Source organism: Alistipes shahii WAL 8301 (assembly GCF_025145845.1).
GTDB classification, from domain to species: Bacteria; Bacteroidota; Bacteroidia; order Bacteroidales; family Rikenellaceae; genus Alistipes; species Alistipes shahii.
The window spans coordinates 2,992,199-3,453,571 of sequence record NZ_CP102253.1 but is presented as its reverse complement, the minus strand read 5'-3'; the positions used below and the strand labels follow the sequence as shown (position 1 = coordinate 3,453,571).

The 461,373-nt window shown below is 57.9% G+C and carries 413 protein-coding genes, 4 tRNA genes, 3 rRNA genes and 11 pseudogenes (2 of these 431 only partly in view); 202 read left to right on the top strand and 229 right to left on the bottom strand.

Translation table 11 applies throughout. The annotated features are described in order from the left end of the window. Both NQ492_RS14635 and NQ492_RS14630 read right to left on the bottom strand, forming a co-directional pair. Window positions 1-665 carry the start of a golvesin C-terminal-like domain-containing protein gene (locus NQ492_RS14635; protein WP_259872995.1) on the bottom strand. Its footprint begins 2,323 nt before the window's first position, so the window shows 665 of its 2,988 coding nt (coding positions 1-665); it begins with the start codon at window positions 663-665; its stop codon lies off the left edge, out of view. Beyond that, window positions 655-2,106: a sodium:solute symporter gene (locus NQ492_RS14630; RefSeq protein WP_217727002.1), complete on the bottom strand. Its 1,452-nt coding sequence runs from the start codon at window positions 2,104-2,106 to the stop codon at window positions 655-657. Before NQ492_RS14630 ends, NQ492_RS14635 begins: the two co-directional genes overlap by 11 nt. 171 nt (window positions 2,107-2,277) lie before the next feature. On the opposite strand from NQ492_RS14630, the gene mscL reads away from it, so the two are divergent. Together mscL and NQ492_RS14620 are read left to right on the top strand one after the other, a co-directional pair. Next, a complete protein-coding gene (gene mscL, locus NQ492_RS14625; protein ID WP_015546021.1) occupies window positions 2,278-2,766 on the top strand; it encodes a large conductance mechanosensitive channel protein MscL in 489 nt (162 codons plus the stop codon). Between the two features lie 120 nt (window positions 2,767-2,886). Further along, on the top strand, window positions 2,887-5,103 hold the full coding sequence (locus tag NQ492_RS14620; RefSeq protein ID WP_015546020.1) for a sodium-translocating pyrophosphatase: 2,217 nt from the start codon (window positions 2,887-2,889) through the stop codon (window positions 5,101-5,103). A gap of 130 nt (window positions 5,104-5,233) precedes the next feature. On the opposite strand, the gene NQ492_RS14615 is transcribed toward NQ492_RS14620, so the two are convergent. After that, window positions 5,234-6,277, bottom strand: a complete 1,044-nt coding sequence (locus NQ492_RS14615; protein ID WP_015546019.1) for a DUF2776 family protein — start codon at window positions 6,275-6,277, stop codon at window positions 5,234-5,236. Window positions 6,278-6,434: 157 nt separating this feature from the next. Between NQ492_RS14615 and NQ492_RS14610 the strand changes: the two genes are divergently transcribed. Next, window positions 6,435-7,037, top strand: a complete 603-nt coding sequence (locus NQ492_RS14610) for an HAD family hydrolase (RefSeq protein ID WP_015546018.1) — start codon at window positions 6,435-6,437, stop codon at window positions 7,035-7,037. 58 nt (window positions 7,038-7,095) lie between these two features. Here NQ492_RS14610 and NQ492_RS14605 read toward each other — a convergent pair whose 3' ends face one another. After that, a complete protein-coding gene (locus NQ492_RS14605) occupies window positions 7,096-10,368 on the bottom strand; it encodes a TonB-dependent receptor (protein WP_015546017.1) in 3,273 nt (1,090 codons plus the stop codon). A gap of 365 nt (window positions 10,369-10,733) precedes the next feature. Here NQ492_RS14605 and NQ492_RS14600 point away from each other — a divergent pair, with 365 nt between their 5' ends. The 3 genes from NQ492_RS14600 (at window position 10,734) to NQ492_RS14590 (ending at window position 15,671) form a co-directional block, all read left to right on the top strand. Continuing rightward, the gene (locus NQ492_RS14600; protein ID WP_015546016.1) at window positions 10,734-11,786 is read left to right on the top strand and encodes an AI-2E family transporter; all 1,053 of its coding nucleotides are present in this window, start codon (window positions 10,734-10,736) and stop codon (window positions 11,784-11,786) included. 157 nt (window positions 11,787-11,943) lie between these two features. Continuing rightward, entirely contained in the window at window positions 11,944-13,800 is a 1,857-nt protein-coding gene (locus tag NQ492_RS14595; protein WP_022062075.1) for a biotin/lipoyl-containing protein, read from the top strand. 134 nt (window positions 13,801-13,934) lie between these two features. Further along, complete coding sequence (locus NQ492_RS14590; RefSeq protein WP_015546014.1) at window positions 13,935-15,671, top strand: ubiquinone-dependent pyruvate dehydrogenase; 1,737 nt, start codon at window positions 13,935-13,937, stop codon at window positions 15,669-15,671. 14 nt (window positions 15,672-15,685) lie between these two features. Here the strand turns inward: NQ492_RS14590 and def are convergent, their stop codons facing one another. After that, on the bottom strand, window positions 15,686-16,294 hold the full coding sequence (def, locus tag NQ492_RS14585; protein ID WP_015546013.1) for a peptide deformylase: 609 nt from the start codon (window positions 16,292-16,294) through the stop codon (window positions 15,686-15,688). A 101-nt stretch (window positions 16,295-16,395) separates the two neighbouring features. Continuing rightward, window positions 16,396-16,469, bottom strand: a tRNA-Met gene (locus NQ492_RS14580). Between the two features lie 132 nt (window positions 16,470-16,601). On the opposite strand from NQ492_RS14580, the gene NQ492_RS14575 reads away from it, so the two are divergent. Beyond that, a complete protein-coding gene (locus NQ492_RS14575; protein ID WP_015546012.1) occupies window positions 16,602-17,279 on the top strand; it encodes a potassium channel family protein in 678 nt (225 codons plus the stop codon). A gap of 91 nt (window positions 17,280-17,370) precedes the next feature. Here NQ492_RS14575 and NQ492_RS14570 read toward each other — a convergent pair whose 3' ends face one another. Beyond that, a complete protein-coding gene (locus NQ492_RS14570) occupies window positions 17,371-19,047 on the bottom strand; it encodes a DUF6377 domain-containing protein (protein WP_015546011.1) in 1,677 nt (558 codons plus the stop codon). A 310-nt stretch (window positions 19,048-19,357) separates the two neighbouring features. Between NQ492_RS14570 and NQ492_RS14565 the strand changes: the two genes are divergently transcribed. From NQ492_RS14565 to NQ492_RS14530, 9 genes are all read left to right on the top strand, one after another. Then, entirely contained in the window at window positions 19,358-20,488 is a 1,131-nt protein-coding gene (locus NQ492_RS14565; RefSeq protein WP_015546010.1) for a hypothetical protein, read from the top strand. Between the two features lie 21 nt (window positions 20,489-20,509). Further along, entirely contained in the window at window positions 20,510-22,618 is a 2,109-nt protein-coding gene (locus tag NQ492_RS14560; RefSeq protein ID WP_015546009.1) for a DUF5689 domain-containing protein, read from the top strand. A gap of 13 nt (window positions 22,619-22,631) precedes the next feature. Continuing rightward, window positions 22,632-23,588 (top strand): endonuclease/exonuclease/phosphatase family protein, encoded by a 957-nt coding sequence (locus NQ492_RS14555; protein WP_015546008.1) that lies wholly within the window; start codon window positions 22,632-22,634, stop codon window positions 23,586-23,588. 8 nt (window positions 23,589-23,596) lie between these two features. Then, window positions 23,597-25,834 (top strand): SusC/RagA family TonB-linked outer membrane protein, encoded by a 2,238-nt coding sequence (locus NQ492_RS14550; protein WP_015546007.1) that lies wholly within the window; start codon window positions 23,597-23,599, stop codon window positions 25,832-25,834. An 81-nt stretch (window positions 25,835-25,915) separates the two neighbouring features. Beyond that, window positions 25,916-26,701: a SusC/RagA family TonB-linked outer membrane protein gene (locus NQ492_RS16230; RefSeq protein ID WP_015546006.1), complete on the top strand. Its 786-nt coding sequence runs from the start codon at window positions 25,916-25,918 to the stop codon at window positions 26,699-26,701. Between the two features lie 11 nt (window positions 26,702-26,712). After that, window positions 26,713-28,230, top strand: a complete 1,518-nt coding sequence (locus tag NQ492_RS14545) for a RagB/SusD family nutrient uptake outer membrane protein (RefSeq protein WP_015546005.1) — start codon at window positions 26,713-26,715, stop codon at window positions 28,228-28,230. A gap of 30 nt (window positions 28,231-28,260) precedes the next feature. Continuing rightward, on the top strand, window positions 28,261-30,696 hold the full coding sequence (locus NQ492_RS14540) for a BACON domain-containing protein (protein WP_259872984.1): 2,436 nt from the start codon (window positions 28,261-28,263) through the stop codon (window positions 30,694-30,696). A 63-nt stretch (window positions 30,697-30,759) separates the two neighbouring features. Further along, a complete protein-coding gene (locus NQ492_RS14535; RefSeq protein WP_044053953.1) occupies window positions 30,760-32,976 on the top strand; it encodes a DUF5689 domain-containing protein in 2,217 nt (738 codons plus the stop codon). 75 nt (window positions 32,977-33,051) lie between these two features. Further along, window positions 33,052-34,638 carry a beta-N-acetylhexosaminidase gene (locus NQ492_RS14530; RefSeq protein ID WP_044053952.1) on the top strand — a complete coding sequence of 529 codons (1,587 nt, stop codon included), beginning with the start codon at window positions 33,052-33,054 and terminating at the stop codon, window positions 34,636-34,638. Between the two features lie 149 nt (window positions 34,639-34,787). Here NQ492_RS14530 and NQ492_RS14525 read toward each other — a convergent pair whose 3' ends face one another. The 7 genes from NQ492_RS14525 to NQ492_RS14495 all read right to left on the bottom strand — a co-directional run bounded on the left by NQ492_RS14525 (window position 34,788) and on the right by NQ492_RS14495 (window position 41,697). Further along, a complete protein-coding gene (locus NQ492_RS14525) occupies window positions 34,788-35,423 on the bottom strand; it encodes a hypothetical protein (protein ID WP_138265518.1) in 636 nt (211 codons plus the stop codon). Window positions 35,424-35,791: 368 nt separating this feature from the next. Next, window positions 35,792-37,054, bottom strand: a complete 1,263-nt coding sequence (nqrF, locus tag NQ492_RS14520) for an NADH:ubiquinone reductase (Na(+)-transporting) subunit F (protein ID WP_044053950.1) — start codon at window positions 37,052-37,054, stop codon at window positions 35,792-35,794. 25 nt (window positions 37,055-37,079) lie between these two features. Continuing rightward, on the bottom strand, window positions 37,080-37,688 hold the full coding sequence (gene nqrE, locus NQ492_RS14515) for an NADH:ubiquinone reductase (Na(+)-transporting) subunit E (protein WP_044053949.1): 609 nt from the start codon (window positions 37,686-37,688) through the stop codon (window positions 37,080-37,082). 11 nt (window positions 37,689-37,699) lie between these two features. Next, window positions 37,700-38,347: an NADH:ubiquinone reductase (Na(+)-transporting) subunit D gene (locus NQ492_RS14510; protein ID WP_015546004.1), complete on the bottom strand. Its 648-nt coding sequence runs from the start codon at window positions 38,345-38,347 to the stop codon at window positions 37,700-37,702. A 1-nt stretch (window position 38,348) separates the two neighbouring features. Beyond that, window positions 38,349-39,200: an NADH:ubiquinone reductase (Na(+)-transporting) subunit C gene (gene nqrC / locus NQ492_RS14505; protein ID WP_015546003.1), complete on the bottom strand. Its 852-nt coding sequence runs from the start codon at window positions 39,198-39,200 to the stop codon at window positions 38,349-38,351. An 11-nt stretch (window positions 39,201-39,211) separates the two neighbouring features. Continuing rightward, window positions 39,212-40,321 (bottom strand): NADH:ubiquinone reductase (Na(+)-transporting) subunit B, encoded by a 1,110-nt coding sequence (nqrB, locus tag NQ492_RS14500; RefSeq protein ID WP_015546002.1) that lies wholly within the window; start codon window positions 40,319-40,321, stop codon window positions 39,212-39,214. Between the two features lie 20 nt (window positions 40,322-40,341). Beyond that, on the bottom strand, window positions 40,342-41,697 hold the full coding sequence (locus NQ492_RS14495; RefSeq protein WP_015546001.1) for a Na(+)-translocating NADH-quinone reductase subunit A: 1,356 nt from the start codon (window positions 41,695-41,697) through the stop codon (window positions 40,342-40,344). A gap of 335 nt (window positions 41,698-42,032) precedes the next feature. On the opposite strand from NQ492_RS14495, the gene NQ492_RS14490 reads away from it, so the two are divergent. The 6 genes and pseudogenes from NQ492_RS14490 to NQ492_RS14465 all read left to right on the top strand — a co-directional run. Next, entirely contained in the window at window positions 42,033-42,653 is a 621-nt protein-coding gene (locus NQ492_RS14490) for a TatD family hydrolase (protein ID WP_147620122.1), read from the top strand. 9 nt (window positions 42,654-42,662) lie between these two features. Further along, complete coding sequence (locus NQ492_RS14485) at window positions 42,663-43,400, top strand: tRNA threonylcarbamoyladenosine dehydratase (RefSeq protein WP_015546000.1); 738 nt, start codon at window positions 42,663-42,665, stop codon at window positions 43,398-43,400. Window positions 43,401-43,487: 87 nt separating this feature from the next. Then, complete coding sequence (locus tag NQ492_RS14480) at window positions 43,488-44,432, top strand: NAD(P)-dependent oxidoreductase (RefSeq protein ID WP_015545999.1); 945 nt, start codon at window positions 43,488-43,490, stop codon at window positions 44,430-44,432. Window positions 44,433-44,435: 3 nt separating this feature from the next. Continuing rightward, window positions 44,436-45,485, top strand: coding sequence for a glycosyltransferase family 2 protein (locus NQ492_RS14475; RefSeq protein WP_015545998.1), 1,050 nt, complete (start codon window positions 44,436-44,438; stop codon window positions 45,483-45,485). 3 nt (window positions 45,486-45,488) lie between these two features. Further along, window positions 45,489-45,980: a prolyl-tRNA synthetase associated domain-containing protein gene (locus tag NQ492_RS14470; protein WP_259872972.1), complete on the top strand. Its 492-nt coding sequence runs from the start codon at window positions 45,489-45,491 to the stop codon at window positions 45,978-45,980. Window positions 45,981-46,116: 136 nt separating this feature from the next. Continuing rightward, window positions 46,117-47,055 (top strand): annotated as a pseudogene (locus NQ492_RS14465) (IS256 family transposase, variant Zn-binding type); the annotation flags it as partial. Window positions 47,056-47,361: 306 nt separating this feature from the next. Here the strand turns inward: NQ492_RS14465 and NQ492_RS14460 are convergent. The 4 genes from NQ492_RS14460 to NQ492_RS14445 all read right to left on the bottom strand — a co-directional run bounded on the left by NQ492_RS14460 (window position 47,362) and on the right by NQ492_RS14445 (window position 53,671). Beyond that, complete coding sequence (locus NQ492_RS14460) at window positions 47,362-47,721, bottom strand: S26 family signal peptidase (RefSeq protein ID WP_259872970.1); 360 nt, start codon at window positions 47,719-47,721, stop codon at window positions 47,362-47,364. 89 nt (window positions 47,722-47,810) lie between these two features. After that, window positions 47,811-48,701, bottom strand: a complete 891-nt coding sequence (locus NQ492_RS14455) for a hypothetical protein (protein ID WP_015545997.1) — start codon at window positions 48,699-48,701, stop codon at window positions 47,811-47,813. A 129-nt stretch (window positions 48,702-48,830) separates the two neighbouring features. Further along, the gene (locus tag NQ492_RS14450) at window positions 48,831-50,528 is read right to left on the bottom strand and encodes an ABC transporter ATP-binding protein (protein ID WP_015545996.1); all 1,698 of its coding nucleotides are present in this window, start codon (window positions 50,526-50,528) and stop codon (window positions 48,831-48,833) included. Continuing rightward, window positions 50,525-53,671, bottom strand: a complete 3,147-nt coding sequence (locus NQ492_RS14445; RefSeq protein ID WP_259872967.1) for a UvrD-helicase domain-containing protein — start codon at window positions 53,669-53,671, stop codon at window positions 50,525-50,527. The genes NQ492_RS14450 and NQ492_RS14445 overlap by 4 nt, the downstream gene beginning before the upstream one ends. Window positions 53,672-53,766: 95 nt before the next feature. Here NQ492_RS14445 and NQ492_RS14440 point away from each other — a divergent pair, with 95 nt between their 5' ends. Next, window positions 53,767-54,468 carry a GIN domain-containing protein gene (locus NQ492_RS14440; protein WP_015545995.1) on the top strand — a complete coding sequence of 234 codons (702 nt, stop codon included), beginning with the start codon at window positions 53,767-53,769 and terminating at the stop codon, window positions 54,466-54,468. Between the two features lie 99 nt (window positions 54,469-54,567). Beyond that, window positions 54,568-57,408, top strand: a complete 2,841-nt coding sequence (locus NQ492_RS14435; protein WP_015545994.1) for a PD-(D/E)XK nuclease family protein — start codon at window positions 54,568-54,570, stop codon at window positions 57,406-57,408. Between the two features lie 224 nt (window positions 57,409-57,632). Here NQ492_RS14435 and NQ492_RS14430 read toward each other — a convergent pair whose 3' ends face one another. The 3 genes from NQ492_RS14430 to NQ492_RS14420 form a co-directional block, all read right to left on the bottom strand. Next, on the bottom strand, window positions 57,633-58,271 hold the full coding sequence (locus NQ492_RS14430) for an HAD family hydrolase (RefSeq protein WP_195285135.1): 639 nt from the start codon (window positions 58,269-58,271) through the stop codon (window positions 57,633-57,635). 89 nt (window positions 58,272-58,360) lie between these two features. Next, window positions 58,361-59,311 carry a M23 family metallopeptidase gene (locus NQ492_RS14425; RefSeq protein WP_015545993.1) on the bottom strand — a complete coding sequence of 317 codons (951 nt, stop codon included), beginning with the start codon at window positions 59,309-59,311 and terminating at the stop codon, window positions 58,361-58,363. A gap of 1 nt (window position 59,312) precedes the next feature. Beyond that, window positions 59,313-60,335: a M23 family metallopeptidase gene (locus NQ492_RS14420; RefSeq protein ID WP_015545992.1), complete on the bottom strand. Its 1,023-nt coding sequence runs from the start codon at window positions 60,333-60,335 to the stop codon at window positions 59,313-59,315. A 96-nt stretch (window positions 60,336-60,431) separates the two neighbouring features. Between NQ492_RS14420 and alaS the strand changes: the two genes are divergently transcribed. After that, window positions 60,432-63,056, top strand: a complete 2,625-nt coding sequence (alaS, locus tag NQ492_RS14415) for an alanine--tRNA ligase (protein WP_044054668.1) — start codon at window positions 60,432-60,434, stop codon at window positions 63,054-63,056. A 246-nt stretch (window positions 63,057-63,302) separates the two neighbouring features. Continuing rightward, complete coding sequence (gpmI, locus tag NQ492_RS14410) at window positions 63,303-64,832, top strand: 2,3-bisphosphoglycerate-independent phosphoglycerate mutase (RefSeq protein ID WP_015545990.1); 1,530 nt, start codon at window positions 63,303-63,305, stop codon at window positions 64,830-64,832. A 340-nt stretch (window positions 64,833-65,172) separates the two neighbouring features. Here the strand turns inward: gpmI and NQ492_RS14400 are convergent. The 13 genes and pseudogenes from NQ492_RS14400 to NQ492_RS14340 form a co-directional block, all read right to left on the bottom strand. Further along, window positions 65,173-66,083: pseudogene (locus tag NQ492_RS14400) on the bottom strand (IS256 family transposase, variant Zn-binding type). A 363-nt stretch (window positions 66,084-66,446) separates the two neighbouring features. Beyond that, a complete protein-coding gene (tsf, locus tag NQ492_RS14395; protein ID WP_044053944.1) occupies window positions 66,447-67,277 on the bottom strand; it encodes a translation elongation factor Ts in 831 nt (276 codons plus the stop codon). Between the two features lie 36 nt (window positions 67,278-67,313). Further along, window positions 67,314-68,234, bottom strand: a complete 921-nt coding sequence (gene rpsB, locus NQ492_RS14390) for a 30S ribosomal protein S2 (RefSeq protein WP_022061028.1) — start codon at window positions 68,232-68,234, stop codon at window positions 67,314-67,316. A 214-nt stretch (window positions 68,235-68,448) separates the two neighbouring features. Then, window positions 68,449-68,835, bottom strand: coding sequence for a 30S ribosomal protein S9 (gene rpsI, locus NQ492_RS14385; protein WP_022061029.1), 387 nt, complete (start codon window positions 68,833-68,835; stop codon window positions 68,449-68,451). Between the two features lie 5 nt (window positions 68,836-68,840). Next, on the bottom strand, window positions 68,841-69,296 hold the full coding sequence (rplM, locus tag NQ492_RS14380) for a 50S ribosomal protein L13 (protein WP_022061030.1): 456 nt from the start codon (window positions 69,294-69,296) through the stop codon (window positions 68,841-68,843). A 257-nt stretch (window positions 69,297-69,553) separates the two neighbouring features. Continuing rightward, window positions 69,554-70,207: an energy transducer TonB gene (locus tag NQ492_RS14375; RefSeq protein WP_157359441.1), complete on the bottom strand. Its 654-nt coding sequence runs from the start codon at window positions 70,205-70,207 to the stop codon at window positions 69,554-69,556. Further along, window positions 70,183-70,749 (bottom strand): energy transducer TonB, encoded by a 567-nt coding sequence (locus tag NQ492_RS14370; protein ID WP_083810161.1) that lies wholly within the window; start codon window positions 70,747-70,749, stop codon window positions 70,183-70,185. The genes NQ492_RS14375 and NQ492_RS14370 overlap by 25 nt, the downstream gene beginning before the upstream one ends. Before the next feature lie 138 nt (window positions 70,750-70,887). Continuing rightward, on the bottom strand, window positions 70,888-72,099 hold the full coding sequence (locus NQ492_RS14365; RefSeq protein WP_044053943.1) for a sodium ion-translocating decarboxylase subunit beta: 1,212 nt from the start codon (window positions 72,097-72,099) through the stop codon (window positions 70,888-70,890). A gap of 4 nt (window positions 72,100-72,103) precedes the next feature. Then, complete coding sequence (locus NQ492_RS14360) at window positions 72,104-72,565, bottom strand: biotin/lipoyl-containing protein (RefSeq protein WP_015545987.1); 462 nt, start codon at window positions 72,563-72,565, stop codon at window positions 72,104-72,106. A 36-nt stretch (window positions 72,566-72,601) separates the two neighbouring features. Continuing rightward, a complete protein-coding gene (locus NQ492_RS14355; protein ID WP_229028689.1) occupies window positions 72,602-72,940 on the bottom strand; it encodes an OadG family protein in 339 nt (112 codons plus the stop codon). A gap of 12 nt (window positions 72,941-72,952) precedes the next feature. Further along, complete coding sequence (locus NQ492_RS14350; RefSeq protein WP_015545985.1) at window positions 72,953-74,518, bottom strand: acyl-CoA carboxylase subunit beta; 1,566 nt, start codon at window positions 74,516-74,518, stop codon at window positions 72,953-72,955. Between the two features lie 4 nt (window positions 74,519-74,522). Then, complete coding sequence (gene mce / locus NQ492_RS14345) at window positions 74,523-74,933, bottom strand: methylmalonyl-CoA epimerase (RefSeq protein ID WP_022061034.1); 411 nt, start codon at window positions 74,931-74,933, stop codon at window positions 74,523-74,525. Window positions 74,934-75,143: 210 nt separating this feature from the next. Continuing rightward, window positions 75,144-76,133 (bottom strand): glycosyltransferase, encoded by a 990-nt coding sequence (locus NQ492_RS14340; RefSeq protein WP_044053942.1) that lies wholly within the window; start codon window positions 76,131-76,133, stop codon window positions 75,144-75,146. 71 nt (window positions 76,134-76,204) lie between these two features. On the opposite strand from NQ492_RS14340, the gene NQ492_RS14335 reads away from it, so the two are divergent. The 6 genes from NQ492_RS14335 (at window position 76,205) to NQ492_RS14310 (ending at window position 79,680) form a co-directional block, all read left to right on the top strand. Further along, entirely contained in the window at window positions 76,205-76,669 is a 465-nt protein-coding gene (locus tag NQ492_RS14335; RefSeq protein ID WP_015545983.1) for a thioredoxin domain-containing protein, read from the top strand. A gap of 6 nt (window positions 76,670-76,675) precedes the next feature. Next, entirely contained in the window at window positions 76,676-77,800 is a 1,125-nt protein-coding gene (gene meaB, locus NQ492_RS14330) for a methylmalonyl Co-A mutase-associated GTPase MeaB (RefSeq protein ID WP_015545982.1), read from the top strand. A gap of 83 nt (window positions 77,801-77,883) precedes the next feature. Continuing rightward, the gene (locus tag NQ492_RS14325) at window positions 77,884-78,030 is read left to right on the top strand and encodes a hypothetical protein (protein WP_259872956.1); all 147 of its coding nucleotides are present in this window, start codon (window positions 77,884-77,886) and stop codon (window positions 78,028-78,030) included. A gap of 117 nt (window positions 78,031-78,147) precedes the next feature. Then, complete coding sequence (locus tag NQ492_RS14320) at window positions 78,148-78,723, top strand: hypothetical protein (RefSeq protein ID WP_044053941.1); 576 nt, start codon at window positions 78,148-78,150, stop codon at window positions 78,721-78,723. Between the two features lie 374 nt (window positions 78,724-79,097). Further along, entirely contained in the window at window positions 79,098-79,382 is a 285-nt protein-coding gene (locus tag NQ492_RS14315) for a helix-turn-helix domain-containing protein (RefSeq protein ID WP_217729050.1), read from the top strand. A gap of 1 nt (window position 79,383) precedes the next feature. Continuing rightward, window positions 79,384-79,680: a helix-turn-helix domain-containing protein gene (locus tag NQ492_RS14310; RefSeq protein WP_259872950.1), complete on the top strand. Its 297-nt coding sequence runs from the start codon at window positions 79,384-79,386 to the stop codon at window positions 79,678-79,680. A gap of 27 nt (window positions 79,681-79,707) precedes the next feature. Here NQ492_RS14310 and NQ492_RS14305 read toward each other — a convergent pair whose 3' ends face one another. Next, window positions 79,708-80,097 (bottom strand): hypothetical protein, encoded by a 390-nt coding sequence (locus NQ492_RS14305; RefSeq protein ID WP_015546615.1) that lies wholly within the window; start codon window positions 80,095-80,097, stop codon window positions 79,708-79,710. Window positions 80,098-80,166: 69 nt separating this feature from the next. Beyond that, window positions 80,167-80,484 carry a DUF2958 domain-containing protein gene (locus NQ492_RS14300; RefSeq protein ID WP_009598209.1) on the bottom strand — a complete coding sequence of 106 codons (318 nt, stop codon included), beginning with the start codon at window positions 80,482-80,484 and terminating at the stop codon, window positions 80,167-80,169. 209 nt (window positions 80,485-80,693) lie between these two features. Here NQ492_RS14300 and NQ492_RS14295 point away from each other — a divergent pair, with 209 nt between their 5' ends. Both NQ492_RS14295 and NQ492_RS14290 read left to right on the top strand, forming a co-directional pair. Beyond that, on the top strand, window positions 80,694-81,986 hold the full coding sequence (locus tag NQ492_RS14295; RefSeq protein WP_149875158.1) for an AbiH family protein: 1,293 nt from the start codon (window positions 80,694-80,696) through the stop codon (window positions 81,984-81,986). A gap of 231 nt (window positions 81,987-82,217) precedes the next feature. Beyond that, window positions 82,218-83,465 (top strand): site-specific integrase, encoded by a 1,248-nt coding sequence (locus NQ492_RS14290; protein WP_044053940.1) that lies wholly within the window; start codon window positions 82,218-82,220, stop codon window positions 83,463-83,465. Window positions 83,466-83,633: 168 nt separating this feature from the next. On the opposite strand, the gene NQ492_RS16310 is transcribed toward NQ492_RS14290, so the two are convergent. After that, a complete protein-coding gene (locus tag NQ492_RS16310; RefSeq protein ID WP_231839851.1) occupies window positions 83,634-84,023 on the bottom strand; it encodes a hypothetical protein in 390 nt (129 codons plus the stop codon). 288 nt (window positions 84,024-84,311) lie between these two features. Here NQ492_RS16310 and NQ492_RS14280 point away from each other — a divergent pair, with 288 nt between their 5' ends. Both NQ492_RS14280 and NQ492_RS14275 read left to right on the top strand, forming a co-directional pair. Further along, window positions 84,312-84,872 carry a sigma-70 RNA polymerase sigma factor region 4 domain-containing protein gene (locus tag NQ492_RS14280; RefSeq protein WP_004330050.1) on the top strand — a complete coding sequence of 187 codons (561 nt, stop codon included), beginning with the start codon at window positions 84,312-84,314 and terminating at the stop codon, window positions 84,870-84,872. Window positions 84,873-84,910: 38 nt separating this feature from the next. Continuing rightward, a complete protein-coding gene (locus tag NQ492_RS14275) occupies window positions 84,911-85,303 on the top strand; it encodes a hypothetical protein (protein ID WP_004320820.1) in 393 nt (130 codons plus the stop codon). Between the two features lie 521 nt (window positions 85,304-85,824). Here NQ492_RS14275 and NQ492_RS14270 read toward each other — a convergent pair. Next, on the bottom strand, window positions 85,825-86,148 hold the full coding sequence (locus NQ492_RS14270; RefSeq protein ID WP_004295308.1) for a helix-turn-helix domain-containing protein: 324 nt from the start codon (window positions 86,146-86,148) through the stop codon (window positions 85,825-85,827). Between the two features lie 42 nt (window positions 86,149-86,190). Beyond that, window positions 86,191-86,502, bottom strand: coding sequence for a helix-turn-helix domain-containing protein (locus tag NQ492_RS14265; RefSeq protein WP_004330047.1), 312 nt, complete (start codon window positions 86,500-86,502; stop codon window positions 86,191-86,193). Between the two features lie 743 nt (window positions 86,503-87,245). On the opposite strand from NQ492_RS14265, the gene NQ492_RS16305 reads away from it, so the two are divergent. Together NQ492_RS16305 and NQ492_RS16300 are read left to right on the top strand one after the other, a co-directional pair. Then, a complete protein-coding gene (locus NQ492_RS16305; RefSeq protein WP_004330044.1) occupies window positions 87,246-87,623 on the top strand; it encodes a DUF3408 domain-containing protein in 378 nt (125 codons plus the stop codon). 329 nt (window positions 87,624-87,952) lie between these two features. After that, window positions 87,953-88,342, top strand: a complete 390-nt coding sequence (locus tag NQ492_RS16300) for a plasmid mobilization protein (RefSeq protein ID WP_014776481.1) — start codon at window positions 87,953-87,955, stop codon at window positions 88,340-88,342. Here the strand turns inward: NQ492_RS16300 and NQ492_RS16295 are convergent. Both NQ492_RS16295 and NQ492_RS14245 read right to left on the bottom strand, forming a co-directional pair. Next, a pseudogene (locus tag NQ492_RS16295) lies at window positions 88,298-88,714 on the bottom strand (virulence RhuM family protein); the annotation flags it as partial. The gene NQ492_RS16300 and the pseudogene NQ492_RS16295 overlap by 45 nt on opposite strands. 3 nt (window positions 88,715-88,717) lie before the next feature. After that, window positions 88,718-89,047, bottom strand: a complete 330-nt coding sequence (locus NQ492_RS14245; RefSeq protein WP_004327465.1) for a hypothetical protein — start codon at window positions 89,045-89,047, stop codon at window positions 88,718-88,720. A gap of 287 nt (window positions 89,048-89,334) precedes the next feature. Here NQ492_RS14245 and NQ492_RS14240 point away from each other — a divergent pair. Next, a pseudogene (locus NQ492_RS14240) lies at window positions 89,335-90,095 on the top strand (ParA family protein). A gap of 4 nt (window positions 90,096-90,099) precedes the next feature. Next, complete coding sequence (locus tag NQ492_RS14235; RefSeq protein WP_004328504.1) at window positions 90,100-90,357, top strand: hypothetical protein; 258 nt, start codon at window positions 90,100-90,102, stop codon at window positions 90,355-90,357. Window positions 90,358-90,545: 188 nt separating this feature from the next. Here the strand turns inward: NQ492_RS14235 and NQ492_RS14230 are convergent, their stop codons facing one another. From NQ492_RS14230 to NQ492_RS14220, 3 genes are read right to left on the bottom strand one after another with little or no spacing between them, the layout of a single operon-like run. Further along, window positions 90,546-91,667, bottom strand: coding sequence for a fimbrillin family protein (locus tag NQ492_RS14230; protein WP_026314684.1), 1,122 nt, complete (start codon window positions 91,665-91,667; stop codon window positions 90,546-90,548). Window positions 91,668-91,712: 45 nt separating this feature from the next. Next, window positions 91,713-92,633, bottom strand: a complete 921-nt coding sequence (locus NQ492_RS14225) for a DUF5119 domain-containing protein (RefSeq protein WP_004328506.1) — start codon at window positions 92,631-92,633, stop codon at window positions 91,713-91,715. Further along, window positions 92,630-93,859, bottom strand: coding sequence for a DUF3575 domain-containing protein (locus NQ492_RS14220; protein ID WP_015545979.1), 1,230 nt, complete (start codon window positions 93,857-93,859; stop codon window positions 92,630-92,632). Before NQ492_RS14220 ends, NQ492_RS14225 begins: the two co-directional genes overlap by 4 nt. Window positions 93,860-94,153: 294 nt before the next feature. On the opposite strand from NQ492_RS14220, the gene NQ492_RS14215 reads away from it, so the two are divergent. After that, on the top strand, window positions 94,154-95,215 hold the full coding sequence (locus NQ492_RS14215; RefSeq protein ID WP_015545978.1) for a helix-turn-helix domain-containing protein: 1,062 nt from the start codon (window positions 94,154-94,156) through the stop codon (window positions 95,213-95,215). Between the two features lie 127 nt (window positions 95,216-95,342). Here NQ492_RS14215 and NQ492_RS14210 read toward each other — a convergent pair whose 3' ends face one another. Both NQ492_RS14210 and NQ492_RS14205 read right to left on the bottom strand, forming a co-directional pair. Next, window positions 95,343-95,798 carry a DUF4425 family protein gene (locus tag NQ492_RS14210; RefSeq protein ID WP_014776477.1) on the bottom strand — a complete coding sequence of 152 codons (456 nt, stop codon included), beginning with the start codon at window positions 95,796-95,798 and terminating at the stop codon, window positions 95,343-95,345. Between the two features lie 18 nt (window positions 95,799-95,816). Continuing rightward, a complete protein-coding gene (locus NQ492_RS14205) occupies window positions 95,817-96,179 on the bottom strand; it encodes a conjugal transfer protein TraO (protein WP_018697531.1) in 363 nt (120 codons plus the stop codon). Between the two features lies 1 nt (window position 96,180). Here NQ492_RS14205 and NQ492_RS14200 point away from each other — a divergent pair. Beyond that, a pseudogene (locus NQ492_RS14200) lies at window positions 96,181-97,209 on the top strand (glycoside hydrolase family 97 catalytic domain-containing protein); the annotation flags it as partial. 92 nt (window positions 97,210-97,301) lie between these two features. Here NQ492_RS14200 and mobB read toward each other — a convergent pair. Both mobB and NQ492_RS14190 read right to left on the bottom strand, forming a co-directional pair. After that, window positions 97,302-98,531 (bottom strand): conjugal transfer protein MobB, encoded by a 1,230-nt coding sequence (mobB, locus tag NQ492_RS14195; RefSeq protein ID WP_044053938.1) that lies wholly within the window; start codon window positions 98,529-98,531, stop codon window positions 97,302-97,304. Beyond that, window positions 98,516-98,935 (bottom strand): plasmid mobilization protein, encoded by a 420-nt coding sequence (locus NQ492_RS14190; protein ID WP_015545977.1) that lies wholly within the window; start codon window positions 98,933-98,935, stop codon window positions 98,516-98,518. Before NQ492_RS14190 ends, mobB begins: the two co-directional genes overlap by 16 nt. Before the next feature lie 516 nt (window positions 98,936-99,451). Between NQ492_RS14190 and NQ492_RS14185 the strand changes: the two genes are divergently transcribed. From NQ492_RS14185 to NQ492_RS14170, 4 genes are read left to right on the top strand one after another with little or no spacing between them, the layout of a single operon-like run. Further along, window positions 99,452-100,207 (top strand): ParA family protein, encoded by a 756-nt coding sequence (locus NQ492_RS14185; RefSeq protein WP_009596771.1) that lies wholly within the window; start codon window positions 99,452-99,454, stop codon window positions 100,205-100,207. A gap of 2 nt (window positions 100,208-100,209) precedes the next feature. Next, window positions 100,210-100,680, top strand: a complete 471-nt coding sequence (locus NQ492_RS14180; RefSeq protein ID WP_014774760.1) for a DUF3408 domain-containing protein — start codon at window positions 100,210-100,212, stop codon at window positions 100,678-100,680. Between the two features lie 23 nt (window positions 100,681-100,703). Next, complete coding sequence (locus NQ492_RS14175; protein WP_019151215.1) at window positions 100,704-101,300, top strand: DUF3408 domain-containing protein; 597 nt, start codon at window positions 100,704-100,706, stop codon at window positions 101,298-101,300. Window positions 101,301-101,312: 12 nt separating this feature from the next. Beyond that, window positions 101,313-101,510, top strand: coding sequence for a hypothetical protein (locus tag NQ492_RS14170; protein ID WP_259872939.1), 198 nt, complete (start codon window positions 101,313-101,315; stop codon window positions 101,508-101,510). 43 nt (window positions 101,511-101,553) lie between these two features. Here NQ492_RS14170 and NQ492_RS14165 read toward each other — a convergent pair whose 3' ends face one another. Together NQ492_RS14165 and NQ492_RS14160 are read right to left on the bottom strand one after the other, a co-directional pair. Further along, on the bottom strand, window positions 101,554-102,444 hold the full coding sequence (locus NQ492_RS14165; protein WP_014774758.1) for an IS3 family transposase: 891 nt from the start codon (window positions 102,442-102,444) through the stop codon (window positions 101,554-101,556). Next, window positions 102,441-102,854, bottom strand: coding sequence for a hypothetical protein (locus tag NQ492_RS14160; RefSeq protein WP_259872937.1), 414 nt, complete (start codon window positions 102,852-102,854; stop codon window positions 102,441-102,443). Before NQ492_RS14160 ends, NQ492_RS14165 begins: the two co-directional genes overlap by 4 nt. A 41-nt stretch (window positions 102,855-102,895) precedes the next feature. On the opposite strand from NQ492_RS14160, the gene NQ492_RS14155 reads away from it, so the two are divergent. From NQ492_RS14155 to ltrA, 3 genes and pseudogenes are all read left to right on the top strand, one after another. Then, window positions 102,896-103,249 (top strand): hypothetical protein, encoded by a 354-nt coding sequence (locus tag NQ492_RS14155; RefSeq protein WP_244061998.1) that lies wholly within the window; start codon window positions 102,896-102,898, stop codon window positions 103,247-103,249. A gap of 143 nt (window positions 103,250-103,392) precedes the next feature. Further along, the gene (locus tag NQ492_RS14150) at window positions 103,393-103,689 is read left to right on the top strand and encodes a DUF4134 domain-containing protein (protein WP_014774763.1); all 297 of its coding nucleotides are present in this window, start codon (window positions 103,393-103,395) and stop codon (window positions 103,687-103,689) included. 617 nt (window positions 103,690-104,306) lie between these two features. After that, window positions 104,307-106,123 (top strand): annotated as a pseudogene (gene ltrA, locus NQ492_RS14145) (group II intron reverse transcriptase/maturase). Between the two features lie 5 nt (window positions 106,124-106,128). On the opposite strand, the gene NQ492_RS14140 reads toward ltrA, so the two are convergent. The 12 genes from NQ492_RS14140 to NQ492_RS14085 all read right to left on the bottom strand — a co-directional run bounded on the left by NQ492_RS14140 (window position 106,129) and on the right by NQ492_RS14085 (window position 114,639). Further along, on the bottom strand, window positions 106,129-106,461 hold the full coding sequence (locus tag NQ492_RS14140) for an HU family DNA-binding protein (protein ID WP_231839850.1): 333 nt from the start codon (window positions 106,459-106,461) through the stop codon (window positions 106,129-106,131). Window positions 106,462-106,494: 33 nt separating this feature from the next. After that, on the bottom strand, window positions 106,495-106,797 hold the full coding sequence (locus NQ492_RS14135; protein ID WP_015545973.1) for a type II toxin-antitoxin system RelE/ParE family toxin: 303 nt from the start codon (window positions 106,795-106,797) through the stop codon (window positions 106,495-106,497). After that, window positions 106,790-107,035, bottom strand: coding sequence for a type II toxin-antitoxin system ParD family antitoxin (locus NQ492_RS14130; RefSeq protein WP_044054665.1), 246 nt, complete (start codon window positions 107,033-107,035; stop codon window positions 106,790-106,792). The genes NQ492_RS14135 and NQ492_RS14130 overlap by 8 nt, the downstream gene beginning before the upstream one ends. 103 nt (window positions 107,036-107,138) lie before the next feature. Then, the gene (locus tag NQ492_RS14125) at window positions 107,139-107,429 is read right to left on the bottom strand and encodes a DUF4120 family protein (RefSeq protein ID WP_083810159.1); all 291 of its coding nucleotides are present in this window, start codon (window positions 107,427-107,429) and stop codon (window positions 107,139-107,141) included. Between the two features lie 18 nt (window positions 107,430-107,447). Further along, the gene (locus NQ492_RS14120; RefSeq protein ID WP_009596280.1) at window positions 107,448-107,807 is read right to left on the bottom strand and encodes a hypothetical protein; all 360 of its coding nucleotides are present in this window, start codon (window positions 107,805-107,807) and stop codon (window positions 107,448-107,450) included. Window positions 107,808-107,921: 114 nt separating this feature from the next. Beyond that, on the bottom strand, window positions 107,922-108,287 hold the full coding sequence (locus tag NQ492_RS14115) for a hypothetical protein (RefSeq protein WP_015545970.1): 366 nt from the start codon (window positions 108,285-108,287) through the stop codon (window positions 107,922-107,924). 195 nt (window positions 108,288-108,482) lie between these two features. Next, window positions 108,483-109,028: a hypothetical protein gene (locus NQ492_RS14110; protein WP_044053937.1), complete on the bottom strand. Its 546-nt coding sequence runs from the start codon at window positions 109,026-109,028 to the stop codon at window positions 108,483-108,485. A gap of 69 nt (window positions 109,029-109,097) precedes the next feature. Then, on the bottom strand, window positions 109,098-110,147 hold the full coding sequence (locus NQ492_RS14105; RefSeq protein ID WP_015545968.1) for a hypothetical protein: 1,050 nt from the start codon (window positions 110,145-110,147) through the stop codon (window positions 109,098-109,100). An 11-nt stretch (window positions 110,148-110,158) separates the two neighbouring features. Continuing rightward, complete coding sequence (locus NQ492_RS14100) at window positions 110,159-110,989, bottom strand: DUF4121 family protein (protein WP_044053936.1); 831 nt, start codon at window positions 110,987-110,989, stop codon at window positions 110,159-110,161. A 68-nt stretch (window positions 110,990-111,057) separates the two neighbouring features. After that, window positions 111,058-112,047, bottom strand: a complete 990-nt coding sequence (locus NQ492_RS14095; RefSeq protein WP_015545966.1) for an ArdC family protein — start codon at window positions 112,045-112,047, stop codon at window positions 111,058-111,060. 16 nt (window positions 112,048-112,063) lie between these two features. Further along, complete coding sequence (locus NQ492_RS14090; RefSeq protein WP_015545965.1) at window positions 112,064-112,495, bottom strand: hypothetical protein; 432 nt, start codon at window positions 112,493-112,495, stop codon at window positions 112,064-112,066. A 71-nt stretch (window positions 112,496-112,566) separates the two neighbouring features. Then, entirely contained in the window at window positions 112,567-114,639 is a 2,073-nt protein-coding gene (locus NQ492_RS14085) for a ParB/RepB/Spo0J family partition protein (RefSeq protein ID WP_044053935.1), read from the bottom strand. A 1,513-nt stretch (window positions 114,640-116,152) separates the two neighbouring features. Here NQ492_RS14085 and NQ492_RS14080 point away from each other — a divergent pair. Together NQ492_RS14080 and NQ492_RS14075 are read left to right on the top strand one after the other, a co-directional pair. Continuing rightward, window positions 116,153-116,494: a hypothetical protein gene (locus tag NQ492_RS14080; RefSeq protein WP_015545962.1), complete on the top strand. Its 342-nt coding sequence runs from the start codon at window positions 116,153-116,155 to the stop codon at window positions 116,492-116,494. Window positions 116,495-116,685: 191 nt separating this feature from the next. Next, a complete protein-coding gene (locus NQ492_RS14075) occupies window positions 116,686-116,862 on the top strand; it encodes a histone H1 (RefSeq protein WP_009597166.1) in 177 nt (58 codons plus the stop codon). Between the two features lie 107 nt (window positions 116,863-116,969). Here NQ492_RS14075 and NQ492_RS14070 read toward each other — a convergent pair. The 14 genes and pseudogenes from NQ492_RS14070 to NQ492_RS14005 all read right to left on the bottom strand — a co-directional run. Next, window positions 116,970-117,485, bottom strand: a pseudogene (locus NQ492_RS14070) (ATP-dependent DNA helicase); the annotation flags it as partial. 293 nt (window positions 117,486-117,778) lie between these two features. Beyond that, window positions 117,779-118,105, bottom strand: a complete 327-nt coding sequence (locus NQ492_RS14065) for a hypothetical protein (RefSeq protein ID WP_259872930.1) — start codon at window positions 118,103-118,105, stop codon at window positions 117,779-117,781. A gap of 13 nt (window positions 118,106-118,118) precedes the next feature. Next, complete coding sequence (locus tag NQ492_RS14060; RefSeq protein WP_259302002.1) at window positions 118,119-118,745, bottom strand: hypothetical protein; 627 nt, start codon at window positions 118,743-118,745, stop codon at window positions 118,119-118,121. 17 nt (window positions 118,746-118,762) lie between these two features. Next, window positions 118,763-118,978: a hypothetical protein gene (locus NQ492_RS14055; RefSeq protein ID WP_018697554.1), complete on the bottom strand. Its 216-nt coding sequence runs from the start codon at window positions 118,976-118,978 to the stop codon at window positions 118,763-118,765. Window positions 118,979-118,990: 12 nt separating this feature from the next. Beyond that, entirely contained in the window at window positions 118,991-119,428 is a 438-nt protein-coding gene (locus tag NQ492_RS14050; RefSeq protein ID WP_015545961.1) for a hypothetical protein, read from the bottom strand. 5 nt (window positions 119,429-119,433) lie between these two features. Next, entirely contained in the window at window positions 119,434-119,751 is a 318-nt protein-coding gene (locus NQ492_RS14045) for an LPD28 domain-containing protein (RefSeq protein WP_015545960.1), read from the bottom strand. A gap of 48 nt (window positions 119,752-119,799) precedes the next feature. Beyond that, window positions 119,800-120,099 (bottom strand): hypothetical protein, encoded by a 300-nt coding sequence (locus NQ492_RS14040; RefSeq protein WP_015545959.1) that lies wholly within the window; start codon window positions 120,097-120,099, stop codon window positions 119,800-119,802. A 12-nt stretch (window positions 120,100-120,111) separates the two neighbouring features. Then, window positions 120,112-120,324 (bottom strand): hypothetical protein, encoded by a 213-nt coding sequence (locus NQ492_RS14035; protein WP_259872929.1) that lies wholly within the window; start codon window positions 120,322-120,324, stop codon window positions 120,112-120,114. Between the two features lie 6 nt (window positions 120,325-120,330). Continuing rightward, window positions 120,331-120,984: a hypothetical protein gene (locus NQ492_RS14030; protein ID WP_244075996.1), complete on the bottom strand. Its 654-nt coding sequence runs from the start codon at window positions 120,982-120,984 to the stop codon at window positions 120,331-120,333. Beyond that, window positions 120,981-121,181: a hypothetical protein gene (locus tag NQ492_RS14025; protein WP_014774805.1), complete on the bottom strand. Its 201-nt coding sequence runs from the start codon at window positions 121,179-121,181 to the stop codon at window positions 120,981-120,983. Before NQ492_RS14025 ends, NQ492_RS14030 begins: the two co-directional genes overlap by 4 nt. Window positions 121,182-121,471: 290 nt before the next feature. Further along, window positions 121,472-121,801: a hypothetical protein gene (locus tag NQ492_RS14020; RefSeq protein WP_253092946.1), complete on the bottom strand. Its 330-nt coding sequence runs from the start codon at window positions 121,799-121,801 to the stop codon at window positions 121,472-121,474. An 11-nt stretch (window positions 121,802-121,812) separates the two neighbouring features. Next, entirely contained in the window at window positions 121,813-122,112 is a 300-nt protein-coding gene (locus tag NQ492_RS14015; protein WP_019151269.1) for a helix-turn-helix domain-containing protein, read from the bottom strand. 105 nt (window positions 122,113-122,217) lie between these two features. Further along, window positions 122,218-123,435 (bottom strand): site-specific integrase, encoded by a 1,218-nt coding sequence (locus NQ492_RS14010; RefSeq protein ID WP_149874913.1) that lies wholly within the window; start codon window positions 123,433-123,435, stop codon window positions 122,218-122,220. Between the two features lie 609 nt (window positions 123,436-124,044). Further along, entirely contained in the window at window positions 124,045-124,776 is a 732-nt protein-coding gene (locus NQ492_RS14005) for an SIR2 family NAD-dependent protein deacylase (RefSeq protein WP_015545957.1), read from the bottom strand. Between the two features lie 94 nt (window positions 124,777-124,870). On the opposite strand from NQ492_RS14005, the gene NQ492_RS14000 reads away from it, so the two are divergent. The 5 genes from NQ492_RS14000 (at window position 124,871) to NQ492_RS13980 (ending at window position 130,471) form a co-directional block, all read left to right on the top strand. Continuing rightward, complete coding sequence (locus NQ492_RS14000) at window positions 124,871-126,286, top strand: glutamate decarboxylase (protein ID WP_015545956.1); 1,416 nt, start codon at window positions 124,871-124,873, stop codon at window positions 126,284-126,286. A 421-nt stretch (window positions 126,287-126,707) separates the two neighbouring features. Continuing rightward, a complete protein-coding gene (locus tag NQ492_RS13995) occupies window positions 126,708-127,469 on the top strand; it encodes a DUF1295 domain-containing protein (protein ID WP_015545955.1) in 762 nt (253 codons plus the stop codon). A 178-nt stretch (window positions 127,470-127,647) separates the two neighbouring features. Then, entirely contained in the window at window positions 127,648-128,862 is a 1,215-nt protein-coding gene (locus tag NQ492_RS13990; protein WP_015545954.1) for an NADH:flavin oxidoreductase, read from the top strand. Beyond that, complete coding sequence (locus NQ492_RS13985; protein ID WP_259872928.1) at window positions 128,862-129,800, top strand: SDR family NAD(P)-dependent oxidoreductase; 939 nt, start codon at window positions 128,862-128,864, stop codon at window positions 129,798-129,800. The genes NQ492_RS13990 and NQ492_RS13985 overlap by 1 nt, the downstream gene beginning before the upstream one ends. A 29-nt stretch (window positions 129,801-129,829) precedes the next feature. After that, on the top strand, window positions 129,830-130,471 hold the full coding sequence (locus tag NQ492_RS13980; RefSeq protein WP_015545953.1) for an HAD family hydrolase: 642 nt from the start codon (window positions 129,830-129,832) through the stop codon (window positions 130,469-130,471). Between the two features lie 298 nt (window positions 130,472-130,769). Here the strand turns inward: NQ492_RS13980 and NQ492_RS13975 are convergent. Together NQ492_RS13975 and NQ492_RS13970 are read right to left on the bottom strand one after the other, a co-directional pair. Further along, window positions 130,770-130,843: transfer RNA gene (locus NQ492_RS13975), tRNA-Pro, on the bottom strand. Window positions 130,844-130,911: 68 nt separating this feature from the next. Continuing rightward, window positions 130,912-130,986, bottom strand: a tRNA-Pro gene (locus tag NQ492_RS13970). A 320-nt stretch (window positions 130,987-131,306) separates the two neighbouring features. On the opposite strand from NQ492_RS13970, the gene NQ492_RS13965 reads away from it, so the two are divergent. Both NQ492_RS13965 and NQ492_RS13960 read left to right on the top strand, forming a co-directional pair. Continuing rightward, window positions 131,307-131,627, top strand: a complete 321-nt coding sequence (locus tag NQ492_RS13965) for a hypothetical protein (protein WP_015545952.1) — start codon at window positions 131,307-131,309, stop codon at window positions 131,625-131,627. Further along, window positions 131,614-132,279, top strand: coding sequence for an ATP-binding cassette domain-containing protein (locus NQ492_RS13960; RefSeq protein WP_015545951.1), 666 nt, complete (start codon window positions 131,614-131,616; stop codon window positions 132,277-132,279). Before NQ492_RS13965 ends, NQ492_RS13960 begins: the two co-directional genes overlap by 14 nt. Window positions 132,280-132,283: 4 nt before the next feature. Here NQ492_RS13960 and NQ492_RS13955 read toward each other — a convergent pair whose 3' ends face one another. Together NQ492_RS13955 and NQ492_RS13950 are read right to left on the bottom strand one after the other, a co-directional pair. Further along, window positions 132,284-133,357 (bottom strand): TIGR04133 family radical SAM/SPASM protein, encoded by a 1,074-nt coding sequence (locus NQ492_RS13955; protein WP_015545950.1) that lies wholly within the window; start codon window positions 133,355-133,357, stop codon window positions 132,284-132,286. A 3-nt stretch (window positions 133,358-133,360) separates the two neighbouring features. Continuing rightward, on the bottom strand, window positions 133,361-133,657 hold the full coding sequence (locus NQ492_RS13950) for a hypothetical protein (RefSeq protein ID WP_015545949.1): 297 nt from the start codon (window positions 133,655-133,657) through the stop codon (window positions 133,361-133,363). Window positions 133,658-133,796: 139 nt separating this feature from the next. Here NQ492_RS13950 and NQ492_RS13945 point away from each other — a divergent pair, with 139 nt between their 5' ends. The 3 genes from NQ492_RS13945 to NQ492_RS13935 all read left to right on the top strand — a co-directional run bounded on the left by NQ492_RS13945 (window position 133,797) and on the right by NQ492_RS13935 (window position 136,409). Further along, window positions 133,797-133,997, top strand: a complete 201-nt coding sequence (locus NQ492_RS13945; RefSeq protein WP_015545948.1) for a cold-shock protein — start codon at window positions 133,797-133,799, stop codon at window positions 133,995-133,997. Between the two features lie 150 nt (window positions 133,998-134,147). Next, window positions 134,148-135,383: a 6-phosphofructokinase gene (locus NQ492_RS13940; protein ID WP_015545947.1), complete on the top strand. Its 1,236-nt coding sequence runs from the start codon at window positions 134,148-134,150 to the stop codon at window positions 135,381-135,383. Window positions 135,384-135,500: 117 nt separating this feature from the next. After that, entirely contained in the window at window positions 135,501-136,409 is a 909-nt protein-coding gene (locus tag NQ492_RS13935; protein WP_015545946.1) for a hypothetical protein, read from the top strand. 346 nt (window positions 136,410-136,755) lie between these two features. Here NQ492_RS13935 and NQ492_RS13930 read toward each other — a convergent pair whose 3' ends face one another. Beyond that, window positions 136,756-137,265: an SLOG family protein gene (locus NQ492_RS13930; RefSeq protein WP_015545945.1), complete on the bottom strand. Its 510-nt coding sequence runs from the start codon at window positions 137,263-137,265 to the stop codon at window positions 136,756-136,758. Window positions 137,266-137,333: 68 nt separating this feature from the next. Here NQ492_RS13930 and NQ492_RS13925 point away from each other — a divergent pair, with 68 nt between their 5' ends. Further along, a complete protein-coding gene (locus NQ492_RS13925; protein ID WP_015545944.1) occupies window positions 137,334-137,543 on the top strand; it encodes a YtxH domain-containing protein in 210 nt (69 codons plus the stop codon). A 21-nt stretch (window positions 137,544-137,564) separates the two neighbouring features. Continuing rightward, window positions 137,565-137,900, top strand: coding sequence for a DUF1469 domain-containing protein (locus tag NQ492_RS13920; RefSeq protein ID WP_015545943.1), 336 nt, complete (start codon window positions 137,565-137,567; stop codon window positions 137,898-137,900). A 231-nt stretch (window positions 137,901-138,131) separates the two neighbouring features. On the opposite strand, the gene NQ492_RS13915 is transcribed toward NQ492_RS13920, so the two are convergent. Both NQ492_RS13915 and NQ492_RS13910 read right to left on the bottom strand, forming a co-directional pair. Beyond that, window positions 138,132-138,683 carry an NADH peroxidase gene (locus NQ492_RS13915; protein WP_044053933.1) on the bottom strand — a complete coding sequence of 184 codons (552 nt, stop codon included), beginning with the start codon at window positions 138,681-138,683 and terminating at the stop codon, window positions 138,132-138,134. A gap of 258 nt (window positions 138,684-138,941) precedes the next feature. Continuing rightward, window positions 138,942-139,874 carry a DUF5106 domain-containing protein gene (locus tag NQ492_RS13910; RefSeq protein ID WP_044054663.1) on the bottom strand — a complete coding sequence of 311 codons (933 nt, stop codon included), beginning with the start codon at window positions 139,872-139,874 and terminating at the stop codon, window positions 138,942-138,944. Window positions 139,875-140,013: 139 nt separating this feature from the next. Here NQ492_RS13910 and gadC point away from each other — a divergent pair, with 139 nt between their 5' ends. Further along, window positions 140,014-141,543 (top strand): putative glutamine/gamma-aminobutyrate antiporter GadC, encoded by a 1,530-nt coding sequence (gene gadC / locus NQ492_RS13905; RefSeq protein ID WP_050794745.1) that lies wholly within the window; start codon window positions 140,014-140,016, stop codon window positions 141,541-141,543. A 148-nt stretch (window positions 141,544-141,691) separates the two neighbouring features. After that, window positions 141,692-142,675 (top strand): glutaminase A, encoded by a 984-nt coding sequence (gene glsA / locus NQ492_RS13900; protein WP_015545939.1) that lies wholly within the window; start codon window positions 141,692-141,694, stop codon window positions 142,673-142,675. Between the two features lie 83 nt (window positions 142,676-142,758). On the opposite strand, the gene NQ492_RS13895 is transcribed toward glsA, so the two are convergent. The 9 genes from NQ492_RS13895 to NQ492_RS13855 form a co-directional block, all read right to left on the bottom strand. Next, entirely contained in the window at window positions 142,759-143,313 is a 555-nt protein-coding gene (locus NQ492_RS13895; protein ID WP_015545938.1) for an outer membrane beta-barrel protein, read from the bottom strand. A 172-nt stretch (window positions 143,314-143,485) separates the two neighbouring features. Continuing rightward, complete coding sequence (locus tag NQ492_RS13890; protein WP_326929403.1) at window positions 143,486-144,469, bottom strand: glycosyltransferase WbsX family protein; 984 nt, start codon at window positions 144,467-144,469, stop codon at window positions 143,486-143,488. 227 nt (window positions 144,470-144,696) lie between these two features. Beyond that, window positions 144,697-146,421 (bottom strand): acyl-CoA dehydrogenase family protein, encoded by a 1,725-nt coding sequence (locus NQ492_RS13885; RefSeq protein WP_022062298.1) that lies wholly within the window; start codon window positions 146,419-146,421, stop codon window positions 144,697-144,699. 2 nt (window positions 146,422-146,423) lie between these two features. Further along, window positions 146,424-147,137 carry a DUF5041 domain-containing protein gene (locus NQ492_RS13880; RefSeq protein WP_015545936.1) on the bottom strand — a complete coding sequence of 238 codons (714 nt, stop codon included), beginning with the start codon at window positions 147,135-147,137 and terminating at the stop codon, window positions 146,424-146,426. Window positions 147,138-147,139: 2 nt separating this feature from the next. Beyond that, window positions 147,140-148,159 (bottom strand): electron transfer flavoprotein subunit alpha/FixB family protein, encoded by a 1,020-nt coding sequence (locus NQ492_RS13875; RefSeq protein ID WP_044054661.1) that lies wholly within the window; start codon window positions 148,157-148,159, stop codon window positions 147,140-147,142. Between the two features lie 14 nt (window positions 148,160-148,173). After that, the gene (locus NQ492_RS13870; RefSeq protein WP_022062296.1) at window positions 148,174-149,055 is read right to left on the bottom strand and encodes an electron transfer flavoprotein subunit beta/FixA family protein; all 882 of its coding nucleotides are present in this window, start codon (window positions 149,053-149,055) and stop codon (window positions 148,174-148,176) included. Window positions 149,056-149,360: 305 nt separating this feature from the next. Continuing rightward, entirely contained in the window at window positions 149,361-150,626 is a 1,266-nt protein-coding gene (locus NQ492_RS13865; RefSeq protein ID WP_015545934.1) for an adenylosuccinate synthase, read from the bottom strand. Between the two features lie 233 nt (window positions 150,627-150,859). Next, a complete protein-coding gene (locus tag NQ492_RS13860) occupies window positions 150,860-151,468 on the bottom strand; it encodes a leucine-rich repeat domain-containing protein (protein WP_015545933.1) in 609 nt (202 codons plus the stop codon). Between the two features lie 8 nt (window positions 151,469-151,476). Then, window positions 151,477-151,812, bottom strand: a complete 336-nt coding sequence (locus NQ492_RS13855) for a hypothetical protein (protein ID WP_022062293.1) — start codon at window positions 151,810-151,812, stop codon at window positions 151,477-151,479. A gap of 150 nt (window positions 151,813-151,962) precedes the next feature. Between NQ492_RS13855 and ligA the strand changes: the two genes are divergently transcribed. The 4 genes from ligA to NQ492_RS13835 all read left to right on the top strand — a co-directional run bounded on the left by ligA (window position 151,963) and on the right by NQ492_RS13835 (window position 157,182). Further along, on the top strand, window positions 151,963-153,987 hold the full coding sequence (ligA, locus tag NQ492_RS13850) for an NAD-dependent DNA ligase LigA (RefSeq protein WP_015545932.1): 2,025 nt from the start codon (window positions 151,963-151,965) through the stop codon (window positions 153,985-153,987). A 69-nt stretch (window positions 153,988-154,056) separates the two neighbouring features. Next, entirely contained in the window at window positions 154,057-154,947 is an 891-nt protein-coding gene (gene dapA, locus NQ492_RS13845) for a 4-hydroxy-tetrahydrodipicolinate synthase (protein ID WP_022062291.1), read from the top strand. Between the two features lie 28 nt (window positions 154,948-154,975). Next, window positions 154,976-155,713, top strand: a complete 738-nt coding sequence (locus NQ492_RS13840; protein WP_015545930.1) for a DUF4919 domain-containing protein — start codon at window positions 154,976-154,978, stop codon at window positions 155,711-155,713. After that, the gene (locus NQ492_RS13835; protein WP_015545929.1) at window positions 155,710-157,182 is read left to right on the top strand and encodes a clostripain-related cysteine peptidase; all 1,473 of its coding nucleotides are present in this window, start codon (window positions 155,710-155,712) and stop codon (window positions 157,180-157,182) included. The genes NQ492_RS13840 and NQ492_RS13835 overlap by 4 nt, the downstream gene beginning before the upstream one ends. A gap of 63 nt (window positions 157,183-157,245) precedes the next feature. Here NQ492_RS13835 and NQ492_RS13830 read toward each other — a convergent pair whose 3' ends face one another. The 3 genes from NQ492_RS13830 to NQ492_RS13820 all read right to left on the bottom strand — a co-directional run bounded on the left by NQ492_RS13830 (window position 157,246) and on the right by NQ492_RS13820 (window position 160,660). Further along, window positions 157,246-158,613 carry a pseudouridine synthase gene (locus NQ492_RS13830; protein ID WP_015545928.1) on the bottom strand — a complete coding sequence of 456 codons (1,368 nt, stop codon included), beginning with the start codon at window positions 158,611-158,613 and terminating at the stop codon, window positions 157,246-157,248. A 384-nt stretch (window positions 158,614-158,997) separates the two neighbouring features. Continuing rightward, entirely contained in the window at window positions 158,998-159,246 is a 249-nt protein-coding gene (locus NQ492_RS13825; protein ID WP_015545927.1) for a hypothetical protein, read from the bottom strand. A gap of 220 nt (window positions 159,247-159,466) precedes the next feature. Further along, the gene (locus NQ492_RS13820) at window positions 159,467-160,660 is read right to left on the bottom strand and encodes a BACON domain-containing protein (protein ID WP_015545925.1); all 1,194 of its coding nucleotides are present in this window, start codon (window positions 160,658-160,660) and stop codon (window positions 159,467-159,469) included. A gap of 442 nt (window positions 160,661-161,102) precedes the next feature. Here NQ492_RS13820 and NQ492_RS13815 point away from each other — a divergent pair, with 442 nt between their 5' ends. After that, window positions 161,103-162,425, top strand: coding sequence for an MATE family efflux transporter (locus NQ492_RS13815; protein ID WP_015545924.1), 1,323 nt, complete (start codon window positions 161,103-161,105; stop codon window positions 162,423-162,425). Window positions 162,426-162,547: 122 nt separating this feature from the next. Here NQ492_RS13815 and NQ492_RS13810 read toward each other — a convergent pair whose 3' ends face one another. The 7 genes from NQ492_RS13810 to uxaC all read right to left on the bottom strand — a co-directional run bounded on the left by NQ492_RS13810 (window position 162,548) and on the right by uxaC (window position 171,365). After that, a complete protein-coding gene (locus tag NQ492_RS13810) occupies window positions 162,548-163,528 on the bottom strand; it encodes a pectinesterase family protein (RefSeq protein ID WP_015545923.1) in 981 nt (326 codons plus the stop codon). A 24-nt stretch (window positions 163,529-163,552) separates the two neighbouring features. Beyond that, entirely contained in the window at window positions 163,553-165,043 is a 1,491-nt protein-coding gene (locus NQ492_RS13805; RefSeq protein WP_015545922.1) for a UxaA family hydrolase, read from the bottom strand. Between the two features lie 137 nt (window positions 165,044-165,180). After that, complete coding sequence (locus tag NQ492_RS13800) at window positions 165,181-166,638, bottom strand: tagaturonate reductase (RefSeq protein WP_015545921.1); 1,458 nt, start codon at window positions 166,636-166,638, stop codon at window positions 165,181-165,183. 19 nt (window positions 166,639-166,657) lie between these two features. Next, the gene (locus tag NQ492_RS13795; RefSeq protein WP_015545920.1) at window positions 166,658-168,082 is read right to left on the bottom strand and encodes an MFS transporter; all 1,425 of its coding nucleotides are present in this window, start codon (window positions 168,080-168,082) and stop codon (window positions 166,658-166,660) included. Between the two features lie 137 nt (window positions 168,083-168,219). Beyond that, window positions 168,220-168,888 (bottom strand): bifunctional 4-hydroxy-2-oxoglutarate aldolase/2-dehydro-3-deoxy-phosphogluconate aldolase, encoded by a 669-nt coding sequence (locus NQ492_RS13790; protein WP_118406533.1) that lies wholly within the window; start codon window positions 168,886-168,888, stop codon window positions 168,220-168,222. 30 nt (window positions 168,889-168,918) lie between these two features. Beyond that, entirely contained in the window at window positions 168,919-169,938 is a 1,020-nt protein-coding gene (locus NQ492_RS13785) for a sugar kinase (RefSeq protein WP_022062280.1), read from the bottom strand. A gap of 14 nt (window positions 169,939-169,952) precedes the next feature. Beyond that, entirely contained in the window at window positions 169,953-171,365 is a 1,413-nt protein-coding gene (gene uxaC, locus NQ492_RS13780) for a glucuronate isomerase (protein ID WP_015545918.1), read from the bottom strand. A 194-nt stretch (window positions 171,366-171,559) separates the two neighbouring features. Between uxaC and NQ492_RS13775 the strand changes: the two genes are divergently transcribed. Both NQ492_RS13775 and NQ492_RS13770 read left to right on the top strand, forming a co-directional pair. After that, window positions 171,560-172,681 (top strand): DUF4861 family protein, encoded by a 1,122-nt coding sequence (locus NQ492_RS13775; RefSeq protein WP_044053931.1) that lies wholly within the window; start codon window positions 171,560-171,562, stop codon window positions 172,679-172,681. Window positions 172,682-172,845: 164 nt separating this feature from the next. Beyond that, window positions 172,846-173,892 carry a sugar kinase gene (locus NQ492_RS13770; RefSeq protein ID WP_015545917.1) on the top strand — a complete coding sequence of 349 codons (1,047 nt, stop codon included), beginning with the start codon at window positions 172,846-172,848 and terminating at the stop codon, window positions 173,890-173,892. 259 nt (window positions 173,893-174,151) lie between these two features. Here NQ492_RS13770 and NQ492_RS13765 read toward each other — a convergent pair whose 3' ends face one another. From NQ492_RS13765 to NQ492_RS13710, 12 genes are all read right to left on the bottom strand, one after another. Then, a complete protein-coding gene (locus NQ492_RS13765) occupies window positions 174,152-175,498 on the bottom strand; it encodes a tetratricopeptide repeat protein (RefSeq protein WP_015545916.1) in 1,347 nt (448 codons plus the stop codon). 39 nt (window positions 175,499-175,537) lie between these two features. Beyond that, window positions 175,538-178,084, bottom strand: coding sequence for a DNA gyrase subunit A (gyrA, locus tag NQ492_RS13760; RefSeq protein WP_044053930.1), 2,547 nt, complete (start codon window positions 178,082-178,084; stop codon window positions 175,538-175,540). A 415-nt stretch (window positions 178,085-178,499) separates the two neighbouring features. Further along, window positions 178,500-178,778, bottom strand: a complete 279-nt coding sequence (locus tag NQ492_RS13755; RefSeq protein WP_157359440.1) for a hypothetical protein — start codon at window positions 178,776-178,778, stop codon at window positions 178,500-178,502. 438 nt (window positions 178,779-179,216) lie between these two features. Beyond that, window positions 179,217-179,762: a hypothetical protein gene (locus NQ492_RS13750; protein WP_015545914.1), complete on the bottom strand. Its 546-nt coding sequence runs from the start codon at window positions 179,760-179,762 to the stop codon at window positions 179,217-179,219. Window positions 179,763-180,294: 532 nt separating this feature from the next. Next, window positions 180,295-181,350 carry a hypothetical protein gene (locus NQ492_RS13745; RefSeq protein WP_157359439.1) on the bottom strand — a complete coding sequence of 352 codons (1,056 nt, stop codon included), beginning with the start codon at window positions 181,348-181,350 and terminating at the stop codon, window positions 180,295-180,297. Further along, window positions 181,319-181,942, bottom strand: a complete 624-nt coding sequence (locus tag NQ492_RS13740; protein ID WP_231839847.1) for a hypothetical protein — start codon at window positions 181,940-181,942, stop codon at window positions 181,319-181,321. The genes NQ492_RS13745 and NQ492_RS13740 overlap by 32 nt, the downstream gene beginning before the upstream one ends. A 78-nt stretch (window positions 181,943-182,020) precedes the next feature. Beyond that, window positions 182,021-184,750 (bottom strand): DNA translocase FtsK, encoded by a 2,730-nt coding sequence (locus NQ492_RS13735; protein ID WP_015545911.1) that lies wholly within the window; start codon window positions 184,748-184,750, stop codon window positions 182,021-182,023. Between the two features lie 145 nt (window positions 184,751-184,895). After that, entirely contained in the window at window positions 184,896-185,669 is a 774-nt protein-coding gene (murI, locus tag NQ492_RS13730) for a glutamate racemase (RefSeq protein ID WP_044053929.1), read from the bottom strand. Beyond that, window positions 185,662-186,189 (bottom strand): shikimate kinase, encoded by a 528-nt coding sequence (locus tag NQ492_RS13725; protein ID WP_015545910.1) that lies wholly within the window; start codon window positions 186,187-186,189, stop codon window positions 185,662-185,664. Before NQ492_RS13725 ends, murI begins: the two co-directional genes overlap by 8 nt. Before the next feature lie 13 nt (window positions 186,190-186,202). Beyond that, window positions 186,203-189,067 carry a DNA gyrase/topoisomerase IV subunit A gene (locus NQ492_RS13720; protein ID WP_015545909.1) on the bottom strand — a complete coding sequence of 955 codons (2,865 nt, stop codon included), beginning with the start codon at window positions 189,065-189,067 and terminating at the stop codon, window positions 186,203-186,205. 34 nt (window positions 189,068-189,101) lie between these two features. Further along, window positions 189,102-190,982, bottom strand: a complete 1,881-nt coding sequence (locus NQ492_RS13715; protein ID WP_015545908.1) for a DNA topoisomerase IV subunit B — start codon at window positions 190,980-190,982, stop codon at window positions 189,102-189,104. A gap of 99 nt (window positions 190,983-191,081) precedes the next feature. After that, window positions 191,082-191,831 (bottom strand): lysophospholipid acyltransferase family protein, encoded by a 750-nt coding sequence (locus NQ492_RS13710; protein ID WP_259872927.1) that lies wholly within the window; start codon window positions 191,829-191,831, stop codon window positions 191,082-191,084. Window positions 191,832-192,315: 484 nt separating this feature from the next. Between NQ492_RS13710 and NQ492_RS13705 the strand changes: the two genes are divergently transcribed. Further along, window positions 192,316-194,676, top strand: coding sequence for an outer membrane beta-barrel protein (locus NQ492_RS13705; RefSeq protein WP_015545907.1), 2,361 nt, complete (start codon window positions 192,316-192,318; stop codon window positions 194,674-194,676). 69 nt (window positions 194,677-194,745) lie between these two features. On the opposite strand, the gene NQ492_RS13700 is transcribed toward NQ492_RS13705, so the two are convergent. From NQ492_RS13700 to pgmB, 6 genes are all read right to left on the bottom strand, one after another. Further along, complete coding sequence (locus tag NQ492_RS13700; protein WP_149887549.1) at window positions 194,746-195,735, bottom strand: DMT family transporter; 990 nt, start codon at window positions 195,733-195,735, stop codon at window positions 194,746-194,748. Beyond that, the gene (locus NQ492_RS13695) at window positions 195,736-196,311 is read right to left on the bottom strand and encodes a LemA family protein (protein ID WP_022061526.1); all 576 of its coding nucleotides are present in this window, start codon (window positions 196,309-196,311) and stop codon (window positions 195,736-195,738) included. Window positions 196,312-196,497: 186 nt separating this feature from the next. Then, window positions 196,498-197,397 (bottom strand): TPM domain-containing protein, encoded by a 900-nt coding sequence (locus NQ492_RS13690; protein ID WP_195635824.1) that lies wholly within the window; start codon window positions 197,395-197,397, stop codon window positions 196,498-196,500. Between the two features lie 153 nt (window positions 197,398-197,550). Beyond that, entirely contained in the window at window positions 197,551-198,822 is a 1,272-nt protein-coding gene (locus tag NQ492_RS13685; protein ID WP_044053928.1) for an alpha-amylase family glycosyl hydrolase, read from the bottom strand. Continuing rightward, entirely contained in the window at window positions 198,819-201,101 is a 2,283-nt protein-coding gene (locus NQ492_RS13680) for a family 65 glycosyl hydrolase domain-containing protein (protein ID WP_015545905.1), read from the bottom strand. The genes NQ492_RS13685 and NQ492_RS13680 overlap by 4 nt, the downstream gene beginning before the upstream one ends. Before the next feature lie 71 nt (window positions 201,102-201,172). After that, entirely contained in the window at window positions 201,173-201,835 is a 663-nt protein-coding gene (gene pgmB / locus NQ492_RS13675; protein ID WP_015545904.1) for a beta-phosphoglucomutase, read from the bottom strand. A gap of 163 nt (window positions 201,836-201,998) precedes the next feature. Here pgmB and NQ492_RS13670 point away from each other — a divergent pair, with 163 nt between their 5' ends. The 3 genes from NQ492_RS13670 to NQ492_RS13660 are packed head-to-tail and all read left to right on the top strand — an operon-like array spanning window position 201,999 to window position 205,654. Next, window positions 201,999-202,796, top strand: a complete 798-nt coding sequence (locus NQ492_RS13670; protein ID WP_015545903.1) for a polysaccharide biosynthesis/export family protein — start codon at window positions 201,999-202,001, stop codon at window positions 202,794-202,796. A gap of 9 nt (window positions 202,797-202,805) precedes the next feature. Beyond that, complete coding sequence (locus NQ492_RS13665; protein ID WP_015545902.1) at window positions 202,806-205,262, top strand: GumC family protein; 2,457 nt, start codon at window positions 202,806-202,808, stop codon at window positions 205,260-205,262. Window positions 205,263-205,264: 2 nt separating this feature from the next. Next, on the top strand, window positions 205,265-205,654 hold the full coding sequence (locus NQ492_RS13660; protein WP_015545901.1) for a hypothetical protein: 390 nt from the start codon (window positions 205,265-205,267) through the stop codon (window positions 205,652-205,654). Window positions 205,655-206,175: 521 nt separating this feature from the next. On the opposite strand, the gene NQ492_RS13655 is transcribed toward NQ492_RS13660, so the two are convergent. Continuing rightward, window positions 206,176-207,087, bottom strand: coding sequence for a nucleotidyltransferase family protein (locus NQ492_RS13655; protein WP_171024691.1), 912 nt, complete (start codon window positions 207,085-207,087; stop codon window positions 206,176-206,178). Between the two features lie 130 nt (window positions 207,088-207,217). Here NQ492_RS13655 and NQ492_RS13650 point away from each other — a divergent pair, with 130 nt between their 5' ends. From NQ492_RS13650 to NQ492_RS13615, 8 genes are all read left to right on the top strand, one after another. Then, entirely contained in the window at window positions 207,218-208,084 is an 867-nt protein-coding gene (locus tag NQ492_RS13650; protein WP_015545899.1) for a murein hydrolase activator EnvC family protein, read from the top strand. A 7-nt stretch (window positions 208,085-208,091) separates the two neighbouring features. After that, on the top strand, window positions 208,092-209,249 hold the full coding sequence (locus tag NQ492_RS13645; RefSeq protein WP_015545898.1) for a 1-deoxy-D-xylulose-5-phosphate reductoisomerase: 1,158 nt from the start codon (window positions 208,092-208,094) through the stop codon (window positions 209,247-209,249). A gap of 12 nt (window positions 209,250-209,261) precedes the next feature. Beyond that, complete coding sequence (gene rseP / locus NQ492_RS13640; RefSeq protein ID WP_022061601.1) at window positions 209,262-210,575, top strand: RIP metalloprotease RseP; 1,314 nt, start codon at window positions 209,262-209,264, stop codon at window positions 210,573-210,575. Between the two features lie 11 nt (window positions 210,576-210,586). Then, window positions 210,587-211,228: a lactate utilization protein gene (locus tag NQ492_RS13635; protein ID WP_015545897.1), complete on the top strand. Its 642-nt coding sequence runs from the start codon at window positions 210,587-210,589 to the stop codon at window positions 211,226-211,228. After that, entirely contained in the window at window positions 211,228-211,812 is a 585-nt protein-coding gene (locus NQ492_RS13630) for a hypothetical protein (RefSeq protein ID WP_229104395.1), read from the top strand. The genes NQ492_RS13635 and NQ492_RS13630 overlap by 1 nt, the downstream gene beginning before the upstream one ends. A gap of 8 nt (window positions 211,813-211,820) precedes the next feature. Then, a complete protein-coding gene (gene radA / locus NQ492_RS13625; protein ID WP_015545895.1) occupies window positions 211,821-213,188 on the top strand; it encodes a DNA repair protein RadA in 1,368 nt (455 codons plus the stop codon). 271 nt (window positions 213,189-213,459) lie between these two features. Beyond that, on the top strand, window positions 213,460-214,428 hold the full coding sequence (locus tag NQ492_RS13620; RefSeq protein WP_022062581.1) for an NAD-dependent epimerase/dehydratase family protein: 969 nt from the start codon (window positions 213,460-213,462) through the stop codon (window positions 214,426-214,428). A 9-nt stretch (window positions 214,429-214,437) separates the two neighbouring features. Then, complete coding sequence (locus NQ492_RS13615) at window positions 214,438-214,770, top strand: thioredoxin family protein (RefSeq protein ID WP_015545893.1); 333 nt, start codon at window positions 214,438-214,440, stop codon at window positions 214,768-214,770. Here NQ492_RS13615 and NQ492_RS13610 read toward each other — a convergent pair. From NQ492_RS13610 to secDF, 10 genes are all read right to left on the bottom strand, one after another. Further along, window positions 214,767-215,423 (bottom strand): DNA alkylation repair protein, encoded by a 657-nt coding sequence (locus NQ492_RS13610; RefSeq protein ID WP_015545892.1) that lies wholly within the window; start codon window positions 215,421-215,423, stop codon window positions 214,767-214,769. The genes NQ492_RS13615 and NQ492_RS13610 overlap by 4 nt on opposite strands. 7 nt (window positions 215,424-215,430) lie before the next feature. Next, on the bottom strand, window positions 215,431-216,324 hold the full coding sequence (locus tag NQ492_RS13605; RefSeq protein ID WP_015545891.1) for a DUF4831 family protein: 894 nt from the start codon (window positions 216,322-216,324) through the stop codon (window positions 215,431-215,433). Window positions 216,325-216,376: 52 nt separating this feature from the next. Next, complete coding sequence (locus NQ492_RS13600) at window positions 216,377-217,057, bottom strand: tRNA1(Val) (adenine(37)-N6)-methyltransferase (RefSeq protein WP_015545890.1); 681 nt, start codon at window positions 217,055-217,057, stop codon at window positions 216,377-216,379. Between the two features lie 76 nt (window positions 217,058-217,133). After that, window positions 217,134-217,907: a TIGR02757 family protein gene (locus NQ492_RS13595; RefSeq protein ID WP_015545889.1), complete on the bottom strand. Its 774-nt coding sequence runs from the start codon at window positions 217,905-217,907 to the stop codon at window positions 217,134-217,136. Further along, window positions 217,904-218,890 carry a S8 family serine peptidase gene (locus NQ492_RS13590; protein WP_015545888.1) on the bottom strand — a complete coding sequence of 329 codons (987 nt, stop codon included), beginning with the start codon at window positions 218,888-218,890 and terminating at the stop codon, window positions 217,904-217,906. The genes NQ492_RS13595 and NQ492_RS13590 overlap by 4 nt, the downstream gene beginning before the upstream one ends. Window position 218,891: 1 nt before the next feature. Then, window positions 218,892-219,560 carry an ABC transporter ATP-binding protein gene (locus tag NQ492_RS13585; protein WP_015545887.1) on the bottom strand — a complete coding sequence of 223 codons (669 nt, stop codon included), beginning with the start codon at window positions 219,558-219,560 and terminating at the stop codon, window positions 218,892-218,894. Next, entirely contained in the window at window positions 219,557-220,372 is an 816-nt protein-coding gene (gene folP, locus NQ492_RS13580; protein ID WP_015545886.1) for a dihydropteroate synthase, read from the bottom strand. Before folP ends, NQ492_RS13585 begins: the two co-directional genes overlap by 4 nt. Further along, on the bottom strand, window positions 220,362-220,955 hold the full coding sequence (gene coaE, locus NQ492_RS13575) for a dephospho-CoA kinase (RefSeq protein ID WP_015545885.1): 594 nt from the start codon (window positions 220,953-220,955) through the stop codon (window positions 220,362-220,364). Before coaE ends, folP begins: the two co-directional genes overlap by 11 nt. After that, a complete protein-coding gene (locus NQ492_RS13570) occupies window positions 220,952-221,347 on the bottom strand; it encodes a hypothetical protein (protein WP_044054649.1) in 396 nt (131 codons plus the stop codon). Before NQ492_RS13570 ends, coaE begins: the two co-directional genes overlap by 4 nt. A gap of 210 nt (window positions 221,348-221,557) precedes the next feature. Then, window positions 221,558-224,587: a protein translocase subunit SecDF gene (gene secDF / locus NQ492_RS13565; RefSeq protein WP_149887559.1), complete on the bottom strand. Its 3,030-nt coding sequence runs from the start codon at window positions 224,585-224,587 to the stop codon at window positions 221,558-221,560. A 147-nt stretch (window positions 224,588-224,734) separates the two neighbouring features. Here secDF and NQ492_RS13560 point away from each other — a divergent pair, with 147 nt between their 5' ends. Next, a complete protein-coding gene (locus NQ492_RS13560; protein WP_015545883.1) occupies window positions 224,735-225,613 on the top strand; it encodes a DMT family transporter in 879 nt (292 codons plus the stop codon). Here NQ492_RS13560 and NQ492_RS13555 read toward each other — a convergent pair. From NQ492_RS13555 to ruvA, 7 genes are all read right to left on the bottom strand, one after another. Next, on the bottom strand, window positions 225,610-225,930 hold the full coding sequence (locus tag NQ492_RS13555; protein WP_015545882.1) for a DMT family transporter: 321 nt from the start codon (window positions 225,928-225,930) through the stop codon (window positions 225,610-225,612). The two genes, NQ492_RS13560 and NQ492_RS13555, sit on opposite strands and share 4 nt — an antisense overlap. 124 nt (window positions 225,931-226,054) lie before the next feature. Then, window positions 226,055-227,977, bottom strand: coding sequence for a molecular chaperone DnaK (gene dnaK, locus NQ492_RS13550; RefSeq protein ID WP_118406514.1), 1,923 nt, complete (start codon window positions 227,975-227,977; stop codon window positions 226,055-226,057). A 1,323-nt stretch (window positions 227,978-229,300) separates the two neighbouring features. Further along, window positions 229,301-229,540 (bottom strand): hypothetical protein, encoded by a 240-nt coding sequence (locus NQ492_RS13545; RefSeq protein ID WP_015545881.1) that lies wholly within the window; start codon window positions 229,538-229,540, stop codon window positions 229,301-229,303. A 203-nt stretch (window positions 229,541-229,743) separates the two neighbouring features. Then, window positions 229,744-231,321: an FKBP-type peptidyl-prolyl cis-trans isomerase gene (locus NQ492_RS13540; protein ID WP_015545880.1), complete on the bottom strand. Its 1,578-nt coding sequence runs from the start codon at window positions 231,319-231,321 to the stop codon at window positions 229,744-229,746. Between the two features lie 36 nt (window positions 231,322-231,357). Next, complete coding sequence (locus tag NQ492_RS13535; RefSeq protein ID WP_044054647.1) at window positions 231,358-231,960, bottom strand: hypothetical protein; 603 nt, start codon at window positions 231,958-231,960, stop codon at window positions 231,358-231,360. A 108-nt stretch (window positions 231,961-232,068) separates the two neighbouring features. Next, the gene (locus NQ492_RS13530; protein ID WP_022061217.1) at window positions 232,069-232,218 is read right to left on the bottom strand and encodes a hypothetical protein; all 150 of its coding nucleotides are present in this window, start codon (window positions 232,216-232,218) and stop codon (window positions 232,069-232,071) included. 147 nt (window positions 232,219-232,365) lie between these two features. Beyond that, window positions 232,366-232,947: a Holliday junction branch migration protein RuvA gene (gene ruvA / locus NQ492_RS13525; protein WP_015545878.1), complete on the bottom strand. Its 582-nt coding sequence runs from the start codon at window positions 232,945-232,947 to the stop codon at window positions 232,366-232,368. Window positions 232,948-233,046: 99 nt separating this feature from the next. On the opposite strand from ruvA, the gene NQ492_RS13520 reads away from it, so the two are divergent. From NQ492_RS13520 to NQ492_RS13510, 3 genes are all read left to right on the top strand, one after another. Continuing rightward, window positions 233,047-233,634 carry an OmpH/Skp family outer membrane protein gene (locus NQ492_RS13520; RefSeq protein ID WP_015545877.1) on the top strand — a complete coding sequence of 196 codons (588 nt, stop codon included), beginning with the start codon at window positions 233,047-233,049 and terminating at the stop codon, window positions 233,632-233,634. Window positions 233,635-233,829: 195 nt separating this feature from the next. Beyond that, complete coding sequence (gene cdaA / locus NQ492_RS13515; RefSeq protein ID WP_015545876.1) at window positions 233,830-234,630, top strand: diadenylate cyclase CdaA; 801 nt, start codon at window positions 233,830-233,832, stop codon at window positions 234,628-234,630. Window positions 234,631-234,724: 94 nt separating this feature from the next. Next, the gene (locus NQ492_RS13510) at window positions 234,725-235,258 is read left to right on the top strand and encodes a GNAT family N-acetyltransferase (protein WP_022061215.1); all 534 of its coding nucleotides are present in this window, start codon (window positions 234,725-234,727) and stop codon (window positions 235,256-235,258) included. A gap of 52 nt (window positions 235,259-235,310) precedes the next feature. Here the strand turns inward: NQ492_RS13510 and NQ492_RS13505 are convergent, their stop codons facing one another. The 5 genes from NQ492_RS13505 to NQ492_RS13485 all read right to left on the bottom strand — a co-directional run bounded on the left by NQ492_RS13505 (window position 235,311) and on the right by NQ492_RS13485 (window position 245,847). Then, entirely contained in the window at window positions 235,311-237,545 is a 2,235-nt protein-coding gene (locus tag NQ492_RS13505; RefSeq protein WP_259872926.1) for a glycoside hydrolase family 3 C-terminal domain-containing protein, read from the bottom strand. 78 nt (window positions 237,546-237,623) lie between these two features. Beyond that, window positions 237,624-239,687, bottom strand: coding sequence for a DUF5125 domain-containing protein (locus tag NQ492_RS13500; RefSeq protein WP_015545873.1), 2,064 nt, complete (start codon window positions 239,685-239,687; stop codon window positions 237,624-237,626). 19 nt (window positions 239,688-239,706) lie between these two features. Further along, the gene (locus NQ492_RS13495) at window positions 239,707-241,221 is read right to left on the bottom strand and encodes a glycoside hydrolase family 30 protein (protein ID WP_015545872.1); all 1,515 of its coding nucleotides are present in this window, start codon (window positions 241,219-241,221) and stop codon (window positions 239,707-239,709) included. 21 nt (window positions 241,222-241,242) lie between these two features. Next, a complete protein-coding gene (locus NQ492_RS13490) occupies window positions 241,243-242,790 on the bottom strand; it encodes a RagB/SusD family nutrient uptake outer membrane protein (protein ID WP_259872925.1) in 1,548 nt (515 codons plus the stop codon). Window positions 242,791-242,811: 21 nt separating this feature from the next. Beyond that, on the bottom strand, window positions 242,812-245,847 hold the full coding sequence (locus NQ492_RS13485; protein WP_138265608.1) for a SusC/RagA family TonB-linked outer membrane protein: 3,036 nt from the start codon (window positions 245,845-245,847) through the stop codon (window positions 242,812-242,814). Window positions 245,848-246,384: 537 nt separating this feature from the next. Between NQ492_RS13485 and NQ492_RS13480 the strand changes: the two genes are divergently transcribed. Then, window positions 246,385-248,046 (top strand): DUF6377 domain-containing protein, encoded by a 1,662-nt coding sequence (locus NQ492_RS13480; RefSeq protein ID WP_015545869.1) that lies wholly within the window; start codon window positions 246,385-246,387, stop codon window positions 248,044-248,046. 354 nt (window positions 248,047-248,400) lie between these two features. Here NQ492_RS13480 and secG read toward each other — a convergent pair whose 3' ends face one another. The 5 genes from secG to NQ492_RS13455 are packed head-to-tail and all read right to left on the bottom strand — an operon-like array spanning window position 248,401 to window position 251,770. Further along, complete coding sequence (gene secG, locus NQ492_RS13475; RefSeq protein ID WP_015545868.1) at window positions 248,401-248,766, bottom strand: preprotein translocase subunit SecG; 366 nt, start codon at window positions 248,764-248,766, stop codon at window positions 248,401-248,403. A 6-nt stretch (window positions 248,767-248,772) separates the two neighbouring features. Beyond that, the gene (locus NQ492_RS13470; RefSeq protein ID WP_015545867.1) at window positions 248,773-249,267 is read right to left on the bottom strand and encodes a hypothetical protein; all 495 of its coding nucleotides are present in this window, start codon (window positions 249,265-249,267) and stop codon (window positions 248,773-248,775) included. A gap of 12 nt (window positions 249,268-249,279) precedes the next feature. Next, a complete protein-coding gene (locus NQ492_RS13465) occupies window positions 249,280-249,816 on the bottom strand; it encodes an LptE family protein (RefSeq protein ID WP_022061206.1) in 537 nt (178 codons plus the stop codon). A gap of 28 nt (window positions 249,817-249,844) precedes the next feature. Beyond that, window positions 249,845-251,068 carry a sigma-54 interaction domain-containing protein gene (locus tag NQ492_RS13460; RefSeq protein WP_015545866.1) on the bottom strand — a complete coding sequence of 408 codons (1,224 nt, stop codon included), beginning with the start codon at window positions 251,066-251,068 and terminating at the stop codon, window positions 249,845-249,847. Next, window positions 251,069-251,770 (bottom strand): hypothetical protein, encoded by a 702-nt coding sequence (locus NQ492_RS13455; RefSeq protein ID WP_044054645.1) that lies wholly within the window; start codon window positions 251,768-251,770, stop codon window positions 251,069-251,071. It lies immediately after the preceding gene. Between the two features lie 219 nt (window positions 251,771-251,989). On the opposite strand from NQ492_RS13455, the gene NQ492_RS13450 reads away from it, so the two are divergent. After that, entirely contained in the window at window positions 251,990-253,384 is a 1,395-nt protein-coding gene (locus NQ492_RS13450) for a type III PLP-dependent enzyme domain-containing protein (RefSeq protein ID WP_015545865.1), read from the top strand. A gap of 215 nt (window positions 253,385-253,599) precedes the next feature. Here the strand turns inward: NQ492_RS13450 and NQ492_RS13445 are convergent, their stop codons facing one another. Further along, complete coding sequence (locus tag NQ492_RS13445) at window positions 253,600-253,938, bottom strand: hypothetical protein (RefSeq protein WP_015545864.1); 339 nt, start codon at window positions 253,936-253,938, stop codon at window positions 253,600-253,602. A gap of 307 nt (window positions 253,939-254,245) precedes the next feature. Here NQ492_RS13445 and NQ492_RS13440 point away from each other — a divergent pair, with 307 nt between their 5' ends. Continuing rightward, on the top strand, window positions 254,246-255,694 hold the full coding sequence (locus NQ492_RS13440; RefSeq protein WP_015545863.1) for an acyloxyacyl hydrolase: 1,449 nt from the start codon (window positions 254,246-254,248) through the stop codon (window positions 255,692-255,694). A 138-nt stretch (window positions 255,695-255,832) separates the two neighbouring features. Here the strand turns inward: NQ492_RS13440 and NQ492_RS13435 are convergent, their stop codons facing one another. Next, the gene (locus NQ492_RS13435; RefSeq protein ID WP_015545862.1) at window positions 255,833-256,876 is read right to left on the bottom strand and encodes a linear amide C-N hydrolase; all 1,044 of its coding nucleotides are present in this window, start codon (window positions 256,874-256,876) and stop codon (window positions 255,833-255,835) included. A 129-nt stretch (window positions 256,877-257,005) separates the two neighbouring features. Here NQ492_RS13435 and NQ492_RS13430 point away from each other — a divergent pair, with 129 nt between their 5' ends. The 3 genes from NQ492_RS13430 to NQ492_RS13420 all read left to right on the top strand — a co-directional run bounded on the left by NQ492_RS13430 (window position 257,006) and on the right by NQ492_RS13420 (window position 259,803). Further along, window positions 257,006-257,764 (top strand): endonuclease/exonuclease/phosphatase family protein, encoded by a 759-nt coding sequence (locus NQ492_RS13430; protein ID WP_022061901.1) that lies wholly within the window; start codon window positions 257,006-257,008, stop codon window positions 257,762-257,764. Window positions 257,765-258,103: 339 nt separating this feature from the next. Further along, complete coding sequence (gene yihA, locus NQ492_RS13425) at window positions 258,104-258,700, top strand: ribosome biogenesis GTP-binding protein YihA/YsxC (protein ID WP_015545861.1); 597 nt, start codon at window positions 258,104-258,106, stop codon at window positions 258,698-258,700. 161 nt (window positions 258,701-258,861) lie between these two features. Further along, window positions 258,862-259,803 carry a ribose-phosphate diphosphokinase gene (locus tag NQ492_RS13420; RefSeq protein ID WP_015545860.1) on the top strand — a complete coding sequence of 314 codons (942 nt, stop codon included), beginning with the start codon at window positions 258,862-258,864 and terminating at the stop codon, window positions 259,801-259,803. Between the two features lie 80 nt (window positions 259,804-259,883). On the opposite strand, the gene NQ492_RS13415 is transcribed toward NQ492_RS13420, so the two are convergent. The 7 genes from NQ492_RS13415 to NQ492_RS13385 form a co-directional block, all read right to left on the bottom strand. Further along, window positions 259,884-262,322, bottom strand: a complete 2,439-nt coding sequence (locus NQ492_RS13415; RefSeq protein WP_015545859.1) for a hybrid sensor histidine kinase/response regulator transcription factor — start codon at window positions 262,320-262,322, stop codon at window positions 259,884-259,886. Then, window positions 262,322-263,914 carry a ligand-binding sensor domain-containing protein gene (locus NQ492_RS13410; protein ID WP_015545858.1) on the bottom strand — a complete coding sequence of 531 codons (1,593 nt, stop codon included), beginning with the start codon at window positions 263,912-263,914 and terminating at the stop codon, window positions 262,322-262,324. Before NQ492_RS13410 ends, NQ492_RS13415 begins: the two co-directional genes overlap by 1 nt. 129 nt (window positions 263,915-264,043) lie before the next feature. After that, on the bottom strand, window positions 264,044-266,581 hold the full coding sequence (locus NQ492_RS13405) for a DUF4962 domain-containing protein (RefSeq protein ID WP_259872924.1): 2,538 nt from the start codon (window positions 266,579-266,581) through the stop codon (window positions 264,044-264,046). A 2-nt stretch (window positions 266,582-266,583) separates the two neighbouring features. Next, a complete protein-coding gene (locus NQ492_RS13400; RefSeq protein WP_015545857.1) occupies window positions 266,584-267,519 on the bottom strand; it encodes an ROK family protein in 936 nt (311 codons plus the stop codon). Between the two features lie 3 nt (window positions 267,520-267,522). Then, the gene (locus NQ492_RS13395; protein WP_015545856.1) at window positions 267,523-269,166 is read right to left on the bottom strand and encodes a hypothetical protein; all 1,644 of its coding nucleotides are present in this window, start codon (window positions 269,164-269,166) and stop codon (window positions 267,523-267,525) included. 27 nt (window positions 269,167-269,193) lie between these two features. After that, complete coding sequence (locus NQ492_RS13390; RefSeq protein ID WP_044053922.1) at window positions 269,194-270,864, bottom strand: sulfatase family protein; 1,671 nt, start codon at window positions 270,862-270,864, stop codon at window positions 269,194-269,196. Between the two features lie 16 nt (window positions 270,865-270,880). After that, window positions 270,881-272,284 (bottom strand): sulfatase family protein, encoded by a 1,404-nt coding sequence (locus NQ492_RS13385; RefSeq protein WP_015545855.1) that lies wholly within the window; start codon window positions 272,282-272,284, stop codon window positions 270,881-270,883. Window positions 272,285-272,559: 275 nt separating this feature from the next. On the opposite strand from NQ492_RS13385, the gene NQ492_RS13380 reads away from it, so the two are divergent. Next, on the top strand, window positions 272,560-273,702 hold the full coding sequence (locus NQ492_RS13380; RefSeq protein ID WP_231839844.1) for a heparinase II/III family protein: 1,143 nt from the start codon (window positions 272,560-272,562) through the stop codon (window positions 273,700-273,702). A 61-nt stretch (window positions 273,703-273,763) separates the two neighbouring features. Here the strand turns inward: NQ492_RS13380 and NQ492_RS13375 are convergent, their stop codons facing one another. The 4 genes from NQ492_RS13375 to NQ492_RS13360 form a co-directional block, all read right to left on the bottom strand. Beyond that, the gene (locus tag NQ492_RS13375; protein ID WP_026075110.1) at window positions 273,764-275,074 is read right to left on the bottom strand and encodes a site-specific integrase; all 1,311 of its coding nucleotides are present in this window, start codon (window positions 275,072-275,074) and stop codon (window positions 273,764-273,766) included. Continuing rightward, window positions 275,071-275,376 carry a hypothetical protein gene (locus NQ492_RS13370; protein ID WP_122141266.1) on the bottom strand — a complete coding sequence of 102 codons (306 nt, stop codon included), beginning with the start codon at window positions 275,374-275,376 and terminating at the stop codon, window positions 275,071-275,073. Before NQ492_RS13370 ends, NQ492_RS13375 begins: the two co-directional genes overlap by 4 nt. Continuing rightward, on the bottom strand, window positions 275,357-275,548 hold the full coding sequence (locus NQ492_RS13365) for a hypothetical protein (RefSeq protein ID WP_015545853.1): 192 nt from the start codon (window positions 275,546-275,548) through the stop codon (window positions 275,357-275,359). The genes NQ492_RS13370 and NQ492_RS13365 overlap by 20 nt, the downstream gene beginning before the upstream one ends. A 170-nt stretch (window positions 275,549-275,718) precedes the next feature. Beyond that, entirely contained in the window at window positions 275,719-276,108 is a 390-nt protein-coding gene (locus NQ492_RS13360; protein WP_015545852.1) for a helix-turn-helix domain-containing protein, read from the bottom strand. A 418-nt stretch (window positions 276,109-276,526) separates the two neighbouring features. On the opposite strand from NQ492_RS13360, the gene NQ492_RS13355 reads away from it, so the two are divergent. The 39 genes from NQ492_RS13355 (at window position 276,527) to NQ492_RS13170 (ending at window position 300,807) form a co-directional block, all read left to right on the top strand. After that, window positions 276,527-276,817: a hypothetical protein gene (locus NQ492_RS13355; RefSeq protein ID WP_015545851.1), complete on the top strand. Its 291-nt coding sequence runs from the start codon at window positions 276,527-276,529 to the stop codon at window positions 276,815-276,817. Beyond that, complete coding sequence (locus tag NQ492_RS13350) at window positions 276,814-277,044, top strand: hypothetical protein (protein WP_015545850.1); 231 nt, start codon at window positions 276,814-276,816, stop codon at window positions 277,042-277,044. Before NQ492_RS13355 ends, NQ492_RS13350 begins: the two co-directional genes overlap by 4 nt. Before the next feature lie 2 nt (window positions 277,045-277,046). Further along, on the top strand, window positions 277,047-277,439 hold the full coding sequence (locus tag NQ492_RS16290; RefSeq protein WP_019131467.1) for a helix-turn-helix domain-containing protein: 393 nt from the start codon (window positions 277,047-277,049) through the stop codon (window positions 277,437-277,439). Window positions 277,440-277,451: 12 nt separating this feature from the next. Further along, complete coding sequence (locus NQ492_RS13345) at window positions 277,452-277,658, top strand: hypothetical protein (RefSeq protein WP_015545849.1); 207 nt, start codon at window positions 277,452-277,454, stop codon at window positions 277,656-277,658. 2 nt (window positions 277,659-277,660) lie between these two features. Beyond that, complete coding sequence (locus tag NQ492_RS13340; protein WP_015545848.1) at window positions 277,661-277,966, top strand: DUF3853 family protein; 306 nt, start codon at window positions 277,661-277,663, stop codon at window positions 277,964-277,966. Between the two features lie 6 nt (window positions 277,967-277,972). Next, a complete protein-coding gene (locus NQ492_RS13335) occupies window positions 277,973-280,012 on the top strand; it encodes an AAA family ATPase (protein WP_015545847.1) in 2,040 nt (679 codons plus the stop codon). A gap of 11 nt (window positions 280,013-280,023) precedes the next feature. Beyond that, window positions 280,024-280,326 (top strand): hypothetical protein, encoded by a 303-nt coding sequence (locus NQ492_RS13330; protein WP_015545846.1) that lies wholly within the window; start codon window positions 280,024-280,026, stop codon window positions 280,324-280,326. Window positions 280,327-280,348: 22 nt separating this feature from the next. Then, window positions 280,349-281,134: a hypothetical protein gene (locus NQ492_RS13325; protein ID WP_015545845.1), complete on the top strand. Its 786-nt coding sequence runs from the start codon at window positions 280,349-280,351 to the stop codon at window positions 281,132-281,134. Between the two features lies 1 nt (window position 281,135). Then, on the top strand, window positions 281,136-281,366 hold the full coding sequence (locus NQ492_RS13320; protein WP_015545844.1) for a hypothetical protein: 231 nt from the start codon (window positions 281,136-281,138) through the stop codon (window positions 281,364-281,366). Window positions 281,367-281,371: 5 nt separating this feature from the next. After that, window positions 281,372-282,112 (top strand): MBL fold metallo-hydrolase, encoded by a 741-nt coding sequence (locus NQ492_RS13315; RefSeq protein WP_015545843.1) that lies wholly within the window; start codon window positions 281,372-281,374, stop codon window positions 282,110-282,112. A gap of 1 nt (window position 282,113) precedes the next feature. Further along, complete coding sequence (locus tag NQ492_RS13310; RefSeq protein ID WP_015545842.1) at window positions 282,114-282,515, top strand: hypothetical protein; 402 nt, start codon at window positions 282,114-282,116, stop codon at window positions 282,513-282,515. A 4-nt stretch (window positions 282,516-282,519) separates the two neighbouring features. After that, window positions 282,520-283,053, top strand: coding sequence for a hypothetical protein (locus tag NQ492_RS13305; RefSeq protein ID WP_015545841.1), 534 nt, complete (start codon window positions 282,520-282,522; stop codon window positions 283,051-283,053). Window positions 283,054-283,059: 6 nt separating this feature from the next. After that, window positions 283,060-283,491 (top strand): hypothetical protein, encoded by a 432-nt coding sequence (locus NQ492_RS13300; protein WP_015545840.1) that lies wholly within the window; start codon window positions 283,060-283,062, stop codon window positions 283,489-283,491. Window positions 283,492-283,502: 11 nt separating this feature from the next. Further along, window positions 283,503-283,772 carry an HU family DNA-binding protein gene (locus tag NQ492_RS13295; protein WP_015545839.1) on the top strand — a complete coding sequence of 90 codons (270 nt, stop codon included), beginning with the start codon at window positions 283,503-283,505 and terminating at the stop codon, window positions 283,770-283,772. A gap of 6 nt (window positions 283,773-283,778) precedes the next feature. Beyond that, complete coding sequence (locus tag NQ492_RS13290) at window positions 283,779-284,525, top strand: hypothetical protein (RefSeq protein WP_015545838.1); 747 nt, start codon at window positions 283,779-283,781, stop codon at window positions 284,523-284,525. 58 nt (window positions 284,526-284,583) lie between these two features. Beyond that, window positions 284,584-285,306, top strand: a complete 723-nt coding sequence (locus NQ492_RS13285; RefSeq protein ID WP_015545837.1) for a hypothetical protein — start codon at window positions 284,584-284,586, stop codon at window positions 285,304-285,306. Continuing rightward, entirely contained in the window at window positions 285,212-285,883 is a 672-nt protein-coding gene (locus NQ492_RS13280) for a P-loop NTPase family protein (protein ID WP_227204637.1), read from the top strand. The genes NQ492_RS13285 and NQ492_RS13280 overlap by 95 nt, the downstream gene beginning before the upstream one ends. A gap of 8 nt (window positions 285,884-285,891) precedes the next feature. Then, the gene (locus NQ492_RS13275) at window positions 285,892-286,467 is read left to right on the top strand and encodes a DUF4406 domain-containing protein (RefSeq protein WP_015545835.1); all 576 of its coding nucleotides are present in this window, start codon (window positions 285,892-285,894) and stop codon (window positions 286,465-286,467) included. 32 nt (window positions 286,468-286,499) lie between these two features. Continuing rightward, the gene (locus NQ492_RS13270; RefSeq protein ID WP_015545834.1) at window positions 286,500-288,125 is read left to right on the top strand and encodes a DNA cytosine methyltransferase; all 1,626 of its coding nucleotides are present in this window, start codon (window positions 286,500-286,502) and stop codon (window positions 288,123-288,125) included. 1 nt (window position 288,126) lies between these two features. After that, window positions 288,127-288,483: a hypothetical protein gene (locus NQ492_RS13265; RefSeq protein WP_122141268.1), complete on the top strand. Its 357-nt coding sequence runs from the start codon at window positions 288,127-288,129 to the stop codon at window positions 288,481-288,483. After that, window positions 288,480-288,668 (top strand): hypothetical protein, encoded by a 189-nt coding sequence (locus NQ492_RS13260; protein WP_019131462.1) that lies wholly within the window; start codon window positions 288,480-288,482, stop codon window positions 288,666-288,668. The genes NQ492_RS13265 and NQ492_RS13260 overlap by 4 nt, the downstream gene beginning before the upstream one ends. 10 nt (window positions 288,669-288,678) lie before the next feature. Continuing rightward, window positions 288,679-289,101: a single-stranded DNA-binding protein gene (locus NQ492_RS13255; RefSeq protein WP_015545833.1), complete on the top strand. Its 423-nt coding sequence runs from the start codon at window positions 288,679-288,681 to the stop codon at window positions 289,099-289,101. Window positions 289,102-289,112: 11 nt separating this feature from the next. Then, a complete protein-coding gene (locus tag NQ492_RS13250; protein ID WP_015545832.1) occupies window positions 289,113-289,406 on the top strand; it encodes a hypothetical protein in 294 nt (97 codons plus the stop codon). 10 nt (window positions 289,407-289,416) lie between these two features. Continuing rightward, window positions 289,417-289,659 carry a hypothetical protein gene (locus tag NQ492_RS13245; protein ID WP_034780540.1) on the top strand — a complete coding sequence of 81 codons (243 nt, stop codon included), beginning with the start codon at window positions 289,417-289,419 and terminating at the stop codon, window positions 289,657-289,659. 1 nt (window position 289,660) lies between these two features. Next, window positions 289,661-290,203 carry a hypothetical protein gene (locus tag NQ492_RS13240; protein ID WP_015545831.1) on the top strand — a complete coding sequence of 181 codons (543 nt, stop codon included), beginning with the start codon at window positions 289,661-289,663 and terminating at the stop codon, window positions 290,201-290,203. 180 nt (window positions 290,204-290,383) lie between these two features. After that, window positions 290,384-290,686: a hypothetical protein gene (locus NQ492_RS13235; RefSeq protein ID WP_015545830.1), complete on the top strand. Its 303-nt coding sequence runs from the start codon at window positions 290,384-290,386 to the stop codon at window positions 290,684-290,686. Between the two features lie 5 nt (window positions 290,687-290,691). Further along, a complete protein-coding gene (locus tag NQ492_RS13230) occupies window positions 290,692-291,285 on the top strand; it encodes a hypothetical protein (protein WP_015545829.1) in 594 nt (197 codons plus the stop codon). A 149-nt stretch (window positions 291,286-291,434) separates the two neighbouring features. Further along, on the top strand, window positions 291,435-291,821 hold the full coding sequence (locus NQ492_RS13225) for a hypothetical protein (protein ID WP_019131461.1): 387 nt from the start codon (window positions 291,435-291,437) through the stop codon (window positions 291,819-291,821). Further along, complete coding sequence (locus NQ492_RS13220; protein WP_044053920.1) at window positions 291,799-292,062, top strand: hypothetical protein; 264 nt, start codon at window positions 291,799-291,801, stop codon at window positions 292,060-292,062. The genes NQ492_RS13225 and NQ492_RS13220 overlap by 23 nt, the downstream gene beginning before the upstream one ends. 2 nt (window positions 292,063-292,064) lie before the next feature. After that, the gene (locus tag NQ492_RS13215; protein ID WP_015545828.1) at window positions 292,065-292,445 is read left to right on the top strand and encodes a hypothetical protein; all 381 of its coding nucleotides are present in this window, start codon (window positions 292,065-292,067) and stop codon (window positions 292,443-292,445) included. Between the two features lie 160 nt (window positions 292,446-292,605). Beyond that, window positions 292,606-292,971 (top strand): VRR-NUC domain-containing protein, encoded by a 366-nt coding sequence (locus NQ492_RS13210; RefSeq protein WP_015545827.1) that lies wholly within the window; start codon window positions 292,606-292,608, stop codon window positions 292,969-292,971. Between the two features lie 99 nt (window positions 292,972-293,070). Further along, window positions 293,071-293,361, top strand: coding sequence for a hypothetical protein (locus NQ492_RS13205; RefSeq protein ID WP_015545826.1), 291 nt, complete (start codon window positions 293,071-293,073; stop codon window positions 293,359-293,361). A gap of 5 nt (window positions 293,362-293,366) precedes the next feature. Beyond that, on the top strand, window positions 293,367-294,938 hold the full coding sequence (locus tag NQ492_RS13200; protein ID WP_015545825.1) for a hypothetical protein: 1,572 nt from the start codon (window positions 293,367-293,369) through the stop codon (window positions 294,936-294,938). Window positions 294,939-294,945: 7 nt separating this feature from the next. Further along, window positions 294,946-295,464 (top strand): terminase small subunit-like protein, encoded by a 519-nt coding sequence (locus NQ492_RS13195; protein ID WP_015545824.1) that lies wholly within the window; start codon window positions 294,946-294,948, stop codon window positions 295,462-295,464. Beyond that, window positions 295,461-296,924, top strand: coding sequence for a phage terminase large subunit (gene terL / locus NQ492_RS13190; protein WP_015545823.1), 1,464 nt, complete (start codon window positions 295,461-295,463; stop codon window positions 296,922-296,924). The genes NQ492_RS13195 and terL (NQ492_RS13190) overlap by 4 nt, the downstream gene beginning before the upstream one ends. A 25-nt stretch (window positions 296,925-296,949) precedes the next feature. Beyond that, complete coding sequence (locus tag NQ492_RS13185; protein ID WP_015545822.1) at window positions 296,950-298,440, top strand: phage portal protein; 1,491 nt, start codon at window positions 296,950-296,952, stop codon at window positions 298,438-298,440. 26 nt (window positions 298,441-298,466) lie between these two features. Beyond that, window positions 298,467-298,922, top strand: a complete 456-nt coding sequence (locus tag NQ492_RS13180; protein WP_015545821.1) for a hypothetical protein — start codon at window positions 298,467-298,469, stop codon at window positions 298,920-298,922. Continuing rightward, entirely contained in the window at window positions 298,922-300,619 is a 1,698-nt protein-coding gene (locus tag NQ492_RS13175) for a hypothetical protein (protein ID WP_015545820.1), read from the top strand. Before NQ492_RS13180 ends, NQ492_RS13175 begins: the two co-directional genes overlap by 1 nt. Beyond that, window positions 300,616-300,807: a hypothetical protein gene (locus NQ492_RS13170; RefSeq protein WP_015545819.1), complete on the top strand. Its 192-nt coding sequence runs from the start codon at window positions 300,616-300,618 to the stop codon at window positions 300,805-300,807. Before NQ492_RS13175 ends, NQ492_RS13170 begins: the two co-directional genes overlap by 4 nt. 117 nt (window positions 300,808-300,924) lie before the next feature. Here NQ492_RS13170 and NQ492_RS13165 read toward each other — a convergent pair whose 3' ends face one another. Then, on the bottom strand, window positions 300,925-301,449 hold the full coding sequence (locus NQ492_RS13165) for a tetratricopeptide repeat protein (RefSeq protein WP_015545818.1): 525 nt from the start codon (window positions 301,447-301,449) through the stop codon (window positions 300,925-300,927). Window position 301,450: 1 nt separating this feature from the next. Continuing rightward, window positions 301,451-301,933 (bottom strand): hypothetical protein, encoded by a 483-nt coding sequence (locus NQ492_RS13160; RefSeq protein ID WP_019131460.1) that lies wholly within the window; start codon window positions 301,931-301,933, stop codon window positions 301,451-301,453. A gap of 1,209 nt (window positions 301,934-303,142) precedes the next feature. Between NQ492_RS13160 and NQ492_RS13155 the strand changes: the two genes are divergently transcribed. From NQ492_RS13155 to NQ492_RS13045, 23 genes are all read left to right on the top strand, one after another. Further along, a complete protein-coding gene (locus NQ492_RS13155; RefSeq protein ID WP_015545816.1) occupies window positions 303,143-303,862 on the top strand; it encodes a hypothetical protein in 720 nt (239 codons plus the stop codon). Window positions 303,863-303,880: 18 nt separating this feature from the next. After that, on the top strand, window positions 303,881-304,462 hold the full coding sequence (locus tag NQ492_RS13150; RefSeq protein ID WP_015545815.1) for a hypothetical protein: 582 nt from the start codon (window positions 303,881-303,883) through the stop codon (window positions 304,460-304,462). Window positions 304,463-304,479: 17 nt separating this feature from the next. Next, window positions 304,480-305,583: a major capsid protein gene (locus tag NQ492_RS13145; protein ID WP_015545814.1), complete on the top strand. Its 1,104-nt coding sequence runs from the start codon at window positions 304,480-304,482 to the stop codon at window positions 305,581-305,583. Between the two features lie 51 nt (window positions 305,584-305,634). Continuing rightward, window positions 305,635-305,946 (top strand): DUF6706 family protein, encoded by a 312-nt coding sequence (locus tag NQ492_RS13140; protein WP_015545813.1) that lies wholly within the window; start codon window positions 305,635-305,637, stop codon window positions 305,944-305,946. After that, window positions 305,940-306,329 (top strand): hypothetical protein, encoded by a 390-nt coding sequence (locus tag NQ492_RS13135; RefSeq protein ID WP_015545812.1) that lies wholly within the window; start codon window positions 305,940-305,942, stop codon window positions 306,327-306,329. The genes NQ492_RS13140 and NQ492_RS13135 overlap by 7 nt, the downstream gene beginning before the upstream one ends. 11 nt (window positions 306,330-306,340) lie before the next feature. Next, the gene (locus NQ492_RS13130; protein WP_015545811.1) at window positions 306,341-306,754 is read left to right on the top strand and encodes a hypothetical protein; all 414 of its coding nucleotides are present in this window, start codon (window positions 306,341-306,343) and stop codon (window positions 306,752-306,754) included. 11 nt (window positions 306,755-306,765) lie between these two features. Then, on the top strand, window positions 306,766-307,302 hold the full coding sequence (locus NQ492_RS13125) for a hypothetical protein (protein WP_015545810.1): 537 nt from the start codon (window positions 306,766-306,768) through the stop codon (window positions 307,300-307,302). Window positions 307,303-307,376: 74 nt separating this feature from the next. Further along, window positions 307,377-307,958: a hypothetical protein gene (locus NQ492_RS13120; RefSeq protein WP_015545809.1), complete on the top strand. Its 582-nt coding sequence runs from the start codon at window positions 307,377-307,379 to the stop codon at window positions 307,956-307,958. A 226-nt stretch (window positions 307,959-308,184) separates the two neighbouring features. Beyond that, on the top strand, window positions 308,185-312,123 hold the full coding sequence (locus NQ492_RS13115; protein WP_015545808.1) for a hypothetical protein: 3,939 nt from the start codon (window positions 308,185-308,187) through the stop codon (window positions 312,121-312,123). Window positions 312,124-312,127: 4 nt separating this feature from the next. Next, window positions 312,128-312,646, top strand: coding sequence for a hypothetical protein (locus NQ492_RS13110; protein WP_015545807.1), 519 nt, complete (start codon window positions 312,128-312,130; stop codon window positions 312,644-312,646). A gap of 1 nt (window position 312,647) precedes the next feature. Further along, window positions 312,648-313,856: a LamG domain-containing protein gene (locus tag NQ492_RS13105; RefSeq protein ID WP_015545806.1), complete on the top strand. Its 1,209-nt coding sequence runs from the start codon at window positions 312,648-312,650 to the stop codon at window positions 313,854-313,856. After that, window positions 313,841-316,759, top strand: a complete 2,919-nt coding sequence (locus tag NQ492_RS13100; RefSeq protein ID WP_015545805.1) for a phage tail protein — start codon at window positions 313,841-313,843, stop codon at window positions 316,757-316,759. Before NQ492_RS13105 ends, NQ492_RS13100 begins: the two co-directional genes overlap by 16 nt. A gap of 77 nt (window positions 316,760-316,836) precedes the next feature. Further along, a complete protein-coding gene (locus NQ492_RS13095) occupies window positions 316,837-317,106 on the top strand; it encodes a hypothetical protein (protein ID WP_015545804.1) in 270 nt (89 codons plus the stop codon). A gap of 13 nt (window positions 317,107-317,119) precedes the next feature. Beyond that, on the top strand, window positions 317,120-318,439 hold the full coding sequence (locus NQ492_RS13090; protein WP_231839843.1) for a hypothetical protein: 1,320 nt from the start codon (window positions 317,120-317,122) through the stop codon (window positions 318,437-318,439). A 103-nt stretch (window positions 318,440-318,542) separates the two neighbouring features. Next, on the top strand, window positions 318,543-318,881 hold the full coding sequence (locus NQ492_RS13085) for a hypothetical protein (RefSeq protein WP_227204645.1): 339 nt from the start codon (window positions 318,543-318,545) through the stop codon (window positions 318,879-318,881). Between the two features lie 245 nt (window positions 318,882-319,126). Then, window positions 319,127-320,137, top strand: coding sequence for an RNA-directed DNA polymerase (locus NQ492_RS13080; protein ID WP_015545801.1), 1,011 nt, complete (start codon window positions 319,127-319,129; stop codon window positions 320,135-320,137). Continuing rightward, a complete protein-coding gene (locus NQ492_RS13075; RefSeq protein WP_122141271.1) occupies window positions 320,115-320,522 on the top strand; it encodes a hypothetical protein in 408 nt (135 codons plus the stop codon). The genes NQ492_RS13080 and NQ492_RS13075 overlap by 23 nt, the downstream gene beginning before the upstream one ends. Window positions 320,523-320,525: 3 nt before the next feature. Then, window positions 320,526-321,017, top strand: a complete 492-nt coding sequence (locus NQ492_RS13070; protein ID WP_015545800.1) for a phage holin family protein — start codon at window positions 320,526-320,528, stop codon at window positions 321,015-321,017. Beyond that, window positions 321,001-321,429 (top strand): DUF5675 family protein, encoded by a 429-nt coding sequence (locus tag NQ492_RS13065; protein WP_015545799.1) that lies wholly within the window; start codon window positions 321,001-321,003, stop codon window positions 321,427-321,429. Before NQ492_RS13070 ends, NQ492_RS13065 begins: the two co-directional genes overlap by 17 nt. Further along, the gene (locus tag NQ492_RS13060) at window positions 321,426-322,046 is read left to right on the top strand and encodes a hypothetical protein (RefSeq protein WP_015545798.1); all 621 of its coding nucleotides are present in this window, start codon (window positions 321,426-321,428) and stop codon (window positions 322,044-322,046) included. Before NQ492_RS13065 ends, NQ492_RS13060 begins: the two co-directional genes overlap by 4 nt. A gap of 85 nt (window positions 322,047-322,131) precedes the next feature. Further along, window positions 322,132-323,025 (top strand): heparinase II/III family protein, encoded by an 894-nt coding sequence (locus NQ492_RS13055; RefSeq protein WP_231839842.1) that lies wholly within the window; start codon window positions 322,132-322,134, stop codon window positions 323,023-323,025. Window positions 323,026-323,030: 5 nt separating this feature from the next. Further along, entirely contained in the window at window positions 323,031-325,034 is a 2,004-nt protein-coding gene (locus tag NQ492_RS13050) for a heparinase II/III family protein (RefSeq protein ID WP_015545796.1), read from the top strand. A gap of 16 nt (window positions 325,035-325,050) precedes the next feature. Next, window positions 325,051-326,187 carry a heparin lyase I family protein gene (locus NQ492_RS13045; RefSeq protein WP_015545795.1) on the top strand — a complete coding sequence of 379 codons (1,137 nt, stop codon included), beginning with the start codon at window positions 325,051-325,053 and terminating at the stop codon, window positions 326,185-326,187. A gap of 101 nt (window positions 326,188-326,288) precedes the next feature. Here the strand turns inward: NQ492_RS13045 and NQ492_RS13040 are convergent, their stop codons facing one another. The 7 genes from NQ492_RS13040 to NQ492_RS13010 form a co-directional block, all read right to left on the bottom strand. Further along, on the bottom strand, window positions 326,289-327,932 hold the full coding sequence (locus NQ492_RS13040) for a RagB/SusD family nutrient uptake outer membrane protein (RefSeq protein ID WP_015545794.1): 1,644 nt from the start codon (window positions 327,930-327,932) through the stop codon (window positions 326,289-326,291). A gap of 13 nt (window positions 327,933-327,945) precedes the next feature. Further along, window positions 327,946-331,098 carry a SusC/RagA family TonB-linked outer membrane protein gene (locus NQ492_RS13035; RefSeq protein WP_015545793.1) on the bottom strand — a complete coding sequence of 1,051 codons (3,153 nt, stop codon included), beginning with the start codon at window positions 331,096-331,098 and terminating at the stop codon, window positions 327,946-327,948. A 21-nt stretch (window positions 331,099-331,119) separates the two neighbouring features. Continuing rightward, window positions 331,120-333,234 carry a surface glycan-binding family protein gene (locus tag NQ492_RS13030; RefSeq protein ID WP_044053919.1) on the bottom strand — a complete coding sequence of 705 codons (2,115 nt, stop codon included), beginning with the start codon at window positions 333,232-333,234 and terminating at the stop codon, window positions 331,120-331,122. Window positions 333,235-333,254: 20 nt separating this feature from the next. Further along, window positions 333,255-336,149, bottom strand: a complete 2,895-nt coding sequence (hepC, locus tag NQ492_RS13025; protein WP_015545792.1) for a heparin-sulfate lyase HepC — start codon at window positions 336,147-336,149, stop codon at window positions 333,255-333,257. A gap of 36 nt (window positions 336,150-336,185) precedes the next feature. Continuing rightward, on the bottom strand, window positions 336,186-337,382 hold the full coding sequence (locus NQ492_RS13020) for a glycoside hydrolase family 88 protein (RefSeq protein WP_015545791.1): 1,197 nt from the start codon (window positions 337,380-337,382) through the stop codon (window positions 336,186-336,188). Between the two features lie 282 nt (window positions 337,383-337,664). Next, complete coding sequence (locus NQ492_RS13015) at window positions 337,665-338,276, bottom strand: RipA family octameric membrane protein (RefSeq protein WP_022061891.1); 612 nt, start codon at window positions 338,274-338,276, stop codon at window positions 337,665-337,667. 65 nt (window positions 338,277-338,341) lie between these two features. Further along, window positions 338,342-340,378 carry an alpha-amylase family glycosyl hydrolase gene (locus NQ492_RS13010; RefSeq protein WP_015545790.1) on the bottom strand — a complete coding sequence of 679 codons (2,037 nt, stop codon included), beginning with the start codon at window positions 340,376-340,378 and terminating at the stop codon, window positions 338,342-338,344. 182 nt (window positions 340,379-340,560) lie between these two features. On the opposite strand from NQ492_RS13010, the gene NQ492_RS13005 reads away from it, so the two are divergent. The 9 genes from NQ492_RS13005 (at window position 340,561) to NQ492_RS12965 (ending at window position 352,109) form a co-directional block, all read left to right on the top strand. Then, a complete protein-coding gene (locus NQ492_RS13005; protein ID WP_044053918.1) occupies window positions 340,561-342,060 on the top strand; it encodes a peptide MFS transporter in 1,500 nt (499 codons plus the stop codon). A 286-nt stretch (window positions 342,061-342,346) separates the two neighbouring features. Then, window positions 342,347-342,982, top strand: coding sequence for a TetR/AcrR family transcriptional regulator (locus tag NQ492_RS13000; protein ID WP_015545789.1), 636 nt, complete (start codon window positions 342,347-342,349; stop codon window positions 342,980-342,982). 87 nt (window positions 342,983-343,069) lie between these two features. Continuing rightward, window positions 343,070-344,392 carry a TolC family protein gene (locus tag NQ492_RS12995; protein ID WP_171024692.1) on the top strand — a complete coding sequence of 441 codons (1,323 nt, stop codon included), beginning with the start codon at window positions 343,070-343,072 and terminating at the stop codon, window positions 344,390-344,392. A 128-nt stretch (window positions 344,393-344,520) separates the two neighbouring features. Next, window positions 344,521-345,621, top strand: coding sequence for an IS4 family transposase (locus tag NQ492_RS12990; RefSeq protein WP_044054639.1), 1,101 nt, complete (start codon window positions 344,521-344,523; stop codon window positions 345,619-345,621). Window positions 345,622-345,640: 19 nt separating this feature from the next. Continuing rightward, a complete protein-coding gene (locus NQ492_RS12985; protein ID WP_015545787.1) occupies window positions 345,641-346,654 on the top strand; it encodes an efflux RND transporter periplasmic adaptor subunit in 1,014 nt (337 codons plus the stop codon). 15 nt (window positions 346,655-346,669) lie between these two features. Further along, the gene (locus NQ492_RS12980) at window positions 346,670-349,810 is read left to right on the top strand and encodes an efflux RND transporter permease subunit (RefSeq protein ID WP_015545786.1); all 3,141 of its coding nucleotides are present in this window, start codon (window positions 346,670-346,672) and stop codon (window positions 349,808-349,810) included. 33 nt (window positions 349,811-349,843) lie between these two features. Continuing rightward, complete coding sequence (locus NQ492_RS12975; protein ID WP_044053917.1) at window positions 349,844-350,137, top strand: PG0541 family transporter-associated protein; 294 nt, start codon at window positions 349,844-349,846, stop codon at window positions 350,135-350,137. Between the two features lie 256 nt (window positions 350,138-350,393). Further along, window positions 350,394-351,173: an MBL fold metallo-hydrolase gene (locus NQ492_RS12970; RefSeq protein ID WP_015545785.1), complete on the top strand. Its 780-nt coding sequence runs from the start codon at window positions 350,394-350,396 to the stop codon at window positions 351,171-351,173. 120 nt (window positions 351,174-351,293) lie between these two features. Continuing rightward, the gene (locus tag NQ492_RS12965; protein ID WP_044054638.1) at window positions 351,294-352,109 is read left to right on the top strand and encodes an SDR family oxidoreductase; all 816 of its coding nucleotides are present in this window, start codon (window positions 351,294-351,296) and stop codon (window positions 352,107-352,109) included. 64 nt (window positions 352,110-352,173) lie between these two features. On the opposite strand, the gene tpx is transcribed toward NQ492_RS12965, so the two are convergent. The 7 genes from tpx to NQ492_RS12930 all read right to left on the bottom strand — a co-directional run bounded on the left by tpx (window position 352,174) and on the right by NQ492_RS12930 (window position 361,513). Beyond that, complete coding sequence (gene tpx, locus NQ492_RS12960) at window positions 352,174-352,683, bottom strand: thiol peroxidase (protein ID WP_015545783.1); 510 nt, start codon at window positions 352,681-352,683, stop codon at window positions 352,174-352,176. A 106-nt stretch (window positions 352,684-352,789) separates the two neighbouring features. After that, window positions 352,790-354,100 carry an amidohydrolase gene (locus NQ492_RS12955; RefSeq protein WP_044053916.1) on the bottom strand — a complete coding sequence of 437 codons (1,311 nt, stop codon included), beginning with the start codon at window positions 354,098-354,100 and terminating at the stop codon, window positions 352,790-352,792. 157 nt (window positions 354,101-354,257) lie between these two features. Further along, complete coding sequence (locus NQ492_RS12950) at window positions 354,258-354,698, bottom strand: DUF1573 domain-containing protein (RefSeq protein ID WP_015545781.1); 441 nt, start codon at window positions 354,696-354,698, stop codon at window positions 354,258-354,260. Window positions 354,699-354,805: 107 nt separating this feature from the next. After that, a complete protein-coding gene (locus NQ492_RS12945; RefSeq protein WP_172633798.1) occupies window positions 354,806-355,495 on the bottom strand; it encodes a TonB family protein in 690 nt (229 codons plus the stop codon). A 104-nt stretch (window positions 355,496-355,599) separates the two neighbouring features. Further along, window positions 355,600-356,007, bottom strand: a complete 408-nt coding sequence (locus NQ492_RS12940; protein WP_015545779.1) for an ExbD/TolR family protein — start codon at window positions 356,005-356,007, stop codon at window positions 355,600-355,602. A gap of 6 nt (window positions 356,008-356,013) precedes the next feature. Continuing rightward, the gene (locus NQ492_RS12935; RefSeq protein WP_022061887.1) at window positions 356,014-356,688 is read right to left on the bottom strand and encodes a MotA/TolQ/ExbB proton channel family protein; all 675 of its coding nucleotides are present in this window, start codon (window positions 356,686-356,688) and stop codon (window positions 356,014-356,016) included. A 229-nt stretch (window positions 356,689-356,917) separates the two neighbouring features. Next, entirely contained in the window at window positions 356,918-361,513 is a 4,596-nt protein-coding gene (locus NQ492_RS12930) for a translocation/assembly module TamB domain-containing protein (protein ID WP_259872923.1), read from the bottom strand. 61 nt (window positions 361,514-361,574) lie between these two features. On the opposite strand from NQ492_RS12930, the gene tsaD reads away from it, so the two are divergent. Both tsaD and NQ492_RS12920 read left to right on the top strand, forming a co-directional pair. After that, entirely contained in the window at window positions 361,575-362,597 is a 1,023-nt protein-coding gene (gene tsaD, locus NQ492_RS12925; RefSeq protein ID WP_015545777.1) for a tRNA (adenosine(37)-N6)-threonylcarbamoyltransferase complex transferase subunit TsaD, read from the top strand. 27 nt (window positions 362,598-362,624) lie between these two features. Further along, window positions 362,625-363,515, top strand: coding sequence for a BACON domain-containing protein (locus NQ492_RS12920; protein ID WP_157359438.1), 891 nt, complete (start codon window positions 362,625-362,627; stop codon window positions 363,513-363,515). A gap of 77 nt (window positions 363,516-363,592) precedes the next feature. Here NQ492_RS12920 and NQ492_RS12915 read toward each other — a convergent pair whose 3' ends face one another. The 3 genes from NQ492_RS12915 to NQ492_RS12905 form a co-directional block, all read right to left on the bottom strand. After that, window positions 363,593-364,708, bottom strand: coding sequence for an NAD(P)H-dependent flavin oxidoreductase (locus NQ492_RS12915; RefSeq protein ID WP_044053914.1), 1,116 nt, complete (start codon window positions 364,706-364,708; stop codon window positions 363,593-363,595). A 107-nt stretch (window positions 364,709-364,815) separates the two neighbouring features. Then, a complete protein-coding gene (gene terL, locus NQ492_RS12910; RefSeq protein WP_015545774.1) occupies window positions 364,816-366,405 on the bottom strand; it encodes a phage terminase large subunit in 1,590 nt (529 codons plus the stop codon). Between the two features lie 117 nt (window positions 366,406-366,522). Continuing rightward, complete coding sequence (locus NQ492_RS12905; protein WP_044053913.1) at window positions 366,523-366,810, bottom strand: hypothetical protein; 288 nt, start codon at window positions 366,808-366,810, stop codon at window positions 366,523-366,525. Between the two features lie 141 nt (window positions 366,811-366,951). On the opposite strand from NQ492_RS12905, the gene NQ492_RS12900 reads away from it, so the two are divergent. The 3 genes from NQ492_RS12900 to NQ492_RS12890 all read left to right on the top strand — a co-directional run bounded on the left by NQ492_RS12900 (window position 366,952) and on the right by NQ492_RS12890 (window position 369,490). After that, window positions 366,952-367,623, top strand: a complete 672-nt coding sequence (locus tag NQ492_RS12900; protein ID WP_015545772.1) for an XRE family transcriptional regulator — start codon at window positions 366,952-366,954, stop codon at window positions 367,621-367,623. A gap of 199 nt (window positions 367,624-367,822) precedes the next feature. Next, a complete protein-coding gene (gene kduI, locus NQ492_RS12895) occupies window positions 367,823-368,665 on the top strand; it encodes a 5-dehydro-4-deoxy-D-glucuronate isomerase (RefSeq protein ID WP_015545771.1) in 843 nt (280 codons plus the stop codon). Window positions 368,666-368,695: 30 nt separating this feature from the next. Next, a complete protein-coding gene (locus tag NQ492_RS12890; protein ID WP_015545770.1) occupies window positions 368,696-369,490 on the top strand; it encodes a gluconate 5-dehydrogenase in 795 nt (264 codons plus the stop codon). A gap of 83 nt (window positions 369,491-369,573) precedes the next feature. On the opposite strand, the gene NQ492_RS12885 is transcribed toward NQ492_RS12890, so the two are convergent. Beyond that, window positions 369,574-371,187, bottom strand: coding sequence for an ABC-F family ATP-binding cassette domain-containing protein (locus NQ492_RS12885; protein WP_015545769.1), 1,614 nt, complete (start codon window positions 371,185-371,187; stop codon window positions 369,574-369,576). 61 nt (window positions 371,188-371,248) lie between these two features. On the opposite strand from NQ492_RS12885, the gene NQ492_RS12880 reads away from it, so the two are divergent. The 4 genes from NQ492_RS12880 (at window position 371,249) to NQ492_RS12865 (ending at window position 375,081) form a co-directional block, all read left to right on the top strand. After that, the gene (locus NQ492_RS12880) at window positions 371,249-371,485 is read left to right on the top strand and encodes a hypothetical protein (RefSeq protein WP_147620213.1); all 237 of its coding nucleotides are present in this window, start codon (window positions 371,249-371,251) and stop codon (window positions 371,483-371,485) included. Between the two features lie 108 nt (window positions 371,486-371,593). After that, complete coding sequence (locus tag NQ492_RS12875) at window positions 371,594-373,438, top strand: 2-oxoacid:acceptor oxidoreductase subunit alpha (protein ID WP_044053912.1); 1,845 nt, start codon at window positions 371,594-371,596, stop codon at window positions 373,436-373,438. A 2-nt stretch (window positions 373,439-373,440) separates the two neighbouring features. Continuing rightward, entirely contained in the window at window positions 373,441-374,472 is a 1,032-nt protein-coding gene (locus NQ492_RS12870; RefSeq protein ID WP_015545768.1) for a 2-oxoacid:ferredoxin oxidoreductase subunit beta, read from the top strand. Between the two features lie 532 nt (window positions 374,473-375,004). Continuing rightward, window positions 375,005-375,081, top strand: a tRNA-Ala gene (locus NQ492_RS12865). Window positions 375,082-375,303: 222 nt separating this feature from the next. Here NQ492_RS12865 and NQ492_RS12860 read toward each other — a convergent pair. The 10 genes from NQ492_RS12860 to NQ492_RS12815 all read right to left on the bottom strand — a co-directional run bounded on the left by NQ492_RS12860 (window position 375,304) and on the right by NQ492_RS12815 (window position 385,781). Continuing rightward, on the bottom strand, window positions 375,304-376,212 hold the full coding sequence (locus NQ492_RS12860) for a sugar phosphate isomerase/epimerase family protein (RefSeq protein WP_044053911.1): 909 nt from the start codon (window positions 376,210-376,212) through the stop codon (window positions 375,304-375,306). Between the two features lie 12 nt (window positions 376,213-376,224). Further along, window positions 376,225-377,100, bottom strand: a complete 876-nt coding sequence (locus NQ492_RS12855; RefSeq protein ID WP_015545765.1) for a 3-keto-disaccharide hydrolase — start codon at window positions 377,098-377,100, stop codon at window positions 376,225-376,227. 41 nt (window positions 377,101-377,141) lie between these two features. Continuing rightward, a complete protein-coding gene (locus NQ492_RS12850; protein WP_171024694.1) occupies window positions 377,142-378,614 on the bottom strand; it encodes a Gfo/Idh/MocA family protein in 1,473 nt (490 codons plus the stop codon). A 33-nt stretch (window positions 378,615-378,647) separates the two neighbouring features. Beyond that, a complete protein-coding gene (locus NQ492_RS12845; protein WP_015545763.1) occupies window positions 378,648-378,812 on the bottom strand; it encodes a Sec-independent protein translocase subunit TatA/TatB in 165 nt (54 codons plus the stop codon). A 30-nt stretch (window positions 378,813-378,842) separates the two neighbouring features. Then, window positions 378,843-379,916 (bottom strand): Gfo/Idh/MocA family protein, encoded by a 1,074-nt coding sequence (locus NQ492_RS12840; protein ID WP_044053910.1) that lies wholly within the window; start codon window positions 379,914-379,916, stop codon window positions 378,843-378,845. A 222-nt stretch (window positions 379,917-380,138) separates the two neighbouring features. Beyond that, the gene (locus tag NQ492_RS12835; protein WP_015545761.1) at window positions 380,139-381,791 is read right to left on the bottom strand and encodes a DUF6377 domain-containing protein; all 1,653 of its coding nucleotides are present in this window, start codon (window positions 381,789-381,791) and stop codon (window positions 380,139-380,141) included. Window positions 381,792-382,140: 349 nt separating this feature from the next. Continuing rightward, window positions 382,141-383,637, bottom strand: a complete 1,497-nt coding sequence (locus NQ492_RS12830; RefSeq protein ID WP_022061106.1) for a potassium/proton antiporter — start codon at window positions 383,635-383,637, stop codon at window positions 382,141-382,143. A 71-nt stretch (window positions 383,638-383,708) separates the two neighbouring features. Next, window positions 383,709-384,230, bottom strand: coding sequence for a hypothetical protein (locus NQ492_RS12825; protein ID WP_172633797.1), 522 nt, complete (start codon window positions 384,228-384,230; stop codon window positions 383,709-383,711). 70 nt (window positions 384,231-384,300) lie between these two features. Further along, window positions 384,301-384,696 carry a hypothetical protein gene (locus NQ492_RS12820; RefSeq protein ID WP_015545758.1) on the bottom strand — a complete coding sequence of 132 codons (396 nt, stop codon included), beginning with the start codon at window positions 384,694-384,696 and terminating at the stop codon, window positions 384,301-384,303. A 281-nt stretch (window positions 384,697-384,977) separates the two neighbouring features. Beyond that, window positions 384,978-385,781 (bottom strand): TonB family protein, encoded by an 804-nt coding sequence (locus tag NQ492_RS12815; protein ID WP_015545757.1) that lies wholly within the window; start codon window positions 385,779-385,781, stop codon window positions 384,978-384,980. Between the two features lie 86 nt (window positions 385,782-385,867). On the opposite strand from NQ492_RS12815, the gene NQ492_RS12810 reads away from it, so the two are divergent. The 6 genes from NQ492_RS12810 to NQ492_RS12785 all read left to right on the top strand — a co-directional run bounded on the left by NQ492_RS12810 (window position 385,868) and on the right by NQ492_RS12785 (window position 394,262). After that, the gene (locus NQ492_RS12810; RefSeq protein ID WP_015545756.1) at window positions 385,868-387,259 is read left to right on the top strand and encodes a bifunctional UDP-3-O-[3-hydroxymyristoyl] N-acetylglucosamine deacetylase/3-hydroxyacyl-ACP dehydratase; all 1,392 of its coding nucleotides are present in this window, start codon (window positions 385,868-385,870) and stop codon (window positions 387,257-387,259) included. A 5-nt stretch (window positions 387,260-387,264) separates the two neighbouring features. Then, window positions 387,265-388,059, top strand: coding sequence for an acyl-ACP--UDP-N-acetylglucosamine O-acyltransferase (gene lpxA / locus NQ492_RS12805; RefSeq protein WP_015545755.1), 795 nt, complete (start codon window positions 387,265-387,267; stop codon window positions 388,057-388,059). 128 nt (window positions 388,060-388,187) lie between these two features. Next, window positions 388,188-388,655: a ribosome assembly cofactor RimP gene (rimP, locus tag NQ492_RS12800; RefSeq protein WP_015545754.1), complete on the top strand. Its 468-nt coding sequence runs from the start codon at window positions 388,188-388,190 to the stop codon at window positions 388,653-388,655. 26 nt (window positions 388,656-388,681) lie between these two features. Then, window positions 388,682-389,911 carry a transcription termination factor NusA gene (gene nusA, locus NQ492_RS12795; protein ID WP_015545753.1) on the top strand — a complete coding sequence of 410 codons (1,230 nt, stop codon included), beginning with the start codon at window positions 388,682-388,684 and terminating at the stop codon, window positions 389,909-389,911. Window positions 389,912-389,945: 34 nt separating this feature from the next. After that, window positions 389,946-392,906, top strand: a complete 2,961-nt coding sequence (gene infB, locus NQ492_RS12790; protein ID WP_259872922.1) for a translation initiation factor IF-2 — start codon at window positions 389,946-389,948, stop codon at window positions 392,904-392,906. Between the two features lie 39 nt (window positions 392,907-392,945). Further along, the gene (locus NQ492_RS12785) at window positions 392,946-394,262 is read left to right on the top strand and encodes an acetyl-CoA hydrolase/transferase family protein (RefSeq protein ID WP_022061147.1); all 1,317 of its coding nucleotides are present in this window, start codon (window positions 392,946-392,948) and stop codon (window positions 394,260-394,262) included. A gap of 196 nt (window positions 394,263-394,458) precedes the next feature. Here NQ492_RS12785 and NQ492_RS16285 read toward each other — a convergent pair whose 3' ends face one another. After that, window positions 394,459-394,632 carry a LytTR family DNA-binding domain-containing protein gene (locus NQ492_RS16285; RefSeq protein ID WP_083810157.1) on the bottom strand — a complete coding sequence of 58 codons (174 nt, stop codon included), beginning with the start codon at window positions 394,630-394,632 and terminating at the stop codon, window positions 394,459-394,461. Then, on the bottom strand, window positions 394,572-395,153 hold the full coding sequence (locus NQ492_RS12780; protein WP_015545751.1) for a hypothetical protein: 582 nt from the start codon (window positions 395,151-395,153) through the stop codon (window positions 394,572-394,574). Before NQ492_RS12780 ends, NQ492_RS16285 begins: the two co-directional genes overlap by 61 nt. Window positions 395,154-395,319: 166 nt before the next feature. Here NQ492_RS12780 and NQ492_RS12775 point away from each other — a divergent pair, with 166 nt between their 5' ends. Continuing rightward, complete coding sequence (locus tag NQ492_RS12775; RefSeq protein WP_015545750.1) at window positions 395,320-395,871, top strand: hypothetical protein; 552 nt, start codon at window positions 395,320-395,322, stop codon at window positions 395,869-395,871. A 686-nt stretch (window positions 395,872-396,557) separates the two neighbouring features. Further along, window positions 396,558-396,953: a hypothetical protein gene (locus tag NQ492_RS12770; RefSeq protein ID WP_015545749.1), complete on the top strand. Its 396-nt coding sequence runs from the start codon at window positions 396,558-396,560 to the stop codon at window positions 396,951-396,953. 429 nt (window positions 396,954-397,382) lie between these two features. On the opposite strand, the gene rrf is transcribed toward NQ492_RS12770, so the two are convergent. The 4 genes from rrf to NQ492_RS12750 form a co-directional block, all read right to left on the bottom strand. Continuing rightward, a 5S ribosomal RNA gene (gene rrf / locus NQ492_RS12765) occupies window positions 397,383-397,496 on the bottom strand. 112 nt (window positions 397,497-397,608) lie between these two features. Beyond that, window positions 397,609-400,480 (bottom strand): 23S ribosomal RNA (locus NQ492_RS12760). Window positions 400,481-400,662: 182 nt separating this feature from the next. Next, window positions 400,663-402,185 (bottom strand): 16S ribosomal RNA (locus tag NQ492_RS12755). The 16S, 23S and 5S rRNA genes sit together here, the layout of an rRNA operon. A 115-nt stretch (window positions 402,186-402,300) precedes the next feature. Further along, complete coding sequence (locus NQ492_RS12750; RefSeq protein WP_157359463.1) at window positions 402,301-402,543, bottom strand: hypothetical protein; 243 nt, start codon at window positions 402,541-402,543, stop codon at window positions 402,301-402,303. A gap of 231 nt (window positions 402,544-402,774) precedes the next feature. Here NQ492_RS12750 and NQ492_RS12745 point away from each other — a divergent pair, with 231 nt between their 5' ends. Then, window positions 402,775-403,404 carry a YiiX/YebB-like N1pC/P60 family cysteine hydrolase gene (locus NQ492_RS12745; RefSeq protein WP_044054207.1) on the top strand — a complete coding sequence of 210 codons (630 nt, stop codon included), beginning with the start codon at window positions 402,775-402,777 and terminating at the stop codon, window positions 403,402-403,404. Between the two features lie 198 nt (window positions 403,405-403,602). Here NQ492_RS12745 and NQ492_RS12740 read toward each other — a convergent pair. The 8 genes and pseudogenes from NQ492_RS12740 to NQ492_RS12705 all read right to left on the bottom strand — a co-directional run. Further along, a pseudogene (locus NQ492_RS12740) lies at window positions 403,603-404,917 on the bottom strand (MFS transporter). Window positions 404,918-405,095: 178 nt separating this feature from the next. Continuing rightward, the gene (locus NQ492_RS12735; RefSeq protein WP_015546795.1) at window positions 405,096-406,193 is read right to left on the bottom strand and encodes an SGNH/GDSL hydrolase family protein; all 1,098 of its coding nucleotides are present in this window, start codon (window positions 406,191-406,193) and stop codon (window positions 405,096-405,098) included. Further along, complete coding sequence (locus NQ492_RS12730; protein WP_015546794.1) at window positions 406,190-407,509, bottom strand: alpha amylase family protein; 1,320 nt, start codon at window positions 407,507-407,509, stop codon at window positions 406,190-406,192. The genes NQ492_RS12735 and NQ492_RS12730 overlap by 4 nt, the downstream gene beginning before the upstream one ends. A gap of 13 nt (window positions 407,510-407,522) precedes the next feature. Next, on the bottom strand, window positions 407,523-409,382 hold the full coding sequence (locus NQ492_RS12725) for an FAD-dependent oxidoreductase (protein ID WP_015546793.1): 1,860 nt from the start codon (window positions 409,380-409,382) through the stop codon (window positions 407,523-407,525). Window positions 409,383-409,392: 10 nt separating this feature from the next. After that, window positions 409,393-410,823: a calcineurin-like phosphoesterase C-terminal domain-containing protein gene (locus tag NQ492_RS12720; RefSeq protein ID WP_044054202.1), complete on the bottom strand. Its 1,431-nt coding sequence runs from the start codon at window positions 410,821-410,823 to the stop codon at window positions 409,393-409,395. A gap of 11 nt (window positions 410,824-410,834) precedes the next feature. Further along, window positions 410,835-412,004, bottom strand: a complete 1,170-nt coding sequence (locus tag NQ492_RS12715; protein ID WP_015546792.1) for a n-acyl-d-glucosamine 2-epimerase — start codon at window positions 412,002-412,004, stop codon at window positions 410,835-410,837. Window positions 412,005-412,025: 21 nt separating this feature from the next. Further along, a complete protein-coding gene (locus NQ492_RS12710) occupies window positions 412,026-413,420 on the bottom strand; it encodes a sugar porter family MFS transporter (RefSeq protein WP_015546791.1) in 1,395 nt (464 codons plus the stop codon). A gap of 7 nt (window positions 413,421-413,427) precedes the next feature. Beyond that, window positions 413,428-414,270 (bottom strand): annotated as a pseudogene (locus tag NQ492_RS12705) (DUF4434 domain-containing protein); the annotation flags it as partial. A gap of 147 nt (window positions 414,271-414,417) precedes the next feature. Here NQ492_RS12705 and NQ492_RS12700 point away from each other — a divergent pair. After that, a pseudogene (locus NQ492_RS12700) lies at window positions 414,418-415,356 on the top strand (IS256 family transposase, variant Zn-binding type); the annotation flags it as partial. 263 nt (window positions 415,357-415,619) lie between these two features. Here NQ492_RS12700 and NQ492_RS12695 read toward each other — a convergent pair. From NQ492_RS12695 to NQ492_RS12645, 11 genes and pseudogenes are all read right to left on the bottom strand, one after another. Further along, a pseudogene (locus NQ492_RS12695) lies at window positions 415,620-415,889 on the bottom strand (DUF4434 domain-containing protein); the annotation flags it as partial. Window positions 415,890-415,896: 7 nt separating this feature from the next. Continuing rightward, window positions 415,897-416,832, bottom strand: a complete 936-nt coding sequence (locus NQ492_RS12690) for a DUF4434 domain-containing protein (protein ID WP_015546790.1) — start codon at window positions 416,830-416,832, stop codon at window positions 415,897-415,899. A gap of 24 nt (window positions 416,833-416,856) precedes the next feature. Further along, window positions 416,857-418,257 (bottom strand): DUF5009 domain-containing protein, encoded by a 1,401-nt coding sequence (locus NQ492_RS12685; protein ID WP_015546789.1) that lies wholly within the window; start codon window positions 418,255-418,257, stop codon window positions 416,857-416,859. A gap of 12 nt (window positions 418,258-418,269) precedes the next feature. Then, window positions 418,270-418,935, bottom strand: coding sequence for a GDSL-type esterase/lipase family protein (locus NQ492_RS12680; protein ID WP_044054196.1), 666 nt, complete (start codon window positions 418,933-418,935; stop codon window positions 418,270-418,272). Between the two features lie 2 nt (window positions 418,936-418,937). Further along, the gene (locus NQ492_RS12675; protein ID WP_015546788.1) at window positions 418,938-420,323 is read right to left on the bottom strand and encodes an alpha amylase family protein; all 1,386 of its coding nucleotides are present in this window, start codon (window positions 420,321-420,323) and stop codon (window positions 418,938-418,940) included. A 64-nt stretch (window positions 420,324-420,387) separates the two neighbouring features. Next, window positions 420,388-422,067: a DUF5018 domain-containing protein gene (locus NQ492_RS12670; RefSeq protein ID WP_015546787.1), complete on the bottom strand. Its 1,680-nt coding sequence runs from the start codon at window positions 422,065-422,067 to the stop codon at window positions 420,388-420,390. 16 nt (window positions 422,068-422,083) lie between these two features. Beyond that, window positions 422,084-423,721, bottom strand: a complete 1,638-nt coding sequence (locus NQ492_RS12665) for a RagB/SusD family nutrient uptake outer membrane protein (RefSeq protein ID WP_044054755.1) — start codon at window positions 423,719-423,721, stop codon at window positions 422,084-422,086. 16 nt (window positions 423,722-423,737) lie between these two features. Next, complete coding sequence (locus tag NQ492_RS12660) at window positions 423,738-426,563, bottom strand: SusC/RagA family TonB-linked outer membrane protein (RefSeq protein ID WP_083810198.1); 2,826 nt, start codon at window positions 426,561-426,563, stop codon at window positions 423,738-423,740. Beyond that, a complete protein-coding gene (locus tag NQ492_RS12655; protein WP_015546784.1) occupies window positions 426,559-426,861 on the bottom strand; it encodes a carboxypeptidase-like regulatory domain-containing protein in 303 nt (100 codons plus the stop codon). The genes NQ492_RS12660 and NQ492_RS12655 overlap by 5 nt, the downstream gene beginning before the upstream one ends. A 49-nt stretch (window positions 426,862-426,910) precedes the next feature. Continuing rightward, a complete protein-coding gene (locus NQ492_RS12650) occupies window positions 426,911-428,221 on the bottom strand; it encodes an alpha amylase family protein (protein WP_015546783.1) in 1,311 nt (436 codons plus the stop codon). 15 nt (window positions 428,222-428,236) lie between these two features. Beyond that, a complete protein-coding gene (locus NQ492_RS12645; protein ID WP_015546782.1) occupies window positions 428,237-429,265 on the bottom strand; it encodes a phosphodiester glycosidase family protein in 1,029 nt (342 codons plus the stop codon). Between the two features lie 368 nt (window positions 429,266-429,633). Here NQ492_RS12645 and NQ492_RS12640 point away from each other — a divergent pair, with 368 nt between their 5' ends. Then, window positions 429,634-430,878: an ROK family protein gene (locus tag NQ492_RS12640; RefSeq protein ID WP_015546781.1), complete on the top strand. Its 1,245-nt coding sequence runs from the start codon at window positions 429,634-429,636 to the stop codon at window positions 430,876-430,878. 85 nt (window positions 430,879-430,963) lie between these two features. On the opposite strand, the gene NQ492_RS12635 is transcribed toward NQ492_RS12640, so the two are convergent. Further along, window positions 430,964-431,635 carry an MgtC/SapB family protein gene (locus NQ492_RS12635; protein WP_022061187.1) on the bottom strand — a complete coding sequence of 224 codons (672 nt, stop codon included), beginning with the start codon at window positions 431,633-431,635 and terminating at the stop codon, window positions 430,964-430,966. 310 nt (window positions 431,636-431,945) lie between these two features. Between NQ492_RS12635 and rpmI the strand changes: the two genes are divergently transcribed. The 4 genes from rpmI (at window position 431,946) to NQ492_RS12615 (ending at window position 434,084) form a co-directional block, all read left to right on the top strand. After that, window positions 431,946-432,140 (top strand): 50S ribosomal protein L35, encoded by a 195-nt coding sequence (gene rpmI, locus NQ492_RS12630; RefSeq protein ID WP_009598828.1) that lies wholly within the window; start codon window positions 431,946-431,948, stop codon window positions 432,138-432,140. A 91-nt stretch (window positions 432,141-432,231) separates the two neighbouring features. Then, window positions 432,232-432,576 (top strand): 50S ribosomal protein L20, encoded by a 345-nt coding sequence (rplT, locus tag NQ492_RS12625; protein ID WP_010265672.1) that lies wholly within the window; start codon window positions 432,232-432,234, stop codon window positions 432,574-432,576. Window positions 432,577-432,676: 100 nt separating this feature from the next. Continuing rightward, entirely contained in the window at window positions 432,677-432,859 is a 183-nt protein-coding gene (locus tag NQ492_RS12620; protein ID WP_015546779.1) for a hypothetical protein, read from the top strand. Between the two features lie 16 nt (window positions 432,860-432,875). Continuing rightward, on the top strand, window positions 432,876-434,084 hold the full coding sequence (locus NQ492_RS12615) for an MFS transporter (protein ID WP_022061186.1): 1,209 nt from the start codon (window positions 432,876-432,878) through the stop codon (window positions 434,082-434,084). A gap of 89 nt (window positions 434,085-434,173) precedes the next feature. On the opposite strand, the gene NQ492_RS12610 is transcribed toward NQ492_RS12615, so the two are convergent. Continuing rightward, complete coding sequence (locus tag NQ492_RS12610; protein WP_015546778.1) at window positions 434,174-435,127, bottom strand: hypothetical protein; 954 nt, start codon at window positions 435,125-435,127, stop codon at window positions 434,174-434,176. 379 nt (window positions 435,128-435,506) lie between these two features. Between NQ492_RS12610 and NQ492_RS12605 the strand changes: the two genes are divergently transcribed. After that, the gene (locus NQ492_RS12605; protein ID WP_015546777.1) at window positions 435,507-436,229 is read left to right on the top strand and encodes an MBL fold metallo-hydrolase; all 723 of its coding nucleotides are present in this window, start codon (window positions 435,507-435,509) and stop codon (window positions 436,227-436,229) included. Between the two features lie 66 nt (window positions 436,230-436,295). On the opposite strand, the gene NQ492_RS12600 is transcribed toward NQ492_RS12605, so the two are convergent. Continuing rightward, window positions 436,296-436,703 (bottom strand): DUF6249 domain-containing protein, encoded by a 408-nt coding sequence (locus tag NQ492_RS12600; protein ID WP_015546776.1) that lies wholly within the window; start codon window positions 436,701-436,703, stop codon window positions 436,296-436,298. A 143-nt stretch (window positions 436,704-436,846) separates the two neighbouring features. Between NQ492_RS12600 and NQ492_RS12595 the strand changes: the two genes are divergently transcribed. Both NQ492_RS12595 and NQ492_RS12590 read left to right on the top strand, forming a co-directional pair. Then, window positions 436,847-437,083: an RNA polymerase sigma factor gene (locus NQ492_RS12595; protein ID WP_044054194.1), complete on the top strand. Its 237-nt coding sequence runs from the start codon at window positions 436,847-436,849 to the stop codon at window positions 437,081-437,083. After that, window positions 437,083-437,394 (top strand): hypothetical protein, encoded by a 312-nt coding sequence (locus tag NQ492_RS12590; protein WP_015546774.1) that lies wholly within the window; start codon window positions 437,083-437,085, stop codon window positions 437,392-437,394. Before NQ492_RS12595 ends, NQ492_RS12590 begins: the two co-directional genes overlap by 1 nt. A gap of 57 nt (window positions 437,395-437,451) precedes the next feature. Here NQ492_RS12590 and NQ492_RS12585 read toward each other — a convergent pair whose 3' ends face one another. The 4 genes from NQ492_RS12585 to NQ492_RS12570 all read right to left on the bottom strand — a co-directional run bounded on the left by NQ492_RS12585 (window position 437,452) and on the right by NQ492_RS12570 (window position 441,013). After that, a complete protein-coding gene (locus NQ492_RS12585) occupies window positions 437,452-437,766 on the bottom strand; it encodes a heavy-metal-associated domain-containing protein (protein ID WP_022061180.1) in 315 nt (104 codons plus the stop codon). A gap of 115 nt (window positions 437,767-437,881) precedes the next feature. Beyond that, window positions 437,882-440,248 (bottom strand): TonB-dependent receptor, encoded by a 2,367-nt coding sequence (locus NQ492_RS12580; RefSeq protein ID WP_015546772.1) that lies wholly within the window; start codon window positions 440,246-440,248, stop codon window positions 437,882-437,884. 66 nt (window positions 440,249-440,314) lie between these two features. Beyond that, window positions 440,315-440,740, bottom strand: a complete 426-nt coding sequence (locus NQ492_RS12575) for a hypothetical protein (RefSeq protein WP_015546771.1) — start codon at window positions 440,738-440,740, stop codon at window positions 440,315-440,317. Continuing rightward, window positions 440,741-441,013, bottom strand: a complete 273-nt coding sequence (locus tag NQ492_RS12570) for a PqqD family protein (protein WP_015546770.1) — start codon at window positions 441,011-441,013, stop codon at window positions 440,741-440,743. 118 nt (window positions 441,014-441,131) lie between these two features. Here NQ492_RS12570 and NQ492_RS12565 point away from each other — a divergent pair, with 118 nt between their 5' ends. From NQ492_RS12565 to NQ492_RS12550, 4 genes are read left to right on the top strand one after another with little or no spacing between them, the layout of a single operon-like run. Beyond that, on the top strand, window positions 441,132-443,135 hold the full coding sequence (locus NQ492_RS12565; RefSeq protein WP_168949936.1) for a RecQ family ATP-dependent DNA helicase: 2,004 nt from the start codon (window positions 441,132-441,134) through the stop codon (window positions 443,133-443,135). Window positions 443,136-443,194: 59 nt separating this feature from the next. Then, the gene (locus tag NQ492_RS12560; protein WP_015546769.1) at window positions 443,195-443,803 is read left to right on the top strand and encodes a 3'-5' exonuclease; all 609 of its coding nucleotides are present in this window, start codon (window positions 443,195-443,197) and stop codon (window positions 443,801-443,803) included. Beyond that, complete coding sequence (locus NQ492_RS12555; protein WP_015546768.1) at window positions 443,800-444,999, top strand: class I SAM-dependent rRNA methyltransferase; 1,200 nt, start codon at window positions 443,800-443,802, stop codon at window positions 444,997-444,999. Before NQ492_RS12560 ends, NQ492_RS12555 begins: the two co-directional genes overlap by 4 nt. 3 nt (window positions 445,000-445,002) lie before the next feature. After that, window positions 445,003-445,848, top strand: a complete 846-nt coding sequence (locus tag NQ492_RS12550; protein ID WP_015546767.1) for an alpha/beta hydrolase — start codon at window positions 445,003-445,005, stop codon at window positions 445,846-445,848. 41 nt (window positions 445,849-445,889) lie between these two features. Here the strand turns inward: NQ492_RS12550 and NQ492_RS12545 are convergent, their stop codons facing one another. The 6 genes from NQ492_RS12545 to NQ492_RS12520 form a co-directional block, all read right to left on the bottom strand. Further along, entirely contained in the window at window positions 445,890-446,744 is an 855-nt protein-coding gene (locus tag NQ492_RS12545) for a hypothetical protein (RefSeq protein WP_015546766.1), read from the bottom strand. A gap of 262 nt (window positions 446,745-447,006) precedes the next feature. Then, window positions 447,007-447,861 (bottom strand): YncE family protein, encoded by an 855-nt coding sequence (locus tag NQ492_RS12540; protein WP_015546765.1) that lies wholly within the window; start codon window positions 447,859-447,861, stop codon window positions 447,007-447,009. Between the two features lie 94 nt (window positions 447,862-447,955). Next, window positions 447,956-449,902 carry a membrane protein insertase YidC gene (yidC, locus tag NQ492_RS12535; RefSeq protein ID WP_015546764.1) on the bottom strand — a complete coding sequence of 649 codons (1,947 nt, stop codon included), beginning with the start codon at window positions 449,900-449,902 and terminating at the stop codon, window positions 447,956-447,958. A 35-nt stretch (window positions 449,903-449,937) separates the two neighbouring features. Continuing rightward, window positions 449,938-451,557: a CTP synthase gene (locus NQ492_RS12530; protein WP_015546763.1), complete on the bottom strand. Its 1,620-nt coding sequence runs from the start codon at window positions 451,555-451,557 to the stop codon at window positions 449,938-449,940. A 148-nt stretch (window positions 451,558-451,705) separates the two neighbouring features. Next, the gene (locus tag NQ492_RS12525; protein WP_229028821.1) at window positions 451,706-453,934 is read right to left on the bottom strand and encodes a DUF349 domain-containing protein; all 2,229 of its coding nucleotides are present in this window, start codon (window positions 453,932-453,934) and stop codon (window positions 451,706-451,708) included. Between the two features lie 181 nt (window positions 453,935-454,115). Next, window positions 454,116-456,128, bottom strand: coding sequence for a DEAD/DEAH box helicase (locus NQ492_RS12520; protein ID WP_044054187.1), 2,013 nt, complete (start codon window positions 456,126-456,128; stop codon window positions 454,116-454,118). 123 nt (window positions 456,129-456,251) lie between these two features. Here NQ492_RS12520 and NQ492_RS12515 point away from each other — a divergent pair, with 123 nt between their 5' ends. The 5 genes from NQ492_RS12515 to NQ492_RS12495 form a co-directional block, all read left to right on the top strand. Then, window positions 456,252-456,923, top strand: a complete 672-nt coding sequence (locus tag NQ492_RS12515; protein WP_015546761.1) for a response regulator transcription factor — start codon at window positions 456,252-456,254, stop codon at window positions 456,921-456,923. Window positions 456,924-457,113: 190 nt separating this feature from the next. Next, the gene (proB, locus tag NQ492_RS12510; protein WP_015546760.1) at window positions 457,114-458,208 is read left to right on the top strand and encodes a glutamate 5-kinase; all 1,095 of its coding nucleotides are present in this window, start codon (window positions 457,114-457,116) and stop codon (window positions 458,206-458,208) included. 2 nt (window positions 458,209-458,210) lie between these two features. Continuing rightward, complete coding sequence (locus NQ492_RS12505) at window positions 458,211-459,461, top strand: glutamate-5-semialdehyde dehydrogenase (protein ID WP_015546759.1); 1,251 nt, start codon at window positions 458,211-458,213, stop codon at window positions 459,459-459,461. A 269-nt stretch (window positions 459,462-459,730) separates the two neighbouring features. Further along, entirely contained in the window at window positions 459,731-460,105 is a 375-nt protein-coding gene (gene crcB, locus NQ492_RS12500; RefSeq protein ID WP_015546758.1) for a fluoride efflux transporter CrcB, read from the top strand. Between the two features lie 395 nt (window positions 460,106-460,500). After that, a protein-coding gene (locus NQ492_RS12495; protein WP_015546757.1) for an acetate/propionate family kinase crosses the window boundary here: on the top strand, window positions 460,501-461,373 show its 5' portion. It continues 330 nt past the right edge of the window; 873 of the gene's 1,203 nt are visible here — the first part of the coding sequence; it begins with the start codon at window positions 460,501-460,503; its stop codon lies beyond the right edge, outside the window.

The following is a 461,373-nucleotide window of genomic DNA, read 5'->3' as shown; positions in this document are numbered from 1 at the left end:
GGCAGCAGCACGCATGCCCCGGCGTTTTCGAGCATCGGAACCAGGTACGGCAAGACATAACTTTGCGTATAGAGGTCCTCGCAGGTCTGCCAGAGCGCCGAACGCTGCCATTTCCAGCGGTTCTCCGTCTGGTCGAAATAGCGTCCGTGGCTCTGCCACAGGGCGATATGGCGTCCCGAAAGTCCCCGTCCGGGGGTCTCGGGAGCCGAAAGGCGCGTCACGAGCGGACGCCCGGAGCGGTTGGTGAAAAGCACGATCTTCTTCTTATCGACCGCTTTGCGCAGCTGCGTGGCGTTGCGGCAGGCCAGCGGAATCAACTCGGAGGCCTCACGACCGTCGGTGTAAAGTTCGACGGCGGCCTTACGGAACTCATGCGGCAGCAGGGCGCGCACCGAGTCGCGCATGGCCCGCAGGTTCTCCTCGCGGAAGGGATAGTTGGCCAACGCCGCCGTGGCGTAGATCCGCACCCGGCTGCGCGAGGCCTTGACGGCCTGAACGCGCACGGTGATCGGCTCCGGTTTCTGGTAACCGCTCGTCACCTCGCGCGAAACGATGCGCGAAAGGGTCCGGCCGATCTCCTGCCGCGTCGCGGAACCGATTTCCGCGGCGGAGACATTACCTAAAGCAAAGAGTGAGATAAGAGTGTATAAAACCTTATTTTTCATGGCGTTTCACAAGCAGCAGCATGCCGATCATCGTAAAGGCGGCATTGTAAATCAACAGTTCGAAACCAATCTGATAATCCCAGGTCTTCAGCGCCCACCACTGCACCAGCGCACTCAATGCCGGGGCCGCGAGGGCCACCAGCGGCATCCAGCGGTCGCGGACCTTCAGACGCGTGAACATCCCGAAGGCGAACATGCCCAGAATCGGACCGTAGGTATAGCTGGCGACCTTGTAGACCAGATTGATGACGCTGTCGTCGGCCCAGTACTCGAAGGCCAGGATCACGCCGGCCATCCCGAGCGCCATCGCCACGTGGACCCCGCGGCGGATGCGCGTGAGGCGTGCGTCGCCATAGCGTTTCGTGCCTTCGAGCATATCCACCGTGAAAGAGGTCGTGAGAGCCGTGAGGGCCGACCCGGCAGCTGAATAAGTACTTGAAATAAGTCCTACAACAAACAGAATGCCAACGATAAGCGGCAATCCGCCTTCGACAGCGACCAGCGAAAAGACCTGATCGCTCTTGGCGGGTGCGGCCATGCCGCTGCGCTCCATGTACAAATAGAGCAGCACGCCCAGCACGAGGAACAGAAAGATCACGAAAATCTGGCTCACAGCCGTCAGCACGATGTTCTTCTGCGAGTCGCGCGGCGTGGCGCAGCTCAAATTGCGCTGCATCATGTCCTGATCGAGTCCGGTCATGGCCACCAGCAGGACGATACCCGCGGCGAACATTTTCCAGAAATAGCGGCCCGAAGCGGGATCGTCGAAGAAGAAAATGCGCGACATGGGCGAAGCGGAAACCTCGCGGGCCGTATCGGCGAACGAGAGACCCAGCCCCCGCATGATGAAGACGATCGACAGCACGAGGCTCGCCACGAGGCAGAAAGTCTTGAGCGTATCGGTCCAGATCAGCGACTTGACGCCGCCCTGCCGGGTGTAGAGCCAGACGAAAAACATCGTGACGAGGGCGTTGCCCCAGAACGGGAAGCCGTAGTGCGAAAAGACCAGCAGCTGCATCACGGCACAGACCACATAGACGCGCAGCGCGGCGCCCAGCATCTTCGAAATGAAGAAAAACCACGCCCCGGTGCGGTGTGACTTTACGCCGAAACGGTTATCGAGGTACTCGTAGAGCGAGACGACCCGCAGGCGGTAGAACGTGGGAATCAGGACGAAAGCCACAATCAGCTGCCCCACCGTGAAGCCCGCGACCATCTGCATGTAGGAAAACGAGTCGGCGGCGACCGAGCCGGGGACCGAAATGAAGGTCACGCCCGACATCGCGGCGCCGATCATGGCGAAAGCCGCCATGTACCACGGGGTGCGGCGGTTGCCGGTGAAGAAGCCGGCGTTGTCGGCACGGCGGCCCGAGGCCCATGCGACGGCGAAAAGGACGGCTATGTAGCCCAGGACGGTGGCGGTAACGGCGGCAGGAGTCATAACTTGTATTTGGGTTCGAATTACAAAGGTATAAAAAAAGACGGACACGAAGGCGGGTAGGCGCGGATTTTATAAACCCGAAAACAGGATGCGGAAGATCGTATGTCTTATTGGATTTCCGGAAAAAACAGTTATTTTTGCTACTAATTATACATCAAACCCTTAAACGATATGGCATTTCTCAAAGAATTCAAGGAGTTCGCCCTCAAAGGCAACGTAATGGACATGGCCGTCGGCGTGATCATCGGCGGCGCGTTCGGCAAAATCGTATCGTCGCTCGTGAACGACATCCTGATGCCGCCCATCGGCGCGCTGATCGGAAACACCGACTTCTCGCAGCTGCGGCTCGACATCTCGAAAGTCCGCGACGTGACGTCGAACGCCATGCACTCCGTGGGCGACATGGTGACCGGAGGAGGCGATCCCGCGCAGGCTGCCGCAGCGGCAGAACCGATCTACTGGAACTACGGCGCATTCATCCAGCAGTGCGTGGATTTCACGATCCTGGCGCTCTGCGTGTTCCTGATGGTCAAGCTGATGAACCGGCTGATGAAGAAAAAGGAAGAGGCTCCGGCTCCCGCTCCCGAACCGCCCGCACCGACGAAAGAGGAGCTGCTGCTCACCGAAATCCGCGACCTGCTGAAAGAGCAGAAGAAATAAGCGAGAAAATCCCGGAACGAAACAGCCCGGCCTTCATGGCCGGGATATTTTCTTATATTTGTTTTCACCTTACTTGATTAGTTTGCAGAGGCATACAACCAACTAACTATAATTTATGATATGAACATTCCTTCGATTTTCTGGATCGTGCCTGCCGCGTCCGTCGTCGCCCTGTCCTTCGCATGGGCGTTTTACCGCCTGATGAAGCGCGAGGACGAGGGTACGCCGCGCATGCGCGAGATCGCCGCGCACGTGCGCAAGGGCGCCATGGCCTACCTGCGCCAGCAGTACAAGGTCGTCGGCATCGTCTTCGCGGTGCTGGCGTTGTTTTTCGCCTGGCTGGCCTACGGCGCCGGGGTGCAGAACGGCTGGGTTCCCTTCGCCTTCATCACCGGCGGCTTTTTCTCGGGGCTTGCGGGCTACTTCGGCATGAAGACCGCGACCTACGCTTCGGCCCGTACGGCCAATGCCGCGCGGCAGTCGCTGGACCGCGGCCTGAAGGTCGCATTCCGCAGCGGTGCGGTGATGGGACTGGTGGTCGTGGGCCTCGGCCTGCTCGACATTTCGTTCTGGTACGTCATTCTGAACCATTTCGTCGAGGTCGCCGGGCCGCAGAAGCTCGTGGTCATCACCACGACGATGCTGACCTTCGGCATGGGCGCCTCGACGCAGGCTCTGTTCGCGCGTGTCGGCGGCGGCATCTACACCAAGGCGGCCGACGTGGGCGCCGACCTGGTGGGCAAGGTCGAAGCGGGCATCCCCGAGGACGATCCGCGCAATCCCGCGACCATCGCCGACAACGTGGGCGACAACGTGGGCGACGTGGCCGGCATGGGCGCCGACCTTTACGAGAGCTACTGCGGTTCGATCCTCGCCACGGCGGCGCTGGGCGCTGCGGCCTTCTCCTCGGCCGGTTCCGAGGCGTTGCAGATCAAGGCCGTGATGGCCCCGATGCTGATCGCCGCGGTGGGCATCCTGCTCTCGATCCTCGGCATCTTCCTCGTGCGCACGAAGGAGGGGGCCACGATGCGCGAACTGCTCCGTTCGCTGGGCGTGGGCGTCAATTTCAGCTCGCTGCTGATCGCCGCCGCCACGTTCGGCATCCTCTGCCTGCTGGGCGTCGAGAACTGGGTCGGACTCTCGTTCTCGGTCATCACGGGCCTCGTGGCGGGCATCGTCATCGGGCAGGCCACGGAATACTTCACCTCCCATTCTTATAAACCGACGCAGAAGATCGCCGGGAGCGCCCAGACAGGCCCTGCGACGGTCATCATCGCCGGCATCGGCTCGGGAATGATCTCCACGGCCATCCCCGTCGTGACGATCGGCGTGGCGATCATCCTTGCCTACCTCTGCGCCATCGGCTTCGACATCGAGAATATGATGGCTCCGCAGAATATGTCGATGGGTCTCTACGGCATCGGCATCGCGGCCGTGGGCATGCTCTCGACGCTGGGCATCACGCTGGCCACGGACGCCTACGGCCCTATCGCCGACAATGCGGGCGGCAATGCCGAGATGAGCGGCCTCGGCCCCGAGGTCCGCAAACGCACCGACGCGCTCGACGCGCTGGGCAACACCACGGCCGCCACGGGCAAGGGCTTCGCCATCGGATCGGCGGCCCTGACGGCCCTCGCGCTGCTGGCCTCCTATATCGAGGAGATCCGCATCGGTCTGATCCACAACGGGGTGACGATGCTCGAAATGTCCGACGGGACGATGCGCTTCGTGCAGGACGCCTCGATTCTCGATTTCATGGAATATTACCGCGTGTCGCTGATGAACCCCACGGTGCTGATCGGCGTCTTCATCGGCGCGATGATGTCGTTCCTCTTCTGCGGGCTGACGATGAACGCCGTGGGCCGCGCCGCGCAGAGCATGGTCGAGGAGGTGCGCCGCCAGTTCCGCGAGATCAAGGGCATCCTCACGGGCGAGGGAACGCCCGACTACGCGCGCTGCGTCGCCATTTCGACCCGCGGTGCGCAGCGTGAGATGCTGTTTCCGAGCCTGCTGGCCATCGCCGCTCCGGTCGTTGTCGGACTGGTCTTCGGGGTGGCGGGCGTAATGGGCCTTCTGGTCGGCGGATTGAGTTCCGGTTTCGTGCTGGCGGTCTTCATGGCCAATGCCGGGGGCGCCTGGGACAATGCCAAGAAGATGGTCGAGGAGGGGCACTTCGGCGGCAAGGGTTCCGACTGCCACCGGGCCACGGTCGTGGGCGATACGGTCGGCGATCCCTTCAAGGATACGTCGGGTCCGTCGCTCAACATTCTCATCAAACTGATGTCGATGGTCGCGATCGTGATGGCGGGGCTTACGGTCGCCTTCCATTTATTCTGATTTTATAGGGCATCTTCGCACTTGCGCTCGCAGGGCACGAATGGGACGTATTCCGATACTACCCATCCGTGCCCCGCTTCGTTTAAGCACAAATCTGCGTCTCCAAAATCGAATAAAGTCTTTTGTCCTTTTATTTTTTCGACGTTCCGCTTTCGAGGATCGAGACGATGGAGTAGAGCGTGAAACAGATGGCGCCGAATCCCGACAGCACACGCGCCGGGACGAAGAATTTGGCCTGGAATGCGGCCTCCTCGTAGAGGAACGCCGCGAGGAACAGGCATGCCAGCGCCGTCAGCACGGGGATGATCGGAATGCGGTTGGCCAGCGGGAAGTCGGCGTGCCAGATTTTCGCCAGCAGAATCACCTTGCTCGAAATGCTCCAGCAGATCAGCGCCAGACCGATCAGCACGAATCCCACGAAGTTGATCGGATGATCCCAATAGGCGAAAATCAGGATCAGCCCCAGCACGAATGCCAGCGAACCCATCGTCAGCACGAGTCCCGTCCATTTGCCTTTCTCGGCCATCGTGTAGCTGCCGCGGGCCTGGCGGGCTATGCTGGCGACCAGCGCGATGAGCGACGTGCAGACGCAGGCGATTCCGAACATCACGCTCCCGGCGACGATGTGTGCCGGAAGCGTTCCGCGCACATAGAGCAGGATGCACCAGACCCAGGCGATGGCGGCGATTGCCGAGACGATGAAGATCAGCAGCGACGACTCGGCGCGGGTGAATCCGGCCGGGTTGACCGAGAAGGAGTCGTCGGCGGAGTTTTTGGGAATCAGGCTGAAGCGTGTCGACGAGGTCGCCGCCGTGGCCACGCAGGCCGTGATCAGCCCCAGTCCGCAGACGACGTGTCCGGTGACCAGCGCGCCGGGCCAGTGCGAGGCGATGATGAATGCGCCGCTAATGAGCGTCAGCATGGCGAACGTGTAGCCGATCGCCGGGAAGAGGTACTTCGCCGCCGCCGTGTAGGTCCCGATGATCTGGCGGATGATCGTTGCGGCGGTGCAGTAGAGCGCGATGCAGATGGACCCGAGGTAGAAGACGACGGGACCTGCCGTCAGACGAGCCGCGTCGGTTCCGGCCGCGAAAATATAGGCTCCGTAAGCGAAGCAGAAGGCGGCCATTGCGAGCGGAATGGCGCGGAAAAGGATGCTTATACCGTGATTCATAGGCTTGATTGTTTTCCGGACACCCTGCAAATCCCGCACCAACAAAATTTTTCGTATCTTTGGGGGCGTAACGATCCTTTTACCAGTCGGAAGGTTTTACGGAGTTGTGCGCGATTTTGTGTTGCGCCCCATTCGACTTTTTAGTATCTTTGTCCCTATGAAAAACATCGTTTTTGACCTTGGCGGAGTCCTTTTCGCCCGTGATAAAAGCAAGTGCACCCCCGAACTGCTCGAATTTTTCAGTTTTCTCCGCGCCCCGCGCATGCCGCTCTTCTGGGAGGAGTACGACCGCGGCACGTCGACGCTCGAAGAGGTGACCGCCACCATCAGCGGGATGACCGGCCGCCCCGTGGAGACCTGCGCCGCCGTCCTTCGGCTGGCCGTCGACCTGCAGGAACCCGTGAAGCCGACCGAACGGCTCGTCGGCGACCTGAAAGCGGCGGGCTATCGGCTCTACGTGCTTTCGAACATGTCGCGCGAGTTCATCGACTTCCTGCGCCGCTTCCCCGTCTACGGGCTTTTCGACGGCGAGGTGGTCTCCTGCGAGGAGCACACCGTGAAACCCGAGCCGCGCATCTACGAGATTCTGCTCGAACGCTATGGCCTGACCCCTTCCGAGACGCTTTTCATCGACGACCGGGAGATGAACATCGAGGCGGCCGCCGCTCTGGGCATTCACGGCTTCGTCTTCGATCACCGCGATCCCGACGCGGCGTGCGACGCCCTGCGCCGGCGGTTGTTGCAATCGGACTGCATATAAACAAAAGAAAGAGACCGGCGCAAACCGGTCTCTTCCTTTTTGAGCCTCTTCCGGGAGATCAGTTGAAGGTGTAGCGGATGCTGAACATCGCCGACCAGGTCGAAATCGTGCCGGCGTACTTCGACCATGTGGGTTCGTTGAACGTGTAGGCGCCGTTCTCGTATTTCAGGATGTTGGTCGTGCTGATCCGTTTGACGTTGCCCCAGTCGCGGTTGAGCATGTTGGCGATGTTGTTGACATCGAGTCCCAGCGAAATCGTGTTGCGCCGGCCTTTGACGTTGACGTAGAAGTCCTGCGAGAAGCGGAAGTTCAGCATGTGCTGCCAGGGCATCACGGCGCCGCCGCGCTTCGAGTATTCGCCGGTGTGCTTCGAGAGATAGTCGTCGTTCCGGATGAATTTCCAGTACTCCTCCCTGTTCTCGTCCGACGTGAACGGCATGCCGTCGAGTTCCTCGCGGGTCGGAATGTAGATCAGGTTCACCGCGCCGCGGTCATTCGTCACGGGGTTCTGGTACTTGCCGCTCTGCACGTACATCGTGTAGGAGTAGCGCGAATAGGAGTACGAACCGATATATCCCTGGCGGAACGCCTCGTAGTAAAGCCCGAAGTTCGACGCGCCGCTCTTGTGCGCGAGGCGGTAGCCGACGTTGAGCAGGATGCGGTGGGGCGACACGTAGGATGCGTAACCCAGTTCGGGCACGTTCGAACCGTTCTTGTTGAACGTGTTGGTGCTGAATGCCGAGGTCACCTGATCGCCGATGCCGTCGATCACGTTCTTGGCGCTCGAATAGGTGTAGGCCGCCGTCAGCGAGAGACCGAAGCCCCAGGTTTTCGACACCTGCGCCGAGACCGAAGCGTAGTAGCCGTCCACGTCGTCGGTGTTGTTGATCAGGTAGGGATTGACGGTCTCGCCGTCCTTATTCCTGATATTGCCGCTTTCCCAATAGGTGCGCGCCTCGGGTTCGCCCGGGAGCCGGATGCCGCCCTCTTTCTCGACCATGCCGAGTTTGGTGACGGTCACCGAGTTGAAGTCCTTGTTGTAGATCCCCTCGATATTGAGGTTGACGTCGCCCGGAAGTTTCAGGTCCAGCGCCAGCGAGCTTTTCCACGTCGAAGGCATTTTGAGGTTCTTGTCCAGAATGGTCGGCTGCGTGTTGGCCGCCAGGTCATGTCCCTTGTAGGTTCCCTTGTACACGTCTTCCAGCATGTCTTTGACATTGGTGTGGAATTTGGGCATGTTGTCGCCCTTTTCGTTTCTGTAAAGCGTGAGTCCGTTCTGGATGGTGTTGCTGTTTCCGGCCACCGATACGAGCCATACGAACGGCAGGCGGCCGTTGAACACGCCCGTACCTCCGCGGAGGATATACTTGCGCTCGCCGGTCATGTCCCAGTTGAAGCCCACGCGGGGGGCCACCGACAGACGCGCCTTGGGCATATCCGAGGTCTTGTAGCCGCCGTGGTCGGCGAAGATCTCCGTAAAGTCCTTATTTTCGTTGCCCGAGATCGACGGATAGACCGGAACCTCGAAACGCACTCCGACCGTCGCCTTGAAACGTTCGCTCACGTTGATCTCGTCCTGCAGGTAGACCGAGTACTGCATGTGGGAGAACTGGGGGAACGCCTGCGACAATGCGTCGTTGTTGCCGTGTGCGATGCGGAACGCCAGCGGGGCCTTGTCGTTCTTGAAGTCGTCCCAGCTTTCGTAGACGTAGTATCCCGCGCCGCCCTGCAAGTAGCCGTTCGTGGTCAGGTTGTGCTCGAACTGCAAACCGGCCACCAGCCGGTGCTTGCCCAGCGTGTAGCCGATCTCGTCGGTTAGGATGTGCGTCGACACTTCGCGCAGGTTGCCTTCGGTGAAGGGATCGAGTCCGAACGAGGCGTACAGGGCGCTCGCGCCGTTCTCGGCAGGCTCCAGAATGTCCACCGTCGGGAAGATGCCGCCGTCGTAGCTGCGCGGCTCGTACTGGTGCGAATAGGTGTAGCGAAGCGTGTTCGTCAGGCGGCTGTCCATGAAGCGGGAGTTGAGTTCGGCGGCCACCGACGTGAAGTTCTGCTCCTGATAGTAGCGCGAATTTCCGAAATACATGGCGTAGACCGAGGTGCGGCCGTAAACGTCCTTGTCGTACACTTTGCCGGCGTTGAGCGGCGAAATGGACGACGACGGGGCCGACGAATACTTGTTCTGCGTCCGGCTGAACCGCACGTTCAGCGCGTGGTTGCGGTTGATGTTCCAGTCCACGCGTGCCATGAGCTTGTAGCCGGGCGTCTTCACCGAATAGTTCTGGTAGGCGCCGGGGTTGTAGCCGTAGTTGTCGATCAGGAACCGGCTCATCTCGTCGAGTTTCGCGGTCGTCGGGCGGTTGTATTGCAGGGCTTTGCCGAAATCCTGGCTTTCGCTCGTGCGGGCCAGCCGGGAGTTGCCCGGCGTGGTGTTCCACTCGCGCTCGAAGTTGGCGAACACGAAGAGCTTGTTCCTGACGATCGGGGCGCCGACGCTGAATCCGAGCGTGTTGTTCCGCATCTCGCTCAGCGACAGTTTGCCGCCGTCGTACTTGTCGCCCTGGAGCTGGTCGCTCTTGGAGTAGAGGTAGGCCGAGACCTTCAGGTCGTTGGTTCCCGACTTGGTGACGGCGTTGATCGCTCCGCCCGTGAATCCGCTCTGGCGCACGTCGAAGGGGGTTATCGACACCGACACCTGCTCCAGCGCGTCGAGCGAAATGGGCGAACCGCCTGCGGGCAGGTTGCCGCCGATGCCGAACATGTTGTTGAACGCCGCGCCGTCGACCGTCACGTACGACTGGCGGTAGTTGCCGCCGCCGATGGCCAGTCCCGAGGTGGTCGACGAGGCCTGCGGCGTGAGGCGCATGATGTCGTTCATGCTGCGGTTGACCGTAGGCATCAGTTCGATCTGCTCGTTGGAGATGCTGGTGACCGCCCCTGCGCGGTTGACGTTCATCGAACTGTTCTTGCCGTCGGCCGTGATGACCACGGCTTCGAGCTGCTGGCTGTCCTTGAGGAAAGCGTCGCGCTTGAGGGTCTGGCCCAGCGACAGCATCAGTCCCGGGAATTCGACGCTCTGGCAGCCCACGAACGAGAAGGTCACCGTGTAGGGACCTCCCGTGCGCAGTCCTTGCAGGTTGTAGCCGCCGTTCTTGTCGCTCACGGCGCCGTACTGCGTGCCCGAAGGGGTGTGCACGGCGATGACCGTGGCGCCGGCGAGCGGCTGTCCGTCGGCGTCGGTCACCGTGCCGTTCATTCCCGAAGTCGTCACCTGCGCATCGGCTGCGCAAAATGCGAAGACCGAGAGCATGAGAAGGAAAAATTTCTTCATAAACGTTGGTTTTTGTGAATAAGGGATTTTTTTGGGTTTCGTTGTAGATGGATCGTTTGTTTCCTTTTTCGCGGCGTTTCGGTTTCCGGATTCGGCCGTTTTGAGAAAACGGCGAGAGACATTCCTGTTGCAGGAACATCCCTCGTCAGTCGTATGTGTGTCCTGAAAGAGCTTTTCGCCAATCGTGGGAACTCATTTCCGGGGTGTCTGTGCAGACGATTTCGGCCATTCTTTCCATGACGCAAATATATATCAAATATTTGTGAGCCGCAATAGAATAGCGCAAATTTTCAGTCGACGATATTTCAACATTCCGGCCTCCCGGTCCGGAAGCCTGCGGCACGTTCCTTGCGCGGGGCCGGGGTATGCTTTCGGTGCGTGAAAAATACTGGCGTTATTCGCTTTTCGTGCTTATCGCGGGGCTGGGTCTCACGATCTTCGCCGAGCTGACGCCGTTTCTGGGCGGCTTGCTGGGGGCCGTGACGATCTACGTGCTGCTGCGGCGTCAGATGTGGTTCTTGAGCGAACGGCGGCGGTGGCGGCGGAGCCTTGCGGCGTCGCTGCTGCTCGGCGAGGCGATCTTCTTCTTCCTCGTTCCGATCAGCCTGATCGTCTGGATGGTCGTCGACAAAATCCAGGGCGTGGCCCTTGATCCGCAGTCGGTCATCACGCCCGTCCGGCACGTCGCCGGACTCATCCAGCAGAAAACCGGCTACGACCTCTGGTCCGAGAGCAACCTGCAATCGGTGCTGGGCTACCTTCCCAGGGCGGGGCAGTGGCTCGTGGGCGGCATCGTGAATTTCGCCGTCAACCTCGTCGTGCTGCTCTTCGTGCTCTATTTCATGCTGATCGGGGGCCTGCGCATGGAGACTTACTGCCGCGAAATCCTGCCGTTCGACCGCCGCGCGGCGCGCAGCGTGATGCGCGAAATCCACATGATCGTGCGCTCGAACGCCATCGTCATTCCGCTGCTGGCCGTCTCGCAGGGCGTGGTGGCCTATGTCGGTTACCTGGCCTTCGGCGTTCCCGAGCCGCTTTTCTGGGGCGTGCTGACCTGCTTCGCCACGATTCTGCCCATCGTCGGCACGGCCCTCGTGTGGCTTCCGCTGGCGGCCTACATGAGCCTCGACGGCAACTGGGGGCAGGGCGTCGGGCTGGTGATGTACGGCACGCTGGTCGTCACGCAGGTGGACAACCTCGTGCGGATGGTCATGCAGAAGAAGATGGCCGACGTACACCCGCTCATCACCATTTTCGGGGTCTTCATCGGTCTGTCGCTCTTCGGCTTTATGGGCGTCATCTTCGGGCCGCTGATGCTGGCGATGTTTGTCTTCTGCGTCAATGTCTTCAAACGCAGATACCTCGACGGGCTTCCCGACCGGGAACTGTTCCAGCCCGGCGGCAGATCGGGCGGATGATCGTTCTGTTTCCCGTCTTTTTTACGGAAAGAAAGCGGCCGGGGCGTTTTTCCTGAAAATTCCCCGGAAAAAAGTTGCATATTCGTGAGGGTTTATTACCTTTGTTATTCGAATAACAATGGATTCGTGCCAAAGAACCCTTAAATGATATTATAAAATGGCGAGAAATCTCAAAATCAGAGACCTTACGTTGCGTGACGGCCAGCAGTCGTCCTTCGCAACGCGTATGAACCAGGAGCAGATCGACCGCTGCCTGCCGTTCTACAAAGATGCCAATTTCTATGCGATGGAGGTGTGGGGCGGCGCCGTCCCCGACTCGGTGATGCGTTATCTCGACGAGAATCCGTGGACGCGCCTCGAAACCATCCACAAGGCAGTGGGCGATGTCTCGAAACTCACGGCCCTTTCGCGCGGCCGCAACCTGTTCGGCTACTCGCCCTATACGGACGAAATCATCGACGGCTTCTGCCGCAACTCGATCCGGAGCGGTTTGGGCATCATGCGGATCTTCGACGCCCTGAACGACGTCGACAACGTGAAATCGACCGTCAAATACGTCAAGCAGTACGGCGGCATCGCCGACTGTGCGGTTTGCTACACCGTGGACCCGAAATACCCCGAACCGGGTTTCTGGGCCAGGCTGACGGGCAAATCGGCCCCCAAACCGGTCTTCACCGACGCCTATTTCCTCGACAAGGCCCGCCAGATGGCCGCACTGGGCGCCGACATGATCACCATCAAGGACATGTCGGGTCTGATTCCGCCGCGCCGCGTCGCCACGCTGGTGCGCCTGCTGAAGAAGAACCTTTCGGTTCCCGTCGATTTCCATACCCACTGCACGCCGGGCTACGGACTGGCTTCGGTGCTTTCGGCCATCATCGCCGGGGTCGACGTCGTGGACACCAACTGCTGGTACTTCGCCGAAGGCACGGGCGCCCCGGCCATCGAGCTGATCCATGTTTTCTGCAAGAAGCTGGGCATCGAAACGGGCGTGAACATGGAGGCCGTGGCCAAGATCAACACCCAGCTGCGGGACATCCGCAAGGAGCTGAACCAGTCGGTCTTCGGCGTCGAGAAACCCGAGCCGAAGGCGTTCAACCCGGTGACCGACACGCTTCCCGCCGAGATCGACGCCCTGTTCGACCGGGCGATCGCCGCGGCGCAGCACGACGACGAGAACGCCACGATCGACGCCTGCCGCAAGATCGAGGCCTATTTCGGCTTCCCGGCTCCGAACGAACTGGTGCAGAAGGCCGAGATTCCCGGCGGCATGTATTCGAACATGGTGGCCCAGCTCAAGCAGCTCAAGGCCGAGGAGATCCTGCCCCGCGCCATGGAGCTGATCCCTTCGGTGCGCCTGGCCGCGGGTCTGCCGCCGCTGGTGACCCCCACCTCGCAGATCGTGGGTGCGCAGGCCGTCAACTGCGCCCTCGACGAGAAGGCCGGACGTCCGATGTACACCAACAAGTCGTCGCAGTTCGTGGGCCTCGTGAAGGGCGAGTACGGCAAGACGCCGGTGAAGATCGACCCCGAGTTCCGGTTCAAGATCTGCGGCGTGCGCGAGGAGACTCCCTACGACACCTCGAAATACCAGATGCAGCCCAATCCCGAGCTTCCCGAAGCCGGAGGCGTGAAGCTCGCCGCCGATGAAAAGGAGGTGCTGCTGCTGGAGTTGTTCCCGCTGGTCGCCAAGACGTTCCTGACCAATATGAAGGTGAAGGCCTACGAGGCTTCGAAGCCGGCCGAACCTGCCGCCAAGGCCGGGGAGACGCCCGCCGGAGAGACGCAGGCCGTGATCACGGGCAACGTCGTGACGGCTCCGCTGCCGGGCCGCATCATCGAACTCAAAGTGAAGGTCGGCGACGCGGTGAAGGCCGGACAGGAGGTCGCCGTTCTCGAAGCGATGAAGATGGAGAACGCCATCACGAGCGATTTCGCCGGTACGGTCAAGCAGATTCTGGTCCGTCAGGGGCAGACCGTGGCTACCGACGCCGTTCTGATGGAGATCGAATAACACGATCCATTCTTTCCGGACGCCATTCCGTCCGCAGCGCCCGAATGCGTTGCGGACGGAACTTTTTTTCGGTGGCTTTGGTATTGATCTTGGATGCTTCCGCGACGATGCAAACAGTTGAAAATGCCGATATTATGGGAAAGAAAGTAGCCGACCAGCTGGTCGAAACCATTTGCCGGGCGGGTATCCGCCACATCTACGCCGTGACGGGCGACAGCCTGAACGAAGTCAACGACGCCGTACGTCGCGCCGGAACCGTCCGGTGGGTTCACGTGCGCCACGAGGAGAGCGGGGCCTTCGCAGCAGCGGCCGAATCCGAACTCAACGGCATCGCCTGCTGCGCGGGCAGCAGCGGCCCGGGACATGTCCACCTGATCAACGGACTCTACGACGCCCACCGGAGCAATTGCCCGGTGCTGGCCATCGCCTCGACCTGTCCCTCCGACCAGTTCGGCACGGGTTATTTCCAGGAGACCGATCCGATCCGCCTTTTCGACGATTGCAGCGGTTACAACCAGATGGCCGTTACTCCCGCGCAGTTCGCGCGGATGCTTCCGGCGGCTTTGCAGCATGCGATTCACCGGCGTGAGGTTGCCGTAGTGGGACTTCCGGGCGATGTGGCGGCCAGTCCCTGCGCCGAAAGTCCCGGGGCCTCGGGACCTCTGCCGTCGCACGGCATCTACCGTCCGCTCGACGGCGAACTGCGGCAGCTGGCCGAAATGATCGGTTCGGCCGAACGCATCACGGTTTTCTGCGGCATCGGCGCCCGCGAGGCCCACGACGAGGTCGTACGGCTCGCCGCGATGCTCAAGGCTCCCGTGGCATATACTTTCAAGGCGAAGATGGAGGTGCAGTACGACAATCCGTATGAGATCGGCATGACGGGTCTGCTGGGCCTTCCTTCGGCCTACGGAGCCATGCACGAATCGGACCTGCTGCTGTTGCTGGGCACGGATTTCCCCTACGACTGTTTTCTGCCCTCGGAGTGCCGTATCGCGCAGGTGGACATCCGTCCCGAGCGCATCGGCCGCCGCGCCCGGGTCGAACTGGGGCTTGCCGGAGATGTGAAGGAGACCTTGCAGGCCCTGTTCCCGATGCTGCGCGAACGCTCCGATAGGGTGTTCCTCGACCGCCAGCTGAAAATCTACGGCGCCTTGTGCGACGACATGGCCGCTGTGGCCTCGAAGCGGGGAAGTGCGGGCAATATCGCTCCCGAATACGTGGCGACGCTGATCGACACGCTGGCTTCCGACAGCGCGATCTTCACCGTCGATACGGGCATGTGCTGTGTGTGGGGTGCGCGTTACCTGCGCGCCACGGGCCGCCGCCGGATGCTCGGTTCGTTCAACCACGGCTCGATGGCCAATGCCCTTCCCATGGCGATCGGCGCGGCCTTCGCGCGGCCCGGGCAGGAGGTCGTGGCGCTGTGCGGCGACGGGGGACTCTCGATGCTGCTGGGCGACCTGGCGACGATCGTGGAGTATAAGCTCCCGGTGAAGATCGTTGTCTTCGACAACCGTTCGCTGGGGATGGTGAAGCTGGAAATGGAGGTCTCGGGGCTTCCCGACTGGCAGACCGACATGTGCAATCCCGATTTCGAGTCCATTGCCCGGGCCATGGGCATCCGGGGATTCACGGCTGATTCGCCCGACAGCGTGGCGGAGGTGCTGGCCGAGGCCTTCGACACTCCGGGTCCCGTCCTGGTGAATGTCCGGACCGACCCCAATGCGCTGGCGATGCCCCCGAAGGTCGAATTCGGGCAGATGAAGGGCTTTGCGCTGGCGATGACCCGGCTGATTCTTTCAGGCCGCGCCGGCGAGGTCGTCGCCACGGCCACGAGCAATCTGAAACACCTCTGCGAACTGGTCTGACCGGTGCGGCGAGGCTACTCTTCCGGCGTGGGGGCTTCGTCCGTCCGGTCGGTGTAGAGAATTCCGTCGAGATGGTCTGTTTCGTGCTGGAAGATTACGGCCGTGAATCCGTCGATCGTCTCCGTTTTTTCGGCGAACCGCTCGTCGGGGTAGCGCAATACGATCCGCTGCGCCCGCACCACCGTGCCCGCTAATCCCGGAATCGAGAGACATCCTTCCCGTCCCGGGGCGGTTTCGGCCGACGATTCGACGATCTCCGGGTTCAGGTAGAATTCGAACGGCTCTCCGGGCTTGTCGAAACGCTGCACGGCGATCATCCGCCGGAGAATCCCCACCTGCGGGGCGGCGATGCCTACGCCCGTGTTCTGCGGGTCCTGCACCGTCGCGAGCATCCTGCGGCGCAGGACGGCGTAGTCGTCTGTCCGCAGCATCCGCCCGGTCACCGGAGCGGCCTTTTGACGCAGGACGAGCGAGTCGGCCGGGTTTCCGACGGTCAGTATGCGCATGATTTCTCCCTTTCCGGCGTGAATGGTCTCCTCCTCTGCGGCGCTGAACCCTCCGGAGCATCCGGCGAACGCCAGCGTTGCGGCCGCGCAGGCCGCCAGTATCGTTTTCTTTTCCATGATAGCCGCTGTTTCTGTGAATATGCCTTTTCCCGGTAATTCGCCCGGGTTTTTCCGGATAACGAAAAAACGGAGATCGTTTAGACCTCCGTTTCCTTCCGTAGCGGGTCCGAGACTTGAACTCGGGACCTCATGATTATGAATCATGCGCTCTAACCAGCTGAGCTAACCCGCCATTGCTGAAAGCGAGTGCAAAGGTAATAGAAATTTTCAATCGTGCAAAATCTTTCGGCAAAAAAACGCCGTAAAATTTATGATTCCGGGTTGTGGCATTGATTTTGAGCGCGCTACGGAAAAACCGCAATCTATGTCTCTTACCCAATCGGCGCGTGCCGGAATCCGTGATGCGCTCGGTGTTGTCAAACTCATCGCCGGACTGGTGCTCCTCGTGGCCCTCTCGTGGGAGATCATCGCCGGCGACCATGTCCACATGTCCCGCACCTATCTTGCGATCCAGTTCGTCGTCTGCCTCGTTTTCCTGTGCGATTTCTTCGTCCGCTGGGCCGCTGCCGAACGTCCGGGCCGTTTTTTCTGGCGCAACCTGCCGTTCCTGCTGCTTTCCGTTCCCTACCTGAACATCCTGGTGTGGAGCGGCGTCGGCATGACCCACGACTGGGGCGTGCTCGTCGGGCTTATCCCGCTGCTCCGGGCCTTCCTGGCCATGGTGATCATCGTGCGGTGGCTGGTCTCCGAAAACAGGATGCGGAGGCTCTTTTTCGCCTATATCTTCACCGTCGTCGTCTTTACCTATATCTCCGGGCTGGTGTTCTACGACTACGAGGTGCTCGTCAATCCCAAGCTCCACGGCTTCGGCAATGCGCTCTGGTGGGCGTGGATGAACGTCACGACCGTCGGTGCGGAGATTTTCCCCGTCACGGCCGTCGGCAAGGTCTTCTGCGTGCTGCTTCCGTCGTTGGGCATGATGTTCTTTCCGATCTTCACGACCTATGTCCTGCAGGAGTACACCCATAAGAAGGGGGAGTAGCCTTCTGTAAACCTCCCGGCCGTTGTTACGGCCGGGAGGTTAAAATTGCCGGAACAGCGTTATTTTACGCTTTTCGGCACACGCGGCTCCGTCAGGACCGGGCGGCGATCCCGTTCAACCCGATCAGCTGCACACGCTGTTCCAGGTCGCCGACGTCGGGCCGCGAGTGCCGCTGGGTGAACGAGCGGTAGTTGTAGACGGTGCGGATCGAACAGTGCAGCAGCGCGGCGATGGTCGCCGTGTCGGTGATGCCCAGGCGGATCAGCGCGTAGATGCGCAGCACGGTGGTCAGCTCGCCGTCGTGACGCCCCTCGGTGCGGGCCTCGTCGGCAAGCAGGCCGTTCATCTCGTCGATGAACGAGGGAAAAAGCCCGAGGAAGGTCTTGTCGAAAAGCGCATAGAACTCCTTCAGCTCGTCGTTGCGGATGTTGCTGCGGGCGCATTCGCGGCGAAGTTCGGCGATCCGGTCGTCGCGCAGCATCTTGTTGACATACTGATACGTACCCGAGAGTTTGTTGATATATTCCGAAATCGTCTGGAGAAAGCCCCCGATATAGACCTCCTTGATCCGGTTGGCATCGGCGATCCGGAGGTTCTGCGCGCTCAGGCGGTCGTTCGTCTCGCGCAGGATCCGGGCCAGGCCGTTGAGTTTGTCGTTCGACTCGCGGAGGGTTTGCTGCACGGCGCAGAGCTTCCGGTTGCGGGACAGCACGTAAAGCCCCGCGGCGACGGCCGAGACGAAAAAGAGCAGGATGACGACAATCAGCACGATGTACATCGTGTGCAGGCGGGCGTTGCGCTCGCTGTAAGCCGCCTCGATCTGCGGCAGGATGGCCATGTCGCGCCACGAGCGGCTCGGGGAGTTGAAGAAACGCGTGTCGCGGATCGCCACGCGGATATAATCCATCGCCCGATCGACGTCGCCCCGGTTGAAAAGCTCCTCGGAGACGGCGCACAGCGACCCGTGGTCACGCACGGCGGACTGGATGTCGGCCATGGCCGAACGTATGAACCAGGCGAGTTCCTCGTCGGGACGCCCCGCCTTCCCCTCGAGCTGCGCCTTGTGGTTGGCGGCCTTGGCGTAGGAGTGGGAATCGGAAGGGACCGAGACCAGCAGGCTGTCGCAGAGGGTCGAAGCCTCGGACCAGTCCTTGCGGACGATGGCATCCATATACCCGTAGTACAGGCTCGTGAAGGTGTCCTCGCTGATTTCCGCCGCGCTGACCGCATAATAGTGCTCGCGCCGGCGGAAAAGGTCGCGGCGTTCGCCCGGCTCGGTCAGGGCGTAGAGTTCGCGGTTCATGCGATGCCGGGCGACATAATAGGATTGCAGCGCCCGGCGGCTGACGTGCACCGTGTCGCGGATGCCGCTCAAGATCTCCTCGGCCTCGTAGAAACGTCCGCCCAGGCTGTAACAGAGCGCAATCCCGGAGCGGGCACGCATGATCAGGTCGTTGTCGCCGGTCTCCTCGGCCAGCGCAAGAGTTCGCCGGAGGTAGAGAAGCGCGAAGTCGCTCTGGTAGGAGTTGTAATTTTCGGCGAGCCGCTCGGTCAGGTCGAAACGCTCGCGCAGCGAAAGCCCGTCGCGGGTCAGAGCGCGCTTGAGCGAATCAATGCGGGATTCGCGCCGCGCCGTGTACTCGCCGCTGCGGGCGATCACGCGATCGAGACTGCGGAACAGCTCCTGCAGGTCGGTCTTTTCACCCGGGGAAGCCGGAGCCGCGGACAGCGCGGAGAACAACGCTGCGGCAAGAAGGAGGATTTTCATTTCAGGTTTCGGTTTAATGCAAACATAGCGTTTTAATAACACAAAAGCAAATCAGAAGAAAGGGCCTGTGTATTACAAATGTATTAAAAAGTAAAATATCAAAGTTTCAGCATTTACATAACGCACGGGGGTGCAAAAATCGAACATGCTGACAATAAACAAGATAAGATTTACATTCATTTACATTTTCGCGCAAGGCCCTTTCCGCATATTTATTAAGGGCTATCTTTGTAATGAAAATATTTTCAATATTCACCCGAAATTTAGCTAAAATTTTCCAAACTTTTTCAGACCAATTAACCTAAATGCTATGAGAACAACTCTATCTCTGAAAATCCCGAAGAGGAGCGTCACCCCGCTGATCGCGGTACTGCTGCTGACCGGCACGGTATCTCTGGGCACAGCCTGCGACGACGACAAGGACTACTCCCGCAGGGAACACATCGAGTGGTCGAACTCGCCCGAGTTCGAAGAAGCGCTGACGGGAACCCTGCACATCCCCGTCAGAGCGTCGAAAGAGCAGGACGCCACTCCGTTCAAAAGATCCATCTATATCAGAAGCAATGTGGCTTATCAGGTCGGATTCGAAGGCGAAAAGGAAGAGTCCGGAGAACTGCCGGCCGAGGAGTGGCTCAACGTCGACGAAATCAAACGCGGCGTCAGGCCCGGAATCGACGAACTGGTCCTGCTGATCACCCCGCACACGGAGTCCTACGTAGAACGGAAAGGGTGCATCTCGCTGCACACCGACGTCGAATTCCTCAATGAATTCATCGCCGTGGTGCAGGGATTCCCGAAATACACCAAAGATTACGAGGGCAACTTCGACTGGCTGAAGTACGGTTCGGCGGAACCCCTGGAGACCCGGGGCGAAACGCCGATCGACAGCTGGACCGCCGACCAGAAGAAAATGGGGCTGGAATCGACGCCCGCACAGGAGGGAGGCACGGCCTACTGCTACGGCAAAAACGGCTACGTCAAGCTCGGCGACGACGCCGGACACGGAGCCAACCTGCTGACCCCGTACGATCCGGGCATCCGGAACGACACGGCCGCCATGGTCCGTTTCAACGCCATCGCCTATGCGACGGCCGACGGCACGAAAGACAACGACGAACTGACCGTGCGGATCACGGGAGGCGGGCAGTTCGCCGACGGAACCACCGAGAAAACCGTCCGTGTGGGACACCTCGATCCCACGGCCGCGGAGCTTCCGACGGCCATGTGGAAAAACTCCCAGCAGGAGTTCATCATCTTCTCCCACCCCAAAAATCCCTTTACGAGCAACACGCGCATGGAACTGATGGCCGGCAAATACGAGATGGAGAGCGGCAACACACGCATCTTCATCGACAACCTCTACGTGCTGCGCCTGAAATGGTACGATTTCGAAGACCTGTTCGGCAAACTCCCCTGGGAACAGAATGCCCCGCGACACTAAAAACCCAAACTACGACATACGATGAAAAAATTCTACACCAAGCGCTTCAGCCTGATCTGCGCCTTCGCCGCCTCAGCCCTATTGCTCGGGGGGGGGTGCAGCGAGGATGAAACGGAGCCGGCTATCGGCTCGAAAGGCGTCAGCAGCGAAGTCTTCGTCTCCAGCGACGCAGGCTCCCGCACCATCAAGGTAGAGACCTCCGGACCGTGGCAGGCGCGGCTCACGCCCGAGACCAGACTCTGGGTCTCGGTCGACGGCGCCGACAGCGGCGAAACGGGCGGCTCGCTCAACCTCAATTACCGGACCAACAACTCGCTTCCCCGCAAGGGAACCATCCTCGTCTCATCGGCCCGCCAGCAGGTCGTCGACACGATTTACCTGATGCAGTACGGCACGACGCCGCTCCTGGAGTTCAAGTACATCGGAAAACAATATTCATCCGTAGAAACGATCGACTCTGTCGCAATAGACACCAACATTCCGCTGTCCAAAAAAATCTACTGGACGGTCGTTTACGACGAGAATTCCGCTGCCGAGCCGTGGGCCGACAGCGTCAGCTACGCCCAGGATTTCAAATATTTCCGGTTCCGGATCGCCGACAACAAGAAATTCGAGCCTCGCACGGCGCGGTTCCGGCTCCGGTTTCAGGACGACTGGGGCGAAGATCACACAACCTATTTCACAGCCTATCAGGGTATCCCGGGCGGTACGGCGGAGACCCGCGAGATGACCTTCGAGGAGCTGCGCGGGCTGATCGCGGAGGCGGAAGGCGAGATCACCCTCGATCAGGACATCGCCGTAAGCGGCACGGTCATCAGCGACTGGGCCTCGCCCAACATGGCCGGAAGCCCCATGCCCAAGGCCGCGGAGAAACCCGATCTGGGCATCAACGACTGCACGGCCTACATGCAGAACGCCGACGCCTCGCTGGGTCTCGCCCTCGTCACGACCGACGCCCAGCAGAACAACCTGCAACGATATGACAAACTCAAACTCTGGTGCAAGGGCCTCACGCTGACCAAGCGGAGCAACCCCGAGCGCTACACGCTCAGCGGCGTGACGCAGGACCACATCGTCACCAAAGAGGCCGGGACGGCCGAAGAACTGCCCGCGAAGCGACGCTTCATCGACCAGCTGACCGACGCCGACATCTACACCCAGGTGACGCTCAAACGCTGCCAGATGGCCGTGCGCACCGGACGTTTCATCCCCGTGCACATCAACTACACCAACAGTTTCAACAACTACTACCCCGCGGCCGTACTCGACCGTCACGGCGACATGATCTACCTGATGACCAACCACGGCTGCGACTGGCGTTTCAAGGAGATGCCCGACGGCGAGGGAACGATCACAGGCATCATCGTACACGAGCCTTACACCTTCTTCGAGCGGGGCGGCGACATCGGCCGTTACCAGATCCGCAACGTGACGCGCGAGGACATCGCGCTGGACGAATCGGCCGACAACGTCTTCTCGGCCGTGGCCGTGGAGTGGAGTCCCAACGGCAGCAAGGACCCCCGCGCCTACGCATTCCCGCAGTATCCGCATCCGGCAACCGACAGCGGTCAGGCGCATTGCGTGGCCGCAACGACGGGTTCGGGACTCTCGTTTATGAGCACCTACGCCTGGCTGGCCGTCGGCAGCGCCTACCGGGCCGCCGAAAACGGGCTGACCATCAACAACGCCTCGTGGGGCCACAAACAGCTGTGGGACACGGCGAAGAACACGGGAAACTCCCTGATCTTCGAGTTCTCGACGCAGGGCGTCAGCTCCACGCAATGCTCCTTCGTCTTCACCTGCCGCTACCACTCGGCACAGGGCGGACTGCGCTACTGGACGGCGGAATATTCGCTCGACGGCGACAACTGGAAGAAGCTCACCGATTTCACGGTTCCCGACAACGGCAACTGGGGCAACATGCAGCTCGAGCAGCTTTCGGGCGACAAGAACGTGTGGATGCAGGTTCCCACCGAGATTCTGGGACAGAGCGTGGCATGGATCCGCCTGCGCCCCGTGCAGAACAAGATCGGCACGGCGACGACCTACGACACCGCGACCATCGCATCCAACGGACAGGTAGCCAACGCATTCACCGTCTCCTACGCAGCCCTGCGTTACAACAAATAAACCAGCGAACGACATGAAAACATACGACACGATACAGATGCTGCGCCGGCTGGCTTTCGGGGCGACGCTGCTCACGGCCACGGCCCTGCTGCCCGCCTGCGACGACGATCCCGCCGCACCGGACGAGGAACTGACGACCGATCCGGGAACGAGCGTCCAGCCCGAAACCCTGCGTTTCATCAGTTACAATATTCTCGAGGGCATGAAGCTCGACAAAGCCCAGAACTTCGACAACTTCGTCGACTGGGTGAAGGAGAAGGACCCCGACTTCATGGCCCTCTGCGAGTGCAACGCATTCACCGAGGAGTCGCTCACGGCCCTTGCCGGCCGCTACGGGCACCCCTACGCCATACTCTGCAAGGAGAGCGGATTTCCGGTGGGGCTGACGTCGAAATACCCCATCGAACTGCGCAACCGCCTGCTCGAAGACGTTCCCCTCTGGCACGGAGCCATCCACACCCGCATCAAGGACATCAACGTCGTGGTGCTGCACCTCTATCCCTTCGGAACCTATCCCAACGGGCAGGGCGCAGCCGGGACGGGCAACACCTACCGCGACCGGGAGATCAACTGCATCCTCGACAGCACCATCCGCCGCTATCCGGTGGAACCGCTGTGGCTGATGGCGGGCGACTTCAACTCCTATTCGCCCAAGGATGCCGACGCGATGCCCGCGAACACCTATTTCGAGACGCATTCGATCGTACTCAAGAGCGGCTACTGCGACGCCCTGCGCGACCGCCACAGCCAGTTCTTCCACACCGTTCCCACCCCCTACAACGGCGAATCGACGGCGGATCAACGGCGGATCGACTTCATCTACGCCTCGCAGGCCGTGATGCGTGAAATAACCGACTCGCGCATCATCTACGACGAATTTACCGCCACGCATTCGGACCACTACCCGGTGATGATCGAATTCCGCCACTACCCCTCCGGGAAGCAAGCATCAGGAGTTGCACTTAAATAAAAATTCGCATGAAACAATATATCATATTACTGATCCTGCTGGTTTCGGGAGTGCTGACGGCAGCGCCTGCCTTCGCGCAGAAAAGCGGAACCAAACATACCGTAACGGGCAAGGTTACGGACCAGAGCGGCGAGCCGCTGATCGGCGCGACCGTACTGGTGACGGGCACGACGAACGGCGCCAGCACCAACGCCACGGGCGATTATTCGATCCAGGTTCCCGAAGGCGCTTCGCTGACCTTCCAGTACATCGGCTATGAAGCCAAAACCGAAAAGGTCGGCGCGCGCACGAAGGTCGACGTGAAACTCGAACAGAGCAAGCAGACCATCGACGAAGTGGTCGTGATCGGCTACGGCACGGTGAAGAAAACCGACCTGACGGGTTCGGTGGCCAACGTCAAGATGAGCGACATCAAGGACGTGCCGGTGGTTTCGGTCGACCAGGCCCTCCAGGGCCGCATCGCCGGCGCCGACATCATGGCCACGACCGGAGAGCCGGGCGCCACGACCTCGATCCGTATCCGCGGCACACGCTCGATCTCGGCATCGAACGAACCGCTGATCATCGTCGACGGCGTCATCGACGGCATTCACGACCTGAACGACATCAACTCCGCGGACATCGAGTCGATCTCGGTGCTGAAGGACGCCTCGTCGACGGCCATCTACGGCGCGCGCGGCTCGAACGGCGTGATCGTGATCACGACCAAGAAGGGCCGCGGCATGGACGGACGACCCAACATCACCTTCAAGACCGACCTGGGATTTTCGCAGCTCCCGCGTCAGCTCGACATCATGGACGCCACGGAGTTCGCCCGCTACCGCAACGACTACGCCTATTTCTTCTCAAGCGCCGACGGCAACGATAAAATCGAACCCGACTCGCCGATGTCGAAATACCCCTTCCCCAACCCCGAGGCCAAAGGCGTCGGCACGAACTGGATCGACACCATCACGCGCACGGCGCTCTATCAGAATTACGACCTTTCGATTTCGGGAGCCTCCGCGAAAAGCTCCTACTACGCCTCGGCCGGATTCAACGAAACGCAGGGAATCATCGACAACAGCGGGCTGAAACGTTACTCGGCGCGCCTGAAGGTCGACCACGAGTTCGCCAAATGGCTCAAGGCCGGACTGAACCTGAGCTACACCTACCGCGATCAGGACGAAAACCTGGCCACCATCGGCGGAACCAACTGGTGGAACGCCGCCGTGTTCCTCAGCCCGTTCCTCTCCCCCACATCCGACATGAACGACCTGTGGTACTCGGGACAGAAATTCAACAACCCGCGCATCATGCTCGACCACTGCCTCAAGAACGCCCGGCGCATTTCGCTCAACAACAGCGCATTCGTCGAGGTGACCCCCGTCAAGGGGCTGAAGCTGCGCAGCCAGTTCACCTACTACTCCTACCAGCGCCACGGACGCTACTACGAGCCGGGATACCTGCCTGCCAAGAAGGAGAACGAAGGCGGTTACGCCAAACGTGATGAATACGACGACACGAGTTTCTCAAGCGAAAATACGGTCTACTACGAATTGCGCCCCAAGAGCGGCCACAATTTCGACGTGCTGGGCGGATACACCGCGCAGATCAAGTACGACAACAACCTGAGCATCACCGGGCGCGGCTACACGCTCGACGAACTCACCTGGAACAACATGGCCGCGGTTCCCGACAAGCAGAACACCTCGATCAGCACCAACCGCACGGACTGGACCAAGATGTCGGTGTTCGGACGTCTGAACTACAACTACAAGGAGCGTTACTACGTTACGTTCACGGCCCGTTACGACGGCGCCTCGAACTTCGCCGCCAACAAGAAATGGGGATTCTTCCCCTCGGCGGCCCTCCGCTGGAACATCGCCAACGAGAAGTTCCTGCAAAAAGCCAAGTGGATCGACGAACTGGCCCTGCGCGCCAGCCTCGGACGCACCGGCAACGACGCCATCTCGGCCTACCGTTCGCTGGCGGCCGTCAGCAACTCGACGAGCGGCTACCTGATGGGAGGCACGCAGCAGCTGGCGGTCTACCCGTCGCGTCTGGCATCACCCGACCTGACGTGGGAAACCTCCGACCAGTATACCCTCGGAGCCGACATCTCGCTGTTCGACGGACGGCTCAACGTCACGGCCGACGCCTATCTGATCAAGACCCGCGACCTGCTGCTGACCGTACAGGTAGCCTCGCAGACGGGTTACACCAACTACTTCGCCAACGCCGGACGCACCACCAACAAGGGGTAGGAACTCACCGTCGAAAGCCGCAACATCGTCCGTCCGAAATTCCAGTGGTCAACGACCCTCACCCTGTCGCGCAACAGGCAGATGGTGGACGACATCGCCTCGGAAGACTTCGTGACAGCCTACTCGTCGCCGTCGTCGTCGGGAACCACCTACATGATGTACGGCTACAAGAAGGGCTACACGCTCAACGCCCTCTGGGGATTCCGCTACGGCGGCGTATGGCACAACCAGGAAGAGGTCGAGCGCAACAAGATCACCAAGGCCTACGCCTCGGCCAGCGGCAACACCTTCAAGCCCGGATACGCCCGCTATCAGGACATCAACCACGACGGAGCGCTGAACAGCGACGACCTGGTCTACCTCGGATCGGCCGATCCGGATCTCTACGGCGGTATCCAGAACACGTTCAACATCCATAACTTCACATTCAGCTTCTTCTTCAACTACTCGATCGGCGGCAAGATCTACAACGTCGCCGAACTCTGGATGGGCAACGGTTCGCCCTATACCAACCAATACAAGTACATGCAGAACTCCTGGCATCCGGTCCGCAACCCGAATTCGAACCTGCCGATGGCCGGCAGCTACGACGCCCTGCCCAGCGACCGGCTGGTGCACGACGCAAGCTACCTGCGGCTGAAGAACATCTCCGCGAGCTACACGTTCGACATGCGCAAGGTCACCAAAAACCGCCTGCGCGACATCCGCGTAAGCGTCAGCGGCGAGAACCTCTACCTGTGGAAGAAATACAACGGATTCGACCCGGACGTTTCGACATCGAGTTCCAACTCGGCCCTGCGGCGCGTCGACATCGGCGCTTACCCCAAGCCCCGGACCATTATTTTCAGCCTCCAGATCAGATACTAACAGCCAAGACCATGAAATCATACAGTTTCCTGAAAAAATACCTGCTGGCAGCCACGGCAACCGCCGCCCTGCTATTCAGCGCGTGCGACCTGGACGAACACCCCACGTCGTTCGTAGGCCCCAAGGAGTACTACAAGACCCGGGCGCAATGCCTGGCGGGCCTGAACGCCTGCTACATACCGATCAACAGCATCTACGACTACTGTTTCCTGATTATGACCGAAGGCGTCACCGACCTGATGTACATCGCTTCGGGGACCAAGGACGCCCAGCTCGACATATCCCCCGCGAAGCCGCTCAACGGCCAGAAGATATGGACCCAGTGCTACAAGGGCGTCATGTACTGCAACTCGACCATCGCCGCCATCGAACGTTCGCCCCTGAACGACATCAAGGAGTCTTCGGAAGCCGACAAGCTGCCGCTGCTGGCCGAAGGCGTGGTCATCCGCTCGTTCTACTACTGGCTGCTGACCTGCATCTTCGGCGACGTGCCCTTCTACACCAAGGAGGTCGCCGACCAACAGGTGATGCAGGAGATCGCCCACATGGGCCGCATGTCGGCAAAGGAGACCCGCGACTACCTGATCGACGAATTGCAGCGTTACGTGCCCTCGATGGACCAGGTGCGTTCGTCGGAGGTCGCGGACAACCGCATGGGCGCCGCGATGGGCTGGATGATGATTGCCAAGCTCGCGCAGTGGAACCACCGCTGGGACGACGCCCTCGAGGCGCTCGGCGAACTGGAGAAAATCTACGGCGACCTGCAACAGTATCCGCTCGAAGACATCATGTTCCGCAACAAGAACACCCCGGAGTCGATCTTCGAGGTGCAGCGCACCTACACGCCCGGCGGACTGTCCGTCACGACCAACGTGGCAGCCATCACCACTCCGTACCACAACGGCAAGGGCATCTACGACGGCGTGGAGATTCCCGAAATGGGCACGGGCATGACCACCTGGACCTCCATGCGCCCCAACAGCTATTTCTGCGACGGTCTCCAGACCAAAAAAAGCAACGACAAGCGCAAAACGCTGAACATGGCGTGGGAATACGACGGCAAGCCCTTCTCGGGCGTGGGAACCCGTCCGTGGCTCGGCCCGAAATTCTGGTGCCCGGGGATGCAGAACACCGCCGACTTCTCCAACCAGAAGGTATTCCGCTATGCCGACGCCATCCTGATGATGGCGGAGTGCTACGCCGAGACGGAGGACTCCGACGAGGCCGTCCGCTACCTGAACATGGTCCGGGAACGCGCCGGAACCACCGCCTACGTCTTCAAGAACAAAGATGCGCTTCTGGAGGAGATCCAGAAGGAGCGCGGACGCGAACTGCTGGGTGAATTCCAGCGCAAGTTCGACCTGGTACGCTGGGGAATCTGGTATCGGATGACCTACGAATACACCAACTACCCGACGCTCAAGGACAACATGCTCCCCTGCCACGAATACTACCCGATCCCCGACAAGGAGGTCGTCTATTCGGGCGGCGCGCTCGACAACAAGGCCTATAACGAATACGGCATGTAAGGCCGACGGAACGAACAAAAAAACACAACGATGAAAAATAACCTTACAGACAGCATCTACAAAGCGTGGCGCACGGGCATCCTGCCCCTCGTCACGGCGCTGCTCCTGCTGACCGGATGCGAAATGGATTCGGACATGGACCTGCCGCTGAATGTGGATTCCAACAAATACACGCTGACTTCGGACGCCGGCTCCACCCAGGTGCGGATCTATTCCACCGGCGAATGGTCGGTCCGTCTGTCGGAAGACGTGGAATGGGCCTCCATCAACCGCCTGAACGGCTCGGGGAACACCCCCGTACTGTTCAAATACGGCGCCAACTACGGCGTGCCGCGCGCCGTGGACATCATCTTCACCCGCGGCGGACTCGAACAGGCGGTACGCATGACGCAGGAGGGCGAAGACCCCATCCTGTCGTTGGAGGAGAGCCGCATCGAGATTTTCAGCAACCCCTGGGACCTCCGCATCGGGCTTGACAACAACCTCCGGGAGGATTACAAACAGATCCGGGACACCATCGTCTATTCGGTGATTCCCGACGAGGACGACGACGAAACGCCCGAGCCGGACGAGGAGTGGATCGAAAACCTGACCGTCGGAACCGACGCCGTCACGTTCAGCACCCTGAAGAACAACTCGCCGCGCAAACGGCAGGCCGCGATCACGCTGACCTATATCGACGCCAAGGAGAAGAAACACGCCGTCACGCTGACCGTCACGCAGGCGACCGAAGAGGCCTGCATGACCTTCACGCCCGACCGCGCCAAGACCACGCGCAAGGCCACGACCATCAAGGCCGAGCTGAAGCACAACCTGGGCAGCCTGCTCGGCAAGGTGGTCTGCACACCGGCCTACGAAGGCGCGTCGGCCGACTGGATCGAGAACATCACGCTCGAAGACAAAGTGCTGTCGTTCGACGTGAAGGAGAACGACTCGGAAGGCCCGCGCAGCGCGTCGATCGCCTTCTCGCTGCCGGGAACGGCCGGAGAGCTTACGCCCGCGGCGCCGTTCGTCGTCGAACAGACCTACGAAGCCGACTACCGCACGCTGATCAAGGGCGAGAGCGGACAGGTCGTGATCAACAATCCCGAAGCCAGCTTCGAGGGCATCGTGATCAGCGACAAGGACAACGCCAACGTGGAGACGACGCCCAACACGGAACGCAACGCCACCGACTACACGGTGAACGCCAAGACGGCCTATGTGCAGATGCTCGACGGCAGCTACGGATACCGCCTGCAATTCGACGCGGCGGACGACAACACGCTGAAACGCTACTCGCAGGTGAAAATCTCGCTCAACGGCGTGACCCTCACCAAGGAGGCCGATCCCGAACGCTACACGCTCAGCGGACTGACGGCGGCCAACATCGTCAGCCAGACGCCCGGAACGGCCAGCGACCTCATCCGCAAGGAGAAGTCGATCGGCCAGCTCACCGACGAGGACATTTACACCTACGTCTCGCTCCGGGAGGTGGAATTCGCCCTGCCCGACGGCAGCTACACCAACGTCAACGAAGGCTATTTCGGAACGGCCAACCACACCAGCTGCGTACCCCGAACGCTCTGTGACAAGGACGGCGGCGCGATCTCGATGCTGGTCAACAACAAGACTCCCTGGCGGCGCGACGGCAGCGGCATGCCCAAAGGCAAGGGCACGTTGAGCGGCGTCATCGTCCACGACCTCCAGCCCCGCTACGGCTACACCAACGAGGGGTACATCGGCCGTTACTCGGTCCGCGTGCTCGAAAAGGAGGAGATCGACCTCGCCGCTTCGGAGTCGAGCTCCAACCGCCAGACGCTCGTGGAGTGGAACTGGAACAACGCCGAGGTCAGGACCAACGCCGACGGAACGATCGCCCCGGATAGGGGCAACGGCTCGCTCTGGTGCACCGACCCCGCAGCCAAATACCTCCTGGACAACGAGTACAACGGACTCACGACCAGCGCCGGACTGAACGGCAAGAACGCCCTGAAATTCGAGAACACCTACTGGTGGGACTTCGCCGAAAACACGGGCTACGCCGTGGCGCTGAAATTCTCGACCGAGGGCGCCGGCGCGAACCTCTCGCTCAACTTCACCAACTCGCAGGGCAACGCCGGCGGCACGAGCATCTACGGCCCCGTCTACTGGCAGGTGGAGTACTCGACCGACGGGGTGAACTTCACCGTGCTGCCCGAATCGGGCTTCTGCTGCCGGCCGTTCGTCTATTGGCAGGGAGCAGGCGGCAAAGACCTCTCCTACTGCGCCGTCCCGGGCTACGCCGACCGCGTGTTCATCCTGCCGGACGCCCTGCGCAACCGCCCGGAGGTCACGCTGCTGATCAAGGCCCGGAGCACGCAGTGCATCGCCTCGAACACCGCCACGGTGGACCAGGGAGACACGGGCACGATCACATCCGACATGGCGGCCAACAAGCGTTCGCCGATGCGTTTCGGAACCATAGCCGTAAAGAGTAACAAATAAACCGCTCAGGCGGGGAGGGCGCGTCCCTCCCCCGCCGATGCGCGAAACCAAATTCAGACCACGATGAAACAGATAAAATCATTGTACCGAAGGCTGCTGCTCCCGCTGCTGGGCGGGCTGGCGCTCACGGCCTGCGAAAAAGACAACGGCGAAGAGACCCGCATCTCCGAGTTCGGCCCCTACAAGAAAGAGATCATAGCCCCCTGGAAAGGCGGCACGGGGAGCATTCCGGTCCTCGCCAACCAACCCTACGACATCGAACTGATCAATCCCGACAACGGATGGCTCACGCTCGACACAGAGGGCCGCGGAACGCATTTCACGGGCGACGACTATTTCAAATTCCAGGCCACGACCAACGACGGCTTCCCCCGCATGGAGGGCATCCGCCTCTGGACCCACAACCGCGCGGATACCGTATACATCAAACAGGAGGGCTTCATCACCCCGAAACTGGACTTCTCGACCCGCAGCATCATGGTGCTCGGCGACGGCGGACAGGCGACGGCGCAGCTCTCCACCAACCTCGAACTGGAGGACCTCCGGCAGTCGATCGTCTACACGAGTGCCGACGAGGGCGGATGGATTTCGGACCTCGACATCAGCAACGGGTTCCTGATTCTCCAGACCGACCCCAACGCCGACCCCGAAGCCCTGCGCAACGCCCGCATCACCCTCAGCTACCGCGACGGGTGGAACCGGACCATCTCCTCGACGGTCTACCTCACGCAGGCCAACGCCAAGAACGAGTTCGGGCACGAAATCTCGTTCAGCGAGGTGCGCGACCTGGTGGGCATCGTCAACAAGGACGTCTACATCGAGGGACGCATCATCAGCGACATCGGCAACGGCAACAACGGCGAGAACATGATGACGGGACAGACCTCGATCGACTACACCGAGACCTACCGCACGGCCTACATCCAGAGCCTCGACGGTTCGCAGGGCTTCATGATCAAGACCGTGACCGAAGACGACAACATCTTCGAACGTTACAGCAAGGTCCGCATCCTGCTCAAGGGCGTCACGGTCGAAGCGGAGTCGAACCCCGAACGCTACATTCTCAAGAAAGTCACCTCGGCGATGGTCATGTCCTCGGTGTCAGGCTCGGCGGCCGACATTCCGCAGAAGGTGAAGCGCTACAACGAACTGACCGACATGGACGTATACACCTGGGTAACGCTGGCCGACTGCGAACTTCCCGTGCGCAAAGGCAGCCTGACGCCGATCAACGAAGGCTATGCACGCAGCACCAATGCCAACCGCGAAACGAAATACCCGATGCTGGTGCGCGACAAGAACGGCGACAGTTTCTACATGCTGACCAACACCACCTGCAAATACCGCCGCGACGGCAGCATGCTGCCCTACGGTTCGGGGAACATCTCGGGCGTACTGGTTCACGAGACCCACGACCGCTTCGTCTGGATGGGATCGAAGGACATGGGCGACATCGGCCGCTACCAGATCCGCCACCTCACCCGCGAAGACATCGCGCTGGAGAAGGATTTCGAGAACAGCTTCTCGGCCCTCCTGACCGAATACCGCTACGGCAAGCTCGAAAGCCACATCTTCCGCCCCACGACCGGCGACAACGGCTACCTGACCTTCACCCATCCCGACGAGAAATCGGGCGACGCAGGCTGGGGCGTGAGCGACCCGAGCTACCTCGGCCCCATCGGCAACGAATCCAACCCCGACAAAGAGAAACCCTGGGGCGGCACCAATAAAGGCAACGTCAACGGAAACGGCGTCGTCGAAAACGGCAAACAAATGTGTTCTGACCCCGGAACCAACCACGACGGCAAGGGAAACCTGACGAGCGCGGAATTCTCGGCCTGGACCAACAAGTGCCAGTGGTGGAACACCGAAACCGACCGCAGCGAAGCGTGGCTGCTCCACTTCTCGACGCAGGGCATCTCGACCGATGTGCTCTCGATGCAGGTAGCCATGCAGAACCGCAGCATCGGAGGCCCCCGCTACATCAGGGTCGACTGGTCGGAGCACGGCGACAACAACCGCGACGACTGGAACCCGATCACCGAATTCCAGGTCCCCGACATCGTGAACTGGAACTACACCCTCTACTGGCAGTGCGCCGGCTACAAGTACATCAACGTACCTCTGCCGCTCGAACTGCTCGGCAAGGACGACGTATGCATCCGCTTCTCGGCCGCGAACAAGAAAGCCGGCGGCAAGGAAGACGGCGAGTTCGACGACCAGATCATCACCACCGGAGAGATCGCCTTCTCCTACATCGGCGTACGTTACAACAAATAACCCTATCCGGAAGCACCCCGCCTGCAAACGTTTTGCAGGCGGGGCTTCCCTAACCGCTCAACCAGAATCCAAACCGTGAAACACCTTCTATTCCTGATTTTCGCCGTCCAGGCCTGTCTGCCGGGATTCGCAGCCTGCGACGGACGCGTCCGCATCGTACCCCGCCCCGCCGAGGTCGAAGAACTGCCGGGATCGTTCCGGCTGACGCCCCGAACGCCCGTCGTCATCACGGACGAACAGCTGCGCACGCCCGCGGAGATTTTCGCCCGCGCCGTCGGCAAGCTCACCGGAACCGAACCCGCCGTCACCGCCGCACCCGAAAAACACGCCGTGACGCTGCAACTGCAACCGGGCTACGAAGCCGAAGAGTACCTTCTGGAAGTCGGCAGACAGCGCATAACGGTCACGGCATCGACGCCCCAGGCGGTGCTGCACGGGCTTCGAAGCCTCCAGCAGCTGGTCGCCGGAGGAGAGATTCCCGCCTGCGTCGTCCGCGACAAGCCCACGTTCGCCTACCGCGGGGCGATGCTCGACGTCTGCCGCCATTTCTTCCCGGTCGAGGACGTGAAGACCTACATCGACATCCTCTCGCTGCACAAGATCAACAAATTCCACTGGCATCTGACCGACGATCAGGGCTGGCGGATCGAGATCAAAAAATATCCGCTGCTCACCCAGATCGGGTCCCGGCGTGCGGAAACGCTCGTCGGACGCTACGACAAGAACAAAGAGGGCGTTTACGACGGCAAACCCTACGGCGGGTTCTACACGCAGGAGGAGATCCGCGAGATCGTCAGCTACGCCGCAGAGCGCCATATCGAGGTGATTCCCGAAATCGAGATGCCCGGGCACGGGCTGGCGGCGCTGACCGCCTATCCGTGGCTCGGCTGCACGGGAGGTCCCTATGCCGTATGGACCCATTGGGGCATCAGCGACGACGTTTACTGCGCGGGCAAGGAGACGACGTTCGAATTCATCGAGAAAGTGCTCACGGAGGTGCTCGCGCTGTTCCCCTCGAAGCTCATCCACATCGGCGGCGACGAGTGTCCCAAAGGACGCTGGAAGGCGTGCCCCCTCTGCCAGCAGCGCATCCGCGAGGAGGGGCTCAAGGACGAATACCAGTTGCAGAGCTACTTCATCCACCGCATCGAACGCTGGATGCATACCCACGGCCGGGAGATCATCGGTTGGGACGAAATCCTCCAGGGCGGCATTTCGAAAACCGCGAACATCATGTCGTGGAACGGAAGCGACCCCGGAATCAAGGCCGCACAGCGGGGAAACCCGGTGATTATGACGCCGAAATGGTACTGCTACTTCGATTACAGCCAGACCTCCGACCCGGAGCGTTACGAACCGCTGGGCAACACCCGCTACGTCTCGGTGCGGCAGGCTTACCGCCTCGACCCCTGCGACCGGCTCACGCTGCCCGACCAGAAACGGATCAGGGGCGTGCAGTGCAACCTCTGGACGGAGTACATCGCGGACATCCGCCACGCACAGCACATGGTCCTGCCGCGCATGGCGGCTCTCGCCGAGACGGGCTGGGCCAACGACCGCAAGGATTACAATGATTTCGTGCGCCGGATTCCGGCGCTGGTCGCCGTCTACAAGGCCGAAGGCTACAACTACGCCCCCTATCTGTTCGAGGGCATCGAATGACGCGCCGGCAGCGCTTCCGAAGCCGAACACCCCGCAGGTCCTGTGACCTGCGGGGTGTTTTTCCATGCGCCGCCCGCCCAAAGCCCCGGCAACGCCCCGGACGCAGCCATGGGAACGTCGGCACGCGAAAGCGTCCCGGCCGAAAGCGGCTATTTCTCCGATACGTAAAACCACCGGCCCGTATCGAACTCGGCCCGGACCTTCCGGTTCTCCCAGTGGACGGAAAACACGAACAGGTAGTCCCGACGCCCTCCGGCGGTTTCGATCGGCAACAGTATTTTTATCTGCGTAAGCTTATCCGCATCCCGCAGGAGATTCTCGAATACCCACCGTTTGAGGTCGCGACTGTAAAAAACCCGGTTCTTGACGGCAAGCGACTCCGAAACACAGCTTCCCTTCACGACCACGGAAGGAACCTGCGCGTCGTGTCTGTCGAGCAGCTTCACACCCCGGTGAAACACCCCCTCTGCGGCATTCGAGACTCCATCCACGAAGACGGCCTCGTCCCAGATGATTCCGAAGTCGGAATCGCTCTCGTTGGTCAGGGAAAAATCGACATGCGTCGGCTCGAAGGTGAAAACGACGCGGATCGTGGAATCCCGGTAGCCGGGCGTGGTGAATCCCTGCTCATTCTCGGGATTGCCGATAACGCCGCCCCGGGCGCCATCGGTCTCGACAGATTCCAGACGAACCCGATAATAGTCCAACTCATATCCCTTCGGCCTTGCCTGCGGGGATAAGGGAAGCGACAGCAACAATGCGACAAACACCAGGACAAGTCTCATAGCACCCTATTTGAAATTTATCCGAATTTACGGTTTTATTTCCGATCCGCCAAATTCCGAGGCTCCGAAAGTTCCATTCGCGCCCTCATTCGCCGTAGACCATCCCGCCTCCGTCATCGCCGATTTTCGCCCCGCCGCCCGTGACTTCGGCCGCGTTCGGCAATGAATCCTCACCCCGAGCGCAAGTTACGTCGCATCGCTCGCCTCCGCTCGTGATAACCGCGCTCCGTGACTTCGGCCGCGTTCGGCAATGAACCGACAATCCCTGCGGGATCAATAAAAGAGGAAGGACGAAAGTTTCGAATCAATTCGATCTTCCGTCCTTCCTCTTTTATTCGCCTACGGCGTTTTGGTGGTCATTGCACTCACTAACTGCCGAAGTTATCGTACAAGATATTCTCCGGCGGCACGCCGAGGTTGTCGAGCATCTTGACGACCGAAGCGATCATCATCGGAGGTCCGCACATGAGGTAGATGCAGTCCTCGGGAGCCTGGTGGTTCTTGAGGTAGTTTTCGTAGAGCACGTTGTGCACGAAGCCCGGCGTGTACTTCACTCCGGCGGCGTCCGCCTCGGGATCGGGACGGTCGAGGGCCAGATTGAACGAGAAGTTGGGGAAATCCTTCTCGATCTGGTGGAACTCGTCGAGATAGGGAACCTCCTTCAGCGCACGCGCGCCGTACCAGAACGACACCGGACGGTCGGTCTTTTCGGTCTTGAACAGGTGCATCAGGTGGCTGCGCATCGGAGCCATGCCCGCACCGCCGCCGATGAAGATCAGCTCCTGCGTCGAGGGCAGATTGTCCGGCAGGAAGAATTCGCCGTAAGGACCCGAAATCGTGATCTTGTCACCCGGCTTGCGCGAGAAGACATACGACGAGCAGATACCCGGGTTGACCTTCATAAAACCGCCCGTGGCCTTGTCGAACGGAGGCGTGGCGATACGGATGTTGAGCATGATGATGTTGCCCTCGGCCGGATGGTTGGCCATCGAGTAGGCGCGGAACGTCGGCTCGGGGTTGGTCGTCACCAGATCCCACATCTTGAATTTGTCCCAGTCGGCGCGGAACTTCTCGTCCACGTCCATCGACGAGAACTTGATGGCGTCGTACTTCGGAATGTCGATCTGGATGTAACCGCCGCTGCGGAACTTGAGGTTCTCGCCCTCGGGCAGCTTCACGACGAACTCCTTGAGGAAAGTCGAGATATTGCGGTTCGAGACCACGGTGCACTCCCACTTCTTGACGCCCAGCACGGCCTCGGGAACACGGATTTTCATATTCTCCTTGACCTTCACCTGGCAGCCGAGACGCCAGTGGTCCTTGGCCAGCTTGCGCGAGATGAAGCCCGTCTCGGTGGGCAGAATGTCGCCGCCGCCTTCGAGCACCTGACATTTGCACATGCCGCACGAGCCGCCGCCGCCGCACGCCGAAGGCAGGAACACCTTGTTGTTGGCCAGCGTCGAAAGCAGCGTCGAACCGCTTTCGGTCGTGATGACCTTCTCACCGCCGTTGATGTCGATCACGACGTCGCCCGAGGAGGTCAGTTTCGCCTTCGCATAGAGAAGCAGTGCGACCAGCACGAGCGTTATGGCCAGAAAGGCCGCAATCGCTATTAAAATCGTTGTAGTCATTTATCGGAATCTCTTTTTTTAAAGGTTAGAACTGAATGCCCGAGAAAATCATAAAGGCGATACCCATCAGACCGGTGATGATGAAGGCGATGCCGGGGCCTTTCAGCGCCGCAGGGATGTGCGAATAGGTCGTCTTCTCGCGGATGGCGGCCATCATCACGATCGCCAGCCACCAGCCCAGTCCCGAGCCGAGTCCGTAGACGATCGTCTGCCAGAGCGACGTCAGTTCGCCGCCGTCGACCTTCTGCTGCATGAACAGCGAGCCGCCCATGATGGCGCAGTTCACGGCGATCAGCGGCAGGAAGATGCCCAGCTGGCTGTAAAGCGTCGGCGAGAACTTCTCGACGATCATCTCCACCAGCTGCACGAACGCCGCGATGGTGGCGATGAAGACGATGAACGACAGGAAGTTCAGGTCCACGCCCTCGACGAGCGCATTGGCCTTCAGCACATATTCGTACAAGAGGTAGTTCAGCGGAACGGTCATCACCATCACGAACGTAACGGCGGCGCCGAGTCCCAGGGCCGTCTTCACGCTCTTCGACACGGCGATGTAGGAGCACATGCCGAAGAAGAAGGCGAAGACCATGTTGTCGATGAAGATCGACCGGATAAAGATATTCAATGATTCCATACGTTATCCTCCTATTTTTCCTGTAAGTCCTTGTTGCGCGAACGGTGCACCCAGATGATGCAGCCCACGATGATCAGCGCCATCGGCGGGAAGAGCATCAGTCCGCAGTTCGAATAGAAGCCGCCCTCGGCCATGTACCAGCTCTCGGGGATGATCCGGTAGCCCAGGAGGCTGCCCGAACCGAAAAGCTCGCGGAAGAAGGCCACGATGACCAGAATCAGACCGTAGCCCAGACCGTTGCCGATACCGTCGAGGAACGACGCCCAGGGCTTGTTGGCCAGCGCGAATGCCTCGATGCGGCCCATGACGATACAGTTGGTGATGATCAGTCCGACGTAGACCGACAGCTGCTTCGAGACTTCGTAGACGAAAGCCTTGAGCACCTGGTCGACGAGAATCACCAGCGCGGCGATGACCACCAGCTGGACGATGATGCGGATGCGCGAGGGAACGCCGTTGCGCAGCAGCGACATCACCAGGTTCGAGAAGGCCGTGACGACCGTCACGGACAGGGCCATGACGATGGCGGGCTTGAGCTGTACGGTGACGGCCAGCGCCGAGCAGATACCGAGGATCTGCACGATGACCGGGTTGTTCGCCGAGAACGGACCGGTCAGGTATTTGAGGTTCTTTGCCGAAAACAAAGGCTCTTTTTCCATCTTACTCATTGTTTTCTACGTTTTCTTCGTTAGACACTTCGGCCGGAGCGGGAGCCGCAGCGTTGCGCTTGGCCTCCAGCAGGGGCAGGTAGTTCTCCAGGCTGTTGTAGAGCATCGCCGTCACGCCGTCCGAGGTCTTCGTACCGCCCGAAATGGCATCCACCTCGTGCGCGGGGTCCTTGGCGCCGCCCTTGCGGAGCGTCACCGAAACGAACTTGTCGCCGTCGAAGATCGTCTTGCCGACGAAATTGGCCTGGTACTTGGGCGTCGCGATCTCGGCGCCGAGACCCGGGGTCTCGCCCTTGTGGGCCATGATGATGCCGGCGACGGTGTTCATGTCCTTCTCGAGAGCCACATAGCCCCAGACGGGACCCCAGAGACCCATGCCGGTCACGGGAATGACCACCCGGCCGTCCCGGGCCTCGAAGATCGGGAACTTGCCCGCCTCGAAGGTTCCCGGCAGGTCGTTGAGCAGCGCGAAGACATCCTCGCCGTCGACGCGCCTGCCGTCCTTGTCGACGACATAGGCGTCGATGAACTCGTCGTAGGACCGGTCACCGGCCGACAGCGACGCGAGGATGGCGTGCTTCTTCTCGTTGAGTTCGTTCTCGTACTGGCATTTCTGGAGCCCCAGCGCGGCCAGCGCGAGCAGCGTGGCCACGATGACGACCATCACCGTCGAGTACATAATAATATAGGCATTGCCGTTCTTGTCGCTGAACAGGCCCTTCTTCTCCGGCTTCAGCTCGGTGAATTCCGAGGCGGGAACTCCGCAGACGGGGCAGTTAGCGGGCGCGGCGTCTCCTTCGTGGATGTAGCCGCAGACGTTGCATTTGAATTTTTTCGTTGCCATAACAGTCTCCCCTATTTTGCGAGTTTGACACGTTTGCGGCGGCGCGAGATGTTGGCCTCGACCACGTAGTAGTCGACCAGCGGCGCCAGCGCATTCATAAAGAGGATCGAAAGCATCATGCCCTCGGGATAGGCCGGGTTGACCACGCGGATCAGCACGGCCAGCGCGCCGGTCATCAGGCCGACGATGTATTTGCCCGTGTTGGTCTGCGACGAAGTCACGGGATCGGTGGCCATGAAGACCGCACCGAAGGCGAAGCCGCCGACGATCAGGTGATACCAGGCGGGATAGGTCGTCACGCCGAGCGCCTGGAAGAGGTAACCCATCGCCAGTCCGCCGACGAACACCGACGCCATCGTGCGCCACGAGGCGATGCCCGTGAACAGGAGGATGGCGCCTCCGAGAAGGATGGCCAGCGTCGAAGTCTCGGCGAACGATCCGGGGATGAAGCCCAGGAAGGCGTCCAGCGGCGAGTAGTTCATCGCGCCGGTCGTGCCGAGCTGTTCGAGGGCCGTAGCGCCGGTGATGCCGTCGACCTGCGCGCCCATCATCGTCCAGTCGGAGTACCACACCGTCTCACCCGACATCGAAGGGGTGTAGGCGAAGAAGGCGAAGGCGCGCGCCAGCAGCGCGGGGTTGAAGACGTTCATGCCCGTACCGCCGAAGACCTCCTTGCCGAAGACCACGGCGAAAGCCGTCGACAGCGCGACCATCCAGAGCGGCGTCGACACCGGGAAGATCATCGGGATCAGCAGACCCGTGACGAGGAAACCCTCGTTGACCTCGTGGCCGCGCGCCTGCGCGAACCCGAACTCGATGCCCAGACCCACGATATAGGAAACGCAGACCATCGGCAGCACGCGGACCAGTCCGTAGAAGAAGGCCGTGAAGCCTTCGAGTCCGACCTGGATGCCCGTGTTGTAGCAACCGAACAGAAAAGCCGGCATCAGCGCCGCGACGACCATGATCATCGTACGTTTCATGTCGTTGCAGTCGCGGATGTGCGCGCCCTTCGAGGTCGTGGTGTTGGGTACGAAGAGGAACGTCTCGAACGCATCGAACGTCGACTCCAGAAAGCCCAGCTTGCCTCCCTTGGAGAAGGTGGGCTTGATATTGTCCATGAATTTACGAAGTCCCATCTTTAAGCCTCCCTGATCATTAAGTTAATACCGTCGCGGATGATCTGCTGAATCTCGATCTTCGAGGGATCGACGAACTCGCACAGCGCGAAGTCCTCTTCGGTGACCTCGTAGATGCCGAGGTTCTCCATCTTTTCGATGTCGCCCGCAAGGCACGCCTTCAGCAGGTACATCGGGTAAATGTCCATCGGCAGGTACTGCTCGTAAAGCCCCGTCACGACGAACGGACGCTCGCCGCCGTTCATGTTGGTGTCGAGATTGTAGGCCTTCTTCGGGCAGAGCCACGAAAAATAGGCACGCGACACGGAGAACTTCCCGAAACGGGGCATCGCCCAGCCCAGCAGTTCGTACTTGTCGCCCTCGGGGATGGCGGTCAGCTGATTGGCGTAGAAGCCCATGAAGCCGTCCGGCGCGGTCCGGGTGCCCGTGAGCACGTTGCCCGAGATGAAGCGGACGCTGTCGCCCTCCTTCTGTCGCTTCACGTTGCCCTTGACCAGGGAGTCGACCTTCGCGCCGCCCACCATGCGGACGTACTGCGGACGCTCGATCTCCGAACCGGCCACGGCGATGATCTTCGTCATGTCGACACGGCCCTCGTTGAACAGGCGGCCGATGATGGCCAGATCCTGGACGTTGACCGTCCACACCACTTCGCCCTTGTTCACCGGGTCCACGTGGTGGATCTGCACGCCGACGTTGCCGACGGGGTGTTTGCCCGCAAAGGCGTGGAGTTCGGCGCCCTTGAGCGAGGGCATCTGCCCTTCGGCCTTGGCGCGCACCGAGAGATGCACCTTGCCCGGAGTGAGTTTGCGCATCACGTCGATACCCGTCTGGAGGTTCTTCTGCTCGGCTTTCAGCACGAAATTGTAATCCGGGGCCAGCGGCGCGGAGTCGAAGGCGGAGATGAAGACCGCTTTCGGCGTGTCGCTGGGGTCGGCGATGATGCCGTAAGGGCGCTGCACGATCATCGGCCAAAGGCCCGACCGGAGCAGCAGGGAGACGATCTGCTCGCGCGAAGCCGACCCGAGGTCGGTCTTCTCAAACTCCTCGTACTCCTGGGAGGCGTCGGGAGTCACCGTCACGGAGAGGACCTTGCGCTTCTCTCCGCGGTTGACGGCGGCCACCGTACCGCTGACGGGCGACGTGAAGAGCACGCGTTCGTTGTACTTGTTGAAGAACAACGGCGTGCCGGCTTTCACCCGATCGCCCTCCTTAACCAGCAGCTTGGGAGTCACGCCCTCGAAATCGAGGGGCGAGAGGGCATACTCCGAAGCCTGCGGCGCGTCCGCGAGCGACTCCTGGGGTTTGCCCACCAGATTGATGTCTAAACCCTTGCGTAGTGTAATGATTTTCGACATGGTTAATGATTTTGATTGTTATGTTTGGAATTCAAGTTCGGCTGTTAGTGAGCTAACAATTAATTCGCGTGCGAAAGTACGAAATTTTTCCCGAAATCCCCCATGCGCAAACCATTATTTCTTAAATTTAATTAAGATTTGGAGCGCCCGCTTTCGGGACAAAATAAAGGCCTTACGAATGCTTCCGATGCGAAAGAATTTCGAAAGAATCCGGAGCAAAAACAACCTCCGGAAAACATCCCCGCGTCCCGCAGGCCGGCAGCCGGAAGCGAAGGTTAAAAAATTGGCTCCAAATTCGCAATGCTCCCGCTAAAATTCCTACATTTGCAATCCGGATGCTCCCTTACGTCAACATACACACCCATCGCCCGACCGGTTCGGGGATCGAACTCCGCACGGCGGGCGTGCACCCGTGGGACGCCGCGACGCAGGACGCCGCAACGCTCGGCCAGCGTCTCGGCGGGGCGCAGGCCGTGGGCGAAACGGGACTGGATTTCGTGCGCGGCGCCGACCGTGCGGCCCAGCTGTCCGCACTGCGGACGCAGTTGCGGCTGGCCCGCGAGCGGGGACTTCCCGTGGTGCTCCACTGCGTCAGGGCCTTCGAGCCGCTGATGCGCGAACTGGCGGCCTCGGAACCCCGGGCCGTGATTTTCCACGGCTTCATCGGCTCGCCCGAGCAGGCGCGGCAGGCCCTGGCGAAAGGTTACTGCCTCTCGTTCGGCGAACGCACGTTCGCATCGCCCAAGACCCTTGCGGCGCTGCGCGGGACGCCGCTTTCGCAGCTCTTTCTGGAGACCGACGACAGCCCCGTGCCCATCGCGGAAATTTACGCCCGGGCGGCGGAGGCGAAAGGGGTGCCGGAGGAGGAGCTGCAACGGGCAATTTTAGATAATTACAAACGAATATTCACAGGCGGCGAGTACGAAGGACCGGGCCGGACGAAGGGCGACAAATGACAATGACAAATGGAAACGCATACGCATAACTGGCTGGAAAGAACCGAATTGCTGCTCGGCAGCGAAAAACTGGAGCTGCTGCGCAACGCCCACGTGCTCGTGGTCGGGCTGGGCGGCGTGGGGGCCTATGCCGCGGAGATGATCGCCCGGGCGGGCGTGGGACGCATGACCGTCGCCGACGCCGACACGGTGAACGCGACCAACATCAACCGCCAGCTGGTGGCCCTCCATTCGACCGTCGGCCGCCCGAAGGCCGAGGTGCTGGCCGAACGCCTGCGCGACATCAACCCCGGAATCGGACTCACGGTGGTCGACAAATATATCAAGGACGAGGAGACCTATATCTTATTGGACGCCGCGCGCTACGACTACGTGGTGGACGCCATCGACACCCTCTCGCCGAAACTGGCGCTGATCGCCGCCTCGCTGGAGCGCGGGCTGCCGCTCGTCAGCTCGATGGGCGCCGGAGCCAAAACCGACCCCACCAAACTCGAAATCGCCGACATCTCGAAAACCCACCACTGCCCGCTGGCCCACATGCTGCGCAAGCGGCTCCACAAGATCGGCATCCGCCGGGGGTTCCGGGCCGTATTCTCTCCCGAGCCGATGCGCGAAGGAGCCATGATCCTCTGCGAGGAGCAGAACAAGAAGTCGAACGTCGGGACGATCTCCTACATCCCCGCGCTGTTCGGAATCGGATGCGCTTCCGTGGTGATCAGGGATTTAATCGGCGAACTGGAGGGCTGAAAGCCCTCTTCAAAGGGCGGCGGACCGAATCCGCATCCGGGAACCGAGTCCGCGCCGCCGAACGCAATTTACAAAAACACAAAGGATATGCAACCGAACATCGTATTTCTGGACGAATACTCGCTCGGCGACGCCGACCTCGGGTCCATCCGCGCGCTGGGCAACTACACGGGTTATCGGACCACGGTCCGCGAAGAGGTCGCCGACCGCTGCCGCGAAGCCGACGTGGTGATCACCAACAAGGTGGTTTTCCGCCGCGAAACCCTCCGGCAGCTCCCCCGCCTGCGGCTGATCTGCGTGGCGGCGACCGGCATGAACCACATCGACCTCGAGGCCGCGGCCGAACTGGGCATTGCGGTGAAAAATGCCGTGGGCTACTCGACCCACGCCGTGACGGAGACCACCATCGGCGCGGCCATCGGCCTGCTGCGACAGACGGTCTATTACGACCGCTACGTCAAGACCGCATATGCAGGATCGCCCCTGCAATACCACTTCGGGCGCACCACACACCAGCTTTACGGCTCGAAATGGGGCATCGTCGGGCTGGGCAACATCGGCCGCAGCGTCGCCCGCGTCGCCGAGGCGCTGGGATGCCGCATCGCCTATACCTCGACCTCGGGCGTCGTGCGCGAGGAACCCTATCCCGAAAAGCCGCTCGACGAACTGCTCCGATGGGCCGACGTGGTGTCGGTCCACGCCCCGCTGAACGACCGCACGCGCAATCTGATCGGCGCGCGCGAACTGGCGCTGATGAAGCCTTCGGCCATCCTGATCAACGTGGCGCGCGGCGGCATCGTGGACGAAGCGGCGCTGGCCGCGGCCCTCGACGCCGGACGGCTCGCCGGAGCGGGGCTTGATGTTTTCACGCACGAACCGCTCGAAGCGGGCAATCCCCTGCTCTCGGTCCGTGAACCGGACCGCCTGCTGCTCTCGCCCCACAACGCCTGGTCGCCCGTCGAGGCGATCGAAATACTCGTGGAGTGCATCGCACGGAATATCCGGGATTTCTATACTCCTCAAAACCAATAGCCGATGTCCCAGCCCGAACCCAACCTCACGGTCGTAATCCCGGTCCACAATGCAGCGCCCCACCTCGGCGCATGCGTGGAGAGCCTGCTGGCCCAGAGCTACACCGATTTCGAACTCATCCTGGTCGAAAACGGCTCGTCGGACGATTCGCGGGAACGCTGCGCCCGCTACGCCGCGGAACACCCCGGGTGCATCCGCACCCTGACGCTCGACGAAGCGTCGGTCTCGGCGGCCCGCAATGCGGGCATCGACAACGCCCGCGGGCGTTTCATCACCTTCATGGACGCCGACGACTGGGCCGAAAAGGAGTTTCTGGCCGAATTTTTCCGCGATCCCGCCCCGGGTCCCGGAACGATCGTCATGCAAGGCATACTGCTCGACTTTTCGGAGGCCGAGCCGCCGGGGCCGAACGAGGCGTTTTTCAGCTACGACGACGGGGCGCTCGCCATCGGCGACGATCCTTCGGCAGCCGTGGGACAGCGGTTTCTGCAGGACGGATGCAGCGTCTGCAAACTCTACCACACGGAGACGCTCCGCCGCCTCGGAATCCGCTTCATCGAACACCTCTGCTCCCGCGAAGACCACCTTTTCTTCTTCACCTGCATCAGCCGGATGCAGTCGGTCGTCTGGCGCAGCGGCCTCTACATGCACTACATGCGCCGCGGACGGAACACGCTCAGCACACGCCCCATGCCGGCCTGCGAACTCGTCGAGGCCGCCGAGCGGCTCGACCGCTTCATCCCGCAGCTGGCCGAACGCTTCGGCATCACGGACAAGGCCTATCTCTTCGCCCTGCGGCAAAACCTGGTCCGCGACACGCTGCTACGGGCCGCAAACAACATCCGTTTCGGCGACCGCCGGAGCGTCCTCGGAGCCATTGCCGCCCGCCCGGAGCTGTTCGGCGCAGAGACCTACACGCCCCGCTGGCATCCGCTGCTGAAACGCCCGCTGCTCGACCGCATTCTGAAGGGAAGGGAGTGTCGCACGCTCCTCTATCTCCGAATCGCGCTGCGCAGGTCGTCGCTGCGCCTGCGCGGACGTTTTAACGCCTGAATCATGGACCGCAAACAACCTGTTTTCGACTTTCTCGACGCCCGCGGCATCCGCTACGAATGGTATGAACACCCCGAGGCCCCGACCATCGAAATCGCCCGCCAGTGGTGGCGCGACGACGGTTCGAAACACTGCAAGAACCTCTTCTTCCGCAACCACAAGGGCGACCGCCACTACCTCGTGTGTTTCGATTCGGAGCGGTCGCTGGCCATCCGCGACCTCGAAGCCCGCCTGCGCCAGGGCAAACTGACGTTCGCCTCGCCCGAGCGCATGGAACGCTGGCTGAGACTGCGGCCCGGCTCGGTCTCGCCCTTCGGGCTGATCAACGACCCGGAGAACCACGTCCACCTGTTCCTCGACGTCAACCTGCGCGACTGCCCCGCCTACTCGTTCCACCCCAACGACAACCGCGCGACGGTGGTCATCCCGCAGGAGGAGTTTCTGAAATACCTCGCCGCCGTCGGCAACTCCTACGAATTCATCGAGACTTATTAGTCAAAACGGGTGCTGAAACGCCTCAAAAACAGGAAAACGCCACGCTATAGGTCAAAACGGGTGCCGATAGCGTGGCATTCTATTTGATTTTCAGTATATTTTGGCATTTGAAAATATAGAAATTGCATTATGAACAAAAAAATGCCCGACATGCAATTCCCCCATTGTAAAGAAGGACGGAAAACGCAAAAGCGTCCAACGATACAAGTGCATGGTTTGTGGACGCCGCTTCAGCGGCGGGCGTGATTTTACAAAAGAAGACATCTGGGAGATGTACCTGCACGGCAAGCAGACAATAGCCCAGATCAGTGAAACTACAGGTCTCAGTGCTTCGACCGTGACACGTCGGCTTGCCTCCATTTCGTTCAGCTGGGAACAGCCTAGGATCAAAGGAAGCGGTGTGATACATCTCGACGCCACGTATTTTGGGCGCAATACAGGAGTGCTGCTGGCTCTGGAAAGCGGAAGCGGCAGACTTCTTTACATGAAGCATATCGCCCACGAGCACATCAGTGATTACGAGGACGCTGTGAAACATATAGTAGGATGCGGGTATGCCATTCAGGGGATTGTCATTGATGGTTTTCAAAAGCTGTTTACCGTCCTTTCGGAATACAGAATACAGATGTGCCAGTTCCACATGGTGGCGATAATAAGAAGAAAACTGACCAAGAATCCGCAACTTGAGGCAGGAAAGGAGTTATTGGATCTTGCATACCGTCTAAAAGACATGAATGAAAGTGCATTCGTCAGTGCATTTGAGAAATGGAAGAGGAAATGGCATGACTTCCTGAAAGAAAAGACGGTCAACGAGATTACCGGACGCACGATATATACCCATCAACGGCTCAGATCTGCCATGGTCAGCATATCGACCTACCTTCCTTTTTTGTTTACATACGAGAAAGTCAGAGGTATGCCCAACACAAACAATATGATCGAAGGCACATTCACCGACATGAAGAAAGCCTTGCGGAATCATCCGGGAATGATTGAGGAAAACCGCAAGCGGATGATGAACGGGTTTTTCTTGGCATATGCCAAATTGCATAATGAAAAAGGAGACAACCGCTAAGGCCATCTCCTGAATCGCATTATGCATATTGGACGGCTTTATTCCTGGCGGAGGTGCTCCCCAGCAGAGCTCCGTTACGCTTTAAGCCGCAATGCAAAATAACAAAATACAGATGAATCCACCAAAAACGGGTGCCATTTTCAGCACCCGTTTTGACCTATAGAGCGAAAGCGCTCGCATCAAATATGTGTTCAAAAGTTTTGAATGGTCATATCATACTGACAGACACCAGTATTACAACGATTTTAGCACCCGAAATGACCTATACGCCGTAAAAAAGCAGGGCTGTCGAAAGCCCTGCCTTTTTCATTTCCAGCCCGAATGCCAGAGCACGCGCAGCACCTGCCGTCGCAGCCAGGGCGGGATCGCGAGCCAGAGGCGCGACCGGAGCCGCCAGCCGGGGGAGTCGCAGCCGACGACGCGGCCCGAGGCGCGGATGACCCGGACGGCGATGCCGGCGACGTCGCGTGTCGTGCACTGTTCCGTGATGCGGTAGTTCCCGTCGCCCGCGAGTGTGAGGCGGTCGCCGTCGCGGCGGACGATGCGGTGGAGGATGTGGCGGCCGCAGCAGCGGAACAGCACCACGTCGCCCGGTCGCAGGCGCGCGGGGTCGGTGCAGGGCGTCAGCACGACCTGGTCACGCTCGCTGCGTAGCAGGGGCCGCATGCTGTGGCCCTTCATGCGGATCTGAACCTCGCGGCCTTCGGCGAGCATCGCCTCGACCTCGGCGAAGAAGAGTTGGTTGGGGAGCAGGATCATAGCGTCGCGTCGTTGAAAACCGTTCGGCAGGCGAGCTGCGCCGCCGCTGCGTCGGGCAGGCACTCCAGGTGGTAGACGGGAACCTGTGCGATCAGCCGGGAGAGCAGGCCGCAGGTGTCGTCCGAAAGCCGTTCGTCGCGGGCGAAGGCCGGGGGTGCGGAGGGGAGCAACGCTCCGATGGACTCGATCGGCCGCAGGCGGCGGATGCGGTTGTGCGGGGCCTGCGAGAGCCGTACGACGGCGGCTATCGGGCAGCTCTCGTTGCGGTAGCAGGGCGTTTTGCCGCTCCACGGCGATCCGTGGACGAGGGCTTCGCTGTCCGTGGCCCGGATGATCGGACTGTCGTCGTTGAGCAGTTCCGCACCCGGGATATGCTCCCGCCACAGCCGCGTGTGGGTGCTTTTGCCTGTTCCCGATTCGCCGAGGAACAGCACTCCCCGGCCGCGGTAGCGGATCACCGAGGAGTGGAAGGCCACGGCTCCGAGGGGCAGCGCCGCGATGTTGAAAAGAATCCAGACCCCGAACCGGAACAGCGCGGGATTGTGTCCGGGGGTGATGTCGCTACGGGCCGCCGCCGCGCCGTAGGCCATGCGGTAGCGGGCCGGGGCGCTGCCGTCGCGGGGCGTCATTTCGAGCAGGTAGCCCGCCGCGTCGGTCCCGAAACGGCAGTCGGCGTCGGCGTCGGGAAACTCGAAGATGTCGAGTTCGCGGTAATCGGCTTCGGCCGGAATCCGGGGGACGATTTCCAGCGCGAGGTCCGCAGGGCCGGCGCCGAGTGTCAGGAACGGGCGCAGGGCCCGGGTGAAATGCTCTCCCGTGCAGGCGTCGGGCAGGGAGACGCGGATATTGGCGATCGTATAATTCATAAAGCGGTTGTTAGCGTTCATTTTTTTTCGCGCCGGCGGTGCAAGGATATACTCTGCCGTACGAGCCGGGTGAATCGTAGGCCCTCTCCCTCGCTGGGAGAGGGTCGCAGCTGGCGGATGGGAATAAGGGACGGCTTCCGATTCTTCATCTTATTTTTCCAGCGTTATGATTCGGTCGCAGTATTCGAGCGAGGTTTCGCGGTGGGCGATCACCAGCAGCGTAAGGCCCGGATTCCGCGCGGCGATCGCGGCGATCGAACGGTTGATCTCCCCTTCGGTGCGGCTGTCGAGCGCCGAGGTCGCCTCGTCGAAGAAAAGCACGTCGGCGCGGCGGTAGAGGGCGCGTGCGATGCCGATGCGCTGCCGCTGTCCGCCCGAGAGGCGGCTGCCGCATTCGCCGACGGGGGTGTCGATCCCCAGGGGCAGCGAAGCGATGAATTCGCCCAGCTGGGCCGCTTCGAGGGCTTCGGTGACCCGGCGGCGGTCGATTTCGGCGTCCGGGACGCCCGGTGCGACGTTGGCCGCGAATGTTCCGTCGGTGAGGAACAGACGCTGCGAGACATAGCCGATGCGGTTCTGCCATGCCCGGCGGTTTGCGGCGGTGAGGGGCGTGCCGTCGACGGCGATTTCTCCCGACGTGGGTTCGTAAAGGCCCAGCAGGAGGTTGAAAAGGGTGGTCTTGCCTGCGCCCGACGCTCCGCGGATGCCGATGCGTTCGCCCTTGCGGATGGTGAGCGTGAGGCCGTGGAAAAGTTCCCGGCTCTCTTCGGTGAAGCGGAACGAGAGGTTGCGGACCGAGATTTCGCGCTCGAAGGGCAGCGTTTCGCGCGTCGGGACCTCGGGGTGCGCGGAGGCCTGCTCGTGGAGGGCCGCTTCGCGCAGGATGGGGATGGTGTAGCGGTTGTAGCGGATCGTGGCCCAGCCCGACATGATGCCGCGCACGGAGGGCATCAGCCGCAGGGCCGCCACGGCGAAGACGCCGAACAGCAGCTGCGACTGCCCGCCGCCGAAGCTCACGGCCGCCAGCAGGGCCATGCCCACGGCAAGCCCGATCTCGGTGAAGAGTTGGGGCAGCTGGCCGATGTCGGCCTCGCGCGAGCGGGTGCGCACCACTTCGTCCATCGTGCGGTCGAAGGCGCGGAGCATCCCCGGGAAGGCGTCGCTCAACTCGATGTCGGCGTATCCCCGGAAGGTCTCGGCCACGAGGCGGGACTTCTCGCGCTGGGCGCGGTTCTCCTGTTCGCCGTAACGGTTGATGCGGTTGCGGACCAGCGCGTAGTAGAGCCACACCGCGGGGAGGAAGATCACGACGGAGAGCAGCGCCGCGAGAGGCGTGTAGAGAGCCAGCGAGGCGAACAGCAGGACGAAGAGCATCGCCTCGGCGATCATCGCGGCGGCGGGGCGCAGGACCCCGGCGGCGAATGCCAGGCAGACGACGTTGACGTTGCGCGCCAGCACCGAGGAGTTCGAATTGTTGATGAAGGCCAGACCCCGGTCGTGGTAGGCGATGTAGAGGCGGCGCGAAAGGGTGCGGTAGAGGTCGTAGATGTAGCGGCGTTCGGCGCGTGCCAGCAGGAAGTTGACGCCGCATTTGAGGACGATGAACCCCACGACGGCCCCGCAGACCGCGAGTGCGAACGTGCGCGGCGAAGCGACGCCCGACCAGACGTAGACCATCGCCAGCGGCCCGTCGCCCTCGAATCCCGCGGGGTCGAGCACCAGCGTCAGCACCGGCAGCAGGGCCGCGAGTCCCGCCAGGTTCAGCACGGCGCGCAGCACGAGGGTCGCGGCGATGCGGAGACCCCGGCGGCGGAATGCGGCGGGAAGGCTTCGGAGAATGCTTCTCATGGCTCCACTTTTTCGATTTTACCCAGTTTCACATACCACAGATACCCCTCGGCCGGGGCATAACCCATTTCGCCCAGCAGGCGGAGGTATTCGCGCATCTGCCGGCGGTGGCGTTCGGCGTCGCGCAGGCCGAACTTGTAGTCGACGACGACGACCCGGCGTCCGTCGATCATCACGCGGTCGGGACGCCGCGTCGACCCTCTGCCGGGGATGATGATTTCGTTTTCGTTGCGCACGCGCTCCCAGCCTCCGCCGAACCATTCGCGCACCTCGGGGTGTTCCAAGGCCCGGGCGATCATCTGCCGCAGGGTCGCGGCATCGGCTTCGGACAGCGTGCCGTCGGCCTGCATGCCGCGCACGGCCTCGTGGATTCCGGCCTCGTCGTCGGCCTGCTCGAAGGCCCTGTGCATCAGGATGCCGAGGTTCCGGGGCGAGAGCTCGACCTCGCCGCCGTCCTCGAAATAGCGTTGCGAGGGGAGCCGCAGCCGCAGGTCGGCCTGCGCCGTGGGGTACTCCTCCAGAATGACGTGCTCGGCCTCGGAGCGTTTCGAACCGCCCGCGACGGGGCCCGCGAACTCCCCGAAAGCGAAGTGTTCGCCCGCTTCGTCGATGGTGCAGCGGCCTTCGAAGTCGCCCAGCAGGGCCTTGTCGCCGTCGGTTGCGATGCTCTGGAGCAGCAGCCCTCCGACCGTGCGGCCGCCCTTCTGCGGGATGAAGACGTGCAGCGACTCGGCGGCGCGCGTGAGGGCCACGTACAGCAGGTTGACGTTGTCGACGTGGGCGTAGACCAGCTCGCGGTAGTACTCCGACGAGAAGCCCGATTCGGCCATCGCCTTCTTGTACCTCACCGGGAAGCGGCCGATCGCTTCGGCCCCGTCGCCGCGGGCCTCGGCCCAGACGATGTTCTGCACCGTGCCGCTCGACTTGGGGTCCGGCGACCACGAGCAGTAGGGGATGAGCACGGCCCGCTTTTCAAGCCCCTTGGCCTTGTGGATGGTGGTGATCTCGACCGTCGTGGCGCTCTCCTCGACCGACAGCGAGCGGTTTTTGCCCGTCTCCTCCCACCAGCGGAGGAACAGCGCTATGTCGGCGATTTTCGTCGCGCAGAACGAGATGATCTGCTCGTGGATGGCCTGGAGGTAGGCCGTCTGCCGACGGTCGCCTTGCAGGGCGTGCCGCATGACGATCCGCTCGAACGCCTCCTCGGGCGACAGGAGCCGCACCGAGCGGAAAAAATCGCGTTCCGAATCGTCGAGCGGCCGGTCGAACGGGCGGCCGAGGTAGTGGTTGTAGACGGCGCGCGAGAGCGAGTCGTCGGGGTTGAGCGCCAGCCGCAGGGCCGCGGCGATGAACGAGCTGACGGGGGCGTTGCCCACGATCAGAGCCTCCTGGGTCATCACGTCGAAACGGTAGCGCGGGTCCTCGTTGCGGCGTTTGAAGTCGAGCAGTTCGGCGGCGACCTTCGCGCCGTCGGTGGCCCCGCGCACGAGGATCATAATGTCGCACGGCCGGAATCCCTTGTCGATCAGCGCGCAGATGCGCTCCACGACGGGCGGCCGCTCGGCGAAGGTCTCGACCGAGACGTAGCCCGGGTGTTCGGCCATGCGGCGCGGGAGCTGGGCATGTCCGCGGTAGGCGTCGGCGAGGGTGTCGCGCAGCGCGGCGGCCTCCGCGGGATCGACGGAACCCTCCTCGGAGGCCTTTGCGAGGGTTTCGTTCAGCGCACGGTTGTCCGCGGCGACGATCCGTTCGATGATGCGGTTGTTGAAGGCGACCACCGCGGGGAGGCTCCGCCAGTTCTCCCGCAGCACCTCGACTTGGGTGTCGCTCGCGCCCAGCGCCTGCTGGGCCTCGCCGTGGAGGATTTTCCAGTCGCCGCCCCGCCAGCGGTAGATCGACTGCTTGATGTCGCCCACGATCAGCACCGAGGTCTCCTCCGACTGCGCCATGGCGTTTTGCAGCAGGGGCAGGAAGTTTTCCCACTCCTTCAGGGAGGTGTCCTGGAATTCGTCGATCATAAAACGCTCGAAACGGTTGCCCACCTTCTCGTAGATGAACGGCGCGTCGTTGTGGCCGATGAACTCCGAGAGGACGTATTTGGTTTCCGAGAGGAGCATCATGTTCTGCTCGTCGCACAGCTGCTGCACCCGCTTGTAGAGGTCCGACAGCAGGGCGAAGCTGCGGTAGTTCTCCTTCAGCAGGTCGCAGGTGTTCCAGCTCTTGCGGTTGGCGTCGTAGATGTCGCACATTTCGCGCAGCAGGGGTTGCAGCTCGGGGGCCAGCGCCTGCGCGGGCGATCCCTTGGCGCCCCAGCCCTCGGGCGCGGCGGCCATCTTGGCCACCGTCGCGCCGTAGGGTTTCAGTTCGCCCGCGGCGACGGTGAAGAAATAATTGGCGAAGCTGCGGCTCTTGCCCGAAAAGTCGGCGGCCGTAAGTCCGGCCCGGGAGATGATCGCAACGGCCCGGGCGGCGGTCTGCTGCAATTGCTTTTTGGTCGCCTCGGCCTGCGCCGCGGCGCGCGATACGATCCGGCCCAGTTCCTCGCGCGACCGCGGCACCGACAGCGCGTCCTTGTTCTTCTCCTTGAACAACTCGCCGCCGAGCGAAAGGATGCCGTCGCGGATGTCCCATTTGCGGCCCTCGTCGATGCGCTCCTGCACGAACTCCGTGAGCCAGCGTTGCAGGTCGCGGTCGACGGTGATCTGCTCGATGAGCGTGTCGGCGCCCTTCGACAGCACCGAAGCCGTCTCGATCTCGACATTGTAATTGAGGTCGATGCCCAGCTCCTTGATGAAGGCCCGCAGGATGCGCTGGAAGAAGGTGTCGATCGTCAGCACCGTGAAGCGCGAGTAGTCGTGCAGGATTTTCGAACGCACCTCGGCGGCGCGTTTGCGCACCGAACGCTCGTCGAGCGACAGCTCGCGGCAGAGGTTTTCCAGATAGGGGCTTGCGCCTCCCGAGGCCAGACGGTGGATCTCCTTCAGGATGCGCGATTTCATCTCCTCGGTGGCCTTGTTCGTGAAGGTCACGGCGAGGATGTGGCGGTAGAGGCCCGGCTGGTCGATCACGTCGCGGACGTATTTGTAGGCCAGCTGGTAGGTTTTTCCCGATCCGGCGCTTGCATTCAGAATCTTCGCTCTCACTGTCCGAAATTTCGTTTTAATGGGTAAAAATACAAAACAAATCCCGAACTTCGCAATAATTTTGTAATTTAGCGGAGCTAAAACAAGATCTTGTTATGAAGAAAATGATTCTGACGGCCGTGATGCTGGCCGCCGCAGCGCTCTGCCGGGCGCAGCAGCCCGCCGAAACCGGGGAACGCCGCGAATGGCTCACGTCGTTTACAGCCGTCGAAGTGTCGGCGCCGCTCGACGTCAAATTCGTGCAGGTTCCCGACACCGAAGCCCCCAAGATCGTCTACGACACCAAAGGTTCCTATACGACCAAATTCCGCGCCGAGGTGAAGGACAAGGTGCTGCGCATCACGGAACGCTCCGACGCCCGCCGGCCCGACCGCACTTCGGTGACGGTTTATTACAATTCGCTGGAGCGCGTCGCCATTGCCGACGCCGTGGCGACGTTCGACAGCACGCTGGTGGCCACGGTCCTCGACCTGACCGTGGGCGGCATGGCGCAGGTGACGGCCCGGATGGATGTCAAGGACCTGAAAATGGAGCTTACGGGCAAGAGCACGGCGACGCTGACGGGCGCGGTGCGCTACCTTTCGCTGTTCGTCTCGACCGGAAAACTCGAAGCAGCGGGGCTGGAGGTGATGGCCGCCGAGGCCAACGTCACCAGTTCGGGCGTTGCTGCGCTGTGGGTGACCGACCGTTTCCAGGGCAAAACCTCGACCGGGGGCAAGATCACCTACAAGGGCGCTCCGCCCATTGTGCGCAGCGGCGCGAAGTTCATGGGCGGCGACATCACAAGGGTGGAGTGATTCGCAATTCATAATTCATAATTCACAATTTTGACTTTGCTGAAGTCGGTTTTAAACGTCTGCAAACTAAATTATTGTGAATTGTGAATTTTGCATTATATGAAAACCTTTCTCCACGAAGTTGCCGAAGACCTCTATGCCCGTTACGGCGAAGGGCTTTCCGAAAGGGCGATCCTCTTTCCGTCGCGGCGTGCGCGGCTGTTCTTCGTCGACGCCCTGACGGGCATCGCCGGGCGTCCGATGTGGCAGCCCCGGTGGGTGACGGTCGACGATCTGACGACCGAGATTTCGGGACTCCGCACCGGGGACCGCGTGCGGCTGATCACCGAACTCTACAAAATCTATTCGGAATACCACGCCGAGCCGTTCGACAAGTTCTATTTCTGGGGCGACATGCTCCTGACGGATTTCGACACCATCGACAAATACCGGATCGACGCCGCGATGCTGTTCCGCAACATCTCGGAGATCAAGGAGATCGAGGCCGACATTTCGTACCTCACTCCCGCGCAGCTGCAAATCCTGCGTTTCTGGTCGACGCTCGCCGACGAAACCGACCTCTCGGAGGAGAAGCGCCGCTTCCTGGCGATCTGGAAGACTCTTGGGCCGGTTTACGCCCGCTTCCGCGAACGGCTCTCCGAGCTGGGCATCGCCTACAACGGCATGGTCCAGCGGGCCGCCGCCGACCGCATCCGCGGCGAGGGGTATGCCTTTCCCGAGGCGCGGCAATATGTCGTGGCGGGATTCAACGCCCTGTCGGAGTGCGAGAAACAGCTATTCCGCTTCCTCTCGACGGCTGCCGAGACCGATTTCTACTGGGATTACGACTCCTATTATAAAGACCGCCCCGAGCAGGAGGCCGGGATGTTCGTGCGCGAGAACGTCGTGCAGTTCCCGCCGCGCGGGGACGTGTCGCACGACAACATGGAGCGTCCGAAGGAGCTGACCGCCGTGGCTGCCGTGTCGAACGCCGTGCAGTGCAAGCACGCCGCCGCAATCCTGCGGGAACTGGCCGCACGGGGGCCGCTGGACAAGCGCACCGCCGTGGTGCTGACCGATGAAAACCTGCTCCTGCCGCTGCTCTACGCCCTGCCGCCCGAGATCGGGAAGGTCAACGTCACGATGGGCTATCCGCTGCGGGCCAGCCTGGCCTACACCTTCGTCGAACGCCTCGTGGAGTTGCAGGCCCACCGCCGCACGAAGGGCGCAGGATGCACGTTCTACCATGCCGACGCCGTGGGCATTCTCGCGCACCCCTACGTCGCGGACAGCGATGCCCGCGAGACCCGCGCCATGCAGGACGAGATCGTGCGCGAACGGCGCATTTCGGTCGACGCCGCATGGCTGGGACGCAACGACCTGCTGCGGATGATCTTTTCGCCCGCCGCCGCGTGGCGCGAGTTGTCCGACTGGCTGCTGCGGGTCGTCGCCGCCGTGGCCCGGACGCCCTACGAGGGCGACGACCGGCGTCAGCGCGTGGAGTTTCTGGCCGTGATTTCGGAGGAGATTTCCAAACTTCGCAATTCGCTGGACGAGTGCGACATCGAGTTGACGACGGAGGTTTACACCTCGCTGCTGCGTCGCCATTTGCAGACCGTGCGCATCCCCTACGAGGGCGAGCCGCTCGAAGGGGTGCAGGTCATGGGCATCCTCGAAACCCGCAACCTCGATTTTGAAAACGTCGTTCTGCTCTCGATGAACGACGACAACTTCCCGGGCAACCACATGGCGCAGGCGTCGTTCGTGCCCTACAACCTGCGGGCGGCCTACGGACTGCCCACGCCCGAGCACCACGAGGGAGTTTACGCCTACTATTTCTACCGCCTCGTGCAGCGCGCCCGGCGGGTGTGGATGCTCTACTGCTCGCACGCCGACGACAAATCGACGGGCGAACCGAGCCGCTACATCTACCAGCTCGACTACGAGAGCGGATTTCCCGTCCGGAAGGTCGAGGTGGGTGTGGATGTCAACCTCGCCGAGACCGATCCGATCGAGGTGGCCAAGGACGAGGGGATCATGCAGCGTCTCGGACGCTTCACCGACCCAGAATCGAAGGCCACGCTCTCGCCGACGGCTTTCTTCCGCTATGTGGCCTGTCCCCTGCGGTTCTATTTTCACTCCGTGGCGCGTCTCCAGGCCGACGACGAGATCGCCGAGGAGGTCGACGCCCCGATGTTCGGCACGATCCTTCACGCCGCGGTGCAGAAACTCTATGCCCGGATCGTGGGCGAGGCGCACCCCGGCGAGACCCTGCGGGCGATGATCCGCACGGGTGAGATCGCCGCGGCGGTCGAGGCGGCGATCAACGAGAATTATTTGCAGGACCCCGCGGCCACGACCGACGACTATACGGGCAACCTGCTGCTGGTCAAAGACATCGTTACACGCTATCTGCGGGGCGGGGTGATGCCCTACGATGCGGCGCACGACGGCTTCACGGTCACGGGGCTGGAGCAGGAAGTGGCATACGGATTCGATTTCACGGCGGCGGGCCGCCCCCTTTGCATGAAGTTCGCGGGCATCGCCGACCGCATCGACGCGCTGGACGACGGAACGCTGCGTGTGGTGGACTACAAGACCGGGGCGCCGCACCTGGAGTTCGCCGGGATGGAGAGCCTTTTCCGCGGCGAGGGCAAACAGCGGCTTTCGAACATCCTCCAGACCTTGCTCTACGCCATGATGCTCTACCGCACGCGGGGCGTCGACGCCGAACCCGCGCTCTACTACGTGCGGGCGATGAACCGTCCCGACTACCTGCCGACGCTCGACGACCGGGAAACGGGCGTCCGCGGCGGACGTTACACGCTTTATGCCGAACGGTTCGAGGAGTTGGTGCGCCAAACGCTGGCGGAGCTCTACGATCCCTCGGTGCCCTTCCGCCAGTGCGAGGACGCCGACACCTGCAACTTCTGCGATTTCAACGTGATTTGCAAGAGGTAGTTTTTGCGGCCTGCGGCCGCGGGATTTCATGTACTTTTTTCCGCAAAAAGTACCAAAAACTCCCCGACGGATGCCTTTGCCTGCGACGAACCGGCTAACGCTGGCTCCGGGCGACTATTCGCGGGGGCGCACGCGCCCCGTCCCTTCCGCTTGCGCTTTTAGCCGGTCCGTCGCTTAACGGCCCCGGCATCGAGTCGGGATCGGATTGTCTCCAAGATTTAAGTCTACAATTTCACCACGAAATACGACGCTCCGCTGCGGCGTGCCGCCTCGATGCCGATTGCGGAATCCTCGAAGATCAGCGTCTCGCGCGGCGTGCAGCCTTCGCGGCGCATGGCCTCCAGAAAACAGTCCGGAGCGGGTTTCGGACGCTCCACATCGGCGCCCGAGAGAATGCCGTCGACACGGCCCAGCGGCGCTGCGGGGTCCGTTCCGCCGGAGTGGAAGCCCGTTTCGGAGACCCCGCCCTCTGCCGTGGGGCCGCCGATTCCCAGGTGGCGCATCACGTTGTCGATGTTGGCCCGGCTGCCCGTCGAGACCACCCACACGCGGCCGCCGCCGGCGCGGAACTGCCGGCAGAACGTCCACAGGGGTTCGTTGAGCCGCACGGTGTCGAAAAACGTGGGGTAGAGGGCGATCTTGCGAAGCCGCAGCCGCTCGCGTTCGGCGGGGTCGGCGATTCCGAAGCGTGTGAGAAACTCGTTGCACCGCATTCCGAAGTAATTGGCGGCGTACTCCTCCTCGGTGAGCGTGTAGCCCGCTTCGCCGAGGGCCGCGACGTAGGAGAGCGTGTTGGCCCGCCGGGTGTCGGCCAGCGTGCCGTCGAAATCGAGCAGAAGAAGGCGGATTTCAGAATTTTCCATTTTTCGGTTTGCTATTCGGTCGAAGGCGTGTATCGGCTATGACTCGTTCCAAAGGCTCGTTGCCGCCTGAATCCCGGCTCTTGGCCGGGTCAGTCGAACGACTGCATGCCGGTCTGGGCGATGCGCATCAGGCGTTGGTACTCGGTGGGGGTCAGCTCCATGAAGAAATAGTGGATCGGGTCGACGCGCATGCCGTCGAGCCGCACTTCGTAGTGGAGGTGGGGGGCCAGCGAAAGGCCCGTGTCGCCCGAGAGGGCGATGATGTCGCCCCGCCGCACGGTCTGGCCCTTGCGGACGTTGATCTTCGAGAGGTGGCTGTACGAGGTTTCGTAGCCGTTGCCGTGGTCGATCACTACGGTCTGGCCCTGCGTCGAGTTGCGCTGCGCCGCGTCGCGCACCACGCCGTCGGCCGTGGCGAAGACGCGCGAACCCTCGGGGATGGTGTAATCCACGCCCTGATGCGATTGCAGCGTCTTGTAGAAGGGGTGGATGCGCATGCCGTAGGAGGCTGTGAGCAACGTCAGCTGCTTGTTGATCACGGGCTGGATCGAGGGGATGTTGTCGCACCTGCGGCCCGCCGTGTCGATGCGCGCCTGCAGTTCGAGGTACGAGGCGTTGAGCGTTTCGAGCTGTCGTTCCATTTCGCTCACCCTCTCGCGCAGTTCGCGTTTGAGCTGACGCGTCGAGCGGCCCACGATCTTTTCGTAGGTCGAACTCTGCCGTTGTTCGTGCTCCGAGTCGAAATCGTACGGCTCCGACTCGAAGAGGATGCGGAAAACGTTGCGGTCGCGTTCCGAAAGGTTTCCCAGAACGGTCGAGAGCGAGTCGTACCGGGCGGACAGCGCCTCGTATTCGCGGCGCAGGCGGTCGGTCGAGTGCTTCATCTGGTATTCGAACGGCGTGTCGAAGAAGACCGAGAAGCCCACGTAGTAGAGCACCGCCATCCCCAGCCACACGAAAAGGTGGACCGTGGCGCGGATGATCCGCTGCTTGCGCCGCCTGCGCCTGCGCAGACGCTCTAAATCCTTTTTACCTGCCATGTCAGAGCTTTTCGAAGTTGGTCTCGCGCATGTTCTCCATCAGGCGTTCGTACTCCTCGGGGGTCATGTTGCGGTTGAAATAGTTGATCGGGTTGACGGGCACGCCCTTGTGGATCACCTCGTAGTGGAGGTGGGGGCCCGTCGAACGCCCCGTGTTGCCCGTCCGGGCGATGATCTGGCCGCGCGTGACGCGCTCGCCGGGTTTCACGAGCACCTCGTTCAGGTGGGCGTAGCGCGTCTTGTAACCGAATTCGTGGTTGAGCAGCACCTGCTTGCCGTAGCCGCCGTTGAAGCCGCTGGCCGAGGCTGTTTCGACCACGGCGTCGCCCGTGGCGTAGACCGGAGTGCCGCAGTCGCAGCCGAAGTCGATGCCCGTGTGGGGGCGGATGTAGCCCAGCACGGGGTGCATGCGGCGCGCGCTGAAGGCGCCGATGTGGTTGTTGTGCAGCGCCGAGCGGTCGATGGGCCAGATGGCCGGGACGGCTGCCGAGAGCTGCTCCTTGTTCTTCGAGAACTGCTGCAATTCGTCGAACGACACCGATTCGAGGTAGATCGTCCGGGCCAGCGCGTCCAGCTGCCGCCATGTCCCGACCATCAGCGGGGCGTAGTCGTCGGCGGCGAGCGGGGCGTATTTCGAATCGGGGTAGGGTTGCCACACGCCCGGGATCGAGAGCGTGTCGGTCGAGAAGAGCGAGCGGTAGACGTAGTTGTCGCGGTGGCGTATTTCGTCGACGCGCTGCTGGGCGGTGCGGATGCGGTCCTGGAGAATGCGGTATTTGATCACCGTCTCGCGGTTGTCGCGCAGGATGCGGTACATCTTGGGCGTGTAGAAGAAGTAGGAGAAGAGGACGTTGGCGATCGACACGAGGATGAATCCGATCAGGATCTTGCGGATCAGGCGGTAGGTGCGGAGCCGGAACGGGGCCGTCATCACGCCGTGCGTGAGAACCTGCGCCTCGTGTGTCAGCTCCTCTGCGCCTGTCCGAAGCGTTTCGGTTCCGAATCTGTGTCCTTTTTCGCCCATCGCGGAAAAATCTCCTTTAATAGGATGCAAATTTAGTTTAAAATGTGTAATTTTGCAACCCGAAATCAAGAACGTGAAAATAGGATAAATCAATATATCATGGAGTCAAATAAAATTCGTCAGGCCTTTCTCGACTTCTTCGAGTCGAAAGGGCATGCTATCGTGCCTTCGGCCCCGATGGTCGTCAAGGGCGACCCCACGCTGATGTTCACCAACGCGGGCATGAACCAGTTCAAGGACATCTTCCTGGGCAACGCCCCCCGCAAGTATCCGCGTGCGGCCGATACGCAGAAATGTCTGCGCGTTTCAGGCAAGCACAACGACCTGGAGGAGGTCGGCCACGACACCTACCACCATACGATGTTCGAGATGCTGGGCAACTGGTCCTACGGCGATTACTTCAAGAAGGAGGCGATCGAGTGGGCCTGGGAACTGCTCCACGGCGTCTACGGACTGCCCGCCGAGCGGATGTATGCCACGGTGTTCGAAGGTTCGGAGGAGGACGGCGTGCCGTTCGACCAGGAGGCTTACGACTACTGGCTCCGGTACCTGCCCGCGGACCATATCATCCGCGGCAACAAGCACGATAATTTCTGGGAGATGGGCGAGACGGGACCCTGCGGACCCTGCTCGGAAATCCACTTCGACCTGCGCGACGAGGCGGAGATCGCCGCCAAACCGGGCCGCGAGATGGTCAACGCGAGCCATCCGCAGGTGATCGAGATCTGGAACCTCGTCTTCATGCAGTTCAACCGCAAGGCAAACGGCTCGCTGGAGGAACTTCCCGCGCGCAACGTCGACACGGGCATGGGCTTCGAGCGCCTCTGCATGATCCTCCAGGGCAAGAAGTCGAACTACGACACCGACGTTTTCCAGCCCACGATCGGCCGCATCGCGGAGATGTCGGGCAAGAAATACGGCGAGGACCGGAAGGCCGACGTGGCCATGCGCGTGATCGCTGACCACCTGCGCGCCATCGCCTTCTCGATCGCCGACGGCCAGCTGCCGTCGAACGTCAAGGCGGGCTATGTCATCCGCCGCATCCTGCGCCGCGCCGTGCGCTACGGCTACACCTACCTCGGCTTCACCGAGCCGACGCTCTGCCGCCTGGTTCCCGGACTGGTCGGGCAGATGGGCGGCCAGTTCCCCGAACTGAAGGCCCAGCAGGGACTGATCGAAAAAGTGATCGAGGAGGAGGAGTCCTCGTTCCTGCGCACGCTCGCCACGGGCATCAACCTGCTGGACGGCGTGATCTCCAGAACCAAAGGCGAAGGCAAGGAGCTTATTTCGGGCAAGGACGCCTTCGAACTCTACGATACGTTCGGTTTCCCGATCGACCTCACGGAGCTGATCGCCCGCGAACAGGGCGTCGGCGTGGACCTCGCCGCCTTCGAGAAGGAGTTGCAGGCCCAGAAGGAGCGTTCGCGCAACGCCGCCGCCGTCGACACCGACGACTGGGTGGAGCTGTTCCCCATCCGCGAGAGCGTCTTCACGGGCTACGACACGCTGACCGAGAAGGTCCGCATCGCACGCTACCGCCGCGTCACGTCGAAGGGCAAGACATCGTACCAGCTGGTTTTCGACCGCACGCCGTTCTACGGCAACTCGGGCGGCCAGGTCGGCGACATCGGTATGATCGAGAGCGCCAACGAGCGTATTCCTGTCGTGGCCACCGAGAAGGAGAACGGCCTGATCATCCATATCGTGAACCAGCTCCCGGAGAACCCCGCGGCCGAATTTACGGCCCGGGTGGACCCTGAAAAACGGCAGGCCGCAGCCAACAACCACACCGCCACGCACCTTATGCACGAGGCGCTGCGCAAGGTGCTCGGCGCGCATGTCGAGCAGAAGGGTTCGCTGGTGACGCCCGAAATCCTGCGTTTCGACTTCTCGCATTTCCAGAAGGTGACGCCCGAGGAGCTGCGCAAGGTGGAGCAACTCGTCAACCGGGCCATCCGCGCCAACTATCCGCTCGTGGAGAACCGCGAGGCTACGAAGGAGGAGGCCGAGAAGTGCGGTGCGATGATGCTCTTCGGCGAGAAATACGGCGACAAGGTCCGCATGGTCCGCTTCGGGTCGTCGGTCGAACTGTGCGGCGGTACGCACACCGGCGCCACGGGCAATATCGGCTTCTTCAAGATTCTCTCGGAGAGCGCCATTTCGGCCGGTGTGCGCCGTATCGAGGCTGTCACGGGCGAGCAGGCCGAGAAGGTGCTCTATGCCGCCGAGGACACGATGCGCAACATCGCCGAATACCTCAATAACCCGCAGGTCGTGCAGGCCGTGAAGAAGATGCTCGAAAGCAACGAGACCCTCTCGAAGGAGGTCGAGTCGATGCGCCGCGAGCAGGTGGCCCAGTGGGCCGACAAGATCGCCGCATCGACGCCCGAGCGTCACGGCATGCAGCTTTTCGCCACGCAGACCGACCGCCGTCCCGACTTCGTGAAGGACCTGGCCTACAACCTGCGCCAGCGTTCGCCCAGGCTGGTCTTCGTCGTGGGTTCCGTCTGGGACGGGAAGCCGACGCTGACGGTGATGCTGGGCGACGAGATCACGGCCTGCGGCGTGAATGCCGGAGCCGTCGTGCGCGAGGCCGCGAAGCTGATGCAGGGCGGCGGAGGAGGACAGGCCTTCTTCGCGACGGCCGGCGGCAAGAATCCCGACGGTTTGCAGGCCGCCATCGACAAGGCCGTGGAGTTGATTTGCAATCAGCTCAATTAAAAATGAAAAATTAAGAATTAAAAATTCTGTATTTTCAGTCGCACTCTGGTCGACATCCCGGTCGTAGTTCCTGCTGAAGTTTGGGGCAAAACCCCGGGTGAAACTTTGGTTGAAATCTTGGTCGCGACGCGATTAAGCCCCCGCCAAGGCGGGGGTTGGGGGTGGGTCCAATTTGTAAACGCGGCGGTACGCCGCGACAACGGCGACCGAGAGCAATATTGACGAATAATAAAACAAGATACATTTATGAGCAACAACAAGGTATTACTTATGATTCTCGACGGCTGGGGAAACGGCCGTCACGATAAGGCGGACGTCATTTCGACCGTGCATCCCGAATACATTTCGGCCATGACCGAAAAATACCCCCATGCCGAACTGCGCACCGACGGCGAGAACGTCGGCCTGCCCGACGGACAGATGGGCAATTCGGAGGTGGGACACCTCAATATCGGCGCCGGCCGCGTCGTTTATCAGGACCTCGTGAAGATCAACCGCGCCTGCCGCGACAACTCGATCATGCAGAACCCGGAGGTGAAAGCCGCGTTCGAATACGCCAAGAAAAACGGCGTGAACGTGCATTTCATGGGCCTCGTGTCGGACGGCGGCGTGCACTCGTCGCTGGAGCATCTTTTCAAACTCTGCGACATCGCCGCCGAATATAAGATCGAAAATACGTTCGTGCACTGCTTCATGGACGGCCGCGACACCGACCCGCGCAGCGGCAAGGGCTTCGTCGCCGACCTCGAAAAGCACATGGCCGCATCGACGGGCAAGGTGGCCACGGTCATCGGCCGTTATTACGCCATGGACCGCGACAAACGCTGGGAGCGGGTGAAAATCGCTTACGACGCGCTGGTCGACGGCGTCGGCGAGAAGGCGTCGGACATGGTCGAGGCCGTGCAAAAATCCTACGACGAGGGTGTGACGGACGAGTTCATCAAGCCCGTCGTGCGCGTCGACGCTGCCGGACAGCCCGTCGGCATGATCCGTCCGAACGACCTGGTGATCTTCTTCAACTACCGCAACGACCGCGCCAAGGAGCTTACCATTGTGCTGACGCAGGAGGATATGCCCGCCGAGGGAATGCACACCATGCCGCTCTACTACTGCTGCATGACCCCCTACGACGCCAAGTTCACGGGTCTGCACATCCTTTTCGACAAGGAGAACGTGCCCGACACCATCGGCGAGTGGGTTTCGAAGCAGGGTCTCAAACAGCTGCGTATCGCCGAGACCGAGAAATACGCCCACGTGACGTTCTTCCTGAACGGCGGCCGCGAGGAGAAATTCGACGGCGAGGAGCGTATCCTCGTCGCCTCGCCCAAGGTGGCGACCTATGACCTCCAGCCCGAAATGTCGGCCCCGGAAGTGGCTGAAAAACTGGTCGCTGCGCTGGGTGAAAAGAAATTCGACTTCATCTGCCTGAACTTCGCCAACGGCGACATGGTGGGCCACACGGGCGTCTATGAGGCGATCGTGAAGGCCGTGAAGGCTGTCGACAAGTGTGTCTCCGAGGTCGTGGAGGCCGCCAGGGCCAACGGCTACGAGGTGGTGATGATCGCCGACCACGGCAACGCCGACAACGCCGTCAATGCCGACGGTACGCCCAACACGGCGCACTCGCTCAATCCGGTTCCCATCGTGGTGGTGTCGGACCGCGTGAAGTCCGTCCGCAGCGGTATTCTGGCCGACGTGGCTCCCACGGTGCTGAAGCTGATGGGGCTGGAGCAGCCTGCCGAAATGACGGGCAAAGCGCTGGTGGAGATGAAATAACCGCTCCCTGCATTGCGAAAAACCCCGGCCGGAAGGCCGGGGTTTTTCGTTTCAGTAGAGTTCGATGAAGGCGTATAGGTCATTTCGGGTGCTAAAATCGTTGTAATACTGGTGTCTGTCAGTATGATATGACCATTCAAAACTTTTGAACACATATTTGATGCGAGCGCTTTCGCTCTATAGGTCAAAACGGGTGCTGAAAATGGCACCCGTTTTTGGTGGATTCATCTGTATTTTGTTATTTTGCATTGCGGCTTAAAGCGTAACGGAGCTCTGCTGGGGAGCACCTCCGCCAGGAATAAAGCCGTCCAATATGCATAATGCGATTCAGGAGATGGCCTTAGCGGTTGTCTCCTTTTTCATTATGCAATTTGGCATATGCCAAGAAAAACCCGTTCATCATCCGCTTGCGGTTTTCCTCAATCATTCCCGGATGATTCCGCAAGGCTTTCTTCATGTCGGTGAATGTGCCTTCGATCATATTGTTTGTGTTGGGCATACCTCTGACTTTCTCGTATGTAAACAAAAAGGAAGGTAGGTCGATATGCTGACCATGGCAGATCTGAGCCGTTGATGGGTATATATCGTGCGTCCGGTAATCTCGTTGACCGTCTTTTCTTTCAGGAAGTCATGCCATTTCCTCTTCCATTTCTCAAATGCACTGACGAATGCACTTTCATTCATGTCTTTTAGACGGTATGCAAGATCCAATAACTCCTTTCCTGCCTCAAGTTGCGGATTCTTGGTCAGTTTTCTTCTTATTATCGCCACCATGTGGAACTGGCACATCTGTATTCTGTATTCCGAAAGGACGGTAAACAGCTTTTGAAAACCATCAATGACAATCCCCTGAATGGCATACCCGCATCCTACTATATGTTTCACAGCGTCCTCGTAATCACTGATGTGCTCGTGGGCGATATGCTTCATGTAAAGAAGTCTGCCGCTTCCGCTTTCCAGAGCCAACAGCACTCCTGTATTGCGCCCAAAATACGTGGCGTCGAGATGTATCACACCGCTTCCTTTGATCCTAGGCTGTTCCCAGCTGAACGAAATGGAGGCAAGCCGACGTGTCACGGTCGAAGCACTGAGACCTGTAGTTTCACTGATCTGGGCTATTGTCTGCTTGCCGTGCAGGTACATCTCCCAGATGTCTTCTTTTGTAAAATCACGCCCGCCGCTGAAGCGGCGTCCACAAACCATGCACTTGTATCGTTGGACGCTTTTGCGTTTTCCGTCCTTCTTTACAATGGGGGAATTGCATGTCGGGCATTTTTTTGTTCATAATGCAATTTCTATATTTTCAAATGCCAAAATATACTGAAAATCAAATAGAATGCCACGCTATCGGCACCCGTTTTGACCTATAGCGTGGCGTTTTCCTGTTTTTGAGGCGTTTCAGCACCCGTTTTGACTAATAAGTCTTTTTTACGGCAGCCCACGGAAGAGACCGGGAGAGAAAATCCCCGGACGGGTAGCGCCGGAGTGCGTCCCGTCCGGGGATTTCGAGGGATGTGCGGAAATATCCGCCGTGGTTCCTGCGGAGAGCCGCAAATGGCAACAAAAAAAACAGACCGGATCGCTCCGGTCTGTTTTCATATAAATCGGCTTGGACTATTCGCCCAGAGCGAACCGCTTGTAAGCCACGACCGTGGCATCCTTGTCGGCCTTGTGGATGTAGTCGGCGATCGACTCCTTCTCGCCTACCACCGGCTGGGCCAGCAGCGTGTTCTCCTCGAAGAACTTGCGCATCTTGCCTTCGGCGATCTTCTCCAGAATGGCCTCGGGTTTGTTGGCGTTCTTGGGGTCCTGCTTCATGGCCTCCACGGCGATCTTACGCTCGTGCTCCACAACCTCTGCGGGGCAGTCCGCCTCCGAGATCGAAACGGGAGCCATGGCCGTAGCCTGCATGGTCACGGTGTGTGCGACCTCGGCGGGAATCTCCTTGTTGAAGCCCAGGATCGTACCCAGCTTCTTGTTGAAGTGCACGTAAGCAGCGCAGTAGGGAGCCTCGATGCGGCCGTAGTAAGCCAGCTCGATCTTCTCGCCCGTCTGACCCGATTTCTCGGTCACCATCTCCTCGACGGTGCGGCCCTCTGCGTTTTTCGCAGCCATCAGCACATCGCGGTCGGCAGCGTCGTTCTTCACGGCGACCTCCAGCATGGCCTCGGCCGAAGCCGAATACTCGGAGTTCTGGGCCACGAAGTCGGTCTCGCACGCCAGGCAGAGGATGTAAGCCTTCTGGCCTACGATCTTCGTAACGACGACACCCTCGGTAGCGGTGCGGTCGGCGCGCTTGGCGACGATGAGCTTACCTTTCTCGCGGATAATGTCCTGAGCGCGGGCAAAATCACCTTCGGCTTCGATGAGGGCCTTCTTGCAGTCCATCATACCGGCGCCGGTCATCTTGCGGAGCTTCATTACATCAGCAGCTTTGATTTCCATAATCTTGTCCTTTCTCTATAAGGTTCGTAAATACAATTATTCTGCCTTTTCCTCGGCGGTCTCGGCTGCTTCAGCAACAACTTCGGCTGCTTCTGCGGGAGCGGCAGCAGGCTCCTCGTAGGGAGTCTCGACAGCGGCGACAACCTCTGCCACGGCAGCCTCCTCGGCATCAATCGCAGCCTTCACGGCCTTCTTGATGCGGGGCTTGCCCTCCTTCTTAACGGTTGCACCCTCGGCGTCAGCCTCCTGTGCCTCCTTCTCCTTTTCGAGCTTGCGCTCCTCGGTGCCCTCGGCGATAGCGGCGCACATGGCTTCGAGAACCACGGCGATCGACTTGGTGGCATCGTCATTTGCAGGGATAACGTAATCAATGTCGGTCGGATCACAACAAGTGTCTACCATTGCAAATACGGGGATGCTGAGGCGTTTGGCCTCCTTCACGGCGTTGGCCTCCTTCTGTACGTCGACGACGAACAGAGCCGCCGGAAGACGCGTCAGGTCGGCGATCGAGCCGAGGTTCTTCTCCAGTTTCGCACGCTGGCGGGAGATCTGGAGTTTTTCGCGCTTGGAGAAATTATCGAACGTGCCGTCGGTCGCCATCTTGTCGATGGTGGACATTTTCTTGACGGCTTTACGTATGGTGGGGAAGTTTGTCAGCATACCGCCGGCCCAACGCTCGGTGACGTAAGGCATACCGACGGCTGCCACCTTTTCGGCAACAATGTCCTTGGCCTGTTTCTTGGTCGCTACGAACAGCACGCGGCGACCGCTCTTGGCGATCTGCTTGATGGCCGCAGCAGCCTCATCGATCTTCAGGACGGTTTTGTGCAGGTCGATGATGTGGATGCCGTTCTTCTCCATGAAGATGTAAGGAGCCATTTTGGGGTTCCATTTGCGCTTCAGGTGACCGAAGTGCGCACCGGCTTCCAATAATGTATTAAAATCTGTACGTGACATTTTAATTCAATTCGTTGATTAATTTTAATTCTCTTTTCTTCAACCCTCCGGGTAGCGGCCTGGCCGGTCCCGGGGAGTTTTCCGCGGCGCGGCAACCAGATAGTAGACTAATTAAAAATTAAGAATTAAAAATGAAAAATTCCCAATATATAAATAAGTATCCATGTGGTTTGAGAACCGTCGCCGTGCGTTGCCGAAATTCCGGTCGTGCGTATTAACGCTTGCTGAACTGGAACTTGCGGCGTGCACCGGGCTGACCGGGCTTCTTACGCTCAACCTCGCGGGAATCGCGCGTGAGGAATCCGGCCTTCTTCAGCACCGGACGCATCTCCGCGTCGATTTCGCACAGTGCGCGTGCGATGCCCAGACGAGCGGCCGAAGCCTGTCCCGTGATACCACCGCCATCGAGGTTGATGACGATGTCGTAATTCTCCGCCGTGTTGGTGGCCAGCAGGGGCTGCTTCACCTGGTACTGGAGAATTTCGAGCGGGAAGTAAACTTCAAGCGCTTTGCGGTTGATTGTAATCTGACCCTTGCCCGGCTTCACGTATACGCGAGCCACAGCGGCCTTACGACGACCTACGGTGTTTACAACTTCCATAACTCTTACTTAATCTCGTTTAATTTAATAGTCTTCGGGTTCTGTGCGGCGTGGGGATGCTCTGCGCCGGCATAGACCTTCAGGTTCGACAGCAGCTTGTCGCCCAGACGGGTCTTGGGCAGCATGCCTTTGACGGCCTTCTCGATGAGGAAGGTCGGTTTCTTTGCCAGATAGTCGGCAGGCGTAGCGAAACGCTGGCCGCCGGGGTATCCGGTGTGACGCGTGTAGACCTTGTCGGTCATTTTGTTGCCCGTGAGCTTCACCTTCTCCGCGTTGATGACGATGACGTAGTCACCACAGTCGACGTGGGGTGTGTAGCTGGGCTTGTTCTTGCCTCGGAGGATCTTCGCGACCTGCGATGCAAGACGTCCCAATACCTCGTTCGTAGCGTCGATCACCACCCATTCCTTGGTGACGGTCGCAGCGTTCGCCGAGATAGTCTTGTAGCTTAATGAATCCACTGTTTTTACGTTTAATTTAACTTATTGTAATCCGTTCCCCGCACATTGCGGGTGCGCAAAGGTACGAAAAAGTTTCTGATCTGCAAAAACAAATGAAAATCAAAATCGAAAACCGCGCAAAAAAACCGCAACGGCCCCGTATTCAGGAGAGTTGCGGCATTCCGAAGCAGGAGCGCGGCGTTACCGGGCGCCCTTGGCGGGCAGTCGGGCGGGCAGACAGGCGGGCAGGCGGGCGGGCAGGCGGGCGGGCGGCTGTGTCAATACGAACGGGATGAACCCCGGTTCCGGCCGGCGGCGCCGCTCGGGAACCGCAGTTCCGAGCGAATTTTGAAATCGACCGGCAGCGTGTATTCCACCCGGACGAGCGCACCGTCCTGCCTGCCCGGCGTCCACCGCGGCGCACGTCCAAGCACACGAGCGACCGCTTCCGAAAATTGCGGATGCGGCGACTCGAGAATCTCCACCATCGTAATCCGCCCCTCCTTGTCGACGATGAATGCCGCGACCACACGCCCCTGCACGCCCCGTTTCAGCATGTCCGACGGGTACCTCACTTCAGCCATCACCCAACTCCGGAATTTATCCAGCCCGCCTCCGAAGAACTTCGGCATGACCTCGACCACCCGGTAAGCGTCTTTATCGCTGTATTCCGCTCCGGCGGCCCCGGGACCGAAGGCTACCGGCATCGAGACCCCGAAACGAACCCGCTCTCCGTCAATCGTCGCCGGAGTCCACGCAGGAGCCGCGGCAATGGCCTGACGCACCGTCTGTTCCAAAGCATCCTCGTCCCGGTATTTCGGTTTGGGGGCAGGAGTCACCCGCCCGTCCTTTCCGACGACAAACCGCAGGATCAGTTTCCGCGGCTCCGTGAGCGCACCCGGACCCATCAGGCTGTCGACCTGCCGCTGCACCCACGCACGAAACCCGTCCGGACCGCGCCGCAGAACAGGGGCATCCTATCGGCCGTCGTATGGATGTCGCACTCCTCGGCGCAAAGCCCCAGCTCCTCCTGTCCCGCAGGAGGGGCGACCAACCGGAAGACGAATCGCATCTCCAGCTCCGTTTTTACGGGTTTCCCCTTCGTCCGTCCGGGCGACCATTTCGGCGACAGGGCGATCGTCTTGCAGAGCCGGTCGGCAAAATGCCGCTCCTCGCAATGCGTGACCTTCAGATCGGTCAGCGTCCCGTTTTTGTCGATGGCGAACACAACTTCAACCTTCGCCTCATCCCCGACATCGTAGCGATCGGCCGGAAACCGCAGGTTGCGGATCACCCAGATTTTGAAGCATTCCGGACGGCTTCCCTGAAAAGAGGGGTCCATCTTTTCGGGCCAAAGGCTGGCCGCCGCACCGGCGTTTTTTCCGGGGGTCTTTTCCTCTCCGGCGGCTTTCGCGGCGGTCGCAGCCGCATGCAGCGACGCAAGGCCGAAAAGCACCATAAACAAGCGTTTCATAATAAGGCAGGAGTTTTAGGTTTCATAAATATAGCGAAAAATGCGAGACTTGCAACGGCACGGGCGCAAAAAAGAGGGTCCGGCGAACCGAAACCCTCTTGCAACCGTATCGGGCCGTGCGGCCCGGAACGCGATTCCCTATCCGAGGAACGAAAGCAGAATGCCCGCGGCGACCGCCGAACCGACCACGCCGGCCACGTTGGGACCCATGGCGTGCATCAGCAGGAAGTTCGAGGGATCGGCCTTCTGGCCCTCGGTCTGCGACACGCGGGCGGCCATCGGGACGGCCGAAACGCCGGCCGAACCGATCAGCGGATTGATCTTGTTGTCGCCCTTCGAGAAGAAGTTCATCACCTTGGCGAGCAGCACGCCGCCGGCGGTTCCCATCGCGAAGGCGATCACGCCCAGCACGAGGATGAACAGCGTCCGCGGATTGAGGAACGCCTCGGCCGTAGCCGTAGCTCCCACCGTGAGACCCAGGAAGATGACGACAATGTTCATCAGTTCGTTCTGCACCGTCTTCGACAGACGGTCCACCACGCCGCACTCCTTCATCAGGTTGCCCAGCATGAGACAGCCGACGAGCGGAGCGGCCGACGGCAGCAGCAGCGCGATGATCACGGTGATGATCAGCGGGAAGAGGATCTTCTCGGTCTTCGACACCGGACGCAGCTGACGCATCTTGATCTTACGCTCCTTCTCGGTGGTCAGCATGCGCATGATCGGCGGCTGAATCACCGGCACGAGGGCCATGTAGGAGTAGGCGGCCACGGCGATCGGGCCGAGCAGCTCGGGAGCCAGAATCGCGGTCAGGTAGATCGACGTGGGACCGTCGGCGCCGCCGATGATGCCGATCGAACCGGCCTCGGCGGGCGAGAACCCGAGCGCATAAGCGCCGATGAACGTGAGGAAAATACCGATCTGCGCCGCGGCTCCCAGCAGGAAGCTCTTGGGGTTGGCGATCAGCGGGCCGAAGTCGGTCATGGCGCCCACGCCCACGAAGATAAGGCAGGGATAGATGCCGAGCTTCACGCCCAGATAGAGGTAATCGAGGAGTCCCGCCTGGGCGACGAAAATATCCCAGTGGACGTGCCCCCCGGCAAAAAGTTCCGTATGGTAGAGGTTCGCTCCGGGAAGGTTCGTCAGCAGCATGCCGAACGCGATGGTCAGCAGCAGCAGCGGTTCGAACTTATGTTTGATGGCCAGGTACAGCAGAAAGAAGGCCACACAGATCATAATCAGACTGCCCCACCCCATGTTGGCTATCAGACCGGCCACGCCCGTCGATTCGGCAAAGGTTTCAAGGCTTTCCAGCACGAAATTGGAGCTGGAAGTCAATGCATTCCACATAGTCCTACCCGATTACGATTAAAACGTCGCCTTCCATGACCGTAGCGCCCTGCTGCACGAGAATCTGCTTCACGACACCGGCGCGGTCGGCGTCGATGTTGTTCTCCATCTTCATGGCTTCGAGCACGACGAGCGTCTGTCCTGCCGCGACGGTATCGCCCACGGCCACCTTCACGCTCAACACGGTGCCCGGCAGCGGGCATTTCACGCTGGAACCCGACGTCGAAGGCGCGGGAGCGATGCGCGGCGAAGGAGTGGCCGTCGAGGGAGTGATCATGGCGCTGTTGGCCGACTTGGGGGCCGGGGACACCTGGGGTTTGGAGACCGTCGAGGCTTTCGCGCCCTCGATCTCGACTTCGTAATCCACGCCGTTGACCACGACGTGCGCTACCGTCGAGGCCTCGTTCACGTCGTCGATCTGGACGTTGTAATTATGTCCGTTGATTTTCAAAGAGTAATCTTTCATTTTCTTTTTTGGGTTGTCTTGTTCCGACGCAGGGTCCTATCTCCGGTCGGGAAGCTGGGTTAAACCGTGAATTTTCGAATTCCAGGGCGAATAGGCCCGCTTGATGTTGAGAATGGTCAGCACCTCGGACTCGCGGTCGTGCAGGGCGCCCTTGTAGATCTTGAGTGCCGTAGCGATGGCTGCGATCTCCTCCTCGCTGATCATCGGCTGGGCGTCGACCTTCCTGCCGCTCGCCGGACGGACCCGGAAGCAGGCCCCGAAGGCCTTCATAATGAAGATCAGCGCCACCAGCAGGATAAACACCAGGCTGAACCCGATCAGCGACACCCAGAGTATCTCGGACCATCCCCAGTTCATAACTGTCAGTATTGTCATCTTTTCAGTCTGTTAGAGAGGAATGTTCGAATGTTTCTTCGCGGGGTTCTGCAAACGCTTCGTAGCCAGCGACTGCAAGGCGCGGATCACACGGAAACGCGTGTTGCGCGGCTCGATCACGTCGTCGATATAGCCGTAGCGTGCGGCGTTGTAGGGGTTGGAGAACTTGTCGTTGTACTCCTGCTCCTTCTCGGCGATGAACTTCGCCTTCTCCTCCGGTTTGTCGGCCAGCTCCTTCAGCTCCTTGCCGTAGAGCACCTCGACGGCGCCGCTGGCGCCCATCACGGCGATCTCGGCCGTCGGCCATGCGTAGTTGATGTCGCCGCGGATGTGCTTCGACGACATGACGATGTATGCGCCTCCGTAAGCCTTGCGCAGCGTCACGGTGATCTTCGGCACGGTGGCCTCGCAGTAGGCGAACAGCAGCTTCGCGCCGTGGGTGATCACGCCGCCGTACTCCTGGGTCGTACCCGGCAGGAAGCCCGGAACGTCCACCAGCGTCACGATCGGAATGTTGAACGCGTCGCAGAAACGCACGAAGCGCGCAGCCTTGCGGCTGGCGTTGATGTCCAGCACGCCGGCCATGAACTTGGGCTGGTTGGCGATGATGCCCACCGACTGGCCGTTGAAACGCGCGAAGCAGGTGATGATGTTCTTGGCATAGCCTGCGGCCGATTCGAGGAACTCGCCGTTGTCGACGATGGCCTTGATCACCTCGGTCATGTCGTAGGGCTTGTTGGCGCTGTCGGGAATGATCTCGTTGAGCGAATCCTCCAGACGGGTGATCTTATCGGTGCAGACGGCCAGCGGAGCGTCCTCCATGTTGTTCTGCGGCATGTAGGAGATCAGCTTCTTGATCAGCCCGATACCCTCCTCCTCGGTGTCGACGGCGAACTGCGCCACGCCCGACTTGGTGGTGTGCATCAGGGCGCCGCCCAGCTGCTCCTGCGTCACGTCCTCGCCCGTCACGGTCTTCACGACCTTCGGGCCGGTGAGGAACATGTTCGAGGTCTCCTTCTTCATAATGATGAAGTCGGTCAGCGCGGGCGAATAGACCGCACCGCCTGCGCAGGGGCCGAAGATGGCCGAAATCTGCGGAATGACGCCCGACGACATCACGTTGCGCTGGAAGATGTTGGCGTAACCGGCCAGGGCGTTGACGCCCTCCTGGATACGCGCGCCGCCCGAGTCGTTCATGCCGATGCAGGGCGCGCCGTTGCGCATGGCCATGTCCATCACCTTGCAGATCTTGTCGGACATCGACAGCGACAGCGAACCGGCCGTCACGGTGAAATCCTGTGCGAAGACATAAACCAGACGTCCGTCGATCGTGCCGTAACCCGTCACCACGCCGTCGCCGAAGGTGTGCTTGCGATCCATGCCGAAATCGTAGCAGCGGTGGGTCACAAACATATCGAACTCCTCGAACGAACCTTCGTCGAGGAGCATCTGAATACGCTCGCGGGCCGTGTACTTGCCCTTATCGTGCTGTTTGTCGATCGCCTTCTGGCCGCCGCCGAGACGCGCGGTTTCGCGGTTCTCGATCAGTTTGTTGATCTTTTCCTGTATCTGGCTCATAATCCTATTTGTTTTTGTTTTCGCAAAGCTCCGTCAGAATGCCCTGGGTCGATTTCGGGTGCAGGAAGGCGATGGTCATGCCCTCGGCGCCCTTGCGGGGGGTCTTGTCGATCAGACGGATGCCCTTGGCCTCCGCGTCGGCGAGCTGCTCCTCGATGTTTTCGCAGGCCAGCGCCATGTGGTGAATGCCGACGCCGCGGTTCTCGATGTACTTTGCGATCGTCGAATCCTCCGAAGTCGGCTCCAGCAATTCGATCTTGGTCTGCCCCAGCATGAAGAACGCCGTGCGGACCTTCTGGTCGGCGACCTCCTCGATGGCATAGCACTTCAGGCCCAATACGTTCTCCCAGTAGGGAATCGCCTCGTCGAGACTCTTCACGGCAACGCCAAGATGCTCGATATGAGAAACTTTCATAGCAAAATTTAAATTTAAGTTAGTGGATATTCGTATGTTGTTTCGTTCGTTGTTATTTTGCGAACACAAAGATAGACGAATCTTTCAGAACCGCCAAAATTCGGAGTACTTTTTTTGGCAATAACTTCGGGTTCGGAATTCGCAGGAAATGTCCGGAAAGGCGATTCGTTCCGGCGGAGCCTCCGGCGGCCTGCGGTTCGAAAGCCGGGGTTACAGCGACGTGTAAATCTGCATCAGCCGTTCCGCCACGGCGTATTCGGAGAACAGTTCGGCGCGGCGGCGTTCGCGCTCCTGCATCGTGCGGCGCCACGACACGTCTTCCAACGCGTTTTCGAGCGCCGCGAGAACCTCGCCCCGCGCCTCCGGACGCACATAGGCGGCGGCCTCTCCGGCGGCTTCGCGGTTGACCTGCGTGTCGCTCAAGACCATCGGCAAACCCGCCCGCAGGGCCTCGACCACGGGGACGACCGACGCCTCGGCATCGGCGTCGGGCAGATAGGCGAAGACCCGCGCCAGACGGAACAGCGCCGGAAGGTCCGAAGGGGTCAGTTCGTAGATGAAATCCACCCGTGCGGCGATGCGGCGGGCGCGGGCATAGCCCAGCAGATAGTCGGACCAGACCGTGCGGCGGCCGCAGACGACCACCCCGGCCGGGGACGCAACGTCGGCCAGAGCCGCGAAAACCGCCTGATGGTTGTGTCGCGATTCGACGGTCCCTATCATCAATATAAAATGTTCTGGAAGAGCATATTTGCGGCGCACGTGTTCAAGTTCCGCTTGAGATGGATTTCCGTGCGGAGCCGGAACCGCCAGCGGCACCATGACCTCGATCTTCGAAGGGTCGATATTGAGGCGTTCCGACAGCTCCTCGCGGGCCGGAGCGCTGACCGTGATGACCCGGCCGGCCCGCCGGAGCGCACGGCGGTAGAGCGTCAGGACGAAAAGCCGTTCGGCAAACGTATAGAGATGCGGATAGCGCAGGAAATTGAGATTCGGGACCGTCATCACCGAAGGCACGCGCCGCAGATGCACGGACAACGGCAGCGACGACCTAAAGCCGTGGTAGAGGTCAACACCATCATTCACCTCTGCGCCAATGATATATTCATGCTCCGGAGCGTAGCGCGCCAGCACGCTGGCGAGGTGCTGGAAGTAAGTCCCGCGGAGTGCGGCGGGAGCCGTGTCGAGTCCTATTTTCATAACTTGATTCTAAAAAATTGGTCCATATGCCAAATAATTGTTATCTTTATCGAATAAAACAAGGCTCTCTTATGAAGAAAGTGCTGCTTATATGGCTGTTGGCCGCGGGTTTCGCATCCGCGGGAGCCACGGCCCAGAACATCGCCCTCGGCGAACGCGTTCCCGAACTCAAAATCCAGACGTGGCTCGACAACCGCCAGCCCGAACCGGCCCCGACGACCTACATCGAATTTTTCCATTCGACGAATCCCGCGTGCAAAACCTCGCTCGAACGCCTGAAGGAAATCACGGGCAAATCGGGTACCAAACTGCGCGTGATCGTCGTGACGAAGGAGGACCCCGCGAAAATAGCCCCGCTGCTGCGCCCCTACCTCTCGGAACGGATCTCCGTGGGCCTCAACGCCGAAAAGAGTTTCACGGCGTTCGGCGTCAGCTACCTGCCGTTCGGCGTGCTGACCGACGCCAAGAACCGCACCCTCTGGATGGGCAATTCCCTGCAAATCAACGAAAAACTGATCGAACAATCAACACGCTGACACACCATGTCGTTCACCAGGATAGACCATTACGAAAAAGAGTACGCAGACACGCATCACGACACAGCCCTCAACGTCACGCAAGGCGTTGAAGAACAACCGATAGTAAGCCCTTACTTCAAGCGGCGCAAGAAGCGCGCGCTCTCCACCGGAGAGTACGTCGAGGGCATTCTCGCGGGCAACATCACCACCCTCTCGCAGGCCATCACGCTCGTCGAATCGTCGAACCCCGACCACTATGCACAGGCGCAGGAGATCATCGAAGCGTGCCTCCCGCACGCCGGGAAATCGGTCCGCATAGGCATCACGGGCGTCCCGGGAGCCGGCAAATCGACCTTCATCGAGGCCATCGGCAACATGGTCGCGGGGCTGCGCCACAAGCTGGCGGTGCTGGCCATAGACCCTTCGTCGGAGCGCAGCGGCGGCTCGATTCTCGGCGACAAAACCCGCATGGAGAGCATCTGCAACAATCCTTCGGTCTTCGTGAGGCCCTCGCCCTCGGCGGGATCGCTCGGCGGAGTGGCCCGAAAGACGCGCGAGACGATCGTGCTGTGCGAGGCCGCGGGATTCGACGTCATCTTCATCGAAACGGTGGGCGTCGGACAGTCGGAAACCGCCGTGCACTCGATGGTGGACCTCTTCATGCTGTTGCAGATTTCCGGTGCGGGAGACGAACTGCAAGGCATCAAGCGCGGCATCATGGAGATGGCCGACCTGATGGTCATCACCAAGGCCGACGGAGAGAACATACACAAGGCCGAACTGGCACAGACCCAGTTTCAGGGGGCCTTGCGACTTTTCCCCGTGCCCGAATCGGGATGGCGGCCCAAGGTCTACACCTCGTCGGCGGTGGCCCGGACGGGGCTGGAGGAGGTCTGGAAAGGCGTGGAGGAGTACCTCGACCACATTCAGAAAAACGGCTATTTCCAGCACAACCGCAACCGGCAGAACAAATACTGGATGTACGAGTCGATCAACGAGGCGCTGCGCGGAAGTTTCTACCGCGACCCGGCCGTGGAGGCGTGCATCGGAGCGTACGAGAAACGCGTGCTGGAGGACAAAATCTCGTCGTTCATCGCCGCCAAGGAGTTGCTGGAGATCTATTTCAAGGACGCCCGGACGCTGGAATGACCCGTGTCACGGTCCGGCAGGCGGGTTGCCGGCAGGTGGATATGCCCATAATACAGCCCTTATAATCGTTAAAATTTCGAGCCATGAAACAAGGACGCTTTTACCTGGCTGCGGCGATATTGCTGCTCGCTTCAGGTTGTGAAAAAGAGGACGGAGAGAACACAGGCGACTCTAAATGGACACACCCGCTGACAACGACCCTTCACAGAACCGATCCCGGAGGAGAGTAGAGTACATATGTGATAACGTACACCTACGACGCAAAAGATCGGCTGACCGGAACCCGGAACTCGAGAGACGGCGTTACGGAAACGACAACTTCGGACTACGTATATGACGGCAAAACGGTGACATACACGGAAAAAACATGGGCCGGTGAAACCCTGTGGAATTCGCAAAAATTCAAACGCACTTATCTGGATGACGCTCTCGAAAAGGTTTTGGAAGAACGGATAACGGACAAGGACGACCATATCATCCAACGGATTTGCAACGAATACGACCAGCAGGAACGGCTGGTCCACAGTTTGGAATATTCCAGAGGGAATAGTAAAGTATCCGAAACAAAATACACCTACGACGGAAAACTGGTAATCTGTGACAAATATTGGCTCAAGAATACAGGCGAAGTATCGGCTGTAAGCAAATACATAATCACATACTCCGACGATGAACTGACGAAACCGCTTATTCACGGCTGTCTGGCTGCCGAAGAAACGGCCGAACGCCCATGGGATTGGGTAAGACATTACAGTTACGATTACCGGGGACGCCTCAACGGAATTACGTACGAAGCGGAAGGTAAGCTCGTCTGGGAGACCCGCAACTACGTATATGGGAACAAATCCCTCACTTGCGAAAATCGGGAGGTGCATTATGGCACGGATATTATAACCATATCTGAAACAACCTACAAACACTGACACCGATCTCCGGCAAAACAGCCCCGCCCTCCGCGGGAGTTTCCGGGGATTTACAAAGCAATGCTGTAACTGAATGAGTTACGGCATTGCTTTTTTATGAGGTAATGATTTAGAAACGCAAGTCTCGAATAAACTTACATCGAGGTTCATCCTGTCAAACAACTCTATACAAATATAGTGAATATCTGATAAAAAAAGCAAATATGATTTTTATTACTCCATTTGCCGATTTATGGCGGACATCAGCGTCACCGTCGATCATTTTTTCCTTTGAGCGGACTGGAACGGTCTGGAGCGGACATAGGAATCGTTTTCTGAAGGCTTGGATTATCTTGCACATCCTTAACGCAGAAATCACCTAAACCCTCAGCATTATGGATTGCGTCCTTATGGAAACGAGCGCCTATAAAGAGATGCAGGCGCACCTTCAACGTCTTCTGGAGCGAGTGTCTGCGCTCCATTCCCTCTCCGCCCAACCGACAACTGTCCGGTGGCTTACGGCCGAGGAGGTCTGCAAGGCCTTGAGCATCACCAAGCGAGCCTTGCAATACTATCGCTCCGCCGGCATCATCCCCTATACGGCCTTGGGGAATAAAGTATTGTTCCGGGACGACGACATCCGGCAACTTCTGGAAAAGCACCTGATAAAAAGCCTGTAGCATGACCGAAGAGATCATTACCCGCGACAGCGCCGCGTTCAAGGAACTGCGCCGCGACATCGTCAAAGCCATCCGTGCCGTCGATATTCTGATCGACACGCACCGCCCGACCATCGGAAATGAACTGTACCTGACCAGTGAGGAGATTTGCAGCATCTTCAGCATCTCGAAACGCTCCTTGCAGAATTACCGGGACAACCGCCAAATCCCTTATACTACTCTTGGTGGAAAGATTCTTTATCCACAGTCCTCGCTTTATAAACTGCTGGAAAAGCATTATATGAAAGCGCAGCGCTGATGTAGCCTGTATAAGGGGAAGATCAAATCACTCTTCCCCTCCTTTTTTGGACGTATAACTGATATAGTTGCTCGGATGGATCACGCATATCTGCCCATCCGGTGTCCCGAAATCAATGAGGATCGGATATTTGTAAAGCGGAAGATAGTATTTCTTTCCGAAGGACTTGCGGATTGCCTCCGCAGCCAGCAGGATTCCCGATTCGGCCGTTATGGGACGATCGTATCCGGGATATAGTCGCATGATCTCCATGCGGCATTTATTGATGTCGTCGAGCGTAAAGACCTCTCCGCGGATGATGCGCAGCAGACGCAAGGTAAGTTCGTATTCGCGGGACAGATTTCGACGTTGGTCGTCGTTTGTAGCTTCCTCCAACTCTTTCTTCAACCGTTCGGCTTTTTCTTCGAATGTGGCCATATTTATAGTTCTTTTTGTGTAATGATTCTGTTGTCGGCAAGGGGCAGTAAAATTCCGAGGCCTTTGCCGTCATTCATCCTGCGGCAGAAAATCCCGGACGTATTTCCTGGCCGTGTAAATGTCGCGTTCGATGGTAAGTCCGAACGGCAGACGAAGAGATGCCAGCTCGGAGAGCATTAGGTAGCCCCACTCCCATTCGTAGATATGGCAATAACCGAACAGGCGCCAGTCGTCGCCTTCACGTTCGGCTTCGGTAATGAGCCATGTCCCCGTACCGCAGGGGTTGAAATATTTGACGAGGACTTCGGCATCCATTCCTTTTCCATCCTGTGAGTGGAAAGGGTGTTTCTCGAATTTCGAGATAATTTCTTTCGTGAGCAGTTTCATAAGAAATAATATTTTGACTGTCCGGAACGCCCGGACAGCAAGAGACGAATAGCCGCTGCATGCGACAAAGACAAGGCGAAGACCTTGGCGTGTCGTCCGCAGCGGCTATCTTGCTGGACGGGTCGGCGTAAGAAAAAATCATTTACAATCCTTGTTCACAGCAGGATAAATGGTTATCTTTGTTATGGACTACTCTAAATGACAAGCAGATGATGAATCGGATCATATTAATCGGTAACGGCTTCGATCTGGCGCACGGACTGCCGACGAGTTATGCGGATTTTATTCGTGGATACAATATCACTTTGAAATTAGGATTGCTGGAGGGTGAATATGAGCGATATGATGGTCTATGTTCTGTCAATATTTCTGATCCGGAGGATAGGAAAACCCTGGAACAGTTTCGCTGGATGTTGCAAGATAATACGTTTCGGTTTATACGAAATTTGGGAGAAATAACACCAGCAGAACAATATGATCATTTCGTCAGTGATCATTTAATTTATGAAAGTAAGTTCTTCGAAACAATAAATAAAGCCGTCGAATCAAAAAAATGGGTAGATATCGAGGGAGAATACTATTCACTGCTCAAAAAAGTTTTCAAGGACAAGTCTTGTAAGTATGGAGATCCCATTCAACTCAATGAAGAACTGGAATTGATAAAGGGGGCTTTGACGGGCTATCTAAAATCTGTTCAAAAGCATTATATCAAATCAGAGTTAAGGAATCCGGATATTGAACAAATTATTCATGAGCCATTTAACTTTCGTGATGTCGCCGTGAGTGCTCAAAAGCAATTTCTGGAATATATCGTGAACAAGTGGGCCGAGAAAAACAGGATTGAATCGACAGGCGAAGAAACCAAGGCGGATGAGAGTTTCGCTGCAATAGCATCAAACCTCGTAACAAACTGGGAAAATGAAGGGCTGAAGTCCAAATTCATTGAAGAAATTAAAAACGGCAATGGTGCAGTTTGCGACGAATTTGCATATCCGGAGAGAACCCTATTATTGAACTTCAACTATACGAAGACTGCCGACTTATATCTTCCAGCAAATTCAGACATTCCCGTAAATCATATTCACGGAGAATTGGATAATGAGCAGAATCCTGTTATTTTCGGTTATGGGGACGAACTGGACGAGGATTATAAGACTATTTCGAATCTGAATGATAATAGCTACCTAACCAATATCAAATCTATCCGTTATCTGGAAACGGACAATTACCGTCAATTACTTCAGTTTATTGACACCGGTCCCTATCAGATCTATATCATGGGGCATTCGTGCGGCAATTCGGACCGCACATTGCTCAATACTTTATTCGAGCATAAAAATTGTGTATCGATAAAACCTTATTATTACGAATGGACTGACGAAGAAGGAGGTCATAGCGATAATTATATCGAGATCATCCAGAATATTTCGCGTAATTTCAACTCCATGCAGTTGATGCGCGACCGTATCGTAAATAAACGTAAAAGAAAAAGGCAAGGTTAATGATAATACAGCAAAAATGCAGTCCACTAATCAGTTAGGTGTTTAGCTCATAATACTGCATAAGCTGAAAAAGGAGGTTCGATAAAAGTTGCGAAAGACTTCAGTTCCCATATCGTTACTGATATAATAGGAACAAGAAACGGTACAACAGGTTATATTTCAGTAATTTGCACAATTTTTCATACTTGGAGACAACTCGCTTGATATTAACTTTGTAACAATCAAAAAAGTATGAAAACGAGTATGAGCAGATCGACTTTCAAAATCCTCTTCTACGTGAAGAAGGGCAGCGAGAGAGCCAACGACTATCTCCCCCTGATGTGCCGTCTTACGGTGGACGGCGAAATCAAGCAGTTCAGCTGCAAGCTGGACGTACCCCCGAAACTTTGGGACGTGAAAACGGCACGTGCCACCGGCAAGAGCGTCGAGGCACAGAAAATCAATGCGGCGGTTGACCGGATACGTGTGGACGTGAACCGTCGTTACCAGGAACTGATGCAGTCCGACGGCTATGTCACTGCTGCCAGGCTGAGGGATGTCTACCTCGGACTGGGCGTGAAACGGGAGACTTTGCTGAAACTCTTCGAACAGCACAACGAGGAGTTCATCAAGAAAGTGGGACACAGCCGCGTACAGGGGACATACAACCGCTACCGTACCATATACAAGCACCTGTGCGAGTTCGTCCCGAAAGTGTACCGACGTGACGACATCCCCCTGAAGGAACTCAACCTGACCTTCATCAACAACTTCGAGTATTTTCTGCGTACGGAGAAGAAATGCCGCACCAATACCGTATGGGGTTACATGATCGGGCTCAAGCACATCATCTCCATCGCCCGCAACAGCGGTGCACTTCCCTTCAATCCCTTCGCCGGGTACATCAACTCCTTCGAGAGCGTTGACCGGGGCTACCTGACGGAGCGTGAGATACAGACGCTGATGGAGGTCCCGGTGAAAAGCGGGACCTGCGAACTGGTACGTGACCTCTTCATCTTCTCGGTGTTTACCGGACTGGCATACGCAGACGTGAAGGCGCTGACGACTGACCGGCTCCAGACCTTCTTCGACGGCAACCTCTGGATCATCACCCGCCGGCGGAAGACGAACACCGAGTCCAACATCCGCCTGCTGGACGTTCCCAGGCGCATCATAGAGAAGTACAAGGGGCTGTCCAAGGACGATCATGTATTTCCGGTACCGAGCAGCAGCAGATGCAACGTCATATTGAAGGAACTTGGTAGGCAGTGCGGTTTCAAGATACGGCTGACCTACCATGTTGCCCGGCATACGAACGCCACCACCGTGCTGCTCTCGCACGGTGTGCCCATCGAGACCGTAAGCCGTCTTTTGGGTCATACGGATTTGAAAACCACCCAGATATATGCCCGGATAACCAACCAGAAGATCAGCAGCGACATGGAAGTCCTGTCCCATAAGCTGGAAAAGATGGAGAAGGAGATATGCGATGCCATCTGAGGGAAGGCATTTACGGGACGAGTGATTTTTCCCCTTCTTCATCAAAGTTCCGCCGTCCCCGCGGATCTGCGCGTTTTCCCTCCGGTTTCCGGCAGAAAATTTCCGTACGGTGAAATTTTCTGCCGGAAAAACGCTCCGAATGCGCGGGTGACGGACGGGAAAATTGATTCAGAAGGCGAAAACTGCGACCGACGTAGTGCATGTGCGACAAGGAAAAAGGAAAAGAATTGTCCAGGAGCCCCTTTTCATGTCGGGATACGGCATGAAAAGGGGCTCCGGCTGTGGTGAAGGCTCTCCTGCTCCCTCTGCATTGCATGTACGGGTGGTTTTGCCCATATCCACGTCCGCCGGTATTGCTTCTTTTCCGACAGCCGACCATCCTGTCACTTCCCTGTAATCCTCCTCAAAATCAACACCGCCGTATAAACTGCATGAAAACCCGGGCACGCTTCCTGTTTCCAATCCCATATCTGCTCCTTCCGCAACATCACGTATTGCCGTTCTCATTTCATATCCTTGAATATTTCTCCAAACATACCGAAGACAGAAAAGCTGCATGGAATCTAAATTCTCACCGGACAGACAATAGATAGAAGGAAGTAATCTGTCATCCTCATTTCTTGCGGCAAAAATAGTTGTTTTTCAGGCCGGTCCCGCAAGGCGGCCCTGCGGGCTGGTTGCTCGTGAAAAAATCTTCCTCACGCTTCGCGTGAGCGTATTTTTTCACGGCAAGCCTTGCCGGAGACCGCCGAAAAACAAACTGGAGGAAGCACAAGAAATAAGAATGCCTACCCGTGTAGGCCATGTATAACGTACAAATGTACGACTCAAAAAAAACATAAGGCTATGGCAGACAAGAGCGCAGAAAAGGAAAGACTGTTCAACGAGTGGTTCACAAAATCCTATGACAGGTTGAGAGGGACGTTACGCCGGTACGGAATGCTGGACGAGGACAATTTCCATGACACCTACCTTTTCGTAAGAAGGCAGGTGCTGGTTCCCGGAAAGGACATAACGGACTATGACGCGTATTTCATCGGATGCTACAAAAAGGCGGCCCTGGTAAAGATTAAAAGGGAGAACCGGTATGCACACCCTGAAGATGATTTCTTCCTCCGATGTGGCGAGGAGGCAAAATTCCTTTCCGAGGACGACCTGAACGGGTGCGAGAGGCTGGTTAAGGACATACTGCGTTTCGTAAGGCAGAAGTTCTCCTACGAGGAATACCGGATGTTCATGCTCAGGTTCTATGAGGCGCAGTTCTCGTTCAAGGCACTGGCGGAATGCATGGGTATCTCGGCATCGGCCATATCGCAGAAAGTATGCAGGATAGTGGACGCGGTACGTACCCACAGCGGTTTCGCATGGAGAAGCCGGATGCTGGCGGTGGAAAGCTTCATGTATTGAAAAACGAAAACAGTTCAACCGATAAAAGAAAGACAATTATGGCACTGATAGTATACAACAGGGAAAACTCCCGTCCGCAGGAAGTCACATACAAGGGAAAGCGGACCATCAACCTTGACAGCAGGGGAACCGTCTATCTGTCAAAGACGATGTCAATCGAATTGGGAATCCTCGGCGGTGGACGGGTGAACTTCGCCCACGATGACGAGACGGGTGACTGGTATATCTGCCGGGCCGACGACAGCGAGGGGTTCATCGTCTGGAAGGATAAAAGATGCGCAAGGTTCTCGGCCGGGTTTATCGTGCAGAGGCTCATGCGGCAGGCGAAGGTGGAGAGGAAGAGCGTGCAGTTCATGATGGCGAGGATGCCGGTAGAGATTGGCGGGGTGGCCTATTACAAGATACTGCTCTCGAATCCGATACTCAGATAGAGGCATGGGCCGGAGTAGTCCGGCTGTATATGACATGATGGAGACAGGCGCATCCGACGGGACAGGAGCCCGGAGGGTGTGCCTGTTTTTATGCGCCGCCATGTTTACACACGGACATGCGGTTGTCACCGGCCGGCATAAGGTCACTCCGGCAAGACCGGGAAACAACATTGCCGGCGGATAATGATATCAGTACGGGATGTGCCGCCATTACAGGAACGGACCGTTCCACCGATACACGGGCAGCCCGCCCCAATTTCAGAATAACATAATGACATAATAAAATAAGGGTCTTTTTTTATAATGGAATCCCCGTATCTTATTGCCATACCGGAAAAATGTTTCCATGTCCCGCCATGTTATGCCAATGTCGTCACCGGATCATAATTTATAAAGAAAACACTCTGTGTATAAATACTTTATGAGCAAATTAAAGTCGTTCATCCAGTGGAAAGAAAACGAAGGGACGGCCGGTATGACAACCGCCCGCCCCTTCATTCACGATCCCGTACGGAACTTTTCTAAAGTTCCTCCGGTCTGGTTCTCGCCTCCCTGTAGCAGCCGTCAAGCAGCTTCTCGATGTCGGAAGAACGGTACAGTATCTTGCCGCCTAGCCGGGTGAAGGCAAGCAGACCGCTGTCCCGGTACTGTTGCAGGCTGCGGCGGCTCACTTTCAGCTTTTCAGCCAGTTCGCGGTCCGTATAGAAGTTCTCGCCCGCCATCGCCGGTGACCTGCCGGCAAAGAGACGCTCCATGGAAACGGAGAGACGCTCGACGGTAGAGAAGAACTCTCTTATATGCTCGCTGCTCTCACGGGTGAGCAGACGGTTATCGGTATTCATCATGACTTGATCTTTTTTTGTTCGACATTCGTTTTTCATGGCCTTTCAGATCGACCTTCCCATACTTTCAGCCCGCTTGCGGCGCTCCTCCACTATCCGGATGATACTTTCCACGTCCCCGGGCTTGTAATAAGTCTTGTGACAGATCTGTGTGTATGCCAGCGTGCCGTTGTCACGGAGGGTCTGCAGGGTTCTCGGGCTGACCTTCAGCAGCAGGCACACCTCCTGGTTGTCCAGCCATTTCTTCTCCTCTATGTCGCCGTACAGCCGGCAGAGGGTGTCCAGCCGGTCCGCGAACGTCCGGAAGGCCGAGAGCATCGCCTCGAAGGTCCTTGCCTCAATGTTCACTATTTCCATAATCACTGTAATTTCAGGTTTGACATCTGTTTCATTCTCTCTTCGGATCCGGATTCCGTGCCGCAATTTAGTGAATCCCAGCGGAACATCCTGAATTTCAAGACAGGATGACTACCTTTGACACCATATGCGTGCCTGTTTCATCCGCAAAGTAAATGATTGTTCCCGGATATGGTTCCGGCCCTTCATCAGATGTCATTATATGTCATCAGATGTCCGGAATAGATATTCAATTGGAATCGAAGCGATCTTTCTTTTTCATAAGATGTACTTTTATTGATTTATACAATAGAAAGATGCGCCAAATGTTATCGTGGAGACGCTTATGAACATGACGGATGTCCATCAGTTTTGTCCCATCCCGGTAAAGAGGCCGGTTATCAGGATGTTCTTCCATATCCGGACTGAAAGATGCCTGCCGGACAAACACTGATGCGGGCATCAGTGTTTGTAACCGGCCATTAATAATTATAACCAACCATTAATGACCGGTTATAATCATTAATGGTTGCAATCGGTCTTTAGTGATTGCAACTGCATCCGTAAAGTTCATGCCCTGCTTCCGATGCGTATAATAATGAAGTTCTCACCGTCCGTACACCCTGAAGCAGAGAATGATACAGAAGAATACGCCAACAGAACCCTAAGTGTCGATCCGTCTGTTTTTTATCGTTTTATTTGCCGGCGACAATCGGTTTCCCGGTATATGGGAAACCATCGTATCAACGTAAATCCAAGTTTCTATGAAAGAAGGAAAAGAAGACATGCCCCTTGTGGGAAAAACGATGGCGGAAGGACATACGCACCGTATGGCCGTCCTGTGTGAGAAGTTGGGAAGTACCCTCAGGGAGATACTTGACGGAACCTGCCCACAGCCGGCAAAGCCGGAGAAGGCACCGAAGCGCCCGGCTTTGGAAAAGTATCGGGAAACTTATCTCATTCCCCCTAAAATCAAGGGACCTAAAGCCGTGTTCATCAGTGAGGAAACTCGTAGTGCCCTGGACATGATCGTCCTGAGACTGGGCTGCCGGGGAATGAGCGTATCCGGGCTGCTGGAGAATCTGGCAAGACGGCATCTTGAAACCTACCGGCAAGACATCGAACGCTGGAGGAAACTTTAGAGTACCGGTGACTGTCAGACCGTGTGAATGACTGCCGGTCGTATATCAGCCGGAACGGATGACTGTAGAAAATATAGGTACACCTCCGGCGGATATACTTTCATTGTCACCTTCCGGACCAGGAATGGAAACGGTTATCTGAAACCATTGATATTAATATTTCCTGTTGTTTTGAAGGGTGGATTCTGTAATAGTAATAGCAAGGTTATGTTTCCGGATTCCCGAAAACCCTTGCTCCCCAGCGCCCGGCGGTTGCAGGGAGGGTAAATCCACTCCCGCCGGTCGCAGATTTTGGAATGAAAGAAGTACGGACGAAAAAGAAAAAACATATGACAAAGGATATGAATGAGATGAAGAAAAAACGCGGCCGTCCGGCACTGGGCAGGACGCGGAAGCTGACCAAGGGAGTGACAGTGAAGTTCTCCCCCGTCAGCTACGAGGCTCTCAGATTCAGGGCAAGGAAGTCCGGCCGGAGTCTGGCGGTCTATATCAGGGAGGTGGCACTGGCGGCCACCGTTACGGCAAGGCATACGCCTGAAGAGAATGCGCTGCTGCGCAGCCTGGCGGGAATGGCGAACAATCTGAACCAACTGACAAAGCTCTCGCACCAGACAGGCTTTTACAGGACAAGGCTGCTGATAGACGGGCTGCTGGGAAAGCTGAAGCGGATCATGGTCTATCTTCTCGGTATGTTGAGCGACAGTCCTTTCAAGTTCTGACAAACGTTTATTAATGGAATACCCCTTTAAAAGATAATCCTTTAATACACTATTCGCCCATTTCCTAAAAAGGGTTGCGTTCTTGCTATTAACCCGATATCCTATTGACAGAATCGCATCAAGATTATAATATTTAGTAGTATATCTCTGTTTGCCGTCATTACCCATATGTTCCAAAATGGAACATGTGCTATCTATATCAAGTTCGCCGCTTTTGTAAATGTTGTTCAAATGTTTGGTAATAGCAGGCCTTTTAGTCCCGAACAAGTCGGCTATTTGTTCTTGTGTCAGCCAAACGGTTTCATCTTCCAACCTCACTTCCAACTTGACCGCTTCATCCGGCTGGTATAATATGATTTCTCCCTGTTCCATTGCTTACTTACCTTTTCTTAATTCATCAAGCCTCTGCATCGCACCGCTGAACTTCTCACCAAACATCATATCATCGGGCAAAACAAACCAGGTGGGAATACCTCTCGACTGTGGATTACCTATACATTCATCTTGCCCGTTCTGTTTGCGGTAATCGTCCCATTCACTATAAGCGATGTTCCAACGAATACCTAATTTATAGGTATTTTCCCATTTAATAATAGCCAGTGAATAGGCCGGATCATCTTTGCCGTCATAAATCACTTCTACAACTTCAACCACCCCTTTAGGGGAATTTATAAACTTCGGATTTTTATACGAATAAGTGCTCATGTCTTTTATTTTTTATTTATAGCACACAAAGATACTCAAAAACAAATATATACATATATACATACGTATGATTAACGTATAAAAACATTTATGGTTATTCTAATCTTTGATTAATTCCGGTACAGAAACAAAACGTACCGAAAGACGGAAACAGGATTTATTTCGGTACGCTTCCCCGATCGGTACAAAAAACACGCAAAAAACGAGAAATACTACTTTTAGTATTTTAGTATATTAGTATTTTAACTATATTTGCGGACATGACAACCATTTAAAAAACTGAATTTATGAGCAAAGCAAAAGTAATCTCCGTATTGAATCACAAGGGGGGAGTAGGAAAGACCACAACCACGATCAACCTGGGCGGCGCGTTACGTCAAAAAGGGTACAAGGTTCTTTTGATCGACCTTGACGGGCAGGCCAACCTGACCGAATCGCTGGGCTTCTCCGCGGAGCTTCCCCAAACGATCTACGGCGCGATGAAAGGCGAATACGACCTGCCGATCTACGAGCATAAGGACGGTCTTAGCGTCGTTCCCTCCTGCCTGGATCTCTCGGCCGTTGAAACGGAGTTAATCAACGAGGCCGGGCGGGAACTTATCTTAGCCCACCTTATCAAGGGCCAAAAGGAAAAATTCGATTATATCCTGATCGACTGCCCCCCCCCTCGCTGTCGCTGCTCACGCTTAACGCACTGACGGCCTCGGATCGGTTGATTATCCCGGTTCAGGCTCAATTCCTGGCAATGCGTGGAATGGCCAAACTTATGCAGGTCGTCCACAAGGTGCAGCAACGTTTGAACTCGGATCTTTCGATCGCCGGGGTCCTGATAACCCAGTACGACGGAAGAAAGAACCTGGACAAGAGCGTTTCGGAACTGGTACAGGAAACATTCCAGGGCAAAGTGTTCAGCACCCATATACGCAACGCCATTACGCTGGCCGAAGCCCCGACACAAGGGCAGGATATTTTTCACTATGCCCCAAAATCTGCCGGGGCAGAGGACTACGAGAAGGTATGTAACGAACTGCTAACAGAAATAAAGTAACCATATGGCAAAGAAGAACGATTTAAAAAACAGTATGTCGGCCGGGCTGACCGGGGGATTAGACAGCCTGACCCAATCCACGGCCGGGCAAAAAGAGGCTCAAAAGCCGAAGAAAGCGAAAACCGTGCATTGTAATTTTGTCATGGACGAAACCTATCACCAGAACTTAAAGCTGATCGCGATCCGCAAAGGCGATTCGCTAAAATCGGTATTGCAAGAGGCTATATCTGACTACTTGGATAAAAACAGTTCCCTGCTATAACAGCGTATCGGGAATATACAGGGCAAACACTCCACAAAAGAAATTCTCCAGGAAAAAGGTACGCAAAAAGCACCCCTACACATCAAAAAGTATATTGAAAATGCGATTCCCTATAAAAAACCCGTTGGCAGGGTTAATCTTGCGTATGTTTAACCTGCCAACGGGTACGATATTAATAAACGTTTGGATTAAGGTTGGACGTTTACGTCTTTATCTGCATCAACCCAGCCTGTTGTCTCTGCATCAAACTGGATCGGATTCAACACAGCCTCTCCCTGATCATCATAACCACCACCGAAAATCAACGTGTAGATATGACGCTTGCCCTGTTCCCATGTATCTCCGAACGGAACATAAATTGTTTTGTATTCGCTTGCTGAACCCAACAGATAAGCTCCGGACTGCCGGATTTTGCAGGCGATCTCCAGATAACATTGCTTCGCATTATCGGCCTCCAACTTGCTTTTGGTGGCTGTTTCGGAAACTTTCCAAGCAGTCAGCTCCTGTGGTATATTCAGCATAGGAGTATTTGTGGTAATATCGGTAGCTTCGGTATTGCTATTGACCGTGATGTTTGCGTTTTTCACTACGGTAAATGCGTGTGGAAATGCTAAATCAGACGAACTCCAACTTCCCGTTCCATCGGCTGCCGCAGGCAATGTGAAGGCGCCGGCAAATTTGAAATTATGAATCTTGATCACGTCGATGTCCACCTGCATGTTATCGTATTGGGTCTTTGCTTTGAATACGACCTGTGACAGAATATGTTTGAAATTAAATTTCACTATTCCGTTGTTCATGTCTTTTGTCTGGCCTTTGGCCATGGCATACATCACGTCGTAGTTTGCATGAGTAGTACCGCTTCCATACTCATCCATGCAGGTATAACTTATCTTTTGGACATCCTTGGTGGCTTCCCAACTATAAAACACTATCATGTCTTCACTAACCGTTCCGGGATTGAACGCGTAAAAGTCCAAAGCCTCGGTAGGCCAATAACGAAGGTCGTTCGCATCGTCATAATCCCACTTACCATTTTTGTACACGATCTTCACTCCGTCATGTCCAAAATCCGTGTCTACCTTTCCCATGAAGGCAGTACCATCCGTCGTAAAAGCGAACACGTCGAAATCGGTGCTCGTCAAGTTGTCGGGGGTAGTAGGGATAGCCCTCGTTTCCGCCGCATTACTTAACACGTTAAAACCAATCGCATTCCGTGAGGAGGTTTCCACATTCGCAATCTCCTCGTCTGAGCAACCCATGAGTAGAGCTCCAAAGATTGCCCAAAGCATTACTGTACTTTTTTTCATAAATAAAAACAATTTAAATTGATACATATAATTAACAAACTCGTATTACAACACTATATCCATATTCACATCATCCCAATCATCAACGTCCACATCAAATCCCGCACCGTCACTTCCCGGCTCGGATGGTACCTCATAATCAAAATTCAACACCAGATGCACATCACCGACATGCCCCGCTACCGGGACATCATGCACTTGGTCGCTCACGTCCTGTTCCAATACAGACATGCTGCCGGAACGGTTCTTGAGATACAGCCGGAAAACATTGGGCTCTCCTTCAAGTGCGGAATGTCCAAACGTATAGAATCCGCCTATAATCTGATTCCGTGAAACCATTCCATCAAAGAGCAGGCTCTCCGAAAGACCGGCGGGCAAACTGTCGCCGGACATGTTAAGCGAGCCGGACATGCCGGAAAGAGCAGCCCGCAAATCCGCCACCCTATCCAGTCCCCGAAGACCGTTCACCTCATACGTGTAGTGACATACCATGTTTACGGGAGTTAGCCGTACTATCTCCGCGCTTCCTCCCGGAATGTCCTTGAGGATAACTCTGTCTATATGGTCGCCACACAGCCAGGGTGGGGTGACAGCCATTGTCCGGTTATCCGGCGACTGAACATCACGCGTATCGGCAGTAAAAAGCGTGTAACTGCCGTTTTCTTTCCAAACCATCCCGTCGGTATCGTAGTTGAAGCAAATTACCCGGTAATCATTCTCGGGGAGCTCCACTTCCCCATCCTCTCCTCCGGGGAAATCAAATATCCACGTGTTGCTTTCATCGTCGGTCGGATAAAATACGACCCTCATGCCTTCAGGCTTGTCATGATTGGAAATCTTGGTCCAGTCGAATACTACCCGCACCTTGGCAAAGTGCGGATGATCGTAACATAAATCCTTATGCTCACAAGCCGTCAGTCCTATCCATAAAAATATGAACACCAGACAAAAGCGTATCCGTATCACTGCCTGCCTCCTTTCTTCTCGTTGTAGTTGCCACGGCCGATCAACCACACCAAAGAGATACCCGCCTTGGTCGGGCCGAACCAGCGGCGTTTTTTAGTGGTCTGCCATACATAGTGACCGTCCAAAGGGATGTACTCCTTGTACGATCCTCCAAGGTAGCCGATTCCCAACGTGAAATCCACATTGAACCGATGTCCCACAGGTAACGAGTAGCCGTAAGCCACGCCTCCCCCGTAACTCCATTTATCCCCCAAGTAACCTTTCCCACCCAATTCGAAATCATAGGTGACGATCTGCCCGTACAATCCGACATGATGCCCGGAAAACGGTTTTTCCACCGCTCTCCGACCGAACCAGCGGCGCAACTCCACATCTCCCCCATAGATACGCCAATAATTATGCTTCCGATCACTTTTCCACCAGGCATACATCCAATTCCCGGCCACAGACCAGTTCTTCCCCAAACAGAACTCAACCCCGATGTCAGGTATCAAAACAGCGTCATAAAGCAAGTTTGTTTTCACCGCCATGCAAAACGGCCGTTTCTTTACCGGAGCTATGACGGTAACGGTATCACGGATGCACAACGTATCACGTGTATGTATATATACCGTATCTCTGACGGGATTTATCGGATCACTATCATAGCATATTTTCACCATCGACGAACGAAGTTTCGGAAAATGGAATTTATACAAATATGAGTATGGCCTCCCCCCTTTCAGTCTTTTCAGTTCTCCCCCCAAATAAGGACTGTCCTGGTTTTCCAAACGGACGATCTTCTCCAACAAACGAAGGACATCCTCCCTCTCCGGAACATTCACATCCGCTCTCACCATCGTTATAAGTCCGTTCCAGTCGCTTCCCGAAAAATGAAAATCCCTCTCCAATACCGGAATCTTTATATAAGGTGATATATACCGCCACAAAACCTCTGCTCGTTTTTCAGACAGCCTTCCATTCAACAGCCCCCCTCCTTCCGGGGAAGCTCCTCCTATTATTTGAATTTTCCTGATAAGACGGACGGAGTCGTTCAATGCGGAACAGATTTTAGCAAACCGCTCCATCTCGTTCCCATTGTCAAGTAAACATGTATCTATATTTACCTTTCCTTGATGAAAATAGATCCTTACCGAATCACGCTTCTCCTGAGCGGATATTTCTCCGCTTATACTCAACACGAGCACGAACAATACACATTTAATATAAAAACCTCTTTTCGTCATTTAATCATTTGTTAATATGACAATCCAAACCCAGGCTTTTACACCCCCTTGAATTTCGACCGCAAAAATACACACTTATAAACCAGCTTCCAAAGCAAAAAACAAACATTTTAAACTTATAAATACTTAAAAAGACGACCACACAACAACTACAACACTTACCACAGCAGCCAATCATGCTTACACAACAACTAAAAATACTTAACATCATAAAGAAAAGTACTTAAACATACAAAAAAACAGTTATCTTTGCAAGAAACATCATACTTAATAACACTTAAAACAATAAAATACATGATATTCAGCACAAAAGCCGCCTCTTTTCTAAGTTCAATAAAAACTCAAACTTACGACAAAAAAGAAAGAGAAATGATAATAACGTATCAACAAAAACGAGTCTTTCATCTATCCCTGCTCATGCTGGTCTTATGCGCACCCATATACATATATTCAGTTCCATTTCCCAATGAACAGTTTTATTATATTAACAGCGTATTATTCCTGTTTATCATTATGTGCACTCTCGCTTATTTTAAAAAGAGAGTAAATCTGACCACGACCTTTTCCATTATACTGATAGCCATACATATCGAGATTTTTATCGAAATAATTTATTGCTCAATATGTAGCGGATATGAATATAGTTATCAAAGAGCATTGATAATGAGTAACATTACTATCTCTCTCTTATTTACCATGCTTTCCATCTGTGCCTATATGAGTAATATCTCCATCCTATTGTCCTCCCTTACCATAGCTTCCTATACAATCTGCACACTTATCACCGACGAACCGTTCCTATACAGTTATCTGCCTTTGATCATCATCATATACACCATGATCCCCTTATTAGGAAGATCCTTACACAGTAATATCAGCAGCTTGCTAAAAAGTAGCAACTTGCTAAAAGAGGAAGAGGAAATGCTTTTGAAACGTCTCCAAATGAAAAAGGAAGAACTATTCGCGTTCGCCGAGTTGTTAAGCGAGAATAACCCGGAAGAAAAGACAAGCTCCCTGTTAAACATAATAGGGGAACAATCCAAAGAAAATCTTTTTACAGCCCTTGCCGCATACCAGAAAAAGGAAAAAAGTAAACTTGATACAATCAGGAGAATATATCCCAATTTATCCCCGTCCGAATTAAACATCTGCCGTTTAATACTGCAAGACAAGACCGTCAGCCAAATATGCGAATTATTACATCGGAGTAGCGGAAACATAACCAGCCAACGAGCGAACATACGTGCCAAACTCGGACTGAAAAAAAGCGACAATTTAAAAGAAGCATTACAAGAACGCATGAGGCTGTATGAAGAAGAACACCACCGGCAAGAGGAGTTTTCAGCCATGCGTTAGGGATTGCAGAGTAAAGCCCACAGCCTTTAGGCGAGGACTTGAAACGTAAAGCCCGACCGTCCCACGGGAACGCCCAAAAGAAAAAAATCCCCCGAACATTCATCCGGGGGACATTCAGGTCGTCACGTCAATTATAATACAGATTAAGATCATCCATACCGATCTCCTTCCCGTCCCGGAAAGAAAGGCTCTTTTTCTCGATCTCCTTTCCGTTCTTGTAAACGGTCACAACCCACTGCATCGGCTCGTTCACGACACCGTCCTCCCCGTCCACGACACTACCGGAAACGGCGAACTCGATCGCCTTTCCCGTCGTGGTTAACGTCACCTTTTCGACGGCCAGTTCTTCATCGCTTAGAATCAACGGGCTTGCGAGGCTTTCCCCCGTCGCCCCGTCTTTCAACCGCGTACCGTTGGCGACTACCACGACCGACTTAATGAAGCTGCGGAAATCTCCCGACTGCTCGATCGTTACCTCATACATCGCCCCTTTTCCTCCCGGTTCGTCGTCGTCCTTGCTGCAACCGACGAAACACAATGCCATGCACACGCATACGGCCGACAAATACAAATACTTTCTCATACCTTCAATTATTTAAGTTTATAAATAGATCACGCACCCCAGGCCGACATGGTTGTTATTCCGGAGAATGGAGTTAAACAACATTTCAAACCTGTATTCGGCAAAAAGAGCCACTTTCGGGCTTAGCAACATTTCCGGCCTTATCCCGACCTCGTATCCATACACGAAAGCCTTGCTTTTCGCCAGGTACACAAGATCGCTTTTCGCCTTGGCTTTTTGGTAGCCGATCGTCCCGGCTGCGATCCCCAGGAGCGAGAATTTCCGTCCTTTCAGGGCGTAATAGGCCAACTCCGGGCCGACCGTCACGGTGTTTGCCTTTACCAGATCCCGGTTTAGATTCCGGTAATTAAGGTTTGCCCCCACCTTGAAAGCCTTGTACACCTTGTTCGAGGGCTGGAACAAAGGATGGGAGAACTGGGGCGGAAACCAGCAGTTCGACTACCTCGAACCCTATGCGGATTTCGATCTGGAGCGAATAGCCGCCTATGCCCGTGAAAAGGGCGTGCAACTGTGGATGCACAATGAAACGGGAGGAAATATTCCTGAGTACGAAGCCGTCCTGGAAGCAGCGATGAGGAGGTATGCCGAACTGGGGGTTCACACGCTCAAAACGGGATATGCAGGGGGATTCAAAGGCGGTTACCTCCATCATTCGCAGTATGGAGTGCAGCACTATCAGCGGGTCGTGGAAACGGCGGCGAAATACCGGATCATGCTCGACGTACACAAGCCGATAAAGGAGACGGGGATACGACGCACGTGGCCCAACATGATGACACGCGAAGGGGCGCGGGGCATGGAATGGAACGCATGGTCGGAAGGGAATTCGGCAGAGTATCTCACGACGCTGCCCTTCGTGAGGATGCTGAGCGGACCGATGGACTACACTCCGGGAATCTTCGACATCGACTATTCCACGGCGAAGGCCGACAAGGGACGGATCGAGTGGAACGGGCCCAACGCGGAATGCTGCATAAAGACCACGCTGGCACGGCAGATAGCAAACTGGGTGATCATATACTCGCCCCTGCAGATGGCCGCAGACCTGATCGAGAACTACGAAGGGCATCCCGCATTCCGGTTCTTCCGCGACTTCGACGCAGACTGCGACTGGTCGAAGGCATTGCAGGGAGAGATCGGCGACTATATCGTCGTTGCAAGACGGGCCAAAGACAGATACTTTCTCGGGGCAGGAACGGACGAGAAGGCAAGGACGCTCGTGCAGAAGCTCGACTTCCTCGAACCCGGAGTGACGTACACCGCGACGATATATGCCGATGCTCCGGATGCGGGGCGCAATCCGGAGGCATACCTGATCGGGAAGCGGGCTGTGACGGCACGAGATACCATACGCATCGAGATGGCTGAACGGGGCGGGCAGGCAATAACTTTTATTCCGGCAGAGAAATAGAAGATGCCGGTGGCACGGGGAGGCCACGACGGAAAGCCGACAGGGAACAATGAGAAACGGGATCTGATCCATATCAGACCCCGTTTTTCGTATCAGGAACGATGTCGTCTTTTTTTACGCCTTTGTTGCATCTGCCGTTGCTGTTCCTCGTAAGCCCGCGTGTCAGCCAAATCCAATACCGTATCGACAATGCAAGAAATAGGATTGGCGGCATGGTTTTGCTCTTCATGTTTCTGTTCCACGTGTCGTTCTGCGACCTGTTGCGCCTGTTTCGGAGCCGGATACAAGTCGTTGAAAACATTCGCCGAGAACTCTTTTCCCAATACCGATCCGTTAGCAACGATGCCCGTGTTATGGTCGATAAAAGTTACACCATAAATTCTGCCTATGGGATTCATACGGAATACCGCATCTATACCGTCCGCCTTCAACAATTGCCGGAACTCGTCCCGTGTGTTGTGCGGGCTCATGGCGTCTTTGACAGTTTGTCGCAGGCTGTCGAGTGAGCCTTTCTCTTTTAGTCTGTCTTTTGATGTTGCATAGTACTTCTGAAGAGCTTTATAACCGACATCTTTTCCGATACAGCTCGACTTGAACGGCGTGCCGATTCCATATCCGTCGTCTGTCAGGGCTCCGTAAACCATTCCGGCATAACTTCGCCCATCAACGGTTCCCGTGCGCTCCTCGGTCGAGACGTTGAAGCGCTCCAGCAACGTGCGGAACTCACCGTAAGAGGAACATTTGTAATTGCGCAGGCATGATCTCACGACGGACGATACCTGCCGCTTGACATTTCCCTCGGGATAATTCACCTTCCGCAACCCCTCCTTGTCCGTCAGTTCCTGCCCCTTGACGCTCGGATGCAGGCCGTATTTGCGCTCCAAGTCACGCAGAATCTCCATCGAGCGCCGGGCCTCGAAATCGTGCGGAAGTTTGCGGCCCTGCTCATCGATCCGCAGCGACACGATATGGATATGCTCTCTGGAAATGTCCTTGTGCTTGAAAACGATATAGGGCTGTTCGCCGTAGCCCATACGCTCCATGTACTCGCAGGCGATGTCCCGGAGCTGTTCGTCGGTCAGCCTGTCTTCCGGCGAAGGGTTCAGCGAGGCATGGAAAACCGTATTAGTAGTTCTCCGGTTGGCTTCGAGATACGGCATGAAGCTCTCCATGCAGGCGTCAATGTCAAGGCGTCCGCATTTATCGTATGGTTCGAGCATCTTCTGCCAGAGGAGCACTTCGGCTTCATCCTTATCCACTTTCTCCTTGTTGTAATACAACGCTCCGCCGGGCGAGGAACCCGATCTTATATTCGCAACCACTCCTTAGCTTGTTTTGCGAGGTTGAGAATCTCGATACTCAGAGCCTTTAATTCTCTCGTTCGCTGTTCCAAAGCAGCGATCTGATGCGGGATCGCGACGTTGGAGAAGTGCGCATTGATGACCTTTACAATCTGGTTGTAGTTATTTCCCAACTTTTGAAATTGGAAATAAAAGTCATTCAGACGGGCAATAAACTGCACTTTCGAAGGGTCGCGTTTGACGACAACGAACTCCTCGGCGAAGATGCGTTTGACGATAAACCGGCTGCGGTTATGTTCCAATCCTGCCTTACAAAGCATCTGCTTAAAGCGGATATTCTCTTCCGTGGTGAGTTTGAAATTATACCTGTGGACTCTGGGATCTGTCGTTGTCGGGCGTCCGATCCTCTTTTTCGTGGTTGTCATCAGTCTGGTAGTTTAAGTGGCGTGACTCGGGAACGCCACCCAGCCTCGCAGAGCGAGCACCTTTCGTATGCCGAAAAACTTTTCGGCATACAAAGGTACAGCTCGCTGTTGTCTGGCGACAACAAAAATCCGCGCCGGAGAATCTTTGAGAGAAGTTTTGAAAATCCTCTGTTACGGTTTCCATAGCCGGGTCTGTTCCCGGTGCAATATTACAACCGTTTCGGGGCAAAAAAAAGCCATCGGTGCGGACTGGAGCGGACTGGAGCGGACATCGGAACCGAAGCGTTTTACCCTGTTGTATATTGCGGCAGGATTGATTATTCGGGCAACTGCGCGAATCGCAAAATAAGTATCGGTTCAGACGGATACCCGAATCTTTAACCGAGTATCTGCGCAAAGGAACGAAAGGGCGGCAGACCGAATAATCATCCAATTATTCGTCCAAATATAAGGTAGTATATATAAATGATTTGACAGACGCATAGTTACCCAAACAACCATTTAAACACACAAGCAATGAAACAAGCAAGCATTTCGATCTGCAATCAAAAAGGGGGCATCGGGAAATCGACATTTACGATGTTACTCGCCAGTCATCTGCACTACACATTAGGCTATGACGTGCTGGTCGTAGACTGCGACTATCCCCAATGGTCCGTTCAGGCGCAACGTGAGCGGGAACTGTCGCTCATCGAGCATGACGATTACCACAAGCTGTTGCTGGTACGTCAATTCAAAGCGACGGGCCGCAAGCTCTGGCCTGTGCTGAAATGTATGCCGCCTGAAGCCCCCGAAGAAGTCGAGCGGCTGCTGCAAAGCGGCTACCATCCCCGTATCATTCTCTACGACTTGCCGGGAACGGTCAATGCCGAAGGTGTCATTCGGCTGCTCGCGTCGCTGGACGCTGTCTTTGTGCCCATGAAAGCCGACAAGGTCGTCATGGAAAGTACGCTCTCCTTTGCCCGGAGTCTCACCACTAACCTTGCCCAAGATCCGACCCTTACTTTACAAAGCGTCTATCTTTTCTGGACGATGATAGACCGTCGTGAACGAACGCCGCTTTACGATCGATACGAGGCCGTTATCCGCAAGCTCGGGTTGTCGCTTATGACAACTCACATTCCTTACCGCTCGAAGTTCAACAAGGAGCTGCTTGCGGACAATACAGGAGTCGGCCGCTCGACACTTCTGGCTCCGGCGCGAACCTTTGCGTGTGAGGCGCAACTCGAAATCCTCACAGAAGAAATTCTTACACTCCTCAAAATCCGATAACAATGGCCAAGAAACCCAAAATCGAAGTAGACGAAAGTCTTGTAAAACAGGTGATCGCAGGGCAGTTACCTATCACTACAAAGGTCACACGGGTAATTCCGGAACAGATCCCATCCGGAACCGCTACGGACGCAATTCCCGCCGAACCGCCCTCTGTTCCGGAGATCGACACAGAAAAGATTCCGGATGAAACCCCGTCTGTGCCCGCAGCACAAGAGCCACGCCGTCGGAGAACACCACCCTTGTCCGATTATGAACGAATGTTTCTCACTCCTGTGGAATACGGCATCCGAGCCACACTTTATGTCAATGCATCGACAAAGCGTAAGATTCTGGAGATACTTAAAAGAATCGGAGGTGAACGATTATCCGCGACATCATATGTGGATAATATTCTACAGCACCACATCGAAACTTTCCGTGACGATATAAACCGGCTCGATCGTAAGCGGAATTTTGAAAAACTTGTTTAACAATGACTTAAAAATTTCTAATTATGCTTTACAGCTTTTTATCCGAGTCCGGTGTCCTCGACATTTCATTACTCGCTCTTGGCACAGGCATTATCGTTTTGTCAATCTTAGGGCTGCTGCACCTCGGGAAGCGACGAGGTCATAATAAAGCCGGACACTTTTCGGAGCAACCTGACGATTGTGCAATGCCTGCCGTGCAAACGGAAAATAGCGATGGATGGCCCTCGATGGAACAACCTCAGACAACTGAACTTGTATCCGTTGTCGCTGCACCTGAAGATTCTTCAAATCTCGATTCTCCGCCTTCCGAAACGGTCGTATCCGAAAAGCAGGATGTGAAGCCGGAGTGTGTTCCCGTACCGGACATACGATGGCGACGTTCGATGACATTGCCCGACTACAAAAAAACATTTCTTGTCCGGGTGGATTACGACCTCCGCGCCTCGCTTTATGTCAGTGCCCCTACGAAACGGAAAATCCTTGAAGTCCTGAAAAAAATCGGCGGCGAGCGACTGACCGCAACATCTTATGTAGATAATATCCTACGGCACCATCTCGAAATGTTCCGCGACGAGATCAACTGCATACATCAAGAACAGAATTACCATAACATCGTCTAAATTCTTTCTGCCATGAACAGCATAATTCTTATTGCCGCCTGCGCCGTATGTCTGGATCAGTTGTTTTTCCGGGGGCGGCTCGCGTCATATGTTGTCGACAATCTGAAAGGCCCGAAGAAAAAACACACCGGGCATAACGCTGCCCCTCACACGCCGAATGCCGGTACTGCACCCCGTCAAACTCCTGAAATTCTCGTTGTCCCGTCCTGAAAAAGGTTTACAGTGATTGATAATTAAAGATAAACATTTTGGTTCAAAAAATATTGTCCTGATATAAGTTTACATATGCCTTCCGAACAACCGTCTTTCGGCCCCAATGATGTTTGAGTTTCCCGGTTCTAAGTTCCGCTTCCAAGGGCGTAAGCCAATCGCAGCTGGCATGAGGTCTGAGTGAATTGTAAAGGATAACGATCTGGTCGATGCGTTCTTTTGCTGCCTGAAAACTTTCAAAACATTCCTCGTCGATCCATTCGCTCTTCAGAATACCGTTCACCCGTTCGGCAACGGCATTCTCATACGGATCGCCCTTTTCAGTCATGCTGATGCGAATCCCATTATCGGTCAGCAATTTCACATATTCTTTCGAACAATATTGGCATCCTCTGTCCGAATGATGGATTAACCCTTGCCGTTTTTGCTGCGGAGTCTGGTCTATGGCCATCCTCAGTGCACGGAGCGCTCCGTCCCGTTCCAATGTCGTATTCAGATCATAGCCTACGATCCGTTTGGAATAGGCATCCGTTATCAAAGCCAGATATGCAAATCCTTCTTTCAAAGAAATGTACGTAATATCTCCGACCCATAAACGATGCGGCCGCTCGAGGTCGAAACCCCGGATCAGATTCGGATATTTACGCATCCAGTGCCGCGAGCAGGTCGTAACGCTGTATTTCTTCCGACGTTTGACCAGAAGATTGTTTTCCGAAAGCAGCGTAAATAACCGATCCCGGCTGACCGGAAATCCGTCTTGTTGCAGCAAATGCCACAGTTTACGACCGCCGAGCCTGGGCATCAGTTTCCGGTAGTAACCCACCCGCTCCAAAAGAAGGGTGTCGGACAAGGATCCTTCCCTATTACGCCGTAAATGTTTATAATAGGCCTGACGGGTATAGCCGAACAACCCGCACAGAAACGACAGGCTCATTGCTGTGTGTCTTTCTTTGAGACGCTGGACTGTCCGGCTGCGGATTTTTTTAATAGGTCGATACCGTATTCTTCCTGAAGGATATCTCCCATGATCTCATAGCCTTCCAGACGTAATAAAGCCTCTTCCAAGCGCCGCCGAAGGGCTTTGTTCTCGGATAACAGTTCACTGGCTTCTTCACTCGTAACGCGGGACATGATCGGATAAGGATTAGGGGTACTCACAAAGCTACAACTATTTTTCGCTTTCCAGCGCTGACCCATCTTATGAATCGTAGACATGGGAATACCATGTTCTTCGGAGAGTTGGCGGGACGTCTTGACTCCGCTCAAATACTCCTGTAAAATCAGATGACGCAATTGACGCGGTAAATAATGACGCGATAAGTCTGAATTCGTTTTTTGCTGCATAAGATTTACTCTTTTTTGTAAACCTTTTTCAGGACGGGAACGTGTCAAAATCCTATCGGTGCGGACTGGAGCGGACTGGAGCGGACATCGGCACCGCCCCGGCAGGCGGAGACGCTATATTTGCCCCGGCTTCGGAAGAGAAGTCCGCGATGCAGGGGTGGAACACCCTTGTCGTGCGGCCCTCGATCGGCGAAGACGGCGAACTCTCGGAGCCCGAAGCGCCCGCCGGCGCCCGATTCCCGCTTCCGGCTCTCCCCGCCAGAGCAGAACTCCGTGACGCGGAGGTTCATGCGATGCTCGGAGAGCTGGACTTCGGAGAGAGCGCCGTCATGGGCGATGCCACGGCCGAGGAACGGCAGGCCATCGCCAACTTCGACATCCGGGCCTATGCTTAATTAAAAACGACCTACGACATGAAATGGAATAACGAATACGGCTGACGCCTTTTCCGCAGCAGGAAATACGATGTATCCGGTCGCAGAATGCTCCCAAAGCAGGCTGCGGCCTTTTTCACACCCTTAACCAAACTACTTGAACGATGAAAAAAAGAGCAATTTTCATGATTTTCTCCCTGTGCTCCGCACTCGCCTGCTTTGCACAGGGCAACGGCATGGCCGGCATCAGCGAGGCCACGAACATGGTAACGTCCTATTTCGACCCGCTCACGAAACTGATCTTCGCCGTCGCGGCAATCCTCGGACTGGTCGGCGGCGTGCGGGTCTACTCGAAATTCTCGTCGGGTGACCCGGACGCTTCGAAATCCGCCACGGCGCTGTTTCTCTCATGCGTCTTTCTGGTGATCGTCGGTACGGTCTTACGTTCGTTCTTCCTCTAAACGATGGCGGAATACCAAGTGAACAAGGGAGTCGGCCGTCAAGTCGAGTTTCAGGGCGCGCACGTAATGGTTCTTTGGCAAATGCGTCGATAGCAAGACGTTAGGCAAGTGTTCGATAGCCTATCATCGATCGGCTTATCCGAAAGGGAAACCGGACGGGGAGTATAGCCTGCCGATAAACTGATAAGTCATACAGTTACCAAGTATGCGACTGAATCAGGAGATGAAAGATAGATACGAGGATAAAGTCTGGATTGATTGAACGATAGTCCAAGTGGCACAACTCGAAACTGTGGCGGAAGGTAACTACAGACGCCATACTGTAACACACTCGATTCGACCTTGGAGGGTTGGGTGCAGAACAGGTTACAGCACAACTGCGATAAGCAGAAACGGGCGAAAGTCGTATCCGACAATCTATCAAAGCTATGTTGCCGAAGAATTAAACGTGGATTGCCTAACCCGGAATGCCGAAAGGCTATTAGGTTTCAGACCTATGAAAATCCGGTATGGCAACGGAGCCACCGTAGTAGTCCGAGCGAGGGAAAGCCTCGTACATGGCGAAGGGTGGCAGCTAACATTTTTAATACAAATTAACGGATAATGTGTGAGACATTATGAGAAATCCAGAGAGAGTATTAAACAGTCTGTCAGAGCACAGCAAAGTTTCGAGCTACAAGTTTGAACGGCTCTACAGGGTTCTATTCAATTCGGAGATGTTTCTCCTCGCCTACCATAATATACAAGGTAGGCAGGGAAATATGACGGAAGGTTCCGACGGTAAAACTATCGACGGAATGAGCCTGAAACGGATTGAAAATTTGATTGATGCGCTCAAAGATGAGTCGTACCAACCAAAACCGGCAAGAAGGATGTACATCCCGAAGAAAAACGGGAACATGCGACCTCTCGGCATACCGTCTATCGACGACAAATTAGTGCAGGAGGTATTGCGAATGCTGTTGGAAGCAATTTATGAAGGTAGTTTTGAGAACACCTCGCACGGCTTCCGACCCAAACGCAGCTGCCACACCGCACTGATACAGGTGCAGAAGAATTTTACTGCGGCCAAGTGGTTTATCGAGGGCGACATTGAAGGATTCTTCGATAACATCAACCATGATGTACTTATCGGAATCTTGAAAGAACGTATCGCAGACGACCGCTTTATCCGGCTAATGTGGAAATTTTTGAAAGCTGGCTACATCGAAGATTGGACATTTCATAGAACATACAGCGGAACACCGCAAGGTGGCATCATTAGCCCGATACTGGCTAATATCTATCTCGACAAGCTGGATAAGTACATGAAAGAGTATGCCTGTCAATTCGATAGAGGCGACAGACGGGCAATGAACCTTGAGTACAAACGGTATTCCAGGAAAATTTGGTGGCTCGGCACAAAGCTGAAGCAAACCGAGGATAAAGATACTCGGAAGGAACTGATTGACGCGATTAAGCAACATCAGAAAAACAGGATGCACTTACCCTCTGTCGATGAAATGGACGAGGGATATAGACGGATTAAGTATGTGAGGTATGCCGATGATTTTATTATCGGAGTGATTGGCAGTAAATCGGACTGTGAGGCCATCAAAGAGGATATTAAGAATTTCCTCGGCGAGAAACTGAAATTGACGCTCTCCGAAGAAAAGACCTTAATCACGCACGGCAATAGAAAGGCAAAATTCCTCGGCTATGAAATCTATGTCCGACCATTCACGGATAAGACGTTAAGAGGCGAGAAATCGGGAGTACTTATTAAGGCTTACGGCAAAAAGGTAGTGTTGGAAGTGCCAATGTCCACAATGCGGGATAAACTTCTCTACTACGAGGCGATGGAAATTCATCAATTCGAGGGTAAAGCGAAATGGAAACCCACAAGCCGGACAAAGTTGCTACATCTGGACGACCTCGAAATACTGGATGCCTATAACAGAGAAATCCGAGGTTTTGCAAACTATTTTTCTATCGCAAATAACAGTTCACACCTGAATTCTTTCAAGTACATCATGCAATACAGTCTGTATAAGACTTTTGCACGAAAGTACAGTACGACAGCCCGAAAGATTATCGCAAAGTATCGACATCACAAAGATTTTGCGGTTTTCTATGAGGACAAGAAAGGAGGAAAGAAGATGCGGGTATTCTTCAACGGGAGCTTTAAGCGTAAAACAACCGCGATGGACGCGAGTTGTGATTATGTAGCCAACACGATTTTCAATACCACTGTATCAAGCCTTATACAAAGGTTAAAAGCGGGTAAGTTGAATTGTGTGGCGCAACGGAAAACATTGAAATACACCACGTCAAAAGACTCAAAGACTTAAAAGGCAAAGAGCCATGGAAAATACAAATGATTGGACGTCAGAGAAAGACGTTAGCTGTATGTATTCCCTGTCACAACAAGATACATCACGGGATAATAGACTGAATATGTTAGTGGAGAGCCGTGTGCGCCGAGAGGTGCAAGCACGGTTCGGAGGCGAGTTCTTGGAAACCTACCGTAGAAATACGGCAAGGCACCGGGTTCTTAAATGCAGGAATATCGTGCGCCGGAATTACGATCGTCGTATTCTTTGTGATATTACGACCCTTTTTCTCCTTGCGGCGTTTAATCAGGAAGGTTCCGAATCCGCGCAGGAAAACGTTTTCCTTGCGGATCTGGGCGGCACGCACCTCTTCCATAAAACCTTCCACGACAGCTAAAACGGTCGCGGCCTCGACGCCCGTTTCCCGGGCAATCTGCTTTACAATTTCTTGCTTTGTCATCGATGCTTAATTTTATAATTTATATGTCGTTATTCAATCTACGAATCGGTTGCTAAGATCCATCCGTTCGTGAAGGATGCGCACGACCTCGATCGCCCCGTCGTCCGGAATACGGTAAAAGACGATGTGTTTGTTGACCTTGAAGCCGTACACCTTCTCCCCGAGTTCCTTGTATTCCCGGCCGAACAGCACGGGATTGCCTGCCAGCTTGCGGCAGGAGGCGATCAATAACCAGTAATAGGTGTCCGCCTGTCGCTCCGACCATGTATCCGCCGTATAGTTCCAAATGTCGGAGAGATCCTCGACCGCTTTGCGGGTAAACCGAATCTCAGCCATTCGCCCGCTTCGCTTTCAGAGTTCTCAGATGCTCCGCAGGATCGAATCCTTCGGCCACGCCGCTGTCGATTCCTTCGCGGATGGCGGCTTTCAACTCCGTCAGACGGCTTTCGTTTTCCTCCAAAAGCCGCAAACCGGCCCTAATAACCTCGCTGGCGTTATTATAACGTCCCTGTGCGATTTTCGCTTTAATGAAATCCTCGAAATAAACCCCGAGGGCTACCGATGTCGTTTTCATAATCACGCTGTCTTTACGCAAAATTACCAATATTTAATAATAAAACAAAATCCCGGCCGGATTTATTGCCTCGGCCGGGATCGACGATTCGGATTTCGACTTTTCAGGTATGGGTCATCCAGCCGTGAAAGGGACGGTCGATAAAACAGCACGACCGATCCGGACATCCATGATAAACCAATCCGCCGACAACGCCCAGACTCCCGTCGGGATAGCGTTCCTTGAAGAGGAACGAATAGGGCGCGAAGTCCCTGTAAAGTTCGATCTGGCACGGATGATGGGGATTTTGCTCACGGCGTTCGAGGCGCTCCAAACATTCCCGAAGCGTGCTGTCGCCGATGCTTTCGGCGTATTGCACTACCTTATCGTAGTGCTCCTGACACATGATTTTCATAAGGCTTGATTTTTAGGTCTATTTCCCCATTCCGGGGTGTTGTTCCAGAAAGAGCATCCGCTGCCGGATATAATGCAGCAGCGGTTCTCCGTCGCCGACAGATTCCATAATGTTGTTCGTTCCGCCAATATCCTTCAGCACTTTCAATGAGAAAGAGTTGTGTATCTGCCCCGAATCGAACTGCAAATCGTGTCCGGACTCGGTAAAGGTGATGCAGACAGGTCTTCCCCGCTTTGTTCTGCCGAAAACCGTGATAGCACCACGCAGGTCTATCGGATAAAACTCGTCGTTATTCTCCCAGTCGATCTCAGGAGTCAGGCGGACGATCTCCGCCATGACCGGACGGAGCAGCCCTTCCGTCCAATGCGGATCATTCAACCGCTCCCGTTCTTGCTTCAGATGTTCAATCTCCCGATCGATCTCCTTGCGGCGCTTGTCGCACTGCGTTTTATGCAGGCGGTAGCGCGTAATGATATTCTCAATAGCATTATATTATGCATACCAACTGCACCGCAGGGGCTGCCCGTCCCATTTCCACGCAGTACGGTATGAGTCGATGCGGATATAATTTTTCGACAGACGGTGCGTATGGGTCTTGCCCTTGAAAACATCGGGCAGCGGGACGGTCGTTCCGCACATATAGCCGTCTTCGGTAGTTCGCTGGTCGAGCTGCCGCAGGTCTATCGCGCTGCCGCGGATCGCTATGACCTGATAGAAGTCGATATTGGTCTGCTCCCAGCCCCACGACGAGTAGAGGATGTCGCCGACGCGCAGCGAACGTCGGAACTCCTCACTCGACCGCGCTACGGCTTCGTCATGGCGCCGGAAGCGCTCGGCCTCCTGCCGGATACGCTCCATAGCCTTGTCGTATTCTTCCGGGGTGTGGGCCTTGTAGACATACCGGGGGGGGGCGCTTCATCCCCGGTGTCCATGCCGCGATACAGCGGCCGTTACGGCCCTGAAACCGGACAAGCGAGATGTTATAGATCAATTCGGGAGCGAAGCCCGTCCCTTGAGCGAGCCGCTCGGCATATTTGTTGATGCGATAGGTTTTCATTGTTTCTGAGATTTAAGATTTTTGGTATCTTCTTCTACGGTTTGGAACTCTCCGGGATTCCAGCCCTTTGCGACCAGTGCAGCCTGCGCGTCGAGGACGCTCGGAAAGATGCGGCGCCTCTGCCGCGAAAAAGAGATGTATCCGACATAAATACGCCGCACAGGGCTTCTTTGATATTCGAGATGGCAGCGGCACGGAACGGGACGGTAGTGCAGGAAGCCCCGCATGCGCAGCAGCAGGCCACGTTCGTACTCCTTGTCCCCGCGGCAGCGTTCCCACGCCTCGTATTTGTCGATGCCGTCGGTCAGCAGCGTGTAACCGACAGCCCGGTCATAGCGGGTTCGGCCCTGCCAAAGGCCCTTGAAAAAAAGCGACAGCAGTTCCAGTTCGAGCGTCGGACGGCCTTTCGTGCGCAGCGTTTCTGTCAGGGATACGACCTCGTCGTAACGGAAGTCGAGCGGGCGGATGTTGTTCGCCGCCATGCGCACCATCACCCGCAGGTCGGGGGTAATAGTGATACGTGTTATAATCTGATAGCTCATAATGATATGCAATTAAAAGACCGCAGCTTTAGGGCTGCGGCCTGATTTGACAATACGTGAAGTGTCGTGTTATTTCGGATTGGTCGTGTCCCGGAGCTTCAATCCGAAATCGCCGCAGGCCGTACGCAGATCTTCGCTGAACTTGCTGCTCTCGCAATAATAATCACCCATCCGTCCGGCCAACTCCTGCAGATCGCTGTCCGTAATCGTCGCAGTATCGTATCCGTGTCTTTCGAGTACCGCACGGTTCAGAAAGGCGATGTCGAACTCCGCATTCGGATCGTCCTTACTCGGAACGCTTTGCAGCTTCTCAGCGGTGAACCTGTAAATCTCGTCGAGGAACTCCTTCTCCGTCCAATCCGTATCCTCATGCTGCCGGGAGAACTCGTCGCCCCAGGCAATGAGCGTCGCGGCCGTATCGCGGGAGTTGTCCGAGGGCCGGAATTTCCTGCGCCCAGCTTCATAGGCGATATCGACCAGCGCCTCGGCATAGTCGCGCAGGGACACATTGCCCGGAAGCGCTGCGGACTGCCTTTTCATAAAGGCAGTAATGGCCTCGGCATAGATCCGAAGCTGCAAACGGTCGCGCTCCGCGGCGGCTTCGTCGCGGTTCAGCCCGAATTCCGGGGATTCATGGCCATCGAGGAAGTTCTGCAATTCACCCAGCCGGAAAACGTCGTAGCGCGTAGGATATTCCGGCAGGCAGCGTTCCACAAAATCTTCCGTAAGATCGCTTGTCGTCTGCGGCGCAGCTTCGGCGGACGGGATGAAATCGTATTCTTCCAGCCATTCGACGATGCCTTGCAGGGTATCGCAGGAGAGATTTTCAAGCGGAAGCGGGAAATCATCCCCGCCGTTCATCAGGCAGACGGGAGTCAGCCCGTCCTCACAAAATTCGAGGGAGATTACATTGCGACAAAGGCCGTCGTGTTCGATTGTAAGAGGCGACTCGTAATACTCCTCGTAGGCGAGGCCGTCCGTATCTGCCAGCCTCTCGCGGTCTGTCGCATCGGCCGAATAGGTTCCCAGGCGCCCTTGCCGGCTGGCGATGACCGAGCGGATCACACCGATCTGATAAGTGCGCAGTTTTTCGAGTGTTTCTTTGTTTTTAATAGTCATAGAGAATCAAGTTATTTATAAGAAAATTCCGGTCTGACGAAATAGCAGACCGTGGTGTGCCGCCCGTGATCCTTGACGAGTTTTACGGGTTGGGGCGCGTTGTAGATGCGCCGCTCTGTAACGGGAGCATCGAGCGCATCCCATTTCTCTTGCGATACGGCGGTCTGCTCGTCCCGATAGCACCAGACGATGACGGATTTCGGGCAGGGAGCTGCGAATGCGGTTCCTTCGTAATCAGAAAGAAACATTTGAAATTCCTTCTCCGTCCGAAACGAAATGCAGTCGCCCCGGTAAAGATCGCTGCTTCGGCACTCCGTATCCTTGTAAAGGCTGATCTTGCGCCATTTCTCGGTCGAGAAATCGCCGTAAAGCGATTCCGGTTCCCGGTATTCCCACAACGGCACCTCGGCGCAGAACCGGACGACTCCGTTGCCGCAGGCGCCGCAATGTCCCCAAGCACAGAAATCCCCCGGCACAGCACCGGAAGGCTTCAGCTCTTGCGGCATCACGGCTGTAAAAGGCCCGCCGCTGACCGCGCAGCCGATACCGCCGGCTGTCGCCCACACGAAAGGCACGTAAGGGCACAGGCAGATCGAGCGCGTTCCATCTTCACGGACAGCCTCGATCAGGGCGTTGCCGTGGAAGTCACCGTGACGCGTGGTATAGCGCACCCGGTCGCCGACCTGCGGGACACGTGGGTTGCGGGTGCGTTCGATATGACGCACCAAAGCATTGGCGGCATCTACATCCGCCTGCGTCAGGTGGTGTTCATGGTCGTAAAGCGTATTCATCGGCAGCAGTGTTTCGCGGCTGTACCGATCTTTGGTTTTATCTTGTTGCATATTGCTGATAATAAAAGCGCCGCGGCCTTTCGGCCGCAGCGCAGGTTAAACGATCTGTTTTACGTGTTTTAGGCCGCTTCGGCCGGAATCGCTCCCGGGGTTTCCGGCTCCTGTTCGCAGGCCAGCCGTTCGGAGATCATCCGCGCGGCACGGTTCACGTCCGTGAGGATGTCGAACAGGTAGGTCGGCTCTTTATGGAACTCCGCCAGCCAGTCCTTGATATAGGCGGCGCTCTCCTCACGAGGCGTCGTAGCGAAGCCCAGCATCGCACCGCACAAAGCCGCCGTAAGTTCGGCGACCAACTCTTCGCGGATGTAGTCGGCATCTCCGTAGCAAGCGCCAAAAGGACGGTTCAGACGCTTCGCATGCCCCGTACTGTGCGTGACTTCGTGGAGAAGTGTCGTGTAGAATGCCGCGCCCTCCGGGAACTGCCGTTTTTCGGGGCAGACGATCCGGTCGAGCGTCGGCGAATAGGACGCCCTGTTGCCGGATTTGAGCAGGATGGGACAGAGCCACGACTGCTCCGCCAGCATCCGATCGAGCACCTCGCATGTCAGGCCGTCCGAGTAGTCTTTCGGTTCGGCCGGTGTCGTAAGCGAAGCGTAGCGCTCCGGCTGCTGTTCCGACATATCCGTCTGGTCGATGTTGAAGACCGGGTAATAGCGCATCACGGGCAGCACGTCGTATTGCCGCCGCTGCTCCTGCGGCAGGCGGTAATAGTCCGCCAACTCAATCTTCTTGCGGGTCTCCTTATGGCGGATATACAGCTTCCAGAAGAAGACCGGGAACGAACCGGAGCCTTTGAGGATGTTCAGACCCTCCTCCTTGGCCTGCTTGAACGTCATAAAAAGCGGCGTACTGTAGCCTGCGATCTCCGAGAGGAACAGCAGCATCAGGATATTCCCGCCCCGGTAGGGCGTGCCGCGCAGATTGCGCGGAAGACCGTGCGCAAGGTCGGCGATCCACGGCTTGCGCCACTCCTCGGTGAGCGTCTCCATTTTCTTTATCATCAGCTCCGTCAACTGCGGAGCGATCTTTTCAATCAGATTCTTATTCATGGCTCTTATCTTTACGTTATTCTTCCTCCGGAGCGGTAGCTTGCCGCCAGAGACGGATCTTCTCGTCGTTCGTCCTGCCGTTCCACCACATGTCGCAGGCATCGCGGAAAGCCTTGCGATCATCCTTCGGGCTGAAATTTTCCGGATTCAGTCCGGTGATAATTTCCCGGTCTTCTTCTGTCGTTCCGTCATTCCACCACGGCTCGACCGTATCGGACATCAATTCGCTCTCGCGTACCTGACGGGTGTGTTCTGCACAGTCGTCGCACCATAAGTCATCTTTGTCTTCCGCCATAGACTGTACTTCGTACGTGTTGCTGTCCACCCAGACTTGGCAGGATACCCGCAGCGAACCGCACGCCCCGCAGCGCCACGGATCGGCGGGCATCTCTACTGTCGGTTTTTCTGCAATAGGTGTCTGTTCCGGAATCTCTGAAATCTTATTCATAACAGTAGTAATGCAAAGACGGAGCAGGCATAACCTGCTCCGTCGGTTTGGACATTTAGTTCATGTTGTTACTATGCCGCCGTTTTCATCTCCTCCGGCATTCGGGTGTCGGGTTCGATATCCGGGTCCATAGGAATAATCAGCGGCTCCGGGGTGGGTTCTATAGCGGGCGTCTCGTCCGGCAGCAGCTCGGGCATCTCCGGTTCGGCATCCGGTGCCTCCTGCATCGAAACCGCCATCTCCTCGGCCTCGGCTTTTGCCTGCAAAGCGTCGATCTGTTCCTGAAGACGGGCTTTGCGACGCTCGTAGACTTTCAGATACTCTTGCTGCACCTTCTGGCTCTGCTCCGTGAAGTTCATATCCGCGAAGCGGCACATCATTCCCGTCAGGAGCGTTTCGTCCGTACAACGAAAGTCCGGAGCCGCCGAGCGGAAGTAGTCCACCAGATACGCGCGGACCAGCGCCGCCTGTTGCTTGGCCGTGATACGTCCCGCCGCGGCAAATTGCTCTCGGTCGGTCAGGTAAGAGCCCTCCTTAGGCCGGAAACCGCACTGACGGAGTTTCGAATCGCTCATCACGCGCTGCATCACGGCGTAGTAGAACATCTGCTGCTCCTCCTTCTGAAAGGGCTTGTTCGCAACCTTCACATCGAGGAAGACACGCTTCATATCGGTCGTGATATGCTCGTAGCAGATTTCCCGGTAACGACGCTCCTGTTGCAACAGCCCCTCCAGCGGCGAAGGCGGAACGACGGTGACGAAGACCTTATGCTCATCGTCCTGCCCCTCGTTTACTGTCACTTCCCGCTCCTCGTCTCCGATCTCTTCGTAGCGGATTTCAATATCGAGGTTGCCGATGACGGCGTATTTGCGCACGCGCCCTTCCGAGATGTCGAACTCCAACTGCTGCGTCTGTTCCGTAAAGCGGATCATCCGGATCTCATGCCTCTCCTGAGCCTCGGCAAAATCCACCTCTGACACGTAATTTTCGGCCTGCGGAACGTCGGGCATCTGCGGAGCTTTGTCGTAGTAACCGGCATTGTATTCCAGTTCTTCGACGTGGTAGCCCTCCTGTTCGAGTGCTTCGAGTACTGCGGCAGGCGTTTCGCCGTCCGTAGCCAGCGTCGTACGCGGATCGTCTTTGAGGAGTTTCACAGCCTTCTGCACGAGAAACTCGTCATTCTTGCGGAGCATGCACTCGCGGTTCTGGCAGCCCGCGCAACCGCCCGTACATTCGTCCTTGAACAACACCTGATTGGCCGTGTTGTGCTGGCAGGAAAGGCACTCCGTCTTATCGAAGTTGTAGCTTTCCAACTTGGTCATGTAACGCTCGTAGAGCCGCCGGGCGATCTCCTTGATCCGCGCCGTCTTCCAAGAGCTGTAACACCCCTCGGCGAAATGATCGTTGTAAACCTCCTGCTGGATGTCGGCGGGATATTTGGCGATCTCTGTAGCGACGCCCACCGAAATCTCCTCTTTGTCGAGCATCCCGGCCAAGGCGTCGATCAATTCGCAAAGTTTCAGACGCGAGCGGATGTAGGCCTCCGACTTGCCGAATTTGCCCACGAGGCTCTCGATCGTATGCCGCCCCGACTGCAAGGCCCGCTTGTAGGCGGCGGCTTCCTCGCGCGGCCGCACGTCCTCGCGCTGCAGGTTCTCCGTGATGGCGGCATCCTCGGCCTCGGCGTCCGACAGATCCCGCACCAGGGCCGGAATGAATTTCAGATTCGCCATGGCGGCAGCCCAATAGCGGCGCTCGCCGTAGACGATCTCGAAGCCCTCGTCCCTCGGACGCACGCAGATAGGTTGAAGAACGCCCGACTGTTTGATGCTCTCGGCAAGTTCCAGCAGCGTATCCTCGCGGAAATTCTTGCGGGGATTGTAGGTCGAATTGACGATTTTGTTCAGATCCAGCAGCCGGACATCCGTCTCGGGATGGGCTGCCGGTTGTTCGGCAGGACTGGTTTCTGCGACAGGATTCACAGCTCCGATATCCGTTGCCTGCGGTTCGGCGGGTTTCATGTCGGGACTCCCGGCTGCAACCGGGTCTTGCGCTTGCGCCGCAACGGCCTCGGAAACGGCCGGCGTCCGAACTGCGGTCTTACCGCTCTGCTTCGATTTCGAATTTGCTTTCGCAGTCTGCATAACATGTAACAGTTTTTACCGTGTGTCTCACGTGTTTTCTGCTCGCACGAATTTTATTGTTTTTATCGCGCAAGCAATGAATAATATGTTATGAGGCTTTATATCCCGAACGGATCGGTTGCCTCGGGAAGAGTCATAAGCCCGCGGCGCAGGCGCAGGGGCGGAAAAATACCGCAGCCACGGCGAGGATGATTTTTCCGCCCCGGAGCCGGAGAGGGAGGCCTGGCCGACCGGCCCGGGATTATCTTTCCCGGGGCAACCGGCAGGATAGGTAATTTCCATTTATCTTTGCCGTGACAAACATCGGAAGCAGCAGCTTCGATGTCATATTGAAACCCGTCATTTCTGGGTATAATCGGATCGAAGCATCCGGCAATATCCTACATTCGGTCGGATTCATCTCCGTTTCCGGTATATATCTCCGGAAAATTTGCCGGTTCCATACGAACAGTTAATTTTGTAATAGATTCAGTTTATCGGAATGCGTAAATCGGTATTCATACTGCTAACGGTTTTCACGGCCTGCCTGCTCTGCAAGGAGTCGGAGAATATGCCGGGCACCTCTCGGAAATTCATGGATGAAACATTCCTAAACCGTGGGGAGGAGAATTTACTTGCCAGGCAATGGCAATGTGAATATATCTATTCCGATTTAAGTTTCACCAGTGTCTTGCCGGAGGCCAAAAAGACACGCTCGACCGTATCCATGTTCCGGCACGGAGCCCATAGGCGCTTGCGTGCCACGGTTTTATCAATGTGTTGCGTCACATACGGGATTTCGGGCGTCGCAGGACTCGCTGCAAGGGTACACGGAAAAGGTTTCGTGGCCGGCCTACATGCCGTAGACTATTACGTCTATCGCCTGCACCGGCTCATTATTTAGCCATATGGCAAGAAGACTCGCAAAGGCCGGGTAAAAACATGGAATGTCCGGAAAACGGGAAAGTTGTATGTCCTGTTTTCGGGGGAATAAAATGCCCGGCTGTCTCACGCTCGAAATTCGTTTTTTATACGTGTCGCCCCGATGCATATACGATAAATATCGCTCCGGACGGCTCTGTTCTTTCGGAGAATCCTAAAGATGGAAATTTACGATGTACCGATATGCTGACGCGTTCCGTTGTTCACGACGGAATTTTTTATGTTTTGAAGAGAGCTGTCGTGATCTCACACAACGGCCTGTACGGGTAGATGAAAAGTGTCTTTGGAGGGAGTTTTCGGTATTCCCATATGACGGTATAAACACTCCGGACACCGTTTCCCAACAGTATCCGGAGCTGACAAAATTGTGCTTGCGGTATTTTGCACAGGATAAAAATACGGATTCTTTTCGAAAGCAGCAAGCCGTGCCCCGGTTTTTCAGCTTCCGGCGGTTCATCCTCGAGAATTTGCGTTTCTTATATCGCCGCCCGTTTTAGCAATTTTTCCCGCGGGCCGATATTCGGTTTGTATATTTTAATAGACCGAAAATAATTATTTTGGAGTCCTGAAAAACATAATCTCCGTAAGCTGTATGGTAGAATTGGATAAAAGCCAAAAGAAAATTGCCCGAACACTCATAAGCCGGGCCTTGGAGCGTGAATGCTGTACCTTTCTGGCGAAACTCAAACGACTCCTGCAGGATGAAAAAGCGCAGTCCTGCCATGAGAAATATTTGGAAATATATAAGAGCATACAGACATTCGACAAAGATATAAGTCGTCAGTATGACGGTCTGAACGGCTCCCGCTATGCTTTGACGGTATTCAGCCTTTTCTATAACGGAATCCTTACGGAGAAGGATCTCTCGGAATTCGACGACAGAACCCGGGAAGCGTTCTTGGAGCACAGACGGCAGTGGAATCTGGAGTTGTAAGCCGGCAGCACGGACATATACCGCATATGAACCCGGCATGCAGAACCCGAAGGAGCCTCGCAGAAAAATTCTTTCGGGAATGGAATGCCGTGCACCGAGGGAACCGGCCGAAAAAAATAGCATCACAAAGCTGTTTTTGTGAAAAAATATCTATTTTTGGATCGTGTTAAACTACTAAATTCCATACGACCATGAATGAACTGGTAAAGACTATCGACGAGCTGTATGCGGCATTCAAGACCGACGCAGAGCTTCAGGCGGGAAAAAACAACAAAGCTGCGGGACTGCGCGCCCGTAAGGTGTCGCTGGAGCTTGAGAAGAAACTCAAGGAATTCCGGAAAACGTCGCTTGCGGCAGCTGCCAAATAGCTCGTTTTCATCGCATGACGCAGGGTGTTCTTTCGAAGGACACCCTTTTTTGTCCCGGCGGTTTCGGCCTTACCGGCGGAGGAAATGACGGCAGCCCTGTCGAAGATTCAGCCCCGGAGTTTCCCGTCGGTCGTCAGGGAGGGATTCAACCGCTCCCGAAGGCTCGTATTGCGTTTCAGCACGGACATATTATGGACGGCATAGGCCAAGGCTTTCGTCGCACCGATCAGCACGCAGATCTTTTTGGCGCGCGTGATACCCGTATAGATCAGGTTGCGCTGGAGCATCACATAATGGGTCATCAGCACCGGCATGACCACAATCGGGTATTCCGACCCCTGCGCCTTATGAATCGTCGTGGCATAGGCCAGCGTCAGTTCGTCGAGTTCCGTTATGTCGTACTCGATCCATTTGCCGTCGAAATCGACTTTCAACGTCCTCTCCTCCGTATCCACCTCACGGATATAACCCAGATCGCCGTTGAACACATCCTTGTCGTAGTTGTTGCGCTGCTGCATCACACGATCGCCCTGACGATAGGTATAGCCGCCGCGATTGAGGCTCGGGCCCGAAGGATTCAGTGCCTGCTGCAACAGCAGGTTCAGGTTCGCAGCGCCCACGATACGGCTGTCATTGTCGAAATATCGCACGGCCAGTGCCGCCATCTGGCAGGCCGTGCGGTCGGGTGTCAGGTATTGCGAAGCATAGACGCCCTTGCGGCGCTGCCGCTCGCACATTGCATCATACGGCCAGTTATCGCCGCCGTAGAGGAATGGCAGGTCATTGTGCTGCTGCCAATAATCGAGAATCTCCGGCAGCGTATCCGGCCAATAGAAATTGCGCCGCAGATAGTAATTCTGAAGCGCATAGCGTTTTGTGATTCTTTCAAAGATTTTCATTGGATCAGGTTTTAGGGTTACTCTTTTTTCTGCCGCGGCACCGCAATCCAGTCGGGATTCAGCGTCATACGCCAATCGGGATCGCCAGTGCGGTAAGCGAGGAGCTGGGCGGCGTAATCGTGAGCTTCACGGGAATTTTGGGCCCGATAGTGAAACATCCATTTCTGACCGCACCGGGGACATTCCCAGACGACCATCGTACCGGCAGAGGTCTCGGCAAGGCCCAGCATACAGGGCACTACGTTATAGTGCGGCGGTTCGAAACCACATTCATAACAGGTATAAATACCGCGGTTATAGCGTCCCTGCGGTGGAACGCGCAGGGACAAAGGAATATCGATCATATAAGTATATGGTTTAGGTGTTCGTATCTTCAGGCGAAGCCGCGACTCCGTCGTCTTGGCAATAGTCGAATTTCATCAGCTTTGCGACACGGGCGTACTCCTTATCGTAATACGTATCGTATTCCTTTTGATATTCCTCCTTGTAATGGGTTCCGCTGTCGGGATCGTCAGGGTCATCGGCTTCGACAAATGTTTCGAAAGGTGCATCGTGCGCATTCAGCAGTCGTCCGACGGCCAGATCGCAGGCAATATCCATAATCGACGCGTTGATCGCGTCCTTATGGTTACGGTAATATTCGTGTAAATTCATGGTTTCGTTCATTAAAATGTTCTTGGTTTGAGTTATTCCGGTCGATATCGGAAGGTTGTCCGTGATACAAGTTCCGTCTGCGGCCGAGTAAATCATAACCGTAGGATCTCCGTTATTGTTTTCTATGTCCAGTGGATATTCCGTTCCGGGAATTTGATAAGCAGCATCTTCCTGATAGGTCGGATCGTTTGACAGTTCGTCGAGTTGGCCGTCAGCACACAGGTCCTTGATTTTCCGGACAGCCGTTTCGAGATTCTCGGCTTCAAAACTGAAATACCGGCAATCTATGACAGTAATTTTTTGATTCCGATAAAATTCATAGCGTTTCATTGCGCGATTATTTGAGGTTAATACTTCGATACTTCCAGTCCTTTTTTCGTCATGCTCATCGAGAAGCCCGCCTCATGGAGCTGTTTCAGTACCGAAGCGTTGCTCTCATGGATAAGAAGCGGATAGACTTGGGAGTAGTTGTCGGCGATCGGTGTGTTGAACGACACCGTGATCCGGTTGTTCCGGGTGATGATTTCCAGCGCACGCCGGAAATCGGATTCCTGCATCTTCATTTGAATGTGTCTTTAACGTTTTTTGAATACGGGACGTAGTTCGCACGGAAAAACTTCGGCTTCCGAAGCCGAAGAACAAATCCGGATGATGTCATCGTCAGAGGGTTCCTCCACGTCGTCATTACCCGAACATACGGTATAATATCCCGACGTTTCATCGGCAGGATCACGCCAGAAGACCCGTTGCCCGGGGTGAAAGACCTGCACGCGCGGCAGCTTCTCCCCGTCGAGGGTCTCCGGAAGAGCGATTACTTCCCGAACTGCAAGCCGGGGATGTTTGTCGAAAAGCCAGTCTACCTCGGATTCTTCGCCGAGAGTCGTTCGGATCGTGTTCAGAACCGTTCCGCATTGTTCGGAAACAAGACGTGCGGCCTCCTTGCCGGAAGCCGCACGCAGGGTAAAACAGCCGTTGAAGGTATAGCTGACCTTCAGTTTGAATTTTCGTCGCATAGTATTTAAGAGTTATTGTTTTCAGACCATTCGTCAAAAGCCGTCGCGTCATAGATGCCGTACCGGCGTATTTCAGCGTACGCCTGTCCTTCCCGGAGCAGGGGCTGCCGGGAGACGAACGTTCCGGAGAAGTTTGCCAAAGCCAGCGGAACGAGCCACTGGAAATCGCTGCCCCGACCGCCCATGACCTCGCACGAATGAAAATCGGCGGGAAGGGTTTCGGAATCGAGGCGACACATAGTGAAAAGAGCAGAGATGCCGTTGATCTCGGCCTCGCGGAAATCCCTGATATCCGCGAAAGGAATGGATGATTCGTATGCCATGATATGGAAATGACGCCGCCCGCTCGTTGCGGAGCAGGCGGCAGGTTATTAAAGAAAGATTCGGTGCCACGCTCCGCGCAGATAGACGTTACCTTCCACATAGAGCGTATATAAGTCCGCAGAGACAATCCGCAGGAACAGAGTCCTGTCGCCGCGCAGTTTCCCGATCTGGCGCCGGAACGCCTCGGCGGGAAAAGGTTTGCGCGAGATGAACCGTCCGCGAACCTCTGCGTCCGAGGGGAGGTATTCGTACAAGCGGTAATTGAGCGCCAGCCAGCGAAGGATTTTGCGGCGGGTTTTCGCATCGTCCGTCCGCAGTGTGAAACGGTTGAAACAAAGATTGTTCATCAGAAATAGGAATTAGTTCAGTGACAAGGCACGGCAGAAATAGTCCGTATAATCGAAGTCCAGTCCCAGCCCAGAACAGGCCGTTTCAAGATCGCCGTAACACAGCGCACCGGCATCCCGCAGTTCCCGCAGGTTGCGAAGTTCCGCGGTCAAATATTCCTCGGCGCGACGTTCGCCGCAGCGGCACGCAGTGCAGATATTTTCGATAATAATGTTTCGTTCCATAGTCGTTTAAGGTTTAGGTGTGAATTTATTGTCGGAGAGTGCAAGGAAATCGTCGAGCGTGCGGCACCGATAGTCCAAAGAGATCTTTTCGCTGTAATCCGTCTGCCGGATATCGAAAGTATAGGTCAGGCCGTTACGAATGATCTGGCCGTGACTTTTGTCATGAACCCAAACCACATCGGACAGAGCCTCCAACCGGTTGCGGTACCCGATTATTTTGCGTTCGTTCTCCGCATCGATCCGTTCGAGATTCCGGAAACCCTGCGTGAGGTATTCCACCCAGTCGTCGATCTTCTTTTTGGTGAAGACCCCGATACGGTTCGGAGCGGTTTGTTTGTCGAAAGCCTTGCCGAAGGAGTAGTTGTCCGCATATCGGAAGAACGACCAATCGAATCGGAGGTCGTAATAGGGTTTTGGATAGAAATATTGGCGGACGAGAAACAGGATGCCGTTTCTTCGGAAACCGGTGCAAGCTTCCTCGAAATAGTTTTTCAGGCTGTCCACGGCATGTGTAACACGGTAGAACAAGGCTGCCTCCGGAACGAACTCCTGCACTGTTTCCAATACGGCCGATGCGCTTCGAATAGCCCGCTCTACGTTATCCTCGGCATTGGCGAGCAGCAGCTCGTCGAAGGTCGACTGATCGATCCACTTTCTCATCGCTGAGCAACCTGCCTGCGGCAGGATTCCGTTTCCCGCAGGTAATCGTTCAACGCAGGCACAAGGATCGTACACTCGGCATCGGGCTTTCCGAGAAAACATTTCACCTTTACCGATGCCTCCACGCCGTCCCGGGCGTAGGTCTTGAAGCGGTAGTCGTAACCCGCCACCGCAATCTCGAATTTTTGATGTTTCATCTTCGAAATGGATTTTGATTTGACATACGGCCGGCAGATCCCCGCTATGAAAGTGAGAAGCCGGCTTCGGGGCGGGATTATCAGCGACGGCACGGACAAGGCAAATTTTTGAGGGGCGATACGACCCGAAGGGTGGAGATCGTGCCGCAAAAATTTGACGCCGGAACGTGTCCGGCGCTATCTTGCCCCGAGGCCGGCGTTCACAAAGGGATTTTTAATTATTATTCGCGCTGTCTCAAAACAAAAAGAGACTGCTGCGGATGCAGTCAGTCCCTTTCAGCACGAACGGATCAGCGCACCTCGAACTGCGGTATCCGGGAGAGGGTCTTCCGCAGCTTCCGGCGGTAGAAAAGTTCAGTAAGCGCAAGCAACTCGTAGGCATCGTACAGCATCTGTCCGTTGACGGTACGGGCGCGGATCATCCGCTTTTTGCGGCATTGTTCGAGCTGGTGACGGTCCAGACCCAGCACCTCGCAGACCTTGCGGGCCGAGAGGAACATCGGGCGGTCGCTGTGGCTCAACAGGTGTTCGAAAAGCAGTGTGGATTGTGTCAGCAGGAAATGCGTGCGGAGCAGTTTCTCCAAAGCTCCGGACTCCACCAAATAATACTTGTCAGGCATAGGGTTATGAATTAAAGGTTCCTGATCCGGTTTTTAAGTTCTTTTCGCTGCCGGCACTCCGTGTCGATCCGCTCGACAAAACGGTTTATCTCGGCAGCGGAGAACATAAGACGGCGCCCGAAGTGGAACCCGGTGAGCTGACCGCTGACGCAGTAACGGCGCAACTGACGGTCGCTGATCTTCAGCAGGTCGCAGACCTCGCTCACTTCAAGGATCGGCGTACCGCAAAGCATATTCCGGTGACGTTTCATATAGGCGATATCTTCGCGGATCTCTCGGACGATTTCCAAAATCTCATCGAGTCGTTCCATAATCGGGTTGCAGTAGGTTTTCGCCGCAAAGATGCAATGACCGAATGATGAGTTTATACAAGTATGTAAATACATAATATATTTATATACTTTATCGCAAAGTGTCTACACGGAGAATTTCGTTGCCAGTTTCTCCCGGAGCATGGTAACCTCACGGTCGATCATCGGCGGGGTGACTTTCGCATAGATTTGAGTGGTGGTGATATTTTTATGTCCCAGCATCTTCGAAAGCGTCTCCAGACTCACGCCGTTCGACAGGCAGATCGTCGTGGCGTACGTGTGCCGGGCAAGGTGGAACGAGAGTTGTTTGTCGATGCCGCACTCCCGGGCGATGTTTTTCAGGCTGTCGTCGATCGAATCGAGTGTAGACATGGCAAAAACACGTCCGTCGCCGGTCAGACCCCGGTACTTGTTCAGGATGAACAACGCATACGGCAGAAGTTTGACAACGTATCTGGTTTCGGTCTTCTGGCGGTTGCCGCTGATCCACCACTCGCCCTGCGCATCCTGCTCGATCCGGTCATAGGTCAGCGAGGCCATATCCGCATAGCAGATGCCCGTGAAGCAGGAGAACAGGAACATATCGCGGTTATAGTCCTGACGCTTATACCGCAGCTCGGTAGTCATCATACGCCGGAGTTCATCTTCCGTTAAAAAACTACGTTCCGGATTCGGAGCCGTATATTGATAGAGGGAAAAGGGGTTGCGAGGCATCCAGCCGTTGTTGAACGCGATTTTGACAACGTATTTCAGGCATTTGAGATAACCGCTGACGGTCGTAGGCTTGAGCCCCAGATCGGATTTAAGGTAGACGTGGTATTGCTCGATGAACGACTGTTCCAACTCCGCCAACGGCATATCGCTCACGTTATACTCCTTACGCATGAAAGTCCGCAGATGGTCGATGGATTTATAGTAGCGGTTCCATGTACCGTGGCAGCGGTCGATGCCGACACGTTTCTTGAGGTCGCCGGTGAATTTCTCGAACGCTTCGAGAAGCAGCCGGTATTTCTCTCCGAAGCCGAGATAGGCATTCTTGACCTTTTCGGCCGTAACGTATGACTCCCGGTCGCAGATATCCTGATAGTGCTTGCCGATCTGGGTGCGGATGTTGTCCAGATGACGGTTGATGCGATCCGCTTCGAGACTACGGCCTTTGGCGCGGCCGCCGCTGACCTCCCAAAGCGTTTCCGGGACGGAGAGCTTCGCGCTGAACTGCGCGATGCTGCCGTTGACCGTGATGCGACCCATGACAGGGACGACTTTCTGATCTTTGTCTTTGTTCCTTTTAAGGTAGAACAGAACCTTGAACGTGCTGCGCATAAACTCTGCTTTTTAGGGGTGCAAAAATAATTTCAGCAGAGTCGCATGTCAAGATGAATAACGATGCAAGAAACTGAAAATCACGTTTCTATGAATAATAGAGCGAAAGAAACGAGGTAACGATTTGGAAACCGAAACCTCGTTTAACATTACCTTATTCTACTTTTTCTCTAAAACATAGATCCTGAAGAAAAGTGTATAATTATTTGATTATCTTTTACTTTACACTTTTTAGGCCTCTGTTTTTTTATCCTCGGAAACCTTTTCGAGAGGGCGGGGATTTTCATGCAGGAACGGCCGCAGGCACACCGACCGGACCGAAGCCGAAAGCATTACGCAACCGCATCGTTACACGGAACGGACAGACGCGCAACCGCGTAATGGGTCGCAGAGCGCGACCAGACGAGGCGGCGCGAAACGGGCCGGAGATGGAGTGAGCCGGATCGGAATATGGGTGAATCCGAGCAAGAGCCAACCGGAACCGCAGCGTGCGGCCGGGAAAAGCCGGAAACGGAAAGCGAAAGACAGAGGGAGGGCCGAAAGCGGGAAAACGAGAACGGAGAGCAAACCGGGATGGGCCGGGAGCGGGGAACCGCCGGGAAGGGCGGATCAGGCTTTTCCGGGCAAAAGCGATTCGGACCGCCCTTCCGCACAGGCCGCGCGCAGGCGGTCGGCCAGTTCGGGAACTCCCTCGGCGGCACGTTTGCGGATCACCTCCAGCGGATTGCGCACGCCGCGAATCGCCGGCCGTCCCGGGTCGACCACGTAAACCGGAATGTCGGGACGCACGCAGCGCACCAGCGACGCCGCAGGATAGACCGCCAGCGACGTTCCGACCACCATCAGGATGTCGGCCCCGGCGGCAAGTTCCGCCGCACGGTCGAATTCGGGAACCGGCTCGCCGAAGAAGACGATGTGCGGACGCAGCAGCGAACCGTCGGGAGCGCGGTCGTCGAAACCCTGCTCGACGCCGTCGAACGGCAGGATGAGCGACGGATCGTCCGTCGAACGAAGTTTGGTAAGCTCCCCGTGCAGGTGGAGAATATGCGTCGAACCCGCCCTTTCGTGCAGATTGTCGACATTCTGGGTGATGACCCGGACGTCGAAATCGCGTTCCAGACCGGCAATCGCCCGGTGGGCGGCGTTCGGCTCGGCCTTGAGCATTTCGGCACGCCGCTCGTTGTAGAAACGGATGACGCCCCGACGATTGAAATCAAGCGCTTCGGGAATGCAGACCTCCTCGATCCGGTAATTCCCCCATGTTCCGTCGGAGTCGCGGAACGTCGCCAAACCGCTGTCGGCGCTGACGCCGGCGCCGGTGAAGACAACAAGTTTTTTCATTGCATGATGTAGTTTCGCCCGGTAAAGGTAACAAATTTATGGCATAGTTCGTGCAAGATCGGTCCGATGTAAACCAAATAAATATTTTTACGCTATGGATCAACAGAAACACACCACCGAAGACACCCTGACCGACATTTTCGGCTCGAAAGAGATGCGTTCGCCCGCTCCCACGGAATTCATTCCCAAGAACAAGACAGCACCCGAAATCGCCTATCAGCTGGTCAAGGACGAGACCTATCCCCAGACCCAGCCGAGGCTCAACCTGGCGACGTTCGTGACCACCTACATGGACGACTACGCCACACGGCTGATGAACGAAGCCATCAACATCAACTACATCGACGAGACGGAGTATCCGCGCGTCGCGGTGATGTGCGGCCGCTGCCTCAATATCGTGGCCAACATGTGGAACTCGCCCGAAAAGGCCGAGTGGAAAACCGGCGCGCTGGGCATCGGATCGTCCGAAGCATGCATGCTGGGCGGAGTGGCTGCATGGCTGCGCTGGCGGGCGCGCCGCAAGGCCGCAGGCAAACCCTTCGACAAACCCAACCTGGTGATGAGCACCGGATTCCAGGTCGTGTGGGAGAAGTTCTGCCAGCTGTGGCAGATCGAGATGCGCACCGTGCCCCTGACGCTCGACCACCCGACGCTCGACATCGACGAGGCGCTGAAGGCCTGCGACGAGAACACCATCTGCATCGTGCCCATCGCCGGCGTGACGTGGACGGGTCTCGACGACGACATCGAGGGTCTCGACAAGGCGCTCGACGCCTACAACGCCAAGACGGGCTACGAAATCCCGATCCACGTCGACGCGGCTTCCGGAGGTTTCATCCTGCCGTTCCTGCACCCCGAGAAGAAGTGGGACTTCCGCCTCAAATGGGTGCTGTCGATCTCCACGTCGGGCCACAAGTACGGACTGGTGTACCCCGGACTGGGATGGGTCGTATGGAAGGACAAGAAGTACCTGCCCGACGAAATGTCGTTCTCGGTCAACTACCTCGGCGCGAACATCACGCAGGTGGGCCTGAACTTCTCGCGGCCGGCGGCGCAGATTCTCGGCCAGTACTACAACTTCATCCGGCTGGGATTCGAGGGGTACAAGGAGGTGCAGCAGAACTCGATGGACATCGCCAAATACTGCCACGAGCAGATCGGCAAGATGCCGTGCTTCCGGAACTACGCCAAAGAGGTCGTCAACCCGCTGTTCATCTGGATGATGGACCCCGAATACGACAAGAAGGCCAAATGGACGCTGTTCGACCTGCAGGCCGCCTTGCAGCAGAGCGGCTGGATGGTCCCGGCATACACCATGCCCAAGAACATCGACGAGATGATCGTCATGCGCATCGTGGTTCGCCAGGGCATGTCGCGCGACATGGCCGACATGCTTCTGGGAGACATCCGCAACGCCGTGGCCGAGTTCGAGAAACTCCGGTACCCCACGCCCTCGCGCATCAAGTACGAGAACAAGGAGCACCAGAAAGGCAAGGTCTACACGCATTGATGCGGCCGGAGGTCACCGGACCTCCGACTGCCGGAACGCTGGCGGGAAAAGCGGCCTTCGGACCGCAATTTCGGCCATAGCATCCAAAAGAGGCTTCTCAAGCCGCCCCTGAAGGGCGCTTTCTCGCGGCCGGCAACGGCTGACCGAACATTCAGGGACCTTCCCCGCGACACGCGCCCCCTCCGGGCGGCAGAACGCCGGACGGCTCACGCTTCACCCCCGAAGCGGAGCCGTCTTTTTCGTTTGCGGCGGGAGGCTCTTCCGGACCTTCGGCGGCGGCCTACGCAAGCCCGGCGCTGCCGCCACGGACCGGAAAAACGCCCCCGCAGCGACACGACGCAACGAACAAAACATAGGGCGCAAAGGACTTGCCGGGACCGGAAAAAATACGTATCTTTCGTGCGTTTTATCCCCAACGTCTATGAAAGAGAATTTCGACATTTTCCTGATCGTCATGGCCCTTCTGGCCGCCGTGGTCTACGCCGCGCTGCACTTCTTCGAGGCGGGTTACGGCTATCTCTTCGACCGCCGCTACGGACCTCCCGTGCCCAACCGCGTGGGCTGGATGGTGATGGAATCTCCGGTTTTCATCCTCATGTGCGTGCTGTGGGCCTCGTCCGAAAGGATGTGGCAGGCCGGGCCGCTGGCGCTGTTCTGCTTGTTTCAGGCCCACTACCTCCAGCGGGCCTTCATCTTCCCGCTGCTGATCCGCGGCAAGGGCCGCATGCCCCTCGGCATCGTCGTGATGGGCATGGTCTTCAACACGCTCAACGCCCTGATGCAGGGAGGCTGGATTTTCTACGTCTCGCCCGCTGACTACTACGCCGGATGGTTCGCACAGCCCTATATCTATATCGGCGGGGCGTTGTTCGTGGCCGGAATGGCCGTAAACCTCCATTCGGACCACATCATCCGCCACCTCCGCCGCCCGGGCGACACGCGCCACTACATCCCCCGCGGGGGCATGTTCCGCTACGTCTCGTCGGCCAACTACTTCGGCGAACTGCTCGAATGGGTGGGATTCGCCGTAGCCTCGTGGTCGTGGGCCGGAACGGTCTTCGCATGGTGGACCTTCGCCAACCTCGCACCGCGCGCCGCATCGCTGCGCCGCCGCTACGAGCAGGAGTTCGGCGAAGAGTTTTCGCGCCTTCGCCGCAAACGGATCATCCCCTTCATCTATTGACCCGCCTAAAAGGCGGGGTTCAGGTTGCGGATGGTCCGTTACAACGTTTTTCACCCAGTTCTGCGCCCGCCGGATTAAGAAGACGACTTCAGGGACGACGCAAGAATTTCACGTTTCGGAACGAGGTCTGCGCATCCGACTTTCAACCCTCAACTTCTAACTCTCAACTTTCAATTCAATGTCCTCTACACTTTTCACCCCTTATAAATTAGGCCCCGTCACGCTGCGCAACCGCACGATCCGTTCGGCGGCCTTCGAATCCATGGGCAAGGACTTCGGTCCCACCCGGCAGCTCAAGGACTACCACGTCGCCGTAGCCCGCGGCGGCGTGGGCATGACCACGCTGGCCTATGCCGCCGTGTGCCGCAGCGGACTGTCGTTCAACAAGCAGCTGTGGCTGCGTCCCGAGATCGTCCCCGGACTGCGCGAAATCACCGACGCCGTGCATCGCGAAGGGGCCGCCGCGGCCATCCAGATCGGACATTGCGGCAACATGACCCACTGGACCACCGCCGGGCAGATGCCCATCGGCGCCTCGACGGGATTCAACCTCTACGCCTACACGCCCGTGCGGGGCATGAAGAGACGCGAGATCGAACAGGTGGCCCGCGACTTCGGCACGGCGGTGCGCACGGCCCGCGACGCCGGATTCGACTCGGTGGAGGTGCACGCCGGGCACGGCTACCTCATTTCGCAGTTCCTGTCGCCCTACACCAACCACCGGCACGACGAATACGGCGGCTCGCTCGAAAACCGCATGCGCTTCATGCGCATGTGTCTGGGCGAGGCCGTGGAGGCGGCCCGGGCGTGCGGCATGGCGATCACCGTGAAGCACAACATGTACGACGGCTTCAAAGGGGGCATTGAAATCCCCGAGAGCATCGAGATCGCCAAAGTCATCGAATCGTTCGGCGTGGACGGCATCGTCCTCTCGGGCGGATTCGTCTCGAAGGCCCCGATGGCCGTCATGCGGGGGCTGATCCCGATCTACACCATGAGCTACTACTCGCCGCTGTGGCTGCGCTACTTCATCCGCTGGTGCGGTCCCTTTATGATAAAACAGTTCCCCTTCGAGGAGTGTTATTTCCTCGAAGACGCCAAGAAATTCCGGGCCGCCCTGAAAGGTCCGCTGATCTACGTCGGGGGACTCGTCAGCCGCGAGGGCATCGACCGGGCGCTGGACTCGGGATTCGAGCTGGTTCAGATGGCCCGGGCGCTCGTCAACGACCCGGCGTTCGTCGCAAAGCTCCGCGAGGGCGACGCGGCGACGCGAAGCGCCTGCGACCACCGCAACTACTGCATCGCGCGGATGTACTCCGTGGACATGAAGTGCTGCAAGCATTGCGACAACCTCCCGCGACGGATCGTCGAAGAACTCAAACGCCTGCCGTGATGAAACGCGAAGCAATCACACCGTGCGGGGAGCGCAGCGCCTCGCCCGCAGCCGTTTCCGGAAGCGGCCGCAGCGTCGGCCGGCGGGGAGCCGTCGCCCCGGGAAGCGCCTGGGCGCTGGTCACGGGAGCCGGGTCGGGCATCGGACGCTGTTACGCCCTGCGGCTGGCGGCGCTGGGCTACAACCTGGTGCTGGCGGGCAACCGCCGCGAACCGCTGGAGACGGTATGCGGCGAGATACTCGCCGCCGGAGCGGGTCCGGACGGCGGCGTCCGGAAAGCGGCATCCCCCGCTGCCGGGTTCCGGCCCGAGGTGCGGATCGTGGAGATCGACCTGGCGCGCATCGAAGCCGCTGCGGAGCTGTGGGAGGCCGTGCGGCGCGAAGGAGCCGCCATCGACGTACTGGTGAACAACGCCGGGATATTCTCGTTCCGCGACATCCTGCAAACCCCCGCCGAGCGCATCGAGCGCATCATCCTGCTGCATGACCTGACGAACACCCAACTGTGCCGGATGGCGGCGGCCGACATGGTGCGCCGCGGCTGCCGGGGGCACATTCTCAACATGTCCTCCTACTCGCTGTGGATGCCCTTTCCGGGACTGGCCCTGTACAGCGCGTCGAAGGCCTACCTGCGGTCGTTCTCGGTGGCCTTCGCGAAGGAGGTCCGCGAGCACGGCATCCGCGTCACGGCGGTCTGCCCGGCGGGTGTGGCGACCGACCTCTACGGACTGACTCCCCGCTGGCAGCGCATCGGCACGCGCCTCGGGGTGCTTATCACGGCCGACTCGTGCGCCCGGCGCGGACTGCGCGCCCTGTGGCGGGGACGCCGGTGCATCGTCCCCGACTGGTGGAACCGCGTGTGGATTCCCCTCTGCAAGATACTGCCGATGTGGGTGCTGCGTCCGGTCCGCAAGTTCACGATGAAATTTCAGAAATAGGCTCTTCGAGCACGAAAAAACAATAAATTATGAACACAATCAAAACCGTCGTCTTCGACCTCGGAGGCGTGCTGGTCGATCTGGACATAGACCGCTGCACCGGAGCCTTCCGGAGCCTCGGAATGGATGCCGTGGCCGATCTGATCAACCCCTACTACCCCGCCGAGATGATCGGACGGCTGGAACACGGCGTCATTTCGTTCCACGAAGCCTGCGACGAAATGCGCCGCCTGTCGGGCACGCCCGAGGTAACCGACGCGCAGATCGCCTGGGCCTACGGCCAATTTCTCGTGCGCATCCCGGTCGCGAAACTCCGCCAGATAGACGCCCTGCGCGAGCGCGGAATCCGGACCTGCGTGCTCTCGAACAACAACCCCGCGTCGATGAAATACATCCGACGGATGTTCACGGCCGACGGCAAGACGATGGACGACTATTTCGATGCCGTTTTCCTCTCCTACGAACTGCACGAGCTGAAGCCCTCGGAGGCGATTTTCCGCAAGATGATCGCCGCAGGCGGCATGCGCCCCGAAGAGACGCTTTTCATCGACGACGGACAGAAGAACGTCGACGCCGCGCAGAGACTCGGATTCGCGGTCTACATGCCCGGTCCGGGGGAGGATTTCGGCCACATACTCGACAATCTCAACCGTTACGAAGAGATCCTGTAAAATCGCGCAGGCCGACTGATGCCGCCCGTCGCCGCGGCCGTTTCGCCCGTGAGGAAAAGCCGCGTCGAAAAACACGGCCGCGAACTTGCCGTGGGCGGCTCGGTCGGCCGCCGACGGCACGGGTCCGTCGCCGGACGCAACGGAAACCGCGCCGTCGGCAGGGAGCGCATCATCCGCGTCATACGCAGAAACCGCGCCGCCAGCCGAAAGCCCGCCGATCCGGCAAAGACAGGAACAAAACAAAGCAACCCCTCCGGTCGCAGGACCGGAGGGGTTGCCTCATTTCATACATCGTCTGTCGGAGTGACAGGATTCGAACCTGCGACCCTCTGGTCCCAAACCAGATACGCTACCGGACTGCGCTACACTCCGAACGCCGCGGCTTCCGCCGGAATTTCAATAAAAAAGCAGACCACCCTATCGAGCAGTCTGCCGATTTGTCGGGGAGACTGGATTCGAACCAGCGACCTCCAACTCCCGAAGCTGGCGCGCTAACCGGACTGCGCTACACCCCGAACAAGTGCCCTTATCGTTTTAAGAGCGCACAAAGATAAGTTTAAAATCCGAAAAGACAAAATTATTTCCGAAAAAACATTCTTCAAAAATAACGGACCGGACTCAAAAGCCCCGCAGCGGACGATCGCGGCCGCCTCGCAGCGCCCGGTCCGCCCCGGCGGCGGAGGAGGCGGAGGCGGAGGAAAATCCCGGCTTCCGGAACAAGAGACCGATTTTTTCGTATATTGATACCGCAACAACGCTTTCACGGGCCAGGAGGCGCAACCGCCCCGGATGCAATCCGGTTTTGCGGCCGCCCGTTTTTTCATGTTTACAGACAATGACCGCCAAACTGCTGCTCATACTCCGCTTCTACCGCTCGACGATGCTCCTCTTCTGCGGAGCGGCGAGCCTCGCCCTGGCATGGGTCGCCAAGGTCCACGGAACGCCGATCGTCCCGGCCCTGCTGTTGGGAAAGGCTTTGATTTACCCGCTTTTCCTCTACGTGTGGATCATCCCGCGCTATTCCGATGAATTCTACTATTACCGCAACCTCGGCATCCGCCGCCGAACACTGCTGGGCGTAAGCTGCGCGGTGGATTTCGGGTTATGCTGTCTTTTGCTGAACTATTCCGCCGCCCTGCTGCATGCCGCCCGCTGAAAAACATATTCTCGAAATCGACTCCGCAGAGCTGGCGTTCGGCGAACGGCGCATTCTCTCGGGTGTTTACCTGCTCGTCGAAACAGGCGGCGTGACGGCTGTGCTCGGGCGCAACGGATGCGGAAAAAGCTGTCTGATGAAGATTCTGTCGGGGTCGCTGAAAGCGGGATTCTGCTCGATGCGCATCGACGGGAAATGGCACAGACGGTTTACCGAAAAGGAGATTCGCTACCTTCCGCAGCATCCGTTCATTCCCGGATGGTTGCGGCTGGAACGCGCGCTCGGCGATTTCGGGCTGCAAAGGGAAGACCTGGAACGGTGGTTTCCGGAGTTCATTTCCCTGCGCGGAACCCGCATCGGGGAGCTGTCGGGCGGGGAACAGCGGATTCTGGAATGTTTCATCATCCTGCGCAGCCCGGCCCGGTTCATCCTGCTCGACGAGCCGTTCTCGCAGATTGCACCCCTGCACGTTGCAACGCTCCAAACACTCATCCGGCAGGAAAAGGCCACGAAAGGGATTTTGCTCACCGACCACATGTACCGCCACGTGACCGGCATTGCCGACCGGCTGTACGTAATGGCCGACGGGCAGGCCTATCCGTGCGAAAACGACGAAGACCTGGTCCGGCGGGGCTATCTGAACCATCTCTGAACGGTCACAGCCGGCGGTAGTGGCAGTAGAGCAATTCGCCGTCGTCGCCCCGCAGGTGCATGCCGCCGCCCTGGCAGTAGCGGAACATCGAGCAATCGGCGCATTCGCCCCTGCGCGCCCATTCGCGGTCGCGGAACGGCTCGAAGCGGTTCTGCCACACGTCCCAGAAACGATCCCGGTAGATGTTTCCCTGATGGTAGTTGGCGCGGATCGACGTGCACCCCGAAATGGCCCCGTCGACACGGATCGAAGCCACCGAAACACCCGCGGCGCATTGGTAGAAATGGTCGCGGACCTCGGCCTCGTAACCGCCCAGGAAGCCTTCGCAGGCATAGCTGACCTCGATCCGGCCCTCCTGCCGCGTGCGGCGGATGAACTCCAGCATCTCCCGGAACTGGGCGTCGGTCATCCGCAGCGTCGGGTCGTTCTTGGCACGCCCCATCGGGAAAATCGAGAAGAGCCGCCAGTGGCGCACCCCCTCCGAAAGGAGCATGTCGCGGAAGGCCTCCAGCTGCGGGACCATCGCCCCCGTGACGCAGGTGACCACGTCGTACGACAGCGAGGGTTCGCGCACGATCATCCGCACGGCCTCCAGCGCGCGGTCGTAACTGCGGGGATTCCCGCGGATATAGTTGTGTTCGCGCTCGAAACCGTCGAGGCTCACCGAAACCGATTTCAGCCCCGCGTCGAGCAGACGGCCGAAACGTTCCGGGGTCAGGGCCATGCCGTTGGTCACCATGCCCCACGGGTAGCCGCGGCGCGTGACCTCGGCGCCCGCCTCCTCCAGGTCCGCGCGGACGAGCACTTCGCCGCCCGAGAAGATGACCAGCACGTCGGCCGGATCGACGTGGGGCGTCACCTCCTCGTCGAGCACCTTCAGAAAATCAGCCAGCGGCATGTCCGCCACGCCGGGGTCCACCCGACAGTCGCTGCCGCAATGGCGGCACGAGAGGTTGCAGCGCAGCGTGCACTCCCAGAATAGCGTATCGAGACGGTGTTCGCGCACCGTCGAAGCATAGAGTTCGGAAAAAATATTGAGGGCCAGTCGTTTGCGAAGCCCCAGCCGGCGGCGTGACATGGCTTATTTTCTGCCGACGGAAGGGTCCTCCTCCTGCGGACGTTCGGCCACGGGAGGCAGCGAATCGGGACGTTCGCGTTCCAGGCGTTTGAGCCGCTCGTTGCGGACGCTGTCCTGCCGGGGCGTCCGCACGCCGTACATGACCACCACGCGGCGGGGAAATTCGGGGTATCCCTTTACGGCCGTCGTATCGGCGCCCTGCGTCTTCGCGGTGTCCTCCTTGGGAGCGTTTTTCACCGACGTACAGGCTGCGGAGAAGCCCAGAAGGGCTGCCAGCGCGAGTTTCAGATTTCTGTTCATAACGCCATGAGGTTTAACATTCTCAATGCAAAGATAAGAATTTTCCGCACAAGACGAAAAAACATGCCAAAAAGTTTTGAAAGCCAATGTTTTTTATTTTACTTTGCCGAACACATTAACACTTTAATTCTCTATTTTTATGACAGGTAAGGTAAAATGGTTCGATGGCAAGAAAGGCTACGGATTCATTACGGCGGAGAACGGAAAAGAGATTTTCGTACACTTCTCGGGCATCGCAAAGGACGGCTTCAAGTCGCTCAACGAAGGTCAGGCAGTCGAGTTCGAAGTTGGCTCCGGTGCCAAGGGAGAACAGGCTATTAACGTAACTGTAGTTGAGTAATCGCGCAAACTATAATTACAGAGAGCAAAAAAGGAGGTCCCCTCGAACCGGAGGCCTCCTTTTTTCTTGCCCGTTTGAAAAAAAAGCAGTACTTTTGGGCGTCCGAAACCGAAAAAAAGGTTCTCAAAACATAAAAACCCTATCAAAACCATGAAAGAAGCAATCGCAATTCTGACCGGCGGCGGACCGGCTCCCGGCATGAATACCGTAGTGGGCAGTGTCGCCAAAACGTTCCTGCGCCAGGGCTATCGCGTCATCGGCCTGCACGAAGGTTACACGGGCCTGTTCAACCCCTCGCCCCGCACCGTAGACATCGACTACCCGATGGCCGACGGCATCTTCAACCAGGGAGGTTCGTTCCTGCAGATGAGCCGTTTCAAACCCAAGGACTCGGATTTCGAGAACAACTTCAACCTCAAGTTCTTCACCGACAACAACATCAAACTGCTGGTGACCGTCGGCGGCGACGACACGGCTTCGACCGCCAACCGTATCGCCAAGTTCCTCGAGGCCAAGAAATACCCCATCGCCAACATCCACGTGCCGAAGACCATCGACAACGACCTGCCGCTTCCGAAGGGCACGCCGACGTTCGGCTACGAGTCGGCCAAGGACAAGGGCGCAGTCATCGCCCGCGCCGTCTACGTCGACGCACGCACGAGCGGCAACTGGTTCGTGCTGGCTGCCATGGGCCGTTCGGCCGGCCACCTGGCATTCGGCATCGGCGAGGCCTGCCACTACCCGATGATCGTCATTCCCGAGATGTTCGACAAGACGGAAATCACCGTCGAGAAGATCGTCAACCTGGTGATTTCGTCGATCATCAAGCGTAAGATCATGGGCATGGACTACGGCGCAGCGGTGATTTCCGAAGGTGTGTTCCACGCGCTGTCGGACGAGGAGATCCGCAAGAGCGGCATCCACTTCACCTACGACGAGCACGGACATCCCGAGCTGGGCAAGGTGTCGAAGGCCCACATCTTCAACGAGATGATCGAGATGAAGCTCAAGGAGCTGGGTCTCAAGGTCAAGAGCCGTCCGGTGGAGCTGGGCTACGAAATCCGCTGCCAGACCCCGATCGCCTACGACCTGACCTACTGCTCGGAGCTGGGTATCGGCGTGCACAAGCTCTTCGCCGAGGGCAAGACGGGCTGCATGGTTTACGTGGATTCGGAGGGCAACGTCTCGCCGCTCTACCTCAAGGACTTGCAGGACCCCACGACGGGCAAGATTCCGCCCCGTCTGGTGGACATCAAGTCGGACAAGTTCACGTCGGTGGTGGAGACCATTCTCAACGCCATCACCCCGGCCGACTACGAAGCCGCCAAGGCTTACGTTCCCAATCCCGAGGAGTACGACTTCCACAAGATCCTGAACTGGAAATAATCCGGTCGCAATCCCATACTCTGATCCCCGCCCATCGCGGGCGGGGATTTTTTTCGCAAAATATTTGCTCGGGGGGGGGATTTCGTATATTTGCATCCCAGAATAACCCAATTCATCATGGAAAAGACCGAAAAACCGGTGTTCGAGCCGATGCCCGAAACACCTGCGGAGCCGGCATCCACGGTCTCCGAATCCGCCGGACAGCCGGCGGCATCGCTCGCCGAAGCGAAAAAGAACATCCTCGTCGGACTGCTGTGGTGCATCGGCGGACTGGCTTTCAGTTTCATCTCCTACTATCTCACCGAAGCCGGAGGCCGTTACGTCATCGCCACGGGAGCCATCCTCTGGGGTGTCTGGCAGGCAATCATGGGATTATACGTCTGGCTGAAAATCAAGCATGGAGCCGGCGAATACGCCGCCTTTTGGCGCATGCTCGCAACAGCCGTCTGCACCGCCCTGCTCATCGGATACCTCACGGTGCTCTCCACGCAGCTGGTGGACGAAGGCGGCGAGCTGCCGCTGCTCGACACCGAACAGACCTATGATTGCACGGACCTCGGGCTGCGAATCCGGATTCCGGCCGGATACTCCGCCCTCGAAGAGAGCATTGAACCCGAAACCGACTCAACCTACGCCCGCTACACGATGTACGTCCTCGACGGCGAATGGGAATTCAACATCGACGCCCTGCAAGATGTCTTCGATCCCGAGGCGAAGAGCATCGCCGACCTCTCGGACTACTGCGCGAGCCGCGATTCGGCCTACTACGACGGCGGGATCATCAAGGCCTCGCGCCCCCTCGTATCGAACGGCACCGACATGCTGTACAGCGAAGGCCGCCGGACCGAATATCCGGGATTCGTATTCACGGCCTACGACCTCAAACAGGGGCAGTCGCTCATCACCGTCGGCATCAGCTACCCCTCGAAGGAATACGGCAAGACGAGTACCCTCCGACGCGTCGAAGAACTGCTCCGAGGCATTGAGCTGACGCAGCCGGAGGAGACGGCAGGAACGGCAGAATAAAAATGATTCGCACGACAGAGAAGGGCAGCCTCCGGGCCATGAGTGGCTAAAAGATCGTAATCAACAGATATTCAGAATAATCCGACAGAGGGTTTGTTATTTTTTCTTGCAATGCAAGTCCGGCAGCCCGAACCGACGCAGCGACCGAGGGTAAAACAGCTCGCTGATTTTACCGAGGTGCAAGGAGGAAGCCGAAGGCAAGCCCCCGGCTGCGGAGGGCTGCAACATACATGTTTAGCCACTCCGCTGGCTTCGGGTTGAAAAACAGAGCGATTATTCAAGAGTAAAACTCAATGTAACAGCTTGTCACAATCTGCCGACCACGCAAGGCCTCCGGGCCGCTTTTTTATCCGAAGAGCGTCGGTTCGGGGGCGGGCGGCACGGGAGCCGCCGGACAGAGGTTGACGACCTCCAGCCTCCGGCCGAGGGCGCGGCGGACGGTGTAGCGGGTGCCGCCGGGCGAACCGTCGTACCACGCCACCAGGACACGGGCGTTGTCCACCAGAAAATCGTTGCGCACGGCATAGCAGCCCCGGTGGTAGGCCGGCGCAAGCACTTCGACGGAATCGGCCTCGGCCAGCACGCGCCGGAAGCGTTCACGGTCGGCCGGGGAGAAGCGCATCTCCTGCCCCCGGAACGGAACCGCAGCGACAAGCCGCACGCCGGGCATACGCTCCCGGAGTTCCAGCACCGCCTCGGCGGCGGCCAAATCGAAACCCACGGCCATGCCGCTCAAAAAGGTCCGGAAACCCCGCGCGTACAACTCCCCCACCGTCCGGCGCAGGGCGTCCGCAGCCGCGCCGCGATAGGTGCGGTGACCGGTAAAGGCGACGGATGTGCGGCGATCGGCGATCATGCGTCCAAAGGTAAGGCTTTGGCCCGGACTTTGCAAGCCCCATTGCTGAATTAAAACTTTCAGCAACTATGAAAAACACAGGAATTGCCATCGTATCGCTCGTGGGCGGCATGATCATCGGTTCGGCCCTCACAATGCTCTTCACGCCCCAGTCCGGTCCGGAACTGCGCCAGAAAATCAAGGATTCGATCGACGACGAGATCGACAAGGTGAAAGACAAACTCGGCAAAGTCGAGAGGGAGATCGAGGAAGCCCGCTGCAAATGCGACGAAAAATGACCCTCCCGGCACGACGCAACAATGGAGAATAAACCTTCCGGCGGCCGTTTCATAGCCGCGCTGCTGTTTTTCGCAACGACTGCGGGCATTGCCATCCTGCTGCTGCTCACGGCGCTGGTTATCTGGCTTTCGTCCGTTACGGGTTCGTTCATCGCCTCGGCGCTGATCGCAGGCGGCTTTTTCGCCGTCCTCGCACTCCTCGTCTACCTGTTCGCGATCCGCGACGCCGTGGAACAGATCCGCAGGCAGGCCGAAACGGTTTACGAGGTGGCCCATGCAGCGCAAACGGGCTACGAATGGCTCGCCGGAAAGGTTTCTCTGTTTCTGAAGCTCCGCGAGGAGTTGCAGAAAAAATGAAAAGCCGGAGCAGCATGCTGCTCCGGCTTTTTCAGGCCTTCCGCGAAGGGTTGCGCCGCCATCTCCGCACGGACCTTCGCAGAACGGGCCTTTCGAACTTGCTCCGAACTGCGTTTCCGATTTCAGCGGTTCGTGTTTCGGCCTAACGTAATCCGGCCCGGACGAAAAATACAAACGTATTCCCGTTCGGGCCGGACATGTCAGGGCAAAAAAGCCCCGTAAAATCGAAACCTACTTAAAGTAGCGTTTGTAAAGACCTTCGAAGCCTTTGCCGTGACGGGCCTCGTCCTTGGCCATCTCGTGAACGGTGTCGTGAACGGCGTCGAGGTTCTCCTCCTTCGCCATGCGGGCCAGGCGCATCTTGTCCTCGCAGGCGCCGCACTCGGCGTTCATGCGCTTTTCGAGGTTGGTCTTGGTGTCCCAGACCACTTCGCCGATCAGCTCGGCGAACTTCGAGGCGTGCTCGGCCTCCTCCCAGGCGTAACGCTTGTAAGCCTCGGCGATCTCGGGATAGCCCTCGCGGTCGGCCTGACGGCTCATAGCCAGATACATGCCCACCTCGGTGCACTCGCCCATGAAATGATTCTGGAGACCTTCCCAAAGCTCCTTGCTGGCGCCCTTGCCGTCGCCGATCTTGTGTACCGTTACGAAATCGAGGTCGCCCTCGGCCTCAACGAGTTCCACGAACTTCTCCTTGCCTACCTTGCACATCGGGCACTGGTCGGGTGCCTCGGGACCTTCGTGAATGTAACCGCATACGGTACAACGCCATTTCTTTGCCATAATCTTCTACTGTTTAATGTGTGTGATTGTATTCTGTTTGTAGTGCAAAGATAGCAAATCCGTTCGGAATCCGTATAGGTTTCCGATTGTCTTTTCTGATGGCGGGATAGGCTGCGCTTATAGCCGCGCCGCAGAACCGGGCAGGAGGCGTGTGAACCGCCGTTCGCTCCCAAAACCGGCTTTTTAAGCCGGGGAGCGCAGAACAGGACAAGAGGCGCCGGGTCACCCATCGCCCATAAATCCCGTCTATCAAGCGTCTTACGCCCGGCGGTCTATTATCTCTTCGATCTGCGCCACGTCGGTCGAATCCTTCACCAGCACCCGCTTGCGGCTGTCCAGCAGGTAGAGGGCCGGAATGGCGTGGAGGTCGTACAGGCTCTTTTCGCGGACGACGCACCCCTTGTCATAGGCATTGATCCACGACGCCGGAATGTGGTCGCGGTAGTCGCGCCACTCCGTAAGGTCCTCGTCCGGATAGAGCGCCAGCACCTTCAGCCGCCCCCGCTCGATCATCTCCGAAAGCATCGGCGAGGAGGTGATCGCCTCGCGGATTTCACGGCACATCGCACAGCCGGGATTGTTGATGAACAGCAGCACGTATTCGGCTTGCAGCCCGTAGAGCGTCCCCGAGGCGCCCGAGGCGAGCGTGTAGCGGAAATCGTTGGCAGGCTGGCCCAGGCGGTTCTGCATGGCCATTTCGAGGTCGTACTGCGGGGCGATGCGTTCGTACTCGTCGTAGAAAGGGCTGGCGAGCTGCGCCCGGAGCACGGGAATGTAGAACTCGTCGTTGCGCAGCGGCGAGTTGGGGTCGTGCAGCACCGTCCCGGCGAGCATCGCGAAATAGTCGAGCATCGGCTTCGACGACGAAGCCCGGCGCATCAGCGAATCCATCGGCGCGGAATCCGCCGGACGGTCGGAAAGCACCGCAATGTAGCGCGCAAAGGCCTCGATCATCTGCACGGTGTCGGCCTCGGAGACGAAAAGCGTGTCGGTGAAGTCGAAACGGTCCCAGTAGTGCCGGCGGAGATAGTCGCGCTGTTCGTCCGGAGAGAGTCCCGCGGGGGCGATGGCCGGGAGAAAAACCCGCGGACGGGATGCGGAGACCGCGGCCTCCTGCGAGGGAGCGCTCCGGCGGCGGCCGCACGCGGCGACGCACAGGGCTGCCAGGAGGATGATCAGGATGCGTTGCATGGGCATGGAGATTATTTATACGCAAAGATAGAAATTTCCGGCAACAATCGTACACCCGAAGGCTGCAAAGGCGACTTCCCGGCGGTTTTGCACGGTAGTTGCAACACCCAACAGCGACAAAAAACCAAATCAATTCATTATGGATGTAAAGAAAACTACCACAAGCACAGGGTTCAAATTGAGTGTTATGACACTGGCAATTATGAACGTGACTGCCGTAGTGAGTCTGCGCGGACTGCCCGCCGAGGCGGTCTACGGACTTTCGTCGGCATTCTACTACCTGTTTGCAGCCATCGTGTTCCTGATCCCGACGGCGATGGTCGCCGCCGAACTGGCCGCGATGTTCGCCGACAAGCAGGGCGGCGTATTCCGCTGGGTCGGCGAAGCCTACGGCGCACGCACGGGATTCCTCGCAATCTGGCTGCAATGGATCGAATCGACGATCTGGTATCCGACGGTGCTGACCTTCGGCGCCGTGTCGATCGCGTTCATCGGCATGAACGACACGCACGACGCGCTGCTGGCCTCGAACAAGGTCTTCACGCTCTGCATGGTGCTGGCCATCTACTGGATCGCCACGCTGATCGCCCTGAAAGGTCTCGGATGGGTCGGGAAAATCAGCAAATGGGGCGGCATGATCGGTACGATCATTCCCGCGGGCCTGCTGATCGTGCTGGGCATCATCTACATTTCGACCGGCGGACACAACCACATGGACATGTCGCAGGGCTTCTTCCCCGACCTGTCGAAATTCAACAACCTCGTGCTGGCGAGCAGTATCTTCCTGTTCTACGCGGGTATGGAGATGATGGGCATTCACGTCATGGACGTGAAGAACCCGTCGCGGAACTACCCCAAGGCCATCATCATCGGTTCGCTGGTCACGGTGCTGATCTTCATTCTGGGAACCTTCTCGCTGGGCCTGATCATCCCCGCCAAGGACATCAGCCTCACGCAGTCGCTGTTAGTCGGGTTCGACAACTACTTCCACTACCTCCACATTTCGTGGGCCGGCCCGATCATCGCCATCGCCTTGATGTTCGGCGTGCTGGCAGGCGTGCTGACGTGGGTGGCGGGTCCCTCGAAGGGTATCTTCGCCGTGGGCAAGGCCGGTTACCTGCCCCCGTTCTTCCAGAAGACCAACAAGAACGGCGTACAGAAGAACATCCTGCTGATCCAGGGCTGCGTCGTGACGCTGCTGGCGCTGCTGTTCGTCGTGATGCCCTCGGTGCAGTCGTTCTACCAGATCCTCTCGCAGCTGACCGTGCTGCTGTACCTGATCATGTACATGCTGATGTTCTCGGCCGCCATCGTCCTGCGCTACAAGATGAAGGGCACGCCCCGTCCGTTCCGCCTGGGCAAAAAGAACGGCCTGATGTGGTTCCTCGGATGCCTCGGTTTCTGCGGCGCACTGCTGGCCTTCGTCTTGAGCTTCGTGCCGCCCAGTCAGATTTCGACCGGCAGCAACACCGTCTGGTTCTCGGTGCTGATCATCGGCTGCGTGGTGGTCGTGGGCGCCCCGTTCGTCATCTACTCCATGCGCAAGCCGTCGTGGAAAGACCCCGAGGCCGCCGCCGATTTCGCTCCCTTCCACTGGGAAGCGCAGGCCAAGGTCGCAGCCCCCGAGGCAGCCGCACCTGCACAGCAGAAACCCGGTAGCAACAAATAACAGCCGAAGAAATGCCTCCGAACTCCTTACCCCCCCCCGCCGAGGCGGGGGTTTGGGGACGGGGCGGGCCTGCAAACACGGCGGAACGCCGTGACTACGGCCTGCCACAGCGGAAAAAGGATACAAACCATTTTACAAATTTCATAACATGATTCAGAAGATCGACAAAAAAGCGGTTCAGGATGCCGTGCAGATGGCATACGACCGCTGCAAAAACGAAACCGGCGGCAAAAACGCCGACTATATCCCCTATCTGGCCGATGTGCCGTCGAACTTGTTCGGCATCGCGGCCTGCCTTCCCGACGGCGACGTGGTGGCCGTGGGCGACACGGACTACAAGTTCGGCATCGAATCGGTGTCGAAGGTCCCCACGGCGATCCTCGCCATGAACCAGTACGGCGGCCAGGAGGTGCTCGGCAAGATCGGCGCCGACGCCACGGGACTCCCCTTCAACTCGATCATGGCCATCCTGCTCGAAAACGACCACCCCTCGACGCCACTGGTGAACGCCGGAGCCATTTCGGCCTGCTCGATGATCAAGCCCGTGGGCGACAGCGACGGCAAATGGAAAGCCATCGTCTCGTTCATCGCCGACCTCGCGGGATCGGACGTCGCGGTGATCGACGAACTCTACAAATCGGAGACGGCGACCAACTTCAACAACAAGTCGATCGCGTGGCTGCTGAAGAATTACAACCGCATCTACGACGATCCCGACATGGCGCTGGACATCTACACGCGCCAATGCTCGATCGGCGTGACGGCCCGGCAGCTGGCCACGATGGCCGCGACGATCGCCAACAGCGGCGTGAACCCCGTGACCGGAAAGGCCGTGTTCAAGCCCGAGCTGACGCCCAAGATCGCCTCGATGATGGCCACCGTGGGATTCTACGAGCACACGGGCGACTGGCTCTTCACGACGGGACTTCCGGCCAAAACGGGCGTGGGCGGCGGCATCATGGGCGTCGTGCCGGGCGTGATGGGCGTTGCGGCGTTCGCGCCCCCGCTCGACGGGGCCGGCAACTCGGTGAAGGCCCAGAAGGCGCTGGCGTTCATCGCCGGACACCTCAACCTCAACGTCTTCGGCACGACGCGCTGCGTGATGGCCGGGAAAGAGCCTGTGAAGGCGTAAGAACTCCCCTGCGGGGAGACCCGCCGACGAAAAGGGGCGCATCCTGCGAGGAATGCGCCCCTTTTCCGTATCCGGACAGGGTGTCAGAAGCGGTAGCGGACGCCGACCAGCAGGCAGCCCGACGTACCGATACCGGCCTCGGCATAGGCCGCGACGCGTCCCCCGACTTCGACGCCGACGGGCGACACCTGGAAGGCGAACTGCGTGGATTTGTCGCTCTCGCCCCCGACCTCGGATCTGGAGAACGAGGCTCCCGCACCGAGGCGCGAATAGAACGAAACCACCTTGAGGTTCATCCAGTTCCACTTCACGTTGGGCAGCAGCGACCAGTAGCGGTTCCGGATCTCCGAGCCGGCGCCCCTGACCTCCTGCGTGTTCGAGGAGTAGACGACCTGCGCGCCGAGGCGCAGGCTGCCGATCAGGCGGAAACTGTAACCCACGGTGACGGCGCCCCACCCCTTGAGGTCGGTATTCGCATTCGTGAAAAGCCCGGTCAGCATGTCGCTGTACGAGTCGATCCAATCGGTGACGGGAGCGACGCCGTAGGACACCGAAACCTCGCTGCGGCGCGATCCCTGGGCGGCGGCGGGAACGGCCATCGCGACGACGGCCGCCGCCATCAGCAATTTCTTGATCATTGTTCTCTGTTTTTCAGGTTTTACGACTGCTAATATAGCAAAAATCACGCAACGAAATCAATCCGTTCGGCGGACAGGCGCGCGACGGGCGCGGAACAGGCACGCGACAGGCGCGGAACGAGCATGCGACAGGCACAGAACGGGCGCGGAACGGGCAACGCATCACGGACAATCACTCGTCCATCACCTCCCGCCGGATGGCTTCGAGATACCCGCGACCCCATTTCAGGTCCGGCTCGACATAATTTCCCTCGGCCCATTCGTTCCAGGATTTCAGCAGGATGATCCGGTGTTCGGGAGCCTTTCCCCGGACCATTTCCACAGCCTCCCGGAGGTGTTTCCCGAACAGCTCGGGCGTGGAATCCGTCACGATCCACCCCTCTTTCCCGCTGCGCGGCGTGTGGTCCCAGTTCGGAATGACCGAGGGGAACACGTTCTCCCGGGTGTCTTCGTCCCCGTTGAGAAAATAAGCGGCCATCCGTTCATAGGGATAATTGAGCGGAATCTTCCGCCAGCGGTCGAATTTTACCCGCTGCCGTTCGAAAAACGAATGCCTTACATTGAAATACCCGACCAGCCGCAGCGGATTGACAGCGTCGATCCCCGTAGAGAAAATGGCCCCGACGTTCGGAACCGGGGCGTTCTCGTGCCCGACGAAGTAGATTCCCGGCAGGCCGTTCTTTTCGGCCAGCTCCCGCCACGTGGCGATGAAAACCTTCACCTCGGGGTCCGCCAGCGGTTTGTAGATCATAAACAGCGGCTTGCCGTCCACCGTAATGTAACGATGGTCCCGGAAAGCGGGCAGCACGGCCCGGAAATGCGCCGTATAGTCTTCGACGCCTCCGTAGAGCTGTTCGATCAGCATGTTCCGGTTCGTGATCCCGTGGGCGAAGCCCCGCCAGCTCTCATTGGCCCAGGCCAGCGCGAACGGAAAATCGGGTTCGCCGCTGGCCAGCACCTCGTTGAAGGGACGTTCCAGCAACCGTTTGCCGTTGCCGAACCAGTAATGCCAGTAGACGAAGCCCTCGACGCCGTATTCGCGGGCCATATCCGCCTGCGCCTGGCGCGTCTCGGCGACCCGCAGGTCGTAATACCCCAGATCGGCCGGAACTCGGGGCTGATAGTGATTTCTGAAATACCGCCGGGCCTTACCCACGTTCGTCCATTCGGTAAAACCCTTTCCCCACCACAAGTCGTTCTCCGGGATGGGGGAAATTGAGGCAGATACAATGCCAATAATCTCGCTTTCATACATTGATCCGACAATCGGACCCGGATACCGGAGCGGACTGCGAGGCCCCGCACAGCAAGGCTGCGCCCCGGCATGAAAAACGATGCGGAGGATTGTTCAGGGTCCTCCGCATCGTATCCGGTCCGGTGTGTTTAAACCTCGTTTTCGACAGCCTTGAACAGCGCGACGTCCTCCGTCGTGGAGTTCATCACGTAGGTATAGGCCTCCGCGATCTTCGCCTCTGCAAGCTTGCAGAACACGCGCGCCGAAGCGGCATACTCCTCCGCCTCACCGGCCTGACGGGCCAGCAGGTAGGTGATGATGATGTGTCCGGCGGTCTCCACCAGGCGGCGGGCATGGAAATCCTTGAATCCGCAGACCTCCTTGTCGCCGGCCTCGACACGGGCCTGCATCTCCGAGAACTTGACGGTCAGCTCCTTGAGCTTCGTCACCACGGGGCACATCGCCTCCGTGTAGCTTTCGGCGGCATAGCGCCCGATCTGCTCCAGGAACGTGCCCTTCGTCACGGCGTTGATCGCCGCAACGACCTGCAACTGCGAGGTTCCCTCGTAGATGTTCATAATGCGTGCGTCGCGGTACAACCGCTCGCAGGGATAGTCCTTCATAAAACCCGATCCGCCGTGGATCTGGATGGCGTCGTAGGCCAGCTGGTTGGCGTACTCCGACGAGAAGAGCTTCACCAGCGGCGTGAAACCGTCGGCAAGGCGGTTGTAGAACTTCATCTCCTGACGCTCCTCCGCTTCGAGCGAACGCTCGTGGGAGATATGGCCGTACTGCTTGTAGACCTCGACGAAACGCGCCGTTTCGTACAGCAGCGCGCGCACGCCCTGCACCTTGGCCTTCATGTTCGAGAGCATCTCCGAAACGGCGGCGAACTGGATGATCGGCTTGCCGAACTGCTCGCGCTCGTGGGCGTATTTCAGCCCCTCGCGGTAAGCGGCCTCGCAGAGACCCACCGACTGTGCGCCGATGCCCAGGCGTGCGGCGTTCATCAGCGACATCACATACTTGATCAGGCCCATCTTCCGGTCGCCGACCAGCTGCGCCGGGGCGTTCGTGAAGACCAGCTCGCACGTCGGCGATCCCTTGATGCCGAGCTTATTCTCGATGCGGCGCACCTTCACGCCGCCGTCGCGCTTGTCGTAGACCAGCATCGAGAGGCCGCGGGCGTCGGTCGTACCCTCTTCGGTACGCGCCAGCACGAGCGAAACCTCGCCGTCGCCGTTGGTGATGAAGCGTTTCACGCCGTTCAGCAGCCACGTCTGCCGCTCCTCCGACCAGGTGGCCTTGAGCATCACGGCTCCGAGGTCCGAACCGGCGTCCGGCTCCGTGAGGTCCATGGCGCACGTCGCGCCCGCCGAGACCCACGGCAGGTATTTCTGCTTGATCTCCTCCGAAGCGAACTCGTTCAACGTTTCGGCGCAGTCCTGCAACCCCCAGATGTTCTCGAAACTGGCATCGGCGCGGGCCACCATCTCGTTGGCCATCACGAAGCAGATGAGCGGGAAGTTCAGTCCGTCGTACTTGCGCGGAAGCGTCATGCCGCTCAACCCCGCGTCAACCACCGCCTTCATGTTCTCGACCGTACCCGAAGCGTACTCCACATGGTCGTCGACCACGCGCGGACCCTCGTGGTCCACACCCTCGGCGTTGGGGGCGATCACCTCGCCGCAGACCTCGCCGGCGATCTCCAGCACGCGGCGGTAGTTGTCCATCGCGTCGTCGAAATCCTGCGGCGCATAGTCGTAGAGGTCCTTCTCCGCGAAACCGCGCTCCTTCAGCTCCACGATCTTGCGCATCAACGGATGCTGGAGGTGGAACTGCAAATCCTTGTTATCTGAAAAGAAATTAGCCATAATTAGTTGTTTTTAAGATTCGTAGGCTCCTGTTTTGGGGTAAATTCAATACCTATGACATAGAAGTGGGGAATGTTGCCGACAATTTCGCCCGACAGGTCGGGCGCGATCTCGTTCTCGCCGCAGAAACGGAACAGATTGTGCTCCGCATTGAACCACATCGAACCGTAAAAGACCAGCGGAATGAACTTTCCGGCCTCGAACGAGTCGATCCCGAACGGACGGGTGCAGTACTTGGTAAGCGTATAACCGCTCGACGAAGTCACGCTGCGGAGTTTGAGCCGCTGACTGGCCTCCCGCATCTCCGGGATACTGAAATTCAGCATCGCCGTCGAATCCGTCCCCGAAGGATAGAATCCAATCGTCAGTTTTTTGGCCAGCATGTAAATGCCCGCCTGCGGATCGGCCATCTCGCCGGGCAGGATTTCGCCGCGCACCTTCTCGGGGAAATCGCTTACGAGCAGTTTGTTCGGCCCGCAGGGAAACTCCCGGGAACGAATCTCCACGCCCGATTCGTACTCCTTGATATATACCGTCATGTCATAGCGGCCCGGTCCTTCGAGCAATTCCGACAGGTCAAAACCGAACGCCTCGTAACCAGCAGCTTCCAGCAGGGAGCGGAAGTCGTCGAACCCGACAGGCCGGCTCTTGATCTGCTGTCCGGAAACGGACGCAGAGAGGAGAAGCGTACAGATTACCGTCAGAAGCCTGCGCATCGCTATTTCGAGTTTTGTTTGTAGTACTTGATCATCTTGGGGATAATCTCATTGACATCGCCCGTGATGGCGTAGTCGGCGATCTTGTTGATCGGGGCTTCGGGGTCCGAGTTGATCGAGATGACCATCGACGACTGGTCCATGCCGGCCGTGTGCTGGATCTGACCCGAGATGCCGCAGGCGATGTAGAGCTTCGGACGCACCGTGACGCCCGTCTGGCCCACCTGACGCGCATGCTCCGTGAAGCCCGCATCGACGGCGGCGCGGCTGGCGCCCACTTCGCCTCCCAGAACGTCGGCCAGTTCGTGCACCAGCCTGAAGTTCTCTTTGGAACCCATGCCGTAGCCGCCGGCGACGATGATGCCCGCACCCTTGATGTCGATCTTGCGCTCCTCGATCTGACGGTCGATGATCTTCACCGCGAGGTCCGCGTCCGTGACCATCTTCTTCCAGTCGATCGCCTTCACCTCGCCCGCGCCGGGCTGTGCGGCGTACTCCTTGCGCATGACGCCCTCGCGGACGGTGGCCATCTGCGGACGGTGGTCGGGGTTGACGATCGTGGCGATGATGTTGCCGCCGAACGCCGGGCGGATCTGATAGAGGAGGTTCTTATACTCCGTACCCGTCTTGGCGTCCTTGTGGTCGCCGATTTCGAGCTGCGTGCAGTCGGCCGTAAGACCGCTGTGCAGGGCCGACGATACGCGGGGTGCGAAGTCGCGGCCCACGGGCGTGGCGCCGAACAGCGCGATCTGGGGCTTCTCCTGCCCGATCAGACCGCACAGGACCGCCGTGTGGGGCAGCGTGCGGAACGGAGAAAATAACGGATCATCGGCAACCCAGACCGTATCGGCGCCGTATTTGGCCAGTTCCTTTTCGATGCCGGCGAGGTTGTGGCCCAGGACGACGGCTTCGAGTTTCACGCCGAGCGTCGTGGCCAGTTCGCGGCCTTTGGTCAGCAGTTCGAGACTCACGTCGGCGACCTTGCCGCCCTCCATCTCGATATATACGAATATATTGTTCATCTCAAAAAAACGCATTAACCGAGCGTGTGGCTCGCGATGAGTTCAACCATAAGTTCATTGATGTCGTTGTCGGCGGCAGTGAGTTTCTTGGCCTCCTTGGCGGCGAAAACCACGTTCTCGATCCTCTTGACCTTCGTGGGCGAACCCTGGAGGCCGAGCTGCGCGGGATCGGGATCGACATCGGCGGCGGCCCACTCCACGATGCGGAGGTACTCCTTCGCGGCGGCGCGCTGCGCGGCGGGCGATTCGGGCGCGGCGGCGATCTCCGAACCGGCCAGCGCGCCCTTGTACTTCATCACGCGCTTGGCGTTGCGCGGGCGGCACTCGGCGGCCGAGGCGTTGACCGTCACAACGGCCGGAATCGGGCACTCGACGACCTCCGTGCCGTGCTCCAGGCGGCGCTTGATGACCAGCGCGCCCTCACGGACTTCAAGAATCTCCTCGGCATAGGTCACCTGCGGAAGACCGAGCTTCTCGGCGACCTGCGGACCCACCTGCGCCGTGTCGCCGTCGATGGCCTGACGGCCTGCGAAAATCACGTCGGGGGCGATCTTCTTCAGCGCGCACGAAAGGGCGTAGGAGGTGGCCAGCGTGTCCGAGCCGGCGAACTCGCGGCCCGAAAGCAGGTAGCCGCCGTCGGCCCCGCGGAACATCGCGTCGCGGATGATGTCGGCGGCGCGCTGCGGACCCATCGTAAGGATATGAACCGTGGAACCCGCCACACGGTCCTTGAGCCGCAGGGCGGCTTCGAGCGCATTGAGGTCCTCGGGATTGAAGATGGCCGGAAGCGCCGCGCGGTTGACCGTCCCTTCGGGAGTCATCGCGTCCTTGCCTACGTTGCGGGTATCGGGAACCTGCTTGGCCAAAACAAGAATTTTGAGGTTTTGTTGTTGCATATAAGTAAGTAATGGTTATATATTGAATCCTTTTCCTTCTTTCACCGCTGTTGTCGCGGCGTTCCGTCGCGTTCGCGAATCTGCCCCGCCCCAAGCCCTCCCGCGGGAGGGACTTACGGCGTAAAACACGCCCCGTTTCTGCTTGGGCGGCTCGGCAATCCGCAAGCGACTGCCCCCGCCTGTCGCCGCAGTTGTCGCGACGCGACCGGGTCGTCAACCGGGATTTCGGCCGAAACGCGGACGGGCGGAAATCACACAAAAACGCATCCCTAACCTGCCACTGGGCAGCCGGGATGCGCGGTTGCTTATCGGACGATCGTTTCGCCGCGGTCGGGGCCTACGGAGATGATCTTCACGGGGACGCCCGTCTGCCGCTCGATGAACTCCACGTAGCGTTTGAACGCCTCGGGGAACTCCTCGTAGCTGCCGTACCGGCGCAGGTCGCATTTCCAGCCCTCGAACTCGGTGTAGACCGGACGGAGGTCGCCGGTGATTTCATAGGGGAACTCCGAGGTGGTGCGGCCGCCGATCTCGTAGGCCGTGGCCACGCGGATCGTGTCGAAATCGTTCATCACGTCGGATTTCATCATAATCAGCTGCGTCACGCCGTTGACCATGATCGAATATTTCAGGGCCACCATATCGAGCCATCCGCAGCGGCGGCGGCGGCCCGTGACGGCGCCGAACTCGTGGCCGATGTCGCACAGCCGCTCGCCCGTCTCGTCGAACAGCTCCGTGGGGAACGGTCCGCTGCCCACGCGCGTGCAATAAGCCTTGAAAATGCCGAAGACCTCGCCGATGCGGTTCGGGGCGACGCCCAGCCCGGTGCAGACGCCCGCGCAGACGGTGTTCGACGAGGTGACGAACGGATAGGAGCCGAAGTCCACGTCCAGAAGCGTTCCCTGCGCGCCTTCGGCCAGAACGGACTTGTCCTGCGAGAGGCAGTCGTTGACGAAATATTCGCTGTCGATGATGTGGAAGCGGCGGAGGTATTTGACCGCCTCGAACCACTGCTTCTCCAGCTCGGCAATGTCGTATTGATAGTCGAGACTCTTCAGGATCTTCTCGTGGCGCGCCTTGGCCGCAGCGTAGATGCTTTCGAAATCGGGACTCAACAGATCCCCTACGCGCATGCCGTTGCGGCTTACCTTGTCGGTATAGGTGGGACCGATGCCCTTGCCCGTCGTGCCGATCTTGGCGCTGCCCTTGGCCGCCTCGTACGCGGCGTCGAGCATGCGGTGCGTGGGCAGAATCAGGTGGGCCTTCTTCGAAATGCAGAGCTGTTTGGTCAGGTCATGGCCGCTGGCAGCCAACGCTTCGGCCTCCTCGCGGAAAAGCACCGCGTCGATCACCACGCCGTTGCCGATGATGTTGGTCTTGCCGCCCTGGAAAATGCCCGAAGGAATCGAGCGGAGCACGTATTTCTCGCCGTTGAATTCCAACGTGTGACCGGCATTGGGACCGCCCTGGAAGCGGGCCACCACCTCGTAACGAGGCGTCAGCACGTCCACAACCTTCCCTTTGCCCTCGTCACCCCATTGCAGGCCGAGGATAACGTCAACTTTTTTCATTGTATCCGGTTCTGTTTTATGTTTGCAAAAGACATTTTTTGCATCCAAAGGTACGAATTATTATCCGAAACGCCCAAGCCGCGCGACGGACTTTTCAACAAATTATGAAGAAAAACCGTCCTTTTCGGACGGTTTTTTGTCGTAAATGGGGAAATAACGCACTCGGAAGCGGGGCCGTTCCGCCCGGAATCGAAATCCCCGCAACGGCCCGCCGGGCCGTTGCATGCCGGAAATCACTTGCGGACGAGTTCCGTCGGTCCGTTGAAGTCGACGCTTTGCGAGGCGAGGCAGTAGACCGTGGCAAGGGAAGGGTTGCCGCGCACGTCGGCACGCAGCCCCGAGGCGCAGGAGGTCACGTCCAGCGACCCCGCGAGGGCATTGTCCGGACAAAGAAGCGTTGCGAGCGAGGCGTTCGACTGCAAATCGAGGCGCGGCAGCGAGTTGCCGCCGCAATCGAGGTATGCGAGGCCGCGCAGGCCGTTCACGTCGAGCGACACAAGGCCGTTGTCCGAGCAGTCGAGCCATTCGAGGCGCGTCATCGTGACGTCCAGCCGCGTGAGCGCGTTGCCCCGGCAGTCGAGCCGTTCCAGACGCGTGAACTCCTTCAGGTCGGAGAGCGACGCGACACCCCGTTCCGGACACTCCACCGTGCGGACACGCTGCGCCTCGTAGCGCGAGATGCGGCCGTCGCCATCGACGTCGAATTCGCCCAGGCAGTAGGCCTCGAAGGCCTTGTCGTAAAATGTCAGGTAGATGTATCTGTTCTTCTCGTCGCGCTCGTCCTCGGCAAGGCCGCAGGCCGCCGAGAGCAGTAGGAGCAGGACGGGAAGGGCGCGGACCATAGGCGGCGTCAGATGTTCACGTCGTCGTCGGAGGCGTCCGAAGCGTCCGAGCTGTCGTCGTCGCCCTGAATGTCGTCGGCCCCCTTGATCTCGTCGTCGTAGTAGTCCTTGTCGTCGTCGTCGTGCGAATTGTCGTCGACCTTCACGTCGATCTTCACCATGTAGGCTATCTCGTCCGTATCATAGGGAACGGCATAGAAAAAATCGCCGTTGGGCTTGTCGACACGGATCATCGCATCGGTGAATCCCAGCGGGTATTTCGCCTTCACAGCCTCCTGCAACTCGGGGCTGAGGTTATGAAAACTCGTCGCAATATGTTTCTTCACGATATTCGGTTTAGTCATGGTAGTGTCTCGAAATTTTTTGCAATTATAAGCAAAATTTGAATATCGCACCACATCTGCAATTTTTTTTTGCATTTTTTTTGATTTTACACCAAATTCACCCGTTGTTAAGGACAAAATATGTAACTTTACACACGTTATTTAAGGATTATGGTACGCGAACGGATCGAGGAGCTGCGCCGGCAGCTCGAACTGCATAACTTCAAATATTACGTCGAAAACGCCCCCGAGATTTCGGATTTCGAGTTCGACGCAATGATGCGCGAACTTCAGGATCTGGAGCGCGCACACCCCGAATACGCCGACCCCAACTCGCCTTCGGTGCGCGTGGGAAGCGACCTGACGGCCGAGTTCCGGACCGTGAAGCACCGCTACGCGATGCTGTCGCTGGGCAACACCTACTCGCTGGACGAACTGCACGAGTTCATCGGCCGCATCGAGCGCGAAGCCGGGGCCACGGACTACGTCTGCGAACTGAAATTCGACGGCACGGCCATCTCGCTCACCTACGAGCACGGACGGCTCGTGCGCGCCGTGACCCGCGGCGACGGCGTCGAGGGCGACGACGTGACGGCCAATGTCCGCACCGTGCGCACGGTGCCCCTGCGCCTGCGGGGCACGGACTGGCCCGACCTCTTCGAAATCCGCGGCGAGATCCTGATGCCCTACGCCTCGTTCGACCGCCTCAACGCCGAGCGCGAGGCCAACGGCGAGCAGCTCTTCGCCAACCCCCGCAACGCCGCCGCCGGGACGCTCAAGCAGCAGTCGTCGGCCGTGGTGGCCCGGCGCGGACTGGACTGCACGCTCTACCAGCTGGCGGGCGACGAGCTGCCCTTCACGAGCCATTGGGAGAGCCTCGAAAAGGCCCGCCAGTGGGGGTTCAAGGTCTCGGACGCGGCGCGCATCTGCCGCAGCGTCGCCGAGATCGACGCATTTATCGAACACTGGGACACCGCACGGCGCCGCCTGCCCTTCCCGACGGACGGCGTGGTGATCAAGGTCAACGACTTCGCCGTCCGGCGCCAGCTGGGATTCACAGCCAAGGCCCCCAAGTGGGCCGTGGCCTACAAGTTCAAGGCCGAACGGGCCGCCACGCGGCTCGACAGCGTGTCGTTCCAGGTAGGACGCACCGGGGCTATCACGCCCGTCGCCAACCTCGAACCGGTGCTGCTGGCCGGAACCACCGTGCGGCGCGCGACGCTGCACAACGCCGAGCAGATGGCCCAGCTGGACATCCGCCCGGGCGACACGGTCTACGTCGAGAAGGGCGGCGAGATCATCCCGAAGATCATCGGCGTGGACCTCGCGCAGCGCCCGGCCGACAGCCGTCCGTTCGAGTACATCACCGTATGCCCCGAATGCGGGACGCCGCTGGTGCGCTACGAAGGCGAGGCCAAGCACTACTGCCCCAACCAGAGCGGATGCCGGCCCCAGATCATCGGGCGCATCATCCACTTCATCCGCCGCAAGGCCCTCGACATCGAGGGGCTGGGCGAGGAGACCGTCGAACTGCTCTACGAAAACGGACTCGTGCGCGACGTGGCGGACCTCTACGACCTGCGGGCCGAACAACTGGCCCCCCTGCCCCGGCTGGGCGAGAAGTCGGCCGACAACATCATCCGCTCGGTGGAACGCTCGAAGGCGGTTCCCTTCCAGCGCGTGCTGTTCGGGCTGGGAATCCGCTTCGTGGGCGAGACCACGGCCAAATACCTCGCCGAGCATTTCCGCTCGCTGGACGCCGTGATGCGGGCCACGCGCGAGGAGCTGGTCGAGGCCGACGAGGTGGGCGGACGCATCGCCGACGCCATCATCGAATACTTCGCCGAGGAGGACAACCTGCGGATCATCCGCCGCCTGCGCGCCGCGGGGCTGCAATTCGAAGCCGAGGCGCGCCGCCTGGCGTCGGAGGCGCTGGCGGGCCGGAGTTTCGTGGTCTCGGGCAAGTTCACGCGGAGCCGCGACGAAATGAAGGAGCTGATCGAACTGCACGGAGGCCGGAACCTCGCGGCGGTGTCGGGCAGCGTCGACTACCTCGTGGCGGGCGACAAGATGGGCCCGGCGAAGCTGAAGAAGGCCGAGAAGCTGGGCGTAAGGATCATCTCCGAGGAGGAGTTCATCGCCATGATCGAAGGCGGAGGCCCGGTGGAAAAGGCCGCACAACAGGAATTATTCTGACAGGCGCAAGACGCCTGCTTTGAGGACTGACGCAAAACGACAACAGATAAAACGACAATCAGAGACATTATGCTACGACACAAACTTTCCGGCGTGGGCGCCGCGATGATCACCCCTTTCACGGCAGACGGCCGCGTCGACTACAAGGCGCTGGCCCGCATGATCGACTACGTGATCGACGGCGGCGTGGACTACATCGTCGCACTCGGCACCACGGCCGAGACCCCCACGCTCTACATGCCCGAACGCGCCGTGATCGCCATGTTCATCACCAACCAGATCGCAGGCCGCGTGCCGCTGGTGATGGGCTGCGGCGGCAACTCCACCTCGGAGGTGCTGGACCAGCTGCGCGAATTCGACCTGCGGGGCGCCGACGCCATTTTGAGCGTGACGCCCTATTACAACAAACCTTCGCAGGAGGGTCTCTATCAGCATTTCCGCACCGTCTCGGAGCATTCGCCCCTGCCGGTGATCCTCTACAACATCCCGGGCCGCTCGGGCGTCAACATGACCGCCGAGACCACGCTCCGCTGCGCCGCCGACTTCCGCAACGTCATCGGCATCAAGGAGGCGTCGGGCGACATCGGGCAGATGCAGCGCATCCTGGACAACCGTCCCGAGGGATTCCTCGTGCTGTCGGGCGACGACGGCATGGCCATCGAGCTGATGCGCCGCGGAGGCGACGGCGTGATCTCCGTGGCGGCGAACGCCTTCCCGCAGCGGTTCATGGAGTGCGTGAACCATGCCAAGGCGGGCGACTTCGACGCGGCGGAAAAGGCTTATGCCGCGCTGGACGAAGCCGTGCACGCGCTCTTCGAGGAGGGCAACCCCGTGGGCGTGAAATGCGCCCTCTCGGTGATGGGACGCATCGGCGACACGATGCGCCTGCCGCTGGTCGCCGGATCGGGAAAACTCCGCGCGAAGTTCGAAGAGCTGATCGCCAGATACGATTTGCGCTGATTTTGCGTTTGTACCGGAAACGACCGCTATGAAACGATTGCTGCTTCTCTCACTGCTGGTTCCGGCGCTGGCCGCCGCCGGAGTCCCCGACGAGGACATGATCCTCGACCGGACGATGGACGCCCAGTCCGCGTTCTACTACCCCGCGCTGATGATGCGCTACAACGCGGGCGACGAGACGCTGACCGACGAGGATTACCACTACCTCTACTACGGATACGCCTACCGCGACGAATACAAGCCGCTGGCCGTGAACCCCGATCTGGACAAAATGCTGATGCTGGCCTCGGGCATCGACCCCGACAAACCCGACAGGGCCACACTGGAAACGATGGTCTCGGTGGGAAACGACGCCCTGAAACGCGATCCGTTCAGCCCCAAAATCCTCAACCTCATGTCGTTCGCCTACGGTGCGCTGGGCGACAAGGAGCAGGAAAAAGCCTGGTCGGACCGCATGAACGGCGTCATCCGCACGATCCTCGGCTCGGGCGACGGATTCACGCAGAAGACCCCGCGCCATGTGCTGATGTTCGACCACGCGCTCGACGTGCTGGCCGCCGAAGGGCTTTCGTTCGGCAAGGCGCGCATCGTCAGCCGCACGGTGGAGTTCGTGCCGCTGGTCGTTCCCTATGTGGTCGAGGGCAAGAAGCGCAAGGGATTCTATTTCGATTTCAGCCGCGTCTACTGGAACAAACCCGAGAGTTACACCTACCAGCGCGACCGCACGTGGCAGTTCAACAACCTCAAACCCCGCACCTATAAATGATCCGCATTCTCCGGCATACGCTCTGCCTCGCCCTGCTGCTGACGCTCGCGGCCTGCGAAAAAGACCGCGAGCCGCGAATCGAGGTCTCGACGGGAGAGATTCACCTCCCGGGCGACGCTTCGTCCGGAACGACGTTCACCGTGTCGGCCGAAGAACCGTGGACGCTGTCGTATACCGGCGAGGGATTCGCCGTGACGCCGGACGGCGGCGCCCGCGGGGAGACGACGGTCACGGTGACCGCCTCCGAACCCAACTCCGCCAAGGCGCGCCGGAAGCTGGGCACGATAACCGTCCGCCACCCCGCCAACAAGGACGGCTATCCGGTCGAGGTCTACCAACGGCCCGCCGTGGCGACGCAGACCCTTCTGCTGTACATGCCCGGGTTAAGCCTGATCAACTATTACGAGCGCAACATCGAGGGCGTCAGTGCGGCCGTGACGAACCAAATCCCGGGCGACGGGCGCATTCTGGTCTGCTACCAGCCCGAGAAACATTCGTCGGCCGTCCTGCAGGAGATCCGTTACGACCCGGCGACGGAACGGTGCGAACGAACGACGCTCAAAACCTACGACGGCTTCAACGCCGGAAACCCCGAAAAGGTGCGGCAGCTGTTCGCCGATGCCGCGGAGCTGGCTCCGGCCCAAAACTACGGGCTGATCATCGGCTGCCACGGCAAGGCGTGGATTCCGGTCGCCAGCGGCTCGCTCTCCTACTCGATGCGGCGTTCCGCCGAGGACGACCTATGGGCCGCGCCCCCGGGAGCCAAGCAGACCCGTTCGTTCGGCGACAAGGGCTACGAACTGAACATCACGGAGCTGAAGGAGGCGCTCGAAGCGCAGCAGTTCCGTTTCGACTACCTGATCTTCGACGACTGCTTCATGGCCAACATCGAAACGCTCTACGACCTGCGTTCGGTCATCGGCTACATCGTGGCGTCGCCCTGCGAGGTCATGGGCGACGGATTCCCCTACGACCGGATCGTCCCCCACCTGTTCGAAACGGGACCGGTCGCGGACCGGCTCGCGGAAACCTGCCGGGAGTTCTGGAACCTCTACGAAAACGAATACCAGAGCACGACCTGGAAAGAGCAGTCGGGCTGCATCTCACTGGCCGTCACGTCGCAGCTGGACGCGCTGGCGGAGGTGATGCGCCGCATCAACGAAAAAGGCAAACAGCCGTTCGAACTCTCGCAGCTCCAGTACTACGAGGGACTGATGACACACCTTTTCTACGACTTGGGGCATTACGTCGAATTGAGCTGCGGCGACCCGGCGCTCGTCGAGGAATTCACGACGCAACTCGACCGGGCATTTCCCCCCGAAAGCCGTCTGTGCACGAAGCAGTTCTATTCCCAATACAACAACGGGTCGAACCCCGTGCATTTCTATACGGGCGTCTCCGTGAGCGAGCCTTCGACGAAGTACGTCGCCGAAAACCGGATGACGAACTGGTATCGGGACACGCATTAAATGAAATGAAAAGAGCGATTCTCACGAATCGCTCTTTTCATTTATGCATACAGCCCGGACTTCCTATTCATACTGCCCGGACTTCAGCCGCTCCACCTCCTCGCGGGTCAGGAACCGCCACGCTCCGCGCTTGAGGTTCTTCTTCGTGAGACCCGCATAGTAAACGCGGTCGAGTTTGGTCACGGTGTAACCCAGGAACTCGAAAATACGGCGCACGATGCGGTTGCGGCCCGAGTGGATCTCGATGCCCACCTCCTGCTTGTTCTCCTTGACGTAGGAAATCTCGTCGGCGAAGATCTCGCCGTCTTCGAGCGTGACGCCCTCGGCGATGCGGTCCATGTCGGCGCGCGTCAGAGGTTTGTCGAGCGTCACCTGGTAGATTTTCTTCTTCTTGTAGGAAGGGTGCGTCAACTGCTTCGTAAGGTCGCCGTCGTTGGTGAACAACAGCAGCCCGAGGCTGTTCTTGTCGAGACGTCCCACCGGGTAGATGCGCTCCGTGCAGGCGCCCGAGACCAGCTCCATGACCGTCTTTCCGGCATGGGGATCGTCGAGCGAAGTGACGTAGCCCTTGGGCTTGTTCAGCACCAGGTAGACCTTCTTCTCGCCCTGCACCGGCTCGTCGTTGAACCGCACTTCGTCGGTCGGCAGCACCTTGGTTCCCAGTTCGGTGACGATCTTGCCGTTGACCGAAACGACGCCCGCCGTGATGAAATCGTCGGCCTCGCGGCGCGAGCAGATACCCGACTGGGCGATGAAGCGGTTCAGGCGCATCTCGCCCGTCTGCTTCTCGGGATTGAATTTCGGATACGACGCCGGTTTGTCGTCGTGTTTCTTATAGGCAGGTTTGAACGGTTTGTCGACGAACTTCCGGTCGCCGAATTTCTTATCCCCGAATTTTTTCTCGCCGAACTTCTTCTCGCCGTAGGGCTTGTCGCCGAACTTCTTGGGTCCGAATTTCTTCTCGCCGTAGGCCGGCTTATCGCCGTAACTGCGGCGCGGACGCTCCTCGTCGCTGCGGTGACGGTCACCGTCGTAGCGGGGTTTGTCGCCGAAGGAACGCCGCGGACGGTCGTCGTCCTGACGCGGGCGGTCGCCATACGAACGCGGCTTATCGTCGTACTGACGCTGACGGTCGCCATAGGGACGCGGGCGGTCGTCATACGAACGGCGCGGGCGGTCGCCCTCCCCGCGGGATTTGTCGCCGTAGTGCGGCTTCTCGAAAACCGGACGGTTGTCGGCCGTGAAATGGGGGTTATACGAAGCCCGGCGTTCGGGCCTGTTTTCAAAGGAGGGCTGCTCCGAATCGGCGGCATCACGCTGCAAACGCGGGCGACGCTCGACACGCTCCGCCGTAGCCACTACGGTGCGCTTGCGTTTGTCGCGTCCGAAGCGTTCGAGCACCGGGGTCGAGTCGTTTTTAGGATCTTTCATTTTCTATTCTCTACTAATAATATTGTCGCAGGCAAAGATAGCGCAGAACGGGAGCGATGCCGAATCATCGGGGCATTGCCGGACCGCAGTCTATCCAGGCGGGCGTCTGTTCGCCCGCAAAGATAGTGCAAGTTTCGGGGATAACAACACATTGCGTGCCCGAATCGGAGATAAAAACCACCCCGGACGATAAATACCCCGGTTAAAACTGTTTCGACAATGGAATTTCACATTCTTCCTCCATCTGACAAAATAACGGCAACACTCCGGAACACCGCCGTCCGCGGCCACCCCGGGATAAACCCATACCCAAAAAACGCCGCCGGAATCAGGTCGGCATTCAACCCTTTCCGGCGGCGATGAAACATCACGGCTCAATGCCGCTTACCTCCGCACATAATACTCTACAGTCACATACCCGTCTTCATCGGCCGGATACGTCCATGTCATCCGGGTAGTCGTCACCTCTGCGTGACAGACCTGCGGGTCGGAACCGTCGGAATAATCGACATCGTCGCTCCGCATCGAAAGGGTTTTCGTCGACTCCTCGTAAGTGTACGTTCCGTTGTAATACTCCTTCGGCGGATAATCGTAGTAGCGATAGGTACCGTCTTCCCGGAAGATCGCTATCATCTTGTCGGCCGTTTCGACCGCCGTGAAACTTTCGGCGAGTTTCCCATTCCGATAGACCTCGTTTTTCTCGAATACTCATTCGCCGATAATCGGACCGGGCTGTTCGTCGGTCCCCTTCTCATCGTCCGAACAGGCGGCAAAAGTCAGCAACACGGCCGACAGGCAAAACATCCATTTCTTTTTCATCTTATTTAAATTGGGTTTATAATCCATCGCTTTATTATTTATAGAGTATCCGCACATTTTCGCTGTTGCACCATATCCGGGGAGTCTGCCCTTTTTTCAGCCAAATCTCTTCCAACTTGGGATTACCCATAAAGGAATTGAGCGATTCCAGCATCGGACACCCCGACACATCGACAATCCGCAGATCGAGGTTGTTCCATTGCGATGACATGTCGCTATAAACGCCCAAAGTTGTCATTCTGGAACTGATTATCTCAAATGATTCCGAGGTCAACGCTTCAAAATGCGGATCTTCACCCCACGAATAACCTCCTGTATACCGGGTCGGAAGCGTTTCCCCGAGATTGAGCCACTCCAGCGGATTGAACCGGGAACCCAGGGAGTTCAATTTCGTATTGCGGCTCAAATCGAGTCTCCGCACTTGATTGTTGGAAAAATGCAGCGAGGTCAGATTCGGAAAGTATTCGATTCCTTCGAGCGATTCTATCTCCATACCACCACACGAAATCGTTTCCACTCGAAGCGCCTCCTGCCGCGATATTTCGCCGTCCCCCGTAATATCGTACCGCATAAGATAAGATTTGAACTTCGCATCGGGGAAACGGATTATTTCCGACGGCGCGAATTGCGTGACCTCCGCTTTTGCGGAAACGCCGCCTCCGGAAACGACGATTGTCCCGGTACGTGTGTCTCCAACGTTAACTTTTGCCCTGAAGGTAAGCAGCGATTCATTCTCCGGGGAGGCCAATTCGATCCAGTCAGCCTCTATTTTTACCTGATAGACGACATTCGCCTGCACCTGTATCTGAAACTCACCGGCCGCAGCGTCGAGCCAGAATTGCTGCGACGACAAGGAGACCGAATTCTGTCGGGCCTGCCCGATTTCGATCGTCGTCTGCGAATCTCCCGCCATGATTCGCACAAAGCACTTCCGGTCCGCAAGCGTTATATTGGATTTCAAGGAAATAAATATCTCACCGTCGCCCGAATCGCCCGACATCGGAGAAACCGAAATCCAATTCGCCGCGGAATCCGTATAGTAAAGCGCGACGAACCAATTTTCCCGGGAGGAAAACCGAACGCCATAAGTTCCACCCTGCGAGGGGACTGTCTCCGGAATCCCGCCCCGGTCGATAATGGATATGACTTCATCGGGTTTTTCCGATTGCTCCGGGCTCTCGCTGCATGCGCACAATAGCAGGCACATTCCCAACAGCATCTTTTTCATAGCAACATGTTATATAGATTGCCACCCGGCTCCTGTACGGCAGATTCATAAAAAGAAAGCGTGGAGCCGTTCGTTTATCTGAATGGAGGTTCTGGAATACCCGTGAACAAATAAACAATACCCCACACCGGATAGTATATCGGGAATGATATAGCTATACACGGCAATGAGTGTTTGTATTGCTTATTCCTGTTCACGAGAAATTTTCCAGATTTCCATTCAAGAATAAAAGCGAAACACTTCTACCAAATATGTCGCCGTCCGTGTGGACAGCAAGACAAAGATAGAAAATGTTTTTCAATACGCAACGCTCCCGGGGTATTGTCCCTGCAAATTTCGAAAAAAGGTTGCTGAAAATCAATATTGATCTGAAACTATGTTATTTCAATTTAGGGTAGTCTGCGAATAAACACACCACAAATACGCTATCTTTGCATCCGTTATGAACATGAACCGCGAAATACTGCGCATTGCGCTCCCCAATATCGTCTCGAACATCACCGTGCCGCTCATGGGCATCGTATCGACCGCCATCGCCGGACACTGGGGAGCCGACTCCGCCGCCACGATCGGCGCGCTGGCCATCGGCGTCTCGATCTTCAACTTCATTTACTGGAACTGCTCGTTCGTGCGCATGGGAACCAGCGGGCTGACGGCCCAGGCGTTCGGCGCGGGCGACTTCCGCGAGTGCACCAACATGCTGGCCCGCGCGCTGTCGGTGTCGGCGGTGATGGGTGTGCTGATGATCCTGCTCCAATACCCCGTGGGAGAACTGGCCCTCTGGGCCATGAACGGCAGCGAAATGACCCGCGACTACTTTTACGCCCGCATCTGGGCCGTGCCGGCGGGCATCGTGCTCTTCGGGTTCAACGGCTGGTTCACGGGGATGCAGAACGCCATATTCCCCATGCTGACGGCCGTCACGGTCAACATCGTGCACATCCTTTGCAGCCTCTGGTTCGCCTTCGGGATGGATATGGGCATCGTGGGCATCGCCTACGCCTCGGTGATCGCCCAATGGACCGGCGTGGCGCTCTCGGCGCTGCTGCTCGCCGCCAAATACCGTCCGATCCTCACCGGGATCGACTGGTCGGAGGTGCTGGACCTCAAACCGCTGAAGACGTTCTTCATCATCAACCGCGACATCATCCTGCGCACGTTCTGCATCGTCGCGGTCTACACCTTCTTCACCGGGGCGTCGGCACGCATGGACGACCCCGCGCTGCTGGCCGTGAACACCCTGCTGCTGCAACTCTTCACGCTCTTTTCCTACATGAACGACGGCTTCGCCTACGCCGCCGAGGCGCTCACGGGACGCTTCATCGGCGCGCGCGACAGCGTGTCGCTGCGCGACTGCCTGCGGAGGTGCATCGCCTGGGGAACGCTCGTATCGGTGGTCTTCGTGGGGATTTATCTCGTCTGGTGGCGCGACCTGGTGGGCGTGTTCGTAGACCACTCGGCACCCAACGCCGGGGTGATCGAGGAGCTGGCGGGACGCTACATCGTCTGGATCATCCTCATCCCGATCGCCTCGGCCATGCCCTTCATCATGGACGGCATCATGGTCGGAGCCACCGAAACGCGCGTCATGCGCGACTCGATGTTCTGGGCCACGGCGGCCTATTTCGCCATTTACTACGCCTGCTACCCGCTGATCGGCAACAATGCCCTATGGCTGGCCTTCACGCTCTACATGTTCCTGCGCGGAGTGATCCAGTTCTTTATGACCCGCCGGCTGAAAACCATCTACGACAAGATCGCATAGGACCCGGACAACCGCCCGCCGGCACGGAACGAGCGCCGGACAAGCCTCCGAAAAGGAAACCGCCCCCGCCGGAGATGCTTCCGGCGGGGGCGAAACCGTAAAAACGAGACCTTCCGGACCGTCTATTCCGCGAAGCCATCCCAGTCGTCGCGGAACTGCTCGGAGCCGGTCTTTTTGGCAAAAATGCACCGGTTGTCGTAAACGTCGGCCTCGGCATCGGTCAGCTCCCGCGACCACGCCACGCGGCCCGAACGGTCGGCGCCGGGTCCTTCGCAACGCCATTCGGCATAGTACACATCGCCTTTACGGGCCGCGTCGTGCCAGTCGCGCCACCCCTCGGGACGGATCGCCGCGGGAAATTCGCACTCCAGCCACACGGTGCGGGCCGTCGATTTCCACGGACGCCCGAGGTAAACCCGCGTCACCCCTTCGGCCGCCGTCACACGGCAGCAGGAGAAGACGAATCCGTATTCGTTGCGCTCGGTGGTCGAAGCGGCCGTGATGAAACTGTCGGCCTTGCAATGGATCGTCGAACACTCGAACAGCACGATCGAAGGGCCGAAAATGAAGTCGGTGGTTCCCTCGATATAACAATTCTCGACATGTACGCGCGAAACGTAGCCGCGAGCAAAGAAGGTGTCCTGATCGCCGATGAGCGCACAATGATACAGATGGATGCGGTCACCGCGGGTTTCGAGCGCCACAGCCTGCCCTACCCTTCCGGCATCGTTCTCGACGGTCAGGCAATCCAGATAGACATCGTCGGCCTGAACGGACATCGTATAGCTGTCGTAGGTGGTCAGCTCGCGGCCGTCGACGACTTTGCCGGCATAGTCGCCCCAGACGATGCGGGTTTCAGCCATTTCATCGCCCAGAATCCGGACCTTGTCCTTATAGACGTCGAGCGTCACCTTCTCGCGATAGACGCCGGGCATAATCCGCACCGTGCGCCACTCCGCAGGCTTCGACGGCAGGGCGTCGAAACACGCCTGAATGGTCCGGAAATCCCCGCCGCCGTTGCAGTCGACGGTATAGACCTTCTCTGCCGAGGCGACGAACGAGGAAAGGAGAAGGATCGTTATGATTACAGCGGATTTCATCATAGGTTCGGTGAACGCAATTACACGCTACAACGTCACCCCCGTCTTGAAGATGGCGATCTCCTTGAAACCCGTCTCCTCGTGCTTGAGACGCTCGCCGCCGGCCGTGGCCAGCACCTTGCCGATGAAACGCTCCAGCACGGCCTGCGGCTCCTCGTCCTCGACCAGCGTGCCGGCGTTGAAGTCGATCCAGTTGGCCTTGAACTCCGCGAGCTGCGTGTTGGTCGAAATCTTCATCGTGGGCACGAACGACCCGAAAGGCGTGCCGCGTCCCGTGGTGAAGAGCACCAGCTGGCAGCCCGAGAGAGCCAGCGCCGAAGCGGCCACCAGGTCGTTGCCCGGAGCCTGCAAGAGGTTCAATCCCGGCTTCGTGACGGGCTGTGCGTAGGTCAGCACGTCGACGACGGGCTGCGCCCCGCCCTTCTGCACGCAGCCGAGCGATTTTTCCTCAAGGGTCGTGATGCCGCCCTTCTTGTTGCCCGGCGAGGGATTTTCATAAATCGGCTGGTCGAACCGGCGGAAATAGCGTTTGAAATCGTTGATCAGCGAGACCGTTCCGTCGAAAACCCGGCGGTCTGCGGCGCGGTCCATCAGGATCGTCTCGGCGCCGAACATCTCGGGAACCTCCGTCAGCACCGTCGTGCCGCCCTGCGCGATCAGCCAGTCGGAAAACAGCCCCACCAGCGGATTGGCCGTGATGCCCGAGAAACCGTCCGAGCCGCCGCACTTCAAGCCCACCTTGAGGTAAGCGAGCGGAAGCGGCTGACGCTTATCGGCTTTGGTCTTTTCCACCAGCCCGCGGCAGATTTCGAATCCCGCCTCGATCTCGTCCTCGACCTCCTGGGCGACGAGGAACTTCATCCGCTCGTCGTCCCATTGGCCGATCACCTCTTTCAGGGCCGACACCTGGTTGTTCTCGCACCCGAGGCCCAGCACCAGCACGGCGCCCGCATTGGGGTGACGCACCAGCGCGGCCAGCGCCCGCTGCGTATTGGCGTGGTCGTCGCCCAGCTGCGAACAGCCGTAATTGTGGGTGTAGACCCGCACGTCGTCGAGGTGCGAGCAGTCGCACTCGCGCTTCACGCGCTCCGCGATGGCCTGCGCCTGCCCGTTGACGCACCCCACCGAGGGCACGATCCACAACTCGTTGCGAATGCCCATCGTATCGTTCCCGCGCAGGTAACCCATCACCCGCACGTCGCGCTTCGGGCACCCGACATCGTAAACCTTGGGGGCATAGGTGTATTCGAGGTCGTCGCGGAGGTTGGTTTTCAGGTTGTGCGTGTGAATCCACCCGCCCTGCGGCACGTCCTGCGTGGCGTGACCGATGGGATAGCCGTACTTCACGACGTTCTCGCCCGCGGCGATGTCGCGCAGGGCGAACTTATGGCCGCGCGCAACGTCCTCGCGGAGCGTCACGGCGACGCCCTCGACATCGAGCGTCTCGCCCTCGTGCAGGTCGTCGGCCAGTGCGACGGCGACATTGTCCGCAGCGTTGATTTTCAGAAACCGTTTCATATCAATAAAATAAGCCGCATGTCCGGGTCCCGCAAAGCCCCCGCCGAGGCGGGGGTTCGGGGTGGGTCGGACTTGTGAACACGACCGGAGGCCGTGCCACGAACCGTCCGAAACGCCGCACCGAAACAGCTGACTGGTTACGCTCCTAAAAACTTCTTCAAGGCATCTTTCATGCCCAGCGTCTCGATGTCGCGGACATAGCCCGCAACGGTCCCGATGAAGCCCGGAACCTCCGAGAAATCGACGGTGAAGATGCCGCTCTCCTTCACGATCTTCGTGATCGTAGCCTCCATGTCGGCCGAATCCCAGTTGGCGCGGATGTAGTCCACGAACTCCCTCGTGTCGTCGGGTTCGAAACCGCTGTTCGGCCCGTAGAGGGTCATCAGCGCGGCGAACGTGAATGCTTCGCGTTCGGCCAGCCGCTGCGCCTTGAACCAGTTGTCGCGCACGGTCGGATAGTTGCGCGCCTCCCATTTCGAAAGCGAGTTGAGCGAAATGGACCGGAGCATGTGCTTGATGAAGGGGTTGTAGAAACGCTCCAGAATCCCGGCGGCGAACTTCTTCAGCTCGTCCCGGTCCTCGTCGATCATCGGGATCACCTCCTCGGCAACCATGTCGTTGACGAACCGCTCGATGTCGGGCGTATTGAAAGCGTCCATCACCGTCTCGCAGCCCATTTGCAGGGCGATGGGCACCATGCCCGTATGCGACCCGTTCAGGATGCGGACCTTCTTGTCGCGGAACTGCTTGATCGACGGAATGAAGATCACATGCAGCCCCGCCTTGTCCAGCGGCAGCTCCTTCATCACCTCCTTGTAGCCCGGACCGCCGATAGCCCACAAGTGGTACAATTCGGCCTTCACCACAAGGTTGTCGTCATAGCCGATCTCCTCCCTGATCTCGCCGATCTGCTCGCGCGGGAAACCCGGGACGATGCGGTCCACGAGCGTGTCGCAGAAGTGGCAGCTGTTTTCGACCCAGTCGATGAAATCCTGCCCGAGCTTGTGGTATTCGGCGTGTCTGATGACGTATTCGTGGAGCGTCGAGCCGTTGTTCTCGATCAGCTCGCAGCAGATGATGCAAAGGCCCTTGGTCGGGTCGCCGTTGAAATGTTTGAACCGCTTGTACAGCAGCGCCGTCATCTTGGCGGGGTACGATTTCGGCGGACAGGCCGTCAGGTCGTCGCCCTCCTCGTAGCGGATGCCCGCCTCGGTGGTGTTCGAAATGGTGATCTTCAGCTCCGGCGAGAGGAAATACGCCTCGTATTTCGCATAGTCCACATAGGGATTGAACGAATCCATGATGCTCTTCACCAGCCGCACGTCCTTCTTGGGCCGTTTGTTCTCGATGCCCTCCAGATAGACGTGGTACATGTTGTCCTGCCGGTGCATCAGGTCGATCATCCCCAGCACCTTGCGCTCGGGGTCGATGATCGGCTGGCAAACGGCCACGCCTGCATCCATGACGCCCTTCTCGTTGGCGATGTCGATCTGCCAGTCCACGAAGGCTCTCAAGAAGTTGCCTTCGCCGAATTGCAGGATGCGAACGGGGCGGCCGACCGTTTCGACGGTCGACTTGTTCAGTTGCTTGATCATTGTATGTCCGGTTTTTAAGTTAATCCAATACAATCGGTTTGTATTTCGGAACCAGCGTCTTCATCACGATCCAGCCGATGAGGTAAGCCACGGCGCAGATGCAGAAGACGACGAAATATCCGGCGGGCTTACCCTCGAAACCCATGAACTGCATCGCCGTTTCGTCGGCATATACGAACAGCCAGCCGGCGAACCATTGCAGGATCATCGAGCCTACGCCGCCGGCCATGCCGCCGATGCCCGTCACGGTGGCGATCGCCGACTTGGGGAACATGTCGCCGATGGTCGAGAAGATATTGGCCGACCACGACTGGTGCGCCGCGCCGCCCAGACCGATCAGGATGATCGGGAACCACGGCGAGATCGTGCCCATGGGCTGCGCCAGCAGCACCAGCAGCGGAATGAACGCGAAGATCAGCATGGCGCGCATGCGTGCCGCATAGGGGTTCAGCCCCGTCTTGTTGATGATGATCGTCGGAAGCTTGCCGCCGTAGATCGACAGCATCGTGATGGCATAAAGCGTGAAGATCAGCGCCACGCCCAGCCCTTCGGACATCTTGATCCCGAACTGCGAATTGAGGTACGAGGGGGTCCAGAAGAGGAAGAACCACCACACGCCGTCGGTCATAAACTTGCCGAAGGCGAAGGCCCACGTCTGTTTGAACGAGAGCGTTCTCCAGAACGAGATCTTCTCGCCCTCCTGCTCCTTGCCGACCGTCTCGCCGTCGACCACTTCGTGCTGGTCCTGCTCGATATACTCCAGCTCGGCGGCATTCACCTTCGGGTGGTCCGAGGGTTTCTTGTACATGAAGACCCAGAAGCCCATCCAGACGAAGCCCAGGGCGCCGATCACGATGAAGGCCATCTCCCAGCCCCAGGCCTTCGCCAGCAGCGGAATGGTCAGCGGGGCGAACAGCGCGCCGATCGAAGCGCCGGCATTGAAGATCGAGGTGGCGTAGGCGCGGTCCTTCTTGGGGAAGTACTCGGCGGTCACCTTGATGGCTGCCGGGAAGTTGCCCGCCTCGCCCAGGGCGAGGATGCAGCGCGCGGCGATGAAGAAATACATGCTGACCATGGCGATGGTCGCGGCCAGGGCCGACCCGGCCTCGACGGCGCGCAGCGCGGCGGCGTCGGGAAGCCCCACCCATGCCTCGGTGGCGATGCCGCAAAGGGCGTGCATGCAGGCTCCCATCGACCAGACGCCGATGGCCCACAGATAACCTTTCTTGGTGCCCATCCAGTCGATGAAACGGCCCGCGAAGAGCATGCAGACGGCATAGACGATCGAGAAGATCGAAGTGATCAGCCCGTAGTGGTACTCGTTCCAGTGGAATTCGGGCTTGATGAACTCGTCCCACGTCAGCGAGAGCACCTGACGGTCGAGGTAGTTAACAGTCGTTGCGAAGAAGAGCATCGCACAGATGATCCAGCGATACTGCGTCATCTTCCCAGCGAGAGTCGATTTGTTGTTTGTCATTATGGGGTTTAATTAAGTAGTGTTCAGGAATTGGTGAGCCGTAGGAACGGCGTCCGGCGGCGGAGCGGGGCCGCCGCCGGACTACCGAACTTACGGAATCGGTTTTAACGCACCCGGGCGATCACGTCCAGAGCGAAACGGCATTTTTCGGTGATCGCCGCCCAGTCCTTCACGGCGACGACCTCTTTCGGGAAGAGCTGCGAGCCCATGCCCACGCAATAAACGCCGGCCTTGAACCACGCCGTGAGGTTCTCCTCGGTGGGTTCCACCGCTCCGGTGGCCATGATGTTCGACCACGGCAGCGGGGCCTTGACGTTCTTGACGAACGACGGACCGCCCACGTTGCCCGCGGGGAAAACCTTCGTCAGGTCGCAGCCCAGTTCCTGCGCCGTGCCGATCTCCGTCACCGAACCGCAGCCAGGGGTGTAGGGAACCAGATGGCGGTTGCAGACCCTGGCCACCTCGGCGTTCAGGTAGGGACCCACGACGAAGTTGGCGCCGTACTGCATGTACATCGCGGCCGTCGGGGCGTCGACCACCGAACCGATGCCCAGGATCATCTCCGGGCACTCCGCGGCGGCGAATTTCACCAGACGGATGAACACCTCCGAAGCGAAATCGCCGCGGTTGGTGAACTCGAAAGCGCGCACGCCGCCTTCGTAGCAGGCTTTCACGACCTGCTCGGCCACGTCGGCGTCGGCATGATAGAATACGGGAACCATGCCGGTCTTACCGATGGCCTCCAGAACTTGCATTTTATTGAAGCGAGCCATAATTTTTAATTCCTAATTTTTCATTTTTAATCATCTCTGCACCCGTCCGCTGGCATTCCCTCCGGCCAACGACTCGACCTCCTCGGCCGATACGAGGTTGAAGTCGCCGTTGATCGTGTGCTTCAGGGCCGATGCCGCCACGGCGAACTCCAGGGCCTCGCCCTGCGTCGGCTTGGTCAGCAGGCCGTGAATCACGCCGCCCGAGAACGAGTCGCCGCCGCCCACGCGGTCGATGATCGGGTCGATGTCGTAACGCTTCGACTCGTAGAACTCCTCTCCGTTGTAGATCATGGCTTTCCAGCCGTTGTGCGTCGCCGAGAACGACTCGCGCAGGGTCGAGATCACATACTTGAACCCGAACGTCGCGGCCATCTGGCGGAAGATGCCCTTGTAGCCCTCGGCGTTGGTCTCGCCGCCCTCGACGTCGGCGTCGGGCTTGAACCCGAGGCACAGCTCGGCGTCCTCCTCGTTGCCGATGCAGACGTCGACATACTGCATCAGCGGCTTCATGATCGACTGCGCCTTCTCCTTGGTCCAGAGCTTCTTGCGGAAGTTCAGGTCCACCGACACCGTCACGCCGTGACGCCTGGCGGCCTCGCAGGCCAGACGGGTCAGTTCGGCAGCCTTGTCCGAAATCGCGGGCGTGATGCCCGACCAGTGGAACCAGTCGGCGCCCTCCATGATGGCATCGAAGTCGAAATCCTGCGGATCGGCCTCGGCGATCGACGAATGCGCACGGTCGTAGATCACCTTCGAGGGACGCATCGAAGCCCCGGTTTCGAGGTAGTAGATACCCACGCGGTCGCCGCCGCGGGCGATGAAATCGGTCCTCACGCCGTATTTGCGCAGCGCATTGACCGCCGACTGGCCGATCTCGTGCTTCGGGAGCTTCGAGACGAAGTAAGCCTCGTGGCCGTAGTTGGCGCACGAAACGGCCACGTTGGCCTCGCCGCCGCCATAGACGACGTCGAACGAATCGGACTGAACGAAGCGCGTGTTTCCGGGCGTCGAAAGACGCAGCATGATTTCACCTAATGTTACGATTTTCATGGTATTATGACAGCTTAAAATTTAAAATAGTCCTTGGCGTTGCGGTAGCAGATGCCCTCGATGATCTCCCGGCCGATGAAGTCGATCTCCGAGGCGGGCAGCAGGCCCTGCTCGATGTCGTTGCCGACGAGGTTGCACAGCGTGCGGCGGAAATACTCGTGGCGCGGGTACGAAAGGAACGACCGCGAGTCGGTCAGCATGCCCACGAAGCGGCTCAACAGACCCAGCGTCGAGAGGGCGTTCATCTGTTTCTCCATGCCGTCCTTCTGATCGAGGAACCACCACCCCGATCCGAACTGGATCTTCCCGGCGCCGTAGCGGCCGTCCTGGAAATTGCCGATCATCGTGGCCACCAGCTCGTTGTCGCGCGGATTGAGGTTGTAGATGATGGTCTTCGCAAGGCGGTCGTTGCGGTCGAGCATGTCGAAGAATTTCGACATCTGCCTGCCGACCGCGAAGTCGCCGATCGAGTCGAAGCCCGTATCGGGACCCAGCCGGCCGAACATGCGGCTGTTGTTGTTGCGGATGGCGCCGTAGTGGAACTGCTGGGTCCAGCCGGCCTCATGGTCCATCGTGGCGAACTCGACCAGCATGGCGGTCTTGAACTTGCGGATCTCCTCGGGCGTCAGCGTCTGCCCGCCGTATACCTTATTAAAAATAGCGTCGATCTCGGCCTGCGTATAATCCTCGGCGTAGAACTCCTCGATGCCGTGGTCCGAAAGGCGGCAGCCGACCGACCCGAAGAACTCGTGACGCACGCGCAGCGCGTCGATCACATCGGCGAATTTCGTGATCGCGACGCCCGAAACCTCCGAAAGCTTCTCCATATAAGCGCGGAAATCGGCCGGAACCTCCACGGCCATCGCCTTGTCGGGACGCCACGTGGGGAGCATCTTCGTCGCAAAACCGACCTCGCGGACCTTGATGTGGTGTTCGAGCGAATCCACGGGATCGTCCGTCGTGCAGACCGCCTCGACGTTGTAGCGGCGCATCAGGCCGCGGGCGTGGTATTCGGGACGCTGCAACAGCGCCGTGCAATGGTCGTAGATTTCGCGGGCCGAAGCGGGGTTGAGCAGTTTCGTCACTCCGAAGGCGGTCTTCAATTCGAGGTGGGTCCAGTGGTAGAGCGGGTTGCGCATCGTATAGGGAACCGTCTCGGCCCACTTCTCGAACTTCTCCCAATCGGTCGTATCCTTGCCCGTGCAATACTTCTCATCGACCCCGTTGGTGCGCATGGCGCGCCATTTGTAGTGGTCGCCTTCGAGCCAGATCTTCGACAGGTTGTCGAAACGGTGATCCGAAGCCACGTACTCGGGAATCAGGTGGCAATGGTAGTCGATGATCGGCATCTTGGCCGCATGGTCGTGGTAAAGACGCTGCGCAGTCTCGGTCTGCAACAGGAAATTGTCGTCGTTGAACTGTTTCATAAAAAATAAAAGGTATCGCGGTTAAATTCTATACGTATCAGGCTCTTTTTCATAACGTAAAATTAGTAACTTTCCGCCACTCGGAATATGAAAAATTACCGAATTAAATAGAATATTTGCCGTTTTGGTTGACCAATATACGGAAAAATTGTAAATTTGCCTACAAACAACGGAAAAACTTCAATTCTAATTTTATGAAAAACCCGATTATGTGGGTTGCAGCCCTTCTGATGGCCTCCTGCACACCCGCTTTGAAGGTCGAAGTCGCCAACACGACCCCGACCGAACGCGATGACGAAACCGTCGAAATCGCCTGGTCCGAAGTCGCCGCGCTCAAAGGTGTGACGCCGGACAACATCGTCGTCCTGAACGACGACAACGAGCAGATCCCCTCGCAGGTCCTCTTCCGCGGCGGAACGGAGCCGCAGGCGCTGATCTTCCAGACCGACGCCGACCCGATGGAAAGCAAGCGGTTCAAACTGGTCACAGGCCAGCGCGAGAACTACCCCGCCGAGGCGTTCGGCCGCACGGTTCCCGAACGTTACGACGACTACGCCTGGGAGAACAACAAGGTGGCCTACCGCCTCTACGGCCCGGCGCTCGAAACCTCTCCCGAGAAACTCGTCACTCCGGGCATCGACGTATGGGTGAAGTGCACCGACAAACTGGTGATCGACGAGTGGTACGCCCGGGGCAACTACCACCACAACTACGGCGACGGCATGGACTGCTACAAGGTGGGCGTGACACTCGGTTCGGGCGCATCGCTGCCCTTCGCCGGCGGTAAATTCTGGATGATGGGACACAACTACGCCACGGCCCGGACGCTCGACAACGGCCCGATCCGCACTTCGGTCGAATTGACCTACGCCCCGTTCGATGTCGACGGCACGCCCGTGACGCTCACCAAGATCATCTCGCTCGACGCCAACCAGCGCTTCAACCGCATGGACAACATCTACGAAGGAGCATTCGCCGAGATGCCGATCGCCGCGGGCTTCGTGCGCCACGACGTGAAACAGATGCAGCGCGGCGAAGGCTGGATGGCCCTATGCGAGGCCGTTTCGGACTCGAAGAACCCCGCACGCGACGGCGACATCTACCTGGGCGTGATCCTGCCGGGAGCCGAGATGCTTACGGACACGCTGGGCCACGCCGTAGCCGTCAAGGCCGTGAAACCCGGCCGGACGCTGACCTACTACGCCGGTTCGGGCTGGAGCCAGGGCGGCGTGGAGGACATGAAGGAGTGGATCGAAGAGATCGGGCAGGCGCAGGCCGCCGCCGTGACGCCGCTCAAAGTGACGGTCCTCAACTAAAAATCCATCCCAAAAAGGGCAGGCATATCATCCTGCTTTTTCCGAAAGGCCCGGTCCGACGACCGGGCCTTTCTCTGTCGGAACCCTTTCCCGAAGCGGGCGCAATCCGGCTTGCGATTGTCCGGCTTTTTATGTATATTTGTAACTCCTATTTCACAAAAATCATGGACAGACAAAAGATCGTTACCTTCGGGGAGATCATGCTGCGTCTCACGCCGCCCGACTACCTGCGTTTCAACCAGACGAACCTCTTCCGCGCCAGCTACGGCGGAAGCGAGGCCAACGTCGCCGTATCGCTGGCCAACTACGGCCTGCAAAGCGAATTCGTCACCCGCCTGCCGGACAACCGGGTGGCCGACGCCTGCATCGACGACCTGCGCCGCTACGGCGTACGGACGGACGCCATCCTGCGCGGCGGCAAGCGGCTCGGGATTTACTACATGGAGGAGGCCGCCGCGATGCGCTCGTCGCACGTCGTATACGACCGCGCCGACTCGGCCTTCGACACCCTGCAACCGGGGATGATCGACTGGGACGGAATCTTCCGCGGCGCCTCGTGGTTCCACTGGTCGGGGATTTCGGCCGCGGTGAGCGCCGGCACGGCGGCCGTGTGCGCCGAGGCGATTGCGGCGGCGCACGCGGCGGGACTGACCGTCTCGTGCGACATCAACTACCGCAAGAACCTCTGGAAATACGGCAAGGAGCCGCAGGAGGTGCTCCCGCCGCTGATGGAGCAGTGCGACGCCTTCTTCGGCACGGACGACGAATACGAAAAGGTGCTCGGCATGCAGCTGCCGCAGTTTGCGGCCCGCGACACCGCCTACCGTCCCGATACGGCGGGTTACGAACGGGCCTCGGCGGAGGTTGCGGCGCGCTTCCCCCGCTGCCGGAGCATCGTCTTCGGACTGCGCAGCGTATTGAGCGCCAACCACCACCTGATCTCGGGAACGCTCTACACGGGCGGACGTCTGCACTCCACGCGGGTTTACGACATCGACCCCGTGGTCGACTGCGTCGGCGTGGGCGACGCCTTCGTGGGCGGATTGCTCTACGGAATGGCCGCGCATCCCCACGACGCCCAGTTTGCGCTGGACTTCGGAACCGCGGCCTGCGCGTTGAAAAACACCGTGCCGGGCGACTACAACCAATTCACGGCCGCAGAGGTCGAACAGCTGGCCCGCGGCTCCGTCTCGGGCCGCATCGCCCGCTAACCGGCGTAAGACGCCGGATTCAGGGTGCGGCCGGTTTACCGGAACGCTGCTCCTCGGCTCCGCGCCCGCACGGCCAAAAGGCGGGATTCAGGGTGCGGGGCGTTTTCATAATGCCATTTACCCCCCCCCTCCATATGCAAAAAAGCCCGGCTTTCCAGCCGGGCTTTTTTCATAACGCCTGCCGAACGGGCGGCAGCGCAACTCCGTTCAAAGAGCGGGACCGGCGAACCATCGCCGCTGAATCCCGCACGTCAAGCGGCTATTCGATGCCTTTCACCTGCTTGTAAAGGGCATTGTAGGTGTTGTACTTCTCCATGATGCCGGCCTCGTCGCGCAGACGGAAGCAGATGGATTTGAGGAACTCCAGCGTATCGACATCGTCGGGTTTGATCTGGTGCGCCTTCTCGAACCAGGGCACAGCCTCCTTGTAGACATCGTTGACGACTTTCAGATCGGCGTCGTAAACCGCCTGGCTGCTGTACTGCTTCTCGTTCATCTCCTTGTTGAGCGCGTCGCCCTTGATCGTATAGAACACACCCAGGTAGTAGTTGCCCTCGAACAGGTCGGGCTTCAGCTCCACGACCTTCTTGAACGATTCGATGCTCTGATCGTAGTCCTTCAGCGCGTAGAAGATACGGCCGCGGCCGAACCAGAGGTCCACGTTCGACGGGTTGTCCTCGATGGCCTTGTCGATCAGCGCGATCAGGTCGGCGGGGTCGCCCACGCCCTGCTCTGCGGTGTAAAGCTGCATCAGGCCGTCGAGAATGCGCTCGTTCTTCGGGAACTTCCCGATACCCGTCAGCAGCACGTCCTTCGCTTTCATAATATTTCCCTTGTCGAGGTCCTTCTGTCCGTAGAGGCAGTGGAAGAGGTAGTAATAGATATTACCCTCCTCGTCGGCATAGCCCAGGTCGATGGCCTTGGTCAGGTACTCGCCGCCCTTGGCGAACGACTTGGGGTTGTTCGAGCCGTCGACGGTCAGCAGGTAGCCCGCATAGTAGAGCAGCGCGGGGTCGGCCTTCTCGTAAGCCGGGCTGGACTGCGCCTCGAAAGCCGTCACGTAAGCGTCTGCGGCCTCGACGTAGTTGCCCGAGTCGATGCCGACGTTGCCCACCTGCGAGCAGAAGTCGCTGACCTGCTTCAGACCCTCCTTGACCTTCTCGGCCGTCTTGGGATCGAGTTCATAAGCCTTGTTGTAAGCCTCGATGGCCTTCTTGGGAGCGTCTTTCAGCACCCATTTGCTCTGCTTCCACGTCACGACCTTGTTGTCCTTGACGTAAGCCGTGAAATAGGGATACACCCATGCGTCGTACTCCGTGCCGTTGAGCGTCTCCTTCGTCGTCGACTTGGGTTCGCCGACAGCCAGTTTCAGCATCGTCGGTTCCATGTTGGCGAAGATGCTCTTCGTAGGCTCCACGGCCACCTCGTAGAAAGCCTTGCCGCGGGCGAGCCACGTCGCGGCCTTCGCCGCCTTCTTCTCGTTGGCGATGTCGGCGTCGCTCTTTTCGATCTTGGCGAGAAGGGCTTCCTTGTTCACTTTCTGGGCTTTCACGGCGGGAACTGCCACGAGCAGCGCCGCAAGAGCCGTCAAAATCGTTTTCTTCATGGTAAACTGAAATTTTAAAGTTTTTGTTGTTTCTTTTTCTTATTCCTCCGCGGGGGCGGCTCCGGGGGTTTCGCCTCCGGTCTCAACGCCTTCCGCGGGCTGCACTTCCTCCTCTTCCCCGGCAGCCGGCACGGCCATCACCGAAGCAATGGCGTCGCCCTCGCGGAGGTTGATGATACGCACGCCCTGCGTAGCGCGGCCCGCGAGGCGGATCTGGCTGACAGCGGTGCGTATGGTGAGTCCCGAACGGTTGATGATCATCAGGTCGTTGTCGTCGGTAACGGCCTGTATCGAAATTAGTTTGCCTGTCTTTTCCGTAATGTTGATGGTCTTCACGCCCTTTCCGCCGCGGTTGGTGATGCGGTATTCGTCCAGATCGGTACGCTTGCCGTAGCCGTTCTCGCTCAATACCAGCACGTCCTGCTTCGAATCGGGTTCCACGCAGATCATGCCGACCACCTCGTCCCCGTCCTCGATCGAGATGCCGCGCACTCCGGCGCCGACACGCCCGATCGGACGCACCGTCGATTCGTTGAAACGGATGGCCTTGCCGTCGCGGGCGGCGATCATCACCTCGGCGTTGCCGCTGGTGAGCTTGGCCTCGATCAGCTGGTCGCCCTCGCGGATGACGATGGCGTTCACGCCGTTCTGGCGCGGACGCGAGTAGGCCTCCAGTTTGGTCTTCTTGATCGTGCCGTCCTTGGTGCACATGATGATGTAGTTGTTGTTCACGTACTCCGCATCGGCCAGGCTCTTGACGTTGATGTAAGCGCGGACCTTGTCGTCCGGCTCGATCTGGATGACGTTCTGGATGGCGCGGCCCTTCGACGAACGGGCGCCTTCCGGAATCTCGTAGACCTTGAGCCAGAAGCATCGGCCCTTTTCGGTGAAGAAGAGCATCGTGTTGTGCATCGAAGCCACGTAGATGTGCTCGATGAAGTCCTCGTCGCGCGTGGCGCTGCCCTTGGCCCCCACGCCGCCGCGGTTCTGCGTGCGGTATTCGGCCAGCGGCGTGCGCTTGATGTAGCCCATGTGCGAAATGGTGATCACCATGTCGTCGTCGGCATAGAAATCCTCGGGATTGAACTCCTCCGAAGCGTAGACGATCTCCGAGCGGCGTTCGTCGCCGTACTTCTCCTTGATCTCCAGCAGCTCGTCCTTGATGATCTGCATCTGCATGCCGACGTTCGCAAGCACCTCCGTCAGGTGGGCGATCAGCTTCTCCAGTTCGTCGCGCTCGGCGAGCAGCTTGCCCCTTTCGAGTCCCGTTAGGGCGCGCAGGCGCATTTCGATGATGGCCGAAGCCTGGATGTCCGACAACTCGAAACGCTCGATCATCGTCTGCTTGGCGGCGTCGGGCGTCTGCGAGGCGCGGATGATGCGCACGATCTCGTCGATGTTGTCCTGCGCGATCAGCAAACCCTGCACGATGTGCAGACGCTCCTCGGCCTTGCGCTTGTCGAAGCGCGTGCGGCGCACGACGACGTCGTGGCGGTGCTCGATGAAGTATTTGATCAGGTCGCGCATCGGCAGCATCTGCGGCCGGCCGTTGACCAGCGCGATGTTGTTCACGGCGAACGACGTTTGCAGCGGCGTGTTCTTGAACAGCGTGTTCAGCACCACGCTCGCAACGGCGTCGTGCTTCAGGATAATGATGATCCGCAGGCCGTTGCGGTCCGACTCGTCGTTGATGTAGGAGATGCCGTCGATCTTCTTGTCGTTGATCATGTCGGCGATCTTCTTGATCATCTCGGCCTTGTTGATCATGTAGGGAATCTCCGTGATGACGATGCACTCGCGGCCGCTGGGCGTATGCTCGATGTCGGTCTTGGCGCGCATCATCACACGGCCGCGGCCCGTCAGCATCGCCTCCTTCACTCCCTCGTAGCCGTAGATGATACCGCCCGTGGGGAAGTCGGGACCCTTGACGTAGTGCAGCAACTCCTCGCCCGTGATCTCCGGGTTGTCGATATAGGCGCAGCAGGCGTCGACCACCTCCGAAAGGTTGTGCGGAGCCATGTTCGTGGCCATACCGACGGCGATACCGCTGGCGCCGTTGACGATCAGCAGCGGGATTTTCGTGGGCAGGACCGTGGGTTCGGGAATCGTGTCGTCGAAGTTCAGCGTCCAGTCGACCGTCTCCTTGTCGATGTCGGCCATCACTTCGTCCGTGATTTTCTTCATGCGGGCCTCGGTGTAACGCATGGCGGCAGGCGAGTCGCCGTCCATCGAACCGAAGTTACCCTGTCCGTCGACCAGCGGGTAGCGCATCGACCAGTCCTGCGCCAGGCGGACCATCGCGTCGTAGACCGACGTGTCGCCGTGGGGGTGGAACTTACCGAGCACGTCGCCGACGATACGGGCGGACTTACGTGTGGGTTTGTCGGAGTAGAGGTTAAGCTCCGCGCTCATATCGTAGAGGATGCGGCGGTGCACGGGCTTCATGCCGTCGCGCACGTCAGGCAGCGCACGCGACACGATGACCGACATCGAATAGTCGATGTACGCCGATTTCATCTGCTCTTCGATATTGATGGGGATGATACGCCCCGTCAAACCGGCATTCTTTTCTTCTTCAGTTAACATATTAATACTTAATTCTGTTATTCTTCGTCTTTCCGTTTCGAAGCGGGCTTTCGCGGCGTCCCGCCGCGTTTACATACTTGGCCCGCTCCGGCGCCCGCCAAGACGGGAGCCTCGTCGCATCGCGACCGGAATTTCGACCGAATTATCTCCAATTCAAATTTTCAACGCTCACAAGCGCCGCAACCGGCCCGTCGACACCCGTCGAAAATTACCGTTCTTTTAACGAACAAAAATACGATTTATTTCCGGTTTGAGCAACTTTAGGGGAATAAATCTGCTTCGTGGGCGCGATATTTTCAGCGGACCACCCCGTTTTTGCCCCTTTTCCGGCGATCTGACGGCCCGAAAAAAAATCTCCCGGCAAACTGCCGGGAGAAAGACGGATTGCAGAACGGTCCGCGACAAAGTCGAGCGATCACTCCGCACCTTTGGCCGGGCACGCCTCCGCAAGCGCATTGAGCTTCACATTGACCCAGAGCATAAGCCCCAAATACAGGAGTCCGCACGAAAGACAGCAGCAGAGGGCCAGCTCCCCGGAGAAATCGCGGGGCACGACCCGATTGCAGAACAACTCACACAACTTAATACCGACACTCGTTAAAAGCGGCACGGACCATGCCAGCACGAGTTTCAGCCGGATGATACGCCGGTCGACGCCGCAGGCCCGCATTCTGGGGCGGACGATATGTTCCACTACCGGAAAAATAAACGAAAAAGCGACGAACATAACGACTGCAAGGGGAATGATCCACCCCGTAGGCCTCCACTTTCGGTATTCGGATACGGCAAAAACGATAGCAACCGCATAATGCAACACCCCCAAGACCACAAACCCCGCCAACGTAAAGCCTAATTCATCCATAATAGATTAAATTTAAAGTGTTCAACATGCGTCAGGACATCCTAAAACAAATATAAGATAATATTTTAATAAATAACATGAATTTATGTTAAGATTTATTATCCTTGACGCATTTATTAAAAACACACATTAAACAATCCATCCTCCCTGCATTCGGCGACGACAAACGGCGCGACAATTTGTCATTTACGCGGGATTTCCACCATTGCGCCCACGATCTCGACGCCCCGAAAAAAAAATCTCCCGGCAAACTGCCGGGAGAAAGACGGGTCACCTGCCTTTCATCCGATGCCAGCGAATCGAAAATCCGACCGTGGCATAAAAAAAACAATAGTCGGAAAAACCTCCCTTATAGCAATCCTGATAGCGCACACCCAAACCGACGAAAGGCGGTATTTTCAGGTCCGCCCACTCCCAACGCACGCCCAGATCGTAATAGCGGAAATGCCAGCTGCCGCCGAGCGTATTGCCCGCTCGCACCGCTATTTCGAGCCGGTCGCGGGTGGTATGAAGCGGAGCGTATCCGAAGCCCAGTCCGAGCTGTCCGGCCTGTTCGTAGCTTTTCACGCCACCGGCCTTGAACAACCCGGTCGTCGCCGTAACCGGTATGAAAAGGGAAAAACGCCCATCGAAACGATAACCGACAATTGCCTCGACATCCATCCCTCGCTGCGCCACTCCGTCGCTTTTCGATCGGGCCAAAGCCCGCAATTCGGCCCGTAGAAAAACGCCTTTGTCGTTATTCGCAAAAGATTGCGCCTGCACGGCGATCGCGCTTCCGAACAGACAGGACAGCAATAACAGAATTTTTTTCATAACTTTTCGAATTAATTTCCCATTTCCTCCGTTTCCCCGACTTCGCTCTCTCCAGGATCGCCTTTGTTCCGAATTCTGCACGATATTTATAAAATCTTCCCAATAAGCAGACAACAGCGCCTTGCAGAAATTTTCGCATTAAGGTCAGCCCCCCCCTCTTGCATTACCTGTTCAGGAACTTCCTCCCCCGGGAGTCGCTTTTGAACAAGCGTCCAACGACAAGCCCCCCAAACGCAGAAACCAAGCTATTTTTTAATATTTCAGCCAAGCAATCAAATAAATATCAACACAAAAGCATCATAATGCAAATATATTAAAAAAACACATTTACCAAGACATAATAATATATAAAACAAACACCAATTATTAAAATAACAGAAGAAACCGATTCGCAAAAACAACGGGCGCCCCAAAGGTCGCCCGGAAGATCATTTCAGCCGATAAAAACACCTACCCCGACAACCGGGCCGAAGCACCGCCGGGAACAGCCACCGGTCGGCGCAAACGACATCCATTTTCATGGGATATTCAATTATCGGGATTTGACACACAGGAATCGGGTCGCGTCCGGAGAACCCGGAACCGTCCGGGAGCAATCCGGCCCGGCGGCACGCGTATCAGCGGCGGACAGCGGCTCCGCGATCCGGAGCCGCGAACGGCGAAAATCGAAGATCACGCGGAAGCGTTCGAAGAAACGGATGCCCAGAAATCCGTGCCCCGGAAGCCGCATACGGTTTTCAAGCAGCAGCACAGGCTGGCCGCGAAAAGTATAGGCATCCATAAAGATCACCTCGGCAGGCCGGATCACCGGCAGCCGTTTGCCGGCGGAGGTTCGTCCTTCCAGTTCCTGAATGCGCGAGCGGGAAACGAATTTCTTCACTTCGGGCTTGTAAGCAAAGAGCGCCAGCAACATGGCATTGCCCAGATCCACGACCAGTTCCGCCGGTTCAGCGACACGCCGGCCGCGGTCGTTGACAAACGCCAATGAACTTTGCAGGCAATACATCCCCGACCGTTCATCGCGCGTCATATCCCAGGCCGTCCAGCCGCCGCCCTCTCCGGGCAGTTCCTCCTCCGCGAGCAGTTCCAGACGCCCCCGGGCGATGTCGAGACCGAAGATGCCGGGCGTCGCGGCGCTGTCGGTCGTAAACCGGTTCAAGGGCCAGAGCAGATCGCCCTTACGGCCGCCCATATCCACCACGTAAGTGTCGCACAGACTCCGGGAACCGCTCACCGAGAGGCCGGGAGCCAGTTTGTAACGCGCCGCGTAATTCGCCCCGACAGCCATGCGGAAACGGACCGCGGAGTCGAGTTTTTCAAGCCGGAAAAGATCGGGATGCGACCACACGAGCGCACTGTCGATCAGCGGAAAGGCAATTCCCGATTCGAGCATGGCCCGCGCCGGAATCGAATCCTGCAACAGGACTTCGGCATAGAGATGCCCGCCGTCGCGCATCAGCGGCAGCGACCGTTGCGCATGCGCGGAAAATGCCGCCGACAGCGACAGCGCGCAGCATACCGCCCGGCGAAGACCGCAATGCCCCCGGCGGACCCGGTCAGCGGAAGTCGATGAATTCGTAGCCCTCATAATTTTTCGGATCGAACCGCCGGACGTGCCCAGCGAGGGGCGCGACCTCCAGCACGTTCACCAGCACCTGTTCGCCGTCGTAGTCATACGAAAGCGAGCGGGGGCGCATCGTAGCGGTGTCGACCGTCAGTGTGACATCGCCTGCCGGGGAGTCGTTCCCGGCGGCGGGCGTCAGCCGCACGACGGCGCGGCCGTCGGCTTCGGAGACGAGCGACGGCGTATATTCGCTGCCCAGAAAATCGAAGGCCCGGACCGGATTGTTCAGGATGTTGCGGCTCGCGGTGTCGACCTCCGTAACGGTCACCTCGCGGCGGCGGTTGTCGACCTCGCGGCGCACGGCTCCGTCGGCGAAAACCTCCGCGTCGCCCAGCACGAGGTAATAGCTGTCGCCTTCCACGACATAGCTGCCGCGGGCTTCGTAGTCGCCCGAGACGACCCCGAACTTCACGCCGTAGCCGTCCATCGCACGGAATCCCGCCGCAAGGCGTTCCAGTATCTCCGTGGCACGAGGCTGCGCCGCATTGCCTTGCAATATGCCGCAAAACAATACGGCAATGAAACAATGAAAAATGAAAAATTTTCGTCTTCCCATAGTGTCAGCTCCCGCAATTTTCAATTCCTAATTTTTAATTCTTAACCACAGGAACTGGGATTGTTTTAAGCCGAAGACTTAAAACAATCCCAGTTCCTGCAATTTCGCCTCCAGCGAAGGCAAGTCGTGGTAGAGGATGTCGCGCGGTTTGGCTCCCTGCTGGCGGCCGACGATGCCGGCCCTTTCGAGCTGCATCATAATGCGGCCGGCGCGGTTGAAGCCCACCTCGTAGTTGCGCTGGATCATCGAGGTCGAGATCTGACCTCCGGACACGGCGTCGCGGGCGATCTCGGCAAAGAGCGAGTCGTATTTCACAGGCGCCGAGGACTCCTCGCTGCCCATTTGAGCGTCGCCGCCGTCGGGCGTATAGTCGGGCAACGTGTAGGCCTCGGTGTAGCCCTGCTGTTTGGAGATGTATTCGCAGATGCGCTCGACCTCGCGGGTCTCGACCAGCGCACACTGGATACGCGTCAGATCGCCGTCCTTCGAGAAGAGCATGTCGCCGCGTCCGATAAGCTGGTTGGCCCCCGGCTGGTCGATGATCGTGCGCGAGTCGATCATCTGCATCACGCGGAAGGCGATGCGGGCCGGGAAATTGGCCTTGATGCCGCCCGTGATGACCTTCACGTCGGGACGCTGCGTGGCGATGATCAGGTGGATGCCGATGGCGCGGGCCTTCTGCGCGAGGCGCATGACCGGTCCCTCGACCTCGCGGGCCGTCATTATCAGGTCGGCGAACTCGTCGACCACCACCACGATATACGGGAGGTAGCGATGTCCGTTCATCGGATTCAGCCGCCGCGAGGTGAATTTCTCGTTGTACTCGGCGATGTTTCGCGCCCCGGCCTTCTTACACAGTTCCAGACGGTTGTCCATCTCCGTACAGAGCGAGTTGAGCGTATAGACCGCCTTCTTGGGGTCGGTGATGATCGCGTCGTCCTCCGACTCCATCTTGGCCAGGAAATGGCGTTCGATCTTGGCGTAGAGCGAGAACTCGACCATCTTGGGGTCGATCATCACGAACTTCAGCTGCGCGGGGTGTTTGCGGTACAGGAGCGAGGTGATGATGGCGTTCAGCCCCACGGACTTGCCCTGTCCCGTGGCTCCGGCGACCAGCAGGTGCGGCATCTTGGCCAGGTCGAAGACGTAATTTTCGTTCTGGATCGTGCGCCCGATCACCACCGGAAGCTCGGCCTTCGACTCCTGGAAACGCAGCGAACGCACGGCCGAATACATCGAAACCACCTGCTTGTCGCGGTTGGGAACCTCGATGCCGATGGTTCCCTTGCCCGGAATCGGCGCGATGATGCGGATACCCAGCGCCTTGAGGCTCTGCGCAATATCGTTTTCGAGGCCCTGCACCTTCGAGATCTTGATTCCCTGCGCCTGCACGATCTCGTAGAGCGTCACCGTGGGACCCACCGTGGCCTTGATGCGCTGGATGGGAATGCCGAAGTTCTTGAGCGTATCCTCGATTTTGGTCTTGTTCTCGAAAATCTCCTCGTCCGAGACCTCCGAATCGGAAATGTAGTCCTCCAGCAGCGTCACGGGCGGCTTGCGGTAGTTCACCAGGTCCTTCAGCGGGTCGTAGCTCTCCGTGGGGATCGCCTTCTCGTCGAGCAGTTTCGCCTCGTTGGCCTCGACCGTCACCACGACGCCCTCCGGCTCCGCGGCGGGCGCATCGTCCAGCACGGTGATCTCGGTAAAGGGCGCATCGGGATCGGACTGTGCGGCCTCCCTCTCCGGAACCTCCTCCGGGGCAGGCTCCGCAGCCACGGCGTCGCGCACCGCAGGGCGTTCCAGCTCGACCAGCCCGCTGCGGCCGATCACCACACGGCCCTCGGGACGCGAAAGGTCCACCTCGATGAACTCCCCGTCCTCCGCGGGAGGGGGCGTCTGCTCCGCGGCAGTCTCCCCGGCGACGGGTTTCCCGTCGGGCGTCAGTTCGAGGAAGGGATTTTCGTCCTCTTCCGGCACGGACTTCCGAGCCGCAACGGGCTCCGACGGACGTTCCACACGGATCGGGGCGGGTTTTTGCGCCGCGGGTTCCGCCGCTTTCGACGGCGCGGGCTGCGGTGCGGCCGCCTTCGGCCCGGGTTTCGGAGCCGGTTCGGGAACATCCTCCGCAGCCCCGTCCTCCCCGGCCGCACGTCCGTGCAGCACGACTTTGTGCTTGAGGATCTCGACGACCTTCCCGCTCTTGTCGACCACCACGTTGCCCGCCTCGTTGACCTTGTTGATGAAGTTGCGGTTGATGAAAACACCCGTCAGTATCCAGCCGCCGACAAGCAGGATCAGCGTTCCGAAAGCCCCGATATGCGTGCGCAGCAGGGCCGAAGAGGCGATGCCGAAAGCGCCGCCCCACCCCGTCGAGCAGCAGAGGCTCCAGCGGTTGGCGAAGGCGAATCCCAGCGTCAGCGACCCCAGGATCATAATCAGAAACAGCGAAAGGATCGAATGGTTGAACAGCAGCGGCCGCTGACGGACGATCCGCACGCCGACCAGCACGATCATCGCGGGAATCAGGATGCCGAAAAGCCCGAACGAATGATCGACCAGCAACATCCCCAGCCGCGCTCCGGCCCAGCCGCAGAGATTTTCCGGTTCGATGCCGAGCGTCACCCGTTCCTCGACCGATTTTTGCAGCCCGCTCTGGTCGGCGGCCCAGCTGAAAAACGAAAAGAACACCGCAGCGGCGGCGAACAGACCGATGAACAGCAGCAGCAGTCCGGCGATCCAGCGCGCACTGTCGCTGTTGGAACGCTGAACGGCCTGCCGGCTGTTGGAGGATGTATTTTTAGATGCCATTCCAGAATGTCGCTATTATCGAGCGAAGGTACGAATTTTTTTCGACAATTCCGAAGGCGCCGCAAACTTTATCAATCGCCCGGAGCGATTCCGGCCGGAAGCGTTCCCGCCCGCGAATGGGGGGGGGTATGGAGCCGGGAGCGTCTTACAGGTACGCCGCAACCTTCCGTTCGAGACGCAGGCGGTAGAGCTCGTCGGCGAAGGTGCGGAACGTGAGCGCGGGGCGGTTATCCGCCGAAGCGCGCAGGCCGTAGCGGTCCAAAAGCTGCCCGACGCGGCGGGCGACGGCGGGCGACGGGTCGACGATCGCGGCCCGTCCGTCGACGATGCGTTCCATCACCGGCGTCAGAAAGGGATAGTGCGTACACCCCAGCACGATCTGGTCGGCGCCCCGCGCCAGCATCGGCTCCACGGCGGCGCGCACCGCGGCTTCGGCCTCGGGCGTATCCTCCCGGTCTCCCTCGACCAGCTCCACGAAACCCGTGCCCGGGTAGGTCAGGACTTCGATGCCGCTGCCGTACCGGGCGGCCGTGCGGCGGAACAGCTCGCCGTCGAGGCTCCGTTCGGTGGCCAGCACCCCCACCACCCCGCTGCGGGTCGCCAGGCAGGCCGGTTTCACGGCCGGCTCCATGCCGACGATGGGCATGCCGGCGTATTTTTCGCGCAGGAAGCCGATGGCCGCGGCCGTGGCGGTGTTGCAGGCCACAACGACCATCTTGCAGTCCAGCTCCACGAGCCGCGCCACGGCGGCGTCGGCCAGCGCCTGCACCTCCTCGCGGGGCCGCGAGCCATAGGGGCAGTTGGCGCCGTCGCCGAGGTAGGCGAGCGATTCGCCGGGCAGCGCACGCCGGACCTCGCGCCAGACGGTCAGTCCGCCCAGCCCCGAGTCGTAAATGCCTATGGGTCTGTTGTCAGCCACGGTCGGAGAAAGTTTGCACGATATGTTCGACCAGCTCGTCGTCGGACATCGGGTCGCAGTCGACGACGAGCGAAGCCTGCGCGTAGAACGGTTCGCGGGCCGCCATGTCGCCGCGCATGAAGGCCACCAGCTGTTCGTCGTCGAGACCTTGCAGACGGGGCCGCTTGCGGCGTCCGTAGGGGCTTAACCGCCGGGCGATCTGCTCCGGCGAGCGGCGCAGGTAGACCGTATGCCCGACGGCGTTCATGCACGGCATGTTATCGCGCCACGTGGGCAGCCCGCCCCCCGTGGAGACCACGGCGAAGGAGGCTCCGGCGATCACCTCGTCGAGGACCCGGCGCTCCGCCTCGCGGAAACGCTCCTCGCCCTCGTAACGGAAGACGTCGGCCACGGAGGCGCCTTCGCGCTCCTCGACCAGCGCGTCGGTGTCGATGAAATCGACGCCCAGACGCCGCGCCAGCTTGCGTCCGAGGGTGCTCTTGCCGCAGCCCATATATCCGACCAGAAAGAGAGGTTTCATCGCAGGCGGTTCGTTAAAACAGGTTCAGCTGTTCGGGGTCGATCATCTCGCCGGCGTCGCCTTTCGGACGCTCCACCTCGAACTCCACGCCTCCGACGATCGTTCCGGCCGAGGGCTGGCCCGCCGGAGCCTTTCCCGGGGCGGGCTTGGCGCCGAGCGGCTCCTTCAGGGCGGATTTTCCGGAAGCTTTCCCCTCTGCCGCAGCGCGTTGCGCCGCGTCAGCTGAAGCGTCCGTCAGCTGACCGTCGTCAAGCGACTCATCCTCCGAAGGTTCCGGTTCGGGAGGCAGTTCGGGTTCGATCATCCGCAGCCGGTCCACGTCGTAGGTCGTCAGGCGTTTGCCCTTGGCGCGGTGGCTCTTGACGCCCACGAACTCGTCGACGTCGATCACATCCGCGGGCCGCGAGGCGTGCGCCCCCTTGTAGGTGATCTCCAGTTTGGCCCCGGCGCGGTCCGTCACGCAGATGAAATCGGCGTCGGCGTCGAGGAAATCCTGAATCTTGTCCGACATCTCGGCCGTGAAACGCTTCATGTAGTAATACTTCTGGCCGCGGTCGTAGTAACACAGGCTGTAAACCCGGTCGGACTCGTAACGCGCCACGAGGACCGTGTCGTCGGGGAAGTGCTGCATCAGGTCGTAGCCCGTGATGTAGTACTGATTCTTCGAGGTCCAGACGATCAGGCGGTCGTCACCCTTGAACTCGCCGAGCAGCTTGCCGCGCCCGTCGGCGTTCAGCCGGCGGACATCTTCGTCGAACCAGATGTCCTGCCCCCCGAGCGTCGAGGTGCCGCGCTCCTTCAGCACGATCTTGTGGATGCCGTAGCGCGAGAACAGATTGCCCTGGCTCTGGCGCCCCTTGATGGCGAGGGTCGAGAAATCGAGATCGACGATCACCTTCTTCAGGCGCGGACGGGGCTTGAAGTAAACCTTCAGCACCTCGGCCTCACCGTTCGGATTGACAGACATATACAGTATCTCGCTCTTGGCGGTTCCCTTGGTGATGTCGTACTCCTTGTCGCGCGTGATGCCCTTGATGGCGCAGCGCTTCATCATAATCGCGCCGTTCTTCCCGTCGCGGTAGAGAACGTTGTAGATCGTGCGGTCGTCGTTGCGCTTGAAGACCCCGATATAATAGATGTTTTTATCGAAGAAGGCCTTGTCCGAAACCTTGGTGATCACGTAACGCCCGTCTTTCGTGAAGACGATCACGTCGTCGATGTCCGAGCAGTCGCAGACGAATTCCGCGTCCTTCATGGATTTGCCGATGCCGAAGAACCCTTCGGCCCGGTCCACGTACAGCTTGGCGTTCGTGACGGCCACCTTCGTCGCCTCGATCGAGTCGAATTCGCGCAACTCGGTGCGACGCTCTCTGCCCTTGCCGTACTTGTCGCGGATGCGCTCGTAGTAGGCCACGGCGTATTCGGTGAGGTGGTCCAGGTCGTACTGCGTCGACTTCAGGTCCTCCTCAATCTGGCGGATCTCGTTGTCGGCCTTCTCGCTGTCGTAACGCGAAATACGGATAAATTTTAGCTCGGTGAGCTTCTGCACGTCTTCAAGCGTCACTTCACGTCGCAGCCGCATCTTGAAGGGTTCCAGACCCTTATCCACGGCGGAATAAGCCTCCTCGCGGCTCTTGCACCCCTCGATCAGCTGGTAGAGCCTGTTCTCGATGAAGATGCGTTCGAGCGAGGCGGCATGCCATGCCTCGCTCAACTCGCCCAGCCGGATTTTCAGCTCCAGCCCCAGCAGCGACTTGGTGTGCTCGGCCGAGCGGCGCAGGATCTCCGAAACCCCGAGGAAGTGCGGCTTCTCGTCCCAGATGACGCACGAGTTCGGGGCGATCGACACCTCGCAGTCGGTGAAGGCGTAGAGCGCGTCGATGGTCTTGTCCGACGACTCGTCGGGCGAGACCTGAATGACGATTTCGACCTTGTCGGCCGTATTGTCGTCGACCTTTCGGATCTTGATCTTGCCCTTGTCGTTGGCCTTGATGATCGAATCCTTGATCGACTCGGTGGTCGTGGTATAGGGAATCTCGGTGATGGCAAGCGTCCGTTTGTCGATCTTCGAAATCTTCGCCCGCACCTTCACCGTGCCGCCGCGAAGGCCGTCGTTATAGCGGCTCACGTCGGCCATGCCGCCCGTCGGGAAGTCGGGGTAAAGCTGGAAATCACGTCCCTGGAGGTGCGCAATGGCGGCGTTGATCAGCTCCACGAAGTTGTGGGGCAGGATTTTCGAAGCCAGTCCCACGGCGATGCCGTCGGACCCTTGGGCCAGCAGCAGCGGGAACTTGATGGGCAGCGTAACGGGTTCCTCCTTGCGGCCGTCGTACGACAGCATCCACTCCGTCGTCTTCTTGTTGAAGACCACGTCGAGGGCGAATTTCGAAAGACGCGCCTCGATATAACGGCCCGCGGCGGCCTCGTCGCCCGTGAGGATGTTGCCCCAGTTGCCCTGACAGTCGATCAGCAGGTCCTTCTGCCCCAGCTGCACCAGCGCGTCCTTGATCGACGCGTCGCCGTGCGGGTGGTACTGCATGGTCTGGCCCACGAGGTTGGCGACCTTGTTGTAACGGCCGTCGTCGACGACCTTCATCGCATGAAGGATACGCCGCTGGACGGGTTTCAGTCCGTCCTCGACATGCGGCACGGCGCGTTCGAGGATCACGTACGAGGCGTAGTCCAGGAACCAGTTCTTATACATGCCCGTGAGCTTGCGGACGCCGCCCTCCTCCTGCGTCAGGCGGTCGAATTTGCCCGCCTTGGCCGGAGCCTCGGCCACAGGCGTTTCGTCCGTCGCGTCGTCCGCGGTTTCGGGAGTCGAGGCGTCCTCGTTGAGCGCTTCGTCGCGCCCCGTCTTATCGTTCTCTTCCGCCATGAAATCGGAATTTTTAATTTTTAATTCTTAATTTTTAATTAATCGCAAGGTCCTGCTCGACGATGTCCTCCTCGATGCGCAGGTTGTCGATGATGAAGCCCTGACGCTCATACGTATTCTTGCCCATATAAAACTCCAGCAGGTCGTGGATCGGGTCGTCCTTGGTGATGCGGACCTTGTCCAGGCGCATGTTCTCGCCGATGAACTCCTTGAACTCGTCGGGCGAAATCTCGCCCAGACCCTTGAATCGCGTGATCTCGGCGTTCGCGCCGCACCGGGCCACGGCCTTCAGGCGCTCCTCCTCGGAATAGCAGTAGAGCGTCTCCTTCTTGTTGCGCACGCGGAACAGCGGGGTTTGCAGCACGAACAGATGCCCCTGGCGGATCACCTCGGGGAAGAATTGCAGGAAGAAGGTCATCATCAAGAGGCGGATGTGCATGCCGTCGACATCGGCATCGGTGGCGATGACGACCTTGTTGTAGCGCAGGTTATCCATGTCCTCCTCGATGTTCAGCGCCGCCTGAAGGAGGTTGAACTCCTCGTTCTCGTAGACCACCTTCTTCGTCAGTCCGTAGCAGTTCAGCGGCTTGCCGCGCAGCGAGAAGACCGCCTGCGTACGCACGTCGCGGCTCTTGGTGATGGAGCCTGACGCCGAGTTGCCCTCCGTGATGAAGATCATCGACTGTTCGGCCAGCTCGTTGCGATCCGTGCGGTGGATCTTGCAGTCGCGCAGTTTCTTGTTGTTCAGGCTCACCTTCTTGGCCGTCTCGCGGGCCTTCTTCTGGATGCCCGAGATCGCCTTGCGCTCCTTCTCGTTCTCGACGATCTTCCGCTGGAGAATCTGCGCCGTCTCGGCGTGCTTGTGCAAGTAGTCGTCGAGGTGCTTGGTGAGGAAGTCGGCCACGAAGTTGTTGACCGAGACCCCCGGTTCGACCTCCTTCGAACCGTACTTGGTCTTCATCTGGTTCTCGAAGATCGGGTCGGTGACCTTGATCGAAATGGCCGCGATGATCGACGTGCGGATGTCCGAGGGGTCGTAGTCCTTGTGGTAGAACTCCTTGACCGTCTTGGCAACGGCGGCGCGCAGGGCCGTCTGGTGCGTGCCGCCCTGCGTGGTGTGCTGGCCGTTGACGAACGAGTCGTAGCTCTCGCCGTAGCCCGTGCCGTGGGTGATCACCACCTCGATGTCCTCCCCCGTGAGGTGGATGGGCGGGTAGAGCGGGTCCTCGGTCATGTTGTCGTTCACGAGGTCCAGCAGACCGTTTTTCGAAACGTAGCTCTTGCCGTTGAAATTGAGCGTCAGACCCAGGTTCAGGTAGCTGTAATTGCGGATTTTCTGCTCGACGTATTCGAGGTTGTAGGCATATTCGCCGAAAATCTCCTTGTCGACGCGGTACGAAATGAACGTGCCGTTCTTCTCGTTGACGCCGCTCTCCCACCTGTCGCTCACTTCGAGACCCTTGGCGAAGGTCACCGTACGGGCCTCACCGTCGCGGACCGAACGGGCCGTAAACTCTTCGGAAAGCATGTTCACGGCCTTGACGCCCACACCGTTCAGGCCCACGGTCTTCTTGAAGGCGTCGCCTCCGTACTTGCCGCCCGTGTTCATCTGCCCGACGGCCGCCGCGAGCGACTTGAGGGGGATGCCGCGGCCGTAGTCGCGCACCGTAACGACGTTGTCGGCCAGCGTGATGTCGATCTGCCGGCCCGCGCCCATGATGAATTCGTCGATCGAGTTGTCCACGACCTCCTTGATCAGCACGTAGAGCGCCTCGTCGGGCTGCGAACCGTCGCCCACCACGCCGACGTACATGCCGGGGCGCAGGCGGATGTGCTCCCTCGGCGAGAGGGTCACGATGGCGTCGTCGCCGTAATTGTTTGCGTTCGAGTTGGTATTATTGAGTAAATCTGCCATAACTTAATTAAGGTGAAAGGTGAGAAATTAAAAAATCGGCGGGAAGTTCAACGCAACTTTTTTTGAATTTTTCGTGTTCCAACCTTTATTTGCGACATTTCACTTTTGATCTTTCACTTTTAACTTTTCGTTTCTCACTTCTCCCAGCGCCGTGCACATCCGTTCATGCACCTCCTGCATCAGTTCATGCGTCTCCAGCACGGCGACCCGTTCGGCCGGAACGGGAGGCAGCACGCGGACGGTGATCCGGTTGCCCCAGTTGAATGCCAGGTTCTTTTTGATCAGCGTCTTGGTTCCGTCCAGCACCACGGGAAGGATCTCCGCGCCGGCCTCCTTGGCCAGCGTGAAGGCCCCGGCCTTGAAGCGGTGGATCTCACCGTCCTTCGAGCGCGTGCCCTCGGGAAAAATCGCCACCGAAGCCCCGCGCGAAATCCACTTTTTCCCGTCGCGGACCAGCTGTTCCAACGCCTCGGCGGCGTGGCCGCGGTCGATGCAGATGTCGCCGTGCAGCAGGAGGAACTGGCCGAAGAAGGGCGTTTTGAAGACCTCGCGCTTCGACACCCAGCGGAAATTGAGCGGAATGTAGTAGAGCGCCGGGATGTCGATCACCGTGTTGTGGTTGATGACGATGACGTAGCTCTTCTTCCGGTCGATCAGTTCGCGGCCGATGACCCGCTGCCGCCAAAAGGGCGGCAGGAAGAAGAAAATCCGCACCAGGATGCGCGACAGTTCATGCACCGTCCGGCGCCCCCGGTCGAAGGGATAGCAGACAACCAGCGCAAGGGCCGACAGAATCATAAAAAGCGTGCACAAAAGCACCAGCAAAAGGTAGTATAAAGCACTTAACATACGATCATCGTTCTATTACAGCATTTGCAAAACAGACTGTCCGAACCCGCGGCCGCGGGCCGCGGCCACAAATCCGGCCCGCCCCGGATTCCAGCCTCCGGGAGGGACCAGGCAAAGGGCGCATCCGGTTGAAAAAAGCCCGTATCAGACGTCCGGGGACAATTAGCCATATTAATTCAATCTGCAAATTTAGGAATTATTTCCCGGGATTCCTACCCCGCCAGTCGGCGAATTTTCAACAAAATATTCACTGCACCTGTTTTCAGGAGGCGAAAAAGCGGGACCGCGAAAAAAAGTTACGGAAAAATTTGGTTCGCAGCCGGGGGGGGGTATCTTTACACCCGGAAAACACCCCCGCAAGAACCGCGGGCCTCCATATACATAAGTATCGAAAATTTTCTGAAATTTACAGTACTATGTCTTGCATAGTATAAATATTATTACATATCTTTGCACTGACGAATAAAGTGCAAAACAGAATATTATGAAAAGACTGATCCTCCTTATCGTAACGCTTGCAGCGGCCGCGACCCGGCTCTTTGCGGCGCATCTCTGCCCCTCGACGGGCCGCGTGGTGGACGAACAGGGAAAAGCCGTCGAATACGCAACGGTCGTCCTGCTGAAAGGAACCGAACAGGTGGCCGGCATGGCCACCGACGCCGAAGGACGTTTCGCGCTGAAAGCAGCTCCCGGCGAATACACGCTCCTGATTCAGTACCTCGGATTCGACCCCGTGAAAAAGCCGGTGCGCGTGGAGCAGGAGAACCATCTGGGCGATTTCGTGATGCGGACCTCGGCGACCGGCATCGAAAGCGTGGAGGTAAAGGCCCGGCTGGTGCGCCGCGAGGCCGACCGGTTCGTGGTCGACGTGGCGAACGCCCCGGCGGCCATCGGCAAGGACGGCATCGAACTGCTGGAACGCGCCCCCGGCGTATGGATCGACGGGGAGAAAATATCAATCAACGGCAAGAGCGGCTCGAAGGTCTACGTCAACGACCGCGAACTGCGCATGGAGCCGGAACAGCTGCTGACCTACCTGCGGTCGCTCCGGGCCGAGGAGATTCAGAAAATAGAGGTCGTGCCCACCTCGGGCGCCGACTACGATGCCGACTCGGCGGGAGGCATCATCCGCATCACGCTCAAAAAACGCCGCGAGAACGGCGTCAACGGCTCGGTGGCGTTCAACACGACGCAGGGAGAGATCGTACACAGGTACAATCCGTCGGCCAACATCAACCTGCATTCGGGCCGCGTGGACTTCTACGCCTCGGCATGGGGATCTTTCGGAAAGGACGAGACGACCACCGGCGAGCAGACGCGCTACGAGGCCGCGGACAAGGAGCTGAACGCACATTCGTCGATGAAAGGCCGCAACCGCAGCCTCGGGGCCAGCGCCGGCGCGGTGGTCGAGATCGACGGCAGGAACAGCGTCGGCGCGGAGTTCGAGTACTGGCGCAACCGGAACGGGGAGCCGAACGACACCTACACGGATTTCCGGAACGCCGGCACGGTGACACGCACGGACAGCCATTTCGACAAACTCGACATCCGCAACAACTACTCGGCGACGTTCAACTACATCCGCAAGATCGACACGCTCGGCTCGACGCTCAAACTCCTTGCCGACTACACGCGCCGCGAAACCGACTCCGGAAACGACAACTTCAGCCGCATGACGGCTCCGGGAGCAACGGCGGATTCGACCTACCGCGACAACACCGAGAGCGTCTACAACATCGCCACGGCGACGCTGGCCCTCGAAAAGAGGTTTTCGCCCCGCTGGACGCTCAAGGCCGGAGCCAAATACACCTACAACGACATGCACAACGACGCGCTCTACGAATACCTCAAGGGCGACGCATGGACGCGCAACGACAACCAGAGCTTCACGATCGACTACACGGAGAACATCGCGGCGGCCTACGCCGTCGCCTCGGCGCAGCTCGGCCGCTGGGGCCTCGTGGCTGGTCTGCGCGGCGAATACACCCACACGACGGGAAAAAGCGTCGGACAGGATTATTTCTCGCTCTTTCCAAACGCCAACGTCTCCTTCGCCCTTTCGAAGGAGAAAGGATGGTCGCTGATCGCCCAATACGCCCGGACCATCGAACGGCCGCGCTTCTGGTGCCTCAACCCCCAGCGGATGCAGATTTCGGACTACACCTACCAGACGGGAAACCCGTCGCTCGACCCGGCGTTCAAGCAGGACGTGAACCTCACGCTGGTGGCCGCCCACAAATACACCCTCACGGCCGGCGTGCAGCTCGTCAGCGGCGAGATTCAGCAGACGATACAGGCCGACCCGGAGAATCCCGACCTGCTGCAACTGGCATGGGTCAACTACGACCGCACCAAAAACTATTACGTCTCGGTCAATCTGCCTTTCCAGCCCGCGAAATGGTGGCAACTGAACGCCAACTTCACCTACATGCGCCACGGTGAGCGCGTCGAACAGCACGGCGCCGAAACTTTCTACAACTGGGCATTCGGCAGCATCTCGACGACCTTCACGCTGCCGGCTAAATTCTACATCGACCTCTCGTACAACTATCAGAGCCGCATCGACCTGGGCAACTGCTGGGTCGAACCCGACCACCGGTTGCAGGCCGGCGTGAAGAAACGCTTCGGCGACCAGTTCACCGCCTCGTTCTCGGTGCAGAACCTTCTGGACCAGGGACAGGTGATCGGAGCGCACGGCGACGGATTCGTCCGCACGATGAACGCCCGGCAGACGTGGAGCAACCGCTCGTTCCGAATTGGGCTGACCTACAACTTCAAGTCGGGGAAGGCCTTCAAGCGCAAAGCCGTCGAGGCGGGATCGGCCGACGAAAAGAGCCGGCTGTAACGGTACGAAGACAAACGCGCCGGCGTCGGAGGCGATTCCTCCGGCGCCGGCGTGTTTTTGCAAAATCCGTCAGCGGGTACGGCGGATGCGCGGCAGCGGCAGGCGGCGCGCCCAGCGCACGGCCCAGCGCGGCAGGCGCGGACGGGCCATCCACCGGGCCAGGTGCGTGACGGAGGTGGGGATGCGGATTGATTTGCCGGCGATGATGAGCGTCACGGCGACGAGGATCAGCAAAACGCCGGTTCCGATGCGCAGCGTGAACCGCTCGCCGAAGACCGCGACGCCGAAAAACAACGCCGTGACGGGTTCCAGCGCCCCGAGGATCGCCGTGGGCGTGGAGCCGATGCGGCGGATGGCCCCGGCCATCGCGACCAGCGAAACGATCGTCGGGAAAAGCGCCAGCGCAACGGCGTTGACCCACATCAGGGACGAAGGGACGGGTTGCAGATCGGCACAGCCCCGCAGCCGAACGACATAGACCAGCGAGCCGAAAACCAGACAGTAGAAGGTGAGTTTCTCGGTCGGAAGGTCCTTGAGCGACGAGCGGTTGACGGCGACGATCCAGACCGCATAGGAGAGCGCCGAAAGGAAGACCAGCACGACGCCCGCGAGGTTGAGCGTCGCGCCGTCGCCCCCTTTGTAGAGCAGCGAGATGCCCCCGCACGCCAGGGCGATCGAGACGACCGTGGCGGCGGTGACCCGCTCGCGGAAACCCACGGCCATGATGACCGCGACCATCACCGGATAGACGAACAGGATCGTCGAGGCGATGCCGGCGTCCATGAGGTTGTAACTCTCGAAAAGCAGCAGCGACGAGACGGAGAAGAGCACGCCCATAGCCGCAAGCGGCAGGACGTCGCGCCGCCGCAGGGCAAACGACTGCCGCCGGAACAGCATCAGCGCACCCAGCATCACCACAGCCAGCACATAGCGGTAGAACAGCACGGAATCCACTCCCAGGCCCGCGCCGTAAAGCGGCAGCGCAAAGAGCGGATTCAGTCCGTAGCTGGCCGCGGCTATGGCTCCCAGCACATAACCGCGGGAACGTTCCGAGATCATTTAGAAGGTGACCTGCGGAGCGGCCGCGGCCCCTTCGGCCGACTCGAAATAGGGCTTCTGGCCGAAGCCGAACATCCGCGCGACGAGGTTGGCCGGGAAGCGGCGCACCGAAACGTTGTACTGCTGCGCCGCGGCGTTGAAGTCCTTGCGGGCGACGGCAATGCGGTTCTCGGTCCCTTCGAGCTGGGCCTGCAATTCGAGGAAATTCTGGTTGGCCTTCAGGTCGGGATAGCTCTCCGACACGGCGATCAGGCGGCCCAGCGCGGAGCGCACCTCGGCCTGCGCCCGCTGGAACTGTGCGAGCCGCTCGGGCGTCAGGTCGTCGGCCGAAAGGTTGATCGACGTGGCCCGGGCGCGCGCCTCGGTAACCTCGTTCAAGGTCTGCGTCTCGTGGGCCGCGTAGCCCTTCACGGTGTTGACCAGGTTGGGAATCAGGTCCGCACGCCGCTGGTACTGCGTCTCGACGTTGGACCAGGCGCTTTTAAGCCCCTCCTCCCTGTTCACAAAACCGTTATAGGTCGCATAAAAGAAGATCGCCACCACGGCGACTACGCCGATCCAAATCCATTTTTTCATAACAGAAGCTATTTATATATTTAAACTCATTTCGCATCAAACCGCCGCAGTCGCAGCCTCCGGCGCCGTTTACAAGCCAGACCCCGTCCCAAACCCTTCCTTCAGGGGAAGGGCTTGTCGCGACGCAACCGAATTGCAGACGCTTTTCAGCCCAACATGCAACGCCCCGGAAATCTGCACCTTAAACTACCAGCGCGAACCGGCTCCGCCGCCGCCGAAGGAGCCTCCTCCGAAGCCGCCGCCCATGCCGCCGCCCATGCCGCGTCCGAAGCCGCCGCCGATGATCGTGCCGCCCCCGGCCCCGCCGCCGAAATTGTCGTCGCGCAGGTTGCGCGAACGCCGCTTCACGACCGCACCGCAGTTCGGGCAGACATACGTATATTCGACCAGCCGGTAGTTCCGCGTGACGCTCAACACCTGCTGCGACTGCTGTTTCAGCGTCAGCTTACGGCACTTCGGGCAACGGCGGGAGAAATAGTAGTTCGCCAGCACCATGCCCAGCGGGAAGATCACGAAGCCGAAGACGATCGTGAAGATCATCCATGCCGGAAGGTCCTCGTCGGCGTCGCCGCCCAGATCGACCTCGCCGCCTTCGAGGATCGTGGCCGCAGCCCCCACCCCGGCAACCATGCCCGCGCTGTAATTCCCCTCGCGGAAGGCCGGAAGCATATAGTTGAGCTGGATGCGTTTGCAGAGCGCGTCGGGAAGGATGCCTTCGAGGCCGCCGCCCGTGACGAAGCGTATCTCACGCAGGTCCTTCACCAGCAGGATGCCCAGTCCGTTATTGCTTTTGGCCGAGCCTACGCCCCAGCTGCGGAACAGATCGACGGCGAACGAGAACGTATCGCCGCCCGCGATGTCGTCGACGGCGACGACGGCGACCTGCGCGAGGCCCCGCTCACGCAGCGAGGCGCAGACGGAGTCGATATGCGCCACGGCGGCAGGCGACAGGATACCGTCGGGATCGGAGACATAGCGCCGCCGGTCCATACGCTGAACATTGGGAATCTCGTCCGCGCGGTAGGTTCCCGCAAGGGCGGGCAGCGCACAGGCGAGCAGCAGGCAAAGGATCGCAATGTTTCTCATGCGGCAAAGATAAAGAAAATGAAGAATTAAAAATGAAAAATGAAAAATTATAACGCAGGCTGCATCACAACGGCCCGAACAGTCGGGCTGCAAAGAGCATTACAACAGCCAATCATTCGCAAATAATAATTTTTAATTCTTAATTCTCAATTTTTAATTACACAATATCCGGTAGCTCCACGGGGCCATATCCTCCTCGACGCGGCCGCGAAGCTCGTAAGGCTCGCCCGTCATGGCGTCGGTGTACATCCCGGCGTAGATGCCCGTATAGTAATCGGCATGGATGGCGTAGGGCGAGAGGTTCATCACCGCAACGACGCGGTTGTCAGCCGTCTCGCGGACCAGCGTCATCAGGCAGTCCTCGGCGTTGTTGCGGATCTCGGTCATCGCGCCGCCCCGCTCCCCCGCCGCCAGGGCCGGGTTGTCGTGGCGCAACGCCGTGAGGCGGCGGTAGAACCCGGTGAAAGCGTTGGCCTCGTAATGGGGAATCGGATCGCGGTCGAAGAAGGCGAACGAATGGTCGTAGCCGATCTCCTGCCCGGTGTAGATCAGCGGCAGGCCGCGCGGCACGACGAACGTGAAGACCGCCATGATCTCGCGCGCATCGCCCAATCTGGAAAATTCGGAGCCGTTCCACGAATTCTCGTCGTGGTTCGACGTGAACGCCAGCCGCATGGCCGAGTCGGGATAGTCGTCGCGGTCGGCGTAGATGTAGTCGCGCAGGGCCGTGACGCGGGTGCGCTGCCGGGCCACGTCGTTCATCAGGTGGTGCATCCGCCAGGCGTAGCAGGCGTCGAAAGCCCCCTCCTCGAAAAGATTCCGCTCCTCGGCCTCGGCCAGCATGAACAGATCGGGCTTCACACGCCGCAGGCGCAGCGAGGTCTCGTTCCAGAACTCGATGGGAACCAGCATCGCCATGTCGCAGCGGAATCCGTCGACGTCGTGCTGCGTGAGCCAGAACTCCATGGCGTCGGCCTGCGCGCGCCACACGTCGCGGTCGGCGTAGTTGAGTTTGGCGGTGTCGGACCAGTCCCACGGCACGGCGGGACGGCCCGCGGCGTCGCGTTCGTACCACGAGGCGGGCTTTTCGGCGATCCACCGCGCGTCGCGCGCCGTGTGGTTGGCCACCCAGTCGAGCAGGACCCGCATGCCGAGGCGGTGGGCCTCGGCGACGAAGGCGTCGAAGTCGGCCATCGTGCCCAGCTCGGGGTTCACGGCGCAGTAGTCGCGGATCGAATAGTAGGAGCCGAGCGAGCCTTTGCGCCCGGCCTCCCCGATCGGATAGACCGGCATGAGCCACACGGCGTCGACGCCGAGGTCTTTGAGGAAAGGCAGTTTTGAAGTTGCCGCGCGCAGCGTGCCTTCGGGCGTGAGCTGGCGCACGTTCATTTCATACAGGACAGCCTGCGGCCAAAAACAATTCATAATTCACAATTCATAATTACCTTGTCCGCGATCAGCCGGCGCACGCCGCGGATTTCAAGTTCGACGGGGGCACCTTCGTTCGCCACCTCGACCGCATTGCGGGTGATCCGGACCGTCAGGACCCGGTCCCGGAAATTGACCTTGAACGAGAGGGACTCCCACGCGGCCGGCAACTGCGGGTCGAACGACAGCACGCCGTCGCGGACGCGCATGCCCCCGAAACCCTCGACCACCGAGAGCCACGAACCCGCCATCGAAGTGACATGGCAGCCCTCGCGGACCTCGCGGTTGTAGTCGTCGAGGTCCAGGCGCACCGTGCGCAGGTAGAGTTCGTAGGCCTTGTCCAGATCGCCGATACGCGCGGCGAGGATGGCATGGACGCAGGGCGAGAGCGACGATTCGTGGACCGTGCGCGCCTCGTAGAAGCGGAAGTTGCGGCGGACGGTGTCGAGGTCGAAATCGTCGCCGAAGAAATAAAGCCCCTGCAACACGTCGGCCTGCTTGATCAGGCACGAGCGCAGGATGCGGTCCCACGACCAGCGCTGGTTGATGGGGCGATCCACAGGGTCAAGGTCTTTGGCCAACGTCTGCTCCTTGTCCAGATAGCCGTCCTGCTGGAGGAAGATGCCCAGTTCGCGGTCCTCGCCGAAGTACATGCCGTCGGCGATTTCGAGCCACCGCTTCGTCTCGGCCGTCTCGTCGAAACGTCGCTTCGCGCAGATGCGCGCGTAGTCCGCAGGGCGGTTTTCACGCACCCACGCCGCCGACTCGGCGGCATAGCGCATCGACCAGCAGGCGATGTAGGAGGTATACCAGTTGTTGTCGACGTTGTTCTCGTACTCGTTGGGACCCGTGACGCCCAGCATGACATATTTTCGCCGCGCCCCGGACCACGTGATGCGCTGCGCCCAGAAGCGCGCCACGGACAGCAGCACCTCCAGCCCGCAGTCGGCCAAATACGCCATGTCGCCGGTATAGCGGATGTAGTTGAAAATCGCGTAGGCGACGGCGCCGTTGCGGTGGATCTCCTCGAAGGTGATCTCCCACTCGTTGTGGCACTCCTCGCCGTTGACGGTGACCATCGGGTAGAGCGCCGCACCGTCGCGGAAGCCCAGCTTCGCAGCGTTTTCGATGGCCTTGTCGAGCTGGTTGTAGCGGTAGACGAGCAGTTCGCGGGCGACGGCCCGCCCGGCGGTGGCCAGGTAGAACGGCAGGCAGTAGGCCTCGGTGTCCCAGTAGGTCACGCCGCCGTATTTCTCGCCCGTGAAGCCCTTCGGACCGATATTCAGACGGGTGTCCACCCCGGTATAGGTTTGCAGCAACATGAAGATGCAGAAGCGGATGCCCTGCTGCGCCCGGGCGTCGCCCCCGATTTCGATGTCGCAGCCGTGCCAGCGGGCGGCCCAGGCGGCCGTCTGCTCTTCGAGCAGGGCCTCGAAGCCCGCCTCCTGTCCCGAAGCCGCGACGCAGCGCGCCGCGGCGATAAGGTCCGCCGGAGCGTGGTTGAGCGACGAGCAGATGCCCGCATATTTATATAAGACGGCGGCGCAGCCCTTTTCACGGCTGACCGCTGCGGTGGCCCGGACCTTCTCGGGGCGGGTTTCGCAATGCCACTCGGCGCCGTCCAGCTCGACGGCCTGCGCCCAGGCCGCCTCGAAACCGCTCTTTTTGGTACGGCTCTGCGTGGCGTCGGCCTCGGTCGAGACCTCCTCCCAGAACTTTTCGTCGTAGTTGGCGTCGGCATTGCGCACGTCGGCGTCGACATGGGGCGAGAAGGTGATCCGGGCCGCCCGGTTGAGCGGCGTGACGGCGTATTTCACGACGCCCAGTTCGCGGCGCGCCAGCGAGAGGAAACGAACCGTCTCGACGGCCACCTCGACGCCGTTTTTCAGCACAACCCTCATGCGGCGCGTCAGCACCGAGCGGCGCATGTCCGTCTCGCGGTAAAAGCTCTTCACCTCCGCGACGGTCGCCAGGTCGAGCGGCTCGCCGTCGACCGCGACATCGACCCCGATCCAGAACGCGGCGTTCGGGACCTTGGCGAAATACTCCGGGTAGCCGTTCTTCCACCACCCCACACGGGTCTTGTCGGGATAATAGACCCCGCCGATATAATTGCCCTGAAGCGTCTCGCCCGAGTAACGCTCCTCGAAATTGGCCCGGCCGCCCATCACGCCGTTGCCCAGCGCGAAGAGCGACTCGGAAGAGAGCGCCCGCGAAGGGTCGAAGCGATCCTCGACGAGGCGCCAGGGATCGGTTTTTACATATCCGTCGTTCATAATCTATACTCTTTATCGCTCGTTTCACCGCCCCGGCCGCAGCCTTCCGCGGCGTTGCGCCGGGGTTGCAATCAGTCCCGGTCGATCTTCATCGCCAATTGTTCAAACGTAAACCCCGCGAAGGTTTCCAGCCGCATCGTGGCGGCCGAAAGCGACGCACCGCCCCCGACGCCCACCGAACGCATGCCCGCACGCGAAGCAGCCTCGATACCCGCGGCGGCGTCCTCGAAGACCACGCACACGGAAGGCGCGGCGTCCACGGCGGCGGCACCCTTCAGGAAAACCTCGGGATCGGGTTTGGCCCGCGAAACCTCGTTGCCGTCGACCACGGCGTCGAACAGCGGCCGAAGGCCGCACCGGTCGAGGATCGTCCCCGCGTTCTTCGACGCCGAGCCGAGCACCGTCCGCACGCCGCGGCTGCGCACGTCGTGCAAAAACGCCGCCACGCCCGGAAGCACCTCGGCGGGTGTCATTTGCGAAACGAAACGCAGGTAACGCGCATTCTTTTCGGCGGCGAGACGCTCCCTCTCGGCGGCGGAAAAACGCCCCTCAAGCCCTCCGGCGCGCAGGACGATCTCCAGCGACGCCATGCGGCTCACACCCTTGGTCGCTTCGCCCTGCACGGGCGTGAATTCAAAGCCCAGTTCACGAGCCAGCGCGGCCCACGCCAGATAGTGGTAGCGGGCCGTATCGACGACAACTCCGTCCAAATCGAATATGCAGCAGTCTATCATTTTTTGAATTTCGGATACCAAAGATACGATTTTTTTGCAAAAAAACACGTATCCGGCAACGCATTACCTACATACTTGTAAAATATCACCTTCGAAAAGCGGCTGTTTTTCAGAATTAATTTATATCTTTGCGCACGTAATTACAATCAACGCCTTATTAAAAATGAAGCAACTCTGCCTTCTCATCGGGACAGCGGTCCTCGGCATACTGCTCGTTTCGTGCTCCGCACAGAAGCGCGTATGGTACCTGCAGGACGCCCAGCCCTTCACACCCGAACAAATCGCCGAAAACGGACAGATCCGCATCAAGCCGCTCGACCGGCTGACGATCGTCGTCAACAGCAAGGACCCCGAACTGGCAGTGCCGTTCAACTCGGCGACCTCCTACAATTCGCTCACGGGAACCAACGTCTCCAGCGCGGCAAACTCGCAGGCGCTCCAGATGCGCACCGTCGACGAGAACGGCATGCTCGAAATGCCCGTGATCGGCAAGATCGAATGCAAGGGCAAGACCCGCAGCGAACTGGCCCAGGCCATCGCCAAGAAGATCATCGACGGCGGATATATCAACGACCCCACGGTCAACGTACAGTTCGCCGACATGAAGATTTCGGTCATCGGCGAAGTGGCCCGCCCCGGATTCTACGATGTCACACGCGACAAGGTTTCGATTTTCGACGCTCTGGCGATGGCCGGCGACATGACCGTATACGGCGTGCGTTCGGAGGTGGCCGTGACGCGCGAGGTGGACGGCGTGCGCACGATCGAATACCTCGACCTCACATCGACCGACATCTTCAACTCCCCGGCTTTCTACCTCCAGCAGAACGACGTGGTATACGTGAAACCCAACAAGTACAAGGCGCAGACGGGCGAGATCAGCCAGAACCGCAATTTCTACCTTTCGCTGGTGGGAACGGCGATTTCGGTGGCGACACTCATCGTAACCCTCACCAAATAGCAAGGCTCCATGGCAGAACAACAGATCAATTCACAGATACAGACCAACAACGAAGAACTGACGAACACGATCACCCTGCACGACATCATCCGCATGGTGATCGCCAACTGGTATTGGTTCGTGCTTTCGACCGTATGCTGTCTCTGCGCGGCCTACTACTATCTGGCCAGCACCCCGAAGATTTACAGCCGCACGGCGACCATTCTGGTCAAGGACAGCCGCAAGGGCGGAGACGTGGATCTCACGGCATTCAGCGATCTGGCGGGATTCCAGAACCGCCGCAACGTCGACAACGAAGTATTCATCCTCCAGTCGCGGCGTCTGATGACCAACGTGGTCAAGCAGCTCAACCTGACGGTCAACTATTCGGTGAGCGACGGGCTCCGCCGGCGCGACCTCTACGGCCAGGCCCCGATCGACGTGAAGTTCATCAACGACAACGACAACCAGTCGCTCGCAATGGAGATCACGCCGATCGACGACGACAAAATCCGGTTGAGCGAATTCAAAGACCAGTTCGTCACCAAGCACGAGAGCCGCAGCGTCATCACGGCGGCTTACGGTGACACGATCCCGACTCCCGTGGGTCAGGTCGTGGTGCAGAAGTCGCTCTACATGGCCCCCGACTACATCGGGGTTCCGATCCGCGTGACCAAGAGTTCGCTGGGACGGACCACTAACGCCTACCGCGCAGCCGTGAAAAGCGACGTGGCCAACAAGCAGGCTTCGGTGGTGACCATCTCGATGAACAACACCGTCCCCCGGCGCGCCGAAGACGTGATCAACACGCTGATCGAGGCCTACAACGAAGACGCCATCGAGGACAAGCGTCGCGTGTCGGTCGCTACGGGCAAGTTCATCAAGGCCCGTCTGGACGTTATCGGACGCGAGCTGGGCGACGTGGACCGCAATATCGAGGACATCAAGAAGGACAACCGGATGGTGGACATCACCTCGGAGGCCGCGCGCAGCGTGTCGGAAAGTTCGCGCTACAAGACGGAAGGTCTTTCGCTCGAAAACCAGATCAACGTGGCGGAGTACATTCGCACCTACCTGAACGACCCGAAAAACGTCGGTGAACTGATTCCGGCGATGGCGGCCGCGGGAACCAACACGGCCATCGCCAAGCAAATCGAAGATTACAACTCGGCGATCCTGCGCCGCGAGAAACTGCTGGAGAACAGTTCGGAGCGCAGCCCCGTCATTCAGGACCTCGACAACCTGCTGGCCGCCGTGCGGCGTTCGATCATCTCGTCGCTCGACTCCAACATCTCGACGCTCGAAATCCAGCGCGACGCCATGCGCAAGGAGGAGACGCAGGCCAACATCCGCATCTCGACCATGCCTTCGCAGGAGAAGGTCATCCTGGGCATCACGCGCCAGCAGAAGATCAAGGAAGAACTGTTCCTCTACCTGCTGAACAAGCAGGAGGAGAACCAGCTCAACTACGCCGTAGCAGAGAGCAACTCACGGTCGATCGACTACGCCTACGGCAGCAACGCTCCCGTATCGCCCCGACCGATGATGATTCTGGGCATCGCCCTGATCGTGGGTCTGGCCATTCCCTTCGGTCTGCTCTACCTGATCGGCATGCTCGACACGACCATCCGCGGTCGCAAGGACATCGAGGACAACGTCAACGCCCCGTTCCTGGGCGACATCCCCTACCACGAGGGCGGCGGCAAGGCCGGGATCGTGGTGCGCGAAACGGGCCGCGACGCCCTGTCGGAGGCTTTCCGCATTCTGCGCTCGAACATGACGTTTATGAGCGTCTCGGCCGGAACCGACATCCGCACCATTCTCTTCACCTCGTCGGACCCGCACGCAGGCAAGACCTTCGTGGCGACGAACCTGGCCATGACCCTCGCCATGGCCGGCAAGCGCGTGCTGCTGATCGACCTCGACCTGCGCCGCCATGCCCTGTCGTCCCAGCTGGGCCACAGCAACAGCAAAACCGGCATCACGAGCTATCTCGCAGGAACGGTCTCCGATGTGGAGAGCATGATCCAGAACTCCGGATTCCACCAGAATCTCGACGTGATTTACGCAGGAGTGCAGCCGCCCAACCCGGCGGAGATGCTCCTTTCGGACAAACTCGACAAGCTCATCGCCGAAATGCGCGGCAGATACGATTATGTCTTCCTCGACAGTACGCCCGCCATGTCGGTGGCCGACGCAATTATCACCGACCGGCTTGCGGACCTCTGTATATACATCGTACGCGAGGGCGTGCTCGACCGGCGCCAGCTGCCCGACATCGAGCGGCTCTACCGCGAGAAGAAGCTCCACAACATGTGCATCGTTCTGAACAGCACCCGCGCCCGCCGTCACGGATATGGATACGGGTATGGCTACGGTTACGGTTATGGATACGGATATGGCTACGGAGACGATTACAAGGAAGTAAGCTACCGCAAACGCATCAAGCTCTTCTTCCGGTCGCTGGCACATAAAGTAAAACGGTAACGATGGCCATTCACGACGCAACAATAGCCATCGACTTCGACGGTACGGTCGTAACGCATGCCTACCCGGAGATCGGTGAGGATGCGGGGGCGGCGCCCGTGCTGAAAGAGCTGACGGACAACGGTTGCCGACTGATCCTCTACTCGATGCGGCACGGAAAACTGCTGGACCGCGCGGTGGAATGGTTCCGCGTCCGGGGCATTCCGCTCTACGCCGTGAACGAAAACCCGTCGCAGAAGCGCTGGACCTCGTCGCCGAAGATTCATGCAGACCTTTACATCGACGACTGCAATCTGGGATGTCCGCTGCGGTTCATCGACGGAGAGAAACATCCCGTGGCCGATTGGGCCAAGATCCGCGAGCAGCTCGTCCGGGAAGGTTTTCTGGACTGACGCGCAGAAAGTCGGGGGGGGCTGACGAAGGCCCAAACCGGATAATAAAAAAGCGAGACTTTTCAAAGTCTCGCTTTTTTTGCAGGCAGGCGGACTGGAGCAGGCAGAGCGGCAGAGCGGCAGAGCAGGCAGAGCAGGCAGAGCAGGCGGCGGGCAGGCTGGCTGGCTGGAGCGGCAGAGCAGGCAGAGCAGGCAGAGCGGCTGGAGCGGCTGGAGCGACGGGCAGAAGTATACAGGCGGTGGCAAAAACAGGCAGAGGTAGGCCTATAATGACAGAGATAATAGGAGCTGGCAAGTTCCGGGCATCGTGAAGAACGGGACGGATGGGTAGCACTCAAGTGCGTCCCATTCGTCCCGTTCGGGAGAATTACGGAAATGACTGCATCTAAAGCAGAAGCAGGTTTTTGATTATCGCGGAGCAGATTTTGCCATAACGCAGTTCGGCCCGGACGGGACATACCGAAGTATTTCCCGTTCGGGCCGGACAAGGCAGGGCGAAAGATGCCCGTGAGAATCGAAAACTACGCCCAGAGATTCCGGGGATATTTACCCTCGGCAATCATCTTCTCGATGGCGGCCATCAGCGCGGGTTTGTCCTCCTTGTAGGTGACGCCGTGCCACTGGGCGGCCGAACGCAGCACGCGGAGCGTAGCCGTGCCGTCGCCGATCAGCTTGTTGACCATCGTCGGGATGTAGAACTCCGACTTGATATTGTCCTTGTTGGCCTCGAACCAGACTTTGAAGTACTCCTTCGAGTAGGTGAAGAAGTCGGGCGTGAAGCCGAAGAGGTTCATCGAAACGGGAGTGTCCTCGGAGAGAGGCTCGTCGGCGCCGTTGTCGTGGAAGACGATCCGGCCGTCGGGCATCCGCTCGATCTGCGTCCGCTCGACCATCGACGTGAGGTCGCCTTTCGGATCGACGCCGCAGACGCCGCGCGAGACCGTACCGTTCTCCGAAAGCGTCTTGTTCAGGTCGTAAGCGACCATGCAGTAGCTGTTGCGGCTCTCGCCGAGCTGCGCCAGGTAGTCCCCGATGGTCTTATAGGCCTCGGCGCCGTAGAAATCGTCGGCGTTGATCACGGCGAAGGGTTCGTGAACCGCATCGGCTGCCATCATCACGGCGTGGTTCGTACCCCACGGCTTGACACGGCCTTCGGGAACGGCAAGACCTTCGGGCAGGTAGTCGAGTTCCTGGAAAACGAAATCCACGGCGATGCGTCCGCCGAAACGGTCGGCCGAGAAGACCTCGCGGAACTCCTTCTCGAAGGAGTGGCGGATGACGAAGACGACCTTGCCGAAACCGGCGCGGATGGCGTCGTAGACCGAATAGTCGATGATGGCCTCGTTATTGGGACCGACACCGTCCATCTGTTTGAGCGACCCGTAGCGGGAGCCCATGCCCGCGGCGAGTACCAGTAATGTGGGTTTTACCATGTTATTTTATCTGTTTATGACATTGGTTCAAAACATCCACAAAGGTAAAAAATTAAGCGCGCCCCGCAAAGGATTTATGCAAATTTGCCTATCTTTGTAGGGTTAACAAAGAGAAATCGTACCCGGAGAGATGAAATTTCTGAAAACCATACGGGCATGGTGGCGCGGCCTGTTCCGCAAACGCCGGTTCAACATGCTCAACGCCACGGACAACACCGAAGAGTGGCACATGCACCTCTCGCCGGCGAGTATCCTCGCGGGACTGGTGGCGTTCATGCTGATGCTCTTCATCCTCACGCTGTCGCTGGTGGCGTACTCCCCCATCCTGGAATTCCTGCCCGGATACCGCACCGAGGCCGACCGTTCGCGCGAAAGCCTCGTGCAGAACATCATCCGGCTCGACTCGATGGAGCGCATGATGAACGACATGCTGACCTACAACGAGAACATAGCCCTGATCATGGAGGGACGCACGCCCGTGGCGCGCGTGCTCGCCTCGTCGGACTCGTCGCGCATCAGCAAGGTGCTGGTGATGCCCTCGCACGAAGACTCGCTCCTGCGGGCCCAGATGGAGGGCGACGGCGAATACGCCATCGCCGGACAGGGCGGCTCGCGGCGCCAGGTGCGCGAGGCCATCGAGCTGGCGACGCCCGTCGAGGGAATCATAACCGGAAAATTCGACATCCGGCAGGGAAATTTCGGCGTGAAGATCGCCGCGACCGCCGCCGACCGCATCACGGCCATCGACAACGGCACGGTGATTCAGAGCCTCTGGACCCCGGAGACGGGTTACATCGTGGTCCTGCAACACGCCGGGAACCTGATCTCGGTCTACAAGAACCTCTCGCAGTCGCTCGTAACGACCGGCCAGACCATCCGTTCGGGCGAACTGATCGGCTACAACGCCGAAGTGCAGGACGGAGAGGTCCGGCTCTTCGAATTCGAACTCTGGAACAACGGCAAACCCGTGGACCCCGAGGGGTACATCGTCTTCTGACAAACGCATGAAACAAAGACTCGCAATACTGGGTTCGACCGGCTCGATCGGCGTGCAGACGCTCGACATCGCCCGCGAAAACCCCGGCCGCTTCGAGGTCCGCGTCCTCACGGCCAACCGCAACTGGGAACGACTGGCCCGACAGGCCCGGGAATTCGACGCCGACGCGGCGGTGATCGCCGACAAACAGCACTACGCGCAGCTGCGCGACGCACTCGCGGGAACCGACACCAAAGTATATGCCGGAGAGGAGGCCGTGGCGCAGGTCGCGGCCGGAGGCGGCACGGACGTGGTGGTGAACGCCCTGGTGGGCTACGCCGGACTCGCTCCCACGGTGGCGGCCATCGAGGCAGGCAAGAAGCTCGCGCTGGCCAACAAGGAGTCGCTCGTGGTGGGCGGCGCCTGCGTGATGCCGCTGGCCCGGGAGCGGAAAGCCCCGGTGATTCCGATCGACTCGGAACATTCGGCCATCTTCCAGTGTCTCGTGGGCGAGCGCGCCCCGGTCAGAAGGCTGATCGTCACGTGCAGCGGCGGCGCATTCCGCGACTTCCGGGCCGAAGAGCTGGCGAACGTCACGGTGGAGCAGGCCCTGCGCCACCCCCAGTGGGACATGGGCGCGAAGATCACGATCGACTCGTCGACGCTCGTGAACAAGGGGTTCGAGGTGATCGAGGCCCACTGGCTGTTCGGGACCCCGGCGGAACGGATTTCGGTGTTGCTCCACCCGCAGTCGATCATCCATTCGATGGTCGAATTCGAGGACGGCGCGATCAAGGCCCAGCTCGGAACGCCCGACATGCGCCTGCCGATCAGCTTCGCGCTGCTGTACCCCGACCGGGCGAACCGTCCCGGCGAGCGGTTCAACTTCCTGAACCATCCGCAGCTGACCTTCGCCGAAGTGGACCGCGCGAAATACCCGGCGCTCGACATCGCCTACGACTGTCTGCGGCGCGGCGGCACGGCGGCCTGCACGATGAACGGCGCCAACGAGGTGGCCGTGGCGGCGTTCATCGCCCGCAAATGCGCATGGCTCGACATCGTGCGCGCCATCCGCTACGCGCTGGAGCACGCCGCATTCGTCCCCTCGCCCACCCTGGCCGATTACGCCGAGGCGAACGCCGAAGCCCGCGCGCTGGCGGCGGAGTTCCTACAATTAAAAAATTAAAAATTAAAGCTTGTGGACATTCTTGTAAAAATCATTCAGTTCTTCCTCTGTTTCACCATCCTGATAGGCATTCACGAGATGGGTCACTTCATCATGGCGCGGGTGTTCAAAATCCGCGTCGAGAAATTCTACATCTTCTTCGACCCGTGGTTCTCGCTGTTCAAATTCAAACGCGGAAACACCGAGTACGGTCTGGGATGGCTGCCGCTGGGCGGATATGTCAAGATCGCCGGCATGATCGACGAGTCGATGGACACGGAACAGATGAAACAGCCCGTCAAACAGGACGAGTTCCGCGCCAAACCCGCCTGGCAGCGTTTTCTGGTGATGATCGCCGGCGTGGTGATGAACGTCGTGCTGGCCGTGGCCATCTACATCGGCATCTGCTACACGTGGGGCGACACCTATTTCTCGAACGCCGACGCCAAGTGGGGCTACAACTTCAACGAGGCCGGGCACAAACTCGGATTCCACGACGGAGACCGGCTGGTGAGCATCGACGGCGAAGAGGCGGACGACATCAACAAGGTCGTAAACTCGCTGATCATCACCGAAAGCGACCGCAGCGTCGTGGTCGAACGCAACGGACGGCAGGTGGAACTGATCCTCCCGCTCGACGAGCTGATCTCGATGCGCCAGCAGAAGGGATACGAAAATTTCCTCCTGCCCCGCATCCCCTTTCTGATCGACAGCGTCGTAAACCCGACCGTCGCACAGTTGCGGAAGGGAGACGAGATCGTAGCCATCGACAACGTTTCGGGTCTCGACTTTGCGGGCTACGGCCAATACCTGAAGGCGCACGCCGGAGATTCGGTGCTGCTGACAGTCCTGCGGGAAGGGGACATGCTCTTTGAATTCAAAGCGCCCGTCTCGGAGAACGGCACGCTCGGAGTCATCCGCAAGGGCCTCGCGCTGCGCACGCAGAAATATACGTTTCTGGAGGCGATTCCGGCCGGTATTCAAAGGACGGGCAAGGTGATCTCCTCCTACTGGGACCAGCTGAAGATGATCGTGCAGCCCAAAACCAAGATGTACGAGGAGCTGGGCGGATTCATCTCCATCGGCAGCATCTTCCCCTCCACGTGGGACTGGCAGGACTTCTGGATGAAGACCGCCTTCCTGTCGATCATCCTCGCGGTGATGAACATTCTGCCGATCCCGGGACTCGACGGCGGGCACGCGATCTTCACTTTCTGGGAGATGATCTCGGGCCGCAAGGTGAGCGACAAGGTGCTCGAAGCGGCGCAGTATGTCGGACTGATCATCATTCTGTTCCTGCTGCTCTACGCCAACGGCAACGACATTTACCGGTTCTTTATCAAATAAATGCGGAGCCGATGACAAACCGAACTGCGGAAAAAACGGAAGCCTGCGCCGCGGCGCTGCGGAGACACCGTTTCGAGGCCGAGGTGGTGAAGGACGCCGAAGCGGCCTTCGCCCTGATGAAGGCCGTCGTGGAGGCCGAAAACCCGCAACTCGTGTCGTTCGGCGACTCCATGACGATGCGCGGAACGGGCATCGTCGAGTGGCTGCGGAGCAACGGGCGGCTGACGCTGCTCGACGGGTTCGACGCCTCGAAGCCCTACGAGGAGCGGCTGGAAATCCGCCGCCGCGCGCTGTTGTCGGACCTTTTCATCACGGGCGTGAACGCCGTGACGGAGCAGGGAACACTGCACTGGCTGGACAAGGTGGGCAACCGCATCGCACCGGTGGCATTCGGCCCCCGGAAGGTGATCATCGTGGCCGGACGCAACAAGATCGTGGCCGACCGCGACGAGGCCGAGGAGCGCATCCGCCGGATCGCCGCCCCGCAGAACGTCGCGCGACACCCCGGATTCCGCACCCCTTGCGCCAAAACGGGCGTCTGCGCGGACTGCAACTCGCAGGACCGCATCTGCAACACCCGGATGGAAATGCTGCGATGCTGGCCCGACAAACGGGTGTTGGTAATACTGATCGACGAAGATTCCGGATTATGATGAAACAACTGAAATACGGCACGGCCTGCCTGCTGTTGCTGGCAGCCGCCTGCGGAGACGATTCCGACGCATTTTACACGGCGGTTTATCCCGTCGTGCGCGTCGAGGCCGAAATCACCCTCCCGGACCCCGAACCGGGCCCCACCGACCCCACCGATCCAACAGATCCCACGAACCCCACCGATCCCACGGAACCGGAGACGAAGGCAGGGGAAAACGAAACGGACCCCGTGGTCGAACGGATCAGAGAGGAGATCGAAGCGGCGGCTCCCGTGAAGGCGGGCGGAAGCTACGTGCTGGAATTCACCAAATACAACGGCGGGCGCCTCCGGATCAGACAGACGGCGGAGGCGGACCGGGTGCGGGGCGTCTTCTTCAAGGACCCGGGCGCAACCGACATCCTCGTCTACTGTCCGGAACCGGCGATGAAGTACACCTGCGCCGTCTCGGCCTACAAGGCCGAGGACGGCACGAGCAAGACCCTCCTGACGGTCGACCTGACCGAAGAGTACCAAGCTCTCTACCCCGAGGCCGGAATCACGAAGGCCGTGCGCCGGGAGTACACCTCGGCAAACGCAAAATAGGAGGACGTATGGCAAAGGTCAAAAAGGCATTTTTCTGCAAAAACTGCGGGTTCGAAGCCCCGAAATGGCTGGGACGCTGCCCCTCGTGCGGCGAATGGAACACGTTCGCCGAGGAGATCATCGCCCGCGAGAGCGGTTCGGTCCCGGCGGTCGCGGCGGGTCCCCTGCCCGCGGCGAAGCCTCAGCGCGTGAGGGACATCCGCGAAAGCGAGCACGTCCGCCTCGATCTGGGAAACGCCGAGGTAAACCGCGTGTTGGGCGGCGGGATGGTCCCGGGGTCGCTGGTCCTCGTGGGCGGCGAGCCGGGAATCGGCAAATCGACCCTCTCGCTGCAAATCGCGCTGGCGGCGAACGGACTGAAAACCCTCTACGTCTCGGGCGAGGAGTCGGCCGAGCAGATCAAGATGCGCGCCGCGCGCATCGGCATCGGCAACGACGAGTGCCTGATCTATCCCGAAACGCTGCTGGAAAACATCGTGGCGCAGATCGCCGAGCACCGTCCCGACCTGGTGGTGATCGACTCGATACAGACGATTTACACCGACCTCCTGGACTCGTCGGCGGGAAGCGTGTCGCAGATCCGCGAATGCGCGGCGACGCTTCTGAAATACGCCAAATCGACCGGAACGTCGATCTTCATCATCGGCCACATCACCAAGGACGGCTCGATAGCCGGTCCCAAGATACTCGAACACATCGTCGACGTGGTGTTGCAGTTCGAGGGCGACAGCAACAACATCTACCGCATCCTGCGGGGCATCAAGAACCGGTTCGGAGCGACGTTCGAAATCGGGGTCTTCGAGATGCTCGACGCCGGACTGCGGGGGGTTGACAATCCGTCGGAAATCCTGCTGACGCACTATGAGGAGCCGTTGAGCGGCATCGCCGTGGGGGCGTCGGCCGACGGCGTGAGGCCCTACCTGATCGAGGTGCAGGCGCTGGTGAGCGGTGCGGCGTACGGCACGCCCCAGCGTTCGACGACCGGATACGACGCACGGCGCATGAACATGCTGCTGGCCGTGCTGGAGAAGCGCGTGGGGATGAAGATGTTCCAGAAAGACGTTTTCCTGAATTTCGCGGGCGGATTCAAGGTCGCGGACCCGGGGCTGGACCTCGCGGTCGTGGCGGCGGTGATCTCGTCCTACTACGACCGTCCCGTGGCCGAGGGGGTCTGCTGCGCCGGCGAAATAGGCCTGTCGGGCGAAGTGCGCCCCGCGCCCCGCACCGAACAGCGCATCAGCGAGGCCGCAAGGCTCGGATTCAGGCGCATCATCGTGTCGGGCTATCTGGCCAAAGGCGGCAAGCGTCCCAAAGGCATCGAGGTAGTCCCGATAAACAGCGTCGACCAGCTCCCGAAGGCGCTTTTCACAGAATAGGCCGACATCAAAAACAACAGATAAGGAAAGGAGCGGCTTCTGGCAGCCGCGGCCGGAAGATTTTCGATTCGCCTCGGGTGAATCGGCAGGCCGCAGCTCTGCCCTGCGGAGGCCTGCTCGTAACTGCCCTTCGAGCGGACCACCGCAAGCTGCCGCCTGAAAACGCGACAGAAGTTCCGGAGAGCGAATCTTCCGACCTCGCATGGGCTTCCGGCCGGATTGCCGCCGGTATGGAATGGATTTTGCTTTTTCCCCGGTAAAAGGGAAGAAAATGCAAAAGAGAATAGTCGTACTGGGCGGCGTGGGATTCATCGGCTCCCACCTGTGCCTGCGTCTGTTGAACGACGGGCACGAAGTCTTCTGCGTGGACATACGCGACACCGCCGATTCGCCGCTGCTGCGCGACATGCCGCCGCACCCGGAATTCCGGTACGTCCGCCACAACATCGTCAACGCATTCGGCATCCGCTGCGACGAGATTTACAACCTCGCGGCGCCCTCGCGCGTGCGCTACAACAAGGCGCTGCCCGTCGAGTCGCTCAAGGTCAGCATACTGGGGTCGATAAACGCCCTCGACACGGCCCGTTCGGAGCACGCACGCATCCTCTACGCATCCACCGGAGACATCTACGGCACGGGATACCGCGACACCTCGGTCGAGGCGGCGGACGGTTGTCCGACACACCGCACCCTCGCCGAAGGCAAACGGGCCGGAGAGGCCCTGCACCGCGCCTACCAGTATGAATTCGGGGTCGACGCACGCATCGCGCGCATCTTCAACACCTACGGCAGCGGCGCCGACCTGATGGACCAGCGCGTGGTGATGAAGATGATCGTGGCGGCGTTGCAGAACCGCGACATTCCGATCAACGGCAGCGGCGAGCAGCTGCGGACCTTCTGCTGGGTGGAAGACGTGGTCGACGGACTGGTGCGGCTGATGGAGGCCCCGCCGGCCGAGACGACGCGCACGGCCAATTTCGGCAGCAGTCACGAGGTGACGATCCGCTCGCTGGCCGAGAAGATCATCGCCCTGACGGGCAGCAGCTCGCACATCGTCCACGCCGAAGCGCGTATCGACGACATACGCCGCCGCACGCCCGACATCTCGGCGACACGGCGCGAACTGGACTGGGCGCCCCGCACACCGCTCATCGAAGGCCTGCGGCGCACGATCAGCTACGTCGAAAAGGAACTTGCGGAGAAGAACTATGCGGGAATATCGTGGGTGGAAATAAACTGATCGGAAGATATGACCATGACGGACTTTGACAAGATCATCTGGCGGGACGCGCTGACGTTCGTAGACTTCTTCGCCACCTGGTGCGGGCCGTGCCGGATGATGATGCCGGCCATCGACAAGTTTCGGGAGCGGATGAACGGCCGCGTCGACGTCTACAAAGCGGACATCGACGACCCCTCGATGCGTGAAATCATACGGCGCTACAACATCATGTCGGTCCCGACGCTGATGTTTTTCTGCCGCGGAGAGGTATTGTGGCGCGAGAGCGGCCGCGTGGGGTACGAACACCTGATCAACGTGCTGAACGAACTCGAAAAGCGCGAACAGGTGATGCAGCCCTAAACCTCCAATCGCCAGGCCAGCTCCTCGTGGACGCAGTCTTCGGCAGGGAGCTGACCCAGAGAGCCGGCCGCGCGGAGAACCGCCTGCCGGTTCTCTTCGTTTCGCGTCCCGAGGGCCGTGAACAGCGCCACGGCGCCATGAGCCAGCAGGTGCGCTTCCGGGATGCTGGCCGCTGCGGCCTCGTGCACGACGGCCGCGGCCGGAACGGCCCACGCCGGAGAAGGATGCGGAACGCGGGCCGCGGCCATCAGGGCCGCATACTGCCGCAGCCACCCGGCATCGGGCGCAATCCACGCCGCGAACAGTTCGGGGAACGCCCCGATGCGGCTCAACAGCGCGAAGGCGGCCTCCGCGGCGATTTCGGAATTGAGAAGCCCGTCGCCCCAGAAGGCGAACTCCCCGGGCGTAAGGCGCGCCGGATCGGCGATGTGCAGCGCGGCAAGGCGCAGGCAGCGGACATCCTGCCGCCAGAGGTATTTGGCGAAATCGTGATCGGCGGCCTCGGCACGCGCCAGCGTGCGGAGCGTCGGCAGGCTCACGCCGTAGTTCAGGCCGCAGGGTGCGCCGTAGAAGCGCATCGAATCGGCAACGGCGCCGTTGCGCTCGCGGCGGAATGCCCCGAGCAGCGCCGCCATGCGGGAGGTGAAATCCATCGGAAGGTTATTTGCGGCGCGGCAGGGCGACGTTGATCGTACGGCCGAATTCGAAAACAGGAAGCACGGCGCGGGCATACTCGCGGCCTCCCGAGACGACGATGCAGGTCGAGGGATCGGCCACGCGGCACGCCACGACCTGCGTCTCCTTCGGACCGGCCTCGAGGTCGCTCTTCGCGACGCCCGAAGGTTCGATCTGCAACAGCACGATGTCGCCCGAAAGGTCCGTGTCGGGAAGCAGTCCGGCCGCAGGGCTGAAGCGGCAGACGATATACTGTTTCTTGTCGGCCTGCGGGCAGACCACGTAGCGGCGGGTCTCGGTCGAGACGATCCGCTTGCCGAGGAACAGCTCCAGATAGCTCTGCTCCAGACGGTCGATCTCCTCCAGCGCGGCCTTCAGGCCCTCGCCGAAGACGTTCTCGCCCGCTTCGCCCGTGACCAGCTCGATGCGGTGGCGGCGCAGCGAGAAGATTTGCGCGGCGGCGGTGCGCGCGGCGTCCTCCAGCGCGGGCGTCGTCATGTCGGTCTTGTCCGGCTGCAAGCGCGCGAACTTGTTTTCGGAGGCGGTGTGCGACAGCACGCGGGTCGAGGCCGGAGCCGGAGCCGCGGCATTGAGGTAGGTGTCGCCGTCGAGCAGGGCGATCTGCGCCCCGGTGACGCTCCACACGGTCTTGTCGGTGAGCGGAGCGCGCACCCCGAGGTATTTCTGCGCATAACGCGCATAGGGTCCGCTCAAGGTGACGTCGTGTTCGACGGTGACGTCGACGGCGAGGATCGTGCGCGGCTGGGCGACGGTAAGGCCGCCGGCGGTTTCGTTCGCGCCCTGAAGGGAGATGTATGGGTTCTGGGCCGAGACGCCGCCCGAAAGCAGCAGGGCAAATGCCAAAAGTCTGAATTTCATGGTCCGAAAATTTTATTGCGGTTTCACAAATGTAGCTTATTTTCGCGTGCCGTCAAAATTTCAGGTAAAAATCACGGGTCAGGGCGCGGTATTCGGGCGTGTAGCATTCGTGCTCTCCCGTGCCGACGACCAGTTCCGAGACCTCGGGCGCGGCGGCGGAACAATCGGTAGAACGATCGGCGGGGCGGTCGGCGCGGACGAACTCCATCAGCGCCCGTTTGGCCGGGCGGCGGGGCGTGGTGCGCACGTCGGTGCGGCGCACGAGGGCCAGTCGTCCGGCACAGACCGCGAGGAAACGCTCCGCTTCGGCCGTGGGAAGGATGACGGCAAACCGGCCTCCGGGAGCCAGCAGGCGGAGGACGGCGTCGCGCAGGTCGCCGAACGGCAGGTGCACGGCATGGCGGGCCGCGGTGCGCCCCCGATCGGGGCAGGTGAGCGAGTCGACGAAAAACGGCGGGTTGGAGACGATCAGATCGAACGGCTCCGGGGTCTCGAACTCCTGCACGGGGCATTGAGCGAACGCCACCCTGCCGCTCCAGGGCGAAGCGGCGGCGTTCTCGCGGGCCTGCCCGACATCGTCGATGTCGACGCCCGTGACATGCGCCTCCGGGGCGCGCTGGGCCAGCATCAGGGCGATCAGCCCCGTGCCCGTGCCGATGTCGAGCATCCGCCGGTCCTGCGGCCGCACCGCGGCCCATGCACCCAGCAGAACGCCGTCGGTCCCGACCTTCATCGGGCAGCGGTCCTGACGGACCGTGAATTGTTTAAACCGAAAGATAATTGTGAATTTTTGAATTATGAATGGTGAATTATTCTCGCAGATAGCCGTCCATGCCTGCGCCGAACAGCGAAAAATCGTACCGCGCGGGGTCCTCCGCATCGAATGCGCGCAGGGCGTCCGTCAGCTCCTCGACGGCCCGCCAGTCGTTCTGGCGGCGGCCAAGCAGTCCCAGCGCACGCGCCGTCTCGCCGACATGGACGTCCAGCGGCAGGTAGAGGGCCGACATCGGGATACGCCGCCACAGACCGAAATCGACACCCCGGTCGTCGCGGCGCACCATCCACCGCAGATACATGCACAGCCGCTTGCAGGCCGCGCCGCGCTCGACGGACGAAACATGCTTCTCGCAGCGCGGAGCGTGCTCCCCGGCGAAAAACTCGCGCCGGAAGTCGGCCAGCACGGCGGGCATGCTCTGCGCGGCCTCATAGCGCGTCTCGAAGAAATTCCCGATGCCGCCATGGCGCTCCTCCATACGCCGCAGGGCCAGCACGAAATCGCGCAGGTCCCCGCCGTTGAACGTGCGGTGGACGTAGGACGAAAGCAGCGCCAGTTCGCGCTGCGAGGCGTTGCGCACGAAATCCGCCGGAGCGTCGTCCATGAAGTGCATCATGCGGTGGCCACTGCGGACAATGGCCTTACGGTTGCCCCAGGCGATGGTCGCGGAGAAAAATCCCGCGATCTCGCGGTCGGCGCGGTCCGTATAGCGGTGCGGTACCGAAATCGGATCGTCGGCGATGAAGTCGGGGCTGTTGTATTTGTCGTGGAGCGCGTCGAGCAGCTCCTTCAGATCGGTGTTCGTCATGGCGTGCGGAGCATTCGGAGCAAGACATCGGTTTGCGGGATGCCGTAACCCAGTTCGCAGCCGGGAGCTGCGGCCCGCGTGCCGGAAGCGTGCAGCAGTCCGATGAGTTCGCCGCGTTCCATAGGACGGTATTCGAGCAGGCAGGCGCAAAGCCCCGCGATAACCGGCGTCGAAAACGAAGTTCCCAACGGCGAGGCTCCGGCGACGAAATCGGGCTTCACATAGCCGACATCTTCGCGTCCGACACCACTGGAGCGGGAGCGGGAAACACCGTCGGAATCGCACGAACCGACCGTGATGACCTGCCGGACATCGGCCGGAAAGGAGACATTGCGCCACGCCTTGTCGCCCTCGTTGCCGGCGCTCTGCACGAAAACGAGTCCGGGGCGCGCCGTGAGCAGGCTGTCGAGGTAGCGCGAGAGCGTCGAGGTGCAGCCGTCGAGCATCGCGGGCGTATAGCCGCTGAAATCGTCGAACGTCGTATAGCCCAACGACGAGGAGATCACGTCGACGTCATGCGCCAGGAGCCACTCGATGCCGCGGATCAGCTGCCGCTCCTCGGCGCGAGGCTCCACTTCGGCACGGTCGGTTTTCGCAAGATAATACTCCGCGCCCCATGCCAGCCCGCGGATCGTATCGCCCGAACGGCCTCCGAGGTTGGTGCAGACCCTTGTGCCGTGGTCTGTGGCGTCGTCGAAGAATGCCGTCTCGTCGCCGCCCGTGAAATCGCGCCAGGCGGCGACGTGCAGCCCCCGCGTCCAGCGGTCGGTGCGGAAGCCCCCGAAACCCGCGTCCAGCACCCCGATGCGGACGCCCCGTCCGGAAAGGTTCAGCGAATCGAACGCCCGGGACATCGTCTGCCCCACGGCGCGCGAATAGGTCCGGGAGTAGTCCGAGGTCCACGCCCCGCGCACCTCGTGCACGAGGTCCCACGCACCGTAGGCGGCAAGAGCCGGAAGAAGCAGCCAAAGCAGTTTTTTCATGTTACCGGACCGTTTCGCAGCCGAGGATCAGACCGTCGGACATGGTGATCTTCCGGTCGGCCATTGCGGCGAGGTTTTCGTCGTGGGTGACGATCACGACGGTCTGGCCGAGCCGTTCGCGCAGGTCGAAGAACAGGCGATGGATCTCGTCGCGGTTGTGCGAGTCGAGGTTGCCCGAGGGTTCGTCGGCCAGCAACACGGCGGGCGAATTGACCAGCGCACGGGCGATGGCCACGCGCTGCTGCTCGCCGCCCGAAAGCTGTCCGGGCTTGTGGTCGCGCCGCGCCGCGAGGCCCATCATGTCGAGCAGTTCGGCGGCACGGCGTTCGACATCGGCGCGCGGACGCCGGCCGATCAGCCCCGGAATGCAGACGTTCTCGAAAGCCGTGAACTCCGCAAGCAGGTGGTGGAACTGGAACACGAAGCCGATGCGCTCGTTGCGGAACTGCGACAAGGCCCGATCGCCCAAGGCCGAGACATCGCGGCCGTCGATCTCCACGCGCCCGCCGTCGGGACGCGACAGCGTGCCGATGATCTGCAAAAGCGTGGTCTTGCCAGCGCCGCTGGCCCCCACGATGGAGACCACCTCGCCCTGCGCCACGTCGAGCGAAACGCCTTTCAGCACCTCCAGCGTGCCGAAACTCTTGTGTATGTCGGTAGCCCGTATCATTGGCGGAACATATTGAACAGTTTGACCGTGTCCACAGCTTCCCGCACGTCGTGGACGCGGAGTATCGCCGCACCCTGGCGCAGGCACTCCCAGCCCAGGGCAACGGTTCCGGCGAGCGATTCGGCGGGAGTGGCGTCGAGGACCTTATAGATCATCGACTTGCGCGAAAGCCCCGCCAGCACCGGGTAACCCAGCGCGCAGAGGCGGTGCAGACCCGCGAGCAATTCGTAGTTCTGCTCCGTGGTCTTGGCGAAGCCGAAGCCGGGGTCGAGGATGATGTTTTCACGCCGGATGCCCGCGGCGAGCATCTCGTCGGTGCGGCGGCGGAAATAGCCGACGACCTCGGTGACGATGTCGCGCCGGTAGTCGGTCTGCGACTGCATGGTTTTCGGATCGCCCTTCATGTGCATGGCGATGTAGGGTACGCCGCAGTCCGCAACGACGGAGAGCATCGCAGGGTCGAGTTCCCCGGCCGAAATGTCGTTGACGACGAGCGGCCCGAACGTTTCGACAGCCTTCGCCGCGACTTCGCTGCGGAACGTGTCGACCGAGACGGTCATGCCGGGCGCCAGCCGACGCACGGTCCCGACACCCAGCCGGACGCGACGCCACTCCTCGTCGGCGGGGACTTCGTCGGCCCCGGAACGCGAGGAGTAGCCCCCGACGTCGATCAGCTGCGCCCCTTCGGACACGGCTTCGCGGACGCGGCGCTCGACGGATTCGGCCTCCGGAGTGCGGCTGCCGGCATAGAAAGAATCGGGGGTGACGTTAAGAATCGCCATCACCTGCGGCGAGGAAAAATCAATGTTCATGGGCTTCATGGCTGAAAATTCGGTGCAACTCCGCGACAGCGGGTTCAAGGTCGGATTCGAGGATGTTGACAAGGGTGTAGTCGGCCTTCGCGCTCAACGTATCGTCGTCCGTCTGGGCGGCGATGCGGAGGCGGACCTCCCCGGGTGTGCGCCCGTCGCGGCGGCAGGTGCGTTCGATGCGCAGCGCCTCGGGGGCGAGGACGGCAACCGTGCGGTCGACGCAGGCATCGAACCCCGCATCGAAAAGAAGGGCGCTTTCGAGGATCACGTAGTCGCCCTCCTGCTGTTCGGCCCACGCCGCGAAATCGGCCCGGACGGCCGGGTGGACGATGGCGTTCAGGTCGGCGAGGGCCTGCGCCTCGGAGAAGACCCGCCCGGCAAGGTAGGTACGGTTCAAGGTCCCGTCCGCATAGGCTTCGGCCCCGAAACGGTCCGTGATGCGCCGGCGCAGCTCCGCATCCTCCGTCATCAGCCGTTTGGCCCCGGCATCGGAGTCATAGACCGCGACGCCCAAACGCGCGAAAAGACGGCAAACGGTGCTTTTGCCGCTGCCGATGCCGCCTGTGATTCCGACCTTCATCATGGGTTACGGGGAACGTCGATTTCGGGAATGTCCCCGATGGAAATGATCTTGATGTCGCTGAACCGCGGCGCAAGGGCGTTTTGCAGCGACTGGGGGTCGATGATGAGTTTACCCTCGTGCCCCTCCTCATACGAACGCTTCGTCTTGAGTTCCGCAAGCGGAATGCGCAGCGTCTTGTTCATGTAGACCCGGTAGCCGAAAAGGTTCGTACCGACGCCCTCGACCACGCAGGTAACCTCGAAAGGCTGTCCGTCGACACTCACCCTCACGGTCTGCTCGGTGGTGTACGTATAGCTCAATTTCGCGATATACCAAAGGATGAACGACGCGACGAGCAGCGCCAGAAAAACCGGCGACACGTAGCGGTGCATCCATTTCAACCAATTTTCCATCATGGGAACCTATAATATCCGTATGACAAAGATAGTGCAAGGCGGGGCAATATCAAATTTATTTTGCACATTGCCGAGCCGCAGCCTGCCCAAGCGGGCGTCTGCTTGCCCGCAAAGATAGTGCAAGCCGGCCGCAATGCCAAATTTATTTGAAAAAACGGACCGCACCTCTCGGTGCGGTCCGTTTTTGTCGGATCGGGAGTCTATCCATTACTTCTCCACGTCGGTCTTGGCGCGCTTCGTCATCAGATCGTAAGCGATCGGCGTCGCGAGGAAGATCGTGGCGGCCGTACCTACGACCACGCCGATGATCAGCGCGAAGATGAAGCCGCGGATCGTCTCGCCGCCGAAGAAGAAGATGGCCAGCAGCGTCACGAGCGTCGTGCCCGAGGTGTTGATCGTACGCGACAGCGTCGAGTTGATGGCGTTGTTCACGGTCTCCTTCAGGTTTCGCTTCGGGTAGAGACCCAGGTACTCGCGGATTCGGTCGAAGACGACCACCGTGTCGTTGATGGCATAGCCGATGATCGTCAGGATCGCGGCGATGAACGCCTGGTTGACCTCGAGGTTGAAGGGCAGCAGACCGTAGAACATCGAGAAGATGCCGATGATCAGCAGGGCGTTGAAGGCCAGGGCCGCCGTGGCGCCCGAAGCCCACTGCCAGCGCTTGAAGCGGAACGTAATATAGAGACCGATGGCGATGAGCGAGAAGAGCACCGAATAGATGGCGTTCCACGTCATGTCCTTGGCGATCGAGGGACCGATCTTGTCGGCCGTCAGGATACCGTTGGCGTCGGTCTGCGTATTGCGGAACTGCTCGAAGGTGATGTCATACGAGTAGAGCGGTTTCAGAGCGTCGTAGATGATCTGCTCGACCTCCGAGGTAGCCTCGTCCGACGTGTCGTCGTAGCGATACTGGGTCACGATGCGCATCTGGTTCTCCTTGCCGTACTGCTTCACCTCGGAACTGATCGACGAAGCGTCGGCATCGGCGAACTGCGAGAAAGCCTTCTCCACATTCTGACGAACCTCTTCGGCCGAAACGGGCTTGTCGAAACGGATCACGTAAGCGCGGCCGCCCGTGAACTCGGCGCCGAGGTTCAGACCGCGGGCGAAGAACGAAACGCACGACAGAACCATCAGGGCAACGGCGATGCCGTAAGCCAGTTTGCGCTTGGCGATGAAGTCGACGCGCGTGTTATTGAGGAAGTTCTCCGACCAGCGGCGCGAGAAGGTGATGTGACCCCATTTGCCGACGATCCACTCGATCAGCAGGCGCGTGATGAAGATGGCGCAGAAGAACGAGGTGATGATACCGATGATCAGCGTCGTGGCGAAGCCCTGAACCGGACCGTTGCCGAAGATGAACAGCACGATACCCGTGATGATCGTCGTCAGGTTACCGTCGATGATGGCCGAATAGGCCTTCGAGAAACCGTCCTTGATGGCCAGCGAAAGACCCTTGCCGCCGCGAAGCTCCTCCTTGATACGTTCGTAGATGATCACGTTCGCATCGACGGCCATACCCATCGTCAGCACGATACCCGCGATACCTGGAAGGGTCAGCACGGCGCCGAACGACACCAAAACGCCCATCAGCAGGAAGACGTTCGTGAGCAGCGCGACGTCGGACATCCAGCCCGCCGTCTTGTAGAACAGACCCATGTAGAGCAGCACGAGGATGAAGGCGATCACGAACGAGATCATACCGGCGTTGATCGACTCCTGGCCCAGCGAAGGACCTACGACCGTATCCTGGATGATCTTGGCCGGAGCGGGAACCTTACCCGAATTGAGCACGTTGGCCAGGTCCTTGGCCTCCTGGATGGTGAAATCGCCAGTGATCTGCGACTGTCCCTTGTCGATCTTCGAGTTGACGCGGGGAGCCGAATAGACGTAGCCGTCGAGAACGATGGCGATGCACTTGCCGATATTTTCGCCCGTCATGCGCGACCACTCCTGCGTACCTTCGGCGTTCATGGTCATCGAAACCTCGGCCGTGGCGCCGCGCTGGGCGTACTGCTCGGTGGCTTCCGTAACGACCGAACCGTCGAGCGGTGCCTTGCCGTCGGGCGTCGAAACCTTGATGGCGTAGAGGTAGAAACGACCGTCGATCTTGTCGTCGCCCTTGACGCCCCACTTGAACATGATGTCGGCGGGGAACAGCTCGCGGACGGCCGGCTGGGCGAGGTACTCGTTGACGGCTGCCATGTCGGCCTTGTAAGCGGCTCCGATGGAGGCGCCGCCTGCGAAGCGGGGATTGAGGACTGCAAAGAGCGGGTTCTGCGAGTGGTCGAAGTTGCCTTCCTGAACGGCGGTCTCGGCCGTGGCGGTCGAATCGGCGGCGCCGACCTCGGCGATCAGGCCCTCGGCCTCGGCGGCGGGAGTCCCGGCGGCAGCGGCAGCCTCGGCGGCAGCGGTCTCGGGCGCAGCGGCGGGAGCCTGCGCCAGTTCGGCCTTGATGAGCTTGTCGGCAGCGGAAAGCGCGGGGAAGATCTCATTGGCGTCGTAGGTGGTCCAGAACTCCAGCGAAGCGGTTCCCTGCAACAGGTCGCGGACGCGCTGCGGCTCCTTCACGCCCGGAAGCTCGACCAGAATGCGGTGCGAGTTCGGGAGGCGCAGGATGTTGGGCTGCGTAACGCCGAAGTGGTCGATACGGCTGCGCAGCACGTTGAACGATGCGCCGATGGCAGCCTCGGTCTCCTTCTTGAGGATCTTCTCGACGTCGGCGTCCGAGCTTTCGAGCGTGATGTCCTTGCGGTCGGGGCTTACGAAAAGCTCGGCGATGGGACGGCCGTTCGAAAGGCGCGAATACGCCTTCACGAAGTCGGAGATATAGTCGGTCGAAGAGCCTTGCTTCATCGCCTCGTTGGCCACGCCGATCGCCTCGATGAAGGCCGGGTCGTTCTGGCTGTCGCCGGCCAAAGCCTTCACGACATCCTCGACCTGCACCTCCAGCATGACGTTCATACCGCCCTTGAGGTCCAGGCCCAGGTTCAGCTCCTTCTCCTTACACTCCTTGTAGGTGAACTTGCGGAAGCCCAGGTTGTAAACCGGCAGGTTCTGCACCGAATCGAGGTAATGCTGTTCGGCCTCGCCCTGCTGGTCGAGGGGGAACTGCGCGGCATAAGCGGCCGCCTGCTTCTCTACGCCACGCGTCTTGAACGTAAACGAGAGCTGATAAACACACGCGAGAGCCAGCAGGACCGCAATGAGTTTAATAAAACCTTTACTTTGCATTTGAGTGAAAAATAGTTATTGTTATTTGTTGTAATTATTGTCATTACGCACAATAGCACGCAAAGATAGAAAAATAAAGTGAAAAGTGAAAGGTGAAAGGTGAAAAGTAGTGCGCCGGCGCAAAAAAATCCGTATTTTTGGAGCCGTATGATAAAATACACGGAATACAAATACCACCTCGCGGCGTTGTTCACGGTGACCGTATGGGGCGCGACGTTCGTTTCGACGAAGGTCCTGATCGCCAACTCGCTGACTCCGGCGGAAATTTTCCTGCTCCGGTTCGCTATGGCATACGTCTGCATCCTGCCCTTCGCCCGCGGGCGCATGTGGGCCGCGAACCTGCGCGACGAACTGCTGCTGGCGGCCGCGGGGCTGAGCGGAGGGTCGCTCTATTTCCTTACCGAAAACATGGCTCTGGAGTACGCCCCGGCCTCGAACGTTTCGCTGATCGTCTGCACGGCGCCCGTGTGGACCGCCGTGGTGATGAGCCTCTTCTATCGCGGCGAGCGGATGTCGCGGCGGCAGATCGCAGGCTCGGCGCTGGCATTCGCGGGGATGGTGCTCGTGGTGCTCAACGGGCATTTCGTGCTCCGCCTCTCGCCGCGGGGCGACATGCTGGCGCTCTCGGCGGCGATGCTATGGATGGTTTATTCGCTGGTGATCAAACGCCTCGGAGGCCGCTACCCCGCTATCTTCATCACCCGGAAAGTCTTTTTCTACGGACTCGTGACGATCCTCCCGGTCTTTGCGTTCCGGCCTTTCGGCGCGGACTGGGAGGTGCTGTCGCGGCCCGTCGTATGGGGCAACCTGCTCTTTCTGGGCGTCGTGGCCTCGATGCTCTGCTACGTGCTCTGGAACGCCGCGATGCACCGTCTGGGAGCCGTCAGGACAACCAACTACATCTATTTCAACCCGCTGGTGACGATCGTCGCGGCGACGCTCTGCATCGGCGAGCGGATCACCCTCGCCGCTTTGGCCGGAGCGGCGCTGATCCTCTACGGGATGTGGCGGGCGGAGCGGGCCTAATGCACCATCTTCAGGCCGACGATGCCGACGAAGACCAGCGACAGGAAGAACATCCGCCAGAAGGTCACGGCGTCGTGGAAGAAAACGATGCCGAGGACCACGGTTCCCACGCCCCCGATACCGGTCCAGATCATGTAGGCCGTACCCATCGGGATCGTCCTCTGGGCCACGTAGAGCAGCCAGCCACTCACGCCCATAGACACGACCGAAAGGGCCAGAAAAAGAAAATGGTAACGCGGGCAGAGGTTCGCAAGTTTGAACCCCAGCGGCCACCCCATCTCGAAAAGTCCTGCCAGAATCAGATACAGCCAAGCCATCGGAAACGATTTTTACGGACGAAGATAGCAAATTTTACATCCCGGGCAAAATAAAGAGCGCGACTCCCGCAGGAATCGCGCCCTTTCGCGTCGAATTAATTCTTAATTTTTAATTGGCGAAGCCCTACTTCACCTCTTCGAACTCCACATCCTCGGGCTGCCCGTCGCCGCCGCCCTGCTGGCCGCCGGCGTTCGACTGCGACTGCTGGCCGGCATCGGCTCCGGGCTGTGCGCCCTGCTGTGCCTGCTGCTGCGCGTAGATGTCCTGCGAAGCGGCCTGCCATGCGGCGTTAAGCTCGGCCATCGCCGTGTCGATGGCGGCCACGTCGGCGTTCTTGTGCGCCTCCTTCAGCTTGCCGAGCGCCGTCTCGATGGCGGCCTTCTTGTCGGCGGGAAGTTTCTCGCCGTACTCCTTGAGCTGCTTCTCGGTGGTGAAGATGTTCGAGTCGGCGGCGTTGATCTTGTCGATGCGCTCCTTCTCGGCCTTGTCCTTCTCCTCGTTGGCCTTGGCCTCGTCGCGCATGCGCTGGATCTCCTGCTCGGTAAGACCCGAGGAGGCCTCGATGCGGATCTTCTGCTCCTTGCCCGTGCCCTTGTCCTTGGCCGAAACGTTCAGGATGCCGTTGGCGTCGATGTCGAACGTAACCTCGATCTGCGGAACGCCGCGCGGTGCGGCGGGAATGCCGTCGAGGTGGAAGCGGCCGATCGACTTGTTGTCGCGGGCCAGCGGACGCTCGCCCTGGCAGACGTTGATCTCCACCGAAGGCTGGTTGTCGGCAGCCGTCGAGAAGGTCTCCGACTTGCGCGTCGGGATCGTCGTGTTGGCGTCGATGAGTTTGGTCATCACACCGCCCAGGGTCTCGATACCCAGCGACAGCGGCGTAACGTCGAGCAGCAGCACGTCCTTCACCTCGCCCGTGAGCACACCGCCCTGAATGGCGGCGCCGATGGCCACGACCTCGTCGGGGTTGACCGAACGGTTCGGGGTCTTGCCGAAGAACTCCTCGACGATCTTCTGGATCGCGGGAATACGCGTCGAACCGCCCACGAGGATCACCTCGCTGATCTGCGAGGCGTCCAGACCCGCGTCACGAAGCGCCAGCTTGCAAGGCTCGATGGTCTTGCGGATCAGGTGGTCGCACAACTGCTCGAACTTGGCGCGCGTGAGCGTCATCACCAGGTGCTGCGGAATGCCGTTGACAGGCATGATATACGGCAGGTTGATCTCCGTGGTGGTCGAGGACGACAGTTCGATCTTCGCCTTCTCGGCGGCCTCCTTCAGACGCTGCAAGGCCATCGGGTCCTGACGCAGGTCGATCTGGTGCTCGGCCTTGAACGACTCGGCCATGTAGTCGATCAGCACGTGGTCGAAGTCATCGCCTCCGAGGTGCGTATCGCCGTTGGTGGACTTCACCTCGAAGACGCCGTCGCCCAGTTCGAGGATCGAAATATCGAACGTTCCGCCGCCCAGGTCGTACACGGCGATCTTCTGGTCGCTGGACTTCTTGTCGAGACCGTAGGCCAATGCGGCGGCCGTCGGCTCGTTGATGATGCGGCGGACCTTCAGACCGGCGATCTCGCCCGCCTCCTTCGTAGCCTGACGCTGCGAGTCGGAGAAGTAGGCCGGCACCGTGATCACGGCCTCCGAAACCTCCTGGCCCAGGTAATCCTCGGCCGTCTTCTTCATCTTCTGGAGGATGATGGCCGAAATCTCCTGCGGGGTGTACTGACGTCCGTCGATGTCCACGCGCGGGGTGTTGTTGTCGCCCTTGACGATGGCATAGGGAGCGCGCGCGATGTCGGCCGAAACCTTGTCGTAGGTCTCACCCATGAAACGCTTGATCGAGAAGACCGTGCGCTTGGGGTTGGTGATCGCCTGACGCTTCGCGGGGTCGCCGACCTTACGCTCGCCGTCGGCCGTGAAAGCCACGACCGAAGGGGTCGTGCGGTGTCCCTCGGAGTTGGGGATTACAACAGGCTCGTTGCCCTCCATCACTGCCACGCAGGAGTTCGTGGTTCCTAAATCAATACCGATAATCTTTGCCATAATAGTAATATGTTTTAATTGTTTATTTTTCGGTTTCGTATCCGCCGGTCCGGGCTTTTTCCGACTCCGGCCGCCGGTTACGCCCTCGAACCGAACAAAGGTCGTGCCGATCGGCAATCCCTGCCAAATTGTCAGCCCGATGGCAGAAAAATGCCGTGCAACGTCATGGCGCACGGCATTTTGTCACCCGCCTGAAAAGCGGTTTTCGAGGGGCGCGGCGCACTCGGGGGTGTTCGCAGTCCGGCGACTTGCGTTTTTTGCCGCTTTCTGATCGGCAACTAACCGCGACTTTCGCCCGCGGGGTTCTATGTACTTTTTGACCGCAAAAAGTACCAAAAACTCCCCGGCAGATGCCTCCGCCTACTTCGTCCCGTCTAACGTTCGAAACGGGCGCCTATTCGCGGGTTTGCAAGCAAACCGGCCCCGTTTCTTACCACTTTTAGCCGGGCCTTCGTTTCACAGCTTCGGCATCGGGCCGGGATCGTTCGCCGCGAAACGCGGCGGGAGGGATGCGTCCGGGACAAGCAGAAAGCACAGAAGCCTACGATCGCCCCTGGAAGCGGGTTTCAACCGCCGCATTATCGCTTGGAGCGGAAGAAGAACAACCGACAGCCCGCGTGCCCGGAGCGGGAGGCTGTAAAGGCCTGATCTTACTGCGCCCGCTCAACGCGGGCCGGAGGTTGTTCCCGCGAAAAGCGACATGCGGATGGTTTTGGTACTTTTGCCATCAAAAGTACAGAGAAAGCCGCGACGATGTCGCGGGTGTTTTGTACCTTTTTTCCGCAAAAAGGTACCCAAAAACTCCCCGGCAGATGCCTCCGCCTACTTCGTCCCGGCTAACGTTCGAAACGGGCGCCTATTCGCGGGTTTGCAAGCAAACCGGCCCCGTTTCTTGCCACTTTTAGCCGGGACTTCGTTTCACGGCTACGGCATCGGGCCGGAATCGTTCGCCGCGGAACGCGGCGAGAGGGATGCGTCCGGGACAAGCAGAAAGCACAGAAGCCTACGATCGCCCCCAAGGGGGGGGGCTGAGGCGAACGAAACGGCAGCAAAAGACCCGCAGGTTGCCGGGCTGCAAACACCCCGCGCCGCTCAAACCCCGCCGCTCAAGCGGACGCTCCCAAGGGCTGGGGCGAACGAAAAGACTAAAAGGACCCGCCGTCGCCGGACTGCGAAGATCTTTGCCACCAAAAGGCAGCGATACCTCGCGGGCGAGGACCGCGGAATGTTTCATGTACTCTCGGTGACAAAAGCACAAACAAAAAGGCCTGCAAAACGCAGGCCCTTCTTCCGGCGGATGCCGGACAAATCGCTATAACTCCGTTACTGCTCGCTCAAGATGCGCATTGCAACATCGAGAATCGTCGTATCGTCCAACGTAACGACACCCCCGTCCGGTCCCGGTTCGAAGTGCACGCCGACGCACTCCTTCGATTCGTGCTTGCCGCCAAAGTAATTGCGGACAGTGTCTACGTCGATTCCTAACTCATCTGCAATGCGCTGCGAGCTGCCGCTGGGCAACCGGTCCTTGATACGGCGCAACTCGTTAAATGTGATAATCATATCCGTTGAATTTTTGGTTGATGGTTCTACACAACTAAATTAATACAATTTTACGGAACTGCAAAATTTCTGCCTGAAAAAGTGTAATAAAAATGCAACGCGAAAGAAAAGAAGCGAAAGTCCCCTGTTCCAAAACAAAAGCCCCCGCCGAAGCGGGGACTTTTCAGATTTCACGGTGCATTCCACACCGCCGGAAAAGCGGATCATTTGCCGTCAGGCTCGATGTAGATCTGGAAAATCAGCGGCGAGAAGGACGGAATGTCGGTATAGACCTTGGTCGTGGTCGTCGTCTCGCCCGAATCGTAATTGCCGCCGTAGCCCCCGTAATAACCGCCGTAATAGCCGTAGTTGCCCAGACCGCCGTAGCCGTAGTAATCGTTGTAATAACCGCCGTAATAGCCGTTATTGCCGTAATACATCTGCGAATAGTTCAGGTAGTTCAGGTAATCGTAATAGCTCGACGTGTAGCCGTTCGAGGAGGTCGACGTACTCGAACCGCCGCTCTTGCCCGTCGTGCCGTAGGCATTGGTCGACGTGGTGACCAGCGTCGCCCACTGCCCGTATTTCAGATGCGGGACGATGTAATAGAACGCGGTTATCAGATCGGGATTCTGCACGTCGTACGAGTGCGCCGAACCGGTTTTGCGCACCTCGCCGTAGATGATCTGCTTCACCTCGTCGATGTTCGTGTCGAAGATGAACCCGTCGAGGAAACGGCCGATATACCAGATCTTGGCCGTGCCTTCCATGCCGACCGAATCGGCATCGAGGTCCGCAACGCCCTTGTAGGCTTCGTAGTCATCGCCCTCGCCGTGGAAACGCTTCACGAGCGCCTCGGCGATCTTCTTCTCCAGATCGGAGCCGTTGTAGGGTTCGAACCCGACGTTATACGGCTCGTTGCGTTCGCTGCCGACGGGAAACGAGAAGGTGAACCTGTCGCCGGCAAGTTCCTTGGCCGGGTCGTAGCGCACGTCGACATAGAGCTGCGCCACGGTATCGCAGGCGCTCACCCACCGCTCGGCACGGTTGTAGGGATGTTTCGCATCCTCGGGATCGGTCGGGCGTTTCTCCGAATCGTCCTCGCCGTCCTTGGTGAACATCACCATTCCGCCGTTGGCCTCGCAGAAGGCGTCCACCAAGGAGCCTTCGGCCTCCAGCGGGTTCTTCACCGTATCGCAGATCTCCATATCGACGATGAGCGGACGCTTGGCGCTCAAGTCGAACTGCCCCTCGTAGCCGCCGTCGCCCTCCACGCCGTTGCCGACGATGCGCGAGGGAAGGTAGAGCCGCACCCTGGAGCCTTCGCGCAGCAGGAACTCGGGATCGACTCCCTTGCCGGCGGCATAGTCCGGATCGAGGTGCAGCGTATTGCGCATGGCCAGGAAAGTGCCCTCCATCAGGCTCGTATTCTCCGTGCCGCAGTAGCGGTAGAAGGGAACGTAGTGGGTGTATTTGGTGAACGTGCCGAGCTGGCGGGCTTCATTGGCACGGCGCGTAAGCACGATGTTGCCGCTCAAATCGCGGCCCGAGAAGTCGAACTTCACCCAGCAGGCAGTGTCGTTCACCGGCTTGGCGTCGGGATTCCCGGCAGCGAGGATTTCGACGTAATAGCCGCCTTCGGGCTGGTAATTTTTCAGCAGCTCCCGGCGGTTCTGCGTCATCCACGCCTCAAGGGCCTGGTTCTCGAATTTGTCATACGACTCGGTCTGCTCCTTGGCGCAGGATGTCAGCAGCATGATGCCGGCTGCCGAGAGGTAGAGAAAACGGGTGATCAACTTCATATCTTGTTATACAATTCTATAAATTCGGTGTTCTGTCTATTCGTCGTACTCCACGCTTTCGACCGTGAAAAACCAGGCGACGGGGCTTTCTCTCGGAATCGTGCTCACATATTTGTCCCCGTAAGCCATATTGTAGGTCATGTAGGCTTCGACGATGTCGCCTTCGCGACAACCAAGTAACGCATGCCGCAGCCCGTTTAGTATGTCGCCGCGCATATCGAGCGTCAGCGGTTCGAACGACCACGCTCCGGGCGTCAGCCCCATGTCCTCGTAGGCCTGCTGCAAGGCGGGATCGTTCGAGTAGAACGGAAAGGTCGAATCGGTGATGTTCGAGAAGGCGAAGACGTAGGCCCGGAAGGTGATGGTCGCTTTCGCGGCGGCGGTGACCTCCGGAAGCTCGCTCCGCCCGTCCCGGTAGAAATTGTCGATATACCGGTAAACCGTGCTGCCCGACATGGTGTAGAACCGCTGCTGGCTCCCGGTCTCGACCTGCGACTCCGGGATCAGCGCCGGGGAGTGCGTCCTCTCAAGATACGAGACGATCTTCTGGCGCTGTTCGGGAAGGATGTCCTCCTCCTCCGAGCAACCGCAGAACAGCAGGGGCAGGGCGAAAATCAATGTGGCGAATATTCGTTTCATCGGCATATAATCGTGCAAATTTACAAAAACAATCCGATTTACGAACAAGAAACGTAAAAAATCGCCCGCTTTGCATGCGGGCGTACTTGAAAAGATCAGAAAAACCGGCTATCCCTTTTTCCGGTAATAGTCCTTGTGCGGGTCCTTGAGACGCTGCAACCTGCGCTGCTTCCACACGATAACGATGGCTGTCAGCACAATAGCCGCGACAAAGAAGCCGAACAGAATCAAAATGAATCCAAGCGGAATGTCTTCCATGAGAGGCGAATTAAAAATGAGGCGTTTTGTTAGGCGACGCAAAAATAGATCCAAAACAAAATGCCGGGAGACTTTCAGACCTATTTTCCAAAAGTTTACGGTTTCCGACCACACATGCGGCATATCCGCACTTCCGGAATGGCGGATTCAGAGTTTTTTCAACGCCATTCGGATCAGCTCCTCGACCGGAGCCGCGGGAGATTCGCGCAGAACGCCCCGCAGAACCTTCTCGGCCGGGGCGCGGGCAAAGCCCAGCATGGACAGCGCCGCAAGGGCCTCGTCGAAGCTCCCGCCCGCCCCGGGCTGCGCCCCTCCGTCGTCGGCGCCCGGCGCCATGAGCTTGCCGCTCAACTCGACGATGATCTTCTGCGCCGTCTTGAGGCCCAGCCCCTTGACGTTTTTCAGCAGCACGGCGTTGCCCGCCGTGATGATTCCCTGCAACTCGCGCGGCGAATAAGTCGAAAGGATCATACGCGCCGTGTTGCCGCCCACGCCCGAAACGCTGATCAGCAGGCGGAACAACTCGCGCTCGGCCTTGGTCGAGAAGCCGTAGAGCAGCTGCGCATCCTCGCGCACGACGTAATGGACGTAGAGCCGGGTCTCGGTCTCGTGTTCGATCGCGGAGTAGGTTTCGAGCGAAATATGGAGGTAGTAGCCCACCCCGCCGACGTCGATAACTGCGTAAGCGGGAGCCACTTCGGCGACTGTGCCCTTGATGTATTCGTACATGTGTTTCAAATTTTGCTGCGGGTTGGGCAAAAGTAAAGATTTTTTTTTACCTTTGTGTCTCAAATGCTGAATAATTAACTAAACAAACCAAAAAACGATATGAAAAAAACTCTCTTTCCGGCGCTGGCTGCGGCTCTCGTCCTCGCGGCCTGCGGCACGAAGACCACCGGGCAGGCCGAAGTTGCGGCCGAGGCGGCGGCGCAGCAGGTTGTTTCGAGCGACATCGCATACGTTCAGGTCGAAGCCGTGCTGGCCCAGTGCGACCTCTACAAGAACGAAGGCGTAGCGCTTCAGGAGAAGACCGAGAAGGCGCAGAAGAGCTGGGCGCAGCGCGAACAGAACCTCCAGGCCGAAGCCGCCCAGTTGCAGCAGAAGTACGAAAAGGGACTGATCACCTCGCGCGACGCGCAGGCACAGCAGGAGAGCATCCAGAAGAAGGTGGCCTCCTACCAGAGCAACGCCCAGAAGGAGGCCCAGACGCTCGACGAGGAGAACTACGTGTTCACCAACCGCGCCCAGGACCTGCTGCACCGCGCCGTGCAGGAGATCAACAGCGGCAAGAAGTACAAACTGATCCTCAACGCCTCGGCGCTGATCGACGCGGACACGACGCTCAACATCACCCCCGCCGTGCTGGCGAAGGTCAACGAGCTGTATGCCGCCGACAAAAAGGCCGAGAAGAAGTAGCCCCGCCCGCGAAAAACAAAAAAACCGGCTTCCCCGCACGGCGGAAGTCGGTATTTTTTATATCTTGGGCGTCGTAACGACACTGTCGGAAAGTCGCGGCGTTTTGCCGAATCGCATGCGGTCCGGTTTTGCAGCGGCCCAACTTTTTCGTATCTTTGTGCGATAACTGAAACCTGATAAATTTTCTGATACACGATGGGATTCGTTCCGTTCACATTCGTCGACCTGATAGACATCATTCTGGTGGCCGTGATCATGTACTGGATTTACCGCATGACCAAGGGAACCAATGCGCCGTACATTCTCTCGGGAATCATTGCCGTCTACCTGCTGTGGGTGGTCGTCCGGGCGCTGAACATGGAGCTGCTGTCGACGATCCTCGGACAGCTGATCTCGGTGGGAGCCATCGCGCTGATCATCGTCTTCCAGCCCGAACTGCGGCGCTTCCTGCAGATGATCGGCATGCGCCAGAAACATTTCAACTTCATCACCCGCATCTTCTCGACGGGCGAGGACACCGTGCAGACCAACGTCGTGCCGATCGTCACGGCCTGCCGCGAGATGTCCGAGACGAAGACCGGGGCGCTCATCGTCATCGGTCAGCAGAGCGACCTGCGGCTGATCGCCGAAGGCGGCATCGCCCTCGACGCCAAGGTGTCGACGTCGCTGATCAAGAACATCTTCTTCAAGAACGCCCCGCTGCACGACGGCGCGGCGCTGATCGAGGGCGACCGGATCGTGGCGGCCAAGTGCATCCTCCCGGTGACGCAGAGCGACGTGCCCAAGTCGTTCGGCACGCGGCACCGCGCGGCGATCGGCATGAGCGAGATTTCGGACGCCATCATCGTCGTCGTCTCGGAGGAGACGGGCGACATCTCGATCGCACAGGGCGGCGAAATCCGCCTGAACATCGACCCCGTGCGGTTGCAGCAGACCCTGCAACGCTACCTGACGATCAACACGCGCAAACGCTCGAAAAAGGAGGTCGCCGAATAAGCGGCACCGGATTCAGGGGCGGCAGAAGGTTTCCGGACCGGCCATTCCGTTCCGCGCTTCCGCAACACTCCCCGAACACCCAAAACAAGCAAGTATGCTTTACCCGTCCCGAACGGCCCGCCTCGCACTGCGCGCATGGCGGGAGGAAGACCAGCCGGCTTTCGCCGCCATGAACGCCGACGAGCGGGTCATGGAGTATTTCCCCGCGACGCTCACCGCCGAAGAGTCGGCCGACCTGCTCGACCGCATCCGCGACGAGTTTTCGACCGAAGGATTCGGTCCGTATGCCGTCGAACGTCTTTCGGACGGAGAGCTGCTGGGATTCACCGGACTGCACCGCGTGACGTTCTCCGGCGGGCTGGAGGGCCAGGTCGAGATACTCTGGCGGCTGCGGCACGACGCCTGGGGCCAGGGTTACGCCACCGAGGCGGCCCGGGCATGCATCGCACACGCCGCGAAACTCGGCATTCCGGAACTGGTCGCCTTCACGTTCGTCGGAAACGGGCGTTCCCGGCGCGTGATGCAGAAGCTCGGCATGACGTGCGTCGGAGAGTTCGACCACCCCGCCCTGCCCGAGGGGCATCCCCTGCGCAGGCACGCCCTCTATCGCATCCGGACCGAACAATGAAAAAGTCCGCGACCTGTCAGAGGTCGCGGACTTCTCCTTTCCGGCTGCGGAATCATTTCAACTCGAATTCCACCGTGCCGCGAATATCGTCCGACGCGGCGCCCACATAGGCCGTGAACGCGCCCGGCTCGGCCACCCACGCACCCTTTGCGTCGTCGTAGTAGTGCAACATCCCGGGGGTGATCTCGAAAGTCACGGTCCGCGTCTGCCCGGGATTCAGCGAAACTTTCTGAAAACCTTTCAGCTCCTTCACGGGACGCGGCAGCGACGACTGCTCGTCGCCGATGTAAAGCTGCACGACCTCGGCGCCCGCACGGTCGCCCGTGTTGGTCACGTCGGCCGAAATACGGATGCTGCCGTTCGGGGCGAGCGTCGTACGGTCGGCCTTCACGTTGCCGACGGCGAAGGCGGTGTAGCTCAACCCGTGGCCGAAGGCGAACAGCGGCTTGAGCTGCTCCTTGTCGTGCCAGCGGTAACCGACGAAGATGCTCTCGTTATACTTCACCTTGTCCGCGCCCGGGTATTCGCCCAGCGCATGCGCGCCGTTGTCCTCCAGCCGCACGGGGAACGTGAAGGGCAGCTTGCCCGAAGGGTTCACCGCACCGAACACCACGTCGGCAAGCGCATTGCCCGCCTCGGAACCCGAGAACCACGCCTCCAGCACCGCCGGAACACGGTCGATCCACGGCATCGCCACGGCGTTGCCCGAGACGATCACCACCGCCAGATTGGGATTGGCTTCGGCCAGCGCCCCGATCACTTTGTCCTGCGCATACGGCAGGCCGTATTGCAGGCGGTCGTCGCCTTCGCAGTCCTGGTGGTTGCTCTTGTTCAGCCCCCCGACGAAGATCACCGCGTCGGCCTTGCGGGCCGCGGCCGCGGCATCGGCGATCAGCTGCGCCTCGGAACGGCTCTCGCTCAAATCCTGCCCGGTCTTCACCCCGTTGTAGTCGCCCGTCACATCGCCGACGTAGCCGCGTTCGTAGATCACCTCGGCTTTGCCGGCCGCAGCGGCGCGGATGCCTTCGAGCGGCGTATATTCGTGCCGCACCTTGAGCGACGAGGAGCCGCCGCCCACGGTCATCATCTTGATCGCATTCTCGCCCACGACGGCGATGGTTTTCGCACGCCCGAGGTCGATGGGCAGCACCCCGCCCTCGTTTTTCAGCAGCACCATGCCCTCGCCGGCGATACGGCGTGCAGCGGCCAGATGTTCGGGCGAATTGAGCGACCCGAACGGTTTGCGGGTGTTCATCGCCGTGCGGAAAATCAGCCGCAGCACCCGGCGCGCCTTGTCGTCGAGCGTCGCCGTCGAAGCCTCGCCCTTGCGGAGCATATCGAGGTAGGGGGCGGCGAGGTAATAGTTGTCGTAGGCGTTGCTGGCACCCCAGCTCAAACCGTCGGTCCACGAACCGAACTCCATGTCGAGACCGTTCTCGGCGGCCTGCTTCGTGTCGTGCGTGCCGCCCCAGTCGGAGACGACCACGCCGTCGAAGGCCCAGTCGCGTTTCAGAATGTCGTTCAGCAGGTAGCGGTTGTGGCAGCAATGTTCTCCCTTGTATTTATTGTAGGCGCCCATGACGGCCCATGCGCCGCCCTCCTGAACGGCGGCTTTAAACGCCGGGAGGTAGATCTCGTTCAACGCACGGTCGTCGACCTCGACGTCGATGCCGTGACGGTGGGCCTCCTGATTATTGAGTGCGAAATGTTTCACGCAGGCGGCAACGCCGTTCTTCTGCACCTCCTCGATGTAGGGAACGACCATCCGCGAAGAGAGGTAGGGGTCCTCGCCCATGTACTCGAAATTGCGGCCGTTGAGCGGCGTGCGGTAGATGTTCACGCCGGGTCCCAGCAGGATGTCCTTCTCGCGGTAGCGCGCCTCCTCGCCGATGGATTTGCCATACAGCGCCGACATTTCGGGATTCCACGTCGCGGCAAGGCACGTCAGCGCCGGGAAAGCCGTGCAGGAGTCGTTCGTCCAGCCGGCCTGATCCCATTCGTCCCACAGGACCTCGGGGCGGATGCCGTGAGGGCCGTCGGTGCACCACACCTCGGGAATGCCCAGGCGCGGAACGCCCGCCGACGAGAATTTCGACTGCGCATGCAGGATGGCGACCTTCTCTTCGAGGGTCATGCGCGAAAGGGCGTCTTCGACCCGCTTTTCGATCGGCTGCGACTCGTCGAGGTAGACGGCGACGCTGCCCTGCGGCCCCGGCCCGCCTCCGCAGGCGACCGCCGCCAGGGCGCACAGCCCGGCGAGACTCTTCAACAGAATTTTATTTTTCATGTCTGGAATGGATTAGTGCATATTCACAAACGGAGTGCACAGTCGAGAGGCCGCGCACTCCGTTTGCAAAATTAACGATTATTTCTTAACCAGCGACAAAACGGGGTTGTCTTTTCCCGCCGTCACGTCGAGTGTCAGACGATAGGTCGCGCCCTCCTCAAGGGTGACTCCCGAGGCGATCTCGATGTTGCCGTCCCCGGCGATCGAGAAGAACGCCTCGGCGCCCGGCGCCAGCGTGAAGGCTCCCAGACCGTCCCAGCCGCGGTTCCGGAAGAACTTGCCGCTCCAGCCGCTCACGCGGAAACGCTGTCCGAGGGTCGTGCTGCCTTCCAGACCCGCCTGGGCCGTCATCGTGTAGATGCCGGGAGCGGATTCGGGCACGCAGACGCCCTTTTCGGTGGTCCAGCCCGGTTCGTTCACGGCCGCGGGCGAACCGATGCCGTAGCCGATGAAATAGACCGCCCCGTGACCGTCGTCGCTCAACGTGGCAAGCCCCGAGCCGTCGGCGTTGAGCACCAGCGCATCAATCACCCGGGTCGCCAGATTGGCCGTGATGCGGTATTTGCCCGTGACGGGGACCAGCTTGACGCTCGTCGCGGAGGCCGCCTCGAAGAAGTCGGGATTGATCCACGCCGGCGTGAAGGCGTCGGCGCCGCCCAGCGTCAGCGTCTGGCCCTGCGTCAGGTCGAGGTCCAGCTGGTAGTTGTCCACGTCGAGCTGGGCCATCGGCGTTCCGTTGACGGTGATGTCGGCGGGCGGAAGCTCCTGCTCGCCCACTTTCTCGACGGTCAGCACCGCGGCCATCGTGCCGCCTGAAACGTCGATCGTGAAGCGGTAGATACCGCCCAAGTCGAGCGTCTTACCCTCGGCAAGCCCCAAGTTGCCACCGTCGGAAATCTCGATCAAATCGCTGGTAGTGGTCAGGACCCCGTAGGGATTGGCAAACGAGGCATCCGTCTTACCCAGGAATTCGCCCTTGTCCCAGTCCTTCGGCCAGAAGAACTTGAAGTCGAAGTTCGAAGCGTTGATCGAAACGCCGGCCACCAGCGAGATCTGGAATTTCTTGTCCGCAACGCGAGCCAGACACAAGCCCGTGGAGCCCATATCCCAACCGTCGCCGTTCTTGATGACGGGTTTGCCGATACCGGCTCCGACCGTCCAGATCGCATTGCCCGAACCGTCGGCGGCGAGCGACGCATACTCCGTGGCCGACTTCATGGCCTCGATACGCAGGTAGCTGTGTTTGAAATTGGCCGTCACCTTGTACATGCCCGACATCGGCAGGAAGGTCAGGGCCTCGGGATTCGAAGCGTCGGCCCGTTCGAAGAAGTCGCGGTCGATGTCCCAGTCGGCGAAATCGGAAACGCCCGTCAGCGTGTAGGTCTGATTCTGCGTCAGCGTGGTGACGATGCTGTAATTGTCGTTGTCGACCATCGTCATCTCCGTCTCGCCGAAGAGCAGTTTGATGAAAGGAGAACCCTCGAAGGTCAGCAGGTTGAAGGTGATCGTGAACTCTCCGGCATTCGAATTGGCGAAGGGAATGGCGTCGGTGGAATCGGAGACGATGCCGCCGGCCCCGGAGTCGTAGCCGAAGGTCACCACCGAGCCAGCGGCGTCGAGTTCGGGCGTCGCGATGTAGCCCTGCGGCTTCTGCGGGAACTCGTCCGTCACGGCGTATTCGTAGTCGTTGCCCGTAGGCTCCATGCGGTACTCCGCGTCATCGAGGAAGAACGTCAGGTAGGCGGGCTTGGGACGCGATACGGCGAGCGGCCGGTCGACGGTCGTCGTTCCGAAGCGCACGTTCTGCCCCACGAAGCGCAGCGTGGCCTCGCCGTCGGGAATGTTCTTGTAAAAGGGAAGCGTCACAGCCCCCGTGTAGGTTCCGTCGCTTTTGGTGCGGATCACCTCCTCGGCGACCATCTCGTCGTCGAAGAATACCTGCGCCTTGAGCGTCGAGAGCGCATAGCGGTCGGTCATCGTCACCTCGAAGTCGACCTTGCCGCCGTAGACGCCCGACGCATCGGCCGAAACGACGGTCATCTCGGGACCGACGTCGGTGGTGAGCAGTTCGGGATCGTCCTTGCACGCCGTCGTCGAGGCAGCGACGAGCAGCGACAGTGCGATGTATTTCAGCGTTTTCATGTTCTGCGAATTTTAAAGGTTAGTTTTCGGCTCCGGCGCCCCAGCGGAACGAGGCGATCGACTTGGCCGGGATGGTGTATTTGAACGAACGGTCGGCGTTTTCATACACGGCGACGGTCTGTTCGCCGGCGCTCCTGTTGAGCGCCACGAAGGCTTTCGATCCGTCGGGATTCCGGAAGGCCAGGTAGGTCAGCCCCGACGCCGTGTAACCCGACGCGCCGATGCGCACGGCACCCGGCCGGATGACCTTGGCGCACTGGGCCAGGTCGTAATAGTGGCTGTTGTACTTGAGCGTCTTGTAATCCGACGAACTGATCTCGATGGCCCCGTAGCAGGTCGTACAGCCTCCGGGACGGTTCGGAGCGCCCTTGTCGTCGAGCATCAGGTTCCACAGCAGAACCCCTTTGCCGTAGCGGCTCAGCGTCCCCAGGAAGATCGACTCGAAGTCGTCGATCACGCAGCTCTCGAAATTGTAGTTCCACGTGCCGATCGAAGCCTCGGTGAAGTAGATCGTCTTGTCGGGCGCGGCGGCGCGGATGTTGTCCAGCTCGCTCACGCTGCCCCCGTAGTTGTGCCAGGCCGAGCCATCGACCCACTGCGCAGCATCGGCGTCGGCGTAGATGTTGAGCGGGTAGTTCTGCTGGCCGGCGACGTTATCGTAGTTGTAGTTGTGGTCGTAGCAGAGGATCTTGGTGTCGATGCCCGCCTTGCGGAATGCCGGGCCGAGTTTCTTGACGAAGGCCAGCTGGTCCTCCCACGGCATGTAGAGCGACATCGAATTGCCCTTGTTCAGCGGCTCGTTCTGCATCGTGATGGCGTAGATCGGGAATCCGTTCTCCTCCATCTCGGTCACCCACTGCACGAAATACTCGGCGTAATCGTCGTAATAGGCGGGATTGAGACGCCCGCCGGTCCACGAATCGTAGGGTTTCGAGGGGTCGGCGACCGTGCCCTTCATCCATTTGGGGCACGACCACGGCGAACCCATGATCCTGATTTCGGGATTGATCTCCAGAATCTCTTTCAGCACCGGAAAGATGCCATCCTTCTCCACGGCGGGAATGGCGAAGAATTCGATGCCCTCCCGGTCGCAGCAGGTGTATTCGTCCATCGAGAAGTCCGAGCCGCCGATATGCACGCGGATAAAGCTGAAACCGGCTCCGGTCTCGGGGTCGAAGCACTTCCGGAGGATCGCCGTGCGGTCGGCCTGCGACATTTGCAGCAGGTTGTAGCACGTGGCGCCGGTGATGGCCGGGCCGAAACCGTCGACGGTCTGGTAGGTCGTCGAGGGGTCGATCGTGACCCGGTAGGGCGACATCGAGACCTTCGAGTAGTCGAGTCCCTCCTCCGTGAACAGGCGGTTGCCGTCGGCCGAGGTGACGTAGGCGAGAACATCGCCCGTCACGGGCGAGGGATCGGGGCCAGGACCGGGAGCCGGCGTGTCGCCATCGTTCCCGCTGGAACAGCATACGGCTCCGGCGAGCAGCAGCGGGCAGGTCAGCAGGCGCAGGTTGTTATTGATCGTAAATTTCATGGCAGAATCGCAATTTTAAGGTTAATAGCCCAGGTTTTGTTCGATGTTGGTGTTATCCTCCAGCACTGAAGTCGGCACCGGCATCAGCACGCGGTTGTCGTTCATCGCGCGGCGGGTCTGGAAGTAGGAGTCGTAGGACGCCGAGCCTTTGATGTTGACGCCGTCGCAGATTTCGAACAGTTTCGAATAGTCGTCGCCGTAACGCATCAGGTCGAACCAGCGGAAGCCCTCCATGGCCAGTTCCAGACGGCGTTCGTGGAGCACGGCTTCGCGCATCAGGTCGGCCGACGCGCGCTGCGCCGCAGTCAGCTTGCCAATGCCGGCGCGGCCGCGGATCTCGTCCACGATGTCGGCGGCGCCTCCCGGATCGTCCGTATTGGCCAGCGCTTCGGCATGCAGGAGCCGGATCTCGGCCAGACGCATCAGGTAAACCGGGGTCACGTTGGTCGGGAACTTGTGCATGAAAGCGTATTCGTCGCTCGGATAGTGGTACGACCAACCGCATTCGTCGTAGACGACCGACGCATTCTTGCGCTCGGTGTCGCCCTCGGCGTCGTAAGCCTTCGTCAGGTTACGCGACGGCGTGCACCACTTGGCCCACGAGAAACTGTCGCCCGGGACATAGGCGTTGCGGTGGAACATCATCCACATCCACGAACCCGAGGTCTGGCTGGTCCACTGCACCTCGAAAATCGACTCGCGGGTGTTCATCGCAGCCATGCCCGTATCGCCGGTGGTGTAGGCCCACAGGTCGCCGTACTTGTCGCAAAGGCTGTACCCCATCCCTTCGACCGCTTCGCAGGCCGAGACGACCTTCGACCAGTCGCGGAACTCGCGCATGGAGTAGAAACGGGCCATCAGGCCGTAGGCGAAGCCCTTGGTGATGCGGAACTTGTTCGAAGCGTCCATGTCGGGGGCGTATTTGCAGGCATACTCCTCGATGTCCTTGACGATCTGCTCGCCGACGGTCTGCTTCGACACGCGGGCCGGGAAATAGAGCGGATAGACCTCCTCGACGTTCCCGGCGTTGATGGCGGGCGGGATTTCGGTCAGCATCGGGATTTCTCCGAAAAGCTGCATCATGTTCATCCAGATATAGGCGCGCCAGCAGAGCGCTTCGGAGAGCCACTCCTGGTACTCCTTGTCGGTGAGCGACGGATCGTTCTCCTTCACCAGATCGATGTTGCAGATGACCTGGTTGGCATAGTCCACGGCGTTCATCGAGTAGTTCCACAGGTTCGAGGCGAATTCGTTGTCGCTGTCGATGTGGTTCGACTCGACGCTGACGACCTTCGTCTCGGCCATGTTGCCGCCGTAGGCATTGTCGGCGCGCGCCTCGGCGAGCGTGGTCAGCTGATACCAGTAGGTCTGGAGATCGCCCTTCATGTAGTTGTACATGGCCGTAAGCTGGCCTTCGAGCAGTTCGCGGGTGTTGATGGCCGTCTCGCTGTCGCCCGTGCCGGAGGTGTTGTTCTCGGCATACATCGTCTCGGGGAATTTCTCAAGGCTGCACGACGTGGTGGCAACCCCCAGCGAGAGACCCGCGGCAATTAATAATATCTTTTTCATAATCGGTTCTTTTTTCAGCGGTTAGAAAGTAAGATTCAGACCCACGACGACCGTGCGCACGTTGGGATAGGTTCCCCAGTCGATGCCCATTTGCGTGGCGCTTTCCGACTGGCTCACCTCGGGATCGTAGCCCGAATAGCCGGTCCAGGTGATGAAGTTCTGGAGCGAAATGTAAGGCTGGATGCGCGTGATGTTGATGCGCTTGAGCTTCGGCGAGGTGATGTCGTACGACAGGGTGATGTTCTTCACCTTGAGGTAGGAGCCGTCCTCGACCCAGTAGGACGAATTCTTCACGTTCCAGGCGGGGTTGTCCGAGCGGAACACGTCGGTCTGCTGGCCCGGAATGCGCCAGCGCCGCAGGACCGTGGTGGTCTGGTTGTTGGCCGAGGCCATGCCCTCGGTCTCGATGCGCGAGGCGTTGAAGATGTCGTTGCCGTAGGAGCCCGTGATCAGAATGTTCAGGTTAAGCCCCTTCCACGAGAAGTTGTTGGTCATGCCGAAGGTGAACTTGGGATTGGCGTTGCCGATCCAGGTCTTGTCCAGCGGCGTGATCTCGCCGTCGCCGTTGCGGTCCTCGTAAACCAGGTCGCCCGTCTCGGGATCGACCCCCTTGGAGACATAGCCCCAGAACATCGAAAGCGGGTGGCCCGGGGTCATGCGCACGACGTTGTCGTTGGTCGCGTCGGAGGTCGTGGCGTAGTAGTATACCTGCTTCAGGTTGAGTTTTTCGACCTTGTTGCGGTTGAGCGAAACGTTCAGGTCGGTCGACCAGTTGAAATCCTTCCGGGCGATGTTGACCGACGAAAGGGTGATCTCGAAGCCCTGGTTCGACATCTCGCCGTCGTTGCGCGTGATGTTGGGATAGGGCGAGGGCAGAGGCACGCTCATCAGCATGTCCTTGGTGTACTTGTAGTAATAGTCGAGCGAGAGGCTCAAACGGTTGTTCAGCAGCGCGAAATCGAGTCCGACGTTGGTCTGCGAAGAGGTCTCCCACGTAAGGTCCTCGTTCTTGATGTTGCTGCGACCGCCGACCGTCGGCACGGCCTGCGCGTTCTCGGTCAGCGTCCAGTCGTAGTAGTTGGTGCTGTACTGCTGCATCCAGCCGTACTCCGCCAGACCCGCCTGGTTACCGGTCTGTCCCCAGCCGGCGCGCAGTTTCAGGTCGTTGATCCACGACACGTCGCGCAGGAACTTCTCGCCCGAGATACGCCACGCGGCCGAGAACGAGGGGAAGTAACCCCAGCGGTGGCCGGGAGCCAGCTTCGAGGAACCGTCGGCGCGGAAATTGGCCGTCACGAGGTACTTGCTGTCGTAGTTGTACGACACGCGCGCCAGATAGGACATGATCGACCACTCCGATTTGCCGTAGCTCTGGCCGCGGACGCCGCCGTTGTTACCGCCGTTCAGGTTGGGAATGGCGTTGTTGTTGGTCGAGGAGAAATAGGAGCGCGAGCCGCTCAACTGCTCCCACACGGAGGTCGTGGCCGACGTGCCGGCCATCACTTCGAGGCTGTGGCGGTCGAACGATTTGTTCCAGGTCAGGATGTTGTCGTAAATCATGCGCATATCGTCGGAACGGGTGTCCGAGGCGGTTCCGTGCTGCGTCCGTCCGTAGGAGGTGCGGATCGGGTCGAGGAACGACGACGAGTGGACCCAGCGGCGGTCCATCGAAACCGTCGACTTGAAGGTCAGATCCTTGGCCAGGTAGAACGTCAGGCCGCCGGAGAGCAGCAGGCGGTCGGTGACATCCTGGTTGTAATCCGTGCGGGCCATGTTCTCACGCGGCGAGGTGAGGTTGGCGCCGTAAAAATTATTGTAGAACTGCTGGGGATTCTCGGGGTCCCAGATCGGAGCGTAGGTCGGGGTCGTGATGGCCGACACCACCACGCCGGCGCGGTTGGCGCCCTGACCCGAGATGATCGTGCCCTTGGTGGTGTAGTGCGAGAAAGTCGTCGAGGCGTTGGCCGAAACCCATTTGAAAATCTTCTTGTCGAAGCTGGCCTTCACGTTGTAACGGTCCGAAGAGGTGGTGTTGATGATGCCCTTTTCGTTGGTGTAGCCGCCGCCGAGGTAATAGGACGAGTTTTCATCGCCGTTGGAGACCGAGAACTGGTAGTTCTGGTTGACGCCCGTCGAGTAGGTTTCGTCGAACCAGTCGGTCCGGTCGGTCAGATCGGCCGGAAGCCCCGACACGGCGCCGTTCTCCTCCATCAGGTCGCGGTACTGCCGGGCATTGAGCACGTCGTAGCTCTTGGTCACCTTCGAAATGCCGACGAAGGTCGAGAACGAAATCTCGGGGCCTCGTTTCCGGCTGCCCTGCTTGGTGGTGATGAGCACCACGCCGTTGGCGGCGCGCGACCCGTAGATGGCGGCCGACGAGGCGTCCTTCAGCACCTGCATCGACTCGATTTCGTTGGGAGAGAGGTAAGCGATGGCGTAGTTTCCTTCGCCCACGGGAACGCCGTCGACCACATAGAGCGGGTCGTTGCTCGACGAGATGGACGAAGCGCCGCGGACGCGGACCACCATGCCCTGTCCGGGCGAGCCGTTGGGCTGGATGACCTGCACGCCGGCGGCTTTGCCCTGAAGGGCGCCCGAGGCCGAGGTGATCGGGCGGCGGGCCAGGTCGTCGGTCTTGACGACCGAAACGGCCGTCGTGAGGTCCTTCTGCTTGACCGTGCCGTAACCGATCGCCACCACGGCGTCGAGGGCCACGGCGTCTTCGGCGAGTTTCACGTCGATCTTCGTGCGGCCGTTCACGGCGACCGTTTGCGAAACGAATCCGAGCGACTGGAAAATCAGGTTAGCAGAATTCCCCCCCCCTCGCAGTTTGAGGGAATAAGAGCCGTCCACGCCCGTCGTAGCGCCGTTCGTAGTTCCCTGCTCGATGATCGTGGCTCCGATAACGGGCTGTCCCGACTGGTCGGTGACCGTTCCCGTCACTGTCGGCGCCGACTGGGCGAAGGCCGCCGGCGCAAAGACGATCAGCATCGCCGTCAGTGCCAGCATCCACCCTCTCCGGCAGTCCGCTTGCAGTTTCTTGCAAAAATGTGCCATAGGAATTTAAGGTTTTTAAGTTTTAAGTTAATATTATAAATAGGTAAGGCGCAGTTCTTAAAAAATCGACACTTCATCGCCTTATTTCCGTTTAAATAAAAGTAACTATCCTCCGCGACATGAAAAAAATTTAAACAGCAAATTGTAAACTCAAAACCCGTTTATAAAAATATACCTACTTGATATTCAATATATTAATTATTTGACGATTGCAAAAAAAAGTAGATTGATCGGAATTTTCACAACCGCCTCGGAACCCTGGAAACGGCATATAATAAAATATTTTAAATAAATCCGGCTCCCGGAGCACGTTCCGTTCGCCGGGCCGGCCGCCTGTCCTGCCGGGAAAAACGGCCGGACGGTCCGACCTGCGGAAAGCGCGCCGCCCGGCATTGATTTTCCCGGGATTATTCCTATCTTTGGTGCCGTAACGACACTTTTATCAGCCGGAAAGTACCGCACCGTACCCGATTCGGTCTTGGAACCATCCGTCCTTTTTCCGATCTTTGTCAGGAACAAACCGTGAACCGTCCGCACATGAGAAACCTTCTGTCAACCGTACTGCTGCTCGCCGCAACGCTCGCCGCCTCGGCCCAAAACGACCTGAAAAGCGTGCTTTCACAGCTCGACGCCACCCTTTCGCACCGGGACTCCTACATCGCCGGACGCGAACAGCGGATCGAATCGCTGAAAAACATCCTCCGGAAATCGGATTTCTCGGACGCCCAGCGCTACATCCTCAACCAGCAGCTGATCGACGAATACACCCCCTACCAGGCCGATTCGACCATCGACTACCTCTACCGCAACATCGCCCTGGCGACACGCATGAACGACGCGGGGCACCTCAACGAGAGCCGTATCCAGCTGGCCTACCTGTACAGTTCGGCGGGTATCTACCTCGAAGCGGCGAACATGCTGAAACTGGTCGACACCACGGCGCTGGACCGCAGGCAGCTGGTCGACTACTACATCGCCCGCCACAAACTCAACGACGAACTCCAGCTCTACTCCCACGACTCGGCGCAGGGACACGAATCGTGGCGGCTTACGGTGATCTACGCCCAGCTGATCGTGGAGAACACCGAACCGGAGTCGGTCACGCACCTCAACTTCCGGCTCCGCCAGGCGATCGGCGCCCGCGACTACCCGCAGGCCGTGGAGATTTCCGAACGGCTGTGCAGCACCCTGCAACCCCTTTCGCGCGAATATGCCGAGGCGTCGTACATGCGCGCCCTCGTGGCGGAGCTGATGGACGACACGCCCACGGCGCAGGTGTGGTTCGCACGCTCGGCGATGACCGACATCCAGCTGGCGATCCGCGACAACGCCGCACTGAAAAGTCTCGCCAACACGCTGCTCGACGACGACAACATCCAGCGCGCCATGCGCTACATGCGGATCGTGATGGACGACGCACGGTTCTTCAATTCGCGGCTTCGCCCGTGGCAGGACGCACTGGCGCTGCACGTCATCGAAGAAGCCTACCAGGTCCGGCGGCAGCGGATGGACGCCATGTACAACATCTTCGTCGTGTCGATCGGCTGCTTCATGCTGCTGGCCCTCGGGGGCGTGGTCTTCGTCCTGCGGCAGAACCGCAAGCTGAACCTCGCGCGGCTCGAATTGCAGCAGGCCAACAACCGGCTCAACATCTCGAACAAAGACCTCCAGCACATCAACAAGCGACTGGCAGGACTGAACAGCCAGATTTCAGAGGCCAACGAAGTGAAGGAGGAGTATATCGGCATCTTCCTGACGATGTGCTCGGAGTACATCGACAAGATCATCGACTCGCGCCGCCACGTACGCCGCCTGCTGCGCGACGGCCGCGTCGACGAACTGCGGAAGGAGTACTCCCCGACCGACGGCGACAGCCGCGAACTGGAGGAGTTTTACCGCAACTTCGACACGACGTTCCTGCAACTCTACCCCACGTTCATCGAGGATTTCAACTCCCTGCTGGACAAGGAGGCGCGCATCGAGCCGAAAAAGGGCGAGCTGCTGACGACCGAGCTGCGCATCTTCGCGCTGATCCGGCTGGGCATCAACGACTCGTCGAAAATCGCCGCGCTGCTGCGTTACTCCGTGAGCACGATCTACAACTACCGGTCGAAGATCAAGGGGCACACGCTCGTCTCGCGCGACGATTTCGAGGAGCGGATCAAGACCATCGGGGCTTTCAGTCCGCAGCATCTCTGACCGTTTTCGCCCAAGGGGGGGGGCACCCTCCCGGAGCGATTCGAAGCGGCACAACAAAAGCCCGCGGAGCATCCCGCAGGCTTTTCCAATACATGAATCGGAGAGGTTCCGGCCGTACGCAAAACACGGGCGGGAATTCACCGTCCCGTTCCGGGAGGCAAACAACCTCGGAATTTCCATTGCAAAGCGGCCCCTCCGGGGTCTCTGCTGCGGGACCGTTCCGGCCCCCCCCGATGAATCGTCCCATGCGGGACCTCCTCCGGACGGGCGAAAAAAAGACCGCGGAAAGAATCCACGGTCTTCTATAACGGCGAGGTCTCTCCCCCCCCCGGCGTTCCGGACGGAGCGCGGAGGCTACTCGGCCTGCTGCTGCTCGGTCTGTCCGGCAGAGGGAATCTCGGCCTGCGGCATCGTAGCGGCGGCCTCGGATTCGATGACCCGCTCCTGAAGCGCCTTGGCGTCCTTCGAAATCTCCAAATTGCTGTCGGCGACCAAACCGCGGTCCATGGCCAACGTAGCCGCAAGGCTCAAAACCACGATGGCAATAGCCATCGACCAGGTGAATTTCTCCAGGAAGTTCGTAGTCTCGCGCACACCCATCACCTGGTTCGACGCGCCGAAATTGGCGGCCATGCCGCTCTTGGGGTTCTGCACCAATACCGCCAGGATCACCAGTACGCTCGCAACGAGTATCAGGGCAATGCAAATCGTGTATAACATATTACCTTAAATTTTAATATTGTTTTCTATTTTGCCAATAAGTTCGGCAAAGTAAACACTTTTTTCGGGATTTCGCAAACTTAATTTGCGATAAATCGCCACGGACTTGTCCCGAAGGCCTTGAGTGAGATAGATTTCGGCCAGCTCCTCGGTGACCACCTCGTCGTCGTCGTCCAGTTCGGGCTGCAGAACGACCTCCTCCTCGGGTTCGCCCTCGCCGGCGACGATGCGCAGGTCCTCTTCCTGAAGGAAACGGTCGATGATCTCCTCCGAGGAGAGCTGCGTGAGCGCCGAGGCGTCGACGGCGGCCCTGCGCAGCGAACTCTCGGCCCGCCACGGGGCCGTCAGCGCCACCCGCGGATCGGATTCGCCCGTAAGCGTCTCGCGCAGGATACGCCCCGGAAGGAACCACGGGAAGCGCACCGCAAGGTCCCCGGCTTCGGCAGCGGAAGGCGTCTCCGCCCGGCCGGGCGCCGCAAAGTATGTTTTTAGGTCGGACATCGCGCGTCGGAATTACCAGTTGGAGGCCGCGGCCTGGAAAATGTCGGTCACGATCTTGTCGACGATCTGGGGGATCAACTCGCCTTCGACCTCCGTAAGCAGTTTCGTGGAGTCGTAGTCCTCGTAGGCCTGGAAAGTGCGGTTGAACGACATCTTCTCGTCGAGGGCATTGGTGAAGCGCACCTTGACGGTGATCGTCAGGCGGTTGAGCAGGGCGTAGTCGTCACTCGAAACCGAAGCCGTCGTCGAGGTATAGTTGACGATCTCGCCCTCGAAGGCGAAGTCGCCGCCCTCGTCGACCTGCATCAGGCGCGTGCGGCGCGTGAACATGTCGACCAGCGCCTCGGTGAGCGTGGAACTCAAAATCGGCGACACCATCGTGGCGTTGTTGGGGAAGTAGGCCACCGAAAAGGTCTTGGCGTCGGGCGGAATCGAGGCGCCCGACAGCGAGTATTTGATGGACACGCCGCAGCCGGTCATCACCGCGGCGATAGCCAGCAATGAAAAACGGAAAATGAAAAATGAAAAATTATCTCGGAATCTGCGCATTCTTTTAATTCTTAATTTTTAATTGGAGTCAGGAATTGTCTTCAATTCCTAACTCCTTTATCTTGCGGTATAGTGTGCGCTCCGACATGAAAAGTTCGGCAGCGGCCTCGCGGCGGCGGCCGTTGTTGCGGCGCAGGGCACGGATGATCTGCTCGCGCTGCATGTCGGCCTTGGTCATCTCGCGGGGCGGCTCGTCGGTCACCTCCTCGCTCTCGGCATAGACCGGAGGCTGGGGATAGGAAGCGACGGCCGGAACGTAGCTGCTCTGCGCCGTGGTCGGCAGCAGGGCCTTGACGTCACGGACCGGCTCGGGGCACGGCACGCCGCCCTTCATCAGTTCGGAGATCATCCGCTTGAGGTCGTTGATGTCGGCGCGCATGTCGAACAGCACCTTGTAGAGCAGTTCGCGCTCGGTCGACATCGTGTCGTCCATGCGCATCGTCCCGGCGGCCATCGGCGCGCCCCCGCCCTGCGGGGGCAGGTATTTCGCCAGCACCTCGGAGGTGATCACCCGGGTCTGCTCGATGGCCGAAATCTGCTCGGCGACGTTCTTCAGCTGGCGGATGTTGCCCCGCCAGTAGTAGTTCTTCAGCATCTCGCGCGCCGCATCGTCGAGCGTCACGGCGGGCATGCGGTACTGCACGGCCACGTCGGCGGCGAACTTGCGGAACAGCAGCGGAATGTCCTCCGGGCGTTCGCGCAGCGAAGGAACCGTGATGGGGACCGTCCCCAGACGGTAGTAAAGGTCCTCGCGGAAACGCCCCTGGGCGATGGCCTCCTGGAGGTTCATGTTCGTGGCGGCGACCACGCGGACGTTGGTCTTCTGCACCTTCGACGAACCGACGCGGATATACTCGCCCGTCTGAAGCACGCGCAGCAGGCGCGCCTGCGTCGGATGCGGCAGTTCGGCCACCTCGTCCAGGAAGATCGTACCGCCGTCAGCCTCCTCGAAATACCCCTTGCGGGCCTCCACGGCGCCGGTAAAGGAGCCTTTCTCGTGGCCGAACAGTTCGGAGTCGATCGTACCCTCGGGAATCGCCGCGCAGTTGACGGCGATGTATTTGCTGTGCTTGCGCGCGGAATAGGCGTGGATAACCTGCGGGAAAAACTCCTTGCCCACACCGCTCTCGCCCGTAACGAGCACCGTCAGGTCGGTAGGGGCCACACGCAGGGCCACCTCCAGCGCCCTGTCCAGAAGCGGGGAGTTGCCGATGATGCCGAAGCGTTGTTTTACGGTGGTGATCTCTGTCATTTATTCGAGTTGTTCGGGTTGGGACGCGGCGGACGGGAGTTCCGCCGCCTGCGGAAGTTCGATGTATTCGTTTTCGGCCTGCTTCTCCCGGGCGTCGCGCCAAAGTCCGAAGGCGATGGCCGCCACGGCCAGCAGGGCGGCGATCACGGCGATCCAGATGAACCGGTCGGCGCGGCGGCGCGGCACGCGGTCGACGTAGCGGTAGGCATCGGTGTTCTTCGGCGGCTTGCCATAGCGCAGCCCCCGCACCGAAGGATCGGGATTCATCTTCGCCGAAGTCGACACGCGCGGCTCCGTGAAAGCCGTCTTGACGGCCTCGGCCACCTTCTCGGGTTGCAGCGGCTGACGTTTCCCGGCAGCCGGTTCTTGCGCGGGGGATTCCGACGCGGGTTGCGGCTCGTAGACGAAGGCGATGGTCGCATTGGGACCGGGTTTCATCACCCCGAAGCCCTCCAGGCGGTACTCCGAGCCATGCTCCACGGCGTGGCGGATCTCGAAAACGAAGCGGTCGATCTCGCCCGCGGCCTCCAGTTCGCCCATCCCCTCGGCGCGGAGAAGCCCCCGCAGCACGCCGTCGTCGCGCTTGAGCAGTTCCGAAAAGACGACGCTCCGGCCCGGCTCCTTGACGATGAACGTTCCGAGTTGGGGTACGACGAGCCGCCTGTGCGACTCCAGATATTGTATCAGGGTATGAATCAGCACGGTTGAAAATCCTTTAAATCCGGGTTCAAAATTACCCTTTTTCAGCGGAAAAAGCAATATTCCGGAGGGCTTTTTCAAAATAATCGGGCAAAGTGTTGGTTATCCGAAAAATATTCGCCTATTTTGCATCCCGATTTTTTCCAAAATCCGGGCGAGCTACTTTCGCCCGAAAATTGCAAAGTAACCGGGCCGGATTGTAAAAACTTTACCGAACGAGCCATGAAAGACAAGTACATCGACCTGATCGAACAATCGTTCGATTTCCCGCAGGATGAGTTCTCCGTCGAGGACAACGAGCTGAATTTCCACGACATTCCGCTGATGGAACTGATCAAACAGTACGGAACTCCGCTCAAAATCACCTACCTGCCGAAGATCTCCCAGCAGATCAACCGCGCCAAGCGCATGTTCAACGTGGCGATGGCGAAGGTCGACTACAAGGGTTCGTACAACTATTGCTACTGCACCAAGTCGAGCCACTTCTCGTTCGTGCTGGAAGAGGCCATGAAGAACGACATCCATCTGGAAACCTCGTCGGCCTACGACATCCACATCATCAACGCCCTCTACGACGGCGGCATCATCGACAAGGACCGCTACATCATCTGCAACGGTTTCAAACGCCCGCAGTACGTCGAGAATATCGCCCAGCTCGTCAACGACGGTTTCTCGAACACGATCCCCGTGCTGGACAACAAGGAGGAGCTGGAGCTGTTCGAGGACTCGTTCACCAAGAAGTGCAAGGTCGGCATCCGCATCGCCTGCGAGGAGGAACCCAAGTTCGACTTCTACACCTCGCGGCTGGGAATCCGCTACAACGACATCGTCGATTTCTACAAGGCAAAACTCCGCAACAGCAAGAAATTCCAGCTCAAGATGCTGCATTTCTTCATCAACACCGGCATCAAGGACACGGCCTACTACTGGAACGAGCTGTCGAAGTGCATGAACGTCTACTGCGAGCTGAAGGCCATCTGTCCCGAGCTGGACAGCCTCAACGTCGGCGGCGGTTTCCCGATCAAGAACTCGCTCAACTTCGAATACGACTACGAGTACCTCACCGAGGAGATCGTGGCGCAGATCAAGAACATCTGCCAGCGCAACGGCGTCGAGGAACCCAACATTTTCACCGAATTCGGTTCGTTCACCGTGGGCGAAAGCGGCGCGGTGCTCTACTCGATCGTCAACCAGAAACAGCAGAACGACCGCGAGAACTGGTACATGATCGACTCGTCGTTCATCACCACCCTGCCCGACACGTGGGGCATCAACCAGCGTTACATCATGCTGGCCGTGAACAACTGGGACAAGGAATACCAGCGCGTGCTGCTCGGCGGGCTGACCTGCGACAGCGAGGACTTCTACAACTCGGAGTGCCACACCAGCGCCATCTTCCTGCCCAAACTCGAAGCGGGCAACACGCAGTACATCGGATTTTTCCACACGGGAGCCTACCAGGAGTCGCTCGGCGGCTTCGGCGGCATCCAGCACTGCCTGATCCCCGCACCCAAGCACGTGATCATCGACCGCGACAAGTCGGACAACGAGTATTACACGCGCCTGTTCGCCAAGGAGCAGTCCTACCGCTCGATGCTGCGCATACTCGGGTACTAAATCCGAACGCCCCGACGGGGCACGTGCAATACACCGCACAGACAATCCCCCTAAATCCCCCTTTGAGAAGGGGGACTTGCTCCGGGCGACCTGTGCGCCAGGGAGCAGTCCTACCGCTCGATGCTGCGCATACTCGGGTATTAAGCCGCATATTCCGCCACCTAAAAAATCCACCTCTCCCAAGGTGGATTTTTTAGTGGCATTCGGCCGGATCGCTACCGCAAATAACGCCAGGCAATCAGCAGTAATGCAATGACGAAAAACGAGAGAAAGACGACATTGCCTATCACCTCCCGGAAACGAACCGACCGGGCGGACTCCCGCGACAATTCATCACCCCGGCGGACACGGACGATCACACAGCCGATCCGGATCGCCACAACCAGCATAAGTCCCGTAACGATGAAATCAACCAAGAAATCCGCCGTATTCCGCGGAACGAACCAACTCGCGATGAGCAGGAGAAACCCGACGCTCACGCCCCAATCGACCCACTTGTCCCCAAAAATGGCTTGCAGATATTTATACGACTGCATAGTATCCGTCTCTTTCATCTTGCTTCCCGATATTTCGCACTGTATGAAGCGACACCCACGCCGATACATACAGCATATTTATCTTCTGTAAGAATAACTGTTAGCGGGATGTCAGGCTCGCCGTCTCCCTCCCGGTCTCCAGTTGGATCATCAAAACCCGTACAGGCGCTTATACAAATATAAATATTCAATTACACATTTCAACTAAAAACAATCCGCTATTTCACATAATAGATAAAAAACTTCGCGACAATTCCGGCCGAAACGGTCTCGATTCCGGGGAAAATTTGTATATTCGCCGAAACTTTCGAACTTCTACCCTGCTATGAAATTTGCCTTGCGGGCCCCGATTCTGAAATATACGCTCTTCGGCATGTTGTTTCTGAACAGCCCGGCACAGGCTTCGGAACCGCGTTCGGAGCGAATGGAAAAATCGGCGGCCGAAGTGATTGCGGCGGACAGCGCAGCGATCCCCAAAGGCTGGGACAACGACTGCCGCGCAAGCTACAAAGCCGGATACGAGGCGGGATACCGAGCCGGATACCTCCATGGGCGGCGGACGGCGACGCAACCCCACAGTTCCGGGCGGGCGTCAGCCACCCGCTACGCCGACGGATCAATCGTCCCGACCCGCGATACGACCGCTTCCGGGCGTCGTTTCATGCACCGCATCGGCGCGGAGTTCCGCCCCGAATACATCTTCCCGACCAACCCCTTCGTCGAAGGCGAGAACCGCGCCGGACAGCCCATCGACCTCTCCCTCTCGGGACACCTCCGCTACTCGTTCCAGTTCCGCCCCGGATCAATCCCCGACCAAATTTACGGCGGCGCCTATCAGGGCATCGGGGCCGCTTACTACGACTTCGGAAACCCCGACGAACTCGGAAACCCGATCGCCGTCTACCTGTTCCAGGGCGCGCGCATCGCACGGATCAGCCCGCGGCTGTCGTTCAACTACGAATGGAATTTCGGCCTCTCGTTCGGATGGAAACCCTACGACGACGCCGTGAACCCCCTCAACAAGATGATGGGTTCGAAGATGAACGCCTATCTCAACGCCGATTTCTTCCTCAACTGGCGCGTCACGCGCGAGGTGGACTTCACGGCGGGCCTGAGCCTCACGCACTTCTCCAACGGCAACACCAAATTCCCCAACGCGGGACTCAACGCCGTTGGACTGCGCGCGGGCCTGACCTACAATTTCGGACGGAAGTCGTCCGAAATGGCCCCGCGGACGGTCTGCCCCGCATTCCCGCGCCATTTCAGCTACGACCTCACGTTCTTCGGCTCGTGGCGGCGCAAAGGCATCGAAGTGGGCGACAAGCAGTATGCCGCGCCGGATGCCTACACGGTTCTGGGATTCAACTTCGCCTCGATGTATAACTTCGGCTACAAGTTCCGTGCAGGCGTGTCGCTCGACGGCGTGTACGACAGCAGCGCCAACGTAGCCATCGCCGACCAGATCGTGGAGATGGGCAGCAGCGCCGACCTGACGGTGGAGAAACCCGGCGTCGACAGGCAGCTGGCGCTCGGCGTCTCGGCCCGCGCCGAGTTCGTGATGCCCTATTTCAACATCGGGGTCGGTCTGGGAACCAACTTCCTGCACAAGGGCGGCGACCTAAAGGCCTTCTACCAGATGCTTACCCTGAAGGTGGCCGTGACGCGCAGTTCCTACGTCCACATCGGTTACAGTCTCCGCGATTTCCACATGCCCAACTTCCTGATGCTGGGCGTCGGATACCGGTTCAACAACAAATACCCGCGGCACCGCTGAACAATTCACAATTCACAATTCATAATTCACAATTCATAATTCACAATTCATAATTCACAATTATTTAGTTTGCTGACGTAAATATCGTGCAATTGTTTCAGCGAAGCCGAAATTGCGCATTGCGCATTTACGTTCCCCTTAAACTCCGAAAAGAAAGACGAAGGGCTTGGCCGATTTCCGGAATTTCGCCGTGGCGTCGCCCGCATAGGTCTGCCCGCCGGCAAGCGTGAGGGTGCGCTCGCCGCTGCCCACCGAAAAGTCGATCGCCGCCAGGTCGACCCAAAAGGTCTCCATGGCCAGCGTCGGTTCGAAATAGTAGACCCGGTTCTTCTGGTCGCAGACCGTGCGCCAGCGCGTCGAGGCGATGTGCGGCTTGTCGGGCGTGGAGATGCCGTAGGGAACCGAGACGTTGCGCATGACCGACATCACGGCCGGCACGGCGATCTTCGGGTCGGAGGTCTGCACGACGGCGTCGATGTAGAACGACGCCCGCACGAAGCGGTCCGAAGCGCGGTTGGTCCCCGGCAGCATCGTCAGGCCGCCGATCTGCCGCCAGTAGCCGAGAATCGCCAGCTGGTCGTCGTAAAAGGGCGAATTGGTCATCACCTGACACTGCCGTCCGTGGTGGATTTCCAGTTTGCCGTCGCGATACTCGAAGATCGCGCTGTCGCCCGAAGGATCGGAAATCGCCAGGTGGAGCCGCGACTGCACGCCGTTGGGCAGGTCGGGAGCGTCGATGCGGAACTTCTCCTTCGAAAGTTCGGCCACGGCCTCGTCCACGGTGGCGAAATTGTCGAGCACATACTGCGTCCAGACGCTCAACCCCATGACGGGGCGCGTGTCGCCGGGACGTTCGTAGACCGACTCGGGCAGGAACAGCAGGTTGGCGACCAGCCCGGCTTCGTTCATGCCGTCGGTGATGCCGATGTCGTAACCGGCGGCCGAGAGCGACCCGTATTTCGAGGTCCAGAAGACGGTCTTGTCCGTGTTCGCACCGCGACGCACGACGCCCCGCGGGAAGATGTAGAGGTTGGTGAGCGGATCTTCGCGCCAGTCCATCGTCCGGCCCGTGACGGTCATGCCGTCGGGTCCGAGGTAAACGGCGCGGGTGCAGGCTTCGGCCTGCGGAGGGAAGACGGCCAGCGCAGCGGCGCACAGCATCGTCAGGAAAGGTGTTTTCATAGACTGCGAAAATTTTGGAATCACACGTCGTCCGCTTCAAATCGGATGCTAAACCCGCATTTCCGGAGGAAATAAATTTGATCTTTCGCGCAGGTTGCCTTATCTTTGTGGAAAATTGACTTTCCCGACATGAAACCCTTTCTGCGCATTCTCCTGCCGGCCGCCGTGTGCGGCCTGCTGCTGGGCGCCTGCACGCAGCGGCAGACGACCCTGAAATTTATGAGTTACAACATCCGCAACGGCCGCGGCATCGACAATGTTCAGGATCTCGGCCGCGTGGCGGAGATCATCAACCGCACGGCCCCCGACATCGTGGCCCTTCAGGAACTGGACAGCGTGACCGGACGCATGGCCGGACGCTTCATCCCCGGGGAGCTGGGTGAAATGACGGGCATGCACGCCCGTTTCTGCCGCGCCATCGACTACGACGGCGGCGCCTACGGCGTCGGCCTGCTGTCGCGCGACGAACCGCTCGCCGTGCGCCGCATCCCGCTTCCGGGACGCGAAGAGTCCCGCGTACTGTTCGTCGCCGAGTTTCCCGACTACGTGGTCTGCGTCACCCACCTCTCGCTTACGCCCGAGGACCAGCGCGCGTCGCTGCCGATCATCCGCACGGTCACCGACACCTGCCGCAAACCGGTGCTGCTGGCCGGGGACTTCAACATGAAGGTCGCCAAAACCGTCCTCGACGGGCTGGGCGGCACATTCCGGCCCCTTTCGGACACCACGCAGATGACCTTCCCGTCCGACAAGCCCTCCATCCGCATCGACTACATCCTCGGCCGCGGACTGCCCGAATCGGCCGTCGTCACCGAGCGGCAGGTGGACACCTCGACCGTCGCCTCGGACCACTGTCCGCTGTGGGTGTCGCTCGCGTGGAAAAAGTAGCCGCCCCCTGCGTTACGCAAATCGCAGGCGCAATCCGGACTTTTCCGCGGCCTTAAGGAGGTAACGCCCCTTTTATCAGCCGGAAGGTTTTACAGACCCGCACGCAACCCAGGTTTGCAACCATCCGGCTTTTTCGTACCTTTGGGGTCGTAACGACCCTTTTAGCAGCCGGAAGGTTTTACGGAGCCGCACGCAATCCGGTTTTGCAGCCATCCGGCTTTTTCGTACCTTTGGGGTCGTAACGACCCTTTTAGCAGCCGGAAGGTTTCACAGCCCCGCACGCAACCCAGGTTTGCAGCCATCCGGCTTTTTCGTACCTTTGTATAAAACCAGATACCGATGCAGATCACCAAAGCCGAATTCAAATGCTCGTCCGAGCGCATTTCGCAGGTCCCGAAGGACGACCTGAAAGACATCGCCTTCATCGGGCGCAGCAACGTCGGAAAGTCGTCGCTCATCAACATGCTCACCGCCCGCACAGGGCTGGCCAAGGTGTCGGGGACGCCCGGAAAGACACGTCTCATCAACCACTTCCGCATCAACGATGCCTGGTATCTGGTCGACCTGCCCGGCTACGGCTACGCCCGCACGTCGAAAACACAGCGCAGCGAGTTTTCGAAACTGATCACCGACTACGTCATCAAGTGCGAGAAGATGCACTTCCTGTTCGTGCTGGCGGACATCCGCCTCGAACCCCAGAAGATCGACCTGCGGTTCATCGAGATGCTGGGCGAAAACGGCATCCCCTTCGGCATCATCTTCACCAAGGCAGACAAGCTCTCGAAAACCCAGCGCGAAAAGAGCGTGGAACGGTTCCGGACCGCACTCGCCCAGCAGTGGGAGGAACTGCCGCCGATGTTCGTCTCCTCGTCGGAAAAGGCCGTGGGGCGCGAGGAGATCCTCGACTTCATCGGCGAATGTCTGCGACAGAACTGACCCCTGCCGTCACGCAACGGGAAGAAACGCCCCGGGGCTACGGAATGAAAACCGGGCCGCAGCGGAAAAGTTTAACCGAATGTTGAAAAAACACGCCCGCCCGGGCGTGTTTTTTCATCGTATTGTTCTATATTTGCAACGTCAAAAAATCCTCGAAATCTATGGCTATCCACAAAATCAAAATTTTCACCGGTCGCGATTCGGAGTATCTGGCCAAAAAGATCGCCGCGAGCTTCGGCACGACGCTCGGACAGTCGGAAGTCCTGCGCTTCAGCGACGGCGAATTCCAGCCCTGCTACAACGAGTCGATCCGCGGCTGTACGGTCTTTATCATCCAATCGACCTTCCCGCCCTCGGACAACCTGATGGAACTGCTGATGATGATCGACGCCGCGCGCCGCGCCTCGGCCCATCAGGTCGTGGCCGTGATGCCCTACTTCGGCTGGGCGCGTCAGGACCGCAAGGACCGTCCCCGCGTGCCGATCGGCGCCAAGCTGGTAGCCAACATGCTGATGGCCGCAGGTGTCGACCGTGTGATGACGATGGACCTGCACGCCGACCAGATCCAGGGATTTTTCGACGTTCCGGTCGACGCCCTCTACGCCAGCGGCATCTTCGTGCCCTACATCAAGAGCCTCAACATCGAGGACCTCTCGATCGCAGCGCCCGACATGGGCGGCGCCAAGCGGGCAAACACCTATTCGAAACTGCTCGGCACGCCGATCATCATTTCGCACAAGGAGCGCGCCAAGGCCAATGTCGTGGGCAAGATGACGGCCATCGGCGACGTCGAAGGCCGCAACGTGCTGATCGTCGACGACATGATCGACACGGCCGGTACGATCTGCATGGCCGCCGACATGCTCATGTCGCGCGGCGCAAAGAGCGTCCGCGCGGCCATCACCCACCCGGTGCTCTCCGGCCCGGCCTACGAGCGCATCAACGAAAGCGCGCTGGAGGAGGTGATCGTGACGGACACCATTCCGCTCAACCCCAACAAGGACCTGCACAAATTCACCGTCCTGTCGGTCGCCGACCTCTTCGCCGACGTCATCGAGCGCGTGCACAACTACAAGGAAATCTCGTCGATCTTCTCCAAATAGGAGAACCGGCTTCCACCCAGAAAATTCCCCGGAACCTTTATGGAAAGGTTCCGGGGAATTTTCCGTTCACGGAAGAAGGACTACTCCGCCTTCTCTCCGCCCTTGGTGCGGCTGCGGACATACTCCGTGGGCAGGCAGCCGACGTGCTTCTTGAAGCTCGTGGCGAAATACGACGGGGAGTTGAAGCCCACCATCGAACTGATCTCCGAAATCGAGTATTTGCGGTCCAGGAGCAGCTTGCAGGCATGGTTGAAGCGAATCTTGCGGATGAACTTCGTGGCCGACTCGCCCGTGATGGACTTCATCTTCAGGTGGAGGTTCGAACGGCTCATGCAGAGCGCCTTGCTAAAATCGTTCGACGAAAACTCCTCGTTGTCCATGTTCTCCTCGACGATGCGGATCGCCTTTTTGAGGAACTCCCCATCCATCGAGTTGGAGGTGATCTTGTCGGGATCTATTTCCGCATCGTCCGAATAGTAGTGACGCATCCGGTAGCGGGCTTTCAGCAGGTTCTGGACGTTGGCCGCGAGCAGCGAGATCGACAGCGGCATAGGCAAGTAACTGTCGGCCCCGGCCTCGATGCCCGTGATTTGCTCCTCGACGCTGCCCTCCGCGGCGAGAATCACCACCGGAATATGACAGGTGCGAATATTCTGCTTCACCGCCTGGCAGAGTTTCAGCCCGTCGAGCCCCGACAGCATACGGTCGGCGATGATGATGTCGGGTTCCAGCGTTTTGAGTCTTTCGAGGACCTCGTTGCCGTCGGAAACCGTCTCCACGTTGTAATGGGCCTTGAAATGGTCGGCGACATAACGTGCCACCTCGGCATTGGACTCGGCCAGGAGAATCGTCCCGCGCGTCTGCTCCGGCGCCTCCTCGGCAGGCGCGAAATCGCCGCCCGCGCCCGACCACTCCTCGGGCAGGAATTTCTCGGCGTCGCGGATGATCGAGGCCCGCACGTCGTGCTCCCCGGCGCGCTTCCCGGCCGGATAGGCCTCGATGTCGTCGGGCAGCGTGATGGTGAATTCCGAAAAATGCCCCGGCTCGCTCCGCAGCGTGATCGAACCCTCGTGCAGTTCGACGATGCGACGGACGATCGACAGTCCGATGCCCGAACCGGCATGCGATTCGTTGACCTGGTAGAACCGTTCGAAGATGCGCTCCTGCTGGTCCTGCGGAATACCGATGCCGGAATCGCGGACCGAAAGGCGAAAACACCCTTCGCCGCGCTGCAGGGCAACGCGAATGATGCCGCCGTCGGGCGTGAACTTGAAGGCGTTCGACAGCAGGTTCGTGAGCATCATTTCGAGGAACATCCTGTCGACGGGCAGCGCCTCGCCGTGCAGTTCGGAGTTGAGGATATAGTCCATGTCGCGGTTCTGGGCCACCTCCTCGAACATCGAGAAGACCTCGGCGACGATGGCGTCGACATCCTGCACGGCGACCTTCATTTTGAACATCTCCAGCTCGGCTTTGCGGTAGTCGAGCAGCTGGTTGATGATGTGCAGCAGCTTGAGGCTGTTGCGGTAGATGTAATTCAGGCGCGAGGAGACGTATTTGTCGGCCGTACCGTGTTCACGAATCTCCTGCAGGGGCGAAAGAATCAGCGTCAGCGGCGTGCGCAGTTCGTGCGAGAGGTTGATGTAGAAACGGATTTTCTCCTGGCTGAGCTGGCCGATCGCCTCCTTCTCCATGCGCTCCAGCCGCAGCTGCATCTTCATCTTCATGCGGCCCAGCAGCGCCGCCACGACGCCCCCGACGAATCCCAGCGCCAGCAGCGCCCACAGAATCTTCGCCGCGAGGGTCTGCCACCACATCGGCAGCACGCGGATTTCGACCGTCGCAGGCTCGTCGTTCCAGCGTCCGTCGTTGTTTGCCGCGCGAACCTTGAAGACATAGTGCCCGGGCTTGAGGTTCGAGTAGTTGACCTCGAGGTGCGAGGTCTCGTACCAGCGGGTGTTGAATCCTTCGAGCTTGTAGGCGAAGGTGTTGCAGCCCCCGGCCAGCGGATTGACCGCCACGAAGCGCACCGTGAAGATGTTGCGCACCGAGGGGAACGCCGCCGCCGTGACCCGACCCGCCGAATCGCGCTCGATGCGCACGCAGCGGTCGCCGTCGGCATCGGCCACATCGACGCCCGTGATCTGCGGTTCGGGCGCAAAGGGGTTGTCCACCAGGTCGTGGGGCCGGAACCACGTGATGCCGCCTATGCCGCCGAACCAGAAGATGCCGTCGCGGCTCCGGCAGTAGGAGTAGAGGTTGAACTGGTTGTTGGCGATTCCATCGCGCAGGGTGTAGCGGCGGAAGGAGTTTTTTCGTGTATCGAAGCACGCCATACCGTTGTTGGTCGAAATCCACAGCCGCGCCAACTCGTCCTCGAGGATGCCGTAGACGAAATCGTTGGGCAGTCCGTCGGCCACCGTGAAGCGTGTGAACGAATTGTCCGAAGCGTTGTAGCGGAACAGTCCGTGGCGGGTGCCGACCCAGATATTACGGTGTGAGTCCTCCGTGACGCACATCACGGTGATATCCCGGCGGGGGGGGAAGTTTCGTCCTTCACCGGCGTCAGTTCGCAGGTCATCACCTGCCGCACGTCGGGCTGCCAGAGGTAGAGCCCGGCCCCTGTACCGATCCACACGCGGTTTTTCGAATCGCGGAAGAGCGTCGTGATCTGCAGCGACCCCAGCCGGGGCTCGTAATCGGCGCAGAGGTGGCGCGAGAACCGTCCCGCGGCGGTGTCGAACGACAACAGTCCGTTGAGCGTGCCGACCCACAACGTACCGTCGCCGCCGTCGAGCAGGGCGTAGCAACTGTTGTTGATCGGGATCGAGGCGTTGACCGGATAGTGGCGCACGCGCCGCGTGGCGGCGTCCATCGAGCTCAATCCCCCGGCGTGGGTGCCGATCCATACGCGGCCGCGGCCGTCGGGAAGCACGCATTTGACGTTGTTCGACAGCAGGGAACCGCTGGCGGTGTTGAACTCCGAGAATCGCCCCGTGCGACGGTCGTAGAGGTTCACGCCGTCGTCGTTGGTGCCGATCCAGAGGCTCCCCGACTCGGGGTCCTCGACGATACAGCTCACCGTGTTGTCGCCCAGCGAATTGCGCGTCGGGTCGTGGCGCAGCACCCCGAAACGGCGGGCCAGCGGATGGTAGTAGCTCACCCCGCCGTAGTAGGTCCCGAGCCAGACGCCACGCTGGGCGTCGATGAAAATGGAGCGGATCGAGTTGTGGCTCAGCGACCCCGGCTCGGAGGTGTGCACATAGCGTTCGAAGCGTCCGCTCCGGGGATCGCGGATCGAGAGTCCGTCGAAGGTGCCGATCCAGAGGTGTCCCGCAGAGTCGGTTTTCAGCACGCGGATGTAGTTCGAGACCAGCCCGGGATTCGACGCGGCATCATAGCGGGCGGTGACCTGCAGCGCCCCGTCGAGCCGGTAGAGGCCGTTACCGTGGGTGGCGACCCAATATCCGTCGCCGTCGGCGACGATGCTGGCGATGTCGTAACGGGCCATCTGCGGCAGGATGCGCACGGCATTGCCGTAGGTGGAGGAGTAGGTGTAGACACCGTTGGAGGTCCCGACCAGAAAACCATCGCGCGAAGGGCAGACGGCGTGTACGCTGATGCCCGTGAGGTAGGTCCGGATTTCGAGTTCGCGGCTCGCGCGGTCGAAGAGCACGATGCCGAGATCGGTGGCGAGAATCAGGTCGCCGCCGGCCGTGGCGGCGATGTCGGCGACCTGCATGTTGCGCCCCTCGAGGCGGAAATTTTCGAACGACTGCGTCGCCGCATCGTAACACGACAGTCCCGACGCGGTGCCGATCCAGAGCAGACCCCCGTCGGCGAAGAGCGCATTGACCGAGTTGTCGCCCAGGCTCTGCGCATCGCCCTCGACATGGCGGAACACCGTGAACGAATAGCCGTCGTAGCAGTTCAGCCCGTCCTGCGTACCCATCCAGATACGTCCCATCCCGTCCTGCGCGATGGCCAGCACGGTGCTCTGCGACAAGCCTTCATTGACCGACAGCGTGCGGAATTCGATGGCGGCGGAAACCCGGTCGGAAAACAGGGAAAGGACGGCAAGCAGAAAAAGCGTAGGTTTGAGTTTCAGCATAGTACAACGACTTAATGTATAAATATATGTCATTTTTTCGGAAAATCCGCAGTTTCGGGACGTTTTTTCGGTCCCGGGAAAAGCGCCGCCGGGCGTGAAACACGTCCGGCGGCAGGTCTGCATGCGGCGTCAACGCACCGAGGCCGGCACCGTATCTACCAGTTCGCGGGCAGGCTCGCCCTTGCGACGCACGACGGTGCTGCCCCCGGTTTCCGATGCCGGGGTGTTGTAGAGCACGGCATTGCCGCGGCGATCCGTGACGGAGAGCGACGCGGGCTTCGAGACGTCGAGCTCCGCCGAGACGGTCCATCCGCCGACCGTCACGCGGCCCTTCGCATCTCGCTTCAGCGCCAGCGGCTTACGCCCGTCGGGCGTGATGCGGAAGACGGCCAGGAAACGCTGCGCACGGCTCTTCGCCGGGGTCGTGAATTCGGCATGCCACTGGTTCACATACTCCTGCACCCGGCCGTCTGGCCCCGTGCGTTTCTTCCAGTTGATCGCCGGGGAGAAGAACCGGTCGGTCAGGTTCAGCTCCAAATCACTTGAGGTGAAGAGGTCCATCCGCCCATCGGCCAGCCCGTTGGAGGCTGCGACGGCATTTCTCCCGGCCGGCGTCATGCGGTTGTGACTGTGCAGCAGCCACGTCCACACGACGGGTTTACGGGCTTCGAGTTCGTCGTAAACGACGATCACGTCGGGTTTCAGGAAGAGAAAATGACGGCGGAAGCGCGTGACGCCCGGATCGCCGAGGCCGTTTTCGGGCGTGTAGGCCACCTCCGACTTCTCCATGCGGTCGATCCAGAACGGCGTGCGGATCGAATCGTAGGCGTGCGAGGCGTCGCCCAGCGTATAGGTCAGCGCCTCGTTGTCGGCGAAACGCGCCAGCCAGCCGTAGCCGTTCTCGCCGATGACCTGCGCCAGTCCGTCGGCGAGGATCGTGTTGTGGCCCCGCGAACGGTAGTGCATCAGCGTATGCTTGTCGTTGAAATTCGAATAGTAACCCGTACCGCCGAACAACTGGCGGCCGCCGTAGTTGATCGTGAAACCGTTGTGCGCGGCGTGGGCGTGTCCCGTCGAGCCGAACGGCAGGGCGAAGAAGGCCGCCATCAGGTCGTCCGAAGCGTCGGCCGGATCGGTGTGCATCAGCGAGAACCCTGCGTCGGGATAGAACCGCGAGGTGTTGCGGGCAGGGGCTTTCGGAGCCACTCGGTCGGCAGGCTTGTCGGTCAGGATGCGGTAAAGCGTGAAACCCTTCGAACGGTAGAGGTTCGTCGGGTCGCTGCCGATCAGCTGGTCGGCATACCACCGCGCCTCGGGACTCGGGAGCTCGCGGGCCAGCGCGTCGGCGAAGCCCATGTAGAGCTGCGACGGGGAGGTCATCTTTTCGTAATCGTCGCCGAAGCCCGTGGCATAGGAGCCTTTCGGAAAGGAGTAGACGAGGAACGACGGCAGGTTGCGGAACCACGGCAGGTCGAAGAAATCCGTACCCGTCAGGCGCGAGAGGACGAACGGCACATAGACGAACGTCACGAGATTGGCCTGCATGTAGCTGCTGCCGTCGTGCCAGCCGCCGTCGTCGCCGCCCAGGATCGGGAAGCGTGCACACCAGATTTCATAGCAGTAGCGGAACCATTTTTCGGCTTCGGGCAGATCGCCCAGCGTGGCGACCGACGTGAAGAGAAAGTTGCGGAAGGTGTGCTGCCAGACGTGGTTGTCCATCGAGTGGGTCTCGAAATCCTTGACATAGTGTTTGTAGAAATGCTCCCCGCGGACACGGATGGCTTCGAGCACCGCGGCCCGCTCGGCGGGGGTCATGCGGTCGCAGGCCGTGTCGTACCCCACGGCCAGTCCGTACATGATGGCCGAGCGGTTGAAATCCTCCGACGTAGCGTCGCTATCGACGGGCAGCGACGCGGCGTGCAGGGCGTGGCGCACCGCCTCGTCGCGGAACGGCTCCTCGCCCGTCAGCAGGTAGGCCATCGAGAAATCGACGACGGGCTGCGTGACCACCTCGCCGAATTTGTGGTACATGAAATTGATGAGCGACTTTTTCTGGAAAGGAGTCATCCCCGTGGTGTCGCGGGGCCGCGTGGGTGCGACGGGCACGAGGTCCATATTCAGGTTCCTGCGGGCCTTGCGCACCAGTTCCTGCGCCTCGGGGTTCCGCTGCGCCCGGGTGCGAAAGGCATCGGCCCCGTCGCGGGAGACATAGAGCCGGTGGTGCGGCATGGCAGCGACCCTGCGCACCAGTTCCTCACCCGTCGGAGTGGCGAACCGCCTGCACGAAGCATCGACCGTGAAGGCATTGACCGCCGACCAGCGCTCCGCACCGCCGGGTTCCGTGACGGACCACTGCCAGTACCAGCGCCCTTCGGCCAGCGGCTCGTGGCAGGCATAAGCCGCCCATTCGAAAGGCTCCGAGGGCGTAACTCCGGCAAAGGTGCTGTCCTGCGACAGCCGCACGCGGTAAACCGCGCGTTTCGAATCGCCCGCGGCGGGCCAGAGCAGCGCGGGCGGGTTCTGCGTCACAGCCGTGCCGCCCGCAGGTTGCGCCCATTCGCGGTAGCGGGGCCGCAGCGAGCGTTTGTCGATCCGGATTTCGGCCGGGAGCTGCGCCGCGGCGTCGAGGGCCGCGAAAAGCGCGGCTGCAAACAAGATTCTTTTCATCGTCATCCCATTTTATCCAGCACCAGTCCCGCGGCGCCCATGCACCCGGCGCGGTTGCCCAGCCGGGCGGCCACGAGTTCGGTCTCTTCGCCGCAGACCGACATCATCTGCCGCCGGACCCCTTCGCGCAATTTTTCGAGGTAGAAATCCCCGGCTTCGGAGATGCCGCCCCCGACCACCACGCGCTGCGGAGCGAAGAGGTTGATCATCGAAGCGATGCCGTGTGCGAGGTAGTTCCAATGCTCCTCCATGGCCTGCACGGCAGCCGGATTGCCCTCCTTGTAGAAGAAAACCACGTCCTTGCCGTCCACTTCGGCATCCCGGGCGCTGCCGTTCAACTCGCAGAACCTCCGGACAAGCGCCGAGGTCGAGGCGTAGTGCTCCAGGCACCCCACCCCGCCGCAGGCGCACCCCTCGCCGTCGCATTTGACGGTGATGTGCCCCATCTCCATGCCGCGGTTGCGGTAGCCCCGGTAGAGGCGTCCGTCGATCAGCGCACCGCAGCCGATGCCGGTGCCGACGGTGACGAAAACCACGTCCGTAGCCCCTTTCGCGGCGCCGAACAGCGTCTCGCCCAGCGCCATCATATTGGCGTCGTTGCCGGCGAGGGTCTTCAGCCCCTCGGCCTCCTCGACGCGGCCGGCGAGGGGAATATTCTCCCACCCCGCGATATTCTCCGCACCGCCCAGCACCGTGCGTCCGTCGGCCGAGACGACTCCCGGGGTGCCGACACCGACCCCGGCCAGCGTCAGGCCCTCGCTAACGGCGTATTCCCGGCAGGCTTCAACGCCTTTCAGAACCTGTCCGAGCACCGCTTCGGCGCTCTCCTGCGCAAAAGCAGGGAGCTGACCGCTGAAAGGCATCTTCCCCGAAGAGGCGACCACGGCGTACTTCACCGAAGTGCCGCCGAGGTCTATTCCGATTGCATAACGTTCCATATCCTAAACCCTTTCCACCCAGATCGGCGAACTCCAGCCCCACTGTCCGTCACGCTGGCGCACGCGCACATAGTAATAATCGGTATCGCGCTGGGCCTTGTCGTCGACCATGCAGTGCCCGACGCAGAAAGCCGCCTCGGGCTGTGCGCGTTCGAACTGCACGGCCTCGGAGAGCCATCCGCGCAGAAAATGCGCCCGGGCGCCCTCCAGCAGTTCGGCGATCGGGTGTTCGTAGGTGTGGCCGTTGAACTCGGCGACGAGCTTCGCCGTGCGGGAAGCCGTCACGTCGAGGACGACGCCCTGCATGGCAGGGGTCATCACGTTGGGGTTCTTCGACGAGTACATGTCGAGCTCCACGTGGCGTGCGTCACGCCCGACAACGCGGTTGACACGCGTGTGGAACTCCGTCTCGCCGGGCTGCGGCGAGGTGAAGGCCGCACCGCGGAAGCAAGTCTGCATGTCGTCGATCGTGCCGTCCGTAAGCCGCAGCTGCCCCTGCCAATGCACGTATTCCTCCTCGCGGTTCCAGCCGAAATTGACCTTGATCTTCGTGCGGATCACGTCGTCCGAAGGCGCCGCGGCGCGGTGCGGACCGTTCAGCCGCGCAATGCACTCCCCGTTCTTGATGAGGTCCACATAGTCGATGGCGTTCTGCCCCTCGACATTGAGGTAGATTTCGCGCCGTCCGGCCCGGATGACATCGCCCGAAACGCCGCCGTTGATGCGGAAGTCGATTTTGATCTTGTCGCCCGTGACGCCGCAGACATAGCGTTTGCCCATGTTCTCCCAGATGGCGTCGCGGTCCAAAGCCGGGGCGTAGACGCCGATACGACCGTCGCCGTAGCTGCCCGGATAACCGGCATGCTGGTCGGTGGAACACATCAGGCCGAATTTGTGGCCCTGCTCCAGACCGTACTGGATCGAGCCCTCCCAGATGCGCGGCCCCATGTCGTGGAGGTAGTCGTAGTCGCCCGTGTCGCTCTCGGCCAGTCCGTGACGCGAGAACATCTCGACGAACGGCGTCTGCCGGTCCTGACTGAAAGCCGCCCAGTTGTAACCGCGAAATCCGGTCATATAGCCCATGTGGTGGGGCGTAATGTAGCAGTCGTACTCTTTGAGCCTCTCCTTGAGGTCGGGAACCGAGGTGCACTCGACCAGCGGGGCGTCGAAACCGTGGAACAACGCCACGTGATCACCGTGCTCCATGCTGTGACATTCGTAGGAGGGGAAGGTCAGGAATTCGCCCGGGCGGTTGGCCGCCCTGACGGCCGCCAGGTATTTGTCATAGCCCCCGGCACGCAGGCGCCTGAACGCCTCGGTGTGGTAGCCGATGACCCAGTTCAGGCGCGGGTCGTTCTCGCCCGGAATGTCGGGCCACAAGGCGTGGGGCGTCACCGAGACGAAATCCAGCTGCTGTTCGGCCGCGGCAAGGGCGTCCGAGAGGTCGCCGTGTCCGTAGGTCACGTTGCAGTGGTTGTGCACGTCGCCCCAGAAGACCTTGAGGTCCTTGAGCGAAGGGAATCCCTTTTTCAGATCGCCGGGCAGCGAATCCCTGTCACCCAGTTTCGCACATCCGGGAATCGTCTCCGCAGCCGCCAGGCCGAGCAGGGTCCAGCCCGAAGCCTTCAGAAAATTTCTCCGATCCATATAATTATCAATTGTTAATTATTAATTTCATAATCGGTCCGCGCCGCGGAAAAATTCGTACTCCCGTTCGCAGGGGTCCGTGTCGCCGCACTCCTGCTGGAGCTTTTCCAGACGCGCGTGCATGTCGCTGCGCACCGGAGCGTAACCGGGGTCGTTGTAGACGTTGCACATCTCGTGCGGGTCCTTCTTCAGGTCGTACAACTCCCATTCGTCCACGTCGTTGTAGAAATGAATGAGCTTGTAATCGTTGGTCCGGACGCCGTAATGACGCTTCACGGAGTGCCACGAGGGGTATTCGTAATAGTGGTAGTAGACCCCCGTGCGCCAGGCTTCGGGGATCTTGCCGCCCGAGGTGAGCACGCCCTTCAGCGAACGTCCCTGCATGTCGGCGGGAACCTCCAGCCCGGCCATATCGACGAACGTCGGGGCCAGGTCGATGTTCATGGCCAGCGCCTTCGTGCGGACGCCCGCCGCAACGGCTTTCGGATAGCGCACCAGCAACGGCGTGCGCTGGCACTCCTCGTACATGAAACGCTTGTCGAACCACCCGTGCTCGCCCAAGAAAAAGCCCTGGTCGGAGGTGTAGACGATGATCGTGTTGTCCAGTTCGCCGATCTCTTCCAGATAATCCAGCAGACGCCCGACATTCTCGTCGACGCCCTTGATGACGGCGCAGTAGTCCTTCATGTACTGCTGGTATTTCCAGCGCGTCAGCTCCTCCTGCGACACGCGGCCCTTCATGCGTTCGTACTCGGCGATGCGCGGGGCATAGGCCCGGTCCCAGTTCGCCCGCTCTTCGGGGGTCATGCGGTTGTAGGCCGCCTGGTACTGCATGACGCTGCTGCGCCAGTCGTTGGCACGCGACACGTCGTCCTTGTTGGCGTCGCCCGAGGTTTCGAGCACGTAGGACTGCGCCAGCTGTTCGGGGGTCATCAGCTTGAGGTCCCACTCGGGCCACATGTCGCGGCCTATCTCCATCGCCTGCCCGCGGGCGGCGCTGCCGCGGCCCGAATAGTCGTCCAGCAGGTTGAAAGGCTCGGGGAAGACCCGATCGTCGTTGATGCCCAGGTGACGCTGCGCCGGCATCCAGTTGCGGTGCGGTGCCTTGTGGTAGTAGAGCATGGCGAAGGGACGCGACTTGTCGCGCCGTTCGAGAAACCCGATGGCCTTGTCGGTGATGACATCCGTGACGTAGCCCGGCTCGATACGCTCCTCGCCGTTTTCGATAAACAGCGGCGAATAGTACTCGCCCTGCCCCACGAGGATGCTCCAGAAATCGAATCCCTGCGGATCGGAATTGAGGTGCCACTTGCCGATCATCGCCGTCTGGTAACCGGCGTCGTGCAGCAGTTTGGGGAAGGTCTGCTGGTCACCGTCGAAGGTGCGCGAATTGTCCGTGAAGCCGTTCACATGGCTGTACTTGCCCGTGAGGATGCAGGCCCGCGAGGGACCCGAGATGGCGTTGGAGACGTAGCAGTTCTCGAAGAGCATGCCCTCACGCGCCAGACGGTCGAGGTTGGGGGTTTCGACCAGCAGGCTGCCGTAACAGCTCATGGTCTGCGCGGTGTGGTCGTCGGTCATCATAACGATGATGTTGGGGCGTCTGGTGTGCCCCTCGCTGCACCCCGCGAGGGCTGCCAGCGTCAGCGGCACGGCGGCATAACGCACCCTACAACGCATGGAATCGAAGTTTTTCATATATTCAGATCGGTTTTCAGTTTCGGGTTTCGGCAAAGGGCCGCAGGTTGCGCACGAGCTTCGGATCGCCGATGCGCACGCCCCAGTCGTACATCGCCCGGCGCAGACGGTTCAGCTCGGCTTCGTAACGGCGATCGACGGCCAGGTTGACCATCTCGCCGGGATCGTCCTGCAGGTCGTACAACGCCTCGCGGTTACGGCCCCACTGGTAGAGGACGTATTTGTAACGCGGGCCGACGACGCTCCAGCCGCGCATGCCGGGGCCCGGGAGGAGCGTCTCGACGAACACCTCGTCGTGAAGCGTCGCCTGACGCCCTTCGGCCACCGGGCGAAGGCTCCGGCCACGGTAACGCCCGGGGTCGGGCGTGACGCCCGCATAGTCGCAGGCCGTGGCGTAGAGGTCCAGGCCGACGTTCGACAGCGCCTCGTCGTTGCGCACGCCCCGCAGGCCGGCGCCCTTGGGCGGCTTGACGATCAGCGGCACGTTGATGACCTCCTCCTGCAGATTCCATTTCTGGTTCCAGCCGTGGGCGGCCGCACCGTCGCCGTGGTCCGAGAGGAAGACGATCGCCGCGTCGTCGTAAAGCCCGTGCGCCTTCAGCACCCCGACGATACGGCCCACCTCGCGGTCGGCACGCTCCACCAGACGGTAATAGGCATAGAGATAACGCCGCCAGTCGTCCTGCGTATAGGTGTAGGTGTCGTGGTAGCGGGGCGAAGAGGCGTGTTCGAGCGTCAGGGCCTCGGCGGCATAGGTCGAAGGCATGAAGTTGGCCGGAAGGTTGGGACACTCTTCGGTGGAAAAGGGCGCCAGTTCGCCGTATTGGAGTGTCTCGTGGCGTCCGTATTCGCAGATTTCGTGGGGATTGAGCAGCGAAGCCACCAGAAAAAGCGGCTTCTGTCCGTCATACTCCTTCAGCGCCGCGTCGCAGGCGTCGGCCAGCGCCGGGTCGTTCATCTTCGAGATGCGGCGGAAACCCGTGCCCGAATCGGGCAGATTGACCTCCGGGACGTGCCATTTCCCGGCGTAGAGGCACTCGTAACCCGCCTCGGCGAGGCGGTGGCCGATACCGGCCTGCATATCGGCGTCGGCGGGACGTATGGCGTTGTCGAAGGCCCCGACCTCGAAGGGCATGCGACCCGTGACGAGCGCGGCGCGGCAGGGACCGCTCAGCGGATAGGGGCAGTAGGCGCGCGTAAAGCGCACGCCGTCGGCGGCCAGCGCATCCATCGCAGGGGTCCGGACCCACGGATTGCCGGCGCAGGATATGGCTCCGGCGGTCTGCTGGTCGGTCATAATGACGATGACGGCGGGACGTTTCCCGGCGGGGGATTTGGGTTTCGAAGCGGCGGCGGCATCGGCGGCCACGGTCAGGGCGGCGAGCGACGCGGCCAGCGAAGCGTGGTTGAGACAGGTCATAGGTGTAGTTTTTCGGTCATACAAAATTACCACAAACCTACAGCGAAAGCCCCGGAGATTGTCCCCAAAAACGCAAATCGTGTGCAAAAGCCTTTCGATTTTGTAGAATCGGACCCCAAATTTGTCCTAAAACCCCGCCGGAAGACCCTTCGGAAGCCGTCATTCGACAAATCCGGCATCGGACTGCACAAAACTGAAACCCCTTTGCAGAAATTCCGGAAAGGATTGGTCATTATTAATAAAAGGTCCCCGCGCTTTGTCGTACCTTTGTAATGATGAAACCTATAAAACTGCTTATCGCGCTTTTGCTCGCCGCCGGGCCCTCCCCGCTGCGGGCGCAGACCGACACCACGGTCTTCTCACTGCTGGACCTCGCCCGTCCCGGACTGGAGCGCGTCGCCGCACTGCACGCCGCGGGCGACGACACGGCCGCCGCCGAAGCCCTGCTCGACTACTACCGCCGCCGCACGGGCGTCGTCTGCCCCGAGGCGAACCTCGCCGACATCACGATCACCCCCGACGAACAGCGCTGGGCCGACGAGGCGATGCACCACCGCTTCTTCGTCCACAAAGGCTACCAGCCCTCCTATTTCTACGGCGACGACATCGACTGGGAGTACTGGCCCGTGAAGGACAACGAACTGCGATGGCAGCTGCACCGCATGAAATGGTGGGTGCCGATGGGCAAGGCCTACCGCCTCTCGGGCGACGAACGTTACGCCGCGGAGTGGTGCGCCGAATACCTCGACTGGATGCGCAAGAATCCCCTCACGGCGTATGACGAGGGAAAGGCCGGGAACTGGACGCAGGCCGAAAACGTCTATTTCGCGTGGCGCCCCCTGGAGGTGAGCGACCGGCTGGAGTTCCAGATTCACCAGTTTCTCTATTTCCTGCCCGCCGAGGCGTTCAGCGGGAATTTCCTCCTGCATTTCCTGGACAACTACCACCGTCACGCAGAGCATATCACGCGCCATTTCTCGGCCAAGGGCAACCACCTGCTGTTCCAGGCCCAGCGGCTCATCTTCGCGGGGGTCTTCTTTCCCGAATTCCGCGACGCGGCCCGCTGGCGGGAGACGGGCGTCGGGATACTCAACCGCGAGATCGGCGAGCAGGTCTACGACGACGGCATGCAGTACGAACTGGACCTGCACTACCACCACGAATCGATCGACATCTTCTTCAAGGCCCTGCGGATGATGGACGCCAACGGCCACCGGGGCGAATTCCCGGCCGCGTACCTCGCCACGGTCGAACGGATGATCGACGCCTATATCGACTGCTCGTTCCCGGACTACACGACGCCGCTGTTCAGCGACAACCGGTTCCGGGAGAGACAGGCTGTAAGAACATACGAACAACGAACTACCATACGTTACCAAGTTTCCGAAATATCAGCATTTTATCCCGATTGTTGGTAACATAAGGAACCATACGTTACCGATTAGTTAAGGCGTATTTGGGTTCCTTTTTGGGTTCGGCTTATTTCCCCTTCTTTCGGGGTATCGGGAACTTGTTAAATTTATCCATTTCGGCGACCTTCAATTTATCGACGATTTTAATATAGGGCTTCATCGCTTTGTAGTCGCTGTGTCCCGTCCACTTCATAATTACTTCCGCCGGAACCCCCAGCCTAAGCGCGTTTATGATAAAAGTACGTCGGCCGCAATGGGTGGTAAGAAGGGCGTATTTCGGTAATACTTCTTCGTGCCGAACATTCCCCTTGAAATATACGACCCTTGTAGGTTCGTCGATACCCGCCATTTCCCCCATTACTTTAAGGTGTTCGTTCATTTTTACGTTACTTATGACCGGTAGGGCCTTATCATTCGGCAAACCTATATTCTCGTACTTTTTCAGTATGGCCCGGCTATACTTATTCAGTTCGATAATAAGGCCGTCTACGGTCTTTTGAGTAACCACGCTTATATAATCCTTCTTTACGTCGCTTCGGCGCAATTTTGCCACGTCGGAATAGCGAAGGCCGGTAAAGCAGCAGAAACAAAACACATCGCGCACGGCTTCCAGCGAAGACCGGGACGGCGGGAATTTGAAGGAATACAGGTTAAACAGTTCTTCCCATTCCAAATATATAATTTCCTTTGCGTTTCCGTCGGCCCCTTTGAACTTCGGCTTAAATGTTTCGTGTACGTTGCTTGGGTTATATCCTTTATGGTGCGCCCAGCGCAGGAACCACCGAAGAAAGGACATATTTTTAGATATGGTAGTATTACGAAGGTCGGCTTTATGAAGGCTTGTAATAAACTTTTGTAGGGTAACTTCGTTTATTTCGTCAAATGTAAGGTTCTTGTTAAACGCTTCCAAGTGCTTACGCAGGCTATTAAACTTCGTATAGGTCGCTTTCGTCCAATCATTCAAACGGCCCATAGTTTCCGTAAATTCGGCGTAGGCTTTATAGAATGGCTGGCCGTTTTCTTCCGCTTCGGTAGCCGGGGTTATCTTCCCGGTAGCTTCATCGAAAGCCGTTTTAAGTTCGCCCGGTGTCGGTACCCGCTTTTCCAGCAGTTCGAACCGGGTAAATATGGCTTCTATTTGTTCTTCGCAAGCCGTAATAGCCTTATTTATTTCGCCGGCCGTTTGTCGGAACCGGTTTTTTGTATTGGAGATAACGCGGCCTTCCTCTTCATTCCATTTTTCCGGTTCAATACTATACCCTACCCGAAAGTCTACCCGATACCCGGCATAGCAAACACGCATACGAATAGGGCGACACTCTACCAATACACCCCCTACCTTTTTGGGGAATAGATTAAATTTAATAGTCCGCTTCATTTTGAAAACATATTACCCCGGCCGGTTAATAACCAATCGGAAGAAACGGAATACTTGGCTACCAAATAATAAAGGGCTTCTATTTGTATAGACTTATAGCGGGAAACTTTACCGGGCCTTGGGGTTACTCCGTAAGTAAATCGGGTTTCCCGATAGCGGGAAGCACTTAACCCGGCTTCCTTGCAAAAGGATTCCAAAGCGGACAAACGGCCCAATGAAACAAGGGCTTCTATCGCTTGGAAGAAACGGCGGTTTACGCCATCTTCGATAGGGGTTATTATCTTAGGCTTCTTTACGCCCATTTTCAAAGCTCATTAACATCATTTCGAACGCCGTCTTTGGCACTATGGCAGTTTCCGCGCCGGAAATAAACGCCGCTTCCAAGGCATTAAACACCGCTTCCGGCATGTCCCCGTAATATTTGGGTTGGTCGTAGTATTCGGATACTTTTATTTCGATTGTTTCCGGTTCCATTATGCACAGTTATTTTTATCGAATTTTTGATTTTAGGCACTTTTGTACGTTGGGCGGTAGAAAGTATAGCTATATATACTTGCGTTGAAATTTGGGGCATTTCTGCCCGTTTCCTATAAGCGTACTATGAAAAGCCATACTATTACATAGCGCAAACGTACTGCAATGCTTTATTTTTCGCTTAGCTTTTCAATTACAGATATAAGTCGGGCTATTTGGCTATCCTTTTCTTTTATCATTTCTTGATAGCCTTTTTGCAGTTCAATCAAACCCGCAATATCGTTAGTTGTAACTTGGTTCCCGTTGCCGGCAACGGCGGTGTTGTTATTTCCCGAAATGCGGTTTGTATTATCTCCGTTCCGCATTGTGCCGTCGCCGGTAAGTAACCACATGGGATTAAGCTCCGGGAATTTTTCGCCGATAGCCTTCATCTTATCGGGCTGTATAGATTGGCGTATATTATTGACATAAGACGACGAAACGCCTATTTGCCTACAAAATTCCCGTTCACTAATATTTAGGGTTTTGATATACTCCCTAAGTCTTTCTTTTACACCCATATAACACGATTTTAGAAGGTTTCAAAAAATATTTTTCGCTTTTTGTATAGCAAAAATTTGCTTGTTGTACTGCAATGCTATATATTTGCATTGTGTAACCGATACGATTGCAAAGGTATAATAATAATACGCTCCGAGCAAATAAGCGGCATAGCAAAAAATACCTAAGCAATTTAAGCGACAATGAATTATGAAGTACGATACGACATTTATTAACCGAAACTTCCTTTTGAAAGTTTACGGAGTAGACAGCGAAAACAGAAGGATAAACCGCCTTGTAGGGGTTTCCGGCTTGGTGGGGTTAATCGGTGTAGAGCTTACCGAAAAATTCATTACCCGCGCACTTAACAGCAAGAAAGACAGCGTAAAATGTTGCCTACGCAGAGGATTACAAGTAACACTATATTTCAAATAGAAGATGAAAAAGACAGCAATAGTTAATGGCAAAGCAAGGCGTATAGAATTTTCGTACGCGGTAGGCGAAACTATTTCGCTAAGCAATACCGAGGTAAAAAAGCCTTGGGGACGGGTTACGGAAAGGGTAACAGTTTCAAAACTAACCTTTACGATTAACGGGAAGACCTACGAGGGAACGCGCACCTTCAAGGTTGCCGGCGGCCCCTATTCGGAAACCTTCGAGTTCGACGGGAATAGCTTTGCTTCCCATAAACAAGCAATTGAATACATACTTAACAATATTGAGAAATGAGCGAAACGACAATTTACAAAGAAGGATTTAACGCCGGCTTTATGCAGCTTCGACAAATTGACGTAGAGGCCGCCACTAAGGAGCTTTGGCAGGCGTTGGGGATTAACAACCGCAACACTTTCGCGGCTTACAAGTTCGGACGTATCGAACCCAAGGCAAGCCAAGCCGTCGCCGTCGAATTGGTATTTAGGAAGTACGGCGTTACTACAAACATTTGGGGAAAATAGAAATGAGAGCCGAAGCAGGACTAACGCAGCGAGAAACCCAAATAGCCGAATTGTTGGCTTGGGGAGCCGCAAAAAAGGAAGTGGCCGACAGGCTTTCTATTTCGCCCCGAACGGTTGAGAATACCGCGCGAAATATTTATAGCAAGATAGGAATACAGAAGGCTACGGAGCTTTGCGTATGGTGGTTCTGCACACATTGCGGCGTTTCTTTCGACCTATCCCCTATAAAACGGACAATTATAGCCTGCTTCTTCCTTGCGATTATTCTACCGCATGAATTGTACGCCCAAGGCGACACCTACCGACTGTTCAGAAGCCGCAAGGCTGCCGAACGTACAGCGACACGAAGAACCGGAAGACGGCAGGAATACGAATTAGATTTTTGGGAACTATAAAAGGCAAAGGCTATGAAGCAACTAATTAAAGAATTGTCCCTTTCGGGATTGACGCTAAAACAGAAGGCGATAGTATGGTATTTCGTTATATCGTTTTGCCTTCTTGCAAGCACGGCGGAAGCCCCGTTTTGGTTCTTGTTTTTAGAGGTTGCCAACTTCGCTAATGCCGCCCGCATTATAAAACGGGTCCCACCACCGGAAGACCCGCAAGACAGTTAGGTATGGCAGACTTAAATACAAGACTTATAGACCTTACGGCGGGGGAATTATTGGAACTAATAGGGAAAGGACAAAGCCCCCGGATAGAAGTAGACGTTACCAAAGACCCAAATAAAAAGTACGTCTACGGCCGGGCCGGGATTGCCGAACTATTCAAATGTTCCAAGACTACCGCCAGCCGCATAAAGCAAAGCGGATTAATCGACGGCGCATATAGGCAGGTCGGAAGGTTGATAATAGTAGATGCGGAAAAAGCCTTAGAGTTGGCCGCAAAGCGAGCAAAGAAAAGTAACAACCGAAATAAATAACTTGTTATGAGCAAGAAGGTAACATTAAAAGAATTGACCCTTAAAAACTTTAAGGGTATTAGGGACTTGGCCGTAAAATTCGGCGAAGTAACCACCATTGCCGGCGCAAACGCGACGGGTAAAAGCACCGTTTTCGACGCTTTTACTTGGGTGCTTTTCGGCAAAGACAGTAACGACCGTACGGATAGCGGGAAAGGCGCATTTACCGTTAAGACGGTCGGCCCGGACGGGAACCCTATACTTAAATTGGAACATTCCGTAACGGCGGTTTTAGACGTAAACGGCGAAGAAGTAGCCCTTACCCGCACCCTTACGGAAGATTGGGTAAAACCGCGCGGCAAGGCCGAAGTAGAACTTAAAGGAAATACTACGCATTACTTCTGCAATGGCGTAGAAATTAAGGCGGGAGCGTTCCAAGAGAAAGTAACGGCCATAACCGAAGAACAACTTTTTAAGTTAATTACGAACCCGGCTTACTTCCCTTCGTTGGATTGGAAGACCCAGCGCGAAATATTGCTACGCATTGCCGGGGGTGTAACATACGAAGAAGTGGCCGCCGGTCGCGCCGATTTTGCGGCTATCCTTTCGCTGCTTTCCGGTAAAGATTTGGCGGAGTTCAAGCAAGAAATAGCCTACCGCAAAAGCCGGATTAAGGAAGGTTTGGGGAAATGCCCTATCGAGATTAACGCAATAGACAGCGTTACGCCCGAAGCACCGGATTACGAAGCCTTGGAAGCCGAAAAGGTACGCTTATCCGCCGAATTGGAAGAAGTGGAAACGGCTATTACGGACGTTGCAGAAACGGCCCGCAAACACTACGAAGGGGTGCAGGGAAAACGCAAAGCGATTAACGACCTTCGGAACCAGCAGCAAGATATAATTTTTCGGGCAAGGCAGGCGGCCCAAAAGGAAGGCTACGAGAAGAATGCCAAACGTAACGAGGTTAAGACCAGCTACGAAATAACCAAGCGGGAAGCAGAAAATTATAATACCGCTTCGGAAAACGGCCTTTCCGATATTCGCTATACTATTAAAACCCTTACTTCCGAAATAGCGGGCTTATCCGCCAAGGTGGAAGCCAAGCGCGAAGAATGGAATACGCGGAACGCCGAAGAATACAAAGTAAGTACCGACGGCCTTATTTGCCCGATATACGAAACCTTATGCTCGGACGCAAGCGTTTTGCGTATGGACGCTATTGCCAAAGAGAAGGCGCGGGCCAAATTCGACGAAGCCAAGACCCGCGACCTTACCCGGATTACCGAAGAAGGCAAAACGCTAAACCAGCGAATAGCCGAAAAGAAAGCCCGGTTACAGGAATTGGAAGCCCAACTTTCCGAACGTATGGAAGTTATCGCCGCCAAGAAAGCCGAATACGCGAAGAAGTTACAGGACTTGGAAGCGGAAATAGCCGCCAACCCGGAAGTAACCGTATCTACCGACATTATCCCCGAAGACTTACCCGAATGGAAGGAGATAGAAGCCCGGATAGCCGAAATATCCGCTACCATTTCGGATATACCGGCGGCCGATACTACCGAGCTTACCGCCAAGAAACGGGAACTTACGGCCCTTTTGGACGAAGTAAAACAAAAGCTAAATATTCGGGCTACCATTGAAAAGAACGCCGCAAAGAAGGCCGAAATATTGGCGCGGGAAAAGGAATTAGCCCAGCAGCAAGCAGACTTAGAAAAGCAGGAATTTACGATAGACGAACTTAATAAGGCCCGAATGGACGAAGTAGAACGCCGGGTAAATAGTAAGTTCCAAACCGTCCGCTTCCGAATGTTCGAAGCCCAGCTAAATGGCGGCGAAACCCCTACTTGTATCGCAATGGTAGACGGGGTTAAGTACGCAGACCTCAATACTGCCGGAAAGATAAACGCCGGGCTTGACATCATTAACACGCTTTGCCTGTATCACGGGGTAAGCGCACCGGTATTCATCGACAACGCCGAAAGCGTAAACCAACTATTCCCGGTTGCTTCCCAGCTTGTAAAATTGGTTGTAACCACCGACAGAGAATTAACCATTAACCACTTATAAAAATTAAAGTTATGAACGAGAACAAAGAAAAGCGCGAGTTCGCGCAGCAGTTGGAGCAAATCGCCGAAACGCTTACGCAGGCGGTAAAAGACAACGAAGGCCGGGCCTTTATCCTTATCGGCACGGACGTTAAGGACAATAAGGACGGCGAAAGCGAGAATGTGCAGGGCGTAATAGCAGTAGGCGGTAACGGTGGGCAAGTAATAAAGGGGTTGGCGAATTTCTTCACCGAAAAACAAACCGCGCCGCTTGCTGCCGAAGCTATGGAATTAGCGACCTTGAAGAAGTTAAGCCGACTTCTTGAAAACGAATAACAACCTATAAAAATTATGAGTTATGGCAGAAGAAAAAGGATTAACCGTAATTGACGAAGCAAAGCGGAAATTTGAACTTGCCTGTAAGGACGCTTCGGCCTTGCAGATTGTAAACAACTTCGGCGCGGCATTTACTGCCGTAAACGTAATTGCCCTTTTGCGCGAAGCTCTTTCCGACGAAGTAATGGAGCGTGTATTTATGCCGCTTATGAACACGAAGGTAGGCTTTCTTACCGACCGTAACGGGCGGCCGCGTAAAAACGGGACGGTACAACCGCTTTATACTATCCCGGTTGTTCGGGACGCGATTATAGACGCGGTAAGTATCGGGCTTCTTCCGACCGGCAACCAATTTAATATTATTGCCGAACGAATGTACCCGACCAAGGAAGGCTATACGGCCCTTCTTCGGAAACTCGGCGTAAAATACTTCATCGACGTATCATTTGACAAAGGCCAAACCGCCGGATTTGCGGAGGTGCCTTGCAAAATCAGCTACACGTACAACGGAGAAAAAAACAGCTTCGGAATAGTGGCAACCGTGAAGAAGGACGATTACAGCAGCCCCGACCAAATCCGGGGTAAAGCCGAACGACGCGCCAAAAAAGCCCTTTACGAGTATATAACCGGTTGCGACTTCGGCGACGCTGATGAACAAAGCGGCCCCGTTGAAGACGTGGAATATAAGGACGTTACCCACGAGGTAGAAACCGAAATACAGAATAACGCCAATACCGGCGGAACACTTGATTTCGGCCAAGCAGAAACGAACGGAACCAAACAGCCACTTAAAACACCTGGATTCTAATATGAAAGTAATTTTTGGTATTGCCATTCTGACGGCAAAGGACATCGACGCAATGAACGCCCGGATTAACAAAGCGGCGGACATGGCGAAGGAGAACGAACAGAGCGTAGCCCAGCAAGACAAAGCCCTTATTCGATTTTCGGGCAAATTCGCTACGGCTATGGACTTCATCGGCCGGAACCTTCCGCTAAAAAGGAAGCGTAAAGCATTTCGCAAAATCGTAGAAGCGTAGTTACAATGGTTCTAAAAGTATTAGGCAGTAGCAGCCACGGAAATAGCTACATATTGGAGAACGACCGCGAAGCCTTGTTATTGGAAGCGGGCGTAAGGTTCGCCAGCGTGAAGCAAGCGTTAGACTACAATATAACGAAGGTTGTAGGCTGCCTAATTACCCACGAACACAAAGACCACGCAGGCTACATTAACGAAGTATTGAAAGCTACCGTACCCGTCTACGCTTCGGCCGGTACAATTGAGAACACCCCAATAGAAGGCCCGCGCCGCGCGAATGTTTGCAAAGCCGGAACCCTTTTTACCCTCGGCGGTTTCCGAATTATTCCTTTCGGGACTAAGCACGATTCCGCCGAGCCTTTGGGGTTCTTCATCAATCACGAAGAAACGGGTAATATCCTATTCGCTACCGATACCTATTACTTGCCTTGCAAGTTTGCAGGACTTAATAACGTATTGATAGAATGTAATTACCGCTTAGACCTATTGGACGCGAATATAGCGGCCGGGCGCATTCCCGCCGTTGTTCGGAACCGTACGCTAAAATCGCATTTAAGCTACGACCATTGCGTACAGGCGTTACAAGCCAACGATATAAAGGGGGTAAATAATATTGTTCTTATCCACCTTTCCGACGGTAACAGCAACGCCGAACAATTCCGGGCCGGAGTGCGAGCCGCAACCGGTAAGACCGTACATATAGCCGAAGCGGGGCTAATAATCAATTTCGACAAAACCCCCTTTTGATATGATTAAAGGATTTGACCAAGAAACGCAGCCCTTAAACGATTACGAAATGGGCGTACTTCTTCCGCTTCTCGTACGGGGGCTTAGGACGAAAATAGGGCGCGAAAATGCCGTTACAAACAAGCATATCGTAAATACCCTTAAAGGTTCCTATAAACTAAACGACGCACGGGTAAGGAAGATTATAAACCACATAAGGACAAACGACCTTATACCGGGCTTAATAGCCACTTCCGAAGGGTATTTTATCGCCCAAAGCGAAGCGGAACTATTGGAGTACGAAGAAAGCCTAAAAGGGCGTGAAGACGCTATTAGGGCCGTCCGGTTGAGTATTGCGCGACAAAGGCGAATACTTTACGAGCAAAAGAGGGAAGAAAAACAAAGTTCACTTTTTAACAAATAACAAAATGGAAAAGCAGTTTTTTATGGTTTACGCCGAAGGCCAAGGCGCACCGACGTACAAACACGAGAACGAACAGGCTGCCAGCAAGGAAGCCGAACGATTGGCCGAGAAGTTAGGGGTTAATACGACCGTATTACAGGCCGTAAAAATGGTTGCCCCGAAGGACATTACCAAGCGCGTAAAGACCTACGCGGACGCTTGCGCTGTGCTTGGCATTGAGCCGATGAACGAAACCGTATTAGCGAAGTTAGGCTTTACCAAGGACGAAATAGCCTACCGCAAGTTAAAGACCATTGCCGAAGCCCTTAACGAAGGTTGGCGGCCGGATTGGGCCAATAGCAACGAGTACAAATATTGGCCTTGGTTCGTGTATAATCCCGCTCATGCCGGCTTTTCGTACGCGTCTACGAATTACGCGGCTTCGTATACGACGGCGACTGTCGGCTCCCGGCTTTGCTATAAAACCCGTGAACTCGCCACGTACGCGGGCCGTCAGTTCGAAGGTCTTTATAACGATTTTCTTTTAATCAAAAAATAATGCAACATGGAAAGAGAATTAGGGAAAGACCTTGAACAAGGCAAGAAGCGCGTAGCCTTCCTTATGGATAACTGCGACGCGGTGGAAGAAAAGGGGTATATGAAGCCTTTTACCCCGGAAGAATTGGCCCGCATGAAAGAAAGCCTTTCGGAAACGGACATCGAAATTAACGACATCGAGGAAGAAAAGACGGCCGCGATGAAGGACTTTAAGGCCCGTTTGGAACCCCTTACGACGGAGCGAAAAAAGACCTTGGACGGTTTGAAGAAGAAAGCCGAATTTGTTACCGAAAGGTGCTTTAAGTTCATCGACCAAGAAGCCCGCGAAGTCGGCTACTACAACGAGAACGGCGACCTTATCGAGAGCCGGCCGGCGTACAGCGAAGAATTACAAACAACACTTTTCCAAATCGGAAGAAAAACAGGTACTAACAACTAAAAAGCAAAGCAATGACGAAGCAAGATTTAATTACAGTCGTTGGCAGTAAGACCGGGCAAAACGATAGCCACGTAAGGCCGATTATCGAAGCCACATTAGACGCAATTAAGGAATGCGTACAGCGCAAGGAACCCGTTTACCTTCGTGGCTTCGGAACCTTCCAGCCGAAGAAACGGGCCGAAAAGAAAGCCCGTAACATTACCGCCGGTACTACGATTATCGTACCGGCGCACGAAGTAGCCCACTTCAAACCAAGTAAAAGTTTCACAATCAACAAGTAAAAAAGTATGGACGAAAACAAAAAAGTAGTAGTAAACCTTCCCGAAGGAACTACGCAGGCGGAAATTATCGTACGTGAGGGCGAGGCCCCCGCAGTTCTTGCCCCCAAGCCCCCGGTAAAAATCGACCTTTCCGGTGTTATCGGTGCGCCGGTTGAATTTTTGGAATTACGGCGGTACGATTCCGAACAAATTAACCCGTTGCGCTGCCACGTCTTAGTAGACCGTGAACAGGTAAGTATTACCCTTATCACGAACGAAGACGACGAATATAGACGCGGGCGAATCGTTGGAAAACTGACTACGCACCCCAAATTTTCCGAATTTGGGATTAACGCCGGCAAAGGTTGGGAACCTAACGAGTTGGGGCAGTTCTTCAAAATGAACCGCGCATTTTTCCCGGACAAAACCGCGAATATGAAGCTCGTAACCGAACTTAAAAACTTCGAAGCTACCGTAAATTCCAAGGTAGAGAAGCAAAAGAGCGAAAAGGGCGACTTCAAAGACAATTATAGCGGCGTGGTTATGAGTAACCTGCCGGAAGCCTTTACCCTTCAAATTCCGATTTTCAAAGGTATGCCGGCGGAAACTATCGAAGTGGAATTTTACGCTTCGGTAAACGGCCGCGACGTAACCCTACAACTTGTAAGCCCCGGAGCGTGCCAGCTTTTGGAAGACCTGCGCGACCGAATTATAGACGTGCAGGTAGCCCGCATTCGGGAACTAAGCCCCGAAATTGCGATTATCGAGCAATAGCAGTATTAACCCAGCTACCCCGGTTTCCGGGCCGGGGTAGCTTTTCAAAAGTAACAAAATGGCAAAAAGATTTATAGATACCGACCTATTTAAGAAACGATTTATAAGGGACTTACCGCCCGCTTATAAATTGCTTTGGGTGTACCTTTTTTGCGAGTGCGACAACGCCGGAATATGGGAAGTAGACTTAGAGGTAGCCGGGCTTTATTGCGGCGAAACGTACGATTTAGAGGACTTCGAAAAAGCCTTTGCCGGAAGAATCCATTTCTTCAATAACGGAAGCAAAGCGTTTTTACCCGAATTTATCATATTTCAGTACGGCGGGTTATCGAACTTGAACCCTACGAACAACGCGCATAAATCGGTATTGCAAAAACTTGAAAAATACGACCTTATGCGGGTTTTGAACGAAGGTATTACCCAGCTACCGCAAGGGCCGACGTTAGGTGCTGGCAAGCCCCAAGGCAAGGGTAAGGCAGCCCCTAAAACAAAAGGCGGTACAATCTTTCAGAAACCTACCTTAGAAGAAGTTGCGGCGTATTGCCAAGAACGGGGCAACGACGTAGACCCGCAAGCGTGGATAGATTACTATACTTCTAACGGTTGGAAGGTGGGCCGCAACTGTATGAAGGATTGGAGAGCAGCGGTTAGAACTTGGGAGCGTAACGAAAAAGGGAATAGCGGAAATGGACGAAAAGGACAACAAACAGGGGCCGCAACGGGTAGACTTGGCGCGGTTCCGGGCGGTACTTCAAAAAAGAAATATACCGATACGCTTTAAGGTCGATAAATACACCGAAGACGTGCCGGCAATGTTGCGCGAATGTTATATAGCCGAAGTTATGCGGCGGCGTATGCAGTTCATCGACGACGAAGCAACCCAAAGCCATATAGAAAAGGCGGCAAAATGGCTGACGGGAAACCATAAACCGGGGCTTCTTCTTCATGGAACAGTAGGCAATGGCAAAACAACCTTAGTTCGTGCAATAGGTAGCCTTATAGGGGTACTGTACGAAAGCCTATATTCAGACCGGCGTAAAAATGTTTTGGCGGTATCGGCTTTGGAACTTGCAGACATAGCCAAGAACCAGCCGGAACGCTTCGACTACATTAAGAAAGCCGAGTTATTGGCGATTGACGACGTAGGTACGGAACCTTCCGTAGTGAAGGTTTGGGGAAACGAAATTAGTCCTTTTGTCGATACGATTTACTACCGGTATGACCGGCAGAAGTTTACAATTATGACCAGCAATCTAAGCGCGGAAGACCTGGCAGATAAATACGGCGAACGGATAGCCGACCGATTTACGGAAATGTTCGACAGAATAGCGTTTGAAAATTACTCTTATAGAAAATAATAGCCAATATGGAAAAGATATACATTTCAGGCCGAATTAGCGGCCTACCAATAGAAGAAGTAGCGGCAAAGTTCGACGAAACGGAAACCAAGTTAAAAGCCCAAGGTTACGAAGTGATAAACCCGCTTAAAAACGGTATTCCGGCTACCGCCTCTTGGGAAGCCCATGTAGCTATGGACGTTCTTCTACTTATGGGGTGCGACGCTATTTATTTGTTGCCCGATTGGGGATTTTCCAAAGGGGCTACGCTTGAAAAGAATTTAGCCGAACTAACGGGAAAGACAATTATTTACGAAGAAGTACCTGCCTTCCAGCACATAAAGCAGGCGATAGCCGAAGGCATGGGCGTTTCATTCTTCGATATTATAGGCGAAAGTAGAGAGCAAAAACACGTCTTTTCCCGTATGATTTTCGCCCAGCTATGCCGTGAAGAAGGGGCAACGGTGGTAAGGATTGCAAAAGAGATGAAGCGGAACCATGCTACTATTATCTACTACCTCAGAAAGTACCCGGATGATTACCGATATACCCCCGAATTTAGGGCTTATGCAAACGCAGTCAAAGCCCACCTATCAAAAGACTAATTTTCCGCGAAAGCGTCTGACTATAATACGAAATGGACAACATTAGATTACTATATATAGACTTGTTTTGCGGTGCGGGTGGAACAAGTACAGGCGTAGAGAAGGCCAACTATAAGGAGCGAAAATGCGCGAAGGTTATAGCTTGCGTAAACCACGACGCGAACGCCATAGCGAGCCACGCGGCCAATCATCCCGAAGCGCAGCACTATACGGAAGATATGCGAACCTTGGACTTACGCCCATTGGCAGAACATACCGCCGAAATGCGCCGAATGTACCCTATGGCGAAAGTTGTGCTTTGGGCTTCGCTTGAATGTACCAATTTCAGCCGGGCCAAAGGCGGCCAGCCCCGCGACGCAGATAGCCGTACCCTTGCCGAACACTTGTTTAGGTACATAGAAGCTCTTACCCCCGATTATATCCAAATCGAGAACGTAGAAGAATTTATGAGCTGGGGCGACTTGGACGAAAACGGAAAACCGATTAGCAGGGACAAAGGGCGGCTTTATACCAATTGGGTAGATAACGTAAAAGCCTACGGGTACAAGTTCGACCATAGAATACTTAATGCAGCGGATTATGGGGCATATACCAGCCGAAAGCGTTTCTTCGGGATATTTGCCAAACCGTACCTACCTATTGTATGGCCGAAGCCTACCCACTCAAAGACCGGGGGCGGCGACCTTTTCGGCAGCTTGGCGAAGTGGAAACCCGTAAAGGAAGTTTTGGACTTTGCCGATGAAGGGGAAAGTATCTTTAATCGTAAAAAACCGCTTTCGCCTAAGACCTTGGAACGCATATACGCGGGCCTTATAAAGTTCGTAGCAGGCGGGAAGGATTCGTTTTTGATTAAATATAATTCAGTCAATAAGAAGACGGGGAAGCATATCCCGCCTTCGATAGATGAACCATGCCCTACCGTAGCTTGCCAAAACAGGTTAGGGATAGCGAACATTCATTTTCTCGCAAAGCATTTTAGCGGACACCCGGAAAGCAAGGTTTCCAGCGTAGACAACGTAGCGGGAACCATTACGACCGTAGACCACCATAGTTTAGTAGGGGCCGAATTTCTTTCGGCATACTATGGAAACGGTAATAATCATTCCGTAAATATGCCTTCGCCCACTATTACAACGAAAGATAGGTTTTCGGTGGTAAAGCCGGAATTTATAGCGAACAATTATAGCGGCGGCGGGCAATTATCATCCTTGGATAACCCTTGCCCGGCGGTAATGACGAATCCCAAGCAAAACGTAATAGCCTGCAAATGGTATCTTATGAACCCTCAATTTTCTAACGCCGGCGGTTCCGTCGAAAAGCCGTGCTTTACCCTTATCGCCAAAATGGATAAAAAGCCCCCGTACCTTATTGCTACGGAGTGCGGACAATTGGCAATAGAGATTTACGAAACCGATAGCGGCCCAATGCGGAAAATAAAGGAGTTTATGGCCCTTTACGGTATCGTCGATATAAAAATGCGAATGTTAAAAATTATCGAGTTAAAGCGAATTATGGGGTTCCCGGAAAACTACACCCTTATAGGGACGCAAGCCGACCAAAAGAAGTTTATCGGCAATGCGGTAGAAGTGAATATAGCCCGTGTTCTTTGCGAAGCCTTGGTAGAAGAAATTGTAGACGAACTATTAAAAGTTGCATAGAATGACACTACGAATTATTAAACCACCGAAACCCGGTAAAATGTTCGTTACGTTGGCTTCTACCGGCTATTTATTTTTCAGTAGCCGAGCAGTTGCAGAACTTAACCTTTCAGAGCATAAAGGGGTACTATTGGCCCACGATGAACGCGGGGCTTTGCACTTGAAAGTTTCCTATAATACAGACCCCGACGCTTTCCGGGTTTATGTACGGAAAAATGGGGCTTGTTCGGTTACGTGTATTCGGGTTGCGCCCTTGTTTCGCCGTATAGGTATCGAAATTAAAAAATCAACCCGGTACAACCTTATCGAAGCATCGGAAGAAGGTTTTTATAAGATAGAAGGACTTAAAACAAAATGAAAACAAAGGATTTAAGCAAGTTGCCGGAAGGAGCTATTTTGCTGGTAGTAAAGAACAGTAACGGGACATTTTCGCCGTTAGGCATAAACCCCGACCAAGGGCGAATTATAACGGCTTTTATCGGGAAATTAAGCGAAGAACAGCCGTTAGTAGTAGCCAAAGGAATAGAGTTAATAACCAAATAATTAAAGCAATATGTTAGTATTAGAAGCAATTGGCAACCTCGGAGCGGACGCCATTATTAAAGACCTTAACGGACAAAAGTACATAGCTTTCAGCGTAGCCCATACCGAAAGCTATAAAGATTCGCAGGGGCAACGACACGAACGTACGACTTGGGTAAGTTGCCTTAAATACGGAGAAAGCCAGGTAATTAACTATTTGAAGAAGGGTACCCGCGTATTTATTCGCGGCGAACTTTCGGCCAAGGCATATGAAGCCGGCGGAGCATTGCAAGCCGGTATAAATTGCCGGGTTAGAGAATTGCAGCTTTTAGGCGGAAACCGGGCTGACCAAACAGAAGCCCCCCAGCAGGCCGTAACGACTTCGGCCGCTACACCAACTTACGCGCCGCCGGCATATCAGCAACCCGAAGAAGTAGACGATTTGCCATTTTAACAATTATCGATATGATAGGAAAGAAATTAAGCCCCGTGCTTGAAGAAATGGAAGCTACCCTTTGGGAGTACGAAGCATTTAACGGAGCAAAACCGAATTACACCTTAGAAGGGTTCCGGGCTTCTACAAAAATATTTATGAGCGCACTATTAGATAAGTTTTTCGAGAAGCAGCAGGCCGAAGGAGTTAGCCAAGAAGACACCTTAAAAGCCGTAGAAAAATTAGGGCAAGACGTTCGGGCCTTGGTCTTTAACGCTACCGGAATAGATACGCACCTACTTTATAACCGAACAAAAGTTAATTAAAATATTGAGTATGAAAGCAAAACAATTTAAGGAAGTAAATGCAGTTTACGGAGAAAATCAACCCGAATATTACCCCCTTCCTGCATATAAATCAGAAGACGGAACGGCGGTTTTTTGCTTTGAGTTGGACGAAGAAGAACGGAAGAAGATAGCGGAAACCGGGGAACTTTGGGTAGCCCTTCGAACATTTAACCAGCCATTACAGCCAATATGCGTAACCGTGAATAAGTCGGACGTTTTAATAACACAATAGTATGAAAGCAGTAGTAACACTTGGCAAATACTTCGGCCCGAAGCACCCCCGTAAAGGGCAAGAAACGGGCTTTATAGCCAAAGTAGCCGACGGGCGGAAGGTACACACCTGCCGAAGCAATTACGGGTATTGGCGGGCAAAAATCGAAAAAATAACGGCTACGGGTGGAGTTCTTAGCGTCCGCCAATGGAGCGCGAAGCCATACCGAAGCCCCCAAGAAGTTATAACCGAGATTCCGGCCGGCATTGTAGGCGTGCAAAGGTTGGCGTTACGGCGCGAACGTCGTGTAATAAATCACTATGCGGAAGAACAGGATAAACCGATAGCAACTGCCACTTATTACGATTATACGGCAGAGGTAGACGGCCACCCCGTCCCCCTGGAGATTTTAGCCGAAAACGACGGGCTTACGGTAGACGATTTTAAGGCATGGTTCGCGCCGATTTTCGCCGAAACAGATAAGAAGTACCCGCAGTTCGCCGGGCTTGCTTCTGCCGTTACGATTGACTTCGCTATTATTCACTTTACAAAAAGGCGGTACTAATGGGAACACGAAGCGACAATTTGCCGAATGGCCTATATAGGGACGACGACGGAAGTATAGGGCTTATAATATGCCCCAAATGCCAGCGCGAAAACTATGCGCTTAATGTAGCCCTCGGTTATTGTACTTGGTGCGGCTACGACGCGAATAAAGATTATAACATACATAAAGATAAAGACGATGAAAGTAAAGGACATAATTAAAGACGACAAATTTAACGAGTTCTTAGGCTACGAAATAGAAGCCTATAACAACCGACCGGCTCCGCAAGAAGGTTGCAGGTATCGCCGGACACCGTACGACGCATTGAAGGATGCGGGAATATTTACGGTAGAAGGTATTAGGGAAACTTTTATAAAGGTTGCGAACCTTGAAAGCGGCCTGCCGAAGTCCCAGCGCGACGCAATAACCGGGCTTGTATTCAGAGTAGCCCAAACGGTAGTAAACTATCGTGCGAAACAAGAAGTAGAAGCTAAAAAGTAGATATTATGGGATTCAAAGCAATAAAGCAGCATTACGATATAGGGTATATCGTGGCTATATATAACGAAGAAAAATACGGCGGGGATTGTATTTGTATCGGTTCCGGGTTTGTTCACGGGCTTATAGCCATAAATATAGAAACCGGTAAAGTTTTCTATTCATCATTGGTTACGCCCGGAGAAAATAGTGAAATAGGACAGCTTGCCGCTCGTATTAAGGCAGACGAAAAAAACGGGGTACTTCGGGCCTTGATTGATGAACCGGACACCTTCGCCCGTAACCTTCCGGTATTTACTACCGAGAATTGGGCAGTAAAGGCCGAACAATGCGAGGAATACGGTTGGCCCAATACCACCCACACGGGGCGAATAATGTACGAAAATACATACTTCCGTACGCGAGCCGAAGCGTACGCCGACCTACTTAAAGATACAAAGAACGGCATAAAACATCGCTGGATTGCCAGTAGCGTACAGGACGCATTACGAAAACTTAGGCGGGCTATTTGGCTATACATGAAAACTATCGGTTATTGGGTTGCGGCCCGCACTATTGGCCGCTTCATAATGAAACGAAGCTATGGGAAGAAAAGGACGTAGACCGGGGGCTATTGATACTGCCCCCCACCTTCCCGGAACCAAAACAGCCGCACGATAACAGCCGACACCGGGAATTATGCCGATTAGCGGGGAAATGGTTACGAAAGCCAAAATTCGGCTCCAGCTACTGCCCATACGTTGCCGTAGAATTGGTAACGGCCAGCCAAGAAATCCCGGACGTTTTCGGGTGGAACTATTGGGCTACGGTTCTTATCGAAGTGAAGGTTTCGCGTTCCGACTTCTTGGCCGATGCAAAAAAGAGTTTCCGCCAGCAGCCGGAAGAAGGCGTAGGGGCCTTTCGGTACTATTGCAGTCCCGAAGGATTGATAACCGAAGTCGATTTGCCGGATAAATGGGGGCTACTTTGGGAGAAAGACGGGGTTATAACCGTCGTTAAGGATGCGGAACGCCAGCAACAAAACGCGCAAGGCGAAATAACTATCCTTGCTTCGATTATGCGCCGCGAAGGGGTAAAGCCCCGGTTATTTGATTACAGAAAGCAAAATAATGAGTATGAAGCAGAACGAAGAAACTAAGGCTTTACAGGAAGAAATAAGGACACTAAAAGCCGAAAAGAAGGAATTGGCTTGTAGGTTAAGCGGTCTTTCTTCGACGTTAATACAGGTTCTTAAAGTAAAATCCCTTAGAGGTTGCGAGGTAAAAAATTGGGTGGGATTTCAGAACGGGAACGGTACGGACGTAGGGCAAGATATAGAACGATTGATTAAGCGGGCCGAACGGGAACAGAAGTATTTATTAACGGTTAAACACGAATAGGTATGTTCGACACAGATAAAGTTATAGTAGTTGCCGACGTTACGAAGCAGCCGTATTTATCGGTCGCTCGTTTTTCGGGCGGGTGCCGGGTAAATGGCGTATTCTACGCCTATGTTCTCCAGCGCGATATTTTGGTACGCGAAGATTGGTTAAAGGCATATTCGGCTATGGATTACGACAAATTTATAGCCGCCGTTAAAACCGGAGCCAAACAGGAATTACCGACTTGCCGGACTTGTAAGCACCGCCAGCGTTGGGAATTGAACGACCATAGCACGAAGATAGTGCAAAGTTGCGCCCTTCAAAAGAGCCGAAGAACGGGTAACGGATTGAAGCGAATAAAGGTAACTAACCCGGCTTGCCGCTTATACGAAAAAGAATAAAATTTATGGGACAAAGCAAAAAAAGACATTGTTGGAGTTGCATATACCTTGAACGAGATGCAACCAGCAATAACGACCATTGCAAGTTACAGAACGTAATAAAAAGTCGCAATGCGATAGCGTGTAAAAAACATAAGATTTGGTATAAAACAAAGGTTAAATGCGACATATAGAAAGCCAAATACAGAAGGACTGCGTTACTTGGTTCCGGTTGCAGTACCCGAAAATAGGCCGCCTTCTTTTCGCGGTTCCGAACGGCGGGGCGAGGAACGCAAAGGAAGCCGCGATTATGAAGGGCGAAGGAGTAACGGCCGGGGTTGCCGACCTTATCCTACTTTACCCTTCCGGCGGGTTTCATTCCCTTTGTATCGAGTTTAAGACCCCCAGCAAAAGCAGCCGGCAGACACCCACGCAAAAGGAGTGGCAAGCGTTGGCCGAAGCGCACGGTAATAAGTACATCGTTTGCCGTTCCTTAGAAGATTTCCAGCAGGTTATACGGGCATATATCCCCCATCTATGTTGGTAACTTTTTAATTATTCTTGGATAAAGAAGCGTATTATAATAATACGCTTCTTTTATTTTTGCGTAACGCGAATATTTACACACAAATAAACGTACGCAGGTATGAAAGAAAAGATTTTACAGGCTCTTACGACCTTTAAGGGCTACTTATTCAGTTCGGACAAATGGCTACATTTAGCGGCGGGCTTTATTATCGCCTTCTTCGTGGGGCTTTTCGGTGTATTCTATGGCCTTTGCGCCGGGATTGCGGCCGCCGCCGGGAAAGAGCTTTACGACAATTTCAGCAAGAAAGGAACCCCGGAAGTTTGGGATTTCATTTTTTCGGTAGTCGGTGTACTTGCCGGTGTCCTTAACGTACTATTGGCCCGCTTAGTCTTCCACTTCATCGTGTAGAGCCTATGACACCGAAGAAGATTATAGAAGCGGATATAGCCCAACTTGTACCGGACGACGTGAATTTTAACAAGGGTACGCAGTTCGGCCAAAGTTTGATAGAAAAGAGCCTGCGCCAATTCGGGGCGGGCCGTTCTATTCTTTTGGATAAGAACAACCGTATTATAGCCGGAAACAAGACCGTAGAAAACGCCGGGCAAATTGGCTTAGAAAAGGTTTTGATAGTCGAAACCACCGGCGAAGAAATAGTAGCGGTAAAGCGTACCGACATAGATTTAGACACGCGGGAAGGGCGCGAACTTGCCTTAGCCGACAATGCGACCGGGGCCGCTAACTTGGCTTGGGACGAAGCGGCACTTACCCAAGCGTCGGATAAGTGGGATATAGCCCCCGACGATTGGGGCGTAGAATTGGAAGGCTACGGCGGAGAAGGCGGCCAAGGGGAAGAAGATACCGAAGAACAGCTTAGAAGACTTAAAGACGACTTCGTAATGCCGCCTTTTTCCGTGCTTAATACCCGTACGGCCGAATGGCAGGAACGCCGCCGCGCTTGGTTGGAAATAGGCATAAAGAGCGAGGAAGGCAGGGACGAAGATTTGACATTTGCCAAATCAGCACAACCGCCTGCCTTTTACGATACCAAAAACGCACTTCGGGAAACCTTGGGGCGGGAACCGTCTACCGATGAATTGTTAGCGGAAATGGAGAAGCAGGGAATACAAGCTATGGCGACTACTTCAATATTCGACCCCGTTCTAACCGAACTTTCCTACCGTTGGTTCAATATTGAGGGCGGCCGCATTTTAGACCCCTTCGCCGGTGGAAGTGTTCGCGGTATCGTAGCGGCAAAATTGAATATGCCGTACGTTGGTAACGACCTTCGGGAGAAACAGGTAGTAGCCAATATCGAGAACGCGAAGGAAGTATTAGGTAACATGCCGGCCGACATTGCGCCGCGTTGGACGGTTGGCGATAGTACGCAGCTTGAAGACGTGTTACAAAAGAACGGCGTTACCGGCGATTTCGATATGGTATTTTCTTGCCCGCCGTACGCAGATTTGGAAGTATATAGCAATGACCCCCGCGATATTTCCAATATGGATTACCCGCAGTTCTTGGAAGCCTACAAAGCCGCAATAAAGCAGGCTTGCGCCCGATTGAAGAACAACCGCTTTGCCGTCTTCGTAGTTGGGGATATTCGAGATAAAAAGGGCATTTACCGCAATTTCATAGGCCACACTATCGAAGCCTTTACGGAGTGCGGCCTAAGCTACTATAACCATTTGATTTTAGTAAACCAGGTAACAAGCCTTGCTATCCGGGTTCGCAAGCAGATGAACACGGGCCGCAAAATTGGCAAGCTACACCAAAACGTATTAGTCTTTTGCAAAGGTTCGGTAGAAGAAACGGTAGACCAATTCGAAGAAGTGCAGGTAACGAAGGCCGTAGAACAGTTCAATAAGACCCGCGCGAATAGCGGCCTTCACGACGACGTATTGGTATTCTACAAAGGCGACCCGAAGGCGATTAAAGAAGAATTTGGAGAATTACACGCGGGGGACGATTTACCGCAATAAGTAAGTAATGGGAAGACCGACGAAATACAATAAGAAGATAGCCGAAAAGATATGTTCGCTTATCGCTACCGACACCTATACGGTGGCGGAAGTATGCCGTATGGTTAAAATTTCCGATTCTACTTATTACGATTGGATTACCCGGTTTCCGGAGTTTTCGGAGAATATAAAAAAGGCCGAAGCGGAACGTATGGCCTTCTTCGTAGCCGAAGCGAAAAAAAGCCTTCTACGAAAGATACAAGGGTACACGGTGCAGGAAAAACACATCACTACGGTAGGTTCCGGCAAGTACGACATAAACGGCAAGGAGATACCGCGAATAAAGGAACAAAAGATAGTCGATAAACACTACCAGCCGGACACGGCAGCGATAATCTTTACACTAACCAACGGAGAGCCGGAGAATTGGAAGAACAGGCAGAACAACGAGGTAACAGGCAAGGACGGTAAGGACTTATTCGGGCAGCTTACCGACGAAGAATTAGACGCACGTATAGCCGAATTGGAAAAGAAATTAGATAAATGACGCGCCAAGAGAAAATAGAGTATATAGCCGCATTGCGGGAAAGGTTGATACGCGAAGCACGTACCGACCTTTTGCCGTTTACCCGTGCTACTATGCCTACTTTCGACCCTGCTGAATTTCATGTACGATATTACCACGTTCTAACCTTATTCGCGGAAGGGAAGATTAAAAAGCTAATGGTATTCATGCCGCCCCAGCACGGCAAAAGCGAAGGTTCTACGCGCCGCCTTCCGGCTTATATACTTGGCCGGAACCCGGACAATAAAATAGCCGTCGTAAGCTATTCGGCACCGAAAGCCCGTAAGTTCAACCGCGAAATACAGCGCATTATAGACACGCCGGAATATGCCGAGATATTCCCGGAAACGCGCCTTAATTCATCGAACATTACGACCGTTGCCGGTGCATGGCTTCGCAATGCCGACGAGTGCGAAATAGTAGGACACCGGGGCGGTTTTAAGACCGTCGGCGTAGGTGGCCCGCTTACGGGCGAACCGGTAGATACCCTGATAATGGACGACATTTATAAGGACGCTAAAACGGCGTGGTCGGCAGTTGTTCGGGAAGCTATCGAAGATTGGTACGATACGGTTGCCGAAACCCGATTACACAACAATAGCCAGCAGCTTATAGTATTTACCCGCTGGCACGAAAAGGACTTAGCCGGCCGCCTATTGGAGCAGCAAGGAATATACGACCCGGTAAACAATCCGAACGGGTGGGTAGTAGTAACCTACCAAGCGATTAAGAAGGGCGCACCTACCGAATACGACCCGCGCGAAGAAGGTACGGCACTATGGCCCGAACGCCACAACTTAGAAAAGTTGGAAGCCATACGCACCCGAAACCCGCACGTATTCGAAAGCCTTTACCAGCAAGACCCCAAACCTTTGCAGGGCCTTATGTACGAAAATCCTTTTAAGGAATACGACATACTGCCGGCCACCAAGCTACGGAAGGTTAAGAACTATACCGATACGGCGGACGAAGGCGCGGATTTCCTTTGCTCGATAACCTACCTTGAAACCGAGATAGGAAACTTTATTTTGGACGTGCTTTATACGGCTAAACCTATGGAGTACACCGAACCCAAAACGGCCGAAATGCTAACCAAACACGCGGTAGAATTGGCCGTAGTAGAGAGCAACAACGGCGGCCGGGGCTTCGCGCGTAATGTAGAGAAACAAGCCCGGTTAATGGGTAACAACAAAACCCGTATTAAGTGGTTCCACCAAAGCCAAAACAAAGCCGTACGCATATTTACGCATAGCGCGGAAGTGCAAAACCTTACCTATTTCCCGCGCGGGTGGGCGCAAATGTGGCCCGATTTCTACCAAGCCCTTACGCACTATATGAAGGTTGGCAAGAACGCCCACGATGACGCGCCGGACGCATTGACCGGAACCGTAGAGCAACGGCCAATTACAGGTAAGAAAAGCGCGGCCGGATATTTCGCATAATGTTTAACTATCAATAGACAATAAAATGAACAGCAAGCAGATTAACGAACTTTTGGCGAGCGAGAACCATAGTACCGCTATTGCCGAATTGAAGAACGGACGTAATGCGACCGAGCCGAACGCGGCCGAATATATCGCCCAGCTTGACCCCCAAGGCCACGACGTAAACGACCCGGTAAAGCGTAGGGATAAGAAGGTAAAAGTAGACCTTTCCGACTTCGATATAAACGACGAAGAAAAGAAGAACATAAAGACCGTTACCAATGGCGACGGGGAAACCGAAAACTTCCGTATCGAGCCGGTAGCCCGCGTAGCCTTGGCGATTCAGAAACTTATAGTAAAGCGGGCCGTAGCCTTCACGTTTGGAAACCCCGTAATTCTTAATGCGGAACCGGAAGAAGGCACCAAGGAAGCCGACGTTTTGAAGGCTGTAAAGCGTGTTTTGTTCGATAACAAAAGCCGCACCCTTAACCGAAAGGTAGCGCGGGGTATGTATAGCAGTAAGGAATCGGCCGAACTTTGGTACCCGGTGGAGAAACCGACGAAAAACTACGGCTTCGATTCAACGCACAAACTTCGGGTAGCCATTTTTAGCCCGTTGTTCGGCGATAGGCTTTACCCCTACTTCGATGAAACGGGCGATATGGTAGCTTTTTCCCGCGAATACGTCGTAAAGGATAGCGCGGGGGTAAAACATACCTATTTCGAAACCTATACCGATACCGAAATACGGAAATGGACGCTTACCAGCAACCAATGGCAGTTATTGGACGGCTACCCCAAGAAGAACCAAATAGGCAAAATCCCGGTTATCTATGGCCGCCAGCCCGCCGTAGAATGGGAAGACGTGCAGAACCTTATAGACCGCTTGGAAAAGTTGCTTTCTAACTTCGCCGATACCAACGACTACCACGCAAGCCCGAAAATCTTTACTACGGGTACTATTTTGGGTTGGGCCAAGAAGGGCGAAAGCGGGGCCGTTATCGAGGGCGAAGAAGGCGCGACCGCACAATATCTAAGCTGGGCGCAAGCCCCCGAAAGCGTCAAATTAGAGATAGAAACCCTTTTGCGTATGATTTACACCATTACGCAAACGCCGGATATTGCTTTCGATTCGGTAAAGGGTATCGGGGCCGTTTCGGGTGTAGCCTTGAAGTTGCTATTTATGGACGCGCACCTAAAAGTACAGGACAAATGCGAGGTGTTCGACGATTATTTACAGCGTCGATTAAGCGTAATACAGGCGTTTTTAGCACAAATGAACGCCAAGGATAAGGCTTTTGTAGACGCTTGCGGTAGCCTTATTATCGAACCCGAAATAGTGCCGTTTATGATTGAGGACGAAGCCGCGAACGTAAACCTTCTTCTTTCGGCCACCGGTCAGAAGGCTATTTGTTCGCGGAAGACGGCCGTACAACAGTTGGGCTGGGTAAACGACACGGACGCAGAGATAGAACAGATAGAAGCCGAAGAAAGCGCGGCTTCCTATTCGTCTATTTACGAACCCACCGTATAACTACTAACCAAGTATCTAATTAAGATATGGGTAACATAGTAGCAAAATTCGACATAGATAAGCTATTTGCAGGCGTTTACGAAGCGGTAGACATCATAACTGCCACCGTTGTAGACGCTATGCAAATGGCTTGTTTAGAGGTTACGCAGAACGCTAAACTATTGAACACTTACAAAGACCGAACGCACCTATTACGTTCGTCGATTGGCTTTGTTATCTACAATCACGGCGAAAAGGTAGCGGAAAGTTTCGGTTCTACCGGCGGGGAGAAAGGAAGCGAAGGCGTAGAAAAAGGTAAGCGTATGGCGGAAGAAGCGGCAGCACAATACCCGAACGACATAGTAGCGGTTATCGTTGCCGCCGCCGATTATGCCCTATACGTTGAAAGCAAGGGGTACGACGTAATTAGCGGCCCTTGCAGCGAGTTAAACGCAATTTTAAGTAAGTATATCCAAATTGCAATAGAAGAACTTAGGGCGTAATGGATAAAAGGCAAGAAGTTATAAAATATATAGCAAGCGTAGAAAAGCAACTTTACGCCTTGTTTGGCAATACCTATCACGCGGCCCTAAAACTTACCGAGGTTAGGAAAGCGATAGAATCGGGGGCTTCTTTTACCTGGAAAGGGAACCCGGCCGCCGAACGCAAGTTAGACCGGTACCTAAAAGACCTTAGCAGCAAAACAGCCCTTATTACCAAGAACGGAATTATAGGAAGTTGGGACAAAGGAGAAGCACGGGTAAAGGAACAGGTGTTAGAAGTATTCGGGAAGACTTCGACGCGGCGGAAAGAAACTACCGACATTTGCGAACAGGCAGTAAAGGCACACCGGGCCAAAGGAGCAACGGGCCATGCCTACGCCAATGCCAGCCGCGAGGGTATGAACCTATCTACCCGTGTTTGGAATTTGACGGCGAAGGCGAAACAAGAACTTGAAATTATCATACAAAACGGCATACTTGAAGGGAAAAGCCCGGAAGAAGTAAGCCGTAGCCTTCGCGGGTACTTGAACAATCCCGACGCGCTTTATAGACGGGTTCGCAACAAGGAAACCGGGGAACTTGAATTAAGCCAAGCGGCGAAACAGTACCACCCCGGCCAAGGTGTATATAGGTCGGCGTACAAGAACGCCCGCCGCCTTGCCGTTACCGAAATGAACGCCGCCTACCGCCGTGCAGAGTGGGAAAGCTACCAAAATAACCCCCTTATTATCGGGTACGAAATTCGGTTGAGCAATAACCATACGGTAGTAATTAACGGTAAATTACGAACCTTATACGATATTTGCGACGTATTAGCCGGTCGATACCCTAAAACTTTCCTTTGGACGGGTTGGCATCCGCATTGCCGTTGCGAAATGGTGCCTATCTTTATTTCGGAAAGCGATTTTAGGGAACGAATAAGGGCACGTAAGGCCGGAAAGTTGAAGGATTGGAAACCGAACCCCCAGCGCACCGTAACGCAGGTTCCGAAAGCCTTGACCGATTGGATAGCCAAAAACGAGGAACGCTCGAAAGGTTGGAAGACCTTACCGTACTTTGTTCGGGATAACCGTAAAAGTATAGGCACGTTGCCGGTAAACACCTACACCGCCGAAGAACGGAAGTTTACGAGAGCAAGAAGCACAGCCGAAGCAATGGAACGGGCAACGCAATTGCTTAGTACGCTTTACCCGGATATTCAGAATACAGAACTTGCGGCCCTTCATCACTACACCCAGCAAGGCGGGAACTACCGGCAGCTTAATAAGCAGTTGGATAAAGGCACCCTTACCGACTTTAACAAGGCTTCGGCTTCCCTTATGGCTAAGGCGTTGGAAGAATTGCCGAAGTATCGGGGAACCGTCTACCGAGGCGCGATTATGAAGCGGAAGGATTACGAACGCCTTTACGCTGGCAGGGACGAAATAAAACACGCTATTTTCACTTCATCGACGAAGACCCCGGCCGTAGCTTGGCGATTTGCCAGCTATCGGGATTTGAAGAAGTCGGAAGTACGGATACTTTTTGAGATTCAGAGTAAAAACGGCCGCGACATATCCGATATTTCGGAATTTAACGGTAAATTTGCTACCGAAGACCAGCAGGAAGTATTATTTACTAACGGTACCAAGTTTAAGATAGTAAGCACCGATACGGATTTGTTCGGCACTATTTACGTTAAAATGCGGGAATTATGACAGACGAAGAGAAATTAAAAGCCCTTGACCCGAAGAACCCGTTTACACAGGCTATAAAGGATTGGGCGAATACCCCGGAAGCAGAGCGGCAAAAGTTTTACGAGCGGAACGCGGCCGCTATTGACCGTTGGCAGGCAGAAACCGACGCAATGGCGGAAGACGACGATACAGACGAAAAGAAGGAGTAGCACCGCGCTACTCCTTCCTTATTTTTCCCAAATTTCCATTTTACGGCGTTCTGTTTGGCGGACGGGTATTTAATACTACACAAAGACGATGCACGAAAATAGGGGCGTTTCTCGGCATTAAAAAGGCTCCTTTGTTTTAGATAGCAGTTTAAGCAAGCGTTCGTTATATTCCGAATCTTCCCCGAATACACCAATAGCCACTCTTAAAACCCGGATTTCGTTTTCCCTATCCTTTTGTCGTCGATATATAATTTTCAACCTATCGTATGCGTGGCGACCGTTGGAACGCATCGCTATATTTTCTTCGTAGACTTTTACCGCGTCTTCTATATTCCCTTCCTTTTCGTACCTAATGCCAAGCAAATTTAGCTTTGCGCTTCTTTGTATTGAATAATCCAGCCGTCTACCTTTTGCAATGTTATTAAGTGCTTGGTAATAAATATTTCTATCTATTGTAACGTATTTGTTCCCTAATTGTTTAGCTTTGAAAGCCAAACGAGAAAGGCCGACTTCTTCCCCAGCGTAAACGATGTTTTGAGCCGATAAAAAAGATACAGGTACTTTTATTTCGTCTTTGTGGGCTTCGATATTAGAAGGAGTAGCCTCGGTGTTGCCACAAAATAGCTTTTTTATCCATTTCATACTATTGCTTTACGAAAATGTACGGTAACGATAAATCGGGGTCGTGAAGGTTCATTTTCGTATCGCTTTTTATCGAAAGCGCGAATTTCTTGTATAGCTTCTTGGTGGAAGTCCGGTATAGGCGTAGTTCATCGGCCGCGTTAGAGAGCCAATAAAAACACGGTACGTCTTCGTACCCCTCGCTATGGTAAACCAATTCGCCGAAGGCAGAGAAAAGCAAGCGTTCGCCTTCGATAAAGTCGTTTTCGTAGATTTCTACGGGCTTATTGTTTTGGGTTCCGAATATGATTTTATCCGGGTCGGGTTGCAATTCGGCACCGGGATAGTCGCCAAGGTTGGAAAATTGCGTATCGGCCCAAGTCCCATTAAATACGGATAAGGCTTTTTCTTGTTGTTCTGTGTAACTTCTTCCGGGGTCTTCATCTTTGGAACAACCGGCAAAAGCCACTACACAGGCCAAAAGGCAAAAGTAAATTTTCTTCATATCGAAAACTATTATTACCCCAAGGCCCGAACAGGCATTACACAAATAAAAAAGCGTGGGCCTTTCTTGGTTTACAAGTTTGAGGCATCGCCAAACGCCCACCGTAAAATAAACCATAACCCACGCTTAGCGATATATCGAACAATGATATACAGCAAGCAGGCGTTAATAGGTCTATCTATTACGGTTTGTTAATTGGCGATTTTCAAACTTAGATACCTATACGCTTTTACAAGCGTCCCCGGATTTCTCCCCGGAAACATTGCAAATATACTGCAAAAACACTAAACAACACTATTTTACGGCATAAAATCGCGCAAAGAGCAAGGCAGGGGCAACCCAGCCCCTACGCAGGAGCAGACCAGCACCAGCCCGGCGGCAGGCTTGGGGCTATTGTACTTCGGAATCAGATAGTTACGTTTGCTTTATTGCTTAATATCTTATAATACAATTATTTGCGGTTATGCGAAATTCATGCGTAAGCCATAGCCCAACCCCTAACCAGCCCCAAGCGAGGGGTTTATTTTGGGCCGCGCAACCTTCATTTATCAAACTATTATAAATAACTAAATATCAATTATTAAGGCACACACAAACAAGGAGCTTGCCAGCTCCTTGGCAGGGGGCTACTTAGCCCCTGTGGATAAATATAAGGATAAAGATATATATAGAGAGAAAGAGGGTGTAGGGGGAAAGAGAGGGAAAACGGGCTTTCGACTTGCGCCCCGAACTACCAACATTACCGGGCAGCTTGCAACATTAACTACCAACATTACCGGAATGTTGATAGTAACCGCCGCTATGTTGGTAGTTCCGCCGGCAGAATGTTGATAGTAACACAGCGGTAACAAAATTCCCATATTTCTACTTATTCACGAAGGGCCGGATAACCGACGAAGCAAGAATACCCGTTTTTGCCCTTTCTCGTGCCCGCCATTCGATTTTATGCGGTTGGCTGGTATATTTCCTTGTTTGGATAATAAAACGGCCTAAAATCGCCTTCTTTTGCTATCTTTCGTACTGCATTGCTATTTGTTCGTGAAATTATCTTTTCAACTATCGAGGCAACCAAAGACCACCCCAGCCCCTTATAGGCCCATACGGTTGAATTGTTGAAACGAGTGTAGAGAACTTGCAACGCTATACAAATATTCGTATTACTATAATACGTTTCTTTGTTGCAGGTTTAATTAAATCACAAAAATCAAAATGGAACTAAACGAAATTGTAGCACTACTTGAAACACAGTTTCCGGGCGTGCGAAAAGACGGGCTTAACCAGCTTGCGCGAGTTATCGCCATGCAGGTTAATACCAAGGAAGAAGCTACCGGTATCGTAGGTAAACTTACCGCCGAAGCCGTAGCGAAGTTTGTAGCGGATTGGCGCAAAGACGCGGACGCGGAAATAGACAAAGCGAACAAAACGCGCGAGGACAACCTGCGTAAGAAGTACGACTTTGTAGAAAAGAAACCGGAAGAAGGCGGTACCCCACCCGCACCGGCCGGAACCTTGGACGCTGCAACCGTGCAAGCAATGATTACGAACGCCGTAAAGGAAGCTACTAAGGGCTTGCAGTCCGAAGTAACGAGCCTTCAAAGCGCGGCCGTAACCGCCAACCGCCGGGAAACGCTTGTTAAAGAGCTTGCCGACGTACCCGAAGCCTATAAAGCAAAGGTTCTTAAAGATTTCGACAGAGTAGCCAAACTTGGCGGCTTTGCCGACGAAAACGCCTTTAACGAGTATCTGACCGAAACCAAGAACGACGTAGCAGCCTTCGGCCAAGAGTTGGCAGACCGGGGCCTAAGCCTTCACGAAAAACCGGTACTTGGTTCCCCCAACAAGGACGGAGTAAGCGCGGGCGTAGAAAGCTACATACAGGCAAAGGCCGCAGAAGCCGCAAATAAGGGCTTGGGCGGCAAAGAGGTTTAACGCTAAAAAACTTTCGAAATGCTTAAAATCGACAGGAAAAAGGATAACCGCGTAATTCGTGCGTTTACCCACAAGGTCGCCGACATTCCGAACGGTATTACCGTTTCTGCCGACGACCTTACGCAGAAAGTTCTGCACGAAGGTACGCCGGTTGGCAAAGATGAAAACGGGCTTTATCATGTAGTGAAAGTAGCCGTTCTTACCGACGACGCTACGAACTCCGCTACCACCTACACCGTAAAGAAAGGCCATAACTTCAAAGTCGGCGACGTGCTTATGCTGGCTCCCGGCGGGGCGGCCTACGCTATTACCGCTATCGCCACAAATAGCGGCGACGGCAGCAAAGACGACCTTACAGTAGGTACAACCCTTGGAGTTGCCGCAAAAGCCGGCGATTCGCTTTACCTCGCAGCCGAGGCCGGGGCTTCGGGGGCAGCCTTCAAATACGCACCGGTAGCCCTTGTGGGCGAAAGTTACGACGTGGACGCGCTTAGCAACCATATCGTAAACGCTTGGACTATTGGGCAGATTCGGGAAAGCAATATCCCGCCTATCGGTGCCGAAGTGAAAGCCAAACTTACCGGTATTCAGTTTATCTAATTTAATCGGGAAAAGTTATGCAAAGGAGCTTAATGATTGGCATTACCGAAAAGGATATGCAGGCTGTAGTTAATACCTACGACCTTAACCCGTATTACTATCCTACCTTGTTCCCTTTGAAGGAGAATTACACGATGACGTGGAAAGCCCTTGAAACGCAGGTAGGGTTAAAGATTGCCGGCGACCTTGTAGCTCGCGGCGCAAGTATCAACAAAAAGACCCGCGAAGCTATTGCGCGTATTCAAGGCGATATTCCGAAGGTGGCTATTAAGCGCACCAAGGACGAAAACGAGCTTAACGAATACGAAATTATGGTCGCCATGACTTCCGCGAACCCCGACCTTCGGGCGTTGGTAGAAGCGTGGGCCGAAGATACGCAATTTTGCTGGGACGGCGTAGCGGCCCGTTTGGAATGGATTGCGTTGCAGTCTATTTCGTTGGGCAAAGTAACGCTTACTAACGAAAACAACAATAGCGTAATTACCGAGTACGACGTAGATTATCAAATCGACGCAACGCAGAAGGTCGGATTTCAGACCGGCTCGGCCGCTTGGAACACCACCGGCGCGAAACCGTTTAGCAAGGACTTTAAGGCTATCGTAGCTAAGGCCAAGAAGAAGGGTATTAGATTGAAGTACGCCTTTATGAACCTTGACACCTTCTCGCTTATGGCTCAGACCGAGGAAGTAGTAAAACTTTCCGCTTCGTTCGCGGCTAACGCCTTGAACATCGCACAAACGCCGAGCTTGGAACAGGTAAACGCAGCTATGAAGGGTTTGGCGTACTTGCGTGGCTTACAGGTCGTAGTTATCGACCAAGATATTACTATTGAGAAGGACGACGGAAGCCGCCCGTTCAGTGGAAACCCGTTTGCCGACGACGTAGTAATGTTCAGCGAAAGCAAGGTACTCGGTTCGACCTATTGGAAGAAGCCGGCCGATATGAACCTTAAAGGTTCCGTAGCAATCAAAGCTATGAACGGACACACCTGCGTAAAGAAGTATTCCACCGAGGAACCTATCGAAGAAGTTACCGTAGGAATTGCAAACGCTTTCCCGGCTTGGCTTTCTTCGGGCCGTTCCTTCCTTATGGACACTTCTAACAGCACCTGGACACACTAACCGGAAAGGGACGGCCGGCAACGGTCGCCCCTATCCTAATACCCTTACCCGATGACTTACAAAGAATGGATTACTAAGACGGTCGGCAAATTCCAGCTATCGGCGGACGACGTGGATTTGATACTTTGCAACCAAAGCGGACTTATCCCCGACCCGGACGCACCGGTAGACGTGCGGAAGGCTAAAACGGCCATTTGCCGAGAGTTTACAACGCTTATCCCCCTTGCCAATATCGGAGAAGGCGGGTATTCCATTAGTTGGAATTGGGACGCTATCAAACTTTGGTATAACGCGACTTGCACGGAATTAGGCATTACGCCGGCCGGCAAGCCCAAAATTCGGAACAAAAGCAACGTATGGTAACGACTTCCTACCAATACCCGCAATACTTGTACGCCTTGCAGCACGACGGCGAAAGCGTCCAATTACCTAACGGTTCTTGGGAAACGCCCGCCGCCGCATGGGAGTTAAAAGCAGTTTGCCGGGAAGAAACCAACGGTAAAGGTTCGACAATTCAGACCGCCGACGGAGAAACCCGCGTATTCGCTTCGCTTATCCAGCTACCGAAAGGTACGGCCAAAATTCCCGAAGGCACGCAGGTAATTGTAACGCGGGAGAAGGTAGACGTTAGCCAGCTTTCGAATACCGAGTTTGTAGAAGCAGCCAAAGCAACGGGCTTAGTTGTAGTAACCGGAACTTGCGAAAAGTTCGACCTCGGCCGGCTTCATTGCCGGTTATGGATTTAACACAAAGAGGTATGCAGAGTATAGAAACCGATGATATTCTTTTTGAGATTCTGAACGCTTCGGCCGAATTGAAAGCGGCCCTTAGCGGCGGAATATTCGTGCAGGGAGAACGGCCGGATAATTCCGGGAAGGAAGACGTAGTAATTAACAACCTATTCCTAAACCACGAAGTACCGCAAACCGGAACTTCAAACGTAAATATCCACGTCCCCGACAAAAAGGAAAGGATAGGCCGAACCGAACAATTTAAGGCGCATAGGGAGCGAATACGCGAACTAACGGCTATTGTTCTATCGGTTCTAAAATCGGCGAACATTACCGGGCTGACTATTCGGGTTTCTACGGAAGCCATAATTAAAGAACCGGGCATTAACGAGCATTACAACAACTTGCGGGTAGAATGGAATATACAACGAACTAATTAAAATTTACGACAATGGCAGCAAAGAAAACTTATACTATCGGTCTTTCCAAGATTGAGGTAGGAGCAATTGCCGAGGACGGCGGTATGGGCGAAACCTTGGACGTATTGGGTTATACCTACCAAGACACCTGCACGATGACGCAGGAAGACCCGGAAACAACCGACCACTACGCCGAAGAAGTGGACGACCCCGTAATAAGCATTAGCCGGGGCGGAAAAACGAACTTCAACTTTTCGATTATGAACCCTTCGGTTACGGTTCTTGCCGACCTTTTGGGCGGCGTAGGTACCCCCGGCACGGGTTCAACGCCGGATAAATGGGAAGCTCCGGATAAAATCCCCGTAGTCGAAAAGTCGGTACGCATTACCCCGGAACAGGGCCTTAAATTCGAGATTCCGCGCATGAAACTCGTAAGTAAGATTAACGCAACTTTCAGTAAAAGCGGTATTCTTCTTATCGAGGTTGCCGGTACCGTATTGCAGCCGACCAAAACGGGAACTAAGAAAATAACCGCTACGCTTATGACCGCCGCAGACGTGCAGGCATAACGCGGGGAAAGCCTTACTTTAACCCGAAAGCCCCCAAATGAAAGTTTCGGGGGCTTTCTTGATTTAACGACGATATGAACGACGATACGATAAGAGAAAAAACGGATTTAGAGTTAGAGCGCGAAGAACTTAACCTTTTGGTAAAGCAAGGTATAAAGTTCAGCGTTACGCATAAAATCCGCCGGCATAAAAAAGGCGTTAAAGGATTCTTCCAACGTCCCGAAGTAATTACGGTAAAGGAAGACTTCGAAATACAGGAACCTACGCTTTCGGTTCTTGACAGACTTAGCGCGATATGGGTAGAAATGGGCTTAGACGAAAAACGGCTTACAGCCGGCGGAACGGAAACCTTGGCGGAAGCGAAGCGCATAGCCAAAGATAACGCCGCACGTATGGCCCGAATAATCGCTATTGCCGTATTGGGCGAAGATTACCACGTTACCGAAGTTTGCGCGGGTGGAAGGGTAAAAAAATACAACGACGATAAGGAGTTAGACCGGCTTACGGCCCTTTTCTTCCACACTATTAAACCTTCCAAATTGGTAGGACTTTCCGAAGCCGTAACCAGCGTAAGCAACTTAGGGGATTTTATAAACTCTATGCGCTTGATGAGCGGCGCAAGAACGACCCAACCGAGGACGGAGCGCATAGAGTAATAGGGCTTAATAGTCCTTACGGCCGCCGGGGTTCGATTTGCGCCCACCTTGGCTGGACTTGGGATTACTTACATCACGGCGTAGCTTGGGCCGTTGTTCAACGGTTGTTAATCGACGCGCCGCGCATGGCCGACGACGAAGACGGCAATACAGCGGGCAACACGACAACCAAGATAACCAGCGAGAACGCCGAAAGTATTTTACAACAAATAAATAGCATTATCCGATGAATATAAAAGGCGGTGCCTTGGAGTTCGATATAATTGCGAATAACGGGCAAATAAATAGCGCATTGGCCGAAACCAAAAGGCGCGTACAGGGTTTCACGGACGCAACCGTAGAAGGCGGCGACCGTATGGAAGCCGCGTACAGAGAAGCCGCCGCACAAATTGAAGCGGCGTTTAAGGATATAGACACTATGGCCGCAATCCATAGTAACGCAATCGCCGACCTTGAAAAAGAGTACGCCCGCTTGGGCGAAGCGGCCGGGGCCGCCTTTATGAAAGGCACCGCCAAGGGGGACGAAGAATATAGGGCATTAACGGCCAAACAACAGGCTATAAAAGACGAAATAGCCCAGCGGAAAGCACTTTTGCAGGAAGTGGCGAACACGGCGGACGCTTTACAGAAAGAAGAACAAACCTTAAACGAGAATAAGGCCAAGGTAGAGCAAAACGCGAAGGCGAAAGGCATGTTACGAACGCAAGTTATGAACCTTAAAAATTCACTTGCGGAAATGGAACAGAACGGGAAGCGTAATACGGACGAATACCGGGCTATGCAGGCGGAATTAGGCCGTTTGGCGGACGCTATGGCCGACGCAAATACGCAGGCTAAAATTATGTCCGACGACTACCAAAATATGAATACCGTATTAGAGGTAATGGGCGGTATAAGCGGGGCTTTTTCGGCCGCGCAGGGTGCGGTAGGACTGTTTGCCGGGGAAAATGAAAACTTGCAAAAGATTATGGTTAAAGTTCAGTCCCTTATGGCTATAACCATAGGCTTACAGCAGGTAGCCAAAACCTTAAACAAGGATTCATATACCCAGCTTGTATTAGTTCGCAAGGCGAAAGAATTACTTACCGTAGCGGAAACGAAGTTTGCTACGGCTTTGGGTATTTCCAACGTAGCGGCAAAGGCGTTAATGGCGACCTTAACCCTTGGCCTTTCAGTAGCGATTACCGCTGCGATAGCCTTAATTTCCAAATTCATATCCAAGAATCGGGAAGCAAAGAAGGCGCAAGAAGAATTTAATAACAAAGTGGTAGAAGCTGCCGCCGAACCGGTTACAGCAATTACCGAGCTTTCCACCGCATGGAACCGGCTGGGTAACGATATGGCCGCTAAAAACAAGTTTATCGAAGACAATAAAGACCGCTTCGAGGACTTGGGATTTTCCATTAAGACGGTTAAAGAAGCGGAAGACTTGTTAGTAGCTAATAAGTCGAAGTTTATAGAAGCCTGCTTAGAACGGGCCAAAGCGTTAGCCGTACAGGAATTGGCCGTAGAGAAATACAAGGAAGTATTAAAAGCCCAGCAGGAATTAGAAGCTACTCCGAAAGCGTATGTATCGAAGAAGGGAACATATAAGGACGGTTACGGCGTAGAGCGTAAAGGCGTTATAATTGAAAAATCCCGCGATTGGAAAAAGGCCGAAGATGCCGTAGCGAAAGCGGAACGGGAATATAACGCCTTGATAAACCAGCAAGTAGAATTTACCGCAAAAGAACGCGAAATTTTGGATTCTATCGGGGGCGGTGCGGATAAAGTGGCGGAAGGCAGTATAGAAGCTCTGGAAAAGACTATTTCAAAGTTGCGTGCAAAGTATAAGGAAGCTACCACCGATAAGGAGCGGGCCGAGTTATTGGCGAAAATCAAAGAACAGGAAGCGTTACTTAAAAAAATGGATTTATCCGGCACGTCTTCTAAGACTACGCAAAAAGACCCGTTTACGGAACAATTGGAAGCCCGGAAAAAGAAATATACGGAGTATTACAATTGGGTAAATTCCAAAGACGAAGTAGTACGCAATGCCGCAAAAGCCGAGTTCGCCGGGTTGCTGAAAGAAGGAAGTAGCTATTTGGATTATTTACAGAAGCAGCGCGACCAGCTTATTAAGGCTATCGGAAGCGGAACGGCCACAAAGACACAAGCCGAAGAATTGCAGAAGCTAAATAACGCCATAGCCAACGAAACGAAGGAAACCGTTTTAGCCGGATTCGAAAAGGAGCTTAAAGAACAACTTTCCGGGGCACGTTCCATTTTGGAAATGGTTAATATCTTGGAAGAAAAGCGTAAGGCTTTGACCGGGGACGGTTCCGACCTTGACAAAGGTAAAAGCGACATTATTAAGAAGCAGCAGGAAGACGTAGAGCAAAAGGCCAAAGACCGGACAAAAGCCCTATTATCCGAATATGCGGACTATTTGGGTAAGAAGATAACCTTTGAAGCCAACTACGCCGAAAATAGCCGCCTTCTTAACGAGCAATTGGCGAAGGCCAAGACGGACGACGAACGCCGTATAGCCTTGGAAGCCTTGGCGAATTTGGAGAAAGAGCGCAAAAAATACGCAAAAAGTTCGGGGAACGAAGACTACGACGCATTGGTAGAGGAATACAAAACATATCAGCAAAAATGCGCCGATATTTCCGCGCAATACGACGAAAAAATAGCATTGGCAACCCAGCAGAATAACGAAGAATTAGTAGCGAAATTGCAGGAAGCCAAGAATAAGGCCCTTTCGTCCGCAGCGTTGCAGGAATTGACCGATTCCGGGGCTTGGGAGCAACTTTTCGGGAACCTCGACGACCTTACTACGGCGCAAATACAGGCCCTTATAGATAAAATCGAAGCGCAAAAGGCCCAATTAGGCGTAGAACTTAACCCGCAAGACTTAGACGTAGTTTTAAGCAAGTTGCGGGAAGCCAAGGACGAAATACAGACCCGCAACCCGTTTAAGGCCCTTTCTACGGCTTTGAAGGACTATAAGAAGGACGCAAGTAAAGCGAACCTATCCGAAGTATTCAAAGGCGTAGGGGCTACGGCCGATTTGGTAAAAGGTTCGTTCGACGCGGTTACGGGTGCTATTGAGAAAATGGGAGGTTCTATGGACGACGAAACCCAAGCTATTTTAGGGGACGTAGGCGGAATTGTGGACGGAATAGGGCAAATGGCACAGGGGTACGCAACTATGAACCCGGCCCAAATGATACAGGGAGCCGTAGGTATGCTAACTTCCGTCTTTGACCTGTTCAACTCCCGCGACCGTAAGGCCGAACGAGCCATTAAGAAACACGCTGCTGCCGTCGAAGAATTGGAACGCGCCTACAAAGCACTTGAACACGCCGTAGATAAGGCGTTAGGCGAATCGGTTTACGATAACCAAAAGGCCCTTATTAACAATATGCGCGAACAACGCGCGCACTTGCGGGCTATGTGGGAAGCGGAAGAAAGCAAGAAAAAAACCGATAGTGGTAAGGTAAACCAATATAAGGAGCAGTACGAAGAATTAGGCCGCCAAATCGAAGACACCATAGCCGAAATTACGGAAAGCGTAACGCAGACTTCGGCAAAGGACTTGGCTACGCAATTGTCCGACGCGATAGCCGAAGCCTACTCCGACGGCTTCAACAGCGACAAAGTAAAAAGCGCGATTGAAAAGGTTACGAACCAGGTATTAGGTAATGCCGTAAAGAACGCCTTAAAAAAACAATTCCTCGAACAGCAGCTACAAAATGCCGTAAAGCAGTTGCAGCGCGATATGGGTTTTAACGATGAAGGCGGCGGTTCCTTCGACGGCTTGACCCCGGAAGAACAGCAACGGTTTAAGGATAGAGTAAAATCAATAGCCCAAGGGTACGCCGAAGCCTTGAAGTTGTACGAAGATTTGTTTAAGGACTTGGACGATAACGGCGACCCTACTACGAGCCTATCCGGTGCAATTAAGGGAGCCAGCCAAGAAAGTATAGATTTATTGGCCGGACAAACGAACGCCGTACGTGTAAACCAAGTGCAGGAAATAGAAATCTTGCGCCAGCAGCTTATACACCTTGCCAACATCGACGGCAAATTAAGCGTATCGAACCGGCACCTTGAACAGATAGAAAAGAATACTTCGGGAAGCGCGTCCGACCCGTTACGGGCGCAAGGAATAACAATGTAGCGATATGGAAGTAAATAAACGATTGGCCCGCGACGCCAAAAAGAAAGGCATTTGCGAAGAATGGTACGGCCGCCTTATAGATACCAAAGGGAAAGACGAACTTATTAAAATGTACCTTGAAGGTATCGACTTTTGCCTAAGCAACGAGTACCCCAGCAACGAATTTATACGCCAGCACTTCGTAGGTACTTGCGAAGCCTACGGCGTGTTCCTCGACCAAGCTATTACGGCAGGAAACTTCCGGCACGTAGTAGCCCTTGGCCGTTGCGAGGGTACCGCCACTTACGACGGTTGGAACGTAGGGCAGGTATTCGCAAAGCACCAAAGCCGGTTAAAGGTTCTTGCTACCGGTAATTCCTTCGTAATGGTAGACGTATTCGACGATACCACCGTAGAAGTAGAAGCACGGGATAACGCGAAGATTTGCGTAAACCACTACGGCGGGAACTTGACGACTACCACCGGCGACGGCGAAGGTAACGCGATAATAAAAGTTATTCGAAAAACGACTAAAACGTATTGATATGGCAGACGAAAGTAACATTATCCTAAATATGCCCTTCGATGAAGCGGCCGGTTCTACCATTGCTTACGATTACAGCAAGACACGGGCGGACGGTACGGTAGTAGAAGCAGATTTTACCGGCGGAAAGCAAGGCAATTGTATAAAGTTCGACGGTAACGGGCATTGCGATATAGACAAAAACGTAATTCCCCTTACCGGGAACTTTACCCTGCTTGCCTGGTTGAAGCGTTCAGCCTTCCCGGACGGCTTTACAGGTAAGCGTATCGGATTCTTTGCCCGCTGGGAAGCCATAGAAGGTTATACGGAAGCGTGGTTTAACCTTGCGGCCGATACTTGGGGCTATTGGGCTATCGTCAAAGAGGGCCTAACAATCCGCATTTACCTTGATACGGCATTGGTGCAGACCATTACGCTACCCGCCCAGCCTACCGGTTTCGCTATCCTGCAAGACATCTATACGACCGCCAACGGGTACGGTTGTATCGACGAAGTTAAGGTATATAATACCGCCTTGCCGCAGGAAGAAATTACCGAAAGTATTGCTACGGTGGCGCAATTGGCTTACAGTATAGACGGAACCGATTTTAAGGCTTGGGATATTTATGTAAGCGAAAGTAACGGCCTTCTTGACCGTCCCAAAATGAAAACCCCGGTTTCCGTTGATTGGCCGGATTATCACGGGGAGATAGTAGACCTTGAAAACAAGATACTGCAACCCCGCGAAATAGCCCTTAATTGCTTTATGAAAGCGAACGGGAAGGTAGACTTTGTTACGAAGCTAAACGACTTCTTGGACGTATTCAACCGGCCCAACACCCAGCGGCTTATGGTAGATATACACCCTACGAAACCGTTGCTTTACGAAGTCTATAACGAGAACGGGGTAGCCATTAACAAACGTTGGAACGACGACCTTATGGTAGGAACCTTTACCTTGAAATTGAAGGAACCCGACCCGGTAAAGCGTATCGTACGGCACCAGCGTTTAAGCAATGATACGAAAACGCTAACGATTACCCTAACCAGCAAGAAGGCGGTTACTATCTTTTGGGGCGACGGAACCCAAACGAACGACGTTTACGGAACCGACGTAACAGCGAGTCACGAATACACGACCGACGGAATTTTTTACGCCATTGTCGCCGGAGTTATCGAAGAAATAGAAAGTTTCACTACTAACGGTATTATCGTATGGAACAAATTATAGTAAGACACCCGGACGGGACTACGGCCCTATTGACTTCGCGGGCGCGTAAGTCCGGAGTTACCAAGGCCGAACAAAGTATTACGCTGTTAGGGGCGGATACGGTGGCGATAACCGTAAAAAGTGCCACGCCCTTAACCTTCCACTTGGGCGACCAAATAGACGTTTACGGGAAGACTTATACCCTTAACCAGCTTCCGGGCATTAAGAAGACCGGAAACCGGAATTTCGAATATACCCTTACTTTCGAAGGCGTACAGTACGAGTTAATCGACGTGCAATTTTTGTTACCGGACGATACCGTATTAGATAGCTTTACGGGCGATTTAGAAGACTTCTTAGGTATTCTTATCGGGAACCTTACCCGCGTATATCCGGGTAAATGGGTGTTAGGCGTTTATCCGGCCAATACGGAGTATAAAACGCTTACCTATACGGAAAAGAATTGTTTGGAAGTGTTGCAAGACCTTTGCGAACAGTACAGCACCGAATTTGAGATTACCCAAGCTAACGGCGTTCGTACGCTCAATATCAAAACGGCCGGGGTAAACTTCCCCTATACCTTCCGGTACGGACGTACCGGCGGGCTTTACGAATTAACGCGCCAAAACATCAATTCCAAGAACGTAGTTACCCGGCTATACGTCTACGGCGGTAGTAGCAACCTTGGGGACAAATACCGTTATACCCGTCTTTGTCTTCCGGGCAAAGCTAAAAACGCTTCCTACATCGAGGACGCGGCCGCTATTGCGGCTTACGGGTTGAAGGAGAATACAAAGATATTCGACGACATCAGACCCGAACGCTACGGCGAAGTAACAGCCGCCGGAAGCGCGTATTATGCTTTTAAGGACGCTACTATGAACTTCGACCTTAACGAAAAGGATAGCGCGGGTAATACAAAGTGGCTTATCGACGGAGCTACTGCAAAGGTAAAGTTCACTACCGGAAACTTGGCCGGCTATGAATTTGACATACACAAGTACGACCACGCGACGAAGGAAATACAGGTAGTACCGTTCACGGACGAAAACGGCATGAAGTTCCCCAGCGAAACAAGTGCGGCGTTTCAGTTCGGCGTAGGCGATAAGTATTTCTTCACGGATATAAATTTGCCGGACACTTACAAGACCGACGCGGAAAACAAACTCCTTGCGGAAGGCAACAAGGCAATAACCGAATACAGCCAGCCGCAAGTACAGTACGGGTTAAGTATCGACGAAAATTTTATACGTCAGTTCGCCGGCGAACTGACCGTAGTAAACCTTTTTGCCGTCGGCGATTATATCCCAGTGGAAGATGAAGACATAGGCGTAAACAAATCGGTACGAATTACGGCCTTTACGCGCGATTTGCTGCGGGAATACAAGTATAATATAACCTTGGGCGACAGCGTAACCAAAACGACGATAACCCGCGTTATCGAAGACTTGCAGAAAATCGACAATGTTATAGAGATAAACGACCTTGCCGACCCGTCGAAGGCCCGCCGCAATTGGAAAGCCAGCCAAGAAGTATTAGCTAATGTTTTCGACCCCGAAGGACACTATTACAGCGAGAAGATAAAGCCGCTTTCGATTGAAACGACCATGTTAGCCACCGGCGCACGTTCCCAGCAGTTCGTATTACAGAACACCCGCTTTGAACCGAACTACGAAGGGAATCCCAATACGGTAAAGGTGGTAGGCGGTACGTTGGTTCACTATACGATAGCGGAAACCGTAAAAAGTTGGCAGCTAAATACGGCCACCTTTTCGAACCTTGTAAGCGGAACGGTCTATTACATATACGCCCGTTGCCAAAAGACAGGAACGGCCGGAAACATCGTTTTCGACACAGTACAGCGAGCGGTAGACGGCGACCCTACATATTATTATTTCTTGATAGGGAGCCTTAGCAGCGTGATAACCGATACCGACGGGAACCGGCCGGCGCGTCTTATCGCCCTAACTTATGGCGCAACGACAATTAACGGTCGTTTCCTTGCTACGGGGCGGATTCAAAGTGGCGACGGACAAACTTATTTCGACTTAGACGCCGGAGAGATTGGGGGGAACATTAAATTTCGTGCGTCTGACGGGACATTAAAGGATGTTGCTGAATTGGAACAAAGCGACATAGAATATTTGCGAGATGCTTTTAAGGATGCAAGAACAGAAATAGAAGGCGGTGTAGCCCTTTCCGGATTTATAGGTGTACGCGATACGGAACAGAATGTAGCAGCTGCTATGGCCGGTTATAATCCCACCGGAGAATCCGATTATCCGTTGATATTCGCAGGAGCGCAACAAGGGAATGTAGAGTATTACGGATGGACAAGCAATAGCTATACCCATATCTACACCCAAAGCGCGACGCCGAGCAATGGGGATAATTGTTTCGACAATAAAGGCTCTGTCGTAGGAACTGTAACGAATATCGTAGGGGCGCAAATTTTCGCATTATCCACAACGGGCGAAACCTATCAACGCAATACCGGAATCGACTTTACCGCGAAAACGCCCTCTGCAATGGAGGGCAACCGGGCCAAGTTCCGAGTATATAAGGACGGACGATGCGTTTCCAATTACTTTGAAACGAGCGGGTCGTATAAAACGATATATACAAAAACCAACTGCCCGCCTTCGCAATTTACTACGGTGTTGGCAGTTTCCGAAAATTGCTACATGGCCTTGACCGCCGGAGCACAATTCGGGGTTTTAATGGAGGCCAACGAAGACCATAACGGGTATAATTGTGCGTTATATAATTCATCATCATATCCCTGTACGGTCGTAAAGGGTACAAAATCTTCCTATACCCAAGTTGGGGTATTATCTCCCGGTGAGTTAATGGAGTTTGTGAATATTTATGGAACTTGGATTTTACGAAACCATACTCGCTATTCTACGAAGGCAGAAAGTTAGTTTTTAATTTTTTACCAACAAGCGTATTATAATAATACGCAACGGGGTATTTTTGTGTAACTTAATATTTCGACAAAATGAGTACAACAAGAGGGGGCGAAACGGTTTCCGCCCAAATTGGAACAATCGGCCCCATTGAAGGGCTAAGTACGGGTAACTTCAAAATGGAAGATACGCCGTTTAACATTAAGAACGACGGAGAAACCGCCGTCGTTCTTGAAGTAAACCTTTGGGGCATGGAGCCGGGCAAGTTCGTAGCTACGCGCTTCGAAATAGGTTGGAACCCCGAAATAGTCCGCGAGATTAAGCAAACGAGTATTAACGCTACCCTTGTTTGGGGGTACTAAATCTTATACGGCTATGGGTTTATTGATTGGAGTAGGAAACACGAAGCCGACGTTTCCCTACGATTACTACTACGGTATAGAATGGGATTCTAACGTAGCTTCTTCGGCTTGTACCCGAATTGGTCGCCCGGAACTTCACGTTTCGCTGCCTATTCAAAGTAAAATGCGCCGTTGTGTCTTGCGCGACAACGGAACGGTAGCTTATTACCTTCACGCGAACGACAGCACCAAGCGCGATACGGGAGCCGCCGCCAAACTTGACGGCACCGACGGGCAAGTAATGGTAGAAATACCAGCCCACTACCGCAAATTTGAAGTAGACGGTACTAAATTCCGGTGCCTTCTTTCCGAACACGCGCTACCGGGGTTCCATTTGGTGCAGCTTGCCTATCGTTCGGCTTACGAAGCGGCCGTAGACCGCACCGTATCGGCTACGCCGAAACTTGCAAGCGTCGTAAATACTTCTACGGCTTTCCGTGGCGGTAACAATACGGCCGGTTGGGACGGAACATATAGAAGCCTTTTAGGTATGCCGGCTACATCTATCAGCCTTACCAACTTTCGGAAGTATGCCCGGAACCGGGGGAATGCCGGCAAGAACGGGGCCGGTTGGAATTGCGACGTTTACGAAGTACAAAAAACTTGCTGGTGGCTTTACGCCGTCGAATACGCTAACTTTAATTGCCAACTTGCCTATAACGCGGAACCTACAAGCGAAGGATATAAGCAGGGCGGATTAAGCCAAGGCGTTACCAATATGAGCGATTGGGACGGCTATAACAGTTATAACCCTATGGTTCCTTGCGGGGTTACCAACCCGTTGGGAAATAAGACAGGCGTAGTAAACTACACATACAAGAAAAGCGACGGAACCGACGGCCAAACCCTTAGCGTACCCAGCTACCGAGGTTTGGAAAATCCTTTCGGGCACGTATGGAGTTGGACGGACGGATGCAAGTGCAATATTCAAAGTGCGGACGCGGGCGGCGTTAGTGAGTTTTTCGTATGTACCGACCCGGCCAAGTTTCAAAGTAACGACTATACCGATTACGAGAAGCGCGGCGAGCTACCCCGCAATGAAGGTTACGTTAAAATTATGATGATTGGCGAGTACGGCGAAAATATGCCGACAGCAGTAGGCGCAAGTTCTACTACTTACTTCGCCGATTACTTCTATACGAACGTAGTAAGCAATACCGGACAAAGGGGCGTGCTTTTCGGCGGTGCTGCGTATTCCGGCGCGTATGCCGGCTTTTCGTGCGCGAGTGCGAGTAGCGCGGCTTCGAATACGGGTGCGTATGTCGGCTCCCGGCTTTGCTTTTTACCCGCTTGAAACGACACGTAACGGAACGCATTTAACAAAGAAGTTTAACTACGGCGGGCTTTCGAAGTAGCTCAAATTAGGACGAATGCCCGCCGTTCAATTTTTCGCAAAAATGGAAAACAACAGGCAGGACGACGGAAGTTTAGCTTTCTTGCAGATTGAGCCGGACGCGAATAACAAGCACTTCAATTGTTCGGAAATAACCCAGCAGAAGTTAATTAACCTTTCTTTTTGGGTTATTGACTTCTTGGACGACGTTAAAACGAAGTTCGGAACCGGTCGCTTCTTGGTTAAGATTAAGTTCAATAAAGAAGACCCGGATAAAGACGCGCGGAAGTTCTTTACCAATTCGCAAGAAATTAAATATATCCTTGGGAAGATTAAGGAGCGTAACGCCTTCCCGCGTAAAGTAACTATGCGGGCTTCGGGAACAAGGTATTATTTCGAGTGAAAATAAAGGCGGTTTACCCTTGGGGCGTGCTTTTCGGCGGTAATGCGAATAACAGCGCGAATGCCGGCTTTTCGTACGCGAATACGAATAACACGGCTTCGAATACGAATGCGAATGTCAGCTCCCAGCTATGCAGATTTTAACGGGGTAAAAACCTTGCCACTTGGCAAAAAACAACAACTATTTAAGGGGTATTAGTAGGACTTCCCGAACATTCCCTAAGGAATCAGCAAATAAGTAGTGCGATGAAGCGAATAGGTAACTTGTACGAGAAGGTTTGTTCTATCGAGAACTTGCAGCTTGCGGACGAAAAGGCCCGTAAGGGTAAGTTACGCACGTACGGAGTTATCGAACACGATAAAAAACGGGAAGTGAACCTATTGAAGTTGCGCGAAACCTTGCTAAACGGTACTTTCCATACATCGAAGTACGACGTATTCACTATTTACGAACCCAAAGAACGGGAAATATACCGCTTGCCTTACTTTCCCGACCGTATTTTGCACCACGCTATAATGAACGTCTTAGAGCCTATTTGGGTTTCGACCTTCACGGCGGACACTTATAGCTGCATTAAGAACCGGGGGATTCATGCGGCCGCGAAGAAGGTAAAACAGGCCCTACGGGAAGACCCGGAAGGTACTACGTTTTGTTTGAAATTGGATATTCGCAAGTTCTACCCTTCGATTAACCACGACGTGCTAAAATCCATTCTGCGCCGCAAGTTGAAGGATAAAAGGCTACTTCGCCTACTTGACGAAATTATAGATTCGGCGGACGGCGTACCTATCGGAAACTACCTAAGCCAATATTTCGCTAACCTCTATTTAACCTACTTCGACCATTGGATAAAGGAACAGAAGCGGGTAAAGCACTACTTCCGCTACGCGGACGATATTGTAATACTTGCTTCGGATAAATCCTACCTTCATTCCTTAATGGGCGAAATTAGGGCGTATTTGGGGGATTTGAAATTAGAGGTTAAAGGGAATTGGCAAGTTTTCCCCGTAGCGGCTCGCGGTATCGACTTCGTAGGATATGTATTTTTCCACACGCATACCCGAATGCGAAAGGGCATTAAAAAGACTTTTTGCCGGCGGTTGGCGAAGCTGAACAAACGGAAAAGGCCATTATCCGAAAAGGACTTTAAGCAGGCTATTTGCCCTTGGTGGGGTTGGGCGAAGTCTTGCGATAGCAAACACTTGATTAAGAAACTTTCTAAAACATCGAAGTATGAAATCAAATTCAAACGATAGACCGCCCATTTTGCAGGACTTGGGCAACGGCAGTTGGCATTACAACTACAATATTACCGAAGTGGAAGTAACGCCGGAACCTATGGCCGAAGCAGAAGGCGACCAGGTACCGGCCGCAAGGAAGGCGTACGATTACGACACGGTGGAAGTATGGGGCCGGCCGGATTACGACAAATGCGTAAAGGCCGTTTTGCGTTCCCGCCGGGACGAAACCGAAGAATTTAGCCTTATCAATAAGTACAACGCTTTCGTACTTGGGCTATCGACGGACAAAGCGGACAAAACCGAATACGAAAATTACCTTAAAGAAGTGCTTGCGGTTAAAGCAATGGTTCGGGCCGACCTTGCCGCCGCCGGTATCGACGTAGGGGCAGCGGGAATTTAAGCTATGGAAAATATCTTACAGACCTTCGGGCCGCAACTTATTATTATAGCTTGCGTTTACGCGCTTGTTTTGTTCGTGGTCTTCCTTGACCTTTGGGCCGGGATTCGAAAGGCCAAACAACGGGGGGAATATCGGTCTTCGTACGGATTGCGTAAGACAGTAGACAAAATAAGCCGGTATTTCAATATGATACTCGTAATTACATCTATCGACGTGGTGCAAATGTTGGCTATTACGCAGCTAAATCCGCAGACGAACCACACTTTACCGGTATTGCCGTTTTTTACGTTTATCGGGGCTATGTTCGTGGGATTTATCGAATTAAAGAGTATCTACGAGAATAGCGAAGCCAAGGAGCGGGCCAAAATCGGGGATGCGGCTAAAATCCTTTCGCAAATCATCCAGCATAAGGACGAACAGGAGATTATAGCCGGGGTTATCGAGTATCTAAAAAAGGAAAAAGAGAAAGGGGGCGACAATGAAACTAACGCTTAAACGGCGATACTTCGCCGAAACCTATACTATCGGTACGCTGTTTATTGACGGGGTGCGTTTTTGCGATACCTTGGAAGACAAGAACCGGGACGACAACCGAAACGGCAAATTTGACAATGGGGAACAGAAGGTAAAGAACGAAACGGCTATACCGTTCGGAACCTACGAAATAACCGTAAACCGTTCGCCGCGCTTCGGGCGCGACCTTCCTCGCCTTTTGAACGTACCGCATTTCGACGGCATTCTAATTCATCGTGGCAATACCGGTAAGGACACTTCCGGCTGTATTTTGGTCGGAGAAAACAAGGTAAAGGGGCGGGTTATCAATTCCACGCCTTACGAACTTGAACTTACAAAGCGGTGTAAGGCCGCAATAGCCCGGAAAGAAAAAATCACTATCGAAATCGTATGAAAACAAGAACCTTTATAGCTATTCTTTGGGGGATTGCGGCCGTTTCTTTTATCGGGTGTTCCACGCCGCGAAAGTTGGCCGGCAGCACGAAGGAAACGGCTAAGACCGAAGAAAAGCGGAACGAAACGACGGCGGCCGAATTTCGCCGGACGGTAGACAATACGAAAACCGAAGGCGTAGAAGTAACCTATACGAAAATCGAGTTTTTCCCGCCGAAACCCGATACCCGGCAGGCAAAGCCGGACACTATGCAGGCGGGCGGCCCGTCTAATCCGGTTGCAGACACGCCCAAGAACCGGCCGAAGGAACCGAAAGAGAAGCAGCCGCCCGATACCGGAAGGCAGGGAGCTATTAAGAGTATCGAAACCTTCACGGTAAAACAGAAGGCCGAAGCTACCGGGGTAACGCAGGAAGAACAGAAGACGGAAACGACCAAAACGGAAGAAGTGAACACGGACACCGATAAGGAAACCGATATTACCGAGAAGCCGGCGGCCGACCCGTACAGGTGGCGTTACATTTTCGGGATTTTGGTACTATTGGCGGTTGCCTTTTTCTTTCTTCGGAAGACGAAGGTATTTACGGCTGTAGCCGCCTTCTTCCGCAAATTGTTTTAGCGGAGATAAAAGGAAAGCACCCAAAAGGGCCTTAAAAATGGGTTCCTTTTTGGGTGCCTTGCGTGTAAAACCTTAATAGTTAAGGTTGTCTGCGGAGAGGGAGGAACTGATGCCCTACTACCGCGCGTGGGCCGAGGTCTTCCCCGCCAACGCCGCAATCCGGTGGATGGCGACCGAAGGCCGCGAGGGAACCGCCCCGGAGCACCTTTCGCGGGCGTTGCGCACCTCGGGATTCTACGTCCTGCGCAGCGGCTGGGACGCCGACGCCACGGTGATGGTCCTCAAGGCCGGGCCGCAGGGATTCTGGCACTGCCAACCCGACAACGGCACGTTCGAACTCTGGCACCGGGGCCGCAATTTCTTCCCCGACTCGGGCTGTTACGTCTATGCGGGCGACAAGGAGGTGACCGACCAGCGCAACTGGTTCCGCCAGACGCAGGTGCACAACACCCTGACGCTCGACGGCCGGAACCTCGAACACACCGATTCGAAATGCCTGCGCTGGGAGACGGACGACGCGACGCACATCGTGACGGTCGGGAATCCCTCCTACGAGGGCCTCACCCACCGCCGCACGGTGTGGTTCGTCGACCGGCAGTTCTTCGTCATCGCCGACGAGGCGTCCGGAACGGCCGAAGGAGAGGTCGGCCTGCACTACAACCTCGTGGAGTGCGACCCGGCGGAGGATTTCGCCGCGTGCTCCGCAGCGACCCGCTTCAGCGACAGCAACAACCTGCTGCTGAAAGTTTTCGGAGCGGAGCGGATGGAACGCCGCGAAGGCTGGGTGTCGCGCACCTACCGTCAGCGCACGGAACGTCCGGCCTACGCCTTCACGGTGCGGAAGCGGGCCGGGAAGCCCGTGCGGCTGGTGACGGTGCTGCTTCCGGCGGAGGATGCCGCGGGGCAGCGCGTCGAAGCCGTCTGGCGCGGGAACCGGCTGCAAGTCAAAATCAACGGAACAAAATACAACCTAAAATAACTGCCATGAACCGAATCCTGATGACCCTCTGCGCCGCACTGACGCTCGGCGCGGCATCGGCCGCCGGAACCACCCCGGCTCTGGGCGACGAAAAGTCGCTCTACGACCTGCTGGACCTCGAACGTCCGGGCATGGAGGCCGTGAAGAAAGCCGTCGCCAAAGGCAACGTCGCCGCCGCGGACAAGGAACTGCTGAAATATTTCCGCACGCGCAAGCCCGTAGAACTCTTCGGCCTCGACCTGGAGAACGTCAAGGTGAACAAACTCGAGCAGAAGCAGGCCGACGAAGCCCTGGAGCACAAATTCTACGCCCACAAGGGCTACCAACCCTCGTATTTCTACGGCGACGACATCGACTGGCGCTACTGGCCCGTGAAGGACAACGAACTGCGCTGGCAGCTGCACCGCCACTACTGGTTCATTCCGCTGGCCAAGTGTTACTACACCACGGGCGACGCGAAATACATCGACGCCTGGATGGACCAGTACACCGACTGGGTGAAGAAAAACCCGCTGGACGGCGTCAAACGGCTGAAGGCTGCGGGAGCTTCCGCGGCCGAAATCGCCGCCGAAAAGGAGAACATCCGCTTCGCATGGCGTCCGATGGAGGCCGGACGCCGTCTGCAGGACCTGCTGACGGAGTTCGCGCTGACGATTCATTCGCCGCGCTTCACGCCCCGGTTCCTCAACCTCTTCCTGCGCACCTACCGCCAGCACGCCGACCACATCCTGCACAACTACTCCAAGCAGGGCAACCACCTGCTGTTCGAAGCCCAGCGGATGCTGTTCGCGGGCATCTATTTCCCGGAGTTCCGCGAAGCGCAGGAGTGGCGTCGCAGCGGCATCGAGATTCTCAACCGCGAAATCGGCGTACAGGTCTATCCCGACGGGATGCAGTTCGAGCTGGATTTCGGATACCACATCGCCGCCATCGACATCTTCCTCAAGGCCCTCGGCATGGCCCGCGCCAACGGTTATGAGGGCGAATTCCCGGCCAGCTACATCGAGACGGTCGGGAAGATGACCGCCGTCACCTGGAACCTGCTCTTCCCCGACTGGTCCAACCCGATGTTCGGCGACACCAAGAGCCACGACAAAAGCTCCCTCCAGCGGCAGTTCCGCAGCTGGAGCAAGGTGTTCCCCGGCGACAAACAGCTGCAATGGTTCGCCACGGAGGGCCGCAAGGGCGCCCTTCCCGACTACACTTCGCAGCAGTTCCCGGAATCGGGATTCTACGTCCTGCGCACGGGATGGGACAAGAACGCCACCGTGACGGTCGTGAAGGCCGGTCCCCCGGCGTTCTGGCACAACCAGCCCGACAACGGCACGTTCGAGTACTGGCGCCGGGGGCGCAACTTCTTCCCCGACTCGGGCAGCTACGTCTACGGCGGCGACAGCGCCGTGCTGGCCCAACGCAACTGGTTCCGCCAGACCCGCGTGCACAACACCGTGACGCTCGACGACCGCAACCTCGAAAAGACCGACTCGGAACTCCTGCTCTGGGACGCGACGCCCGAGCTGACGACGCTGGTGACCGAAAACCCCTCCTACGAGGGCCTAACCCACCGCCGGGCGATGTTCTTCACCGGGAAGGGCCTGCTGGTGATCGCCGACCTGGTTTCGGGCCCGGCCGCCGGGAATGTCAGGGTGCATTTCAACCTCTGCCCGGGCCGGATCGAATACGCCAGGGACGGCACCGTGCGCACGCTGTTCGCCGACGGCAACAACATCCGCATCAAGACCTCGGCGACGGTCCCCGTGCAGATCCGCGAGGAGGAGGGATGGGTTTCAACCGCCTATCGTAAGAAGGAGGAGCGTCCGGCCTACGCCGTCGAGGCGCCGAAGACCGCCGGCGGCGAACTGCTGTTCATCACGGTGATCGCCCCCGACGAGGCGCCTTTCCAGGGTTCGATCGCCATCGTTCCGCAAAAGGCCCCCGTGGGCGACACGTTCCGCTTCGCGGTGCGCGTGGGCGCCAAAACATACGATTTAGGGTATGAACTCAAATAAGGCTCCGATGACAATCATGTATCCAGTCCTGCTGCTGCTGGCCTGCACGCCGGACGTTGCCCGGGAAAAAGAGGCCCCGAACGGGTTTACAGCGCTGCCCGAGCGGGTGAACATCCAGGCCGACTCGGCCCGGATGAGTCAGGTGATCGACAACGAGTGGGTCGCCGTGGGCATCCGCAAGGACGAAGCACTCGGCCTCGATCATTCCCGCATGTACGGCGGAAAGCCCTCCTACCGCTTCACCCTCGGACGCGACGACAACACGCTCGAAGGCTACGCCCCGGGCGAGACCAAAGGCCGTTCGGAACTTGCCTGGTGTTATGCCACGGCAGCCGATTTCGCGGGTCTTCCCGACAAGGCCTACTCCGACGCCCAGCGGATGAAGACCGTCTACCACCACGGCAAGGGCATCTGCCCGCAGGGCACGTCGTGGAGCTACACGTTCGCGGTCCGGATTCCCGCGGAGTTGAGTCCCGAGGTGTCGACGATCTTCGCCCAGTGGCACGGCATGCCCGACCGGACGCTGGTGACGGCTCCCGACGGCCGTGTGATGAAGCTCCCGGCGGAGGAGTTCCTCGCCATGCAGGACACCGTCATCATCAAGAAAGACATCGTCTACGAACGCGTGGAAACCGTGGATACGAAGGGCAACAAAGTCTGGAAAGCCGGCAAGCCGACAGGCTGGAAGGTCGAACAGGGCGGCTATCCTCCGCTGGCGTTCGGGTTCTCGAACGGGTATTTCTACATCAAGGCCAACTCCGACCGCCGCTGGTTCACCGACAAAACCGACCGCTGCAACGCCAATGCAGCCAAGGCCAAGGTGATGGTTCCCGTCACCTCGGAGTTCAAAGCCTCGACGATCGCCGCGCGGATGCCCTTCAGCGAGTTCCCGAAGGACCGCTGGGTCACCTTCACCGTGGAGATCGACTGGACGCAGTACGGCGGCGAAGCCGAGACGATCGTGCGTCCGGGACGCCTCGACGTATGGATGGCCCATGACAGCCGGACGAACCATCTGGTAGACAACGAGCAGATACTCATAGGCCGCAACGACGAGGACGGCTACTACTTCAAATTCGGCATCTACCGCGTGGGCGACAGCACCGAGCCCGTGAGTTACAACCTCGCCGGATATGCCCAGCGGCAGCGCTGATCCGGGGCAAAAACAACAGAAAGAGGCGGGATTTCGGTCCCGCCTCTTTTCGTTCATGCGCGATTGCCATACCGGGCCCGCCATGTCGGGGTATTTCCGGATTACTGGCCCCAGCCAGGGTTCTGCTTGCATTTGGGCATCATGTCGAGATCGCGCTGCGGAATGGGCAGCAGTTCGTGGCGGCCTTTGATGATGTACCGCGAGACGGCATAGTTGGCATTGGAATACCAGTCGACCAGCTCCTGGGCGGTCTCCATAACGCGGTCATAGTAGATGCCCCAGCGGATCAGGTCCTGCTTGCGGTGGCCTTCGAAGCAGAGCTCGTAGGCACGCTCCTTGCGGATCGCCTCGCGCAGGTCCTCGCGCGAAAGACCATAGGAAAGGTCGTGCTTCGTGTCGCCGAAACCGCGGCGGCGCACAGCGTTCACGGCGTCCACGGCATCGACGACCGAGCCGCCCGACTCGTTGAGCGCCTCGGCGAAGAGCAGCAGCACGTCCGAATAGCGCAGAATGTACCAGTTGACGTTCGACTTGTCGTTGTTGACGATGTAGTTCGCCGCTTCGACATACTTCTCGGTGTCCCACTTGCCCGGCGTGAACAACTGACGCTGGCGGTTCTTCTGCTCCTCGGAGGGAGTCGCGCCCGAAATGGTCGAGAAATAGGTGATCGGGCCGCTACCCAGCGTATGATCGTATTTGTAGTCGGCGATCGAAAGCGCCATGCGGGGATCGTTCTGCGCCTCCCACTCGCGGGTAAAGTTATAGGTCACTTTCCAGTTGGCGGCATTGCGTCCGCGCTCGCCCTCGACCGTGGTAGCCGACACACCGTTCCATTTGCCGATACGTCCGGCCGTGTTGTCGCTGTCGAGGCCCGTCGGCGAGTAGAACGACACTTCGATCAGGCTTTCGCCCGCATCCCAGATACCGTTGCAGGTGTTCTTCCAGACGGTTTCGTAGTCGGAGATCAGACGGTGCTTGCCCGACTCCACGACGCGGCGGGCGGCCTTCTCGGCCTCGGCCCATTTCGACTCGTCGCGCACGGGATAACCGGCCCACGTGCAGTAGACCTTGGCCAGCAGGCCCAGCGCGGCCCCCTTCGAGAAACGATAGGCGTTGGTCGTGCGCCGGGTGTCGTCGACGGCCCACGGAAGCACCTCGGCGGCATATTTCAGGTCCTCCTCGATATAGGCGTAGACATCCTTGGCAGCGGTCTGCTCGAAGGTCTCGTCCTTCCTGCGCGAATCGGCCGTCGAGGTCATCAGCACCACGTTGCCGTACCAGCGCACCAGCTCGAAATAGAACAACGCACGCAGCGCACGGGCCTCGCCCAGGTAAATAGTGGCCAGTTCGCGGTCCGAAGAGCCCCAGTTGTCCATACGACCCGAAACGGTCTCGATGAAGTCATTGGCATCGTAAATCGCCGAGTAGAGCTTCTGCCACGTGCGGGAGATCTGCGACGTCGAGGCGTTGTGGGAATTGGTCGGAATCTCGCGGAACGAAGTCGTCGAACTGCCCTCGCACTGGGCAATGTCGGTCGAGATCGTGAACAGCAGCGACAGGTGATACGAATAGGTATACTCGTTCGCCAGGTTCTTGTAAACGCCCTGGAGGACGGTCTCCGCCTCCTTGGCATTGTTCAGGTAGTTGTCCTTGCCGGTCTCCGAATAGGACTCTTCGTCGAGCAGATCGGAGCACGAGGCGAACAGCAGGCAGAGCGGCAGGCAGTATAAAAGTATCTTTTTCATGGTTTTTATCGTATTAGAAGGTCAGATCGATACCGAACGTATAGACTTTGCTCTTCGGATAGGCTCCCCAGTCGAGCGAAGGGGTCATGGGATTCGACGCACGCATACTCACCTCGGGGTCGTAGCCCGAATAACCCGTCACCACGAAGAGGTTCTGGGCCGTGAAGTAAAGGCGCAGTTTCGAAACATAGAACTTGCGCGTCCACTGCTGCGGGAACGTATAACCGACGGTCAGGTTCTTCAGACGCAGGAACGAACCGTCCTCGATGAAGCGCGAGTAAATCTCGTTCTTGATATAACCGTCCCAGGCCGGCACCTTGTTCGAAGCGTTGGTCGCCGTCCAGCGGTCGGCCACCTCGGCCATCAGGTTGGAACGCTGGTCCTGCGTCTGCGAAGCGTAGAGGCGGGTGGCGTTGTAGACGTCGTTGCCGTAGTTGAACTGGAACATGAAACTCAAGTCCACGCCCTTGTACGACAGGGTATTGGTGATACCGCCGTACCATTTGGGCGTGCCGTTTCCGATCACCGTGCGGTCGGCCGTCGTGATCACGCCGTCACCGTCGGTGTCCTTGTATTTGACCATACCCGGCTTCACGGCCACTCCGGCGTGGTCTGTGATGTCCGTAACGCCCTCCTTGAGGACATACTCGCCCGTGGCGGCATTGACGTTGAAATCCGAAGTCTGGTAGACGCCGTCGAAAACATAGCCGTAGATCAGGCCCAGCGACTGACCGATGCGGGCCGTGTAGTCGTAACCCGTGTAATCGCTGTTCCAGCTCGCCGTGGTCATCATCTCCTTCGCTCCGCCGGCCAGCGCACGCAGTTCGTTGCGGATGAACGAAATGTTGAAATCGGTCGTCCAGCGGAAGCCGCTCTTCGAGGCGATGTTCGTCGAGTTGATCGCAATCTCGACACCCTTGTTGCGAATCTTACCCACATTCATCCACTGCGACGCGAAACCCGAGACATAGGCGCGGTTGGCGGCCATCAGCAGGTCCTTCGTATCCTTGAGGAAGAAATCCGTCGTGACGTTCAGGCGGTTGCGGAACAGACCCAGGTCGATACCGATGTTGGTGCTCTGCGAGGCCTCCCACTTGATGCTCTCCGGCAGCTGCTTGGGCGACAGGACCGTGATGACGTTGTTGCCGTAGCCGTACTTGCTCTGCGAATAGAGTTCCAGCGAGAGGTAGTTGGTGATGCGGTCGTTGCCCACGACACCCCAGCCGGCACGCAGCTTCAGGTTGGAGACGACATCCTGTTTCTTCATGAAATTCTCCTCCGAGATGCGCCATGCCGCCGAGAACGACGGGAAATAACCCCACTTGTTGTTCTTGCTGAACACCGTCGAACCGTCGGCACGAATCGTCGCCGTAAAGAGGTAACGGTCCCGGAAATTGTAGTTCGCACGTGCGAAGAACGAGACGAGCAGCTTGTCCGAACGGTTCGAATTCGCTGTGGTCGGCGTAGCGCCCAGCCCGAGGTTGTCGTTGGCGATGTTGTCGAACGGGAAATCGGTGGCTCCGGCCAGCAGGTACTCCGATCCCTGGAATGCGGTTTCCTGGCCGAGCATCACGTCGAAGGCATGACCCCGCTTACGCTTATATTTATAAGTCAGGTAGTTGAAATTCGTCCAGCGGACATTGCGCGTCATACGGGTCGAACCGTAGGGAGTCTGGCCGTTGCGGTAGGCCTCCTTCGATCCGTCCTGATAGAAGATGTAGTTGCGGGCGTTGGAGGTGTTGTACGTTCCGGCGGTGCGGAAGGTCCAGCCCTTGCCGAAATCGATGTTCAGCGCCAGGTTGCCCGACCACATTTCGGTCTTCGTGGTGTTGATCACCGACTCGGCCTGCTTGATGGGGTTCACCTGCGACAGCGACTCCGAGGATTCGAGCTCCAGCGGGTCGATCGACGACGCCAGCAGCTCCTCGTCGGTCATCTTGAGGCCGGCCGTGGGACGTGCACGCAGAATCTGCGCCAGCATGTTGAAACGCCCGTTGTCGCCCGAGGTGCCCACACCGCGCTTGTCGGTGTTGGCGTAGTTGACCGTGGTTTCGATCGTCACGGCTTTCGAAATTTTATGGCTCACGCGCACCTTGGCCGTGATCTTGTTGAAGGCGCTGTTCTTAAAGATACCGTTCTCGAGGAAGTCGGCGAACGAAAAGGCGTACTTGGTCTTGTCGTTGCCGCCCGAAACCGAGACGTTGTGGTCCTGCGACCAGGTGGGACGGAACGTTTCGTTCTGCCAGTCGACGCCCTTCACGTTGCGATAGTCTTCGATCGACTGATACCGGTAGGGAATGCCGTTGTCGTCGTTCCCGGCCTTGTAGTAGGTCGAACCGAACTTGTCGGGCCACGCCTCGGTCTGCAGTTTCACGAATTCATAGGGCGAAAGCAGATCGAGGGTCCCGGAAATCTGGCGGTAGCTGGCCGAACCGTTGTAAGTCACGACGGGACGCCCCACCTTACCGGATTTGGTCGTCACCATCACCACACCGTTGGCCGCACGCGAACCGTAGATGGCCGACGAAGAGGCATCCTTGAGCACCTCGATCGACTCGATGTCCGAGTTGGAGAGGTAGTCGATGTTGTCGACCTGGAACCCGTCGACGATGTAGAGCGGCGAAGTGTCACCGTTGACCGACCCCACACCGCGCACCTTGATATCGAAACCGGCACCCGGAGTACCGTCCGTAGCGGTGATCTGCACACCGGCGATCTGGCCTCCGAGGGCCTCCATCACCGAACCGGTCTTGAAGCCTTCGACATCCTTCGAGGAGACCGAAGCGACCGAACCCGTCAGGTCGCCGCGCTTCACGGCGCCGTAACCCACGACCACCACTTCGTCCATGATGTTCGCTTCGGGAACGAGTTTAATGTCCAGCCGGGTCTGGGCGGCGATCTTCACCTCCTGGGACTTATAACCCAGGTAGGAGAAAACCAGCACGTCGCCCGTCTTGACCGGAATCGCGAACATACCTTTCAGGTCGGTCGAAACGCCCTGCGTCGTGCCCTTGACCACGACGTTGGCTCCGATAGCCGGCTGGTCGTTCTCATCGACGACCTTACCCGTTATCTTGTTCTGGGCCGACGCCGCGAAGGCCAGCATCAGGGCGAGAAGGGTCAGCACCCCTCTCAGCCCGAAAGCCCGGTTTATCATGTATTTCATAGGTTTCATGTTCAGTTAGGTTTAAAATTTCTCGTCGAACCAAATCCAGATGGGGAAGATCTGCGAGCCGGAGTTGATACCGCCCGAATTGCCGTCCGTGACGAAAGTCATCTGGGCGATGAACGCACCGTTGGCTGCCACGTTGTTCGAGTCGATCCATTTGTTGGCATTCACGACGACCGATTTGGTGGCAGGTTCCACATAGGCCAGCGCCGAGCCCAGACGCGCCGTATTCACGTAATAGGAAATCGGGTCTTTCGAACCGGTGCCCACCGTTGCCGAACCGATGCTGTTATAGTACGCCTTCCACATCTGATACAGGAACGTGTCGGTACTTGCGGCCGGAGTGCCGTCCTTGTGCGACGCGGGACCGCCGATATTGTAGTAGTTGAACGTGCGGCGGTAATCCAGCAGGAACGACGAAAGATTGGGCACACCGGTGATTTCCGGAACAACCGAGGTTCCTCCCCGGCGCGGATTGACCTGCATGACGAACGGTTTGTAACGAACCGTCACGCCGGACACGGCAACGTGGAACGAGAAGAAAACGGGAACCGTGATCGACGTCTCGCCGACCTCGCCTTCACCGGCGGTAGCCGTCACCAGGACCAGACCGCCGTTACCGGACTTGAATCCCTTCGGCGTGATGGCGCCCGTCTCCGAATCAATCAGCGTACCCGAACACTGGTGCTTGATCTTGATCGACCACGAAAGTTTCGTGCCCGGTTTGGCGTCGGTCGTCGGCGTCAGTTCCGTGAAATCCGCGGCGGCCGCGAAATAGAACTGGTTGGCATAGTTTTCAACCGGAGTGAGGCCGAGGTTATTGCCGTAAGTAATCGTCGTGAAATAGTAAGGATTCTCGTTGACGGTCAGTTTGAGGGTGGTTTCCGCCTCACCTTTCAGGTTGGAAGCCTTGACGGGAATGTCATACACCCCCATCGGGATCGAATGTCCCTTGGCGGCCGAAACATCGCCCGTCACCGGATCGATCGAAATCTGGCCCTGAACCCCGGCGGGAACGTCGCCCAGCGAGAAGGTCACCTCGTCGCCGACAAAACCGGCCTTCTTGGAAACCTTGAACTCTCCGCCCTGAATCGCCACAGCATCCTCATAGCCAAACTTATCAGATTCGATAGGAGCTATGAACTCGATCACGCTCAACGTATAGGCGCCGTCGAAATCGGTCGAGCCGAAACTGTTCTTCACCGTGAGGTCGAGCGTATAGGAGGCATCGATGGGCAGTTCGCTGCCGGCATCGACCGAGACGACACCCGTAGCCGGATCAATCTTGATTTTGTCGGTCGGATCGGTTCCCTCGGCCGGAATCACCTGTTTGATAGCCCACACGACCTCGTCGGGCGAACCCTTCAGCGAAGGCGTCGAACCCAGGAAAGCCATGTTGTATTCCATACGTCCCGAAGCCGAAGGATAGCGCACCTCCAACGGCTCGCTGGTGATGCGTGCCGTCAGCAGATTCTCATAGGTCGCCGAACCCGCATAGGTTTCGATCTTGACAGGCAGCGGATAACTGCCCGGCATCACCTCGCCCGTGAATTCAGCGTTATATGTCACAACGCCGTCTTTGGAGATGGTAAAGTATTCGAAACCCTCCGCCTGAACGAGCGAATAGTTCAGAATCGACACCGACTCGCCCACCGGCGCCACCGTGACCGAAGCTTCGGTGGTCTCCAGTTCGGCATAGGGAATCACGAGCGTCGGCTCGCTCACCTCGATCGCCTCGGGCGTGGCGGAAACCATCCGCACCACGAAGATATTCTCGAAGCGGTAGGCGCCGCCGCCGGCCTGACACGCGATCGTCAGTTTGTAGGTACCGGGGTCGAGGGCATCCGTATTCGAGATGCTGACCATGCCGGTATCGGCACCGATCGAGAAGCACTCGGACGTGAAGGCCTTGTCGTCGAGCGTGATGCCCGCAATCGAGAAGTTGGACGGCGCGGGGCCGTAGTAGGTCGGGGTGCCCGACACGAAATTCATCGAAGGACCGATGTCCACGACCGTCGGATAGAAGAGCTGCAGGTCGCCGCTCTTGGTATCGTCGTCTTCGCAGGCCGCGAGCACGACCGCGCAAAGAGCGGTCAGCGCTGCGAAACATACGTTTCGAAACAGGGATTTCATAGGTTATTGCGGTTTTAAGGTTACAGGGTATAGGACAACGCAGGATAGGAAACACCCCCGACCTGCACACGGACCGAACCGCCGGTCTCCGACCAGTCGCCCAGCGTGATGGAGACCTCTTCGGCCGAAGCGTCGGACGTCGGCAGCAGCACCGTGGCATAACGCACGACCGGTTCGTCGGCCGTCTTTTCGAGGTTCAGCTGGTAGGCCTTGCGCTCCGCAGTCTGGTTGATGTTGTAGGAGACGAAACCCGTCTTCTGAACGTAAGCGCCCGACTTGCTCGCCCGGGTGCGCACCAGCAGGTTGTTGCCGTCGGCGAATGCCGTGTGGAAACCGCCCTCGGAGGTATCGTACACCACCTGCGCATCGGTTCCTTCGGTGATGTTGAAATTCAGATTGACGGTGCCCGCAGCCGAGCCGTAAGCCTCGTCGAGGATCACATAGAATTTGTCATCTACCATAAAGATCGTGCGGCGGTGCGTCAGCCCTTCGTAGGAGGGATTCTCCAGCACCAGCGCCTGGTACGAGTGGCCCGAGCCCGACTTGGAGAACTGCTTGAGCATCTTGCCGTCGCTCGAAACGTTCTTATTGTCGAGCGTGACGGTGTTGTGGGCCGTCGAAGCGGCATACTTGCGCCGGTCGGCATTCGACGAAGAGGTGCCCCCGTAGGAGAAGCAGCCCGAGTCGGGGAAGAAATTGCGGCCCTTGACCCACAGTTCGAACGTGTTGTTGTCGTACTGGCGGTGCCACTGCTCGGAAGGTCCGTCGGGCGTGTTCTGCAACACCATCATCATGTCGGCCACGGTCCAGCCCGTGCGCATCACGTAGTAACCGCCGTCGGGGAAGGTCTTGACCTTCGTTTCGGGAATCGTCCCCTCGGCACCGGCCGTCGCCATCCAGCGCATCTGCTCGTTGTCGGGGAAGAGGTTGTAGTAGTTGGTCAGGTTGCGCTGAAGCACCCGTGCGGTCCACGTGGCGCGGCGCGTGTCGGCCATGTTGGGCACCGTGTAGTCGGGATAGATCATGTTCATCACCACGTCGGTCATCTTGCGCATCGACTCGACGTAACCCGACGAAAAACGACTCTCCTCGCCGTTGCGCTGCGCCACGTCCAGCGACACCCGGAAATCCTCGATACCCGAGATGTGGTAATGCAGGTCTCCGTCCTTCAGCCAGCCGTCGGGGAAGTACTCCGAGGTCACCGCGTCGCCAAGGACGCCCGTGCCGCTCGTCTTCCACGCCGCAGCGTTCTTCAACTCGGGGAACAGCATGCCGGCAAAGGTCACGGCCTGCGCCTGGGTAATGCGGTGGTTGGAGTCGGCCGAATAGTTGTTCATGATGTGGTTGGCATGCTCGTCGAGATGCTTCAGCACCTCGGTCAGCCATTCGATCGTGACGGACTCCGACTGCTGGTAGTACTCCAACAGGGCGCACTGGTCGATCAGGCGGGCTGCCACGTCGAGCGGACGCCACGAAGCGTGGTTGGTCACGTCGGTGCCCTGCTCGGGCTTGGGATTCTGCTTGATCCAGTCGCCGTAGACCTCGATCCAGTTCAGGGCGTATTTCTCGTCCTGCGACGAATAGTAGGTCTTGGCCTGCGGAACCATCCACTGGTGACGGTGGAGCTGGTAACGCTGCTCCTGCTCGCCGGTAGGCCAGATCGTCCAATCGATGCCGTCGCCGCTCTTGCTCTTATACGAATAAGGCACATTTTCACCGGCTGCGGCATCATAGTAATTGTTGACATAGAAACGATAGTCGTTCTCACGGAGCGCGTAATCGGCCCAACGCAGCTCGTTGGCCGTGGGCGTCACACTCGAAAGGTCGACATTGGGATTCAGCCCGTGGGTGCGCGAACGGTAGTAGTTCATCAACTCTTCCAGCGCCATATAGTAGTCGCCGATGTCATAGGCGCGCTTCACCTTCGTCAGGCCGCTGTAATCGAGATTCAGCACTTCGAACACGCTGGCGTCGATGCCCTCGTTCATCGACCCCGAGCCGCTCTCGACCCACTCTTCGGCCTTCTTCATCTCGGGGAAGATCGTGCCGGCACGGAACACGGCATGGGCCTCCGTAGCCTTCGTATCGGCATCCTCCGAATAGTGCGCCTTGATATGCTCGGCCTGCTCGGCGAGATTGGCCAGGAACTTCGAAAGCAGCTGCGGCGTGAAGGAGGTCGATTGCATGAAATAATAAAGCAGGTCGCACTGGTTCTCGACGCGGTAGGCCACGTCGATCGGACGCCAGGCGTAGAGCGCCTCGCGCGACTCCTCGGGCTGCGTCGAGGGATCGGCCTCGTAGTCCACATCGCCCGTCGGGCGGGGGAAATTCGTCAGCCAGTCCTCGTAGACCGTCACCCACCCGGTAGTATAGGTCTCGTCAAGCGACGTACGGTAGGCCTTGCCCTGCGGAACCATCCACTGATGGCGATGCAGACTGTAACGCTCTTCCAGATCGCCCGAAACACGTTTCGCCCAGTCGATTTTGTTGGACGTCAGGTAGGAATAGGGTTTGTCGCCGTCCATGTACGTGCCGTTGTAGAAACGGTATTCGTTCTTGACAAGGGCGTAATCGGCCCACTCCTGCTCCTGTGCGGAGATCGAGGGTGCAATCAGATTGACATTGCCGTTGATCACATCGGTCCGTCCGCGGTAGTACTCCAGCAAAGCCTGCGCCGCCAGATAATACTGGTCGGAATCGTAGTAGGCTTTCACGGCGGCAAGACCGGGGTAATCGAGGTTCAGGGCGCTGAACATACCCGCGTCGATCACACTGTTGTCGGGAATCGTCGGCTCCGTGGAACCGGTTCCGCTGCCATTGTCCGATCGTCCCAGATCATCCGACAGGCAGCCCGCCGAGAACAGGACCGCCACGATGAAAGCGAACGCCGAAATTTCAGTAAAAATGCGTTTCATAGGTTATAGGTTATGTTAGTTTTTTCAGTGCCGGAGTCAGATCCGCCGCGGGTCGAGGCCCCGCAGCGACAGATAACGCCCGATGGCTTCGAGGTAGTAGTAGTCCGCATAATTGAGCGGAGTGTCGATCTCGCTGTCGGCGGGCAGGTGGCCGACGCTGTGCATCAGAATGAAACCGCCGTTGGCACCCTTCCTGGCCAGATAAGCGTCCGACGAAAGATTCATCAGCAGCGTCTCGGCATAATCGAAATACCTTTTGCCTTCGGCTTCGGGAACCAGCGTCGAAAGCTCGAACAGAGCAGACGAAACGACCGCCGCGGCCGAAGCGTCGCGCGGAGCGTCAGGAATGTCCGGAGCGTTGTAGTCCCAGTAGGGAATGCGGTCAGCAGGGGTATTGGGATGGTGCATGATGAAATCGGCGATCCGTTCGGCGTGCTTCAGGTATTTCGCATCGCCCGTCTCGCGGTAGCACATCGTATAGCCGTAGAGTCCCCACGCCTGTCCGCGGGCCCACGCCGAAGAGTCGGAATAACCCTGGAACGTGCCCCGGCTCTCGACCGTGCCGTCGTCGTTGTAGCTCACGACATGGAACGAACTGGCGTCGTCGCGGAAATGGTTCTTCATCGTGATGTCGGCATGGCGGACCGCCACATCGCGGCAGACGGGATCGCCCGTGTGTTTCGAGGCCCAGAAGAGCATCTCGAGGTTCATCATGTTGTCGATGATGACCGGGTAGTTCCACTCGCCGAAATCCCACGAACGGATCAGGCCGATACGGGGGTCGCAACGCGAAACGAGGCTCTTGGCGGCCTCGACGATCACCGCTTCCGAATGCCGGTCGTGCAGCGTCTGCATCTGCTGGCCGAAGCTGCAGAAGACCATGAAACCCAGGTCGTGCGTCCCCTTATAATATTGTATACCCTCCAGCCGGCCGGTGTATTTCTCCGCTTCGGCAAGGAGTTTTTCGTCGCCCGTGAAGCGGTAGCACTGCCAAAGCGACCCGGGAAAAAATCCGCTCGTCCAGTCTTTGGCATCGACGGCCCGGAACCTGGGCATCAGCGAACGGGGAAAGCAGTTCGTCGTGTCGAGTTCGGCGGCGGCGTCCAGCAATTGGCTGTCGGCCACCCCGATGGCATGTTTCAGGGATGCGATTTTGGGGTCGCGTTCCGCAGAGCACGAACCCAGCACAAACAGCGAGAGGAGACCCAGAATGGGGAGAAAATTTCTTCTCATGAGAGGTTCTGGTTTTTGGTTTAGGTTTTACTTGTTTCGGTAAGCAAAATTACCGATAAGCCCCCGCACGCACCCCGAGAATTGAAGAATTGATTTTCAAAACCTCTCAAATTAACTTCAATTTTGTGCAACCGGATACGGAATTTGTCCAAAAACAGCCTCGAAAGGGGTTTTCGGACAGGGTGAAACCGAAGGTTCCGAGTGCCGTTTCCGGGCCGGAAAAGGCACAAAAAACGGGAGTTCCCGAAAGGGTCCGCTTTTGTCATTTCCGGAAATCCGGGGTCAGGGCTTCACCAGCGACCGGCTCCGGCCCCACATGTTGCGAGCCGCCGTGACGAGAACGGCGAGGAACGAGGCGGGGATGAGCGCGAGGATCAGCGGCTGCCAGCAGAGGGCAGGGCCTTCGGCGTAAAGGATGACACTGGCGGCATAGTGGATGAGTCCGACGGTCAGCCAGGCCGTCAGCGTCACCGACCCGATCGTGATGTTGAGCCGCGAGGGGGAGTAGCGGCCCGCCTTCTTCGAAAAGAGGTTGCCGTTCATCTCCCAGGGGCGGCACAAGGCTCCCAGCCGATAGCGCTCCGGAATTTTCAGTCCTTCGGCTTCCTCCTGTTCGATCTCGAATATGTAGCGTTCGTAGACCTCGTACCAGGCTTTCGACCCCTTGGCCATCATGATCCAGATCAGGGCGAACGACGTTCCGAGCAGCGCCACCGCGCAGGCGGCTTCGTTCAGCGCCAGGAAATTGGCCGCTCCGGGTCCGGCGGTCAGGATTTCGGACGCCAGCGCTCCGTAGACGGCGAAACAAAAGACCAGAAAAATGGAAAGAAGGAACGATCTCCGCCACAGGTTCGTGGCTTCGAACCGCCGGCATTGGTAGAATCCTTCTCTCAACTCCTTTAAAGAAATATGGTAAATCTGTTTTGGTGAATAAAAAGGAAAATATAGTCGTTGCGTAACTACTTTTTTCGCAGGTAGACCGTCGCCGTGCGCGAGGTGTTGTAGATGCGGATATGGGGCTGCCGCTGTCCGTCGCCCTCCCCGGCGTCGAACGAGAAGTGTTCGGCCGCCATCGACTGCCGCTCCTGTCCGCCGAAGCGGCTTTCGTCGGTCGAGAGCACCGGGACGTACTTGCCCGGGGCCTGCACCGGAAGTTCGTAGTCGGGGATCGAGGCCGAAGGATGCCAGTTGAAGACGAACAGCAGGTCGCCGTGCGAGAAGGCCATCGTCTTGTTGCGCTCGTCCATCAGCAGATTCCACGGGTAACCGTCGGCAAGAACCTTGTATTTTTTCACCAGCCGGATCATCGCGCGGTCGAAATCGCCCAGCCACGCATAGCGCAGGAATCCGTTTTTTGCGAGCGACCACTGCCGCCGGGCGTGGGCGTAGCTCCAGCCGTTGCCCTCGCGCGGGAAGTCGATCCACTCGGGATGCCCGAACTCGTTGCCCATGAAGTTGAGGTAGGCCTGACCGCCCGTGGAGATGGTCATCAGGCGGATCATCTTGTGCAGGGCCATGCCGCGGTCGATGACGATGTTCTCCGAAGCGCGGTCCATGTGGAAATACATCTCCTTGTCCATCAGCCGGAAGGCGATGGTCTTGTCGCCGACGAGCGCCTGGTCGTGCGACTCGGCGTAGGCCACGGTCTTGACTTCGGGCAGGCGGTCGGTCATCACCGACCACATCTCCCGGATGTCCCACTGCTCGTCGGGCACCTCCTTCAGCTGCTTGATCCAGAAGTCGGGGATGGCCATGCCCAGGCGGTAGTCGAATCCGATGCCGCCGTCGGCGATCGGGATGCACATCCCCGGCATGCCGCTCACGTCCTCGGCGATGGTCACGGCCGAAGGCCGGAAATCGTGCGCGAGGCGGTTGGCCAGGGTGAGGTAGGTGAGAGCGTCCCCGTTGACCCCCTCGTCGAAGAAACGGTCGCGCGAATCGAACGTGACGTAGCCGTGGTGGCGGTAGATCATCGACGTCACGCCGTCGAAGCGGTAGCCGTCGAAATGGAACTCGTCGAGCCAGTATTTGACGTTCGACAGCAGGAAGTGCTGCACCTCCTCCTTGCCGTAGTCGAAGAGTTTCGAATCCCAGTACTGCTGGTAGCCCGCGTCGCCCGGCGGCGAGTAGAGATGGTCGGTGCCGTCGAGGGAGTTGATCCCCTCGTTGAGGTTCTTGACGTAGTGGGCGTGCACGAGGTCCATGATCACCGCCAGCCCCAGTTCATGGGCGCGGCGGATCAGCTCCTTCAGCTCCTCGGGCGTGCCGCAGCGCGACGAGGGGGCGAAGAAACTCGACACGTGGTAACCGAACGACCCGTAGTAGGGGTGCTCGGCCACGGCCATCAGCTGCACGGCGTTGTAGCCGTCCTTTTTGATGATCGGGAGTATCTTTTCGGTGAATTCGCGGTAGGTTCCCACGCCCTCGCGCTCCTGGGCCATGCCCACATGGGCTTCGTAGATCAGCAGGCTGCCGATCTTCGAGGCGTCGAACGCGTCGCCCCGCCAGTCGAACGGTTCCGCGGGGTTCCAGAACTGCGCCGTGTAGTTTTTGGTCTCGTCGTCCTGCACGACGCGCCGGGCGTAGGCCGGAATGCGGTCCAGCCAGCCGTTGTCGCCGTGGACGTGGATCTTGTAGAGCGAGCCGTGCCGCAGCCGGTCGCGGTACATCGCCGCGGGGAAAAAGGCGCTCCAGACCCCCGCGGCATCCTTGTGCATGCGGATTTCGGTGCGCTGCCAGTTGTTGAAGTCGCCGAAGACGTAGACGTCGTGCGCCCCCGGCAGCCACTCGCGCAGCCACCAGCCGTCCAGCACATCGTCCCACTGCCAGCCGAAATAGCGGTAGCCGTTGGCGTAGTCGACGAGCGATCCCGCCGAGCGTCCGATGTCGGCCATTTTCCGCTCGTAACGCTCGTGGCGCAGGTTCATCTGCGCCTCGACGGGCTGTAACCATTCGTCGCGTTCGACGATCGGAAGTCTTCGGGTCGTTTTTTCCATAGGGGAGTCGATTTTCTACAAAGGTAATAAAAAGTCGGATGGGAGCAAAACCGAATCGCACCCGGGTCCGGTTATGAGTTCCGACTGATAAAAGTGCCGTTGCGACACTAAATATATGAAAAATTTTTCTATCTTTGTCCACGAACAAAAAAACGTATCCATTACTAATACCCAATTCTACTATGCTCAAGCAACCTAAAGGTTTGATTGCCGCGGCTCTCGCCAATACGGGCGAACGTTTCGGTTTCTACACCATGATGGCCATTCTGACGCTGTTCCTGATGTCGAAATTCGGTATCGACGGCGAGCAGGCCGGGAAAATCTATTCGTTTTTTTATACCTCGATCTACATCCTGGCGCTCGTCGGCGGCCTGATCGCCGACCGGCTGCGCAACTATAAGGGGACGATCATCGCGGGTATTCTGGTGATGACGGCGGGGTATGCCGCGCTGATGGTTCCCACCGTTACGTCGAAGACCGTGGTGATCGGCGCACTGATGCTGATCGCCTTCGGCAACGGTCTGTTCAAAGGCAACCTCCAGGCGCTCGTGGGGCAGCTTTACGACAACGAACAGTATGCCAAACTGCGCGACACGGGCTTTCAGATTTTCTACATGTTCATCAACATCGGCGCGATGTTCGCACCGTTCGCCGCCGTGGGCGTGCGCAACTGGTGGCTCCGCACGCAGGGATTCCTCTACAATTCCGACCTTTCGGCCCTCTGCCACCAGTATATCGGCGGCACGATGAGTCCCGAAGTGGCCCAGGGCCGTTTCAGCGAGCTGGCTGCCGAAGTGAGCCTCGGCGGCGTCCCGGCGGACATGGGCGTTTTCGCGCAGAGCTATCTCAACGCCTTCAACACCGGATTCCACTATGCGTTCGGCGTGGCTATCGTGGCGCTGGTCTTCTCGCTGGTGGTTTTCCTGGCCAACAAGAAGAAGCTGCCCGATCCCAAGGTTGCGGCCGCTTCCAGGACGACGCCTTCGAAGGCCGAAATCCAGCAGGATGCGCGTGAGATCAAACAGCGTCTCTATGCGCTGTTCGCCGTGTTCGCCATCGTGATCTTCTTCTGGTTCTCGTTCCACCAGAACGGTCTGACGCTGACGCTCTTCGCGCAGGATTACACCCGTCTCGAAATTTTCGGCATGCCCATCACGGCCGAGATTTTCCAGTCGGCCAACCCCTTCTGCGTGGTGTTCCTCACGCCGGTCATCATCGCCGTGTTCGCCTGGCTGCGCAACCGCGGCAAGGAGCCTTCGACTCCGATGAAGATCGCGATCGGAATGGGCATCGCCGCATTCGCCTACGTGCTGATGGTCTTCGGGTCGCTGGGCCTTCCCAAACTCGCCGAAGTGCAGGCGCAGGGCGGTCTCTCGTTCGCCGAGCGCGTCACTCCGTGGCTGCTGGTGGCCACCTACCTGATCCTGACCATCGCCGAACTGTTCATCTCGCCGCTGGGCCTGTCGTTCGTGTCGAAGGTCGCTCCGCAGAAACTCCAGGGCCTGATGCAGGGCTGCTGGCTGGGCGCCACGGCGCTGGGCAACGGCCTGCTGTTCATCGGCCCGATCCTCTACAAGCGCATCTCGATCTCCGCGACGTGGAGCATCTTCGTCATCGTCTGCGCCATCTCGATGTTCGCCATGCTGGCCATGGTCAAATGGCTCGAACGGGTCACGAAATAGACGGGGCGTTCCCGTTTTGGACAAAGCCGCCGCAGAATTTCTGTGGCGGCTTTTTTGCTCCGGTCTGCGCTGGCATGCTCGTTATGCGGACGGCCGCCGCATGATCCCCGAAGCGTCGTGCGGTCTGCCCGCCGAAGGGCGATTTCCCGCGTCCGGTTTTGCATGAAGGAGTCCTGATAGGCTCCTTTTTTGTTGTTTTCGTCAGAAAACCGGGAAAAACAGAAAACTTTTTTTGTTTTATAAGTTTTGGCGCGTATATTTGCATCCGTATCAATCGGATTGGATCATGGATCAGAAGGAACGAATCATAGAACAGGCGATGCACATGTTCGTCTCGCAGGGCATCAAGTCGGTGCGCATGGACGACATCGCGCAGCAGCTGGGGGTCTCGAAACGGACGCTCTACGAATTGTTCGGCGACAAGGAGGGGCTGCTCTACCTGGCGATGGACCGCTATTTCGAAAAGAAACGCATCGAGCGCGCCGCGGTGTGCGCCCATGCGCGCAACGTGCTCGAAGCGATGTTCATGGTGCTGGGCGGCGTGATGGACAACGCCGAAGTCATCCAGCGGCTGCTGAACAACCTGCGCAAGTTTTACCCGGCGGTGCACGACAAGATGACGCGCGAAGGCACCGCCAAGAGCCGCCGCGACCTGCAGGAGATGCTGGAAAAGGGGATTGCCGACGGGCTGTTTGTCGACACGATCAATCTCGATCTGGCCATTTCGGTGCTTTACTACACGGCTTCGGCCATCACCGTGCGCAAGGACCTCATTCTGCCCGCGGGCATGACCGAGCGCGAGGCGTTCGTGCAGATCATCAGCAATTTTTTCCGCGGCATCTCCACGACCAAGGGGCTGCTGCTCGTCGACGACTACCTGAAACGCTACGAGCCTGCCAAAACCGTTCACCGGATGCAATAGCCGGCGCGAAGGGGCGGGGACTGAAATATCCGTCCGTTCCGTTCGTCCGCATAAATGATAATGACAACATAATTTTACCGAATAATGATGAAACGACTTTTTTTGATCATCGCCTTTTGGGCGGCGGGCGTCGCCGGCGCTTCGGCGCAGATGCGGCTGACGCTTCCCCAGGCGCTGGATCTCGCCTTGAGCGAAAACCCGACCGTCAAGGTCGCGGAGATGGAGGTGCAGCGTTACGACTACGTGAAGCGCCAGACGTGGGGCAACCTGCTGCCGCAGATTTCGGCGTCGGGCAGCTACACCCGTTCGATCGTGAAGTCCGAGATGCGCGGCGGCATTTCGTTCGGAGCCGATAACACCTTCGCCGTGCAGGGCGACCTGTCGCTGCCGCTCTTCGCGCCGTCGGTCTACCGCACGCTGAAGATGAACGACGCGCAGATGGCCACGGCCGTGGAGGCCGCACGCGCCTCGCGCATCGACCTGACGGCCGAGGTGAAGAAGGCCTTTTACAACATCCTGCTCGCCGAGCAGTCGCTCGCGGTGCTCCGCGAGTCGGAGGCCACGGTGCAGCGCACGGTCGACGATACGCAGGTGCAGTACAAGCACGGACTGGCCTCGGAATACGACCTGCTGACCGCGCAGGTGCAGTTGAGCAACCTCAAGCCCACGATCCTCCAGACCGAGAATTCGATCAAGCTGGCCAAGCTGATGCTCAAGATGTACCTCTCGATTCCCGAGGACGTGGAGATCGAGGTGGTGGGCGAGCTGGACGCCCTGCGCGACGACGTGCTGGCCGGGACGGACGGGCTGACCACCGACGTGACGGACAACTCCGACCTGCGTTCGCTCGAATTGCAGGAGGAGGTTCTCCGGCGTTCGCTCAAGGCGGCCAATGCGGGACGCATGCCGACGCTCGCAGCCTTCGGGTCAGCCTCCTATACGGGTAACGACATGGAGCCTTTCAATTTCGGCGGCGCCGCCGCGACGGACGATTCCCGGTATTTCTGGACCCATCCGATTTCGGTCGGCCTGCAACTGTCGGTCCCCATCTTTTCGGGCCTGACGAAGATGAACAGGTCGCGCGAGCTGAAAAACCAGATTTCGCAGCTGTCGCTCCAGCGCAGCTACGCCCGGCAGCAGATCGACGTACAGGTGCGCTCGGCGCTGAACGACCTGCTGACCGCCCGCGAGACGATGTACGCCCAGGAGCTGACCGTCGAGCAGGCCCGCAAGGCCTACAAGATCTCCGACACCCGTTACCGGGCGGGCGCGGGGACGATCCTCGAACTCAACAGCGCGCAGCTCTCGCAAACGCAGGCGCAGCTGAACTTCTCGCAGGCGATCTACGATTACCTTTCGGCCAAGGCCGAGTACGACCGCATCGTCGGCCGCGAACACGGAAATAAATAAAAAACAGGATTTAGTACATGACAAAAATTGAAAAATCCTGTCGTGAATTATTGATTATCAATTAATTATATTTGCAAAAGACCTCAAAATCTCGTAACTTTAAGGTATATAACTTCCACATTATTACCATGTTACGAAACCTCAAGGTCCCGCACAAAAGTAGTGAAATTTTCTCGGTAATCCTACCGATATTCAAAGTATCCATGAATCTTGCCCACATCAAATGCCTGTCCATGCTGCTCGGAGCACTCTGCGCCGTGCAGACGGTATGCCTTTCCAAACTGGCAGGGGCATTTGACAGCAAGGCTTCACGGGAATCCTGCTTCCGCCGCATCCAACGCTTCATGTCGCAGATGGTCCTGGACCTGGATGCCGTTGCGGGGTATCTCAAGTCGCGCATCCCGTCCGATGGCCCATACACGCTCACGATGGACCGCACGAACTGGAAGTTCGGAGAGGTGAATATCAATGCGTTAGTTCTGGGCATAGCTTACGATCATATGTCGTTCCCCATCCTGTTCAGACTGCTGCCCAAGCGGGGAAACTCCAATTGCAAGGAACGAATCAATATCATGCAGCGGTTCATCCGCCTGTTCGGTCGTGACAGTATCAAATGCCTGGTAGCGGACCGTGAGTTTGTCGGTAATGAGTGGTTCAAATGGCTCAACGACAACGCTATCCAGTACCATATCCGCATCCGCGACAACTTCTGGGTGGAAGACCCAAGAACCAACAGAAATATACGGGCCCAGCACATCTTCGCCAATCTCAAACATGGAGAGGAACGCGTCCTGTATCGTATCTATCGTATCTGTGGAGAACTCTGCTATCTGTCCGGTGCCGTTATCAAGGACAAGACCGGAAAGCCCGAACCGCAGATCCTCGTTTCCTTCTGCCGCCCGGAGGAAGCCCTCCCGGCATATAAGGAAAGATGGACTATCGAGACCATGTTTAAGGTCCTGAAATCCAGCGGATTCAATATCGAGGACACGCATATGGTTCATATCAATCGTATCGAGCAACTCTTCGGGGTTGTTATTATTGCCTATACCTGGGCCTACTGTGTTGGCATTGCCGCCAACATCAAAGTCAAGGCTGTCAGGGTTCTCAACAACGGGAGGCGTGCAATCAGTCTTGTCAAGTACGGTCTGAACTTCATCGCTGACGCTCTCCTCAATCCTTTCAGACCAAGTAAAATCAATGTGTTTGATTTTTTGTCATGTACTTAGAAAACAGGATAAAGAACGTATGAAAAAAATCGTGATTTTGTGCATCGCCGCCGTCTCTTTCGCCGGCTGCACGGGTAAGAAAGGCGTGACCGCCGTTGCGGAAGACAAAGGCGTGCTGACCAAAAGCGCCGTTGCCGAAGAGGCTTCGGTGCAGCTTACGGAGGTCTTCACTTCCGAGATCGAGCCTTACAAGGAGAACGACATCACTCCGGCGGCTTCGGGCGTGCACATCGACAGGATTTACGTCGAGGTGGGCGATCCGGTGCGCGAGGGGCAGCTCGTCGTGACGCTCGATCCCACGCAGTACACCCAGCAGCTGGTGCAGCTGAAGACCGTCGAGGACGACTACAACCGCCTGCTGCCGGTCTACGAGGCCGGAGGCATTTCGACCCAGCAGATCGAGCAGGCCAAGGCCCAGCTGGACGTGCAGCGCGAGGTGGTCGCCAACCTCAAGAAGAACATCGAGGTGCGTTCGCCCATTTCGGGCGTCGTCACGGCTCGCAACTACGAGTCCGGCGACCTGTTCGCCCAGCAGCCGATCCTGCACATCATGCAGATCGACCCGCTGAAGGTCATCGCCAACATTTCGGAGCAGTACTTCCCCAACGTGAAGGTGGGCATGCCGGTGAAGCTGGCCGTCGACATCTTCCCCGACGAGGAGTTCACGGGCACGGTGTCGCTGATCTATCCGGCGCTCGACCCCACGACCCGCACCTTCAAGGTCGAGGTCAAGGTCCCCAACGCCAAACGCACGCTGCGCCCGGGCATGTACGCCCGCACGACCTTCGACATGGGCAGCAAGGAGGGCGTGATGGTTCCCGACGTGGCCGTGCAGAAGCAGGTCGGCTCGGCCGAGCGTTACCTCTACGTCATCGTCGGCGACTCGGTTGCCGAGCGCCGCTCGGTCAAGGTGGGACGCCAGGTCGGCGACCGCGTGGACATCCTCTCGGGGATCGAAGCGGGCGAGCCGGTGGCCGTCACGGCGTTGTCGAAACTTTTCGACGGGGCCAAAGTGGATATTAAAAAAGACTAAAACAGCCCCTTTCCAATGAAAATTTACGAAAGCGCGGTCCGCAAACCGATCTCAACGATCCTGCTGTTCGTCGGCGTGATGGTCTTCGGACTCTTCTCGCTGATGAACCTGGCCGTAGACCAGTATCCCGAGATCGAGATACCCCAGATCTCGGTGATCACGATGTATCCGGGCGCCAACGCCGCCGACATCGAGACCAACATCACCCGTGTGCTGGAGGACAACCTCAACACGGTGAGCAACCTCAAGAAACTGACCTCCAAGTCGCAGGACAACGTCTCGATGATCACCGTCGAGTTCGAATACGGCTCCGACCTGAACGAGGGGGCCAACGAAATCCGCGACGTGGTGTCGCGCGTGCAGTCGCAGCTGCCCGACGACATCGACTATCCGACGATCTTCAAGTTCTCGACCTCGATGATCCCCGTGATGATGCTTGCCGTCACGGCCGAGGAGAGCTATCCGGCGCTGAACAAGATTCTCGACGACAAGTTGGTCAACGTGCTCAACCGCGTCGACGGCGTGGGCGCCGTGTCGATCATCGGCGCACCCGAACGCGAGGTGCAGGTCAACGTCGACCCCGCCAAACTGGAGGCCTACAACCTCACGGTCGAGCAGCTGGGGCAGATCATCGCCGCCGAGAACGTCAACATCCCCAGCGGCACGATCGACGTGGGCAACAACACCTTCAACATCAAGGCCGACGGCGAGTTCAAACTCTCGGACGAGATGCGCAAGGTCGTGGTGTCGAACGCCGGGGGCCGCACGGTGAAACTTTCGGATGTGGCCCAGATCCGCGATACGCTCGAAAAGTCCACGATGGACGAGCGCGTCAACGGCCAGCGGGGCGTGCGCGTGATGTTCCAGAAACAGTCGGGCGCCAACACCGTGAATATCGTCCACGAAATCCAGTCGCGCCTGCCGGAGATTCAGAAAACCCTCCCGAAGGATGTCAAGATGGAGCTGATTTTCGAAGGCTCGCAGGAGATCACCGACGCCATCGGGTCGCTCTCGGAGACCATTCTCTACGCCTTCATCTTCGTCGTGCTGGTGGTGATGGCCTTCCTCGGACGCTGGCGCGCGACGCTGATCATCTGTATGACGATCCCCGTGTCGCTGATCTGTTCGTTCATCTACCTCTTCGCCACCGGCTCCACGCTGAACATCATCTCGCTCTCGTCGCTCTCCATCGCCATCGGTATGGTGGTCGACGACGCCATCGTGGTTCTGGAGAACATTACGACGCATATCGAGCGCGGCTCGAACCCGAAGGAGGCCGCCATCTACGCCACCAACGAGGTGTGGCTGTCGGTCATCGCCACGACATTGGTGGTCGTCGCGGTGTTCCTGCCGCTGACGATGGTCCCGGGCATGGCGGGCATCCTGTTCCGCGAGCTGGGCTGGATCGTGACGATCGTGGTCTGCGTTTCGACTACGGCGGCCATTTCGCTGACCCCGATGATGTCGGCTTACCTCTTGAAACTCGAAGGCGGCCAGCACGACTACAAGGGCCTCGGCGTGATCTACAAGCCGATCGACCGGGCGCTCGAATGGCTCGACGGCGCCTACGCCCGTTCGCTCGACTGGGTCGTACGCCACCGCCGGATCACCTTCTTCTCGATGATGTCGGTCTTCGTCGTGTCGCTGGGGCTGCTGACGCGGGTTCCCACCGAGTTCTTCCCGCCCTCGGACAACGGCCGCATTTCGGCCATGGTCGAGCTGGAGCAGAACGTCGGCGTCGACTACACGGCGCGCATCGCCCGGCAGATCGACAGCATCATCTATGCGAAATACCCCGAGATCGTGCTCGTCTCGGCGTCGGCCGGCGCCAACTCGTCGGACAACGCCTTCGCGGCGATGCAGACCACCGGTTCGCACATCATCAACTACAACGTGCGCCTGACCGGCGTGGAGGAGCGCGATCGGTCGATCTACGTCATCTCCGACCTGCTGCGCGGTGATCTCGACCGGATTCCCGAGATCCGCCAGTACACGGTCACTCCCGGCGGACAGTCGGGCAGCATGAGCGGTTCGGCGACGGTCAACGTCAAGGTCTTCGGTTATGACATGGACGTGACGAACGCCGTTGCCAACGACCTGAAGGAGAAGATGCGCCGTCTGGAGGGCGTTCGCGACGTGAAACTTTCGCGCGACGACCTGCGTCCCGAGTACAACGTGGTCTTCGACCGCGACCGGCTGTCGTACTACGGCATCAGCAGCGCCACGGCGTCGCAGGCCGTGCGCAACCGCATCGACGGCCTCGTGGCCTCGAAATACCGCGAGGACGGCGACGAGTACGACATCATCGTGCGTTATGCCGAGCCGTTCCGCAACCGCATCGAGGATGTCGAGAACATCACGCTCTACAACGCGCAGGGCCGCCCCGTGAAGCTCAAGGAGGTGGGAACCGTCGAGGAGGAGTACGCCGCGCCGATGATCGAGCGCGAGAACCGTCAGCGCGTCATTTCGGTCCAGTCGACCCTCGGGGCCGGCGTCGCGCTGGGCGACGTGGTGGCCGAGGTCGAAAAGCTCCTCGCCGACTATCCCGCGCCCGACGGCGTGGACCTCGAAGTGGGCGGTACGGTCGAGGATCAGGGCGACGCCTTCGGCGACCTGGGAACGCTGCTCATCCTGATCGTCATTCTGGTGTATATCGTGATGGCCACGCAGTTCGAGTCGCTCAAGTTCCCGTTCATCATCATGTTCACCATTCCGTTCGCCTTCACGGGCGTGTTCCTCGCGCTGTGGATGACCTCCACGCCGCTGTCGCTGATCGCCCTGATCGGCGCCATCATGCTGGTGGGCATCGTGACGAAGAACGGTATCGTGATGGTCGACTACATGAACCTCCTGATCGAGCGCGGCTCGGGCGTCTTCGACGCGGTGATCGCCGGCGGCAAGAGCCGTCTGCGTCCGGTGCTGATGACCTCGTTCACGACCATTCTGGGCATGCTGCCGCTGGCGATCGGCACGGGAGCGGGTTCGGAGACGTGGCAGCCGATGGGCATTGCCGTGATCGGCGGTCTGACGTTCTCGACCATCCTCACGCTGTTCATCGTTCCGGTGCTCTACTCGATCCTCGTGAACCGTTCGCAGCGCAAGGAGCGTGAGAAACTGGCGCGCCTCTCGGCCGAACACCAGGCAAGCAAGCATTGAAAGTGAAAAGCTGAATTAAAATTGATCGGTACTATGAAAGCAGTATTTTTGTCATACAACCAGGCGCTGACCGACCGGGTGAACGCCATCTTCGACGAGCAGGGTATCCGCGGCTTCACCAAATGGGCCTTGACCGAGGGCCGCGGCTCGGTCGACGGCGAACCCCACTACGGCACGCATGCGTGGCCTTCGATGAACGCCTCGATCCTGGCCATCGTCGACGACGAGAAGGTGGCTCCGCTGATGGACGCCTTCCGCGAAATGGACGCTGCGACCAGGATGCAGGGGTCCCGGGCGTTTGTCTGGAATATCGAAAGCGGATTCTGATTCCGCTGCTTGCGGCGCACCTGCCGCACACCCCTCCGGCGGGGCGGACGGATCGTACTCGGGTACGATCCGTTCGCCCCGTTTTTCACGACGCCCGGCATCTGCCCCGCACGGACCGGAATCCCGGTTTCGTCGGTTCCGCGATATTCGGAGACCGGAAGCCGTATTTGAAACGTATGCGGCAATGCGGTGCGAAAAATGAAGCAATGCATCACAAAGTGCCGGGAATTGCGCTATTTTTTCTACATTTGCATCCATGAAACTCACCTTTCTGGGAACCGGTACTTCGCAGGGCGTACCCGTCATCGGCTGCCGCTGCAAGGTATGCACGTCGGCGGACCGGCGCGACAACCGTCTGCGCACCTCGGCGATGGTCGAGACGCGGGGCGTGCGCATCGTCATCGACGCCGGACCCGATTTCCGCTACCAGATGCTCCGCACGGGCGTGCGGCATCTCGACGCCATTCTGCTGACTCACGAGCACAAGGACCATATCGGCGGTCTGGACGACGTGCGGGCTTTCAATTTCGTCGATTACCCGCCGACCGTCCACAAGGTCCATATCTGGGCCGCCCCGCGGGCGCTGGAGTGCGTGCGCAAGGATTTCGACTATGCCTTCGCGCAGGACAAATACCGCGGCGTGCCGGAGATCGAACTGCACGAAATCGACATCGCAAGGCCGTTCCGTGTCGGCGATGTGGAGATCGTGCCCGTGTCGGGCCACCATTCCGAACGCTTCGAGGTCACGGGCTTCCGCATCGGGACGCTGGCCTACCTGACGGACTTCAAGACCATCGAGGACGCCGAGGCCGAAAAACTGCGCGGTACGGAGGTGCTGGCGGTCAATGCGCTGCGTTTCGCTCCGCATCCGTCGCATTTCAACCTCGCGGAGGCGCTGGCGCTGATCCGCCGCGTCGGGCCGCGCGAGGCCTATATCACGCATATGTCCCACGAAATAGGCCTGCATGCCGAGACGGAGGCGACGCTCCCGCCGGGCGTGCACCTGGCTTACGACGGGTTGGAGGTGGAAATTTAGGCTCGCATTCCGGCCGCATGCGGTAAGCTTCCGTCAAGGCGGGGGCGGGGCCGGACTTGTAGATGCGGCGGAACGCCGCGAAAACGGCGGGCGGAGATGCAAAACATGAATAAAAAAGATATGAAGACATTGGCAAATAAGGTAATCGTCATTACGGGCGCATCGTCGGGTATCGGCGAGGCGATGGCGAAGGTATACGCCGCGCAGGGCGCAAAAGTGGTGCTCGGAGCGCGCAACGTGCAGAAATTGCAGCTTCTTGCGGGCGACATCCGCGCCCGGGGCGGGCAGGCGGCCTACTGCGGGGTGGACGTGACGAAGCCCGAGGAGTGCCGGGAGCTGATCGAAACCGCCGTGCGGGAGTTCGGCGGCATAGACGTGCTGATCTGCAATGCGGGTATTTCGATGCGCGCCATTTTCGACGACGTGGACCTCGGGGTGCTGCACCGGCTGATGGACGTCAACTTCTGGGGTACGGTCAACTGCTGCAAGTTCGCATTGCCGTATCTTCAGGCGTCGAAAGGCTCCGTCGTGGGCATTTCCTCCGTCGCCGGGCTGCACGGACTGCCGGGCCGCACGGGCTATTCGGCTTCGAAATACGCCATGACGGGATTCCTCGAAACGCTGCGTATTGAGAACCTCAAAAAGGGATTGCACGTGATGATCGCCTGTCCGGGTTTCACCGCTTCGAACGTCCGCTTCTCGGCCCTCACGGCCGACGGGAAGCAGCAGGGCGCCACGCCGCGCAACGAGTCGAAGATGATGACCCCCGAGGAGGTGGCCCGCATCGTGGCGAAGGGCATCCTCCGGCGCAAACGCCTCTGCCTGATGGAGAGCGAGGGGCGCGCCACGCACTTCGTCAAGAAGTTCGCCCCGGCGTTCCTCGACCGGATGTTCTATCTGGTGATGTCCCGCGAGCCGGATTCGCCGTTGAAATAGCCTGCGGCGGCATACTGCACGGGGGTTCTTTCGGGGTCCGCTTTTTTTCGGCCGTCCCGGCGGCTTACTTCGCCAGTTCGCGCGCCACGGCCAGCGCCTTTTCGTAGTCGGGCTCGTGGGTGACCTCGGGCACGTACTCCACGTAGCGCACCACGTCGTCGCGGTCCACGACCACCACGCCGCGCGCCAGCAGGCGCAGGGAGTCGATCACGAAGCCGTACTTCATGCCGAAATCCAGCTCCCTGTAATCCGAGAAGACATGCACGCGGTCGATGCCCTCGGCGGCGCAGAAGCGTTTCTGCGCAAAGGGCAGGTCGACCGACAGCGACACGACGACCACGTCGTCGCCCAGTTTCGACGCCTCGCGGTTGAAGCGGATGTTCTGCAACGAGCAGACCGGAGTGTCGACCGACGGAAAGACGCTGTAAATGCGCACCTTGCCGTGGAAAACGTCCGACGACACGGGTTGCAGCCCCGCATCGGTGACCGTAAATACGGGGGCCGTCTCCCCCACTTTGCAGCGATTGCCGACAAGCGTCACGGGCTTGCCGCCGAAAGTTACCTTGTGATCCATAATTCGATAGTTTTTATAATCAGGTGGTTCAACGCAATTCCGATGCCACCCGGCTGCGAGCCGGATTTGCGGGACGGGACGCCGCACCGCGCCCCTCCGCATCCGGTCATCGGCCGGCTTTGATTCGCGCGACGGCCGCCGCAACCCCGGCATAGAGCGCCGGCAGGTCGACGCCCGCCACGCAGCGGTTCTCGACGACGATCCGTCCGTCGACGACCACCGTATCGACATCCGAGGCCTTGCCGCAGTAGACCAGATTCGACACCACGTCGTTGACGGGCTGCAAATGGGGTTTCTGAAGGTCCACGACGATCAGGTCGGCCAGCGCGCCCTCGCGGACGACGCCCAGTTCGCCGTCGGCATAGCCCATCGCCCGCGCGCCGTTCGCCGTCGCCAGCCGCAGCGCCTCCCAGGCCGGAAGGGCCACGGGATCGCCCGTCGCGGATTTTTGCAGGAAGGCCGCCGTGCGCAACTCCTCGAACATGTCGAGATCGTTGTTCGAGCAGGTTCCGTCCGTGCCGACCGTCACCAGCGCACCCGCGGCGCGCATCCGCTCGACGGGCGCCACGCCGCTCGATATTTTCATGTTGCTCTGCGGGTTGTGCGACACGGCGACGCCCCGCGCGGCGAGTGTCTCGATGTCGCTGTCGGTCACGTGGATGCAGTGCGCGCCGATGGTCTTCGGCCCCAGCAGTCCCAACCCGTCGAGGTGTTCGACCGAGGTTTTCCCGTACTTTTCGCGCACGATGCGCACCTCGTCCTGCGTCTCCGAGATATGGGTCATCAGATGCAGGCCGTATTTATCCGCCAGCCGCTTGCCGCGCAGGAGGTTCTCGGGCGACACGGTATAGGGCGAATGGGGCGCCAGGGCGATCTGCACCCGGTCGCATCCGGCGGCCAGCCGCACGGCCTCCTCCACCTGGGGCATCACCTCGTCGACATTCGAATCGAAGTAGTTGCAGCCCAGCATGGCGCGGATGCCCAGCCGTTCGACCGTCTCCACGCAGCGGTTTTCGAAATAGTACATGTCGACGAACGACGTCACGCCGCCCAGCAGCATCTCGACCACGCCGAGCGTCATGCCCAGCGCCACATCGTCGGCCGTCTGACGCGCCTCGAAGGGCCAGATATAGTCGTGGAGCCACTCCATCAGGGCGATGTCGTCGGCAAGGCTGCGTTGCAGGGTCATGGCCGCATGGCAGTGGGTGTTCACCAGCCCCGGCATCACGAGTTTGCCCCGGCAGTCGAACTCCCGAAGCCCGGGGTGCGCCGCGCGAAACCCCGCGGCGGCCGTTTCCGACTCCGTGACCAGCGCGATGCGGTTGCCGTCGACGCCCACCCAGCCCGCAAAGGTGCGGGGGGCGTTCCCGGCGGCCGTCATCGGCAGCACCATCGCGTTTGAAAAAAGAATTGCCATATTTCGGTTCATTATGTCATTCGGTCCCGGGCAGCGCCCTGCCATAAGCCCCCGCCGAGGCGGGGGTTTGGGGGTGGGTCAGACTTGCCAACGACGCCAAAGGCGGCGAAAGCGGCAGTCGACAGCACTGCGGGATGCCGATGACTCGTTCATATTCTTACTTATACTTCACTTTCACCTTTTCGGTCTTGACCTTTCCGCGGGGCTGCCCCTCGATCGAGTTGCCCTGCACGGTGATCACGTCGCGGCCGTCGACCGAATTGGAATAGACCTGGATCACCTTGTTGAAGGCTCCCGGCTCGCTCTTGTGGGGTTCGTAGATGATGCGGATCACCCCCGAATCGGCCGGCTCCACGGGACGCTTCGAGAACGACGCCTTGAGGCACGAACACGAAGTGATGACCCGCACCAGCACCAGCGGGGCCGTACCGTCGTTGACGAACCGGAATTCGCGGACCAGGTCGCCGCCCTTACGGGACACGTCGCCGAAATTATAGGTCGCGTTCTCCAGCCGGAGGTGCGCCCCCTTTACGGGTTTTTCGGCATAGCCCGCAGCGAACGCCAGGCAGGCCGAGAGGGTTAACAGGATATGTCGCATAGCCAAAATTTGTATTTATCCAATATCATACCAGCGGGCGGCGGGAAACCGGGTAAAAAACGGGCGCCGACCCGGCCGACCCGACGCGGGTTTCTCAAACACACCCGTTACTCCATGCGGAAAATATAGGTGATCGTGCCGCCCTGCACCGCGGCGCGGCTCTCTGTGAATCGCGCCTTGCGGGCCGCCGCTTTCGCCGCCTCGATCAGCTCGGCAGCGTCCGTCGTCGAGCCTTTGGGTTCGAACGAAGCCCCCGTGACCTTGCCCGAAGCGTCGACCGTCACGCGGATCACGACCTTGCCGCCCTTCTCGCCGGGATACGACGGCTTGGGCAGGTCGCCCACCAGTCCGCGCCCTTTCAGCCCCTGATCCAGCTGGTCCAGTCCGTCGGGGTTCAGTCCCGGACCCGTGCCGCTGGCCTTGTCCTCGCCCTCGGGAGCGCGGGGATTGCCCGCATTGTCGGGTTCGTCGGCCCCGCCCTTGTTCATCTTGAACAGCGCCTTGGGGTTGGGCGTCTGCGTCACAGGGTCCTTGCCCGCAACCTGCGCCGTCTGCTCCACGGGTGCCGCGACATCGTGCACGCGCGGCTCGTTGGCCACCTTCACGGGCGGTCTGGGCGGCTCGGGAACGGGCGGCTCGGTGAAGTCGACGAGAATCGTGTCGCCCGGCTTGTCCGTCACCGGCGAGAAATCGAACGACACCAGCGCGAACAAGCCGGCCAGCAGCACGCCGTAGACTGCCGTCGCGATCATCGCCCACCGTCGCGGGGATTTATTATCGGGATCGTAGTAATACATTGGTTTCCCAATTAAAAATTAAGAATGAAAAATTAAAAATTGCCCCTGCGCCAGGGTGGCACGGATTTCATTTTTAATTCTTAATTTTTCATTTTTCATTGAACTTATTTCGGCGAAGTCGCCAAAATAAGTTTATAATTATTGTCCTTGGCGATATTCATAACCTTCACCACCTCGTCCACCGCAACGGTCTTGTCGCAGTGGAGCGAGACGGTAGCGTCCTTCTGCCCGTCGAGCCGCGCCTTGAGCGCCCGCTCCACGCCGCCGATCGAACCCACGTCCTGCAATTCGACATAGTAACGATACTTGCCGTGGCCCGCATCCTGAACCGACACCGTGGTCATCGCCTTGTCCTTCAACTGGTTCGAACTCTTCGGAAGCATCAGTTTCAGGGCGTTGGGGTTGATCAGCGTCGTGGCGATCAAGAGGAACAGCAGCAGCAGGAACATCAGGTCGGTCATCGACGAGGCCGAGAACGATTTATCGACTTTCGATCCGTGTTTGATTGCCATAACGCGCTATTTTTGAACGGGTTGATTCAGAATGTCCATAAACGCGATCGAGTTGGCCTCCATCTGGAACACCAGCTTCTCGATGCGCGCCACGAGGTAGTTGTAGCCGAAGTAGGCCGGAATGCCGACGATCAGACCCATCACGGTGGTCACCATCGCCACGTACATGCCGCTCGACAGCAGCCCCAGGTCGACCGTGCCGCCCGCGGCGGACATGTCCATGAAGGTCTGCACCATACCTAACACCGTGCCGAGGAAACCGATCATCGGCGCGCCGCCGGCGATCGTGGCCAGGAACGGAAGGCCGTTTTCGAGTTTCGAGACTTCGAGGTTGGCGACGTTCTCGATGGCGGTCTGCACGTCGCTCATCGGGCGTCCGATGCGCTCGATGCCCTTCTCGATCATGCGTGCGATGGGCGTGTCGGTCTTCTTGCAGAGGTTCACGGCCGTCGAGATCTTGCCGTCGGAGATGTAGTCGCGGATGCGGTTCATAAAGTTCATGTCCAGCACCGAAGCCTTGCGGATGGCCATGAAACGCTCCACGAAGATAAAGATCGTCACGCCCCCCAGCGCCAGCAGCGGCCACATCAGCCAGCCGCCTTTGGTAAACAGGGTCCACAAGCCCATACGGGTCTCCTCACTTACGGCCACCGCCTCGGCAGCCTGCAAAAATGTTGTCATAATGGTTTAGAAATATTTAAGTTTACAAATTTTATCCTTCCAATTTCGTTTTCGAGCGCCGGTTTTGCAGTCTGCGCCCGCGGGGGCGCACGCGCCCCGGCCCCTCCGCCCGCGCTTTTAGTCGGGTCGTTGTTTCACGGCTCCGGCATCAAGTCGGATTCAATCACCGCAGGGACATCTTTCACTTTTCAAGCAGTCTCTGCTCTCGCTTAACCGCAAAGTTCACCTTCTATTCATCCTCTTCCTCTTTAACGTATCCGAACGGCGAAAGCGTATCCGCCGGTTCGCGCAGACGGCTCCGGTCCGCATCTTCGGCCGCCTTTTCGGCCGCGCGGGCCGTACGGCGGGCGATGCGCCGCGCCTTGCGCTTCTTGTTCGTAAAACGCTCCTTGATCCGCTGCCGCAGGTCGCGCAGGTTGTCGAAATCCTCCTTGAAGTAGACGCCGATGCCGGTCTCCTGCAAACCCTGGTTCTCGTCGAAGCGGTCGATGGTCTGCGTGAAGGCTTTCAGCTTGAGCGTCCCGGCCCGGTCGATCAGGTAGGTGATGTAGGCCTCGCCCATGAAGTTGGACATCGAACTGTTCACGGCCTGCTTGTTGTCGATCAGGTAGTTGCCCTCGACCTCGACGAACAGCCGGTTGTTGATCAGGCTCTTCGACAGCCCGAAATCGACCTCGTCGCTCGTCAGTTCCGATTTGGGCCGGTAGCGGATCACCACGTTGTAGTCGGACGACGAAAGCCAGTTGCTGACCATGTTCGACACGAACTCCAGTCCCGTGGCCGCCGACACCGAGCTGCCGATGTTCGACGAGGCCTGCGACGAGTTCTCGGACATGAAGCTGTTGAACAGCAGCAGGTAGAGGAACTGCGTGTCGACCGTCTCGGGGGTCGAGAGAGCATTGGCGATCAGGCTCTGCGTCTCGGGATCGGAGCCGGGAACCCGCACGTCGAAGGTGATCGTGGGGTTCGAAAGCCGCTCGCCGAGGTGAATGACGCACTCCACGGGAACCGAACGGTCGCCCCCGAGGTCGGCCGTGCCCTGCAGGAGGGGTTGCAGCGACGCCTTGACCTTGTACACGGCGTCGATGTCGAGCATCGCGTTCATCGGCGACCCGGTCCACTGGATCGACGAACCGCTCTCGATGGTGAAGCGTTTGTTGATGATCTGCTGGAGCGACAGCATGAAACTGCCCTCCGCGATCGTATAGTCGCCGTAGATCTCGAAAATATTGGCCTTGGGGTTGATCTGGAGGTTCAGCGCGCCCGCGCCGCGCCCCTTGACCGTGTTGCCCGCCACTTCGAGTTCGACTTCGGCGTCGGGCCGCACGTCGAGCGCGAGGGTGATCTTCATCTGGCTCCCGGCGTCGGATTTCTGGCGGTGCTTGCGCTCGAAGGAGAGTTTCTTGCGCGCCACGTCGTCGAGCGTATCGGCCTGCTCGGGCTGCTCGAAGACCACGAAATCGGCGTTCGAAATGTTCGACTTGCTCGACAGCGGCATCACGAACGAGGAGTTGCCGTCGGTCGAGGCCGTTATATCCATGTTCACCGCCCCCTTGTCGCCCGAGATGCGGGCCGCGCCCGTGGCAAAGACCCTGCCGTAGAACATGTCGTTGTTGTCGGAGTCGGTGTCGAGCACCAGCATCTGCTGCGGGGCCACGCGCACGTCGTAGGAGATATTCGAAAGGTGTTGGAGGCTCATGTCGAAATCGAACCGCCCCCGGTTGCCCCGGGGGTCGAAAATCGGGACGTTCGAAGCCCTGAACCGGTTGTTCTTCACGTTCAGCACGGCCTCGGGCATCGAGTAGGTCACCTGCGTGAAATCGACCGTGGTTTTCAGCCCCGCGACCCGGATTTCGCCTTCGAGATCGGCCTTGCGGCCCTGGCCCTGCAACGTGAGGCCGGCCGAGGCCATGCCCTCGGTCGAGGAGACGACACCCGCAAGAATCGGGTCCAGCAGCGCCATATCGAGACTGTCGACGTCCAGCCGGGCGAAATAGCGGTTGCGGTCGGGGGCGTAGAAACCGCGGATCAGCGTGTCGCGCCTGATACGGTCGGAGACCGTCACTCCGGCGCGGCTGCGGGCGAAGTCCCAGCGCGAGGCGAGGCGCATCGGCGGCGCGGGAATGTCGTTGACCTCCACGCTGTCGAGCAGGATGTCGGCCGTGATCTCGCCGCCGCGCAGCACCGACTTCATCGCCGCCGAACCGTTCGTGCGCCCCTCGATGTAATAGCCCATGCGCTCGGCGACCTGCGCGAAGGGCGCCAGGTCGAAATTATGCAGCGAGAGCGTCACCGAATCCTCGCGGCTGCGCGAGGCGACGCCGTCGAGCAGCAGCTCCTGCTCGCGGTTCATCACGTAGAACTTGTCGATCACGACCTGCGCGGTGTCGAGCAGGATTTTGCGGGCGAAAATCTGCCACGTCTTGTCGCCGCGGGTGATGTGCGAGGGAAGAATCCGCAAATCGACGACGCGGCCGTTGGGTCCGTGCTCGTCGGCCACCGCGGCGCGGAACCCGACGAGCCCCGAGACGCGGCGCAGGGTGTCGTCGAAGCCTGCCGAGAGCTGCACGCGGTTCTGCCGCGCGCCGCCCGTCAGCGAGAGGCGCGGAAGGTGCAGCACCCCTGCATAGAGATCCTCGGCCGAGGCGTAGACCGCCAGCGAGTCGCCGCGGTTCGAGGCGTTGACCGAAAGGCGCGTGGCAAGCATGCGCCGGCGCTCGATGTATTCCGACGCTGCCTTGAGCGACAACTGGTCGCTGGCCGGATTGAACAACAGTTGCAGCGACGAGCCGTCGGCGATCTGAAGTCCCGTCGACACGGCGTCGGCCACGGGGTTGAAATTGCGGATGTTGACCGACAGCAGCGAGAAGTCGTTGGCCACGGCGGCCTTGCGTTCCGAAGGCGTCTCCTCCCACTTTTCGCCGCCCAGCATCGGCAGGTATTTCCACGCGCTCCGGCGCAGGTATTCGAAGACGGTGCGGTAGCTGGTTTTCGACCGGAACGTGACGTCGGCGAAGTCCGAGCGCAGTTCCACGAACTTGCTCCGCTCGGAGTTCTCGCCCGTGACGGTCATGCTGGCGGCCGCGATCTCCTTGTCGTTGTAGCGGTAGCGGGCGTCGGTCACCTGAATGCGGCCGTTCAGATCGTCGAGCGAACGCCCTCCGGCGGCAGCGACGATGCGGCCCGAGAGCTGCGACACCGAGTCGCGGCGGTTGACGTGCAGCCGGGCTAGATCGGCGTGCCGCAGGTCCATCGTGAAGTCGTAGCGCGGCACGGAGTCGTTCAGGTCGACCGTGCCGAAGAAGTCGAAGTCGAGGTTGGGATCGCGGGCCGTGATGCGTCCGTCGAACTCGCGGTTGCGCAGGCGGCCGTCGAGCCGCAGCGAGTCGTAGACATAGCCGTTGAATCCCAGCTGCGTGACGTTGCCCACGACGTTGGCGTCGGCCACGCCCCTGCCGATCACGCCGTCGACATAGGCCGTGAGGGTGGCGTTGCCCAGCAGATCGCGGCGGTCGAGCAGCTCGCCCAGACGCAGGTTGCGCGTCTCGACATCGCCCCGCACGCTGCTCAGCCCCCCTTTGACCGGGGCCATTTTCAGGTTGCAGGAGACGTTACCCACGCCCGTCGCGGCGCCCAGCTGCATGTCGAACGACGAGAGCAGTCCCCGGAAACGGGCATTGAGGTCGATCTGCCCGGAATTGCCCAGCACGCCGACCAGCTTGTCCGAGAGTTTGCGGCCCGCGATGCCGAGGGCCAGCTCGTCCACGGCCCGGGCCGTGGAGCGCAGGCGGGGAACCGACAGGTCGAAACGGGTCTTCCGGATGTCGGGAAGCCCCTTCACCGAGGCGTCGGCCACGAGCGTCGTCCCCTCGCCGATCTGCATGCTCCTGATCCGGCCCGTGAAATCGGACACCACGCCGGCGACCTCGACGTTTACGTCGGTGAAATCCACATGCCAGTCGCGCAGCTTCGGGGCGAAAAAGGCGATGTCGTCGGTCGAAACGGTCGTATTGCGCATCGAGGCGTCGATGCGCACCTCGCCGATGAAATCCTTGTACTGCGCCCACGAGTCGCCCGCCAGCGAGACGAACGGAAAGTTGACGTTCGAACGCGGCGTGATGATCGAGGCGTTCTCGAAGCCCAGACAGCCCTGCGTCATGTAGAACCGCCCGGCCAGGTGGTTCAGCACGAAGCCGCTGCGTTCGCGGGCCGAAAAGGCCGCAATGGAGGTGTAAATGGCCTGCCCGTCGATCGTGAAATCGTCCACGCGGGCCGTGATGCCGTAGAGGTGCATGTGCGAGAAGTCGATGCCGTGCTCCGGATCGCGATGGTCGAGCCGTTCGAGGCAGAGGTCCATGTTCTCGATCGAGGCCTTCTTCAGCGAGAGGCGGAAATTGCCCTTCTTGGGTTTGTCGGGGTCGGAAATGCGGTCGACGATCTGTTTGATGTTCATCTCCCCGCCGGGCGTCTGCCGCAGGTAAAGCCTCGCGTCGGCGATCTCGCCGCGGCTCAGCTCCAGCCCGCCGCCGAAGATGCCGAAACTCGTGATGAAGGCGTCGAGCTTCCCGACGTAAAGCAGCGTGTCGCGCTGGTAGTCCTCGACATAGAAGCCCTTGACCCTGACCTTCGAGAAGATGCCGATGTCCACGCGGTCGATCGACACGGTGGTCTCCAGCTTGCGCGAGACGAAGCGCGCGGCCCTGTGCACCGCGTAGTTCTGCACGGCGGGAATGTCGAGCAGCAGCGAGAGCGCCACGGGAACAATTATCAGCAACAAAACCGCCGCCGAGAACACCTTTCCCAATATTTTTATACCTTTGCGCATCAGGACTCCTATATAACCTGCAAATTTAGCGAAAATAGTTAAAAAACAATTATAATTCCGGATGGATATTACAATTCTCGGCATCGAATCCTCGTGTGACGACACCTCTGCCGCCGTGCTCCGCAACAACGTCCTGCTGTCGAACGTCATCGCCTCGCAGGCGGTTCACGTCAAATACGGCGGCGTGATCCCCGAACTGGCCTCGCGGGCCCACCAGCAGAACATCATCCCCGTCGTGGACACGGCGCTCAAGGAGGCGGGCGTCGCCGCCGACCGGATCGACGCCATCGCCTTCACGCGCGGCCCGGGGCTGGTCGGATCGCTGCTCGTGGGCGTGTCGTTCACCAAGGGGCTTTCGATCGCCCGCAACATCCCGATGGTCGAGGTCAACCACCTTCAGGGGCACATCCTCTCGCACTTCATCGACCTTCGGGACCGCACGCTGCCCCATCCGGACTTTCCGTTCCTGTGTCTTCTGGTGAGCGGCGGCCACACGCAGATCGTGCGCGTGGACTCCCCGCTCGAAATGGAGATCATCGGCACGACGATCGACGACGCCGCAGGCGAGGCCTTCGACAAGTGCGCCAAGGTGATGGGGCTGCCCTACCCGGGCGGTCCGGTGATCGACCGTCTGGCCAAGGAGGGCGATCCGAAGGCATTCCGCTTCGCGCATCCCCGCGTCGAGGGCTACGACTATTCGTTCTCGGGCCTGAAAACCTCGTTCCTCTACACGCTGCGCGACGCCGTGGCCGCAGACCCCGACTTCATCGAGACGCACAAGGCCGACCTCTGCGCCTCGCTGCAAGGGACCATCGTCGAGATTCTGCTCGACAAACTCATCCGCGCCTCGAAGGAGACGGGCATCCGCGACATCGCCATCGCGGGCGGCGTCTCGGCCAACTCGGGCCTGCGCGACGGCATCGCCGAAGCGGGCCGCCGGCGCGGCTGGCGAACGTTCCTTCCGGAGTTCAAGTTCACGACCGACAACGCGGCGATGATCGCCATGGCGGGCTACTACCGCTACCTGCGGGGCGACTTCTCGTCGCTCGACGTCTCGCCCGTGGCGCGGCTCGAGGAGTTGTAAGCTACTCACTCACAAAAAAAATAATTTATGCAAACATCCAGATTCATGCGGGTCCTTTCGGGGTTGCTGCTGTCAGTTTTCGCCGTCACCGGCCCAACCGCCTGCAACGACAACAACGACAAGAACACCGCGACGCTGACCGTCAGCACAGACGACCTCGTACTGGGCGGCGAGGCCGGGGAGTCCGAAACCTTCACCATCACTACGACCGCCGCGTGGAAGGCCGTCCCCTCGGGCGAAGGCTTCACGCTCGACAAGACCGAGGGCACGGGTGACGCTACCGTCCGCGTAACCGCCGCCGCGGGCAACTGGGACGGCTATGTGAAGCAGCTGGGCAGCATCGAGATCGCGGCCACGAACGTCGACGGAGTGAAAACCGTCAGCGTCAGCCAGGACGAAATCACCCCGGTGCTGCCGTCCGAGGTAACCCTGGTGGCCGATTTTACGCTGGGAGCTTCGGTCGCCACCCCCGAGCTGCCGCCCTATTCGACGGATAACTTCACGACCGGGCGCCATGAGTACACGATCGGCGGCTACACATTTGCCATTTTCGTCGATCCGGACGAGGGCGGCAAATTCTACTGGCTCGACAACAAGCAGTTCAGCCCCTCCATTCCGGATCCGGCCCAAGGACTGTTTTTCAGCAAATTAGGCGCATACGTCGAATTCCCGGCCATCACCGGCAAAGTTCTTTCGGAGGTTCACTACCTGCCCACGAGCCAGCAGAACGACGTCAGCCTCGACCTGTTCGGCGCCGACGATTCGGAACCGCAGTATACGCTCGATTACGGCGACGACGGCACATGGTCCTACACACTGATCGACGCCCGGGAGAACCTGCGTTACCGCATCGAGATCACCAACAAGAAAAACGCGCAGCTCGCCAAACTCAAACTCGTCTACGCCGCGGCGAAATGACGCACGACATCCGGCAAAGACAAACCCCTCCCGGCCAAATGGCCGGGAGGGGTTTGTCTTTATTGGGAGGCGGCGGATCACTTCGCGCCGAAGAGTTTTTCCCGGAGCGAGAAGCCTTCGCATTTCGCGGCGAAGCTGTCGTACTCGGTGCGGAGCGATGTCATCAGCTCCCGGACCGACTGAATCTTCTCGGCACGCCAGGCGTTCGAGCCGCAGAAGGCGTAGCCGTTGCGGAGCTTGCCCTTGAAAGCGTTGTAGAGGGCCAGCATGATGCAGTAGGGGCTGTGCGTCACGTCGCACGTCTTGATGCAGTCGAACGGACACGCCTTGGGGACCTTCAGGCCCTCCTTCACGCGGTCGAGGAACGAGTTGCGGATGGCCCGGCCCGGCATGCCGACGGGGCTTTGGATGATCTCGATGTCCTCCTCGTGCGCCTCGATGTAGCTCTGCTTGAAAGCCGGATCGGCGTCGCACTCGTCGGTGGTGACGAAGCGCGTCCCCATCTGCACGCCGTCGGCGCCCAGCGCCATGATGCGGTAGATGTCCTCGCCCGTATAGATACCGCCGCCGGCGATCACCGGAATGCTGCAGTTGTGCTCGGCCTCGAAAGCACGGACCTCGGCCACGATCTGCGGAACGATGGCTTCGAGCGAATAGTGCTCGTCGGAGATCTGGTCGGCCTTGTAACCCAGGTGGCCGCCCGCCTTGGGACCCTCGACCACGATGGCGTCGGGGATGTACTTATATTCCGAGAACCATTTCTGGCACAGGACCTTCGCGGCGCGCGCCGACGAAACGATCGGAGCCAGTTTGGTCTTGGCGTCTTCCGTGAGAAACGACGGCAGGTTCAACGGAAGCCCCGCACCCGAGAAGATGATGTCGGCCTTCTCGGCGATGGCGGTCTTCACCATGTCGGCGAAGTTGGACATGGCGACCATGACGTTGACGCCGATGATGCCCTTCGTCGCTTCGCGGGCCTTGCGAAGCTCCTCCTTCAGCCCCCAGATCGAGGCGGTGCGATAGTCCTTCGAATAGTTGTTATAGATCGCCCCGAGACCGGCCGACGAGATGACGCCGACACCGCCCTGATTGGCCACGGCCGATGCCAGGCCCGCAAGGGAGACGCCTACGCCCATACCGCCCTGAACGATGGGCATGGAGGCGCATAAATTTCCGATTTTCAATGATTTCATGCTGTTTACTTAAAAGAATAAGTGACGTAACGGGGTACAAGGTACGGAAAATCGGAGCGTTTGGTTCCGCGCGGGAACATATTTAACGCAGACTTCACATTGTCCGCTCACAAAAACCGGATGCCGCGGACCCGTTTCTGCCCCCGGCCGGCGGCCTCGCGCTCGACGATGCCCGTCACGACATCCGCCGCGTCGTGCCATCGGTTGGCGCGAAACTTCCGGCGGTAGGTCGTCAGGTGGGCGTAGAGTTCGGGCCAGCGGAGGTTCCAGCCGCGGGGAAAACGCACGAGGTGGAGCGCCGTGGCCGAATTGGAGAGGATGCGCGCCTCCTTGTTGCCGCTCTGGTGGAACCACTCGACGCGCACGCCCGGCGCAAGTGCCTGCACGGCCCGGGCGAAACCGCGGCCGCCGTTGTTGCTCTCGATGGCGGCCTGCCGCGTGTCCGAGCGCACGAGCATCTCCCCCACCAGCGGCTCGGTCGCCTCCATCGGCTCGCGCGAATAGACCGCGTCGGTAATGTAAATCACCCCGTCGGCATCGACCGCATAGGAGAGCGAACAGAGGTAGTCGTCGCCCGTGTCGGCGGTGTCGGTGTAGTTGGCGCGGCGGACGATCTCGTGTGGCAGACAGTCGTACTCGGCGAAATTCAGCCCGTACAACAGCCCCTCGCGGGCCGACGGACGCCCCTGATACATCGCCTCGAATTGCAGCGGGTCCAGCCGCCGCTTGGCCTCCAGCAGCGCAGCGCCGTGCTGCCGCTCCCACAACGCCTCGCCCGGCTGGCGGGGGTCGACCTCCGTGGGCGGCGCGGTTTTCAGAGCCTCGAAATTGAGGTGCAGCCACCGGTCGGCAGGCAGCGTGTCGAGCTGCGACCACGCGCGCAGCTCCTCGACCGGCTCGCGGACCGCGAGGGCGCCGATCAGGTCCTCCTCGTGCCAGCGGGTGAAGACCACCAGCTCGCGCGAGGCGTTGTGCATGCGGGTCCGCACGACGGAGGTGTACCACTCCCAGCAGTTGGCGCGGACGAGCGGCGAATTAGCTTCAAGCGCGTCTTTATATAAATCGTCCAAGACAAAGCAGTCCACGCGGTTACCCGTCAGCGACCCTTCGCGGCCGACGGAGAGCAGACCGCCCCGGCGGCCGATGATCTCGACCTCGTCGGCCGTGCGGATGTAGCCGGGCGGTTTCGCCCCCCGCTTGATGGAGGTGTCCGGAAAAAAGGCCGCGTATTCCTGCGATTCGAGGATGCGCTGCACGCGGCGGTTGAACTTCGAGGCCAGCGTCCCCGAGTAGGAGGCGATCGCCACCCGGCAGTCGGGGTCGAGTCCCAGCACGTAGGCCGGGAGCAGGGTCGTGGCCCCGACGCTCTTGCCGTGCTGGGGCGGCATGGTGACGATCAGCCGCCGGACGCGCCCCGCGGCAAAGGCCTCCAGCACCCGGTAATAGGCCCGGTGGAAGGGTTCGAGCTCGAGAAAGGGATAGACCCCGAGGGCGAAATCGGCGAAGGACGGGGGCGCGGCCGGCGGCGCGTCGTCCGGAAGCACCAGCCCCTCGGGAAACGGCGAGCCGCCGGAAAACAGCGGAAAGCCCGCAAATACGGCATCGCACGCGGGAGCATCCGGAGAGGCGTTCCCGCCGGTTACGAAAACCTCTGCGGAGGAGCGCTCCGCAGAGGTCGGTTCGGTTGGTTTGAGCATTTTACTGAAATTTTTTGAAAAACCCATGCGCGGCGCCGCGGCGGGCAGGTTTTTTGTCGGGGTGCGCTCCGGCGGCAGCGCCGTGCCGGGGAAGGAGGGCCGGAGCGCGGCGGCAGGTCAGAGGAGCGCGCGCACCTCGGAAAACGAGAAGTCGTTCAGCGCTTCGCCGTCGCTGCGGACGGTGTGAAACTCCCACCAGACGGGAACCAGGTCCGCAATCGCGTCCCGGTCGCCCTCGGGGAGCCGCTCGCGCCGCCGGTAGACGATCACCGAGGCCGTGAGCCGGCACTCCATATCGCCGAAAGGAAACGTGAGCGAGCCTGAAAAGTAACTTCCCCCGCCGATGGCCTCCGCAAGACGCGCGGCCACTTCAAGGTAAAGTTCCGATGAAACCGAATACATCATTGATAATTAATCGTTTTTTCGCAAAAGAGTTTGCAGAAGAGAATAAATTGTTTAACTTTGCAGAACAAAGATAAGTTCAAAATTTGAATTTTCTGCAATAAAGTTCAAATATTTTATATAAATAATTCCGATAACAAAGCGATGAACGAACGGGTAAAACTGATACGCAAGCAGCTCGGCATGACACAAGAGCAACTGGCACAACGACTTGGAATCGGCAAAGCGGCGCTGTCGATGATCGAAACCGGCAAGGCGGGGCTTTCGGCGCGCAACCGCAACATATTGGTTCAGGAATTGAACGTCAATCCCGACTGGCTCGAAACCGGCAAGGGCAACATGTTCAACGCCGAACCCGATCTGACGGCCTACATGCACCGCACGGACAACTCGCTGCCGCTGCAAAGCGTCCCCCTCTACTCGATCGAGGGCACGGCGGGCCTGGTCCCGCTGTTCACCGACCAGGCGCAGAGCAAGCCCGTCAACTTCATCCACATTCCCAACCTCCCGAAATGCGACGGGGCGATCTATATCGTCGGCGACTCGATGTACCCGCTGCTCAAGAGCGGCGACATCGTGCTGTACAAGCAGCTGCGCGACATAAACGACATCTTCTGGGGCGACATGTACCTGCTGTCGATCGACATCGACGGCGAGGAGTACGTGACGGTGAAGTACATTCAGAAATCAGACCGCGCAGGCTACGTGAAGCTCGTGAGCCAGAACCAGCACCACGCCGACAAGGACGTGGAGATCTCGCGCATCCGCGCCATCGCGCTCGTGAAGGCGAGCATCAGGATGAACTCGATCCGTTAGCAGAAACAGCGGAGGCAGACCGAAGGGGCGAAAAAACGCAATCGGACAAAGCTGCGCAAATAAAATCCGGTTTTGGGTAACCAATTCCGGATTTTTTATTATCTTTGCAAAGATCGAATTGGTTTGCCAATTTCGACCATGTCAAACTCCAGGCTGCGGCCCGCCGTTCCGGAATACAACGAATGCAACAATTATAACTATGAAAACCAATTACGAAATCCGCTATGCGGCGCATCCCGAGGATGCGAAAAGCTACGACACGGCGCGTCTGCGCCGCGATTTCCTGATCGAAAAGGTATTCACGGCCGACGAGGTCAACATGGTCTACTCGATGTACGACCGCATGGTCGTCGGAGGCGCCATGCCTGTCGCCGAGACGCTCCGCCTCGAAGCCATCGACCCGCTGAAGGCTCCGTTCTTCCTCACGCGCCGCGAAATGGGCATCTACAACGTCGGAGGCCCCGGCGTGGTGAAGGCCGGCGACGCCGTGTTCGAACTCGGCTACAAGGAGGCCCTCTACCTCGGTTCGGGCGACCGCGAGGTGACCTTCGCGAGCGAGGACGCCGGGAATCCCGCCAAATTCTATTTCAACTCGCTGACCGCACACCGCAACTACCCCGACAAGAAGGTCACCAAAGCCGACGCCGTGGTGGCCCACATGGGTTCGCTCGAAGGGTCGAACGACCGCAACATCAACAAGATGCTCGTGAACCAGGTGCTGCCGACCTGCCAGTTGCAGATGGGCATGACCGAGCTGCTGCCCGGAAGCGTGTGGAACACGATGCCCGCACACGTGCACTCGCGCCGCATGGAGGCCTATTTCTATTTCGAAGTGCCCGAGGACCAGGCCGTGTGCCACTTCATGGGCGAAGTCGACGAGACGCGCCACATCTGGATGAAGGGCGATCAGGCCGTGCTCTCGCCCGAATGGTCGATCCACAGCGCCGCAGCCACGCACAACTACACCTTCATCTGGGGCATGGGCGGCGAGAACCTCGACTACGGCGACCAGGATTTTTCGAAAATAACGGACCTGAAATAATTCATAATTCAAAATTCATAATTCAAAATTATGGTAAACTTTTCACTGGAAGGTAAGGTCGCGCTCGTGACGGGCGCCTCTTACGGCATCGGATTCGCACTGGCAACGGCTTTCGCACGTCAGGGCGCAAAAATCGTCTTCAACGACATCAAACAGGAGCTGGTGGACAAAGGCCTGGCCGCCTACAAGGCCGAGGGCATCGAGGCCAAAGGCTACGTCTGCGACGTGACCAGCGAGGAGCAGGTGAACGCCATGGTGGCGCAGATCGAAAAAGAGGTCGGCATCGTGGACATCCTCGTCAACAACGCCGGCATCATCAAGCGCATCCCGATGGTCGAGATGACCGCCGCGGAGTTCCGCCAGGTGATCGACATCGACCTCAACGGCCCGTTCATCGTCTCGAAGGCCGTCATCCCCTCGATGATCAAGAAGGGCAAAGGCAAGATCATCAACATCTGCTCGATGATGTCGGAGCTGGGCCGCGAGACCGTCTCGGCCTACGCCGCAGCCAAAGGCGGACTGAAGATGCTGACCCGCAACATCGCTTCGGAGTACGGCGAATACAACATCCAGTGCAACGGCATCGGCCCGGGTTACATCGCGACGCCCCAGACCGCACCGCTGCGCGAGCGTCAGGCCGACGGATCGCGCCACCCGTTCGATTCGTTCATCGTGGCCAAGACCCCCGCGGCACGCTGGGGCACGCCCGAAGACCTGATGGGACCCGCCGTGTTCCTCGCATCGGACGCTTCGGATTTCGTCAACGGACACATCCTCTACGTCGACGGCGGCATTCTGGCCTACATCGGCAAGCAGCCGCAGTAGGTTCCGCACACCTCCGCATGAAACAGCCCCCGCTAACCGAAGCGGGGGCTGTTTTCGTTTTCAGGGCCGGCATGCCGCGCGTTTCAGGCCCAGAGGGCCTCCAGACGCCGGGCGACGACCTCGTCGGTGATGTAGTCGTCGTACTCCATATAACGGTCGACCATGCCGTTGGGCGTGAGTTCGATGATGCGGTTGGCGACCGTATTGACGAATTCGTGGTCGTGCGAACTCATCAGCACGTTGCCCTTGAAATTGATCAGCGAGTTGTTGAACGCCTGGATGGATTCGAGGTCGAGGTGGTTGGTCGGAGAGTCCAGCACGAGCGTATTGGGCTGCTGGATCATCATCTTCGCCACCATGCAGCGCACCTTCTCGCCGCCGGAGAGGACGCTGACCTTCTTGTAAATCTCCTCGCCGCTGAAGAGCATCTTGCCCAGATACCCCCTCAAATAGAGCTCCGAGGTGTCGGACGAGAACTGCGCCAGCCAGTCGACGATCGAGAGCTGGCTCTCGAACCAGGGGGCGTTGTTGAGCGGAAGGTAGGCGTAATTGATCGTCGTGCCCCACTCGACGACGCCCGAATCGGCCTTGTCGTCGCCGACCAGAATGTCGAACAGCGCCGACACGGCACGCGGATCGCGCGCCAGGAAGGCGATCTTGTCGCCCTTCTCGACCGTGAAGCTGACGTCGCTGAAAAGCCGTTCGCCGTTCACCGTCTTGCTCAACTCGTCGACCCCGAGGATCTTCGTGCCCGCCTCGCGTTCGGGCTGGAAGATGATGCCCGGGTATTTGCGCATCGAGGGCTTGATCTCCTCGATGTTGAGCCGTTCGAGCATCTTCCGGCGCGAAGTCGTCTGCTTCGACTTGGCGACGTTGGCGCTGAACCGCTGGATGAATTCCAGCAATTCCTTTTTCTTCTCCTCGGCCTTCTTGTTCTGGTTCTGCTGCTGGCGCAGGGCGAGCTGGCTCGATTCGTACCAGAAGCTGTAATTGCCCGAGAAAAGGTTGATGTCGCTGTAATCAATATCGACCGTATGCGTGCACACCGAATCGAGGAAGTGGCGGTCGTGCGAGACGACCAGCACCGTGTTTTCGTAATTCGACAGGTAGTTCTCCAGCCACGCGATCGTCGTCCGGTCGAGGTCGTTGGTCGGCTCGTCGAGCAGCAGGTTGTCGGGTTTGCCGAACAGGGCCTGCGCCAGCAGCACGCGCACCTTCTCCTTGGCGCTCAAATCGCGCATCAGCTGGCCGTGCAGGGCTTCCCGGACCCCGAGGCTGCTCAACAGGTTGGCGGCGTCGCTCTCGGCGTTCCAGCCCTGCATCTCCGCGAACCGCTCCTCCAGCTCCCCGGCCCGGAGACCGTCCTCCTCCGAAAAGTCGGGCTTGGCGTACAACGCCTCCTTCTCCTTCATCGTCTCCCACAGCGGCTGATGCCCCATCAGAACCGTGTCGAGGACCGTAAACCCGTCATAGGCGAAGTGGTCCTGCTTGAGCACCGACAGGCGTTCGCCCGGGCCGAAGGCCACGTTGCCCCGCGACGGGGTCACCTCGCCGCTGAGCACTTTGAGGAACGTGGACTTCCCCGCCCCGTTGGCCCCGATCACACCGTAGCAGTTGCCCGGGGTGAATTTGAGATTGATATCCTTGAAAAGAACCCGTTTTCCGTATTGTACCTCTAAATTCGAAACTGTAATCATCCTTAAAATCTGAATTTGAAACTGCAAAAGTAGCCCAAAAGAACGAGGAAACCGCACCGGAATGAAAAAAATCGGCCGGATCGCCGCTTTTCGGCCCGAAATCCCGGCGGCATGCGGAGCGCATCCGAAAGAACGGAGTCCGAAAAGGTTTTTCAGCGACGATCGCAACAAAAAGTTATCTTCTGAATTACAAGGAATTAGCGATCCGGGACGCAAAAAACCGACAGACACGGAACGGAAAACTAAAAAATCGCCCGAAAAAGTCCGATATGACAATTTATTTAATATATTTGCATAACGGACAGGATCGGTTCGGCATGGGCCGCGAACAAATTCGCCGTTTTGCCCCAATCAGTCACTGTATATTTGCGAAATCGTTGTTAACCCATAATCTGAAACCAAAATCATGGAACAATCAAAAGTGCGGGAGTTGCAGGACGTCGTGATCCGCTTTTCGGGCGATTCGGGCGACGGCATGCAGCTCACGGGCACGCTCTTTTCCGACACTTCGGCGCTGTTGGGAAACGGCATCTCGACCTTCCCCGACTACCCCGCCGAAATCCGCGCCCCGCAGGGAACCGTTGCGGGCGTTTCGGGCTTCCAGGTCCATTTCGGCGACCACCGCGAGCTGAATCCCGGTGACTACTGCGATGTGCTGGTGGCGATGAACCCCGCGGCGCTCAAGGCCAACCGAAAGTGGCTCAAGCCGGGCGCGACGGTCATCCTCGACGGCGATTCGATCACCGAAGAACATCTCAAGAAGGCGGGATTCGCAACCCTCGATCCGCTGGCAGAACTCAAGCTCGACGAATACAACGTCGTCGTTCCCGACATCACCTCCATGACGCGCGAGGCGCTGAAAGAGACCGGACTCGACAACAAGGCCGTCGTCAAGTGCAAGAACATGTTCGCACTGGGCATCTGCTTCTGGCTGTTCGACCGTCCGGAGGATTACGCACTCAAATACCTCGACGGGAAATTCGCCAAGAAAAATCCCGCCGTGGCCCAGGCCAACAAGCTGGCCATAGCGGCAGGCTATAACTACGCCGCAAACACCCACCAGTTCGCCAACAACTACACCGTGGCCCCGGCTCCCCGCGAAAAGGGCACCTACCGGTCGATCAACGGCAACGTCGCCACGGCGTGGGGACTCTGCGCCGCGGCCGAGAAGGCGGGCCTGCCGCTCTTCTGCGGTTCGTACCCGATCACCCCGGCCACGGTGATCCTCGAAGAACTGGCCAAACGCAAGGACCTCGGGGTGAAGACCGTGCAGGCCGAGGACGAGATAGCCGGCATCTGCACGGCCATCGGCGCGGCCTTCGCGGGCAATTTCGCCGTGACGACCACCTCGGGACCCGGACTGTCGCTCAAGAGCGAGGCGCTGGGACTGGCGGTGATGACCGAACTGCCGCTGGTCGTGGTGGACGTACAGCGCGGAGGACCCTCGACGGGCCTGCCGACGAAAACCGAGCAGAGCGACCTCCAACAGGCGCTTTACGGCCGTAACGGCGAGTGCCCGGTGATCGTCGTGGCGGCATCGTCGCCCAGCGACTGCTTCCACTACGCCTTCGAAGCCGGACGCCTGGCCATGGAGCACATGACGCCCGTGATCCTGCTGACCGACGGATTCATCGCCAACGGCTCCGAGCCGTGGCGGATTCCCGAGATGAAGGACTACCCCGCCATTCAGCCCCCGATCGTGGACAAGGCTCCCGAAGGAGGGTTCATGCCCTATGTGCGCAACGAAAAACTGGCCCGCGGCTGGGCGTTCCCCGGCAAAGTGGGTCTGGAGCACCGCGTGGGCGGACTGGAGAAGGACTGCGTGAAGGGCTGCATCTCGCACGACCCGGCCAACCACCAGAAGATGACCGACACCCGCGCGGCGAAGGTGGCCAAAGTCGCCGACGACATTCCCGCACAGGCCGTCTGGGGCGATGCGGAAGGCGACCTGCTGGTCGTAGGCTGGGGCGGCACGCGCGGCCACCTGCAAAACGCCGTGGACGAAATGCGCCGCGAGGGCAAAAAGGTCTCGCTGTGCCATTTCAACTACATCAACCCGCTGCCGAAGGGGGTGCGCGACATCTTCGCGAAGTTCCGCAGGATCGTCGTCTGCGAGCTGAACGAAGGACAGTTCGCGGCCTATCTGCGCCAGAACTTCCAGGAGTTCCCCTACGAACAGTACAACAAGTGCGAGGGACTGCCCTTCACGGTCGCAGAACTTAAACAGAAATTCGAATCCTTACTGAAGTAACCATGGCAGACTACAAATACACCCCTGCGGATTTCAAGAGCGACCAGGAGGTACGCTGGTGTCCCGGATGCGGCGACCACGCGATTTTGAGCGCCGTGCAGCGCGCGCTGCCCGAAATCGCCGACGCGCTCGACACGCCCCACAACCTGTTCACGTTCGTGTCGGGCATCGGATGCTCGTCGCGGTTCATCTACTACATGAAGACCTACGGGTTCCACTCCGTGCACGGGCGCGCCAACGCCGTGGCGACGGGCGTCAAGACGGCCAACCCGCGCCTCTCGGTGTGGGTCACCACCGGCGACGGCGACTCGCTGGCCATCGGCGGCAACCACTTCATCCACGCCATCCGCCGCAACGTGGACCTCAACGTCATCCTGTTCAACAACGAGATTTACGGCCTCACGAAGGGCCAGTACTCCCCCACTTCGAAGCTGGGCAAGATCACCAAGACCTCGCCCTACGGAACGGTCGAGAAGCCGTTCAACCCCGGCGAACTGGTCATCGGCGCCAAGGGCACGTTCTTCGCCCGCACGATCGACATGGAGGTCGCCCTCTCGAAGGAGTGCATGATCGCCGCGGCCAGACATACGGGCATGTCGGTGATCGAAGCGTTGCAGAACTGCGTGATTTTCAACGATAAGACCCATGCCGACTTCGCAGCCGACAAGGCCACGCGCGCCGAACGCACGGTGACGCTGCGCCACGGAGAGAAGATGCTCTTCGGCGCCAACAACGAAAAGGGCATCGTGTTCGAGAACATGAAACTCAAGGTGGTGACCGTGGGCCAGGACGGCTACACGCTGGACGACGTGCTGACGCACGACGCCCACGAGCGCGACACCACGCTGCACTCGATGCTGGCGGCGATGAAATACCCCGACTACCCGGTAGCGCTGGGCGTAATCCGCTCGGTCGAGGACGACTCGGTCTACGACCGCGCCGTGGAGAAGCAGGTCGAGGAGGTCAAAGCCGCGAGCAAAATTCACTGCGTGGACGACCTGCTCCGCTCGGGAGCCACCTGGGAGGTGGAATAGCCCCGCAGCCGGGAAGCCGGCATCCGGACAACGAAACGGCGGACCCTTTCCCGGGGTCCGCCGTTCGTTTCGGCAGGAGAGAGGGGTTTCGGCAGGAGAGAGGGGTTTCGGCAGGAGGGAGGGGTTTCGGCAGGTGGAAGCCCCCCGCAACCGGGAATCAATAGACATTGGCCGATTTGCGGACGATATTCTCCAGCAGGCGCTGCATATTGGCGATCACCGGACTGCCAGCCATGCCGTATGCCGCACCCTGCCGCTTCATCTGCGTCCGTTGTCGAGCGTCGTGGCGGCATAGATCATCGCCCGGTTCCCGGGTTTGGCAATCAGCACCCCTCCAGCCAGCCCGATGTCCCAATGGCTGATGTTCTCGGCCGAGGCCCAGATGTCGGAGAAACCCTTCAGCGACGGGCTTCCGGAAGCGTTCCGAAGAGCTTCGGGATGTTTTTTCGAAAAAAGTTCAATTCCAGAGCCGATTTTTCGGGCCGAAAATTGTGGAAATAAAAAAATCCGATTATCTTTGCACCCACAACAAGGGGGATTAGCTCAGCTGGCTAGAGCGCTTGCATGGCATGCAAGAGGTCACGAGTTCGAATCTCGTATTCTCCACCATAAAAACGGGACCATCTTTCGATGGTCCCGTTTTTCAGTGTATGTTTCCGCCCGTATCGGCCGCATCCGGCATAAACGACACAAAAGCATCCGTGCCGGCCTCCACCCGCAACATTAGCGATAATTCAGCGGAAAAACCACGGCGGCAGCCAAAAACGACAAAACGAAATATCCGGCCGTCCGCAAGGGACGGCCGGATATGCGCAACGCTGCCGGAAGGCGTTATTTGTCCCGGAAAAAAGCCGCGACGAAAGGCGCTTCGAGCAGGTAATCGGCGCATTCGCGGACGCTGCGCACGATGTCGTTGTAGCTCGAACCTTCGATCTCGACGATGATGTTCTCCACGCCGGCTTCCCGCGCGTTGGCGAAGATGGCGTCGAAGCCCACCATGCCGCTCTGGCCGATCTCACGACGATCCTTGATGTGCAGGAGCCGGAAACGCCCCGGATACTTCTTGAAGTAGTCCACCGGGCTGGCCTTGCCCATCACGGTCCAGTAGACGTCCATTTCGAACAGCACCTTGTCGGGATCGGTGTTTTCGAGCATGTAGTCCAGCATGACCTTATCCTCGATCTTCTCGAACTCGCGCGAGTGGTTGTGGTAGCCGAACTTCATGCCGGCGGCCGCACAGCGCGCACCCACCTCGTTGAAATAGCGGCAGTAGGTCTGCAAATCCTTGAGCGTCGAAATCTTACGCATCGAGGGGACCACGATATATTCCGCACCGGCGGCCTTGTGCGCCGCGATGCACTCGTCCCACCAAGCGAGGGCCTTCGAGAAATCGCCGCTCGCCAGCTCCTCGTCGGAGAGGTTGAGCGTGCAGTGCGTGGAAATCACCCGCATACCGGCATCCTCGACATCCTTGCGGAATTGCTCGGGAGTCTGCCCGTAGAGCATTCCGTCCTTGTAGCTGGCGGCCTCGACCGAAGTGTAGCCCATGTCGGCGAGCTGTTTCAGGACGGGTTTGTAATCGCCCTGGCTCTTGCCGAAAACCCCGATCAGGCTGCGCACCGAATAGAGCTGGATACCGATGTCCTTCTTCGGGGCCTTCTTCGCTTTGGCGGATGCTCCGCCGGGGAGCATCGCCAGAGCGAGGAGGACGCAGATGACTGCGAATAGCCTGTTTCTCATCGTAAGAAGCCCTTAATCGAGAATCTTGACACGGATATTGCGGAACCAGACGTCGTCGCCGTGGTCCTGAAGGCCGATGTAGCCTTCGTGGTTCTCACCGCCGCAGTTGTTCAGCAACTCGAACGCCAGGGGCCACTTCTCGGAGCTGAACTTGCTGTTCTCCAGCATCTCGGTCCACTGGGGAGTCCACAGGTGGTACTCCACGACGTTCTTGTCGTTCTGGCCGTGTACGACCGTGCCTTTGTAAACCATGATCTTGGCCTTGTTCCACTCGCCGAAGGGATTCTGGTTCTGCGGAACGGCGGGGATCATGTCGTAGAGCGACGCCGACTGGCGGTTGCCGTCGACACCCAGCTTGGCATCGGGATGGTTGGTGTTGTCGAGCACCTGATACTCGGGGCACGAGATGTAGATCGGCTCGTACTTGGTCTTGCCGTCCTTCTGGGTCGTAACCTCCTGGGCCAGGTAGAAGATGCCCGAGTTGCCGCCCTTCGAAACCTTCCACTCCATCTCCAGCTCGAAGTTCTTGAACTTCTTGGCGAAGATCAGGTCGCCGCCCTCGCCCGTCTGGGCCTCGCCGCCGCCCGAGCCGTTGAACTTGATGGCGCCATCCTCCACCGTCCAGCGCGAAGGAGCCTTGTCCTTGCCGTAGCCGCGCCAGCCGTTGAGCGTCTTGCCGTCGAAAATCACGTAGTAACCGTCCTTGTCCTGCGGGAACGAGGCGAGGTCCACCTGTGCGTTGTCGACAACGGTGTATTCGGGAACGGCTTTCTTGGCGGTTTTGGCATCGGCCGTTTCAGCCGTCTTGGCCTTGCCGCCGGGGCCGCCGCACGAAACCAGCGATGCGGTCAGAGCCGCGCATACCGAGAATAAAAGGGTCTTTTTCATATTCTTTCTGTTTTTTAAAGTTTTACGGACAGGTTAGTTAATCAGCGCGGCATGGCGGGAAGCGCCCAGCCGTCGCGGTAGGTGTGTTTGATCAGCTCCTGGGCGAACTGCTGTGCGTTCACGGGATCGGTCCAGGTCTTGTCGAAGGTCGGGTGTCCGTCCTTGATGTGGAAGCCGTCCTTGATGACCGTCTTGATCATGGCGTCGTCCGGGATGTTCGTGAAACGCATGTTCGGACCGTCCCACTCCAACACCTGATTGAGGCCCTGGAGGCGGACTGCCAGCACGCCCATAACGACCATTTCGTTGAACGGTCCGGCTTCGCTGAAGTCCGATGCCGAAAGCACGCGGTCGTCGGCGTCCTCCTTGCAGGCGCGCACCCAGTCCATCTGGTGCGACTCGGTGATCTCGCGCAGCACCTTCGGAGCCTCGGGAACACGGCCCGAAACCAGATAGGGGTCCTTGCCGTAGCAGCCGCAGATCAGCGTGTCCTTCGTACCGTAGAAGATGGCGGCGCCGCCGCTCACGTTCAGGTTCTTGCCGGCGGGAAGCCCTGCGGGACGCTCCGGCATCAGACCGCCGTCGTACCAGTGCACCTCGACTTCGGGCATGGCCACCTTCGGCATGTTGTCGCGGGCCGGGAAGATGAACTTCACGCGCTGTGCCGAGGGAGCGGACTCGTTCAGCAGCAGCGTCGAGCTGCCCTCCACCTTGGTCGGATAGCCCAGTTTCAGCCCCTTGAACACAGGGTGCAGGATATGGCAGGCCATGTCGCCCAGCGCACCCGTACCGAAATCCCACCATCCGCGGAAGTTCCACGGCGTATAGGCGGCGTTGTAGGGACGATAGGGAGCCGGACCGATGAAGGCGTCCCAGTTCATCGTCTTGGGGATGCGCATATCCTCCTCGGGACGCGCCAGGCCCTGCGGCCAGATGGGACGGTCGGTGAAGGTGTCCACGCGGCGCACCTCGCCGATCTCGCCGTTCCAGATCCATTCGCAGACCTTGCGCACGCCTTCGGCCGATGCGCCCTGGTTGCCCATCTGCGTGGCCACCTTGTACTTGTCGGCCAGCTTGGTCAGCAGGCGCGACTCGTAGACGGTGTGGGTCAGCGGTTTTTCGCAATATACGTGCTTGCCGGCGGTGATGGCGTCGGCGGCGATGATGGCGTGCGTGTGGTCCGCCGTAGCGACCATCACGGCATCGGCCGACTTGAGCATCTCGTCGTACATCTTGCGGTAGTCGTTGAACTTCTTGGCCGCAGGATAACGTTTGAAAATGTGGTCGGCGTATTTCCAGTCGACATCGCACAGGCCGATGATGTTCTGGCTCTCCAGGCCCTTCAGCACCGAAGCGCCGCGTCCGCCGACGCCGACGCCCAGGATGTTGAGTTTGTCGCTGGGGGCCGTGTAGCCGAATTTCTTACCCAGAACCGTGCTGGGTACGACCGCTAAACCGATCGCGGCAGCCGCTCCCTGCTTCAGGAACGTTCTTCTTGACATTTCTTTTGCCATCGTTTCGAGGTTTAATTTGAGTTAGTATTGAGGTTATTTGATGTTCTTTTCGATGTTGTCGACCTCGTCCTTGAAGATCTTGTAGCCTTTGCCGAGGCCCTTCATCAATTCCGGGATCTTCGTGCCGCCGAACAGCAGCAGCACGACAAGCGCGATGATGACGATTTGTCCCACGCCGATAAATAACAGATGATTCATAGTTCAGGTAGTTTTAGGGTTATGCGATTGTCATGCGTGTTTGCGCAGCAGGCCGTAGCCGTCCTTCATCGTGCGGCGGCGTTCGCGGATCTGCCGCAGGGTCTCCAGTTCCCCGATGGCCGGGAGGTCGTGCTCCCGCGCGTCGCACAGGAACCGCCAGGCGTACTCCGAGGCCAGCGCCGCGTCGCGGAACTCCGGGAGCGCCTCGCTGCGGCGGCCCGTCTCGATCGACTCGGCGAAGAGCTTGCAAAGGGTGTCGATGTTCTTGCCCCCGTAGGGCTGGATGAGGCGGTGGGTCTGCGTCACGCCGTGCAGCTCGACGATCGCCGTCTTGAAATCGTGCGTCATGCGTGCGATGCCCTTCGTGCCGATGATGTCCACATAGGAATTATGGGTCTGGGTCTGGGCCAGCTGGCCGTAGACATGCCCCTGGGTGATGTCGAACACCACGCCGTTCTCGAACGTGCCGTGGCATTGCAGCCACCAGGGGTCCTTGTAGTTCCACATCCGCACGGCCTGGGCATTCCAGGTCTTGAATTCCGACTGGGCATACCAGCGTGCGATGTCCACGTAGTGCATGCCGCAGTCGTGGAACGCGGGGCCTTCGTATTCGTGGCCCTCGCCCGGAGCCAGTCCCGGAGTCATGTGGCAGACCCGGATGATGGCCAGTTCGCCGATCTCGCCCTGGGCGATGAAATCTTTGATCGTATTGTGATACCAGGAGTTGCGCAGGTAGAGGTTCACCGTCGAGAACAAGGGCGTGTTCTCGGCCAGCTCGACGGCCTGCCATTCGTTTTCGATACTGTCGGAAATGGGTTTTTCAGCGATGACGTGCTTGCCCGCGGCGAAAGCCCGCTCGATCTGCGATTTGCGCGAGTCGGCCAGAGCGAACAGCCCCACGACCTGCACTTCGGGATCGTCGAAAATAACCTGTTCGTCATCCACAACCTTCGCCCCGGGGGCCAGCTTGCGCGCCAGGTCCCGCGATTCGGCGCAGACGTCGCAGATGTACGCAACGTCCCACCTGCCGCTTTTCTGCATCTCGTCGAGGTAGAAACCTCCCATTCTGCCGAAGCCGATAAGGCCAACTTTTACAGGATTCATCGTGTAGTCAATAAGGTCGGTTAAAAGTTAGGTTCAGCGCCGCGCCTCCCGTTTCCGAAGGAAAATACCGGCAGGCGCACCACCTCGATTACAAAATTAGCCCGAATAACCTTCGGTTTGAAAACTGAAGCGGAAAATGTAGAACCCAATTCGAACCATATCTCTAATTAACAATATATTACATTCTGAAACAACCCGAAAAATGTAGACGATCTGGAATGGTCAGACGTCCGTTTTATGGGCCGTTCCGATCTTCATAACCATCTTTTCGAACTCCTCGCGCGAGATGGCCGCCTTGTTGCGCACCTTGGTCCGGTAGTTATAGACGGTCGAAAGCGAACAGCGCAGGAACGAAGCGATCTTCACGCTGTCGGTGATGCCCAGACGCAGCAGGGCGTAAATCCGCAGCTCCTTGTTCAGCAGGTCCTCCTGCTTGAGCACGATCCGCTCGTCCTCGGTCAGCAGGGCGTTGAAGTCCTCGACGAACGACGGATAGAGGTTCAGGAAGATGGCGTCGAAATTCTTGTAGAGTTCGTCCTGCTCGTCCTCGAGCATCGAGGTCGATTTGAGCCGTCTGTTGAGTTCGTCGAACTTCCGGTCCTGGGCCAGCTTCTTGAGCGACTTGCGGTAATCGTCCATTTTGTCGATGTACATGGAGCAAAGGTCGAAGAACCGCGCGATGTACTGCACCTTGACGGCATTGGAGTCCGACAGCTGCTCGTTCTTCTCGCCCAGCTCCTCGTTGAGCCGGGCCAGCTTCGCATTGGTCTGCGAAAGCTCCTCCTTGATGCGGTAGACCCTGCGAAGCTGCTTGTACAGGTAGACGAACAGCAGCACCAGCACCGCCGACAGCACGCTGATCAGCACCAGATAATGTTGCAGCTTGTGTTTGGTGCGGGACTCTTTGGCCTGGTGCGAGGCAATGATGATCGAGTAAAGTTCCGACATCTGGACCGTGCGGAACTGCACGTTGGAGAAAAGCGCGTCCTCGACGGCCGCCTGCGTGTAGCGGAACGCACGGAAAAGATCGTCGTGACGGTAATAAAGCGTCGCGAGCGCCTGGAAGGCGGCGTTCTCCTTCGTGGAGTTCCGGATGTCGGTCATCGCCGACAGCATGTAGTACTTCCGCGCCAGCCAGTCGTCCCCGCGGCGGCGGTAGAAACTGCCCACCGAATAGGCGCACTCGGCGTAGAGCTGCGAATCGGGTTCGAGGCTGTTCAGAAACCCGAGCAGCCGGACCTCCATTTCGTGCGACTGGTTGCGGCGGCTCATCTGGTAGAGCCGGTCGAGCTTGTAACGCACCGAAACCGTGTCGGCAAACATGATCACCGAATCCTGATAGCGTTCCTCCAGCTCGCGGAAGTGTCTCTGTCCGCTGAAAGCCACGTATTGCTGGTAGAAACGGTTGTAAGCCTTGTAATAGGTCGCCAGCATGTCGCGGGGCACCGACCGGCGGTCGATCGAGTCCAGCATCCGCTTCGCCTCGATGGACATGCCCGTCGACGAGTAGAGTTCCGCCAGGCGGATTCCCGAAAGACAGCCCTTGCGGCGGTCGCCCAGACGGCGCGCCAGCAGGACATTGCGCTCCATGTAGCGGATGGCCGAGTCGAGTTTGTACTTGTGGAATTCGCCGAACAGCCTGTCGTTGATCTCGTACTCCTGGGCGGGAGTCAGGCCGCTCACGCTCAACAGATGCCGCAGTTCGGCGATACGCTGCTCCTTCTGGCAGTCGTAAACCTGCCGGTTGGCGATCATGTGGTCCAGTTTGTCCGACAGCGACTGCGTTTCGTTCCGCTCGCAGGCGGACGACACGACCGCTACGGCGCAGAGCAGCAGCAGGGTTCGCAGCAGGTATGTGGGTTTCAGCAGTTTCATGGTCGGGGCCGGCCGCCGCAGGAAGCGTCCGCGAACAGGGCAAAAGTACAACTTTTTGCCGAATGCCGGCTTTCTTTTTAATCTTTCCTATTTGTTTGACGCCGCAAAGACATATCACGCGTCGCAAACCGAAACGAAGAGACGCCCCGGATTCCGGTTCGGATTTCAGAGCGAAAATCTCCTTTTCACGGTTCAAGGTACAAAAAATCGCCGACATACGGAACAGAACGGGCAAAAAAAAGAATCCCCGGCGACAGAATCGCCGGAGATTCGGGCGGAAATCCGCCGGAGGGAGGCACGGCACAGGATGCGTCCCGGGCCGTAATTCGCAGGCAATGAGCGTTGAAAGCTACCCGAGCTTCATCACGTCGTCGATGCCCATATCCTTATAGGTGCTTGCCAGCTCCTCGCTGCGGTCCGAAATAACCAGCAGCTTGTCGCCCAGCTTGAGTTCCGTCTTCCCCTGCGGCACGAAGTACTCCCCGTCGCGGCAGACCATCATCACCAGCGTATTCTCGGGCAGGGTGATGTCCTTGAGCGTATGGCCGCTGGCGAGCAGGTTCTCGTTGACCTCGACCTCCGTCAGCGCCGACTTCATCTCCTCGTGCATCTCGACGTTGAAGGCCGATTCGCGCTCCTCGTAGGCCAGCCCCAGCAGATTGGCCATGCCGCTCACGGTCGTGCCCTGCACCAGAAGCGAGATGATCGTCGAGAGGAAGACCACGTTGAACAGCAGCTCGGCGTGCTCGACGCCCGCCATCATCGGGTAGATGGCGAACAGGATCGGCACGGCGCCGCGCAGACCCACCCACGAAACGTAGAGACGCGCCTTGGTCGTGAAGCGCCGGAACGGCAGCAGGCAGGCGAAAACCGTGACGGGACGCGCCACGAGGATCATAAACGCGCCGACCGCACCGCCGAGGATCAGCACCTCGGGACGCAGCAGTTCGTCGCTGTTGACGAAAAGCCCCAGCGTGAGGAACATCACGATCTGCATGAGCCACGTGAAACCGTCGAAGAAGACCGTCAGCGAGCGTTTCTGCGCCAGCTTATGGTTGCCCACGACCAGACCCGCGAGGTAAACCGCCAGGTAGCCGTTGCCCTTGACGAGGTCCGTGAAGGCGAAGGCGAAGAAGATGAAGGCCAGCAGCAGCACCGAGTAGAGCGAGTGGTTGGCCAGGTTGATCTTGTTGATCGTCCACACGGCCAGCCGCCCGATCAGGTAACCCGAAAGCGTGCCGACGACCAGCTGCACCACGAAATAGAGGGCGCTCATGCCCAGACCGCCCCCGCCCTGGGAGTTGGTGACCACGCCGATCAGCAGGATCGTAAGCATGTAGGCCATCGGGTCGTTCGAGCCGCTCTCCAGCTCCAGCAGCGGACGGAGATGCTGTTTGAGGCCCTGCTTCTTGCTTCGCAGGATCGAGAAGACCGACGCCGAATCGGTCGAGGACATCGTGGCGGCCAGCAGCAGCGCCAGCGCGAAGGAGATCTCCAGATCGAGCCACGGAGCGACGAGCCAGACGAAGCCCGCCAGCACCATGGCCGTCATAACCACTCCCACCGTGGCCAGCACGACGCCCGGCCCGATGATCGGCTTTATCTCCTGGAAGGAGGTGTCCATACCGCCCGTGAAGAGGATGATGCACAGCGCGATCATACCGACGAACTGCGTCATTTCGACCGAGCGGAACGAAATGAAATTCAGCCCGAACAACATGCCGACCCCCAGAAAGAGCAGCAACGCGGGGGCGCCGAAGCGGTAAGCGACCTTGCCGGCCATCACCGCCACGAAGAGCAGCAACGCACCGACCAATACTACATTTTCACCACTGATGTCTATCATCTGTCCAATCTGTTTTTTCGTATCCAAAATTCAGCGGGCGCAGTTCCGGTCCCGGAGCGCAGCGACAAACCCTACGCCTCGCAAGCCTCCTCTTTCAGCGGGCTGATCTGCAACCGGGTCAGCGGCCGGTATTCCAGGTCCGCGTACTCGAAGGCCTGCATGGCGGCGAAGCGGTTGTCGGGCGTACGGTACATGGCCACGGAGACCGCCGGAACACGCGCATGGGGCATTGCCAGCAGCCGTTCCACATTGCCTTCCGCCACGAGGGCCACCACATCGCGGCTCTGGGAACGCTCGAAGTAGAGTTCGTCGTAGCGCAGGTAACTGCGTCCGGCACGGTAGTAGGGCGCGCCCTCGGCGCTGAAAAAGCGCGCCGCGAGCGTGATCATCCCCGCCAGGGCCAGCGAACCGCCGATGAACACCGCCGACGAGCGGAGGTTGTTGGTCATCGAGGCTCCGTAAACGTGATTCAGAACCAGTATCGCCACGCCGGCCGCAAGCAGCGCGGCAGGCAGTACGAGAGATTTGCGGCGGCGCACCACAACCTCCCCGGGCAAGGCGTACATCGCCTCGCAAATTTTAATCTTATCCATATCTCTTTCATTATCAGACGTTCGTATTTCAGGCAAACAGAACGGCGAACCGTTCGGGAAATACCGCACGCTAAATAATGAGCCGCCGCAGCCGGTAGACATAGTAATCCACGGCATGCGGTCCGGCGGAGAGATCGGAGGTTCGGAACGCAGCGGTTAACTTGGCAACTCCCGTACCGCAGCCCCACGAAGCGGCGCCGCGCACGACGGCGCGTTCGGCCGGAACTTGCCGGTCGCCGTAACGGAACGAAGGCTGCGCCGGGCAGGATTCCGCCTCCCGGAGCACACGGGGTTGGTGGTTCAGGTCCGAATTGTACGTACGCTCGCACTGCCACTCGTCGGCGTGCATATCGCCCGCCGAGAAGGCCGCAGAGGGCGCCTGCTGCCGGATGCACGCACCGTCGCCGCCCTCCGGAAAGAGCAGGCACGCCGTGAAGGCCAGCACGATGAAAAGCAGTTTACGCATCTAACGGTTCGGAAAATTACGTCGGCTACAAAGTTACGTTTTTTTCGGATAAATCCGCGGCCGAAGCCGAAATTATCCATAAAAAAAGCCGATTTTCCCGACACAGAGCCGCCCCAAAAAGGCCTTCTTTTTGCCGGGAAACGTCTTCCGCGGCTTCCGACCGCGGTCGACTGCCGGCCAACAAGCGGTAAAATTCCGAACGGACAACGCTCGAGATGCCCCGTCAGATCGGATTGGATATGCCCCAGGATGTGCGGCAGGCAGGCCGCAATCATCGGAAATCATTGGGGAATGAAGATATAAGTGATGGTTCCCGTCTGACGGGCGGGCGCCGAGTTGTCGATATTGAACAACGAATTGCGGGCGGCGCGCAGGGCCGACTCGCGCATGCAGTCGTCGCCGCCCTCGGTGACGCGCGCGCCGGTCACCTTGCCCGCACGGTCCACCGTGACCGAAACCGTCACGTCGCCCCCGCCCTCGCACAGATAGGCCGGGACCTCCAGATAACGCGACGTACGCACGGGATCGGTAATCGAAAACGACACCGTGACGCGCCCCTTGACCTTGCGGTCCTGACGTTCCGCGCCGTCCTCCTTCCCGCGGCGTTCGCGGATGGCCCGCTCCTCGGCAAGCCCCTGCTCGTAGGCCTCGCGGTTGGCCCGCATCCGCGCCTCGGCCTCGGCCGCCGCCTCGTTCAGCGCCGCAGCGTTGGTCCCGCGGTCGTCGCGGAGCTTCTCGTTCAGGGCGTTTTCGTTCGACGCCTGGTTGCGGATGCTCCGCCAGTCGATCTCCTCCTGCCGCTGGCGCTCGCGCACCTCGCGCTCCAGGCGGTCGCGCTCCTGCTCCATTTCGGCCAGCGTCTGAAGGTCGATATACATGCCCTGCTGGTGCGTGCGCCGGCCCACGACGATCTTCGACGAGACGAAGACGATCATCAGCGCCAGATAGGCGATCAACGTGACGCACAGGCCGATACGATGGTCGTAGGTCCACGACCCCATATCCTCCCTGCGGTTGTCGAAGGGCAGTTTGATACGCGGCCTGCGGGCGGGTTTCGGTTTGTCGTCACGGGGTGTTTCAGTCATTGCGGTGTATCGGAATTTTGAGCAAAAGTAGCGTTTTTTACCGAAAATTTCCTATCTTTGCGCGCAAATATATAGAAACACCGCTTATGTCAACCAAACAACAAACGCTGAAGGCGCCGATCTCATTCTCGGGAAAGGGCCTGCATACGGGCGTCAAAGTTACCATGACCGTGAATCCCGCCGAGGCCGGAACCGGAATCGTATTCCGCCGCACCGACCTCGAAGGACAACCCATAATTCCCGCCCTGTGCGACAACGTCGTAGACACTTCGCGCGGCACGACCGTCGAAGCCGGCGGCCACCGCGTGCACACCATCGAGCACATCATGTCGGCGCTCTGGACCCTCGGCGTGGATAACGCCGTGATCGACATCGACGCCCCCGAGACCCCCATCATGGACGGCTCGGCCCGCGAATACGCCCGGGCCATCACCGAAACCGGACTGGCGGACCAGGACGCCGAGCGGCAGTTCTACCACGTGACCGAAAAGATGGTCTACACGATCCCCGAGAAGGGCGTGGCGATCATCCTCTACCCCGACGACGAATTCTCCGTCTCGGTGCACGTGGACTACAATTCGAAGGTCATCGGCAACCAGTACGCCACCTTCAACCCCGGCGACGACTTCGCCCGAAAAATTTCGCCCTGCCGCACGTTCGTCTTCCTGCACGAGCTGGAGCCGCTGATCAACATGAACCTGATCAAGGGCGGCGACCTGGACAACGCCATCGTGGTGGTGGAAAACCCCGTGCCCGACGAACAGCTGGACAAGCTCAAGAAGGTCTTCAACAAGCCCGACATCGAGATCAAGGCGGGCTACCTCAATAACCTCGAACTGCGCTGCAACAACGAGCTGGCGCGCCACAAGCTGCTCGACCTGCTGGGCGACTTCGCGCTGCTGGGCGTACGGATCAAGGGCCGCGTCTGGGCCACCCGCCCGGGACACTTCGCCAACACGGAGTTTATGAAGCAGCTCAAGCAGACCATCCGCCGCGGAGGCGAGAAACCCCGCTACACCTACGACTGCCGCAAGCCGCCGCTCTACGACATCAACGACATCCGCCGCATGCTGCCCCACCGTCCGCCGTTCCTGCTGGTGGACCGCATTTTCCACTGCGATTCCTCGTCCGTGGCGGGCATCAAGAACGTGACGATGAACGAACCGTTCTTCGTGGGCCACTTCCCCGAGGAGCCGGTGATGCCGGGCGTGCTGATCGTCGAGGCCATGGCGCAGTGCAGCGGCATCATGGTCTTAAGCAACGTCCCCGACCCGGAGAACTACTCGACCTACTTTATGAAGATCGACGGCGTGAAATTCAAGCGCAAGGTCGTTCCGGGCGACACGCTGCAATTCGAAATCCACCTGCTGGAACCCATCCGCCGGGGCGTCGCCCTCGTGGAGGCCAAGGCGTTCGTCGGCGAGACGCTCGCCTGCGAGGCCGTGATGATGGCGCAGGTAGTCAAAAACAAAAAATAGAGGAAATGATCAGCAACCTGGCCTATATCCACCCCGACGCCAAACTCGGAGCCAACGTCACGGTGGAACCATTTGCCTATATCGCGGGCGACACGGTGATCGGCGACGACTGCTGGATCGGTCCCGGAGCCGTGATCCACGACGGGGCGCGCATCGGCAGGCGATGCCGCATCCACACCGCCGCTTCGGTCGCATGCCTTCCGCAGGACCTGAAATTCGCCGGCGAAATCACCACCTGCGAAATCGGCGACGACAACGACATCCGCGAGTACGTGACCATCAGCCGCGGAACCGCCTCGACCGGAACCACGCGCATCGGCTCGAAAAACCTGCTGATGGCCTACGTCCACATCGGGCACGACTGCATCATCGGCAGCAACTGCGTGATCGCCAACCGCGTGTCGCTCGCCGGCGAAGTGCACGTCGGCGACTGGGTGGTCATCGGCGGCCACGCCGCCGTCCACCAGTGGACCCACATCGGGGCGCACGCCATGGTGCAGGGCGGCGCGCTGCTGGGGCAGGACCTCCCGCCCTACGTCATCGTGCGCAACGACACGCTCCGTTTCGCGGGCATCAACAAGATCGGGCTTGCGCGCCGCGGCTTTTCGCACGAACGCATCGCCGAGATCCACGACGCCTGCCGCATCCTCTTCCAGAGCGGGCTGAACTACCTGAACGGCTGCGACGAGGTCGAAAAGCAGGTTCCGCAAAGTCCCGAGCGCGATACGCTCCTCGAATTCATCCGCACCTCGAAACGCGGCATCATCAAACCCTACGAATCGCGTTGCAAAGAGGAGTAAATTTTGCGTATAAATATTGATATATCGGAATTTTTCACTATATTTGCGGTGTCGAAAGACAGCGTGAAGGGTAAGGGGACGGGCAGTCCCCTTATTTCATACTTACACCGGACCGAAATTCAACGACTATGATAGAGACGAAAAAGATAATCGAAGCGGCGGAACGTCATTTGGAAGGCTCCGATATGTTCGTGGTGGAGTGCACCTCGACCCCGGGCAACGAAATCGAACTGACGATCGACAGCGACACGTCGGTCGGCATCGACGCCTGCGCGGAGTTGAGCCGCGCCGTCGAAGCGCAGTTCGACCGCGACGAGGAGGATTTTTCGCTGACGGTCATGTCGGCCGGCATCGGCTCGGAGCTGAAAAGCCTGCGCCAGTACCGCAAACTCGCCGGCAAATCGGCCGAGGTGCTGCTCACCAGCGGCGTGAAGATACTGGCCAAGCTGGAGGAGGTCACCGACGAAGGCATCACCCTCTCCTACGAGGAGAAGCAGGCCGTCGAGGGCAAAAAGAAGAAACAGTTGGTGAAAGTCACGCGCAGCTACCCCTTCGATCAGATCAAGTACACGAAGGAGTGGCTGGATTTCAAGTAACAATTAAAAATCAGATAAAGCACACAATGGACAATCTCAATCTCATCAGCAACTTTGCCGAATTCAAAGAGCTGAAGAACATCGACAAGTCGACGATGATCGGCGTGCTGGAGGACGTCTTCCGCCACGCGCTGCAAAAACAGTATGAAACGGACGAGAATTTCGACGTCATCATCAACCCCGAGAAAGGCGACCTCGAAATCTGGCGCAACCGCACGGTCGTCGAGGACGACGCCGTCGAAGACCCCAACGCACAGATTTCCGTCTCGGAGGTCAAGGCCATCGACCCCACCTACGAGATTGGAGACGAATACGCCGACGAGATCAAACTCTCCTCGTTCGGCCGCCGCGCCGTGCTGTCGCTGCGCCAGAACCTCGCCTCGCGCATCCTCGATCTGGAGAAGGCCAGCCTCTACGAAAAATACTCGGAGAAGGTCGGCGACATCGTCACGGGCGAGGTCTACCAGGTGTGGAAAAAGGAGGTGCTGATCCTCGACGACGAGGAGAACGAGCTGATCCTCCCGAAGGCCGAGCAGATCCCCAACGACTTCTACCGCAAGGGCGACACGATCAAGGCCATCGTCAAGTCGGTCGAGATGAACAACAACCAGCCGCGCATCATCCTCTCGCGTACGGCCAACCAGTTCCTCGAACGGCTGTTCGAGCAGGAGGTTCCCGAGATTTTCGACGGTCTGATCACCATCAAGAAGATCGTCCGCATCCCCGGCGAGCGCGCCAAGGTCGCCGTGGAGTCCTACGACGAGCGCATCGACCCGGTGGGCGCCTGCGTCGGCATGAAGGGTTCGCGCATCTACTCGATCGTCAAGGAGCTGCGCAACGAGAACATCGACGTGGTGAACTACACGGCAAACCCGACGCTGATGATCCAACGTTCGCTCAATCCCGCAAAGGTGTCGTCGATCACCATCGACGAGGAGAAGATGACCGCTTCGGTCTACCTCAAGCCCGACCAGGTGTCGCTGGCCATCGGCAAGGGAGGTCTCAACATCCGCCTCTCGAAAATGCTCACCGGCTATGACATCGACGTTTACCGCGAGGTCGAGGAGGAGGACGTGGCCCTCACGGAGTTCGCCGACGAGATCGACGGATGGGTGATCGACGCCCTGAAAGCCGCCGGATGCGACACCGCCAAGAGCGTGCTGGAACTCCCCGTCGAGGAGATCGCCGCACGCGCCGACCTTGAACTGGAGCAGGCGCAGAAGGTCGTGGAGATCCTGAAGGCCGAATTCGAATAATCAAAGCAAGACAAGAAAGGAAAAGAGACAAGATATGGGTAATGAAAGAAAATTAAGGCTCATTCAGGTTGCAAAGGAGTTCAAGGTGGGGCTGAACACCGTCACCGACTTCCTGCAGAAGAAGGGCATCAAGAGCGACGGATCGCCCAACACGCTGGTCGATGCCGAGACTTACGCCGTTCTGGAGAAGGAGTTCGGGGCGAACCGCAGCGCCGCCAGCGCACGTGATTCGATCCGCGAACGCATCTCCCTGAAGCAGACGACCGTAACCCTCGAAGAAGCCAGGAAGCAGGAGCGCGAGGAAGAGAAGGAGGTTGTCATCAAAAGCAACGTCATCAGCGTCAAGGACGAGATTCAGCAGCCGAAGTTCCTCGGCAAGATCGACCTCTCGCCCAAGCCCAAGGCGGCTCCGGCTCCCCAGCCCAAGCCCGCACCCGAGGCCGTGAAACCCGCACCCCAGCCGGCGGCTCCCGCCGCGAAAGCGGAGGAGGCCCCGAAAGCTCCGGAGGCCGTGAAACCGGCTCCCGCACCCGCTCCGGCTCCCCAGCCGAAGCCGGCCGAAACGCCGAAACCCGCAGCGGCCGCAACGCCGGCCCCCGCGAAGGCCGCAGCCCCCGTGCAGGAGGCCCCGAAGAGGGAAACGCCCGCCCCGGCTCCGCAGCCCAAAGCCGCAGAGACTCCCGCACCCAAACCCGCTCCGGCCCCGCAGGCAGCGCCCGCGGCACAAGCGGCTCCGGCCCCCGCCCCCGCGGCGGAGCCGAAGCCCGAGGCCCCGAAGGACAACATCTTCCGCCCCGAGACGGTGACCCTTACCGGTCCGCAGGTGCTCGGCACGATGGACGTGTCGGGCTTCGTCGCAGGCGGCAAGCATAAGCGCAAACGCCTCCAGAAGGAGAAAGTCGACGTCAGCAAAGCCCCGAAGGGCAATGCACAGGGCGGCGGCAACCGTCAGGGCCAGGGCGGTCAGAACAACAACGGCAACCGTTCGGGAGGACAGGGCCAGAACCGCGGCGGAGGTCAGAACCAGCCCCGTCCGGGCGAAGGACGCCGCAACAAGGGCAAGAACGCCCCCAAACCGATCGTGCGCCCGGAAGTGAGCGACGAAGAGGTTTCGAAGCAGGTAAAGGACACCCTGGCGCGTCTGACGGCCAAGGGGTCCAAGAGCAAAAGCTCGAAATACCGCAAGGACAAGCGCGAGGCCGTCGCCGAGCGCATGAACGAGGAGTTCGAACGCGAGGAAATGGAGCGTTCGACGCTCAAGGTCACGGAGTTCGTGACCGTCAGCGAGCTGGCCACGATGATGAACGTCGCGCCGACGGAGGTCATCATGGCCTGCATGAACCTGGGTCTGATGGTGTCGATCAACCAGCGTCTCGACGCCGAGGCGCTCGTGGTGGTCGCCGAGGAGTTCGGCTACAAGACCGAATTCGTCTCGGTGGAGATTCAGGAGGCCATCGCCGACGACAGCGAGGACCGCGAGGAAGACCTCGTCCCGCGTCCGCCGATCGTAACGGTCATGGGACACGTCGACCACGGTAAGACCTCGCTGCTGGACAACATCCGCAAAACCAACGTCATCGAGGGCGAGGCCGGCGGCATCACCCAGCACATCGGCGCTTACAGCGTGGTGCTGAACGGGCAGAAGATCACCTTCCTCGACACCCCGGGCCACGAGGCCTTCACGGCCATGCGCGCCCGCGGAGCCGCCGTGACGGACGTGGCCATCATCATCGTCGCGGCCGACGACAGCGTCATGCCGCAGACCGTCGAGGCGATCAACCACGCGCAGGCCGCAGGCGTGCCGATGGTTTTCGCCATCAACAAGATCGACAAACCCAACGCCAACCCCGACCACATCAAGGAGCAGCTCTCGCAGATGAACTACCTCGTGGAGTCGTGGGGCGGCAAATACCAGGACCAGGAGGTTTCGGCCAAGAAGGGCCTGAACCTCGACAAGCTGCTCGAAAAGGTGCTGCTGGAGGCCGAGATGCTCGACCTGAAAGCCAACCCCAACAAAAAGGCGCAGGGAACGGTCATCGAGTCGACGCTCGACAAGGGCCGCGGCTACGTGTCGACGATCCTGGTGCAGAGCGGCACGCTCCGCGTCGGCGACGTGATCCTCTCGGGAACCTACACCGGCCGCGTGAAGGCCATGTTCAACGAGAACGGCAAGAAGGTCGAAGCGGCAGGTCCCTCGACGCCCGTGCAGGTGCTCGGACTGAACGGCGCGCCGCAGGCCGGCGACACGTTCAACGTCATGGACGACGACCGCTCGGCACGCGAAATCGCCAACAAACGCGAACAGCTGGCCCGCATGCAGGGCATTATGACCCAGAAGCACGTGACGCTCGACGAGATCGGCCGCCGCATCGCCATCGGCTCGTTCAAGGAGCTGAACATCATCGTCAAGGGCGACGTGGACGGATCGGTCGAGGCCATGTCCGGATCGCTGATCAAGCTCTCGAAGGAGACCGTGCAGGTCAACGTCATCCACGCCGCCGTAGGACAGATTTCGGAGTCCGACGTGCTGCTGGCCGCCGCCTCGAACGCCATCATCGTCGGCTTCCAGGTGCGTCCGTCGGCTTCGGCCCGCAGGCTGGCCGAGAAGGAGGAGATCGAAATCCGCCTCTACTCGATCATCTACGACGCCATCAACGACATCAAGGACGCCATCGAGGGCATGCTCGAACCGGTGATGAAGGAGGAGATCGTCGCTTCGGTCGAAGTGCTCGAAATCTTCAAGATCACCAAGGTCGGAACCGTCGCCGGATGTATGGTCCGCGAAGGCAAGCTGCAACGCTCGACCCCGATCCGCGTCATCCGCGACGGCATCGTGATCTACACCGGCAAACTCGGCTCGCTCAAACGTTTCAAGGACGACGTCAAGGAGGTCGTGGTCGGACAGGACTGCGGTCTGAACATCGAGTCGTTCAACGACATCCGCGTCGGCGACATCGTCGAGGGATACGAACAGGTGGAAGTGAAACGCAAGTAACCCATAAAACTAACAACTACTTACAATTTTTTGGCAGTAATGACTAACCCAATCCATTTTACGACTGCGGAAGAGGCCGTCAAGGTCATCAAATCGGGCGACCATGTCCACCTCAGCTCGGTGGCATCGGCTCCCCAGTGCCTGATCAACGCCATGTGCAAACGCGGCGAGGCCGGAGAACTGAAGGACGTGCACGTCCATCACCTGCACACGGAGGGTCCCGCTCCCTACGCCGATCCGAAATTCGAAGGCGTATTCCAGCTCGACTCCTTCTTCGTGGGTGCGAACGTCCGCAAGGTAACCCAGAGCGGCTATGCCGATTACATTCCGATTTTCTTGAGCGAGACACAGCGTCTGTACCGCTGCGGAGCCGTTCCGTGCAACGTGGCGATGATCCAGGTCTGCCCGCCCGACAAACACGGCTTCGTATCGCTCGGAACCTCCGTCGACGCCACGCTGGCGGCCGTGGAGTGCGCCGATTATGTGATCGCCGTGGTGAACAAATACGTTCCGCGCGCCTTCGGTCAGGCCATGATCCACTCCTCGAAGATCGACTTCTTCGTGCAGGACGACACCCCGCTGATCGAAGCGAAATTCTCCGAGCCGAACGAGGTCGAGACGGCCATCGGCAAGCACTGCGCCGCGCTGATCGAGGACGGCGCAACGCTCCAGATGGGCATCGGGGCCATTCCGAATGCGGTTCTCAGCCAGCTGGGCGGCCATAAGAACCTCGGCATCCACACCGAAATGTTCGCCGACGGCGTGCTGCCTCTGGTGGAGAAGGGCGTGATCAACGGCGAAGCCAAAAAAACCGACCCCGGCAAGATGGTCTCGACCTTCCTGATGGGTTCGAAAGCCGTTTACGACTTCATCGACGACAACCCGGGCGTGCTGATGATGGATGTCGGATACACGAACGACCCCTACATCATCTCGCAGAACGACCGCTTCGTGGCCATCAACTCGGCCCTGCAAGTCGACCTGACGGGCCAGGTGTGCGCCGACTCGCTGGGCACGAAATTCTGGTCGGGCGTCGGCGGACAGATCGACTTCGTCTACGGCGCATCGCTCTCGAAGGGCGGCAAGGCGATCATCGCCATGCCTTCGATCACCAACAAGGGCGTGTCGAAAATCTGCCCGACGCTGTTGGACGGCGCCGGCGTGGTGACGACCCGCAACCACATCCACTGGTTCGTGACCGAGTTCGGAGCCGTGGACCTCTACGGCAAGACCTTGCAGGAGCGTGCACGCCTGCTGATCTCCATCGCGCATCCTTCGGCGCAGGAGGAGCTGGACCGGGCCGCTTTCGAGCGCTGGGGATCGCATCACCACTACATCAAGGGATATATGAAATAGCGTTTCCGCACCTCGGAAACAGCAACAAGAAACGGCGTTCGCATGAACGCCGTTTTTTGCATCTTCCGGCCAACCGCCCCTTGATCCCGACGGACGGACTGCCTACATACAAGCCGGACGCACCTCGGCAACGGGCTGCGCACGACTGATCGGCAAGGAAGGGCTTGCGAGGTCCGAACAGTTTCGACTTACCGTTTTACCCGACAAAACGGGCTGCAACCGATCCCCTGTAAGTTCGCGATATGTCCAATACCCGATCCTGGACGGTTACTTGCGTCGGCGTCCAGGAGCTCACATGCCCAATATTGATCAGATAGGCCCGATGAATACGGACGAACCGATCGTCGAGCCGCTCAGCCCATTGCGAAATACAGGTCCGCGTCCGGTAAGACCTTCCTGCGTATGGAGAAGAACTTCTTTATCGTTAGACTCCACATAGAGAATCGCCTCGATCGGCAGCACAACCTTACGGCGATCGGAAATAAACGTCACATATCTCTCCTCTGAAAGTTTCTTTTTCAGATAATGAGACAGCAACTCCCCCGGGACGACAATCGCCACCAGCAGAATCAAAATAAAAACGGGATTCGAAAATAACCCGGGAAAAGGAGCTCGCATCAAATTCTCAGACGGAGTAGTGTGGAAACTGGCAAGGAGAAGCGACATCCATTCGATGATCAGAGTGCTTGCAACCACACAAATAACAGCCAAAACCCGGCGCCGTTCTGCCCGAAGAGCCATCGGCAGGAAAAATTTCGCACAGAACATTCCCGGCAGTAAAGACGTGGCAAGAAACAACGCCCGGCCGAACCGGTAATCGAAACTCACCAGAATAAGCGCCAGCGCAAAGACGGCAGCCAGCCAATAGAGAAAAGTCGCAAGGTGTTTCATTTAATACAAAGTTAATAAAAATCGCCATCCACAGAAACAAATCAGAGAGTTCCGGCCGATTTGACATCTGGAACAGGGGATTTGAATTTGCATCGTCACCACATTTGCGTCTATCTTTGCAAAAGGAATTCCTGCCAACTCATTATCTAACTTAAAACAAAGCCCCATGCAAACCTTCACCAAACTTCTGCTTGCCGGACTGCTCTTCGCTGCATCCGGAGCCTTTGCCCAAGACCAGATCAGTGTCCAGTCTTCCTGCGCAGCAACTGAATCGGCTGACAAAAACCAGCCGCCAGCCGGTATGATAAAAACCGGCGAAATGACCGTAACGAATGCGGAAACAGGAGAAACGACTACCGCAGACAGCTATTCACCTCCCCCGAAATCCATAGCCGATCTCTATATGGAAGGTGGCTACATTTGGATGTCAATGATCACTATTTGCCTGATCGCCATGCTGTTCGCAGCCTGGAAAGCTCCCCGCTGGGTAAAGGAAGCCGGTTTGGCTGCACTGATGCTGGGCTGGATCTATTTCATGACCGGATTATACGACATTTCGGAGATTATCGGCAGCGGTCAACTCGCAGGCATATCATCCGAAAGCAAGTTGGCGATACTTTTCAGCGGAGTGAGGGTAACCGTAATCGCACCGACATACGGCATGATCGTCTATTGCATCTCGCTTCTCCTGCGCATTGCCGTGAAACCGAGAATCTGAACTTAAATCGCCTCTTATCCGGTAATCAGGAACCGTTCCGATTATGAGCGGATAATCGGAGGCGACACCGCTTCAGCCGAACAAGAAATGACCGCCTTCGGCACGGTATTCTTTGGAAAACGAAACCTCCCTGTAACTGCGAATCGAAAGGGGTTATCGGAACCATTTCCCGCGGCATTCACCCATCTGAAAAAGACAACGGATCGGTAGTGATTCTTTCGCGCGACGCCTCTTCTTGTCTCCTTTCCGCTCGATGGGAGAATCACGAACAGAGCGGATTCACAGACCTGAAAAACAAACCGGTTATTTTATTCAACCCGTTTTTTTCCGCTTTTACGCTTATTTCCGTATATTTGTGCGTTAACTAATACGAAACCGCCAATGAAATAACACACAAAGTTGCAGTAATACAACAAAAAAGCGCCGGTTCCGCACGAAAAGCGGCGGCGCACACAGATAAAAGCGTTAGCTTTGACCTTGCTTTCTGAAAATCTGGAAAATTTAAAGAGCAACCAAGGAATGAAGTTTGACGCTCACGTTTCCAACGTGGGCTTCATTCTGTATTTGGTTGCCAGGTTATTCCAGAGCCTCAGAAAGCAAATCAGAGTTTTGTCCCACGTTTTTTATTTCCCCTTCCGAATCCGAACTTAATTCCATGCGCTGCGGGACAGGCGTACATACCCACCATGAAAGCCTATCTCCTGCTCCTCCCGATCAGTTTCCTGCCTGCCGTAGCGGGCATCCTTGTTACGCGTCCGATGTGGCGCATACGCCAGCTCCCCAACGAAGCGATACAAGGCATCGGTCTCGTCGTGATGATCTCCGTCCTGATCGGCTGCCTCGTCCCGCTCTTTCTCGGCGACACAGGGGCTGTCGGATGCGCCTGCATCCTATTGAGCCTGTTCAACCTCGTGATTTTCCAGTATTACGAGCAGCGGCTCAACACCTCGCGCTGCCCGCAATGCCACACGCGCAACCTGCACGTGCGCAAGTACAGCAAAGGACTTTACAAACTCTACTGCCCGCATTGCGGCCTGCACAGCCGGTGGCGCACATGGCGGTATTTTTCGAACGAAGCTTAACGATGTCCCGAAAAGCCGTTCGGCTACCCCTTCATCCAGCGCGGCGAACATGCGTTTGAGGTAGATGCACGCCTGAAATAGAATGCCCTGCAACACCCCGTTCCCGAGTCCTGGAATGCGTCGCTCCGCGGCCAGGAAAGTCTTGGCCGTGAGCTTCAGCTTCGCACCGGCCACAAACGCCCGTCTCCGATCACGCTCGACGAATACCTCGCAGAACGGGAGAAATAACGCACCCCAAACGCCGCTTTAAGAAAAACGGTCTTCCCCCCCCCTCCCGAAAATATCCGGCATCGAACTCCGTGTCGGGCGGCGAACATTGCGTCTTCGCTCCCCCTGTAAATTGCGCTGCCCCCCTCCAAGACAAAAACCCCTCCTGGTAAGGAAGGGTTTAGGCACAAAAAAAAGGTCAGACCTTACGATCTGACCTTGAAGAGGCGGCTACCTACTCTCCCACGGGAAAACCGCAGTACCATCGGCGTAAGTGAGCTTAACTTCTCTGTTCGGAATGGGAAGAGGTGGAACCTCACTGCTATAACCACCTAAAAGAACCTATGCTTCAATATATCGAAGCCGTGCGAGTGATGCTTTTAGATCATCACAATCCGTCGCACTCGGTAAGAGTTGACATATTCGGGAAATGAGATAAAGAATTGCTGCAAAAAAGTCGTTCGGGTAATTAGTACTGCTCGGCTTTGACATTACTGTCTTTACACCTGCAGCCTATCAACGTAGTAGTCTCCTACGCCCCTCAAGGGAAAACTTATCTTGGGGATGGCTTCGCGCTTAGATGCTTTCAGCGCTTATCCAAACCGAACGCGGCTACTCGGCGGTACACTTGGCAGCATAACCGATACACCGGAGGTTCGTCCAACTCGGTCCTCTCGTACTAAAGTCAGGACCCCTCAATTTTCCTACGCCCGCAACAGATAGAGACCGAACTGTCTCACGACGTTCTGAACCCAGCTCGCGTGCCACTTTAATCGGCGAACAGCCGAACCCTTGGGACCTTCTCCAGCCCCAGGATGTGACGAGCCGACATCGAGGTGCCAAACCGCCGCGTCGATATGAGCTCTTGGCGGCGATCAGCCTGTTATCCCCGGAGTACCTTTTATCCTTTGAGCGATGGCCAGTCCACACAGAACCACCGGATCACTATACCCTGCTTTCGCACCTGGTCGACTTGTAAGTCTCACAGTCAAGCACCCTTATGCTATTGCACTCTGCGCACGGTTACCATTCGTGCTGAGGGTACCTTGGGAAGCCTCCGTTACGCTTTTGGAGGCGACCACCCCAGTCAAACTACCCACCAAACGGTGTCCCCTATCAAGGGTTAGAATCCAAGTACACAAAGGGCCGTATTTCAACGTTGACTCCACGAATACTGGCGTACCCGCTTCAATGTCTCCGGCCTATCCTACACATTGTGTACCCAAATTCAGCGTTAAGCTATAGTAAAGGTTCACGGGGTCTTTTCGTCCCGTTGCGGGTACCCGGCATCATCACCGGGACTACAATTTCACCGAGCTCACGGTTGAGACAGTGTCCAGATCGTTACACCATTCGTGCAGGTCGGAACTTACCCGACAAGGAATTTCGCTACCTTAGGACCGTTATAGTTACGGCCGCCGTTTACTGGGGCTTCGATTCAATGCTTCTCTTGCGATGACATCCCCTCTTAACCTTCCAGCACCGGGCAGGTGTCAGGCCCTATACGTCTTCTTTCGAATTTGCAGAGCCCTGTGTTTTTGATAAACAGTCGCCTGGACCTCTTCGCTGCGCCCTACTCGCGTAGGGACCCCTTTCCCGAAGTTACGGGGTTAATTTGCCTAGTTCCTTAACCGTGATTCACTCGAGCACCTTAGGATACTCTCCTCGACCACCTGTGTCGGTTTACGGTACGGGTAACATATACTATAACTTAGAAGATTTTCTCGGAAGTCGACTTGGGTGAACTATCAGATTGGCCGTAGCCGCTCCGTACTGTCGGGTTTCAGCAAGGACTAACTCTTAATCTGTCCCTATACCTACGCCCTTTAACCACCTATTCCGTCAGGCGGCGTCACTTACGTTCCTTCGTCTCTCCATCGAGGTATATGTTAGTATCGGAATATTAACCGATTGTCCATCGAGATCACCGTTCGGCTTACCCTTAGGACCCGACTAACCCTGATCCGATTAGCGTTGATCAGGAAACCTTGGTCTTGCGGTGTGCGGGTTACTCTCCCGCATTATCGTTACTCATGCCTACATTTGCTTTTCCATAAACTCCACCTATCCTCGCGGAATGGCTTCGACGTCAATGGAATGCTCCCCTACCGCACTCTCGTGCCCAGAACTTCGGTGGTATACTTGATGCCCGTTTATTATCCACGCTTTGCCGCTCGACTAGTGAGCTGTTACGCACTCTTTGAATGAATAGCTGCTTCCAAGCTAACATCCTAGCTGTCTCTGCAGCAAAACATCGTTAGATCAACTTAGTATACTCTTCGGGACCTTAGTTGCTGGTCTGTGTTGTTCCACTCTCGTAACCGGACATTAGCACCCGGTCGCTCACTGCTGTAAATCATACTACTGGCATTCGGAGTTTGTCAGGATTTGGTAGGCGGTGAAGCCCCCGCATCCAATCAGTAGCTCTACCTCCAGTAGACTCTTAATTACAACGCTGCCCCTAAAGGCATTTCGGGGAGTACGAGCTATTTCCCAGCTTGATTAGCCTTTCACCCCTACCCTCAAGTCATCGAGAAGCTTTTCAACGCTTATTCGTTCGGTCCTCCAGTTGGTTTTACCCAACCTTCAACCTGCTCAAGGGTAGATCGCAAGGTTTCGCGTCTACAACCACTGACTAGCCGCCCTGTTCAGACTCGCTTTCGCTTCGGCTCCGTGCATCCGTGCACTTAACCTCGCCAGTGATTAGTAACTCGTAGGCTCATTATTCAATAGGCACGCCGTCACAGCACGAAGCTGCTCCGACCGGTTGTAAGCGTATGGTTTCAGGTTCTATTTCACTCCCCTGTTCGGGGTTCTTTTCACCTTTCCCTCACGGTACTGGTTCACTATCGGTCTCTTGGGAGTATTTAGCCTTACCGGGTGGTCCCGGCAGATTCAGACAGGATTCCTCGTGTCCCGCCCTACTCAGGATACTGCTATCGCATAACGAACTTACCTGTACGGGCCTTTCACCCTCTATGGACGAACTTTCCAGATCGTTCCAGTTCATTGTTACTTGAATGTTGCAGTCCTACAACCCCGGCATTGCCGTAACAATACCGGTTTAGGCTTTTTCCCTTTCGCTCGCCGCTACTCAGGAAATCGATATTTCTTTCTTTTCCTCCTCCTACTAAGATGTTTCAGTTCAGAGGGTTGGCCCATCTTACGATGTGTCAGGTCTTCTACCTGACGGGTTGTCCCATTCAGAAATCTCCGGATCAAATCTTGTTTGCAAATCCCCGGAGCTTTTCGCAGCTTACCACGTCTTTCTTCGCCTCCAAGAGCCTAGGCATTCCCCATACGCCCTTATTTACTTTCTTACAACTTCTCACACAGCCTATTCCCGCGTGAGAACTTTATCTCATCTCCTTAAATATGTCAATGAACGTCGCGAATCGCTTCGCTGTGAACAGCACTCGGTTCGAACCTACGCCTAAAGCGGTGCTGTTGTAACGTTTCTTTGAAGTGAGCAGCTAAATTTACCTTTGAAACAAGGCTCCAGAAAGGAGGTGTTCCAGCCGCACCTTCCGGTACGGCTACCTTGTTACGACTTAGCCCCAGTCACCGGTTTTGCCCTAGGTCGCTCCTTGCGGTCACGAACTTCAGGCACCCCCAGCTTCCATGGCTTGACGGGCGGTGTGTACAAGGCCCGGGAACGTATTCACCGCGCCATGGCTGATGCGCGATTACTAGCGAATCCAACTTCACGGAGGCGGGTTTCAGCCTCCGATCCGAACTGAGATAGGCTTTCGAGATTCGCATCCCATCACTGGGTAGCTGCCCTCTGTACCTACCATTGTAACACGTGTGTAGCCCCGGACGTAAGGGCCGTGCTGATTTGACGTCATCCCCACCTTCCTCTCGGCTTACACCGGCAGTCCCGCCAGAGTGCCCAGCTTGACCTGATGGCAACTAACGGTAGGGGTTGCGCTCGTTATGGGACTTAACCCGACACCTCACGGCACGAGCTGACGACAACCATGCAGCACCTGCTTTCCTGCCCCGAAGGGAAATCCTGTTTCCAGAATCGTCAGTAACTTTCAAGCCCGGGTAAGGTTCCTCGCGTATCATCGAATTAAACCACATGTTCCTCCGCTTGTGCGGGCCCCCGTCAATTCCTTTGAGTTTCATTCTTGCGAACGTACTCCCCAGGTGGATAACTTATCGCTTTCGCTTAGCCGCCGACTGTGTATCGCCGACAGCGAGTTATCATCGTTTACTGCGTGGACTACCAGGGTATCTAATCCTGTTTGCTCCCCACGCTTTCGTGCCTCAACGTCAGATATAGTTTGGTAAGCTGCCTTCGCAATCGGTGTTCTGTATGATCTCTAAGCATTTCACCGCTACACCATACATTCCGCCTACCGCAACTACTCTCTAGTTCAACAGTATTAGAGGCAGTTCCGGTGTTAAGCACCGGTATTTCACCTCTAACTTATCAAACCGCCTACGCACCCTTTAAACCCAATAAATCCGGATAACGCTTGGATCCTCCGTATTACCGCGGCTGCTGGCACGGAGTTAGCCGATCCTTATTCGTACGATACTTTCAGGCTCTTACACGTAAGAGCGTTTACCCTCGTACAAAAGCAGTTTACAACTCATAGAGCCGTCTTCCTGCACGCGGCATGGCTGGTTCAGACTTGCGTCCATTGACCAATATTCCTCACTGCTGCCTCCCGTAGGAGTTTGGTCCGTGTCTCAGTACCAATGTGGGGGTTAACCTCTCAGTCCCCCTATGTATCGTTGCCTTGGTGAGCCGTTACCTCACCAACCAGCTAATACAACGCATGCCCATCCATAACCACCGGAGTTTTCAACCAGAACCGATGCCGGTCCTGATGTTATGGGGTATTAGTACCAATTTCTCAGTGTTATCCCCCTGTTATGGGTAGGTTGCATACGCGTTACGCACCCGTGCGCCGGTCGCCACCAGTGTATTGCTACACCGTGCTGCCCCTCGACTTGCATGTGTTAGGCCTGCCGCTAGCGTTCATCCTGAGCCAGGATCAAACTCTCCATTGTAAAAAAATGTTTTGTTATAAATCTTTAGCTCTAATCTCAAAGGTATTGTTTGAAATCACTCTCTTGCAAGAGTGGAAAAAACTTTTAGCTGCTCAAATACTTCAAAGAACGCTGTTCAATATATTACTATAAGAACAATTTCTTTTATTTCTCCGGGGTCTGCCTTTCGGCCTCTCCCGCTGTTCTGACCGCGATTTTTCAGCGGAAAGTGGTGCAAAGATAAGTGTTTATTTTCGAACCACCAAATCTTTTTGAAAGAATTTTTCAGAATTTTTTCAGAACCTTTTTTCGCATCGTTTCGAACCGTGTGTTGCATTCGAAGCGGGTGCAAAGGTAAGTCATTTTTCTGAATCTCCAAAGGATTTCGGAACTTTTTTCAAAATTTTTCAGAACCTGTTTTTGTCGCTTTCGAGCGGTGTTTCTCTCTCGAAGCGGGTGCAAAGATAAGGACTTTTCCAGGCAACTTCCAAATAATTCCGGGACTTTTTTTCGACAATTTTCACGCCTTTTTCTCACCCGATTATGGATCAGCGAGTTAGTTGTAAAAATATTTTAATATCTTTGCAGAAACAATTTCAAAACAATACCCATGCGATCGTTATTATATATAGGTATATTACTGTGCGGCTTTTCCTGCGCCCGAAACGCCCCTTGTCTACACCCGGGAGATTTGTTGTTTCAGGTCGGAGAAACATCGGAAATGACCGGAGCGATCACTGCCGCGACAGGCAAAGAGCGACAACTGAACTACTCGCACGTAGGCATAGCGGTGCGGTCGCGCGGGGTCGATTCGGTACTGGAGGCCACGAGCGACGGCGGCGTGCGGGTCACGGCCCTGGGCGATTTTCTGGCACGCTCCGCCCGAATCGACGGACGGCCTGCGGTTACGGTAATGCGTCTGCGCGACACGACGGGCGTCGCGGCAGCGATAGAGCGGGCGCGAAAATTCATCGGACAGCCCTACGATTACTCGTTCCGACCGGACAACGGCAAGATGTATTGCAGCGAACTGGTATGGGAAAGCTACCTCGCCCCGGACGGCAGCAGACGATTTCCGGCCCGGCCGATGAATTTCCGCGCGGCAGACGGATCGTTACCCCGGTTCTGGGCAGAACTGTTTGCCGGATTGGGAGAGGAGATTCCCCAGGATATTCCCGGAACGAATCCCAACGACATGGCACGCGATCCGCAACTCAAAGAGGTCGCCCGCTACTATTGACATGGCTCTCCCCAAAAGGGCAGCCCGATAAAGGCTCCCAGCCTGCATGGTTGCGGAAAGACTGCGGCAAACAGGATGGCAGCGGAGGCAATAGCGGCAGGATAACGCTCTGCGCCGGCAGGACGATCTTCCACGGCAGATCTGACATGGCCGGACCTACGATCTTCAGGTTGTTGTCCATCGTCGCACGGGATCTTTTCATTCGTTGATCAATTCTTTGTCGACCTCCTCGGCTGTCACCTCTTCAGTATCGGGATAGGTGAAGGGAATGCGCGCGGCAAGCAGGAAGGCGGGAACCGTGGCCAGCAGCGCCCACATGAAGAAGTAGTGATAACCGCCCAAGCTGTCGCAGAGCCAGCCGCTGATCATACCCGGAAGCATCACGCCAAGGTTGGCAAGCGACGACCCGAAAGCATAGTGAGCCATCTGGTGCGAACCAGGCGCCACCTGCTGCATAATAAAGAGTGTAAGCCCCACGAAGCCAAATCCGTAACTGAAATATTCGAACACGATGGCTGCGCAGATCAACACGGGACTCGAAGGCTGAAACCATGCCAGCAGCGCATAGACCACGAACGGAACGTTGAAGATGCAGACCAGCGGGAACAAGGCACGCCGCAGTTTGAGCCACGAAATGAAATAGCCGCCCAGAATGGACCCCACGACGAAGGCGATCACGCCGAAGGTACCGTAATAAAGTCCAATCTGCTGTTCGGTAAGCCCCATGCCCTGCTGATCGAGCGGAGCGTTGAGGAACAGCGGTACGATCTTGATGACCAGACCTTCGGCGAAGCGGTAGAAAAGGATGAATGCGAAATAGATCCAGATATATTTCTTCTTGAAGAATTCCAGAAAGATGCGCTTCGTTTCGCGCATGGCGCCGCCGAAACTGTCGGCATGGGCCGTCGCGATGCCGCCTGAAGGCAACATACGGATGTGGTACAGCCCCAGCAGAAAAAGAATGCCGCCGCAAAGGCCCATCACGACCATCCACGCCTGCACGATTCCGACATGATCCTTAAGCGCACCGGCCAGATAGACCAATCCGCCCATGGCGAAGACCTTGGCGATGTTGTAAAAGGCTCCCTGCCAACCAATAAATTTAGCCTGCAAATCCTTGGAAAGTTCGGTGATATAGACGCCGTCGGTGGCGATGTCGTGTGTCGCGCCGCTGAAAGCCACAACCGTCATCAGGGCGATGACGTAAGGGAAAAAAGTTGGGAAACGGAAGCGACATGGCAACCAGCGCAAGTCCCAGCCCCGAAACCAGCTGCGTGGTGACGACCCAGAACTTCTTGGTCCTGAACATCTCCATCAGGGGACTCCAAAAGGGTTTGAGCGACCACGGCAAAATAATCAGCGAAGTCCAAAGCGTAATGCGGGCATCGTCGATACCCAGCCCTCGAAACATCAGCGTTGCCACCATGTTTACGATAATGAAGGGGAGTCCCATCGCAAAATAGAGCGTGGGAACCCATGCTAACGGCGACACTTTTCGGGAATTTGCAGACATCGGTTCTTTTTAGGTTTAGGTTAGAATTGATATAAAGACAGATCAACTTTTTGCAGCCGCAGAGGTTGTTGCTCCCGTTCTGCACCTTTGTTTCTATAAATTTGTTATTGTGAAATTCCGGAGTTCACGATCCTGACCGAGGACAAAAGCAGCAAAAAACCGCGATACGGCCAAACGCCTATTCGATCGGTTTGATCTCCGCCTCCCACCCCGTCAGCGTCGAAACGTAGGGAATCAGCAGCATCGCCATCTTGCGATGTCCCGCATAATTGGGATGGGCCGACGATCCGAGTTCGCTCCCGTCGTTGCAGTAGCCGGGCAGGATAGCCGCGAAATGGAGGTTCGGCACGACGCCGGACTGACACAAGTCGCGGATATAGGTGAAGGCCGGTTCGCTGACGCGCGGCGCCACGCAGAGGATCGGCATTTCGTCGCCGTAAGCGCCGCGCAGGGTTTGCAGGATACGGGTATAGGCGGCCGCAAACTCATCGCGCGAAGGATGCGGCAGGGTCGAAAAGTCGTTCGACCCCAGATTGATGACGACCAGATCGGGACGGTACGGCGACGCCGCGAAATCCCACGCCGGTTCCGCCGCCTCGTCGAACGTATTGGCGACGCGGTCGGCCATCGTATTCTGCGAAGTGGCGTTCTTATCGCCGTAATTGCGTGCCGCACCGCGTCCCGAATGGGCGATCAGCGTATAGTCGGCGCCGAAATAACGGGCGATGATGCAGGCATACGCCTTGTTGCAGTTCTCGGTTTGAGGTTTGAACGGCTCGTCTTTCGAAAGCCCCTCGGTCCCGTAACCGCAGGTCAGCGAATTGCCGATAAATTCGATATGCCGTCCGGGCGCGGGCGCCGCAGGCAGCAGACGCCGTCCCCTGTCAAGCAGGAAGGCATGGATCGTCGTGCGCCCCTGCTCGCCTTCGGTGCGTTTCTGCATCCGCACGGTATGTTCGCCGCGCCCCAGCTTCTCGGCCAGCACCACGACCGAATCCGTCCCGAACGTTGTAACGACACCGGCGTCGCGGCCGTCGACGGTCAGATTGTAGTAATTCTTTTTCGTATCCGAAACGCGCATCGCCAGCGAGCCGCCCGTAAAACGACACTCGAAACAGGTTCCGCTCCAGTCGAAACTCACGTCGCCGCCGTTTGTCTGCGTACGTCCGACATAGCGCACCTCGGACGACGCGGCGGGCGCCTCTGTCCGCTCCTGGGCGGAAACGGCGCCGGCGCACAACAGCGCCAGCACCGCAAAAATCAGCCGTCGGTTCATTGCTTCGCCTCCGCTTCATAGGCGCTGACGGCCCGCTGCAAGGGTCCCCACCAGTCGCGGTTGATGATATGTACGATGTCGAACACCATCAGCCCGTCGGACTCGCGGAGATTCATCTCCACGGCCCGCTTGAACCGGGTCGTATCGCGTTTGTAATCTTCGACATACATACCGCCGAAGAAGGGCCTGCCGCCCAGCAGACGGCGCGAATAGCGGCATCCGCCCTCAACGCTGAGGTGGTCGCCTTTCGACATCTCGCTGTCGGTCTCGTTCTTATGCAGGCCGTTGCTGCGGCGGTACTCGTCGACGGTCACGTTCCAGTAATAATTGCCGTTGGTGAAAATGTCCAGCAGTTCGGCATATCCGTAATTCTTATATTCGGGCGTGGCCCATGCGAAGTCCTGCGAAGGATCGTACGTATTGCTGGCCCAATTGACGCCCACTTCGAAATAGGACGGATACCACGCGCCCGTATAAGCGCCGAATTTCAGACCGGGCTTCACGGCTTTCAGCTCCTCTTTGGTGCGTTTGAAGAAGTTGTAGATCACCGACGCGCGCCACTCGATCCACTGTTTGAAATAAGGGCCGTCGATACGTCTCCAGCCGCCGTCGCCGTCCTCCTCCCACGCATAGACATCCTCCGGAAAACGATCCAGTTTTTTCCCGATATAGGCCTCGAATTCTCTGCGTGAGAAATCCGAAAAGTCGGACTGGATATTGTCATAACGGCCGCGGTCGAGCAGCAGGCCGTCGAAATCGTACTTCTGCGCCACCTCCTTGAAAATGGCGATTTCGTGATCCTGAACGGCAGAAAGCGCGGGATTGGCGAACAGCACCTTCTTGTCCGGAATCTCCAGCTGGGGCATCAATCCCCTGCCGGGAACATAGTTCACGGCCTGCCATTCGGGATGACCGTCGTAGATCAGTCCGCGGCGGAATACGCCGTTGCCTTCGGCAAAGGTGTTGAACGAACCGTAAATCTCCAGTCCGGCATCGTGCGCGGCATCGACGAAAGTTCCCACAAAGTCGAAATCGGGACGGATAAAGCCCTTCCACTCACGGACTTGCGGCGCATATTCGCTGGGATACACCACTTCGCTCGAAGTGCCCTTGACGTCGAGCACCAGCGCCGTCATGCCGGCCTCCCGGCACTTGTTCACATAATAACGGATCGAATCGGGGTAACTGAAACGCACCCAGTTGGCCGAACAGTCGAGCCACATCAGTTTGGGTTTCACCCCCTCGGCGGCACTCCGACAGCCGGTCGCACCTGCCGCGGCAAAGGCCAGCAGGCATACAGTCAGCAGTTTTTTCATGGAAAATTAAAAGCTATTTTCGTTTGTAGTTTCCGTAAATATCGACTTCGGCCGCATGGAAAGGATCGGCCACCGCATCGATCAGCAGCGCGCATTCGAGTCGCGTGAGCGGACGCGCCGGATCGTAACCGGAGAGCAGTCCGGCGGCGGCGCGCTCCGTCTGCGCCGCAATGTCCCCGGCCGGCTTGCCGAGCGCTTCGGCCAGCATCGCCGTCAGGAGCGCCCCGTCGACCGGCGTTTCCCGAACGGAGGAGCGTACCGACGGATAGACTTCACGCAGTCCTTCGCGCAGTTCGGATTCCGCGATCGTCCGATCGGCGTCGAACCAAGTCTGGTTCTCCCAGCCGACATTGGCTCCGCACCCCTTGAGGATTCCGGTCACGCCGATCCGCTGCATCGCCTTGAAACGCGGATCACCGGCCGGCAGGTCGAGGTACGGCAGCAGGTAGCCGCCCGCATCGAGCACCGCCTCCTGCACCCTGCGCACCGCAACTTCGGACGGATCGACGCCCGCCGCCGCGGCCAACGCCGCCAAGGCTCCCGTTGCCTGCCCGATCTGCAACACGACGGGTTGCAGGCGCGTGGAGCCATTGACGAGGTTGGTTACCGAAACCGATTTTTCGGCTACGAGCAACCCCGGAAATCCTGCGGGAATCACGATGCCCAGCGGAAAACCGTACGAGGGAATGGGATGGAAATAGAGGTCGGGCAGATCGTCCCAGCCCGAATAACGGGTATGATGCTGATCGACCGGATAATCGCCCACGCCGACCGCCGTACGGTAAAGCGTTCCGGCGTAGGGGTCGGTGATGTCGTTGAGCGTAAAACGCACGGCGCCGTGAATGCGCCGCGACTCGCGGTGATAGGGAATGAACGGCAGCCGGTCGTCCGTAGGGAACTCGTCGTCGGCCAATCCCAACGTATTGAATCCCAGCTCATGCTGAAGGAAATAGACGAATGACAGCGTATGACTCTTGGCCCTGCGGACGGCGTCGGCCCGCTCTTCGGGCGTCATGTCGATCATGTCCACGTAGCAATCGTTGCCCTCGATCGGCCAGTTGATCATGTATTTGCCGTTGGGCAGTTTTCCGTAAGTGATCATCATCTCGCGGGACCACATGCGATGCGGCTCCTTCGGAGCGACGCAAAGATCGTTCACGCAGCAGCAGGCAAAAAGCGACGGATCGTACCCGTCGGGCCGCGGAATCGTGACGTCGCGGCCATAATCCTTCAATACGGCGACATAGGTCAGGTCCTGCACGATGCCGTTGGCTTCGGCCGGGGCAATATCCTCGTGCGTGACGGCCGACGAATCCATGCCGACATCATAAGGGACGCCTGCCATCCGGGCGACGTCGCCCAGCTCCGTCGCATCGACGAGCACGTCGGCCTCGACCTGCCGGAGCCGGCCGTCCCGCCGGACACCCAGCCGCCATACATCCTTTTCGCGCTCGGCCGTCTCGGCCGCCGAACGGTACCACACGGTGAGCTTCGGCTCCCTGGCGACGAGCCGCTTGAAAATGCTGTCGCCCACCGAGGGTTCGAACAGCACGTTGCTGACCCACCCCGTCATCAAGGCCGAATCGCAGCCGTAATGCCGGGCCAGTTCCGTCCGGAACTCGTCCCAGATGCCGCCGCGCAGGCGGTAATTGCCGTCGGTGGCGCTCACGCCCGCCGAGGTGAGCATGCCGCCGAGCCAGTCGAACTCCTCGACGATCAAGGTTCGCGCCCCCATGCGGGCCGCTTGCAGTCCGGCCGCCGTTCCGCTCGCTCCCCCGCCGACGATCACCACGTCGTAACGCTCGGCGGAACCGCATGCAAACAGCCCCAAGCACGCCAGCAGCTGCAAATATTTCAGTCCGGTAAATCTCATATTCGGTCGCTTATTTTAAATCGACTGCGGCCCGGCTGATCCGCCCGAAGCGGTCCGTAGCCGACACCTCGACGCGCTTCGCCCCTTCGGGCAGCGCGACGCGGTAATAGTGGTCCGAAATCGAAGGGTAAATCCATTTATGGTCCATCTGACTGGTGTCGGAATAGAGCTGTTTCGCGGCGGGATCGTAAGCCTGAAACCGCTCGGCGGGACCGACCGGCACGCCGTCGATCGTAAATTCGACCTCCCACGCCGGGTCGCTGGCCCAGACGTTGGCCACGGCGTACCCTTCGAACTGGGGATATTCGCGGCCGCTGTAAATTTTCATCTGGTAATCCGCCGGATAACCCGTCGATTTGTAATACCAGTCGATCCGGTCGCCGTTCACCTCATAGACGCCGTACCCGGCGGGCGTGCCGTCGGTGCAGAGCGGTCCCTGCCACCATGCGCCGCTCAGGGCGGGTGTCACATGCTCGTAGAGACCGGGGGCGATGGACTGGTTGAAGGTCGTATGGGTATGGCCCGAAATGATATGCGCCCGGTAGGGTTTCAGAATTTCGTAAAGCCCCCTGTGGTTGGTCATCGTCGATCCGGCGCGGTCGTAGCGGAACTGCTTGCGGTCCTGCTCCTCGCAGGTCGAAGGAATATGCAGGCAGACGACCACCGTCGAACCGGGCTGCACGCGGGCAAGGTCCTTTTCGAGCCAGCGCATCTGCCGCTCTTCGAGATAGCCGATGTAAAAATAGTCGCGCCCGATGAAGAAGTTGTCGTCGAGCACCACGTAGTGGATGCGTCCGACGTCGAACGAATAGTAGACCGGGCCGTACATCTCCTCGAACTTCGAGAAGGAGGTTTCGTAAGAGCGTCCGTAGACCTCCATGTCGTGGTTGCCCATCGCGTTGCGGAACGTAATTCCCGTACGCTCCATCACCTCGTTGTACCGGCCGTAAAGCGAATGGTCGTGCGACACGATGTCGCCGCAGCAAATGCCGTGGAAAGGCATACCGCCGTAACTGCGGACCGTGGCGGCGATGTCGTCGGCCGCCGCCGCGAGTTTCGCAAACTCCTTCGGCGCCCATATCTGCGGATCGGCGATGGCGATGAACCCGTACCGCGAGTCGTCGCCCGCACGGCGGAGCAGCGTGAAATCGCAGGATTTGCCCTCGGCGGGCAGCGGGTGGAAATAGCGCACCACGCCCTTTTCCACCGGAGCGTCGTAGCCCGCAGGCACGCAAACGAAGACGAAGCGGTTGTCCGCACCGGCTTCCAGGCTGTAATTTCCTCTTTTGTCCGTGCGCGCGAACTCTTCGCCGTCGGAGACCCAGACGCCTTCCACGCCCCGGCCGCCGCAAAGGACGCGCCCCCTGACTGTGACGCTGCCCGCGGCCCATGCGCAGACACACCACAGCGACAACAGAATTGTCAGTAAATATCTTTTCATCGTTCCGTATTTTAACGCTGCTTGCATTGTTCGAGAATCTGCCAGCACTGGAACAGCCCGCGCGGCACATGGAAACATCCCTTCCATTTTCCGCCCTTGAGCGGCAGCAGCACCTCGCCGCGGCGGTTCAGGTAACCGAACCATTCGGGATGCTCCGCGTCCTTGAAATGCGCCCACGTATATTCGTGCAGTTTCCCGAACCACTCCAGACACTCCTTCGATCCGGTCAGCTGATAGCCCTTGATCATCGCGATCGCCGATTCGATATGCACCCACCAGAGCTTCTGATCCCATTCCAGCTCCACGCGGGGCGCGCCCTTGCGGTCCAGAAAATAGAAAATGCCGCCGTACTCCTTGTCCCAGCCGTATTCGGCGGTATTGAGCGCGATTCTCACCGCTTTGTCGATCAGCGCACGGTCGTCGAGACGCACGCCGAGGTTCATAATGAACCACATAGCTTCGAGCGAATGTCCGGGATTCATCTGACGGCCCTCGAACGTATCGGAAAGCTGTCCGTCCTCCGTGACATTCTCGACGATCAGCCCCAGCTCTTCCCGGTAAAACACCTCCATCACTTCGTGCAGGCACTCCCCGATCGTGTCGGCCAGCAACTGCTTGTCGATCATCGGCTCGATCTCCAGCGCCATGTTGCAGAGGATCATCGGCAGAGCGAAACTCTTGAGCGAACGCGTTCCGGGATAAGCCTTGCACCACTCGCCTTTGGGATTGGCGCGTTTCTCCAGAATCCGGTCGAAAGTCCGCTTGGCGATCAGGGCGTATTCGTCGCTGCCCGTCGCAACGGCGACCTGCGCAAAAGCCATCGCCGCGAACGTATAGGAGAAAATATTATAGGGCTGCACCAACGGGCGGCCTTCGCGCGTCAGCGCAAAATACCAGTTGTAGTTGCCGTCGTGGCCGTATTTGCGCAGGAACTCGGCTCCCTGCACGGCGCATTCGAGCCATTCGGGACGACGCTCCACCTTGTTATAGAGCATGGCGAACATCCACACTTCACGACCCTGCAACCAGATGAATTTGTCGGTATCGTAGACGCTGCCGTCACGATTGAGACACGTAAAATAGCCGCCGAATTCCCTATCTTGTGATTTTTCGAGCCAAAAAGGCAGTACACCATCCAGCAATTCGGTTTTGTACTGTTCCGCTAATCTTTTGAAGTCCATAATCTTATCTTATTTATATTGTTACCTTGTCCAGTATCGTTCGATCTCTTCGAGCGTGCGGCCCGACATCTCCGGCACCGCCTTCCATATCAGCAGCATATAAGGCACGCACATCGCGGCGAAGAGGAAAAAAGTCCCCGCCGGCGTCAGATTCGCGAGCATCCACGGCGTAAGCTGCCCGACCAGATAGGTCCCCGTCCAAAGCGAGAACCCCGCGATCGACATCGCCACGCCGCGCACACGAATCGGATACATCTCCGACAAAAGCACCCATACCACGGCGCAGACGGAGATGGCGCAGCAGAAAACATAGCATAGGAACGCCGCCAGCAGCACGCCGTCCGGCAGTCCGAGCCGCTCCCCGGTCAGGAAACAGGTCCCGATAAGCAGCAGCGACAGCGCCATGCCCGACACACCCCAGTAAACCAACTTCTTACGCCCGACGCGGTCGATGATCGCCAGTGCCAGCACCGTCGTCAGCATATTGACCGCTCCGACCAGTATCTGGGCGAACAGCGAGTCGCTGCCCGACCATCCGGCCCGCTCGAAAATCGACGGCCCGTAGTAAAGTACGGCATTGACGCCCATGAACTGTCCGAGAATGGCGATCGCCGTGCCGACAAGCACCGCCGTCCGGATGCCTTTCGACAGAAGGAGCCGCCACTGCGGGGTCTGCCCGCCGCCGACGGCCGTTTCGATGGCCGCAAGTTCCGCGGCGGCTTCCGCCCGGTCGCCGTTGATGCGGCCGAGCACACGCAGAGCGCGGTCCGTCCGTCCGCGAAGCGCCAGCCAGCGCGGGCTTTCGGGAATGAAGAAGATGATGACGAAGAAAAGCAGCGCCGGAAGGGTTTCGGCCCCCAACATGCCCCGCCACACTTCATCGACGAAGATCCGCTGCACCCACGCCGTTTCGAAACCGGCGGTCTGTCCCATGCGGAGCAGCAGGTAATTGACCGTATAGGCCGCCAGAAATCCCATCGTGACTGCCAGCTGGTAAAACGAGACCAGCATGCCCCGGCGGCGCGCCGCCGACACCTCGGAGATGTAAAGCGGCGAGACGATCGAAACGACGCCGATGCCCAGCCCGCCCACGATCCGGTAGACGACCAGCTGCGTGAAATCGGCGCAAAGGGCGCATCCCACGGCCGACACCGTGAACAGCACGGCCGAGACGAGCATCGTCCGCCGGCGTCCCAGCCGGTCGCTCAGCACGCCCGCACAGAGTACGCCGGCGACCGAGCCGGCCAGCGCACACCCCACATACCACCCCTGTTGCAGGCTGTCCAGCCCGAAGCGGGCCGTCACCAGCTCGACGGTGCCCGAAATCACGGCCGTGTCGTATCCGAACAGGAGTCCGCCCACGGCAGCCGTGACCGCAAGAAAGAGCATGTACGATATGTCAGCGCGCTGTTTCATGGAGCATTCACCGTTTCCGGTAAGGGTTGTCGATTTTAAAATAATCGCAGTAGCGATCGTAAAGATGTCCCGCCTGCGGATAGGCCGAATTGGGACTCATAAAGTGCGAGAATTCGAACGTGATGACATTCTGCATCCCGGCCCGCCGTGCGGCGTCCAGCTTCAGCAGCAGTTTCTCCCATTTGATCGGCAGGAAGCGGATCGGCATGTCGCGGTCGAACGACTCGATGTTGGTCCAGCACTCCATGCCGTATTTGTCGGCCAGCGCCTTGTTCACCACCAGATAATCGTACAACTCGCGGTAATCGACCTGCCCGTCCTGAAACGCGAGGATGTCCACCGCTCCGGCGACATTGCCCAGTATCTCGTTCCACTCGCGGCGGTGCTCTTCGACCGAAAGGGCCTTGTCGCCCGCCATCACCTGATCGGTCTTGATGCCGTGGATGTAGGGCGAAATCATCGTTTTCAGGCCGCCCGAAACCGCCTTGGCATGGCGGCCCACTTCCGCATAGATGCGCGACATGTTTTTGGTCCGGCGGCTGATCTCCTGCGACAGATACCACCCCTGAAACGACTTGTGATGTCCGTATCTGGCCCACACCTCGTCGATCAGTTTCAGGTTCAGGTCTATCTCGCGCCGGAAGAGGCCCTCCTGCCAGTATTTGCCCGAATCGTACATGCCGAAATAGAACGCCATGCCGTATTTGTCGGCCAGCGTGAGGAACATCTCCACCAGATCGACCGGTGGATAGTACACCTCCTCGCTTTCGAGCAGGCACTCGAACGGCGCGGCGATCCACCGTCCCAGCCCGGCGCGGATCAGCACCACAGTATTGATCCCCATGTTTTTCGACTTATTAGTCAAAACGGGTGCTGAAACGCCTCAAAAACAGGAAAACGCCACGCTATAGGTCAAAACGGGTGCCGATAGCGTGGCATTCTATTTGATTTTCAGTATATTTTGGCATTTGAAAATATAGAAATTGCATTATGAACAAAAAAATGCCCGACATGCAATTCCCCCATTGTAAAGAAGGACGGAAAACGCAAAAGCGTCCAACGATACAAGTGCATGGTTTGTGGACGCCGCTTCAGCGGCGGGCGTGATTTTACAAAAGAAGACATCTGGGAGATGTACCTGCACGGCAAGCAGACAATAGCCCAGATCAGTGAAACTACAGGTCTCAGTGCTTCGACCGTGACACGTCGGCTTGCCTCCATTTCGTTCAGCTGGGAACAGCCTAGGATCAAAGGAAGCGGTGTGATACATCTCGACGCCACGTATTTTGGGCGCAATACAGGAGTGCTGCTGGCTCTGGAAAGCGGAAGCGGCAGACTTCTTTACATGAAGCATATCGCCCACGAGCACATCAGTGATTACGAGGACGCTGTGAAACATATAGTAGGATGCGGGTATGCCATTCAGGGGATTGTCATTGATGGTTTTCAAAAGCTGTTTACCGTCCTTTCGGAATACAGAATACAGATGTGCCAGTTCCACATGGTGGCGATAATAAGAAGAAAACTGACCAAGAATCCGCAACTTGAGGCAGGAAAGGAGTTATTGGATCTTGCATACCGTCTAAAAGACATGAATGAAAGTGCATTCGTCAGTGCATTTGAGAAATGGAAGAGGAAATGGCATGACTTCCTGAAAGAAAAGACGGTCAACGAGATTACCGGACGCACGATATATACCCATCAACGGCTCAGATCTGCCATGGTCAGCATATCGACCTACCTTCCTTTTTTGTTTACATACGAGAAAGTCAGAGGTATGCCCAACACAAACAATATGATCGAAGGCACATTCACCGACATGAAGAAAGCCTTGCGGAATCATCCGGGAATGATTGAGGAAAACCGCAAGCGGATGATGAACGGGTTTTTCTTGGCATATGCCAAATTGCATAATGAAAAAGGAGACAACCGCTAAGGCCATCTCCTGAATCGCATTATGCATATTGGACGGCTTTATTCCTGGCGGAGGTGCTCCCCAGCAGAGCTCCGTTACGCTTTAAGCCGCAATGCAAAATAACAAAATACAGATGAATCCACCAAAAACGGGTGCCATTTTCAGCACCCGTTTTGACCTATAGAGCGAAAGCGCTCGCATCAAATATGTGTTCAAAAGTTTTGAATGGTCATATCATACTGACAGACACCAGTATTACAACGATTTTAGCACCCGAAATGACCTATACGCCTGTTTTTCATCGCCCGGAAATCGGCGTCCCACTCCCTGACGCCCCAATTCTGGTGGGGAATGTCCCAGCTCACCTCGTCGAGAAACGTCGCGCGGACAGGAATCGCTTCGAGGATGCCTTCGGTCCTGAAATCCTCGTCCGACAGGCCGCAAGCCGCGTCGCCGCCCGCCGCACTCTTCGGGGAGCAGGACGCCAGCACGACTGCGATCAGCACGGCCAGCGCTGCCGCAAAACCGCCCGGTTTAAGGTTATGTCCGTTCATCGGGTCTCTATTCCAAGGTTTTCAGATACTCCATATAGCGGTCGTACAAGTGCCCCGCCTGCAGGTAGGCCGACTGCGGACTCATAAAGTGCGAGAACTCGAACGTAATGGCGTTCCGGTAACCGGCCTGAGCCGCCAGCCCCATCTTGAGCCGCAGCTTCTCCCATTTGATCGGCAGGAACTTGATCGGCATATCGCGGTCGAAGGTCTCGGAATTGGTCCAGCACTCCAGTCCGTAACGGTCGGCCAGTTTCTTGTTGACTTTCAGAAAATCGACCAGTTCGTCATACGCCACATGGCCGTCCTGAAAGGCGACGATATCCACGGCGCCTTGGATTCCAGCAAAGATGGCGTCCCATTCGCGCTCATGGCTTTCGAGCGTCACAACGTTCTCCTTCGAAGTCGACGCATTGTACTGGCTGACGTTCTTGCTGCCATCAATATAAGGGGAAATCATGGTCGGAAGACCGCCGGAAACCTCCTTGCAATAGCGTCCCAGACTCGCATACAGATCGACGATCTTGCCGGTATTGCGGCTGCACTCCTGCGAAATATACCATCCCGCAAAGGATTTGCAATGCCCGTAACGGCTCCACGCCTCGTCGATCACACGCTTGTTCAGCGCCACCTCCTGTTCGTATTCGCCGCGGTCCCAGTACTTGCCCGAATCGTAGAGTCCGAACCAGAAGTTCATCCCCCACTTGTCGCTCAGGCGCAGGAACATATCGACCAGATCGACGGGAGGTTCGTAACACCCCTCCTCGGCCGTGAGCACCCGCGAGGGAAAAGTCTGCCAGCGGCGGTAACCGCAGCGGATCAGGATCACGGTGTCAATGCCTGCTTCGCGCATGTAGCCGAAATCACGGTCCCATTCGGCTTCGCCCCAGTTCTGATGGGGAATATCATGGCTGATTTCGTCGAGAAAAGTTCCTTTTATTCGCATAACTCATTTATTTAAAGTTCAAATTCAGGTTCTCCAAAAAAGCCTGCGGTTCGTAAAAAAGACCGTAACGGCCATAACCACGGCCGTGACCAGCACGCCCCGCACCACGCCCATCCACGGGCATAGCTCGGCAAAGGCCTGCAAACAGGGCGACAGATGCAGCAGCGTCAGCAGGGGCATGATGAGGAATCCGGCCGCCGTGTAGGCCACCATCGGATTCTGCCCGCATTTGACCAGCGCCGAAAAACGCACATTCAGCCGCCTCATCGCGATTCCGGCGGCGATCAGGACAAACGAAGCCAGCCCGGAGGTGACGAAAAAATAGCTGAACGTCGCGTAATCCTTCTTGATGCCCCCCTCGAACGCCTCCAGCGCCAGTCCCAGCCCCAGCCAGAAAAAGCCCCAGCCGAAAAGCGAACGGTGCAGTCTTCCGGTCGCGGAACCGTCTCCACGCAGCAGACGCCGGAGCAGGAGACAGAGCAGGACGCCCGCCGCGAGATTCACGACCAGCTGCCGTGCGAAAAGCCCCCACATATTCAGACATATCAGCGTCACGAGCAGGACGAGGGTCCAGACCTCCCGCCGCCGGGACGCCCCCGGCGCATCTTCGCCGCCGTGCGTCATCCATTCATAGATACGGTCTCCCGCAATCGTGCCGGGAATGATGATACAAAGGTATTTCAGGTAGTCGAAGCGGAAAAGCCACGGCACAGGCGACCAGTTCCACAACGCTTCGTTCCACGAACCTTCGACGCCGCTGCCCAGACGCAGGGCCGCCAGCAGCGCCAGCACCCCCAGGCGCGCCAGCAGGTTGTTCCGCGTATAGAGCCACACCAGGCTGCCGAAGAGCGCCATATTTGCAAGGACCAGAATGATGACGTCGCTCCGCTCCGCCGAGACGGGCAGCCCCCAGCCCCACCGGGCGGCCGCCAGCAGGGCTGCGATGCCGGCGACGCCGGACAGACAGACCATGCGGTTCTGCCGGTCCGAAAACCGGTCAATGCGCATGAAGAGCGCACAAAAACAGCCCCAGCCCGCCAGTTGCAGCAGCGAGGAACCCCATCCCGGCAGCGTTCCCGTCACCCCGGAACGCAGGTTGGCGAGGGCAACGGCGAAAAGCGCCAGCAACGCCCACCTGCGCACCACGACCGTCAGGATCAACGCCACCGATTCACCCCGCTGCTCCAGCCGCTTACGCAGGGCCAGCGGGAAAGCGGCCCCCATCGAGAAGAGGAAAAACGGGAAGACCAGATCGACCCACGTAATTCCCGGCACCGACGGATCGAAACGGAACGACGGTGGCGGCACCTGCGCATGGAACAGCCATGCAGGAAGTTCGGCGTGCCATAGGATCTGTCCCGACAGCACCATTCCCACGATAGCCAACCCTCGCAGCAAATCGACCGCATAAGCTCGCTTTTCCATCTGCAAGACGTGTTATTTCAGGTATTTCTGTTTCTTGAGGTAATCGGTCCAGATCACATACCCCACGGGGTGGAGGTGGATTCCGTCCTTCGTCAGGTCGATGCGCAGTTCGCCGTCGGCATCGGAAAGCAGCGGCACCAGATCGACGAACGTACACCACGGCTTGGCGTCGCACAACTGCACCAACCGCGCATTGAGCGTCCGCACCTGCGGATTATGCCCCTTGAGTCCGGGATAGGCCAGCCGCCGGGTATTGACCGGCAGCACGCTCTGAATATAGAGCCGGCAGCCGGGAACGGCCTCGTGCACCATGTCCGCCATGCGGGTGATGTTCATCACGATCGTGTCGACGGGCTGTCCGCCCGTCAGGTCGTTGATGCCCGCCATCAGGAAGATTTTGCGGGGCTTGCTTTTCAGGATGTCGGGCAGACGGTCGATCATACCGAAGGTATTGTCGCCGCCGATGCCGCGGTTCTCGACGTCGCCGCGTTTGAGCAGCAGGCTCCACCACCCCTGCTCGGTAATGCTGTTGCCGAGAAAGACGATCGCCCCCTGTTGCAGCCCCTCTTCGTCGTGGGCCGCACGGCGGGTATCGTAGTAGGCGTTATGGAATTTCTGCGCCGAAGCGCCGGATGCCGCGAAAAGGGCGGCCAAAAACAATATTACGATGCGTTTCACAATCAGTCTTTTTTAATTACGCCGTCGATACCGGTCTTGACATAAGACCACTGATCGGCTTTTTTCAGGTGAATCATATCAAACAGGAAATAACCGTCGCAGGCATTGATGCAGGCAGCGACCGAGGCGGTGATGGCCCGGTTCTCCTCCTCCTGCGGCACCTTGTCGTCGGCATCCCAGTTTCCCACGTCGGGGCCGCCGGCCACCATCGGGCACGCTCCCATCGTACGCTCCTTCGCCAGCAGGCAGAATCCCTGCATGGTCCATTCGGTCGTGCCGTAAACACGCGCCGGAGAGGCATAGGCCCCGATCAGCATCTGGTCCATCAGGTCAGCATAGCCGTAATCCATATATTTTTTCGTAGCCCATGAAAATTTGGACGAAGTGTCGTAATCGGGGCTGGCCCAATTGACGCCCACATCATAGTAGCTGGCATACCAGCCCCCGACGTATACGCCGAACTTGACCGACGGATTGACCGACTTGACGGCGGCGCGCGCCTTCTCCATAAAGTCGTGAATCACCTTCGCCCGGAATTCGAGCCACTGCTTCATATGCACAGGCACCGGCGAGGGTATGCCCGAAGTATGGCCCGCAGGCAGAATGTCGGCGGGAAAACTGGCAACCGACCGGCCGATATACTTTTCGAACTCCTTGCGCGTATAATTCGAGAAATCGCTGGTAAATCCGTCGAAGCGCCCCCGGTCGAGGAAGATTCCCGCCAGTCCGTCATAGGCCGCGAGGTCCTTGAGCATCGAACAGAGATACTCCTGCACTTCGGGCAATACCGGATTGAAGAACTTGGCGGACTGCGAAGTGGACATGATGTTCGTAATGCCGCCCGCCAAATTCAGATCGGTCGTCCATGCCCGCCTGGCCTCATCCCGAAAAACGACTCCGGCGCCGCCCAGCGAAGTCTGGTTGCCCCCCGTAAAGGTATTGATCGCGGCGTGAATGCGCAGGTCGAGCGACTTTCCGGCGTCGATAAACGCCTGCAGGTAGTCCCATGTGGCCGTGCGTTCGACTTTGGAATATCCGCCCGGCAGCCATGCGCCGAGCCACTCCACCTGATCGACCACCGACGTACGGAAAAGCACGTCGCCGGTAGTAGGCCGCACATCGACTACAATATCGGTGAATCCGGCCTCCCGGGCCTTGGTCAGATCGCGCAGTATATTCTCCTTGCTGTTGGCGAAATCGGGAAAGTTGGCGGCGGCATCGACCCAGATGAACCGGGGTTTCTCCACCCCCGGCTCCGGATCGGGATCGGGGTCGGGATCGGGCCACTCCCATTCGGGTTCCTTCGAATCCGAACCGCACGAAACAGCCCCGTATCCCAGCGTCAACGCCGCCAGAACCGCCGCAAACCATTTGATATTCTTTTTCATCTTCAAAATTATGCTTGTTTTAGGACCTGCATCCCCGGTCAGAGGGATGCAGGCAAAAGGGATGTTACTTGTCGACACAATCCCACTGTTCGGCACGGATATAGTTGGTATTTCCGCCGATCCAGTAAAGATAGAGATAATAACCGTCAGACGACTGGCTCAGCAGGATATCGCAGCTCGCCGTTCCGGAAACAGCCAGATATTTAGGCGTCGACGCATAGATCTTGGCTTTCGTATTGTCGAACGTCCCGGTGAAGAGATTGCGGTCTCCGACATCGAGCAGGATGGCACGCGATGCACTGTAAGCGAAGTGCGAACCGCCGAACACGGCGACGAACGGACTCTTATTGAAGACGGCGCACGACACATTGGCAAAATTCGAATTGGCGTCGTTCGCGCCTTTGTCGATAAATGCCACACGCGAATTGGTCGCTCCGTCGATCCACTCCGCCCCATTGGTCGAATAGCTGGCTTTGAAATAAGGTCCGGTAATATCCGTCGACAGATATTCCACATCGACATTGCCGCCGTTCCAGAGTCCGCAACCCGCAATCGTAACCTTTTCGGGAGTACCCCAGACGCCATCGGTCACGATGATACGGACGAACGAACTCCAGTTTGCGGGACTTGCCCAAGCCCAACAGTTGATCGTGACGACGGCGTCTGCGTCTATATCGCCCTTGATCGAAATCTTGCTGCCGATCTTACCGCCCGTGGCATTCGACCAGGTCATGACCTCCTTCGGGGTATCGGTAACATGATCCAGACGATAAATGGTCTGCGACGCACCGTTGGCGGCAATCGAACACATCACGATATGGTTGGCTTCATCCGAAGTGATAGCGCCTCCACCGAGATTGATGCCGCCCATATTCACCGTTCCGGCCTTGACACCGGTAAGCTTGTTGACATAAACGATCTCGCTCTCGCCGGAGCAAATAAGCAAGTGATCGCCCAAAATGCCCAGCGTATAATTCGTCGTTCCGCTCATTCCGTAATCAGTCTTGAACGTTTCGGAAACGAACAGGTTCTTCTGACTGCCCGAACGAATACCGGTCGGAACCTTCGCCGGAACCTCTTTCTTAACGGTGTAAACCGTCTTGCTTACCCCGTCATACGCAGTGACGGTCAGCTTGGGCGACGCATTCCAGTCGATAACCGTCGTTGCCGGATCGGGTGAAATCGTAGCATGATACGAAAGCCGGTAGGTTCCCGTACAAGGTTCGATATTACCGGCTGCGATCAGCGACACCTCTTTGGTTTCCTGATCAATGATGGCGTTCAAACCCTGCGACGGAAGCGACAGCTCCTCCAGCAGACAGGCTTTGCTCTTCACGATCCGCCCCCTGACTTTATAAACCTTCTTTTGCTTGAGCTGATCGGTAACCGTAATATAGTTGTCCTCGTTCAAATTCATATAAAGGACCGCAGGGTCCACCGTAACATTGTCGTCGAGATTCAGGCTGATGCGCATTTTGTCGAGCATCTTACCGCTCACGACATCATCGCTGCTCTCCGGATAAAACCACGGAATCTCGACCGTGATCTCATCGCTGCCCTCCGTCGGATATCCTTTGAATTCGCCGTAAAATTCGGCTGCCCCCTCGCTATTGTTCTTTACGAATTGGGCGGTTACGCTGTTGATGCCGTTACGCGACACGGAAGGCAACAGCTCGTCGGGCTGGTGACAGCCCGCAAAGAGCAGACCGGCCGCCGTCAGGAAAGAAAATATGGTATTTTTCATAATTGTAATTCAAGATTTATTTCCACTCGTCATACTGTTCGATAGCCGAGTTGTTCGCCAACTCATCGTAAGGAATCGGGAATACGTAGGTCTTCGCCAGGAATTTACGGTCCTGCAAATCACAATCCACATACTCGAATTTGAAAGCGCCCTGATGCGGCGTGATCTTCAGTCCGTGCACACGGTAACCGTTATACTCCTTGTCGGCGAGTTTCCAGCGGCGCATGTCCCAATAGAGGTGCCCTTCATACGCCAGCTCGATCTTGCGTTCCTGACGTATCGCTTTGAAAAGATCGTTCCCCGAAAGGCCCGAAAGAGCGGGCAGATTCACACCGGGACGCTGTCTCACGGCATTGACATCCTCCAAAGCGGCCCCCGAAGCGCCCAAACGATAGTTCGCCTCGGCACGGATGAGGTAAATTTCAGCCAGACGAAGTTCCACCCAAGTCTGCGTGCTGACCTTGATAACCGAGAAATCGGTGTGGCTTTCATCGAGGTATTTGCGCAGATAATAACCGGTAGTAGTACGTCCCTTCGGATAGGTGGCGCTACGATAATCCATATACTGCCCGTAAGTACCTCCAACGCTGTTGGTCATTGTATGCCCCTTCCATTGCGCTCCGTGATAAAGAACCGTCGCAGCGAAACGGGGTTCCAGCTGATCGTAAGGAGGCAACTCGGTCGTCTCGCCGTGCCATTTGCTCCAATCTACGGTTTTGCCGTCCTTCGACTGATACGATTCGACCATCTCCTGCGTCGGGCAGCCTTTACCTCCGTCGTTGTCCATATCGCCGTAAGGAACATAGTCGTTATCGAAAGTATGATTGGGACCCGTTACCAGATAGTTGTATTCGAGAATCGACTCACTATTCCCCCCTTTGAAAGCATCCTCGTACTTATCGGTCAAAGAATAGACCTGCAACTTGAAAACCGAATCCGCCGCGTCTTTGGCATCCTGCCAGCGTTCGGCATAAAGCATCGTCCGTGCAAGCATGGCCCAAGCCGCGCCGCGCGTCACACGCTCCTTGTTGGCCGCGTCCCAGCGCACCGGCAATACCGAAGCCGCATACTTGAGGTCCGAGGCAATCAGATCCCAGGTCTCGGAGGCAGAGCTGCGGTCTTTATTCTTCTGGAGATTCATATCCGTATAGAGGATTACCCCTCCATGCCGTTTGGCCAACTGAAAATAGACGAATGCGCGGAAAAAACGGGCCTGCGCCTCAAGTTTAGCATTCTCTTCCGCCGAGAACGTGGAATGCTTCCGCATGGATTCCAAGAACTCATTGATACGGCGGATACGCTCATATCCACCCGTCCACGCATCGAGCAGGTTGCCCGTCGACGACATCGTTTCAGGCGTAAACACATAATTATTGGAGTCTCCGGCCTTATTGCCCGGAACGTACGAACCGTATTTGAAAGTTTCGGTAAGTCCCTCGGTCAGATTACCTTGAAACTGGGCGGAGCCGAACTGTCCGTAACGGTCAATATACGGATAAAAACCGTTAAGGTAAAGCGTCGCCGTGTGTATATCGTTCCAAACCACCTTGTCCGAGATACTGTCATGCGGCGTGGTATCGAGGAAATCGTTGCAACCGACTAAAGAGAACGTCAGCAACGACATCATGGCTATTTTAATTCCTGTTTTCATAATTTCTCCGTTTTTCATGTTAGAATGCCAAGTTTACACCGAACGAGAAGATACGCTGCTGCGGATAATAACCGTTCGACACACCGGGCTGTTCAGGATCAATGTTGAATTTGGTCAGTTCACTGACAGTCCAAAGGTTCTGTCCTTCGAAATAGATACGCAGACGGTCGATGCCGATCCGGCTCATCCATTTCTGCGGGAAGGTGTATCCGATCTGCAAATTCTTCAGACGCAGATAATCGCCGCTGCGATACCAGAAAGTCGAAGAATAGGCATTATTCGAACTGGCCTGCACGATACTCAGACGCGGGAATTCGGCATTGGTGTTATCTTCCCGCCAAGAGTTCTCCACAAGGTATTTCGGCGAATTGCCTCCGTGATAGAACGGCTTGGTCATCTGCGTGTTGTCCATGATTCCTCCGCTGTACACACCCGTCAGAGCCACATCCCGGCCCAAGCCTGCCTGAAACAGGAAAGAGAGGTCAATGCCTTTCCAATCACCCGAAAAAGAAAGGCCTCCCACAAATTTGGGATAAGCGGCGGCCCCGACATAACCGCGGTCCTGTTCATAGGAAATCACACCGTCGCCGTTGCGATCGACATACTTAATATCGCCCACACGAACGGCTTTACCCACAATCGTCGGAGAATTGTCGATCTCCTCCTGGCTCTGGAACAAACCGGCGGAGATAAAGCCGACCTGGGCGCCGACCTCCTTACCCGTAAGCTTGAGCCAATCGGGCGTATTGGCGGCATCGTTATAGTGCAGCCATTTACGCTTGGTGTATGTACCGGTCAGACTCACGTTGTAATTGAAATCTCCGACACGGTTACGGTGGCTCAACGTAATCTCAAAACCCTTATGAGCTTGTTTATTGCTGTTTTCATACTTCGGATAATAACCGCCGAAAGAGCTGGGATAGGTGGCAGTCACACCACTCAGAATATCATAGATGTATTTATAGAATACATCGAACTCAACACCAAGTCTGCCACCCCACATGGACAGGTCGAATCCTCCGTTATATTGCAGATTCTTCGCCCATGTCAGATTCTCATTCGCCAAACTCGAAGTAAGCATTCCGTCGACACCGACGCCTCCGAGGACAACGGCCGGAGTATCCAGAAAGCCTAATGTATTCAAATACGAATAAGCGCTGATACCCGTCGTACCCGTAAGACCGATACTTGCACGCAACTTCAAGTTGTCGATCGCTTTGGAATCGAACCAAGGCTCATTAGATATTCTCCAACCGACCGATGCGGCAGGGAAAGGAGACCAGCGTTTTCCATCAACCATACCGCCGAACAGATAACTGCCATCATACCGGCACGACAATTCGACAAGATACTTATTGGCATAATCGTAATTGACACGGGCCGCGAAACCGGCTTTGCGCGCAACGGAGCTCATACCGTTGATCGACATCTTGTCGGGAATGCTGGCGTATTTGAGTTCGGCAAGTTCCTTGATCGAAAATCCTTCTCCGTAAGCGCTGAAATTATTGCCGTCGTTAGAGTAGGTCTCCATCAGCAGGATTGCAGAAACATTATGCTTCCCGAAGGTGTTGGCATAATTAAGCGAAGCGTTAGTCGTAATCTGCGTGTTGCGCGTAAGCCCCTCCGTCAGCGAATTTTCGGATTTTTTACGCGAATCCCAGTTTTCAGCATAGGAAATATTGCCGTCAAGAGTCGTGGGAAGCGTTGCAACCATCGTACGGAAAGGCGTGGAATAAATCTTGGAATAGGTCTGCGAATAGTCATAGGCCACCATGAATTTCGCAGACAAACCCTTCAGGAAAGGAAAATCATACTTAAGCGAAACATTCGACTGAAAATAGAACGTATTGCTTTTTGCATAACCCGACTCCTCGGAAGAAGCGAGCGGACTTACGGTAGCGCTCGAAGTATTGGTCGAAACAGGCAGCCCGTTATAATTTTCGGGCACGTAAGGATGCGCACGCATAGCCTGCTGCGCGATATTGTTCCAATCGGCGGGATCGCCCGAAAATCCGGGACGATTGCTGCGCTGCACACGACCGGCCAGATCCACGGCCATCGTCCAGTTCTTGGCGATCTTGGCTTCGATATTCGAACGGATATTAATACGGTCGAACGAGAAATTCTTCACATTGCCCTCCTGATCGAAGTAACCGATCGAAGTAAAGTACTTGATCCGCTCGTTGCCGCCCGTCACATTGAGGTTGTGCGACTGGTTGTACCCCGTACCGAAAGTCTTTTCATACCAGTTCGTATTGCCCCAGCCGTCGCTCGGATCGCCGTTGAGCATCATGTCGATCTGGCGCTGCGTGAAAATCGGCGTGTCTCCGTCCATTTCACGGGCTTTGTTATACCAATAGGCATACCCCGGACCGTCGAGCATTTCGAGCATTACGGCATTCTGGCTCAAACCGAAAGTGCCGGTGTAGGAGATCTTGGCCGGAGCGGCCTTGCCCCTTTTGGTCGTCACGATAATGACAGCCGAGGCATCCATACCGTAAATCGCAGCCGACGATGCGTCCTTGAGCACCGAAACGCTTTCAATATCATTGGGATCAATCTGGCTGAAATCGCGGGCTACACCGTCCACAATGTACTTTGCGCCGCTGCCTCGCACCAAAATGCTGGCGCCGTCGCTGCCGGGCTGTCCCGACTGCTGCAAGGCCACCACGCCGGCGACACGCCCGCCCAGCATATTCGTCACATTTCCCATCGGCGCCTTGAGCAGTTCCTTGCCGTCGATTTGCGAAACGGCGCCCGTAATGCTCGCGCGTTTCATCGTACCGTAACCGACGACAACGACTTCATCGACTCTGGCAGAGTCTTCCTTGAGAGAAACATCAATGGAGGTAATTCCCCCCCCCCACGGTTTTTCGCTCGGACACCATACCTAAATACTGGAACTCCAATGTGTTGCCAGGTTTAGCAGCGATGGAATACTGACCCTGGAGGTTGGTAATGGCACCCGTATTGGTACCTACGACGATAACAGTTACGCCCATCAGAGGGTGCCCGCTCTCATCCGTAACCGTTCCCGTCACCCGCGTCTGGGCGGAAGCCGCACCGACAACAAGCAATGACATCAGAAGCGCCATGCACTTCCTTGTCAGGGAATTCTTGAAAATAGAGAAGAACTCTTTCATAGAATTACATTTAAGGTTAAGTTTTTAGTTGTTTTATATTGGTTGCAGATCAGTTGCTTCCTTCGGCGATTCCGGCCGCCAGCTCCGACCACCAGCCGCGGTTGATGATATGGACGATATCGAAGATCATCAGTCCGTCGGTGTCGCGGAGCGCCTGCGCCACAGCGCGGGTGAATTGCGCTGCGTCGCCCTCGTACTGCTCGACGTAGATCGAGCCTGTCACGGGAACCACGCCGCAGGTGATTTTCTTCGCCCATTCGGCGCCGCCCTCGATGCAGTACCAGTAATTCTGTTCGTCGGACATTCCCGCTTCGGTACGCTGCCCCACGGCTCCGTTGGCCTTGTCGACTTCGGCTTTGGTAACCAGCGTATAGTAAAGTCCGGTCATATAGATGTCGAGCAGGTCGGCATAACCCGTATTCTTGTACTCGGGCGTCGCCCAATCGAAATAGCGGGCGGGATCGAACTGCTCGCTGGCCCAGTTGACGCCCACGTAATAATAGGTCGGGTACCATGCGCCCGTATAGTCGCCGATCAGCAGCCGGGGATTGATCTCCTTGAGCTGCCTGTGGGCTTCGGTCACGAAGTCCTTGATAACCGATGCGCGCCATTCGATCCACTTGCGGAACAGCGGGCCCTGCGACCAGCTCCACTTGCCGTCGGCATCCTGCGTCCAGCGGAGTATATCACCGGGATAATCGGCGACTTTCGTTCCGGCGTAAGCTTCGAAAAGCTCCTTCGACAGCGGACTGAAATCGGAGGTGATATTGTCGAAACGCACCCGGTCGAAGACGATGCCGTCCACATCGGGATACTTCCCGGCGAACTCCTTCAGAATCGCCAGCTCGTACTCCTGCACTTCGGGATTCGCCGGGTTGAGCATGCCGTTGTAGTTGCTCTTTATTTCGCTGATGGGCACGATTTTACCTTCGGTGTACACCTGCGACTGCCAGTCGGCATGATCGCCGTAGATGATTCCCCGGTCGAAATAGTTGTGACCGCCGGCAAACACGTTGAGCGACCCGTGCACGCGCATGCCCAGCTTGTGCCCCTCCTCGATGAAATAACCCAGCAGATCGTAGTTTTCAGGACGGGTCACACCCTCCCATTCGCCCATGTAAGGCGCTATATCGCTCTTGTAGAGCGTTTCGCCCATGATCGACTTCACGTCGACCACGACATCGGTAAAGCCCATGTCGTGGATTTTGGACACATAGTAACGAATCGAATCGGGATGACTTAAAGTCGCATAATTGGCTTCGCAGTCAAACCACATGTAAAGCGGTTTCGACGGCTGTTTTTCCTGCGCGCAGGAGACGGCAGCAAAGGCTGCCAGCCAGATGAGGAGAAGTTTCTTCATATGATTCTTTATGGATTAGTTCACTTCGGAGATGACGACCGCCGTCGAAATTTTGCGCTCGACGATCACCTCGGCGCTGCCCGTGTCGCTGGGACGGTTGAGCACCTTGCCGTCGCTGCCGACCATGGTCGAAGATCCGCCGCCGTCGAGATTGACCGCATCGACCGCTCCCAGTGCGATCAGCTTGTCGGCCAGCTCCGCCAGCGTAAATCCGGCGCTGCCCCGCATATTGCGCCCGTCGCACACGAGCAGGATCAGTTTGCCGTCCGCTGTGGCGCCGATCGCCGTACGCGGCTGACGCGAAGTCCCGGCGATGCCGCCGCCGTCGAACACCTCTTTCCAATAGTTCTCCACGGCGACGTTCTTCCCCTCCCGGACCAGCATCGGACCGCCTCCGACCGCCTCCTGCGGAGTCCAGAGCGCCGCGCCGGGCGTCTTCGAAGTCGGCGGCGCGGACATATACGTATTCGTACGTTCGTCGTTGTCGAGTGCGGACGGGAAGGCATAAGGCTTGTTGCCGTCGTCGAGCACGCAGTAAATCCAGTGCGTCTCGAACCCTCCGGACGCCATCTGCCCGAACGAAGAACGCACGGGATAAACCGTCTGGTTGTTGCGTGTCACCGTCTGATTCTCGATCGACTTGACGGCACCGCCGGTAACAAGCAGGCTCAACGAATTTCCGGCCCACCAATACCCGGCATTGGTCGTCACACAGGCCGTTCCCCGGTTGGCCGAAGCGAATTCGGCATGAATGCGCGACGGAGTTTTCTGTTGAGGCAGATGCACGGCGTTGAAGCGCAGTTTGGGATTGGCTTTCAGATCGGCCACGGCCACGAATCCGAGGCATTGTTTTCCGCCGCCCAGATCGTCCGCAAACTCGGTTACGGTCAGTCCGGCAGGATAATCGCCCGGTTGAGGGTCGGGATCAGGATCGGGTCCGTCGGGAAATTCATAGTCGGGCGTTTTCGAATCGCTGCCGCACATACAGCACACGGCGCAGACGCAGACAGCAAGCAGAGCGAAGCCAAGAATTTTCAGTTTCATATTTCAGTCAGCATTGAGTTTTGGTTCGGACACCTTTTCTTCGTACATTTTAAAAATTAAGAATTTCGGGCAGGTCGCTTTTGTACGATTTGATTTCACTTTTCAAAACAAAAATAGAAAGGATTCTTCCAATGTGCCTGATAATCCGAAGAGCAAAACAATTTAAAAAAAGACACTTTTTTATTCTCCAAAACATGTCAGCCGAAATATCAAATACAATACATTAAAACACAATGCATTAAATTCGATTATCATTCCACATATTTACAAAGTAAACTTTTTAAATAAAGCGATTATTTATACAATCTGTTTTTTATTTCTTTTCGATTTACTATTTTTGTCAGGCACACTAAATAATGGCAAGGACAATGTTACCTCCTTTTACATCCGCATCCCACGACGGCGATCTGGGTTGTTTTGTACGAAACATCATTCTGAACTCCATTTTTCAGAAAGGGCAATTCATCATTCCCGACATCGCCAGCCAAACCGGCTTCAGCGTCACGACAATAGCCAAGTATGTCTCCGAACTCTATGCGGAGGATATTTTGGAAAAGGGAGACTGTTTGAAGACCAATAAACGGGGACGAAATCCAGTCCTTTATCGGGTGAAATCCGGAACCTACTATTTTTTGGGTGTCGACCTCAAGCCTTTCGAGTTGATAATCGGGCTTATGAACCTTACGGGGGATATGGTTTGCATAGAGCGCATCACAGATTTTCGCTTCGAAAATACACATAATAAACTGGATGAAATATGTACGCATATTTCGCAGTTCATGCTAAAGTTTCAAAGTCAGAACGCCGGCAAAATAGCGGGCGTCAATTTCAATATTGGAGGGCGGGTCAATTCGCATTTAGGAACGAGCGCCACGATTTTCAATTTCGAGGAGACACGCGAAGTGCCGCTGACTCTTTTGCTCAACGAACGTTTGGGCATTCCGGTTTTCATCGAGAACGACACCAAAGCGATGGCTTACGGCGAGTATGTATCCGAAAACAATGCCTCGCAGGAGAATGTGATTTATGTCAATATCGGATGGGGACTGGGACTCTGCATTATCATAAATGGAGAAATATATTATGGAAAGGACGGCTATTCGGGAGAATTCGGACATATCCACATGTATGAAAACAACGTGATGTGTCATTGCGGAAAAAAAGGATGCATTGAAACGGAAATCTCGGGAAGCGCCGTTTGCCGTAAACTCGTAGAAAGAATCTACAATCACGAGGCGTCGGTTCTTTCTAAAAAGGTGTGGAACGGAAACATGATTACGATAAAGGACATTATTGAAGCTGCGAAACTGGAAGACCCGCTTTGCATTGAGTTGGTGACGCAGGCCGGGGGTGAGCTTGGGCATCAGTTGGCCGGATTGATCAACCTTTTGAATCCCGATCGTATCATCATTGGCGGCAGAATGTCAGAAATTGCTCCTTACTACTTTTTACAGCCTGTGAAGCTTGCCGTGCATAAATATTCGCTTCGGCTGATGACCCAACAACTGTCCATCGTTCCTTCGCGGTTAGGGGGCGATGCCGGAGTTATAGGAGCCTGTCTGATCGCACGAAAAAAGATGATATGGAACAAATTGTCGATATGCAAGAGATGAAAATAGTAAATGCCGGGAGGGGGCGAACAAACATGTAAAGCGACGAAGAAAAACGAAAGCGGAGACCGTGACGGCGAAAACTGCGTCAGACGATCTTTTCGACAGTGATGTCCGGATTTGCGCGCAGCAGGTCGATATACCCCTCCTCGCTGGCCTGCCCCTTGGCCCGGATGACGATCGTGGCGCGGTGCACCACTCCGTCGGAAGTGCGCTGGGTCTCGACTTCGTAGGAGATCACCGAATAGTCCTTGCTTTCGAGGCGCTCGAACATCGCGTCGATGAACTCCTTCTTCGAGGCCGAGAAGACGATCATCGTCCGGCGCCGCCCCAGTCCGCCGAAAACCAGCGTCAGCACCTCCAGTCCGAACAGCGTCAGCGCGGTGGCCGCTCCGGCTACGATATACATATGCGCCCCCGCCGCCAGGCCGATGCCCGCCGTGGCCCAGAGGCTCGCCGCGGTGGTCAGCCCCCGCACCAGCTGCCGGTGAATGATGATCGTGCCGGCCCCGATGAAACCGATGCCGCTGACCACCTGCGCCGCGATGCGGCTGGGGTCGAGACGCAGCCCGTCGTGGGTCGCCAGAAAATCCTCGAATCCGTATTGCGAGACAATCATAATCAGCGCGCTGCCCAGCGCCACCAGGAAATGAGTGCGGAAACCCGCATCCTTAACCCGGTATTCCCGGTCGAGGCCGATGATCGTTCCGCAAAGGCCCGCCACACACAACCGCACGATAAAATTCCATTCCATCTCCATAAGCACTCCGGGCTTCGCCCCGCAAAAATCATACATAAAATTCCGGCATTCCTCCGGGAGAGGTCCCCGGCCGCCGCATCCGGCTCCGCAAAACACGACCGCCGGCGCGTTCCGGGTCCATCCAAAAGTACGGGAAAAACCGGGCCGCCGCAAGACCCGGCAAAGCCTCCCGACCTCCCGAAAGCGTCGTTACGACACCAAATATAAGAAAAAATCCCGGATTGCGAAGAATTTTCGGCGGGAAGGTTGCACTGTGGGAAAAATTTCGTACTTTTGCAGGCTATGTTTAACTAATTAACTATTTACGACAATGCCGAAAATGAAAACCAATGCCGCTGCGAAGAAGCGTTTTACCTTCACCGGCACAGGAAAGATCAAGCGCAAACACGCTTATCACAGTCACATCCTGACCAAAAAGACGACGAAACAGAAGCGCAACCTCTGCTATTCGGGAACCGTTTCTGCGGCCGACGAGGCCAAAATCAAGAACCTGCTCGTTAAGTAATTAACCCGCAGCATTTTATTAATCGGGACGAACCAGCCCCAAAGAATGCGGGAGAACCGTATCGCTGGCAGTCCTCCAAAAACTTTACAATATGCCACGTTCAGTAAACGCTGTCGCGTCACGCGCACGTCGAAAGAAAGTTTTGAAACTTGCCAAAGGTAACTTTGGTTCAAGGGGAAACGTTTGGACCGTTGCGAAAAATACGGTCGAGAAGGGTCTGTGCTATGCCTATGCACACCGCGCCCTCAAGAAGCGGACATTCCGTTCGCTGTGGATCACGCGTATCAACGCCGCCGTCCGCGCCCAGGGAATGACCTATTCACAATTTATCGGCAAACTCAACGCCAAGGGAATCGTCCTCAACCGCAAGGTGATGGCCGACCTGGCAATGAACGAGCCGAAGGCATTCGAGGCAATAGTTAAAGCAGTTAAATAGCCCTTCGCGAGAAGGGTTTTAGCGCGGCGGATACCTTGGTATCCGCCTTTTTTTCTCCGGAATTTTTCCAGGAAGCACCTCCAACCTAAAATACAACCGCATGAAACATCTGACCTTGCTCCTGACGACGGCCTCGAGCCGGCTGCACGCATTCAGCGGCACGGAAAGCGACAATAGGGACCTCGGCACCGGCGCACTCAAACTTCACACCGACGGGCGGCAGTTCCGGCTATGGAGCGACAAAGCCCGCATGGGTTTCATCCTCCCTAAACTCGGATTCTAAAAAGACAGAACACATCGTGGAAAGTTGGAAAAAAACATTCGCCGTCATCTGGAGCGGGCAGCTGGCCTCGATCCTCAGCAGCGAGGTCGTGGCCTACTCGATCATCTTCTGGATGAGCCTTGAAACAGGCTCGGCCGAGGTGCTGGCTCTCGCAGCCATCGCCGGGATGCTGCCCCAGTCGCTGCTGGGGCCGCTCGTCGGGGTTTACGTCGACCGCTGGGACCGCAAGCGCACGATGATCCTCGCCGACAGTTTCATCGCCCTCTGCACGCTGGCGCTGACGGCGCTCTTCTGGCTCGGCGCAGCCCGGATGTGGCACATCTACATCCTGCTGGCCTGCCGCTCGGCCGGCTCGGCCTTCCACATACCCGCCATGCAGGCGTCGGTCCCTCTGCTGGCCCCCGCATCGCAGCTCACGCGCATCGCCGGAGTCAACCAGATCATCGCCTCGCTGTCGAGCATCGCGGGTCCGGCCCTCGGAGCGCTGCTGATCAATCTCACCTCGATCGGCAACATCCTGCTGCTGGACGTGGCGGGAGCCGCCATCGCCTGCATCTCGCTGCTGTGCGTCCGGATTCCCAACCCGGCGCGCGACACGACGCGCAAACCCGACCTGTGGCGGGAGTTCCGCGAAGGTTTCTCGGCCATGCATGCCATTCCGGGCATGGGATGGTTTTTCACGCTGGCCATCGTCGTATGGTTCTTCATCATGCCCGTCGGGGTGATGTTCCCGCTGATGACGCTCCAGCACTTCGGCGGAGGCGCTTTCGAAATGAGCCTGATCGAGATCGTCTGGGGCGGCGGGGCGCTCGTCGGAGGCGCCGTCATGGGCGCGCGCACCTACCGGGTCAGCCGCATCGTGCTGGTCAACCTGATGTATCTCGTCGTGGGACTCTCGTTCGCGCTGTCGGGGCTTCTGTCGCCTGCGGGATTCCTCTGGTTCGCCCTCTTCACGGCGGCGGCGGGCATCTCCAGCAGCGTGTTCAACGCCTCGTTCGTCTCCGTGGTCCAGACCCGGATCGAAGCGGGCATGCTGGGACGCGTCATGTCGCTCTACCGCAGTTTCGGGCTGCTGCCGGCGGCCCTCGGACTGCTGGGCACGGGATTCCTGGCCGAGAACGTGGGACTCACCACGACCTTCGTCGTCGCCGGAACGATCATCGTCGCGGTGGGCGCGGCGGGATTCTTCATCCCCTCCGTCATGCGGCTCGACCGCAACCCCTGATCCGCCCACCCGGCACTTGCAAAAAAATGAGGCGCGCATGGAACAACATCCATTCGCGCCTCGCAAGCAAGTCTGAATAAGCCCTTTTATCAATCCTTCGGATAAACGTATCCGTTGTAGCGAATCTTCTGGAAAACCGTATTGGTCGAACTGTCGTACGACCATTCGTAGGTCACCGACGATGCGGGGTACTTGGTCGTATCATACTCCAGAGGGGAGAGGAAACGGCACTCCTGCGTTCCGCTGATGATCTGCATGCCGCGGTAAACGCCATTGGTCAGTTCATAGCCCATCCCCACCGCCTGCGTCATGTCGGACGAATAGAGGGTCGGACCCGAAGCGCCGCCTTCGACCTTGAAATCCTTGCCCGAGCAGAGCGAATAGGCCAGGCTCGAATCCTCGGCACGCAGCGTATAGCGGCCGGTCCAGTTGGAGGACGCATCCACATTATCGAGATGGATACGGAACGACGAGGCTCCGATTATATAGGAATCGGCGCCGTCGAAATAGAGCGTAGTCTCCCCGCCATCGAAATTGAACGCCGACCGCAGACCGGTATTCGTGTAAGCGAACACCTTGAGATCCTGCATCTCGACGGTCCAGGGCGCAGAATAGGAGGATTGGTTCAGCACCTTCGTCCCGTTGGTTTTCACCAGCACGGAACCCGCCATGAAGAAACGGTCGGGCAGCTGGGCTTCGTCGCTGTAAGTGATCAGATAGTCTTCACCCTGCCGTTCGAGTTTCGTATGCGCGCCGAAAAGGGTTTCCCAGACCTTGATCGAGGCGTCGCCCTTTTTGACCACGATCTCCTTCAGGTCTGCGGACAGGACATCCTCGCCCTGCTTATCCGCTTCGGCCAGCAGCATCGCCAGGCGCAAGGCCGCATTGGCCGGCCGCATGGCGAGTTTATCCTGATCCGTCGCCAGCTGATAGATGTACATTCCGGGCTGAACGGGAAGCATCTCCTTCCAGGTATCGTTTTCCTTGATACAGCTCGTGAATGCGAGAGCCGCCAGCGCGATTGTTGCAATAAGTTTATTCATACGGTATGTTTGGTTAATTTATTCATATAAACGCACCCGGCGGCAATATACTGCGCGGATGCCGTAAAAAATTTCCCTTTATCCGATTTCCGTCCGGTATGCCGGCCTGCAGAAACCCGGCAGCGAACCTTTGGCGCGCCGCGTCGGGGTTTCCAGCTCCGGTTCGGGCGTGCGTCGGAGCTGTGCTGCCGCAAAGATAGATTTTTTTTTCGCGTATGCGAAATCTATTTTGCCGTTTCGCCGCAAATTTGTATCTTTATTCCATGATGCTCCGACTGACGACACCCCTTTTTGCCGGACTGCCGTTCAGCCACACGCTGATCGCAGATTTCGCGATCGAACGATTATGAAAACACACAAACCAACCGTATTCATTCTTATGTCACTGCTCTCCATTTTCGGCTGCGGCCGCGCAAAAACCCCCGAATATCCCGCCGACCGGCTCTCCGCCCGCGACGGGACCGAATTCACGATCACCTTTTTCAAGCACGCTTCGCTCGCGATCTCCGTGGGCGGCAAATACATCTACGTCGATCCCGTGAGCGCCAACGCCGACTACGGCGCATTGCCGAAAGCCGACGTCGTGCTGATCACCCACTCGCACTACGACCACCTCGACGTGGCGGCCGTCGAGAAGCTGCTCGCCGCCGACACCGAAATCCTTTGCGACCGGACCTCGGCCGAAGCTTTCGAAATGAACTGCTACACGATGCATCCGGGCAGCGTCGCCACGCCGCGCGACTATGTGAAGGTCGAGGCCGTCGCGGCCTATAACACCACGCCGGGCCATCTGCAATTCCACCCCCGGGAGCGCGAGGACTGCGGCTATGTGCTGACCATCGGCGGCACGCGCATCTACATCGCGGGCGACACGGAACCCACCCCCGAACTGAAGGCGCTCCGAAAGATCGACATCGCCTTTCTGCCCGTGAACCAGCCCTACACGATGACCGTCGACCAGGCCGTCGAAGCGGTGAAGGCACTGAAACCGGCGATCTTCTACCCCTACCACTACGGCGAGGTGGACGAAAAGACCGACATCGACCGTCTGGCCCGCGAGCTGGAGGGCGTGACGGAGGTCCGCATCCGGCCGATGGAATAGCGGGTACGCCACTGCAAAACAAAGAGCGTCCCGCCGGGACGCTCTTTTCACAGCGATCCTCCCGTCCTACCTCCTGCGGGAGAGAACGCGCTCCACGATGAACGAGACGATCAGCCCCAGGCCTCCGAAAACGAGCACCGAACCGCCGTAAACGACGCGGCGCGTGTCATAGGACTGGATTTCGGTTATCCGGGTCAGCATAAAGCCGAAAAGCAGCCCGGCGCCCAGCCCCAGCAGCAAGCAGCCGACTTTCAGCGCCCCGGCCGGGATACCCGGAGCAGTTTCGGACGCAGTCCGTATCGTGGCGCCCGTCCGCAGCCCCATCGGTACCAGTTTCAGGTAATCGATCAGCGAACCGGGTTCGAGTTTCCCGATAATCTCGCGCCGCTCGCGGCGACAGATAAGCAGTTCGAAGAACTTGTAAATTCCCAGCGTGACGATTCCCGTCACCAGCGGGACCATGATAAAATTCATAATCTGTAAAATTAAAAGGTTTCCGATTCTTTTTTTGCGATCTCTGCCCTGTTAGACGCCGAATGTGCAAAAAGGTTACAGACGACGGAAAAACACGGCTCACGTGTAACCTTTTCCGCCGCGGCGCGTCTAACGGAATAACCATGCAAACGGAAGAACAGGAACTGATCCGACGAATCGCGGGCGGAGAGACCCGTCTCTGCGCCCGCTTGGTCGATCGCTACGGAAGGGCGGTTTACACGCTGGCCGCACGAATCGCCGGATGCACGGAGGACGCCGAAGAGCTGACGCAGGACATTTTTCTGAAGGCCTTCTCCAGTCTGGACCGGTCCGGCAAGTTCCGCCCCCGGAACTGCCCGCAGGCTTCACCCCGCGGCTGATGGAACGGATGCGGCGTGAGACCCTGCGGCGCGAACGACGCGAAACGTGGCTGCTGACGGCCGGGGGCGCCGGCTGCTTCGCGACGCTGATCGCCGCCTGCGTGACGGCGCTGTGGCCGGACTTCAGGCTGCGAATCACCGACTTCGCCCTTCCCCGCCCCGAACTGCCGCACTTCACGCTGCCGCACCTCACGCTGTCGGAAGAGGACAAATGGCTGGTTGCAATGTGTGTCTGCATCGCGCTGGTCTTTCTCGCACTGCTGCTCGCCGACCTCGTGATCCGCCGCCGCATCGCCTCCTCCCGGAACTGAAAAACGGGGAAACCTCCCGAAGAGGCTCCCCCGTTTCCGATAACAAACCCGCCGAAGCTATTTCTTCGCAGGGGCTTTCTTGGGTTCGGCCTTCACCTTGATCGTGGCGAACCCCTTGACGATGTTCTCGTCGTTGTTCTTCGAAGCGTCGTAAATCACGGTGACCTCCTTCTTCGGCAGGTCCACCTTCACGTCCTTGATGCCCTTGCCGAGCGACGGAACGTTGTTCATAATCTTCTTCACGCAGTGTTCGCAGTCGATGTCCGTAACGAACACCGTCGTCACCTCTTTCTTCTGCGCCGGTTTGCCGGCCGCAGCGCACATGCCGAGGCCCATCACCAGAGCCAGGCAAATCATCAGAATCTTTTTCATCTTGCTGTTATTTTAAGGTTTCGAAAATTTCATTATCCTGTTTCCGGGCCTCCCCTTTCAAAGGGAGGTTCGGAGGGATTGTCTGCACGGTTCCATACCGGTCTTCAAAACAGTCCTAATAGAGATTAAACCGTAAACCGACATAGAACTTGCGGCCCATGAGCGGTCCCCAGACGTTCATCGAGTTGAACTTGTAGTCGTAGGGGTCCTGCGCATTGAGAATCGGGTCCTTCTGGCGGTAGTCGGCGATATTCTCGCACCCGGCGTAAATGTCGAACTTGCCCACCTTGCGGCTCACCTGCGCGAAGAACATCGGATAACGGGGCGAATAGTAGCTGTCGTCGAGGTCGCCCGTCTGCGTCGGGATGCGTGCCGGACCGTTGAGCTGCGCCGTGGCGTCGAACACCCAGCGGCGGAACTTCGTGGCATACTGAATGTTGAGCAGCGTCTTGTACTGGCTCACCAGCGGACGCTCCACGCGGGCCGTACCGCCGTCGGCGCGCCTGATCGTCATTTCGCTGTCCGTATAGCGGAACGTGGCGAAGATGTCGAGCCGCTCGACCGGCGACCACGAGAAGTCGATCTGGTAGGTGTCGCTGTACGAACGTCCGTCGGTGTCGTAGAAAACGATCCGGTCGGCATACATCTCCTGATCGGCCACGACCGAGTTGTAGAACTGCGTGCGGAAATAGTCGAAGCTCAGCGTCGCATCGCCGGGGTTCACCAGTCCGAAAGTCTGCGTAAGGCTTCCGCCGACGGTCAGGGCCTTCTCCATACGGTCGAATTTCCGGAAATCGAACTTCCCCGATTCATTGTCGAGGAACGTGATCGCCCGGCCCGTGGCCAGGACGCCGATATTGTCGGTGATGACGTTCGTCGAACGGTAACCCAGACCGCCCGAGGCGCGGAGCGTCGTCGAGGGGGTGATGTTCCACTTCAGATGGCCGCGGGGCGTGAGGAAAAAGCGGTCGTAATAGTGATTGTAGTCGCCGCGAAGTCCGGCCACGATCGAGAACTTGTCCTTGATGGCGTAGGTATACTCGGCATAGGCTCCGGCCTCGCGCTCGTTGCGGTCGAAATCGTAGTTGCGGACGCTGTTGGCGGCGATCCACGGCGTGGGATTGAGGAGCTTCTCGCGGTAGTAGTCCAAATGCCCCTGCACGCCGACGATCAGCGACGAACGGTAGGTGAAATAGTGGTTGTACATCAGATTCAGCGCCAGCGAATTCTGGTTGCCCGTGTAGTCGTTCAGCCCGAAATAGGCGTCTTCGCTGAAGTGGTCGAAGTCGGCGACGAACGCCAGGTTCGAGCGCATCTCGTCCTGTTCGTCGGGGTCGTAGACCGCCGGACCGACCGGCATACCGACTTTAAAATAGCCGTTGGCGTTGCGGTTGCGGATGTGCGAACCGTAGAGCGGCATCTTCTTGTCGCCGGCCCGCCAGTCCCAGTCCTTCTCCATCGCCTCGCGCATGGTCCGGGTGTTCTTGTAGTCGAGCATGCCGCCCAGACGATTCTCCTGCACGAACTTCCAGCCCCAGCGCACCTGCGTGCCGTTGTCGGCGGCATAGAGCCACTTGTTGGCCACGTTGATCTGGTCGGATTTCGGCAGGTCGCGGAAGCCGTCGTGGTTGTGGTCCATCTTCCGGGCGTCGGTGTCCATCGAACCGTGAAGCAGAATGACGCTCGACAGTTTCTTGTCCTTCGTCACGGGAAAGGCCGTCGAAACATTGGCCTCGGGGCGCAGTTCGTCGTCGAGGTAGAGGTTCACGAACAGCCGCTCGTCGTCCGTCGGCTTGCGGTGTTCGAGGTTGATCTGCCCCGTGATGGCCTCATGGCCCGCCGTGACCGAAGCCACGCCCTTCGACACCTGGATCGAGTTGAGCCACATGCCGGGCGTGTAACTCAATCCGTAGGGAGCGCTCAGGCCGCGCATGATCGGGCGGTTCTCGTCGAGAATCTGCGTATAGGTTCCGGCCAGCCCCAGCATCTTGATCTGCCGGGCGCCGGAAATGGCGTCGCTGTAACCGACGGTCACCGAAGCCGAATTCTCGAACGACTCGGCCAGGTTGCAGCAGGCCATCTTGCAAAGACCCGCAAAGGAGATCATCTCGCCCTTGACGATGCCGTCGCGCTTGACGAAGTTGCCGCTTAAATTGCCCTCGACGACGACGCCTTCCAGCGCCACGCCCTCCGAACGGAGCGCGAACGCGACCTTGTCGACGCCGTTTTTCACGTCCAGCGTGTCGTTGACGAAGCCCAGATACGAGGCCACGAGCTTGTCGTAGCCCTTTACGCGGTGAAGGAGGAACGCACCCTGGGCGTCGGTGCTGGCTCCGATGGTCGTACCGGCCCAGTAGACCGAGGCGCCGACAAGCGGTTGATTCTCGGCATCGCGGACCACGCCCCGCAAATCCTGCGCACGGAGCGAACCGCACGCGGCGAGGGCGAAAAATGAAAATACAGTGATTTTGAAAAATTTCATGGAAATTCCGTTATTGGTTAAAACTGATTACGGACCGGCGTACACGACACCGGTCCCGAAGGAGTCTTAAACCAATACGGGAGGAGCGCGGAAGCCGACGGAGCATGCCGAGGCTTCCCGGACGAAAGGCGTTCGCCTCTCGGCGACCTTCTCGCGCAGAAAGGGAACATGCGCGGGACACGGGCACTCTGCGGCGAGCGCAGGCGGCAGGTCGAGGACGATGCAGCGGGTATACCGCTCGTTGTTGTCGAAAGACGAGGAAACGTAGAGTTCGATTTCGGTCGAATGGTGGTTGCCGCAGCAGGGTGCGCGCATCTCACCGCCGGCCGCAGCCGGAAGGTCCGCCACATGGAGGCAATGGCAGCAGCACGCATGCTCCGTGCGGGCCTTCATTGCCACGCACTTGCACGTCAGCGACGCCAAAGCCGTCCCCGCCGTCGCAAAAAGATAGACGGCGAGCAGCAGCAGCGATATGGACCTTTTCAATTTCATCTACTCTTCCACGATTCCGCATTCGGCGAGGCTCGCGATCCACCGCCCGGCATCCTTCCGGGCCGTGTCGGCGTCGACCTCGTAACGTTCGGTGAGCAGCAGCGCGGCATCCGCAGCCGTAAACTCGCGTCCCCGCAGCTTCTCCCACAGATACATCGACGAAGGATTGAGCGACACGATGCGTGTCATATCGGCGGCGCCTCCGCGCCCCGGCATCACGATCACGTGCTCGCCGGCCATCTCCCGGACTTTGAATTCTTCGCGTATCTTCATCTGTCGAACGTTCTGATCTTCGCAAAAGTATAAAAAAATCTCCAAACCGCCTAATTTTTTTACAAAACGGCTTGCAAACGGCTTTTGCCCCGTCCCTTCTTTTTTATACCTTTGTGTTATGAAACCCGCACCGGACAGGATATACGACACGCTGAAACGCTACTGGGGCTTCACGGAGTTCCGTCCCGTGCAGCTGGAGATCATCCGCTCCGTCCTGGAGGGCCGCGACACGCTGGCGCTGATGCCCACGGGCGGCGGGAAATCGCTCACGTATCAGGTTCCGACCCTCGCCCGCGAGGGGCTGTGCATCGTCGTCACGCCGCTCATCGCCCTGATGAAGGACCAGGTCGACCGGCTCCGGGCGCGGGCCGTCCCGGCCGTTGCGATCCATTCGGGCCTTTCGCCGCGGCAGATCGACATCGCGCTGGACAACTGCGCCTACGGCGACGTGAAATTCCTTTACGTGGCCCCCGAGCGGCTGGCGACCGAGGCGTTCCGCCTGCGCGTCGTGCGCATGAACGTACAGCTGATCGCCGTCGACGAGGCCCACTGCATCTCGCAGTGGGGCTACGACTTCCGGCCCTCGTACCTGCGCATCGCCGAGCTGCGCGAAAAACTCCCCGGCGTCCCCGTGCTGGCGCTCACCGCCTCGGCCACGAAAACAGTGGCCGACGACATCATGCGCCACCTGAAATTCCCCGAACCGCACATTCTGCGCAGCAGTTTCGCGCGCCCCAACCTCTCGTACAGCGTCCGCCGCACCGACGACAAGAACGGACAGCTGCTGCGGCTGGTCCGCAACGTCCCCGGCACGGGCATCGTCTACGTCCGCACGCGGGAGGGCACCGAGCAAATCGCCGACCTCCTGCGTCAGGAGGGCACGACGGCCGCCGCCTACCACGGCGGACTGGGACACGCCGAGCGGTCGCTGCGGCAGGAGGAGTGGCTCTCGGGCAAGACGCGCGTGATGGTGGCCACCAACGCCTTCGGCATGGGCATCGACAAAGCGGACGTGCGGTTCGTGGTCCACTATGCGATGTGCGACTCGCTCGAAAGCTACTACCAGGAGGCCGGCCGCGCGGGCCGCGACTCACAGCGTGCCTATGCCCTGCTGCTCGTGGCCTCGGACGACAGCGACCGCATCGCACGGCGTTTCGAGCAGGAGTTCCCTCCGCTGGAGAAGATCAAGGAGATCTACGAACGGATCTGTTCCTACCTGCAAATCGGCATCGGCGACGGCGGCGAAGCGTCGTTCCTGTTCAACATACACGACTTCTGCGCCCGCGAGCGCCTCTATTCGGGAACCGTCACGAGCGCCCTGAAACTGCTCCAGCAGAACGGCTACATGACCCTCACCGACGCACAGGAGAACCCCGCGCGGGTGATGTTCTGCGTCAGCCGCGACGAGCTGTACAAACTCCGCGTGCAGCGCGACGAACTCGACCACTTCATCCGCACCCTGCTGCGGCTCTACAACGGCGTCTTCACCGAGTTCCGCCCCATCGACGAGGGCGAACTGGCCACCTGGAGCGGCTACACCGTCCAGCGGGTCAAGGAGCTGCTCAAACGGCTCTGGCAGCTGCGCGTGATCCGCTACATCCCCTCGAACCGCTCGCCCATCCTCTTTATGAACGAGGAACGCCTTCCGCGCGCCGACCTCTACATAGCCCCCGAGACCTATAAGCGGCGGCAGGAGCTGATGCGCGAACGCTTCGAACAGATGATCGCCTACGCCGCCAACGAGCAGGAGTGCCGCAGCGCCGTGCTGGAGCGGTATTTCGGCGAGGAAAACCCCGCGCCGTGCGGGGTCTGCGACATCTGCCTGGCCCGCAAACGGGCCGCGAAAGCCGCCGCCCGGGAGGCCGGAACCGCTCCCGGAACCGCTCTCCCCGAAGCGGCAGGCGATGCGCCCGGCTCCGAAAGCGCCCTGCGCGAAAAACTCCTGGCGCGCCTCGCCCGGTCCCCGGCCGACCCGCACCGGCTCGCCGCCGAACTGGCCTGCCCGCCCGAACGGCTGGCCGAAGCAGTGCGCGAACTGCTCGGGAAAGGGGCGGTCCGGACCTTCGCAGACGGACGCATCGCGCTTTTCAGCGGTCCCGACGGCCCGGACAAGGCAAAATAGCGCGCCGAAGAGCCGCTTTTCTGAAAATAAATGCATAAATTTGTGGGAATTTTCACCGCATGACCACAGTTAACAACTTCATTGATAAAATCAGCAACGAGCAGACCGCCCTGCTCCCGGCCGTAGAGTTCCGGGGGGAGATCCGCATCGTCGAACACGAACGCGACATCGCCGCGGCCTGCAAAACGCTCGCCGAGCAGCCCGTCATCGGCTTCGACACCGAGACGCGCCCCTCGTTCCGCCCGGGCGTCACGTTCCGCGTATCGCTGCTGCAACTCTCCACGCCGACAGTCTGCTACCTGTTCCGGCTCAACAAGATTCCGCTGGCCAAGCCCATCCTGCAACTGCTCGAAGACAGGCGGATTCTCAAAATCGGCGCCGACGTGGCGGGCGACCTGCGCTCGCTGCGCCAGATCCGCCACTTCCGCGACGGGGGCTTCGTCGACTTGCAGGGCATCGCCCCCGAGTGGGGCATCGGGGAGAAGAGCCTGCGCAAGCTCTCGGCCATCGTGCTGGGCCGGCGCGTCTCGAAAGCCCAGCGGCTGAGCAACTGGGAAGCCGCGACCCTCACGGACAAACAGCAGCTCTATGCCGCGACCGACGCATGGGTCTGCACCCGCATTTACGAACAGCTGCTCCGCACACCGAAAAAACCGATCCGCAAATGATACCGCAAATTTACCTGCGCAAAGGCAAGGAGGAATCGCTTCTGCGCCGCCACCCGTGGATTTTCTCGGGCGCCATCGATCACATCAAAGCCGAGGAGGAGTCCGATTTCGCCGAAGGGGCGCTCGTCGAGGTCTACACCCGACAGGGCGAATTCATGGCCTTGGGCCACTACCAGGTGGGGTCGATCGCCGTGCGCGTGCTCACGTTCGAGCGCGAGGAGATCGACCAGGCGTGGTGGAACCTCCGGATCGCCGTCGCCTACGACGTGCGCCGCACGCTCGACCTCACGGACAACCCCGCGACGACCTGTTATCGCCTGGTCCACGGCGAGGGCGACTCGCTGCCGGGCCTCGTCGTCGACATCTACGGCCCGGTCGCCGTCATCCAGTGCCACTCGGCGGGCATGTACCACGCGCGGATGCAGATCGCCGAGGCGCTGCGCACGGTCTACGGCGCACGCCTCACGGCCATCTACGACAAATCGTCGCAGACGCTCCCCTTCAAGGCCGCCCTCGGAGCCGTCGACGGCTACCTGTGGGGAACCTCGGACCATGCGTCGCACATCGTTCTGGAAAACGGCGAGCGGTTCTGCGTCAACTGGGAAAAGGGGCAGAAAACGGGCTTCTTCCTCGACCAGCGCGAAAACCGCCAGCTGGTCAAACGCTACGCCAAGGGCCGCACCGTGCTCAACACCTTCTGCTACACGGGCGGGTTCTCGGTCTACGCCCTCTCGGGCGGCGCCGGGGAAGTCTGCTCGGTGGACTCTTCCGAGCGCGCCGTGGCGCTGGCCACGGAGAACATGCAGCTCAACTTCGGCGACAATGCGGCCCACTCGGAGGTAGCCGCCGACGCGGTGGACTACCTGAAGGACATCGGCGACAAATACGACCTGATCATCCTCGACCCGCCGGCCTTCGCCAAGCACCACAAGGTGCTGGGCAACGCCATGCAGGGCTACAAGCGGCTCAACGCCCGGGCCTTGTCGCAGATCCGCCCCGGGGGCATCCTCTTCACGTTCTCCTGCTCGCAGGCCGTCACGAAAGAGCTGTTCCGCACGACGGTCTTTTCCGCCGCCGCCATCGCAGGCCGCAAGGTGCGCATCCTGCACCAGCTGACCCAGCCCGCCGACCACCCAATCAACATCTACCATCCCGAAGGCGAATACCTCAAGGGACTGGTGCTTTATGTAGAATAAGCCATGAAAAAACTGCTGACCACCGCCCTGCTTGCGCTCACCGCGGCCCTGACGGCCGGAGCGCAGAGCCGCACCGAAGTCTACACCTTCCCGAGCGAGGTCCTCGGGGCCGAAAAGAGCTGCACGGTCTACCTGCCCGACGGCTACGACCGCTCGCAGGAGTCCTACCCCGTGCTCTACCTGCTGCACGGCGCCAGCGGCTGCCACACCGACTGGACACAGAAAGGCGACCTGCGCCGCATCGCCGACGAAGCCATCGCCGCAGGCATGGCCCGACCGATGATCGTCGTCATGCCCGACGCCTCGGGCGAAGGCCCGAAACGCACGGGCAGACACATGGGCTATTTCGACGTTCCGGGCTGGGACTACGAACGGTTCTTCTTCGAAGAGTTCATGCCCGCCGTCGAAAAACGCTACCGCATCGCCTCCGACAAGGCGCACCGCGCCGTTGCGGGGCTGTCGATGGGCGGCGGCGGCACGGCGGTCTACGCCCTGCGCCACCCCGAACTGTTCGGCTCGGCCTGTTCGATGAGCGGCCTGCTGGACATGTTCCCCGGCCGCCGCAGCTACGACAACGCCTTCCAGCAATCCGTCGCCGACAACTCGCCCGTGGCCCTGCTGCGCGGAATGACCGCCGAACAGCTCGACGGCGTGCGCTCGGTCCGCTGGTGGGTCGACTGCGGCGACGACGATTTCCTCTGGAAATGCAACGTCGATTTCTACACGCTCATGCGCGAGCGCGACATTCCCCTGCAATACCGCATGCGCGACGGCGGCCACACCTGGCGCTACTGGCAGACGGTGCTGCCCGACGCGCTGACATTCGTTTCGAACGGATTCGGCAAATGACGACACAAAAAAATGGCTTCCTACGGAATCCCTTTTTCGTTTCAGCGGTACAACACCGCCGCCAATGCCGCCGGATCGCCCGGCAGTCCGGGCCAGGCTGCGGAAAGTGCGGCCGCAAGCGCTCCGGCATCGGCATTCTCCGCGACGAGGGATTTCAGTTTTTCGAGATAAGCGATCTGGAACTCCACCTCGGCCGGTGTTGCGGGTGCGCCGTGCCCTCCCACGAAGAGCGTGCAGCCCGACGCCGCAGCGGCTTTCAGCGCCGCAAGCTGCGCATCGACCGCCTCCGGTCCCGTGATTTGAAGCGGGGATAAGTGGGCCTTCGCCGGAGCGAAATGCGTGTAGCAAACCCGGCCGCCGATCACCACGCTCGAAGCCGGAAAATCGGACGATGCACCCCGTGAAAAATCGAAAGCAACTCCGGCCCATATCCGGCGGCCCTCGGCCGGCACTTCTTCGTGCCCCGCGTGTTCACGCAGGTCTATCGCATCGCCGAACGCCGCTTTGAAGCCTTCGAGCATGCCGCCGTAAACGGCCCCCTTCGCAAATTCGGACATTCCCTCGACCAGCACGACCTGACCGGGCGCATAATCGGCCACGCCGCCCACATGATAGTCGGCCACGACCTTCACGACGGGTTTTCCCAGTCCTTTCAGGTATCCGGCAAACTCTTTCAGGTTCTCTTTGAAGAGGGGCATTTCCAGTATCACCAGTCCATCGCGGCCTTCGACGACGGTCGTCGCATCGCCCAACGCATCCTGCGTCAGGTAGACATGAAGCCGAAACCCGTCCATGTCATACGTCTTCACCTCACCTTTCAGCAGCGCCGCAGCGCCCTGCGCTCCGAACACGCCGCTGCCTGCCAGGAGCGACACGATCCATAAAATCTTTTTCATCGCATTAACAATTTAGAAATGAATATTAGTTACTTTCAGTAATATGATTACTATTATTTACCGCAAAGGTAAAGCAACGGTTGCGGATATGCAAGAAGGCACCTGCCGATCAGTAGGTTACCTTCGTGTAACGAATATTCGGAATGAGGCGATTAAATCGGTGAAAAAATTGAAAAAAATTTCGAAGGCCGCGAGTCCTGCGGCCGCAGTTTCCGGCACGGAATCGAAAAAGCCCCTCAGGGAGGGGCCTTTCCATATTCATCTATTTCACCTTCTCGAAGACGTAGACTTCGTGCACCTCGCCGTCGTAGCCCGGATAGAAGCCCCGCGGCATGCCCAGCACGATCCGCGCCCCGCGATTGGCCAGCACCAGCAGATCGTCCGTCGCAGGATCGACGGCCAGCCCTTCGATTTCGCCCGGACGGCGGAAATCTGCCATCGAGCGGAACGGAAGCACCGTAGCATACGATTTTCCGTCGCGCAAATCCGCAACGTAGAGGTTGTCCGGTTCATCGAGGTCGGCGTCCCCGTCGTCCGCAGAGATCAGCATGCGTCCGCCGACCATGAAAATCCCCTGCTGCCACTGGGGCACGGGACGCAGGTGGACCTTGCGGACATACCGCCCCGTTTTCCGGTTGTAGCCGTAGACGTAGCGTCCGTCGACCCAGTCGGCCATCCAGACCATGTCGCCGTCGCGGTCCACCGCCAGCCCGCACACCTCGACCTGCCCCGACGAGGGTTCCCAGTCGATCGAGCGTTTCCATTTCAACGTGTTGGCGTCGTAGACCGCCACCTGGATATTCTCCCCGCGGCCGTCGTCGAAGGTTTCGATCCCGGCGTAAATCTCCCCGTCCCACACGTCGATGTCGCCGATGTGGTTGGCAGCCAGCGGCAGCCCCTCGAACGGCCGCTCGTTTTTGGCCGCCAGCCGCCCCTGCTTGTCGTATTTATAGAGCGCCGTGCTGCCCGACACATAGTAAAAATTCGAATCGGCGGCGACACCCTGCCGTCCCTCGACGGGAATCACGCGTTTCAGCCGGTACTCCGACCCCAAATTCTGCGCCCCGAGCGGCATTCCGGCCGCCAGCAGCGACGCCAGCATCAAAATTCGTTTCATAACGGTATCGTTTTATGCGGCCTCCGGCAAAAACGGGGCCGGAGCGTTCCCGATGTGGAATCCGCTCCGGCCCGTGTTCAAAGCGGAGTTCCGCCTATTTTCTCTTCGCGCGCTGCTGGGCCTCCTGCTGACGCATCAGCTCCTCGTAGCGCTGCTGGAATTTCGATTTCTTGCCTTTCGACTTCTTCGCGGCGTTCGCCTGCATGATCGCGTGGATCTTGTTGTCGTCGACCATGCGCCGGATGACGAGCGTCTGCCCGATGGTGAAGATATTCGACAGCAGGTAGTAGTAGCAAAGGCCGCTCGAATAGCTGTTGAACCAGAAGAGCATCATAATCGGCATCATGTAGACCATCATAAACTTCATGCCGGCCATCTGGGGCTGCGACGACGCCGTCTGCTGGTAGTTGAACCAGGAGTATCCGAACAGCGACACCGCCATCAGCAGGGCGAACAGCGAAACGTGATCGCCGTAGAAGGGAATCGAGAACGGCAGGTTCACGATGCTGTCGTACGACGAGAGGTCGTCGGCCCACAGGAAGGGCTGCTCGCGCAGCTCGATCGACGCGGGGAAGAAGCGGAACATGGCGATCAGGATCGGCATCTGGATCAGCATCGGAATACAGCCGCCCATGGGGTTGATGCCCGCCTTTTTATAAAGCTCCATCGTCGCCTGCTGCTTTTTCATGGCGTCCTCCGGCTTGGGATACTTCTTCGCCAGCTCGTCGATCTGGGGTTTGACCAGACGCATCTTGGCCATCGAAACGTAACTCTTGTAGGTCAGCGGCGAGATCACCAGCTTCACCAGAAGCACCAGGATGAAGATGATGATGCCGAAACTGCCGATGTAGTTGCGCAGGAAGTCGAAGACCGGAATCACGCACCAGCGGTTGACCCATCCGAAGATGCCCCAGCCCAGCGGCACGAGACGCTCCAGATAAATATCCGCACCGCCCGGCTCCCCGATCTTCTTGAGGATCGAGTACTTGTTGGGGCCGAAATAGAATGCGAAGTCATACCCTTCGGTCTGCGGCGTATAGGGCACGCCCATCTGCGCCGTGAAGGTCTTGAGCAGCGACGACTCGGGAGCCGCCGTGTCGAAGGCGAGGTTGGCGTAGGACACGTTGTCCGGGGCGATGAACACCGACGAGAAGAACTGCTGCTTGAAAGCCACCCAGTTGACCTGCGTCGAGATGTTCTTCGACTTTGCACCTTCGCTCATGCCCAGCTCCTCGATCGAGGTCTCGTCGGGGAAACGGTACGAGAGCGTGGTGTACATGTTCTCGTTCTGGAAACCCTTCTCGTTCTGGAAGGTGGTGTTCGCCCAGTCGATCTGAATCTGCGTCTGGTTGGCCATCTCCGGAGCCATATTCACCAGCCGCACGTCGAAGTCGACGAGGTAGTCGCGCTCGGGAGCCGCCGTATCATATATAAGGTAACGGTACTCCAGATAGGCCCCCTCCGCCACCGGAAGGCGCATCACGACGCTCTTGGCTCCGTCCGCCTCCCCGACTACGGGCTGGGCCGTGAACACGTAATCCAGCGTGTTGACCGGCACGTTCTTCAGCCCGTTCTTCAGATAGAACGAAAGCCCGAAACGCGCCGTGGCGGGGTCCATCATCTCGATTTTCCGGTCGCGTTTTCCGCGCGGACCGTATTGGGTGTAATCCTTCAGCGTGACGCCCTTGATCTGGCCGCCGCGGGTGGAGAAGAGCACCGCCATCACGTCGTTCTCCACGATGAATTCTTCGGCCTCCGCCTCGCGGGCCGCCGTCAGCGACTCGCCCAGCGTCTCCACCTGACGCTCGCGTACCGCTGCCGCAGCCTCTGCGGCCGCCACTTCTGCCTGCACGCCGTTACCCGACGCCAGCGAATCGGCCACGGGAGCCGCCGCACGCGCGGCTGCGGCCACCGAATCGACATAGGCCTCGTATGCGGCTTTCTGTTCCAGATACTCTTTCTGTTGCTGGCTGTTGAAATAGGCGAATCCCAGAAAAAGAACCGCTACGACGGCAATGCCTATGATTGATTTTTTATCCATTAAACTGTCTTCCTTTTTATCTTTTCAGAGGGTGATTACTTCTTCTCCGCATACGCCAGCGCGGCCTTCACAAAGGCCACGAACAGCGGCGAGGGGCTCAATACGGTGCTCTTGTATTCGGGATGGTACTGCGTACCGATGAACCAGGGATGGTTCTCGATCTCGACGACCTCCACCAGATTCGTGTCGGGATTCACGCCCACGGCCTTCATGCCGGCCACCTCGAACTGCTCCAGATAGTCGTTGTTGAACTCGTAACGGTGGCGGTGACGCTCCGAAATGTTGAGTTTGCCGTAGGCGGAAGCGACTTTCGAGCTTTTCTTCAGCGCACAGGGATAGGCGCCCAGACGCATCGTGCCGCCTTTGGCCGTAACGCCCTTCTGCTCCTCCATCAGGTCGATCACCGGATGCGGCGTCTGCTCCATCTCGCTCGAATTGGCATCGGCGAGATTCAGCACGTGGCGCGCGAACTCGATCACGGCGCACTGCATGCCCAGGCAGATGCCCAGGAACGGGATGTTGTTCTCGCGGGCGAAGCGCACGGCCTCGATCTTCCCCTCGATGCCGCGGTTGCCGAAGCCCGGAGCCACCAGAATGCCGGACATCTTGCCCAGCTGCGCGCCTGCGCTCTCGCGGGTGATCTTCTCCGAATTGACATAGCGCAGCTTGACTTTGCAGTCATTGACCGCCCCGGCGTGGATGAACGATTCGCAGATCGACTTGTAGGCGTCGGGCAGTTCGGTGTACTTGCCGACCAGCGCGATCTCGATCTTCTTCGAGGGGTGTTTCACCTTCTCGACGAATGCGCTCCACGCGGCCATGTCCGGCTCTTTGTCGGCCGTCAGGTTCAGTTTGTCCAGCACGACCTCGTCCAGATGCTGTTCGTGCATTTTCAGCGGCACTTCGTAGATCGTCGGCACGTCGATCGACTCCATCACGGCGTTGGCGTCGACGTTGCAGAACAGCGCCACCTTGCGCTTGAGCGCCGTCGACAGCGGATGTTCGGCGCGCAGCACGAGGATGTCGGGCTGGAGACCGTTCTCCAGCAGGGCCTTCACCGAGTGCTGCGTGGGTTTGGTCTTCAACTCGCCCGAAGCGGCCATGTAGGGGATCAGCGTCAGGTGAACCAGCGCCGTATTCCGGTAACCCAGCGAATAGCGGAGCTGGCGCACCGACTCGATGAACGGCTGCGACTCGATGTCGCCCACCGTGCCGCCGATCTCGGTGATGATCACGTCGTATTTCTTGGTCTGCGCCAGCAGCTGAATGCGGCGTTTGATCTCGTCGGTGATGTGGGGAATGACCTGCACGGTCTTGCCCAGGTACTCGCCCTTGCGCTCCTTCTCGATGACGCTCTTGTAGATACGGCCCGTCGTGACGTTGTTGGACTTCGACGTGGGCTGGTTCGTGAAGCGCTCGTAGTGCCCCAGGTCGAGGTCCGTCTCGGCGCCGTCCTCGGTGACGTAGCACTCGCCGTGCTCGTAGGGGTTGAGCGTTCCGGGATCTACGTTGATGTAGGGGTCGAGTTTCTGAATGGTCACCGAGTAACCGCGGGCCTGCAACAGGCGGGCGATCGAAGCCGAAATAATACCCTTGCCGAGCGACGACGCCACGCCGCCCGTTACGAATATGTACTTGGGTTTGGAAAGTTTCATTACTGTTTTATTTATAAATTCGTTGTAACACCGTTCAGCGCCTTTTTCCGCAAGCCCCCGCCAAGGCGGGGGTTCGGGGGCGGGTCAAACCTGTATACACGGCGTTCCGCCGTGGGCCGGCGTCCGGAGCGGCAGGGCGATCCGATCGTCAGGCATTGTTATTTTCGTCCTGGTCCTGCTTGTCGATCAGCTTCACCTTCTCGATCGTCGAGGCCATCTCCTCGCGGGCGCGCTCGATCTTCGCACGCACGTCGGCCACCAACGCCTCGGCGTTCTTCGACTTGGCGAAGAAGCCGATGTTGTTCTCCAGGAGGCCGATCTCCTGCTCCAGCTGACGCACCTTGTTGTAGAGGCGTTCGCGTTCCGAGCGCAGGCGGCGGTCGCCCGACGCCTTGAACGACGAGACTTTCTCGCGGAAGCGGCCCATCGAACGGTCGCGCTCCGAACCGCGCAGCGTGTTGAACAGCTCGTCCACGGCGGCCTTGTACTTTTTCTGGATGGCGTCCTTCTGCTTGATGGGCACGAAACCGATCTCGCCCCAGCGGCGCTGGAACTCGCGGATCACCTCGTAGCCCCCGGCCTTCACGTCGGCCCCGGCCATTTCGGCCAGCAGGGCGAGTTTCTTCTGCAGGTTCTCCTCGTGCTCGCCGTCGACGCTCGCGAAGTGCGACGCCTTGCGCTCGAAGAACTTGTCGCAGGCAGCGCGGAAACGCTTCCAGACGGCGTCCGAATGGCGCCGCGACACGGCTCCGATCTGCTTCCAGCGGGCCTGGAGGGCGATCAGTTCGTCGGTGGCCTTCTTCCACTCCTCGCTGTTCATCAGCGACTCGGCGGCCTCGCAGATCTCAATCTTCAATTGAAGGTTGTGCTCCATCTCGGTCTTCATTCCGGCATAGAACTGCCGCTTGGCCTCGAAGAAACGGTCGCACGCCGTGCGGAAACGTTCGTAGATGCGGTTGTTATCTTTCTTCGGCGCGAAACCGATGGTCTTCCAGGTCTTCTGAATCTCCAGCAGACGGTCGCTCGCGCGGTTCCACTCCTTGCGGGTGGTGAGCGGCTGGGACGAAAGTTCCTCCGTGGCGACGCACAGCCCGGTCTTGAGTTCGAGGTTCTTCACCTGCTCGCCCTTCAGCGTTTCGAAATGCTCCTGATGCTGTTTGTTGATACGGCTCGACGCGGCTTTGAAACGCTCCCAGAGCGCCTCCTTGTACTCATTGGCGACGGGACCCGTCTCGCGCCACTCGTCATGGAGTTTTTGCAGCTTGTGGAACGCCTCGACGACGGAAGGCTCCAGCACCAGCGCCTCGGCCTGCTCGCAGAGGGCTACCTTCTGTTCGTAGTTCTTCTTCAGATCGAGGTCACGCAGCTCCTTGTTGATCTTGATGAAGCTGTAAAAATTCTCGACGTGCAGGTTGTAGGTCTCCCACAAATCCTTGACATGCTGCTGCGGCACGATGCCGGTATCCTTCCAGCGCTGCTGCAACTCGCGGAACTTGTTGAACGTATGGTTGAGCGTCTCGTCCGAATTGACCAGCTCCTTCAGCTCCTCGATGATCGCCTGCTTGACCTTGAGATTCGCCTCCTTCTCGGCTTCGAGGTTGGCGATGAACGCGTCGCGGCGGCGGCGGTACTCCTTGAACTGCTCCTTGAGCTGAATTTCGGCGCCGTCCACCGAAGGAGCGAAATCCTCCTCGGCGCCGCCCTCCTCGACGAAGCGGCGGCGTGCGGCCTCGACCTCGGCGCGGCGGATGCGGTAAAAGGCGATCTTCAACGCCTCCACATCCCGGCGGATCGACTGCACGGGCTGCTCTTCGAGCATCCGGGCGAACAGGGCCACCAACTCCTCCTTGCCTTTTCCGGCGAACTTGTCCTCCTCGGGCTTCTGCGCGGCGAGTTCCTCCGCGGCCTCCTCCTCGGGCGTCGCGCCCTCGATCTCCAGCCCGGCATTCTGCGCCGCGAGCGCAGCCTCCTCATCGGCAAAGTCCACCTGCACGTCCCGGGACGCGTCCTCCTCCGATTCCGCAACCTCCGGCCCGGCGGCAGGCTTGATCCGGGCACGTTTGGCGCGCGGCGCAGCCTCCTCCCCGGAAATCCGCTCCGCGGCGGCCTCCTCCGCAGGCGTTTCTGCGGCGGGCGCTTCGGCAACCCCGGCAGACGCTTCGGCGGCGGGCGTCTCCGTCACGGCGGATTCCGCGGGCGCGTCCGCAACCTCCGCAACGGGTTCTTCCGCAGCGGCGGACGCCTCCGCAGCCGGTCCGGCGGCGGGCATTTCGGGTTCAGGGACTCGGGCAGTCACGGCAGGATTCGCTTGCGCATCTTCAGCCGCAGGGCTGACTTGCTCCTCGGGAGCAGGAAGTGTCGGTTTTTCAGTAGCCATTTCAGTACACGTTTTTTGGTTCCCGCATATGCGGAAGCATATAAATCTCGCAAATATAACCATTTTATGCGGAACGCCGAAAAGATTTCGTCAAAACATGCAACAACGCCGCCCTGCGGAAGCGCGAAATCGCTGCATCCCGGCACGGCGGCGCAATTTTCCGGTCTGTTCCGGCCCTTCGTCAGCGCTTGCGGCCCTTTGCGGCAATGCGTTTGGGCGCAGCCTGACGGCCCGTGGTGACGGGACGGCCGCTGCGGCGGACGCTCCTGGTCCCGCCGCCGCGCTTGGGCTTCTCCCATGCCGCGGCATCGTCGTAACGCTGGAAAGCCTCCCAGTCGAACCCGTCGTTGCCGCCTGCCGGAGACGCGTTCCAGTCGTTCTCGGCCTTTTTCCGGCTCCGCGTCACGGGACGCCGCTCCCCGGCGTCGTCCGCCGTTTCCGCGGTTTCCCTGCGCGGCCGCCTTTCGGAGCGGAACTCCTCCGCGCCCTCGGGCTGCCCGGCCTTCCTGCGGCCCCGCGTCTCGGAACGAGGCTCTCCGGCCGATTCGCTTCCGGACGCGCCTTCGCCGCCGTTGCGACCCTCCGTAGCCGGCCGGCGCCGCTTTCCGCCGCCGTTCTCCGCATCGGAACCGTCAATCTTGGCGATGCGGCGACGGCCTCCCGAGGCGTTGAGCTGCCCCACGACCGCCTCGGCGTCGCTGAACGGCACGCTCACCAGCGAATAGTTCTCGAAGACACGCACGTCGTCGATATTCTTGTCCCGCAGTCCGCACTTGCGCTTGAGCATCTCCACGATCCGGCGGGCCGTGTAGCCGTCGCGGCCTCCGAGCGCCAGGAACAGCCGCGCCTTGCCCTTGCGGTCGACCGAGAACGAACGGATTTCGGGATAATTGCTCTGATCCAGCTCACTGCGGAAAGCCAGCCGCAGCAAGGCCCCCAGCGCCACGTCGGGCGCATAGCTTTCGAGCAGTTCGGCCGCGATGTCGGCGTAGTCGCCGTAGCTCTCATTGGCCACGATCTCCTGCAAATCGTCCTTGATCTTGGCGCGCTTCATCGCCACGATGTCCTGCGGCGAAGGCAGCGTCTCCCGCTTGATGTCGGCCTTGATGTCGCGCATCATCCAGTTGAAACGGCGCAGTTCGGCGCCCGAAATGAAGGTGATGGCCGTACCCTGGTTGCCGGCGCGGCCCGTACGGCCGATGCGGTGGACGTAGCTCTCCGAATCCTGCGGCAGCGAATAGTTGATCACGTGCGAGAGGTTCGACACGTCGATACCCCGCGCAGCCACGTCGGTCGCCACCAGGATGTTGACCGCCTTGTCGCGGAACTTGCGGAGAATCTTCTCGCGCTGGGCCTGCGACACGTCGCCGTGCAGCCCCTCGGCCGAATAGCCCTGGGCCACCAGACGCGTCGCCACCTCGTCCACGCCGATCTTCGTGCGGCAGAAGACGATGCCGTAAAAGTCCGGTTCGATGTCGATGATGCGCGTCATGGCGTCGAACTTGTCGGCTTCGCGCACCTCGAAATAGATCTGGTTCGTGAGGTCGGCCGTCAGGTGCTGCGACTCCACGCGCAGCACCTCCGTATTGCGCATGTAAGCCTCCGAAAGACGGATGATCCGCTCGGGCATCGTGGCCGAAAAGAGCAGCACGCGGCGGTCTTCGCCCGTATGGCCCATGATCTCCTCGACATCCTCCACGAAGCCCATGTTGAGCATTTCATCGGCTTCGTCCAGGACCAGGAAACGGACCTTGTCCAATTTGAGCGTACCGCGGCGGATGTGGTCCAGCACGCGCCCCGGCGTGCCGACGACGATGTCGACGCCCCGCGACAGGCGGCGCAGCTGCTCGCTCATCGCGGCCCCTCCGTAGATGGCCGTGATCGAGAGCCGCCGCTCGCGGTTGTAACTCAAAAGTTCCTCGGCGGCCTGCACGGCCAACTCGCGCGTCGGGACGAGGATGATGGACTGCACGCCCTCTTTCGAAGGCTCGATCTGCTGGAGTATCGGCAGCCCGAAAGCCGCCGTTTTACCCGTGCCGGTCTGGGATTGCGCGATGATGTCGTTCTCTCCCGAGAGCAGACGGGGAATCGTAAGTCGTTGGATGGAGGTGGGTGTTTCGAACCCTTTTGCCTGGACGGCCGCGAGCATCTCCTCGCTGAGGCCTAAAGCGCTGAAATCAGCTTCGTTGATCATATATGAATAGTTGAAAGGCCAAAGGTACGACAATTTATTGAATATTCGCCGGAAAATCATTATCTTCGCAAAAAGTTACGCACACACGGCCCCTCGCGGGCCGCCTGACCGAAAACCGACACCATGAGTCACCGTATCCTGCTGGTCGACGACGAGGTAGACATCCTCGAATTCGTCCGTTACAACCTCGTACGCGAGGGTTACGAAGTCTTCACGGCCGAAAACGGCGCCGAGGCGCTGAAAGTGGCCGCCGAATGCCGTCCGCACCTGATCCTGCTGGACATGATGATGCCGGTGATGGACGGGGCGCAGACCTGCCGCGCGATCCGCCGAAACCCCGTGCTGAAGGACACGATGGTGGTTTTCCTCTCGGCGCTGGGCGAGGAGGGGCAGCAGCTGGCAGGGTTCGACGTGGGAGCCGACGACTACCTGACCAAGCCTATCAAGATGAAGCTGCTGGTAAGCCGCGTGCAGGCGATCCTCAAGCGCATCGACGCCGACAGACCTCCCGAGAAGGCCCCGGCCCCGGGGCTCACGGTCGACCGCGAGCGTTACACGGTGATCCGCGACGGACAGGAGATCACCCTCCCGCGCAAGGAGTTCGCGCTGCTGGACCTGCTCCACTCGTCGCCCGGGAAGCTGATTCCCCGCGAGGAGATTTACGCCAAGATCTGGGGCACGGAGGTCGTCGTGGGCGACCGCACGATCGACGTGCACATCCGCAAGCTGCGCCAGAAGATCGGCGACGAACGCATCGTCACGGTCAAGGGCGTGGGATATAAATATGAACCCTGAAACGAAAGGTGAAAATTGGATTGTCATTCCGGGAAGAGCCGAAGGACCGACGTGGGAATCCGCTGGACGCGTTGTGAGGTTACGACCTTTGATCGGATTGCCGCGTCGCCACGCTCCTCGCAATGACGGGAGGGGGGGGGCAGGCGACCGAATCCGTTTGTCCGGACGAAGCGATTTTGAATTGTGAATTATGAATTGTGAATCGAAAAAATACCGCCGCATCGTCGTCAAGATCGGCAGCAATGTGCTCACCCGCGAGGACGGACGGCCCGACACCACGCGCATCTCGGCGCTCGTGGACCAGTTGGCGCGCCTGCACCGGGCCGGCACGGAGTTCATCCTCGTCTCGTCGGGCGCCGTGGCCTCGGGCCGCAGCCTGCTCGAAACCCGCGTCGGACGCATCGACACCGTTTCGGCCCGCCAGCTCTTCTCGGCCGTCGGGCAGGTGAAACTGCTGAACCGCTACTACGACCTCTTCAACGAATACGGCATCGCCTGCGGGCAGGTGCTCACCACCAAGGAGAGCCTCTCCACGCGGCGGCAGTACCTCAACCAGCGCAACTGCATGGAGGCGATGCTCGCGGCGGGCGTCGTCCCGATCGTCAACGAGAACGACACGATCTCGGTCACGGAGCTGATGTTCACCGACAACGACGAACTTTCGGGTCTCGTGGCGGCGATGATGGGAGCCGAGGCGCTCGTCATCTTGAGCAATATCGACGGCATCTACGACGGTTCGCCTTCGGACCCCGCCTCGCAGGTCATCCGCCGCGTCGCCCCGGGCCGCGACCTTTCGCAGTACATCGACACGGCGCGTTCCTCGCGCGGTCGCGGAGGCATGACGACCAAGAGCCGCATTTCGTCGCGCGCGGCGGGCGAGGGCATCGAGGTCGTGATCGCCAACGGCCGCCGCGACAATATCCTGACGGATCTGATCCTCACGGACCGCGACGTCGTATGCACGCGTTTCGAAGCGGCTCCCCGACCGGCTTCGGGGGTCAAGAAGTGGATCGCCAGCAGCGAAGGCTTCGCCAAGGGCGCCCTGCACCTCGACGCCGGGGCCGCCGCGGCCGTCTCGCAGAGCAAGGCCGCGAGCATCCTCGCCGTGGGCGTCACGGCCGTCGAAGGGGATTTCGAGCGCGACGACATCGTACGCATCCTCTCGCCCGAAGGCGCCCCACTGGGCGTGGGCCGCATCTCGTGCGACAGCGCGACGGCCCGCCGCAACCTCGGCCGCAAAGGTCTCAAACCGCTGATTCACTGCGATTACCTATATCTGGAATAAAAATGGAATACGATACGATCTTCGTCGCCGCCCGGCGCGCCGGCAACGAACTGGCCCTTGTCGACGCCGGGCGATTGAGCCGCACCGTCGTGAAAGCCGCCGCCCTGCTGCGGGAAAACGCCGGAAAAGTGCTCGCGGCCAACGCCCTCGACCTGGAGGCGATGGACGCCGATTCACCCATGCGCGACCGCCTGCGGCTGACGGCGGAACGCATCGCCTCGATCGCCGCCGACATGGAATCCGTCGCCGGACTGCCCTCGCCGCAGGGCGAAACGATCGCCGAATGGACCCGTCCCAACGGCATGACCCTCCGCAAGGTCCGCGTACCGTTCGGCGTGGTGGGCATGATCTGCGAGGCGCGCCCCAACGTCACGGCCGACATTTTCTCGCTCTCGATGAAGACGGGCAACGCCTGCGTGCTGAAGGGCGGCAGCGACGCCCGCCGCTCCAACGAAGCCATCGCCGCCCTGCTCCGCGAGGCGCTCCGCAGCGAAGGCATCGACCCGGCGGCCTTCACCCTGCTGCCCGCGGGCCACGAGGCTGCCGGAGCGCTGCTGAACGCCGTGGGTTACGTCGACGTGGTGATCCCGCGCGGCGGCGCGGGACTGATCCGCTTCGTGCGCGAAAACGCCCGCATACCCGTGATCGAAACCGGGGCGGGCATCGTCCACACCTACTTCGACCTCGACGGCGATCTGACGAAAGGCCGCGCCGTGGTCTGCAACGCCAAGACGCGGCGCGTCAGCGTCTGCAACGCCCTCGACTGCCTCATCGTCCACCGCGAACGGCTCCGGGACCTCGCGGAACTGTGCGACCCGATGGCCGCCGAACGCGTCACGGTCTACGCCGACGCGGAGGCGTACGCCGCACTCGAAGGCCGCTACCCCGCGTGCCTGCTCCGCCCCGCCGCGGAGGAGCACTTCGGGACCGAATTCCTCGACTACAAGCTGGCCGTGCGGACCGTCGGCTCCCTCGACGAAGCTCTGGCGCACATCGCCCGCTACTCCTCGCGCCACAGCGAAGCCATCGTCACCGAAAACGCCGGGACGGCCCGGGAGTTCACCCGGCGGGTCGATGCGGCGTGCGTCTACGTCAACGTCTCGACGGCCTTCACCGACGGCGGCCAGTTCGGGTTCGGCGCCGAGGTCGGCATTTCGACCCAGAAACTCCACGCCCGCGGCCCGATGGGGCTGCCCGAACTCACGACCTACAAATACGTGATTTCAGGCAACGGACAGACCAGAGAGCCATGACGGTCACGCCGCCGCCCGCCGTTTTCGCGGCATCCCGCCGCGTTCCCGACTCCGCCCCGCGCGGGCGAAGCGGAGTCGCCGCGCACCGATGCATCCCCCGACGCCCCTCGCGGAAGGGAGACGCCGCCGCATGGCCCGGACGGCCGGCGCCAAAAGGTCCCGACCCATATGTGACAAAAATTCCACTTATTTCGGCAAATAATTGAACGATTCGTAATCATTTTTTGCTTAAATTTGCACATCCGTAAAATAATACATATATTTAAATTATGATTCGTGAACTTTTCGCCGTGGGCCTGGGAGGCGCCGCCGGAAGCATCGTCCGCTATATGCTCTCCGTCTGGCTGCTCGGAGGGCACACGCTGCTGGGTTTTCCGGCCGGAACGTTCACGGTCAACGCCGCGGGATCGCTGCTGATCGGCATTCTGCTGGAGACCACGAATTCGGCTGCGGCAGGATGGTTGCTCATCGCAGGATTCTGCGGAGGATTCACCACCTTTTCGACCTTTTCGGCCGATGCCGTGCGGTTGCTGCGTGCCGGAGACTACGGGCCTGCGACGGCCTACATTGCGTTGAGCGTCGCGGTCTGCATCGCCTTCGCCGCGCTGGGCATGTGGATCGGAGCGCAAATTGCACGCAATTAAAAATGAAAAATTAAGAATTAAAAATAACCTGCAACCCGGTTAAATCCCGGCTGAAATCCCGGTCGCGCTGCGACAAGCCCCCTCCGAGGAGGGGATTTAGGGGAGGGTCAGAATTGGATACGCGGCGGAACGCCGCGAATTAGATGGCTGAATTTGCCCGGGGCCAGGCTTGTAAACGACGCCGAAGGCGGCGACAACACCGCCCGGAAGCGCAACGACGAAGAAAAAACATAAACAAACGGATTGCAGCCCTAAAGCGAATGAAACGTACGCCATCTCCCTCCCCGAGGGAGGGCCGGGGTGGGGTCAGGCTTGTAAACGACGCCGAAGGCGGCGACAACACCGCCCGGAAGCACAACAACGAAGAAAAAACATAAAAACTTAAAATAGAAATTATGGTAATTCTGGTTTTAAACTGCGGCTCCTCTTCGATCAAATATCAGGTGATCGACATGGAGGACGCGTCGAGCAAACTGCTCGCAAAAGGCATTGTGGAACGTATCGGCCTCCCGGAAGGCGACCTGACCCATAAACCCGTCGGCAAGGAGCCGTTCGAGCTTCACCAGCCGATTCCCGACCACACGACCGGCATCAAGCTCGTGCTCGACGCCCTCACCGACCCCGCCCACGGCGTGATCGCGTCGCTCGACGAAGTGAAGGCCGTCGGCCACCGCGTAGCCCACGGCGGCGAGTTCTTCCCCGAGAGCTGCATCGTCACCGAGGACGTTAAGGCGAAGATCCGCTCGCTGTTCGAGATCGCCCCGCTGCACAACCCCGCCAATCTCGAAGGCGTGCTTTCGATCGAAAAGGTCCTGCCGGGCGTGAAGCAGGTCACGGTGTTCGACACCTCGTTCCACCAGTCGATCCCGGCGGTGAATTACATGTACGCCCTGCCCCACGCCTATTACGAGAAATACCGCGTGCGCAAGTACGGCTTCCACGGAACCAGCCACAAGTATGTGGCCAAGGTGGGCGCCGAACTGGCCGGACTGGATTTCCACAACTCGCGGATCATCACCTGCCACATCGGCAACGGCGGTTCGGTGACGGCGATTCTCAACGGCAAGTCCTACGACACCTCGATGGGCTTCTCGCCGCTCGACGGCCTGGTGATGGGCACGCGCTGCGGCCAGGTGGACGCCAGCGCCATCACGTTCATCGGCGAAAAGGAGGGCATGAGCTATGCCGAGCTGAACACGATGATGAACAAGAAGTCGGGCGTGCAGGGCCTCACGGACATTTCGAGCGACATGCGCGACATCGACCGC

Excerpts from the sequence above, each read along its gene's own strand:
- NQ492_RS13615 (WP_015545893.1), top strand. The coding sequence starts at position 214,438 with ATGACCATGACGGACTTTGACAAGATCATCTGGCGGGACGCGCTGACG.
- NQ492_RS14340 (WP_044053942.1), bottom strand. The coding sequence starts at position 76,133 with ATGAAAATAGGACTCGACACGGCTCCCGCCGCACTCCGCGGGACTTAC.
- NQ492_RS14190 (WP_015545977.1), bottom strand. The coding sequence starts at position 98,935 with ATGACAACCACGAAAAAGAGGATCGGACGCCCGACAACGACAGATCCC.
- NQ492_RS13080 (WP_015545801.1), top strand. The coding sequence starts at position 319,127 with ATGAAGCGAATAGGTAACTTGTACGAGAAGGTTTGTTCTATCGAGAAC.
- NQ492_RS13665 (WP_015545902.1), top strand. The coding sequence starts at position 202,806 with ATGGCAGAACAACAGATCAATTCACAGATACAGACCAACAACGAAGAA.
- NQ492_RS12585 (WP_022061180.1), bottom strand. The coding sequence starts at position 437,766 with ATGAAAAAGATTCTGATGATTTGCCTGGCTCTGGTGATGGGCCTCGGC.
- NQ492_RS14570 (WP_015546011.1), bottom strand. The coding sequence starts at position 19,047 with ATGAAAATCCTCCTTCTTGCCGCAGCGTTGTTCTCCGCGCTGTCCGCG.
- NQ492_RS13595 (WP_015545889.1), bottom strand. The coding sequence starts at position 217,907 with ATGACGAACACCGATCTGAAGGAGCTGCTCGACGCGCTCCACGACAAA.
- NQ492_RS14485 (WP_015546000.1), top strand. The coding sequence starts at position 42,663 with ATGGAAACGCATACGCATAACTGGCTGGAAAGAACCGAATTGCTGCTC.
- NQ492_RS16300 (WP_014776481.1), top strand. The coding sequence starts at position 87,953 with ATGACAAAGGATATGAATGAGATGAAGAAAAAACGCGGCCGTCCGGCA.
- NQ492_RS13590 (WP_015545888.1), bottom strand. The coding sequence starts at position 218,890 with ATGAAAAAACTGCTTTGGCTGCTTCTTCCGGCTCTTGCCGCCTACGGT.
- NQ492_RS13870 (WP_022062296.1), bottom strand. The coding sequence starts at position 149,055 with ATGCAACAACAAAACCTCAAAATTCTTGTTTTGGCCAAGCAGGTTCCC.
- NQ492_RS14510 (WP_015546004.1), bottom strand. The coding sequence starts at position 38,347 with ATGGAAAAAGAGCCTTTGTTTTCGGCAAAGAACCTCAAATACCTGACC.
- NQ492_RS12645 (WP_015546782.1), bottom strand. The coding sequence starts at position 429,265 with ATGAAACTGAAAATTCTTGGCTTCGCTCTGCTTGCTGTCTGCGTCTGC.
- NQ492_RS13965 (WP_015545952.1), top strand. The coding sequence starts at position 131,307 with ATGACCGCCAAACTGCTGCTCATACTCCGCTTCTACCGCTCGACGATG.
- NQ492_RS13205 (WP_015545826.1), top strand. The coding sequence starts at position 293,071 with ATGAAAGAAAAGATTTTACAGGCTCTTACGACCTTTAAGGGCTACTTA.
- NQ492_RS13210 (WP_015545827.1), top strand. The coding sequence starts at position 292,606 with ATGCGACATATAGAAAGCCAAATACAGAAGGACTGCGTTACTTGGTTC.
- NQ492_RS13535 (WP_044054647.1), bottom strand. The coding sequence starts at position 231,960 with ATGAAACGAATATTCGCCACATTGATTTTCGCCCTGCCCCTGCTGTTC.
- NQ492_RS14165 (WP_014774758.1), bottom strand. The coding sequence starts at position 102,444 with ATGAGCCTGTCGTTTCTGTGCGGGTTGTTCGGCTATACCCGTCAGGCC.
- NQ492_RS12830 (WP_022061106.1), bottom strand. The coding sequence starts at position 383,637 with ATGATAGACATCAGTGGTGAAAATGTAGTATTGGTCGGTGCGTTGCTG.
- NQ492_RS12640 (WP_015546781.1), top strand. The coding sequence starts at position 429,634 with ATGTTACCTCCTTTTACATCCGCATCCCACGACGGCGATCTGGGTTGT.
- NQ492_RS13370 (WP_122141266.1), bottom strand. The coding sequence starts at position 275,376 with ATGGGCGTAAAGAAGCCTAAGATAATAACCCCTATCGAAGATGGCGTA.
- NQ492_RS14105 (WP_015545968.1), bottom strand. The coding sequence starts at position 110,147 with ATGACTATTAAAAACAAAGAAACACTCGAAAAACTGCGCACTTATCAG.
- NQ492_RS14050 (WP_015545961.1), bottom strand. The coding sequence starts at position 119,428 with ATGCGACGAAAATTCAAACTGAAGGTCAGCTATACCTTCAACGGCTGT.
- NQ492_RS12905 (WP_044053913.1), bottom strand. The coding sequence starts at position 366,810 with ATGATGTATTCGGTTTCATCGGAACTTTACCTTGAAGTGGCCGCGCGT.
- NQ492_RS13705 (WP_015545907.1), top strand. The coding sequence starts at position 192,316 with ATGAAAAGACTGATCCTCCTTATCGTAACGCTTGCAGCGGCCGCGACC.
- NQ492_RS13680 (WP_015545905.1), bottom strand. The coding sequence starts at position 201,101 with ATGAACGACGGATATGTAAAAACCGATCCCTGGCGCCTCGTCGAGGAT.
- NQ492_RS14295 (WP_149875158.1), top strand. The coding sequence starts at position 80,694 with ATGATGAATCGGATCATATTAATCGGTAACGGCTTCGATCTGGCGCAC.
- NQ492_RS12820 (WP_015545758.1), bottom strand. The coding sequence starts at position 384,696 with ATGCGTAAACTGCTTTTCATCGTGCTGGCCTTCACGGCGTGCCTGCTC.
- NQ492_RS14265 (WP_004330047.1), bottom strand. The coding sequence starts at position 86,502 with ATGGAAATAGTGAACATTGAGGCAAGGACCTTCGAGGCGATGCTCTCG.
- NQ492_RS14160 (WP_259872937.1), bottom strand. The coding sequence starts at position 102,854 with ATGCAGCAAAAAACGAATTCAGACTTATCGCGTCATTATTTACCGCGT.
- NQ492_RS14535 (WP_044053953.1), top strand. The coding sequence starts at position 30,760 with ATGAAACAGATAAAATCATTGTACCGAAGGCTGCTGCTCCCGCTGCTG.
- NQ492_RS13775 (WP_044053931.1), top strand. The coding sequence starts at position 171,560 with ATGAAAAACCCGATTATGTGGGTTGCAGCCCTTCTGATGGCCTCCTGC.
- NQ492_RS13415 (WP_015545859.1), bottom strand. The coding sequence starts at position 262,322 with ATGTGCGTCACGGAGGACTCACACCGTAATATCTGGGTCGGCACCCGC.
- nqrB (WP_015546002.1), bottom strand. The coding sequence starts at position 40,321 with ATGGACAATATCAAGCCCACCTTCTCCAAGGGAGGCAAGCTGGGCTTT.
- NQ492_RS14180 (WP_014774760.1), top strand. The coding sequence starts at position 100,210 with ATGGCCAAGAAACCCAAAATCGAAGTAGACGAAAGTCTTGTAAAACAG.
- NQ492_RS13220 (WP_044053920.1), top strand. The coding sequence starts at position 291,799 with ATGAAGCAGAACGAAGAAACTAAGGCTTTACAGGAAGAAATAAGGACA.
- NQ492_RS13160 (WP_019131460.1), bottom strand. The coding sequence starts at position 301,933 with ATGAAGAAAATTTACTTTTGCCTTTTGGCCTGTGTAGTGGCTTTTGCC.
- NQ492_RS13800 (WP_015545921.1), bottom strand. The coding sequence starts at position 166,638 with ATGATCAAGCAACTGAACAAGTCGACCGTCGAAACGGTCGGCCGCCCC.
- NQ492_RS12710 (WP_015546791.1), bottom strand. The coding sequence starts at position 413,420 with ATGAAACAGCGCGCTGACATATCGTACATGCTCTTTCTTGCGGTCACG.
- NQ492_RS13275 (WP_015545835.1), top strand. The coding sequence starts at position 285,892 with ATGGAAAAGATATACATTTCAGGCCGAATTAGCGGCCTACCAATAGAA.
- NQ492_RS14080 (WP_015545962.1), top strand. The coding sequence starts at position 116,153 with ATGGTAGAATTGGATAAAAGCCAAAAGAAAATTGCCCGAACACTCATA.
- NQ492_RS13035 (WP_015545793.1), bottom strand. The coding sequence starts at position 331,098 with ATGAAATACATGATAAACCGGGCTTTCGGGCTGAGAGGGGTGCTGACC.
- NQ492_RS13130 (WP_015545811.1), top strand. The coding sequence starts at position 306,341 with ATGCAGAGTATAGAAACCGATGATATTCTTTTTGAGATTCTGAACGCT.
- NQ492_RS14005 (WP_015545957.1), bottom strand. The coding sequence starts at position 124,776 with ATGAAAAAACTTGTTGTCTTCACCGGCGCCGGCGTCAGCGCCGACAGC.
- NQ492_RS13145 (WP_015545814.1), top strand. The coding sequence starts at position 304,480 with ATGCAAAGGAGCTTAATGATTGGCATTACCGAAAAGGATATGCAGGCT.
- NQ492_RS13240 (WP_015545831.1), top strand. The coding sequence starts at position 289,661 with ATGAAAGCAGTAGTAACACTTGGCAAATACTTCGGCCCGAAGCACCCC.
- NQ492_RS13840 (WP_015545930.1), top strand. The coding sequence starts at position 154,976 with ATGAAACGATTGCTGCTTCTCTCACTGCTGGTTCCGGCGCTGGCCGCC.
- NQ492_RS12940 (WP_015545779.1), bottom strand. The coding sequence starts at position 356,007 with ATGGCAATCAAACACGGATCGAAAGTCGATAAATCGTTCTCGGCCTCG.
- NQ492_RS13925 (WP_015545944.1), top strand. The coding sequence starts at position 137,334 with ATGAAAAACACAGGAATTGCCATCGTATCGCTCGTGGGCGGCATGATC.
- NQ492_RS14450 (WP_015545996.1), bottom strand. The coding sequence starts at position 50,528 with ATGAGAAGCATTCTCCGAAGCCTTCCCGCCGCATTCCGCCGCCGGGGT.
- NQ492_RS12720 (WP_044054202.1), bottom strand. The coding sequence starts at position 410,823 with ATGAAAAGATATTTACTGACAATTCTGTTGTCGCTGTGGTGTGTCTGC.
- NQ492_RS12900 (WP_015545772.1), top strand. The coding sequence starts at position 366,952 with ATGAACGAACGGGTAAAACTGATACGCAAGCAGCTCGGCATGACACAA.
- NQ492_RS14490 (WP_147620122.1), top strand. The coding sequence starts at position 42,033 with ATGCTCCCTTACGTCAACATACACACCCATCGCCCGACCGGTTCGGGG.
- NQ492_RS12825 (WP_172633797.1), bottom strand. The coding sequence starts at position 384,230 with ATGGATAAGATTAAAATTTGCGAGGCGATGTACGCCTTGCCCGGGGAG.
- NQ492_RS13390 (WP_044053922.1), bottom strand. The coding sequence starts at position 270,864 with ATGAAAAACTTCGATTCCATGCGTTGTAGGGTGCGTTATGCCGCCGTG.
- NQ492_RS13645 (WP_015545898.1), top strand. The coding sequence starts at position 208,092 with ATGAAACAAAGACTCGCAATACTGGGTTCGACCGGCTCGATCGGCGTG.
- NQ492_RS14470 (WP_259872972.1), top strand. The coding sequence starts at position 45,489 with ATGGACCGCAAACAACCTGTTTTCGACTTTCTCGACGCCCGCGGCATC.
- gpmI (WP_015545990.1), top strand. The coding sequence starts at position 63,303 with ATGAGCAACAACAAGGTATTACTTATGATTCTCGACGGCTGGGGAAAC.
- NQ492_RS13120 (WP_015545809.1), top strand. The coding sequence starts at position 307,377 with ATGAACGACGATACGATAAGAGAAAAAACGGATTTAGAGTTAGAGCGC.
- NQ492_RS12875 (WP_044053912.1), top strand. The coding sequence starts at position 371,594 with ATGGAACAATCAAAAGTGCGGGAGTTGCAGGACGTCGTGATCCGCTTT.
- folP (WP_015545886.1), bottom strand. The coding sequence starts at position 220,372 with ATGAACATTGATTTTTCCTCGCCGCAGGTGATGGCGATTCTTAACGTC.
- NQ492_RS14230 (WP_026314684.1), bottom strand. The coding sequence starts at position 91,667 with ATGAAAAAAAGTACAGTAATGCTTTGGGCAATCTTTGGAGCTCTACTC.
- NQ492_RS14085 (WP_044053935.1), bottom strand. The coding sequence starts at position 114,639 with ATGCAGACTGCGAAAGCAAATTCGAAATCGAAGCAGAGCGGTAAGACC.
- ruvA (WP_015545878.1), bottom strand. The coding sequence starts at position 232,947 with ATGTACGAATACATCAAGGGCACAGTCGCCGAAGTGGCTCCCGCTTAC.
- NQ492_RS13010 (WP_015545790.1), bottom strand. The coding sequence starts at position 340,378 with ATGGAAAAAACGACCCGAAGACTTCCGATCGTCGAACGCGACGAATGG.
- NQ492_RS13585 (WP_015545887.1), bottom strand. The coding sequence starts at position 219,560 with ATGATACGGGCTACCGACATACACAAGAGTTTCGGCACGCTGGAGGTG.
- NQ492_RS12850 (WP_171024694.1), bottom strand. The coding sequence starts at position 378,614 with ATGGCAAAAGAAATGTCAAGAAGAACGTTCCTGAAGCAGGGAGCGGCT.
- coaE (WP_015545885.1), bottom strand. The coding sequence starts at position 220,955 with ATGATGAAGGTCGGAATCACAGGCGGCATCGGCAGCGGCAAAAGCACC.
- terL (WP_015545774.1), bottom strand. The coding sequence starts at position 366,405 with ATGCTCAAACCAACCGAACCGACCTCTGCGGAGCGCTCCTCCGCAGAG.
- NQ492_RS14150 (WP_014774763.1), top strand. The coding sequence starts at position 103,393 with ATGAAAAAAAGAGCAATTTTCATGATTTTCTCCCTGTGCTCCGCACTC.
- NQ492_RS13125 (WP_015545810.1), top strand. The coding sequence starts at position 306,766 with ATGGCAGCAAAGAAAACTTATACTATCGGTCTTTCCAAGATTGAGGTA.
- NQ492_RS13530 (WP_022061217.1), bottom strand. The coding sequence starts at position 232,218 with ATGGAAGACATTCCGCTTGGATTCATTTTGATTCTGTTCGGCTTCTTT.
- NQ492_RS14370 (WP_083810161.1), bottom strand. The coding sequence starts at position 70,749 with ATGAAACGCTTGTTTATGGTGCTTTTCGGCCTTGCGTCGCTGCATGCG.
- NQ492_RS13835 (WP_015545929.1), top strand. The coding sequence starts at position 155,710 with ATGATCCGCATTCTCCGGCATACGCTCTGCCTCGCCCTGCTGCTGACG.
- pgmB (WP_015545904.1), bottom strand. The coding sequence starts at position 201,835 with ATGATAGACTGCTGCATATTCGATTTGGACGGAGTTGTCGTCGATACG.
- NQ492_RS13600 (WP_015545890.1), bottom strand. The coding sequence starts at position 217,057 with ATGAAGGTCGGGACCGACGGCGTTCTGCTGGGTGCATGGGCCGCGGTG.
- NQ492_RS13350 (WP_015545850.1), top strand. The coding sequence starts at position 276,814 with ATGAGCGAAACGACAATTTACAAAGAAGGATTTAACGCCGGCTTTATG.
- NQ492_RS13510 (WP_022061215.1), top strand. The coding sequence starts at position 234,725 with ATGCTTTACCCGTCCCGAACGGCCCGCCTCGCACTGCGCGCATGGCGG.
- NQ492_RS13230 (WP_015545829.1), top strand. The coding sequence starts at position 290,692 with ATGGGATTCAAAGCAATAAAGCAGCATTACGATATAGGGTATATCGTG.
- NQ492_RS12885 (WP_015545769.1), bottom strand. The coding sequence starts at position 371,187 with ATGATTACAGTTTCGAATTTAGAGGTACAATACGGAAAACGGGTTCTT.
- NQ492_RS14210 (WP_014776477.1), bottom strand. The coding sequence starts at position 95,798 with ATGAGAAAGTATTTGTATTTGTCGGCCGTATGCGTGTGCATGGCATTG.
- NQ492_RS14035 (WP_259872929.1), bottom strand. The coding sequence starts at position 120,324 with ATGGAACGAAACATTATTATCGAAAATATCTGCACTGCGTGCCGCTGC.
- lpxA (WP_015545755.1), top strand. The coding sequence starts at position 387,265 with ATGATCAGCAACCTGGCCTATATCCACCCCGACGCCAAACTCGGAGCC.
- NQ492_RS14430 (WP_195285135.1), bottom strand. The coding sequence starts at position 58,271 with ATGGAAAATTCTGAAATCCGCCTTCTTCTGCTCGATTTCGACGGCACG.
- NQ492_RS12970 (WP_015545785.1), top strand. The coding sequence starts at position 350,394 with ATGAAACTCACCTTTCTGGGAACCGGTACTTCGCAGGGCGTACCCGTC.
- NQ492_RS14300 (WP_009598209.1), bottom strand. The coding sequence starts at position 80,484 with ATGAAACTGCTCACGAAAGAAATTATCTCGAAATTCGAGAAACACCCT.
- NQ492_RS13750 (WP_015545914.1), bottom strand. The coding sequence starts at position 179,762 with ATGAAAAAAATTCTGTTATTGCTGTCCTGTCTGTTCGGAAGCGCGATC.
- NQ492_RS12930 (WP_259872923.1), bottom strand. The coding sequence starts at position 361,513 with ATGCGCAAAGGTATAAAAATATTGGGAAAGGTGTTCTCGGCGGCGGTT.
- rimP (WP_015545754.1), top strand. The coding sequence starts at position 388,188 with ATGATAGAGACGAAAAAGATAATCGAAGCGGCGGAACGTCATTTGGAA.
- NQ492_RS13920 (WP_015545943.1), top strand. The coding sequence starts at position 137,565 with ATGGAGAATAAACCTTCCGGCGGCCGTTTCATAGCCGCGCTGCTGTTT.
- NQ492_RS12520 (WP_044054187.1), bottom strand. The coding sequence starts at position 456,128 with ATGATCAACGAAGCTGATTTCAGCGCTTTAGGCCTCAGCGAGGAGATG.
- NQ492_RS13695 (WP_022061526.1), bottom strand. The coding sequence starts at position 196,311 with ATGAAAAAATGGATTTGGATCGGCGTAGTCGCCGTGGTGGCGATCTTC.
- yidC (WP_015546764.1), bottom strand. The coding sequence starts at position 449,902 with ATGGATAAAAAATCAATCATAGGCATTGCCGTCGTAGCGGTTCTTTTT.
- NQ492_RS13915 (WP_044053933.1), bottom strand. The coding sequence starts at position 138,683 with ATGGCAAAGAAATGGCGTTGTACCGTATGCGGTTACATTCACGAAGGT.
- NQ492_RS12595 (WP_044054194.1), top strand. The coding sequence starts at position 436,847 with ATGCAAACGGAAGAACAGGAACTGATCCGACGAATCGCGGGCGGAGAG.
- NQ492_RS12730 (WP_015546794.1), bottom strand. The coding sequence starts at position 407,509 with ATGAAAAAACTGCTGACTGTATGCCTGCTGGCCTTTGCCGCGGCAGGT.
- NQ492_RS13805 (WP_015545922.1), bottom strand. The coding sequence starts at position 165,043 with ATGAAACGGTTTCTGAAAATCAACGCTGCGGACAATGTCGCCGTCGCA.
- NQ492_RS12655 (WP_015546784.1), bottom strand. The coding sequence starts at position 426,861 with ATGAAAGAGTTCTTCTCTATTTTCAAGAATTCCCTGACAAGGAAGTGC.
- NQ492_RS14140 (WP_231839850.1), bottom strand. The coding sequence starts at position 106,461 with ATGACAAAGCAAGAAATTGTAAAGCAGATTGCCCGGGAAACGGGCGTC.
- NQ492_RS12670 (WP_015546787.1), bottom strand. The coding sequence starts at position 422,067 with ATGAAAAATACCATATTTTCTTTCCTGACGGCGGCCGGTCTGCTCTTT.
- NQ492_RS14605 (WP_015546017.1), bottom strand. The coding sequence starts at position 10,368 with ATGAAGAAATTTTTCCTTCTCATGCTCTCGGTCTTCGCATTTTGCGCA.
- NQ492_RS13610 (WP_015545892.1), bottom strand. The coding sequence starts at position 215,423 with ATGGATTTCACCTCCCGCATGGCGGCGCTGCTCGGGGCATTCCGCCGC.
- NQ492_RS13770 (WP_015545917.1), top strand. The coding sequence starts at position 172,846 with ATGGACAGACAAAAGATCGTTACCTTCGGGGAGATCATGCTGCGTCTC.
- mce (WP_022061034.1), bottom strand. The coding sequence starts at position 74,933 with ATGAAAGTTTCTCATATCGAGCATCTTGGCGTTGCCGTGAAGAGTCTC.
- infB (WP_259872922.1), top strand. The coding sequence starts at position 389,946 with ATGGGTAATGAAAGAAAATTAAGGCTCATTCAGGTTGCAAAGGAGTTC.
- NQ492_RS12505 (WP_015546759.1), top strand. The coding sequence starts at position 458,211 with ATGGAATACGATACGATCTTCGTCGCCGCCCGGCGCGCCGGCAACGAA.
- NQ492_RS13215 (WP_015545828.1), top strand. The coding sequence starts at position 292,065 with ATGTTCGACACAGATAAAGTTATAGTAGTTGCCGACGTTACGAAGCAG.
- NQ492_RS13480 (WP_015545869.1), top strand. The coding sequence starts at position 246,385 with ATGAGAAACCTTCTGTCAACCGTACTGCTGCTCGCCGCAACGCTCGCC.
- NQ492_RS14555 (WP_015546008.1), top strand. The coding sequence starts at position 22,632 with ATGAAAACATACGACACGATACAGATGCTGCGCCGGCTGGCTTTCGGG.
- NQ492_RS14185 (WP_009596771.1), top strand. The coding sequence starts at position 99,452 with ATGAAACAAGCAAGCATTTCGATCTGCAATCAAAAAGGGGGCATCGGG.
- NQ492_RS13335 (WP_015545847.1), top strand. The coding sequence starts at position 277,973 with ATGAGCAAGAAGGTAACATTAAAAGAATTGACCCTTAAAAACTTTAAG.
- NQ492_RS13260 (WP_019131462.1), top strand. The coding sequence starts at position 288,480 with ATGAAAACAAAGGATTTAAGCAAGTTGCCGGAAGGAGCTATTTTGCTG.
- NQ492_RS14365 (WP_044053943.1), bottom strand. The coding sequence starts at position 72,099 with ATGTGGAATGCATTGACTTCCAGCTCCAATTTCGTGCTGGAAAGCCTT.
- NQ492_RS14215 (WP_015545978.1), top strand. The coding sequence starts at position 94,154 with ATGATATTCAGCACAAAAGCCGCCTCTTTTCTAAGTTCAATAAAAACT.
- NQ492_RS13795 (WP_015545920.1), bottom strand. The coding sequence starts at position 168,082 with ATGACGCAGTATCGCTGGATCATCTGTGCGATGCTCTTCTTCGCAACG.
- NQ492_RS13325 (WP_015545845.1), top strand. The coding sequence starts at position 280,349 with ATGGCAGAAGAAAAAGGATTAACCGTAATTGACGAAGCAAAGCGGAAA.
- NQ492_RS12590 (WP_015546774.1), top strand. The coding sequence starts at position 437,083 with ATGGAACGGATGCGGCGTGAGACCCTGCGGCGCGAACGACGCGAAACG.
- NQ492_RS14565 (WP_015546010.1), top strand. The coding sequence starts at position 19,358 with ATGAGAACAACTCTATCTCTGAAAATCCCGAAGAGGAGCGTCACCCCG.
- NQ492_RS12975 (WP_044053917.1), top strand. The coding sequence starts at position 349,844 with ATGAAAGCAGTATTTTTGTCATACAACCAGGCGCTGACCGACCGGGTG.
- NQ492_RS13305 (WP_015545841.1), top strand. The coding sequence starts at position 282,520 with ATGGAAAAGCAGTTTTTTATGGTTTACGCCGAAGGCCAAGGCGCACCG.
- NQ492_RS13200 (WP_015545825.1), top strand. The coding sequence starts at position 293,367 with ATGACACCGAAGAAGATTATAGAAGCGGATATAGCCCAACTTGTACCG.
- NQ492_RS12855 (WP_015545765.1), bottom strand. The coding sequence starts at position 377,100 with ATGAAAAAGACCCTTTTATTCTCGGTATGCGCGGCTCTGACCGCATCG.
- NQ492_RS13050 (WP_015545796.1), top strand. The coding sequence starts at position 323,031 with ATGAACCGAATCCTGATGACCCTCTGCGCCGCACTGACGCTCGGCGCG.
- NQ492_RS12775 (WP_015545750.1), top strand. The coding sequence starts at position 395,320 with ATGCAAACCTTCACCAAACTTCTGCTTGCCGGACTGCTCTTCGCTGCA.
- NQ492_RS13175 (WP_015545820.1), top strand. The coding sequence starts at position 298,922 with ATGGATAAAAGGCAAGAAGTTATAAAATATATAGCAAGCGTAGAAAAG.
- NQ492_RS14100 (WP_044053936.1), bottom strand. The coding sequence starts at position 110,989 with ATGCAACAAGATAAAACCAAAGATCGGTACAGCCGCGAAACACTGCTG.
- NQ492_RS13470 (WP_015545867.1), bottom strand. The coding sequence starts at position 249,267 with ATGTCCGACCTAAAAACATACTTTGCGGCGCCCGGCCGGGCGGAGACG.
- NQ492_RS13105 (WP_015545806.1), top strand. The coding sequence starts at position 312,648 with ATGGCAGACGAAAGTAACATTATCCTAAATATGCCCTTCGATGAAGCG.
- NQ492_RS13830 (WP_015545928.1), bottom strand. The coding sequence starts at position 158,613 with ATGAAAGATCCTAAAAACGACTCGACCCCGGTGCTCGAACGCTTCGGA.
- NQ492_RS13440 (WP_015545863.1), top strand. The coding sequence starts at position 254,246 with ATGAAATTTGCCTTGCGGGCCCCGATTCTGAAATATACGCTCTTCGGC.
- NQ492_RS12650 (WP_015546783.1), bottom strand. The coding sequence starts at position 428,221 with ATGAAGAAACTTCTCCTCATCTGGCTGGCAGCCTTTGCTGCCGTCTCC.
- NQ492_RS13235 (WP_015545830.1), top strand. The coding sequence starts at position 290,384 with ATGAAAGTAAAGGACATAATTAAAGACGACAAATTTAACGAGTTCTTA.
- NQ492_RS14055 (WP_018697554.1), bottom strand. The coding sequence starts at position 118,978 with ATGAAGATGCAGGAATCCGATTTCCGGCGTGCGCTGGAAATCATCACC.
- NQ492_RS13290 (WP_015545838.1), top strand. The coding sequence starts at position 283,779 with ATGGACGAAAACAAAAAAGTAGTAGTAAACCTTCCCGAAGGAACTACG.
- NQ492_RS14040 (WP_015545959.1), bottom strand. The coding sequence starts at position 120,099 with ATGAACAATCTTTGTTTCAACCGTTTCACACTGCGGACGGACGATGCG.
- NQ492_RS14045 (WP_015545960.1), bottom strand. The coding sequence starts at position 119,751 with ATGGCATACGAATCATCCATTCCTTTCGCGGATATCAGGGATTTCCGC.
- NQ492_RS12545 (WP_015546766.1), bottom strand. The coding sequence starts at position 446,744 with ATGAAAAAGATTTTATGGATCGTGTCGCTCCTGGCAGGCAGCGGCGTG.
- NQ492_RS13000 (WP_015545789.1), top strand. The coding sequence starts at position 342,347 with ATGGATCAGAAGGAACGAATCATAGAACAGGCGATGCACATGTTCGTC.
- NQ492_RS12920 (WP_157359438.1), top strand. The coding sequence starts at position 362,625 with ATGCAAACATCCAGATTCATGCGGGTCCTTTCGGGGTTGCTGCTGTCA.
- def (WP_015546013.1), bottom strand. The coding sequence starts at position 16,294 with ATGGAAAAGAAAACGATACTGGCGGCCTGCGCGGCCGCAACGCTGGCG.
- NQ492_RS13315 (WP_015545843.1), top strand. The coding sequence starts at position 281,372 with ATGGTTCTAAAAGTATTAGGCAGTAGCAGCCACGGAAATAGCTACATA.
- NQ492_RS14010 (WP_149874913.1), bottom strand. The coding sequence starts at position 123,435 with ATGCGCAGCACGTTCAAGGTTCTGTTCTACCTTAAAAGGAACAAAGAC.
- NQ492_RS13710 (WP_259872927.1), bottom strand. The coding sequence starts at position 191,831 with ATGTTAAGTGCTTTATACTACCTTTTGCTGGTGCTTTTGTGCACGCTT.
- rpsI (WP_022061029.1), bottom strand. The coding sequence starts at position 68,835 with ATGGAAGTTGTAAACACCGTAGGTCGTCGTAAGGCCGCTGTGGCTCGC.
- dapA (WP_022062291.1), top strand. The coding sequence starts at position 154,057 with ATGCTACGACACAAACTTTCCGGCGTGGGCGCCGCGATGATCACCCCT.
- NQ492_RS13380 (WP_231839844.1), top strand. The coding sequence starts at position 272,560 with ATGAAACCTATAAAACTGCTTATCGCGCTTTTGCTCGCCGCCGGGCCC.
- NQ492_RS12570 (WP_015546770.1), bottom strand. The coding sequence starts at position 441,013 with ATGAAGATACGCGAAGAATTCAAAGTCCGGGAGATGGCCGGCGAGCAC.
- NQ492_RS13505 (WP_259872926.1), bottom strand. The coding sequence starts at position 237,545 with ATGAAAAATAAAATTCTGTTGAAGAGTCTCGCCGGGCTGTGCGCCCTG.
- tsf (WP_044053944.1), bottom strand. The coding sequence starts at position 67,277 with ATGGAAATCAAAGCTGCTGATGTAATGAAGCTCCGCAAGATGACCGGC.
- NQ492_RS14440 (WP_015545995.1), top strand. The coding sequence starts at position 53,767 with ATGAAGAAAATGATTCTGACGGCCGTGATGCTGGCCGCCGCAGCGCTC.
- NQ492_RS13180 (WP_015545821.1), top strand. The coding sequence starts at position 298,467 with ATGGGTAACATAGTAGCAAAATTCGACATAGATAAGCTATTTGCAGGC.
- NQ492_RS14175 (WP_019151215.1), top strand. The coding sequence starts at position 100,704 with ATGCTTTACAGCTTTTTATCCGAGTCCGGTGTCCTCGACATTTCATTA.
- NQ492_RS12770 (WP_015545749.1), top strand. The coding sequence starts at position 396,558 with ATGAAAGCCTATCTCCTGCTCCTCCCGATCAGTTTCCTGCCTGCCGTA.
- NQ492_RS13560 (WP_015545883.1), top strand. The coding sequence starts at position 224,735 with ATGATAAAATACACGGAATACAAATACCACCTCGCGGCGTTGTTCACG.
- NQ492_RS14435 (WP_015545994.1), top strand. The coding sequence starts at position 54,568 with ATGAAAACCTTTCTCCACGAAGTTGCCGAAGACCTCTATGCCCGTTAC.
- NQ492_RS13070 (WP_015545800.1), top strand. The coding sequence starts at position 320,526 with ATGGAAAATATCTTACAGACCTTCGGGCCGCAACTTATTATTATAGCT.
- NQ492_RS12810 (WP_015545756.1), top strand. The coding sequence starts at position 385,868 with ATGTCAACCAAACAACAAACGCTGAAGGCGCCGATCTCATTCTCGGGA.
- NQ492_RS13420 (WP_015545860.1), top strand. The coding sequence starts at position 258,862 with ATGGCTATCCACAAAATCAAAATTTTCACCGGTCGCGATTCGGAGTAT.
- NQ492_RS14020 (WP_253092946.1), bottom strand. The coding sequence starts at position 121,801 with ATGCCTGACAAGTATTATTTGGTGGAGTCCGGAGCTTTGGAGAAACTG.
- NQ492_RS14310 (WP_259872950.1), top strand. The coding sequence starts at position 79,384 with ATGACCGAAGAGATCATTACCCGCGACAGCGCCGCGTTCAAGGAACTG.
- NQ492_RS14560 (WP_015546009.1), top strand. The coding sequence starts at position 20,510 with ATGAAAAAATTCTACACCAAGCGCTTCAGCCTGATCTGCGCCTTCGCC.
- NQ492_RS14475 (WP_015545998.1), top strand. The coding sequence starts at position 44,436 with ATGTCCCAGCCCGAACCCAACCTCACGGTCGTAATCCCGGTCCACAAT.
- NQ492_RS13375 (WP_026075110.1), bottom strand. The coding sequence starts at position 275,074 with ATGAAGCGGACTATTAAATTTAATCTATTCCCCAAAAAGGTAGGGGGT.
- NQ492_RS13135 (WP_015545812.1), top strand. The coding sequence starts at position 305,940 with ATGGTAACGACTTCCTACCAATACCCGCAATACTTGTACGCCTTGCAG.
- NQ492_RS14590 (WP_015546014.1), top strand. The coding sequence starts at position 13,935 with ATGGGAAAGAAAGTAGCCGACCAGCTGGTCGAAACCATTTGCCGGGCG.
- NQ492_RS13040 (WP_015545794.1), bottom strand. The coding sequence starts at position 327,932 with ATGAAAAAGATACTTTTATACTGCCTGCCGCTCTGCCTGCTGTTCGCC.
- NQ492_RS12745 (WP_044054207.1), top strand. The coding sequence starts at position 402,775 with ATGCGATCGTTATTATATATAGGTATATTACTGTGCGGCTTTTCCTGC.
- mscL (WP_015546021.1), top strand. The coding sequence starts at position 2,278 with ATGGCATTTCTCAAAGAATTCAAGGAGTTCGCCCTCAAAGGCAACGTA.
- cdaA (WP_015545876.1), top strand. The coding sequence starts at position 233,830 with ATGGGATTCGTTCCGTTCACATTCGTCGACCTGATAGACATCATTCTG.
- NQ492_RS13150 (WP_015545815.1), top strand. The coding sequence starts at position 303,881 with ATGCTTAAAATCGACAGGAAAAAGGATAACCGCGTAATTCGTGCGTTT.
- NQ492_RS16305 (WP_004330044.1), top strand. The coding sequence starts at position 87,246 with ATGAAAGAAGGAAAAGAAGACATGCCCCTTGTGGGAAAAACGATGGCG.
- NQ492_RS13285 (WP_015545837.1), top strand. The coding sequence starts at position 284,584 with ATGGCAAAAAGATTTATAGATACCGACCTATTTAAGAAACGATTTATA.
- NQ492_RS12990 (WP_044054639.1), top strand. The coding sequence starts at position 344,521 with ATGTTACGAAACCTCAAGGTCCCGCACAAAAGTAGTGAAATTTTCTCG.
- NQ492_RS13320 (WP_015545844.1), top strand. The coding sequence starts at position 281,136 with ATGAAAGTAATTTTTGGTATTGCCATTCTGACGGCAAAGGACATCGAC.
- NQ492_RS14550 (WP_015546007.1), top strand. The coding sequence starts at position 23,597 with ATGAAACAATATATCATATTACTGATCCTGCTGGTTTCGGGAGTGCTG.
- radA (WP_015545895.1), top strand. The coding sequence starts at position 211,821 with ATGGCAAAGGTCAAAAAGGCATTTTTCTGCAAAAACTGCGGGTTCGAA.
- NQ492_RS13955 (WP_015545950.1), bottom strand. The coding sequence starts at position 133,357 with ATGTCACGCCGCCGGCTGGGGCTTCGCAAACGACTGGCCCTCAATATT.
- NQ492_RS14030 (WP_244075996.1), bottom strand. The coding sequence starts at position 120,984 with ATGAGAAAGTGGATCGATCAGTCGACCTTCGACGAGCTGCTGCTCGCC.
- NQ492_RS12685 (WP_015546789.1), bottom strand. The coding sequence starts at position 418,257 with ATGGAAAAGCGAGCTTATGCGGTCGATTTGCTGCGAGGGTTGGCTATC.
- hepC (WP_015545792.1), bottom strand. The coding sequence starts at position 336,149 with ATGAAACGCATTTTTACTGAAATTTCGGCGTTCGCTTTCATCGTGGCG.
- NQ492_RS12620 (WP_015546779.1), top strand. The coding sequence starts at position 432,677 with ATGAAACATCTGACCTTGCTCCTGACGACGGCCTCGAGCCGGCTGCAC.
- NQ492_RS13245 (WP_034780540.1), top strand. The coding sequence starts at position 289,417 with ATGAAAGCAAAACAATTTAAGGAAGTAAATGCAGTTTACGGAGAAAAT.
- NQ492_RS14495 (WP_015546001.1), bottom strand. The coding sequence starts at position 41,697 with ATGTCGAAAATCATTACACTACGCAAGGGTTTAGACATCAATCTGGTG.
- NQ492_RS12835 (WP_015545761.1), bottom strand. The coding sequence starts at position 381,791 with ATGAAACTGCTGAAACCCACATACCTGCTGCGAACCCTGCTGCTGCTC.
- NQ492_RS14015 (WP_019151269.1), bottom strand. The coding sequence starts at position 122,112 with ATGGAACGACTCGATGAGATTTTGGAAATCGTCCGAGAGATCCGCGAA.
- NQ492_RS14125 (WP_083810159.1), bottom strand. The coding sequence starts at position 107,429 with ATGAAAATCATGTGTCAGGAGCACTACGATAAGGTAGTGCAATACGCC.
- NQ492_RS13960 (WP_015545951.1), top strand. The coding sequence starts at position 131,614 with ATGCCGCCCGCTGAAAAACATATTCTCGAAATCGACTCCGCAGAGCTG.
- NQ492_RS12785 (WP_022061147.1), top strand. The coding sequence starts at position 392,946 with ATGACTAACCCAATCCATTTTACGACTGCGGAAGAGGCCGTCAAGGTC.
- NQ492_RS14455 (WP_015545997.1), bottom strand. The coding sequence starts at position 48,701 with ATGAACGCTAACAACCGCTTTATGAATTATACGATCGCCAATATCCGC.
- NQ492_RS13555 (WP_015545882.1), bottom strand. The coding sequence starts at position 225,930 with ATGGCTTGGCTGTATCTGATTCTGGCAGGACTTTTCGAGATGGGGTGG.
- NQ492_RS12515 (WP_015546761.1), top strand. The coding sequence starts at position 456,252 with ATGAGTCACCGTATCCTGCTGGTCGACGACGAGGTAGACATCCTCGAA.
- NQ492_RS13270 (WP_015545834.1), top strand. The coding sequence starts at position 286,500 with ATGGACAACATTAGATTACTATATATAGACTTGTTTTGCGGTGCGGGT.
- NQ492_RS14170 (WP_259872939.1), top strand. The coding sequence starts at position 101,313 with ATGAACAGCATAATTCTTATTGCCGCCTGCGCCGTATGTCTGGATCAG.
- NQ492_RS12530 (WP_015546763.1), bottom strand. The coding sequence starts at position 451,557 with ATGAAACTTTCCAAACCCAAGTACATATTCGTAACGGGCGGCGTGGCG.
- NQ492_RS13545 (WP_015545881.1), bottom strand. The coding sequence starts at position 229,540 with ATGATTATCACATTTAACGAGTTGCGCCGTATCAAGGACCGGTTGCCC.
- NQ492_RS12600 (WP_015546776.1), bottom strand. The coding sequence starts at position 436,703 with ATGAATTTTATCATGGTCCCGCTGGTGACGGGAATCGTCACGCTGGGA.
- NQ492_RS13910 (WP_044054663.1), bottom strand. The coding sequence starts at position 139,874 with ATGCAACGCATCCTGATCATCCTCCTGGCAGCCCTGTGCGTCGCCGCG.
- proB (WP_015546760.1), top strand. The coding sequence starts at position 457,114 with ATGAATTGTGAATCGAAAAAATACCGCCGCATCGTCGTCAAGATCGGC.
- NQ492_RS12780 (WP_015545751.1), bottom strand. The coding sequence starts at position 395,153 with ATGAAACACCTTGCGACTTTTCTCTATTGGCTGGCTGCCGTCTTTGCG.
- NQ492_RS16290 (WP_019131467.1), top strand. The coding sequence starts at position 277,047 with ATGAGAGCCGAAGCAGGACTAACGCAGCGAGAAACCCAAATAGCCGAA.
- NQ492_RS12880 (WP_147620213.1), top strand. The coding sequence starts at position 371,249 with ATGAAAAAAATCGGCCGGATCGCCGCTTTTCGGCCCGAAATCCCGGCG.
- NQ492_RS13090 (WP_231839843.1), top strand. The coding sequence starts at position 317,120 with ATGGGTTTATTGATTGGAGTAGGAAACACGAAGCCGACGTTTCCCTAC.
- NQ492_RS14575 (WP_015546012.1), top strand. The coding sequence starts at position 16,602 with ATGTCTCTTACCCAATCGGCGCGTGCCGGAATCCGTGATGCGCTCGGT.
- NQ492_RS14270 (WP_004295308.1), bottom strand. The coding sequence starts at position 86,148 with ATGATGAATACCGATAACCGTCTGCTCACCCGTGAGAGCAGCGAGCAT.
- NQ492_RS12610 (WP_015546778.1), bottom strand. The coding sequence starts at position 435,127 with ATGAATAAACTTATTGCAACAATCGCGCTGGCGGCTCTCGCATTCACG.
- NQ492_RS12565 (WP_168949936.1), top strand. The coding sequence starts at position 441,132 with ATGAAACCCGCACCGGACAGGATATACGACACGCTGAAACGCTACTGG.
- nqrE (WP_044053949.1), bottom strand. The coding sequence starts at position 37,688 with ATGGAATCATTGAATATCTTTATCCGGTCGATCTTCATCGACAACATG.
- uxaC (WP_015545918.1), bottom strand. The coding sequence starts at position 171,365 with ATGAAACAGTTCAACGACGACAATTTCCTGTTGCAGACCGAGACTGCG.
- secDF (WP_149887559.1), bottom strand. The coding sequence starts at position 224,587 with ATGCAAAGTAAAGGTTTTATTAAACTCATTGCGGTCCTGCTGGCTCTC.
- NQ492_RS13990 (WP_015545954.1), top strand. The coding sequence starts at position 127,648 with ATGTCCTCTACACTTTTCACCCCTTATAAATTAGGCCCCGTCACGCTG.
- NQ492_RS13715 (WP_015545908.1), bottom strand. The coding sequence starts at position 190,982 with ATGGCAGATTTACTCAATAATACCAACTCGAACGCAAACAATTACGGC.
- NQ492_RS14355 (WP_229028689.1), bottom strand. The coding sequence starts at position 72,940 with ATGACAATACTGACAGTTATGAACTGGGGATGGTCCGAGATACTCTGG.
- NQ492_RS13340 (WP_015545848.1), top strand. The coding sequence starts at position 277,661 with ATGGCAGACTTAAATACAAGACTTATAGACCTTACGGCGGGGGAATTA.
- NQ492_RS14090 (WP_015545965.1), bottom strand. The coding sequence starts at position 112,495 with ATGAATAAGATTTCAGAGATTCCGGAACAGACACCTATTGCAGAAAAA.
- NQ492_RS13690 (WP_195635824.1), bottom strand. The coding sequence starts at position 197,397 with ATGAGAAACATTGCGATCCTTTGCCTGCTGCTCGCCTGTGCGCTGCCC.
- nqrF (WP_044053950.1), bottom strand. The coding sequence starts at position 37,054 with ATGACTACAACGATTTTAATAGCGATTGCGGCCTTTCTGGCCATAACG.
- terL (WP_015545823.1), top strand. The coding sequence starts at position 295,461 with ATGACGCGCCAAGAGAAAATAGAGTATATAGCCGCATTGCGGGAAAGG.
- NQ492_RS13300 (WP_015545840.1), top strand. The coding sequence starts at position 283,060 with ATGGAAAGAGAATTAGGGAAAGACCTTGAACAAGGCAAGAAGCGCGTA.
- NQ492_RS13075 (WP_122141271.1), top strand. The coding sequence starts at position 320,115 with ATGAAATCAAATTCAAACGATAGACCGCCCATTTTGCAGGACTTGGGC.
- NQ492_RS13570 (WP_044054649.1), bottom strand. The coding sequence starts at position 221,347 with ATGGAAAATTGGTTGAAATGGATGCACCGCTACGTGTCGCCGGTTTTT.
- NQ492_RS14135 (WP_015545973.1), bottom strand. The coding sequence starts at position 106,797 with ATGGCTGAGATTCGGTTTACCCGCAAAGCGGTCGAGGATCTCTCCGAC.
- nusA (WP_015545753.1), top strand. The coding sequence starts at position 388,682 with ATGGACAATCTCAATCTCATCAGCAACTTTGCCGAATTCAAAGAGCTG.
- NQ492_RS13030 (WP_044053919.1), bottom strand. The coding sequence starts at position 333,234 with ATGAAATCCCTGTTTCGAAACGTATGTTTCGCAGCGCTGACCGCTCTT.
- NQ492_RS14615 (WP_015546019.1), bottom strand. The coding sequence starts at position 6,277 with ATGAATCACGGTATAAGCATCCTTTTCCGCGCCATTCCGCTCGCAATG.
- NQ492_RS12815 (WP_015545757.1), bottom strand. The coding sequence starts at position 385,781 with ATGACTGAAACACCCCGTGACGACAAACCGAAACCCGCCCGCAGGCCG.
- NQ492_RS13250 (WP_015545832.1), top strand. The coding sequence starts at position 289,113 with ATGATAGGAAAGAAATTAAGCCCCGTGCTTGAAGAAATGGAAGCTACC.
- NQ492_RS13725 (WP_015545910.1), bottom strand. The coding sequence starts at position 186,189 with ATGAAACCTCTCTTTCTGGTCGGATATATGGGCTGCGGCAAGAGCACC.
- NQ492_RS13100 (WP_015545805.1), top strand. The coding sequence starts at position 313,841 with ATGGAACAAATTATAGTAAGACACCCGGACGGGACTACGGCCCTATTG.
- NQ492_RS13895 (WP_015545938.1), bottom strand. The coding sequence starts at position 143,313 with ATGATCAAGAAATTGCTGATGGCGGCGGCCGTCGTCGCGATGGCCGTT.
- NQ492_RS13065 (WP_015545799.1), top strand. The coding sequence starts at position 321,001 with ATGAAACTAACGCTTAAACGGCGATACTTCGCCGAAACCTATACTATC.
- NQ492_RS13115 (WP_015545808.1), top strand. The coding sequence starts at position 308,185 with ATGAATATAAAAGGCGGTGCCTTGGAGTTCGATATAATTGCGAATAAC.
- NQ492_RS14325 (WP_259872956.1), top strand. The coding sequence starts at position 77,884 with ATGAAACAAGGACGCTTTTACCTGGCTGCGGCGATATTGCTGCTCGCT.
- NQ492_RS14315 (WP_217729050.1), top strand. The coding sequence starts at position 79,098 with ATGGATTGCGTCCTTATGGAAACGAGCGCCTATAAAGAGATGCAGGCG.
- NQ492_RS12525 (WP_229028821.1), bottom strand. The coding sequence starts at position 453,934 with ATGGCTACTGAAAAACCGACACTTCCTGCTCCCGAGGAGCAAGTCAGC.
- NQ492_RS13620 (WP_022062581.1), top strand. The coding sequence starts at position 213,460 with ATGCAAAAGAGAATAGTCGTACTGGGCGGCGTGGGATTCATCGGCTCC.
- NQ492_RS13950 (WP_015545949.1), bottom strand. The coding sequence starts at position 133,657 with ATGAACAGAAATCTGAAACTCGCGCTGGCAGCCCTTCTGGGCTTCTCC.
- NQ492_RS13445 (WP_015545864.1), bottom strand. The coding sequence starts at position 253,938 with ATGAAAGAGACGGATACTATGCAGTCGTATAAATATCTGCAAGCCATT.
- NQ492_RS13660 (WP_015545901.1), top strand. The coding sequence starts at position 205,265 with ATGGCCATTCACGACGCAACAATAGCCATCGACTTCGACGGTACGGTC.
- NQ492_RS13940 (WP_015545947.1), top strand. The coding sequence starts at position 134,148 with ATGAAAGAAGCAATCGCAATTCTGACCGGCGGCGGACCGGCTCCCGGC.
- NQ492_RS13005 (WP_044053918.1), top strand. The coding sequence starts at position 340,561 with ATGCTCAAGCAACCTAAAGGTTTGATTGCCGCGGCTCTCGCCAATACG.
- NQ492_RS13980 (WP_015545953.1), top strand. The coding sequence starts at position 129,830 with ATGAACACAATCAAAACCGTCGTCTTCGACCTCGGAGGCGTGCTGGTC.
- NQ492_RS12980 (WP_015545786.1), top strand. The coding sequence starts at position 346,670 with ATGAAAATTTACGAAAGCGCGGTCCGCAAACCGATCTCAACGATCCTG.
- NQ492_RS14130 (WP_044054665.1), bottom strand. The coding sequence starts at position 107,035 with ATGAAAACGACATCGGTAGCCCTCGGGGTTTATTTCGAGGATTTCATT.
- NQ492_RS13790 (WP_118406533.1), bottom strand. The coding sequence starts at position 168,888 with ATGGCTCGCTTCAATAAAATGCAAGTTCTGGAGGCCATCGGTAAGACC.
- NQ492_RS14110 (WP_044053937.1), bottom strand. The coding sequence starts at position 109,028 with ATGAGCTATCAGATTATAACACGTATCACTATTACCCCCGACCTGCGG.
- NQ492_RS13520 (WP_015545877.1), top strand. The coding sequence starts at position 233,047 with ATGAAAAAAACTCTCTTTCCGGCGCTGGCTGCGGCTCTCGTCCTCGCG.
- NQ492_RS13860 (WP_015545933.1), bottom strand. The coding sequence starts at position 151,468 with ATGGTCCGCGCCCTTCCCGTCCTGCTCCTACTGCTCTCGGCGGCCTGC.
- NQ492_RS13435 (WP_015545862.1), bottom strand. The coding sequence starts at position 256,876 with ATGAAAACACCTTTCCTGACGATGCTGTGCGCCGCTGCGCTGGCCGTC.
- NQ492_RS13365 (WP_015545853.1), bottom strand. The coding sequence starts at position 275,548 with ATGGAACCGGAAACAATCGAAATAAAAGTATCCGAATACTACGACCAA.
- NQ492_RS13450 (WP_015545865.1), top strand. The coding sequence starts at position 251,990 with ATGAAAGACAAGTACATCGACCTGATCGAACAATCGTTCGATTTCCCG.
- NQ492_RS14360 (WP_015545987.1), bottom strand. The coding sequence starts at position 72,565 with ATGAAAGATTACTCTTTGAAAATCAACGGACATAATTACAACGTCCAG.
- NQ492_RS13945 (WP_015545948.1), top strand. The coding sequence starts at position 133,797 with ATGACAGGTAAGGTAAAATGGTTCGATGGCAAGAAAGGCTACGGATTC.
- yihA (WP_015545861.1), top strand. The coding sequence starts at position 258,104 with ATGCAGATCACCAAAGCCGAATTCAAATGCTCGTCCGAGCGCATTTCG.
- NQ492_RS13745 (WP_157359439.1), bottom strand. The coding sequence starts at position 181,350 with ATGAGGGCTACGAATTCATCGACTTCCGCTGACCGGGTCCGCCGGGGG.
- NQ492_RS13650 (WP_015545899.1), top strand. The coding sequence starts at position 207,218 with ATGAAATTTCTGAAAACCATACGGGCATGGTGGCGCGGCCTGTTCCGC.
- NQ492_RS12955 (WP_044053916.1), bottom strand. The coding sequence starts at position 354,100 with ATGGCAATTCTTTTTTCAAACGCGATGGTGCTGCCGATGACGGCCGCC.
- NQ492_RS13765 (WP_015545916.1), bottom strand. The coding sequence starts at position 175,498 with ATGAAGAAAACGATTTTGACGGCTCTTGCGGCGCTGCTCGTGGCAGTT.
- NQ492_RS13720 (WP_015545909.1), bottom strand. The coding sequence starts at position 189,067 with ATGGCGGAAGAGAACGATAAGACGGGGCGCGACGAAGCGCTCAACGAG.
- NQ492_RS12575 (WP_015546771.1), bottom strand. The coding sequence starts at position 440,740 with ATGAAATTGAAAAGGTCCATATCGCTGCTGCTGCTCGCCGTCTATCTT.
- rpmI (WP_009598828.1), top strand. The coding sequence starts at position 431,946 with ATGCCGAAAATGAAAACCAATGCCGCTGCGAAGAAGCGTTTTACCTTC.
- NQ492_RS13655 (WP_171024691.1), bottom strand. The coding sequence starts at position 207,087 with ATGGTAAAACCCACATTACTGGTACTCGCCGCGGGCATGGGCTCCCGC.
- NQ492_RS14095 (WP_015545966.1), bottom strand. The coding sequence starts at position 112,047 with ATGAATAAGAATCTGATTGAAAAGATCGCTCCGCAGTTGACGGAGCTG.
- NQ492_RS13500 (WP_015545873.1), bottom strand. The coding sequence starts at position 239,687 with ATGAAAACGCTGAAATACATCGCACTGTCGCTGCTCGTCGCTGCCTCG.
- NQ492_RS13280 (WP_227204637.1), top strand. The coding sequence starts at position 285,212 with ATGGACGAAAAGGACAACAAACAGGGGCCGCAACGGGTAGACTTGGCG.
- NQ492_RS13385 (WP_015545855.1), bottom strand. The coding sequence starts at position 272,284 with ATGACCTGTCTCAACCACGCTTCGCTGGCCGCGTCGCTCGCCGCCCTG.
- NQ492_RS13345 (WP_015545849.1), top strand. The coding sequence starts at position 277,452 with ATGAAGCAACTAATTAAAGAATTGTCCCTTTCGGGATTGACGCTAAAA.
- NQ492_RS13540 (WP_015545880.1), bottom strand. The coding sequence starts at position 231,321 with ATGAAGTTGATCACCCGTTTTCTCTACCTCTCGGCAGCCGGCATCATG.
- NQ492_RS13310 (WP_015545842.1), top strand. The coding sequence starts at position 282,114 with ATGATTAAAGGATTTGACCAAGAAACGCAGCCCTTAAACGATTACGAA.
- NQ492_RS13195 (WP_015545824.1), top strand. The coding sequence starts at position 294,946 with ATGGGAAGACCGACGAAATACAATAAGAAGATAGCCGAAAAGATATGT.
- NQ492_RS16230 (WP_015546006.1), top strand. The coding sequence starts at position 25,916 with ATGGTGGACGACATCGCCTCGGAAGACTTCGTGACAGCCTACTCGTCG.
- NQ492_RS13255 (WP_015545833.1), top strand. The coding sequence starts at position 288,679 with ATGTTAGTATTAGAAGCAATTGGCAACCTCGGAGCGGACGCCATTATT.
- NQ492_RS14460 (WP_259872970.1), bottom strand. The coding sequence starts at position 47,721 with ATGCGGCCCCTGCTACGCAGCGAGCGTGACCAGGTCGTGCTGACGCCC.
- NQ492_RS12935 (WP_022061887.1), bottom strand. The coding sequence starts at position 356,688 with ATGACAACATTTTTGCAGGCTGCCGAGGCGGTGGCCGTAAGTGAGGAG.
- NQ492_RS13020 (WP_015545791.1), bottom strand. The coding sequence starts at position 337,382 with ATGAGAAGAAATTTTCTCCCCATTCTGGGTCTCCTCTCGCTGTTTGTG.
- NQ492_RS12860 (WP_044053911.1), bottom strand. The coding sequence starts at position 376,212 with ATGAGAAACAGGCTATTCGCAGTCATCTGCGTCCTCCTCGCTCTGGCG.
- NQ492_RS13815 (WP_015545924.1), top strand. The coding sequence starts at position 161,103 with ATGAACATGAACCGCGAAATACTGCGCATTGCGCTCCCCAATATCGTC.
- NQ492_RS13885 (WP_022062298.1), bottom strand. The coding sequence starts at position 146,421 with ATGGCTAATTTCTTTTCAGATAACAAGGATTTGCAGTTCCACCTCCAG.
- NQ492_RS13170 (WP_015545819.1), top strand. The coding sequence starts at position 300,616 with ATGACAGACGAAGAGAAATTAAAAGCCCTTGACCCGAAGAACCCGTTT.
- NQ492_RS12580 (WP_015546772.1), bottom strand. The coding sequence starts at position 440,248 with ATGAAATTTTTCAAAATCACTGTATTTTCATTTTTCGCCCTCGCCGCG.
- NQ492_RS14630 (WP_217727002.1), bottom strand. The coding sequence starts at position 2,106 with ATGACTCCTGCCGCCGTTACCGCCACCGTCCTGGGCTACATAGCCGTC.
- NQ492_RS14060 (WP_259302002.1), bottom strand. The coding sequence starts at position 118,745 with ATGAAACGCTATGAATTTTATCGGAATCAAAAAATTACTGTCATAGAT.
- NQ492_RS12845 (WP_015545763.1), bottom strand. The coding sequence starts at position 378,812 with ATGAATCATCTGTTATTTATCGGCGTGGGACAAATCGTCATCATCGCG.
- NQ492_RS14525 (WP_138265518.1), bottom strand. The coding sequence starts at position 35,423 with ATGAGACTTGTCCTGGTGTTTGTCGCATTGTTGCTGTCGCTTCCCTTA.
- NQ492_RS14075 (WP_009597166.1), top strand. The coding sequence starts at position 116,686 with ATGAATGAACTGGTAAAGACTATCGACGAGCTGTATGCGGCATTCAAG.
- NQ492_RS13930 (WP_015545945.1), bottom strand. The coding sequence starts at position 137,265 with ATGATCGCCGATCGCCGCACATCCGTCGCCTTTACCGGTCACCGCACC.
- NQ492_RS12735 (WP_015546795.1), bottom strand. The coding sequence starts at position 406,193 with ATGAACCGACGGCTGATTTTTGCGGTGCTGGCGCTGTTGTGCGCCGGC.
- NQ492_RS12675 (WP_015546788.1), bottom strand. The coding sequence starts at position 420,323 with ATGAAAAAGAATATCAAATGGTTTGCGGCGGTTCTGGCGGCGTTGACG.
- secG (WP_015545868.1), bottom strand. The coding sequence starts at position 248,766 with ATGTTATACACGATTTGCATTGCCCTGATACTCGTTGCGAGCGTACTG.
- dnaK (WP_118406514.1), bottom strand. The coding sequence starts at position 227,977 with ATGGCAAAGATTATCGGTATTGATTTAGGAACCACGAACTCCTGCGTG.
- NQ492_RS14595 (WP_022062075.1), top strand. The coding sequence starts at position 11,944 with ATGGCGAGAAATCTCAAAATCAGAGACCTTACGTTGCGTGACGGCCAG.
- NQ492_RS13740 (WP_231839847.1), bottom strand. The coding sequence starts at position 181,942 with ATGGGAAGACGAAAATTTTTCATTTTTCATTGTTTCATTGCCGTATTG.
- NQ492_RS14000 (WP_015545956.1), top strand. The coding sequence starts at position 124,871 with ATGGATCAACAGAAACACACCACCGAAGACACCCTGACCGACATTTTC.
- NQ492_RS14245 (WP_004327465.1), bottom strand. The coding sequence starts at position 89,047 with ATGAGCACTTATTCGTATAAAAATCCGAAGTTTATAAATTCCCCTAAA.
- NQ492_RS13430 (WP_022061901.1), top strand. The coding sequence starts at position 257,006 with ATGAAACCCTTTCTGCGCATTCTCCTGCCGGCCGCCGTGTGCGGCCTG.
- NQ492_RS13995 (WP_015545955.1), top strand. The coding sequence starts at position 126,708 with ATGAAAGAGAATTTCGACATTTTCCTGATCGTCATGGCCCTTCTGGCC.
- NQ492_RS13265 (WP_122141268.1), top strand. The coding sequence starts at position 288,127 with ATGACACTACGAATTATTAAACCACCGAAACCCGGTAAAATGTTCGTT.
- NQ492_RS13360 (WP_015545852.1), bottom strand. The coding sequence starts at position 276,108 with ATGGGTGTAAAAGAAAGACTTAGGGAGTATATCAAAACCCTAAATATT.
- NQ492_RS12550 (WP_015546767.1), top strand. The coding sequence starts at position 445,003 with ATGAAAAAACTGCTGACCACCGCCCTGCTTGCGCTCACCGCGGCCCTG.
- NQ492_RS13395 (WP_015545856.1), bottom strand. The coding sequence starts at position 269,166 with ATGGATCGGAGAAATTTTCTGAAGGCTTCGGGCTGGACCCTGCTCGGC.
- NQ492_RS13095 (WP_015545804.1), top strand. The coding sequence starts at position 316,837 with ATGAGTACAACAAGAGGGGGCGAAACGGTTTCCGCCCAAATTGGAACA.
- NQ492_RS13410 (WP_015545858.1), bottom strand. The coding sequence starts at position 263,914 with ATGCTGAAACTCAAACCTACGCTTTTTCTGCTTGCCGTCCTTTCCCTG.
- tpx (WP_015545783.1), bottom strand. The coding sequence starts at position 352,683 with ATGGATCACAAGGTAACTTTCGGCGGCAAGCCCGTGACGCTTGTCGGC.
- kduI (WP_015545771.1), top strand. The coding sequence starts at position 367,823 with ATGAAAACCAATTACGAAATCCGCTATGCGGCGCATCCCGAGGATGCG.
- gadC (WP_050794745.1), top strand. The coding sequence starts at position 140,014 with ATGGATGTAAAGAAAACTACCACAAGCACAGGGTTCAAATTGAGTGTT.
- NQ492_RS14420 (WP_015545992.1), bottom strand. The coding sequence starts at position 60,335 with ATGGGCGAAAAAGGACACAGATTCGGAACCGAAACGCTTCGGACAGGC.
- NQ492_RS12560 (WP_015546769.1), top strand. The coding sequence starts at position 443,195 with ATGACCACAGTTAACAACTTCATTGATAAAATCAGCAACGAGCAGACC.
- NQ492_RS13060 (WP_015545798.1), top strand. The coding sequence starts at position 321,426 with ATGAAAACAAGAACCTTTATAGCTATTCTTTGGGGGATTGCGGCCGTT.
- NQ492_RS13400 (WP_015545857.1), bottom strand. The coding sequence starts at position 267,519 with ATGGAACGTTATGCAATCGGAATAGACCTCGGCGGCACTTCGGTGAAG.
- NQ492_RS14115 (WP_015545970.1), bottom strand. The coding sequence starts at position 108,287 with ATGGAGCGTATCCGGCAGGAGGCCGAGCGCTTCCGGCGCCATGACGAA.
- NQ492_RS12635 (WP_022061187.1), bottom strand. The coding sequence starts at position 431,635 with ATGGAGATGGAATGGAATTTTATCGTGCGGTTGTGTGTGGCGGGCCTT.
- NQ492_RS14275 (WP_004320820.1), top strand. The coding sequence starts at position 84,911 with ATGGCACTGATAGTATACAACAGGGAAAACTCCCGTCCGCAGGAAGTC.
- NQ492_RS14620 (WP_015546020.1), top strand. The coding sequence starts at position 2,887 with ATGAACATTCCTTCGATTTTCTGGATCGTGCCTGCCGCGTCCGTCGTC.
- NQ492_RS13735 (WP_015545911.1), bottom strand. The coding sequence starts at position 184,750 with ATGGCATCTAAAAATACATCCTCCAACAGCCGGCAGGCCGTTCAGCGT.
- NQ492_RS14350 (WP_015545985.1), bottom strand. The coding sequence starts at position 74,518 with ATGAGCCAGATACAGGAAAAGATCAACAAACTGATCGAGAACCGCGAA.
- meaB (WP_015545982.1), top strand. The coding sequence starts at position 76,676 with ATGTCGTTCACCAGGATAGACCATTACGAAAAAGAGTACGCAGACACG.
- NQ492_RS14610 (WP_015546018.1), top strand. The coding sequence starts at position 6,435 with ATGAAAAACATCGTTTTTGACCTTGGCGGAGTCCTTTTCGCCCGTGAT.
- NQ492_RS12950 (WP_015545781.1), bottom strand. The coding sequence starts at position 354,698 with ATGCGACATATCCTGTTAACCCTCTCGGCCTGCCTGGCGTTCGCTGCG.
- NQ492_RS13330 (WP_015545846.1), top strand. The coding sequence starts at position 280,024 with ATGAACGAGAACAAAGAAAAGCGCGAGTTCGCGCAGCAGTTGGAGCAA.
- NQ492_RS12870 (WP_015545768.1), top strand. The coding sequence starts at position 373,441 with ATGGCAGACTACAAATACACCCCTGCGGATTTCAAGAGCGACCAGGAG.
- NQ492_RS13165 (WP_015545818.1), bottom strand. The coding sequence starts at position 301,449 with ATGAAATGGATAAAAAAGCTATTTTGTGGCAACACCGAGGCTACTCCT.
- NQ492_RS14025 (WP_014774805.1), bottom strand. The coding sequence starts at position 121,181 with ATGAAACATCAAAAATTCGAGATTGCGGTGGCGGGTTACGACTACCGC.
- NQ492_RS13110 (WP_015545807.1), top strand. The coding sequence starts at position 312,128 with ATGGAAGTAAATAAACGATTGGCCCGCGACGCCAAAAAGAAAGGCATT.
- NQ492_RS14600 (WP_015546016.1), top strand. The coding sequence starts at position 10,734 with ATGCTTTCGGTGCGTGAAAAATACTGGCGTTATTCGCTTTTCGTGCTT.
- glsA (WP_015545939.1), top strand. The coding sequence starts at position 141,692 with ATGATTCAGAAGATCGACAAAAAAGCGGTTCAGGATGCCGTGCAGATG.
- NQ492_RS13935 (WP_015545946.1), top strand. The coding sequence starts at position 135,501 with ATGGAAAAGACCGAAAAACCGGTGTTCGAGCCGATGCCCGAAACACCT.
- NQ492_RS12725 (WP_015546793.1), bottom strand. The coding sequence starts at position 409,382 with ATGAGATTTACCGGACTGAAATATTTGCAGCTGCTGGCGTGCTTGGGG.
- NQ492_RS12690 (WP_015546790.1), bottom strand. The coding sequence starts at position 416,832 with ATGCGAATAAAAGGAACTTTTCTCGACGAAATCAGCCATGATATTCCC.
- NQ492_RS12715 (WP_015546792.1), bottom strand. The coding sequence starts at position 412,004 with ATGGACTTCAAAAGATTAGCGGAACAGTACAAAACCGAATTGCTGGAT.
- NQ492_RS12915 (WP_044053914.1), bottom strand. The coding sequence starts at position 364,708 with ATGAAATCATTGAAAATCGGAAATTTATGCGCCTCCATGCCCATCGTT.
- NQ492_RS14545 (WP_015546005.1), top strand. The coding sequence starts at position 26,713 with ATGAAATCATACAGTTTCCTGAAAAAATACCTGCTGGCAGCCACGGCA.
- NQ492_RS13490 (WP_259872925.1), bottom strand. The coding sequence starts at position 242,790 with ATGAAAAAGATATTATTAATTGCCGCGGGTCTCTCGCTGGGGGTTGCC.
- NQ492_RS13485 (WP_138265608.1), bottom strand. The coding sequence starts at position 245,847 with ATGGCACATTTTTGCAAGAAACTGCAAGCGGACTGCCGGAGAGGGTGG.
- NQ492_RS13630 (WP_229104395.1), top strand. The coding sequence starts at position 211,228 with ATGAAACAACTGAAATACGGCACGGCCTGCCTGCTGTTGCTGGCAGCC.
- NQ492_RS13810 (WP_015545923.1), bottom strand. The coding sequence starts at position 163,528 with ATGATGAAATCCGCTGTAATCATAACGATCCTTCTCCTTTCCTCGTTC.
- NQ492_RS13140 (WP_015545813.1), top strand. The coding sequence starts at position 305,635 with ATGACTTACAAAGAATGGATTACTAAGACGGTCGGCAAATTCCAGCTA.
- NQ492_RS14480 (WP_015545999.1), top strand. The coding sequence starts at position 43,488 with ATGCAACCGAACATCGTATTTCTGGACGAATACTCGCTCGGCGACGCC.
- NQ492_RS14220 (WP_015545979.1), bottom strand. The coding sequence starts at position 93,859 with ATGACGAAAAGAGGTTTTTATATTAAATGTGTATTGTTCGTGCTCGTG.
- NQ492_RS14235 (WP_004328504.1), top strand. The coding sequence starts at position 90,100 with ATGGCAAAGAAGAACGATTTAAAAAACAGTATGTCGGCCGGGCTGACC.
- NQ492_RS13825 (WP_015545927.1), bottom strand. The coding sequence starts at position 159,246 with ATGATAGCGATCTTCCGGGAAGACGGTACCTATCGCTACTACGATTAT.
- nqrC (WP_015546003.1), bottom strand. The coding sequence starts at position 39,200 with ATGGCAACGAAAAAATTCAAATGCAACGTCTGCGGCTACATCCACGAA.
- ligA (WP_015545932.1), top strand. The coding sequence starts at position 151,963 with ATGGTACGCGAACGGATCGAGGAGCTGCGCCGGCAGCTCGAACTGCAT.
- NQ492_RS13785 (WP_022062280.1), bottom strand. The coding sequence starts at position 169,938 with ATGAAAATCGTAACATTAGGTGAAATCATGCTGCGTCTTTCGACGCCC.
- NQ492_RS13875 (WP_044054661.1), bottom strand. The coding sequence starts at position 148,159 with ATGAACAATATATTCGTATATATCGAGATGGAGGGCGGCAAGGTCGCC.
- NQ492_RS13460 (WP_015545866.1), bottom strand. The coding sequence starts at position 251,068 with ATGACAGAGATCACCACCGTAAAACAACGCTTCGGCATCATCGGCAAC.
- NQ492_RS14540 (WP_259872984.1), top strand. The coding sequence starts at position 28,261 with ATGAAAAATAACCTTACAGACAGCATCTACAAAGCGTGGCGCACGGGC.
- NQ492_RS13670 (WP_015545903.1), top strand. The coding sequence starts at position 201,999 with ATGAAGCAACTCTGCCTTCTCATCGGGACAGCGGTCCTCGGCATACTG.
- NQ492_RS13865 (WP_015545934.1), bottom strand. The coding sequence starts at position 150,626 with ATGAAAAAAGTTGACGTTATCCTCGGCCTGCAATGGGGTGACGAGGGC.
- NQ492_RS14425 (WP_015545993.1), bottom strand. The coding sequence starts at position 59,311 with ATGGCAGGTAAAAAGGATTTAGAGCGTCTGCGCAGGCGCAGGCGGCGC.
- NQ492_RS12840 (WP_044053910.1), bottom strand. The coding sequence starts at position 379,916 with ATGAATCCTGTAAAAGTTGGCCTTATCGGCTTCGGCAGAATGGGAGGT.
- NQ492_RS13495 (WP_015545872.1), bottom strand. The coding sequence starts at position 241,221 with ATGAAATTTACGATCAATAACAACCTGCGCCTGCTGACCTGCCCGCTG.
- rpsB (WP_022061028.1), bottom strand. The coding sequence starts at position 68,234 with ATGTCACGTACAGATTTTAATACATTATTGGAAGCCGGTGCGCACTTC.
- tsaD (WP_015545777.1), top strand. The coding sequence starts at position 361,575 with ATGGATATTACAATTCTCGGCATCGAATCCTCGTGTGACGACACCTCT.
- NQ492_RS14335 (WP_015545983.1), top strand. The coding sequence starts at position 76,205 with ATGAAGAAAGTGCTGCTTATATGGCTGTTGGCCGCGGGTTTCGCATCC.
- NQ492_RS13685 (WP_044053928.1), bottom strand. The coding sequence starts at position 198,822 with ATGAATTGTTTTTGGCCGCAGGCTGTCCTGTATGAAATGAACGTGCGC.
- NQ492_RS13295 (WP_015545839.1), top strand. The coding sequence starts at position 283,503 with ATGACGAAGCAAGATTTAATTACAGTCGTTGGCAGTAAGACCGGGCAA.
- NQ492_RS12555 (WP_015546768.1), top strand. The coding sequence starts at position 443,800 with ATGATACCGCAAATTTACCTGCGCAAAGGCAAGGAGGAATCGCTTCTG.
- NQ492_RS13465 (WP_022061206.1), bottom strand. The coding sequence starts at position 249,816 with ATGCGCAGATTCCGAGATAATTTTTCATTTTTCATTTTCCGTTTTTCA.
- NQ492_RS12945 (WP_172633798.1), bottom strand. The coding sequence starts at position 355,495 with ATGTATTACTACGATCCCGATAATAAATCCCCGCGACGGTGGGCGATG.
- NQ492_RS13185 (WP_015545822.1), top strand. The coding sequence starts at position 296,950 with ATGAACAGCAAGCAGATTAACGAACTTTTGGCGAGCGAGAACCATAGT.
- NQ492_RS13855 (WP_022062293.1), bottom strand. The coding sequence starts at position 151,812 with ATGACTAAACCGAATATCGTGAAGAAACATATTGCGACGAGTTTTCAT.
- NQ492_RS12890 (WP_015545770.1), top strand. The coding sequence starts at position 368,696 with ATGGTAAACTTTTCACTGGAAGGTAAGGTCGCGCTCGTGACGGGCGCC.
- NQ492_RS13085 (WP_227204645.1), top strand. The coding sequence starts at position 318,543 with ATGGAAAACAACAGGCAGGACGACGGAAGTTTAGCTTTCTTGCAGATT.
- NQ492_RS13405 (WP_259872924.1), bottom strand. The coding sequence starts at position 266,581 with ATGAAAAGAATCTTGTTTGCAGCCGCGCTTTTCGCGGCCCTCGACGCC.
- NQ492_RS14305 (WP_015546615.1), bottom strand. The coding sequence starts at position 80,097 with ATGGCCACATTCGAAGAAAAAGCCGAACGGTTGAAGAAAGAGTTGGAG.
- NQ492_RS13355 (WP_015545851.1), top strand. The coding sequence starts at position 276,527 with ATGAAAAAGACAGCAATAGTTAATGGCAAAGCAAGGCGTATAGAATTT.
- NQ492_RS12605 (WP_015546777.1), top strand. The coding sequence starts at position 435,507 with ATGTCACTGCTCTCCATTTTCGGCTGCGGCCGCGCAAAAACCCCCGAA.
- NQ492_RS16310 (WP_231839851.1), bottom strand. The coding sequence starts at position 84,023 with ATGCAGCTTTTCTGTCTTCGGTATGTTTGGAGAAATATTCAAGGATAT.
- NQ492_RS13820 (WP_015545925.1), bottom strand. The coding sequence starts at position 160,660 with ATGAAAAAGATGCTGTTGGGAATGTGCCTGCTATTGTGCGCATGCAGC.
- NQ492_RS12985 (WP_015545787.1), top strand. The coding sequence starts at position 345,641 with ATGAAAAAAATCGTGATTTTGTGCATCGCCGCCGTCTCTTTCGCCGGC.
- NQ492_RS12995 (WP_171024692.1), top strand. The coding sequence starts at position 343,070 with ATGAAACGACTTTTTTTGATCATCGCCTTTTGGGCGGCGGGCGTCGCC.
- NQ492_RS13605 (WP_015545891.1), bottom strand. The coding sequence starts at position 216,324 with ATGAAATTCAGACTTTTGGCATTTGCCCTGCTGCTTTCGGGCGGCGTC.
- NQ492_RS13155 (WP_015545816.1), top strand. The coding sequence starts at position 303,143 with ATGGAACTAAACGAAATTGTAGCACTACTTGAAACACAGTTTCCGGGC.
- crcB (WP_015546758.1), top strand. The coding sequence starts at position 459,731 with ATGATTCGTGAACTTTTCGCCGTGGGCCTGGGAGGCGCCGCCGGAAGC.
- gyrA (WP_044053930.1), bottom strand. The coding sequence starts at position 178,084 with ATGTTAACTGAAGAAGAAAAGAATGCCGGTTTGACGGGGCGTATCATC.
- NQ492_RS14280 (WP_004330050.1), top strand. The coding sequence starts at position 84,312 with ATGGCAGACAAGAGCGCAGAAAAGGAAAGACTGTTCAACGAGTGGTTC.
- rplT (WP_010265672.1), top strand. The coding sequence starts at position 432,232 with ATGCCACGTTCAGTAAACGCTGTCGCGTCACGCGCACGTCGAAAGAAA.
- NQ492_RS14290 (WP_044053940.1), top strand. The coding sequence starts at position 82,218 with ATGAAAACGAGTATGAGCAGATCGACTTTCAAAATCCTCTTCTACGTG.
- NQ492_RS13700 (WP_149887549.1), bottom strand. The coding sequence starts at position 195,735 with ATGATCTCGGAACGTTCCCGCGGTTATGTGCTGGGAGCCATAGCCGCG.
- NQ492_RS14065 (WP_259872930.1), bottom strand. The coding sequence starts at position 118,105 with ATGATCGATATTCCTTTGTCCCTGCGCGTTCCACCGCAGGGACGCTAT.
- NQ492_RS12965 (WP_044054638.1), top strand. The coding sequence starts at position 351,294 with ATGAAGACATTGGCAAATAAGGTAATCGTCATTACGGGCGCATCGTCG.
- NQ492_RS12540 (WP_015546765.1), bottom strand. The coding sequence starts at position 447,861 with ATGAAACGAATTTTGATGCTGGCGTCGCTGCTGGCGGCCGGAATGCCG.
- NQ492_RS13045 (WP_015545795.1), top strand. The coding sequence starts at position 325,051 with ATGTATCCAGTCCTGCTGCTGCTGGCCTGCACGCCGGACGTTGCCCGG.
- NQ492_RS13880 (WP_015545936.1), bottom strand. The coding sequence starts at position 147,137 with ATGCGCAGGCTTCTGACGGTAATCTGTACGCTTCTCCTCTCTGCGTCC.
- NQ492_RS13985 (WP_259872928.1), top strand. The coding sequence starts at position 128,862 with ATGAAACGCGAAGCAATCACACCGTGCGGGGAGCGCAGCGCCTCGCCC.
- NQ492_RS13635 (WP_015545897.1), top strand. The coding sequence starts at position 210,587 with ATGACAAACCGAACTGCGGAAAAAACGGAAGCCTGCGCCGCGGCGCTG.